Source organism: Ningiella algicola (assembly GCF_028401415.2).
Lineage (GTDB): Bacteria > Pseudomonadota > Gammaproteobacteria > Enterobacterales > Alteromonadaceae > Glaciecola.
Map to the genome: position 1 here is coordinate 2,421,918 of NZ_CP171821.2, position 461,373 is coordinate 2,883,290.

391 protein-coding genes, 2 tRNA genes and 1 pseudogene (2 of these 394 running past the window's edge) are annotated in these 461,373 nt (G+C 44.4%); 195 read left to right on the forward strand and 199 right to left on the reverse strand.

What is annotated here, in order from left to right; all coding sequences use genetic code 11:
• The 8 genes from hflK to PN836_RS10580 all read right to left on the reverse strand — a co-directional run.
• A protein-coding gene (hflK, locus tag PN836_RS10545) for an FtsH protease activity modulator HflK (protein ID WP_395338117.1) crosses the window boundary here: on the reverse strand, positions 1-547 show its 5' portion. It extends 623 nt beyond the left edge of the window; the window shows 547 of its 1,170 coding nt (coding positions 1-547); it begins with the start codon at positions 545-547; its stop codon lies off the left edge, out of view.
• 107 nt (positions 548-654) lie between these two features.
• Positions 655-1,956, reverse strand: a complete 1,302-nt coding sequence (hflX, locus tag PN836_RS10550) for a ribosome rescue GTPase HflX (RefSeq protein ID WP_395338119.1) — start codon at positions 1,954-1,956, stop codon at positions 655-657.
• 14 nt (positions 1,957-1,970) lie between these two features.
• Positions 1,971-2,213 (reverse strand): RNA chaperone Hfq, encoded by a 243-nt coding sequence (gene hfq / locus PN836_RS10555; protein ID WP_395338121.1) that lies wholly within the window; start codon positions 2,211-2,213, stop codon positions 1,971-1,973.
• Positions 2,214-2,275: 62 nt separating this feature from the next.
• The gene (gene miaA / locus PN836_RS10560) at positions 2,276-3,178 is read right to left on the reverse strand and encodes a tRNA (adenosine(37)-N6)-dimethylallyltransferase MiaA (protein WP_395338123.1); all 903 of its coding nucleotides are present in this window, start codon (positions 3,176-3,178) and stop codon (positions 2,276-2,278) included.
• Positions 3,179-3,204: 26 nt separating this feature from the next.
• Positions 3,205-5,202: a DNA mismatch repair endonuclease MutL gene (gene mutL, locus PN836_RS10565; RefSeq protein WP_395338124.1), complete on the reverse strand. Its 1,998-nt coding sequence runs from the start codon at positions 5,200-5,202 to the stop codon at positions 3,205-3,207.
• Between the two features lie 13 nt (positions 5,203-5,215).
• The gene (locus PN836_RS10570; RefSeq protein ID WP_395338126.1) at positions 5,216-6,553 is read right to left on the reverse strand and encodes an N-acetylmuramoyl-L-alanine amidase; all 1,338 of its coding nucleotides are present in this window, start codon (positions 6,551-6,553) and stop codon (positions 5,216-5,218) included.
• 136 nt (positions 6,554-6,689) lie between these two features.
• Positions 6,690-7,226, reverse strand: coding sequence for a tRNA (adenosine(37)-N6)-threonylcarbamoyltransferase complex ATPase subunit type 1 TsaE (tsaE, locus tag PN836_RS10575; RefSeq protein ID WP_395338128.1), 537 nt, complete (start codon positions 7,224-7,226; stop codon positions 6,690-6,692).
• Between the two features lie 19 nt (positions 7,227-7,245).
• Entirely contained in the window at positions 7,246-8,745 is a 1,500-nt protein-coding gene (locus tag PN836_RS10580; RefSeq protein ID WP_395338130.1) for an NAD(P)H-hydrate dehydratase, read from the reverse strand.
• Positions 8,746-8,760: 15 nt separating this feature from the next.
• On the opposite strand from PN836_RS10580, the gene queG reads away from it, so the two are divergent.
• Complete coding sequence (queG, locus tag PN836_RS10585; RefSeq protein ID WP_395338132.1) at positions 8,761-10,014, forward strand: tRNA epoxyqueuosine(34) reductase QueG; 1,254 nt, start codon at positions 8,761-8,763, stop codon at positions 10,012-10,014.
• 24 nt (positions 10,015-10,038) lie between these two features.
• Here the strand turns inward: queG and hemE are convergent, their stop codons facing one another.
• Positions 10,039-11,106, reverse strand: coding sequence for a uroporphyrinogen decarboxylase (hemE, locus tag PN836_RS10590; RefSeq protein ID WP_395338134.1), 1,068 nt, complete (start codon positions 11,104-11,106; stop codon positions 10,039-10,041).
• Positions 11,107-11,242: 136 nt separating this feature from the next.
• The gene (nudC, locus tag PN836_RS10595) at positions 11,243-12,043 is read right to left on the reverse strand and encodes an NAD(+) diphosphatase (protein ID WP_395338136.1); all 801 of its coding nucleotides are present in this window, start codon (positions 12,041-12,043) and stop codon (positions 11,243-11,245) included.
• 260 nt (positions 12,044-12,303) lie between these two features.
• Here nudC and PN836_RS10600 point away from each other — a divergent pair, with 260 nt between their 5' ends.
• Together PN836_RS10600 and PN836_RS10605 are read left to right on the forward strand one after the other, a co-directional pair.
• Positions 12,304-12,756 carry a transcriptional repressor gene (locus PN836_RS10600; protein WP_395338138.1) on the forward strand — a complete coding sequence of 151 codons (453 nt, stop codon included), beginning with the start codon at positions 12,304-12,306 and terminating at the stop codon, positions 12,754-12,756.
• Positions 12,757-12,971: 215 nt separating this feature from the next.
• Positions 12,972-14,165 carry an OmpA family protein gene (locus tag PN836_RS10605; protein ID WP_395338139.1) on the forward strand — a complete coding sequence of 398 codons (1,194 nt, stop codon included), beginning with the start codon at positions 12,972-12,974 and terminating at the stop codon, positions 14,163-14,165.
• Between the two features lie 110 nt (positions 14,166-14,275).
• Here the strand turns inward: PN836_RS10605 and PN836_RS10610 are convergent, their stop codons facing one another.
• On the reverse strand, positions 14,276-15,292 hold the full coding sequence (locus PN836_RS10610; protein WP_395338140.1) for an SMP-30/gluconolactonase/LRE family protein: 1,017 nt from the start codon (positions 15,290-15,292) through the stop codon (positions 14,276-14,278).
• A gap of 110 nt (positions 15,293-15,402) precedes the next feature.
• Positions 15,403-18,207 carry a replicative DNA helicase gene (gene dnaB / locus PN836_RS10615; protein WP_415926403.1) on the reverse strand — a complete coding sequence of 935 codons (2,805 nt, stop codon included), beginning with the start codon at positions 18,205-18,207 and terminating at the stop codon, positions 15,403-15,405.
• 801 nt (positions 18,208-19,008) lie between these two features.
• Here dnaB and PN836_RS10620 point away from each other — a divergent pair.
• From PN836_RS10620 to PN836_RS10630, 3 genes and pseudogenes are all read left to right on the forward strand, one after another.
• On the forward strand, positions 19,009-19,605 hold the full coding sequence (locus PN836_RS10620) for a short chain dehydrogenase (protein ID WP_395338144.1): 597 nt from the start codon (positions 19,009-19,011) through the stop codon (positions 19,603-19,605).
• A gap of 358 nt (positions 19,606-19,963) precedes the next feature.
• Positions 19,964-20,071 (forward strand): annotated as a pseudogene (locus PN836_RS10625) (transposase); the annotation flags it as partial.
• A gap of 412 nt (positions 20,072-20,483) precedes the next feature.
• Positions 20,484-20,642: a hypothetical protein gene (locus tag PN836_RS10630; RefSeq protein WP_395338145.1), complete on the forward strand. Its 159-nt coding sequence runs from the start codon at positions 20,484-20,486 to the stop codon at positions 20,640-20,642.
• 85 nt (positions 20,643-20,727) lie between these two features.
• Here PN836_RS10630 and PN836_RS10635 read toward each other — a convergent pair whose 3' ends face one another.
• Genes PN836_RS10635 through PN836_RS10645 form a run of 3 tightly spaced genes read right to left on the reverse strand, consistent with a single transcriptional unit; the run spans position 20,728 to position 22,864 of the window.
• On the reverse strand, positions 20,728-21,723 hold the full coding sequence (locus tag PN836_RS10635; RefSeq protein ID WP_395338147.1) for a DUF4097 family beta strand repeat-containing protein: 996 nt from the start codon (positions 21,721-21,723) through the stop codon (positions 20,728-20,730).
• Between the two features lie 9 nt (positions 21,724-21,732).
• Positions 21,733-22,296: a hypothetical protein gene (locus PN836_RS10640; protein ID WP_395338149.1), complete on the reverse strand. Its 564-nt coding sequence runs from the start codon at positions 22,294-22,296 to the stop codon at positions 21,733-21,735.
• Positions 22,289-22,864: an RNA polymerase sigma factor gene (locus PN836_RS10645; RefSeq protein WP_395338151.1), complete on the reverse strand. Its 576-nt coding sequence runs from the start codon at positions 22,862-22,864 to the stop codon at positions 22,289-22,291. The genes PN836_RS10640 and PN836_RS10645 overlap by 8 nt, the downstream gene beginning before the upstream one ends.
• A 176-nt stretch (positions 22,865-23,040) precedes the next feature.
• Here PN836_RS10645 and PN836_RS10650 point away from each other — a divergent pair, with 176 nt between their 5' ends.
• Positions 23,041-23,682 (forward strand): MOSC domain-containing protein, encoded by a 642-nt coding sequence (locus PN836_RS10650; RefSeq protein ID WP_395338152.1) that lies wholly within the window; start codon positions 23,041-23,043, stop codon positions 23,680-23,682.
• 8 nt (positions 23,683-23,690) lie between these two features.
• Here the strand turns inward: PN836_RS10650 and PN836_RS10655 are convergent, their stop codons facing one another.
• From PN836_RS10655 to PN836_RS10680, 6 genes are all read right to left on the reverse strand, one after another.
• Positions 23,691-24,275 (reverse strand): acyl-CoA thioesterase, encoded by a 585-nt coding sequence (locus PN836_RS10655; RefSeq protein ID WP_395338154.1) that lies wholly within the window; start codon positions 24,273-24,275, stop codon positions 23,691-23,693.
• A gap of 5 nt (positions 24,276-24,280) precedes the next feature.
• Positions 24,281-24,703 carry a nuclear transport factor 2 family protein gene (locus tag PN836_RS10660; protein WP_395338156.1) on the reverse strand — a complete coding sequence of 141 codons (423 nt, stop codon included), beginning with the start codon at positions 24,701-24,703 and terminating at the stop codon, positions 24,281-24,283.
• 10 nt (positions 24,704-24,713) lie between these two features.
• Positions 24,714-25,418 carry a 3-keto-disaccharide hydrolase gene (locus PN836_RS10665; RefSeq protein ID WP_395338158.1) on the reverse strand — a complete coding sequence of 235 codons (705 nt, stop codon included), beginning with the start codon at positions 25,416-25,418 and terminating at the stop codon, positions 24,714-24,716.
• 19 nt (positions 25,419-25,437) lie between these two features.
• Positions 25,438-27,156 carry an EAL domain-containing protein gene (locus PN836_RS10670; RefSeq protein ID WP_395338160.1) on the reverse strand — a complete coding sequence of 573 codons (1,719 nt, stop codon included), beginning with the start codon at positions 27,154-27,156 and terminating at the stop codon, positions 25,438-25,440.
• Positions 27,157-27,225: 69 nt separating this feature from the next.
• A complete protein-coding gene (locus tag PN836_RS10675; RefSeq protein ID WP_395338162.1) occupies positions 27,226-28,374 on the reverse strand; it encodes a sensor histidine kinase in 1,149 nt (382 codons plus the stop codon).
• Positions 28,375-28,583: 209 nt separating this feature from the next.
• A complete protein-coding gene (locus PN836_RS10680; RefSeq protein WP_395338165.1) occupies positions 28,584-29,768 on the reverse strand; it encodes an acetyl-CoA C-acyltransferase in 1,185 nt (394 codons plus the stop codon).
• Between the two features lie 304 nt (positions 29,769-30,072).
• On the opposite strand from PN836_RS10680, the gene PN836_RS10685 reads away from it, so the two are divergent.
• The 3 genes from PN836_RS10685 to PN836_RS10695 are packed head-to-tail and all read left to right on the forward strand — an operon-like array spanning position 30,073 to position 33,808.
• The gene (locus PN836_RS10685; protein WP_395338171.1) at positions 30,073-31,611 is read left to right on the forward strand and encodes a sensor histidine kinase; all 1,539 of its coding nucleotides are present in this window, start codon (positions 30,073-30,075) and stop codon (positions 31,609-31,611) included.
• A 32-nt stretch (positions 31,612-31,643) separates the two neighbouring features.
• Positions 31,644-32,063, forward strand: a complete 420-nt coding sequence (locus PN836_RS10690) for a response regulator (protein WP_395338173.1) — start codon at positions 31,644-31,646, stop codon at positions 32,061-32,063.
• Positions 32,064-32,113: 50 nt separating this feature from the next.
• Positions 32,114-33,808 carry a putative bifunctional diguanylate cyclase/phosphodiesterase gene (locus tag PN836_RS10695; RefSeq protein ID WP_395338175.1) on the forward strand — a complete coding sequence of 565 codons (1,695 nt, stop codon included), beginning with the start codon at positions 32,114-32,116 and terminating at the stop codon, positions 33,806-33,808.
• Positions 33,809-33,917: 109 nt separating this feature from the next.
• Here the strand turns inward: PN836_RS10695 and rplI are convergent, their stop codons facing one another.
• The 5 genes from rplI to PN836_RS10720 all read right to left on the reverse strand — a co-directional run bounded on the left by rplI (position 33,918) and on the right by PN836_RS10720 (position 36,574).
• Positions 33,918-34,370, reverse strand: coding sequence for a 50S ribosomal protein L9 (gene rplI, locus PN836_RS10700; protein ID WP_395338177.1), 453 nt, complete (start codon positions 34,368-34,370; stop codon positions 33,918-33,920).
• 18 nt (positions 34,371-34,388) lie between these two features.
• Complete coding sequence (rpsR, locus tag PN836_RS10705) at positions 34,389-34,616, reverse strand: 30S ribosomal protein S18 (RefSeq protein WP_395338178.1); 228 nt, start codon at positions 34,614-34,616, stop codon at positions 34,389-34,391.
• A complete protein-coding gene (gene rpsF, locus PN836_RS10710) occupies positions 34,616-35,029 on the reverse strand; it encodes a 30S ribosomal protein S6 (RefSeq protein ID WP_395338179.1) in 414 nt (137 codons plus the stop codon). Before rpsF ends, rpsR begins: the two co-directional genes overlap by 1 nt.
• A gap of 119 nt (positions 35,030-35,148) precedes the next feature.
• Positions 35,149-35,616 (reverse strand): NfeD family protein, encoded by a 468-nt coding sequence (locus PN836_RS10715; RefSeq protein WP_395338181.1) that lies wholly within the window; start codon positions 35,614-35,616, stop codon positions 35,149-35,151.
• 13 nt (positions 35,617-35,629) lie between these two features.
• A complete protein-coding gene (locus PN836_RS10720; RefSeq protein WP_395338183.1) occupies positions 35,630-36,574 on the reverse strand; it encodes an SPFH domain-containing protein in 945 nt (314 codons plus the stop codon).
• Positions 36,575-36,722: 148 nt separating this feature from the next.
• On the opposite strand from PN836_RS10720, the gene PN836_RS10725 reads away from it, so the two are divergent.
• Positions 36,723-37,229, forward strand: coding sequence for a cupin domain-containing protein (locus PN836_RS10725; RefSeq protein WP_395338185.1), 507 nt, complete (start codon positions 36,723-36,725; stop codon positions 37,227-37,229).
• Positions 37,230-37,243: 14 nt separating this feature from the next.
• Here PN836_RS10725 and PN836_RS10730 read toward each other — a convergent pair whose 3' ends face one another.
• Positions 37,244-39,586, reverse strand: a complete 2,343-nt coding sequence (locus tag PN836_RS10730; protein ID WP_395338187.1) for a carbohydrate binding family 9 domain-containing protein — start codon at positions 39,584-39,586, stop codon at positions 37,244-37,246.
• Between the two features lie 276 nt (positions 39,587-39,862).
• Here PN836_RS10730 and PN836_RS10735 point away from each other — a divergent pair, with 276 nt between their 5' ends.
• Positions 39,863-40,216, forward strand: a complete 354-nt coding sequence (locus PN836_RS10735) for a DUF4870 family protein (protein ID WP_395338189.1) — start codon at positions 39,863-39,865, stop codon at positions 40,214-40,216.
• A gap of 74 nt (positions 40,217-40,290) precedes the next feature.
• On the opposite strand, the gene PN836_RS10740 is transcribed toward PN836_RS10735, so the two are convergent.
• Together PN836_RS10740 and PN836_RS10745 are read right to left on the reverse strand one after the other, a co-directional pair.
• Positions 40,291-41,439, reverse strand: a complete 1,149-nt coding sequence (locus tag PN836_RS10740) for a methyl-accepting chemotaxis protein (RefSeq protein WP_395338191.1) — start codon at positions 41,437-41,439, stop codon at positions 40,291-40,293.
• A gap of 522 nt (positions 41,440-41,961) precedes the next feature.
• Positions 41,962-42,612, reverse strand: a complete 651-nt coding sequence (locus tag PN836_RS10745; RefSeq protein ID WP_395338192.1) for a CIA30 family protein — start codon at positions 42,610-42,612, stop codon at positions 41,962-41,964.
• Positions 42,613-43,108: 496 nt separating this feature from the next.
• On the opposite strand from PN836_RS10745, the gene PN836_RS10750 reads away from it, so the two are divergent.
• Positions 43,109-44,617 carry a sulfatase gene (locus tag PN836_RS10750; protein ID WP_395338195.1) on the forward strand — a complete coding sequence of 503 codons (1,509 nt, stop codon included), beginning with the start codon at positions 43,109-43,111 and terminating at the stop codon, positions 44,615-44,617.
• Positions 44,618-44,749: 132 nt separating this feature from the next.
• Here PN836_RS10750 and PN836_RS10755 read toward each other — a convergent pair whose 3' ends face one another.
• The 6 genes from PN836_RS10755 to PN836_RS10780 all read right to left on the reverse strand — a co-directional run bounded on the left by PN836_RS10755 (position 44,750) and on the right by PN836_RS10780 (position 52,140).
• Positions 44,750-46,093 carry a sensor histidine kinase gene (locus tag PN836_RS10755; RefSeq protein ID WP_395338197.1) on the reverse strand — a complete coding sequence of 448 codons (1,344 nt, stop codon included), beginning with the start codon at positions 46,091-46,093 and terminating at the stop codon, positions 44,750-44,752.
• A complete protein-coding gene (locus tag PN836_RS10760; RefSeq protein WP_395338199.1) occupies positions 46,077-47,429 on the reverse strand; it encodes a sigma-54-dependent transcriptional regulator in 1,353 nt (450 codons plus the stop codon). The genes PN836_RS10755 and PN836_RS10760 overlap by 17 nt, the downstream gene beginning before the upstream one ends.
• A gap of 43 nt (positions 47,430-47,472) precedes the next feature.
• A complete protein-coding gene (locus tag PN836_RS10765; RefSeq protein ID WP_395338201.1) occupies positions 47,473-48,684 on the reverse strand; it encodes an ABC transporter permease in 1,212 nt (403 codons plus the stop codon).
• A gap of 10 nt (positions 48,685-48,694) precedes the next feature.
• Complete coding sequence (locus tag PN836_RS10770) at positions 48,695-50,017, reverse strand: ABC transporter permease (RefSeq protein ID WP_395338203.1); 1,323 nt, start codon at positions 50,015-50,017, stop codon at positions 48,695-48,697.
• A gap of 1 nt (position 50,018) precedes the next feature.
• The gene (locus tag PN836_RS10775; RefSeq protein ID WP_395338205.1) at positions 50,019-50,774 is read right to left on the reverse strand and encodes an ABC transporter ATP-binding protein; all 756 of its coding nucleotides are present in this window, start codon (positions 50,772-50,774) and stop codon (positions 50,019-50,021) included.
• Between the two features lie 97 nt (positions 50,775-50,871).
• On the reverse strand, positions 50,872-52,140 hold the full coding sequence (locus PN836_RS10780) for an efflux RND transporter periplasmic adaptor subunit (RefSeq protein WP_395338207.1): 1,269 nt from the start codon (positions 52,138-52,140) through the stop codon (positions 50,872-50,874).
• Positions 52,141-52,551: 411 nt separating this feature from the next.
• Between PN836_RS10780 and PN836_RS10785 the strand changes: the two genes are divergently transcribed.
• Positions 52,552-53,208: a hypothetical protein gene (locus PN836_RS10785; protein WP_395338209.1), complete on the forward strand. Its 657-nt coding sequence runs from the start codon at positions 52,552-52,554 to the stop codon at positions 53,206-53,208.
• A 54-nt stretch (positions 53,209-53,262) separates the two neighbouring features.
• On the opposite strand, the gene PN836_RS10790 is transcribed toward PN836_RS10785, so the two are convergent.
• The 24 genes from PN836_RS10790 to mutY form a co-directional block, all read right to left on the reverse strand.
• A complete protein-coding gene (locus tag PN836_RS10790) occupies positions 53,263-53,961 on the reverse strand; it encodes a 4'-phosphopantetheinyl transferase family protein (RefSeq protein ID WP_395338211.1) in 699 nt (232 codons plus the stop codon).
• A gap of 286 nt (positions 53,962-54,247) precedes the next feature.
• Positions 54,248-54,850: a hypothetical protein gene (locus PN836_RS10795; protein ID WP_395338213.1), complete on the reverse strand. Its 603-nt coding sequence runs from the start codon at positions 54,848-54,850 to the stop codon at positions 54,248-54,250.
• Between the two features lie 10 nt (positions 54,851-54,860).
• The gene (locus PN836_RS10800; protein WP_395338215.1) at positions 54,861-55,010 is read right to left on the reverse strand and encodes a hypothetical protein; all 150 of its coding nucleotides are present in this window, start codon (positions 55,008-55,010) and stop codon (positions 54,861-54,863) included.
• A gap of 57 nt (positions 55,011-55,067) precedes the next feature.
• Positions 55,068-55,733, reverse strand: coding sequence for a helix-turn-helix transcriptional regulator (locus PN836_RS10805; protein WP_395338217.1), 666 nt, complete (start codon positions 55,731-55,733; stop codon positions 55,068-55,070).
• 11 nt (positions 55,734-55,744) lie between these two features.
• On the reverse strand, positions 55,745-55,996 hold the full coding sequence (locus PN836_RS10810; protein ID WP_395338218.1) for a hypothetical protein: 252 nt from the start codon (positions 55,994-55,996) through the stop codon (positions 55,745-55,747).
• Positions 55,997-56,567: 571 nt separating this feature from the next.
• Positions 56,568-58,709: a winged helix-turn-helix domain-containing protein gene (locus PN836_RS10815; RefSeq protein ID WP_395338219.1), complete on the reverse strand. Its 2,142-nt coding sequence runs from the start codon at positions 58,707-58,709 to the stop codon at positions 56,568-56,570.
• A 325-nt stretch (positions 58,710-59,034) separates the two neighbouring features.
• Positions 59,035-59,814, reverse strand: coding sequence for a thioesterase II family protein (locus tag PN836_RS10820; RefSeq protein WP_395338221.1), 780 nt, complete (start codon positions 59,812-59,814; stop codon positions 59,035-59,037).
• Positions 59,807-61,045: an ABC transporter permease gene (locus PN836_RS10825; RefSeq protein ID WP_395338223.1), complete on the reverse strand. Its 1,239-nt coding sequence runs from the start codon at positions 61,043-61,045 to the stop codon at positions 59,807-59,809. The genes PN836_RS10820 and PN836_RS10825 overlap by 8 nt, the downstream gene beginning before the upstream one ends.
• A complete protein-coding gene (locus PN836_RS10830) occupies positions 61,038-61,763 on the reverse strand; it encodes an ABC transporter ATP-binding protein (RefSeq protein ID WP_395338225.1) in 726 nt (241 codons plus the stop codon). Before PN836_RS10830 ends, PN836_RS10825 begins: the two co-directional genes overlap by 8 nt.
• A gap of 5 nt (positions 61,764-61,768) precedes the next feature.
• On the reverse strand, positions 61,769-62,932 hold the full coding sequence (locus PN836_RS10835) for an efflux RND transporter periplasmic adaptor subunit (RefSeq protein WP_395338227.1): 1,164 nt from the start codon (positions 62,930-62,932) through the stop codon (positions 61,769-61,771).
• 2 nt (positions 62,933-62,934) lie between these two features.
• The gene (locus PN836_RS10840) at positions 62,935-63,621 is read right to left on the reverse strand and encodes a Yip1 family protein (protein ID WP_395338229.1); all 687 of its coding nucleotides are present in this window, start codon (positions 63,619-63,621) and stop codon (positions 62,935-62,937) included.
• 23 nt (positions 63,622-63,644) lie between these two features.
• Positions 63,645-63,926: a superinfection immunity protein gene (locus PN836_RS10845; protein ID WP_395338231.1), complete on the reverse strand. Its 282-nt coding sequence runs from the start codon at positions 63,924-63,926 to the stop codon at positions 63,645-63,647.
• A complete protein-coding gene (locus PN836_RS10850) occupies positions 63,926-68,758 on the reverse strand; it encodes an FkbM family methyltransferase (protein WP_395338232.1) in 4,833 nt (1,610 codons plus the stop codon). Before PN836_RS10850 ends, PN836_RS10845 begins: the two co-directional genes overlap by 1 nt.
• Before the next feature lie 16 nt (positions 68,759-68,774).
• Positions 68,775-69,548, reverse strand: a complete 774-nt coding sequence (locus PN836_RS10855) for an ABC transporter permease (RefSeq protein ID WP_395338234.1) — start codon at positions 69,546-69,548, stop codon at positions 68,775-68,777.
• Entirely contained in the window at positions 69,542-70,441 is a 900-nt protein-coding gene (locus PN836_RS10860; protein ID WP_395338236.1) for an ABC transporter ATP-binding protein, read from the reverse strand. The genes PN836_RS10855 and PN836_RS10860 overlap by 7 nt, the downstream gene beginning before the upstream one ends.
• A gap of 18 nt (positions 70,442-70,459) precedes the next feature.
• On the reverse strand, positions 70,460-72,055 hold the full coding sequence (locus PN836_RS10865; RefSeq protein ID WP_395338238.1) for an MBL fold metallo-hydrolase: 1,596 nt from the start codon (positions 72,053-72,055) through the stop codon (positions 70,460-70,462).
• Complete coding sequence (locus PN836_RS10870) at positions 72,048-79,358, reverse strand: amino acid adenylation domain-containing protein (protein ID WP_395338239.1); 7,311 nt, start codon at positions 79,356-79,358, stop codon at positions 72,048-72,050. Before PN836_RS10870 ends, PN836_RS10865 begins: the two co-directional genes overlap by 8 nt.
• Positions 79,352-85,921: an amino acid adenylation domain-containing protein gene (locus tag PN836_RS10875; RefSeq protein WP_395338240.1), complete on the reverse strand. Its 6,570-nt coding sequence runs from the start codon at positions 85,919-85,921 to the stop codon at positions 79,352-79,354. The genes PN836_RS10870 and PN836_RS10875 overlap by 7 nt, the downstream gene beginning before the upstream one ends.
• Positions 85,918-95,406, reverse strand: coding sequence for a non-ribosomal peptide synthetase (locus tag PN836_RS10880; RefSeq protein WP_395338241.1), 9,489 nt, complete (start codon positions 95,404-95,406; stop codon positions 85,918-85,920). Before PN836_RS10880 ends, PN836_RS10875 begins: the two co-directional genes overlap by 4 nt.
• 245 nt (positions 95,407-95,651) lie before the next feature.
• Positions 95,652-110,372, reverse strand: a complete 14,721-nt coding sequence (locus PN836_RS10885) for a non-ribosomal peptide synthetase (protein WP_395338243.1) — start codon at positions 110,370-110,372, stop codon at positions 95,652-95,654.
• A gap of 101 nt (positions 110,373-110,473) precedes the next feature.
• A complete protein-coding gene (locus PN836_RS10890) occupies positions 110,474-110,680 on the reverse strand; it encodes an MbtH family protein (protein ID WP_395338244.1) in 207 nt (68 codons plus the stop codon).
• A 528-nt stretch (positions 110,681-111,208) separates the two neighbouring features.
• Positions 111,209-111,284, reverse strand: a tRNA-Phe gene (locus tag PN836_RS10895).
• A gap of 109 nt (positions 111,285-111,393) precedes the next feature.
• The gene (locus tag PN836_RS10900) at positions 111,394-111,666 is read right to left on the reverse strand and encodes an oxidative damage protection protein (RefSeq protein WP_395338245.1); all 273 of its coding nucleotides are present in this window, start codon (positions 111,664-111,666) and stop codon (positions 111,394-111,396) included.
• A 15-nt stretch (positions 111,667-111,681) separates the two neighbouring features.
• Positions 111,682-112,830 carry an A/G-specific adenine glycosylase gene (gene mutY / locus PN836_RS10905; protein ID WP_395345603.1) on the reverse strand — a complete coding sequence of 383 codons (1,149 nt, stop codon included), beginning with the start codon at positions 112,828-112,830 and terminating at the stop codon, positions 111,682-111,684.
• Positions 112,831-113,012: 182 nt separating this feature from the next.
• Between mutY and trmB the strand changes: the two genes are divergently transcribed.
• The 4 genes from trmB (at position 113,013) to arcA (ending at position 117,117) form a co-directional block, all read left to right on the forward strand.
• Positions 113,013-113,732, forward strand: coding sequence for a tRNA (guanosine(46)-N7)-methyltransferase TrmB (trmB, locus tag PN836_RS10910; protein ID WP_395338246.1), 720 nt, complete (start codon positions 113,013-113,015; stop codon positions 113,730-113,732).
• Positions 113,732-114,775, forward strand: coding sequence for a methyltransferase (locus PN836_RS10915; RefSeq protein ID WP_395338248.1), 1,044 nt, complete (start codon positions 113,732-113,734; stop codon positions 114,773-114,775). The genes trmB and PN836_RS10915 overlap by 1 nt, the downstream gene beginning before the upstream one ends.
• A 5-nt stretch (positions 114,776-114,780) precedes the next feature.
• Positions 114,781-116,211, forward strand: a complete 1,431-nt coding sequence (locus PN836_RS10920) for a glycogen synthase (RefSeq protein WP_395338250.1) — start codon at positions 114,781-114,783, stop codon at positions 116,209-116,211.
• Positions 116,212-116,412: 201 nt separating this feature from the next.
• Positions 116,413-117,117 (forward strand): two-component system response regulator ArcA, encoded by a 705-nt coding sequence (gene arcA / locus PN836_RS10925; protein WP_395338252.1) that lies wholly within the window; start codon positions 116,413-116,415, stop codon positions 117,115-117,117.
• A 90-nt stretch (positions 117,118-117,207) separates the two neighbouring features.
• Here the strand turns inward: arcA and PN836_RS10930 are convergent, their stop codons facing one another.
• Entirely contained in the window at positions 117,208-117,459 is a 252-nt protein-coding gene (locus tag PN836_RS10930) for a YdcH family protein (protein WP_395338254.1), read from the reverse strand.
• Positions 117,460-117,656: 197 nt separating this feature from the next.
• On the opposite strand from PN836_RS10930, the gene PN836_RS10935 reads away from it, so the two are divergent.
• Positions 117,657-118,046, forward strand: a complete 390-nt coding sequence (locus PN836_RS10935) for a hypothetical protein (RefSeq protein WP_395338256.1) — start codon at positions 117,657-117,659, stop codon at positions 118,044-118,046.
• Positions 118,047-118,067: 21 nt separating this feature from the next.
• Here the strand turns inward: PN836_RS10935 and pmbA are convergent, their stop codons facing one another.
• Positions 118,068-119,399 (reverse strand): metalloprotease PmbA, encoded by a 1,332-nt coding sequence (pmbA, locus tag PN836_RS10940; protein WP_395338258.1) that lies wholly within the window; start codon positions 119,397-119,399, stop codon positions 118,068-118,070.
• Between the two features lie 202 nt (positions 119,400-119,601).
• On the opposite strand from pmbA, the gene yjgA reads away from it, so the two are divergent.
• Positions 119,602-120,132: a ribosome biogenesis factor YjgA gene (gene yjgA, locus PN836_RS10945; protein WP_395338260.1), complete on the forward strand. Its 531-nt coding sequence runs from the start codon at positions 119,602-119,604 to the stop codon at positions 120,130-120,132.
• A gap of 227 nt (positions 120,133-120,359) precedes the next feature.
• Positions 120,360-120,878, forward strand: a complete 519-nt coding sequence (locus tag PN836_RS10950; RefSeq protein WP_395338262.1) for an outer membrane beta-barrel protein — start codon at positions 120,360-120,362, stop codon at positions 120,876-120,878.
• 74 nt (positions 120,879-120,952) lie between these two features.
• Here PN836_RS10950 and PN836_RS10955 read toward each other — a convergent pair whose 3' ends face one another.
• Positions 120,953-121,951 (reverse strand): Gfo/Idh/MocA family protein, encoded by a 999-nt coding sequence (locus PN836_RS10955; RefSeq protein WP_395338263.1) that lies wholly within the window; start codon positions 121,949-121,951, stop codon positions 120,953-120,955.
• A 6-nt stretch (positions 121,952-121,957) separates the two neighbouring features.
• Complete coding sequence (locus tag PN836_RS10960) at positions 121,958-123,925, reverse strand: alpha/beta hydrolase family protein (RefSeq protein ID WP_395338265.1); 1,968 nt, start codon at positions 123,923-123,925, stop codon at positions 121,958-121,960.
• A 156-nt stretch (positions 123,926-124,081) separates the two neighbouring features.
• Between PN836_RS10960 and PN836_RS10965 the strand changes: the two genes are divergently transcribed.
• Positions 124,082-124,945: an SDR family NAD(P)-dependent oxidoreductase gene (locus PN836_RS10965; RefSeq protein WP_395338266.1), complete on the forward strand. Its 864-nt coding sequence runs from the start codon at positions 124,082-124,084 to the stop codon at positions 124,943-124,945.
• A gap of 6 nt (positions 124,946-124,951) precedes the next feature.
• Here the strand turns inward: PN836_RS10965 and PN836_RS10970 are convergent, their stop codons facing one another.
• Both PN836_RS10970 and PN836_RS10975 read right to left on the reverse strand, forming a co-directional pair.
• Positions 124,952-125,410 carry a MarR family winged helix-turn-helix transcriptional regulator gene (locus PN836_RS10970; protein ID WP_395338268.1) on the reverse strand — a complete coding sequence of 153 codons (459 nt, stop codon included), beginning with the start codon at positions 125,408-125,410 and terminating at the stop codon, positions 124,952-124,954.
• A gap of 41 nt (positions 125,411-125,451) precedes the next feature.
• Positions 125,452-126,480: a GlxA family transcriptional regulator gene (locus PN836_RS10975; RefSeq protein WP_395338269.1), complete on the reverse strand. Its 1,029-nt coding sequence runs from the start codon at positions 126,478-126,480 to the stop codon at positions 125,452-125,454.
• A gap of 139 nt (positions 126,481-126,619) precedes the next feature.
• On the opposite strand from PN836_RS10975, the gene PN836_RS10980 reads away from it, so the two are divergent.
• Positions 126,620-127,306: a DJ-1/PfpI family protein gene (locus PN836_RS10980; protein ID WP_395338270.1), complete on the forward strand. Its 687-nt coding sequence runs from the start codon at positions 126,620-126,622 to the stop codon at positions 127,304-127,306.
• A gap of 329 nt (positions 127,307-127,635) precedes the next feature.
• Entirely contained in the window at positions 127,636-127,785 is a 150-nt protein-coding gene (locus PN836_RS10985; protein WP_395338271.1) for a hypothetical protein, read from the forward strand.
• Between the two features lie 382 nt (positions 127,786-128,167).
• On the opposite strand, the gene ppk2 is transcribed toward PN836_RS10985, so the two are convergent.
• The gene (gene ppk2, locus PN836_RS10990) at positions 128,168-129,127 is read right to left on the reverse strand and encodes a polyphosphate kinase 2 (protein WP_395338273.1); all 960 of its coding nucleotides are present in this window, start codon (positions 129,125-129,127) and stop codon (positions 128,168-128,170) included.
• Positions 129,128-129,379: 252 nt separating this feature from the next.
• Here ppk2 and hppD point away from each other — a divergent pair, with 252 nt between their 5' ends.
• The 8 genes from hppD to PN836_RS11030 all read left to right on the forward strand — a co-directional run bounded on the left by hppD (position 129,380) and on the right by PN836_RS11030 (position 136,758).
• Complete coding sequence (gene hppD / locus PN836_RS10995) at positions 129,380-130,531, forward strand: 4-hydroxyphenylpyruvate dioxygenase (RefSeq protein ID WP_395338275.1); 1,152 nt, start codon at positions 129,380-129,382, stop codon at positions 130,529-130,531.
• Complete coding sequence (locus PN836_RS11000; RefSeq protein ID WP_395338277.1) at positions 130,531-131,079, forward strand: VOC family protein; 549 nt, start codon at positions 130,531-130,533, stop codon at positions 131,077-131,079. The genes hppD and PN836_RS11000 overlap by 1 nt, the downstream gene beginning before the upstream one ends.
• A gap of 26 nt (positions 131,080-131,105) precedes the next feature.
• On the forward strand, positions 131,106-132,113 hold the full coding sequence (locus PN836_RS11005; RefSeq protein ID WP_395338279.1) for a fumarylacetoacetate hydrolase family protein: 1,008 nt from the start codon (positions 131,106-131,108) through the stop codon (positions 132,111-132,113).
• A 33-nt stretch (positions 132,114-132,146) separates the two neighbouring features.
• Complete coding sequence (locus tag PN836_RS11010; protein ID WP_395338281.1) at positions 132,147-133,268, forward strand: DUF2855 family protein; 1,122 nt, start codon at positions 132,147-132,149, stop codon at positions 133,266-133,268.
• Positions 133,269-133,490: 222 nt separating this feature from the next.
• Positions 133,491-133,658 carry a hypothetical protein gene (locus PN836_RS11015; RefSeq protein ID WP_395345606.1) on the forward strand — a complete coding sequence of 56 codons (168 nt, stop codon included), beginning with the start codon at positions 133,491-133,493 and terminating at the stop codon, positions 133,656-133,658.
• Complete coding sequence (locus PN836_RS11020) at positions 133,655-134,884, forward strand: sensor histidine kinase (protein ID WP_395338283.1); 1,230 nt, start codon at positions 133,655-133,657, stop codon at positions 134,882-134,884. The genes PN836_RS11015 and PN836_RS11020 overlap by 4 nt, the downstream gene beginning before the upstream one ends.
• Positions 134,885-134,903: 19 nt before the next feature.
• Complete coding sequence (locus PN836_RS11025) at positions 134,904-135,530, forward strand: response regulator transcription factor (RefSeq protein ID WP_395338285.1); 627 nt, start codon at positions 134,904-134,906, stop codon at positions 135,528-135,530.
• Positions 135,531-135,570: 40 nt separating this feature from the next.
• A complete protein-coding gene (locus PN836_RS11030) occupies positions 135,571-136,758 on the forward strand; it encodes a tetratricopeptide repeat protein (RefSeq protein WP_395338287.1) in 1,188 nt (395 codons plus the stop codon).
• 15 nt (positions 136,759-136,773) lie between these two features.
• Here the strand turns inward: PN836_RS11030 and PN836_RS11035 are convergent, their stop codons facing one another.
• Together PN836_RS11035 and PN836_RS11040 are read right to left on the reverse strand one after the other, a co-directional pair.
• Positions 136,774-137,259 (reverse strand): RES family NAD+ phosphorylase, encoded by a 486-nt coding sequence (locus tag PN836_RS11035; protein WP_395338289.1) that lies wholly within the window; start codon positions 137,257-137,259, stop codon positions 136,774-136,776.
• A gap of 7 nt (positions 137,260-137,266) precedes the next feature.
• Positions 137,267-137,704, reverse strand: coding sequence for an antitoxin Xre/MbcA/ParS toxin-binding domain-containing protein (locus tag PN836_RS11040; RefSeq protein ID WP_395338290.1), 438 nt, complete (start codon positions 137,702-137,704; stop codon positions 137,267-137,269).
• A 651-nt stretch (positions 137,705-138,355) separates the two neighbouring features.
• Here PN836_RS11040 and PN836_RS11045 point away from each other — a divergent pair.
• Both PN836_RS11045 and PN836_RS11050 read left to right on the forward strand, forming a co-directional pair.
• The gene (locus PN836_RS11045; RefSeq protein WP_395338292.1) at positions 138,356-138,655 is read left to right on the forward strand and encodes a hypothetical protein; all 300 of its coding nucleotides are present in this window, start codon (positions 138,356-138,358) and stop codon (positions 138,653-138,655) included.
• A 421-nt stretch (positions 138,656-139,076) separates the two neighbouring features.
• On the forward strand, positions 139,077-141,077 hold the full coding sequence (locus tag PN836_RS11050; protein WP_395338294.1) for an alpha/beta hydrolase family protein: 2,001 nt from the start codon (positions 139,077-139,079) through the stop codon (positions 141,075-141,077).
• An 85-nt stretch (positions 141,078-141,162) separates the two neighbouring features.
• Here the strand turns inward: PN836_RS11050 and PN836_RS11055 are convergent, their stop codons facing one another.
• A complete protein-coding gene (locus PN836_RS11055) occupies positions 141,163-143,904 on the reverse strand; it encodes a M16 family metallopeptidase (RefSeq protein WP_395338296.1) in 2,742 nt (913 codons plus the stop codon).
• Between the two features lie 321 nt (positions 143,905-144,225).
• Between PN836_RS11055 and PN836_RS11060 the strand changes: the two genes are divergently transcribed.
• The 3 genes from PN836_RS11060 (at position 144,226) to PN836_RS11070 (ending at position 146,686) form a co-directional block, all read left to right on the forward strand.
• A complete protein-coding gene (locus PN836_RS11060) occupies positions 144,226-144,975 on the forward strand; it encodes an FkbM family methyltransferase (RefSeq protein WP_395338298.1) in 750 nt (249 codons plus the stop codon).
• 11 nt (positions 144,976-144,986) lie between these two features.
• The gene (locus PN836_RS11065; protein ID WP_395338299.1) at positions 144,987-145,832 is read left to right on the forward strand and encodes a sulfotransferase; all 846 of its coding nucleotides are present in this window, start codon (positions 144,987-144,989) and stop codon (positions 145,830-145,832) included.
• Positions 145,833-145,969: 137 nt separating this feature from the next.
• The gene (locus tag PN836_RS11070) at positions 145,970-146,686 is read left to right on the forward strand and encodes a hypothetical protein (protein ID WP_395338301.1); all 717 of its coding nucleotides are present in this window, start codon (positions 145,970-145,972) and stop codon (positions 146,684-146,686) included.
• Here PN836_RS11070 and PN836_RS11075 read toward each other — a convergent pair.
• The gene (locus tag PN836_RS11075; RefSeq protein ID WP_395338303.1) at positions 146,618-147,490 is read right to left on the reverse strand and encodes a sugar phosphate isomerase/epimerase family protein; all 873 of its coding nucleotides are present in this window, start codon (positions 147,488-147,490) and stop codon (positions 146,618-146,620) included. The genes PN836_RS11070 and PN836_RS11075 overlap by 69 nt on opposite strands.
• A gap of 205 nt (positions 147,491-147,695) precedes the next feature.
• Between PN836_RS11075 and PN836_RS11080 the strand changes: the two genes are divergently transcribed.
• From PN836_RS11080 to PN836_RS11090, 3 genes are read left to right on the forward strand one after another with little or no spacing between them, the layout of a single operon-like run.
• Entirely contained in the window at positions 147,696-148,790 is a 1,095-nt protein-coding gene (locus PN836_RS11080; protein WP_395338305.1) for an efflux RND transporter periplasmic adaptor subunit, read from the forward strand.
• Positions 148,787-151,978 (forward strand): efflux RND transporter permease subunit, encoded by a 3,192-nt coding sequence (locus PN836_RS11085; RefSeq protein ID WP_395338307.1) that lies wholly within the window; start codon positions 148,787-148,789, stop codon positions 151,976-151,978. The genes PN836_RS11080 and PN836_RS11085 overlap by 4 nt, the downstream gene beginning before the upstream one ends.
• 19 nt (positions 151,979-151,997) lie before the next feature.
• Positions 151,998-152,309 carry a cupin domain-containing protein gene (locus PN836_RS11090; RefSeq protein WP_395338309.1) on the forward strand — a complete coding sequence of 104 codons (312 nt, stop codon included), beginning with the start codon at positions 151,998-152,000 and terminating at the stop codon, positions 152,307-152,309.
• Positions 152,310-152,371: 62 nt separating this feature from the next.
• Here the strand turns inward: PN836_RS11090 and PN836_RS11095 are convergent, their stop codons facing one another.
• On the reverse strand, positions 152,372-153,367 hold the full coding sequence (locus tag PN836_RS11095) for a S41 family peptidase (protein WP_395338310.1): 996 nt from the start codon (positions 153,365-153,367) through the stop codon (positions 152,372-152,374).
• Between the two features lie 405 nt (positions 153,368-153,772).
• Here PN836_RS11095 and ggt point away from each other — a divergent pair, with 405 nt between their 5' ends.
• Positions 153,773-155,350, forward strand: a complete 1,578-nt coding sequence (ggt, locus tag PN836_RS11100) for a gamma-glutamyltransferase (RefSeq protein ID WP_395345609.1) — start codon at positions 153,773-153,775, stop codon at positions 155,348-155,350.
• Here the strand turns inward: ggt and PN836_RS11105 are convergent.
• The 5 genes from PN836_RS11105 to PN836_RS11125 all read right to left on the reverse strand — a co-directional run bounded on the left by PN836_RS11105 (position 155,337) and on the right by PN836_RS11125 (position 159,695).
• A complete protein-coding gene (locus tag PN836_RS11105) occupies positions 155,337-156,038 on the reverse strand; it encodes a 2OG-Fe(II) oxygenase (protein WP_395338312.1) in 702 nt (233 codons plus the stop codon). The genes ggt and PN836_RS11105 overlap by 14 nt on opposite strands.
• Before the next feature lie 103 nt (positions 156,039-156,141).
• The gene (locus PN836_RS11110) at positions 156,142-157,488 is read right to left on the reverse strand and encodes a DUF2252 family protein (RefSeq protein ID WP_395338314.1); all 1,347 of its coding nucleotides are present in this window, start codon (positions 157,486-157,488) and stop codon (positions 156,142-156,144) included.
• Between the two features lie 16 nt (positions 157,489-157,504).
• The gene (locus PN836_RS11115; RefSeq protein WP_395338315.1) at positions 157,505-157,783 is read right to left on the reverse strand and encodes a hypothetical protein; all 279 of its coding nucleotides are present in this window, start codon (positions 157,781-157,783) and stop codon (positions 157,505-157,507) included.
• A 112-nt stretch (positions 157,784-157,895) separates the two neighbouring features.
• Entirely contained in the window at positions 157,896-159,023 is a 1,128-nt protein-coding gene (locus tag PN836_RS11120) for a DNA alkylation repair protein (protein WP_395338317.1), read from the reverse strand.
• A 57-nt stretch (positions 159,024-159,080) separates the two neighbouring features.
• Positions 159,081-159,695: a uracil-DNA glycosylase family protein gene (locus tag PN836_RS11125; protein ID WP_395338318.1), complete on the reverse strand. Its 615-nt coding sequence runs from the start codon at positions 159,693-159,695 to the stop codon at positions 159,081-159,083.
• 119 nt (positions 159,696-159,814) lie between these two features.
• Here PN836_RS11125 and PN836_RS11130 point away from each other — a divergent pair, with 119 nt between their 5' ends.
• The 10 genes from PN836_RS11130 (at position 159,815) to PN836_RS11175 (ending at position 174,166) form a co-directional block, all read left to right on the forward strand.
• Positions 159,815-160,729 carry a hypothetical protein gene (locus PN836_RS11130; RefSeq protein WP_395338320.1) on the forward strand — a complete coding sequence of 305 codons (915 nt, stop codon included), beginning with the start codon at positions 159,815-159,817 and terminating at the stop codon, positions 160,727-160,729.
• A gap of 520 nt (positions 160,730-161,249) precedes the next feature.
• Complete coding sequence (locus PN836_RS11135) at positions 161,250-162,710, forward strand: glutamate--cysteine ligase (RefSeq protein WP_395338322.1); 1,461 nt, start codon at positions 161,250-161,252, stop codon at positions 162,708-162,710.
• A gap of 10 nt (positions 162,711-162,720) precedes the next feature.
• Complete coding sequence (locus tag PN836_RS11140) at positions 162,721-163,731, forward strand: succinylglutamate desuccinylase/aspartoacylase domain-containing protein (RefSeq protein ID WP_395338324.1); 1,011 nt, start codon at positions 162,721-162,723, stop codon at positions 163,729-163,731.
• 253 nt (positions 163,732-163,984) lie between these two features.
• Positions 163,985-167,566, forward strand: a complete 3,582-nt coding sequence (locus PN836_RS11145; protein ID WP_395338326.1) for an ExeM/NucH family extracellular endonuclease — start codon at positions 163,985-163,987, stop codon at positions 167,564-167,566.
• Positions 167,567-167,594: 28 nt separating this feature from the next.
• Positions 167,595-168,200, forward strand: a complete 606-nt coding sequence (locus tag PN836_RS11150; RefSeq protein ID WP_395338328.1) for a hypothetical protein — start codon at positions 167,595-167,597, stop codon at positions 168,198-168,200.
• Between the two features lie 195 nt (positions 168,201-168,395).
• Positions 168,396-169,124: a DUF4019 domain-containing protein gene (locus PN836_RS11155; protein ID WP_395338329.1), complete on the forward strand. Its 729-nt coding sequence runs from the start codon at positions 168,396-168,398 to the stop codon at positions 169,122-169,124.
• Positions 169,125-169,269: 145 nt separating this feature from the next.
• On the forward strand, positions 169,270-170,280 hold the full coding sequence (locus PN836_RS11160) for a fatty acid desaturase (protein ID WP_395338331.1): 1,011 nt from the start codon (positions 169,270-169,272) through the stop codon (positions 170,278-170,280).
• 123 nt (positions 170,281-170,403) lie between these two features.
• Entirely contained in the window at positions 170,404-172,128 is a 1,725-nt protein-coding gene (locus tag PN836_RS11165) for a DUF1800 domain-containing protein (protein ID WP_395338333.1), read from the forward strand.
• Positions 172,129-172,139: 11 nt separating this feature from the next.
• Positions 172,140-173,498: a DUF1501 domain-containing protein gene (locus tag PN836_RS11170; RefSeq protein ID WP_395338335.1), complete on the forward strand. Its 1,359-nt coding sequence runs from the start codon at positions 172,140-172,142 to the stop codon at positions 173,496-173,498.
• Positions 173,499-173,572: 74 nt separating this feature from the next.
• Complete coding sequence (locus PN836_RS11175; protein WP_395338336.1) at positions 173,573-174,166, forward strand: paraquat-inducible protein A; 594 nt, start codon at positions 173,573-173,575, stop codon at positions 174,164-174,166.
• A gap of 50 nt (positions 174,167-174,216) precedes the next feature.
• Here PN836_RS11175 and PN836_RS11180 read toward each other — a convergent pair whose 3' ends face one another.
• The 7 genes from PN836_RS11180 to PN836_RS11210 all read right to left on the reverse strand — a co-directional run bounded on the left by PN836_RS11180 (position 174,217) and on the right by PN836_RS11210 (position 178,955).
• Positions 174,217-174,783: a PIN domain-containing protein gene (locus PN836_RS11180; RefSeq protein ID WP_395338338.1), complete on the reverse strand. Its 567-nt coding sequence runs from the start codon at positions 174,781-174,783 to the stop codon at positions 174,217-174,219.
• A gap of 2 nt (positions 174,784-174,785) precedes the next feature.
• Positions 174,786-175,259, reverse strand: a complete 474-nt coding sequence (locus tag PN836_RS11185) for an excisionase family DNA-binding protein (RefSeq protein WP_395338340.1) — start codon at positions 175,257-175,259, stop codon at positions 174,786-174,788.
• A 238-nt stretch (positions 175,260-175,497) separates the two neighbouring features.
• Positions 175,498-176,178 carry a hypothetical protein gene (locus tag PN836_RS11190; protein WP_395338342.1) on the reverse strand — a complete coding sequence of 227 codons (681 nt, stop codon included), beginning with the start codon at positions 176,176-176,178 and terminating at the stop codon, positions 175,498-175,500.
• Positions 176,179-176,246: 68 nt separating this feature from the next.
• A complete protein-coding gene (locus tag PN836_RS11195) occupies positions 176,247-176,981 on the reverse strand; it encodes a hypothetical protein (protein ID WP_395338344.1) in 735 nt (244 codons plus the stop codon).
• 163 nt (positions 176,982-177,144) lie between these two features.
• Entirely contained in the window at positions 177,145-178,236 is a 1,092-nt protein-coding gene (locus PN836_RS11200; RefSeq protein ID WP_395338346.1) for a hypothetical protein, read from the reverse strand.
• 244 nt (positions 178,237-178,480) lie between these two features.
• Positions 178,481-178,666 carry a hypothetical protein gene (locus PN836_RS11205; RefSeq protein WP_395338347.1) on the reverse strand — a complete coding sequence of 62 codons (186 nt, stop codon included), beginning with the start codon at positions 178,664-178,666 and terminating at the stop codon, positions 178,481-178,483.
• The gene (locus tag PN836_RS11210; RefSeq protein WP_395338349.1) at positions 178,647-178,955 is read right to left on the reverse strand and encodes a hypothetical protein; all 309 of its coding nucleotides are present in this window, start codon (positions 178,953-178,955) and stop codon (positions 178,647-178,649) included. Before PN836_RS11210 ends, PN836_RS11205 begins: the two co-directional genes overlap by 20 nt.
• 134 nt (positions 178,956-179,089) lie before the next feature.
• On the opposite strand from PN836_RS11210, the gene PN836_RS11215 reads away from it, so the two are divergent.
• From PN836_RS11215 to PN836_RS11230, 4 genes are all read left to right on the forward strand, one after another.
• On the forward strand, positions 179,090-181,087 hold the full coding sequence (locus PN836_RS11215) for a winged helix-turn-helix domain-containing protein (protein WP_395338351.1): 1,998 nt from the start codon (positions 179,090-179,092) through the stop codon (positions 181,085-181,087).
• A 529-nt stretch (positions 181,088-181,616) separates the two neighbouring features.
• Positions 181,617-182,051 (forward strand): hypothetical protein, encoded by a 435-nt coding sequence (locus PN836_RS11220; protein WP_395338352.1) that lies wholly within the window; start codon positions 181,617-181,619, stop codon positions 182,049-182,051.
• The gene (locus PN836_RS11225; protein WP_395338354.1) at positions 182,038-183,717 is read left to right on the forward strand and encodes a hypothetical protein; all 1,680 of its coding nucleotides are present in this window, start codon (positions 182,038-182,040) and stop codon (positions 183,715-183,717) included. The genes PN836_RS11220 and PN836_RS11225 overlap by 14 nt, the downstream gene beginning before the upstream one ends.
• Positions 183,718-184,019: 302 nt before the next feature.
• Positions 184,020-184,475 (forward strand): hypothetical protein, encoded by a 456-nt coding sequence (locus tag PN836_RS11230; protein ID WP_395338355.1) that lies wholly within the window; start codon positions 184,020-184,022, stop codon positions 184,473-184,475.
• A gap of 318 nt (positions 184,476-184,793) precedes the next feature.
• Here the strand turns inward: PN836_RS11230 and PN836_RS11235 are convergent, their stop codons facing one another.
• The 5 genes from PN836_RS11235 to PN836_RS11255 all read right to left on the reverse strand — a co-directional run bounded on the left by PN836_RS11235 (position 184,794) and on the right by PN836_RS11255 (position 197,943).
• Complete coding sequence (locus tag PN836_RS11235; RefSeq protein WP_395338357.1) at positions 184,794-186,455, reverse strand: sulfatase; 1,662 nt, start codon at positions 186,453-186,455, stop codon at positions 184,794-184,796.
• Between the two features lie 25 nt (positions 186,456-186,480).
• Positions 186,481-188,448 carry an exodeoxyribonuclease V subunit alpha gene (recD, locus tag PN836_RS11240; protein WP_395338359.1) on the reverse strand — a complete coding sequence of 656 codons (1,968 nt, stop codon included), beginning with the start codon at positions 188,446-188,448 and terminating at the stop codon, positions 186,481-186,483.
• A gap of 15 nt (positions 188,449-188,463) precedes the next feature.
• Positions 188,464-192,381 carry an exodeoxyribonuclease V subunit beta gene (gene recB, locus PN836_RS11245; RefSeq protein WP_395338361.1) on the reverse strand — a complete coding sequence of 1,306 codons (3,918 nt, stop codon included), beginning with the start codon at positions 192,379-192,381 and terminating at the stop codon, positions 188,464-188,466.
• Between the two features lies 1 nt (position 192,382).
• Positions 192,383-196,108 (reverse strand): exodeoxyribonuclease V subunit gamma, encoded by a 3,726-nt coding sequence (recC, locus tag PN836_RS11250; RefSeq protein WP_395338363.1) that lies wholly within the window; start codon positions 196,106-196,108, stop codon positions 192,383-192,385.
• A gap of 89 nt (positions 196,109-196,197) precedes the next feature.
• Entirely contained in the window at positions 196,198-197,943 is a 1,746-nt protein-coding gene (locus PN836_RS11255; protein WP_395338365.1) for a serine hydrolase domain-containing protein, read from the reverse strand.
• Positions 197,944-198,171: 228 nt separating this feature from the next.
• Here PN836_RS11255 and PN836_RS11260 point away from each other — a divergent pair, with 228 nt between their 5' ends.
• A complete protein-coding gene (locus PN836_RS11260; protein WP_395338367.1) occupies positions 198,172-199,707 on the forward strand; it encodes a LytTR family transcriptional regulator DNA-binding domain-containing protein in 1,536 nt (511 codons plus the stop codon).
• 58 nt (positions 199,708-199,765) lie between these two features.
• Here the strand turns inward: PN836_RS11260 and PN836_RS11265 are convergent, their stop codons facing one another.
• The 6 genes from PN836_RS11265 to PN836_RS11290 all read right to left on the reverse strand — a co-directional run bounded on the left by PN836_RS11265 (position 199,766) and on the right by PN836_RS11290 (position 205,360).
• A complete protein-coding gene (locus tag PN836_RS11265) occupies positions 199,766-199,933 on the reverse strand; it encodes a TIGR02450 family Trp-rich protein (protein ID WP_395338368.1) in 168 nt (55 codons plus the stop codon).
• A gap of 138 nt (positions 199,934-200,071) precedes the next feature.
• Positions 200,072-200,317, reverse strand: a complete 246-nt coding sequence (locus PN836_RS11270; RefSeq protein ID WP_395338370.1) for a MoaD/ThiS family protein — start codon at positions 200,315-200,317, stop codon at positions 200,072-200,074.
• Positions 200,314-200,829: a cyclic pyranopterin monophosphate synthase MoaC gene (moaC, locus tag PN836_RS11275; RefSeq protein WP_395338372.1), complete on the reverse strand. Its 516-nt coding sequence runs from the start codon at positions 200,827-200,829 to the stop codon at positions 200,314-200,316. Before moaC ends, PN836_RS11270 begins: the two co-directional genes overlap by 4 nt.
• A gap of 89 nt (positions 200,830-200,918) precedes the next feature.
• A complete protein-coding gene (locus tag PN836_RS11280; RefSeq protein ID WP_395338374.1) occupies positions 200,919-203,243 on the reverse strand; it encodes a fatty acid desaturase in 2,325 nt (774 codons plus the stop codon).
• A 12-nt stretch (positions 203,244-203,255) separates the two neighbouring features.
• The gene (locus PN836_RS11285) at positions 203,256-204,311 is read right to left on the reverse strand and encodes an alpha/beta hydrolase fold domain-containing protein (RefSeq protein ID WP_395338375.1); all 1,056 of its coding nucleotides are present in this window, start codon (positions 204,309-204,311) and stop codon (positions 203,256-203,258) included.
• Positions 204,312-204,355: 44 nt separating this feature from the next.
• On the reverse strand, positions 204,356-205,360 hold the full coding sequence (locus tag PN836_RS11290) for an aldo/keto reductase (protein WP_395338378.1): 1,005 nt from the start codon (positions 205,358-205,360) through the stop codon (positions 204,356-204,358).
• 234 nt (positions 205,361-205,594) lie between these two features.
• Between PN836_RS11290 and PN836_RS11295 the strand changes: the two genes are divergently transcribed.
• Both PN836_RS11295 and PN836_RS11300 read left to right on the forward strand, forming a co-directional pair.
• A complete protein-coding gene (locus PN836_RS11295) occupies positions 205,595-206,779 on the forward strand; it encodes an aldose 1-epimerase family protein (RefSeq protein WP_395338380.1) in 1,185 nt (394 codons plus the stop codon).
• Complete coding sequence (locus PN836_RS11300; RefSeq protein ID WP_395338381.1) at positions 206,772-207,800, forward strand: LacI family DNA-binding transcriptional regulator; 1,029 nt, start codon at positions 206,772-206,774, stop codon at positions 207,798-207,800. The genes PN836_RS11295 and PN836_RS11300 overlap by 8 nt, the downstream gene beginning before the upstream one ends.
• A gap of 21 nt (positions 207,801-207,821) precedes the next feature.
• Here PN836_RS11300 and PN836_RS11305 read toward each other — a convergent pair whose 3' ends face one another.
• A complete protein-coding gene (locus PN836_RS11305; protein WP_395338382.1) occupies positions 207,822-209,057 on the reverse strand; it encodes a nucleoside permease in 1,236 nt (411 codons plus the stop codon).
• A gap of 179 nt (positions 209,058-209,236) precedes the next feature.
• On the opposite strand from PN836_RS11305, the gene PN836_RS11310 reads away from it, so the two are divergent.
• Both PN836_RS11310 and PN836_RS11315 read left to right on the forward strand, forming a co-directional pair.
• On the forward strand, positions 209,237-210,355 hold the full coding sequence (locus tag PN836_RS11310) for a Gfo/Idh/MocA family protein (RefSeq protein WP_395338384.1): 1,119 nt from the start codon (positions 209,237-209,239) through the stop codon (positions 210,353-210,355).
• 42 nt (positions 210,356-210,397) lie between these two features.
• A complete protein-coding gene (locus PN836_RS11315; RefSeq protein WP_395338386.1) occupies positions 210,398-211,501 on the forward strand; it encodes a Gfo/Idh/MocA family protein in 1,104 nt (367 codons plus the stop codon).
• 22 nt (positions 211,502-211,523) lie between these two features.
• On the opposite strand, the gene PN836_RS11320 is transcribed toward PN836_RS11315, so the two are convergent.
• Complete coding sequence (locus PN836_RS11320; RefSeq protein WP_395338388.1) at positions 211,524-212,003, reverse strand: hypothetical protein; 480 nt, start codon at positions 212,001-212,003, stop codon at positions 211,524-211,526.
• Positions 212,004-212,019: 16 nt separating this feature from the next.
• Entirely contained in the window at positions 212,020-212,880 is an 861-nt protein-coding gene (locus tag PN836_RS11325) for a hypothetical protein (protein WP_395338390.1), read from the reverse strand.
• A 136-nt stretch (positions 212,881-213,016) separates the two neighbouring features.
• Here PN836_RS11325 and PN836_RS11330 point away from each other — a divergent pair, with 136 nt between their 5' ends.
• From PN836_RS11330 to PN836_RS11340, 3 genes are read left to right on the forward strand one after another with little or no spacing between them, the layout of a single operon-like run.
• Positions 213,017-213,919 (forward strand): DMT family transporter, encoded by a 903-nt coding sequence (locus PN836_RS11330; protein WP_395338392.1) that lies wholly within the window; start codon positions 213,017-213,019, stop codon positions 213,917-213,919.
• Between the two features lie 38 nt (positions 213,920-213,957).
• Entirely contained in the window at positions 213,958-214,812 is an 855-nt protein-coding gene (locus tag PN836_RS11335) for a phytanoyl-CoA dioxygenase family protein (protein ID WP_395338394.1), read from the forward strand.
• A 9-nt stretch (positions 214,813-214,821) separates the two neighbouring features.
• Positions 214,822-215,721, forward strand: coding sequence for a homocysteine S-methyltransferase family protein (locus PN836_RS11340; RefSeq protein WP_395338395.1), 900 nt, complete (start codon positions 214,822-214,824; stop codon positions 215,719-215,721).
• A gap of 35 nt (positions 215,722-215,756) precedes the next feature.
• Here PN836_RS11340 and PN836_RS11345 read toward each other — a convergent pair whose 3' ends face one another.
• The 6 genes from PN836_RS11345 to PN836_RS11370 form a co-directional block, all read right to left on the reverse strand.
• Positions 215,757-216,377 carry a hypothetical protein gene (locus PN836_RS11345; RefSeq protein ID WP_395338397.1) on the reverse strand — a complete coding sequence of 207 codons (621 nt, stop codon included), beginning with the start codon at positions 216,375-216,377 and terminating at the stop codon, positions 215,757-215,759.
• Between the two features lie 611 nt (positions 216,378-216,988).
• On the reverse strand, positions 216,989-217,396 hold the full coding sequence (gene vapC, locus PN836_RS11350; RefSeq protein WP_395338399.1) for a type II toxin-antitoxin system tRNA(fMet)-specific endonuclease VapC: 408 nt from the start codon (positions 217,394-217,396) through the stop codon (positions 216,989-216,991).
• Complete coding sequence (gene vapB, locus PN836_RS11355) at positions 217,396-217,626, reverse strand: type II toxin-antitoxin system VapB family antitoxin (protein WP_395338401.1); 231 nt, start codon at positions 217,624-217,626, stop codon at positions 217,396-217,398. Before vapB ends, vapC begins: the two co-directional genes overlap by 1 nt.
• Positions 217,627-217,764: 138 nt before the next feature.
• Entirely contained in the window at positions 217,765-219,471 is a 1,707-nt protein-coding gene (locus tag PN836_RS11360) for a Mur ligase family protein (protein WP_395338402.1), read from the reverse strand.
• 32 nt (positions 219,472-219,503) lie between these two features.
• Entirely contained in the window at positions 219,504-222,320 is a 2,817-nt protein-coding gene (cphA, locus tag PN836_RS11365; protein ID WP_395338404.1) for a cyanophycin synthetase, read from the reverse strand.
• Between the two features lie 372 nt (positions 222,321-222,692).
• Positions 222,693-223,544, reverse strand: a complete 852-nt coding sequence (locus PN836_RS11370) for an alpha/beta hydrolase (RefSeq protein ID WP_395338406.1) — start codon at positions 223,542-223,544, stop codon at positions 222,693-222,695.
• 493 nt (positions 223,545-224,037) lie between these two features.
• On the opposite strand from PN836_RS11370, the gene PN836_RS11375 reads away from it, so the two are divergent.
• A complete protein-coding gene (locus tag PN836_RS11375; protein WP_395338408.1) occupies positions 224,038-224,142 on the forward strand; it encodes a ribbon-helix-helix domain-containing protein in 105 nt (34 codons plus the stop codon).
• Here the strand turns inward: PN836_RS11375 and PN836_RS11380 are convergent.
• The 4 genes from PN836_RS11380 to tnpA are packed head-to-tail and all read right to left on the reverse strand — an operon-like array spanning position 224,134 to position 226,697.
• Positions 224,134-224,469: a hypothetical protein gene (locus PN836_RS11380; protein ID WP_395338410.1), complete on the reverse strand. Its 336-nt coding sequence runs from the start codon at positions 224,467-224,469 to the stop codon at positions 224,134-224,136. The genes PN836_RS11375 and PN836_RS11380 overlap by 9 nt on opposite strands.
• A 7-nt stretch (positions 224,470-224,476) precedes the next feature.
• Positions 224,477-226,066, reverse strand: a complete 1,590-nt coding sequence (tnpC, locus tag PN836_RS11385; RefSeq protein ID WP_395338412.1) for an IS66 family transposase — start codon at positions 226,064-226,066, stop codon at positions 224,477-224,479.
• Between the two features lie 23 nt (positions 226,067-226,089).
• Complete coding sequence (gene tnpB, locus PN836_RS11390; RefSeq protein WP_395338414.1) at positions 226,090-226,425, reverse strand: IS66 family insertion sequence element accessory protein TnpB; 336 nt, start codon at positions 226,423-226,425, stop codon at positions 226,090-226,092.
• Complete coding sequence (gene tnpA, locus PN836_RS11395; protein WP_395338416.1) at positions 226,425-226,697, reverse strand: IS66 family insertion sequence element accessory protein TnpA; 273 nt, start codon at positions 226,695-226,697, stop codon at positions 226,425-226,427. The genes tnpB and tnpA overlap by 1 nt, the downstream gene beginning before the upstream one ends.
• A 210-nt stretch (positions 226,698-226,907) precedes the next feature.
• Here tnpA and PN836_RS11400 point away from each other — a divergent pair, with 210 nt between their 5' ends.
• On the forward strand, positions 226,908-227,054 hold the full coding sequence (locus PN836_RS11400; RefSeq protein ID WP_395338418.1) for a type II toxin-antitoxin system RelE/ParE family toxin: 147 nt from the start codon (positions 226,908-226,910) through the stop codon (positions 227,052-227,054).
• A gap of 306 nt (positions 227,055-227,360) precedes the next feature.
• Here the strand turns inward: PN836_RS11400 and PN836_RS11405 are convergent, their stop codons facing one another.
• Complete coding sequence (locus PN836_RS11405) at positions 227,361-228,248, reverse strand: LysR family transcriptional regulator (protein ID WP_395338419.1); 888 nt, start codon at positions 228,246-228,248, stop codon at positions 227,361-227,363.
• 125 nt (positions 228,249-228,373) lie between these two features.
• Between PN836_RS11405 and PN836_RS11410 the strand changes: the two genes are divergently transcribed.
• The 3 genes from PN836_RS11410 (at position 228,374) to istB (PN836_RS11420) (ending at position 231,647) form a co-directional block, all read left to right on the forward strand.
• Positions 228,374-228,865: a VOC family protein gene (locus tag PN836_RS11410; protein WP_395338420.1), complete on the forward strand. Its 492-nt coding sequence runs from the start codon at positions 228,374-228,376 to the stop codon at positions 228,863-228,865.
• A 491-nt stretch (positions 228,866-229,356) separates the two neighbouring features.
• A complete protein-coding gene (istA, locus tag PN836_RS11415) occupies positions 229,357-230,892 on the forward strand; it encodes an IS21 family transposase (RefSeq protein WP_395338422.1) in 1,536 nt (511 codons plus the stop codon).
• An 8-nt stretch (positions 230,893-230,900) separates the two neighbouring features.
• Positions 230,901-231,647, forward strand: coding sequence for an IS21-like element helper ATPase IstB (gene istB, locus PN836_RS11420; RefSeq protein ID WP_395338423.1), 747 nt, complete (start codon positions 230,901-230,903; stop codon positions 231,645-231,647).
• On the opposite strand, the gene PN836_RS11425 is transcribed toward istB (PN836_RS11420), so the two are convergent.
• Both PN836_RS11425 and PN836_RS11430 read right to left on the reverse strand, forming a co-directional pair.
• Positions 231,635-231,877 carry a type II toxin-antitoxin system RelE/ParE family toxin gene (locus tag PN836_RS11425; RefSeq protein WP_395338425.1) on the reverse strand — a complete coding sequence of 81 codons (243 nt, stop codon included), beginning with the start codon at positions 231,875-231,877 and terminating at the stop codon, positions 231,635-231,637. The genes istB (PN836_RS11420) and PN836_RS11425 overlap by 13 nt on opposite strands.
• On the reverse strand, positions 231,877-232,122 hold the full coding sequence (locus tag PN836_RS11430) for a type II toxin-antitoxin system ParD family antitoxin (protein WP_395338427.1): 246 nt from the start codon (positions 232,120-232,122) through the stop codon (positions 231,877-231,879). Before PN836_RS11430 ends, PN836_RS11425 begins: the two co-directional genes overlap by 1 nt.
• 97 nt (positions 232,123-232,219) lie before the next feature.
• On the opposite strand from PN836_RS11430, the gene PN836_RS11435 reads away from it, so the two are divergent.
• Positions 232,220-232,843 (forward strand): tyrosine-type recombinase/integrase, encoded by a 624-nt coding sequence (locus PN836_RS11435; protein ID WP_395338429.1) that lies wholly within the window; start codon positions 232,220-232,222, stop codon positions 232,841-232,843.
• A 403-nt stretch (positions 232,844-233,246) separates the two neighbouring features.
• Here PN836_RS11435 and PN836_RS11440 read toward each other — a convergent pair whose 3' ends face one another.
• A complete protein-coding gene (locus PN836_RS11440; protein WP_382407693.1) occupies positions 233,247-234,218 on the reverse strand; it encodes a DUF4350 domain-containing protein in 972 nt (323 codons plus the stop codon).
• A gap of 612 nt (positions 234,219-234,830) precedes the next feature.
• Here PN836_RS11440 and PN836_RS11445 point away from each other — a divergent pair.
• The 5 genes from PN836_RS11445 (at position 234,831) to PN836_RS11465 (ending at position 236,526) form a co-directional block, all read left to right on the forward strand.
• Positions 234,831-235,049, forward strand: a complete 219-nt coding sequence (locus PN836_RS11445; protein ID WP_395338431.1) for an AbrB/MazE/SpoVT family DNA-binding domain-containing protein — start codon at positions 234,831-234,833, stop codon at positions 235,047-235,049.
• Entirely contained in the window at positions 235,046-235,483 is a 438-nt protein-coding gene (locus PN836_RS11450; RefSeq protein ID WP_395338433.1) for a PIN domain-containing protein, read from the forward strand. The genes PN836_RS11445 and PN836_RS11450 overlap by 4 nt, the downstream gene beginning before the upstream one ends.
• A 199-nt stretch (positions 235,484-235,682) precedes the next feature.
• Positions 235,683-235,913, forward strand: a complete 231-nt coding sequence (locus tag PN836_RS11455; protein ID WP_395338434.1) for a type II toxin-antitoxin system CcdA family antitoxin — start codon at positions 235,683-235,685, stop codon at positions 235,911-235,913.
• A complete protein-coding gene (locus PN836_RS11460; protein WP_395338435.1) occupies positions 235,906-236,202 on the forward strand; it encodes a CcdB family protein in 297 nt (98 codons plus the stop codon). The genes PN836_RS11455 and PN836_RS11460 overlap by 8 nt, the downstream gene beginning before the upstream one ends.
• Before the next feature lie 162 nt (positions 236,203-236,364).
• On the forward strand, positions 236,365-236,526 hold the full coding sequence (locus tag PN836_RS11465) for a hypothetical protein (RefSeq protein ID WP_395338437.1): 162 nt from the start codon (positions 236,365-236,367) through the stop codon (positions 236,524-236,526).
• Positions 236,527-236,659: 133 nt separating this feature from the next.
• Here PN836_RS11465 and PN836_RS11470 read toward each other — a convergent pair whose 3' ends face one another.
• From PN836_RS11470 to PN836_RS11480, 3 genes are all read right to left on the reverse strand, one after another.
• Positions 236,660-237,478, reverse strand: a complete 819-nt coding sequence (locus PN836_RS11470; RefSeq protein WP_395338439.1) for a cyanophycinase — start codon at positions 237,476-237,478, stop codon at positions 236,660-236,662.
• Between the two features lie 199 nt (positions 237,479-237,677).
• A complete protein-coding gene (locus tag PN836_RS11475; RefSeq protein ID WP_395338441.1) occupies positions 237,678-238,328 on the reverse strand; it encodes a redoxin domain-containing protein in 651 nt (216 codons plus the stop codon).
• Positions 238,303-240,525, reverse strand: a complete 2,223-nt coding sequence (locus tag PN836_RS11480; RefSeq protein ID WP_395338443.1) for a protein-disulfide reductase DsbD family protein — start codon at positions 240,523-240,525, stop codon at positions 238,303-238,305. The genes PN836_RS11475 and PN836_RS11480 overlap by 26 nt, the downstream gene beginning before the upstream one ends.
• Positions 240,526-240,608: 83 nt before the next feature.
• Between PN836_RS11480 and PN836_RS11485 the strand changes: the two genes are divergently transcribed.
• Entirely contained in the window at positions 240,609-241,079 is a 471-nt protein-coding gene (locus PN836_RS11485; protein ID WP_395338445.1) for a DUF4174 domain-containing protein, read from the forward strand.
• Between the two features lie 16 nt (positions 241,080-241,095).
• Here the strand turns inward: PN836_RS11485 and PN836_RS11490 are convergent, their stop codons facing one another.
• Complete coding sequence (locus PN836_RS11490; protein WP_395338447.1) at positions 241,096-242,115, reverse strand: hypothetical protein; 1,020 nt, start codon at positions 242,113-242,115, stop codon at positions 241,096-241,098.
• 393 nt (positions 242,116-242,508) lie between these two features.
• On the opposite strand from PN836_RS11490, the gene iadA reads away from it, so the two are divergent.
• Positions 242,509-243,612 (forward strand): beta-aspartyl-peptidase, encoded by a 1,104-nt coding sequence (gene iadA, locus PN836_RS11495; RefSeq protein WP_395345612.1) that lies wholly within the window; start codon positions 242,509-242,511, stop codon positions 243,610-243,612.
• Positions 243,613-243,919: 307 nt separating this feature from the next.
• Entirely contained in the window at positions 243,920-245,077 is a 1,158-nt protein-coding gene (locus tag PN836_RS11500) for a hypothetical protein (protein WP_395338449.1), read from the forward strand.
• Positions 245,078-245,096: 19 nt separating this feature from the next.
• Here the strand turns inward: PN836_RS11500 and PN836_RS11505 are convergent.
• Both PN836_RS11505 and PN836_RS11510 read right to left on the reverse strand, forming a co-directional pair.
• Positions 245,097-245,173 (reverse strand) — tRNA-Arg (locus PN836_RS11505).
• Positions 245,174-245,275: 102 nt separating this feature from the next.
• Positions 245,276-246,316, reverse strand: a complete 1,041-nt coding sequence (locus PN836_RS11510) for a helix-turn-helix domain-containing protein (protein ID WP_395338451.1) — start codon at positions 246,314-246,316, stop codon at positions 245,276-245,278.
• 264 nt (positions 246,317-246,580) lie between these two features.
• On the opposite strand from PN836_RS11510, the gene PN836_RS11515 reads away from it, so the two are divergent.
• A complete protein-coding gene (locus tag PN836_RS11515; protein ID WP_395338453.1) occupies positions 246,581-247,420 on the forward strand; it encodes a DUF2306 domain-containing protein in 840 nt (279 codons plus the stop codon).
• Positions 247,421-247,488: 68 nt separating this feature from the next.
• Here PN836_RS11515 and PN836_RS11520 read toward each other — a convergent pair whose 3' ends face one another.
• The gene (locus PN836_RS11520) at positions 247,489-247,794 is read right to left on the reverse strand and encodes a DUF1244 domain-containing protein (protein WP_395338455.1); all 306 of its coding nucleotides are present in this window, start codon (positions 247,792-247,794) and stop codon (positions 247,489-247,491) included.
• 55 nt (positions 247,795-247,849) lie between these two features.
• Positions 247,850-248,818: a GTP 3',8-cyclase MoaA gene (gene moaA, locus PN836_RS11525; RefSeq protein WP_395345614.1), complete on the reverse strand. Its 969-nt coding sequence runs from the start codon at positions 248,816-248,818 to the stop codon at positions 247,850-247,852.
• Positions 248,819-249,118: 300 nt separating this feature from the next.
• Here moaA and PN836_RS11530 point away from each other — a divergent pair, with 300 nt between their 5' ends.
• Positions 249,119-249,937, forward strand: coding sequence for an HAD family hydrolase (locus PN836_RS11530; protein ID WP_395338456.1), 819 nt, complete (start codon positions 249,119-249,121; stop codon positions 249,935-249,937).
• A 32-nt stretch (positions 249,938-249,969) separates the two neighbouring features.
• Entirely contained in the window at positions 249,970-250,614 is a 645-nt protein-coding gene (locus PN836_RS11535) for an SOUL family heme-binding protein (RefSeq protein ID WP_395338458.1), read from the forward strand.
• Positions 250,615-250,648: 34 nt separating this feature from the next.
• On the opposite strand, the gene cdd is transcribed toward PN836_RS11535, so the two are convergent.
• On the reverse strand, positions 250,649-251,047 hold the full coding sequence (gene cdd / locus PN836_RS11540) for a cytidine deaminase (protein WP_395338460.1): 399 nt from the start codon (positions 251,045-251,047) through the stop codon (positions 250,649-250,651).
• A gap of 18 nt (positions 251,048-251,065) precedes the next feature.
• Entirely contained in the window at positions 251,066-251,848 is a 783-nt protein-coding gene (locus PN836_RS11545; protein WP_395338462.1) for a hypothetical protein, read from the reverse strand.
• 204 nt (positions 251,849-252,052) lie between these two features.
• Between PN836_RS11545 and PN836_RS11550 the strand changes: the two genes are divergently transcribed.
• Both PN836_RS11550 and PN836_RS11555 read left to right on the forward strand, forming a co-directional pair.
• A complete protein-coding gene (locus tag PN836_RS11550; RefSeq protein ID WP_395338463.1) occupies positions 252,053-252,619 on the forward strand; it encodes a DUF1439 domain-containing protein in 567 nt (188 codons plus the stop codon).
• Positions 252,620-252,718: 99 nt separating this feature from the next.
• Positions 252,719-253,873, forward strand: coding sequence for an iron-containing alcohol dehydrogenase (locus PN836_RS11555; protein WP_395338464.1), 1,155 nt, complete (start codon positions 252,719-252,721; stop codon positions 253,871-253,873).
• A 10-nt stretch (positions 253,874-253,883) separates the two neighbouring features.
• Here PN836_RS11555 and PN836_RS11560 read toward each other — a convergent pair whose 3' ends face one another.
• From PN836_RS11560 to PN836_RS11580, 5 genes are all read right to left on the reverse strand, one after another.
• Positions 253,884-254,816: an ATP-grasp domain-containing protein gene (locus tag PN836_RS11560; RefSeq protein ID WP_395338465.1), complete on the reverse strand. Its 933-nt coding sequence runs from the start codon at positions 254,814-254,816 to the stop codon at positions 253,884-253,886.
• A 62-nt stretch (positions 254,817-254,878) separates the two neighbouring features.
• Positions 254,879-256,780: an alpha/beta hydrolase domain-containing protein gene (locus PN836_RS11565; protein ID WP_395338466.1), complete on the reverse strand. Its 1,902-nt coding sequence runs from the start codon at positions 256,778-256,780 to the stop codon at positions 254,879-254,881.
• Positions 256,781-256,966: 186 nt separating this feature from the next.
• Positions 256,967-258,034 (reverse strand): CobW family GTP-binding protein, encoded by a 1,068-nt coding sequence (locus tag PN836_RS11570; protein WP_395338467.1) that lies wholly within the window; start codon positions 258,032-258,034, stop codon positions 256,967-256,969.
• A gap of 107 nt (positions 258,035-258,141) precedes the next feature.
• The gene (locus PN836_RS11575; RefSeq protein ID WP_395338468.1) at positions 258,142-259,524 is read right to left on the reverse strand and encodes a 5-methyltetrahydrofolate--homocysteine methyltransferase; all 1,383 of its coding nucleotides are present in this window, start codon (positions 259,522-259,524) and stop codon (positions 258,142-258,144) included.
• Positions 259,525-259,573: 49 nt separating this feature from the next.
• A complete protein-coding gene (locus PN836_RS11580; protein WP_395338470.1) occupies positions 259,574-262,189 on the reverse strand; it encodes a TonB-dependent receptor in 2,616 nt (871 codons plus the stop codon).
• A 208-nt stretch (positions 262,190-262,397) separates the two neighbouring features.
• On the opposite strand from PN836_RS11580, the gene PN836_RS11585 reads away from it, so the two are divergent.
• The 4 genes from PN836_RS11585 (at position 262,398) to PN836_RS11600 (ending at position 265,892) form a co-directional block, all read left to right on the forward strand.
• A complete protein-coding gene (locus PN836_RS11585) occupies positions 262,398-262,919 on the forward strand; it encodes a Fur family transcriptional regulator (RefSeq protein WP_395338472.1) in 522 nt (173 codons plus the stop codon).
• A gap of 105 nt (positions 262,920-263,024) precedes the next feature.
• Positions 263,025-264,563 carry an IS21 family transposase gene (gene istA / locus PN836_RS11590; protein WP_395338473.1) on the forward strand — a complete coding sequence of 513 codons (1,539 nt, stop codon included), beginning with the start codon at positions 263,025-263,027 and terminating at the stop codon, positions 264,561-264,563.
• Positions 264,564-264,572: 9 nt separating this feature from the next.
• Positions 264,573-265,319, forward strand: coding sequence for an IS21-like element helper ATPase IstB (gene istB, locus PN836_RS11595; protein WP_395338475.1), 747 nt, complete (start codon positions 264,573-264,575; stop codon positions 265,317-265,319).
• Between the two features lie 171 nt (positions 265,320-265,490).
• Positions 265,491-265,892, forward strand: a complete 402-nt coding sequence (locus PN836_RS11600; protein WP_395345617.1) for a MerC domain-containing protein — start codon at positions 265,491-265,493, stop codon at positions 265,890-265,892.
• Between the two features lie 126 nt (positions 265,893-266,018).
• Here the strand turns inward: PN836_RS11600 and PN836_RS11605 are convergent, their stop codons facing one another.
• Positions 266,019-266,528 (reverse strand): phosphoribosyl-AMP cyclohydrolase, encoded by a 510-nt coding sequence (locus PN836_RS11605; protein WP_395338476.1) that lies wholly within the window; start codon positions 266,526-266,528, stop codon positions 266,019-266,021.
• A 257-nt stretch (positions 266,529-266,785) separates the two neighbouring features.
• Positions 266,786-268,519 carry an HAD family acid phosphatase gene (locus PN836_RS11610; RefSeq protein ID WP_395338478.1) on the reverse strand — a complete coding sequence of 578 codons (1,734 nt, stop codon included), beginning with the start codon at positions 268,517-268,519 and terminating at the stop codon, positions 266,786-266,788.
• A gap of 288 nt (positions 268,520-268,807) precedes the next feature.
• Here PN836_RS11610 and PN836_RS11615 point away from each other — a divergent pair, with 288 nt between their 5' ends.
• Together PN836_RS11615 and PN836_RS11620 are read left to right on the forward strand one after the other, a co-directional pair.
• The gene (locus PN836_RS11615; protein ID WP_395338479.1) at positions 268,808-269,416 is read left to right on the forward strand and encodes a ZrgA family zinc uptake protein; all 609 of its coding nucleotides are present in this window, start codon (positions 268,808-268,810) and stop codon (positions 269,414-269,416) included.
• Between the two features lie 57 nt (positions 269,417-269,473).
• A complete protein-coding gene (locus PN836_RS11620) occupies positions 269,474-269,887 on the forward strand; it encodes a MerC domain-containing protein (protein WP_395338481.1) in 414 nt (137 codons plus the stop codon).
• Between the two features lie 157 nt (positions 269,888-270,044).
• Here the strand turns inward: PN836_RS11620 and PN836_RS11625 are convergent, their stop codons facing one another.
• The 3 genes from PN836_RS11625 to PN836_RS11635 form a co-directional block, all read right to left on the reverse strand.
• Positions 270,045-270,713 carry a DUF3299 domain-containing protein gene (locus tag PN836_RS11625; RefSeq protein ID WP_395338483.1) on the reverse strand — a complete coding sequence of 223 codons (669 nt, stop codon included), beginning with the start codon at positions 270,711-270,713 and terminating at the stop codon, positions 270,045-270,047.
• A gap of 66 nt (positions 270,714-270,779) precedes the next feature.
• The gene (locus tag PN836_RS11630; protein WP_395338485.1) at positions 270,780-271,268 is read right to left on the reverse strand and encodes a hypothetical protein; all 489 of its coding nucleotides are present in this window, start codon (positions 271,266-271,268) and stop codon (positions 270,780-270,782) included.
• Positions 271,269-271,271: 3 nt separating this feature from the next.
• On the reverse strand, positions 271,272-271,916 hold the full coding sequence (locus PN836_RS11635; protein WP_395338487.1) for a DUF3299 domain-containing protein: 645 nt from the start codon (positions 271,914-271,916) through the stop codon (positions 271,272-271,274).
• A 132-nt stretch (positions 271,917-272,048) separates the two neighbouring features.
• Between PN836_RS11635 and PN836_RS11640 the strand changes: the two genes are divergently transcribed.
• Genes PN836_RS11640 through rlmF form a run of 3 tightly spaced genes read left to right on the forward strand, consistent with a single transcriptional unit; the run spans position 272,049 to position 274,900 of the window.
• On the forward strand, positions 272,049-272,756 hold the full coding sequence (locus tag PN836_RS11640) for an ABC transporter ATP-binding protein (protein WP_395338489.1): 708 nt from the start codon (positions 272,049-272,051) through the stop codon (positions 272,754-272,756).
• Positions 272,753-273,994, forward strand: coding sequence for an ABC transporter permease (locus PN836_RS11645; RefSeq protein WP_395338490.1), 1,242 nt, complete (start codon positions 272,753-272,755; stop codon positions 273,992-273,994). Before PN836_RS11640 ends, PN836_RS11645 begins: the two co-directional genes overlap by 4 nt.
• Positions 273,995-274,900: a 23S rRNA (adenine(1618)-N(6))-methyltransferase RlmF gene (rlmF, locus tag PN836_RS11650; RefSeq protein ID WP_395338492.1), complete on the forward strand. Its 906-nt coding sequence runs from the start codon at positions 273,995-273,997 to the stop codon at positions 274,898-274,900.
• A 41-nt stretch (positions 274,901-274,941) separates the two neighbouring features.
• On the opposite strand, the gene PN836_RS11655 is transcribed toward rlmF, so the two are convergent.
• Positions 274,942-275,466 carry a DUF6702 family protein gene (locus PN836_RS11655; RefSeq protein ID WP_395338494.1) on the reverse strand — a complete coding sequence of 175 codons (525 nt, stop codon included), beginning with the start codon at positions 275,464-275,466 and terminating at the stop codon, positions 274,942-274,944.
• Positions 275,459-277,936, reverse strand: coding sequence for a M1 family metallopeptidase (locus PN836_RS11660; protein ID WP_395338496.1), 2,478 nt, complete (start codon positions 277,934-277,936; stop codon positions 275,459-275,461). Before PN836_RS11660 ends, PN836_RS11655 begins: the two co-directional genes overlap by 8 nt.
• Before the next feature lie 269 nt (positions 277,937-278,205).
• Here PN836_RS11660 and PN836_RS11665 point away from each other — a divergent pair, with 269 nt between their 5' ends.
• The 3 genes from PN836_RS11665 (at position 278,206) to PN836_RS11675 (ending at position 281,436) form a co-directional block, all read left to right on the forward strand.
• The gene (locus PN836_RS11665; protein WP_395338498.1) at positions 278,206-279,324 is read left to right on the forward strand and encodes a zinc-binding dehydrogenase; all 1,119 of its coding nucleotides are present in this window, start codon (positions 278,206-278,208) and stop codon (positions 279,322-279,324) included.
• Between the two features lie 798 nt (positions 279,325-280,122).
• Positions 280,123-281,217: a Fic family protein gene (locus PN836_RS11670; protein ID WP_395338500.1), complete on the forward strand. Its 1,095-nt coding sequence runs from the start codon at positions 280,123-280,125 to the stop codon at positions 281,215-281,217.
• An 84-nt stretch (positions 281,218-281,301) separates the two neighbouring features.
• Entirely contained in the window at positions 281,302-281,436 is a 135-nt protein-coding gene (locus tag PN836_RS11675) for a hypothetical protein (RefSeq protein ID WP_395338502.1), read from the forward strand.
• Between the two features lie 82 nt (positions 281,437-281,518).
• Here the strand turns inward: PN836_RS11675 and PN836_RS11680 are convergent, their stop codons facing one another.
• On the reverse strand, positions 281,519-282,427 hold the full coding sequence (locus PN836_RS11680) for a Fic family protein (RefSeq protein WP_395338504.1): 909 nt from the start codon (positions 282,425-282,427) through the stop codon (positions 281,519-281,521).
• A 533-nt stretch (positions 282,428-282,960) separates the two neighbouring features.
• Here PN836_RS11680 and istA (PN836_RS11685) point away from each other — a divergent pair.
• From istA (PN836_RS11685) to PN836_RS11695, 3 genes are all read left to right on the forward strand, one after another.
• Positions 282,961-284,496: an IS21 family transposase gene (istA, locus tag PN836_RS11685; RefSeq protein WP_395338422.1), complete on the forward strand. Its 1,536-nt coding sequence runs from the start codon at positions 282,961-282,963 to the stop codon at positions 284,494-284,496.
• An 8-nt stretch (positions 284,497-284,504) separates the two neighbouring features.
• Positions 284,505-285,251 (forward strand): IS21-like element helper ATPase IstB, encoded by a 747-nt coding sequence (gene istB / locus PN836_RS11690; RefSeq protein WP_395338423.1) that lies wholly within the window; start codon positions 284,505-284,507, stop codon positions 285,249-285,251.
• 228 nt (positions 285,252-285,479) lie between these two features.
• Positions 285,480-285,713, forward strand: coding sequence for a pentapeptide repeat-containing protein (locus tag PN836_RS11695; RefSeq protein ID WP_395338506.1), 234 nt, complete (start codon positions 285,480-285,482; stop codon positions 285,711-285,713).
• Positions 285,714-285,924: 211 nt separating this feature from the next.
• Here the strand turns inward: PN836_RS11695 and PN836_RS11700 are convergent, their stop codons facing one another.
• The 6 genes from PN836_RS11700 to PN836_RS11725 are packed head-to-tail and all read right to left on the reverse strand — an operon-like array spanning position 285,925 to position 292,820.
• Positions 285,925-286,737: an HD domain-containing protein gene (locus PN836_RS11700; RefSeq protein WP_395338507.1), complete on the reverse strand. Its 813-nt coding sequence runs from the start codon at positions 286,735-286,737 to the stop codon at positions 285,925-285,927.
• On the reverse strand, positions 286,727-288,298 hold the full coding sequence (locus tag PN836_RS11705) for a TnsD family Tn7-like transposition protein (RefSeq protein WP_395338509.1): 1,572 nt from the start codon (positions 288,296-288,298) through the stop codon (positions 286,727-286,729). Before PN836_RS11705 ends, PN836_RS11700 begins: the two co-directional genes overlap by 11 nt.
• 9 nt (positions 288,299-288,307) lie before the next feature.
• The gene (locus tag PN836_RS11710; RefSeq protein WP_395338511.1) at positions 288,308-289,567 is read right to left on the reverse strand and encodes an ATP-binding protein; all 1,260 of its coding nucleotides are present in this window, start codon (positions 289,565-289,567) and stop codon (positions 288,308-288,310) included.
• A gap of 14 nt (positions 289,568-289,581) precedes the next feature.
• On the reverse strand, positions 289,582-289,893 hold the full coding sequence (locus PN836_RS11715; protein WP_395338513.1) for a hypothetical protein: 312 nt from the start codon (positions 289,891-289,893) through the stop codon (positions 289,582-289,584).
• A complete protein-coding gene (locus tag PN836_RS11720; RefSeq protein ID WP_395338515.1) occupies positions 289,871-292,003 on the reverse strand; it encodes a transposase in 2,133 nt (710 codons plus the stop codon). The genes PN836_RS11715 and PN836_RS11720 overlap by 23 nt, the downstream gene beginning before the upstream one ends.
• Complete coding sequence (locus PN836_RS11725) at positions 291,984-292,820, reverse strand: TnsA endonuclease N-terminal domain-containing protein (RefSeq protein ID WP_395338516.1); 837 nt, start codon at positions 292,818-292,820, stop codon at positions 291,984-291,986. The genes PN836_RS11720 and PN836_RS11725 overlap by 20 nt, the downstream gene beginning before the upstream one ends.
• A gap of 353 nt (positions 292,821-293,173) precedes the next feature.
• Here PN836_RS11725 and PN836_RS11730 point away from each other — a divergent pair, with 353 nt between their 5' ends.
• Genes PN836_RS11730 through PN836_RS11760 form a run of 7 tightly spaced genes read left to right on the forward strand, consistent with a single transcriptional unit; the run spans position 293,174 to position 303,529 of the window.
• Positions 293,174-294,043, forward strand: a complete 870-nt coding sequence (locus tag PN836_RS11730) for a WYL domain-containing protein (RefSeq protein ID WP_395338518.1) — start codon at positions 293,174-293,176, stop codon at positions 294,041-294,043.
• 14 nt (positions 294,044-294,057) lie between these two features.
• On the forward strand, positions 294,058-295,644 hold the full coding sequence (locus PN836_RS11735; protein ID WP_395338519.1) for a type I restriction-modification system subunit M: 1,587 nt from the start codon (positions 294,058-294,060) through the stop codon (positions 295,642-295,644).
• Positions 295,634-297,052 carry a restriction endonuclease subunit S gene (locus PN836_RS11740; protein ID WP_395338521.1) on the forward strand — a complete coding sequence of 473 codons (1,419 nt, stop codon included), beginning with the start codon at positions 295,634-295,636 and terminating at the stop codon, positions 297,050-297,052. Before PN836_RS11735 ends, PN836_RS11740 begins: the two co-directional genes overlap by 11 nt.
• A gap of 16 nt (positions 297,053-297,068) precedes the next feature.
• On the forward strand, positions 297,069-297,734 hold the full coding sequence (locus PN836_RS11745; RefSeq protein ID WP_395338522.1) for an abortive infection family protein: 666 nt from the start codon (positions 297,069-297,071) through the stop codon (positions 297,732-297,734).
• Positions 297,724-299,826 carry a hypothetical protein gene (locus PN836_RS11750; RefSeq protein ID WP_395338524.1) on the forward strand — a complete coding sequence of 701 codons (2,103 nt, stop codon included), beginning with the start codon at positions 297,724-297,726 and terminating at the stop codon, positions 299,824-299,826. Before PN836_RS11745 ends, PN836_RS11750 begins: the two co-directional genes overlap by 11 nt.
• A gap of 9 nt (positions 299,827-299,835) precedes the next feature.
• A complete protein-coding gene (locus tag PN836_RS11755) occupies positions 299,836-303,081 on the forward strand; it encodes a type I restriction endonuclease subunit R (protein WP_395338526.1) in 3,246 nt (1,081 codons plus the stop codon).
• 37 nt (positions 303,082-303,118) lie between these two features.
• A complete protein-coding gene (locus PN836_RS11760; RefSeq protein ID WP_395338527.1) occupies positions 303,119-303,529 on the forward strand; it encodes a hypothetical protein in 411 nt (136 codons plus the stop codon).
• Between the two features lie 335 nt (positions 303,530-303,864).
• On the opposite strand, the gene PN836_RS11765 is transcribed toward PN836_RS11760, so the two are convergent.
• The 6 genes from PN836_RS11765 to PN836_RS11790 all read right to left on the reverse strand — a co-directional run bounded on the left by PN836_RS11765 (position 303,865) and on the right by PN836_RS11790 (position 310,130).
• Positions 303,865-304,875 (reverse strand): hypothetical protein, encoded by a 1,011-nt coding sequence (locus PN836_RS11765; protein ID WP_395338529.1) that lies wholly within the window; start codon positions 304,873-304,875, stop codon positions 303,865-303,867.
• A gap of 42 nt (positions 304,876-304,917) precedes the next feature.
• Positions 304,918-305,046 (reverse strand): hypothetical protein, encoded by a 129-nt coding sequence (locus PN836_RS11770; protein WP_395338531.1) that lies wholly within the window; start codon positions 305,044-305,046, stop codon positions 304,918-304,920.
• Between the two features lie 308 nt (positions 305,047-305,354).
• Positions 305,355-306,071, reverse strand: coding sequence for a cyclodeaminase/cyclohydrolase family protein (locus PN836_RS11775; protein WP_395338532.1), 717 nt, complete (start codon positions 306,069-306,071; stop codon positions 305,355-305,357).
• Positions 306,072-306,202: 131 nt separating this feature from the next.
• Complete coding sequence (gene glmS, locus PN836_RS11780) at positions 306,203-308,032, reverse strand: glutamine--fructose-6-phosphate transaminase (isomerizing) (protein WP_395338534.1); 1,830 nt, start codon at positions 308,030-308,032, stop codon at positions 306,203-306,205.
• Between the two features lie 10 nt (positions 308,033-308,042).
• Positions 308,043-309,410, reverse strand: a complete 1,368-nt coding sequence (glmU, locus tag PN836_RS11785; protein ID WP_395338536.1) for a bifunctional UDP-N-acetylglucosamine diphosphorylase/glucosamine-1-phosphate N-acetyltransferase GlmU — start codon at positions 309,408-309,410, stop codon at positions 308,043-308,045.
• A 150-nt stretch (positions 309,411-309,560) separates the two neighbouring features.
• Positions 309,561-310,130, reverse strand: coding sequence for a gamma-glutamylcyclotransferase (locus PN836_RS11790; protein ID WP_395338538.1), 570 nt, complete (start codon positions 310,128-310,130; stop codon positions 309,561-309,563).
• A 95-nt stretch (positions 310,131-310,225) separates the two neighbouring features.
• Here PN836_RS11790 and PN836_RS11795 point away from each other — a divergent pair, with 95 nt between their 5' ends.
• The 3 genes from PN836_RS11795 (at position 310,226) to PN836_RS11805 (ending at position 313,478) form a co-directional block, all read left to right on the forward strand.
• Positions 310,226-311,032 (forward strand): alpha/beta hydrolase, encoded by an 807-nt coding sequence (locus PN836_RS11795; RefSeq protein WP_395338540.1) that lies wholly within the window; start codon positions 310,226-310,228, stop codon positions 311,030-311,032.
• A 142-nt stretch (positions 311,033-311,174) separates the two neighbouring features.
• Positions 311,175-312,656 carry an oligosaccharide flippase family protein gene (locus tag PN836_RS11800; RefSeq protein ID WP_395338542.1) on the forward strand — a complete coding sequence of 494 codons (1,482 nt, stop codon included), beginning with the start codon at positions 311,175-311,177 and terminating at the stop codon, positions 312,654-312,656.
• Positions 312,657-312,683: 27 nt separating this feature from the next.
• Positions 312,684-313,478 (forward strand): sulfotransferase domain-containing protein, encoded by a 795-nt coding sequence (locus PN836_RS11805; protein WP_395338544.1) that lies wholly within the window; start codon positions 312,684-312,686, stop codon positions 313,476-313,478.
• Between the two features lie 23 nt (positions 313,479-313,501).
• On the opposite strand, the gene PN836_RS11810 is transcribed toward PN836_RS11805, so the two are convergent.
• From PN836_RS11810 to PN836_RS11820, 3 genes are all read right to left on the reverse strand, one after another.
• The gene (locus tag PN836_RS11810; protein ID WP_395338545.1) at positions 313,502-314,404 is read right to left on the reverse strand and encodes a DMT family transporter; all 903 of its coding nucleotides are present in this window, start codon (positions 314,402-314,404) and stop codon (positions 313,502-313,504) included.
• Between the two features lie 22 nt (positions 314,405-314,426).
• The gene (locus PN836_RS11815) at positions 314,427-314,909 is read right to left on the reverse strand and encodes a methylated-DNA--[protein]-cysteine S-methyltransferase (RefSeq protein ID WP_395338546.1); all 483 of its coding nucleotides are present in this window, start codon (positions 314,907-314,909) and stop codon (positions 314,427-314,429) included.
• A 69-nt stretch (positions 314,910-314,978) separates the two neighbouring features.
• Positions 314,979-316,424 carry a DNA-3-methyladenine glycosylase 2 family protein gene (locus tag PN836_RS11820; RefSeq protein ID WP_395345620.1) on the reverse strand — a complete coding sequence of 482 codons (1,446 nt, stop codon included), beginning with the start codon at positions 316,422-316,424 and terminating at the stop codon, positions 314,979-314,981.
• A 224-nt stretch (positions 316,425-316,648) separates the two neighbouring features.
• Here PN836_RS11820 and PN836_RS11825 point away from each other — a divergent pair, with 224 nt between their 5' ends.
• The gene (locus tag PN836_RS11825) at positions 316,649-317,773 is read left to right on the forward strand and encodes a serine hydrolase domain-containing protein (protein WP_395338548.1); all 1,125 of its coding nucleotides are present in this window, start codon (positions 316,649-316,651) and stop codon (positions 317,771-317,773) included.
• Between the two features lie 57 nt (positions 317,774-317,830).
• The gene (locus PN836_RS11830; protein ID WP_395338549.1) at positions 317,831-319,051 is read left to right on the forward strand and encodes a GGDEF domain-containing protein; all 1,221 of its coding nucleotides are present in this window, start codon (positions 317,831-317,833) and stop codon (positions 319,049-319,051) included.
• Here the strand turns inward: PN836_RS11830 and speA are convergent.
• Entirely contained in the window at positions 319,048-321,015 is a 1,968-nt protein-coding gene (speA, locus tag PN836_RS11835; protein ID WP_395338550.1) for a biosynthetic arginine decarboxylase, read from the reverse strand. The genes PN836_RS11830 and speA overlap by 4 nt on opposite strands.
• A gap of 259 nt (positions 321,016-321,274) precedes the next feature.
• On the opposite strand from speA, the gene PN836_RS11840 reads away from it, so the two are divergent.
• Together PN836_RS11840 and PN836_RS11845 are read left to right on the forward strand one after the other, a co-directional pair.
• Positions 321,275-322,231 carry a diguanylate cyclase domain-containing protein gene (locus PN836_RS11840; protein WP_395338552.1) on the forward strand — a complete coding sequence of 319 codons (957 nt, stop codon included), beginning with the start codon at positions 321,275-321,277 and terminating at the stop codon, positions 322,229-322,231.
• A gap of 189 nt (positions 322,232-322,420) precedes the next feature.
• Positions 322,421-324,985, forward strand: coding sequence for a TonB-dependent receptor plug domain-containing protein (locus tag PN836_RS11845; protein ID WP_395338553.1), 2,565 nt, complete (start codon positions 322,421-322,423; stop codon positions 324,983-324,985).
• 66 nt (positions 324,986-325,051) lie between these two features.
• Here PN836_RS11845 and PN836_RS11850 read toward each other — a convergent pair whose 3' ends face one another.
• From PN836_RS11850 to PN836_RS11860, 3 genes are all read right to left on the reverse strand, one after another.
• A complete protein-coding gene (locus PN836_RS11850) occupies positions 325,052-325,930 on the reverse strand; it encodes a hypothetical protein (protein ID WP_395338555.1) in 879 nt (292 codons plus the stop codon).
• Positions 325,931-326,078: 148 nt separating this feature from the next.
• Positions 326,079-327,008: a MipA/OmpV family protein gene (locus PN836_RS11855; RefSeq protein WP_395338556.1), complete on the reverse strand. Its 930-nt coding sequence runs from the start codon at positions 327,006-327,008 to the stop codon at positions 326,079-326,081.
• Between the two features lie 150 nt (positions 327,009-327,158).
• Positions 327,159-327,602, reverse strand: a complete 444-nt coding sequence (locus PN836_RS11860) for a VOC family protein (RefSeq protein WP_395338558.1) — start codon at positions 327,600-327,602, stop codon at positions 327,159-327,161.
• Positions 327,603-327,815: 213 nt separating this feature from the next.
• Between PN836_RS11860 and PN836_RS11865 the strand changes: the two genes are divergently transcribed.
• A complete protein-coding gene (locus tag PN836_RS11865) occupies positions 327,816-328,658 on the forward strand; it encodes a polysaccharide lyase (RefSeq protein ID WP_395338560.1) in 843 nt (280 codons plus the stop codon).
• On the opposite strand, the gene PN836_RS11870 is transcribed toward PN836_RS11865, so the two are convergent.
• Entirely contained in the window at positions 328,655-329,152 is a 498-nt protein-coding gene (locus PN836_RS11870; protein WP_395338562.1) for a hypothetical protein, read from the reverse strand. The genes PN836_RS11865 and PN836_RS11870 overlap by 4 nt on opposite strands.
• Positions 329,153-329,253: 101 nt before the next feature.
• On the reverse strand, positions 329,254-329,835 hold the full coding sequence (locus PN836_RS11875; RefSeq protein ID WP_395338564.1) for a GspH/FimT family pseudopilin: 582 nt from the start codon (positions 329,833-329,835) through the stop codon (positions 329,254-329,256).
• A 302-nt stretch (positions 329,836-330,137) separates the two neighbouring features.
• On the opposite strand from PN836_RS11875, the gene PN836_RS11880 reads away from it, so the two are divergent.
• The 6 genes from PN836_RS11880 to PN836_RS11905 are packed head-to-tail and all read left to right on the forward strand — an operon-like array spanning position 330,138 to position 335,995.
• Positions 330,138-332,927, forward strand: a complete 2,790-nt coding sequence (locus PN836_RS11880; RefSeq protein WP_395338566.1) for a monovalent cation/H+ antiporter subunit A — start codon at positions 330,138-330,140, stop codon at positions 332,925-332,927.
• A gap of 10 nt (positions 332,928-332,937) precedes the next feature.
• Complete coding sequence (locus tag PN836_RS11885) at positions 332,938-333,306, forward strand: Na+/H+ antiporter subunit C (RefSeq protein ID WP_395338568.1); 369 nt, start codon at positions 332,938-332,940, stop codon at positions 333,304-333,306.
• The gene (locus PN836_RS11890; protein ID WP_395338570.1) at positions 333,303-334,826 is read left to right on the forward strand and encodes a monovalent cation/H+ antiporter subunit D; all 1,524 of its coding nucleotides are present in this window, start codon (positions 333,303-333,305) and stop codon (positions 334,824-334,826) included. Before PN836_RS11885 ends, PN836_RS11890 begins: the two co-directional genes overlap by 4 nt.
• Positions 334,823-335,323: a Na+/H+ antiporter subunit E gene (locus PN836_RS11895; protein WP_395338572.1), complete on the forward strand. Its 501-nt coding sequence runs from the start codon at positions 334,823-334,825 to the stop codon at positions 335,321-335,323. Before PN836_RS11890 ends, PN836_RS11895 begins: the two co-directional genes overlap by 4 nt.
• Entirely contained in the window at positions 335,317-335,586 is a 270-nt protein-coding gene (locus PN836_RS11900) for a K+/H+ antiporter subunit F (protein WP_395338574.1), read from the forward strand. Before PN836_RS11895 ends, PN836_RS11900 begins: the two co-directional genes overlap by 7 nt.
• Positions 335,587-335,617: 31 nt before the next feature.
• Positions 335,618-335,995, forward strand: coding sequence for a Na+/H+ antiporter subunit G (locus PN836_RS11905; RefSeq protein ID WP_395338576.1), 378 nt, complete (start codon positions 335,618-335,620; stop codon positions 335,993-335,995).
• Positions 335,996-336,042: 47 nt separating this feature from the next.
• Here PN836_RS11905 and PN836_RS11910 read toward each other — a convergent pair whose 3' ends face one another.
• Entirely contained in the window at positions 336,043-337,458 is a 1,416-nt protein-coding gene (locus tag PN836_RS11910; RefSeq protein ID WP_395338578.1) for a diguanylate cyclase, read from the reverse strand.
• Between the two features lie 148 nt (positions 337,459-337,606).
• Here PN836_RS11910 and PN836_RS11915 point away from each other — a divergent pair, with 148 nt between their 5' ends.
• Positions 337,607-337,957 carry a type II toxin-antitoxin system ParD family antitoxin gene (locus PN836_RS11915; RefSeq protein WP_395338580.1) on the forward strand — a complete coding sequence of 117 codons (351 nt, stop codon included), beginning with the start codon at positions 337,607-337,609 and terminating at the stop codon, positions 337,955-337,957.
• A 77-nt stretch (positions 337,958-338,034) separates the two neighbouring features.
• On the forward strand, positions 338,035-338,472 hold the full coding sequence (locus PN836_RS11920) for an alpha/beta fold hydrolase (protein ID WP_395338582.1): 438 nt from the start codon (positions 338,035-338,037) through the stop codon (positions 338,470-338,472).
• A gap of 50 nt (positions 338,473-338,522) precedes the next feature.
• On the opposite strand, the gene PN836_RS11925 is transcribed toward PN836_RS11920, so the two are convergent.
• A complete protein-coding gene (locus PN836_RS11925) occupies positions 338,523-339,866 on the reverse strand; it encodes a S8 family peptidase (protein WP_395338584.1) in 1,344 nt (447 codons plus the stop codon).
• A gap of 261 nt (positions 339,867-340,127) precedes the next feature.
• On the opposite strand from PN836_RS11925, the gene PN836_RS11930 reads away from it, so the two are divergent.
• The 3 genes from PN836_RS11930 to PN836_RS11940 all read left to right on the forward strand — a co-directional run bounded on the left by PN836_RS11930 (position 340,128) and on the right by PN836_RS11940 (position 344,406).
• Positions 340,128-341,879, forward strand: coding sequence for a TIR domain-containing protein (locus PN836_RS11930; RefSeq protein ID WP_395338586.1), 1,752 nt, complete (start codon positions 340,128-340,130; stop codon positions 341,877-341,879).
• Positions 341,880-341,955: 76 nt separating this feature from the next.
• Positions 341,956-342,249, forward strand: coding sequence for a hypothetical protein (locus tag PN836_RS11935; protein WP_395338588.1), 294 nt, complete (start codon positions 341,956-341,958; stop codon positions 342,247-342,249).
• A 312-nt stretch (positions 342,250-342,561) separates the two neighbouring features.
• Complete coding sequence (locus PN836_RS11940) at positions 342,562-344,406, forward strand: DUF885 domain-containing protein (protein WP_395338590.1); 1,845 nt, start codon at positions 342,562-342,564, stop codon at positions 344,404-344,406.
• A 59-nt stretch (positions 344,407-344,465) separates the two neighbouring features.
• On the opposite strand, the gene PN836_RS11945 is transcribed toward PN836_RS11940, so the two are convergent.
• Positions 344,466-345,338 carry an alpha/beta hydrolase family protein gene (locus PN836_RS11945; RefSeq protein WP_395338592.1) on the reverse strand — a complete coding sequence of 291 codons (873 nt, stop codon included), beginning with the start codon at positions 345,336-345,338 and terminating at the stop codon, positions 344,466-344,468.
• A gap of 302 nt (positions 345,339-345,640) precedes the next feature.
• Between PN836_RS11945 and PN836_RS11950 the strand changes: the two genes are divergently transcribed.
• The 4 genes from PN836_RS11950 (at position 345,641) to PN836_RS11965 (ending at position 348,163) form a co-directional block, all read left to right on the forward strand.
• Positions 345,641-346,168 carry a hypothetical protein gene (locus PN836_RS11950; RefSeq protein ID WP_395338594.1) on the forward strand — a complete coding sequence of 176 codons (528 nt, stop codon included), beginning with the start codon at positions 345,641-345,643 and terminating at the stop codon, positions 346,166-346,168.
• A gap of 41 nt (positions 346,169-346,209) precedes the next feature.
• Positions 346,210-346,386 (forward strand): hypothetical protein, encoded by a 177-nt coding sequence (locus PN836_RS11955; RefSeq protein ID WP_395338596.1) that lies wholly within the window; start codon positions 346,210-346,212, stop codon positions 346,384-346,386.
• 149 nt (positions 346,387-346,535) lie between these two features.
• The gene (locus tag PN836_RS11960) at positions 346,536-346,823 is read left to right on the forward strand and encodes a helix-turn-helix domain-containing protein (RefSeq protein WP_395338598.1); all 288 of its coding nucleotides are present in this window, start codon (positions 346,536-346,538) and stop codon (positions 346,821-346,823) included.
• A 5-nt stretch (positions 346,824-346,828) separates the two neighbouring features.
• Positions 346,829-348,163, forward strand: coding sequence for a HipA domain-containing protein (locus PN836_RS11965; RefSeq protein ID WP_395338600.1), 1,335 nt, complete (start codon positions 346,829-346,831; stop codon positions 348,161-348,163).
• A 116-nt stretch (positions 348,164-348,279) separates the two neighbouring features.
• Here the strand turns inward: PN836_RS11965 and groL are convergent, their stop codons facing one another.
• The 3 genes from groL to PN836_RS11980 form a co-directional block, all read right to left on the reverse strand.
• The gene (gene groL / locus PN836_RS11970) at positions 348,280-349,923 is read right to left on the reverse strand and encodes a chaperonin GroEL (protein WP_395338602.1); all 1,644 of its coding nucleotides are present in this window, start codon (positions 349,921-349,923) and stop codon (positions 348,280-348,282) included.
• Between the two features lie 63 nt (positions 349,924-349,986).
• Positions 349,987-350,277 carry a co-chaperone GroES gene (locus PN836_RS11975; protein WP_382405171.1) on the reverse strand — a complete coding sequence of 97 codons (291 nt, stop codon included), beginning with the start codon at positions 350,275-350,277 and terminating at the stop codon, positions 349,987-349,989.
• Positions 350,278-350,530: 253 nt separating this feature from the next.
• Positions 350,531-351,130 (reverse strand): FxsA family protein, encoded by a 600-nt coding sequence (locus tag PN836_RS11980; RefSeq protein ID WP_395338605.1) that lies wholly within the window; start codon positions 351,128-351,130, stop codon positions 350,531-350,533.
• A 396-nt stretch (positions 351,131-351,526) separates the two neighbouring features.
• Here PN836_RS11980 and PN836_RS11985 point away from each other — a divergent pair, with 396 nt between their 5' ends.
• The 11 genes from PN836_RS11985 to PN836_RS12035 all read left to right on the forward strand — a co-directional run bounded on the left by PN836_RS11985 (position 351,527) and on the right by PN836_RS12035 (position 365,481).
• Positions 351,527-353,440 carry a protein-disulfide reductase DsbD gene (locus tag PN836_RS11985; protein WP_395338607.1) on the forward strand — a complete coding sequence of 638 codons (1,914 nt, stop codon included), beginning with the start codon at positions 351,527-351,529 and terminating at the stop codon, positions 353,438-353,440.
• 251 nt (positions 353,441-353,691) lie between these two features.
• Positions 353,692-354,846, forward strand: coding sequence for a methyl-accepting chemotaxis protein (locus PN836_RS11990; protein WP_395338609.1), 1,155 nt, complete (start codon positions 353,692-353,694; stop codon positions 354,844-354,846).
• A 99-nt stretch (positions 354,847-354,945) separates the two neighbouring features.
• Positions 354,946-355,227: an STAS domain-containing protein gene (locus PN836_RS11995; protein WP_395338611.1), complete on the forward strand. Its 282-nt coding sequence runs from the start codon at positions 354,946-354,948 to the stop codon at positions 355,225-355,227.
• Positions 355,228-355,246: 19 nt separating this feature from the next.
• Positions 355,247-356,917, forward strand: a complete 1,671-nt coding sequence (locus PN836_RS12000; RefSeq protein WP_395338613.1) for an ATP-binding SpoIIE family protein phosphatase — start codon at positions 355,247-355,249, stop codon at positions 356,915-356,917.
• 3 nt (positions 356,918-356,920) lie between these two features.
• Positions 356,921-357,286: a response regulator gene (locus PN836_RS12005; RefSeq protein WP_395338615.1), complete on the forward strand. Its 366-nt coding sequence runs from the start codon at positions 356,921-356,923 to the stop codon at positions 357,284-357,286.
• Between the two features lie 12 nt (positions 357,287-357,298).
• Positions 357,299-359,302: a chemotaxis protein CheA gene (locus tag PN836_RS12010; RefSeq protein ID WP_395338617.1), complete on the forward strand. Its 2,004-nt coding sequence runs from the start codon at positions 357,299-357,301 to the stop codon at positions 359,300-359,302.
• The gene (locus PN836_RS12015; protein ID WP_395338619.1) at positions 359,292-359,798 is read left to right on the forward strand and encodes a chemotaxis protein CheW; all 507 of its coding nucleotides are present in this window, start codon (positions 359,292-359,294) and stop codon (positions 359,796-359,798) included. Before PN836_RS12010 ends, PN836_RS12015 begins: the two co-directional genes overlap by 11 nt.
• Before the next feature lie 1,120 nt (positions 359,799-360,918).
• Positions 360,919-362,931 carry a methyl-accepting chemotaxis protein gene (locus PN836_RS12020; protein WP_395345623.1) on the forward strand — a complete coding sequence of 671 codons (2,013 nt, stop codon included), beginning with the start codon at positions 360,919-360,921 and terminating at the stop codon, positions 362,929-362,931.
• A gap of 3 nt (positions 362,932-362,934) precedes the next feature.
• On the forward strand, positions 362,935-363,768 hold the full coding sequence (locus tag PN836_RS12025; protein WP_395338621.1) for a CheR family methyltransferase: 834 nt from the start codon (positions 362,935-362,937) through the stop codon (positions 363,766-363,768).
• On the forward strand, positions 363,765-364,370 hold the full coding sequence (gene cheD, locus PN836_RS12030) for a chemoreceptor glutamine deamidase CheD (protein WP_395338623.1): 606 nt from the start codon (positions 363,765-363,767) through the stop codon (positions 364,368-364,370). The genes PN836_RS12025 and cheD overlap by 4 nt, the downstream gene beginning before the upstream one ends.
• Positions 364,371-364,431: 61 nt before the next feature.
• Entirely contained in the window at positions 364,432-365,481 is a 1,050-nt protein-coding gene (locus PN836_RS12035) for a protein-glutamate methylesterase/protein-glutamine glutaminase (protein ID WP_395338625.1), read from the forward strand.
• A gap of 78 nt (positions 365,482-365,559) precedes the next feature.
• On the opposite strand, the gene PN836_RS12040 is transcribed toward PN836_RS12035, so the two are convergent.
• On the reverse strand, positions 365,560-367,173 hold the full coding sequence (locus PN836_RS12040) for a diguanylate cyclase (protein ID WP_395338627.1): 1,614 nt from the start codon (positions 367,171-367,173) through the stop codon (positions 365,560-365,562).
• A 313-nt stretch (positions 367,174-367,486) separates the two neighbouring features.
• On the opposite strand from PN836_RS12040, the gene aroQ reads away from it, so the two are divergent.
• The 17 genes from aroQ to envZ all read left to right on the forward strand — a co-directional run bounded on the left by aroQ (position 367,487) and on the right by envZ (position 383,093).
• Complete coding sequence (gene aroQ, locus PN836_RS12045) at positions 367,487-367,915, forward strand: type II 3-dehydroquinate dehydratase (protein WP_395338629.1); 429 nt, start codon at positions 367,487-367,489, stop codon at positions 367,913-367,915.
• Positions 367,916-367,997: 82 nt separating this feature from the next.
• A complete protein-coding gene (accB, locus tag PN836_RS12050) occupies positions 367,998-368,444 on the forward strand; it encodes an acetyl-CoA carboxylase biotin carboxyl carrier protein (RefSeq protein WP_395338631.1) in 447 nt (148 codons plus the stop codon).
• Positions 368,445-368,458: 14 nt separating this feature from the next.
• A complete protein-coding gene (gene accC / locus PN836_RS12055) occupies positions 368,459-369,805 on the forward strand; it encodes an acetyl-CoA carboxylase biotin carboxylase subunit (RefSeq protein WP_395338633.1) in 1,347 nt (448 codons plus the stop codon).
• A gap of 80 nt (positions 369,806-369,885) precedes the next feature.
• On the forward strand, positions 369,886-370,059 hold the full coding sequence (locus tag PN836_RS12060; protein ID WP_395338635.1) for a hypothetical protein: 174 nt from the start codon (positions 369,886-369,888) through the stop codon (positions 370,057-370,059).
• The gene (locus tag PN836_RS12065; protein WP_395338637.1) at positions 370,046-370,417 is read left to right on the forward strand and encodes a hypothetical protein; all 372 of its coding nucleotides are present in this window, start codon (positions 370,046-370,048) and stop codon (positions 370,415-370,417) included. Before PN836_RS12060 ends, PN836_RS12065 begins: the two co-directional genes overlap by 14 nt.
• Positions 370,418-370,446: 29 nt before the next feature.
• Positions 370,447-370,626: a DUF6435 family protein gene (locus PN836_RS12070; protein WP_395338639.1), complete on the forward strand. Its 180-nt coding sequence runs from the start codon at positions 370,447-370,449 to the stop codon at positions 370,624-370,626.
• An 8-nt stretch (positions 370,627-370,634) separates the two neighbouring features.
• Positions 370,635-372,179, forward strand: coding sequence for a S10 family peptidase (locus tag PN836_RS12075; protein ID WP_395338640.1), 1,545 nt, complete (start codon positions 370,635-370,637; stop codon positions 372,177-372,179).
• 33 nt (positions 372,180-372,212) lie between these two features.
• Positions 372,213-373,094, forward strand: a complete 882-nt coding sequence (gene prmA, locus PN836_RS12080; RefSeq protein WP_395338642.1) for a 50S ribosomal protein L11 methyltransferase — start codon at positions 372,213-372,215, stop codon at positions 373,092-373,094.
• A 230-nt stretch (positions 373,095-373,324) separates the two neighbouring features.
• On the forward strand, positions 373,325-373,723 hold the full coding sequence (locus PN836_RS12085; protein WP_395338644.1) for a hypothetical protein: 399 nt from the start codon (positions 373,325-373,327) through the stop codon (positions 373,721-373,723).
• The gene (locus PN836_RS12090) at positions 373,713-375,056 is read left to right on the forward strand and encodes a hypothetical protein (RefSeq protein ID WP_395338646.1); all 1,344 of its coding nucleotides are present in this window, start codon (positions 373,713-373,715) and stop codon (positions 375,054-375,056) included. The genes PN836_RS12085 and PN836_RS12090 overlap by 11 nt, the downstream gene beginning before the upstream one ends.
• Positions 375,057-375,359: 303 nt before the next feature.
• Complete coding sequence (gene dusB / locus PN836_RS12095) at positions 375,360-376,355, forward strand: tRNA dihydrouridine synthase DusB (RefSeq protein WP_395338648.1); 996 nt, start codon at positions 375,360-375,362, stop codon at positions 376,353-376,355.
• Between the two features lie 31 nt (positions 376,356-376,386).
• A complete protein-coding gene (gene fis, locus PN836_RS12100) occupies positions 376,387-376,680 on the forward strand; it encodes a DNA-binding transcriptional regulator Fis (protein WP_395338650.1) in 294 nt (97 codons plus the stop codon).
• Positions 376,681-376,875: 195 nt separating this feature from the next.
• Positions 376,876-378,498: a bifunctional phosphoribosylaminoimidazolecarboxamide formyltransferase/IMP cyclohydrolase gene (purH, locus tag PN836_RS12105; protein ID WP_395338652.1), complete on the forward strand. Its 1,623-nt coding sequence runs from the start codon at positions 376,876-376,878 to the stop codon at positions 378,496-378,498.
• A gap of 54 nt (positions 378,499-378,552) precedes the next feature.
• The gene (gene purD, locus PN836_RS12110) at positions 378,553-379,845 is read left to right on the forward strand and encodes a phosphoribosylamine--glycine ligase (RefSeq protein WP_395338654.1); all 1,293 of its coding nucleotides are present in this window, start codon (positions 378,553-378,555) and stop codon (positions 379,843-379,845) included.
• Positions 379,846-379,930: 85 nt separating this feature from the next.
• On the forward strand, positions 379,931-380,833 hold the full coding sequence (locus PN836_RS12115) for a phosphoribulokinase (protein ID WP_395338656.1): 903 nt from the start codon (positions 379,931-379,933) through the stop codon (positions 380,831-380,833).
• A gap of 117 nt (positions 380,834-380,950) precedes the next feature.
• Positions 380,951-381,721, forward strand: a complete 771-nt coding sequence (gene ompR, locus PN836_RS12120) for a two-component system response regulator OmpR (protein WP_395338658.1) — start codon at positions 380,951-380,953, stop codon at positions 381,719-381,721.
• 40 nt (positions 381,722-381,761) lie between these two features.
• Complete coding sequence (gene envZ, locus PN836_RS12125; RefSeq protein WP_395338660.1) at positions 381,762-383,093, forward strand: two-component system sensor histidine kinase EnvZ; 1,332 nt, start codon at positions 381,762-381,764, stop codon at positions 383,091-383,093.
• 24 nt (positions 383,094-383,117) lie between these two features.
• Here the strand turns inward: envZ and PN836_RS12130 are convergent, their stop codons facing one another.
• Complete coding sequence (locus PN836_RS12130; protein WP_395338661.1) at positions 383,118-385,034, reverse strand: alpha/beta hydrolase family protein; 1,917 nt, start codon at positions 385,032-385,034, stop codon at positions 383,118-383,120.
• A 249-nt stretch (positions 385,035-385,283) separates the two neighbouring features.
• Between PN836_RS12130 and PN836_RS12135 the strand changes: the two genes are divergently transcribed.
• Together PN836_RS12135 and PN836_RS12140 are read left to right on the forward strand one after the other, a co-directional pair.
• On the forward strand, positions 385,284-385,973 hold the full coding sequence (locus PN836_RS12135) for a sulfotransferase (protein WP_395338663.1): 690 nt from the start codon (positions 385,284-385,286) through the stop codon (positions 385,971-385,973).
• Positions 385,936-387,243 (forward strand): glycosyltransferase 61 family protein, encoded by a 1,308-nt coding sequence (locus PN836_RS12140; RefSeq protein WP_395338665.1) that lies wholly within the window; start codon positions 385,936-385,938, stop codon positions 387,241-387,243. The genes PN836_RS12135 and PN836_RS12140 overlap by 38 nt, the downstream gene beginning before the upstream one ends.
• A gap of 19 nt (positions 387,244-387,262) precedes the next feature.
• Here the strand turns inward: PN836_RS12140 and hslO are convergent, their stop codons facing one another.
• Together hslO and PN836_RS12150 are read right to left on the reverse strand one after the other, a co-directional pair.
• Positions 387,263-388,165: an Hsp33 family molecular chaperone HslO gene (gene hslO, locus PN836_RS12145; protein WP_395338667.1), complete on the reverse strand. Its 903-nt coding sequence runs from the start codon at positions 388,163-388,165 to the stop codon at positions 387,263-387,265.
• A gap of 10 nt (positions 388,166-388,175) precedes the next feature.
• Entirely contained in the window at positions 388,176-388,616 is a 441-nt protein-coding gene (locus PN836_RS12150) for an RNA-binding S4 domain-containing protein (protein ID WP_395338669.1), read from the reverse strand.
• A gap of 218 nt (positions 388,617-388,834) precedes the next feature.
• Here PN836_RS12150 and gspC point away from each other — a divergent pair, with 218 nt between their 5' ends.
• From gspC to PN836_RS12210, 12 genes are all read left to right on the forward strand, one after another.
• Positions 388,835-389,815 (forward strand): type II secretion system protein GspC, encoded by a 981-nt coding sequence (gene gspC / locus PN836_RS12155; RefSeq protein WP_395338670.1) that lies wholly within the window; start codon positions 388,835-388,837, stop codon positions 389,813-389,815.
• A gap of 133 nt (positions 389,816-389,948) precedes the next feature.
• The gene (gene gspD, locus PN836_RS12160; RefSeq protein WP_395345626.1) at positions 389,949-391,940 is read left to right on the forward strand and encodes a type II secretion system secretin GspD; all 1,992 of its coding nucleotides are present in this window, start codon (positions 389,949-389,951) and stop codon (positions 391,938-391,940) included.
• Positions 391,941-392,032: 92 nt separating this feature from the next.
• The gene (gspE, locus tag PN836_RS12165) at positions 392,033-393,622 is read left to right on the forward strand and encodes a type II secretion system ATPase GspE (RefSeq protein ID WP_395345628.1); all 1,590 of its coding nucleotides are present in this window, start codon (positions 392,033-392,035) and stop codon (positions 393,620-393,622) included.
• Positions 393,622-394,848: a type II secretion system inner membrane protein GspF gene (gene gspF / locus PN836_RS12170; RefSeq protein WP_395338671.1), complete on the forward strand. Its 1,227-nt coding sequence runs from the start codon at positions 393,622-393,624 to the stop codon at positions 394,846-394,848. The genes gspE and gspF overlap by 1 nt, the downstream gene beginning before the upstream one ends.
• A 15-nt stretch (positions 394,849-394,863) precedes the next feature.
• Positions 394,864-395,340 carry a type II secretion system major pseudopilin GspG gene (gene gspG / locus PN836_RS12175; RefSeq protein WP_395338672.1) on the forward strand — a complete coding sequence of 159 codons (477 nt, stop codon included), beginning with the start codon at positions 394,864-394,866 and terminating at the stop codon, positions 395,338-395,340.
• A gap of 49 nt (positions 395,341-395,389) precedes the next feature.
• The gene (gene gspH, locus PN836_RS12180) at positions 395,390-396,019 is read left to right on the forward strand and encodes a type II secretion system minor pseudopilin GspH (RefSeq protein ID WP_395338674.1); all 630 of its coding nucleotides are present in this window, start codon (positions 395,390-395,392) and stop codon (positions 396,017-396,019) included.
• Positions 396,016-396,402, forward strand: a complete 387-nt coding sequence (gene gspI, locus PN836_RS12185) for a type II secretion system minor pseudopilin GspI (protein WP_395338676.1) — start codon at positions 396,016-396,018, stop codon at positions 396,400-396,402. Before gspH ends, gspI begins: the two co-directional genes overlap by 4 nt.
• A complete protein-coding gene (gene gspJ, locus PN836_RS12190; RefSeq protein WP_395338678.1) occupies positions 396,399-397,010 on the forward strand; it encodes a type II secretion system minor pseudopilin GspJ in 612 nt (203 codons plus the stop codon). The genes gspI and gspJ overlap by 4 nt, the downstream gene beginning before the upstream one ends.
• On the forward strand, positions 397,007-398,107 hold the full coding sequence (gene gspK, locus PN836_RS12195) for a type II secretion system minor pseudopilin GspK (RefSeq protein WP_395338680.1): 1,101 nt from the start codon (positions 397,007-397,009) through the stop codon (positions 398,105-398,107). The genes gspJ and gspK overlap by 4 nt, the downstream gene beginning before the upstream one ends.
• Positions 398,108-398,171: 64 nt before the next feature.
• Positions 398,172-399,482 (forward strand): type II secretion system protein GspL, encoded by a 1,311-nt coding sequence (gene gspL, locus PN836_RS12200; protein WP_395338682.1) that lies wholly within the window; start codon positions 398,172-398,174, stop codon positions 399,480-399,482.
• 26 nt (positions 399,483-399,508) lie between these two features.
• On the forward strand, positions 399,509-399,985 hold the full coding sequence (gspM, locus tag PN836_RS12205; RefSeq protein WP_395338684.1) for a type II secretion system protein GspM: 477 nt from the start codon (positions 399,509-399,511) through the stop codon (positions 399,983-399,985).
• Positions 399,986-400,018: 33 nt separating this feature from the next.
• Complete coding sequence (locus PN836_RS12210; RefSeq protein WP_395338685.1) at positions 400,019-400,783, forward strand: type II secretion system protein N; 765 nt, start codon at positions 400,019-400,021, stop codon at positions 400,781-400,783.
• On the opposite strand, the gene yjjX is transcribed toward PN836_RS12210, so the two are convergent.
• Both yjjX and yrfG read right to left on the reverse strand, forming a co-directional pair.
• The gene (gene yjjX / locus PN836_RS12215) at positions 400,770-401,312 is read right to left on the reverse strand and encodes an inosine/xanthosine triphosphatase (protein ID WP_395338686.1); all 543 of its coding nucleotides are present in this window, start codon (positions 401,310-401,312) and stop codon (positions 400,770-400,772) included. The genes PN836_RS12210 and yjjX overlap by 14 nt on opposite strands.
• Positions 401,309-402,028, reverse strand: a complete 720-nt coding sequence (gene yrfG / locus PN836_RS12220) for a GMP/IMP nucleotidase (protein WP_395338688.1) — start codon at positions 402,026-402,028, stop codon at positions 401,309-401,311. The genes yjjX and yrfG overlap by 4 nt, the downstream gene beginning before the upstream one ends.
• 61 nt (positions 402,029-402,089) lie before the next feature.
• Between yrfG and nudE the strand changes: the two genes are divergently transcribed.
• From nudE to PN836_RS12235, 3 genes are all read left to right on the forward strand, one after another.
• A complete protein-coding gene (gene nudE / locus PN836_RS12225) occupies positions 402,090-402,659 on the forward strand; it encodes an ADP compounds hydrolase NudE (RefSeq protein ID WP_395338689.1) in 570 nt (189 codons plus the stop codon).
• Between the two features lie 3 nt (positions 402,660-402,662).
• A complete protein-coding gene (gene cysQ / locus PN836_RS12230; protein ID WP_395338690.1) occupies positions 402,663-403,484 on the forward strand; it encodes a 3'(2'),5'-bisphosphate nucleotidase CysQ in 822 nt (273 codons plus the stop codon).
• 122 nt (positions 403,485-403,606) lie between these two features.
• Complete coding sequence (locus tag PN836_RS12235; protein ID WP_395338692.1) at positions 403,607-404,203, forward strand: YceI family protein; 597 nt, start codon at positions 403,607-403,609, stop codon at positions 404,201-404,203.
• Between the two features lie 334 nt (positions 404,204-404,537).
• Here PN836_RS12235 and PN836_RS12240 read toward each other — a convergent pair whose 3' ends face one another.
• From PN836_RS12240 to PN836_RS12260, 5 genes are all read right to left on the reverse strand, one after another.
• Complete coding sequence (locus PN836_RS12240; protein ID WP_395338694.1) at positions 404,538-404,774, reverse strand: DUF1778 domain-containing protein; 237 nt, start codon at positions 404,772-404,774, stop codon at positions 404,538-404,540.
• Positions 404,775-405,126: 352 nt separating this feature from the next.
• The gene (locus tag PN836_RS12245) at positions 405,127-405,333 is read right to left on the reverse strand and encodes a YheU family protein (RefSeq protein ID WP_395338696.1); all 207 of its coding nucleotides are present in this window, start codon (positions 405,331-405,333) and stop codon (positions 405,127-405,129) included.
• Positions 405,330-406,388, reverse strand: coding sequence for a hydrolase (locus PN836_RS12250; RefSeq protein WP_395338698.1), 1,059 nt, complete (start codon positions 406,386-406,388; stop codon positions 405,330-405,332). The genes PN836_RS12245 and PN836_RS12250 overlap by 4 nt, the downstream gene beginning before the upstream one ends.
• A gap of 23 nt (positions 406,389-406,411) precedes the next feature.
• Positions 406,412-406,939 (reverse strand): TIGR02444 family protein, encoded by a 528-nt coding sequence (locus PN836_RS12255; RefSeq protein ID WP_395338700.1) that lies wholly within the window; start codon positions 406,937-406,939, stop codon positions 406,412-406,414.
• A gap of 2 nt (positions 406,940-406,941) precedes the next feature.
• On the reverse strand, positions 406,942-408,897 hold the full coding sequence (locus PN836_RS12260; RefSeq protein WP_395338702.1) for an ATP-binding cassette domain-containing protein: 1,956 nt from the start codon (positions 408,895-408,897) through the stop codon (positions 406,942-406,944).
• A 112-nt stretch (positions 408,898-409,009) separates the two neighbouring features.
• On the opposite strand from PN836_RS12260, the gene PN836_RS12265 reads away from it, so the two are divergent.
• From PN836_RS12265 to PN836_RS12275, 3 genes are all read left to right on the forward strand, one after another.
• On the forward strand, positions 409,010-409,216 hold the full coding sequence (locus PN836_RS12265; protein ID WP_395338704.1) for a YheV family putative zinc ribbon protein: 207 nt from the start codon (positions 409,010-409,012) through the stop codon (positions 409,214-409,216).
• A gap of 135 nt (positions 409,217-409,351) precedes the next feature.
• Entirely contained in the window at positions 409,352-409,642 is a 291-nt protein-coding gene (locus PN836_RS12270; RefSeq protein WP_395338706.1) for a FitA-like ribbon-helix-helix domain-containing protein, read from the forward strand.
• Between the two features lie 32 nt (positions 409,643-409,674).
• Positions 409,675-410,076: a type II toxin-antitoxin system VapC family toxin gene (locus tag PN836_RS12275; protein ID WP_395338708.1), complete on the forward strand. Its 402-nt coding sequence runs from the start codon at positions 409,675-409,677 to the stop codon at positions 410,074-410,076.
• A 57-nt stretch (positions 410,077-410,133) separates the two neighbouring features.
• On the opposite strand, the gene PN836_RS12280 is transcribed toward PN836_RS12275, so the two are convergent.
• Together PN836_RS12280 and PN836_RS12285 are read right to left on the reverse strand one after the other, a co-directional pair.
• A complete protein-coding gene (locus tag PN836_RS12280; RefSeq protein WP_395338710.1) occupies positions 410,134-410,355 on the reverse strand; it encodes a SlyX family protein in 222 nt (73 codons plus the stop codon).
• A gap of 12 nt (positions 410,356-410,367) precedes the next feature.
• Positions 410,368-411,312 carry a WD40 repeat domain-containing protein gene (locus PN836_RS12285; RefSeq protein ID WP_395345631.1) on the reverse strand — a complete coding sequence of 315 codons (945 nt, stop codon included), beginning with the start codon at positions 411,310-411,312 and terminating at the stop codon, positions 410,368-410,370.
• 165 nt (positions 411,313-411,477) lie between these two features.
• Between PN836_RS12285 and fkpA the strand changes: the two genes are divergently transcribed.
• Entirely contained in the window at positions 411,478-412,227 is a 750-nt protein-coding gene (fkpA, locus tag PN836_RS12290) for an FKBP-type peptidyl-prolyl cis-trans isomerase (RefSeq protein WP_395338712.1), read from the forward strand.
• Positions 412,228-412,296: 69 nt separating this feature from the next.
• Here the strand turns inward: fkpA and PN836_RS12295 are convergent, their stop codons facing one another.
• The gene (locus tag PN836_RS12295) at positions 412,297-412,572 is read right to left on the reverse strand and encodes a hypothetical protein (RefSeq protein WP_395338714.1); all 276 of its coding nucleotides are present in this window, start codon (positions 412,570-412,572) and stop codon (positions 412,297-412,299) included.
• A 57-nt stretch (positions 412,573-412,629) separates the two neighbouring features.
• Here PN836_RS12295 and greB point away from each other — a divergent pair, with 57 nt between their 5' ends.
• The gene (greB, locus tag PN836_RS12300) at positions 412,630-413,103 is read left to right on the forward strand and encodes a transcription elongation factor GreB (RefSeq protein WP_395338716.1); all 474 of its coding nucleotides are present in this window, start codon (positions 412,630-412,632) and stop codon (positions 413,101-413,103) included.
• Positions 413,104-413,206: 103 nt separating this feature from the next.
• The gene (locus tag PN836_RS12305) at positions 413,207-415,561 is read left to right on the forward strand and encodes a Tex family protein (RefSeq protein ID WP_395338718.1); all 2,355 of its coding nucleotides are present in this window, start codon (positions 413,207-413,209) and stop codon (positions 415,559-415,561) included.
• Positions 415,562-415,563: 2 nt separating this feature from the next.
• Here PN836_RS12305 and PN836_RS12310 read toward each other — a convergent pair whose 3' ends face one another.
• Positions 415,564-416,187 carry a putative metalloprotease CJM1_0395 family protein gene (locus tag PN836_RS12310; RefSeq protein WP_395338720.1) on the reverse strand — a complete coding sequence of 208 codons (624 nt, stop codon included), beginning with the start codon at positions 416,185-416,187 and terminating at the stop codon, positions 415,564-415,566.
• Between the two features lie 12 nt (positions 416,188-416,199).
• Positions 416,200-416,481 carry a hypothetical protein gene (locus PN836_RS12315; protein ID WP_395338722.1) on the reverse strand — a complete coding sequence of 94 codons (282 nt, stop codon included), beginning with the start codon at positions 416,479-416,481 and terminating at the stop codon, positions 416,200-416,202.
• A gap of 547 nt (positions 416,482-417,028) precedes the next feature.
• Between PN836_RS12315 and PN836_RS12320 the strand changes: the two genes are divergently transcribed.
• Positions 417,029-418,918: a PKD domain-containing protein gene (locus tag PN836_RS12320; RefSeq protein WP_395338723.1), complete on the forward strand. Its 1,890-nt coding sequence runs from the start codon at positions 417,029-417,031 to the stop codon at positions 418,916-418,918.
• A gap of 196 nt (positions 418,919-419,114) precedes the next feature.
• On the opposite strand, the gene PN836_RS12325 is transcribed toward PN836_RS12320, so the two are convergent.
• Complete coding sequence (locus PN836_RS12325; RefSeq protein WP_395338725.1) at positions 419,115-419,993, reverse strand: alpha/beta fold hydrolase; 879 nt, start codon at positions 419,991-419,993, stop codon at positions 419,115-419,117.
• Between the two features lie 186 nt (positions 419,994-420,179).
• On the opposite strand from PN836_RS12325, the gene PN836_RS12330 reads away from it, so the two are divergent.
• Positions 420,180-420,944, forward strand: coding sequence for a ComF family protein (locus PN836_RS12330; protein WP_395338726.1), 765 nt, complete (start codon positions 420,180-420,182; stop codon positions 420,942-420,944).
• Positions 420,945-420,953: 9 nt separating this feature from the next.
• Here PN836_RS12330 and PN836_RS12335 read toward each other — a convergent pair whose 3' ends face one another.
• The gene (locus tag PN836_RS12335; protein WP_395338727.1) at positions 420,954-423,569 is read right to left on the reverse strand and encodes a M14 family metallopeptidase; all 2,616 of its coding nucleotides are present in this window, start codon (positions 423,567-423,569) and stop codon (positions 420,954-420,956) included.
• 227 nt (positions 423,570-423,796) lie between these two features.
• On the opposite strand from PN836_RS12335, the gene nfuA reads away from it, so the two are divergent.
• Positions 423,797-424,375: a Fe-S biogenesis protein NfuA gene (gene nfuA, locus PN836_RS12340; RefSeq protein WP_395338729.1), complete on the forward strand. Its 579-nt coding sequence runs from the start codon at positions 423,797-423,799 to the stop codon at positions 424,373-424,375.
• Positions 424,376-424,426: 51 nt separating this feature from the next.
• On the opposite strand, the gene PN836_RS12345 is transcribed toward nfuA, so the two are convergent.
• Positions 424,427-425,773: an MATE family efflux transporter gene (locus PN836_RS12345; RefSeq protein WP_395338730.1), complete on the reverse strand. Its 1,347-nt coding sequence runs from the start codon at positions 425,771-425,773 to the stop codon at positions 424,427-424,429.
• Positions 425,774-425,975: 202 nt separating this feature from the next.
• Here PN836_RS12345 and PN836_RS12350 point away from each other — a divergent pair, with 202 nt between their 5' ends.
• On the forward strand, positions 425,976-427,046 hold the full coding sequence (locus tag PN836_RS12350) for a polysaccharide deacetylase family protein (protein ID WP_395338732.1): 1,071 nt from the start codon (positions 425,976-425,978) through the stop codon (positions 427,044-427,046).
• A gap of 23 nt (positions 427,047-427,069) precedes the next feature.
• Here the strand turns inward: PN836_RS12350 and PN836_RS12355 are convergent, their stop codons facing one another.
• The 6 genes from PN836_RS12355 to PN836_RS12380 form a co-directional block, all read right to left on the reverse strand.
• Positions 427,070-427,690, reverse strand: a complete 621-nt coding sequence (locus PN836_RS12355; protein ID WP_395338734.1) for a GNAT family N-acetyltransferase — start codon at positions 427,688-427,690, stop codon at positions 427,070-427,072.
• Between the two features lie 40 nt (positions 427,691-427,730).
• On the reverse strand, positions 427,731-428,411 hold the full coding sequence (locus tag PN836_RS12360) for an SCO family protein (RefSeq protein ID WP_395338736.1): 681 nt from the start codon (positions 428,409-428,411) through the stop codon (positions 427,731-427,733).
• Between the two features lie 37 nt (positions 428,412-428,448).
• On the reverse strand, positions 428,449-429,348 hold the full coding sequence (cyoE, locus tag PN836_RS12365) for a heme o synthase (RefSeq protein ID WP_395338739.1): 900 nt from the start codon (positions 429,346-429,348) through the stop codon (positions 428,449-428,451).
• A gap of 60 nt (positions 429,349-429,408) precedes the next feature.
• Positions 429,409-430,392: a COX15/CtaA family protein gene (locus PN836_RS12370; RefSeq protein WP_395338741.1), complete on the reverse strand. Its 984-nt coding sequence runs from the start codon at positions 430,390-430,392 to the stop codon at positions 429,409-429,411.
• A gap of 69 nt (positions 430,393-430,461) precedes the next feature.
• Complete coding sequence (locus PN836_RS12375) at positions 430,462-431,043, reverse strand: hypothetical protein (protein WP_395338742.1); 582 nt, start codon at positions 431,041-431,043, stop codon at positions 430,462-430,464.
• Between the two features lie 6 nt (positions 431,044-431,049).
• Positions 431,050-431,760: an SURF1 family protein gene (locus tag PN836_RS12380; RefSeq protein WP_395338744.1), complete on the reverse strand. Its 711-nt coding sequence runs from the start codon at positions 431,758-431,760 to the stop codon at positions 431,050-431,052.
• A gap of 30 nt (positions 431,761-431,790) precedes the next feature.
• Here PN836_RS12380 and PN836_RS12385 point away from each other — a divergent pair, with 30 nt between their 5' ends.
• Positions 431,791-432,000: a DUF2909 domain-containing protein gene (locus tag PN836_RS12385; RefSeq protein WP_395338746.1), complete on the forward strand. Its 210-nt coding sequence runs from the start codon at positions 431,791-431,793 to the stop codon at positions 431,998-432,000.
• Between the two features lie 90 nt (positions 432,001-432,090).
• On the opposite strand, the gene PN836_RS12390 is transcribed toward PN836_RS12385, so the two are convergent.
• The 5 genes from PN836_RS12390 to lexA form a co-directional block, all read right to left on the reverse strand.
• Entirely contained in the window at positions 432,091-432,981 is an 891-nt protein-coding gene (locus PN836_RS12390; RefSeq protein WP_395338748.1) for a cytochrome c oxidase subunit 3, read from the reverse strand.
• 15 nt (positions 432,982-432,996) lie between these two features.
• Positions 432,997-433,509 (reverse strand): cytochrome c oxidase assembly protein, encoded by a 513-nt coding sequence (locus PN836_RS12395; RefSeq protein ID WP_415926404.1) that lies wholly within the window; start codon positions 433,507-433,509, stop codon positions 432,997-432,999.
• A gap of 178 nt (positions 433,510-433,687) precedes the next feature.
• Positions 433,688-435,298 carry a cytochrome c oxidase subunit I gene (gene ctaD / locus PN836_RS12400; RefSeq protein ID WP_395338750.1) on the reverse strand — a complete coding sequence of 537 codons (1,611 nt, stop codon included), beginning with the start codon at positions 435,296-435,298 and terminating at the stop codon, positions 433,688-433,690.
• A gap of 12 nt (positions 435,299-435,310) precedes the next feature.
• Positions 435,311-436,420, reverse strand: a complete 1,110-nt coding sequence (gene coxB / locus PN836_RS12405) for a cytochrome c oxidase subunit II (RefSeq protein ID WP_395345633.1) — start codon at positions 436,418-436,420, stop codon at positions 435,311-435,313.
• Positions 436,421-436,912: 492 nt separating this feature from the next.
• Positions 436,913-437,539, reverse strand: coding sequence for a transcriptional repressor LexA (gene lexA / locus PN836_RS12410; protein ID WP_395338752.1), 627 nt, complete (start codon positions 437,537-437,539; stop codon positions 436,913-436,915).
• A 225-nt stretch (positions 437,540-437,764) separates the two neighbouring features.
• On the opposite strand from lexA, the gene plsB reads away from it, so the two are divergent.
• Positions 437,765-440,197, forward strand: coding sequence for a glycerol-3-phosphate 1-O-acyltransferase PlsB (gene plsB / locus PN836_RS12415; protein WP_395338754.1), 2,433 nt, complete (start codon positions 437,765-437,767; stop codon positions 440,195-440,197).
• Here plsB and ilvA read toward each other — a convergent pair.
• Entirely contained in the window at positions 440,194-441,810 is a 1,617-nt protein-coding gene (ilvA, locus tag PN836_RS12420) for a threonine ammonia-lyase, biosynthetic (RefSeq protein WP_395338756.1), read from the reverse strand. The two genes, plsB and ilvA, sit on opposite strands and share 4 nt — an antisense overlap.
• A 359-nt stretch (positions 441,811-442,169) precedes the next feature.
• Here ilvA and PN836_RS12425 point away from each other — a divergent pair, with 359 nt between their 5' ends.
• The 3 genes from PN836_RS12425 to PN836_RS12435 all read left to right on the forward strand — a co-directional run bounded on the left by PN836_RS12425 (position 442,170) and on the right by PN836_RS12435 (position 444,745).
• A complete protein-coding gene (locus tag PN836_RS12425) occupies positions 442,170-442,697 on the forward strand; it encodes a MerR family transcriptional regulator (protein ID WP_395338758.1) in 528 nt (175 codons plus the stop codon).
• A complete protein-coding gene (locus tag PN836_RS12430; RefSeq protein ID WP_395338759.1) occupies positions 442,673-442,972 on the forward strand; it encodes a hypothetical protein in 300 nt (99 codons plus the stop codon). The genes PN836_RS12425 and PN836_RS12430 overlap by 25 nt, the downstream gene beginning before the upstream one ends.
• A gap of 246 nt (positions 442,973-443,218) precedes the next feature.
• Positions 443,219-444,745, forward strand: coding sequence for a YifB family Mg chelatase-like AAA ATPase (locus PN836_RS12435; protein WP_395338761.1), 1,527 nt, complete (start codon positions 443,219-443,221; stop codon positions 444,743-444,745).
• Here the strand turns inward: PN836_RS12435 and ilvY are convergent.
• Positions 444,727-445,590, reverse strand: coding sequence for an HTH-type transcriptional activator IlvY (ilvY, locus tag PN836_RS12440; protein WP_395345636.1), 864 nt, complete (start codon positions 445,588-445,590; stop codon positions 444,727-444,729). The genes PN836_RS12435 and ilvY overlap by 19 nt on opposite strands.
• Positions 445,591-445,794: 204 nt before the next feature.
• Here ilvY and ilvC point away from each other — a divergent pair, with 204 nt between their 5' ends.
• Complete coding sequence (ilvC, locus tag PN836_RS12445; RefSeq protein ID WP_395338763.1) at positions 445,795-447,270, forward strand: ketol-acid reductoisomerase; 1,476 nt, start codon at positions 445,795-445,797, stop codon at positions 447,268-447,270.
• A gap of 415 nt (positions 447,271-447,685) precedes the next feature.
• On the opposite strand, the gene PN836_RS12450 is transcribed toward ilvC, so the two are convergent.
• The 5 genes from PN836_RS12450 to proB form a co-directional block, all read right to left on the reverse strand.
• Positions 447,686-448,918 (reverse strand): multidrug effflux MFS transporter, encoded by a 1,233-nt coding sequence (locus PN836_RS12450; protein ID WP_395338765.1) that lies wholly within the window; start codon positions 448,916-448,918, stop codon positions 447,686-447,688.
• Positions 448,911-449,498 (reverse strand): carbonate dehydratase, encoded by a 588-nt coding sequence (can, locus tag PN836_RS12455; RefSeq protein ID WP_395338767.1) that lies wholly within the window; start codon positions 449,496-449,498, stop codon positions 448,911-448,913. Before can ends, PN836_RS12450 begins: the two co-directional genes overlap by 8 nt.
• 136 nt (positions 449,499-449,634) lie before the next feature.
• On the reverse strand, positions 449,635-452,193 hold the full coding sequence (locus tag PN836_RS12460; protein ID WP_395338768.1) for a putative bifunctional diguanylate cyclase/phosphodiesterase: 2,559 nt from the start codon (positions 452,191-452,193) through the stop codon (positions 449,635-449,637).
• Positions 452,194-452,313: 120 nt separating this feature from the next.
• On the reverse strand, positions 452,314-453,570 hold the full coding sequence (locus PN836_RS12465) for a glutamate-5-semialdehyde dehydrogenase (RefSeq protein WP_395338770.1): 1,257 nt from the start codon (positions 453,568-453,570) through the stop codon (positions 452,314-452,316).
• 37 nt (positions 453,571-453,607) lie between these two features.
• Complete coding sequence (proB, locus tag PN836_RS12470; RefSeq protein ID WP_395338772.1) at positions 453,608-454,729, reverse strand: glutamate 5-kinase; 1,122 nt, start codon at positions 454,727-454,729, stop codon at positions 453,608-453,610.
• A gap of 162 nt (positions 454,730-454,891) precedes the next feature.
• On the opposite strand from proB, the gene PN836_RS12475 reads away from it, so the two are divergent.
• The 6 genes from PN836_RS12475 (at position 454,892) to PN836_RS12500 (ending at position 458,887) form a co-directional block, all read left to right on the forward strand.
• On the forward strand, positions 454,892-455,263 hold the full coding sequence (locus PN836_RS12475) for a hypothetical protein (protein ID WP_395338774.1): 372 nt from the start codon (positions 454,892-454,894) through the stop codon (positions 455,261-455,263).
• Between the two features lie 149 nt (positions 455,264-455,412).
• On the forward strand, positions 455,413-457,050 hold the full coding sequence (locus PN836_RS12480) for a S41 family peptidase (protein WP_395338775.1): 1,638 nt from the start codon (positions 455,413-455,415) through the stop codon (positions 457,048-457,050).
• Positions 457,047-457,487, forward strand: coding sequence for a hypothetical protein (locus PN836_RS12485; protein ID WP_395338777.1), 441 nt, complete (start codon positions 457,047-457,049; stop codon positions 457,485-457,487). The genes PN836_RS12480 and PN836_RS12485 overlap by 4 nt, the downstream gene beginning before the upstream one ends.
• 6 nt (positions 457,488-457,493) lie before the next feature.
• Positions 457,494-458,015: a retropepsin-like aspartic protease family protein gene (locus PN836_RS12490; protein ID WP_395338779.1), complete on the forward strand. Its 522-nt coding sequence runs from the start codon at positions 457,494-457,496 to the stop codon at positions 458,013-458,015.
• Between the two features lie 41 nt (positions 458,016-458,056).
• On the forward strand, positions 458,057-458,320 hold the full coding sequence (locus PN836_RS12495; RefSeq protein WP_395338780.1) for a hypothetical protein: 264 nt from the start codon (positions 458,057-458,059) through the stop codon (positions 458,318-458,320).
• 123 nt (positions 458,321-458,443) lie between these two features.
• Positions 458,444-458,887 (forward strand): hypothetical protein, encoded by a 444-nt coding sequence (locus tag PN836_RS12500; protein ID WP_395338781.1) that lies wholly within the window; start codon positions 458,444-458,446, stop codon positions 458,885-458,887.
• Between the two features lie 35 nt (positions 458,888-458,922).
• Here PN836_RS12500 and PN836_RS12505 read toward each other — a convergent pair whose 3' ends face one another.
• Positions 458,923-460,140 (reverse strand): saccharopine dehydrogenase family protein, encoded by a 1,218-nt coding sequence (locus PN836_RS12505; RefSeq protein ID WP_395338783.1) that lies wholly within the window; start codon positions 460,138-460,140, stop codon positions 458,923-458,925.
• A gap of 260 nt (positions 460,141-460,400) precedes the next feature.
• Between PN836_RS12505 and PN836_RS12510 the strand changes: the two genes are divergently transcribed.
• Positions 460,401-461,373, forward strand: the 5' portion of a protein-coding gene (locus PN836_RS12510; RefSeq protein ID WP_395338785.1) for an ABC1 kinase family protein. It continues 431 nt past the right edge of the window; the window shows 973 of its 1,404 coding nt (coding positions 1-973); the start codon lies at positions 460,401-460,403; the stop codon falls past the right edge of the window.

A 461,373-nucleotide genomic window follows, 5' to 3' on the forward strand; every position in this document is an offset into this window, starting at 1 on the left:
CGTCCATTTCTGAATGACCGACAACATAACGAATAGCACTATCAAAAGCTTGACTCAGGCTTTGCTCTGGGTCTACGACAGCAAATACCCACTGCTGGGGGTCAAACACGCGATACTGAACTTCCATCTCGACGCTGACCATATTTTCATCTTCGGTAAGCATGGAGCCAGAAGATGCCTGATTTCTTATTGACTGAACATTTACAGGAATAACGTTATCAACAAAGGTGAGCTTCCACTGCAGACCCGGTTGTGCCAAAGAATGAAACTCACCAAAGCGAAGAATGACACCGCGTTCAGCTTCTTTAATCGTGTAAAAACCGCTTAGCACGTAAATAACAATTGCAAGCACTAAAGCAATCGTGATGCCTTTTTTCGACAAGATAGGACCAGAGCCGCCACCACCACCGCCTCCACTTTTTCCGCCGAACTTACCAAAGAGGTTTTTCAATACATCATCTAAATCGGGTGGCCCTTGATCTTTGCCGCCACGATTCTTCCAAGGGTCGTTTTTATTGTCGTTACCACCCGGCTCATTCCAAGCCATACTATTACTCCGCTATTACAGATTCATATTAATATACTAGTTCAAACTACGAATAGATTTACCCTAGTGCAAATTAAAGTGTTACATGGTGTATTTGACGTACGCTTTTAGTCACAGTTCACGTTATTCACTAGAAAGCTAGATAATCGATATTCCAGTTTTTTGTCAATTCGATTCCAGTCGGCGCTCAGCATGTTAATCGTCACAATCCAGCTGCCGCTTCCGTCATATCGCTCTTCAACAATGCAGTCTAAGTCATACAGTATACCACGTAGCTTGCCCTCTTCTGGCGGTATGCTTAGGGTATGATTCACCATCGACTTTCTTAAACACTCAGTGAGGGCTTTTTTTAATAAATCAATGCCTTCACCTTTTTGCGCTGATACCCATACGCGTGATGGCCGTCCTTCTTGATCGCGGTCGATGCGTGGCTCAATATCTTCTAGTCTGTCGATTTTGTTGCAAACAATAAGCTGAGGAACCTCATCGGCGCCAATCTCATTTAGGACTTCGTTCACTTGATCGATGTTTTCAAGGTACTGAGCATCTGAATAATCAACAACGTGAAGCAACAAATTCGCTTCCTGAGTCTCTTGAAGCGTTGCTTTGAAGGCTGCTACCAAATCATGAGGGAGATGTCTAATAAAGCCGACGGTGTCCGCCAATATTGCAGCCCCAACTTCAGCAAGTTCTACCTTACGAAGCGTTGGATCAAGTGTTGCAAACAGTTGGTCTGCCGCATAAACGCCTGCGTCTGTAACGGTGTTAAACAGAGTTGACTTGCCTGCGTTGGTATAGCCTACAAGAGAGACAGTAGGAATTTCAGCGCGTTTTCGCGACCTTCTGCCTTGCTCACGCTGTTTTTGCACCTTTTCTAAGCGTTTAAGAATGGCTTTGATTCGGCCACGCAACAGACGACGATCGGTTTCTAGCTGGGTTTCACCCGGACCGCGTAAGCCGATTCCACCTTTTTGACGTTCTAAGTGTGTCCACCCCCTAATGAGGCGGGTCGAGATATGGCGAAGCTGAGCTAATTCAACTTGCAGCTTACCCTCATGAGTTCTGGCACGCTGAGCAAAGATGTCTAAAATTAAACTGGTCCTATCCAATACGCGACACTTCACAAGTGCCTCTAAGTTGCGTTCTTGGGAAGGGGAAAGACCATGGTTAAAAATGACGACGTCGGCAGATAAAGATTTTACGGTCTGAGCAATTTCTTCCGCTTTGCCAGACCCAACAAAATACTTTGCTTGAGGACTATTGCGGGAGGCTGTGACAACTGCACATTGATTTACGCCAGCCGAAGAAACCAACAGTTGCAGCTCTTGCAGGTCTTCTTTGTTTTGCTCGTCAGAAAAATCTACGTGGACTAAAACCGCATTTTCGCCAGCGTCGAAGCGATCAAACAAATATTAACTCCAAATTAGTCCTGAGAGTCGTCGCTGTGGTTGGTCGGCATTGTAAACGCACGAGACGGTACGACAGTAGAGATAGCATGCTTATACACCATTTGGCTTACCGTATTCTTTAATAACACAACGAACTGATCAAAGGACTCAACCTGGCCTTGAAGTTTGATGCCGTTTACTAAATAAATGGATACTGGGATTCGCTCTTTTCTTAGCGCATTTAAGAATGGGTCTTGTAGAGACTGACCTTTAGCCATTAGACGTCCTTATTATTATTGAAATTGTATAGCCTATGCCTGGTCAATCAGTGTACAACATATTAAGGTGTAGATACACATACTTTTTGTAAGATCTCTTCTAAGTTAGAAGGATTATTCATATACAAAACATGCGCATCTGACCAAGCGTTCAACCATGTTAACTGCCGTTTTGCGAGTTGCCGAGTTGCAATTACTGAGCGCTCTTTCATCTGCTCAAAACTCAATTCGTCGTTGAAATACTGCAAGACCTGCCTATACCCCACACTTCTCATTGATGGCGTATCTGCGTCCAAACAGTATTTGTTGAGTAGATGTTTTACCTCGGCTAATAGGCCCTGTTCTAACATTTGTTCAAATCGCTTTTCTATACGTAAGTGAAGCTCACTTCGGTTCTGTGGAACAATTGAAAAGTTTACGAAATCAAAGGGAAGTGCATCTGTTTTTTGTGCCTGCCAGTAAGACAAAGGCTTCGCAGTGCTCTCAAACACTTCCAGCGCCCGGGTGATCCGCTGCGGGTCATTCGGATGAATTTTTGCCGCACTTTGCGGATCAACCGCTTGCAATCGCTCATGCATTTTACTTAAGCCAAGGTGCTCAATCTGTATTTGAATTTTTTGACGCACTGATTTGTCTGCTTCGGGTATATTTGAAATACCATGATGCAATGCATTGAAGTACATCATAGTGCCACCTGTTAAAATCGGCACTCGCTTGCGGCCGAGTATATCGGTGATGCACTGATTTGTATCATGTACAAAATCAGCCACAGAGTACTGCTCTTGTGGACTAATAATATCGATAAGGTAATGCGGTATGCCTTGCTTTTCTTCTTCGCTAGGCTTTGCGGTACCGATGTTCATATCTTGATAGATAAGCGCCGAATCCACACTGATAACTTCACCATTAATGGCTTTCGCCGTTTCAACCGCAAGGGCAGTTTTCCCGGTTGCTGTGGGGCCCATGATACAGATTACTTGGGGAAATGCCGTCATGATAATGCTAGCGCGTCTAGCCATGTCTCGAAGGCTGATGAAGGAATATTTATGACCTGCTGCTGCAAAAGGTCACCTAAGATTGAAGCATCATGGAGTTTTTCCCTCCCGAGTGTCTCGTTCAGTATACTACTTTCGGCCATTTTGACTAAGCGCTGAGTTTGCGCACCTGTAAGAGGCGCTACTAACATTGTTGCTTTGGCAAGCTCAACAAGAAACATAAACAGCCTGTCATTGCCGACTGGTTTTTCGTCGCCGCTGCAATGCTTAGCGGGCATTGTTTTATCGCTGTGCGCTAATTTATCGCTGTGCACTAATTTATCGCTGTGCACTATGGCTGCAAATACGTGACTCCATGGCAACTCGCGAAGGACACTTGGCACTTGCTTGAGAATAATTTTGCTATTTTGATTTGAAACAACGCAGCCCAGTTGCTCCAGCGTATCCAGCACCTCATGATTGAGTGCGTGTTGAGAACGAATGGAGACGGGCATCAAAAGCGGCTGTATAACCGAGCATTTTGACAAGTTTTGCTGATATTCAAAGGCCAATAACTTCTCTAGGGCAATCGCTCTTAGATCGCCGTCTTGGTGTAAAACGAGGTATTTTCCTAACACAAAATGCTGTGGATTAGCTGCACTGGCTACTGAATTATGCTCTCGCTCGGACGCCGACATAAGGTTTTGGTAGTTTTGCCCGGCAATGCTTGGGTTAATATCGTTATTACGCTTATGCCCACAAGCCTTTCCAGACAATGGTTTCGAGCTGACTGACTGCGCTCTCACCGCGCTGCTCAATGGACGAATGTAATCGTGACGCTCTCGCGTTTCCCTCATTTTTGATGAGGGCTCGTTTATGTGATTAGCAGTATCTTGCCCTTGGCTAAAGGTATTAGAACGCATATCTAAACTAAGTCGAGGTTCTGATGCGCCAACGTTGTCGGTGTTATTACCACACTCAAGCGTAGACTCCTGTGCTGTCTGAGTGTCCACTAAAGCTTTGCTAATTGCTTGAAAAACAAGGTCATGCACTTGCCTTGCATGATGAAAGCGAACCTCGTGTTTCGCTGGATGCACATTAATATCCATATCCTGACTCGGTACAGTAAGAAAAAGCGCATACGCTGGAGAAAGATTGTCAGGCAACATACCCTCATAGGCTTGGCGCACGGCATGTAACAAGAGCTTATCTTTAATCATTCTCTGGTTCACAAATAAGTATTGATGCTCGGTAGTTTGCCAGCCTTCGCCTATTTTTGAGCACCAACCGGTCAGGCTAATTTCGCTGAAACGGTAATTAATAGGGGTGCACAAATCCGTGACTTTTCGCCCACAAACCTGCGCAAACCTGCTGTGTTGACTGTCGTTTGAATACTTCAATAGCGTTTTAGCATTATGTTTTAAACTAAAGCTTATATGTGGATGTGATAGGGCGATGCGCTTAATCATCTGTTCAATATGCTGTAATTCTGTTTTCGGCGTGCGCAAGAATTTTCGCCGTGCGGGCGTATTAAAGAACAAATCCAATACTTCAATGGAGGTGCCTTTTGGGTGAGCAGCAGGTTTTAAACTGACCTCCATGTTCATTCCTTCAGCATGCGCTTGCCACGCCGTATCTTGCCCTTCAGGCTTAGAGCTTAAGGTCAGCCGACTTACCGAACTCACACTTGCAAGCGCCTCACCCCTAAAGCCCATGCTAGCAATCGTATCTAAGTCCTCTAGCTCCTTTAACTTACTGGTAGCGTGGCGACTGAGTGCAAGCGCTAATTGCGACTTTTCAATCCCGCTGCCGTTGTCACGCACTAAAATACGTTTATGTCCACCTTTATCGATTTCTATAAGGATGTTGTCTGCACCTGCGTCAATGCTGTTCTCAACCAGCTCCTTTACCACCGATGCCGGTCTTTCAACGACTTCACCCGCAGCAATCTGATTCGCTACCTGCAAAGGTAATACTTCAATATTGGAAGATGGGCGGGTAAGCAGGTCTGACATAGCGGCTATTTATTTAGGAGCTAGGAATGGTTAGCACTTGTCCGATGCGCACCATATCTGACGATAAATTATTCTCGCTTTTCAGTTTAACCACACTTGTACCATAACGCTGCGCCAACAGAGACAAAGACTCACCGCTTGCAACCTTATGCTGCTGAGGTTCATTTTGTTTCCATTGCGCCCATAGGGTGCCATCTGGTGGTGTCTTTTTAAAGAAAGCTTTTATTGAAGTAAACATCGCATCAGCGAGACGTTCTCGGTGTTTCCGCCAGTTTAAATTCTTCTCTTCTTGCGGGTTAGAGATAAATCCTACTTCAACCAATATGGAAGGCGTTTCAGGCGCGGTTAACACGGCGAGACTGGCGCTTTGAGGCACTTTTTTGTGCATTTTGGTCACGCCTTTCATTTCGTCAATCATGACATTAGATATTTCGTAGCTACTGGCACGGGATAAATCCATGGACATATTAAATATGGTTTCGGCGAAGTATCGCTCGGTATCTCTATCTTCTATAACCTCGGCTGCCGCGCCTAAGAGCTCTGAACTTCGCTCTGTTTGCTCAAGCAAACGTCCGAGTTCACTGTCAGCTCTGCCTTTCGATAAAACCCAAACCGAACCTCCTCGTGGCTGCGGCGTGGTAAAGGCATCGGCGTGTATCGATACCAGCAAATCTGCCTGCGCTTTTGCTGCAATCTTTGGTCTGTCATTTGGAGAAATGTAATAGTCACCTGTTCTTGTCATTACGGCTTTCATGCCAGGCTCTTTGTTGATGCTTGATTCCAGCATTTTCGCAATACTCAGGGTAATGCGCTTCTCGTAGGTGCCCGCAGGGCCAACCGAACCTGGATCAACGCCACCGTGTCCAGCATCAATCACCACAATAATGTCTTTGTCACGATTAGGTGCAGCAGAATTGACGATTTGTCCTTGGCCAACAAAACCTGGATCGACTAACTCAATAACAAGTCTGTCGTCATAACCATTAGATGCGTCGAGCGAAAACAAGTTGGGGCTTAGCTTTTTGGTCGTTTCAATGACAATACGCGTGTCATTTTGTGTTTTAGGCGTGGATTGACGAATACGCCTGATAACACTTGAATCGATATCCAATGTAGAAAATGAATAATTGTTGTCAACACCCTGCAAATCAATGACAACCCGATCTGGATTTTTTAGCGTAAAATAGGTAAACGGTGGAAGGCTAGAGAACTCGAAAACTAATCGGCTTGTTTCCTCATCTTGTGCAAATCGTGCCGCCTTAATTGCAGCTTCTGAGGTGTTCGCATGCGAAGCGCTAAACAAAGCAAACAATGCGATTATCGTTAAAAGCGCAGTCAGACGTCCAGTCAATGACCTTCTAACACTCAGATCCCCTAGCGCTTGCATTTGCTCTGTCTCATCAACTGTGTTTCTAACAAATACTCAAATGAAATCATCTGCGAGTAACTCACTTTTTATTATTAGTATTGTAGACCATTATCAAGCGCTAGCGTTCATCTGCTCCAGCGATAATGCGAACTTCACTTTGCTTTTGCATTAAAGCCCTAAGCGTTTCAACGAGTTTTTGCCCGCGTGCAGAACAACCATTAAGGGAAAACTCTCTAGCGTCACTGTTTAACGCTATAGTAATTTCAAGGTCAGCTAAAGGCAATAAACCTACGCCTTTTTCTGGCCACTCGACTAAACATAGGGTCTCATCGTTGAAGTAGTCTCGTATGCCCATAAATTCTAGCTCTTCGGGATGACTCAAGCGATACAGATCAAAATGGTATACAGGAGTAGAGTGAATATCGTAAGGCTCAACGAGTGTGTAGGTAGGACTTTTCACACTGCCAGAATGCCCTAAGCTGTGCAGCAGGCCTCGGCTGAAGGTTGTTTTGCCAGCTCCTAGCTCGCCTTCTAAATACACAACCCAATTCGCTATCCCACTGTTCTGTAAGGCTTGAGACACAGATGATGCTAAATTCAGGGTGTCAGACTCCTGTATACAAACGACTGTTAGCGCTAATTGCTTAGGTTTCATGTTTATAGCCTTGCCCTCGTTACTCATTCACTATTGAGCGAATGGTATCAAACAAATCACTTGCGAGCAGGCCGCGCTGTCCAAATTCATCGGCCACGATGTCGCCCGCTTTAGCATGTAAAGACACACCAAACTGACAAGCCATATCCGTTTTAAGACCTTGTGCGACTAAGGCACCCAAAATACCTGTTAGGACATCCCCCATACCGGCAGTAGCCATACCAGGATTGCCGTGGCGACACACCCAAGAGTGCTGTTGATTGTCAACAATGCTGCCGGCGCCTTTCAATACACAGGTTGCATCGTATCTTTGCGCACACTGGCGAGCGTAGTTAAATCGATTTGATTCAATATCTTCAATTGACACGTTTAACAAGCGAGAGGCCTCGCCTGAGTGAGGGGTGATAATACAGTCTGGCAATGCCACAAAAGAAGTATTCACCGCTTTAAGGTTGAGCGCATCAGCATCGATAACCACGGGTTTAGGATGATGCTGGCAATAATCCATCGTTGTATCAAAGACTGATTTTGCCCAGTCATCTCGACCTAAACCTGGGCCGATAACAATACTGGTAGCCCAATCTAACGCTTCTTCTAATCCGCCGCTGATTACCATCAATTCGGGGCGGCCTGCACATATCTGAACAATAGACTGCTGGTGTGCAAACACCTTCACCATGCCAACGCCTGTGCGAAGCGCTGCTTCAGAGGTCATTCTTATCGCGCCTGACATACCCGCATTACCGCCTATGCAAAGCAGACGCCCATGATTGCCTTTATGGCTATTGATTGGCCGTGGTGCTAGACCTTTAAAATGCTTGATATCCATGGCGGTAGCGTCACTACGGGCAAGCTCTGAAAAGGCTTTGCCTATGCCTAAGTCAGCGAATACCAATTTTCCGCAATGTTGTTTACCTGCGCCAGTCGTGAGCCCTAACTTTATACCCACAAACGTCACTGTTACATCTGCTTGGATACAGTGACCTAAGGTTTCACCCGTATCGCCACACAGTCCGCTTGGCACATCAATACTCACGACAGGCAGAATTGATGCATTAATCGCCTCAATTACATCTGCAAACTCATTTCGTACCAAGCCATTGATACCCGTACCAAGCAAGGCATCAATGACTACTTCTGCTTTATTCAGCATAGAGACGTCAAAAGTCTGCACTGCAGAGCCTGTTGCAAGCCACTGAGCCTTTGCTTTAGCAACATCTCCATGCACTTCTCTGTCGGGTTCAATGGCGCATAAAGTGACATTTTTTCCGGCTTTAACGGCATTTACCGCCGCGATATAGCCGTCTCCCGCATTGTTTCCTATTCCTACAAGCACCAAATAGTTGTCAATATTGGGAAATTGCAGTGCGGCTTGGTCAAATACGGCGCGCCCGGCCTTTTTCATCAAATCGTACATCTCTATTGAAAGGCTTTCTGCGGCCGCTCTTTCGTACTGCCTTACCTGATCTGCTCGGTAAAGTTTCTGTGTTAAACTTAGGCTATTATCTTTTTCGAGCATGAAACGCGTCCTAAAGTGCAATCCATAAATTTCAAGGTATTAGCAGACAATATCAAGGCTTGGGGGAAATCGCTAGGTTTTCAACAGGTCGGAATTGCAGATATTGATTTATCGCAACACCAAGCTGCACTGCACAGCTGGGTGGAGAAAGGCTATCACGGTAGCATGAGCTTTTTTGAACGCAATTCACACAAACGCCTCCAACCAGAGCAGCTTGTGCCAGGCACGCTCAGAATCATTAGCGTGCGAATGAACTATTTGCCGCGGGAGGCTAAGTTCGCTCGCACCCTCAGTCAACCGCATACTGCTTTTGTTAGCCGCTATGCGCTGGGTAAAGACTATCACAAACTCATGCGCAAGCGCCTAAAACAACTCGCGCAGAAAATTGAGCGCTATTGCGAACTGGAATTTAGCTTTCATCCCGAAAGTGATGCACAGGGGAGCGCATTGTCTTATCGCCCATTTGTAGACTCTGCTCCAGTCCTTGAACATGCAATTGCAGAAAAAGCAGGTCTTGGATGGACTGGTAAGCACTCACTTACTATTAATAAAGACGCGGGCTCTTGGTTCTTTCTAGGCGAGCTGTTTATTAATTTACCGCTTCCCATCGACCAGCCCGTAGAGGAAGGTTGCGGCACTTGCAACGCATGCATGTCAATCTGCCCTACGCAAGCCATTGTTGCGCCTTACACCGTTGATGCTCGTAAGTGTATTTCTTATCTCACAATTGAGCATGAAGGTGCGATTCCCGAGGAGTTTCGTTCAGCCATGGGTAATCGCATTTATGGCTGCGACGATTGCCAACTGGTATGTCCGTACAACAAAGATTCACATCAAAGTGAGGAAAGTGCATTCCAAGCGAGAGAAGAATTGGACAAAAGCTCATTGTTGAGCCTGTTTAACTGGTCACAAGACACTTTTTTGTCGCGCTTAGAAGGCTCACCAATTAGGCGCATCGGGATTAAGAAATTCAAACGCAATGTCAGTGTTGCCATAGGAAACGCGCCCTTTTGTGCGACCTATACCGAGGCGCTGGAATCCGCACTTAAACACGAAAAGGACGATGTGCTTATTGAGCACTACCGCTGGGCTTTGGCGTCGCAATATGCAAAAAAAGGCGCTATCGATGTTAGCCAAGGTAAGGCTCAGGAGCGAGAAACGGAGGAATTATGCACTCTGACAAAAAACGTGAGCACGACTGAAGATATTTCAAGACAGCAGGCTCGCTTAGTTCGGATTATTGAAAAAGGCCTGCCGCGTGACGCTTAGCAGGCTGGAACGATTCATCTGCAATTATGCTTGGTGATAAGGTTTGGATAGTCGATGAACAGCATCAACAAAATGCCCTGCATTTTCGGGCGGCACATCTAAATGGATTCCATGTCCTAAGTTGAACACGTGCCCCTCACCTTTGCCGAAGCCGGCGAGGATATCTGAGACTTCTTGTTCAATCCTGGCCTTCGGCGCATATAAAATCGACGGGTCCATATTGCCTTGAAGCGCGACTTTATCACCTACACGCGCCTTTGCATCAGCAATATCGATAGTCCAATCCAGTCCAACTGCGTCACAGCCAGTCGCTGCGATGGACTCAAGCCACATTCCGCCATTTTTGGTAAACAGAGTCACAGGGACTTTTTGCCCCTCATATTCGCGTGTTAAACCATCTACGATTTTTTGCATATACTGCAGGGAAAACAGCTTGTAATCACGCGGGCACAGCACTCCCCCCCAAGTATCAAAAATCATTACCGACTGAGCGCCAGCAGCAATCTGTGCGTTCAAATAGATAATAACAGAGTCTGCTAATTTATCTAAAAGCGCATGTAAGGCTGAAGGGTCGGCAAAGGCCATTTTTTTAATTTTGGTAAAGGCCTTACTCGAACCGCCCTCAATCATATAAGTAGCAAGCGTCCACGGGCTGCCTGAAAAACCAATTAAGGGGACTTCACCTTTAAGGTTCTTGCGTATTGTTCGCACTGCATCCATAACGTAGCCAAGCTCTAGCTCTGGGTCCGGCACGGGTAATTTATTGACGTCTGCTTGACAACTTATGGTGTGTTTGAATTTTGGACCTTCACCCGTTTCAAAGTATAGTCCAAGACCCATAGCATCCGGTATGGTAAGAATGTCAGAAAACAAGATGGCAGCGTCTAGTTTGAATCTGCGAAGTGGCTGTAGTGTGACTTCACATGCGAGTTCAGGATTTGTGCAAAGGGCCATAAAATCGCCAGCTTCTGCGCGCGTCGCTTTGTACTCTGGTAAGTAGCGACCGGCTTGTCGCATCATCCAAACGGGCGTCATATCCACACTTTGCTTTAATAGCGCGCGAAGATATCGGTCATTTTTTAAGGTTGTCATTACTAGTTATCTATCCTTCACCGCGAGCGGTCATGTTCATGCCTTTACATTTGTGGACTATCGCAGCACGCCACGAATTTGTCTAAATGCAGTGTAAATTGAGCGTTTACTCAGGGCGCGAAATATTACGCTAAATTTACTCTAACTGCTGTATTCTTTTTAAGGTTTCTTCTATTAACAAGCCAGCAATACTAAGTTTAGGGGGGATTTTAGGTAGAGCATCAATATCAAACCAATCGGCACTAAGAATTTCTTTTTTATCTAATACTAAATCACCACCAGCATAGTCCGCTAGATACCCGACCATAATTGAATGTGGAAACGGCCACGCTTGACTACCAAAGTACTCAATGTTTTTAACCTCAATACCGACCTCTTCTTTTACTTCTCGGTGCACCGCTTGCTCGAGAGACTCTCCACTTTCAACAAAGCCTGCAAGTGTCGAAAAAAATCCAGCCCTTTGATGACGCACGCCTTGAGCAAGTAAAATTTTGTCGTCTTTTCGAATCGAAACAATTATGCACGGAGATACCCTTGGGTAAGAGCGATGACCACATGTATAGCAATGCATCGCCATTTCCCACTGCACTTTTTGCATAGCGTCGCCGCACTGTCCGCAATATCGGTGGGTTCGCAGAAATATTGCATACTGCCATGCTTTCGCCAGATGTTGAAATTCTTCAAATGAAAGCACGGCCAGCGCCTCACGCATCGACAATAACTGATAGTCTTCTTGCTCAAGCACTTCTTTTTGCATATCTAACAAGATATGCGCTCCGTAGGCGCTTTGGTCAATGACTTGGTCGTGTTCGTAACTCGAGAAATCATCAAGTGAGATATCAAATAGACTCGTTAAACGAATGCCTTCAAGTTCCCTATTGGGCACTACCCAACGATTGTCTGAAAATATAAACGGTATTTTTTTCAATGGCGACACGTTGGACGGCTTGTTGACACTATGTGACTGGCTTTCATATTGTGGGCGCGCTCCTTATTTAAGCCTATATCGAGTTGATGCTGTTGTTATCATAATAATTCACTGAACACGTGGCAACCCAGCATAGGTTTACAGCAAGCGGTCACGGTGAGAGTCAAAACCGCGTTTATGCCTGTCAAAAGTGCTTGTTGTTTCATTCATGTGCAAAGCAGTGATACAATCATCGCTAAGTGTTCATCAACACATTCGGAGCATATCACTTGTCGGTCGCCCTAACTAAGCATCAACAATCTATTTTCAAAAAAGCCCAAGATTTCTGCGACAAACGCGGGGTGCGCTTTACACCGCTGCGTGCTCGAGTATATGAAATCTTATTGCAGGAAGAGTCATCCATTGGTGCTTATGATCTACTCGACAAGCTTCGTAATGTCGAAGACAACGCTAAGCCACCTACTGTTTATCGGGCTTTGGACTTCTTTTTAGACCTTGGATTAGTGCACAAAGTTGAATCGAACAATACCTTCAAGGCTTGTCATCACTTTGGTTGTGCGCATCCTGTACAGTTCTTGATATGCGACTGTTGTGGTGACGTGCAAGAAATACAATCACAGGGGGTGAAAGAAACCCTTGAGGCTCAGGCACGTGAAAATGCCTTTGAAATTCAATCGCAAACCATTGAGGCTCACGGCCTTTGTAAGCAATGTCGCGCGTAATCGAAATCAAGATAAAAAAAGTGATTACTGCGTTTAGGCGTAAATAAAGCTATACTTAACAAGGTTTTGATAAAAATTGAAAGGCGAAGGCCACACTAACTGTTTCCAACTCGCATAGGAATGTGCACGTTGACGTGTCAATGAGTCTTCTTGTGTGCGTTAAATATGATTAAAATACATAATAATAATTGAAGCTTAATAAGGACATAAATACCATGAAAAAATTAACGTTAGCTATTGCGTTTGCCCTTGCGGGTAGCGCTACCTCAGCAATTGCTCAAGATGCGCCCCCATACGAAAACTGGGTGGGTGGTTTCGCCCAGTATTATAATGCAGACTCTGAAAAGCCAGAGCCCGTTGGCGGTCTTGAAGACGGAAAAGGCTTTGGTGCAGAAATGGGCTTTCGCTTCGACCCCTCTTGGGCGCTTCGTTTTGAATTAGGTCGCGTATTGATTGATAACGACGACAACAATCGCTCTTCTTTGGCCGATGATGGCACAATGCTTGGCGCTGATCTTATGTATTTCCTTGAAGATGATGCGGCTTATGTATTCAGTGGATTGCGTCAGCAGTCATTAACTGACAGCTATCGTATGGCAAGTCTCGGTGTAGGTAAACATTGGAAAACAGCTGAAAACTGGCGTGTTATTACCGAAGCCGCAACTTATTACGATTTCGGTCAAGGTTATAACGAGTTTAGTTTGAAGCTAGGTCTAGCCTACGTTTTTGGACTGAACACTGGGCCTAAAGCGCAACCTGATTCTGATGGTGACGGCGTATTTGATGCAATGGACCGATGCCCTAACACACCTGCAGGCACCGAAGTAGATGCAACTGGCTGTAATATCGACTCTGACGGCGACGGCGTGCGCAACAGTGTTGACCAATGTCCGAATACACCAGCAGGCACTGAAGTGAATGCGCAAGGTTGTGCAATCAAAGATTCTGACGGCGACGGCGTTGTAGACGCACTTGACGAATGTGCAAATACCCCAAGCACCGACCGTGTTGACGCCAAAGGCTGCAGCATGTTTGAAGAAACGGAAGTATTTGTAGAGCTTGATATTTTGTTCGATAACAACAGCAGTGTGGTAAACAATCCAGATTCAGAAATGATCGTTGAATTTGTTGAGTTTATGCGCACTTATCCAAATACCCGCGTAAGAATCGAAGGTCACACATCATCAGTGGGTACCGAAGAGTACAACATGGCGCTGTCTGAAAGACGTGCAGAAGCTGTGAAGCAGGTACTTATTGATCAATATGGCATTGCAGCAAGCCGCTTAAGTACGATTGGATACGGTGAAACACGTCTTAAGTTTACTGAAAATACACAAGAAGCACATCGCTTGAATCGTCGTATTGAAGGTAAAATTACAGCCACTGTAGAAGAAAAGCTTACTCGTTAAGCACTAGCAAAGTAAATTGAAATGCGCTGTCATCTATTGATGACAGCGCTTTTTCTATCCTGATTATACGCTGCTTTAATCCCCCACCTGCTCCGCGCTTTTTAACGGCCTCAACGCAAAGGTATTGACATCAATTGGTCGTGAGCAGTCATATATAACGTTTTTTCATCACCCGATAGCGTTGCGTTAGCGGTTGCCTTACCGGTTCTTATTTTGGCTAAGAGGTCACCTTGTTCAGTAAATACAAAAACGCCGCCTGGCCCGGTTGCAAAAATATAACCTTCACTGTGCACGACCATGCCATCCGGAAGCCCGCGCTCCCCCTCTTTGCCGACAAGCCCTGAAGCATCATAAAACACACGCTTGTTTTCAAGGGATCCGTTTTCGGCTACATCGTACTGATGCCACATAGCTGCATCTCTATCGGATGCGGCCACGATGACTCGCGATTCATCTGTGGTTAATACAATACCGTTAGGATACTTTACCGAGTCATCCTCAAGAATAAGCTCGTTTGATGAGGTCAACCTAAAGATGCCGTCAAAGTCTAACTGCCTGTCTCGCTCGCGGTCGCTTAAGCCATAAGGCGGGTCGGTAAAATAAAGATCACCATTGCTGTGGAAAATAGCGTCATTGGGACTGTTGAAACGTTTGCCCTTAAAGTTATCGGCTAACACAGTGAAGCTAGGAGCGGGTTCATCAAGCGCTGCGTCCATTGTAACCACTCGTCTGTCGCCGTGCTGCATAATAAGTAGTTTGCCGTCTTTTGTTAACAGCAAACCATTTCCGCCCTCTTTAGAATCGTTTTCGCTAAGGCCTGTTGCACCAGAGGGCGTCAGATAGACCTCAACTTCATGACCGGGCTTGTATTGATACAAAGTGTTTTGAGGTACATCAGAAAACACAAGATACCCGCCGTCTTCTATCCACACAGGGCCTTCAGACCATGAATAGCCCTGACCTAATACCGAGAAGCTAGCGCTCGGGTCAACAATTTCCAGCGCAAGGGAATTGTAAATTTCTACATACGGCGTATCACTTGCTTTCACATGAGTACTTAACAAGAGTGCAAAGGTGAATGCACCACTTAAGCACGGTTTAATAAAGGTTTGAAGAAGCTTAGTCATAGATAGTCCTCTACTTAAATCATAGATTATTTAAACGAGTCAGAGTGCAATTGTAGACCAGTTATTTATGGGGCGTATTGATCATTTTGTACTGCAAATATCATTACGTCTTAGTAATTATCTGAAAACTCAGGCCCTGCATAGTTATCAAAACGAGAGAACTGACCTTGAAAGGTCAGGCGGCTTGTGCCAATGGGGCCGTTTCGCTGTTTACCGATAATAATCTCAGCAATGCCTTTGTATTCACTGTTTTCATTGTAGACTTCATCGCGATAAATAAACATTATCAAGTCGGCATCTTGCTCAATTGAGCCAGATTCACGAAGGTCAGAATTGATTGGGCGCTTATCGGAGCGCTGCTCTAGACCACGATTGAGTTGCGACAAGGCAACTACAGGAACCTCCAGCTCTTTTGCCAAGGCTTTAAGCGATCGGGAGATTTCGGCAATTTCCAATGTTCGGTTGTCACTTAAGCTCGGGACTCTCATAAGCTGCAAGTAATCGACCATAATCATTGATAAACCGCCTTTCTCACGCGCCAATTTTCTGGCCCTTGTTCGCAAGTCCATGGGCGTTAAGCCCGAACTGTCATCAATATATAAACAGTCCCTCTTGTGAAGGCTCTGCATGGTTTGCTGGAGTTTCACCCAATCCGTATCGTCCAATTTGGCCGTTCTGATTTTGGTCTGATCCACGCGGCTCAGCGAGGCGAGCATTCTCATCATAAGCTGCTCTGCAGGCATCTCCAGGCTAAACACAAGCACCGGCTTTTCCTGAATCATCATGGCGTTTTCGCATAAATTCATAGCGAAGGTCGTGTTATGCACACAAATATCTTGAGCAATGAAGTTGTGTTCATTCGGTACCGTCAGGTCGTATACTTGTTCGTATCCCTGATAATCGATACTTACGATTGCATCCCAGTAAATATCTGAGCTTGCAATATTTGTTAGATAGTCATCATTAAATAGCTGTGCAAAGTGTTCGACGCGACTTCTGCTTAAACTTCGTTTGCTAGCGCCTTTCAAATGTGGGTTGTACCCTTCAGGGAGAGGCAAGTTCGCCCTCTGATAAATACTACGCCAAGACTGATTGCCCTTGAGAGCAAGAATATAGTCGCATACTGAATCCGGCACGCTATCGACATTGGAGTGATGTCGTTTTTGGCAAAGCCAATCCTGCGCCCGTTTGACCCTATCTTGCTTGCCTATCATCCCTATTTCATTGAGGAGAATGTCGAGGCTGTCTCGATGCAGGACCTCGACTTCGTATTGCGGATTATCGAAACCATTTTTGCGTCTAAGTTTGCTCAGCACACCAAATCGCAGCAACAAGTGCTGTACTTGCTCGGCAAGCTTGATGGACGCTGTTGCGTAACTCGCTCGCACCTGACCGTTTGAACAAAAGTAAACACCGCCATCACACGCAAACATGCGATTCAAGCAAAGTGCGATTAAGTCTTTATCAAGGCAGAATATTTCTTGCGGGAGTGTTTTCTCTAGCGCCGATTTTCCCCACAGGCCAAAACGCCTAAGCGTATCGGTTACTGGATTAAAACGCTGAACACTTTGCCAAAACGTTTCACTGGTTTGTTCCCGAAAACCATCCCCTAAGACACGAGTGAGACTGTCGTAACTATCAGGTAAAGGCAGGGCAACCTGATTACGCCATTGACTCACCGTTGAAGCTTGCACACCCAAACGTTGTGAGATTTGCTTTGAAGTTAACCCAAGCTCTTTTATCGCCGTGTTTACCGCAGCAGAAAACATCGCCTTCGCTAGGCTTATATCACCAGTCTTGGCAGAGACGCGGCAGCTGGGCGCTCTTTTATGGGAATTTTGTTCGTTTCTTCCAGCGGACTCTACGCAATTGACTTTTACGCCACGATAAGCCGACATTGCCTTAATAAAATCGCTGACAATCTCTGAATTGGTATTGGTAAATAAAGGACTACTTTGGGTTGTGCCGCCATCGGACACAAAATAAGCAATGGTTTTGACGATATGCGAGGCCATTTTTTTGCATCCGAATATCGGAAGGTGACGAGGCAATGCGATTTTTTCACCCACTTTCAAATTTTCAAGCGCTTGCCAACCGCCTCCCGTTAAAAATGGATGTGTAAGCGTTGTCTTTACGCTACGCCCGAGGGCAGTCGTTACTTTAAATACTGGTTTTTTACCGTCATCTACGAACTCGCTGGCTTTGCTCGGTTTGAGACGGAAATCAGACCTTAGCGAAGTAACATTCGCCTGTTTTTTCACGACCATATCTTCAATGGTTTGCAATTCACCTGTTTGCGGATTAACCAACATAGAATCAGCAGCAAGGCATTTCCCCATCGACGGCCGGGCAGCAACAATAATGAGATCTGAAGGCTGCAAACCACTGGTTTTCTTGTCTAGGTCGTCAAAGCCAGTAGAAACGCCAGTGACTTCCGCGTCTTGTTTAACAAGCTCGTCGAGTCGGTCAACCGTTTTCTTTAATACGCTTTTGACATCCACTGGTCCTTCGCCAGCGGCGGTGCGCTTTTCAGCAATTTCGAATACGCGGGTTTCGGCTAAGTCTAAGACCTCTTTACTGTCTCTTCCCTCAGGGTTGTAACCCACCTCAGCAATATCATGGGCAACACCAATGAGCTCTCTTACTACCGCTTTTTCACGAATGCTGTGTGCGTAAGCGGCAATGTTGGCAGCACTTGGCGTATTTTTTGAGAGTTCAATGAGGTATGGGAAACCACCGGCGTCTTCAAGCTGGTTGTGCAGGCTTAATTCGTCTTTAACAGTCACTGCATCAACAGATTGAGTAGCATTAATAAGACGAATAATCGCAGCATAAATAATGCGATGAGAGCGATTGTAAAAATCATTTTCCATGATCACATCGGCAACTTTATCCCACGAATCTGGCGATATCATCAAAGCGCCAAGAACAGACTGTTCCGCCTCAATGCTATGAGGCGGAATGTTGAGTTTTTCTATATTGTTGGTCGAGTTTTGTGCCACGTAACGCCAATGCCTTTTAAAATCGGACAGTTATTATGGAGTAAATCTCACGATTTGTCCTACCCAATCTCCATCGTATTGGTACTTTTTAAGCACATTGTTTTACAAGGACACAAGTTGCGAAGGCTTTACATAAAGGATGCAGTTAAAGCAGCTTTGGCATATGAGTAAGGAGGTGTGTTAGCTATAAGCTTGTTTGGCCTGCTCTCTACACCCATCTTACTGTGCGTTGTATCGCGGCCTACTAGTCGTGAAAAGCCTTAGCTAGTGAGCTGAAATCAGGTCCAACTTCTTTCAAATCCCGGAATTTTATTATTAAGAAATAACTAAACTGTCGATTTGGGTGCTTGACATGCCACAAAATCCTATTGGATGACATCATTCAAGTATGGAAGGCGCAACAACTGATCTACGCAATAATCTGAAAGTACACCAGCCTTAAAACTCTTAAACTCTGAGTCAAGGTTTAGGAAGTCAAAAAGTGACTAATCTAATCTTAGCACCCTTGTAAGCACCTGTTTTGATGTAATTAGTCGGGCACTTTCGCAAGGAATAAACTTCTTTAAGTGAACAACACTTAACGACAATAAGAAGGCTATCCTGATGCATCAAAGAGCCGCCAGGCGCTTAGTCTCCAATCTGTTTTTCGCTCTAAGTTTTAGCGGTATTAGCAATTGTCAAATGTAAAGGTTCAACGGAATTAGGAATAACTTAATGAAAACAATTTTAGTGATAGGTGCGTCGGGCTTACTCGGAGGAGAAGTGGTCAAGCTATTGTCGCACAACCACCATGTGATCAAATCCTCATATAATGATAACGCTTATCCTGTTGACATTACCGATATCAACTCAATTAATACGCTTTTACTTAAAACCGGCAAAGTTGACGGCATTATATGCACAGCGGGTATGGTTCGATTTGTTGAGTGGTCTAAGGCCTCGGATGATGACTGGGCTCACGGGCTTAAAAACAAACTGATGGGACAGATCAACCTCCTTCGATACGGTGCAAGATATCTAAATGACGGTGGGTGCATGGTATTGACCACTGGCGCTTTAGCCCAACACCCCATTGCTGGCAGTGCCATTGTTTCAACAGTGAACGCTGGTGTGGAAGCAGCTGTCAAAAGCGCAGCTTTAGAATTGAATGACACAAATATCCGTATTACGGCTGTGTCACCGGGCTGGGTCAAAGAGACAATGCAGTCAATGGGTTTAGATTCTACCTCTGGGACTGCTGCTAAAGATATTGCAATAAAATATGCGCAACAAATCGAAACCGGCGAAAATGGTAGTATTATTGTTTTGTAATATCTAAATCCATGAGGACTCATACGGCCAACATGGTTGTTAGTGGGTAAGTACATAAAAAGGAACATTTGAAGGCCAATAAGAGCCCGTGAGCCAGCCCTCAAAAAGGAGTCATCTCAAAACTACTATGCAAAAAAACAACACGATGTATCTGCGCAGAATGGTCATCGTAGTGCAGACCACGATCTCCTTGAAACTCACTAATGATTAACTGCCAAATCAATTATGACTCAAAACAAGTAAGAGAAGATAAATTGTGCTAACGCACACAAAATCTGTTGAATTAATAATCGAATCCCTGCAAGAAACAATTACTCTTCTTCAACCTGCTGAAGTTCGCATACTTTTTGCGGCAAGAGCTGGCGCATTGAACAATGCCGATGAGCCTGAACAACTAGAACGCTTGTGTCGTTACATCAGTCGCCCAGCTATCACTGAGCAGCGCCTAAGCATGACGCAACATGGACAAAGAGCCGCCTTTTGGCGCTTGTTGTTCGGTCATAAAACTAGCAAAGCCGTCACACTGGAAGCACCGCAAATCAGTCTGATTGAAAGCAGTATACTCAAAAAGACAAACGCGTTACTGGCTAATGGTGGATACACCTGTCAGGTATGTCAGTTATGTGCTTGGAAAAATTGTAGTTAACTTTTCTATGTCCTTTAAGTCTTAGCGAAAGGTAGCTTCAATATGCCTTGAAGTCGAGTAAAAACCCCAGCGTAATGTCGTTTTATATACAAAATCAGCATCTTAATGGTGTTTTTTAAGGAATTACGGAGCAAACCTGAGAAGTTCATGAAGGTTTCAAGGGCAATAAATATCACCCGAGTTAAACTCGCTGACGTGAGTCAGCTTTTACTAAACTTCTAAGGAATTAGATATGCAGAAAATTAAAAAATACGCGATTGTAGGAGTACTTGCATTGACAGCAAGTCTTTTCTCTGTGTCTGCCAGCGCTTGGCCAATTATTGGACCAATTATAATTTGTGATGGTGAAGACAATTGCAGGGTCATATTCTTAGAGAGCGAAGAAGAATAGTAGTATTTCGTTCGGTCATTATTATTGATTAGTGACCGAACTTTTGTTTACTAACACCGCTTCACGGCTTATTTGTCGCAGCTAATTATTGCTCGCTCAAAGTTATCCTGCCGTTAACCGTGGTGATATCGACTCTTGCATCGGGATTGCCCGCTGAAAAGCGAAGCCATCTGCGTGGACCATATTCTGCTTTTTGCGGCTCATCATCGCTTAAACGATTGCGAATACTGCCACCGGCGTGTGCCTCAATATCAAATTGCGCTTGAACGTCGCTGGGGAGCTCAAGTTCAATACTGCCGCCAACAGAGCTTAAATTAACTACCGCAGATGGTAGCAATGACATAGAAAGCTCCAAACTGCCGTTTACTGTATTTGCTTCAACGGTTGACACACCTTGCAGGTTGAAATCCATATCTCCGTTAACCGTTTCGGCAGTAATCTCTGTCGCATTGCTGTCGATATTCAAATTGCCGTTCACCGCACCTACTTTAATTCCCTGCTCACCCACGTGTCCAATCTTCACATCACCATTAATGGTTTCTACGTCAAGACTACCTTGCATGGATTGCGCGTCAATATCGCCATTGACTGTTTGTAAACTGATACTGTTGTTTAAGTTTTTGGCGCTAATGTCACCATTCACTAACTCCAGTGAACTGCCTCCCTGTACGCCGTCAATGTTCACGTTTGCATTTACCGCATCATAATTCACTCGAGCGTTGGTAGGCACGTAAATGAGAATGTCGTCACCGTCTATCGAACCTGCATTCCAATTACCCCAGCTGCGGTTTTCCTCAACTTTGATAATGATTTCAACGGTTTTACCGTTCCGTTCAAAGATAAACTCTTCGGTATCATCTCCCAGCTCGCCACTTATGCTCACTTGAGATTTATCCCAAACTCGAATTTCTGCCGTTCCACTGGTGTGCTCAATTTGCACAATACCATTGGGATCTGCATCCATCACTTCATCTACTTTTTCACCGGCGTAAGCCAGCGATATCGAGCCGATTGAAACTACAAGGGCCAATACGCTTGCGCCAACTACGCGCTTAATACTATGTGTATTGTGTTCATTCATTGCATACTCCTAAATATGTTGCCAAGACGGCACATGCGCCTTTTCAATAAGGGCAAGTTGCTGCTGATATACTTGTTTTAACATGCGCAATAAAGCGGGATTGTTTGGCGATGTCTCAAGCGCTTTTTTTATGGCGTCTTCGGCTTCATCAAGCTCTTGCATTTGTTTTTGCCAATCGTTAGATGCTGGACTCATGTTTTCAAAGCTTGCCAGTAGTGCCTGCTTTTGCTGCTGATGATTCTCACTCATGCTTTTGACTAACAACTCACTTTGAGACTGATGCCCTGCGTAAAAGCTCAAGCCCGCCACAAGCATCACGGCAAATACCGATGCAAATACCGCAGTACGCTGAAAACCAAATCCCCATCCACGATGGACACTCTTCTCCTGATAGACTTCGTGTTTATCAAAACCTTGGATCCCGTATTCAATTCCTTGCCAAAGATCTCTACTTGGCAATTTCTCAGAGTTGATGCGCATTTGAGTGATAGATTCGTCTAGCAAATTTTGCGAGCTAAGGCTTTTATCGCTTGAGTTATCCACCGCCTCTTTATTCAATCCACCCTTATTCATTTATTGCTGCCTCTAACAAATTCTTCGCTTTATGATATTGAACTTTGCTGGTACTCACTGAAATACCTAAGTTTTCTGCAATCTGTTCGTGTCGATAGCCCTCAACAGCATACAATATAAAAACGTGGCGCATACGCTGGGGCAGTTGCAGTACAAGTTTTTCAAATTCATCTTCACAATAATCCCCCCAGCCAGCGCATTCTTGTTGCGTTGAATCATCTATCGAAAACATCTTTTGCCACCATGAGCGCTGCTTTCGAATGTATGAGATGCACACATTACTTGCAACTGCATGCAGATAAGTCGAGAACTTGCTCTCTCCCTTAAAGTTCTGCATCTTTTGCCATAGCTGAATGAAGACTTCTTGTGCGGCATCTTCCGCCTGCGACTTGTCGGCGCATAACCGAAAACAAAGTCCATACACTCTTGCTACATGTAAATCATAAAGTTTTCGATACGCAATCGTGTCGCCCTGCTGGGCTAGGCGAACTAACCCAAGCTCCTCATCTTTACTAGCTTGATAAGCGGAATTCTCGTGAACACTTTCACTGTCTTGCACTAATTGCATATGCGACGTTAGTTCCTTGGTAACAGCTTTTTTTCGGTATATATTTGTCATTACTGTTTAATATGTCGGTGCTTAAACTCAAAAGGTTTATTCAGAGTATCTTATGTTTGCGGCAAAAGGGACTTCCATCTAAGATTAGGTCAAGTTTTTCATTTTCAAAACTCAGTGGAATCAATATGCGAATAACAGGCCTTTTTGCAGGCAAGCCTCAGCCATTTGGTCCGCGCAAGGCCCCCAGTAGCATAATCAAAGAGTTGCACGAATCACTTCGCATAAACGAAGATGGCGCACAAGAGGATGAGCAAGGAAATAAAAAGCTACATGGTGGACCGCAAATGGCCCTTCATCAGTACGCGCAAAAAAGTTACATTGCTTTACAAAACGCCTTCCCAAAAACCGCTTATTTGATGTCAATCGGCAGCATTGGCGAAAATATTTCTGCGCCTGATATGGATGAAAGCAATGTCTATATTGGTGATGTATATAAAATGGGCGAGGTTGAGCTTCAAGTCAGCTCCCCGCGAGCGCCGTGCTCGAAAATAAACCATCGCTATGGCCAGAAAAAAATCGATACTTTCGTGCTCGAACAGGGAATATGCGGATGGTATTTTCGTGTGCTTAAAAATGGTGTCCTTCATCATGATGATGAAATTAGCTTACTCGCGCGCAACGCTAATCCAGTGAGTGTTAGAACGCTTATGTTTATGACAAAACCACCGGCTGGAAGGCACTTTACTGACGAAGAATTAGCGCATGCAGCTATAACGCCTGGACTTGCCCCAGAATGGCAACAAAAACTGCAAAGGCTATTGCGTTAAGAATAAGCCTATTGCATTTTAACCATACAGTTTTCTTTCGCTAGCTTTTCTCGTTCGCTTTGGATATCCAAAGAGTTTTTTGAATTATGGAATAGCGTGCGATAGTCACTCTTGTGCTGTTTACGTAACTTCCCCCAAATAAAACGCTCAATTTCCTTCTCACTTTCTAAAATTAAGCCTGGGACTGGAACGGGTTTTCGGCTTTGCTCATCAATGGCTACCATGGTGAAATAGGAGGTATTGGTGTGCTTATCGACGCCGCGTTTAAAATCCTCAGAGATTACTTTGATGCCAACCTCCATTGACGAGCGTCCCACATAATTAACCGAAGCCATGAGCGTCACCAGCTCACCCACATCTACAGGATTGACGAAGTTCACCCCGTCTACGGATGCTGTTACACAGTACTGTTTGCTAAAGGCCGCTGCTGCGGTGTACGCGATTTTATCCATCAAAGAAAGGATAATTCCGCCATGCACCTTCCCTCCAAAATTCTCATAACTTGGGATCATTAGCTCTTTAAGCACAACTTGTGACGACTTTACTGTTCGGTATTCAAGGGCACTTTGTTTGGTTTCTATGAAACTTGGCATCTACTTTAGCGCTCAATGTACTGAGCAACTTTATTGGTTATATGCCAATTCTCGCCGTCATATAAAAGGTTAAGATAGTCGACATAGCCATGCTCGCTTTTCTCGCCCCAGGTAAAGTTGACGGTTGCGTTGGCGGCATTTCCCGTAATCAGCATGTTGGTAATCTCAATTTTGGCATCCCAGTTTTGTCCGTTGTCGACTACTTTTGCAAATTCATCGCGTGAAAAATGTTGGTATTGCGCGTCTTGATTATAATATTGAATAAACGCAGTATCGCTAAAGGCCTGCATAACATGCTTCCCAGAACCTGTGCTTACGCCTTTGATGTAGGCATTTACCGCATCTTCGGGTTTAGTGGAATCTCCAGCCTGAACGGAAGCGCTCAAAACAATTAATAAAGTAAAAACTAGCTTAATGTTTGTTTGCATAATTGCTCTCCTAAAGCTCTTTAACTTCAATGTTTCTAAACACAATTGGGGCTCCCGCGTGCTTGCCTTGAAAGCCAATTTTACCTACGGTGGGCAGCTGCGCTTTTGGCACGCTTAACCACTCTGGAATTTGTGAGCCGTCAGGATTAGTTTGCGCCGACGTCCACTGACTTAAATCGATTTGGTTAATCGCTTCGCCGTTCATTGTTACGTCAATGATTTGATCTTTGGCAATCACGCGCATTGTATTCCATTCGCCTGGCTTGTTAATAACGCTTTTACTGGCCGCTTTGTGCCCAAAAATAGCACCCGCTTGCCATGTCTTACCCATGTTTTGCCATTTTTCTGAGTGATCATCGGCAATCTGCACTTCTACGGAGTACTGGACCCAACTATTTACATCACTCACGTATACGATCACGCCGCTGTTGGTCTCGGGGCCAGTTTTAAATTCGAGCTTTAACTCAAAGTTATCATAGTCTTGTTGCGTCCAAAGCATTTCGTCTTTGTCGGCAATAAGCTCGTCACCTTCGTAGCGCCAAGCTTCATTTGTAACGATGGCGTTAGATAAGTCTTTCTCAAATACTGCAACAAACCCTGCTTCATTGTTTTGAACGACTTGGGTGGCTTCTTGCTCTGACGAGTCCTGACAGGCCCACAAAACCAATAACATAGTCATCAGTACTAAGGTTTTTAAACGTGTAGCTTTCATCATGTGCTTCCCTTCTCAAATTTTAGAAAATAACTGTATGCTGGCTTTCTATGTCCTCTGCGGAAGCCGGCTTTGCAAAAAAGTATCCTTGTCCATGGTCAATATTTAAGGCTTGGCAAAGTTTAAAATGCTCTTCTGTCTCAATCCCTTCGGCAACAACGGTCATGTTCAAGCGTTTGAGCATGTTGGCTAAAGCTTCAAATACAGCGAGTCGTTTTTCTTCACTCTCATCCATTTTAAACAAAGATTTATCTAACTTTACAATATCAATCGGGTAATTAATTAGGTGCGATATGGAGGAGTAGCCCACGCCAAAATCATCTAAAGAGATAGAAAACCCATAATCCGCCAGCACTTGTATGGATTGTTTGATCATTTGCTGCTGCTCAAACAAGGCAGTTTCTGTAATTTCAAGTACGATGCTTTCGGGTTTAACTTGGTAGTATTCAGCGCGCTGAATAATATACTGAGTGACTTTGTCATTTTGAAGCTGAATGGGGGAAATATTAATGGCTATGAACTTCTCGCTTTTGGTGTGCTTTTGCCAAAGCGCAATTTGACGAATGGCATTGTCAATTACCCATTCCCCAATAGCATGAATATCATTATTTTTTTCCGCGATTGGAATAAATTCGTCAGGCACAAATGAGGACGTCATATCTGGCCATCGAATTAATGCTTCATATCCAATTTGCTTGCCGGTTGATAACTCAATGACTGGCTGAAAATGCATATTGAAAGAGGCCTCTTCCAAATGCTTTTTCAAGCCGACTTGAATGTCGTATTGACGGCTAAAGTTTTTATGCATACCTTCATCATACACTCTCACGAGTCCTTTACCTGCTCGCTTTGCAGCATACATGGCCACGTCTGCAAACTTAACCAGCTGCTGCTTATTTTGCGCATGTAGAGGATATAGCGCAGCACCCACACTTGCATTGCAAGAAAGCTGATTGTCGCCAATCATAATGGGCTGGTGCAGGGCGTGAATAATTCGCAAGGCGACTTGCTCGACTTGTTCAGGCGTTTTTATTCCCGTGAGGATAATGGCAAATTCATCTCCGCCAAGCCTGGCAAAGCCTTCGTGGCGACGCAGTAAGCTTTTTACCCGTGTAGAAAACTCAATTAGCAACCTGTCCCCGGCATCGTGCCCGAGGGAATCATTAATGAATTTGAAGTTATCCAAATCAAGTAAAATTAAGGCTACGTCTACTCGCGCATCTGCCCCTTCTTGAATCAAAAGTGACATCAACTGATTAAAATGATGACGATTAGATAAGCCTGTTAATGGGTCTTTTTCTGCAATGTGTTTCACATCTAGATAGTTTTGATGAAGCTTGTGTTCAAGTTCAAAGCGTTTTTGCGCATGCACAATGGCTCTTTGTAAATTCAGCTTTTGCAGATCAGATTTTAAAATAAAGTCCTGAGCACCCGCCTCTAAGCAAGCAACCGCTAATTGGTCACTATCAGATGAACTCATCATCACTATCGCTACACTGCCTAAATCTGCGCGAGAGCGAAGGTTTTCAACCATCTGCAAGCCATTACTGTTGGGCATTTTATAATCGAGCAAAATAACATCAAAGCTTTGCTCTTTAAGTTTAGCCAAGCCCTCGTCAACTGAGCTGGCGTCTACTACATTCACATCATAGTCATTCTCGGCAATGGTTCTACGTATAATTTTCCTATCCGCAAAATCATCGTCGACTACCAACACATCTAAACGTCTTCTCATTTCCATGTTCGGTACTCTTAATGCATTCATGCTACTACTCAACGCTACTGCTAATGATTATCTAACTATTTGTACTCAACACGAGAGCTGCGCTACGGCCTGTCGAGTCAAGTTGTTAAGCGGCCAATTGATAACAAATTTTGCGCCTCTTGGTGTGTTATCTTGTATGGTAATCGAACCGCCATAATGCTCTACCAAACGTTTGACAATGCTTAAGCCCATGCCCGAGCCCTCTACTTCATCACGAGGTTTTAGGGTCTCAAATAAATCAAAAATTCGGGCGCGATCACCCTCAGATATGCCGGGGCCATTATCCATCACGGTAATCATGTTAGACGTTTGCTTTCGTTTAACTTTTATTTGAATTTTGGCATTGCCAGAATCGTTATGCTTGATGGCATTGCTGATTAAGTTGAGTAATACCACCGAAAAAGGCACATCTGGCACTAATACTGATACGTCGTCACATCTCAGCGAAAAACCCATAGGCAGGTCAATCAATGACAACAACTCTACAACCTTATCGTTTACGTTGACTTCGCTTGGATGCTGATACTCGCGCCCAATTTTTGAGTAGGAAAGCAAGTCTTGAAGCAGCTGCTCCATACGATGTACCCTGCTCATGACAATTTCAAGGTTTTCCATGCTGTCGCGTGGCAATACAGTTTCACAGTCCTCCATTACCCAGGAGACCATGCGTTTAATCACATTTAATGGCGCTTTTAAATCATGACTTGCTACATAGGCAAAGCTGTCCAAGTCTTTGTTTGAGCGTTTTAAGTCTTGCACAATCAGCTCTTGCTCGGTGATATCTTTGGCCACAATGAGCAAATGCGCATCATCGCGATACGCGCCAAAACGTTTTACGTTAATCTGGAATACCCTATCGCTGTGCTCACCCAATTGAAATGATTCAACTCGGCTATGCTCGCCTTTGGTCAGCGCATGGCGCTGCGCTTCAACAACAATTTGTTGTTTATGAGGGCTAGAGGACTTATGTTCAAAAAAAGCACAAATGCGATCAGATAAAGATGCGACTTGCTCAGAACGCTCAAATATTGAGCTTTGAAGAAGGGTACGTGTCGCTTGGTTGGCAAAGACAACTTCGCCACGACTGTTTTTTATGTAAATATAGTCGTTGCTGAGATCTGTAATTTCCTTAAATATCTCATCATCAATATCGCCATCCATAGCGCAGGCTTGATCGCTTGCTAGGCTTTGCATCGGTTAGCTGTCTCGTGTGTTTAGAGAGTCTTATTATCGTTATATCAGCGTGTATGAAATGCTGTATCGAGTGCCTAAAACCTAATATGCGAGTTTGGCTTGCAGGCACCTAATAGTAGGTTAAATGCTCACTTTGCTCAAGTGATGATTTATGAGAATTTTATGACGAGGCAGACAAGGCCTGCCTCGGTGTATAAGTTAATTAAATGTTAAGCTATCTCGAACAAACCAGCGGCGCCCATTCCCCCTCCAACGCACATAGTTACCACGACATATTTGACGCCACGTCGCTTACCTTCTATTAGGGCATGGCCAGTTGTTCTTGCGCCAGTCATGCCGTAGGGGTGTCCAATACTAATAGCGCCCCCGTTAACATTATAAATTTCTGGGTCGATCCCTAGTTTATCGCGACAATAAAGCGCTTGGCATGCAAAGGCTTCATTGAGCTCCCAAAGACCAATATCGCTGATGCTTAAACCATGTGTTTTTAGCAGTTTAGGGATTGCATAAATTGGTCCAATTCCCATTTCTTCTGGTGCATTACCTGCCACCGCCATGCCGCGGTAGATGCCTAAAGGCGATAAACCGCGCTGCTCGGCGAGTTTCGATTCCATCACCACGCAAGCTGATGCGCCATCTGATAGTTGAGAGGCATTACCCGCAGTAATCACACCATTGTCCAGCACAGGCTTCAAGTTTTGTAAATCCGCTAAGGCGGTAGAAGGTCTGTTGCCCTCGTCTTTTTCGAGCGTCACTTGTTCAAAAGACACTTCCTTAGTTTCTTTATTCATCACGCCTTTGGTAGTAGAGAATGGCACAATCTCGTCGTCGAATTTACCCTCAGCCTGGGCTTTCGCTGTGCGCTGTTGAGACGATAAGGCATATTCATCTTGTGCGTCACGACTAATATTATATGTTTTAGCAACATGTTCTGCGGTAAACAGCATGGGCATATAGGCATGCTTTTCATGAGCGGTGACATTTTCATCCATGCTAGTGCTTGCCCACTCAAAATACTTTTGCTGCACTTCGCTGATATTGTCTTGACCACCGGCAACTACCACATTCATTCCATCTACCATCACCTGCTTCGCGGCAGTCGCAATTGCCATAAGGCCCGAGGAGCACTGACGGTCAATAGTTTGTCCAGATACCGTATTTGGCAGACCTGCTGCAAGTGTTGCAAGACGCGCAATATTGCCACCCGCACTGCCAGCGTTTAACACCGACCCAATGATGACATCATCGATTTCAGCGCCATCGACGCCACTTCGATCAACTGCATGCTTTATCGCATGGGCGGTGAGAGTGGGAGATTTCGTATTATTAAAGGCACCTTTGTAGGCGCGTCCGATGGGGGTACGCGCGGTGGATACGATAACAGCTTCTTTCATGATGTCTCCTAAATGTTATTCGCAAAAGCAATTCTGCAGTGTCCTAATCATAGTGAAAAGAGGGCATAAAGCGCATTTATAATTTTTATCGAAAGGCATGGACTTGATGAATAGCTGCAGCATATTTACGGTGAGTGTGCATTCTCTTTGACTTGCAGATAAACCTAGCGTCTATGACCAAGTCTGAATTGATTGAGATTCAAATAAACGTTAGTCTGGTCGGTATGTTTATTGCTTTTGCCGTAACATCGATTGTATGAAGCGGCAACAGTCATCATCATATACTAAAGGATAAGCGATATTCATGCCCATTTTTGAAAGAGAATCCTATTTAGGCAAACCGACTGAACAAGACGAGCGCCTAGTTTTCCCCTTATCCACCCACTTGCAAGAGAATCTGCAAGACATTTGCGAGTTAGTTATTGAAGTTTTCGAGGCAAAAAGCTGCGGCATTGCGGTTGAATATGACCGAAAAGTCGCGCTGATACATGGCAGTTTTGAAAGTCAGTCGAAAATGCAATCAGAAAACTCTCAGTTTATATATGAGAATGGCATTAAGAAACTCCACGACAGCGACTTTGCAACCATCGAAAGCTTTGAGGCTGCTCAAGAGCAGGTTGTGTGTGTACCGATTAAGGTTCTCAGTAATCTAAAGTTGGGTGCACTTATATTTACGCGGGATGCCGGTAAAGCTCAAACTCAGGAGCTCTCGCGCAAAGATAAGCGTATTCTTCGCCTGATTGGCAGAGATATTGAAAACTTCTTTATTCAGCGACGCGAAAGCTTTGAAATCGAACAGTCTAGCGAGCTACAAATTCTGATATCTCAGCTCAATCACGATTGGATATTTGTCAAAGATAAAGACTTTAAAATTGTTTATGCGAACGAGGCTTTTTTGCAAGTCTATCCAGAAGATATGCGCGATAGCGTGATTGGCTATACCACAATTGAGGAATACGACGAACAAGAGGCAGAAAAGTTTCTCAAATACGACAAAATTGCATTTAACGAAGGCATAAGCGAAACCATAGAGGATTTACATATGCCCGATGGCTCTCATATGATTGTAGCGACGACCAAGCAACGCTTTGAAGACAAAAGCGGATCCGCCTACATTTTATGTGTGTGCAGAGACATTACTAAGCAAGAAGAATTAATTCGCAAATTACAAAAAGCCAATCAAGAACTCGATGATTTTGCCAGCATCGCTTCTCATGATTTAAAAGCGCCATTAAATGCCATTCGCCGTCTTTTAGCATGGATACACGAAGAGAGCGCAGAGGTAATATCGGACAACGCAAAAGAAAACTTGGATTTTGTCGTCAGCCGAGCCGAACGCATGCATTCCTTGTTAAACGACTTGCTGAGCTTTGCCAAAATTGGGCGCGACCAACAAAAGTATGAACAGTTATCTTTGAAAAAATCAGTGGACGAAATGAAGCTGCTAATTGATGTACCAGGAGACTTTGAAATTACCTGTGATGATGTAATCATTCACGTGCCAACCGTCCCTTTTAACACCGTGATGCTCAACCTAATTTCAAATGCCTTTAAACACAATGATAAAGCCCGCCCTACAATTGATGTGAGTGCTTCGGTCACAAAGCATTATTACATCATTAAGGTGAAGGATAACGGGCCGGGCATTCCAAAACAGTATCAAGACAGGGTGTTTAAATTGTTTCAAACTTTGCGTCCTCGAGATGAAGTTGAGGGCAGCGGCATGGGGCTATCGGTGGTGAAGAAATATGTTGAATCATATCAGGGGCAACTTAAGTTAAGCTCGGACGGTGAATCAGGATGTGAGTTTACCATTTGGTGGCCTGTTACCCATTCAAGCTAATCCTCGTAATAACAGAAGTAGAAGGAAAACACATGACCCCAATTGGTCCGACATTACTTGTAGTTGACGATGACGACGTCGATTTTAAATTGCTACAGCATGAATTTAAAAAACGAAAGATCATAAATACCATTGTGCGAGCGAAAGATGGCATTGATGCATTAGAAAAAATTGAAAGCGGCGTTATTGAAAAGCCCTTTATTGTCTTGCTCGATTTAAATATGCCGCGCATGAACGGATTGGAATTTTTATCTGAACTGCGTTCGCGAGAGGAGTATAAATCCACCGTCGTATTTATCTTATCCACATCGTCAGATGTAAATGATATAAGAGGAAGTTATGAAAAACACGCGGCGGGGTACTTTTTAAAAGATGACGCTAATGAGAGTATTGAGCGCTTAGTGGACGTTCTAGGCGGTTATTTTCAGATCGTCACATTACCGGAAGAATAAGCCATAAAAAGGGCAACACACCATAACGTATAAGCAGGTAAACTTTTAACATGAAAATCCTTATTGTCGACGACGACCTAGTTGACCGCAAAATTATTATCAATGCGCTGGGCGGCACCAAAGAGGCCCGTGATATCACCCAAACCAGCTCGGTAAAAGAAGGGCTTGCGCAACTAGAACACACACATTTTGATATCATTCTGCTCGATTACAAAATGCCCAAAGCCGACGGCATTGAAATGCTATATGAGCTGCGCGCCAGAAATGACCTGGGCAATACAGCGGTTGTCATGGTAAGTGCATCGGAAGAGACAGAGCTTGCCCTTGCTTGTATCGAAGCTGGCGCGCAAGACTTTATCGTCAAAGGCGAAATAAGCCAGGGAAAACTGCAAAAAGCCATGGTGCATGCTCAAAAGCGCTTTGAAATTGAGCAAAAAATGCATCAAAGTTACATTGCCGTTAAGCAAATGGCTGAGCGTGACCCACTCACCGGTTTGTCCAATCGCTATCATTTTGAAGAAACGCTTAAGGTGATGATTGCAAATAACAAGCGAACCAAACACAGCATTGCATTGCTTGCCCTGGATTTAGATAACTTCAAATATGTGAATGACACCTTTGGCCACGATGCCGGCGACACACTCTTAGTGATGATGGTCGGGAGAATTAACGGTTGCCTGCGTCAAAATGAGGGCTTTGCCCGCTTAGGTGGCGATGAGTTTGCTATTATTTTAGGCGGCATTGCTCAGATAAACGACGTTAGCGTAATCGCCGACCGAATTTTAGAAACGGTAGCTGAACCCTTTGTTTTAGACGATAAAGAAGTATATTGCGGCATGAGTATTGGCGTTGCCATCTTCCCCGCGGATGCAACGAAGGCCGAAGATTTAGTGAAATCGGCTGACATTGCAATGTATCGAGCCAAACAAAGCGGTAAGAATCGGGTTTGTTATTATGAATCGCAATTTCAAGCTGAATTTAATCATCGCTATGCCATCCAAACTGACATCCACGAGTGCTTAAAAAACGAACGTTTTACTCTTCATTATCAACCTATATTTGAGCTTAATTCGTCAAATATTGTCGGTTTCGAAGCACTCATTCGCTGGCCCAGCGATGCATCTAAGCACTATACACCCGACAAATTCATTCCAATCGCCGAAGATACCCGTCAAATTATCGAGCTGGGACGCTGGGTGTTTGAACAAGCAGTGGCTCAACTCAAGCAATGGCGAAGCAATAGCACAATCGCTACAAATCTTAGTATGTCAATCAACGTATCTCCGGTTCAATTGCGCGATGAGGAATTTGTTTCTTTAGCGCAACAAATAGTGAATGACTATGGTTTACCCGCTAGCAGCATTACACTAGAAATTACTGAAACGGCATTTTTTGAAGATCAGTCAAAAATTCAACAGAGTTTAACGGACCTGTCAACGCTCGGATTTAAAATTGCGCTGGATGACTTTGGGATGGGCTATTCTTCTATTTCACATCTGATGAATTACCCCATCGACATTGTCAAAATAGACAAGAGCTTACAGGCAAATCAGAGCAATAAGAGCAAGGCTGAAATGTTTGAAGCCTTAGTGTTGATGCTTTCAAAGCTGTCGTTTGAAATAGTTGCTGAAGGTGTAGAGCAAAACGAGCAACTTTCACTGTGTCAAAAATTAGAAGTTCAGAAAGGACAAGGGTATTTGTTAGGTAGGCCTATGCCAAAAACCGATGCTGGCAAGCTGCTATAAACCTACGTTCACAACTTAGCTTAATAAAATGTGGTCTGTAGAAAAGAAAAAAGCCGCTCAAATTCACTAGAATCGAGCGGCTTTTGATTATTGCGTCAGGTCGTGAGGCTTAAGCCTCTGCAATCACCTGCAATTTAATCGCAGCCATGACTTCAGCATGAACTTGTACGTCAATGTCGTACTCGCCCACTTCGCGAAGCGTACCAGTCGGTAATTTCACTTCGGCTTTAGTCACTTCAACACCGGCGTTGGTAATTGCATCTGCAATATCACGGGTGCCGATTGAACCAAATAGCTTTCCTTCATCGCCCGCAGGCGCTGCAATAACTACTGGCTCGAGCGCGTTGATTTTCTCTGCTCTTGCTTCTGCTGTTGCTAACTCTTCAGCAATTTTCGCTTCAAGTTCAGCGCGGCGTGCTTCAAACTTTTCAACGTTAGCTTTGGTTGCAGGTACTGCTTTTCCTTGAGGGAATAAGAAGTTACGAGCGTAACCGGATTTAACGTTCACTGTGTCGCCAAGGCCGCCAAGGTTTGCGATTTTATCTAATAATATGATATCCATCTTTGCTACCCCTTCAGCTTACTTGTGAGAGTCAGTGTAAGGTAACAAGGCTAGAAAGCGCGCGCGCTTAATGGCCGTTGATAGCTGACGCTGATACTTAGCACTGGTGCCGGTAATACGGCTAGGGACAATTTTGCCACTCTCAGTGATGTAGTTTTTTAACAAAGCGATATCTTTATAATCAATTTGCGTTACGCCTTCTGCAGAAAAACGGCAGAATTTACGACGTCTGAAAAAACGAGCCATTATGCTTCTCCCTCTTCTGATTTAGCTTCCTCAGCAGGCGCTTCGGCAGCCGGAGCTGGCGCAGGTGCTGGACGCTCTTTACGCTCTTCTCTGCGTTCTTCTTTAGCCATAGGCGACTGTTCAGTCACTGCAGCCTTAGTGCGCATAACAAGGTTACGTAGAATAATATCGTTAAAGCGAAAAGCCGTTTCTAGTTCCTCAACAGCTTCTGCAGTTGCTTCAGCATTGATAAGAACGTAGTGTGCTTTGTGGAGTTTTTCGATTGGGTAAGCCAATTGACGACGGCCCCAGTCTTCTAAACGGTGGATAGTTCCGCCGTCTGTTTCTAGAATACCTTTGTACTTTTCAATCATACCAGGTACTTGTTCACTCTGATCAGGGTGAACCATAAATACGATTTCGTAATGACGCATTACTGCTCCCTACGGTTATAGTCTCGGGTAGTGCAGTCGTCTACATGGAGACAAGGAACTGATGGTGTTGACTGCAAGGGCGCGCATATTACAGACAAACGCCCTGCAGAGCAAGCAAATTATGCGATTTTGGTGATATGCAATACACCTACATCGGTTTGCGTAATAGCCACTTTATCACCAGCCTGAATGGGTGAGTCGGCAGTTAAGCGCCAAGATATGCCTGAGTACTCATATGTTGGCTGCTGATCAATGGGTAGAAGGGGGTCAATATCTTGTGGACAAACAAAACTGTGGCCCACAATATCATTGTCGGCGCGCTTGGTATCGACATTGGCCTGCAAGGCTTTAAAGCGTTTCCACAACAATACTGCAAAGAGCGCTGTAAAAACCACAATACTCATCAACGATGCCAGCCAGGTTTCAGGGACGATACCCAAATACATCAAACCCGCAGTGACAATGGTGGCTAAGCCAATAAAAAATACAAAAAACGTACTAAAACCCAGAACAAGTACTTCAATGGCTAGAAGGATTATTCCAATAACCAAGAGCGTTTCGGCATAGTGTTCAGAAAACCACTGCATCAGCGCACCTCCTTTAAGCTTTTTTGCCTGCCTGCAAGGCTTGAATTATCGTTGTTGCTTGCGCAACGACCGAGCCAGCTTCAGTGCTTGAATCGGGCAGGAGCACCACTGATGACTCTTTAGCAATGGCTTGTTTCGCTTCAATCGCTTTTGTTGCGAGGTCAAGTTCGATGGCTTTTTGTCCCTCATCGGTATTGGCCGCTTCCCCAACCTTATGCAAGGCTTCTGCTTGGGCTTCGGCCACAGCAACAATTGCAGAAGCTTCACCTTGCGCACGCAGTATTTGCTCTTCTTTATCCGCTTGAGCTGCAAGCACAACCGACGCCTTTTCACCTTCCGCACGGTTGATTGCCGCCTGTCGATCGCCTTCTGACTCTAAGATTTGCGCACGCTTCACGCGCTCCGCCTTCATTTGCGCTTCCATCGCTTCCATGACTGAACTTGGCGGAATAATGTCTTTAATTTCATAGCGCATTACCTGGATACCCCATGGACCTGCGGCGATATTAATTGCGCTTACAATATTAGTATTAAGGATATCTCGCTCTTCAAAGGTCTTATCAAGCTCCATTTTCCCAAGCTCAGAGCGCATAGTGGTTTGCGCAAGTTGGGTAACGGCAAATACATAGTCTTCAACGCCATAAGTGGCTTTGTATGGGTCGAGCACCCTAAAATAAAGTACACCATCCACTGACAGTGAAATATTGTCTTTAGTAATCGCGCTTTGCTCTGGCACATCCACCGCTTGTTCTTTCAAGGAGCGATTAGCAGAAACTTTATCCACAAAAGGAAGGATGAAATTTAGTCCGGCTTCTTTGGTTGATTGGTATTTTCCAAAGCGTTCTATAATGTACGCTCGGTTTTGAGGTACAAATTTAATCGAGGTTTTAAGCAGAATGACCACTAAGATGATCAGGGCAACTTCTACTCTAAATAAAATATCTAATATTGCTTCCATGTATTTTCCTATTTATCAGCTATGGCGCACTGCGGTCAAGTCAATCGCCTTTGGACAAGCACCTACATGTGCTCTACCCTCTGATATTACTTTGCTCGCCCTATTTGCGCCAGTGCTTTGTTAATCAAGTTAAGAGGAACCATTACCCATGAACGACGACATGCATCCTCGCATTCAAGCCCTTATTGGTTTATTTAATTTGCAGCCTCACCCAGAGGGCGGCTATTACTCAGAAGAATATCGAAGCGAAGAGCAGGTAGCCTCATATGTAGATAGCGAGAAACGCGCCAGCGTTAGTCACATATACTTTTTGCTTGCGCGCGGACAAGTAAGCCGTTGGCACAAAGTGCTGCACGATGAGATATGGAACGTCTATGAAGGCGATCCTTTGCGGATATTGACCTTAAGCACCAAAGACAATAGCAATAGGCTGGCGGACGACATTATTGGTAAACAAAATACTCAAGGGCGCGAAGACTATTTCAAAGTGATTACTGGCGGCGACTATCAAGCAGCTGAATCAACAGGCGCCTATACCTTCGTAGGATGCAGTGTAGCGCCGGGCTTTGAATTTCGAGACTTTTCTTACATCGAAGATGAAGCAACACGCGCGATTGTAAAGGACTATAAGAAAGACTATCAAAAATTTTTGTAATCACTCATGGTACGTTACGGCAGCCACGCGTAGCTAAACTTCATAAACAAAGACTGATTGTCATTTACGAGCTCGGTTAAATCATCATCGTCGAACGCCGACTGGGAATAACCGACAAAAAATCGAGTGAACGGGTTGAGTGTATAGGAGTAAAGTAGCTGGAAGCCCAGATTTTTGCTTTTTTCATCCACCTCGACCGAATAATTATCTTGATTGCGATCTATATCTGAAAAGTTAACGATTAAGCGTAAAGACTGCAAAGGGTCAAACTGATACGTAAAACGGGTGTCAAACAAGTTGGCCACGAACAAACTTTGATCATCGGCATCAAGCTCGCTGTAAGTATGATCAAAGCTAACGCTGAAATGTTTGCCTAGATTCAAATCAAAACCATTTTCAGCGAACACTCTGTCTCCCAAGCGATTATTCACTAAATCTACCCTATCGCCCACGCTCCAGAAAGTGTAGAACTCAATGAGAGCATTAGGCTGCATTTCAAAAAAAACGTTCGTTTGCGTTTCTTCGAATAAGGTTGTATTGCCATCAATATCTAAGATAGAGCTGTCGTGTCGCAAGCCCGTTCGGTCGCGATTGACTACTCGAATCTCAAAATAGCTTTGCAAATCAGCGCGAATCCCAATTTGCGCCTCTAGTTCTCTTTCAAGCAATTCATCATTATCGTTATGTGTAATATCCCAGTCACCGCTTAGTTGAATGCGATTCCACCAGCTGTCTTCATTCCACCACCGATACCCACCGCCGAGCACGTAACGCTGGCGATCTGAGGTATTGCTAAAGCCTAAGTCTGTTCGTGTATCTGCGTCATCCACAATGCGACGTGCACGCAGAAAGTAGTCTTCATTGTCACGCTCATAAAAAATGCGATACGAAATGCCCGATAGAGTATCATCGCTTTGTACACGCAATGCAGACTCTGAAAGGTCATCTGGCGATTGACAATCATCGTCACAAAAATCACGGAATAGATCTTGTGGATAGTCGGTAAGTGAATGCACAAGCTGAACGCGAAGCGTATCTTGCTCGCTTAAAAGGTATCTTGCATCTAGCGCATTGACAATATTTTGATAATTGTCAGAGTTTCTTATGGTGCTGACCACTCCCATCGACAGTGCGTTGGAGTAATCGTAGCGATAGCGCCCCGCAAAGTTGACGGAGTCCTCTTCAAGCGTAGCCACAGATGATCCTAAATTACCCGGTACCAAGAAGCTTGTGGAGCTATCATTGGCGACAAATACGCCCACACTGTGTTCTTGCATTCGCCCTGTAAGCTTTGCTCCATAGTCAGGGGCATTAATGTTCCGCGTGTATACTAAATTTTGTATCGAGGTGAAGTAATCCGCATTTTCCACAAAAAATGGGCGTTGCTCAGGAAAGAACAGCGCGAAGTTATTATTGATATTTAGCTGCGCCTGATCGGCTTCAACTTGCGAAAAATCGGGGTTGAGCGTACCTGAAAAAGTAAGCTCAGGGCTAATGCCCCAATTTACATCAACGCCAAATTCCTGATTGTTTTCCTTGTCCCACTCCATGCTTTCTATTGGGTCGCGTGTTCTAGAAACACCAGCCACAAAAGTAGGGACAATTGCGAGATTTTGACCTTGCTTAGCACTGGCAAAGCCGGTTAAATCTCCCATCTGACAAAGGTTACATGCATTGTCTCGGTCAAAAGGCACATGCGAAATGCGATAACTATCGGCACGTGGATAAAAGCGAACAAACTCAATGCCCCAGGTTTTGTTATTGCTCGATTCTTCGAAATTCATAAGGCGTAAGGGAATACGCATTTCAACTACAAAGCCATAATCGGTAAGTTGTCCGGCTGACTCCCATATGCCATTCCAACTGGTACTTTCGTTGCGGGTCATCTCATTTTCAACCGAATCTGTTTGCACACCCAGCGGATTGACAAAGTACTGGTAAGCCAAACGTCCATCGTTAAAAGTATCTATCTTTATGCCGACGAGGTCCTCTGAGAAGCTGCGATCTCTATCCCGTAAAAAAGCTCTTATCTTTTCAGGTTCAGGATCGTGCGCAACAAACAAGATCAAAAGCTCAGTACCGTTTTCAAAATACTTTACCTGAGTACTCACCGGTGGAAGTGCGTTTTCAAATGGTCGCGTGACGTAGTTTAACGACACACTGGCTGCCCCTTCCCACTCTTGCTCGCTGTACTCGCCGTCGATGCTAATCATATTTTGGCGATTCGGAATATCAAAAACAAAATCTGCAAGATTTAAGCTGCGATCATGTCTAGCTTGAACAGATACTGATTGCCCAGAGATAGAATTGTCTGATCTTGCCTGTTGTTTTCCGCCGGTGCTTGTCACTGCAGACACGATCTCAACATTCAGCAAAAAAACACAGAAAAAAATTGTGAAGCGATGAAGTTTCATTCAGGTAGTATCTTTTATTGCGCGAGTTAGAAGTGTGCCAAGGTCATACCATGGCTATCGTTAATACGTTTATCGGCCACAATAATATCTTTATAAGCTGTTCAGCGCTATAAAATGACGCGTACAAAGTCATCTTACCAGCACGCATTCGTTGTCTTTGTGCTTGCATCCCTTTCCAAATTTCATATTCTAACTCATCCATCCCAAAAAGGACTTTTTATGACTGACCCAGTAATCCAGCAAGACGGCGACACTTCGAACATGGCGAAATTGGTATATATCCTCTATCTCGCCAGCATTGTAGTGGGCATAACAGGCCTCATCGGTGTAATTATCGCTTACATACATAAAAGCCAAAGCGCTTTATGGTTGCAATCTCATTATCAATTTATAATACGCACATTTTGGATTGGATTACTGTTCAGTATTGTCGGTGCACTGCTCACAGTTGTCCTAATTGGCTTTTTAGTGTTGCTGTTTTTAGTGGTGTGGCTGATTATCCGATGCGTGAAAGGTTTTCAGTATCTGGAGAAAAGAGAGCCGCATCCCGATCCAACAACGTGGCTGTTTTAATCTAAGCACATTACACAAAAGGGTAGCTTGAAAAAGCTACCCTTTTGATTTTTGAAAAATGTAGAACGTGACACTTACTGCTTTGCCAACTCATCTAAGGCATGCATGAGTTGCTCACTCGCATTTTCCATTTCTTGTAACTTACTTAAAGCAAGCTGCATATCATCTTTCATAATTGCTTCAAGCGCAGTCGAACCGCACTGATGAACTTTCTGATGCGGACGCTCTATCGCTTTAAATGCGGCCGATTTTGCAATCTCATTTTGGCTTTGAGAAGCGTACCATTTACCTAATCGACAGCTGTGATGATCAGATAAATCCTCCGCCCTCTTGTTACCAATACCACTTGCAATTGCATATACATCTGATTTCCACACAATGTGGTCTAACTTTACCGTCTGAACGAAGGTTTCGTGAGAAGATACAGAGATGGTTGAAGTAATCGAGTCGCACTTGCTAACAATCGCTTGATAGTGGCTATTTAGCTGGTTAACACCCTCTGATAAGCTTGCATTGTTGCCACTTATTTCATCCACCGAGCCTACTGCAGACTTTGTCGAGGTTAGAATACTTGAAACCAGTTCTGCAACTTCACTAGCCGACTTATTAGTTTCAGTGGCTAGCGTGCGCACTTCATCAGCCACTACGCTGAATCCGCGGCCTGCATCTCCTGCTCTTGCGGCTTCAATTGCCGCGTTTAGCGCGAGCAAGTTAGTTTGATCAGATATGTTCGTAATCGTCGAGACAAAAGTATTAATGCTGTCGGCAGTATCAGAAAGGCCGGTGATACTGCTTGCCATACCGCCCATTTTAAGCCCCATCTGGTCCATCGAACTCAGGATTTCTTGCAAAGCAGTGGTTGACGTTGCAAATAACTCATTCACCTGTTCAACTGACTGGGTTTCTTTATCAATGCGCTCAAAAGACTGCAAAACCGTTTGCCTCACACTATCTACTTGCTGCATAGAGTTGATCACGCACTGCAAAAGCTGATTTTGATGTTCGCTGCTCTTTAAGCTCGATGTATCGTTAAGCTGTGAATTAAGCAGGGCACTTTCTTGCTGCAGAACGGTATTTTCTTGCTGAAGTGCATCAAGCTGTTCTTTCAGTTGCTTGTTATGTTCAACAACTTCACGATGCTGACTGGCTAAAACAATCATTAATTCTTCTTCCTCATCTTTGGTGTGCGTCTTATGCCGTTTCTTGGGCGTGATGCTGGGCATCTGTATAGAGTCTGCTTAAAGCACGTTCAATGCCAAATTGATCATATGTTTAGGATTTATTTTGACGCCATGTAGAATGCGCCCTTGAATCGATACTAGGGTGTACTAGACGGGGGTTTTAAAACGGAAAGATATGACCGGTGATCGTTTACCGATGTCGAAAACCTGCCCCCAGTAATATCGATATATCAACCTTTGTCATGAATTTGACGCGTGGTGTTTTGACGCATAGAACATTGGAGCGTGTCGCATTAATACTGTCTGACCCGTATCAAAAGCAATAGAACATGAGTAAGGATAATTCACCCGAACTCTGGATAATTAACCTCAACTCGGGATAAGCGATAGTGCAAATGTTTGTTTTAACGATGTATTTAATAAATTGTCACCAAGTAGTGATAAAAACGTGACGTGCAAGGCGCAAAAGAGACGTAATAGTTATTCTATTGCTCGCTTTTGCAACGCAGTAATTCGCGTTTTTATCGCTGCTTGGCGCTGTCGCTTATCCCGAGTTGAGGTTAATTAAAGCGTCGTTGCATTTTGCTCTATACGTTTTAATTTAAGCGCAAAGGCGCCCGTTTTTTTATCCGCCAGCATAAAGCCAAGTTGCGCTATATCGTCGAACTGCAAAGGTGGAGCATCGCTCACTAAACGACCGCGAAAACGAGGCACAAAATCTGATTCAGTAAAACGAATAATACTCGTTTCACCTTTTTGAGTGCTGAAGCTGGCCACATATGCTACACCGTCTACAAAACGATTGGTGCGCAGCCTAAATTGATAGTCTCGGCCATCGCCTTGTACTTCAATGGACATGCGTGTGCCACTTTGCCAATCGGGGTTATTGTACACTCGACGTATGGATGCAAACCCGCCATTGTTTTCTAATGAAAGCATGCCATCAAAGACTAAGTATTCGCCATCGCCCGCAATTCGCGCGCGCGAACGCCCGCCCATTACCGTATCGTTCACAATGACCCAATTATTCAACTCTGCATCACTTGTAAAGTCGATAGAAACATTTGCATTTGTACTGCTAGTGTTATTCTTAGCTTGCATAAAGGTTGAATAGTCTGAGACCCAAGTGTTTGTTGTGAGTAAATTGGCATAACGCTCATTTGGCGCAATCAATAAGATTAGGCTTAAAACAGATATGACAATTGTTAGATACATTCTGCAGTCCAGACAAGTTAACTTAATACCGATTAGGGCATGTTGATCTTTGCTGTATGAATTTTGTGCGCTCTGTGTGTTCATCGATCGCGGCACATGCTCGCAGGTGCAGTGTATCTGCATCAAGAGCATGTAACAAAGAGCGGTGGACACACAGAGCGTACCCTACGGGCAGCGCTTGTGCACCATTTATACTGCATCATCGCAATTTTATGTAGATGACTACACTTCAATCGCGCTTCTTTGTCTAAATAGCGCACAAACTGCTGCAAAATCATACAGAAAAGATCAACACGCCCTAATAAGAGCAAAGTGAAAGAATCGTTCACTACTGGGTGTTTATCCTTCACTAAGCTCTTAATATACAGGCGTGCTTCAGCGTATCGTCAAAACTAGGGCTCATCACATTTTATAAACTGAAATTGTGTTTACTCAATTTACTTTATTGTTAAGCGCGCACAGACTAAAGGTCAATAATCATTAAAGGTTATCGTTTATGCATTCAGTGCGTCAGTTATTTATGTTTAGAATATTCACATTAAGCTCGATACTTGTGATGGCGGCATGTTCACCCTTAAAACAGAGTGAACAGCTTGAAGAGGCGTCAGTGGCGTCAGCCATATCTGAACAGGTCAATGACAAGAGCGACACTGCACCTGCGAACATCGTATTAATCTTAACTGATGATCAAGGGTATGCTGATACATCTTTATTTGGACAGGACGCATACGCCACTCCCAATATAGACAGTATTGCCGAACAAGGCGCGATGCTCACTCAATTTTACGTTGCGCAGCCGGTATGCAGCACCTCGCGCGCAGCGTTGCTAACGGGCAGCTATCCAAATCGCATTGGCCTTGCTGGCGCGTTGTTCCCTACACCACTCACTGACGGACCTGCTATTGGACTTAATCCTGATGAAGAAACGCTAGCGGAACTCTTGCAAGAACAAGGATATGCAACTGCCCTTTTTGGTAAGTGGCATCTGGGCGATGTTGAAGAGTTCTTGCCAAATAATCATGGCTTTGACGAATATTATGGCATCCCATATTCAAACGACATGTGGAGTGCTAACGCTAACCCTAGCTATCCCTTTGATGCACTACCTGTCATCAGCCAAAATAAGGTGGTTAAAACCTTAACAGATGACCAGTCAAACTTAACGGTAGAACTCACTGAAAAAAGCGTCGAATTTATCGAGAAAAATGCCGAGCAACCCTTCTTCATGATGCTTGCACATCCACAGCCTCATGTTCCTTTGTTTGTTTCTGAGCGCTTTAGAGGCAAATCGGGTGCGGGGCTTTATGGTGATGTCATCATGGAAATTGACTGGTCTACAGGCGAAATACTGAACGCACTTGAAGCTCAAGGACTTAACGACAATACCATTGTGATCTTTTTGGCAGACAATGGCCCATGGCTAACTTATAGCAACCATGCAGGATCCGCTGGCGATTTGCGCGACGGTAAATTCAGTGTTTACGAAGGCGGTGTGCGCACGCCAATGCATATTAAATGGCCTGCTCGCCTGGCGGCAAATACGAAAATAGATGTTCCTATGATGAGCATCGATTTGCTGCCTACTTTGACTAAACTTGCCGGCGCGCGATTGCCTAAAAAAGAAATAGATGGAAAGGATATCTGGCCTATTATCAGCGCCGTGCAGTCAACACCTGCACATGAAGCGTATTATTTTTATACACGCGAAAATGACTTGAGCGCGGTGCGCTATGGCGATTGGAAGCTGGTGTATCCACACGTACGCAATGTAGTGCTGGAGGCAGGCAGTGACGGCAATAGGGGAAAAGATGAATTCCCAATGTTTGACGAAATGCAGCTGTTTAACATAGCAAAGGACCCTGGTGAAACCAACAATGTGATAGATAAACATCCCGACATTGTCATCACCATTGAAGCGCTAGCGGACAAAATGAGAGCCGAATTGGGAGATAACCTTCGAGATGTAAAGGGAAGTGAAAACCGCCCGATTGGACGTTTGGAATAGCGAAACACGCTGAGGTGAATAGCATCTTATTGGCACCTTCTATCGGATGCTATATAGCAAACTGCTAGCATGATTTTAATCCTTGGTTTCCATTTATAGTTCACTGTCAACAAATTGGAGAAAAGGTTTGAGTCAAAGCATAGGCAAGGCCACTTTCACCTCAAGACCACCTCCCCCACGGTTGTTCAGCGCAATCTGACCATGATGCGCCTCAACAATTTCCCGGCATAAAGCCAAACCTAATCCAGTGCCCGAGCTTTTGGTTGAATAAAATGGAATAAGCACAGAGCTTAGCTGCTCGCTAGGGATGCCATGGCCTGCGTCTTTAACGGTAATGACAAGCTGCCTGAGAATTGGCTCAGGCTTGATTGTTACCGCTATGCCAGAAACATCGGAGCCAGATTCATGTGCATTTTTGAGTAGATTGATTAGCAATTGTTCTAGCTGCGGTCCATCCCCATGCATAATCACATCTTGATTAACATCATAGTCAAACTGCCACTGCACGCGAAGTTTTGCTAAGAGCGATTTGCTGCTCAGTGCTTCAATTTTAGGCTCTGGAATTTTGGCGAATTTACCATAGCCTTGTACAAACTGATTCAAGTGTGCGATACGATCGTCAATGGTATAAAAAACGCGTTTTAGCTTATCAGAAACGGCTTTTCCAGAAACACTCTCATCCTCTTTTTGAAGTTGTTCACTGAGTAATCTACCGCTATGAAGCATGGAGGAAATAGGACCCAAACTGTTATTTAACTCATGGCTGATGACACGTATTACTTTTTTCCATACCGCCACTTCCTGACGGCTAATTTCACGGCTCATGTGTTTCAAAATGAATAATCGATGGGACTGATTGTTCAGTAAAAAATGGCCAATCGTCATGTGCCAAGTTTGTGCCGCTTCGTTTTCAGATTCACGAGAATCTAAGGTGAATAAACCCTCTCTGGCACTTTTTATAACGTTTTGTGCGCTTGGAGAAATCGTATCGAGCAAGTCTTCAAGAGACTTACCTTCAATTGCATGTTTTGCATGAAAAAACCGTCGAGCCGCTATGTTGCTGAAGACTACCAGCCCTTCATCGTTTACCAAAAACAACGTTTGTGGAGAGCTTTGAGTAATTTTATCGAGCAATAGCTCGCGTTGATACAGCCAATGTTTTTCTGTTCGAAGGTGGGTCACGGTCTCGTTGTAAAGCTCGCACAAATGTCCAATTTCATCATCAGACTTTCTGGCAAGTGTGGTTGAGAACTCCCTGTCTTTTAGGTTAAGTAAGCCAATCTCAAGGGCATCTAAGCCTTCTTTTACATCTTTGAAAAAGAATTTAGCGATTGCCAATGCAACAACCAGCATCCCGGTGGAGCCTGCTATCATGAGGGATACATCCAATTCTGCGAATAAGAACATCGGCACACAGGCTAAGAGACTTACCAAGGAACAAATACAATACAAGCGAGTACTAATATTCAATTTCATATTTCGCTAAACGTCGATAAAGAGCCTGACGACTCATCCCAAACTGCCGAGCAACTCTTGCAATTACGCCCTCGTGCATGCGCATAGCTTGTTCAAGCGCTTCTTTATCTGGTTCATTTACCTGCCTTCTACCAGCGTCTTCGTGTACGTTGTGCCTGTTTGCTGCACTGGCCAAGTCTAAAAAGTCTTCGGCATCAATTACGCCCTCAGGCTTGAGCACAGCAACACGTTTGCAGGCATTTTCAAGCTCTCTCACATTACCGGGCCAAGCGTGAGCAAGTAAAATATTCTCGGCTGAATGGCTAATAACACGATCAGGTAAAAAGTGTGACACAAGGGGCATAATGTCGTCCACTCTCTCACTGAGGGCAGGTAGATTTAGCTCAATCACGTTTAAGCGATAATACAAATCTTCGCGGAATTCGCCGTTTGCAATTTGATCTAGCAAGTTTGCATTGGTAGCCGAAATGACTCTCACATTCACACTTTGAGTTTTCACCGAACCTAAACGCTCAAATTGCCCTGTTTGTAATACTCGCAATAGCTTGGTTTGCCCTGCATGATTCAAATTGCCAATTTCGTCTAAAAACAAGGTGCCACCGTCTGCCGCCTCAAATCGTCCAATTCTCGCTTTACTGATCCCAGTGTATGCGCCTGCCTCTGCACCAAAAAGCTCAGCTTCCATTAAGTCACTGGGAAGTGCGCCGCAGTTTACTTTTACAAATGGCATATTCTTAATCGCTGAATGAGCTTGCACTAGCTCGGCGATTTTCTCTTTACCTGAACCATTTGCCCCCGTAATCAGCACGGATATATCAGATGGAGCCACTTGAATTGCCATATCTACAACCCGCTGCATCGCCGCACTTGCATACACAAGACCGATGCCTTTGGCTGCACTTTTAGTATCATCAAAGGTCTGCTGAGTACGCTTTAACTGCTGACTTTGCTTTTTGCTGCTGCCAAGCTCAATCAAATTGTTAATAGTGGTAATGAGTTTGGCGTCATCCCAAGGCTTGGCAATATAGTCTGCCGCCCCCGACTTAACCAACTCTACCGCCTGCTCCAAGTCTGTCCATGCAGTTATTAAAATAATAGGCAGGTCGGGTACGAGCTCTCTGAGAGCGTTAAACAGACTCTTTCCTTCTTCACCGGAAGTAGTGTCTCTGGTGAAGTTCATATCTTGAATTACAAGCGAGACGCGTACCTGATTCACAAGAGAAAGGGCTTCTTGTGGCGTCGTTGTGGTGATCACTTCAAATCCATGAATTTCAAGTAAAAGCGACATCGCCTCAAGCACCGCGCGTGTGTCATCTACGACTAATATTTTACTCATCTATTTTCTCATTTTTTATTCGTTCTAAGTAATATTGAGAAAGCTAAACACTGCGAGTAGCCACGCTTGGCGATATGCTCGCTGCCTTGGTAGCAGGGAAAAATACCGACGTTAAGCTAACAACCAAAACAAATATAGCAGTAGCAAAGACATAGGTGTTATCAAGCGCAGGTAGCGAATAAAGCTGCAGCAAGAATTGCCCGAGGTAAATCGCACCAATTGCCCCCAAAATCAGCCCCATAGTGCAAATCAGAACATTTTCGATGACAAAGTAACGCACAATGTCGCGCTTTTTAGCGCCAAGAGCGCGCCTTGTGCCAATTTGCTTGGTGCGTTTATTAATATTAAATACGGTTAGTCCGAATATGCCAAGTGCTGTAACCAATACCAGAATGATGACCAATACAACAAGCATGCGCATCATCAGTGTATCTGAAGCGTTGTACTCTTGCTTGGCGACATCGAAACCACGCAGGTTTGTCACCACTCGTTCGTTGTAATTGTTAAGAATAAGCTCTTCAACTTGCCCCATTATTGCTTCGCGCTGTCCAGGTTCTGTACGCACAACCATTTTCTGAAAATTTAGCTCAGAGTTCATTGGCATGATGATATATTGATCAGACGCACTATCGCGTAACCACGGCCCTTTCATCTTTTCAACAATACCGATTATTTCCAAAGGAAAGGGGCCAAAGTATATGGTCTTGCCAAGCGCAGGCTCATCCTCAAACATTTTCTGAGCAAAGGTACGCGACACAATGCCCACCGTAGGCACGCCATCCTCAATTTGGTCATACTGGATCACAACATCCTCTTGCGTAAAATTGCGACCTTCTGAAACATTCAGCCCTAAACTTTCAAGCGCGTTTTCGTCTCCAAAGGTGTAAGAGGCCCTTACCGACTTGTGGTCATCTTCACTTGGACCATCCATAAAATTACCTCCCGATCCGCTTCCCGATAAAGGCACTTCACTCATATGCGCCGCATTTATTACGCCTGGAAGCTCACGCAGACTTTGCTCATCGTTTTGAATCTGCTGCAGCTTATCAATGTCGCTTCCGTAAGTCATGATGGTGAAACTAAAGAGGTCTTGCTCGGGATAGCCTGTTTCTTGATTAAGATATTCCAAGCGATCTGTGATGATAAACGCCGCATTACTGACGATCGCCAGAGTAATAGCAATTTGTACCAATAACATCAGTGCGCCTGCTTTGGAGCGACAAAGCGCATTAAAAATAGGTTTAATTTCTAACATGGTATCACTCCTATTGCGTTTTTAAGTAGATGGCAGGCGCAGTTTTACACACCAAATAGGCTGGATATAATCCCGCCAAAATGCACGCCAGCACTGAAATAACGGGCGCGGCGAGAAGCATTGATATATCCATGGTAGCTAGCGCGCTGTAGTATTCATAGGTTTGGCGCACTCCCCAAAGACCAAGCTGCGCAATGCCAATACCAACAAGGCCACCGAAGATACCCAGCATGCCTACTTCAACTAGATGCTGTGCGAATATTTGTCTTTTGCTGGCGCCAAGAGCACGCCTTACACCGCTTTCTGGTGCTCGTTTAAGAAACTTGCCAAGTAACAGACCTAAAATATTGGCCAAACAAACAATCAAAAACATAAAACTCAGGCCGACTAAAATTCGATTATCTTCATCGACGACTTCGTTGTATTCAAGCCACTGGCTAACATCCCGAATAGCGTAGCGAACACTTTCACTCTCGAATCTGCCGAGCTTTTCCTGCTCAATCATATAGGCGTTTATATATTCAAAGTATTGCGCTAACTCCTGCTCGTTTGGTATTTCTGCCCAAAACTGTATCCACCATAACTCCGAGTTAAGTCTGTCTTGATAAGTCAGTATTTCCTCGTATTTCCAGCCGTTGGTATTTCCCCATGTGGGCAGCTCCAAAGCAGGTAAAAGGCTAAACGGAATAAATACATTCTCGGTATCATTGAACGCACCGTTGGTCAGGTCGTAGTACTTAATGTGGATATCCCAGTGTGCAATTACACCGACAATTTCAAAACTGGTCTCATCCAAATAGATAGATTGACCCACCGAGTTCTCGCCACCAAAGAGTGTTTCGTTTAGCTCCTGACTGATAACAACCACGGGCGCAGCGCCTTCTTCTTGGAGCGCGCTCCACGCGCCTCCATATAGAAACTTGATTTCAAACATCTCAAAAAAATCATATCCAGTGGCGCGTGCCGATTCGAGCATCGGTTTTAGGCCTTTTGAATCTGCGTCATCACCCAGGTGCAAGGTAAAGCCCGTTCGCATAGACGGTACCTTTCGTTCTGGAATATCGGCTTGATACAATGCCATCGCATCTTTATAAGTAATATTCCGATTCCAGTTATTTTCATTTGAAAACTCGTCATCGTCAGCCGTGGCTAATTGCACGGCAAATAACTGTTCACTTTTGTTTGGGATAGGATTAGAAGCCATCATGTGATAAACCGACAAACTGGTCATGGTAATACCAATGCCTAGCGCAATTGCCATCACCATCAGCAGTGAAGTAGATGGCGTGCTTTTAAAGCTTCTCCACGCCATATCAATATAATATGCAAACATATTAAGCCCCTTGGTGTGAGGTAGATGCGCCGGCAATGGCCGCCGTTGAACTTGAGCGCAGTTCGCTTGCGCCTGCTTGCGGCTGATAAAGTGTAAAGTCAGCCAACTGACCATCCACTACTTGTATGTTTCGTGGTGCGCGCCGGGCAAGTTCAGGGTCGTGAGTTACCATGATAATGGTCGCACCCTCTTGATTAATCTGCTCTAAAAGCTCCATTACTTGACGTGCCATAAGACTGTCTAAGTTTCCCGTTGGCTCATCCGCTAACAAGAACCTCGGCTGCCCTGCTAATGCACGCGCAATAGCAACACGCTGCTGCTGACCGCCAGAAAGCTGCTGAGGCAAATGCTTAGCTCGGCTGCCAAGGCCAACTTTTTCCAAGCACTCTTGGATGCGGCGCTTGCGCTCACTCGATTTAATACCACGATATCTAAGCGGCACTTCAATATTTTCGTAGAGATTTAAATCAGAAATAAGGTTAAATCCCTGAAAGATAAATCCAATTTTTTGATTACGTAAGTCGGCTCGCTGATTGTCATTAAGCTCCCCAACATTCACGCCATCCAATGAGTACTGACCGCCACTGAAGCTCTCCAGCATGCCTGCAATATTCAAAAAGGTGGTTTTGCCTGAGCCAGAGGGGCCGGTCACAGCGATAAACTCACCTTCTTCCACCTCTAGATTAAAGTCGCGCAAGGCATGAGTTTGCACTTTTTCGGTTTGGTATACTTTGCTGACATTCTTCATTGATAACATGTGCATTTCCTTGTTCGTTATATGTTTGGTGTTAGTTGCTTCGCTTCACATATGTCGCAATACAGCTCTTTTGTCGCGAGAAGCAGCGAATAATTTATTAGTTTAAAAGCAAGCTTTCTGAATCTATGAACGCTTCGTAGTTTGAGATGATGATTTGGTCATTTGGATTTAGGCCAGCGAGTATCTCAACTTCTCTCACGCTCACGGCGCCAATTTGAATATCGATTTTAGTGGCGATATCACCTTCAACTCTGTATGCCACAAAACCACCTGACTGCACGAAGCTACCGCGGCGCACTTTCAGCACGTCCTCTTTATTCTCTAAAAGGATACGGCCTGATACCTGTTGGTTTTGACGAATCCCGCTCACCTGCTCTGAATCAAAGCGAACGCGGGTAATAACCTCTCGATTGCTAACTTCAGGTGATATGCCCGACAACACTCCCTCAATCACGCGACCTTGTGCAGTAATTTGCACTGGCATGCCTAAAGCAAGTTCATTTGCATAGCTTTCTGATACATTTAACTGCGCTTCGTAGGCCGAGAGGTCAACCAAGGTCATTAGGGCCTGATTTTTATTCACTAAGGCTTGATTGGTGGTCAATAAATTACCGACGACACCTGTAACGCTTGCGGTAATGTTCAGATCGTTGATTTGGCGCTGGAGGTCTTGCACAACCAAGTCTTGACGTTCAACTTTTTGCTTGGCATTTTCTAATTCAAATTGCAGAGTATCTTTAGTCAGGTCAACCTCTTGCTGTGCATGCTTATAGGTAAGCTTGGCGCGCGCTAAATCATCAATTGCTTTTTCTAAATCAATTTGGCTAATGAGGTTGTTGACAATAGACGCTTGGGCACGGCGCTCCTCTCGATCAGCGGCTTCCAAATCCACTTTTGCTAAGTCCAAAGATTTGGTTAGCTCTAGTGCCTGTTTGCGAGATGCAAGTTCCTGACGAGATAATTCTCCTTGTAAACGAACAAGCTCAGACTGGTGCTGCTTTAACTGATTGTCAAGCTCGGGAGAATCAACGCTGGCAACCAATTGCCCTGCGTCAACCTTATCACCGGCTTTCACCATTAGGGTCACAAACCCTTGCTCAGGGCTGTATAGCTGAGGAGCATTTGCCGCGACAATGCGACCGCTGGCAAGCACATCTCTGACGATATCGCCTCTTTCAACGGTTGCCAATTGAAGTAATTCTCTGTCGATGGAACGAGCAGCAGTGCCGGAAAAAGAAAGCGCATTCACACTTAGAATGCCAACAAAGGCAATTAGGGCAATCACCGCGACAATGTTGATGTAATTCTTTTTGGATAGTTTAGTAGATGAAATATGTTCATCTGTCGCGCTGGTGTCTTTTATCATAATGAGCTTCCTTTTGCACAGTGCATGTTTGTCGCTAGCAAGGTGAATTGCTTGAATAAGCGCTACTTGAGAGCTGCATGGCTGCGCTAAAAATCAAGCCGAAAACGATGACAGAAATAGGTGGTATAAAAAAATAGAGAATTAGCATTTGGGCATCCTTTGACTAGCCTCGGTTTGCAAGGTGTACAATAGACTTTGCGATTAACATGCCAAGGTATAAATTATTGTTTTAAATGGACTTTTTATTATATCTGTTCGTAAATTGTGTCCGCGGACACAAAAAAAGTGTCCGCATCGGACACTTTTTGATGACTCCATGCATAGGCATTTGAGCCCGCAAAATAGTTTTGTAAATGCCCCTGAAGTATGACAAATTGAATGTATTGAAGGCTGTGCCTAGTTAAGCATGATATGAGCGACTACAAAAAAGAAAGTCAGTTTTTACTCTTACTCGATTATTTAAAGAGCAATCCCGGCATCGCGCTTTCTCTTTCTTATGCGCTTATCACCATGTGTGGCATGTTTTTCAGTGTTGGGTTTTATAGTCAGTTTGATATCAATATTCTGCAGTTTGCGAATTTTTCAGACTTGATGATTATTGGAATAGCCGACCCAACCGCCATTTTAACCTTTTTGGGCGGCGTGGTAATTGCGTACGCAACAGACCGCATTATGCAAGTCACCTACGATTCACAGCAAAAGTGGCGAGATAGACCAAAGGGCTTTAAGCGCTCTGTGATGCTGTTTCTAATTTATACGCCCAAAAAAGCCGCTACTGTGATGATGTTCTTAATTGCAATGTTTTTGATCTATGCATTTTTATTCGTATCCTGGTATGCCGAATGGAAAGGAAAACGCATCAAAACAATCGACAGCGGTCAGGTGCTCATTGTTACCGAAGATGCAAGCACATCAAAAGTAAGAACCTTGTTAGGTACCACTGCCAATTTCGTGTTCACCTACAATAAAGAGGAAGACGTGGCCGAAATTTATCCGGTCGAGAAGGTGATTTCGCTCAAGCCAAACCCTAATATCGATGATGAAAAACAAGCAGCTTCTGTGAAGTAAGGCGTACTGTAGCGAGAGCTTACTTACCCCACCAATTGACATAATATGACACTGTCAATTGTCATTTCGCATTTCAACTTCGCATGCAACCCTCACGAACTTTGAGCCAACCCAATAATCTACGAGTATAGTATCACCAGAACGCCATTTCTGAGACCAGTCTGTTGTAAGCTGCAACACTAATTGATTTTCGCTAATGTCGACAACACAAACATCTTTAAAATCCATAATTTTTTGACAATCGCGAAAGAGAGCCTTATAGAGCGCTTCTTTGCTGGCGAATGCAATTGTATAGTTGAGTTGTATCTTGGAAGGTTCTATTGACAGAAAGTTTCGTTCAGAGTGAGTCAAACATTGAGATGCAATGGTATCGACTAAACTATCATCAATCACTCTCTCAACATCTAGGCCAAGACTTCTTTTGACTTGAGCAGAATATCCACACCAAACGTGCCCACTACTATGGGAAATTGAACCTTGAAAACCCGAAGGCCAAATAGGGCTTCTGCCTTTGGAAACCTTAATCGGCAATTGCTCTACCATGAGTATTTTTTGCAATTGCTGGATAAGAAGTCTTCCTGCCAAAAACTCTGCTTGTCTTTTGACAACGGCGTTTTTGACTTCAAACGGTACATCAATGTTTGCGCTGTACCATAGTGTCGGAGAAAATTCCTCACGAGAATATTGAGCCGTTGCAAGCAGCCAGCCATGCCATTCGAAGACCCTTATGTTTTTTAACAGTGAAGATTGCAAGGTTGCCTCATATCAGCTAGTTGGGATCATTTTTTTAAAAGGAGTCTTCTTTTCGGTGTTTTGTTAGCTATTTTTCTCTTACTAATTAACCTCAACTCGGGATAAGCGATAGTGCAAGTGCATGTTTTAAATATGTATTTATTAAATTATCACCAAGTAGTGATAAAAACGTGAAGTGCAAGGCGCAAAAGTGATGTAATAGTCATTCTATTGCTCGCTTTTGCAACGCAGTAATTCGCGTTTTTAGCGCTACTTGGCGCTGTCGCTTATCCCGAGTTGAGGTTAATTAGTTCATCACGCTAACGGTAAACTCCATTCCTGGCTGAAGTTTCGCATTTGTTATGTCGTTGTTGTATATAATTCCAATTTTCTGTTCACAACACTCCGTTGTTCCCCTCAGGATTGTTGTGACCTTTCCGAGCAATACGTTTTCGCCATCTGATAATACGACAATATCGCTGATATCCAATTGGCGAGATAAGCGATTGTTTGCCTCAAAGTACAATTTGCTTTCAAAATGAGGGTTTTTAGCATATCCAACGCTATCGGTGCTGAAGCTTAACTCAGACAGTTGACCTGTCTCAAACAACGATACTTCCCTGTACGCGGCATCAGAATCAACATCCTGTTGGGCGTCAAAGTCAATTGTCATCTCAGTTGCGCTTGTAGACTTACCCAGAATCTTGTCAGACTGCGCTACAGTGCGAATGACCTTCTTTGTCTTATTAGGCTTGAAACCCTCAGTGCTGATACGAACGGTAGCGCTTCGTTTATCAAGCCATTTATTACCCACCAAACCGCCAAAATACGAAATCAATGCAATTATAAAACCTAAACTAACTATAGGATATGCAATTAGCGAGTGGGCATTTTTGTGCAGTTTCATCATTGTTTAACTTCTAGTTATCTGAGTTAAGGTCAATTGAATTGATAAATTCACCTACACTATCATTGTCAAATGTAAAATCTGACAACGCCTCTAAGCAGTAGTACTCTAGCTCGTTTAACTCATTTTGTTCATTAACCATAAAATCGTCTTGAATGTTCATGTCACTATATCCTCTGGTTACCATCGTTATCGTCTAAATCTGATGCGCAAACCACTCTTAAAAGTATCCCTGGAGCAGACACTTTGCGATAGCCTGTTGGCGATTAACGCTATCTGTTTTGTGTATACAATTATTTAAATGAAAATTAACAGTACGCTCAGTTATGTCCAAAATCCTCCCGATCTCCCAAGACGTCTTCCCTTCTGATGCCCAACTAATACATTCCATCTCTCGCTTGGTGATATGCGGTTTTTCGCATTTAAAGACACGGCAGTACGCATCGTAAATGTAGGGAAGCACAATCGACCAATACCATCCTACCTGTTCAAGCTTTGGTAAAATTTGTTGGTAAGCCTCACCCTTCAGACCAAAAATCACAAAGCCGCGCTCACTACCAAGACCTATAAACGGAAGAAGCAGAACACCCCCTAATTCGGTCCCCACCGAAAGCGTCTCGATTTCAGACGCAGTTGCGGTTTTCGGGAAAAAATCTGCTCCCTCTTGAGCATCAAATACTGGGTCTAGAACTAACCAGTCTTTTACCTGTGATGGAATTGCGCCGTACATGTCCGTTTTCTTTATCAAAGATGCAGCATGGCTATTTACAACAAGTCCTGACCAAAGGTAAGAATTTCGCTCGGACACCATGGTTAAAAAAGCATCCAAGCCTTGTTGTGATTCGACTTTTTTAAGTGCAGCAACATACCGTTGTATATGTTTCATATCCAACTCCTTTAGTGACAGAGTTGAGGTAAGAGTCTGCAGACAGAACGAAGCGTTTCCCTATTGTCGTCTTTATCTTCGTCATCGTCTTTAAACTCTATCCAAGTTTGTGAGACGGTCTCATTTATGTCCGCGCTCCCATGAGCATAAGTGGTCATAAATGAAGCAAAGACAAAGCATCCAATGAGTAGTGGCTTTACGAATGAATGCTTTACTGTTTCAACTTTAAGTGCTGTCTTCGTGTTCACATTTGTATTTTTCATAATTGCCTCCGGTTGATGTGGTAGCAAAAGTAATAAATTCACTTGTGAACTAAAAGAACTAAGGGAGGACTTTTTTGTGATATTTTCTCGAGGTTAAAAAATAAGCCTTGGTTTTATTTGGTTTCATATTGGTCACAAACATTACCATTACTTTTCAATTACTTAAAGAGATTATACGTACAATCGAGTTGAAGTTTGAAGGCGTAAAAACTTGGACCAACGATTTTTTTCAAACAAAAAACGCTTGCACAAGAGGATATTCTTAAGCAAATAGATACTGTTTTTGGTGGAAAGTAACGCGTTCCAAAGCGTATTTTGTGCTGTCTTTCTCAACACTTCAATCGGCGCACTTAGTAAGCTAAGTGACTTTTGTACATTCCGACCTATCGAATGGCTCCTTATTACGGCAAGTTAAGCAACAGTTTCAATTTCGCTATTCAACCACCTACCGATGATAGGCTTTCTATTGTTATAAAGGCGCGTTCTGCACAAGCGACGAACATTAGCGCATGGATAAAGGTCAGCTTATGACTAAAGCGTGTTGATCTTTGATGTATGAATTTTTTGCGCCCTATTGAATAGAAGCGTTTATAGATCGGGAAATTCGAAACTGTGACACTTTGGTTGTAGGATATTTTTTTCGATTGAGCAGCACCTTTTGACCCAGATAGTCCACATCAAAATTCAAATTAAAGTGGGTGCCATCAAGTTGGTTAATCTGCTTTTTGTTTGAAGACAAGTCAATACTCGTAAACGATACGGTATTTCCATTGAACTCACTCCAAAACAGACTATCATTTCGAGTTATCCACGCAGAATCGAAATCTTCGACGGCCGCATTTTCAATTTGCTCTATTACATTGAATTCAAAATCGCTTAAGAAAAACTCACCGGCTTCGTTTTGAAGAACATAACCGCTGGAATACTCCTGTGCAGACTTGAAACCGTCAATAAGAAAATCACTTCTACCACTAGAAATATCATACTTGTGAATATTCCACTGCTGTTTTTCTTTTAAACCATAAAGAACAAAATTAGAGTCAAGCGTAAATTTAATATTGTTTAGTGAAGCAAATTTATTGACGTCGAGATAGTTCAATGTATTAGAATCCACATCGAAAATGACTTTTCGCTCATCCATATTGAGCAGTATTTTTTTGTTAACATGAGCGACATCTAATACATCCAGACTGCTGGCGACTTTTAGTATCTCTTCTTCCTCTGATGCGCCTTCTTTCTTAAGCGTCAATCGCGAAATTCCGTCCATATGGCGCACATATAGTTTTGTGTTTTGGCGGTCATAGAAAAATACGCGTTGCAAGGTTTCATCACTCGGTTCCATCACCTTGTTATTTGTCAAATCAAACGGATTGTTTTGTAGCTCAAGAAAGTATGACCCTTCGTCCATATCTCTAAGCGCGATAATTTGATCCGTGTTGCCTGTGATATAAAACGACCTCATTTGTTTGCGCGGATTGGTTTTAAGCACTTCTTTTGCAGCAGTGTTGGTGTCGATAACACTAAAATTGTCTTGGTCCAGAATAAGTATCGCGTCATCATGAAGCCAACCGATGTCGAATAGAAATTTGTCATGATAAAAACGGTTGACTACTTTTTTAGTTGACGTGTCATAAACAGTGATCAGCTGCTCTTCTGAGTTATTCAATGATGTAGTGACGGCTAAGTAATCACCCTGCTTTGATAATGCGACCTTGTAATCGTAGTTTTCACCCTCAATAGCTGATAAAAAATAAGTGATTTCTTTAGTAACGGCGTCAAAAAAGAAGGTATCACTCGTATCTGTTCTTTCCTTCATTCCATTAAAAACGATGCCCGTTCCCTTTGGCATGACGACAAAGTCTGAGATGATGTAGAAGTCGTCTACTAAGGTTTCTGGAATATGACTTGCACTTCTCATGTTCAGTGGTACTTTCTTAAGCTTAGATTGTCCAGGTGTCATATCGATATACAGCAGATGCTGTTGGTCATGCGCAAAATCAACTTTAACAATGTTTTTTTCGTTAAATGTTAGTTGCTTAATGTTGCTCGTTTGCATGTCTTTTACAAACAATTGGTGCCCCAAATAACTAAAGGCTTTACCTGCAAACGCGAGATATCTCTCATCGGTGCTTAATACGACATCCGATTTTTCGCCTGGATAATTAATGATAGAAGTATCACTTGAAACAATCTCGGTTACAGGACGTTCATATATCCAAAATGCCGCGGCTACAGAAATTACGAAAAGAAAAGCAACTACAAATACTGGCGAAGTAAGTACTTTGTTTTTAATTTCGCTGAACATTCCCCCACCTGAATTCCTTAATTCATTTCTCCGGCGTGGGCTTTTAATATCTGAAACTATCCTTACCTCTTCATCTAAAATGTATCCGCGCTTGTGGATAGACTTTATAAAATGGCGTCCATTTGCATTTTTAGAAAGAATGTTTCTTAGTTTTGTTAAAGAGCGCCGCACCGCAGCGTCGGTAACAACTCTGTTTTGCCAAACATTCTCATGTAATTCTTGAATAGAGGTGTAGTGGTCGTTGTTTTCACAAAGATACTTCAAGACTGCAAACACTTGAGGCTCAAGCCGAATTTCTTCTTCTTTGTAAAACAGTGTTTCAGTGCTCAAAGACAAACAAAAGTCTCCAAAACGGTATCCCTTTTGGAGATTCGTATTTTTTACTGCGTCCTCTTTAGCACCATTCATCTTCAGCTTCCAGAATAAATATTTCTGAAAGAAGCGTTAATTGCGTTGGAGTAAAGGAACACAGGTTTCAGCGTTTTCAATAACATACAGAACCTTGTCTTTGTGAGTAGACTGAATAATAAACCACAAAAAGCGTAATATGTATACAAAAGGAGTATACAAAAAGCTCAAACTTTTTATTGGATAGGGCAAGGCAATATCAATGGCTCAATGAGAACAGCCATTGACGTGTAGGCGGTGTTAAAGCTGGTTTCGAGAAAAATTTAGCGCTAGTAGCGTTGTTGACATTAGGCAATCAACGCAAACATTTAAGATAGTTATAGCTTCAGGCGCATAAATAATTTTGGCTTCGTTGTGAAAGGTTAGCGTTTACGATATCGCAAAGTTGCTTTCCTTCATCTAGCACAAATAAATGTTCTCCGCGTACAACACTGGCATGAAAAGCTAAAGAGGTCTTAGTTCCCCATTTTTTCACTGAAGCAGGGCTCACGCTATCGTCACAATCACCATAAATCGCGGTAATTGGAACAGGAAGCTTGTCTATGGGTTCTAATTCCCAGTTTGCGCAAAGTTTTACATCAGCTCTAAAGATAGGCAAAAAAATCGACCTTAGCTCTTTATTTTTAAGCACCGAATCAGTCATGGTACTCAAACTGAGAATGCTATCCAAATATGCTTCAAAGCCGGCAGATTCAACGCGCTCTCGCATTTCCCTCGGATGTATATAACCTCTTCCTGATACAAATAGATGTGTCGGCGCCTGCATTCCGCGTTTTATTAATGCGCAAGACAATAAATGACCAATGAGCGCACCCATACTATGCCCAAATATAGCGTAACGGTGATGAGTGAAGGGACCAATCACAGTCACTAATTTTTCAATCAGCACAGACATATCGTCTATTAGCAAATCTCGTATTCGACGCTCTCTTCCGGGAAGGAAAACCGGACAAACCTGAATACTAGAGTCAAGATATTCTTGCCATTTGGCGTAAAACTGAACGCCTCCGCCTGCGAATGGAAAGCAAAACAGTAGGGTTTTAGAAGGGTTAGGAGAAAAATCTGGAACCAACCATTGGTCGTGCTTTTTATTCATTTTACTCATACCTCAATGCTTGAATTGGATCTAAACGAGACGCCTTTACCGCTGGAGCTAAGCCAAAAAAGATGCCAATTGACGATGTGAATATAAAAGATAACCATATTGCCCAAACTGGAATCAGTTGCTCTAGTGCAATCGGTAAAAGGGCAGAAAAAAGTTCGGCAAACATTGCCCCAAGAAGAAGCCCCAGTAAGCCTCCGATTAAAGATAAAAGTATTGATTCAAACAAAAATTGCATCATGATGCATCTAGGCGTTGCACCCAAAGATTTCAGAACTCCTATTTCCTTTGTGCGTTCAGTGACCGATACGAGCATTATATTCATGACGCCTATCCCGCCTACGACAAGACTAACTCCAACCAGGCCCCCTGTGACCGCAAGGACAACAGACAAAATGCTGTCAAACTGTGATTTCAACTTTTCGGCAGTGACAAATTCAAATGTATTAGCTTCATTTGCTTCAAGATTTAATCGGTTTCTCAACAAGGTAGTCAATTCTTGTGTAACCGCGTCTATATGAATATTGGGATTTGGGCGAAAAAGAATCGACACATTATCAGTGATCTGCGTCCCAAACATCGAACGCATGGTGCTAATAGGCATCAAAATGTAGTTATCTTGATCAATACCAAAAATCGACCCTCTCGTTTCTCCTACACCGATAACGAGAAACCAATCATTATCGATTTGGATATACTCGCCTACTGGGTTCGCTTTCATGCTGAGGTTTTTTGCTACCGTTGCACCAATAAAAACCACGCGGCGTCTTTGATTATCATCGCTGCGGTTGATAAAACGACCGTATTCAGGGTAAATATTGACAACACTTTTGTATAAGCTAGTTGCACCTATAAGGCTTGCAGTAGTTGAACTTCGTTTATAGGCCAGCGTTGGAACAGAGTTCATTAACATCGCCGAAGGAGACATGTCTTGGACCAATTGACTTCGATTGTCCAAGTACAAATAATCTTCGTACGATAATTGGCTTTCAATGCCTAGTTGCTTTTTTTCTTCTGGAGTTTTTGCTTGCAAAGTGACCATATCACTGGCGAAGTCTTTTAGTTGAGCACTGATCACCTCTCCCAACGCAGACGTTACAGAAATAACAATTATGACAGATGCAATCCCAATGACTATGCCCAGCACAGTCAAAAGACTTCTTAATTTATGACAGATTATGGATTTCACTGCCGCTTTGCTGGTTTGCAACACTTCTTCGACGATTTCAAGCATGGCACCCGACTCCACGAGCTAGTTCTTGAGAAGGAAACGTCAGGTCAGAATCAATTTCGCCGTCAACAATTCGAATACGCCTCTCGCAGTGCTCTGCAATATCTGTTTCATGTGTCACCAGCACTATTGTATTTCCTTCTTGATGCAAAGCGTCAAATAGGGCCATGATTTCCCAGGTAGTCTCAGAATCGAGATTACCCGTTGGCTCATCTCCGAGAAGGATTGCAGGATCACTTACTAACGCCCGAGCTACGGCAACTCGTTGGCGCTGTCCGCCGGATAACTGATTAGGAACAGACTTGGCCTTATGTGCTAGTCCGACTCGTTCCAATTGAAACATTGCACGCTCAATTCTTTCCTTTTGTTTCATAACGCGGTATGTCAGTGGCTGAATTACGTTGTCAAGCACGCTTGCGCGCGGCAATAAGTTGTAGTTTTGAAACACGAAGCCTATTTCTCGATTTCGAACCATCGATAATTGTGCTTCAGACATTTCTGTCACAAGATTACCGTTAAGACGATAGCTCCCTGCACTCGGTCTATCGAGGCACCCTAACAAATTCATTAAGGTTGATTTGCCAGAACCAGAAGGCCCAGTTATAGCGTTATAGCTATTTTCATATATTTCCAAATCTACATTGTTCAAAGCGATATGCTCTCCATCCTCAAATTTGTAGATTTTTTTAACGCCTCTAAGTTCTAAGACCGCATTTTTCATGACAGTTAACCCTGACTTTCCACTTGCATTGCTTGTACAGCCATACCTTCTTTGAGCAATGCAGTAGTTCTGCTAGGCCCAATGATGACCTCTTGTCCGGTTTCTAAGCCAGCAAGGATCTGTTGTTCAGTATCCGTCGCTAGGCCTAGCTCGACCTCCTGACGAGAGGCTTTTCCTTCCTCAATTACCCATATGTAAGGTACATCGTTGCTAGCTAAATTTAATGCCGAGATGGGCACAACCTTTGCTGTACCTATCTGTTGCTTGACGATTTCCGCTCTGCAGCTCATTCCAGAGCGCAGATGACTTGTATCCCCCTCTAAATCTACTTTGATCATTACCACTAAACCCGAATTTGCATTCGCATTGGCTGACGATGCTCTAACACCGAGTTTCGATACGGTGCCTAATATCTTTTTATCCTGATCAGCCGCTGCATAAACATTCACTCTTTGTCCAAGCCGCACATTTGCAATATCAGCTTCGTCGACGCGCAGATTAACTTTCATTGAAGAAGGATCAGACACAAGCATCAGCTCCGAGCCGATAATGTTCGTCGTGCCAGCCACTACAGTTTCACCGACCTTGACGCCCACATCGACAACCAAACCGTCAATGGGTGAAGTGAAAACTGTTTTAGCAAGTTCTTGACGGGCCTCATCTAATAGCGCTTGTTTTCCAACAATAGAAGCTTGAGTAGATTCAATTTCTAATTTTGCGATCGTTAATGAAGTCTCTAATTCATCAATTGCGTCTACCGAAGAAAGACCTTTGCTTTGAAGCTTTTTTTGCCGCTCTAGTTGTTGCTTTGCTCGTTCAAATTCCTCTTCTCTTTTTCGCAATTCGATGTTTTGCAAATTGATATCTGAGACCATTCTTTCAACTCTCGCTTTGAAAGAGGTATCGTCTAACTTTGCCAGAATGTCACCTTTTTTTACTTCGTCACCTTCCTCCACGAATACATCAAGTACTCTTCCGGTAACCTCAGAGCGAATACTGACCTCTTTGTAGTAGATTACGTTGCCGGAAGCCAATATTGAGCTTTCAATCTCTTGCACAGAGACTTCTGCAGCGTTTACCTCAAGAGCAGATGCTGAGTTAGATTTCTTAATGCCAATAAGAATTCCAACACCAACGACAACGCATAAAAAAACGAATAACTTTTTCATGATCAAACCATTATAATTTGAGAAACGACATACACTATGTAAGGCGTTACTGCGATTAAGAGTGATTTTAGCCAGGTCGCGTTGGCCCATATTCTTATGCCAATTGTGGCCAACACGATGCTCCATATATAGAACACGCTAAAACTATTTCCGATTAGGTATAAATAACCACTTTCCTCCTGAATACCCAAGAGCTGGCTGACTGATGCATAATTAATCAGCTCTGGTCGAAAATCCTGTTCTGGAATTGTAAAAAGAATAATCATAAATATGAGCGTTGAAATAATCGTGGGCGCCTGAGTCCACAATGTGAAACTAAACCATTGTTCATAGCTTTTTCGCTCGTCTGATGAATCCATATACATATAAAAAAGACTCAGCAAAGCAACGGCAACCAGCATCGCTGTCGAAGATAGAAATGTCCCTAACCATCCCGCATACTCAGCGAGATTGCGGAATATTCTCGCTAGCTCCTCTTGCTGAGAAGCCGGCAAATCTTGAATTTCCGCAAGCTGTTTTTGCACCAACCATTCACTATCAATGACACTGTAAAAACTGTAATAAAGTGCAAAAATAGACAGCGTTAGCAGAAGGAAGATCCATCTGCCTTTGTGGTCACCATATTTTATTCGGTGAAAAAAGCTCGATGGTGACGTAAACACGTCAAAAAATGAGTAAACGAGCGTCATAACGAATCTCCTGTACTAGATAACTAACTTGTTTCTGTATCTTGTATCTTGATTTTTGAAGCTGCCTTTTTAGTTAGCTTTCCCGTCGCTGCCCAAGCCAAAAGACCAAACCAAGCTATCCAAGATATAATCGCTGGCACATTCGCTGCAAAAATGAGCTTTGCATTACGCCGGTTAAAAAATAGGGCGACGATGGTGGGTAAAAACCACACCACTAAAAAAAACGCGATAAAGCTTGTCGCCTGAAAAGCGTTCAAACTCCCCAATTGGGTCAAGAAAAAATCAAACTGTTGTGAAATATCCATTAGTGTTCTCCTATGGGATGATTGGACATAAAATTGATGAAATTAATAAGAAATTTGCGAGCGTAATTACTGCACAGTAGATTTGTGTCGTATTTAACGTTAAGAGCGTATCTTCCATTCACCCTAAACATCTCGACAGCAATGTCGGTTTGCCCCATCTGTTGGATATGCCCGTATAGTTTTACGTGCTTGCCGTCAATTTCTGTGCTTGCACTGCAACCATCTCCAAACCATGCGCCTATTTCGGGAACAATCGCAGGGTCGTGAAACGCAAATGTGGTCTGCGCTAGCGGAGCTCTTCCGGTATCTGTCTTTACTCCGCTATCCCTGATAATGCGTCCAAAGGGATATGATTTGTGCTCAAGAGCTTGAAGTATTTGATTTTCAACAATTTTAGGCCAAGATGCCTTCGCAAAATCAGGGCTTACCCTAATCGGCAACAAATTGACAAAATTTCCGATTTGCTGAGTTTGATGCGTTTCACGCAAACAAACGGGCGTAGCAACCAGAAAATCACTGGTAGCAGTCAAATCCTGAAGAAAACGACAGTACAAACCAAAAAGGTACACAAAACGGCTTACGCCCGATTCGCCAATTTGCGACTCAATAAACTGGCTTTGTTCGTTCGTTAGGATTTGCGTGAACCCATCGCCGCTCAAAAGCTGATGAGAACTACGAACGCTTACCGGTAAGTCCAATACAGCGAAATCTTGTATTGCTTTTTTCCAAAAGGCCGCTGATGAATCATCTGTTTCCTGAATGATAGAAGGATATTCTTTAAGCGTAGTCTGAGAAGATTTGCCCGACAGTTCTGCTATAAAATCTGTTAAGAATATCTCCATGCTTGCAAGGTCACAGGCAAGGTGATGAAGAACAAAAACTACGATATAAGCGTCTTCTTTTTCCAGCACATGGCACTTCAGCAAGGGGCCGGACAATCTGATTGCTTTGCTTGCAAGCAGTTGAATGCGTTTGTGAATATCATCAGCAGAACCTTGACTGACATCCTCTACCGAAAATTCAAACCAATCTTTAAGCTGAGAAATTTCAGTATTTCGCCCAACTTGTTTATACGCCAGCTTAAGGATGGGATGTTTATCTCCCAGATTTACCAAGGCTCGCTTTATTAGTTGAGGATTACTCGATTTGTCAATCTCAAGGGTCATTGGGACGTTGTATGCACTAGAGGAAGAGTTAAGGAGTTGAGAGAAATATATTCCCAACTGATTTTCAGTTAATTCTTTTGCAGAATTTACTCGTCTAGTGGGTTCTTTTTTATCGATAGTGTTTTGAATTGCCTGTTTGGCACGAATAAAGGCCGCTTGCTGGGCAATCGTTCTTTTGTGTTCAAATGCTTCAAATAGACTTAACTTCACTAAGAACGCTTGATGTATTAACGAAAGGACTCTAATTAGGCGTAATGAACTTCCTCCAATTTCGAAAAAGTCAGCGTTTTTGTCGACAATGTCCTTTCCAAGCACTTTGTACCAAATTCGCGCGACTTTAATCTCTAGTGCATCTGCTTTGTTCAAATGCACACCATCGGAATTGTGTTCCGGCCATACTTGAGAGACCAAGGCATCGTCATCTTCAATGGAACAATAGCATTGGTCGATAAACTTCAAGCTTAAGCCAGCGCTCTTAGAAGTACTCGCTGCACTTTTGGGAGCTTTCTCCCTCGTTAGATGTTTAAGATTCGCTACGGTATCGACACTTAAGGCGCTGTAATATGTGTCATCAACGCAAGTTATCTCTTTAGCTAAGGCAGTGTAAAAATCCTGTAGAGGCTGGTTTCTTTCTAGTTCTTTCCATTTTAAAGTAAGCTTTTGAACAGATAAATTCTTAAGAAACGTACCGATTTTTGAAAGAAATCGTTCCTCAATTCCTCTACCCAAAGCCCTGCAACTTAATACAATATTTTCTAATGTTGCATTGTCGCTAGCCACGCTGATGAAAGCAGCACCAACGAGTCCATAATCACCAAATTTGTCTCGCGCAGTTATTGTAATACACTTTACCGTATTGCTCAGAAGTAGCTTATGCAAACTGCTAGGATCATAAGTGTGCTTGGTAGCATTAAACTGATTAGTTCTTTGCGTTAACTGTGCAACGCGAGTGATGTTTTCAGCATTTAGTGGTGCCACGTTGATTTCAAGTCCAAGACTTGACAGAAAGTCATCAAACGACTGGCTTTTAGCCAGTTGTGCCTCTCGTCGCTGATTCTCCAAGTAACGTGTTGAACGCTGCTTGTCATCTTCAGTTATGTGGCTGGTAGTAAACGCCCAATGATTCATCATCTTGGCCAAATGGTTTTTCTCGTGTTTAAATTGAAGCACAAGCACCTGAGGAAATGTACCTGTTACTTCTGCCAGTTCAGCTTGGTTATCATCGACAAAAACAACCGAATCAAGTGAAATAGACAGCGATTCTGCTATACGATGAATATTGATAGATTTTTTCTGCCAGTTGGCCTTCATATCAATAAAATGGTGGGGCTTGAGCAACATTTCTTCGCGTTCGTCGAACACTTGGGCAATATCACTTTCTACATTCTTACTGCATAAAGCCAACATTACGCCATTACTATGCTGTTCGATAAGGAAGGCTTGAAATGCCAGATGCAGCTTTGTAATTTCTATACCTTTGACGCCATTTTCTCCGACAACACCTTTCCAAAGTGTGTTGTCAGCATCTACCACAATTAGCTTATGAGGGGTTTTGTCTTTACAAATTAGTGCGCGATATACCTCTTTACTCAAAAAACCATACCATTTGCTACTAAAGGGTACGTCTATGTCATCCGCTAAATTCGAATTAAACAATTCTTGTTTATCTATACCCCACTCATCGCACCATGTGATTTGTGTGTTCGGGATTTTATCCAGACAAGGTAATAATTCGTTTTTTACATCTTGAATAATAACCTGTTCGCTTGGTTCGTTTGATGAAGTGAACATTAGGTAAAGAGGCTGCGACTGATGCGCCGTATGATTTAAAAGCGCTTTTTTAAGTTCATCAGTTGCCAAGCGCATTCCATAGTTTCGACTGGCTATTGTGCTTGCCTTTATGTTTTTCTTGCGAGTAGCAGTAACGGTATAAAGCCCCGTATTGCTCAAATCAACTTCTTCCTCGACATGCACATGAAATCCGTGCTGCTTAAGTATACTTAGCGACTCTTCAAGCTTATCTCCTATTGCATCATGTACTTCGAGACAAATTTGCCGAATGATTGAGAAGTCTTCTTTAGAAAGGCTACGCAATATTCCTAATTCTGCTTTTTCTGCGTCAATTTTGAGCAAGCCAATGCGTTGAATGTCTTTTTCACGAATAAACTGAGAAAGATTTATCAGCGGGCAAGTAATATTTTTTGCTTCTAAGCGATCTTTGAGCATAGCTTCGGTTAATTCGTGTATCAGTTCAGAATCATTTGAAGTAACCATTTTCCTTACTTGATTTGAGATAACCTCTCGCAGAATTTTTTGATCATCCTCTGCTGCGCTAAAAAAGCTCGAGAAGACGGACGTTTTTGGATAAAACGAAAACTCTGCCTCTCCGCTTTTTTCGGCTACACCCGAATTTACAACCGTAACATCACCTCGGTTTCTGAGGTTGGCGCGTAAGCAGTCTGCGACTTTCGGGGAAGGCTCAAAAGCATAAATTTTTACATTTTCTGCTTGATTCAAAGCGTAAAGAGAGAACATGCCAATATTGGCACCGATATCTAGGACAGTGTCTCCGTTTTCAATTGCTATTCCATGACGCCCATAGCAACGATCAACAAAAATTTCTCGATAGAGATAGTCAGTTTCGTATTCATTAATTTGTGCAAGCTGTATTCCGTTTGGAAGGAACTTAGTGTCAAATGCTTGTTCGCTCGTGCTTGCAAGTGGTTGTGGTTCAAGCATATCTTTTGGGCGTATAATAATAAACCTGTGATCGTAAGCCTGTTGATTATTTTCAAAATTCCCTAAGGCGTATCGCCAGTCTATGTAACCTTCCGTCTTTATCTCATAAGGAAGATTAAAATTTGCGCTTAAGAATGATGATACTTCTTCCACTTGCGCGAGCGTAAAGTTTCCTTGAACCAGCGCTGTTCTCTCGGCATTCTGTGTTAAAGCACAAAACCGTATTCCTTTCGCCCAAAAAACAGTCTTGCCATCTTGACTGGCAACCGTAAGGTCTGCCAGCAGAGTATTGATAGAATGCTGTTTACATTCCACTTGCACAGTCAAGTCATTATCAAGGTTCCCAATGAGCTGACATTCTTCGATATTTAATAAAACAAAGGGACTCGTTTTATCACTGCAATTTGCTACGAGAACACTGTGAAAGCAGGCGTCAAGAACATGAAGAAACTGGGAATTTTTAGCATTAATTGAGAATTGAGATATATTCTCCAGTTTACGCATGTTTTCCAATTTCCTATATGCATCCGAAAACTGATTGCCCGTCTCATGCAGGCGCTGATACTCCTTCGAACAAGATTTACTGATTAAAGGCAAGTCAGTACGCATCGGCATGTTATGAAGCTTTGCATGTTCGTCTGAGCTTAATTTCTTTTGTTTTATCGTAGCCACAGATTGACCTTTATAGACTACAGTAGTCTGACTACACTCTTGATTTACCAACGTTGAAAAACCGTGGGCTTCATCTAAATTTGTTTCGAACACGGGTAAATGGCAATCCAAGCGATATATTGCACTAGCGTCACTTTGTTGAGCGGATAATGCCACTTGCAGATAGTAGGCACCTGGCACAACAACTTCATCGTTAATGGCGTGGCCGGTAAAGAGTGAAGAATTTGGTTTTTTCTCGTCTATTTGCGTCATCATTGTAATACTCTCCAATTTAGTACTGCGATAGATTGCCAAGACGTTTGGCGCGATTTACCGAACATCTGAATATCAGATATCCAGCCACCAAATATGACAGGCCGCTCAATAGTGAATATAAATGGGGTAGTCCGAGCGTAGCGTCCGAGCCAGCCATTATCGATTTGAGTTGTGATGTAGCAGAAGTAATTGGTAAGAGATATCCAAATGCTTGTCCTGTTGACGACCAACTCTCAAATGGAAGCACCATCACTACAATGAGGAGAAGTTGAAGCATGGCAATGAAACCCATTGCTTTTTTCGCCAGCAAAGTGATGGATGCCGTCATCATGCCAAGCCCGATGCCTGCGAACACAGAAGCAATCACAGGCACAATGGCAATCGCTGCGTAGTTAAGCTCTACTCCAGACACCCAAATTACTATCTGTAATGTCAAGATAGTGATAAGAAAATTCACGCCCAAATTTGCAAAGGCTCTTACCAGAATCAGATTAGGCATTGATAGGCGCGCCATAAACAGTTGTTCAAGCGTTCCGGTATCAGCCTCGCGCTGTATCTCTCCACTCAGTCCAGAAAATACGCCAATTACCAATATCCAGTTGATATACATGACGACCATAGTTTCGAGTCTTTCTCCAAAATGGCTTGTACCGTTGGTCAGGTATTCGGCACCATAAAAAAGTCCACAAAACAAAAACAACAGCATAAATATGGCCGCCAAGGCGTCCATGGGATACCGCTTAAATAACACCCATGAGCGACTAAACTCTATCCAGTAAAGACTTAACATGATGTGCTCCTCGCATGTTTGATGAAAATCTGCTCAAAAGAGGGTTGTTTTTTGGTAAGGCTTACAATATTGATTGGGTTAATTGCCGATAAGACTTTAGGTAGCAATGACTGATTGATCGAAGGTACGCAATTGTCTTCAACATCAAGGCTATAAAGACTCGCCAATTCTTGAATGGACTTTTTTTCACTCCGTTCGACGACGAGCTTGTATTCGTATGAAGCTTCTGATTGAAGTGACTTCGGTTGAATCTTGTCAGTGACTAGCTTGCCCTCACGAATGATGGCGACTCTATCAGCTAGCCTTTCCGCAATTGCCAGCTCGTGTGTGGTAAATAGAATTGCGACTCCTTCCGCTTTTAGCTTTTGCAATGATTCCACCAACAACTGCGTATTGTCATAATCGACACCTAAAGTAGGCTCATCTAAAAGAAGTAACTTAGGCTTTTGCATCATTGCAACAGAAACAGCTAGGCGTTGTTGCATACCTCGGGAAAGCTTCTGCGCAAATTCATTGGCTTTGTCATCCAAGCCAAAGAAGGTCAGTAATTCTTCAGCTCGCTGTTTTGAAGCTTTTAAACCCAGCCCACGGAGTACACCAAAATAAACCAGATTTTCCTTAGCAGTCATTCTGGAATACAAATTTCGATGCCCCTCCAACAGCGCACTGATGCTGTTTCTATCCACTTTTTCGTCTTCTGACGTTAACAGGCCTCCAGAATCAGCCTTAATTAAACCAGCAATGATTTTAATTGCTGTCGTCTTTCCTGCGCCATTTAGACCCAGGAAAGCTAAAATCTCGCCAGCGTGAACATTAAAACTGATGTCATCAACCGCTTTGACATTCTTACCAGTCCGATTGTAATGTTTAACAATGTTTTTAATTTGAAACACGATGATATCCTCCCCACCTCAACAGACTACGAATTCTCTTTGCCCGTTGAGGCGCTCTGCTCCTATGTCACGTGAAGCACAAAAATCAATAAACTGGTTAGATTCGACAATGGGACCTGAAGTCTCATCATAAGAAATACTTGAAATGTAAGTTAGCCAAGGCTCCATCCCCATCGCATAAACAAAGACTTGTTTAGGAGAAAATTGCTCGACTATCCCTTGAGCTCTATTGTTATCAGAGCCATTTAAGCGTCGAGATTGGTCCATTTTGCGATCAAGGGGTTTAGGATAAAGAGGGCCGTAGAGCCACGACATGGGAGCGCCAGAAGACTCCATGCCAATAAATATGTAGTCAATATCTCCCACGATACGATGGAGGTGTTCATACATTCTTGGCTCGATATTATTAGAGTCGGCTGCACACAATACTTTTGTGCCGAAAAACTCGAAGAAAAATGCAAGTTTTGAACGGATGTGCAGATCGCCATGCTCACCAAAGAATGGCAGTCCCATGATTTTTCCGTCAGGAAGACTTAATTCATCCATTTCATCCATCTCAATTACATTTTTAAAACCAGCGGCTTTTAACACAAAGCGAAGGGATGGATCTTGCAATGTACCTCCATTATTTTTCGGAACAATAATGGTGCCAATCTTGTGCCGAATCTGTAGTAAGGTTTCGAACATTACATGGTCTTGATGGCTATGCGTTAATACCACATAATCGATTTTTTCTGGCAAATCCATGTAATCATAACGAGCAGTAGCATTGTCGAATTTATAGCTGATTACTGGATCAGTCATGATCGTAACTTCAGGCGTCTCCAATAGCACGGTAGCGTGCCCAAAGTATCTGATTCTTAACCCTTTTTCCGGTAATTTTGCGGGTTCTGGTGGTGCCTCACTGGTAAAAAATGAACGCAAATATTCTGTCTGTTTTTCATCCAGTGAGAATCGTGCTTTGATCTCGTCACAAATATCTATACTGCCGGCTTCGTATTTCATTCGAAACAAACGGTCGACTAGAGGATCGTCGAAGGGCATGGGCAAATTCAACTCAGCATCATCAGGAAATCTTGGTGTACTAAGGACAAACGAACGGTCATCACCTTCGATGAACGATAGCTGAATTGATTGCATTTCCGGCTTATAGTACGGACTATCGTAGAGCAGAGGCTCTATAAGGCGAAATGATGGGTTATTGTTTAAATCATAACCTAACTCAACATAGCCTTTAAGTATGTCCGGTATCTTTTCATATAATTCTGCGAGTGAAAAACCCTGAGCCTCTTCGGTCAAAAGCGTATTAAGTTCGGTTAATGCCTCTGATATTTTTATCAGGTCAGCTGCCTCGCTTCGGGTATGGTTAACCAGTTTAGTAACCTTTTCAATGCCGCCAGAATAGTCCATAAATGGACCGCCGCGCATGGCAGGATTTTTCGATGCCGCCTTGTGAATATGAGGTGCCTGTAGATACGAATCTAAGATCCGCAGATGCAGTTTTGCTGTTATGCATCCAGCAGTTGCCGGTTGCAACAATAACGGCCATGCGTACCAATTGTTCCAAAGAGGTTCTACTTTTACATTTGTTTTTAAGTAAACAGATTCAGTCATTTTTTTGCTCCTTTAAAAGGCTATTTTCGTGAATTGCATTCTCGTATTTGCGAGATAATTGAGGATTGCTTGTATGAATAGCTTTGATCATTTTGTCAGTTATTAATGATGCGAAAGGGGCTTCAACAATGCCGTAATGCGTAGAGTGAAGTTTTACAATTTCGCGCTGATTCGTGATTAACTGCAGCTGTTTCAAACAAGGTGTTTTTGTCTCTTGAATCTCAATGGGTTCAACAGCAGAGAAGTATTGAATGTGGTTTATGTAAAAATCTGTAGTGAGGGAATACTGTTCAAGGCAGCGGATACCAGACCAAACGATCGCCCGCTGTTGCTCTGTGCTCAAACCAGTCGCCAGACAAAGCGATTCAATCTGATGTTCTTGATCAAATCGCTGCCAGTCTTCTTTTGAGAAAACACTTGAGCAGAAATTGGGAATTTCAATTGCCGCGTCGAAAGATTGATTCGTTCTCACATGCCAATGGCTATCCATGAGACCGAGATAGTCTACCTTTGCTCCGCGGATGTATAAGCGACGTGCTATCTCAAGGCACAATACACCACCTAAAGACCATCCCATCAAATAATATGGCCCTTTACTCTGTATCTTGAGTATTTCATCCACGTAGTAATTAGCTAATTGTGATAAATCCATATTCTCATAGTCGACAGCACGTTCGACCAATCCTGGATGACAAACTCCGTACAAGTTTATTTCACTTGTCCAGTTCGAGACGAATCTGTGATAGCAAAGAGTGTCGCCGCCAATGGGATGTATAATGAACGCTTTTCGACTCGATTTACCTGATTTTAATAAGTGACAGACCGTGAGATCTTGTGATTTCTGCGAAGCAATCAATTCTGCCTGTGAACGCAATGCAGGCTTGCTTAACAGCTGCTGGGCAGAAACAGTGCAGTACCATTTATTTTCTATTTCTGCGCGCAAGCGAATCATCAAAAGCGAATGCCCACCGAGCGTAAAGAAGTTGTCATGCCGACTAACTCGCTCAATCCCCAACAGCTCTTTCCAGATGTCAGCCAACGCTTGTTCTGTCTGTCCCTGCGGTGCTTCATAAGCCTGTATCTCTTGAAGTTGAGGCGCAGGCAATGCGCTACGGTCTATCTTACCGTTGGCAGTTAAGGGGAACTGCGCGACATTGACCAAATACTGCGGCAGCATGTAATCAGGAAGTTGCTGGCTCAAGCGCTGGCGAAGCACATCACTGTTAAGCCTTTCTTTTGCCCGATAATAAGCCACTAAATGCTTACCCGCAGGACTCTCTTGCGCTAGCACCAGTGCTTCTTTGACCCCCTCTTGCTTGAGCAATGCATTTTCTATATCGCCTAACTCGATCCTAAAGCCGCGCAGTTTGACTTGAAAATCATTGCGCCCCAGATAATAGAGCTGACCGTCCGCTTGCCAGCGCACTAAATCGCCTGTGCGGTATAGTTTGCGGCTGCTGCCCGTTTGCGCTGGGTCGTAAAATGGATTGTCGATAAAGCGCTGCTCGGTCAAGTCTTCTCGGTTGAGATAGGCGCGAGCCACTCCGGCGCCACCAACATATAGCTCGCCTGTGACGCCAATCGGTGCAAGATGCATATGTTCATCCAACACATATACAGAGTTGTTTGCAATTGGCAACCCGATTGGCATTGCATTGCCTACATTCTCATTAACCCTAAACATGGTTGCACTAATGGTGGTTTCAGATGGCCCGTACGCGTTTATCAGGTTTACATTTGGACACTGATCACAAAAATCCTTTCCTTGATGGAAGTTAAGGGCTTCTCCGCCTACTATCACAACGCGCAGTTGCGGCCACACCCACTTATTGCCTTGACTTTGCAGCTCATGGAAAAACGCTGTTGGTAAGCTGACCATCGTGAGCTTGTGCTTAGCGCCAAAAGCTCGAAAATCGAAACTGCCTTGTGCACACGTTGTATCGCGCAGCACAAGGGACGCGCCATTGCAAAGAGCAGAGGTGTACTCTTCAACAAATACATCAAAATTAGGGGTGGTAAACTGCAAAATGCGGTCGTCTTTACTCAGTTGACAATAGTCCGCCATGTGTTGTGTGTAGTTGACGACATTGCCATGTTCCACCATAACGCCTTTTGGCTTTCCGGTTGAGCCGGAGGTGTAAATCACATAAGCCAATTGTTCTTGGTTACATGGCCTTGCTAGATTGTCGATGGGTAAGTCACAGATACCGATTTGTATTGAAGGCTCATCTATCGCCAAGCGCTGATGCCGGGCTAGCCAACCGTCTGTTGCTATTGATTCTGAGGTGATTACCGTGGCAAGTTGTGCATCCTCTTGGATCTGCTTTAAGCGCTCTTGTGGGTATGTAGGGTCAAGCGGGACATAGGCACCGCCGGCTTTCAATACCGCTAGTATCGCCACCAGCAGCTGTGGGGAGCGAGGTAGACAAATACCCACCAGTGTTTCTGTGCTTACTTGACGCTGCGCCTGTAAATAACGCGCCAACTGATTAGCTTGTGCATTTAAGTCACAATAGCTTAGTTGAAAATGCTCACAGGTAACGGCAATTGCAGTGGGGTGCGCTAGCGCTTGACTTTCAAATTGTTCATGTAGACAAAGACTGGGCACAGGCGATTGTGTTGCATTCCAGCGCTCAAACTGAGCCTGCTCATCTTTACTCAACATCGGCGCACGTCCCACCGATAGCTCAGAGTGATGGATAAGTGCACTTGCAAATTGATTAAAGTGCGTAGCCATACGGGCAATAGTCTCGCCGTTAAATACATCGCTATTGTATTCCCAGGCCAACACCAAGCCTTCTTCTGATTCCCCAGCGGTCAACGACAATTCATATTTAGCAGAACTCGTCTGACTGCCTATCGGCTCAACACTCAAACCATCCAAATCTAAAGCAGCATCTTCACCATGATGACTCCAAGACAGCATGATTTGGAATAAAGGACTATGTTGCGTCGTGCGCTCCGGTTGTAAGGCTTCAACCACTTTTTCAAACGGTACCTGCTGGTGCGCATAAGCGTCTAGCAGCATTTGACGGCTGGCACTAATGATATCGCTCAATTGCTGCTCAGCATCAATCTGATTTCGCAACACCAAGGTGTTGACAAAAAACCCTATCAATCCAGCGATTTCACTTTGCTCTCGATTCGCCGTGGGTGTGCCCATGACAATGTCGCTTTCACCACTATAACGAGATAAAAAGGCTGCAAATAACGCTTGTACGCCCATAAATAAGCTTGCATTTTGAGCCTGACACAAGGTGCGCAATTTCTCTTGCGTGTTGTATGGAAGAGATTGCACATGTTGACCGCCATTAAAACTGGCTTGCGTCGTGCGAGGCTTGTCCAAAGGTAAATTGTGTACAACTGGCAGGTCTGCCAAATGCTCTGTCCAATAGGACAATTGCTGCTCTAATACCTCACCTTGTAGCCATGTCCTTTGCCATCGAGCATAGTCAGCATATTGCACAGGCAATTCTGGCAAGCTTGCTCTTTGATTGACCAGCATTGCATTGTAAGACGCGCTTAGCTCCTGTAAGAATATCCCCATGGACCAGCCATCTGATGCGATGTGGTGCATTGTCAATAACAGGACATACTCATCAGGCGCTGTGCATAACACTTTTGCTCGAAGCATCAGATCGTGACCTAAATCAAACGGTCGTTGCGCCTCGTCTTCGATCGCTTTGGACAGCGACTGCGGATTGCAGTCATGCCATTGCAGCTCTACGTCACAAACATCCCTTAGCTGTTGATATGCTTCACCGTTTTTATCAATGCGATAACAGGTGCGTAATATGGCATGTCTACTCACGATAGTGTTCAGGGCGCACTGAAGTGCTTGTGCGTTTAGCTGTCCAGACAGGCGAAGCGCAAATGGCATGTTGTATTGACTGCCGCTCTCCATTTGATCCAATATCCATAAGCGCTGTTGGGCATAAGATAATGGCGCTTTCACTAAATCCTTTGATGGTGTAATTGCTGGGTAGCTGGTCTGTTGCGTTGACGTATCAATATGTCGAGCCAGCTCACAAAGTTTTGGGCGTTCAAATATACTTTTTGCGTTTAAATTGACATTTAAATGCTTTTGCAAGTGAACAGTCAGTCTAGTAACCAAAAGCGAATGCCCACCGAGCATAAAGAAGTTGTCATGCCGACTAACTCGCTCAATCCCCAACAGCTCTTTCCAGATGTCAGCCAACGCTTGTTCTGTCTGTCCCTGCGGTGCTTCATAAGCCTGTGTCTCTTGAAGTTGAGGCGCAGGCAATGCGCTACGGTCTATCTTACCGTTGGCAGTTAAGGGGAACTGCGCGACATTGACCAAGTACTGCGGCAGCATGTAATCAGGAAGTTGCTGGCTCAAGCGCTGGCGAAGTACATCACTGTTAAGCCTTTCTTTTGCCCGATAATAGGCCACTAAATGCTTACCCGCAGGACTCTCTTGCGCTAGCACCAGTGCTTCTTTGACCCCCTCTTGCTTGAGCAATGCATTTTCTATATCGCCTAACTCGATCCTAAAGCCGCGCAGTTTGACTTGAAAATCATTGCGCCCCAGATAATAGAGCTGACCGTCCGCTTGCCAGCGCACTAAATCACCTGTGCGGTATAGTTTGCGGCTGCTGCCCGTTTGCGCTGGGTCGTAAAATGGATTGTCGATAAAGCGCTGTTCGGTCAAGTCTTCTCGGTTGAGATAGGCGCGAGCCACTCCGGCGCCACCAACATATAGCTCGCCTGTGACGCCAATCGGTGCTAGCTGCATCTGTTGATCAAGAACATAGACGCTTGTATTGCGTATCGGTCTTCCGATACTTACATTGTCGGTGACAGAAACCACCTTTGTCGAGGTAGCCACGACAGTGCATTCCGTGGGCCCGTAATTATTGACAAGAGTGAAGGGTAATTGCGGGATATCTTTTGCTGAAAGTGCATCACCGCCAACTAGTAAATATTGTAGTGTACTTTCGGCCAGCTCTTCGCTTTGCATGAATTGAACAGCAATTGGCGTGACTAAAAAGCAGTGCGTAACCGAATGGCTATTTAGGAATCTAGGCAACGAATCAATATTAAATAATCGCTCGTCTGATATTTGCACCAAACTCCCGCCGCTTAGAAGGTAAGGCCAAATCTCCCAAACTGATGCATCAAATGCTGTGTTCGCAGTTTGGGTGCCCACAGATAATGCAGATAAATTGAATTCATTAATGTGCCAGTCGCACAAGGCCATTACATTGCCATGTTCCACCATAACGCCTTTTGGCTTTCCGGTTGAGCCGGAGGTGTAAATCACATAAGCCAATTGTTCTTGGTTACATGGCCTTGCTAGATTGTCGATGGGTAAGTCACAGATACCGATTTGTATTGAAGGCTCATCTATCGCCAAGCGCTGATGCCGGGCTAGCCAACCGTCTGTTGCTATTGATTCTGAGGTGATTACCGTGGCAAGTTGTGCATCCTCTTGGATCTGCTTTAAGCGCTCTTGTGGGTATGTAGGGTCAAGCGGGACATAGGCACCGCCGGCTTTCAATACCGCTAGTATCGCCACCAGCAGCTGTGGGGAGCGAGGTAGACAAATACCCACCAGTGTTTCTGTGCTTACTTGACGCTGCGCCTGTAAATAACGCGCCAACTGATTAGCTTGTGCATTTAAGTCACAATAGCTTAGTTGAAAATGCTCACAGGTAACGGCAATTGCAGTGGGGTGCGCTAGCGCTTGACTTTCAAATTGTTCATGTAGACAAAGACTGGGCACAGGCGATTGTGTTGCATTCCAGCGCTCAAACTGAGCCTGCTCATCTTTACTCAACATCGGCGCACGTCCCACCGATAGCTCAGAGTGATGGATAAGTGCACTTGCAAATTGATTAAAGTGCGTAGCCATACGGGCAATAGTCTCGCCGTTAAATACATCGCTATTGTATTCCCAGGCCAACACCAAGCCTTCTTCTGATTCCCCAGCGGTCAACGACAATTCATATTTAGCAGAACTCGTCTGACTGCCTATCGGCTCAACACTCAAACCATCCAAATCTAAAGCAGCATCTTCACCATGATGACTCCAAGACAGCATGATTTGGAATAAAGGACTATGTTGCGTCGTGCGCTCCGGTTGTAAGGCTTCAACCACTTTTTCAAACGGTACCTGCTGGTGCGCATAAGCGTCTAGCAGCATTTGACGGCTGGCACTAATGATATCGCTCAATTGCTGCTCAGCATCAATCTGATTTCGCAACACCAAGGTGTTGACAAAAAACCCTATCAATCCAGCGATTTCACTTTGCTCTCGATTCGCCGTGGGTGTGCCCATGACAATGTCGCTTTCACCACTATAACGAGATAAAAAGGCTGCAAATAACGCTTGTACGCCCATAAATAAGCTTGCATTTTGAGCCTGACACAAGGTGCGCAATTTCTCTTGCGTGTTGTATGGAAGAGATTGCACATGTTGACCGCCATTAAAACTGGCTTGCGTCGTGCGAGGCTTGTCCAAAGGTAAATTGTGTACAACTGGCAGGTCTGCCAAATGCTCTGTCCAATAGGACAATTGCTGCTCTAATACCTCACCTTGTAGCCATGTCCTTTGCCATCGAGCATAGTCAGCATATTGCACAGGCAATTCTGGCAAGCTTGCTCTTTGATTGACCAGCATTGCATTGTAAGACGCGCTTAGCTCCTGTAAGAATATCCCCATGGACCAGCCATCTGATGCGATGTGGTGCATTGTCAATAACAGGACATACTCATCAGGCGCTGTGCATAACACTTTTGCTCGAAGCATCAGATCGTGACCTAAATCAAACGGTCGTTGCGCCTCGTCTTCGATCGCTTTGGACAGCGACTGCGGATTGCAGTCATGCCATTGCAGCTCTACGTCACAAACATCCCTTAGCTGTTGATATGCTTCACCGTTTTTATCAATGCGATAACAGGTGCGTAATATGGCATGTCTACTCACGATAGTGTTCAGGGCGCACTGAAGTGCTTGTGCGTTTAGCTGTCCAGACAGGCGAAGCGCAAATGGCATGTTGTATTGACTGCCGCTCTCCATTTGATCCAATATCCATAAGCGCTGTTGGGCATAAGATAATGGCGCCTCGTTCGAAGCGATATGAACTAGTTGATGAGCCGTTTTTTCGCCAGATGATGCACTTAAAAAGTCGAGTAACTCATCCTTGTTTTGACGAATCAACTGAGCTAGTTCTTTTGTAACGCAGTCTTTTCCAGCGCGTGTTTTTAGCTTTCCATCTTCTGCAAAGATGCTTATACCATTGCTGTTAAGTGTGGTAATTACCTGGCATATGTTTACCATGACAATTCCTCCACCTTATCTGCATCTGATATCAAACTCTGATTATTTGCCAAGATAGAATAGTGCTCTACCAGTGTGCTCTGTGCTTTAAGGTCGCTCGCTGCAATTAAGGTAGAAAGTGGTATTTCAATATCGAATGCTGAGCGAAATTTGTGATTTAAGCGAGTGACCAAAAGCGAATGCCCACCGAGCATAAAGAAGTTGTCATGCCGACTAACTCGCTCAATCCCCAACAGCTCTTTCCAGATGTCAGCCAACGCTTGTTCTGTCTGTCCCTGCGGTGCTTCATAAGCCTGTGTCTCTTGAAGTTGAGGCGCAGGCAATGCGCTACGGTCTATCTTACCGTTGGCAGTTAAGGGGAACTGCGCGACATTGATCAAATACTGCGGCAGCATGTAATCAGGAAGTTGCTGGCTTAAGCGCTGGCGAAGCACATCACTGTTAAACCTTTCTTTTGCCCGATAATAGGCCACTAAATGCTTACCCGCAGGACTCTCTTGCGCTAGCACCAGTGCTTCTTTGACCCCCTCTTGCTTGAGCAATGCATTTTCTATATCGCCTAACTCGATCCTAAAGCCGCGCAGTTTGACTTGAAAATCATTGCGCCCCAGATAATAGAGCTGACCGTCCGCTTGCCAGCGCACTAAATCGCCTGTGCGGTATAGTTTGCGGCTGCTGCCCGTTTGCGCTGGGTCGTAAAATGGATTGTCGATAAAGCGCTGCTCGGTCAAGTCTTCTCGGTTGAGATAGGCGCGAGCCACTCCGGCGCCACCAACATATAGCTCGCCTGTGACGCCAATCGGTAGCGCTTGAAGATGGGTGTTGAGCACATAGCACTGTCGATTGTCCAAAGGCTGTCCAATGGGGAGTGCTGTGGTATCACTTATCTCATCAGGGATACGATATAAGGTACTGAAGGTCGTGTTCTCAGTGGGCCCATATCCATTAAAACACTGCAGCTGTGGGTTGCGTTTTTGTACCGCTCGCACTGCCTGTGGATTGACAACATCCCCTCCTACCAAAAGTTGCTGGAGTGCGGGTAGAGGGTATTGCACAAGCTCGCTGAATACATCAAATAGGCCTGATGTCATCCAAAGTGTGCTAACACCAAAACACTTGATGCTACTGGCTAACGCCTCTACATCTGCTGAATTGCCTTGATGCACGGCAATACATCCGCCATTTAACCATGCCGCCCAAATTTCAAAGGTGGCTGCATCAAAACAGATGGGGGAATGCAGCAACGTCTTTGTCTGTGTGGTTAAATCAATGTGATGGACATCACATACCAAAGACGCAACATTGCGATGCTCTACCATGACCCCTTTAGGCATGCCAGTAGAGCCTGACGTGTACATTACGTATGCCAGTTGCTCGGGTTTGCAAGGCAATCGTAAATCGTCCATGCTTTGTTCAGCCAGTGCAGATTGCACCTGCTCACTGTCGATGACCACTTGTTCCGCACTGCTTAACCAGCTTTGACTATCCAACTCATGGCTGGTCACAATCGTATGTAAGTCCGCGTCCTTTTGCATCATGCTCAAACGCTCTGTGGGGTAGGTGGGATCCAGCGGCACATAGGCGCCGCCAGCTTTCAACACAGCCAGTATTGCCACGAGCAGTTGAAAAGAACGAGGGAGGCAAACACCCACCAATGTCTCAGCGCTTACTTGACGCTGCGCTTGTAAATAGCGAGCCAGCTGATTAGCTTGAGCATTCACCTGAGCATACGTGAGCGACGTTTGTCCATAAGTGACAGCAATGGCCTGTGGACGCGCACGCACTTGCCCTTCAAATAACTCATGCAAACACCACTGCACAAGCGGAGCACCCGTGTCATTCCATTGCCTCAAGGACGCTAAATCAGACTCCGATACCACATTATCGTGAGCGCTTTGGGTATGCTGAAGCATTTGGCTAAGCACTTGACGATACAGCCGGCTATAACTTAGTCCTACCCCTGCTGGGTAATGCTCCTTAAGGGTTGTAACCGAGAAATAAATATCATCGCGGTCGGGATACGATTGCACGTTGACGCTAAAGGGAAGGCTATTTTCAGCGATGCCCCCACGTTGATTATTCAGTTGTGTCCCAGCTTCACTGTCATCCTGCCACAGCACATTAAACTGCGTATAGTTAAATGACACATCAAACAAGGCGTGGCCATCCAAATCTCGCTTTATCTGAGCTAAGGGATAAAAGCGACGTTGCATTATTTCCTTATATGCAAGTTCAACAGCACACACTAATGACTTCCAGGACCCTTGTTCGGTATTAACAGCCAAGGGCAATATATTCACAAATAGGCCAAGAACTTTTTCGCTATCCAACAATTCAGGACGCCCGTGAAATGAAACACCGGAAACAACGTTTGTTTGGTTACTTGCCAACGCCAATGTTTTAAGGTGAATGCTCAGCATTATTGTTTTGAGACTACATCCAAATTCTTTTGCCAAATCGCGCAGTGCTTTTGATTCGTCACCGCTAATAGCACTGGACACAGCTAAAGAAGATTGAGATTCGCTTACTGCTTCGTTTTCTCTCTCAGGACCGGCATCTGGCAATTTGACTCGCGACAACTCAATGTCTCTAAGTGCAGTCCACGCGTCTGCTTGCGATTTATCATTAATCGCTTCTAATTCATGTTTTATAAAGTCGCGATATGTTAGGTTTAATTCAGTTTGAGCCTGCCATTCCTTCTTCAATATTTTTTCGTACGTAGTTAAAAATTCGGCGGTAAGACTGGCCTCACTCCACCCATCCAATATGGCATGGTGAAAACTCAATCCGAAGTAGAATTCGTCTTCACTCGATGTAAATGCTGCGAATCTAATTAACGACTTCGAATTTTTTTCAAAGCTTAGCGCTAACTCTTTTTCCTGCCATCTATCTAATGTATTTTTGAGATCGTCTTCGTTTTCATATATTTCAATCGTAGGGGAGAGCGCTTTATGCACGAGTTGCAATGGACATGCATAGGACTCAAGATCAATACCTGTTCTAAGCACGGCATGACGTTCTGTTAAAATATTAATGGTTTGAAAAAAAGCATCCCGAGCAAACGGCAATCCTATACGATAGTGAATAATATCGTGATAAATGCCTTTACCTTCTCCTAGGAAACTGTGGTAGAGCATACCCTGCTGTAGTTGACTGACGGGATAAGCATCTTCAATCTCATTAGGTAGCTGAGCGGCCAGCTCCTTATCAATCAGCTCGAAGGCTTGCGTTTGCTGATGATGAGTATCTGTGGTCTGCTCTTGACCAATAGCCTTTGCCAAGGCGGCAACCGTGTCGTGCTCAAACAAGTCTTCCAACGAGAAATGGATATCGTCTGCGGCGGCTCGTGCGGCCAGTTGAATACTCAAGATAGAGTCGCCACCCAATTCAAAGAAGCTGTCGTGACGTGACACGCTGTCCACTTGCAAGACATCTTCCCAGATAGCAATCAGTCTCGCTTCCAGCTCAGACGCGGGCTGCGCTGCCGACTCGCCTTGGCTCTCTTTGTCCTGCGCAGCCAGCATACGCATCACCTGCGCTTTATCGATTTTACCGTTGATAGTCAGCGGCATCTGCGATAACACGTGCACACGATGTGGCTGCATGTAGTCAGGCAGGCTATCGCGTAAATACCCTTGCACCTCAACAGCATCAACCTCACCACTGACCGCAGCCATCAAACGCTTATGACCGCCCTCTTCGTCCACCCACACCAATGCGTGCACAAGCCCTTCATAGCTATCCAACGCATGGCTGATTTCGCCAAGCTCAATCCGATAACCGCGAATTTTTACCTGTGCATCCTGACGCCCTAAAAACTCCAGCGCTCCTGCCGCGTTGTACCTGACTCTATCCCCCGTTCGATACATCCGTGAACCAGCCGGTCCATAAGGGTTGGGCACAAAGGCCAAAGCCGTTTTTACACTCTCACCCAGATAGCCATCCGCCAGACCTGCGCCCCCCACATACAACTCGCCCGGTACGCCCAAAGGCACGCGTTGAGCCGCGTCATTCAATACATAACAGCTGCTTTGGGCAAGCGGATACCCGATGGGAACATCCTGATGTGCATCATGTGTATTCATTGCATATAAACAGCTAAACGTGGTCGCTTCTGTGGGGCCATAGCCATTGACCAACTTCCTTGACGCATCCGCGCCAAGATATTCACTGACATGACGACCTGATAGCGTATCTCCTCCGGCAATTAAGCAGCGTAGACCGGATAAGGCGTCTGGCTGTTCGTCCATGACCACATGAAACAGCGAGGCGGTCAACCACAATACGCTCACACCATACTGCTCGATATCTTGTGCTAGCCGAGGCACACTCATGGCCCCGCCTTGTCCTATCGCCACCGTGGCACCGTTGAGCAATGCGCCCCATAACTCCAACGTCGACGCATCAAACACCAGCGGAGCCTGCAATAAAAGCGTGTCTTGTGCACTGAGCGATAAGGTCGGCTGACGACACAGACGCAGTACCGCACCATCGGGCACTTGCACCCCTTTGGGCGTGCCGGTAGAGCCTGACGTATACATCACGTATAAGCCACTGACCCCGCTACGCGAAACTGCTTCACACGGGGCACAGCGGCGCTTGTCAATATCCTGAAGCGCCAAGCTGCGCGCGCCTTTCATCCCTTCATGCTCACTTCCGTCTGTGAGCACTACACTCACTCCCGCAGTCGATAACATCGATGCAATCCGGGTGTCCGGGTAGCCTTTATCCAAGGGCACATAACGCGCTCCGCAGCGCACAATGGCCAAGATAGCCGTAATGGCATCCACCCCACGCTCTAGCAACACGCCAACCGCTTCGCCGCTGCTCACTCCTTCTGCTTGCAGCACACTGCTCCACTGTGCAACACGCTCTGCCAGAGCTTGGTAGCTCACTTGCCGCTCGCCTTCGCGCACCGCTATCCCATCGGGTTGCGACTTCACCACCGCCTCAAACGCTTGCCACACATCACCGCTTTCGTGCGAGGCCTCTCCTTGCCAATGCTTCAATTGCTCAATATTTGTTTTATCGACACAATTAATTTCAGATATTGGTGAGTCAGGCTTGAGCATGAACGATTCAACAAGGTGCATTGTGTACTCAGCCATCTTCTGAATCGACGATTCAGCAAACAAGTCATTGTTGTATTCCCAGTTAAGCACCAATCCATCGTCGGTATCCAACATTCCAAGTGTTAAATCGTATTTTGAACCCTCTTGATCGGGTGACATGGCCTCAACTTCGAGATCGGTAAAATTCACCTCACTTTGATCATTGTTTTGCAATACCATCACAATTTGAAAGAGTGGGTTATGACTTAAACTTCTTACCGGTTTGAGTGTTTCTAAAAGTTTTGCAATGGGAACTTGTTGATGGGTATATGCCTCGTTGAGGACCTCTTTGCTTTGGTGTAAGAATTGTCTAAAGGTCTGACCTTCATCAATTGAGCTTCTAAGCACCAACATATTTACAAAAAAACCAATCAGGCCAGCGAGCTCAGGCTGATTGCGATTTGCTACCGAGGCTCCAACCACGATATCGTTTTCGCCACTGAATCTGGCTAGCATAATACTTATTATTGCATGCAAGCCCATAAACAGCGTCACCCCTTCCTGCTGGCATAATTGCTTAAGCGCACGCATTTCTGTATTTTTTATAATAGACTTGTAAGTCAATCCATTGAATGTTTGTGTTTCTGGACGTTGATAATCTAGCGTTAAGCCGTGAATTGTTGGCAAATTATCTAATTGTGATTTCCAATACTCTATTGAACGAGTTCCTTCCTCACTATTGAACCAATTTTTCTGCCATATTGCATAGTCAGAGTATTGCAACGACAGTTCAGGAAGCACTTGCGGATTGCCTTCCACAATTCCATTGTAAATCTGCGTTAGCTCCTGAAGCAGAATGCCCATTGACCAACCGTCAGATGCAATATGGTGAAGCGTGATGAGAAATACGTATTCCTTGTCACCAAGTGCAAAAAGCGTGGCTCTTATAATCGAGTCTTTTGATAAATCAAAGGGTGTCTGAATGTCAGCTTTGAGTAAGTCAATAAGCGTTTTTTCTTTGTCTTGATGATTAGTTAAGTCGATGTCGTTTAATGTGATCTTACTCTGAGCTTTAATATATTGCTGTGCGACACCATTTTCATTTGCTCGATACACGGTTCTCAAAATTTCATGACGCTGTATCAGTTGGTTTAACGCTTCCTGAAGTGCATTTTTACTAAGGCTACCCTTTAGTTTGAACGCAAACGGCATATGAAAGGCATTTCTGGTTCCATGAACCTGTTGATCCGTCCAAAGTATCTGTTGATTAAATGACAAAGGAACACCACTATTCTCATCAATTGAGCTCCGATTTGATTTCACTACCTGTGATAACAATCCGGTATTGTTTTGCTGTAAGTAGGCTTTGATCTCTTCTTTGCGAGAGATAAGCGAATCTTTAAGATCATCATCTATCCCATTTTCTGGTAGTTGGCATACCAAGTTCTGCTCTGAAAGCTTTATTTTTACGCCACTATTTCTCAGTGTCTTTAATAACTGTTGGATGCTCATAGTTTAAGAACCTCTCCGTGATCAGACGTTGTTTTTGCCGAATCAGCTAACCAAAGATGTGTATCAATCGAGTCTGCTTGACTCACTAAAGTAGGAAGTGCCAAAAGGTCATTGAGAGACAATTTAGCCTTGAATTTCTCGTTTATTTTTTTCAATAGTCGAGTGACCAAAAGCGAATGCCCACCGAGCATAAAGAAGTTGTCATGCCGACTAACTCGCTCAATCCCCAACAGCTCTTTCCAGATGTCAGCCAACGCTTGTTCTGTCTGTCCCTGCGGTGCTTCATAAGCCTGTGTCTCTTGAAGTTGAGGCGCAGGCAATGCGCTACGGTCTATCTTACCGTTGGCAGTTAAGGGGAACTGCGCGACATTGATCAAATACTGCGGCAGCATGTAATCAGGAAGTTGCTGGCTTAAGCGCTGGCGAAGCACATCACTGTTAAACCTTTCTTTTGCCCGATAATAGGCCACTAAATGCTTACCCGCAGGACTCTCTTGCGCTAGCACCAGTGCTTCTTTGACCCCCTCTTGCTTGAGCAATGCATTTTCTATATCGCCTAACTCGATCCTAAAGCCGCGCAGTTTGACTTGAAAATCATTGCGCCCCAGATAATAGAGCTGACCGTCCGCTTGCCAGCGCACTAAATCGCCTGTGCGGTATAGTTTGCGGCTGCTGCCCGTTTGCGCTGGGTCGTAAAATGGATTGTCGATAAAGCGCTGCTCGGTCAAGTCTTCTCGGTTGAGATAGGCGCGAGCCACTCCGGCGCCACCAACATATAGCTCGCCTGTGACGCCAATCGGTAGCGCTTGAAGATGGGTGTTGAGCACATAGCACTGTCGATTGTCCAAAGGCTGTCCAATGGGGAGTGCTGTGGTATCACTTATCTCATCAGGGATACGATATAAGGTACTGAAGGTCGTGTTCTCAGTGGGCCCATATCCATTAAAACACTGCAGCTGTGGGTTGCGTTTTTGTACCGCTCGCACTGCCTGTGGATTGACAACATCCCCTCCTACCAAAAGTTGCTGGAGTGCGGGTAGAGGGTATTGCACAAGCTCGCTGAATACATCAAATAGGCCTGATGTCATCCAAAGTGTGCTAACACCAAAACACTTGATGCTACTGGCTAACGCCTCTACATCTGCTGAATTGCCTTGATGCACGGCAATACATCCGCCATTTAACCATGCCGCCCAAATTTCAAAGGTGGCTGCATCAAAACAGATGGGGGAATGCAGCAACGTCTTTGTCTGTGTGGTTAAATCAATGTGATGGACATCACATACCAAAGACGCAACATTGCGATGCTCTACCATGACCCCTTTAGGCATGCCAGTAGAGCCTGACGTGTACATTACGTATGCCAGTTGCTCGGGTTTGCAAGGCAATCGTAAATCGTCCATGCTTTGTTCAGCCAGTGCAGATTGCACCTGCTCACTGTCGATGACCACTTGTTCCGCACTGCTTAACCAGCTTTGACTATCCAACTCATGGCTGGTCACAATCGTATGTAAGTCCGCGTCCTTTTGCATCATGCTCAAACGCTCTGTGGGGTAGGTGGGATCCAGCGGCACATAGGCGCCGCCAGCTTTCAACACAGCCAGTATTGCCACGAGCAGTTGAAAAGAACGAGGGAGGCAAACACCCACCAATGTCTCAGCGCTTACTTGACGCTGCGCTTGTAAATAGCGAGCCAGCTGATTAGCTTGAGCATTCACCTGAGCATACGTGAGCGACGTTTGTCCATAAGTGACAGCAATGGCCTGTGGACGCGCACGCACTTGCCCTTCAAATAACTCATGCAAACACCACTGCACAAGCGGAGCACCCGTGTCATTCCATTGCCTCAAGGACGCTAAATCAGACTCCGATACCACATTATCGTGAGCGCTTTGGGTATGCTGAAGCATTTGGCTAAGCACTTGACGATACAGCCGGCTATAACTTAGTCCTACCCCTGCTGGGTAATGCTCCTTAAGGGTTGTAACCGAGAAATATATATCATCGCGGTCGGGATACGATTGTACGTTGACGCTAAAGGGAAGGCTATTTTCAGCGATGCCCCCACGTTGATTATTCAGTTGTGTCCCAGCTTCACTGTCATCCTGCCACAGCACATTAAACTGCGTATAGTTAAATGACACATCAAACAAGGCATGGCCATCCAGATCTCGCTTTATCTGAGCTAAGGGATAAAAGCGATGGCGCTCTATTTCTCGACAGTGTTTATCCACCGCTTCAATTAAGCTTAACCAGTTGCCCTTCGGCAACTCAACACACACCGGGAGTATGCTGACAAATAAACCAAGTACTTTTTCACTATCTATAACTTCTGGACGCCCGTGAAACGACCCCCCTGTTACCACACGCTCACTTGCGCAAGCTAAGGATAGAGCCTTTAGATGCGCACTAAGAAGCAGTGTTTTTAACGAGTAACCACTGCGTTGTCCAAGCGCTCGCAATGCGCTTGATAGCTCACTTCCCAAACTGCATGACACGGCATCTGAAAGCGATAACTCAAGTACATGCTCATCGGCCTGTGGCTCATCGGCGGCGACTAGCTGCACTTGACTGACCGTTACTCCGTCTAAGTGCGTCCAATATGCTTTGTGTGCTTTATCAGATAAGGCCTGTTGCTCCATCGCAATGAAAGAACGATAACTTGCTTGCAATGGCGCCGCCTCAACCCAGTCATTCGATAAACGACGGCGATATTCAGACAATAGCTCTGCAATTAAACTGGCTTCACTCAAACCATCAACAATCGCGTGATGGTTACTGAAACTGAGAATAAATTTGTCTTCAGACACTACATGAGCAGCCACCCGCAACAACGGATAATCCTCTGGCGCAAAGCCTCGCGCATGCTCTTTGGCTAACCATTGTGATAATGCAGATGTGTGTTCATTTTCAGCTATTTGATATATCTGAAGCTCAACCTCAGCTGTTTTATGCACAAGCAGCAGTGGTTGCTCATAAGTATCCAAAGCGATTTGTGTGCGCAGCATGTCATGACGCGATGTTAAGTTATCTAGCGTCGCTTTCAGGCAGGCAGCATCGAAGCTCAAGTCGACTGGATAATGCACTATGTCATGATAGACACCGTCTCCTGGTGAACGACGACTGTGATATAGCATTCCTTGCTGTAATTGACTGACAGGGTAGGCATCTTCGATGGTATCAGGAAGTTGTGCTCGCGATACTGGGTCAATTAAGTCAAACGCAGCATAGCGCTCGTCGGCATCATTTTGCACAACATGCAGTGCAACCGCTTCTATGGTTTGATATTGAAACAAATCCTGTAGCGATAGCTGATAACCTTGTTTACGCAGTTTGCCTACCACTTGCAAACTCGAAATCGAATCCCCTCCTAAGGCGCTAAAACCTAAATTAATGCCTATCTCTTTGAGGCCTAACACCTCTTGCCAAATCTGACATAATAAGCTTTCTATCGCTGAGCGTGGTGCTTGTAGCTCACCACTGCCTATTCGGTCCGATAACCCGGGCGCAGGGAGTGCTTTTTGATCCAGTTTGCCATTAATGGTTAAGGGCATTTCCTCAATATGTACATAGGCAACCGGCACCATATATTCGGGTAAGTAAGCGTGTAAATACGCGCTTAGTTCTGGGGATTCTATGGGAGTGCCAGTATAGTAGGCACTTAGCAAGGGCTCGTTCTGTGCCGTGTGATACATTATCACCACAGCATCATTGATGCCGTCCAGCTTCAATAGCTGACGACTAATATCACTCAACTCTACACGATGGCCGCGAATTTTTACTTGATGATCACATCGCCCCAAATATTCAATATCACCGTTATCCAGGCGACGGGCTATATCTCCTGAGCGATACCAGCAACACTCGCTATCTGGCAAATGTACAAAACGTTGCGATGTCAACTCTGGGCGGTTTAGATAACCCTCACTGACCCCTGCTCCTCGGATGTAAATCTCACCCGGGACACCCGTGGGGACCGGCTGTTGCCATTCATCCAACAACTGGATATCTAAATCTGGCAATGCTTGACCGATTAGGCTTCCTGCATCAGGACGAACACAATCGTCTCGTGTGACGGGCCGGTATGTTACGTGTACGGTGGTTTCAGTAATACCATACATATTCACCAAGCGTGTATTATCGCAAGCATTACCTGCGTCAAACCATGGCAATAACTTACATAACTCCAACGCTTCACCACCAAAGACAAGCTGACGTAATTGATGTTTATCTCGCTGCGCTATCAAATGCGGCATGACCGCATAAAAGGCCGTGGGCGTTTGATTGAGTACAGTCACGCCTTGCTCACAAACCAGTTGGGCAAAGCTTTGCGGATCACGCGTAATGTGACGCTCAGGGATAACTAAGCGGCCGCCGTGTAATAATGCTCCCCACATTTCCCATACAGAAAAGTCGAAGGCGTAGGAATGGAACAAAGTCCATACATCGGTGTGATCAAACTCAAACCACGTGTGGGTAGATTTAAACAGTCGGCTAACATTATTGTGGGTAACTTTCACCCCATTGGGACGCCCAGTAGAGCCGGAGGTGTATAGCACGTAGGCCAAGTCTTGTTCACTGACCTGAACATCCACTGATTGCTCGTTATCAACTGCGATTTCTCCGCTGGTGTATTGAGCAATGCCATCCCCCCAGGCTTCTAGCCGATCTTGCACGATAACCAAAGCTGGTTTAGCGTCTTCTAAAATATCGACTTGGCGCTCCAGCGCTTGTTTAGGGTCGATTGGAATATAAGCGGCGCCGGTTTTTAGTATCGCAAGTAAGGTGACTATGAGATCGTTGCTATGCTCACAACACACACCAACGAGTTTGCCTCGTTGCACGCCCTTGGCGATGAGGCCATGAGCGATGCGATTACTGGCCATATCCAGTTGTTGATAACTAAGGCTTTGCTGTTTGAAGCTAAGAGCAGTGTTAGTAGCAAAGCGCTGACACGCTTGTTCAAACAGCGATACGATGGAATCTGCTTGATATTCTGATAGCTCTTTTGTGGATAGTTCATTAGTAAAAATCTGTCTGTGAGACTGATCAGTATTGTTCGCCATGCGATCGAGCACTTGACGATACAACCGGCTATAACTTAGTCCTACCCCTACTGGGTAATGCTCCTTGAGAGTCTCTACAGAGAAATAAATATCATCGCGGTCGGGATACGATTGCACGTTGACGTTAAAGGGAAGGCTATTTTCAGCGATGCCCCCACGTTGATTATTCAGTTGTGTCCCAGCTTCACTGTCATCCTGCCACAGCACATTAAACTGCGTATAGTTAAATGACACATCAAACAAGGCGTGGCCATCCAGATCTCGTTTTATCTGAGCTAAGGGATAAAAGCGATGGCGCTCTATTTCTCGACAGTGTTTATCCACCGCTTCAATTAAGCTTAACCAGTTGCCCTTCGGCAACTCAACACACACCGGGAGTATGCTGACAAATAAACCAAGTACTTTTTCACTATCTATAACTTCTGGACGCCCGTGAAACGACCCCCCTGTTACCACACGCTCACTTGCGCAAGCTAAGGATAGAGCCTTTAGATGCGCACTAAGAAGCAGTGTTTTTAACGAGTAACCACTGCGTTGTCCAAGCGCTCGCAATGCGCTTGATAGCTCACTTCCCAAACTGCATGACACGGCATCTGAAAGCGATAACTCAAGTACATGCTCATCGGCCTGTGGCTCATCGGCGGCGGCTAGCTGCACTTGACTGACCGTTACTCCGTCTAAGTGCGTCCAATATGCTTTGTGTGCTTTATCAGATAAGGCCTGTTGCTCCATCGCAATGAAAGAACGATAACTTGCTTGCAATGGCGCCGCCTCAACCCAGTCATTCGATAAACGACGGCGATATTCAGACAATAGCTCTGCAATTAAACTGGCTTCACTCAAACCATCAACAATCGCGTGATGGTTACTGAAACTGAGAATAAATTTGTCTTCAGACACTACATGAGCAGCCACCCGCAACAACGGATAATCCTCTGGCGCAAAGCCTCGCGCATGCTCTTTGGCTAACCATTGTGATAATGCAGATGTGTGTTCATTTTCAGCTATTTGATATATCTGAAGCTCAACCTCAGCTGTTTTATGCACAAGCAGCAGTGGTTGCTCATAAGTATCCAAAGCGATTTGTGTGCGCAGCATGTCATGACGCGATGTTAAGTTATCTAGCGTCGCTTTCAGGCAGGCAGCATCGAAGCTCAAGTCGACTGGATAATGCACTATGTCATGATAGACACCGTCTCCTGGTGAACGACGACTGTGATATAGCATTCCTTGCTGTAATTGACTGACAGGGTAGGCATCTTCGATGGTATCAGGAAGTTGTGCTCGCGATACTGGGTCAATTAAGTCAAACGCAGCATAGCGCTCGTCGGCATCATTTTGCACAACATGCAGTGCAACCGCTTCTATGGTTTGATATTGAAACAAATCCTGTAGCGATAGCTGATAACCTTGTTTACGCAGTTTGCCTACCACTTGCAAACTCGAAATCGAATCCCCTCCTAAGGCGCTAAAACCTAAATTAATGCCTATCTCTTTGAGGCCTAACACCTCTTGCCAAATCTGACATAATAAGCTTTCTATCGCTGAGCGTGGTGCTTGTAGCTCACCACTGCCTATTCGGTCCGATAACCCGGGCGCAGGGAGTGCTTTTTGATCCAGTTTGCCATTAATGGTTAAGGGCATTTCCTCAATATGTACATAGGCAACCGGCACCATATATTCGGGTAAGTAAGCGTGTAAATACGCGCTTAGTTCTGGGGATTCTATGGGAGTGCCAGTATAGTAGGCACTTAGCAAGGGCTCGTTCTGTGCCGTGTGATACATTATCACCACAGCATCATTGATGCCGTCCAGCTTCAATAGCTGACGACTAATATCACTCAACTCTACACGATGGCCGCGAATTTTTACTTGATGATCACATCGCCCCAAATATTCAATATCACCGTTATCCAGGCGACGGGCTATATCTCCTGAGCGATACCAGCAACACTCGCTATCTGGCAAATGTACAAAACGTTGTGATGTCAACTCTGGGCGGTTTAGATAACCCTCACTGACCCCTGCTCCTCGGATGTAAATCTCACCCGGGACACCCGTGGGGACCGGCTGTTGCCATTCATCCAACAACTGGATATCTAAATCTGGCAATGCTTGACCGATTAGGCTTCCTGCATCAGGACGAACACAATCGTCTCGTGTGACGGGCCGGTATGTTACGTGTACGGTGGTTTCAGTAATACCATACATATTCACCAAGCGTGTATTATCGCAAGCATTACCTGCGTCAAACCATGGCAATAACTTACATAACTCCAACGCTTCACCACCAAAGACAAGCTGACGTAATTGATGTTTATCTCGCTGCGCTATCAAATGCGGCATGACCGCATAAAAGGCCGTGGGCGTTTGATTGAGTACAGTCACGCCTTGCTCACAAACCAGTTGGGCAAAGCTTTGCGGATCACGCGTAATGTGACGCTCAGGGATAACTAAGCGGCCGCCGTGTAATAATGCTCCCCACATTTCCCATACAGAAAAGTCGAAGGCGTAGGAATGGAACAAAGTCCATACATCGGTGTGATCAAACTCAAACCAAGTGTGGGTAGATTTAAACAGTCGGCTAACATTATTGTGGGTAACTTTCACCCCATTGGGACGCCCAGTAGAGCCGGAGGTGTATAGCACGTAGGCCAAGTCTTGTTCACTGACCTGAACATCCACTGATTGCTCGTTATCAACTGCGATTTCTCCGCTGGTGTATTGAGCAATGCCATCCCCCCAGGCTTCTAGCCGATCTTGCACGATAACCAAAGCTGGTTTAGCGTCTTCTAAAATATCGACTTGGCGCTCCAGCGCTTGTTTAGGGTCGATTGGAATATAAGCGGCGCCGGTTTTTAGTATCGCAAGTAAGGTGACTATGAGATCGTTGCTATGCTCACAACACACACCAACGAGTTTGCCTCGTTGCACGCCCTTGGCGATGAGGCCATGAGCGATGCGATTACTGGCCATATCCAGTTGTTGATAACTAAGGCTTTGCTGTTTGAAGCTAAGAGCAGTGTTAGTAGCAAAGCGCTGACACGCTTGTTCAAACAGCGATACGATGGAATCTATTTGAAAAATAACGGGTTGTTGTTGATTATCGTACTTCAGTTCCAGGTGGCAACAAGTCGATTCTGGTGCTTCTGCCATGCGATTTAAGATCGATTCATAAACACCGATGAAACGTTTGAGATCATTACTTGTGTACGATGATTTGTCCAACTCGATAAAAACTTCTGGACGCTTATCACTTTTATTATAGGTAGCTTGAACAGTGAATGCGTAGTTGGTTTTCTCAAAGCCTCTTACATCGTCTAGATCTTGTTTTTCTAAATGTGAAGACTCATCAAATGAAGTATAGTTAAAGATGTGATTGAAAAATTCCGCTCCATTGTGCTCCTTTTTGAGTAATCCAAGAGGATATCTTCGGTGAGGAAGCAGCTCAGTTTCAGACTCTGCAATATCTTTGATCAATTCTGACCACGATTGCTTTTCAATTTTTGTTCGAAACGGAACGGTATTTAAAAATAGACCGAGTACAGATTCAGCACCTAGTTTTTCTGGTCTGCCGTTAACAACCAAGCCACTTATGACATCTTTCTTTCCGCTCAAAGCGGAAATGGCGCGTTGATGTGCAGTTAGCAGTAGAGACTTATATGACACGCCCAGTGCTTGCCTGAGTAACTCCAGTTTATGAGCGGTCTTATCAGCAATTTTTATTTGAGCAGCATGTCGCTGTGAATCATCAAAATCGTCATGAACTGAAGCACTTTTTACTTCAGACAGGGTATGATTGGATAAAAGCTTATTCCAATATTCTTGAGTCGCTTTACTATTTATTGATTTTTTCTCTGCGGCTATAAAATCTCTGTATTTTGTAGCCGATTTTTTCACTTGATATTCTTTGTTTTCCAATGCCAACTGGTAGCATCGCAACAATTCAGTGGTAAGACTGCGAACGCTAAAACCATCCAAAATGGCGTGGTGAAAACTAAACACAATTTCAAAACTGTCTTGCACCTTTTGGAGTGCAAACACGCGAAAAAGTGGGGATGATTCAAGTTCAAAACCTCGTTCTTTTTCCGATGCAATCCAAGATAATTTGGCGTCTTTGTATTCGTCACCTTGTTTGTCTGTAAGATCTATAACTTCAACAGGAATGCTAAATAGACGGTGAACAAGCTGGAGTGACTGTTTAAATCGACCAAGTTCAAAAGTTGATCGCAAAATTTCGTTAGCATCAACAATTTCATCAATACAACTTTGCAAGCGTTCGATATCTAGCGGCAATGCAACTTTTTGTATAATGATGTCATGATAGACAGCATCTTGTTTGTTTAATTGTTGGTGATACAACATGCCCATTTGGGTGTAGCTTAGCGGATAGGCGTCTTGAATGTGTTTTTCAGTCATTGTCGAATTTCCATAGCCAAACAATTTATGGGCGACCAAATAATTATGGTCGTAGCCTGTTTGCGATGATGTAATTCAACTACAACTCAAATTTTTTCGTAACTGCTACAAAAGACAGGTGAAGCGCCTTTTATCTATTTCAATCAGGTGAAAAGTAAAAGAGCACAGTCAAGAATATTCCTGTGCTCTTTTAAAAATGAAATCTCAGATAAGGTTTAGATAGTCATATTTTTAAATTGTACCTCCTATGCATTTTCAAAAATTGCGAGACGATCCTCTTCGTCTAGCAAGTCAAAACTGTCAGTTTCCTGTTGATCAATTTTAGTAACTTCTCCTTCTTCCAAGGCCTTTGCCAAGGCGGCAACCGTGTCGTGCTCAAACAAGTCTTCCAACGAGAAATGGATATCGTCTGCGGCGGCTCGTGCGGCCAGTTGAATACTCAAGATAGAGTCGCCACCCAATTCAAAGAAGCTGTCGTGACGTGACACGCTGTCCACTTGCAAGACATCTTCCCAGATAGCAATCAGTCTCGCTTCCAGCTCAGACGCGGGCTGCGCTGCCGACTCGCCTTGACTCTCTTTGTCCTGCGCAGCCAGCATACGCATCACCTGCGCTTTATCGATTTTACCGTTGATAGTCAGCGGCATCTGCGATAACACGTGCACACGATGTGGCTGCATGTAGTCAGGCAGGCTATCGCGTAAATACCCTTGCACCTCAACAGCATCAACCTCACCACTGACCGCAGCCATCAAACGCTTATGACCGCCCTCTTCGTCCACCCACACCAATGCGTGCACAAGCCCTTCATAGCTATCCAACGCATGGCTGATTTCGCCAAGCTCAATCCGATAACCGCGAATTTTTACCTGTGCATCCTGACGCCCTAAAAACTCCAGCGCTCCTGCCGCGTTGTACCTGACTCTATCCCCCGTTCGATACATCCGTGAACCAGCCGGTCCATAAGGGTTGGGCACAAAGGCCAAAGCCGTTTTTACACTCTCACCCAGATAGCCATCCGCCAGACCTGCGCCCCCCACATACAACTCGCCCGGTACGCCCAAAGGCACGCGTTGAGCCGCGTCATTCAATACATAACAGCTGCTTTGGGCAAGCGGATACCCGATGGGAACATCCTGATGTGCATCATGTGTATTCATTGCATATAAACAGCTAAACGTGGTCGCTTCTGTGGGGCCATAGCCATTGACCAACTTCCTTGACGCATCCGCGCCAAGATATTCACTGACATGACGACCTGATAGCGTATCTCCTCCGGCAATTAAGCAGCGTAGACCGGATAAGGCGTCTGGCTGTTCGTCCATGACCACATGAAACAGCGAGGCGGTCAACCACAATACGCTCACACCATACTGCTCGATATCTTGTGCTAGCCGAGGCACACTCATGGCCCCGCCTTGTCCTATCGCCACCGTGGCACCGTTGAGCAATGCGCCCCATAACTCCAACGTCGACGCATCAAACACCAGCGGAGCCTGCAATAAAAGCGTGTCTTGTGCACTGAGCGATAAGGTCGGCTGACGACACAGACGCAGTACCGCACCATCGGGCACTTGCACCCCTTTGGGCGTGCCGGTAGAGCCTGACGTATACATCACGTATAAGCCACTGACCCCGCTACGCGAAACTGCTTCACACGGGGCACAGCGGCGCTTGTCAATATCCTGAAGCGCCAAGCTGCGCGCGCCTTTTATCCCTTCATGCTCACTCCCGTCTGTGAGCACTACACTCACTCCCGCAGTCGATAACATCGATGCAATCCGCGTGTCCGGGTAGCCTTTATCCAAGGGCACATAACGCGCTCCGCAGCGCACAATGGCCAAGATAGCCGTAATGGCATCCACCCCACGATCTAGCAACACGCCAACCGCTTCGCCGCTGCTCACCCCTTCTGCTTGCAGCACACTGCTCCACTGTGCAACACGCTCTGCCAGAGCTTGATAGCTCACTTGCCGCTCGCCTTCGCGCACCGCTATCCCATCGGGTTGCGACTTCACCACCGCCTCAAACGCTTGCCACACATCACCGCTTTCGTGCGAGGCCTCTCCTTGCCAATGCTTCAATTGCTCTTCTTCTTGCGATGTCAGCATCGCAAGATCACATTGTCCTTCTACATCATTAAGCAATTGCTCAAAGCATCGACCATAAGTCTCTACGGCTCGGTTTAAGTCATTTACGCTGTACTGAGCGTGATCTACTTCTAGCATCAAATAGATGTTTGACCCTTCTGGCGTTAATCCAGCCTGCAATATAAAGGCATAGTTGGAGTGCTCAAAACCGGCTTGCTCCAAGCCTTCAGCACCTCGTCCAAACAGTGGGTTTACACCATCTTCCGCTTGAGTTGCATAGGCTCGAAAATGCGTATAATTAAACAGTGTATGGAAGAGTTCACCGCCGTATTCACGCTTCAAGGTGGCCATTGGATAGCGTCGATGACGCCACAAGGTTTGCTCTTGACGAGTCAGCTCTTTTATCCATTGCGACCAACTGCACGATGGCATTTCATTGTTAAATGGCAAGCTGTTTAAAAACAGGCCCAGCACCGATTCTCCGCCCATTGCTTCAGGCCGACCATTTGTCACCATGCCTGTGGTGACACGCCGTTGACCACTGAGGCTGTGCAGTGCTTTTAAATGCACAGCTAGTAACACGTTTTTCAACGACACCCCTAATGAGACAGCCAAGGCTTTCGCTTGAGCCGTTTGTGCTTCACTGATAGGAACTATCGCACGCTCTACACCTTCGCCTCTCTCATTGTCCATCGACAAAATTTGAGTGGCTTGCTGTTGCGCCACCATATCTTGCCAATACGCCTGCGTTTGCTCGTCTGCCAACGCTTGTTGCTCTTGCGCAATGTAATCGCAATATCCTGCGTGCATCTCAGGTAACGAGGCATTATCGCCACTTAACAAGGCTTGATAGACATCGGTCAGATCACGCATGAGAATTGACGTACTCCAACCATCCATGATGGCATGATGGAAACTCAACCCTAATACAAAGGCATTGTCTTTATGCACAAAGACGTGACCGCGCAGCAGACCAGGCTGTTGCCAGTCAAACCCAAGGGCTTTTTCTTCAGCTATCCACTGCGCCAATCGTGCTTGTCGCTCAGCCGTAGACAGTGCTTGTTGCTCTTCTACCGTTAAGGGCAGCTCCGCATGTGAATACACCAATTGAAGGGCTTCATGGTAGCTGGCCATATCGAACGCCGTTCTTAAAATGGCATGCCTAGCAATAATGTGCTGCCAAGCCTGACGCCATGTCTGCTCAACAAAGGGCAGTTGTACGGTGTGAGTGAGTATATCGTGATAAGCAGAGTAGGCACGCCCGCGCTCACTATGATATAGCATCCCCAACTGGGTTTGAGACAAAGGATAAGCATCTTCAATCTCATTAGGTAGCTGAGCGGCCAGGTCCTTATCAATCAGTTCGAAGGCTTGCGTTTGCTGATGATGAGTATCTGTGGTCTGCTCTTGACCAATTGCCTTTGCCAAGGCGGCAACCGTGTCGTGCTCAAACAAGTCTTCCAACGAGAAATGGATATCGTCTGCGGCGGCTCGTGCGGCCAGTTGAATACTCAAGATAGAGTCGCCACCCAATTCAAAGAAGCTGTCGTGACGTGACACGCTGTCCACTTGCAAGACATCTTCCCAGATAGCAATCAGTCTCGCTTCCAGCTCAGACGCGGGCTGCGCTGCCGACTCGCCTTGGCTCTCTTTGTCCTGCGCAGCCAGCATACGCATCACCTGCGCTTTATCGATTTTACCGTTGATAGTCAGCGGCATCTGCGATAACACGTGCACACGATGTGGCTGCATGTAGTCAGGCAGGCTATCGCGTAAATACCCTTGCACCTCAACAGCATCAACCTCACCACTGACCGCAGCCATCAAACGCTTATGACCGCCCTCTTCGTCCACCCACACCAATGCGTGCACAAGCCCTTCATAGCTATCCAACGCATGGCTGATTTCGCCAAGCTCAATCCGATAACCGCGAATTTTTACCTGTGCATCCTGACGCCCTAAAAACTCCAGCGCTCCTGCCGCGTTGTACCTGACTCTATCCCCCGTTCGATACATCCGTGAACCAGCCGGTCCATAAGGGTTGGGCACAAAGGCCAAAGCCGTTTTTACACTCTCACCCAGATAGCCATCCGCCAGACCTGCGCCCCCCACATACAACTCGCCCGGTACGCCCAAAGGCACGCGTTGAGCCGCGTCATTCAATACATAGCAGCTGCTTTGGGCAAGCGGATACCCGATGGGAACATCCTGATGTGCATCATGTGTATTCATTGCATATAAACAGCTAAACGTGGTCGCTTCTGTGGGGCCATAGCCATTGACCAACTTCCTTGACGCATCCGCGCCAAGATATTCACTGACATGACGACCTGATAGCGTATCTCCTCCGGCAATTAAGCAGCGTAGACCGGATAAGGCGTCTGGCTGTTCGTCCATGACCACATGAAACAGCGAGGCGGTCAACCACAATACGCTCACACCATACTGCTCGATATCTTGTGCTAGCCGAGGCACACTCATGGCCCCGCCTTGTCCTATCGCCACCGTGGCACCGTTGAGCAATGCGCCCCATAACTCCAACGTCGACGCATCAAACACCAGCGGAGCCTGCAATAAAAGCGTGTCTTGTGCACTGAGCGATAAGGTCGGCTGACGACACAGACGCAGTACCGCACCATCGGGCACTTGCACCCCTTTGGGCGTGCCGGTAGAGCCTGACGTATACATCACGTATAAGCCACTGACCCCGCTACGCGAAACTGCTTCACACGGGGCACAGCGGCGCTTGTCAATATCCTGAAGCGCCAAGCTGCGCGCGCCTTTCATCCCTTCATGCTCACTCCCGTCTGTGAGCACTACACTCACTCCCGCAGTCGATAACATCGATGCAATCCGCGTGTCCGGGTAGCCTTTATCCAAGGGCACATAACGCGCCCCGCAGCGCACAATGGCCAAGATAGCCGTAATGGCATCCACCCCACGATCTAGCAACACGCCAACCGCTTCGCCGCTGCTCACCCCTTCTGCTTGCAGCACACTGCTCCACTGTGCAACACGCTCTGCCAGAGCTTGGTAGCTCACTTGCCGCTCGCCTTCGCGCACCGCTATCCCATCGGGTTGCGACTTCACCACCGCCTCAAACGCTTGCCACACATCACCGCTTTCGTGCGAGGCCTCTCCTTGCCAATGCTTCAATTGCTCTTCTTCTTGCGATGTCAGCATCGCAAGATCACATTGTCCTTCTACATCATTAAGCAATTGCTCAAAGCATCGACCATAAGTCTCTACGGCTCGGTTTAAGTCATTTACGCTGTACTGAGCGTGATCTACTTCTAGCATCAAATAGATGTTTGACCCTTCTGGCGTTAATCCAGCCTGCAATATAAAGGCATAGTTGGAGTGCTCAAAACCGGCTTGCTCCAAGCCTTCAGCACCTCGTCCAAACAGTGGGTTTACACCATCTTCCGCTTGAGTTGCATAGGCTCGAAAATGCGTATAATTAAACAGTGTATGGAAGAGTTCACCGCCGTATTCACGCTTCAAGGTGGCCATTGGATAGCGTCGATGACGCCACAAGGTTTGCTCTTGACGAGTCAGCTCTTTTATCCATTGCGACCAACTGCACGATGGCATTTCATTGTTAAATGGCAAGCTGTTTAAAAACAGGCCCAGCACCGATTCTCCGCCCATTGCTTCAGGCCGACCATTTGTCACCATGCCTGTGGTGACACGCCGTTGACCACTGAGGCTGTGCAGTGCTTTTAAATGCACAGCTAGTAACACGTTTTTCAACGACACCCCTAATGAGACAGCCAAGGCTTTCGCTTGAGCCGTTTGTGCTTCACTGATAGGAACCATCGCACGCTCTACACCTTCGCCTCTCTCATTGTCCATCGACAAAATTTGAGTGGCTTGCTGTTGCGCCACCATATCTTGCCAATACGCCTGCGTTTGCTCGTCTGCCAACGCTTGTTGCTCTTGCGCAATGTAATCGCAATATCCTGCGTGCATCTCAGGTAACGAGGCATTATCGCCACTTAACAAGGCTTGATAGACATCGGTCAGATCACGCATGAGGATTGACGTACTCCAACCATCCATGATGGCATGATGGAAACTCAACCCTAATACAAAGGCATTGTCTTTATGCACAAAGACGTGACCGCGCAGCAGACCAGGCTGTTGCCAGTCAAACCCAAGGGCTTTTTCTTCAGCTGTCCACTGCGCCAATCGTGCTTGTCGCTCAGCCGTAGACAGTGCTTGTTGCTCTTCTACCGTTAAGGGCAGCTCTGCATGTGAATACACCAATTGAAGGGCTTCATGGTAGCTGGCCATATCGAACGCCGTTCTTAAAATGGCATGCCTAGCAATAATGTGCTGCCAAGCCTGACGCCATGTCTGCTCAACAAAGGGCAGTTGTACGGTATGAGTGAGTATATCGTGATAAGCAGAGTAGGCACGCCCGCGCTCACTATGATATAGCATCCCCAACTGGGTTTGAGACAAAGGATAAGCATCTTCAATCTCATTAGGGAGCTGAGCGGCCAGGTCCTTATCAATCAGTTCGAAGGCTTGCGTTTGCTGATGATGAGTATCTGTGGTCTGCTCTTGACCAATAGCCTTTGCCAAGGCGGCAACCGTGTCGTGCTCAAACAAGTCTTCCAACGAGAAATGGATATCGTCTGCGGCGGCTCGTGCGGCCAGTTGAATACTCAAGATAGAGTCGCCACCCAATTCAAAGAAGCTGTCGTGACGTGACACGCTGTCCACTTGCAAGACATCTTCCCAGATAGCAATCAGTCTCGCTTCCAGCTCAGACGCGGGCTGCGCTGCCGACTCGCCTTGACTCTCTTTGTCCTGCGCAGCCAGCATACGCATCACCTGCGCTTTATCGATTTTACCGTTGATAGTCAGCGGCATCTGCGATAACACGTGCACACGATGTGGCTGCATGTAGTCAGGCAGGCTATCGCGTAAATACCCTTGCACCTCAACAGCATCAACCTCACCACTGACCGCAGCCATCAAACGCTTATGACCGCCCTCTTCGTCCACCCACACCAATGCGTGCACAAGCCCTTCATAGCTATCCAACGCATGGCTGATTTCGCCAAGCTCAATCCGATAACCGCGAATTTTTACCTGTGCATCCTGACGCCCTAAAAACTCCAGCGCTCCTGCCGCGTTGTACCTGACTCTATCCCCCGTTCGATACATCCGTGAACCAGCCGGTCCATAAGGGTTGGGCACAAAGGCCAAAGCCGTTTTTACACTCTCACCCAGATAGCCATCCGCCAGACCTGCGCCCCCCACATACAACTCGCCCGGTACGCCCAAAGGCACGCGTTGAGCCGCGTCATTCAATACATAACAGCTGCTTTGGGCAAGCGGATACCCGATGGGAACATCCTGATGTGCATCATGTGTATTCATTGCATATAAACAGCTAAACGTGGTCGCTTCTGTGGGGCCATAGCCATTGACCAACTTCCTTGACGCATCCGCGCCAAGATATTCACTGACATGACGACCTGATAGCGTATCTCCTCCGGCAATTAAGCAGCGTAGACCGGATAAGGCGTCTGGCTGTTCGTCCATGACCACATGAAACAGCGAGGCGGTCAACCACAATACGCTCACACCATACTGCTCGATATCTTGTGCTAGCCGAGGCACACTCATGGCCCCGCCTTGTCCTATCGCCACCGTGGCACCGTTGAGCAATGCGCCCCATAACTCCAACGTCGACGCATCAAACACCAGCGGAGCCTGCAATAAAAGCGTGTCTTGTGCACTGAGCGATAAGGTCGGCTGACGACACAGACGCAGTACCGCACCATCGGGCACTTGCACCCCTTTGGGCGTGCCGGTAGAGCCTGACGTATACATCACGTATAAGCCACTGACCCCGCTACGCGAAACTGCTTCACACGGGGCACAGCGGCGCTTGTCAATATCCTGAAGCGCCAAGCTGCGCGCGCCTTTCATCCCTTCATGCTCACTCCCGTCTGTGAGCACTACACTCACTCCCGCAGTCGATAACATCGATGCAATCCGCGTGTCCGGGTAGCCTTTATCCAAGGGCACATAACGCGCCCCGCAGCGCACAATGGCCAAGATAGCCGTAATGGCATCCACCCCACGCTCTAGCAACACGCCAACCGCTTCGCCGCTGCTCACCCCTTCTGCTTGCAGCACACTGCTCCACTGTGCAACACGCTCTGCCAGAGCTTGATAGCTCACTTGCCGCTCGCCTTCGCGCACCGCTATCCCATCGGGTTGCGACTTCACCACCGCCTCAAACGCTTGCCACACATCACCGCTTTCGTGCGAGGCCTCTCCTTGCCAATCTTCAAGTTTGAGAAGATGTGAATCTGGTAGCCCATGACAAACTAACTTATCGAAGCAATTATGGCTGAATTCATCTAGTACATGTTCATATACTTGACGGTAAATGTTTTCGTAAAAATCATCTACGCGCGAACAATCAACATCAAGAAACAAATAATACTCATTCGATACAGGACTTAGCCCAGCCTGTAAAACAAACAGATAGTTGGAATAATCATGCCCGCCACTATCTAACCAATCTTGTGACATTGACTCATATGGACGAAATGCCGTGTAGTTAAATGCCACTTCAAACAGAGATTGCCCATCAGCAAGCGCCTTAATCTCTGATAATGGAAAACGTCTATGAGCAGACTGACTTCTATTTAGCTGGTCTACGTCTTTAATAAATGATTCCCAACGGCTTTGATTCGATAAATCATATTTAAAGGGTAGGTTATTCAGAAATACCCCAAGGATTTTGTCACTTCCCTCGGCTTCAGGGCGACCATGCGTAATAAGACCTGTAGAAACTTTGCTTTGTCCGCTTAACAACGAAAGCGCTCTAAGATGAAGGCTTAAAAAGACGCTTTTGGTACTCACTTGCAATCGGTCAGACAAGGCATCAACTATTTCAGTCATTTTTGATGTGAGATTAAACGTCAGACGTTTTGTGGTTTCTCCTTCATTTACAATAGAAGAACACGGTATTGTGCAACTCTCAAAATCAGCAACATAGGACTCCCAAAAACTCTTTGCCTCATCGCTTTCGATTGCTTGCTGCTCTAACTTAACAAAGTCAGCAAAACGCAAAGGTAGTGATTCGCAATGTGGTATTTGACCAACCGCTATGTCTTTGTAATTGCTAAGTAAGGAAGAAATAAGTGTTGCTGCACTCCAGCCATCCAAAATTGCATGAGGACAACTCACCGTTAACCTGTACTGCTCTGGATTCAACTGATGGATAAACACTCTCAATAAGCCAGGTTTTTCGATATCAAAAGGATTGCTTAACTCTTCTTTTTCCCATGCCTTTAGGTGAGCTTCTTGTTCAGACTCTCCTAAGGCAGTTAAATCATAGAAAGCAAGATTGGCATCCGCTTGAGTGTAGACCAACTGAAGTGGTTGATCGTATTTTGACAACTCAAATGAGGTTCGCAATATTGGATGTTGCTCAATAGCCAGATCCATTGCCTTCCTGAACGCGCTCTCACAAATGTTTCCTTTCAATACATAATACATCACGTCGTGATATCGAACGCTGTCCGAATTGTAATGCATGTGAAAGAGCATTCCAGTTTGCATACGACTCAAAGGATAAGCATCTTCACAAGTTGACGGCAATTGAGAGCGTATTTCTTCACTAATCAGACTAAACGTGCTGATAGCTGCTTGGTCACTTGCTTTTTCGTTGGATACGTTAAACAGATTCGGAGCAAGTTGACGGATAGTCTGCAACTCAAACAAGTCCTCTAATTCAAAATCAAATCCTTGTTTCTGTAGCATTGCCCTTAACTGAATGCTCAATATCGAATCGCCGCCGAGACTATAAAAGGCATCATCAAGAGTTATCGACTCATTTCCAAAGACATCTTTCCAGACTGAGATCAACGCCTTTTCTTGCGGAGTCATTTCCTCAGATTCTTTTGGCGAAGTATCTTCTTTTTCTTCGTAATTGAGCAATGCTTCTCTATCAATTTTTCCATTTACGGTAAGTGGAAAACGCTCCAGTGTAATAAAATCGCCAGGAAGCATATGGGAGGGTAGCTGCGAGCTTGCTTCATTTCTTATGTCTTCGGCCGACACGTTCGAAGCCAACTGACAGAAGCACGCAAGCCATTGGCGTTTCGTACTCTCGTCTTTTTTCACGACAACGACCGCGTTTTGCACGCCTGATAAAGATTGAATGATGCTTTCTATTTCGCCCAGTTCAATACGGTACCCGCGAAGTTTTACCTGCCAGTCGATTCTTCCCAGAAATTCAATTTCGCCCTCGTGGTTCATACAGACCCTGTCGCCCGTTCGATAGAGTCTGCTGCCTGGTGTCAATGAAAACGGATTCGGTACAAAACGTTCTGAAGTCATTCTGCTGTTGTGAATGTAACCCAGTGCAATCGCAGGTCCGCCCAAATATAACTCGCCACTCACGCCTTGCGGCACCATATTTCCAAAGTCATCTAAGACATATGCCTCAGTAGCATTGATTGGTTTACCTATTGGTACAGTTTTAGATTCTTCGCCATTACAAGCATGCACGGTTGACCAAATAGTTGCCTCTGTTGGGCCATAAGCATTAACGACTTTAGCCTTTTGCGACCAAATTTTTGCTAACTCAACTGGAAATGCTTCTCCAGCTATCACCATACGGCACTGCGAAGGCCATTCGAAATCACACAGAGTCTGTAGTACAGATGCCGGTAGCGTAGCCACTTCAATTTTATTGACGTTTGCGTAATGTGAAAGTGCCGCAGGATCTAGGCGTAATTGCTCGTCAATAAGATGCAAATTTCCACCATTAACGACACTCATAAGAATCTCAAATAGCGATGCATCAAAACTCAAAGAAGCGAACTGCATGCAATTCGTATTTTGCTGGACTTTAAAAGTAGATGCTTGTTCACTGACCAAATTTGCTATGCCGGAGTAAGATACACATACACCTTTGGGTCGGCCCGTCGAACCTGAAGTGTAAATTAGATAAGCAGGACTGTGTTTCTGTCTGAAAACGTCACAAGCAATATACTCTTTATCGCCTTGCTCTAGCGCGTATTGTATATTTAGGAGTGTATAGCTATCGAACATGTCCGATAACTCATTTTCACTGGTATCACAAATTACCAGCTGACAGGCAGAGTTTTCCAACATATACGACTTTCTCGACTCTGGATATGCGGGATCCACAGGCAAGTAACAAGCGCCTATTTTCCAAATACCCAACAGTGTGCAAATAGTATCGACACTTCGTTTTGCATGGACTGCGACCACATTACCCGCTTGAACATTTTGCTGTTTTAAACAACTGGCTATCGCATTAGAACGTTGGTCCAGTTCCTGATACGTGCACGTTTGGTCAAGATGGGTGACAGCTATGTTATTCGGTATTTCGTCTACAAATGTTGTGAAACGCTCCATAATATCGAAGAAAACAGGTGTAGCCGCTGCTTCGGTGCTTGGTTTGCTGGTCGAAATTTCGACCTGTATGTCAGATATTTTGTCATTTGGGTTATTGAGCATATGCTCTAAACAAACGGAGTATGCTTGTAACAATAACTCGACTAGATGCTCAGAATACTTTTTGCTGTCTGCGTCAAGCACAAGATAGGCTTGCTGACTATCGGCAGAGAGACCAGCCTGTACTGCTAGACCAAAGTTAGAATGCTCAAAATCCACAGCACCAAACACGGAACCAGAAGTAAAAGCACCGCGCTCGACAAGAGCGCCGTGCTCTGACTGTCTTTTATCATATTCTCTAAAATGGGTGAAGTTGAAGGCAAAATCGAATAATGAAACAAGTGCTGAATCTCTTAATATATTCGACAAAGGATATCGTCTATGAGCAAAGCCAGACATATCGTTATTAAACGTTTCTTCAATATAATCGTTCCAATTTTGGGAAGCGATTTTACTTCGAAACGGCAGCGTGTTGATGAAAAGACCTAAACTGCGCTCGGCGCCTTGCGTTTCTGGGCGTCCATGACTAACAAGACCACTAACGCAGTCAGTAACGCCTGAGACCAAAGCGATGGCTCGCATATGCACGGCAAGCAAGACGTGTTTAAGAGAAACATGCAGGTCTGAAGCTAGCGCTTTGAGCATTTCTGTTTGCTTGACCGAGATGTCAACTTCGCGCTGTATTCGCCTTGTTTCTTCAAAACCAATCTCTTGTGGTAAAAAAGAAGGTAATTTGGTTGTCGAACAACCGTCCAAATAACACTGCCAAAACTCACGTGTTGTTTGATTTTGGATTGTCGAGCGCTCCAGTTCTATAAAGCGTCGATAGGATGGAATAATGCGCCCAGAAAGTGCTTGTGAGCTAACATTTCCAGTATAAAGATCAACGAAATCCCCCATCAGTACCGTCGAACTCCATCCGTCTAAAATCGCATGATGAAAACTGAGCGTGAGGACAAAGTGGTCAGCTTGTAACAGCAAGACCTTTATGCGGAACAAACCAGGTTTACTCCAATCAAAACCTGATTCCTTTTCTTCTTGAATTACGCTGTTGAATCTATCTCGCTGTGCGCCCTCATCGAGATGCTGTAGGTCAACAATTTGGTAGTTGAGCTTCGAGTGAGAGTGCAACAATTGCGCTGGTTGGTCATATGCTTCCAGATCGAAAGCGGTTCGTAGTATCTCGTGTTTGTCGATAAGGGCCGAAAACGCGAGACAAAAGTGAGATTCGCTGAAAGGTAGTCTTACTTTATGGCTCAATATGTCATGATAGGATGAAGACTGACGATCCTTATCACTTTGAATTAACATACCAATTTGGTTTTGGCTCGCCTCATAAATTTCCTCTACCCCGTCGGGCAAATCATCTATGCAAACATCGTCTAATGGCGAGCTGACAATGGCATTTACCGCATGGGTCGATACCGATTTATTGTGGGAATTTACGATGCTTGATATATTTTTGTATTCGAAAATATCACTTACACTGCACGGCAAATTCTGCTGCTCTGCCATACCAGCAGCTTGGATCGCTGCGATAGAATCTCCGCCTACCTCAAAGAAATTAGAGTTTGCTGTGATCTTGTTGTTCTGTAGTACTTCTTTCCAAATTGAAACCAGTGTCTGCTCTGCAGTTGCATTATCCGGACTTACTTCTTTGCGATTTAGATTCTCTAGAAGAGATTCAATTGATTTATATTCAAAGAGATCTGAAACTGATATTGATATTCCGTTTTCTTGCGCTAGACCACACAACTGAATTGCACTTATCGAATCTCCCCCCATCTCAAAAAAGCTGGCTTGTGGATCGACAGTCTTTAATGAGAGCACGTCGCAAAACAATTCACTTAATATATTTTGCAGTGTATCGCCGGTGTTTACCTCAGGTGCCGCATCATTTCCCGATGCGATATCCAAGAGTTTTTCACGATTAATTTTGCCGTTACTTTTAAGTGGAAAGGCATCGATCGCAATAATCTGAGTCGGCAACATATAATTTGGAAGTTGCTCTGACAGCTTGTTTTTAACTTCCTGAATCTCAATGGATTCAGCTTTCACAACAAATGAAACAATATTTTTTGAGGCGTCTTGTCTTTCCACAACAATTGATGCACTTTGCTTGACTCGGTCAATAGAATTTAGAACTGAATCTATTTCGTCCAATTCAATTCTATGCCCTCTCACCTTAACTTGATGGTCTTTTCTACCCTTAAATACTAAGGCGCCATACGCATCTTTTTTAACTATATCGCCCGTTTTGTAGATTCGACCGCCATTTGTATTGAAAGGATTTGGAACAAAATTTAGAGCCGTTTTTCGTTTATCATTCAGATAACCGTGCCCGACACCGGTGCCACCGATATATAATTCGCCGAATTCATCATCACCGACTTCGACTAAATTTTCATCCAGTACATGACAATCAGTCTCATCAAGAGCAAAACCAATCGGCACGGAAGTAGCGGTAGACGTATTAACGTTATCAACCGTTAACGCAAAGAAACAACTAAAGGTTGTTGCTTCAGTAGGGCCATATCCGTTGACAATGGTGATTTCTGGGTTGTTTTGAATCAGTTGCCGTACCGCAATGGGCTGCAAGGCATCTCCGCCTGCTACAAGAAGGCGCAATGAAGCAACTAAGTTTATATCTTGCGCTACAATCAAAGGCAGTAGCGGCGCAGTTAACCACAAAACAGAAACGTCAAAGTCCGACACTTGCTGTGCAAAAAATGGAACGCTCACCTGCTCGTTTTTTGCAACAACCAATGTCGCGCCAGAAAGTAAGGTCCCCCAAAATTCATAGGTGCTTGCGTCAAACGAAATGCTAGAATGCAATAAGACCACGTCGGATTGCAGAATCTTAAGCGGATTATTCTGTTGGCATAAACGAATGATAGCCTCATCATGTATCTGGACAGCTTTTGGTATGCCAGTAGAACCAGATGTAAACATGATGTATGCGACACTTTGGGCATACCGAAGTACAGATGGCGAGGTCTTTGAATAATCGGCGCTCTTGAGTAAAAGCTCTTCGAGTGAAATACAATCTCCTTCGCGCTTGTTTAAGTTATGCGTCCCGATTAATAAAGAAGCTTTCGCTGCTAAGCACATATCCATTTTTCGTTCTTCTGGATAATCGGGATCGATTGGACAGTAAGCAGCCCCTGACTTAATAATACCGAGCATCAAACATAGCGCTTCAGCAGAGCGCTCCAATTCAAATGCAACGACCGAACCTTTGCTGACTCCTTGACGGCTCAGAAAATGTGCGATTTGATTCGCGCGATCATTTAAAATCTGATACGACCATTTTGAACAATCTGAAGCGTTCACAAACGCCGTTTTACTCGGATGAGATTCAGCAATGCTGCTGAAAACGCTGTTTAAATTTCTTGTCTCGGTATTTGTATTCATAGTTCGGACTTTTTAATGTATGGAACATGACCTAAAAAGTCAGGTTCAGGCTGTTATGATCGATACTGCTTACCCGTTAGTGCTAAGTCGCTGTAGCCGTCCTAATGCTTTGTGACGTTGCGAGCGCTCAGCGGCGTTATATCGGTCCAGTTTTCCTCGATATAATCCAAACAATCGTCTTTGCTTTGAGCATTACCGCGAGAATTCCAACCTGCAGGTATGTCCTTGTGTGCTGGCCAGATAGAGTGCTGCTCTTCATTGTTAACAACTACGTAGTAAAGAATTTCATGTTGATTTGCTTCATTCATAATGTTTTCCTCATATTGTTTAATCGGCCTGTCAAAAAACAACAATGCCGCTTTACTGTGTCGATTTTGAACACCCGTATTCAACTATGAAAAAGAACAAAACATAACTGTAAATTTTGACAAGGCGCGGGGAGGTAAGATTGGGGCTGGAAACAAAAGAACGCGCAATTGCTTGTAAGGCTTCTTAGAGTAATGGTGCTTTGACCCGGGGGCGAAGCAGGACACGCGCGTTTTCAATCCTGTGCTTGAAACTGCTACAAAATCAATTCCATCCTTACTTTATTATTGGGCACATCAGCGCGCACACTGCAATCGCGTACTATGAAATGAAGGAGCTTGACGTTAAGAATTTGAGTAGCGGCTTTAAATAAATTAATCAATACTTATCTTCAGGAGAACATTAGATAAGAGATTTACAGTCTTGCCTCTAGAGCGCTTTATTCTGAAAGGTAGTGCATATTCTGAAAAAAGAAGTGGCTTTGAAAACAGAAAAAGCCAGCAAACGCTTGCTGGCTTTTTCTCGAATAATGGTGCCTCGACCCGGGATCGAACCAGGGACACGCGGATTTTCAATCCGCTGCTCTACCAACTGAGCTATCGAGGCGTCACCTTGCGAATCACTTATTCGCTGTGGACGCGTATTAAACGGATTTACGCATCCTAAGTCAATAGCTTTTTGCGAAAACATTATGATTTTTTTACCTTCGCGTGCGCTACTTTTCAGGCGGGACATATCCCTCAATGTTTGGCTCTTTGCCTTCAAACAAAAAACCCACCATTTGCTCTTCTAAAAATTTGCGATCGCTTTCGTTCATCATATTGAGTTTGTTTTCATTAATTAGCATGGTTTGTTTTTTCTGCCAGTTTGCAAAAGCTTCTTTGGAAATGGAATCAAAAATACGCTTACCTAGCTCACCCGGATATAGCTGAAAGTCTAGGCCTTCGGCTTCTTTTTTCAAGTTTTCACAATAAATGGTTCTTGCCATTGGCTATTTATCCTTTTAAATTTTTGCACCTGCAACATTAAGATTTTCTCGCAATATCTTGAGTATTTTCACTGTGGGTGCAGCAAGCCCAACTTTAGAATCATAAGGGGCAATAAATGAATACCACATTTTCGTATCTTCGCTTACTTTAAGTGCTGGCGCTTTGCTTAAGTGTAGCAGTAGTGGTGTAATCTCTAAATGGAAATGGCTAAAGGTATGCCTAAAACCATCAAGAGGCTCACGCTTGAGATCTTGCTCTCCCACATCTTGCTCAAGGCTGTGTACTGCAAAAGTCAATTTGCTGTCGTCAAGATCACATTCAGCAAAGCCCCACAATCCTCCCCAAATACCGCTTGGTTCTCGTTTATTCAAAAGTACACTGCCCTGATAGATGGGAATGAGCATGTAAGTGTGTTTGGTGGGTATCGTCTTTTTTGGTTTTTTATGAGGTAACTCGTTTTGCCGCCCTTGAGCGTAAGCCATACAATGACTTATCACCGGACACGCTTCACATTTAGGCTTTGAGCGAGTACAAAGCGTCGCCCCCAAATCCATCATGGCTTGCGTATAGTTTGAATGCTCCAGATAGTTTACCTTGACGCTCGATTTGTCATCTTCGCGCTGCGACAAAGGCGCCAGTGCATTAGCAAGCTCCCACATTTGGTCTTCTGTTTTTTTATTTCCTGGCCATCCTTCAACCGCGCAATATCGGGCAAGCACACGCTTTACGTTGCCATCCAAAATCGCGTAAGGCTGATTGTCGGCCAACGACAATATTGCAGCAGCGGTTGAGCGCCCTATTCCAGGTAATGCAAGCACTTGATCGAAGTCGCTCGGGAAATGCCCCTTGTGATCTTGCGCTATTACCTGTGCCGCTTTATGCAGGTTGCGAGCACGGGCGTAATATCCAAGCCCTGTCCATAAATGCAATACTTCATCTACCGGCGCATTGGCTAAATCGACCACGGTTTTAAAGCGGCCCATAAAGCGCTCAAAATAGGGAATAACAGTTTTAACTTGGGTTTGTTGCAGCATGATCTCCGATATCCAAACAGAATATCGCGTTTTGTTTTTCTGCCACGGAAGGTCCTTACGCCCATATTCTTCAAACCAGTCAAGCACCGCTTTGGAGAATACAAATGTTGTGTCATTACTGTTAAACAAAAGCTCAGAATTTTTTGATTCAGAGCTATTTGACTCTAGCGTATTCAAGGGTTTCTTACTCACCTAAGTCACTATGTGCTGGATGCACTTAATTGTGCGTGGCATCATATACGACAATTTGCATCAAGACGATTAGCTTTTGCTTCTCGTTTGCTCACCCCTTGCCGAGACAACAACTATTCATGAGCCGTTTTAAATCAGAAGAAGAAGCCCGCGCTGCTGGCGTATACATATCCAAGGTCAAAAGCTTTGTAAAACGAGAGGGGCGGCTAACAAAGGCCCAAGGCGCTGCTTTAGAAAAATACTGGCCAACAATGGGCTTAAACCTCGAAAAGGGCTTGCTCGATTTTGACGAAGTATTCGCAAGAAGTGCCAAGCGAGTGCTGGAGATTGGTTTTGGAATGGGTAAATCTTTGGTAGAAATGGCAGCCAAAGCACCCGACACTGACTTTATAGGTATTGAAGTACATCGCCCTGGTGTGGGTGCGTGTTTGGCAGACGCGGGCGAAGCGGGTTTAAGTAATTTAAAGGTATTTGAGCATGACGCGGTAGAAGTGCTCGACAAGTGCATTGAAGATGAATCGTTACATCGCTTACAGCTGTTTTTCCCTGACCCTTGGCATAAAAAGCGTCATCATAAACGCCGCATTGTGCAAAGCGATTTCGTTCAGAAAATCCGCAGCAAACTTGAAATTGGTGGACACTTTCATATGGCAACTGACTGGGAGCCTTACGCGCAGCATATGATTGAAGTGATGAACAGTGCTCAAGGCTATGCCAACATCGCTCAAAGCGGTGACTATATTGAGCGCCCCGACTACCGACCTATCACAAAGTTTGAAGTGCGTGGGCAAAAGTTAGGGCACGGCGTTTGGGATATCATTTTTGAGCGAGTAAGCTAATGCTATCACCTCCTAGTCAACTCTTGTTACGCAACGAAGCGCTATTTGCAACAGGCAAATGGGCAATTGTAAATCCCAGTGACACCGCTATTTTCGATGCACTCAGCGATGCTGATGTTTGCGGATTGCATCAACAATGCGATAGCTATAATCGCGCAAAATCAAACTCATACGGTCATGAACATATGTTTGCGGCAGCTTTCAGTAAAAGTGACTTTGATGCTGTGTTCGACGGCGTTGTAGTGTATTTACCCAAGGCAAAACAGCATCTTGATATGTTACTTGCCAATATGGCGCATCTCATTAAGGCAGACGGCTTATTGTTGGTTGTAGGTGAAAACAAAGGTGGCATTAAAAGCGTGCCCAAACAGTTAGAAAAAGTCGGTATAAACGTTAACAAAATAGATAGCGCCAAACATTGCGGCTTAATTGCCTGCACTGTGAGTGAGCCTGCAGAAGGCTTCGATATTAATCAATACGGTGTTGTGCGCAACTATCATGTGAATGCACAACACATGCGCGTTTTCTCATTACCGGGCGTATTCGGACACAAGCAGTTTGATCAAGGCACTCAGCTTTTATTGGCACAATTTAGTGATGAACGTGAGCTAAGGCAAATGCGAGGGAAACTATACGATTTTGCCTGCGGAACGGGCATCATTGGGGCATATTTCAAACTAACTAACCCAAAGCTTAACGTTACCATGAGTGATATTTCTGCCCTTGCTGTGTACTGCGCTGAGCAAACGCTGAAATTAAATGAGCTAGAAGCAAAGGTTATCGCAAGCGATGGCATGCAAGACATTCATCAGCACTTTGATCATATTGTGAGCAATCCTCCTTTTCATCAGGGCTTAAAAAATGAGTATGGCATTACGCAAAACTTCATCAAAAACGCACACGCAAAATCAAATAAAGGAAGTCGATTGACTATGGTAGCTAATCGTTTTTTACCTTATCCTGAACATATTCAGAGCACGTATCATAAATACAGCACGCTAATAAAAACGAATAAGTTTTGCGTGTATGAAGGAATAAAATAAAGCCCATGAACATCCTCTTTCTGATATCAGAAGTTGAAGACATCATTAAAACGGGTGGGCTTGCTGATGTAGGCAAGGCACTGCCAATAGCGCTTCAGGAACGCGGTCATAAAGTCATTATTGTACTGCCGCTTTATAAGGCGCTTAGCGATGGTGTAGGTATGGCAACTGCTATGCCAGAACAAGTCCTGCATGTACACAATCAAGCTTATCATTTTGGCGTAAAGCAGCTCGACTTACACGGTCTCGATGTTTATTTCGTTGACCATCCGTATTTTAGCCACAATGCATCACCCTACTCTGAAGAGGGTAGCAGTAATGCTCAGCGTTTTGCCATGTTTTCACTGGCGGCGCTCAAAATTGCTCGCGAGCTCAATTTTAAACCCGATATTGTGCACACGCATGATTGGCATACTTCGATTGCAAATTACTTTATTAAGAGTAACTATTTACAACGGCATACGCTCATAGACGATGCAGCATTTTTTGCCAGTACAAAAACCGTTTTAACCATCCATAATGCAGCTTTTCAAGGCGTGTGTGCACTTTCCCAAGTCCCTATTTTAGATGCTTATGCACATACACAAGTGAACACCGACAACGGTTATTTAAATCTATTAAAAACCGGGATTGTCTATGCAGACAGGATTTGTCCGGTTAGTCCTTCTTACGCAAAGGAAATTCAGGATCATATCGGCAGCCACGGAATTGCAGATGTTATTCATCAAGCACCGCACAAAGTATTTGGTATTCTAAATGGATGTGATTACAGCCAGTGGGATCCAAGCACTGACACACTCATACCGCATAATTACAGCGCTGATAATCTTGAGGGTAAAGCTAAGTGCAAGAGCGCTTTACAAAAACAAGCTAAGTTAAAAGCACAAAAATCGATACCTCTTTTTGGTATGGTTTGCCGAGCCACCCAACAGAAAGGTTTTGGCTACTTAATGCCAATCCTCAGCGACTTTTTACAACATCGCGTGCAATTAGTCATTATGGGAACGGGCGACCCGGTGATCACCCAAGAGCTACACCAAATTGCTGAGAAGCACGCTGACCGATTTACTTTCATAGAAGCATTCTCGCCCGAATTTGCACACTTAATTGAAGCGGGTAGCGATTTCTTTTTAATGCCTTCGGAGTTTGAACCTTGCGGTTTGAATCAAATGTATAGCTTAGCTTATGGCACCATACCTATTGTGAGAGAAGTCGGTGGTTTGGCAGATACGGTAATTGATGCTCAATACGAGAATGCGACAGGTTTTGTTTTTAAAGATCCTACTCCATTAGCTTTGTTAAATTGCTTACGAAAAATTGTGCTTATTTCACAAGAACAGCCTCAAGTAATTGCCAAGATGCAGGAACGTGGCATGGCGACTCGCTTTACCTGGGAGCGAGCGGCCCAGCAGTACGAAATGGTGTACGAAGATTAAGCCTTACTTGCATCGATGAGATAGTGAATTTATGGTGCGGTAGTGCTCACTTTTGTCCTTGTTTTTACATGTTTTTTTTACGCTAGCACGAAAGTTACTTTTAAAGTTCGCAATTTTTTGAAATACTGTTGATGGGCTATCCATATATAAAGACGTTGACAGCTCCACACCCAACTTGACTAACTTACATAGTGTAGACACATGCAAACGCCAAACATACTAATAGTAGAAGACGAAGTTGTTACTCGTACAACCTTAAAAAGCTTGTTTGAGGCTGAGGGTTATAATGTATTCGAAGCCGAGAACGGTGAAGAAATGCATGACTTTTTCGAAAACAACGCGATTAACTTAGTCATTATGGACATCAACCTACCCGGTAAGAATGGTTTGATTCTGGCGCGTGAAGTCAGAGATAGAAAAAATGTCGGTTTGATATTCTTAACCGGTCGCGACAATGATGTTGATCGCATCCTTGGATTAGAAATAGGCGCTGACGATTACCTTACCAAGCCCTTTAATCCTCGTGAGCTGACCATCAGAGCGCGCAATTTATTATCTCGTACAAGCAACACGGCTGAAGACGATGATTTGCCCAGCAAAGTAAAATTCAATGGATGGACACTAGATGGCGACAGCCGCAGTCTTATCTCTCATAATGGAAAAGAATTTAGACTACCGCGCAGTGAATTTAGAGCCTTGCATTTGTTTTTAAGCAATCCTGGCAAAATTCTCACGCGTGAGCAATTAATTATGGAAATGACCGGCAGAGAGCTTCGCCCCAATGACCGAACGGTTGACGTAACAATAAGACGCATTCGTAAACACTTTGAGTCTGAGCCAAATGATGAAGAGCTAATTGTCACCATTCATGGTGAAGGTTATCGCTTCTGTGGCGAGGTCGACTAAAAAGTCCGTCACTCAGATATACCAAAGGCGCAAATTAAAATGCGCCTTTTTTGCATGTTTCAAACTGTTTTTTGCTGCTGCAAAGCGTCTTTACTGCGAAGATTCTTCTCTTTGCACTTGGCTGAACAAAGCGTCTTTAAGCTCTACACGCTTAAACTTTAGCTGATCTAGATAATCATCATCTGTCGCTTTTTCTCCTTTCTCAATCTGATAAACCTCGTGGTCAATGTCATGATATTCATCAAACATTTTTGCAAAATGCCGGTCGTGCATTTTTAAATGGCGAATCGTGTGATGATGATCGGGGAATTCTTTCAACAAACTGTGTTTTTCTAATGACATATTGTGCACCTCAATGGTTGTCGATTTTCGTGTTGATAAGGCGCAAGCACTTATCAAGTTCTCAGCTCTATACTGCCAATAATACTGCTGTAAATAATTGATCTGTGTCAGCTCTATTTAATAATCTGATAAAAATTTTGAACGATTGTTGAGCATTTTCAGGTCTTGTATAAGAAGACAAAAAATCGCGAGCAAATATGAACATGTATAAAATGGTTGAAAGCAATCCGTGCACTCGACGCTGTTCAGGCACAATTTCGTCATTCATGGGAAAAAGCAGTCTGCTTACGATTATTATGCTGCTAGGCGCTTGTAGCTCGGCTATAGATAGGCACGAGCAAGCGAATCTGGTTCTCAATCAAAATGTGGACTGCTCAATGGCAGAATCTCACATTGAGATGCTTAAAAAGGAAAGGACAAGCACGTCTGAAAAGATTGCTAACAATGTGGCGACAATTTTGCCAACAACAGCGATATTGAATTTGCTTTCAGGCGAATATGGAAGCCGGCGAGCAATTGCGTCTGGCGACTTTGATCAAATGCTCTATATGAAAATAGACAGCATCAATAAAGAATGTATGAGCTAGTCTTGAGCGTTATTACTAGACTCACATACCGGCTACCTGCATCTCACTAATTAAGACTGACCCGGTTTGAAGAGCGCCTCTCACTTCACGCTCTTCACCAATGGCAACAATGTTCATTAACATATCTTTTAGATTGCCAGCGATAGTAATTTCGTGCACTGGATATTGGATTACGCCATTTTCCACCCAAAAACCAGCGGCACCCCGGCTATAGTCGCCATTAACAATGTTGACCCCTTGCCCCATAAGCTCAGTCACAATTAGTCCGCTGCCCATTTCGCGCAGCAATTCCTCATCAGAATGGCCAGTGTCGCTCACAACACAATTGTGGATACCACCCGCATGACCATTGGTTTTAAGACCTAGCTTGCGAGCCGAATAACTGGTGAGTAGATAGTGCTCTAGCATGCCATTTTTGACAATGTCCATATCAACCGTACGCACCCCTTCGTTGTCAAAAACGCTACTCGCCAAACCGCGCTTTACATGCGGTCTTTCTTCTATGCTTAGCCATTGCGGGAACACTTGAGTATTGATTGAATCAAGTAAAAACGAAGACTTGCGATATAAACTACCGCCACTCACAGCGCTAACGAAATGACCGAATAAACCAGAGGCGATATCGCGATGGAAAAGTACGGGCACTTTGGCGGTAGAAATTTTACGTGCGCCTAAGCGCGACACAGTTTGCTTCCCTGCAGATTCTCCGACGCTTTGTGCACTATCGAGCTTATTTGGCTCGCGAGAAATGGTGTACGCATAGTCGCGCTGCATGTCGTCGCCCTCTTGGGCAATAAGTACACAGCTTAAACTGTAGCGACTGCTAGGATAGCCTGCATTGATTCCGTGAGTATTCCCGTAAACGCGAACGCCGAGGTTAGCGTTATAGCTTGCGCCATCTGAGTTTTGAATACGTGCGTCACTATCAAGGCCCGCTTTTTCCGCACTGAGCGCTTGTTCAAGCGCAAATTCAGCGTCCAATTCTTGCGGGTGATACAAATCTAGATCCGGAAATTCAGTTGCGATTACGTCCGGTTCGGCTAAGCCCGCGCAATCGTCCTCACTGGTGTACTTAGCAATCTCAATTGCTTTCTCAACCGTCAGTTTTAGCGCTTTCGGACTTAAGTCAGCGCTTGAAGCACTTCCTTTTTTGTTACCGACAAACACACAAACGCCAAGGCCACCGTCATTCGTAAATTCAACGGTTTCAATTTCTTGCATGCGCGCACCAACAGAAATACCTTGCACCTTTGACATACTGGCCTCGCATCCTGTCGCGCCGAGTTTTTTTGCCAGAGAAAGTGTGTCTTCTACTATATTTTGAATTTCGCTTAACTGCTGGTCTACTTGCATATATGTCTACTTACTAATTGTTAGAGTGATATAAGATGTGTGCTCAGATTCAACTATTGATAAGGTGACAGCATGTGGGTTTTACGCACAAGCCCTGATACAATGCGCACAGTCTAGCATTATAACCAACAAAATTTACTAGCAAAAGTAAGCTACTGGCAGAAATATGACCTCTTCTTCTTCAAACAAATCAGCAAATAACATGACAAACAGTGACTTATTTGCAAGCCCTGAAAGCTCGGAATACGAAGCTACTGACTTTTCAAGCAAAACTGAGCTGAAGCAGGCTTCTGAGCTTCTAAAGAAACTTGGCCTTGAACTGATTAATTTAACCAAAGGCGAGCGACAAAAGCTGGCATTAGATGAGGAGCTTGAGGATGCGCTTGAATTAGCCTCAAAAATAAATCGTAAAAAGGAAGGGTTTAGACGCCAAGTCCAGCTCATCGGTAAACTGTTAAGAAAACGCGATGTCGCCCCCATCACTTTAGCTTTAGATAAACTAAAGAATGCCCATACTCACGATGTTCAGAAGTTTCACCAGCTAGAAATGTTGCGCGATGAATTAATTGCCCAACAGGACGATGGCATTCAGTCGCTTCTAGAAAAACATCCTCAGCTAGACAGACAAAAACTAAGACAATTGCTTCGTAAAGCAAACAAAGAGCAAAAAGAGAACAAGCCTCCTGCCGCATCTCGCGAAATTTTTAAGTATTTAAGACAAGAGATTGATTAAAATACACGCAGAAGTCTAAGTGTGCTAGTCTCCCTATCCCTCTGATAAGTATCAACATTATTTTTAATTTCCGTATAAGATTGACATCCAGTGGCTCAATCATTACCTTGGCGACGCTAACGGATTAGCGCTCACTACATTTCAAATTTGACCTTCTGTGCAATGTATTTGCTCTCCTAAACATCCGTTAGATCATTAATTTTTGATTTTATAAAAGGACCTTATCAATGCAGTTAATTAAAAAATCTTTCGTTTGCTCTTTATTACTCGCGGGCTTAAGCGTAAATACCGCAATGGCGCAATGGACTGTTGCTGGTGGATACACCAATATATCTGAAGACGAAACCGGTCTTGATTTATCTCTCTCAATGGCAAGCGTGGGTGTCGGCTATACTTTCGAAACAGAAAGTGGCAGCTGGAGCTTTATGCCTGAGCTTCGCGCTGGTGTCGGAATTGGTGATGATACCGTTAGGGACGTCTCTGTTGAAGTGAACCGTTTTTTAGCTGTGTCGCTACGTGCAAACGCTCACTTAAGTGACACCATCACCCTATTTGCTCAGCCTTCGTATGCTAACCTTGATTTAGAGGCCTCAGCATTTCGACAATCGTTTAGCGAGAGCGATACATCATTTGGTATTGGTGCAGGTATTAATGCACAAGTCAGTGAAACGCTATCAATAGAAGCGATGTATGAAAACTTTGACGACACAGACTTTATTGGCGCAAGTATTCGCGTGACTTACTAAGCCATAAATTCAAATAGTTAGGCGCTGTTAGTTTGCGCAGCGCCTTTATCAAGTGAAATTGATGTTAACACGACTCATTTACTGTCTTCTGTATACTTCAAATTGAACTGCGAACGCAGATTATCCATCAATTCAACGATTTCAACTGATTTACTTAATGGAAGAATCTCACTGTTGTAGCGACTTTGCCGTAAACAGGTGTTGAGGTGTTCTATTTCAAAGCTAAACTTATCGTCATGATTATAATCGTATTTATGAATAGAGGGTTCTTGCCCGTCTCGATACACTTGAAATTCTCTAGCACCTAAAAAATGAGGTACACGAATATGCCCCTTGTCTCCGTAAATCAACGCCTCTACGGGCGCGCTTTGTCTGAATCCTGCGCTGAGTAATGCGGTTTTTCCGCCTTCAAATTCCAAGAGATAATTTGACACTTGATCAATACCGGTATGGCTCATTATTGCAGAGGCCGTTGCTTTAACGGGCTTTGCGTTAAATACAATATCGGCAAAAGTGATAGGGTAAATGCCCAAATCCAGCAATGCTCCGCCAGCAAGCTTAAGATTCATCAAGCGATGTTCATCAGGCAACACCCTGTTAAGGCAGAAATTGGCATACACGGTCTTGATCGTGCCAATAACTTCTTCTTTTAGGCTTGTTTGCAAGGCAGTTATAGCCGGTAAAAAACGTGTCCAAACGGCTTCCACAACCAGTAAATTACGTTTATTTGCTTCTACCTGAACTAGCTTGGCTTGCATTGCATTCACGGTGAGTGGCTTTTCACATAAGACGTGTTTGTTGTGCGCCAAACAAAGCATGATGTGTTCAAAATGAAAGTTGTGGGTCGTCGCTATGTACACTACATCAATGCTTTCATCATCAACGAGAGCGCTGTAACTTTGATGGACATGTTCAATATTGTATTCAGTAGCGAAAGCCTTGGCCCTCTCAACATCAGATGCCGCACAGGCGCAAAGCTCCGCGTTACTCACTGCTCTAAAAGACTTAACAAAGGTTTCGGCTATATGCCCACACCCAATCATGCCCCATCGAATGGGTCTGTTCTTATGCATCCTTGATTATTCCTGTGATAAATTGGCCTTTAGGAAACGCTCTACCGCATCATAAACTGTTTCGATGTCTTCGCGATACCGAAAAGGGTTATGAAAGGAGTCTTCAAGCGTGATCATCTCCACTTGTTTTTCATGATTCTGCAGGGCCTCATACATCATCTCTCCCTGATCATAAGGCACAATATTGTCTTTTTCGCTATGTATAAGTAACAAGGGTTGCTGAACCTTGTCGGCGTTGAGCGCTGGTGAGCGGGCTTGTAGCATTTTCATATCTGTGGCGGGGTCGCCAATAGATTCCTTTATGTAGGTATGGAGGCGATCACTTTCAAATTTATTTAAATCGAATTCGATTTGCTCAGGCAAATGCGATACACCATTAATGCTCACCCCACACTGATACATATCAGGCGTTTTAACCAAGCCTTGCAAGGCTGCATAGCCACCATATGAGATCCCCACAATGCATACTTGATTTGGCTCTACTAGCTTCTCTGAAATCAGAAAATTTACCGCGTCTTCAAGGTCTTCTTGCATTAAGCCGCCCCACTCCTTATATCCGGCTTTCTCGAAATCCTTTCCATAACCTGTTGAACCTCGAAAATTAGGCTGAATAACAAGATAACCCCGTGTGGACACAAATTGTGCAAAGTGGTCATAATTCATGGTATCGCGTGCTTGAGGTCCACCATGGGGCATTACAACTAATGGCATAGGTTTGTCACCTGTGAAGCTGGGTGGCAACAAAATATAAGCATCAATTAATTGTTTATCGCGCGTCGGATACTGAATTTTAAGGCCTTCAGCCAGCTTATCGTACGTTAGTGCTTGATAGGGATAATTTAGGACTGACAGTTGATTTTTATTTTCTGAAAACCGGTGATAGGTCACAGGGTTTGAAATGCCCCAAGACTTCAAAATAAGCTCTGTAGAGTCGTTTGAACGACTGAAAACGCTAAAGTTCTCGTCTTTAAAATTATGCGCTAGCTGATCATATCGTGCTTGGCGCTTTTCATCGAAATAATGCGTTCGATATACATCGCTCAGCGTCGTATAACCTGCAATATCTCGACCGAACCCGTCTGAAACAACCCCTACAATGTCTGTATTTTCTAAGCTAACGAGGACTTCTCTTTCACCATTTTTTACCGCTATAAGCTCATGATAACCCGTATCTTCATTTAGCTTTCTGTAGACAAATCGTCCATCTTTCATACCCGCTAGATCATTTATATCGATTTTATTCTTAGTCTGATCTTCATCGTCAAAATAGATGGTGTCGATATCGTTCCAACTTTCATTCTCGTATTGTTTGACTTCGACAACTTTCGCGATTCGAAGATAATCATAGCGATAAAGCTGTTCTCGGTCGTCATCGAATAAAAACATACGAGTATGCCTGCCGCCAGTGACTAGCTTCTCTGTTTCGCCGTTATTAATATTAACTTTAAACAAGGTGAGTCGGCCGCGTCTCATTGATGTCATTAGCACGTGTTCTTTATCGTCGGGCAGGTAATGCGTGATGTTTGCTAAATTCACATTCCTTCTCATGGAACGTTCTTCATTCATAAGCTGTACCGTATTTTTGCTATAAATATCGATAGAGATAACGCGACCAAACATAAAATAATCGTCAATATCAAAATCGTCTTCTGTTTTAGCAAGACGACGCACTTTATTGGTGTCATATGGCACTAGGAGCTTTACCAAAATACGCTCATCATTCGCCCAACTTACATCGTATGGTCGAATGATACTGTCGCCGAATTTCGTAATGATTTTTGATGCGACTAAATCTTGAATAACAACTGTGCGTTCTCCACCGATATTCCAAATCGACGCAAGATACTTTCCGTTGTCAGAAAGCTTGGCGGTTATCATTTGAGGTTTAGCGAGAAAGTCTTCTACGCTGAGTTTGCCGAAGGCAACAGAGCAAATTGAAAGTAGTAAAATGGGCAGCGCGAAACGCAACATCATTATATATCCCTATATTTTCGTTTCCTGATTGATAAATGTAACACTTTCTCTATGGAAGATTAATGACTTTTAGCTTGCACCAATCATTATAGGCATAGAGAATTGAACTACATCAAATACAATACGACTTGTTCTGTTGTTTTATGGAATTAGTAGATGCGGACATTCGAAAACAAAGTCTTTGTAGTGACTGGAGCAGGCTCTGGTATTGGTCGTGCACTTGCGCTTGAGCTACACAAGCGAGGCGCGCGTCTAGCGCTCAATGACGTAAGTGAGGAGGCGCTTAAACAGACCGCAAAGCAACTTAACGCGTCTTGCATAACAGGAGCATTTTCCGTCTCTGACAGAGCATCATGGTCAGGCTTTCGAGAACAAGTTATAAACGCATATGACCATGTTGATGGCGCTATCAACAACGCCGGCATTGCTCACGAAGCCGTTGCTGTAGAGCATCTTAATGTGGATGATTTACACAAAGTAATGGACGTTAACTTTTACGGCGTGGTGCATGGCACACAAACGTTTTTACCTGACCTAATTACTCGAGACGATGCTGCGATCGTTAACATTTCATCCATTTTCGGCGTCACGGCAGTCGGATTACAGAGCGCCTATTGCGCCTCTAAATTCGCAGTGAAAGGTTTCACTGAAAGCCTGCGTGCTGAAGCACAATTGTATTACCCGAACCTTTTGGTAACAGTAGTGCATCCAGGGGGTATCCAAACCGATATTGCGGATAACGCTATTTCAGCAGGGAGCCGCACTGATGCGGAACGTAAAAAGGATATGGATGCGTTCAAACGAAACTTTATCAACACGCCCGAGTTTGCTGCGCAGACTATTGTAGAGGGCATTCAGAAAAATAGGACACGCATTCTCATTGGCGGGGATGCGAGAATACTAGATCTTACAGCGCGGATTATGCCAAGCAATTACACTAAACTAATCATTAAGCGCATGCGCAAAGAGAATTTAGTAGATGAAACGCTACTTGCACCAATTGACAAGCGTTTAGATTAACCAAATTTAGAACTCTAGCTGTTGAGCATGCTTATCAAGCCTGAGGATAATTTCGTCTAGTGCTAGTTGCTCTTTATGATTTAAACAGGACAAAAACTGGCGCTCATATTCAATCGACAAAGGCACAATTTCTGAATATACATCGTAACCGGTACCAGAAAGTGCAAGCTCGGACCTTCGCTTGTCTTCTTTCGCAATGCTACGCATTATTAGCTTACGCTTAAGTAAATTACTGATAGCGCGGCTAATAAGCGATTTTTCAATTTGGGTTTTGGTGGAGACTTCATCTGCTGAAACACCCGGATATTCTCCTAGCACTGCCATTATTCGCCATTCTGTAATCGAAAGGGCGAATTTATCTTTATAAGCCTGAGCAACTAAAGAGCTGACCTTATTTGACAGTACTGACAGCCTGTAAGGCATGTATCGCTCTAGGGTTAACAAAGTTTCCTGTTGTTTTGACAAAATCTAGCTCCCTTCGCCGGGTTGATGGGATTTGACACCCATCATGAGGCACTTGCTTGCATATTAGGCAGTGTTTTGCGTGATTTGGCCTGCATCGCTTTGTGATATTGAAATACTGTCATGCCTTCGAATACTTTGAACAGTTTATTCAATCCGTGACTAGATTCGTAACCCGTAGCTTCGCAGACCTGATTCAGACGATAACCACGGGCAAGCATCATTTTCGCATGCTCGACCTTGAGCATGGAAAAGTACTTATGCGGTGACAAACCATGGTGATGATTAAACTTTCTCGAGAAACTGCGAGGGCTCATATTGACATAGTCCGCCATCTCATCGACGCAAATTTGTTTGTGGATACTTTGCATTAGCCAAGCATGCAAATCAATGAATGCGCCTGATGTATCCCTTTGCTGCAACAAAGTGTGCGCAGTCTGTCGAGCACTGCTTGGGCGGTGCATATTCACAACCAAACGCTTAGCCGTTTGATTAGATACTGCTATACCGTTATCGATACTAACAAGCTCTAGCGCAAGGTCTATGCCTGTAGATACGCCAGCAGAAGTAAATACTCCCTTGTCTTCGGTAAATAATACGTCTTCACGCACCTTAACTTTCGGATAGCGATTGATAAGCTGCTCAATACCATCGAAGTGAGTTGTCGCTGATTTATGGTTCAACAGGCCTGCTTCAGCGAGTAAAAAAGCGCCTGTACAGACAGAGCAAACGCGGACACTTGAGGCAGCAAACATACGAACATGCTCTAACGTTTTTGGATGGGATAATGCTCCCGTGATCGCACTTTGCTGTCCGCCGACCACAATAAAGGTACTGACAGGCTCTATCATGTTTTTTGGAGGGCTCTGCGCATATATCTGCGTCGAGCTTGAAGAGCTTACTAAACCCTCATTCTGTGAATAAATGCTAATGTTATAAAGTGATGTTGCTGCGCATCGGTTTGCAGCGTCAAACACTGCACTCACGCCAGCAAGATCCAAGAGCTCAAAATCATCAAAGATATAGAACACAATGTCTTTTTGCGGCGGACTCGACATATCTTTTTGTGCCATTTAGTGTCCAAAGCCTCAATTATTTTGTTTGTTATACAAGCATATTCCACATGGCGCAAGTGGTAACTATATTGTCATTTACGCCACCATTAAATAGCATTAGGCTGGCGTGTAATTCTTCATAGATGGATTGATCAATATGTCAAAAAGTAAAGCAAACGATGCCCTTAATATTGGATTCTTAGTCTTTCCAGGGATCACGATTTTGGACGCCATTGGGCCTGCAGAGGTGCTTGCAAACGTGCCAGGAGCAAAGGTTCACACAATTTGGAAAACCCGCGAAAGTGTCAACACAAAAACCGGCTTTGAGTTTACACCCTCTACAAGCATGGATGATGCACCTTTGCTTGATGTACTTTGCATACCTGGCGGATACGGTATCAATGCCTTACTCAATGATGAGAAATGTATCGACTTTGTGCAACAACAAGCCAAGCAAGCGAAATATGTGACGTCGGTTTGTACAGGCGCTTTGCTGCTTGGTGCAGCCGGTCTCCTAAAAGGGAGAAAAGCCGCAACGCATTGGGCATGGCTTGAGAAACTTTCTTATTTTGGCGCAATTCCTACCGCCGAAAGAGTGGTCAGCGATGGCAATATTATAACGGGCGGCGGTGTTACCGCTGGCATTGACTTTGCGCTCACATTGGTCACCAAACTATGCGATGAAAACGTCGCAAAACTAATTCAGCTTTCGCTGGAATATGACCCAAAACCGCCATTTGATAGTGGTTCACCAAAATCCGCAGCGCCTGAATTAGTGAAGATTGCAAGAGACAGACTCGCCCAACGAGAGGCGCATTTCGACGATTCCTTCAACACCCAATAGGACGGCGTACTTTATTGTTAAGACATTACTCAAAAGAAATTCCAAACCTTGGAACAGTCATCAAACTACTACAGATCCGATATTATGTTAACAAATCAGTGAAATACTGGTTTGGTCATGGATAAGGACGCACTTACCCAACAAAGAAGTACAATCAAATTTATAAATCTAATGTAAAAAGGAATTCACTTATGCAAGAGTTAAACAATAATCAAGTACAATGCGTTAGCGGTGGTGTGTAGGCAAATCTCGCCGGCGGAGTCGCAGGCGCTGTAGGCGGATTTTATGGTGCTATAATTGGAAATACGGGTGCGACTGGCCTTGATATCTTGAAAGGCACCGCAGTTGGCGCAATTACTGGAACAATTAGTCCTGTAAGAGGCTTCTCTACCTTGGTAAAAACTGTGGGGGCAGGTGTGGTAGCTGGCGCGGCCGTCAATTTAATTGACGATACCATTGAATTCATTGAGGCCAACTAGGCTTATTGAGAAATCTTGAACCTTAAATTTAGGTTCTTTTCATGAATAGAGATGAGATATACGTAATGCTACAAATCCTATGTTTTGTCATTGTTTACATGTTAGTAATGTATGTAGTTAAACGCCGTTTAGGTGTTAAATTATTCGATGATTGGCCTGAAATTGAGGGAACAAAAGGTTCGTTTAGATATTATCTTTATCAGGTCTTCGCTTGTCTGATGGCTGGCATTGTGACAATCGCTCTTGTTATTTTTATTAAGTAGCTTAGGCAAATATCATTGCAACAAATGAATGCAAGGGCAAAGTGCTTCGTATAAATCTGACTCGCCGAACCAAGAACGCAATTCGGCGAGTCCTCTAAAGCCTTTCTAAGCGCTCTTTGCTATTTCTTTTTTGCGTCGTACTGTGGATGAAGCGATTTACCTAGAATATGCTCGTCTTCTACAATTACGTTTGATGCATTGCCAACGATTAAGGGGTCTGCGCCTCTTATCAGACGCGTATTTTTGTTTGGATAGGGCAAGCTCGCTAAAAAGTGATGCATGCAGTTGAGGCGAGCACGCTTTTTATCATCAGACTTTACCACCATCCAAGGTGCGTCGGCAGTGTCAGTGTAAAAGAACATGGCTTCTTTTGCTTCGGTGTAGTCATCCCACTTTTGCATGGCTTCTTTATCAATCGGACTGAGTTTCCATTGCTTCAAAGGATCGGTTTCGCGTTTTGCAAAGCGTGCTTCTTGCTCAGTTGGCGTGACTGAGAACCAATATTTGTAAAGACGAATGCCGCTTCTCGTCAGCATGCGTTCTAAGTCGGGAGTTTGGCGCATAAACTCCAGGTACTCGTTGGGTTTACAAAAGTCCATGACACGCTCGACGCCAGCTCGGTTGTACCATGAACGGTCAAAAAGGACAATTTCCCCCTCTGTCGGTAAATGTTTAATGTAACGCTGATAGTACCACTGGCCCTTTTCTGTGCCGGTGGGCTTTTCTAGCGCAACTACCCGGGCACCACGCGGATTCATATGTTCCATAAAGCGTTTAATTGTTCCGCCTTTACCGGCTGCATCCCGGCCTTCAAATAAAATCACGATTTTTTGGCCCGTGTCTTTGACCCACTTTTGCACTTTAAGTAATTCAACTTGTAGCTCTTTTTTACGAAGCTCATACGTCTTTTTGGAAATTTTTGTTTTATAGGGGTATTCGCCCGAGCGGAAAGAACGAGCAATATATTCGGGGTCGTTTCGGTGCTCTAAACCGTGATCTGCTAATTTATGCAAATTTGCGTTTTCGTTAGTTAGAGTGTTTTTGTCGTTCGCTGATGCAGTTGCAATTGGGTCAGTCATGATACCCGCTGTTTGTCGATCAATTTATATTCACAGACTATCAAATTAATCTTCGAGAGACTCCGTTTGAAGGCGCTATGTTGATTTAGATCAGAAAAATAGTCTGAAAAGTCCAAGTGGCCCTTCAAAGCGTAAAGAAACAATACATCTTCAGATGAAGCATTGACTTTAGTTGCAATTACAACTAAATTAGTTGTAATTGCAACCAATGTTCACCAATAGATGTGTTTACACACTAGTGAGGATTCACCTATGTCTGATTTATTCGAAAACCCGATGGGCCTTGATGGCTTTGAATTTGTTGAATTTACTGCGCCTGAAAAAGGTATTTTAGAGCCTGTTTTTACCATGATGGGCTTTACCCATGTAGCCAATCATAAATCAAAAGATGTAGCGCTGTGGCGTCAGGGTGATATTAATTTCATTACCAATTATTCTAAAAACAGTCCTGCATTTTATTATGCACAAGAGCATGGCCCTTCCGCTTGTGGCATGGCGTTTAGAGTGAAAAACTCGCAGCAAGCTTACCAAATGGCGATTGATAAGGGTGCTCAGCCAATTGAGATGCCGACTGGGGCGATGGAACTCAAACTTCCTGCAATCAAAGGTATTGGCGGAGCAGCACTTTATTTAATTGATCGATATCAGGGTGAAAACACCATTTACGATATCGACTTTGAGTGGATTGACGGCGTTGACCGACGCCCTGAAGGCTGCGGATTCCATACGCTTGATCACCTGACCCACAATGTGTATCGCGGACGTATGGCACACTGGGCAAAATTCTACGAAGATTTGTTTAACTTTAGAGAGATTCGCTACTTCGATATTAAAGGCGAATACACCGGCTTATTATCAAAAGCAATGACCGCTCCTGACGGTAAAATTCGTATTCCGCTTAATGAGGAAGCGGGCGGCACGGGCGGCCAAATTGAAGAGTTTTTGATGGCATATAACGGTGAAGGTATTCAACACATCGCGTTTGCTTGTGATGACCTCCCTGCATGCTGGGATAGACTCAAAAAGCAAGGCATGAAGTTTATGACTGCGCCGCCTGAGACCTATTACAAAATGCTAGAAGAGAGGCTGCCCGGCCACGGCGAGCCTGTTGACGAATTGCAAGCGCGCGGCATTTTATTAGACGGCACCACCGCGGATGGCACGCCACGTTTATTACTTCAAATATTCTCTGCCACTTTACTTGGGCCAGTATTCTTTGAGTTTATCCAACGCAAAGAAGACCAAGGCTTTGGCGAAGGTAACTTTAAAGCTTTATTCGAATCGATTGAACGTGATCAAGTGGAACGCGGAGTCATTGCAGGCGATAGTTCAGGAGATAGTTCAGGAGATAGTGCATTAGAGAACGATTCACCAGAGGGCAATGCTTCAAAGGAAAGTGCATAATGAAACTGTCACGCATTCATCATGTGGCATATCGCTGTAACGATGCCAAAGAAACCGTCGAGTTTTATCAGGACATGTTGGATATGGACTTTCAACTAGCCATTGCTGAGGATGAAGTACCTTCAACTAAGGCGCCCGACCCATATATGCATGTTTTTTTGGATGCGGGCAATGGTAATGTACTGGCCTTTTTTGAGCTACCCAACTCACCGCGCATGGGACGTGACAACAATACACCCGAGTGGGTGCAGCACATTGCGTTTGAGGTGGCGAGTATGGATGATTTGCTTGGCGCAAAGGAAAAGCTCCAAAGCAATGGTATTGAAGTGCTTGGTCCAACCGACCACGGTATTTTCAAATCTATCTACTTTTTTGACCCCAATGGACATCGTATAGAACTAGCAGCGAATATAGGCACACCTGAAATGATGGCAGAGCTTAAACGCGTTGCTCCAGCAATGCTCGAAGAATGGTCACAGACCAAAAAAGCGCCTCAACATGCAGCCTGGCTGCACGATGGAAAAGGTTTTCCACCGAGCTCGAACTAAGGCATTTATACAGGAAAATATACAAGATGAAACTAGCTAGCCTCAAACACGGCCGAGACGGTCAACTTGTGATCGTAAACAACACGTTAACGCAAATGGTCTCTGCCGAAGATGTCGCCCCGACTTTACAATACGCCTTGGATAATTGGGATAGCGTTTCAAGCGCGCTATGTGAACGGTATCAGCAATTAGAAAGTGGCAACATTGAATCAAAAGCCTTTGATCAAAGTAAATGTGCATCACCACTACCTCGTGCCTTTCAATGGGCCGACGGCAGCGCTTACGTCAATCACGTTGAACTGGTTCGTAAAGCGCGAGGCGCCGAAATGCCAGACACATTCTGGACAGATCCACTGATGTATCAAGGCGGCTCCGACAGTTTCCTCGGACCACGCGAAAATATCATTATGCCGCAAGATGAAGGCTTCGGTGTGGACTTTGAAGCTGAGGTGGCTGTGATTACGGGTGATGTTCCTATGGGGGTTAGCGCAGATGAAGCCCTTAAGCATGTTCGCTTGGTTATGATCATGAACGACGTTTCCTTGCGCGGACTCATCCCCGGTGAACTAGCAAAAGGATTCGGGTTCTTTCAGTCTAAGCCGTCCAGCGCATTTAGCCCTGTAGCTGTGAGCCCAGACCTTTTAGGGGATAAATGGCAAAATGGAAAGCTTCATTTGCCTCTGGTATCTCATCTTAATGGTGAAAAATTCGGTGAGCCGCATGCGGGCATTGATATGACATTTAATTTTGGTCAGCTGATTGCGCATGCGGCTCGCACACGCCCGCTGTCGGCCGGCAGCATCATCGGCTCAGGTACAGTATCAAACAAGCTTAACGATGGTCCTGGCAAACCAGTAGCACAAGGCGGTGTTGGCTACAGCTGCATTGCTGAAATTCGGATGATTGAAACCATCCAAAATGGAAAACCTAGTACGCCTTTTATGAAGTTTGGTGATAAGGTGAACATTGAAATGTTTGACGATAAAGGCCTGTCGATTTTCGGTCAGATTGCACAAACCCTAGAACAGCAGTAATTTCACCTTAAACATGTAAGCAAAGGATAGATAATGCAGATTACTCAAATTCAGGTTAGAAAGAACAATTTAGACGATGTAGAAACTACAACGCTTGAGTTTGAGCCAAACGATTTGTCGGACGGTGAAATTGTTTTAGCCACCCAAAGCTTTGGATTTTCCGCTAATAACATCACTTACGCTGCATTGGGAGAAGGCATGGGCTATTGGGGCTTTTTCCCTGCTAGCAAAGACCCAAGCGCTTGGGGCGTTGTTCCCGTGTGGGGTTTTGCACAAGTAACACATTCAAATCACGATCAAATTGCAGTGGGAGAGAAGGTATTTGGATATTTGCCGATGGCAAGCCACTTGATTGTGCGCCCAGGTAAAATAGGTGAATACGGATTTTCAGACACCCATCCACAGCGAAAAAGCATCAGCCCTGTATACGACAGCTATCTGTATTGCAAAAAAGATCCCGGGTATAACGCTCAAAGAGAGTCATGGCAATTAAACTTTCGCCCTTTGTTCATGACCTCCTTCGTTTTAGATGAATTTGTTGCACAATACCTTTCACAAAACGGCCAGCAAGATATAGAACGTGATAGCAAAGCCATTCTACTTAGTAGCGCCTCTAGCAAAACGGCACTGGGCACTGCCTTCCTCTTGCAAGCTAACCGTCAAGAGCGACCAGTGCAATATCAAATTATTGGGCTTACGTCTCCAAATAATGTTGAGTTTACAAAAGGCCTTGGCTGCTATGATCTTGTGTATAGCTATGATCAATTAACATCTCTGCCAAATGCCAAGTCTTGGCTATTGGATTTTGCCGCAAATGGAAGCTTGATTGCGGGTTTGCAATCCAAACTCGGCGAAAATTTGGAAAAAGTCACACTCATTGGCGCGACGGATTGGAAAGCCCAAGTTAAACCAAACAAAAAAGCGCTAGATGCTGAAATTTTCTTTGCCCCCCATTGGGTAAAAGAACTAAATCAAAGCTGGGGACAAGCCACTTTCTTACAAAAATACGCGGCTGCTTGGGCAAATGTTGCCGGCAAGCTCGAAGACCAAATGCATGAAACGCAAATAAATGGTGTTGATAGTATTATCTCCCTTTACAAAGAGACGCTAGAAGGAAGGGCTGATACTAAAGCGCTAAACGTGGTGTCTTTTTAATGTTATCCATCCAACCGTTGTAGCCAACACCAAAGAAGAAATAGCTTGGGGAGCTGCCTTAGCGCCCTAACTGCAAGTAAAGCAAGCGCTTTCATGACAATTGTCATGCAAAACTAGTGACACTTGTGCATTATTTTTTGAGTGAAGCCTCGCCACTATAACACTTCAAATGACCCACAATTTGAAATAGGCGTTGGCTTTGTTTATGCCACTTGGTCGGCTATGGGGATTGCGCTAGTAAGCGCTTCATCAGTTATATTTTTCAAACAAAGCTATGATTTTTATGCGGTTACGGGCATATTATTGATTGTGAGCGGCACCTTAGTTATCTCGTTCAAATCAAGCGCAGTCTTACAGTGTTATGGCAATATGAACAGGGGTCTTCAGTGATAAAGTCCATATTAAGCCAGTTAAATCATAGTCAGCAGGCTATGCCTAGGCTAGGTGATGGGGAGCGAAGAAAATGGTCCTACACGCCGTTGCTGTTCACCATTTTTTACTTTGCTCCTGTATTCTTCGCGCCCTCTTATGATTTGACAGCGGTCGCGGTGATATCTGCGCTGTATGTGCTGTTTCTGTGCCTGTATCTATGGACGCTTAGCGCCAAAAATCCCATTTTGGGGCTGGTACTGCTGTTTGGCGTGATCAGTGCAAGCATCGTGCTCAATCCAGGCGGCTTTACCCTCTATGGTTATTGTGTATTTGTGATGGCTTTTTATTTCGAAAGACGTCAGGCGTTTATGGGCGTTTTAGTATTACTGGCGGTTGCGATTGTTTTGCAATTTATGTATTGGCAAGGAGCATGGATTTTGTTTGCTCAATGCTTGTTAGTATCTGCAGGTTTATTCGGATTTGGCATGATGGAGCGCAAAGAAACCTTGCATCGCGCCGCGCAGCTTCAGTCAAAAGAAGAAATCCAACAGCTAAGTAAAATAGCGGAGCGCGAGCGAATTGGTCGTGACCTGCATGATGTAGCAGGTCATGCACTCTCAACTATTTCAGTAAAAGCCCAGCTAGCGGCAAAGTTGCTAGATGCCAAACAGCTCGACAAAGCACAAAAAGAAGTGCGCGAACTCGCAGAAATCTCAAAAGACTTATTGTCTGAAATACGACAAACCGTCAGCGGTATTAAACAGCTAACGTTTAGCGAAGAGCTGGAAAAAATCATCCAAGTTGCAAGAGAGCGCAACATTGAGGTGATAAGAAATTTTGCGCCCGATGTCATGCAGCAAATTAGAGGCTTATCTGCTTTTGTGCAAAACCAACTTTCATTGGTATGTATGGAGGCAATGACAAACGTTTCACGTCACAGTAATGCTAGTCGTGTTCAAATATCGCTGCGTGTCTTGCCGGCGCCTGAGCCTTCATCATCCACAACACAATTTTTAATGATGTCGATTGCAGATAATGGCCTTGCGCATAATGCTTCATATCGCGCAGAGTCGAGCGCTGATAACAATGCACCGTGTTCGTCGGGAAATGGCTTGAAAGGAATAAGGGAACGAGTCAAATCAATGCAGGGTGAGGTTGACTTTGTGTCAGAGCAAGGCTTTACCGTAAAAGTGCGAATTCCAATTGAATACAGTCGGGAACAAGTCCCAGTGTCAACGAAATGAGCAGAGGTAAACAGCTACTATGATCACTATTATGTTAGTCGAAGACCAAGCACTTTTGCGCGATGCCATGAATACCTTGCTAGGTCTTGAAACTGACTTAGAAGTTGTTTTTAAGTGCGAGGACGGTGACCAAGCGAAACAGTTTATTGAGAATGAGTGTCTCACCGAACAATCCGTGCCGCTTCCAGACATCATTTTAAGTGACATTGAAATGCCCAATTTAAGTGGCCTGGGTTTAGCACAATGGGTGAGTGAGCGCGGTATAGCTAGCAAATTTGTCATTATGACCACGTTTGCGAAACCGGGTTACGTTCAGCGAGCATTGTCTTATGGTGCCCAAGGATTTATTTTAAAAGAAGCGAGTAGCGACTATTTAGTCAATAGCATTCGCCAAATTGCCAGCGGAAAACGGATTATCGATCCAGAGCTTGCACTAATGGCCCTTGGAGAGACAGACCCACTTAGTGAAAAAGAGCGGAAGGCGCTTGCATTAGTCAGTGAAGGCATGAAAACTCAAGATATAGCCGACAAGTTGTTTTTATCTACCGGTACCGTGCGGAACTATTTGTCTGAAGCTATCTCAAAATTACAGGCAAGTAACCGTATTGATGCTGCCCGAATCGCGAAGCAAAAAGGCTGGTTGTAGCAATAATCACGGACATTATGAGGTAGACCTGGGCATAATAATGGCAAATGTATTAAGACTCAATGAGACAATCAAGGGCCTTGTGCTTATCGTTTCTTGTGTTCTGCTATTTGCATGCGCTCACACAAAACAGCCTGCAGTCACAGATCCTTCTGTCGTGTTTGATGACTCTGTATTTCCTAACGCTTCTGACATTGATGTTGAAAGCTACAACGAAATCTTTTTCTTGCATGATGAAGCAAAAGCCTTTGTTGATGATGCAATCAATGGCTTGGAAGATGATGAAGCGCAAGTTTATGCCTTGGTAACAGGCATATTCGACCATGCTAATTTTTCACTTTTATATGATGCGAGCGCGAATACCACCGCATCTCAAACCTTTGACAATAAAACCGCAAATTGTCTTTCTTTAACCATAATGGCCTACTCCATGAGCCAACACGCAAAATTACGTGCCGTGTTTCAAGATGTTGTGATTCCCGAGTTTTGGACGCGCGAACAAGGTATAAAGGTGCTAAATGGACACGTCAATTTATTGGTGAGACCGGCGAAAGGTCCAGATGAAATCGCTTGGAATGAACCCAACCTAACCGTCGATTTTGACCCACACCAAAACTTAGATATGTTTAGAAAAATTGAGCTGTCGAAAGCGCAGGTGGTCGCGATGTTTTACAGCAATGTTGCCGCAAACCATATTGTCAACAAACGCTACGACCATGCATATGCTTATCTCAAACAAGCGCTATTAGAAGACCCTAACTACACTGGTGCATACGTGAATTTAGGCTTTATTTATAAACGAATGCACAGACTTGATCTGGCTGAAAAGGCATATTTGGCCGCGGTGAACCTGAATGAAAGCTATTTGACCGGATGGGACAATCTGATTGCGCTTTATCGGGAAACTGACAGAGATATACAAGCCGATGAACTTAAATCAAAGTTAATCAAGCAACGTTTGAGCAATCCCTACTATCACATCATGCTAGCGGAAGCAGCACTTGAAAAAGATGAGCTGCAAAAGAGCATTCAGCACTATCAAGACGCAATTAAACTCGACGACTCTCGTCATCACTTTTATTTTGGCATTGCCAAGGTCTATCAGCAACTGGGCAATATAAAGATGGCAAAGCGCAATTTGATTTTGGCAAAGCGAAATACAGATAGTAAGCGCTTGCTAACTGAATACTCGTCAATGCTTGATAGACTTAGCGATACCTACGATTAATTGGGTATGATTTTTTTAGACTCGGCTATTTGATATATCCGACTTAATAAATCGCTGATATCGGCTGTCATAACGATAAGGGTGTTTTTCGATGAGGCTAATTCGCATTGCCGAGTGATGCAGTGGATTAATAATGTAATTGTATTCGTGAGGGATTATCGCGGAGGGGACGCGCATATATCCATAGTGACCTTTTTGCAAAAACGCGGTTCCAATGTCTTGGGTGTCGGTTTGATTTCCCGCATTGGTTGTATCCCAATTTAGGGGCAATTCTGCCGAAGTATATTGGTCAAATGGCAGGTCATCTGGAATATGTACCGTTACCATCATCAAATCTGGAAGATCAATGGATTCTTCGTGCACAAAGCGTTCTAACACCGCAAGAGAGCGAGAACTTGCCGTATACAATACCGGTTGCCCTTCAGTATGCCAGCGTCCATCACCATAAAGCCCACCTAAACCCTCCAAACCGCAGTATTTTTTTACTGCGAGTCTAAACACTTCCACCTTATGCAGTCATGCCGTGTTGAAGTTTAATAATAGTATGCTTCACTAATTCCATGCCAGTGAAGGTTGAGCACATCTCAAGCGGCGTTTTGTCACCCAACGATATGTTAGGCCGTGAGAACCAAATCTGAGCCTTTTCTTGACTCCCAAAATAGGCAATGGCGTCTTCAAATACTTTAATAACCCTCAACGCTCGCTCGGATGCGTCTTTATTAAGACGCTGCACTTCACTGCCATCTTTTTTAACGACTCTAAGCTGAGCAATTCTGCGGGTGCTTAAATTTAAAAGCTGGGCAAGTTCTTCTCGATCTATTTTGAGCAATGACAAAATGTTGTCTACAGAGTCTGCCGGAAGACCAGAATTAATCAAATCCTCAAATGAGGCCACCTTAGGCGGGGCTTGATTGGTTAGCAGTGAGTACTCTTTTGCCAGTAACATGGACACCTCTATTCGTTGTATAACGATTGTAGTATAGAGCACTATCGCGAAAATGGAAATATTGCTTTATTATTTAAGCAAAATTTCAGTTGAGAATCGTTTCAAAAAATCGCTAGCAATCTTGGCATTGTCGGCTCTTTCTTGTTTCCATGCTTTTTCTAGCGCTTGCTTTGATAAGTTTTATGCCTTCTTTCCTCTAAAACAAATTGACTTTCCGTAGAGTCGAGATAGATGTGAAGTCCCTCGTTAATGCTATATGAAGGACAAGGTAAATACTTTTTAATTAGATAAACCGCCCCTTACAAAAATACACTGTTACTGTAAATAGTAGGTGAGAGTAACTTTTCAGCGTCATAATCACTACTCTAGTTATCTAATATTAAGGCGCTCAAGTTGGCTTCAGTTTTCCAGATGCACGCTGTTCAAGTGCTATTATCAGCACGAGTAAGCGGTCCATAATATCTTGTTTAAAACCTTATTTGTCTTAGGATAGGCGCTTTATAGGCATCTTTTACACCTGCCAAATTTGATATTTATAGATTGTTCAAAAGCACAATGGAATTGTTGTTTGGTCGCTCTTATTGACTCTTGTTGCTGAGTAAAATGTTTAGTTAGCCCTATACCATTGCACAGCTGACAAGGAATTGACTTATGAATATTATTGCCTCGTTGCAATTGTGCAGCGATAAAAAGGAATTTAAAATGAAATATTCAAACATTGAAATATTGGATAACGAAGCAATATCAGCCGTATGTGGTGGAAGCCGCTTGAGAACAAATCGACAGATGGCTTCGCTTTCAAACGATCAATACTATGGCAGTGCGCTCGCAGGAGCAGCTTTTTTTGCTGGAGTGCTTTTAGTGCCCGGTATAGGGACGGTAGTTGCCCTTACAGCTTTTAGTGCGTCTCTCATATCAAGTGGAATCGCGATCAACGCTGGTACAAATTAATTATGCAAGTTCGAACAGACAAAAACGCAATAAGACCTTTAGTAAAATCATTCGCTTACAATCTACTAGTAGCGGTGATTGTTTCGGTCACATTATTTATAATTGGAATCTTAGAAAAAAGTGACCTGCTAGTTTCGACGGTTACTATATACGCAGTCTTATTGGTAAGTTCTTTGCTACAAAGAAAGCTAGACGAATAGCCCGCCGCTTTGCGCGGGCAAACCTTCTTAAAGCGCGTGAATGTTATCCAGAAATAATTAATTGTAGATGTAATTTGTGGCGGCAGAATCATTTTTCGCGTCATGTTTTTGCTTGCTCGTTGATTATGGTATTTGGTATCATTCAGACGCTAGCACGGAGCTGGCAAGTCTATCCAAGCGATAGATTCAGTTTTAGATATAGATCACATGGAAGGCGTAGTATGAGATCAATTCCAACAACCTATCTTTTTTTAGTGCTGGCTGCACTTATTCTCCCAAATACCCAAAGCTTGGCATCAAAACCCACACCGGCAGATTTTGCCGCGGCAAATCAATATTTAGATGTCCAAATTTCACCTGATGCTAAAAAGCTGAGTTTTCGCATGCAAGTAAACGAGCGATGGCGATTAGCGGTACTTGACTTGGAAACGTTTAAAACAGTTGGCGGTGCCAATTTAGGTGGTCAGCTTTCGGTCGGTAACTACTATTGGGCTAGCGATGAACGCATTGTGATTGAAATTGTAAATCATGAGCCATGGCTAGATGAGCCAGCTTTTTACGGCGAGTTATTCGCTGTCAATTATGACGGTAGTAACCGTGAACTTATTTTTGGCTTTCGTGCGGGTGAACAGCAAACCGGCTCTCGAATGCGCAAAAAAGAAGCGGTGAGAGCGTGGGCAGAAGTGTTGCACACGCTACCTGACGACGAAGATCATATACTGATCTCGTCTAAACCTTGGAGCAGCAGCCGCGGTGCCCTTGCAAACGTTCACAAACTAAATATTCATACCGGCATGCTTCAAAAACGAGAGCTTCGCTCGCCAATTCCTTACGAAAGCTTTGTCACCTCTTCAAGCGGGGAAATACTGTTTGTATCTGGAAAAGACGAAGAGGATAATTCTCGCATTTTCTCCTTCAAAGATGATGAATGGATTGAGCTCACAGAGAATGTAGGCGCTAGTTTTAGACCCCTTGTGACCAATGACGACGATACAAAACTGTATTTTATCGATCGCAATAACAGCGATAAAAGGGGGTTATTTTCCCTATCACTCGACACTAAGGAAAACAGTGACGACGCGGCTTCTACCGACTTAGATACTAGCTCCATCAGAGAAATATATACCGATGATGTAGTGGATATTACAGACATCACTTTAAGCAGCGACGGATCGTCAGCATATGCCATTCGAGTTGATAATGGCTATCCTGCATACATGATGTTTAATGCAAAAAGCGAAGAAGCGCAGATTTACAAGAGTATGCTGGCAACTTTTCCTGGCTCTAAAGTAACCATTACAAGTCGTTCTCGCGACGGGAATCTAATGGTGGTATATGTTAGCAGCGATATCACTCCCGGATCGTATTATTTATATGATCGTAAAAACAACAAGCTTGAAATGCTGTTTGGCAATATGTCGCATATACAACAAGCTCATCTGTCTGAATCTCGCCCTTTTACATTTGACGCCTCTGACGGTATGGAAATTCATGGTTACATTACTTATCCCGTAAGTATGAAAGAAGGTGACAAGGTTCCTCTCGTCACATTGGTGCATGGTGGTCCGCATGGCCCCAGAGATTGGTGGCGATTTGATCGACAAGTTCAAATGCTAGCGAATGAAGGCTATGCCGTTGTCCAAGTCAACTTTAGAGGTTCCGGCGGATACGGCCTCAATTACATGCAGGCTGGTTACGGCGAATGGGGCAGGCGGATTCAACAAGATATCATTGAGGGAACCGAATTCGTAATATCTCAAGGACAAATTGACACTGAACGCATGTGTATCATGGGAGGCAGTTTTGGAGGTTATTCTGCGGTGATGTCTGCAACCCTTGAGCCTGATATGTTTAAATGTGTTGTTGCCAACGCCGGCGTGTATGACCTGGAGCTGATGTATTCGGATGGTGATATCAAAGACTTGTTATACGGTAAGAATTACTTAAAACGAGCTATTGGTAACGATGAGTCCCTGTTAAAAACGTTTTCTCCCGTTAATCACGTTCAGAAATTGAAAGCTCCCGTATTAATTGCGCATGGCGCGAAGGACAGACGCGTGCCCGTTGAACACGCAGAAGCGTTGAGGGATGCGCTTGATACACATAACAAACCCTATCAATGGTTTGTGAAGCCAGCCGAAACACATGGATTTTATGATGTCGGTAATCGCACCGAGTACTACAACGAAGTGGCAAGCTTTTTAGGAAAGCACTTAAACTAAGTCTTTTATTAAGGCTATGGTAATAAAAAAAGGTGGAATAATACTATCCCACCTTTTTACTATTCACTATTGCGTTTGAACGCACTTACAAGTCTTGCATACTCCTAACGGAAACCGGACCTACACCAGCATCCTCAACTTGCTCTTTGATAACGCTCGCATCGCCAATAATCATCCAAGTGAGTTTTTCGGGGTGAACTACCTGCTCGGCGGCTTGTTCCAAGTCAGTAGTAGACAAGCCACGATATTTTTCAGGCAAGCTTTCCGGATAGTTAAGCGGGCGCTCAAAGCGATTGCTTGATAGCAAACTAGACAACACAGCAGATGAGGTTTCAAATTGCCCAGGCAAGGAGCGCACTCTATCGAGCACAACACGATTAAGCTCTTCAGCACTTGGCGGTACGTCTCCTTTGTATGCATTTAATTCTTTTACTAGCTCTTTGAGAGAATCACCGGTTTTATCCGTTTGCACCGGCGCATACACCATGAATGGACGTTGACCCTTAGCCTCTTGTAAGAAAGTGTAGGCACCGTATGCCCAACCCTTATCTTCACGCAGATTCATATTTACTCGGGCAGTAAATGCGCCGCCAAGTGTTTCATTCATTGCATCAATCGCAATATTGTTGTTTACCCCGGTGGGTGGCGCAACATGCGCTGCTAGTATAAGCGACTGAGACGAGCCTGGGCGGTCAATAATGATGGTTTGTCCTTGCTCAGGCAAAGCCACCTCTGCAATGACTTTATTTTGCTTTTCGCCTGAGGCCTTCCACTTTCCAAATTCAGCCTCTAGCAGTGGTTTGATTTCTGACATTGAGGTATCACCCACCACAAAAATAGTACCGTTGTCAGGACGCATCCATTGCTGTTTAAAAGCGAGCATATCTTCACGCGTGATTTGTGCAACTGACTCAGCGCTCCCTGTTCCCGTAAACGGAATACCGTAGGCGTGGTCTTCTCCGTAAATAATTGGCGGCAATGCGGTGAGCGCTATCGCGACCGGCTGAGCTTGCTGCTGAGCGATATTGGTTAATATCAGTTTGCGCTGGCGCTCTATTTCTTCGCTATCGAAAGTAGGTTTAAGTAAAACGTCACCCATCAATTCTAGCGAGTCTTGCATATTCTCTTTAAGCATTGACATACGAACTGTAGTGGTGTCTAAGTTGCTGCCCGCTGACAAATCTGCTCCTAAGCGTTCAAGCTCGCCAGCAAGCTCAAGTGCATCGTATTTGCCAGCACCCTCATCAAGCATTGCAGCAGTGAAATTTGCTGTACCTAGTTTGTTCCCTTTATCTGCCGCGTAACCAGCATCAAACTGTATCGCCACGTTAACCACGGGAATGGTGGAGCGTTTAGCTAAATTAACGGTCATGCCATTAGATAATTTCGATTGCTCAATTTCTGGAAACACCAATTGAGTTTCACCGGCAACATCGGGTAAACCAGTTGTCCGGTCAACGCCTTCATCTGCTTGTGTGTATTCAGGGAATGGTTCTACCGTGATTTGATGCCAGCCATCGCTAAGCCATTGGCGAGAGGCATTTAGCACATCCTTGCTTTTTACGTTTTCGAGGCGATTGAGCTCTGTCTTGAAGAATCCAGGATTGCCAGCAAGAAGTTCTCCTTGAGCAAGAGTTTGTGCTTTACCGCCAAAACCGCCTACTTCTTCAAGTTGACGAATGATGCTAGCTTTTGTTTTAGTGGATACTAGCTCTACCTCACTTTTTGTCGGGCCTCGTTTTAAAAACTCAGCCATTACTTTGTCGAGCTCTTGCTCAACAGTCGCAACATCCACGCCATCGGCAACGTCAACTACCAGACCAAAAATAGAGGCCATTTGAAGCTCTAAATTAAACACCGATGCACTCGTCGCAATTTGTTGCTCGTATACAAGCTCTTTGTATAAACGAGAGTTTTTACCATCGCCTAATACACTGGCCGCAACTAATAAATCGGTAGAGACTTTACTGGTATCTTCAGGTGCCACCCAAACGCGATAAATGCGCGTATTTGGCACTTTGTCCTGCATCAATTCGCGCGTATTCACCTCTCGTTTTGGCACCCAAGCTTCCCATTTTGTTAAGGCTGGGCCTGATGCAATATCGCCAAAATATTTTTCAACCAAAGGCCGAGCTTCTTGTGCGTTCACATCGCCGCTTAATACTAAAATTGCATTTGCCGCGCCGTAGTATTGCTTAAACCAAGCTTCTACATCTTCTAATGAAGCAGCATTCAAATCATCCATTGAACCAATGGTTGTGTGAGAGTATGGATGGCTCGGTGGGAATATAGCAGGGATGATATGCTCAAATACCTTACCGTAAGGTTGGTCTTCGCCCTGACGCTTTTCGTTTTGTACCACTCCTCGCTGTTCATCCAACTTCTCTTGAGTGATTGCACCAACAAAGTGCCCCATTCGATCTGACTCCATCCACAGTATTCTGTCCAGCGCTGGTGTTGGAACAGTTTGGAAGTAATTGGTACGGTCAAAAAAAGTCGTGCCGTTTAAGCCCGTTGCACCTACTTCTTGCAAAGGTTTGAACCACTCATCATCATAGTTTTCACTGCCGTTAAACATCAAGTGTTCGAACAAATGGGCAAAGCCAGTTTTGCCTTTAGGTTCATCTTTTGAGCCGACTTTGTACCAAACGGCAACGGCAACCACGGGGGCTTTTCTGTCTTCATGCACAACAACTGTTAAGCCATTATCAAGTGTGAATTTTTCAAACGGAATATCTATTTCTTGGGCATGCAGGCTTAGTACACTAGATAAACCTAGCAGAAGTGCGAGGGATATATCTCGCTTAAAACGGCTTAAGTATTTCATTATTTCCTCATATCGTGACGTCGGTATTGCCGCTATCGCGCACTGAACTCAAACACTGCAAGCAAGCGCAAAATGTTGAGCTATTTAGGCAACAGGCAAGGCTTCGATGAATAGTTTATCTGCAATACAGACTAGTGCGCATTATTTTGTAAAAAATTTCTGTAAAGAAATGTTTCATGTTCCTCGTTATGTCGCTTTTATTCGTGTTTGAGCAACTTTCTATGCATAGAAGCAGTAGAGTACATGTAGTACGCTTGAATTTTCATCATGCGCAGCTGCTTGTTAAGCGTTTGAGTGAGTCTGTCACATGGGTTTTAGTAAATGAGTTTAAAAACAAAAATTGGTTGGATAATTTCAAAGTCGCTGTATGAATGGAATCCGATAAAAACCAAGCGAAAGTTGAAGTTTTATTCTCAATTCATAGGCAAAAACGACTTGTGCTTCGATGTTGGCGCGCATCTGGGCGACCGTTCAAAAACCTGGTTAACACTTGGCGCAAAAGTCGTTGCAGTGGAACCCCAACCAGCCTTCGTTAAATACCTAACGAACACCTTTGGAAGCACTGGAGAATTTTCACTTGAAACCTGTGCATTAGGGCAGCATGAAGGCAGCGCAGAGCTGGCAATCAGTCATTTGTTCCCCACACTATCAACGCTTGCAGGTGTAGAATGGGAGGCTGAGTTGAAACGCGCTTCTAGCCTGCCTATTTCCTTTGATGAAAACATTGAAGTGAGGGTATCAACGCTCGACAGACTGATTGCAAAGCATGGCATGCCCAAATTTTGCAAAATTGATGTGGAAGGCTTTGAATATGATGTTCTGTTGGGGTTGACTAGCCCTATTCCCTATGTATCTTTTGAAGTATTAAGCTGCAGTTTAAGCAGAGCCCAACAGTGTCTTGATAGGTTAAGTGCACTTGGCTACAAGGAATTTAATTGGTCGTACAAAGAAAACTTTACCCTGCAAGATTCAAGGTGGCGCTCGGCTCAACAAGTGCTGGAAGATATCCGTCAATATCCCGAAAAGCTATTTTCGGGTGATATCTACTGCTACTGCAACAAAGCCGAGTAAGGGCTAGTTGAATGTTTGAAAACACCGACAATCGCCTACTGCCTGCTTTTCTCATTATCGGGGGGATAAAATGTTCGAGCTCTTCATTTTATCGATACATCTGTGAACATCCTAAGGTGCTTCCTTGTCGAGAAAAAGAACCCGGTTTTTTTTCGTTTCACACATTGCCGCGCCTTCAAGCAGGATTCGAGGATTACTGCAAACTGTTCCCAAAACAAGATGAAGTTGGCGAGTTACAGTTCAATTGGGCAGACTTAGATGCGAAAGACGTGGTTAGCCAAGAGATATTTGCGAAAAATAAACAAAACGGTATAGATTACATAAGCTGCGAAGCGACAGCGAGTACTTACTTTAAGGCTAGACCTGGCGCCGTCAAGACCGTGTTACCCGATGCCAAATTGATTATGTTAGTTCGAAACCCAAGCGCTCGTTTCATATCTCACTACCGAATGTTGCAGCGATTTTGCCAAGAAGGTCGCAATATTGCCCCCGTGCCTGAACTAAGCGTTTTTGTAGACGATGAAATAAGGCGCTTTCGCAAGCAAGAAAACACACGCATCCTCCATCAAGGTTTATATGTAAGTTTTTTACGAAAGTGGAAGGCGGTATTTGGCAAAGAGCGATTGTTGGTTCTCAGGTCGGAATTATTCAATAAACCCGACTCAGCGCAACAGCAAATGTCGCAAGTCACCCATTTTTTGAATATTGCCGAACACGACTTTAAAGACGTTCTTAAACAAAAGTTTAACCAGGCAAAACCCTATTCACCCGAGCAAGCTGTTGTTGAAAAACTTGATGAATTTTACGCGAGGGCCAATGCGCAACTTAAGCAGGAGTTTGATGTTGCACTCGCATGAAATTACCTACTTCGCTTATCGTTTTACGAATCTCATGCATCATCCTATGGCCGTGCGGAATAATGCTTGAATTTGGCATTTAGGTGGTTGATATTGACCGCATCAATCAGGTTTACTTTTGCACGCCGTTACTTTTCATGAAAATTCGCAATACACCTCGTTTTTGGACACTTCTTCATAAGTGGATAGGCATCGTTATCGGTATTCAACTTCTATTGTGGATTGCTGGTGGTTTATATATGAGTGCAGTGCCACTCAATTGGGTGCACGGAACGCCGCTGTTGAATAATACTACGCTAAATCAGGTAAGACCTCCTAGCGGATATCCTATCAGTATCAATGTCTCTGACTATCAGTCTATTGAATGGGTGAGTCGTTTAGGCAAGCCGGTACTAAAGACCACTGACTCATTTGGCGTCGATGCTTTTTTTGAACCGCAGCAAAGCGCACGATCATTTGCTTTGGTACCACTTCCACTTGTCAGCGAGCGAGAAATAAGAGCACAATCTATACAACGCTATGCAGGATCCGGAAGTCTCGTCAGCGTATCTTTATTAGATTCACCACCTCCTGAAGCTTCGGGTATTACTGAACCTGTCTATCGTGTCAATTTTGATGATTGGATAAACACCTCTTTTTACATGCACCGCTATACGGGAGAAGTGTTAAAAGTACGAAGCGACCTATGGCGCTTATTCGACATCTTTTGGATGCTTCACATCATGGATTATGAAAGCCGCGAAGACTTCAACAACCCCTTGCTCATTTTAAGCGCGGTTATAGCACTATTTTTTACCGTAACCGGAATGATGCTGGTCTTTTTTTGGCTTAAGCGAGGCAGGCAAAGCCATTAGTATGCGTTCGCGCATATACAGGTTTGTATCCCACTGAGAAACAACAGGGGCGTTAGTAAACGGTAATGACGGCATATAAGGCACCGGCCCAAACTCAGGTGTAATGGTAAAGTACTCATCACCTCTTGCGTGTGCCATCTCTAGAATCCTTAGCCACCACTTAATATGTGCCTCTAGAGCCTGAACATGTTCTGGGGCGTGAGGATGGCTTACCTGAGGTGATTGAGCAAATCCTACTCTCGCGTGAATATGATGGATGCTAGGAATAATAGTAGCTATGTTGTGTGCTTGATCCTCCAACAGCGTCTCGGCAACACAGCAAAAATGACTAAAATCAGCGGTTTGCTTAATATTAGGGCGGGCTTTCACAAAGTTTGCGGTAAGGTGCGCTGCAAAATTAAATCGGCTGCGATGAGTTTCATGGTAAATCGGCAGCGCATGTTCTACTGAAAGCGCCTCGAGTTTATCGATGATCGCTAGATTTTCTGCCTCACTAAAAAAATCCCGCCCAGTGTGGCTATTAATAAATCGCGGCCTAACTGGTACAAAGTCTTCGATTCTTTGTGAGAGCGCGTCGATATGTGCAGAAAATTCAGCCTCGTTGGTCTCACAATGCTGAAGAATAATGTCAAGTCCATAGTCCCTTGCAATCTTGGCATACTCGGCTCGCTGACTACGGGTAAAGTCTGAAGTTGGTAGATGCATCTCTATGCCGTCAAAGCCCGCCCGCTTTGTATTATTAGCAAATGAAGCAAAGGGAACTTCCTCGTGCCCCCAAAGAGGCATAAAAAATAAAATTTGCATTCAGAAACCTAGTTCCTAAGAAAAAATGGATATCACGCCGCCATATCATTAAATGATATCGTAATGACTTGTGCTATTTCACTGCTAAAATAAAGAAACACTACGTGAAGTGTAAATAACGCAAAAACCATATAGCGCTTGCATTGGTAATAATGTTTCATGCACTAGATTATTACCCTATTAGGGAAACTTCGGCGGATATCTGATGAAACAGGCTTTTTTTAACTATCGCATTGTCACCTTTTGCTTATTGTGGTGCTGCGCAATTCTCTGTGGCCGTGCGCTCGCGCAAAACGCGCCAGTGCAAGTCGATGTTATATATCCGGAACAACAAACTCACTTTCGAGCTATCAATCTCACAGGCTCAGTGGAAGCAAAACAGCATGCTCAATTGTCAACACTGGAGGCAGGGCTTGTATCAAGTTTGGTAGTTGAAGTGGGTGATAGAGTAGAACGCGGACAAACACTGCTTACACTTGATAGCGAGCTTGCCGACCTAGCGCTTGATGCTGCTCAGGCCAGCCTTGAAGCCGCAAAAGTGAATCTTGCCGAAGCCCAGCGTTTGTATAATGAGGTGCTAGCTCTATCAGAACAGCAAGTGGTCGCTCAAACCTTGATTGCCGAGCGAGCAGCATTTCTTGCCAGCGCACAAGCGTCCCTGGCGCAGGAACAAGCGAATTTTAAATTGCAACAAGCCTTAGTTGACAGACACACTCTCACTGCCCCTTTTGCTGGCGTAATTGCTATGCGCAATGTGGATATGGGTGAATGGGTGACGCAGCAAACGCAAGTGTTTGAACTGGTGAACACCAGCGACTTACGACTAAGTATATCTGTGCCTCAAGAGTACTATGGATACTTAAGTCGAGCCGAAAATCTAGAGGTAGCAGTAAGGCCCGATGCAACTGGGCAGAGCATAAATGCTAAGGTAGATCGTATCGTTCCGGTCACTAGTGCAAACAGCCGTGCCTTTATTGCACAAGTAGATTTGCCAAGCGATAAGGGGCTGATTGCGGGGATGTCATCACGCGCTAGCATCAATATTCCAAATTCACAGAGTAGCTCGGTTTTATTGCCTCGCTCTGCTGTAAAGCAACATCCTGATGGCGGTAGTAGTGTATTCATTGCCGAAAACGGAAAAGCGGTGCGCATTGTTACGCCATATCAAAATATGCCAAACGGCATGATCTCTATTGCGAATCAGGACACCGGGAAAGCATATATTGTGTCTGGCGTAGAACTCTTGAAAGACGGTGATGCGGTAATGCCTAACGAAGTCCAAATAGGTCTTAACTTATGATTGAGTCAACCGTTAAACGCGGTATTTTAGTTACCGTTGTGGTCCTTATACTCAGTATTTTAGGGGTCGTATCCGCCCTCAACATTCCGGTACAGATGATCCCTGATTTGGAAGTGCGGACCATTACCGTGCAAACAGGCTGGCCAGGTGCAACCCCGCAAGATATTGAAAAAGAGATACTGATTGAACAAGAGCGTTATTTAAGAAGCCTACCTAACCTAAAGCGCATGATTTCGTCAGCAGAAATGAGTTCTGCGCGTATTGAACTTGAATTTCCATTTGGGGTGGACGTGAACGAAGCACTTATTCGGGTAAGTAATGCCTTGAGCCAAGTGCCTGCATATCCTGAAAATGTTGACCAACCGCGGCTCTTTTCAAGCTCCTTCTCATCCAACGCTTTTATGTTCTTTGGACTGTCTCCTCTGCCGGGTAATCCAATGAATCTTGACGTGGACATGCTGCGGGATTTTGCAGACGACTTTATTCGTCCGCGCATGGAAAGTGTTGAAGGAATATCTCAAGTTGACGTGCGTGGCGGCTCGCCTCGTCAAATTCAGATAAAGGTGGACGCAGCAAAACTGGCCCAGCGCGGGATAAGCTTATTACAGGTAAGAGACGCTATTCGCTCGCGCAATCGAGACGCGTCTGCGGGCGATTTAGAAAGTGGTGAAAGTCGTTATTTACTTAGAGTAGTGGGGCGATTTTCTCAACTCGAAGGGCTAAAAAATCTTATTGTTGAGCAAAACGGTAATGCTGTAACCTATTTAAAAGATATTGCTGAGATAGGGCTTGACCACTTTGAGACTCGCGGTATAGCGTTTTCAGATGGGCAGCGCAATTTGACGATGTCGGTAAGGCGCGAAAGCGGTTCAAACGTCATTGCAATAAAAGAGCAATTATTGCCAGTGGTAGCAGAACTGAACCAAAACCTGCTGCAGCAAAACGGCCTAAATTTGCGCCTGTTTAGTGACGACGTCCAGTATGTGCAAAGTTCTCTTAAAAATGTATGGGTAAATTTGGGGCTAGGCGCGACGCTAGCTACCCTTGTCATGTTCTACTTTTTGCGCTCAGGGCGTTCTACATTAATTGGAGTTATGGGCATCCCCATTTGCACGATTGCCGCATTTTTAGCACTTATCGCCTTTGGACGCACGATTAATGTGATATCTCTGGCAGGCGTTGCCTTTGCCATCGGGATGACGGTAGATAACACCATAGTGGTGCTCGAATCAATTCTTTCGTCACGTAAAAATGGCCGCAACAAAATTGACGCCGCGGTGGAGGGTGTGAAAGAAGTCTGGCCGGCGGTGCTTGCTTCTACGGCAACCACGGTGCTGGTGTTTGCGCCCATTTTGTTTATTGAGCAAGAGGCAGGACAACTTTATTCGGATATCGCTATTGCCATTTCGGGGGCGATCATCGCCTCTATGTTGGTGGCGATATTTGTAGTGCCTGTTGCAATGGCAAACTTAAGCACATCTCAAAGTGGCAATAAATCTATCACGCTATCTACGCGCTGGCTCAAAGTAGTTGAAGTATTTTGTGCCAGTAAAAGCAAAGCCCGAGTATACGCCGCAACCTTTGTTGTATTGATTTTAGGCGGCGCGTACTTGCTGATGCCCGCTGCAGAATACTTACCTGAGGGTGAAGAACCCAAAGCCTTTTCCATTATGATTGCCCCCCCAAACTACAATTTATCTGAAATGGAAAAAGTCGGCAGCGATTTGCGTGAGTATTTTAACGACTATGTGCGCAGCGACTCAGAGGCCTTTGAGCGCGGTGAAACCAATATGCCACCCCTTGCCTATTACAACATGTCCATCTCCGTGGGGCGTATTTGGTTTTTAAGTGCGCCTGTTGAACCTAAATATATTGGCGAGATGATGGAAGCCATTACTGAAAAATTCAGAAGCTTTGAAGGGATGCGGGCATTCTCTGCTAGAGGTTCGATAATCTCTAGCAATGATGGCGGGACTCGTGCTGTTGCGGTTGATATCGCCGGCGCAAACATCAGTGATTTGTATGGCGCTGCTGAAGCAATTTATGAGGCAGCAGAAAGCACATTCGACAATCCTCAGATCAACTCAGACCCCGGCTCGTTAGTGCTTGAACAGCCCTTAATAGAAATTCGTCCCCGCTGGGAGCGATTAGCCGAGCTTGGCATCAACAATCGCGATTTTGGTTATGCCGTTGCGGCGGTTAGCGACGGAGCATTCGTAGATGAATTTATTTTAAACGACGACAAAGTCGACATCTTTTTATTCAGTGGCGCGGGCAATCAGCAAAATATTCAAGACTTAGCCTCAACCCCCATTGTCACACCGCAAGGAAACGTGCTTCCGCTAAATGCTTTAGCGGATTTAGTTGAAAGTAAAAACAGCAATACTGTGAGGCGTGTGGATGGCAACCGCACTGTAACGGTTTATATCATTCCTCCGCGCGACGTCGCGCTTGAGACAGCAGAGGCGATGGTAAGAAATGAAATGCTGCCCTCCCTTTGGCAAAGCGGAAAAATTGCTCAGGGTATAAATATTAGCATCAGCGGCGCGGCCGATCAGCTTGAGGCCACAAAAGAATCTCTTTCAAGTAACTTCGTTATTGCCATCGCGCTTTGCTATTTGCTGCTAGTGGCCATTTTTACACACTGGCGCTATCCATTGTTTATTTTAGCCACCGTGCCTTTAGGTATGGCGGGTGGCTTATTAGGCTTGATAGCAATTAATGGGCTCAACGCAGCACTCACTGCCGTCGGTTTAGGAGGGGCTCACCAGCCTTTTGATATGATTACCATGCTTGGTTTTTTGATTTTGCTAGGCACTGTAGTGAACAATCCGATTCTAATTGTGGATCAAACCAGACGGTTTGTTGAACAGGGCAAAAACGTGAAAGACGCCATTTACGACGCGGTGCAGAAACGTTTAAAACCCATTCTGATGTCCACCGCAACCACAATATTTGGCTTGGCGCCTTTGGTGTTGGTGCCTGGTGAAGGAACTGAGCTATATCGTGGCGTGGGGGTTATTGTATTGTGCGGCATATTCGTATCGACCTTTTTAAGTTTGACCTTTTTGCCGGCGCTGTTAATGGCCTTACTCAATGACAAGCAGTCCGTGCAATCCGCACGTGCCAGCGATGTTCAAGAAACTGTGAGCACCTCAAAAAGCGCAGAACAATACATAGCAAAATAGAATACAACGAGTCATTAGCATGCCTGGAAAATACCCGAAGCGAATAAAACAGTTAGAAATATTTGATGGACGCTTTGATGCTTATAAACTCAAAGCGCAAGGTGCTGATGTGCTGTTCGCTTCTTACCCTGCTGGTACATCAATAGAAGCTCACACACACGACACCGATAACTATGGCGTTCTAACCAGAGGTAAATTGCTACTAACAATGGAAGGAAAAACCTCAACATTCACTGCTGGTCAGTGGTACGCAGTGCCAGCTCACGCCGTGCACAGTGCAGAGTTTCCTGAAGAAACAGATGAGATTGAATTTTGGTTTAAGCCAGAATAGAACGTCCTTTACTCAAATTCTGGATAAAAGAGCGTGCATTAATTATTCAGACTTCGGGTTCTTCAGTCTATTCCTTGCGCGGTCAACCACTGTAATGCATCGCTTACTGTTTCTTCTGGCACGGATGCTTGATCAACCGCGACAGCTTGTCCATATCGTTGTTGCTCTCTATCAGCCATTACCGAAACGGTTAAAAACAACTGGCTCCCGTCACTTAGGGTGAATACTTGATTAGCAGTAGATAGGCCGCATGAATCACTTCCAAAAATTCTCACATTGACCTGTTTTTTAAACGATATGAGGGTTGCCTCGCCAGAGCTTGCAATTGTTTCGCTGCTTAACACGGCTATTTTGGGTAATGGATTAATTAATGTATATGGCGCACTGACCGTCACCACATCGCTTCGCCCTGAATCACTGCTCAAAAATGCAGAGCCACTGTCGTAACCCCAGAGGGTAATGACCTCATCTGGATCAATAAAGTGCCCCAAGGTATTTGTGGCACCTTCGAAAAGCGGACCGAGGCCTGCGACCATAGGCCACATATTACCACCGGCATTGTTACGTAAATCGACGATCCAGCCGGTAATATCTTGATTATCCTCACTCGCAATTCGATTTTGAATGGCGGTGGCTTCAGCGCGCGCTTCACTATTGTCTCGAGTACTAATTGCGTCAACTCTGATATAAGCGATACCAAGCGGTAGTTCAGGGCGTTCTAAAGGCTGTGGCGGTGGACAAAAAATGTCTGAGGGATAGGTGATCAAAGTGCCATCGGGACCATTTAAAAAAGAATGATTTGTGCCAATAAGTTCAAGCGCACGCGTAATCGCAGGATAGGTCTGACTAATAGATTCGGCACCATCTGCAAGCGCAAGCACTTCGGATCGAATACCGTCCCAATTAAGCTCTTTACGCGTAAGTGCATTGTTCTGCATGATTGAAAGGATTTCGGCCACATAAGCTTGCGCTTCGACTTCACCCGGATTTGGCGCTTGTGGAGGCTCAGGTTGAGGATTATTATCGCTTCCTCCCCCGCCGCACGACGTTATAGACATCGCCACTGTTAGGCATAAAAACAAAGCGCTTAGCTGCTTCAAGATTTTTGTCATCATTTGCTTATAATTGAGTCTGTTTCAGTAAGCATTATAACGAGCCGACACAAAAATACACCTTAGAGCAAAAATGACGATGTGCATTGCACTTGAAGACTTGCTCTGGTATCTGAAACTAGTTTATAGCACACTAAGTTATACGCGCTCACGCTAACTCGTCAAACATCGAAACTATCGCGAGTTATACTGGAAAGGATTGATATAGTGGCAAGTACCCTACGTACAGCTGTGATAAGCATTTTTACCGCATTTTTTGTTCTTAGTGCATGTTCTCACTTAGCCCATAACGCAGATTCAGATGCATCAGCCATAAAAGCAGATGCAGCGCTTTCTCAACAAGCCGTAGCGATGCCCGACACCTTTGCCGCAGCGGTTGCAATGGATATTTTGAATCAGGGCGGAAACGCCATTGATGCGGCAATTGCAGCGCAGTTTTCGCTTGCAGTCACTTTACCAGAAGCTGGCAATATCGGTGGCGGTGGCTTTATGCTGATTCATTATGGGAATGACAACAGCTTCGTCGACTACCGCGAGACGGCACCTATGCTCGCGCATCGCGATATGTATTTGGATGAAAATGGCAACGTTAAGCGCATGGAGTCGCTGTTTGGCATTTTAGCATCCGGCGTGCCCGGAAGTGTGTCGGGCATGTGGGAAGCGCATAAAAAATATGGCTCATTGCCATGGGAAACGCTAGTCGCGCCTTCCGTTAAACTTGCTCGTGAGGGCTTCATCGTCCCTGACAAGCTGGCACGAAATGTTAAACGATACTTAAATCGTATTGAACAGCGCAATCTTGACGTGAATTTTGCTGATTACTTTGCTTCAATTGAAGCCGGTGAACGCTTTGTTCAAGTAGAGCTGGCAGACACGCTTGAGCGCATTCAAACCCAAGGTTTAGCTGGTTTTTATGAGGGCGAAACGGCCGAGCTAATTCAACGCTTTATGCAGAAGCACGGCGGCTTAATTAGTAAAACAGACTTAGCCAATTATGAAGCGAAATGGCGAGAGCCCATCATTTCAAACTGGCGAGAATATCAGTTGGTTAGCGCTGCGCCGCCAAGCTCAGGCGGCATTGCCGTGTCTCAATGGCTGCGCATGTACGATATTGTAAAAGCGCGAGAAAACGCCGATTTTGCACACAACAGTGCACAGTATGTTCATGTGTTAGCAGAAATTGGTAAGCGAGTATTTGCTGACAGGGCGGAGTACTTAGGGGACCCAGACTTTTTTGAAGTGCCTAAAGCACCACTGCTTGATCACAACTATTTAGTATCGCGCACCGAAAACATCCAACTTGACAGTATTTCTAACACCGATTCTATAAAGCCCGGGTTAGGTGAAAGTGAACAAACCACGCACTTTTCCATTGTTGATAAATTCGGTAATGCCGTATCTAACACCACTACGATCAATCTGGGTTTTGGAAGCGGCATGGTAGTGGAGGGCGCGGGTTTTCTGCTTAACGATGAAATGGATGACTTTAGCGCAAAAGCCGGGGTCCCTAATTATTTCGGCGCCATTGGCGGTGTTGCAAATGAAATTCAGCCAAACAAGCGTATGCTCAGTTCCATGACACCGACGATATTGCTAAAAGATAACGTGCTGAAGATGGTTACCGGCTCACCCGGGGGAACCACTATTCTATCTTCAGTATACCTGAGCGTGCTTAATGCGATTGAATTTGATTTACCGATTCAACAAGTGGTTGATGCTCCGCGCTTTCACCATCAATTGCTGCCAGAGAATGAAATTCGCTATCACGAAGGGCTTGATAGCGATGTAGTAAATACGCTTGAAAGTATGGGCTATAGCACACGCACAAGTCGATTCGGGGATTTACATGTAATTGTAAAACGTAATGGCAAGCTAGAAGCCGCATCAGAAACGAACGGACGCGGCCAAGCTATCGTTAGCTCGCAGTAAACCAACCTGTTATCGCAAGTCTTGGGTTTTTGGCAAATGGTGCAACATAACTCACCGCGTGAGGATGGGTGACATCAAATAGCGCGATGGAATTAAATATGGGCACCCATGTATCTTTTGGATTGCCATCGTCGTGGTAAAACTGTAGCAGGCCGCCCCAATCTGGATGCCACTTAGGAGTAAAATTTAGCACGTAGGCTACCCGTCTGTTTTCATGCTCATTGACATCGTTGTGGCGGGTTAAAAAATGCCCCGGATAGTAGCGCGTAGCTTGCGCATTCGCGCCAGTAATATCCTCATGTCCGGTCATGGCTTTGATACCATTTAAAAGCTCAGCGGAATTTAGCCAAGTGAGCACTTGTTGCGATAAAGATAGGTCGCTTGGATTTTGATGCAGTTGACACTTTGCATACAAGAATCCAACTCCGTCTGACGCTTGCTTATAGATTGCTTTAGTGAGCGCCTGCTGTTTTTCTGAACCTAAAGCTTCCAACTCTTTAGTCGACATGGCCTTAAAGTTTCCATCCTCAACGAAGGCATTTTTATACGATAAGTCTTGGTGGATATGTTGGGCTATATCGCCCGCAGTTTTTGGCATAAACACGTCAAATAAGCGAAGACGTTTGTCTTGACCATATTGTTCTGAATAGTCTGCGAAATTATGTAGGGGGTTAAGCTCTAGGTTCATTGGAGTTATGGATTCTCATATAAGACCTTTTGCGCGTGTTCTCGACAAAAGACATCATTGGTTCAGTTAAGTGAGTGCACATTAGCGCAACATGGCTTAAAGCTCAAACATGCTCTTGACGACAAAGCCACATCCAGTCATTCATGACCTGCTGCGCATAGGAGCTTGCAAGACTGATGAGTTGGCTTCGCCCTTCTTGCGAAGCGGGCATCATGGCTTGCTCATAATCCATTGAACGTCTGTCACCTCTGCAGTGCGCTCTGGCAAGCTCCTGCCCACACGCGGCTGCATAAACACCGAAACCGCCTTGCTTCACATTTATGTCACCTATGCCTATGTGCTCAGGGTCAATACCGACCTTGGCATGATGCCGTGAACGCACCAGCCAATGTTGTTTCTGATAATAAGCCTCATCTAACACGTAGTCTTGTTTTCGTTGCATGCGTCTTTGACATTTGATGGTCAGATGAGCGGGATTAAGTTGGTTTTGATGGTGTAGGTTTTTAAAGTAGTGAATAGGTGCCGCCTCTCGTTGCTGCTTAATTTCTACAACATGACAAAGGCTTAAATCAGCTTCACATGTGGCCTTTTCTGGCCCAATAAGCACATAATACCTATCCATATTTATTGAACCTGTGCCCGATTGTTTTCGCATCACCACATCCAGAATATGGTCGAAAAAGTACGGGCTAAATGCGTTTTTTATCTCATCAGCATCGAATCCAGTGCGACAGTACTTGTCGACCCCTTGCTTAAACCGAAGTGGAAACGCATATACATCCACAGCTTTTGCAAGAGAACTTTTGCTTAGAAAATGCTCTCCTCCAATATGAATTTTCTTTGCCTTTTTATATCGTTTTTGTAAGGCAGAGGGCAGCGCAAAGCTATCAAAACATTGATCTAAAAAATGCGCCTTATTAGATTTTCTATTAAGGCCTTGTTCCAGCACCTCAGTATACGCATCTAGAAATGCGTTCATCGCATTTTTTACTTGTTCATTTGTGATAAGCGCCTTTCCTTCATATTTGCAAGGCTCTGAATTTTCCGGCTTTGATTTGGACCTGCTACATACAAGGGGCTCGCAGTGTGATTTCACAAGACACAAACTGCTCAAAAAACGCAGTAAATCCCACTGCGCCATACCAATGCAAGCATCATCAAAATCATTTAGCGAAAATACTAATTGTTCACCGAAGGACCCTTCTTCACTGAAAAAGCCAAAGTTACTGGTGTGGCAATCTCCCATAATGGTGGTAAGTGGCACCTTATCAAAGGCATTACTACTGGGCAGAAATCCACTTGCAAGATCAGCATAAAAAATTTGGGCGCTGCCTCTGAAAAAGACAAAGGGACTAGAGCACATCTTCAAATGCTTAGGATTGCCTTTGCCCGCCTCACACCCGTCGACGCGTTTAAGCGCTGTATTGATAAAATCGGCTCTTTTGTTCATCCGCTTCTCTTGCTCTCTAGGCGACTCTTACTCTAATGACTTTCATCACTTCAAACGCCAAGCCTGCAACTTCTTCGGTAACCGGGTAGTAGGTCAGGTTGACTCTCGCACCTTTGAGGTTTCGGTACACTTTTTTTCGCTTGTATTTGAAGGGCACATCGTAGCCTTCAATTGTTAGTGTATTTATATGCCACTCATCTTCTTCACGCTGCACATGGCTCATTACTTTTAAGTTCTCTGAATGAATAAGCGCTGGGTGTTTCGACAACAGTTTGTCGACTTCTGACTTTGCCATTGATGCTCAACCTTGCTTAAAATGCTGCGACTCATCATAGGCCTTGCTTAGGATAAGGAAAAGTACAAGTGGATGCCCATAACGCATTGTGTGCCTCTTGAATCGACTTTACTTATACTAAAGAAAACGAGTGCGCGGGAGTTTCTTGTCCATTGACCAGTAGCGCAAGCTTGTGCTCTCCACAATAGTATTTGCGTGTTGTAACGGCTTTGAAGCTGTGGGTTTTACTTAATTCTAAAGTTTCATTTGCTTTAAGGTCTACCACCTTCCATTTGAACACTTTAGGACTGAGTTGGCCGTTAGATTTCTGATGGTATACCACGTAATCCAGCATAATTTTTTGAGGCTCGCTATTCATGCTTTCCGACCTTATTTGCACACTAAAATATAACTCTCCACCAAAGGAAACGTGTGTTTTAGGTAGGCGCAAATGCACATCCCCTAGTTTTGGTGGGTGGAACCCAAATAACGCTAGCGCCTCTGGCTCGCCTTTTTTAAACAGAGTACGAAGGGCATGCCTAACCAATCGAGTGCGATTTTCGTTCGCATCTTGGAGCCATTTTTCCCCGATTTGAACGACTAATTCAGGATGATCTTTTGCAATATCGTTTAAGTTATTAGCAACTGAGCGACGCACATACTCTGACGAATCATCTTTCAATGCTTCAAGAAGCGGTAACAGCGGCGATGGATTTTTAACAAAAGCCCTTAGCTGCATGCCCCAAGGGAGTCGAGGGCGTGTGCCCTCTGATATAAGCCTTCTCACGTGCTCTGACTCATCATTCAATCTCAATGCAAGCGCTTTTAACGTTCTTTCCTGCTGCTGAACCAAAAAATGGCGAATGGCGAATTCAGATGAAAATCGCTTCGTCATTTCAAACAACACGTCAATAGCAAGATCAAAGTGTGCTTGGCCGTATATGCCAACGTAGTCTGCCATTGGCATGATGCTCCAATCAGCAAGCATGGTTGTATGAGCGTCGTCCTTACTAACGGTATCGGGCGCTTTCATCGGTCGTAGTGACGCGAGTAAGACTTCACTAGCGAGACTAAAATCATCTGGTAAATATTCATGCATGGCGAGAACGATATGTTCGCTGCGCGCTTTTAACTCTAATTCGTCCAAGTCGCTGCACGCACGTTCGATGAAACCTTGTTTATCAAAACCTGGATGCTCAAAACAATCCGCCATATTCCTTACCAAATCTTGCGATAATTTATGTTTAAAGGGTTCTGGCATAGTCATCCTTTTGAGTTGCTAATAAGACTTTGAATACCTTCACGTTCGGCTCTTTCACTACGCTCTATTTAAAATTGAGGCCACCTGCTTCTGTAGAGCCGGTACCAAGCGACTTTCAAACCATGGATGTTTACTGAACCATCGATTGTTTCGTCCAGAAGGATGAGGTAAGGCTACATGATCAGGCATAAGCTTAGCAAAGTCCTCAATCGCATCAGTTAAACGTTTATAGTCGGACAAATAATGCTTTTGTGCATACTGCCCAATAATAATCAAAAACGGCGTCGATGAGCGACTTTGTGAATTTAAGGTATTAAGAAACCTTGGATGCCACATTGGGGCACAAGGTTTTAAAGGGGGTGCGTCTGCACCGTTTTTATAACCGGGGAAGCAAAAGCTCATGGGCAATACAGCGAATTTACCAGATTGATAAAAGCTTGTACGATCTACTCCCAACCACTTTCGTAATCGTTCACCAGAGGCGTCATTCCACGCAAGACCTGAATCATGTGCAAGACGCCCTGGCGCTTGGCTAATCAAAATGATGGAGGGTTTATAAGGCCAGATAAAAATCGGCTTGGCCGAATGAGGCAATAGCTTTTGACAATGCCTGCAGTCCATCGCTTCCTTTCGCAATTGCGCTAACTTTTGTACATCTAACGATACTGTCATGGCTTTAATCAGTGATTGCTTAAGTTTGTGCTTGTTGCTTACTTGAGTATATTCTAGTCTATATGATTCAATCAGTCGTAGATATTAACGAAAGCCGCAAGGTATCAAGGAAAAGAGTTGTGCGCGTGATTCGCTTAATAGTATTGGGAATATTTGCTGTCGTCAGCTGCTTTTTGCAAGCTCAGACGAAGGTCAAAAATAGCGGAAACGCCGAAACCGCAAAAGCAGCTCACAACGATGTACAAGAGATTGTGCTATGGAATCGCAATTACGATCAGGCGTATATGTACGCCGCTATTTCCAACATCTTAAAACTTTCTGAAGACAAATATGGCCCTGTTAAGTTAGTGTCTTCGCAGCCACTTGAACAAGGCAGAGCTTTCGCGAATGTTGCCAATTATTCTGGACTGGATATTTTTGTAGGTGGTATAAACCGTCAACGTGAAGCAGATGCGCAAGCCATATACATACCCATTGATAGGGGATTGTTAGGGTTTAGACTATGCTTGATACACGAAACTGATCAAAACCTCACCGACATAGACAGCGTTGAAGACTTAGTGAATCAAGGCGTGTCAATTGGTTTAGGCTCCCACTGGCCAGACAAAGAAATTTTTGAAAACAGTGGCTTTCAGACAGTGCCCAGCCCGGTATATTCCAGTCTATTCGAAATGTTAGCCAATGAACGCTTCGACTGCTTCACGCGCAGTCTCTCCGAAATAGGTTTTGAGCTTGACCAAAAAGCTGAATTACCAATCAAAGTTGAATCTGAAATTGTATTTATTTACCCCGCTGCTGAATTTGCCTTCGTCAATCGTGACAACACACTCTTACAAGAACGTTTGCGTTATGGATTTGAGAAAGCCATTGAAGACGGCAGTTATTTTTCGCTTTTTGAAGAGCATCATCAAGATACGATGATGCGTCATAGTGTATATGAACGAAAATTGCTTATCCTCCAAAACACCGACTTATCTACACAAGCTGTAAGCAGTATTAATCAATATGGCTTAGCTAGCTTTATTATCAATTAGTGCTGTGCGCTTCAGTCCTTGTTTGCCCTCACTAAAAGTGACTTGCAAGCGATAGTTTAAAAAGGGATTGTCATTGCTCTTCTCAGTAAAAGAACCGTGCTCAAAATCCAGCGTCCGCGGCTTATGTTGAATATACTGCGACTGTGAAGATATTGCGTTTGCCGAGTTGAATAACAAAATAAGCGTTATTAACAAAACAATCGGCGCTCTCAACAAATTCTGAGCACAAGGAAATAGATGTGTTTGGGAATAAGGTTTATCTATATGCATAAATAGTCACTGTTTGCGCTTTGGGAATCATCCACAAAAATTATCTACTGAAAGTGAAGAGGTACAACAGTACAGAATTTCGTATCTTGGTGGTTTTTATTAACAGCAATCACTTTCAATGTCTTAATCATTTTGTCGACTCAAAATCTCTGTGAAAGGTTTTGCACAAATTGCTGATAGACCATAGTATAGAAATATTATGGTTGGATAGGCTGCCAAAAAAAGCACCCACAAAAAGGAAAGCAATAATATGGGACAAGCATTTGATAAAGACAGCTTTACCCCAGACGATCACATTGACTTTCGCAAGCGCCTGCAAACACAGTTAAGCGAACTAAAACCGCTTCTCAACACGCCAGAATTCTCAGACGACTCCGTTTCTTTAGGGGCAGAATTAGAACTTTATATTTTAGATAGTCATGGTTTGCCTGCGCCTAAGAACATGCAGTTACTCGATATCATGTCTCATCCTTTGCTCAACGAAGAGCTCAATAAATTCAATTTAGAGTTCAATTTATCGCCTGTTGGAGCTAAAGGCGTACCGTTCAGCGCAATGACCAATGAAATATCACCCTTTCTGCGCGACTTAAAAAAACAAGCTCAGGAACTAGATTCCAGCATCGCGTCCATTGGCATTTTACCCACATTGAAAGCGGAGCATTTGCAGCGTCAGTTCATGACAGATTTACCTCGCTATAGAGCCTTAACGAATGAATTAAGCGCATTAAAAGGCGAGCCGTTTCTTGTTGACATTAACGGTATCGATTCACTGAATATGCATTGCGATGAAGTCACGTTAGAAGGCGCTAATACCTCGTTCCAAGTGCATTTGAAGGTGCCAGCAAATAACTTCGCGAACCTGTACAACGCCACTCAATTAACTACACCTCTGGTGCTTGCCCTTGCCGGAAACTCACCTACGTTTTTAGGCAACAAACTATGGCATGAAACGCGTATTGCGCTGTTTAAGCAGTCTATTGATAACCGCATACATGATTTAACGCAGTGGCGGCAGCCCGCGCGGGTGAGCTTTGGGCATGGCTGGGTGCGAGAGGGCGCGTGGGAGCTGTTTGCACAAAATGTCGCCTTGTATTGCCCCATTCTTCCCTTTGTATCGCCCGAAGATAAACCCTTTGCAGAACTGAATTTACATCACGGCACGGTTTGGTCATGGAATCGCGCAGTTTTGGAGCCACCCAAACCATCGCGTTCAGGGCATTTGCGCATTGAATATCGCACGCTGCCTGCTGGGCCCACCATAATAGACATGATGGCAAATGCGGCATTTGCAGTAGGCCTGACACAAGCTCTCGCGGATAAAATGGATGAAATGCTGCCCAAAATTACCTTTTCTCATGCCGAATATAATTTTTATCGTGCCGCTCAAAGTGGCTTAGATGCTAATATTCTCTGGCCGCTTGCCAATCAGCACACGCTAAAAGAACAAAGTATTTGCGAGGTTATCACTCAACTATTACCAAGCGCCGCAGATGGCCTTGCACAAGTTGGTGTAGACAGCAGTGAAATAAATACACTGATGAACGTCATTGAAAATCGTTTGGCAAATAAACAGACTGGGGCGGCGTGGCAACTCGCATGTTTTGACAAACACCTTAGAAAAAGCAGCAAAGACGAAGCCTTAGCTAAAATGCTACAGGACTACATGCATCTTTCAGACGCTGAGCAAGCTGTTTCGACTTGGGTGATATGATAAAGCGCAGATGACAAATATTCACTTACGGCGTTGGACCAATCCACAACCTGACGACATCGCTGAGACTGTTTTTCAATTTCTCAGTCAATTAGGTGGGCCATCATTAATTGAGCTAAGCGGCAAAGATCCCTCGCGATGCAGAGTTATCACAACACTATTGCATGGTAATGAGCCCTCGGGTCTTTATGCGCTTCATCGGCTCTTAAAGGAGGCATTCATACCGCAAACCACAACCGTTTTTATTGTGGCTTCAGTGGTGGCTGCCAGCACCGAGCCAACTTTCAGCCATCGCATGCTGGAGGGGCAAAAGGATCTTAACCGATGTTTTGGAATCAGTGATGTTGGAGCCGAACACACGCATCTTCAGCATGCGTTAGCCCAAGCGATCACGCGCAGCATTTCGTCATTGCAGGCAGAGGCGATAATAGATATTCACAATACATCTGGCAGCGGGCCCGCGTTTGCCGTTGCGACGAACAAATCAGACGCTAATTTAGCATTGGCGTCACACTTTACCCACCGCATGATTTACACCGACATTCGATTAGGCGCGATTATGGAGCAAGATTTTGCTTGCCCTATCATCACTATCGAAGCGGGTGGGGCCCAAGATGACGAAGCCAATACCACCGCTTACAATGGTCTGCGCTCGTTTCTATCCGCCGACGATGCATTTGAAAAACGTCAAAGCATAGAAGAGTTTGAACAACCGCAACGTTTAGAGCTGTGTAAAAACGCAGAAATTTGTTACCAGAGTGCGAACAACCCGAAGGTGGATGTCACAATGCGCGCTGACATTGAACGTTTAAATTTTGGCAAAACTGAGGCTGGACAGCATCTGGGGTGGGCAAGATCCTTGTCGAATCTGTGCCTGGATAATACAAACAATCATGTAGGAGAGTATTTTTATACTGAGCAAGGTTTGCTTAAAACCAAAGTTGCGCTTACCCTTTTCATGGTAACCACCCGCGCCGATATTGCCAGCTCTGATTGCCTGTTTTATTTTGTACCAGCTTAGCAGCCTTTGCTTGCACTAGGTGTCAAACAATGTATTGATTGTGACAACAAGTATTGTCACATGTTTGTAGTAAATTTCTTTTATCATTCTGCACCGTTGATTATTTTGTAATATTGCAGAACAATAGAGACAGAAATTGAAACAATATTGATGCATGACAAACCTACCTCATTGCCATTGCTCAATGCACTCGCGCCGAAAGGTAAACAAACAAAAAGTAAAAAAATACAATAAAAAGCCAAGGACAGAAGCCATGAAATTGAAGACCCTCTCAGTCTTAGTAGCAGGGTGCTTTGCCACTGCCGCTAATGCAGACGTGTATATCTCTGAGTACATAGAAGGCTCAAGCAACAACAAAGCCATAGAAATATACAATGAAGGCAGCTCGCCAGTAGATTTATCAACTTACACTCTTAACTTTTACTTCAATGGTAATACTACCGCCAGCAGTACCATTACCCTGTCGGGTACCTTAGATGCGAACTCGGTATATGTGGTTTCTGATAACGATGCCAATACTGATATTCTCGCAAAAACAGACTTAAGCACCGCATCTAGCTTTTTTAACGGTGACGACGCCATAGAGCTCAAAAATGGCGATACCGTGGTAGACTCCATTGGTCAGGTGGGTGTTGACCCAGGCTCGCGCTGGAGCTCAGGCGACGTCTCAACGCAAAATGCCACGCTTATTCGACAAGACGTGATTTCAATGGGCGACCCAGACTCAAGCAATGAATTTGATGTTGCAGCTGAGTGGTTTGCGCTTCCCCAAGACGATATCTCCAACTTGGGCACACACAAAGGCTGCTGTGATGATGGAGGCGATGATGGTGGTGATGACGGTGGCGATGGCGGCGGTGGCACAACTACGCCTGCCGTACCAATGCTACTGAGCGCAATATTCGACGGCCCATTAAGCGGCGGCGTACCAAAAGGCGTCGAAATTTATGTGACTGACGACATTGCAGACCTGTCGATGTGTGGTCTTGGCAGCGCCAATAATGGCGGCGGCACTGACGGACAAGAATTTACCTTCCCAAGCGATAGCGCAAGCGCAGGCGACTTTATTTATGTTTCTTCCGAATCTGAAGGCTTTACCAACTTCTTTGGATTTGCGCCTAACTATGTTGGTGGTTCATCGATGGGCATTAACGGCGATGATGCGGTTGAGCTGTTCTGTAACGGCGAAGTGATTGACGTTTATGGTGTGCCAGATGCAGACGGTACCGGTGAGATTTGGGAATACCGCGACAGTTTTGCTTATCGCGTATCTCTTACAAGTGCATCTAATCCGTTTGTGCCGGAAGACTGGACCTTTAATGCACCAGATACCCTTGACGGCAGCACAGAAAACGGTGACCAGATCCCTGTCGGTAGCTTCGAATTTGAGCCCGGTAGCGTATTTTTCTCTGAATACATTGAAGGTAGCAGTAACAACAAAGCATTAGAAATTGTTAATTTAACCGGCAGCGAAATTACCCTAGACGGCAACTACAGCGTTGAAATCTACTTCAATGGCAACACCTCTATTGGCAATAACATTGGTTTAAACGGCAATTTAGCCAATCAAGCGGTCTTTGTGGTTGCAAACTCAAGCTCTGACCCAGCAATACTGGAGCAAGCAGATCAAACCACCGGTTCAATTAACTTTAACGGCGACGATGCGATCATACTGCGCGGCCCTGATGGCGTGATTTTAGACGTGATTGGCCAAGTGGGCACCGACCCAGGCAGTCAGTGGGGTACGGGTGATGCAAGTACGCAAAATAACACGCTTTTGCGTGACACAAGTACTCGTCAAGGTGACACCAATCCCGACGACGTCTTTGAGCCTAGCGAACAATGGAGCGGATTACCGAACAACTCATTTGATGATTTAGGCAAATTTGGCGACTCTAGCGGTGACGGCGGCGGCCCTATTATTGATATTGGCGCATGCGGCGACGAAGCCGCGCTTATCAGTGCCATCCAAGGCAATGGCGATGCATCAATGATGGCGGGAATGGACGTGGTCGTTGAAGCAAGCGTGACGCTTGTTGCACCGGGTCTAGAGGGCTTCTTTTTGCAAGAAGAAACTGCACAGTTCGACACTGATCCAATGACATCTGAAGGCATATTCGTGTTTACCGGCTCTGAACCCATCACAGTGAGCGAAGGGCAAACCGTACGGGTAGCAGGAACGGTATCTGAGTTTTTTGATAAAACCCAAATTACACCTAGCGAGATATCTGCAAGCTGTGGCATGGGAGATTATGCTGCCGTGGAATTAAATCTGCCGCTTGCAGAAGGCGATAGTTTTGAAGCGTACGAAGGCATGCTTATCAGCAATGCTCAAACGCTGACTATCGTAAACACATTTAACTACGCAAGATTTGGTGAAGTAGAAGTGGCCAATGGGCGCACCTTTAACCCAACTCATTTGTTTACACCTGGCTCAGATGAAGCAATTGAACTGGCTGCAACAAACGCCCGCAATCGCATTATTTTTGATGATGCACAAAACGGTACGCCAGATACGCTCGACCTAAATGGAGAGCTTTCAGCAGACAATACGCTGCGCACCGGTAGCACAATTACAGGCGTCAATGGCGTCCTTGATTTCAGCTTCAGAGCTTATCGGATTCAGCCAAATGCTGCACCGGTAGTAAACTCGGCAGAGCGTCCACTCTCACCAGAAGTAGAAGGTGATGTCACTATCGCAAGCTTCAATGTGCTGAATTTATTCAACGGTGACGGCATGGGTGGCGGCTTCCCTACATCTCGCGGCGCAGATGATGTAGCGGAATACGAACTGCAACTGGCTAAAATTGCCAATGCAATCGTTGCGCTAAACGCTGGCGTAACTGGCTTAATGGAACTTGAAAATGATGGATTCGGTCCTGACAGCGCTATTGCACAGCTAGTTGCGGCGCTTAACGAACGCGCAGGTGAAGGAGTTTATGACTTCATTCGCGCAGACGGTCCAGTTGGCACTGACCAAATCGTAGTGGGTTTGGTATATCAACCGGCAAAAGTGTCACCCGCTGGCGCATTAGAGATTCTAAACGAAAGTAATTCTATTGCTGATGAAGATGGCCCCTTATTCGACACGAGCCGCAACCGTCCAGCAATGGCACAATCTTTCATAGATAATGATTCTGGGGAGTCCTTTGTAGTCAGTGTAAATCATCTTAAGTCTAAAGGTGGGAGCTGTGGAGCCGGTGACGATAGTCCAGACCAAGGTGCTTGCAACGGCACTCGAACGCGCGCTGCTCAAGCACTTCATGTATGGCTGGCATCCACGTTTGAAAATCAACCCGTCTTTATTGTGGGTGACTTAAACAGCTATGCAAAAGAAGATCCTATTGCTGAGCTAGCCGGTGCAGGTTATGTTGATTTAGCTCGTGAGTTTGATGGTCCAATGGCCTATAGCTACACCTTCAGAGGTGAGTTTGGCTCCCTTGATTATGCATTGGCTAACGAATTAGCAAGCCCACTTGTAAAAGATGTTCTTGAATGGCACATAAACGCAGACGAGCCTGCGGTGCTAGACTACAACGACAGCATCAGCAGTACTATCGATAAACCCGATAGCTTCCGCGACGACTCGGTATTCCGTTCATCGGATCACGACCCAGTACTCGTTGGCTTTAGCTTTACAAGCGACGCTTTACCGGGTGATGTGAACGGTGATGGAAGCTTAACCTTCGACGATTACTTCCTAATCTACGGATTATTGGGTGTGACTTCGGATATGGATGGCTTTAACACAGCGGCTGATATTGATGCAGACGGCGTGATAAGCTTTAACGACTTGATGGCCTGGTATGCATTATTTACCGCACCATCAGCTTAAAATAATAAATAAAATGGAATTAACAATTATGTCTACTTTTAAAAAACTACTCGCAGGCGCGGCTATTTGCTTAGCCGCCAGCACAAGTGCAAGTGCTTCGGTAATTTTGTCGCTAAGCGCACAAAATGACACACTTAATGTGGGTGAGGATCTTGTATTGGATATCACCGCGTCAACCACAGCTGGAAGCGCCTTCACGTCCTTTGGTTTGGATTTATTGCTCGATGGTACGCAGCTTTTTGCCCCTGACTTTGCCCTCACGCTAGGAGGCGATTTTACGCCATCAGGCCCTGGACTAGATGGCGATGGCTTAGCAGGTAACGTAGCTGTGCCATTTCCGCCGTTGCCAGTGCCTTTTGCGCTAAGCGGCATTGATATACTTCTTGCCAGTATTACTATTTCTGATTTGGGTCTAGGTGATTTTACGCTATCTCTAGCGTCAACCATGACCGACCCCACAGAGGGAATATTTAACGCTGATATATTCAGCGGCCCTCCTGGGTTTGTCGAGATGGATTTAAGCAACGCAAGCGTAATTGTTTCAGTGAGTGAAGTCAGTGCTCCTGCGAGCATCGGTATATTATCGTCGATGATTGCTGGACTTCTGCTGCTACGTAGAAGATTTGGCCATTAGAGAGCTGTCAATTTTGTAGCATGAGCAATATAAACGCCAGCAACTATCGCTGGCGTTTTTTTCGCTAGAATAAAATACTGCATGCAATGTCTGCCGGAATCTATGTGTGTCGTATATTGTCGTAATACTGTCGTAGACAACTTTCGTGGAGTCATTAACACTTATCACACTATTTACTATGATGAGTATTAATTTATGGATATGAAAGTAAGCGCATCATCAATTATTGAAAAACGAAAAGAAAAGGCGTGGAGCCAACAACACCTCGCTGATGTATCAGGCTTGAGCTTAAGAACTATTCAACGGATTGAAAACACCGGCGCATCGTCGCCCGATTCTATCAAAGCGATAGCAATGGCATTTAACCTATTGCCCGCAGATCTGATGGAATCGAAAGCAATTGTACAAACGACGTCAAAAACGGATAAGGGACGAATGAGCAAGCTCCGCAAATCAGTATTTGCATCGCTGGCGATAGGGTTAGCCCTTACTGTGGGAGCTTCTGCATGGTTTACTGCCGTTTCTAGCCAGCCAGCCAGTCAGCCCGCCAGTACTGGACAACTATCCACCGAAAATAATCCTCAGCTAGAGACTGCCAAACGCATGGCACTGGCGTGGCTTGCAATTACGGACAGTGGCAATTATGAGCAGAGTTGGCAACAAAGTGATGACTTGTTCAAATCCCAGGTTAGTGAGGCACAGTGGAGGCAGGCGCTTGATGGCGTGCGCGCACCACTTGGACAAGTAAACGAGCGACAGCACCAGACTGCGAAATATACGAAAACAATGCCCGGCTTGCCGGATGGAGAACACACCATCTTGACATTTTCAACGCAGTTTGAAAACAAAGCTCACAGTGTAGAAACCGTGACACTGAGAAAATCGAATGAAACATGGCAGGTCATTGGTTACTTTATTCGATAGCCTGTGTGGCGAGGCATTTACAAGGGCTGAATATCTTGCGGGTCCCAAAAGTTGAGAAATTGACCTAATTTCTGATATAACGCATATAATGATGTGTGATCAATTTTTAATCGACTTTTTCAAATCTGCCAATATCTAGAGACTTATGACAACCTCAATTAATAAACGCGAAACTTCATCGAGAGATAGCATTCGGGCCATTGTACGGGCCATCAAGGAAGAGGAGGCTACGTTGCGGCAACGATACGGCTTTCTTGTGCATCAAAACGCCCTGGGCATGATTATTATGCTGCTAGCATTAAGCGGAATGATTACCACGGCCGCCTTATATTATTACGAGATGATTCCGGCGTGGGTTTGTATCTTGGTAGCTGCTTTCTTCGCCTCTATTTCTCATGAGCTGGAGCACGACCTGATCCATAAGCAATATTTTAGTAAAAAGCCTATGATCCACAACGCCATGATGCTTATCGTTTGGTTGATGCGCCCCAATACCATTAATCCATGGTATAGACGCAAAATTCATCTTCATCACCATGCGGTCTCTGGTACTGAACAAGATTTGGAAGAGCGACTGGTCGGCAACGGCATTAAAAATCCTTTTAAACGCTTACTTGTCATCATGGATGGCCTACTTGGCCTCATTGTTTTTAGAAACATTTACAACAAAGAAATTAAAGACTTTAGTTTTGCACGCGTATTCCACGCAGCCTTTCCTGTTTCAACCGCTTATTTTGTCGTGTTGTATAGCGTCATTGCTTACTACATTGCGGCATTGTTTTTCCCTGTCGCAAGCTACATGCCTGCGTGGGCACTGTCAGTCATGTCGGTATTTGAGTTTTTGATGGTAGTGTTAATTGTGCCAAATATCGTCCGCTCAACCTCGTTAAACTTAATTACATCATCAATGCATTATTATGGCGGCGTTAATAACGTCATTCAGCAAACCCATGTACTCACAAGCCGTTGGTTTTTGCCCTTTCAACTTTTTTGCTTTAACTTTGGAAAAACGCACTCCATTCATCACTTCGTGCCTAATCAACCCTTTTACATTCGTCAGCTTATTAGCGATAAAGTGAACGAGGTATTGCGTTTACACGGGGTACGATTCAATGATTTGCAGAGTATTAAAAGGGCTAATTTATACACCGCCTGAATAGCGCAATCTGCCGTATTATTGCCGCGTTCTGGTGAAAATGTATTGGTGAATTATTGTACAATCCTGTAGTCTTACAGTAGTAATAATTGCAGCACAGAAATTGTACACAGGATTTTCATCATGTTAAGGACGCTAGTTCTCATAGCGCTGGCAATACTATTTAGCGCATGTGGTGGCGCAGGTGGCGACTCCTCAACCGCGCCAAGCAGTCCACCTACAGGCGGGCAGAATCCGCCTCCTGCGACACCTCCAAGCGATGCCATTCCGTCTCGCTCAGTCCAAGATATTGAGGACGCCGCTAGATTTCTCGTGCAGGCAAGCTTTGGTCCAACCCTCGAGGAAATTGAATGGCTCAATAGCAATGGATTTGATGCTTGGTTTGAGCAACAAAAGAATGCGCGCATCAGCTCTCACCGTGCAAAAACCTTAGCTATCTTCAATGCAGACGATGACGCACGCCAACAGGGCGCAGAATTTCCATGGAATGGGCATAGGCACGGCGCATGGATAGACATTGCGCTGAACGGCGAAGATCAGCTGCGCCAGCGCGTAGCCTTTGCCTTGAGTCAGCTTTTTGTGGTTTCTGAAAAAAGCCAGCTAGAGGGCGAGCACCCGGCGCTTGCGAAATACTATGATGATTTAGCAGCTCACGCCTTTGGGAACTACCGAGAGTTACTGGAATACGTTACCTTATCCCCAGTCATGGGAGCATACCTGAATATGTTAGGTAACGAGAAGCCCGACGCACAGAACAATATCCGCCCCGATGAAAACTACGCCCGTGAAGTGATGCAGCTTTTTTCAATAGGTTTGCAAGCGCTAAACCTAGACGGCTCACTCAAATTGCAAGACGGCGAGCCCATTCCTACCTATGATTTAGACGATGTGAAAGCCTATGCTCATGTATTCACCGGCTGGCATTTTGATGGCACTATAGCCGACACTTGGGACCAGTGGTGGGTGAATCGTAACTTCAACAGTCAAATGCGTCTGGTACCCGAATATCATGCAATTGATGAGCGTAAAGTCTTGCTGGGTGGTGTAACGGTAGAGCCCGGCACCGACGGCGAAGAAGCGATGAGACTTGCGCTTGATAGCCTATTTAATCATGACAACGTTGCGCCTTTTGTTGCAAAGCACCTCATCCAGCGCTTGGTAACATCTAATCCATCACCCGCATACATCGAACGCGTCGCTGCCTATTTCAACGATAATGGCTTAGGAGAGAGAGGCGATTTAGGCGCGGTGGTAAAAGCCATATTGCTCGATGATGAGGCCAGACAGCCCATTGATACTCAAGACCAGTATTTTGGTAAAGTCAAAGAGCCACTCGTCCGCGGTATGCAGATGATGAGAGCCTTTGGTTTGTATCAGCCAGCACAAGCCAAAGCCCAATGGCCAGAGTATTCATTTAACCAAGCGCCGCTTGCATCCCCTTCCGTATTTAATTTCTTCTCCCCGGACTTTTCTCCAGTAGGAGAGTTAAGTGAAGCAGCGATAGTGTCACCTGAAATGGAAATTATTGATGACACCTTTGTGGTACGTTTATCTAACCACGCCGCATGGATGTCACTGTGGGTGCCCACACCGGATGAAATCGATGACGGTCATCATCGCGATTTCACCATCGATTACACGCGTTTTGAAAGCATGTTGAGCAATGATGTGAATAACTATATCGACTTCATGGATTTAGTCTTACTCAGTGGAAGCATGTCTGATGAGATGCGAGGTATTTTGCTTGAGTACAGCGAGCAAGCCCCTGATTGGGTCAGTGATTATGAAAAGGTCAAAGAGCTGACTTTTTTGGTGACAAGCTCCCCCCAGTTTGCGATTCAGCGCTAAGAGGTATGCATATGAAAAGACGTCACTTTCTCAAAGCCAGTCTCGCCTCATTGGGCGCTATCGCTAGCTCTCATAGTCTCGCAGCCCAGCTTCAGCTTGCCAATGCGCTTAGTGCTAATCGCTTCAGCGACTACAAAGCCATTGTGTGTATCTTTTTATATGGCGGGCACGACAGTTTCAATTTATTCGTGCCCACCGACGACAGACAATACGCTGACTACGCGCGCACCCGCCAGTTACTTAGTTACGCACAACATGACTTAGTTAGCTTGAATCAAGAGGATGCATATCCAATTGGCGTGAATAGCCGAGCGAGTGCATTTGCAGATTTATTTAACCAAGGACGCGCATCAATTGTGAGTAACATGGGCCCAATGCGCGAGCCAGCTACTCGGCAAATGCTCATCAATAATGAGAATCTAGCCCCGCCACAACTGTTTTCGCACAATGATCAGCAATCCCTTTGGCAAAATGCACTGATGGACACCAAAGCCCCGTCTGGTTGGGGCGGCCGCATGGCTGATTTGTTAATGGACGCAGGTTCGTCTGGTTCAGCCGCAGTATTACCCATGAGTTTTAGCCTTGGCGGAACCAACTTGTTTCAAAGTGGTGTTCAGGCAAAACACTATGTAATGAACTCTGATGGCGTGGAAGCCTTTGGTGCGCTCGACCCTCGATATGATTATAACGATACACGCATTCAATATCATCTGCGCTTGCTTGAAGCCGCACAACATAGCTTTGCAAAAAATTATTCACAAAAAGTGCTGTCTGCACGGAACAGCAATGCGATTTTAAGTGATGCCTTAAGTGCACAAGCGCATACTACCGTCGATTATGGTATTGAGGCGCAGCTGGCAGAACAATTAAAAATGATTGCACGTTTAATAAGCGCACAGTCAATGCTTGGGCAAAGTCGACAAATCTTCTTTGCATCTTTAGGTGGATTTGATACTCACGACAATCAAGCGGTTTTGCTACCGCAGCTTCAAGAGGTGCTTACACGCTCAATGGCAGGTTTTGACGCTGATTTACGTGCGCGTGGTATCGACGATAACGTTGTCACATTCACACAATCTGAATTTGGGCGCACACTCACCTCCAATGGCGATGGAACGGATCATGGCTGGGCTGGTCATCAACTGATTTTGGGTACGCCAATTGCCGGAGCGCGCGTGTTTGGTCATATGCCCGAGCAAACAATTGGCACTGAAGATGACTTATTTGACGGGCGCATAATACCCACCACGTCTATCGAACAATTTGGCTCGCAGATTGCTCAATGGTACGGCCTAGAGGCGTCAGAAATTAACGAGGTATTCCCTAATCTTTCACGTTTTGACACAAGTGCTTTCAATCTTTTTAGCTAATGCCGGTTTTATATCAGCAGCATTCGTTTTACGATGTTCGCCATACCTAGTTAAATTGAATGTAGGAGTGGCTGTTGTTAAACAAACACCTAGGATTTGGCCTAAGCCTTGTAGCTATCGCTTTGTTTTTCCCAGGCATTATTATGCCAATGTTCAATCTTCAAATGGACATGGCTGTAGCCATCTCAGGTGCAAGTATTGAGTCACAGCTTGTGAATAAAGAACTGTCGATTCTCACTACCGTTCAAGAGCTTTGGCAAGACGAGCGTATGTTGGTTGCTGCGTTAATATTCCTATTTTCGGTTGTGATACCGCTGTCGAAGTTTTCGATTTTAGTCGTCGTCTATTTTTCAAAAAACCCAAGCTTACAGCGCACATTGAGTAATTTGGTTGCGACTGTTGGGAAATGGTCCATGGCGGATGTATTCGTAGTGGCGGTTTTTCTCGCGGTGCTGTCAACTGACCATACGCAAAATGCACAGCAGCATAACTTATCATTTTTAGGAATGCGCATTGGGTTTGAGATAAGTACACAGACCATGTCGAATGTGGGGCTAGGGTTCTATTATTTTGTGTCCTATTGTGTGTTGTCACTGCTTGGGTCACAGCTTATGTTAGGGGCAACCGAGAGAGCCTTACCAAAAACAGGGATTACAAGTGCAAGCTGAGCATTCTAGCTACAGAAACTTCAATCAAGTTATGGAAACATTACATGCAGTCACAAATTCTCCGCATAACCACGAAGATGATCAGCAGAAACCACCAAACCTTGGCTCTCCAATGTAGATAAATAGTCACCAATACTTTTAGGTGGTTTCTTGAGTGAAAGCCGGTGTGTTTTTACAACGTGGCAAACCAATCCAGAATGCAAGTCCAGTTGGTTTTGAACAAATGTGTCTGGGTGAATGGCCTCTATACCATACTTATCCAGCTCATCTGATGGGAAATCTCTTAAGTTGAATGTAACGATTGCCTGAGCGCCGCACTGAATGGCTGCCGCCAACACGTGCCTGTCGTCTGTATCGGGCAGTGACAGACTCGATTCAAGCTCTTCATAGTCGAAGACCAAGCAATCCCGTACATTAGCATTCATTAACGTCCGCGTTCTTTCAAGCTGCTCTGGCAGAATATCATTTCGATTTTTCAGTACATTCCTTATCCATTCATTGTGAATCCGCTCTGTCCAGCGCGCCGCAAAAACGTCAGCAACAGCTAAGCGAAGCAGTAAGTCTCGAAGCGGCGCAGGATAAAGAACATTTGCGTCCAGTAACGCAATAAACCTCAAGACTAATATCCCATATCCAATTCTTGCGCTTGCTCAGCGAGCTCATCGAGGACTTTCATACGCTCTTGATCAATCTTAGCTTTGTAAGCCTGGACATCTCTGAAAAGCACACGACGATGTGAGCCCTTACGATTGAAAGGGATTTGTTTTTCTTCCAATAGTTTGACGAAAAATGGGCGAGACACATTAAGCATTTCAGCCGCTTGTTGTGTTGTTAGCTCTGCATGAATAGGTACCAGTGTCACAGCGTTACCCTGCGCCATTTGCACCAAGATGTTCTTCAGCAATTCAATTGCGCTGGCCGGTAACACAACGCGCTCACCGTTCTCGTTGAGAAACTCAACAGTTTCATCAAACGCAGGCTCATCGCGATGACGACCTAAAATCTGCGATAAAACAGGCGCGCTTGCTCGAGCCAAATCTATATCGTGCTCAGTTGGACTAACGATATTGTCAATTCGGGTTGATGCAACCATGGTTGGTCTCCTAAGTGGTTGAACAAACAAAAAATGTCACATTACGTGAAATATGACAACAATATAAACGAAAAATTCGAAACAAACAAAATAAACGAAACGAAAGGTGAAGTGTAGTATTGAAAGGCACAGTACTTAAGTTCCCCTTATTCTTTCGAAAGTCAAATAAAGAGAGCCGCATTGTTTGACGTTACAGCCAAGGAATCGCACTAAAATGAGTTTTTGTAGAAAAGCGGTGTCAGAACCTGATATAACTTGCAATATGCCTAGCCGCCGCTTCTAAATGCTTTGGAAAGTTTTTGGGGTTGAAAAACATTTGATTATTTGTATCTTCATTCTTCAGCTCTAATATTTCAACAATGCGATATGCATCGTCATGTAACGAGAAATCACTAATTGTGTCCAACTGTTTCTTAGCCTGAACTATAAAATCCTCCACATTCTCTATAATTAATGCTCTATCTTCTTTACAAAATTTCTGTTTGGCAAAATCTAAATCGTGAAAACTGACATCTCCAAACCTTAGCTGTGTAAAATCGTTGTCATCAGCTCTTATTGAATCTTCACGTAAATTAGCTAGCTCTCCGACAATATTTCCTTTTTGAAAATCGCCACTGAAAAAACACTTTTTAAAAATAATTTCAGTGCAGAAAAGTCTTACAAATTTAACGTTATTAAATTTACAACCAATAAAAGTTGCACGACCAGGAGCATGTGAGGAAAGCGTTGCATCGCCAAATAAGCAATTTTTATACAATGTCGGAATTACTCCAGATCCAAAACAGACTTCCTTTATCTTCAGTTTCTGAAACGTACAGTCACTAAATTGACAGCTGGTGGCATCAAACTTATCTATATTCAAGTCGCCGAATGTCTTTGATCTAACTATTTCATTATTAAAAATAAGTTCTTTCATCATTGAATTGCTTATTGCTCTTCATCAATTTTAAACGCAAATGTATCAGCCACGGAAAAGTAGCTTTACGGTTAGCTTTGATTTGAAGAAAACGCTTTTTTTAGTAGGTCTTCTCCCATAGATTCTAAAAACTTATTTTCAACCACTTTCCCATTGAAAATATAAGCCATATCAAGATGAATTTGTGGTCTCACTGCTCTTCTTTGCACTTTTAAAACTTGTCTATCAAACTCAGCTGCAAGAGCAGGGTTTTCAAACCCCTCAAGACTCATTAATTGTTCAGAAAACTGTCCATTGTGGGACGAGCGGTAATACACAGAAATAGAAAATTTATTAGCGTTTTCACTTACAGCAGGCTTCACCGCAAACTCTTTCGTTAAACGATTTAAAAATACGCGCGTAAACGCTGCTTGATTTTCGATTGTCGAATATGTGGAGAATTTCTCCCGATATCTTTCAAGCACATCGAAAAACTCTGTACTGGTTTTTCTGAAGTGTATAGCGTAATTCGGGTTAGACGTGTAGGTCTCAAGTGAGCTTGGGTAAGTATCTACCTGATACATACAGAAACGGTCGTCAAAGAAGGCCTCGGGAATATCGCTAGCCTTGTACTCAGCGCTATCTAAAAAAGTCACTTCACTGGAGGTATCAACACGAGACAGATTCCACTGACAATTGTCTAACTTTTTTACCGAAATACTTTTAGCAACATCATCGTCTGACTGTATTTTCAACTTCGATGTATCGTCCGCGTGGGCGACGCCAGCCGCCAATGCTACTAGAATACAATATGCTAATTGTTTCATATCATGATCCTTGTTGATTATCTTGCGCAGATGAATAAGCTTCAATATCAAGAATACGCCTATGTGATGAATTGTCTATACTTTAAGCCTTAAATTTTTGCAAAGCATAATAATCACGTGAATTGATATCGTCTCACGCGTGAGACCTTATTCGTCATTTAAACTATTGCGTTTTGTTGAGGGAAGCTACGAGCGCGTCCACAGCTTTATCTACAGCCGCTTTTTCCTCCCAGTCTAATCTTTTCCAGTCAATGCCCACGTCAAGTGCCGTCATGTCTTCAGTGAGCAGCATTTTCAACGCTTGTGCACCAACAACTGGACCAATATTGTAGGAAGTTACTCTCCCCTTCTCTTTTTCTTTGTTTGACTGGCGCTTTTCAAAGCTCTGTTTATCAGTCAGCAATGTTTCAAGTTGTTTATTGATTTCATTTTTAATTAATATGCCGAAGGTCTTCCTCTCTCCAGCGATGTCTTTTTCTAGCGAAAGCACATGTTTTTTCATTTTGACAAAGGAAATGGAAGCACCGTTTTCATATGCCTCAATGACGGCCGGATATCGACACAGCACATTATAATTGTCAAATGCTCCCATAGATATACCTAAGGTATGCGCGGTTTCCTTGACCGTCAGCGGCTTCTGGCCGAGCTTCCTTTTTGTGTCATTGAGTATATTGATCTCCATCATTGCATCCTCAAATGCACGCAGCTTTCCGTACTGTGGTAAGTCTTCTCTGCTAGCATTTTCTTGAAACTGTTTGGTCTTCTCGAGGACGGGTTTTGAGCGATACACCTTAAAATGCGATGCGGTATTAACGCCGTTCGCGTAGATCATCGCAAAGAAGCGCCGGTGACCCGTTAATATTTTGTAATTGCCGTCTTGTAAAGGATAAATCGTTGGTGCTTGTATTATTTCTGATACGGCAATGTTTTCCCCTAGCTCAATAATGGATGCTATGGATTTATTCGCTTTCCGCCATTCTACTGAATCGTATTTGCAACAATTTATGATGCACGATTTGCCAATCATCACCTTGTTCTCGGCATCATAAATGCGCGACAACTGCTTTTTTGTAATCCTTCTTGATATGAGATCCTTAGAATCGTCGTCGCTGATGATTACAGCAGGGAAAAACCTCGGGTTAGTTTGGTCAGGGAACACTTTCGCTAGAAATATCGATTGATAATCGTAAGTCTGTTCTTTCATGAATGAATCTGGCTTCTTGCCATTTAAAGCCGCGACTAACTCTTGTTCCAAGGACAACTGAATCATGCAGTATTTCCTTAATTGTTATTTTTAAATTGACGTGTATACATGCATCTGACTGACAGTTACGGTTTAAGTATAGCGCAGAAACGATTATCAAATAAATTGTTTAATGAACTTGAAGAGTATTGCTTGTTAAAACTTTTACTTACAAGGGCAGGACAAAATGATTTAGTGATTGTGTTACACCAATCGATGAGACATTTCTGCTTCACCGATTAGTGCATTTTTTCCACTAGTGTTTAACTAATCTAGAATATTCAGCGGATTCTGGCATCACAATCCAACTTTCATTATTCTGAAGATATGAGAGGATTTCATCTGGGTCTATAAAAATGCCGTCTTGGGCGTCGCTTCGACCAAGTCGGTAAGCTTCAATTACCAGATCTCTAATTTTCTGCTCAAATTTTGATGGTTTCATGCGCTGCATCCACTCTTTTAGAACTTACTGCATTTTTCTTCTTTTTATCTTCACTGTTACCGCCCAGGTTATAGTCCTGACAAAAAGGAAAGTCTTTGCAAATTACAAGGCTTGCCTCCATTGAATGCTTTTGAATATCAAACAGCAGTTGCGTCTTTAAAAGTGTATTTTCATGCTGATTGAGCACAGCGCTATTTCCAGATTCTTCAGCATTAGATGCTGACATTGACGCTATTGATAAACTAATTGCTATGGCACAAGTACTGATAACTTTTGTTGTGGTTTTCATCGCTATTTACCTTTTTGGGTTTGTGTAACATTCCCCTCTAGTTTTAGCGCGTAGAGCCTGTTGAAGTATTTATAAAATCTTTATAAACTTCTTATAAATTATTGATAAATGATGTAATCATGAGAATCTCGTAAATGGAAGAAGTCATTATCAATGATTGTGTGCGATATTGTTTAAAAACTGGGCAGCTAAGTCGCTTAGACTCAGTCGAACAGTACATAAATCTTGATAACCTTGAAACTGCTGTCCTATCGTATTTTATCGAAAGAGATAATACGCTTATTACATATGATAATTTGCTTTCAATCTGGTCTAGCCCAGTTGCAACAGAAAACTCCCTCAATCGAGTCATTTCCTCTTTGCGCAAAAAATTCAAGCAAGTGGGGATTGCCGAAAATCTGTTTATCAATACCAGTAAAAAGGGATATACATTTGTCGGAAAGCTAGGCACTGACGACAAGGCAGTGCCTGTCCCTTGGAAGAAATGGATACTTAGTTTTAGCATCGTAAGCCTGTTGGTGATTGCTTTTAACATCACTATCGATTGGCAGGATAAAGTCCAGCAAGTTCCAGCTATCGACATGGGCGAAGTTAGAACATCTAAGCTGTTGGAAGACGCCGACTTCAAATTAGATTTAGCATACAATCTTGCAAATGACCGCGTTGCGTATTCAAAAAAAAATATCAAAGACAAATATTGGTATTCAGAAATTCTGGATCGCTACAGAGGAGATAGACTGCGAATTAGTCTCCCAAACAAGAACGTGCGCAAGAACGTATGGTTAACAGATAACGAACTCGTTGTTCGTGTGTATACCGAAGAATCCTGCTCCATCGAAAAAGTCACGATAGACGAATCCTACGAGACGTTTACATTTAAAACGCTCTTCCCTTGCAACCCTAATTCTTATGCTTCTTCGTTAGCTAAACTGGATGAAACAAGGCTCCTCATTACCGATGCGAAGTTTAACGATACAGCATCAGATTTATACCTCGGCGATACCACCACAGGCGAAGTCACGCGGATTGCCATTAACAATGACGGAGGTGCGGGTTTTTACAAGGTAATTACGCATGCAAACTCTGACCTAGTTGCACTACTTTCCAGTTCAGATGGCGTGACGTTTAGGATAGATTTAGTCGACTCAGCTGATAATTGGAAGCGTATTTGGACTGAATATACAAAATCTAACAACTACTCGGTTGCCTGGGACGGTGCAAGGCTAGCCTTTAGAAACAATAAAAACGGGATCACCATTGTCACATTTAACGGCACCTTGGAAGCTCAGCGTATCAACCTTCCCATGCTAACGCCCATTCACAATATTTCGAACGCGTCTGAAAACAGTATACTGTTGACCAGTGGACAATTTGCGGCACAAAAGCTTACCTACAACGACGCTGTTGATTCTCATCTGATATCTAACAAAGCCAATATTCACGCAAGTGTTGCAGTATTTCTGACAGATAACGATGTTCTTTATGTCTCAACGGAAACAGGAATAAATCAAATTTGGTTGTACGACCATAAGGCGAGAAAAAATCGTCAAGTCAGTAATTTCATCGAAGAGCAACGTATATTTAATATCAGCGTTGATGAGAAGAATGAATTTCTCGCCATTGAAGATAATGACGGCATCACACTATATCGGCTCAACGTCTATTATTCAGAGTTGGAAGTTTTGCATACTATCAAAGGCCGAAATCCATTTTTCTATCAGCAAACTTTGGGGTACGCAGATTATTCTGGACAAAACTCGGTGATACGAGCTTACGATTTGGCGTCTGGAGCAGATGCAGAGCTTAATATTCAAGGTGGACTCGTTGGCAGAACACTTGACAATAAACTGTATTACTCTAAAAGATTTCAACCTGGGATATGGCAGTACTTTCATGACAACGAAGATCGATTGGTACTGGAATTGCCATCAAGCTCTTACCGATGGCTCCTTAATGATAAGCACATTGTCTATCAAAACGATATTGGTGAGTACTTTGAATACAATCTTGAGGCAGGAACGGTTGATTCGTTTCAATCCGAAACATGCGTAAGGCCACTCACTTTTAAAGGGAAACTGTGCATTTCCGGCGAACCTACAGAGTCTGAGACTAGCATAATCGTGCTAGAATGATGCATTGTCATCATCAATTTTGATTGCGTTTTGCTTACGCAATTAACCCGCTTTTCTTTCTTGCTGATTGGGTGTATTCTCTTTATGGCTTTGTTTCATGAGTGTCGAAACAAACTGAAAAAGCACTGCAGTAACAACTATCAGCTTTAAAAGGCTAAATCGTTTATTTAATTGCAAAATTAACGTTTTGCGATATTGCTAATGTGTATAGTTAGTTGCCATCTGAACAAACTATTAAGAAAGAGTCTCGCAAGTTGCTCGGTTCGGTATCGAGCGCTGATTTAGTGATGACTCACGATAAGGTTCAATGAGGGCCTAGCGGATTTTATAGAGTTAATGTTCGTTTGTTTAGACATCTGCAAGCAGAGCATATTAATTGAAACGCTAAGCCGCGACAGATGTACCTTGACCAATAGATGACAATTTACTCAGCCTAAAGGTTGACGGTTTCTGCTCAGCTCCACAGAAATGCGTAAATTGTACAAACAATAGCTTTGGTCATCCGCCCAGAGTGCGAAGAGAAGTAACCATGGATAAACCAGCATTAGAAATCCTTAATTTAAAGGTCAAAAAAGATAGAAATATTTCACCCCTTTATCTTGAACAACTCGAGTATTCACTCAATGCTGGTAAATATCGAATTTATAAGGATGTTTACAATCAAGTAAGAGCTTGCGTGTTGTGGGCTGACGTAAATCGAGAAACTCTTATTGGAATTTTAAAGTATCGCAGGTTCCCATCAAAGTTTTACGAGTGGGACGAAGGTAAATACTCCTACATATTGGATTATTTGACAGTTGAGGAAAATGATCGCTTTGTTCCAAAGTACTTAGTTAAAGAGCTTAGAAAATGGCCGTCAATTGTATATATACGAAAAAATAAAGTTCATTTTTACCAGCAGGGGAAAGGAAAATTAATCAAGAATATCAATTGGTTAGGCGAAGAAGATTTTGAGTATTTATGACCCATTAAAGGGTAAACTTACATTTAAACCGTGGTGTATTGATGTAGAGGGTCAGCGCGTCCTAGATGCCAAAACGGTATGGTTCGAATCTGATATCGATATTGAAAATATTAAACGTCACCTGGCTGTTATTTTGCCTAACGATTTTTTGAACAATGTCGCAACCGACAATAGTCAAGTCGTTAGCTTCCAAGCTGAGATGTATGGAGGATTTGGGATAGGCGAGAATTGTGGTGGCTCGCGTACTGGCAACCATTCAAATTTGCAATATAAAGGGATAGGCGTCACCCCAGTCAAAGGCGATCATGACAGTATTTATCGCGGCAATGGTGTTTATCCTCTTCACGAAGCCATTGTTGAATGCATCAACCACAACCTCGCTGAGGCGATTCTGCCACAAGGCTCCGTGAAGGTGCATGGGCTTTTTTATATAGGTAACTCCAAATTCTATTCCAGTCCTGATGAAGATACTAAAATCTTAAACGGCAGTACAAAACTCGCTATATTAGTGCGCGATAAAGTGATGCGTGTCGGGCATTTTTTACGTGCAGGCTCATACAAATCAAATAAAGAATTTCAACATCTATTGCCGACGGATATTCAGCGCGTCCGAAGTAACAACCAGTTATTCAAAGCCACCCTATCAACCTCAGAAAACTTTATCGATTTCGTATTGGAATTTCTCTCCAAGAATGCCTGTCAGTTTGCCAGTGCTTATATAAACCGCTTCTCGCATGGAGCACTAACGCCTTCCAACCTAAGCATGGATGGCAAATGGCTGGACTTAACGCATTTCTCGTCCGTCCCAAGTGGTTACAACTACAAATCCTGCCTGACCGCGCCGTCATTTCTGGATGAAGCGCAGCAGGTGATGCAAATCACGAAAGAATGGTTAGACACTTACAGTAAATACAATCTTCTGGATTTAAAAGATGTGCCTTTCGAAAAATACTACTTCGAGCAATATAACGCATACAGAAACCACTTCGCCAGCGTGCTATTAGGGATCCATCCGGATGAGATCCCTAAAGAGTGCGAAGTCTACTTATCATCTATTGTTATCTCATACATACAAGCTGCAGAAAAACACGTGGTTCCTTTCATTGGAGAGCCGCAAAGTGAGCAAGCTGAAGGTTCAGTGGTTGAATTTGTCGAAATGTTGCATGGTCAACGTGAAGGTATGCTCAATAAGAGTAATGACGTGCTTCGTAAAGGTGTTTCTATGATTCTGAAATATCACTACAGTGTAGTACGACAATACTATTTGAATTTTGAGGACTATCGAAGTGCGATTCGTGTTAGAGCCTTAAAGCGAATTTATTATGCGCCATTTTTCTGTGGCGGGAGCATATTTGCTCGTTCTCGCACTATGGCAGAAGCCCCAATACCGGATATTGACGAATTTATACGGAATTATTCGAATGTTGCACATTGGACCTATTGCGAACTGTCGAATCATGGCTCTCCAATCACTCTGTTTGAGACCGACATGACCTCTCTTACCTTGCATAAAGGGATTTATGAGCTCTCATCGCAAAAACTTAAGTTTCGTAATCACAATGTACATGCTGTTATTGACATGATTGAAAGTTGCGAGCCCAAGCTATTTACCATAAATAATTTTGATTTTACGCGCCATGCTGTCAGGCTAATAATCGCAAGGTGAAGAAAAAGTAAATGCTTGCCTGGGTATGGCGATTTTTCGATTTTTCAGCGTCAAGCATCCTTGAAATAAACTCAGAATGATACGATCCAAGTGGACGCTTTTCGTTTTGCGAACGAATACCGCGCCCACTGAATCTCCTTACTTTAAAAATAATTAATAGCTATCCGCAAGATCTCAGTGTTTAATAATAACCAAGTTTGTAAAAGACCTATCGGTCGACATGAGTGCACTCGTATTGCAAGGTGAGAGCGCTAGGCAACGTCAAATCGTATACGGCAGATAAGGCAAGTAATGAGCGTGCTATGAAAAGGTTATTCGGTGTTCCATTTAGAGATTTACCCGCGAGCAGCATTCCGCTGTTTATTGGAGGTTTATTACTCACTTTGCTTTGCCACAATCAATTTGTGGCGTTGATTGACGGCGATAATGCTGCATTTTTAATTATATTAATGGTGTTTGGACCAGGCTGCTTATTTGTGGTCTCGTTTATCACCACCTTTTTCCCATCTTTGTGTCGAAGTCATTTAATTGCTTACGTTGCTTTGATAAGCGGTGTGGAAATTGGCATTGCTGCGTACCTAGGGTATTCAGCAACGCAGTGGTATATGTACCCAGATCTGCCGCGTATTGAACCGACTGTTGTTAGTCTTACGCTGGTTATTGGTTGTTTGCAATGGTCTAAACGAAAGTGGCAATTGCGCGTAAAAGCACTATTGGAGCAAAAAGCACTCGCAGAACAAAAGGCAAATGAGATATAAATAGGCAATATTCTTCTCGAACTCTATGTTAGCTAGCAATCGATGCAACATTGGATGCTGAGTCGTTTCACAAGGTAGTGTAACAGCTTATGTAAAGGTACATTAGTGCATGGCAAACGGAAATTAAGTCTGGTAGAAAATGCGTGATTACTTACGTCATTTATTAAACCCTCAACTCAAAAAAGATGTAACACCCGTCGCTATATCAAAGCAAAAATAAACGATGTAGCTGGTCGATTCAACAAATGCAGACAATGTTCGATTTAGAGCGAACAGACTCCTTTGATTTACAGTCCGTCAGCAAGTTTTCCTCACACCTTAGTCGTTATTGTCGCTTTCTCTGCGCTCCAGAATCTTTCTGTCTGGTGTAAAATATTGTGTTCTGTCGGGTGCCATATCTCCCCGTAGCCATTTTTGAGGAAACTCGGCTGCTTTTGATCCATCTTTATTTCGTAGTACTGCTCCGCTGTTGAATTTTTCGGTATAGGGCACGGTATGCTCACCATCGCTATCCGCTAACAGTTCAAATAGTTTTTCGCGCATTTCTACTTTGGTGCGTAAAAGTGCAGGCTCCTCTATTAAGTTGTTCATTTCTTGCGGGTCGTTTTGAATATCGTAAAGCTCTTCGGTATCCCATACACCATGATACTGAATAAGTTTGTATTGATCAGTTCTCAAAGCAAACGTGGTTGGCGTATGCGGATAGTTAAACTCCCAATAATACTCGTACAAAAACGAATCGCGCCAGTCTGACGCGGTTTTGCCACTGATGCTTTCTAAGCCTGTATCAATTAAAGGCAATAAACTATCGCCTTCGAATTGTTCTGGTGATTGCGCCCCAGCAATATCCAAAATAGTGGGCCCTATATCAATACCCAAAGCCATTTTCTCAACGGTTTGAGAGGCCTCTACCATAGACGGTGACCACAACAGTAGAGGCACTCGAATAGACTCTTCATATGCATTTCGTTTATCAATTAAACCGTGCTCGCCAAATAGAAAGCCGTTGTCTCCCATCAAAAATACAGAAGTATTGTGTGTTAAATCGTGCGCTTCTAGATACGCCATAATACGGCCAATACTGTCATCGACCGCTGCAATTGCGCGATAGTACTGACGCTTATATTCCGCCACATTTAAGGTGCTGTGGTAGGGAAAATCAACACCGTGCCAGCTGTTACGTTGATTTTTCACCCACATGGGTTTACCTGCGTAGTTTTCCTCTGTATCTGCCATGGACGCTGGCAGCGCTATGGTTACATCTGAATAGATGCTTTCATGGCGAGGTGCTGGAGCAAAATTAGCATGTACCGCTTTGTGCGAAAGATAAAGAAAGAATGGCTTGTCTGATGACTTTCGCGAATCGAGCCAATCAAGCGAATAATCTGTGAGCTCATCGGTAATGTATCCTTTTTGCTCGACTCGCTCGCCATTAATATTAAAGGTATTGGTCTTACCATTTGCATCTTTTACGGGAAAGTAATTGCCTTGCCCGGGAAAGCTTAGCCAATAATCAAATCCAGGCTGAGGATTGTCTGTATAGCTATCATCTCCTCCGGTTCCTCCCATATGCCACTTGCCGACAAATGCAGTATGGTATCCGGCGTCTTGAAGATATTCTGGAAAGAATCTTGATGACTCATCGGCAGAAGAATTGTTATCCACTACACCATGGTTGTGCATATACTGACTGGTTAAGATTGACGCTCGACTGGGAGAACATAGTGAAGTGGTGACAAAGGCGTTTTTAAAATGCACACCTTCGCTTGCTAATTTGTCGATATTCGGCGTCTGAATTTCTGGATTCATAAACCCTAGTTGATCGTAGCGCTGATCGTCTGTCAAAATAAAAATAACATTTTGACCGTTTTGATTTGCTTGTGCCAAGCCAGTGAAAATAAAATGTGATGTGATCACTAATAGACTAATCAGATGCAAAAAACAGGCATTAAGAAGCGGTGTTAGTATTAGTTGTTGCATGTTTGCTCCTTAGAGCGCTTTTCAGTTAGTTTTCTTGATTAAGAATACGCGAACATAAATGTGAATCTCGATGCAGTCGCTGCTTAAGCGTAGCTTTAAGCACCTCCTTCCCAGAGAGTACAGCAATCGAGGATTTTGCGCGAGTCACGCCAGTGAACAGCAGTTCTCGTTGACACAAAGGTGATGGCTTATCTGGCAGTATTACTATCACCTGCTCAAACTCACTGCCTTGGGATTTGTGAATAGTCATCGCATAAGCAAGCTCATATTGAGGCAAACGATAGCGGGAAATAGCTTTGAGCTCATCAGTTTGTGTGCCTTGTGCGCCCAGAAAGAAAGCAAGTAGTTCACCTTGGGCATTTGGCCAAACCATACCAATGTCGCCATTGTTAAGTCCGTTTGCTCTGTCATTTTGCGTAACCATTATGGGCAAGCCTTTGTGCCACACTTGATGTGCGCCATCGCCACTGGAATAAGCGGCGTTAAGGCTAGGTATATGTCGTTTATTGTCATAGCCTAGTGATTGAACAACATGCTTGTTTAATCCCTCTACACCAAACCGTCCCTTTCGCAGCGGACTAAGCAAGCGAAGCCGCTGGAACTGCAAAAGGGCCTCACCCACGTTAGGCGCGTGTTCCAGAGCAGAAAAATGATGTTTGCTAAGAAAGTTGAGCACTGAAGTCAATCGAGCCTGACTATTTTCGGCTTCACTTTTTGTTTCAAGTGCCGGATCACTGGGCTTTTCCCACATACTGTTCAATGGAGCGGGCCAGGTGGATAAGCACGAATTTAACTCGCTTATCACTTTATTGAAATCACCCTCTTGTATTGAAGTCGCTAAAGCATTAATTCTTTGACTGGAGCGGTAATTATTTTTCAAAGTCAGCATGAAAGGTGTTTGATGTTGAGCTGACAATGCCGACGACAGCGCTACCAATTCGCCTAAAAGATTGCCTGCCTCAACGGCCGGCAGCTGCGCGTCGTCGCCCAAAAACACAATACGAGTTTGCTTATCGCACGCTTTGAGCAACTGAAGCGCAAGGTGCGCATCAAGCATCGAAACTTCATCTACAATTAATAAGTCACACTCTAGCGTTCTACCTTCATGATACTTAGCGGAGTCTCGATAAGCGCGAGAAGGATTAATGCCTAATAATCGATGTACAGTCTGCACGCTTAAAAATCTTGTGCTGTTATTCAAATCTTGATGGCTAATTTCAGATGTTGCAAAAACTTCGTCCAGCGCTCGCACAATAGAATCACCTAATTTTTGAGCGGCTTTCCCCGTTGGCGCAGTAAGCATAATGCGAAAATTCGGCTTATGCATCCTGACAAGCGCGAGTAAACGCGCGGCAGTATAGGTTTTTCCTGTACCAGGACCGCCATTGATGATACTGAATTGCCAGTTCAGGCAGTTGGCTACGGCTTGCGCTTGCCAGTCAACTTCATTGGGATTTTGTGATGATTTAGCTTTAGGAAATAGGGCCTTTAAGTAAGGGGCCACTGTCTCTCTTGGCGCAAACTCCCATTGCTTAAGTTTGCTGCGGATTTGATGCGCAAGCTGAGCTTCCAATTCGTCATAGTGAGCAAAATACAGTGCCTCATAACGCTTCACCAGACGATAAGGCCGCGAATTTGCGCTATTTAAACTGAGTAGTATGTTGAGCGCTTCTTCAAATTGGGGCAGTTTTGCGATAAAAATGCCCGAAGCAGCTTGGGTGTTTGCAATGTCATAGAGCGCGCTTTCTGAAGTAGAGTTTGTCTCGTCATCAACAAACCATTTTCTATTGCAAAGCACGGCCAAGGGTAAGCAAGTGTTTCCAGCTGTAAGATGTTCGAACATGGCAGCACAAATGAGTGATGCGCATTCGAAATGCGGATTGCTAACGCTGCTGCGTTTAAAAAACAGCCTGGCCAGCGACAGTGCATTTGCTTTAACATCTAAGCTAAGCTTGCAATCGTCAAACACGGATAACTCGGTATGATTATGCATTGACCACGGCCTTCATTACTCCGTATCCATCACATGTTGGTCTTCATGCGGCGCTTTTGTCTCAAATATCATCGACAGGCGATTCAAATCACTCTGGCTAATGGCTTGATAAAACACGCCACTTCCTTTAGGTCCTTGTGAAGACATTCCGCGCAGATAAAAGTAATACACCCCGCCAAAATGCTGGGAGAAATTATAGTCAGCTAAGCGAGACAGAAGAAACTTGTGTAAGGCCCAGCTGTAAATTAAGTACTGAAGATCGTAATTGTGCTCCATAATGGACTGATGAAGCGCCTCATAGTGATAGTCTGCAAAATCATCACCTAAATAGTTTGATTTGTAGTCGGCCACGTAATACTTGCCTTCGTGTTCAAACAAAAGATCAATAAATCCGTGCATCATTCCGTTTATCGTTTCCTTGTTTAGCATAAGTTCATCCGCGCTTAAGCCTCGGTGCTTGGCAAGCATATGCATAAGCGTCGCCATGCTCACTTCTTCAATTGGAAAGTAAAACTCGGGTTCTTTCAGTGTGTACTTAAGGTCATTCAAGTGGAAAGTAGCGCTGCTTTGCTCGCCCTGAATGTATATTGGACACGCTAAAACATCTTCAATCCACTGACTTAGTTCCTCTTCATCGATGCCAAATGAATCATTCTGATTCGATGCTTGAGCAGGTGCATACGCGACTAAATGCGCGTGATGCTCGCTGATGTTAAAGGGTTGACTAAAGTCATGGTCCTCTAGAATATTGTGCAATAAATTCCCGGTATCCGCGTTTCGAGGCGCTCGAAAGCGTAAAGCGAGTTCATCCGTATTGCCCTCTGGGGAGCTTATTGAGCGCAAATATTGGTCTCGGTCCTTGTTACGTAAATCGACATGCGGCGCATATTTAGCAATACGAGAAAATGAGTGCAGTTGCCAAACTGACGCGGTATTGCCTGTAAACATCTGTGCAGCAAAGCTTTGCTTGTCTATTTTGGCGTTTTCATATGGCTCAATAGGAATATTGCTATAGGTATGCAAGGTATACAAATCAGGATGGGTTTTGCAGATCTCGGTGAGGCGCGCAAGCACATCCTCAGGATTACTTGAGCCATTTGGATTATGTGAGACGCCAAGCAATTGCCCAACTGGACTTGCCTGCAGGTCTTTAGGCTTACCCAAACCCAAATAACATCGATTGGCTGCACGCGTTATACCTACGTACAACAAGCGCATATCTTCAGCAAACTCTTGCTGCTCACGTGCCCGTATAAGCTCGGACGTGGCTCCAATATATATCTGTTGACGTTTTGCGTCTTGACTATAAATTTTATTGACCAGCTGAGTTCTAGGTTTTGACGCAAACCCAGCAAAGGGAATGAACACAACGGGATACTCTAAGCCTTTTGAACCATGCAAAGTCACTATTTTTATTAGCGCTTCGTCTGACTCTAAACGCTGAGTGTAGGTATCGTCTTCTTCCGTCTGCTCTTCGCGGTTGTGTTGAGCTGCAATCTGTTTTTCAAACCAAGCAATCAGCGAAATGCTTTGAGCTTGACGCTTACTCTGCTGTTGGAGAATATCGGCCAAATGCAAATAGTTGGTGATGGCGCGCTCATAATCTTGTGCGTCAACTCTCGCCTTGAAATACCTTTTAAGTAGCACGTTAACCAAATAATAGATGCCATGCCTGGTCCAGATATTCGCGAGCGACACCAGCAAATCAATGTTCCTCTCAAAGACTTGATCATCGCCATTTTGGATAGCTGCCAGCTCTTGGAAGTCAAGACCTAAAAGCTCACTGGCAAGCGCTTGAAAAACGCTTTTTTTATTACGGTAGTGCAAAACGCCCTGCATCAGATTGTAGAGTGAGACAGCTTCAGGTGTTGTGAATATATTTTGTTTGTTGCTTAAGTACACCGATTTAATATTCACTTGTTGCAAAGCTTTTCTAATAGCTTGAGCTTCGCTGCCCGTTCTCACTAAAACGGCAATATCCTTGGCCTCCAATTCACGACTCTGCGTTGGTTCTGATACTCCATTTTCACACAAGAATTGCGTTGTATTAAGCAGTCGGCAGATTTCTTTCGCCGTATATTGCGCGCTCTCTTGTTTAAAAGCCGCTCTCGCATTGACCTTACTGTCTGAATCATAGAGGGGTTCATTTACATACAAATGCAGTGCTGCGTAACTTTCATTTTGTTCGATAAGCTGTTCTATTTGGTGAGCTTGCTTACCCGGATAAATCCATGAATATCGAATGTCATTTCCAAAGGCGTTTTGCAATAAAGGGGGTTCAAGCGCGCTTTGCTCAGTATCATTATGATAGGCACTGACAATCTCACCTGAATTTAGGTCTCGTTCCCAGTCATCACTTGGCAGCATTGCTTTCATCTTTGAAAGTGTGTTTGAGGCTAAGTCAAAACCATAAAAAAGCGCATTATAGCTATCAATCATTGCTTGGCTGGAGCGAAAATTATGCTGCATGCTCCAATGATGATTCACGTTTTTCGCCGCTTGCAGGTAAGTGAAAATATCACCGCCCCTAAAGCCGTATATCGCTTGCTTAGGATCGCCTATCATTAGCAGCATGTTTTCAGAGCCTTTCGGATAGAGTGTGGAAAACACTTGATATTGATAAGGGTCAGTGTCTTGAAACTCATCAATTAAGGCGACTGGGTATAGGCACCGAAGGTAATTACGTAACTCAGTCCCTTGGTTTTGAGAAGCAGATTCTGCGTCAATACCCTCTTGATTGAGCAACTGCGCCAATTTCATTACGGTGTCGTTATGATCCATCACACTTTGCTCACGCTTTTTAAGGGTGACTTCATCTTTTAGAGCTAAAATATCGCGGCATAAGCGCTCCAAAAAAGGGGCTTTTTCAAGCAAAGTAATCGTTGCTGTAATGGACTTTTTAGCGTCATCAATATGTGTTTTCAACGCCGTAGCCGCTGTTTCGTAGCGAGCTAAATCAAGGTTAATCATCCCTTTCTCAGCTAACTTAACGATGGCTTTGAGCTTTTGTTTACCCAATATATTACCGACGCTTGGGGCGATGAGCGCAGGAAGCGCAGCAAAACCTTCAGATGCTAAATCGTCATAGCTTAACTGTATTTCCAACCACTTAAGTAGGCTTGTGTATTGCGACGCGCCTGCATCGGTGCGCAACATCTCAGCTTCGAGCACGTTTTTATGTTCTGAAAAGATCGCAAAATACTCATCTACGACGGGCGCTGTCTTCAAGACACTTAATTCATCCAACAAGCGTGTCTTGGATTCTTCTTCACTCATTGCTATAAGGGCGGCGCTGTCCAGTAAAGCTGCTCGAGTCTGATCAAAAAACTGAGATGGCGTTGCCATGTTTTCCTTGTGCAAAAAGCTGAGCCATTTCTCATCCGACGCGAGGCGTCTAAAATAGTCTTGAACAGCTTCCATAAACAGCGATTGAGGAGAGTTTACAATCTTAGTATTGAAATCGAGTCGGTTTTGAAAATTCGCTTTAGCCAACATTTTCTGACAGAAAGCGTTTATCGTATAAATAGGCGCCTCGTCTAACATCAGCGCTGCCGTTTTCAGTTTCTTAATACCCAGGGCAATTGCGTCATCATGCGCAATAGGCAAGGTTTCTAGACACACTTTTAAAAAGTGTGAAATTACGGGGTTTTTGGTATCTGATTCTGAGCCATCACTTGCGTCTAATGATGCTTCCAATCCATGAAAATCTGCCAGAAACTCAGTAATTGTCTTCGCAATTCTTTCTCTTAATTCTTCAGTAGCGGCCTTAGTGAAGGTCACAACAAGTATTTGCTCAATGCTAAGTTCGGTTTCAAGCAATATACGCATCACAATGCGGGTAATGTTAAAGGTTTTTCCCGTACCGGCGCTCGCTTCAATAAGGTGAACCCCTTCGAGCGACATATTGATGACATTAAGCGGCTTCACTTGCATCTTAGTAAGGTGCCTCCGCTTTGTTTTGATTCAACATGACCGCGTTCAAAGCCTCACAATGGATAAGCTTCTCTAGTAAGTCATAGGGTTGATTGGCGGGCAAGTCTGAATCAGCATCGAGAATATTCGCACCGAGCAAAAAAGACTTTGCTTGCTCGTTAATCGACACAAAGTTTGTATTTGGCTTATCTTCCATCGCTTTTTGCATGTTTGTGCGCATCACTTCTAGGCTTTCACATGCAAGCTCTAGCTGTCCACCTGCCGACGTTATAGCAATCATATGTGATGCTTCAAAAAAACATGGCGTATGTAAAGCAATAAAATCCAACGCAAAAACCAGCGCGACAAATTCTTGCGCAGCATTAATGCTGATACTTCCTTCAGCAATCGTAAATACATCGCAGCATAGAGGTAAATGGTCACTTTTGTCTTTGACATCCAGGTAATAAAAATACGCCCTTGTTGAGGATAAGCTCAGATTTTCGGCCGCTAGCGCGCCAATACAATGCCCAAAGAGCACGCCCATGATAGTATGCTCAGCAGGAGGATGATTGAATTGAACGACCGCATTGTTCGCGTCATCAAGTGTGACGCCAAGTTCGATGCCGGGTGCAGCATTTGCACTTTTTGCCTGCTGGCAAAGCTCACGCCACGCCGACGAAACCATACTTTCTGAAAAAGGTAAGACCAATTTAATGATATCGTCCAGTGATGGCTGATGCGATACGCGATGGTAATGTAAGCCATTGATGTCAACCGACGGCACATCAAGCGACACCGGTTTTTGGTATGCAGCTAATGTGTCACCTTGCAAAGCCTGCTGTGGAAAATCGCCCGACGCGACAAAAGCATCAAAGGTATCACTTAACGAAAATGTGTTTAGGTCTGAATGTTCGTCGATTGAATCCTGCAGATGCACAGATTTTAGCGCCTGCTCAATGCAAGCCTGCTCAAATTTATATTCAACCAGTTTTGACAGGCGAAAGGGTTCGTTACTTTGCTTTGAATCGAAGTACTGGCGAATATCAATGCCAAATCGGGTTTTAATCAAATAATTAAGCGGCGATTTAAAAAGCGCGCTTATGTCTTTATCACTGTAAGTTGACGGATACGCTACACTCGTGCTTATGGTAACCCCACCATAAGCGTTAGATAGCGACAACGGCCATGCATGGCTCAGTTCAGCTTTTTCTATGTTGCTTAGCGCAATGCGGGTTTGCATATTTAACCAATCGGCGTCAAAAGACTGCGGCTTGTTTTCATCAAACACATGCAAATTGAAGGCTTGAAGGCTATGTTTTCTTTCAATCTTTTTATCGAAACGCTGAGCAATAAAGTCTCGTAACTCTGACAGCACTAGACTCGGCGAGCGGACCTTATTGTTGTACTGATCTTGCCCTTGATAACTTAAATACAGATGTTCACGCGCCGACATAATAGCTTCTAAAAACAAGTAGCGGTCTTCGTTCTTACGTGAGCGGTCACCTCGTTGCGGCGTATCAAAACCCATTATATTGACGCTTGCAAATTCAGTGCTTCGCGGAAAAATGCCGTCATTCAATCCAAGCATACAAACCACTTTGAATGGCACAGAGCGCATCGGTACCATTGAGCTAAACGTCACTTGTCCTGTATTGTAGCGATTAAGCGCATCGGGCGTTGAAAAATAAGTACTCAACTCTTGCTGCATGACCAGTAAAGACAGCTTTTCGTTGAGTTGCGCTCTATCAACATTCGTTAACATCGTATCAATGCCGCGTTTGATTGCCACATAAGCACCGTCCTTGCGTTCGCTTTCATCAAACAATTGATCAAGCACCTGCTGAATCAGGTATTGGTGCCACTGTTGCATGCTTCTGTCGCTACCTAGCTCAACGCGGATTCGGTCTAATTGAGAAATAAAGGCTTGCATTTTGCCGAAAGCCTGCCACTGCAGCCCTTTCACGATTGGCAGATAGTTACTGTTCACTGGCGTTTCGATGCTATAAGACAAACTGCCTTTAATGATCCGTTCTATGCCCCAAAGCCAGGTGTAAAGAGGATTATCATCCATATTGCACGCTAGAATCGCTTGCTTATGATCAGCGTCAATCGCCCAGTAAATATTCGCTTGCTCCACCCAGTTTTCCATTTGCTCAAGCTCATCTTGCGTAATCGAAAATGTGCGTCGAATACTGGGTAAGGATAAATAATCCAACACCTGTGGAGCGCTAAACCGGCTATCTGGCAGCTTTAGCATATCCATGAATAACGCGACCATCGGGTCCGCATCCAAGGGTGAGCGATCTGCTACTGAGCATACTAAGCGCGGCGTCTCGTGCAATGAACCATGCGATAAATCATGCGAAGATCTATTTATATTCCCAGCGCTTGCAAACACGCTTGAAACATAGGGCGCGTAGTCTTCTACTGATGGGCAAAGCACAATTACATCGTGCGGTTTAATATTTGGGTTTTGCTGCATAATAAAGAGCAGTTCGTCGTGCAGCACCTGAATCTCTCGCACCGTTGAATGACAACTGTGAATGCTTACGCTGTTGTCGTTCTCAAACAACTGCTTTTGCTTGTCTGAGCTAAGGATGTCGAGCTTGAGCAAGCTCGATTGAATGTTTGCTAACAAGCTTGTTGCGCCATCTTCTATGGGCGCCTGAAAAGATGATGACGATACTTGATTCAAATTAAGGGCATCAGAATAAAGCGCTGATTGCGTAATATCTGCAAAATCGTATTGCTGAAACTGATTAAACAGCGCCCTGCCTTGTTGACCTAAATTAGCCAATAAGGGATTCGGCGAATCTTCATCTAAAAGCTGGCTTTGAGACTTTACGATAGCCGCGCGAGCTCGCGCTTTATCCGAGAGTAAATCTCCCCAATACTCCATACATGGGTTCAAATAGAAAAAATAGACGTCGATGTGCTCAGATAATGCATCAAAAAATGCCAAGTGCTGCTCTGAAATCGCATTGACCGCGAATATGTGAATCGCCTTTGGCAATTTGTTACGAATATCTTCAGAAAGTGCTAGTGTCGGTCCACTATCGCGCTTACGAAGCGCTGCCAATGCATCTTCGATTATCGCCACAGGGTGCGCCGCACTTTGCTGATGAGTAAGTCGCTCATCACCTACTAGCATTTGCCACAAAATGCGCTGCCACTGAATTAGGTGCTTAGCTTGCGCGAGCGATTCATCTTCCTCATCGAGCGCTTTAGCATTTTGCCACGCCTTTATCCATTTTGGCCGAAACTGCATGTATTGCTCAAATACATCAGCGGTTTCTTTCGCGAGTGCATATCGGCGTTGTTGTGAAAATGCCGAAGTATTAGCGTCACTTGATTTTCTCGCTGGGAGCTGAGGATCTTGCCAGTATCGATGCGCTTGGGCACAGTCTTCTCGTGATAAGAAATCATCGCGACCTAAAATCTCGTAAATGCGCCATAATAAAATTTCCCGTTTGTACAACGACTCTTTGGGCACCGCATCATCCCCGAGTATTGCGCGACAAAGTTGATAAACACTGCGCACTAAAAGCGGAAACTCTAGGTTGATGGTAATGCCGGTTGAACGGGCAAGCTCCATGCTTAAATAGTGCTTCATGCCCATACTTTCGACCACAATTGTATCAGGCTCAAAGGGATGCGCAGCGCTGAGTTCGCGCTGTGATGTAAGCAGCGCGTGAAGCATTGCTACAAGATTTTCTTGTCTATTGGAGGGGATCAAATGAAACATACTTCACCAATGTTAGCGGTGAATACTTCACAATGCACCCTAATTTGTGCGTGATTTTCTCACTTATCTTGCCCCGGGTATCTCCCGCGCTATTTCACCATCCGCGCCAATACCCAATTGGGGAACCAGTCTTCTCTTGCGATTCTCGACCCTTGCGTGTTGAAGGCTGAATTTAAAAATGCAACCGTAAGGCCAAGTTCAGGCACAATGAATACCTGTTGACCGCCGTTACCGCTTGCATAATATGCGGTATATGATTTATCCCCTACTGGGTATTCTCGAATCCACCAACCTAGGCCGTAGCCTTGTCCAAACATTTCTCCATGCACAGAAAGCACAGCTTCAACATAGTCTTCAGACAGCAAGCGCTGATTATTCCAGATTCCGCCATCTAGCATCAATTGGCCTAATTTTAGAAAATCGCGGCCACGTAAATATAAGCCTCCACCACTGTACGCTTGGTCTCCATTTGGTTGTAAATTAGCGTGATACAAATCAATATTTAAGGGGCGGGCGAATAGGTCATCGATTATTCGCGGTATCCAATGTCCAGCCTTTGCACTAGCTATAGCGCCTGCCAGATTAATACCTGCTGAACAGTACAGATTAACTTCTCCTGGTGTATGTAACAAGTGCTGGTCAAGAATATAGGTATACCAGTCTGGCTGGGCAATTTGATTTTGCAGGTTTTCCTCATTACCTGGCGATTCATAGTTGTTATCATCACAATCCAAGCCTGTGCTCATACTCAAAGCATGTTTCAGCAAAATACCGTTCTTACTATCTACATCAGTTGGGTAGCCAAGCGTTTGATATATGGGAGTTTCTAATATGCTGCTTTGAAAGGAGCTGGTTTTGCCATCACGACCTTCGTTACGCGCGTATTCAACTAGCCCGGGCAGAATTCCCGTCAGGCTTTTTGATGCAGAGCGTAAATCATGCGCTTCATCTCGCTTAAAACCTCTAAAGTATTGTTCAAAAATCAGCTTGCCGTGTTGCGCAATAAGCAGAGCTTGTAGCTGCGCTTCATGTGGCGTTTGAGGGGGGCTTTGCTGCCTCTCTTTGACAAATGCAATCACTTCACTTAGCACAATGCCCGACTGGGCAATGTCACCGGTTGTCCACCCATCGTTTAGTGTTTCAGGTTGAACATACTGAGGCGCCTCATCAAACGCCAACATTTCATGCGAATCATTAGATATCTTTTTGAAATTGTATTTCCCTCCCCAATACGGAAAGTTGAAACTAAATGTGTTCTTTTCAACATCATGTGAACCATATGCAAGCACTTGCTCACCATTTTCGCTTTGTTGAACGATGCGCGCTTGATTACCGTCAAAAACAAGCTCTGTATTTCGGTAGTATCGACCGCCATTGTTTTCGGGTGTAAATACGCTCAAACGATATCGGTTGCTTTGAGCCTCAGTCGCTTTAAAAAATACGCTTATCCCGTCGTTTAGCGGCGTCACAGTTCCCACATATCGCGCGCCATTTTGTTGCAGCCTAACCGGCGTCGCAAATTGCGCATTGGTTCGCCGAACAAGCTTTGGCTGAACCCAATGCCCATGAATATCGCCCTGTGATGTCACGTAAGCCCTAAATTCCCCGAGCACGCGCAAGGCGTTTTCAGGGTCTTTAAACACCAAATTGAATTCACCGTTTGTTACACTTGATTTTGCTTGAAGGCTACTAATTTTCCCAGTAACGGTGTTATTTTGCATCTCAACCACTAATTCACCTGACACTGCCTCAGTGGGTTGATGCTCAGGAACACCTTGCCAGATAACACTACTTGCACGGATGGGTAAGCTGATTAGACAGAGCACAGTAAACATTAAATGGATTAGGCTTGCTTTTAAAACAGGTCTTGATTCAATTGAGAACATTTTATGACACATAGAGATGGATATCGCATTGGCTTGAGATTAGCCACCACATTACAAATACAGCGGAAGAACGCTAGGTTTTTTCTGTCACTGGTTGCTTTTTTTCGGTGATCGGCAGGCATTATTCTGCTGACTTATGATAGAACTATTGCTGAATATCAAAAAGGGTTTCTCAACTTGTCTGGACGCTTAGAGGTAGTTGCAAGGATCATCGTATTCTTTGGATTTGCAGGCTGTGCATTTGCGCCATCGGCTTTTGCAAATGATATTGTTGAATGTCCGGCGACAGAAACAAAGCTTTCGCTAGTGGAGTTCGATGCCCCGCAGTGCAAACACTTTTCAATGCACGGCTATTACATGTCTCAAGGTGCGGTTTGGGTTGAATTTACACTTGAAATACCTCAACGAGTGTTAGATTCGAATCTGCCACTCGGTTTTTTTCTTTCAGGTAGAAATAGCGCAAGGGTCTTTGTTAACTCAATTGAAATAGGGACAAAAGGACTGCCTGGATTAGATGCTCAATCAGAAGTTACGGGACCTTACGATTGGGTGGCGTATTTGCCCCGCGAACTTGTTTCGAGTAACACGCTACTAGTTCAAATTCAATTGTCAGCATTTCGCAATTTACGTCCTTCTTTTAGTCCATTCAACACATTGAAGGTGGACGAATATGATTCTCCAACTCGGGTGTATTACTATCATTATTCACCAATTTTAGTGCCTTTAGGCATCATCCTCGTTGCCATTGTGTATCTGATAACGACGCTTTTTTTAAAAGGAAGAGAAAACGCTGCCAGCGATAGATCGAGCCTTTATTTTCTTCTATTTATGACCGTCGTTGGGCTTCTCCAGCTTGTGACTGAGATGTATCGAGGGCTAGTGGTTTATGACTATTATGTGCACGATATTCGCTTAGCCATTATCACATTTTTTGCCGTGTTATTTGGCCAAGCATTGCTCATTCAATCTATTCGTCGTCTGGAGCACGTCAAGCTGCTTGTGATAGTCCCTATCGCTTTTGCGTTGGTGCTTGCTTCTCAATTTTCGTATTTGGACCCTGATTTGGACGCAGCAGCGAGTATAAAAATTCCGGCGGTATTGGCCGGTTGCATTCTTGCTTACTCCGCAATTAAACACAGGCTGAAAACCCTCGTTCCAGCGTTCACATTGATTGCCTTTGCCGCAATAATAGAGATATTCCCCGAGGACTTTTTAGATATTTACCTCTATTACTGTATTGCTGGCTTGCTATTATTAATGTTGATGTTTGAGGCATACAAACATAATCGTCAACTTCTGATTGTCGCGCAAGAGCGAGAGCGCGCAGACAAACTGCAGTTAGCGCTTGATCTACAAGCAACTGACGCAGTCACCCAAACGCTTGCAATCAAACAAGCTGGTGAAGTCCTCAAATGTCCAGTCGAAGATATTCTGTATTGCAAAGGCGCAGGCGACTACGCCGAAATACGTGTAAACGAAAAAACGATTTTATACTCAGGTAGCTTGAAAAACTTGATTGCGAAGTTGCCTAGCAGCTTTATCAAGGTGCATCGTTCATACTTAGTGAACGCGAGGCATATTAGAAGCTTAAAACGGTTAAACACCGGCACGGGTGAAATCAAGCTAAGCAATAACGAAAATATCCCTGTCAGTCGACGTGTTTTACCTAAGCTTAAGTCTTCGTTTCAAGAGATAGATGGTGTTTCCAAATAAATCTCTTACACATCAACACGGAAGAGTTGATAGTGGACAAACAAAGGTATTAACACAGTTACACCCAACCCTGAACCCATTGCGACGAGTTTTTTAGATCGCGCCAATTGATTGCAAAATGACGCCTTGATAACAATGCCTCAAGCAAACACTCTACGACTTTTCCATCGTCATCAAATTCTACTTTAACGATGATAAAGTGCTTTTCTTTTTTGCGTAATTCCATCACCTCCTTCGAAGCCGACTTGACCGTCCACTTGCTTCGAAGCAACTTTTTGGGATGAATTGGATTCATGGATAGTTTATCTAATCAGTGTTGTTCAAGGTTTATTGATGAATAGCAAATTAAGGTGTAAGTTGTCGGTCACCCGCCAGTGACGGGTGGGAAAAACGCGATTTCATCGCCATCGTTTATTTTACGATCTCTCGCTGAAAGCTCATGGTTTACTGCCAGCAAAACATTTTGCTCGTTAAGAAGTGACCACTTACGATCGCCTTCTATCAAGATTTTGATTACATCCGAAACGTTCTTCACGTGTGAAGCATCCACGCTGATTGCAGCGCTTCCCACGGCTTCTCTTAAACTTGCAAAGAGCTTTACTTCAATCATGCTTCGTTCACCCAATGCCCGGTTTTTCCACCCTGCTTTTCTAAGACCTTAATCCCGTGAATGGTCATGGATGGGTCGACGGCTTTGCACATGTCGAACAGGGTAAGGGCGGCAACGCTTACTCCCGTTAATGCTTCCATTTCAACACCGGTTTGACCTGTCAATTTACACATGCATACTATGCGCACCTGCATGGCTTGCTGCTGTAGTTCAAAGTCTATTTGCACTTTGCTAAGCATTAAGGGGTGGCAAAGCGGGATGAGGTTTGAACACTGTTTCGCCCCTTGAATACCCGCGACTCTTGCCACGCTCAACACATCACCTTTAGCCAGTGAGTTGTCAACAAGCTGTTGCATTAGGGCAGGGCTAACAGACACAAAACCTTGCGCGATAGCTTGGCGTTTCGACTGCGATTTATCGCCAACATCCACCATATTGGCTTTGCCTGTTGTATCTACGTGCGTGAACTTGGCTTGTGGTGCTGTGCTATCGAGATTGGGATCTTTGTTCATTAAATTATCTGCGCTAATTTTTGTCTGCGTGTTACTTGTATTACGCGAAAGATATCATGAAGTCGATGCTCAGTCGTGAACTTTAGGGTTTAACCAAAATCATCAAAACTAATATGGCTTTTGCTGACGTTTAAGTCCTCAAGCACTTTTAAACACGCCTTTAGCATGGGCGGCGGACCGCAAATATAAAACTCAATATTCTGAATGTTTTTGTGCTCAGCTAAATAGCTATCTAACAAGTAGCTGTGGATAAATCCTGTTGCATAAGCTTTATCACTACTTGTGCTTTGCTCAGATAGCGCAATATGAAAGTCAAAATTATCGTGTTTTTGCTCAAGTTCAGCGAAATAGTCTTGATACATCAAGTCTTGCTCACTTCGCGCACCATACCAAAAACTGACTCTTCTTTGTGTGGCCAGCTGCTTCTTGTTTGCACCAAACAAATGAGAAATATGCGCACGCATCGGCGCCATACCGGCTCCACCACCAATATAAATCATCTCTTTGTTGGAATCTTTAATGTAGAACTGACCTGCAGGAGCACTTGCAGTGACTTTATCTCCAGGCTTAAGGTTAAAGACATAAGCAGAACCCACACCCGGCAAAAAATTGGAGTTAGCGGGCGGGGGGGCGAGTCGAATGGTAAATGAAGGCTGCTCGCCTGCATCGGGATTTGACGCGAGTGAATAGTTTCGCTTTGTCGCTACAGTGTTGCTTGCTACAAGCTCACTCAAGGCCATGTCATTCCAAACTCGTTGATATTCCTCATCTATCTCAAGGTCGCTAAAATGAATTGCATCATAAGCGGGAATATTAAGCTGGATATAATCGCCGGGTCGGTACGAAAATTCAGGGCTTACGCTAAGCGGTCTCAATACTAATTCTTTTATGAGGGGCGTAAGGTTGCGATTACTGATGACTTCAAATTGCAGGGCATTTAAAGCATGATTTTTTGCAGCATCTTTTAAATTAATATAAATCGTATCGGCTTCGAGCTTGACCGGATAAGTTTTCAATGCCTGACAGGCCGGCAAACGGGTGGCTTCACCTGTTACAATGTTAAATCGCCCATTATGCTTCGGGCACTCAATTAGTTCACCTTTCACCATGCCGTTAGCTAGGTGAGTGTTGCCGTGGGTACAAATACCATCAGTAGCATAAAGCTCCCCATTTTTGCTTCGGTATATAGCGTATGTAGCATGGTCATATTCTAGGCCAATCACATGTTCTGGCTCCAACAAATCACGTGCCCCAAGCGCTAGCCATCCATGCTTATCTAAGGCATTAGATGACTGGATGATTTTGGCGTTACCACGCCCAAGGTTGGCATTTGCAGAAGGGTCATGCGATTGTGCCGAAGCAGGTAACTCTCGCGTGACAAAATAATCGGGGTCATCTGATTGCTTAATCACTGCAGGGATGATTTCTTTCCAAGCATCCCACAATCCCTCATATGGTTTGGGACAATCCTCTTTCATATACTCATGTAAACGCGGAAGCGCATGATAAGGTACTAACGGGAACATGTGATGCTCTACGTGATAGTTCATATTCCAGTACAGATAGCGGTTTAAAGCATTCATATACACCGTGCGACTATTCAAACGATGATCGGTCACATTCTCCGCCAGGCCAGTATGCTGCGTTAATCCGTACACCACCATAAGCCAACTACCATAAATACTCGGTAAGCCGACATACATCAGCGGTAGCCAGCTTGCACTGTAAGCTGCGTAAAAAATAACGCTTGCGTAGATACATAGATAAATTCGTGCTTTTAAAAATACCTTAGGCCACTCTTGCTCAGGCACAAAGGTCGCTGCTTGTTCTGACTTTTTACCCTGCGCATGAATAAGCATGCGCTTAAGCTCTGCCCAAGCTGCCTCAAACTTAAAAAACGCGAGCACGACGCTTCGAATATTGGCAGGACGTGGCACAGCAATTTCAGGGTCGCGCCCCACAATAATGGTGTCGGTATGATGTCGCGTATGACTCCAGCGCCACACAGTGGACTCTCGAAAGACCATGAACGATGCAATTTCATACAGAGCGTCATTTAACCAATCGGTTTTAAAGGCCGTACCGTGGCTGGATTCATGCCAACGTGAATCAGACACGGACGCATACAGCACGCCGTAAATTGCAAAAGGGATAATTGCAAAAATCGTCCCCCAAAGCAGATAGCCTAGATAGCCTGACAGGCCCAAAGCGCCAAACCAGATAGCAGTATCGCGAATGGCTGGCGCGTCTTTTCTAACGAGGAGTTCGCGCATAACATTTGGTGCAATTTTGCTGGTGTACCAATGTGCATCAGCAAGCCCGCTCTCTATTGCCTGTCGGGAATTCTCACCTGTGAGACTATAGTCCTGTGCTTGAACATATCGTGCATTTTGACTATCACTTTGATCTGCCATTACTTTTCCCTCTTAAATGGCGCCTTCACTGGGCAAGGCCCGCGATGCTTGGGATTGCAGTTTGATAAACTGTGCAGCATCATCCAGCGCTTTTTGTCCTTGCTCCACCACCTTTGCCATCGCTGCAAAGGCATGAACCGTGCCTGCATATCGCTTGCAAAGTACATCTGCACCAGCCTCAAAGAGCCTTGCTGCGTATTCTTCTGCCTCATCTCGTAAGACATCAAACTCTGCTGTTTGCACAAGAGTAGCGGGAAGGGCGTTAAAGGTATCTAACAGCAAGGGGGACATATTTGCGTTGAATCTATCGTTTTCATTGCGCGCATATTGTTCACAGGCCCAATGCATCATCTTCGCTTCAAAAAAGAAGTTTTCTGCATACTGTTCATATGAGGGACGATCTAATCGGCTGACATCGGTGATTGGGTACAAAAGCACTTGGCTACAAATGCGTGCACGGGTATCTGGATGCTGACTCACCACTGCGGCTAAATTCCCGCCCGCACTATCTCCCATTAACGAGATATTGTCGCTATCGAGATCTAAAGCTTTAGCGTGACCATACAAATAATTGCACGCATCTATACAATCCTGATAAGCGGCTGGAAACTTTGCCTCTGGCGCGAGCCGGTAATCAATAGAAGCTACCGCCACGTTGGCCTTGTTGCAAAGTTGCGTGCAAATGCCGTCATGCGTGTCGAGACTGCAAAAGACCCAACATCCCCCGTGAAAATACACTACCAGTGCATGAGGGCCTTCGCTCTTGGGTATATACAGTCGAATCGCGATATTATTTGAGTGTCGATTGCTAAAGGTGAAATCTGAAATCGAGTGTACGTCTAAGGCATCAGGAAAAAATGGCGTTAGCGGGTCTTCGTTTTCTCTCAGCGCTTTTATAAATGCTTGATTATTGACTTTTTGTTTCCCGCTTTCACTGTTATTCGATTGTGTCTTTTCCTGCTCAGCCTTGGCAATAGCGTTGATAATTGCTTGCGTTTGCTCATCAGGATTACCGGTGGAGTGCCCAATAATTTGTGTAGTATTGGTATGCCAAGAACTGCTTTTCATTGTTTTGTTAACCTAGTTTCTTCAAGCTATTCACTTCACCTTAATCAAGCAGACTTACGGTGAATTTCTGGGAAATATTTGTGCTGATATAAGTTGTGTAACCAGCGATCGTAGCGGCGAATCTCTTCGAACACGTCACTCGGTAAGGAACCTTTTTGCGCAGCCGCAATATTGCTGTTTGCATGCGCAAGGACATGCATACTCACTGTTGCAGTTGTGATACCCGGATGGGAAATAGCAAAGCGAAGAGCAAGTTCTGCCAAGTTGCTAGCATATTCGGGAATAAAACGTTTCAAGGCTTCTACGCGTTTCAAATATTCTTCTAAGACATCTGCGCTAAAGTAATCCGCTCTAAAATCATTTGCATCGAATCGAGCAGATGCGTTCAAGGTGCCGCTTAATCCTCCCTCATCCAACACGCATCGGGCGATAAATGCGACATCATTTTCTTGGCAAATAGGCACTAGTGAATCAAGCGCCAAGGGGTCGAAGATGTTGACGATACTTTGTACGCTATCGATAAGCCCGCTCTTTACAATGGAAATAGCTTGGTCGTGGCGGTGATCGGGAATCGAAATACCGATATGTTTAATTTTCCCATGACGTTTGAGCGCATCGAGTTCTTCGTACCAATCACCGTCTTCATATTGCGCCCAATATTGGTGAAGTTGCACGAGATCAATCCGTTCGACATTTAAAGCCTGAAGCGATGCCTCAACACTCTTTATCGTGGCACCTTTTGGATAGGCTAGCTTTTGTGGGTTGGGAATACCCCACCCAGTATTCAGTTCATCCCCTCCTGGGCTGACTTTGGTCGCGACAAATATTTTATTGGCCGGAACCTGTTTTAAAAACTCGCCCAGGATGCTCTCCGAATCCCCGTAAATACGCGCGGTATCAAACATATTGACACCTTGCTCGACGCAAGCATGCATCGCTTTAAATAAATCCGCCTTTTCATAGTTTCCAAAGGCAAAATTTAAACCCATGGCACCAAAACACAGTGTAGAGACTTTTGTTGATGTAGCTGCAAATGCTTGGTAATTCAATGGAGACACACTATAAAATCTAATTTAGAGTAAGGCACTATAAAACACAGTGAGGCAAAATGCATCATTTTGCCTCATTTATACCTTTCCACCTTAGCCATATCGATGAAAACTAGGCTACAATGCGCCAAAGGCAATTATCATTACGGCCTTGAATCGCTAGCGCCTATTTTTTAAATCCCATGATTTTTAAAATACGCCGCACAGACTAAGCAAGACCCTGAAGGATCGTTAATGGCCCAGTTATTCGGTAAAAACATAGATGCTAAAGCGCTTGCGCAACGTGCGGGCTCGCTTGACCAATTTGCCAGCGTTAAGTTATGCACCTTTGAAAATGGCTGGGAACGGGGAATGCGATACCTAGCCTTTAGAAACGCAGGGGGCCTAAGTTTTAATGTACTTGTAGATAGAGCAATGGATTTAGGGGAAGCATACTTTAACGACGCGCCCATAGGCTGGCATTCTCCCACCGGTACCAAGCACCCGATGTATCATGAGCATGAAGCTGAAAATGGACTCGGCTGGCTGCGATCCTTCAGCGGTTTGATGATGACCTGCGGTCTTGATCATATCTTGGGCCCTGAAACCGAAAACACCGAGTATTACAACTACCCGCATCAAAGCAGTAGACAGTCGCCAGTGCATGGTCGACTGGCCTTTTCTCCGTCAAACCTAAGCGGCTATGGCGCAAAGTGGGAGGGCGAAGATTATATTCTGTGGTGTGAAGGAAGCGTGCAACAAACTAGCGTGTTTGGTGAAAATCTAATGCTTACTCGGCGCATTGAATGCAAAATGGGTAGCAATCAAATCAGTATTTCTGACACCGTTATAAATTTAGGCTTTATTGCAACACCGCATATGCTGATGTACCACATTAACTTGGGATATCCGGTGCTTGATGAAGGTAGCCAGTACCTTGCGCCAATCAAAGAATGTCTGTGGATGGGGCATGAGGCAAAAGCACAAAATCTTGGCTATCGCACGCAACGTGAACCGCTTGCTTTGGCTCAGGAGCAGGTGTATGAACATCGAGTGATGGCAGACAAGAACGGCAAAGTGCCTGTTGCTTTGGTGAATCCAACGTTCAATCAGAAGCAAGGTTTAGGCGTGTTAGTGGAATACGAGCAAAGCAATTTGCCTTGTTTATTCCAGTGGCAGTGCTTACAAGAGGGTCTCTACGCGTTCGGCATTGAACCCAGTACGAATCACGTGTTAGGTAAGCATTTTGCAAAAACGTCTGGGGCGCTTACCTATTTGCAACATCAACAAGAGCAGCATTATTGTGTGAAGATTGAAGTGCTTGCTAATCAGCAGGAAATCGAAGAATGTAGAAAGCGCATTAATGCGATTTACACCGCGCCATGTGAAGAATTTTTACACGCCAGCGAAAACTGGTTCTTAGGGAAATCATATGAATAAAGTGACATTAGCTGACGTTGCTAAGCACTCAGGCCTAAGCAGAGCTACCATTGATCGCGTGGTGAACAAACGTGGAAAAGTGAAAAGCGCCACCGTGGAAATGGTACATCAGGCCATGTATGACTGTGGCTATTTGCTTAAACCCGGCAGGTCTGCAGACAAGCATAAGGCCCAGTTTCAGTTTGATTTCATATTCCCTAAAACACGCACTCGTTATTTTGAATATTTTGACGCGGAGCTCATCAAGTTGGAAGGCGTGCTTTCTCGTTTTAAAGTTAATGCACGCACTCACATAATCGACGGTCTCAACCCAAGTCTTCTGGCTGAAACGCTTAAGCGAGTTGGTCAACAAACCGACGGTATTGCTTTTGTCGCGCTCGACCACCCCAAAGTCCGTCTTGCAGTTGATGCTTTGTATCATAAAGGCGTTGCGACAGTGAGTTTGGTGTCAGACATTACCGGCTCCAAACGTCTTGCTTATGTGGGCATTGACAATCGAGCCGCCGGACGCACGGCAGGCTTATTAATGGGGCAGTATCTCGCTCACCGTAAACATGGCAAAATTGCAGTGTTTACCGGCAGCCATAGCTATCGCGGACACGAAGAGCGTGAAGCAGGATTTAAAAGCATGATGCGAGAAAAATTCAGCCAGTATGACGTCATCGTTCAACCTGAGGCACACGACGATGACGATGAGTCATATAATATCGCGCTAAATGCGCTCAGTGAGCAAGATGACTTAGTGGGTATTTACAATGTTGGCGGCGGCACGCCCGGCATTATTAAACGCTTAAAAGAGGTCAGGGAAAAAGATGACCTTGTTATGATAGCGCATGAGCTTAATGAGCAAACTAAAGCTTTCTTAGTCGATGGGGTCGTCGACATCATCCTCAATCAGAACATTCGTCAGGAGCTTTTTAACGCGGTTGAAATATTGCTGAATTATCAAGCAGGCGATTATCAATCAACGCAAGTACGTCAGCCGGCTGTGGAAGTTTTTCTGCCTGAGAACCTTTATTGATCAGAATTATGTCAACCGCGTTTACGCGCTATCGGCCTTTGCGCGCTCAGTGACTAAGTCTTGTTCAGCTTTCGGCTCTTTAAACAACGCGGCCAGCAATACAAATACACCAATTGCCATAGCGGCAGGCACTAACCATACTTGAGTCCACAGAATGCCAGACGCTTCGGTGTAATGCTCAACCACATAACCTGAGACATGAGAGCCGATAAACATACCAACGCCGTAGGTACAAAAGGTCATTAAAGACTGCGCACCATCCTTCAAATGATGCGGCGCTTTTTTATCGGCAAATACCTGACCGGTAACAAAAAAGAAGTCGTAGCAAATGCCATGAAGCGCGATTCCAATATAAATTGGCCATAGATTAAGCTCGCTATTGTAAGCAAACAAGCCGTAGCGAATACTCCATGCCGCAACCCCTATCAAGAGCATTTTTTTGTAACCCAAGCGCTTGAACATCAGAGGCATTAACAGCATAAACAGCACCTCTGACATCTGCCCAATGGTCATCTTTCCAGCGGCATTTTCTACATTTAAGTCGTTTAAAAATAAATTGGTGAAGTTGTAGTAAAACGCCAGGGGAATGCACACTAACATTGAACCAATAAACAGCACCAAGAACTCACGGTTTTTAAGTAAGCTAAGCGCATCGAAACCAAAGGCTGATTTGAGACCGGCCTGACTTGCGGGCAATGTAGCTTGCTCTTTCGCTTTCGGCTGTGGCAGTGAAAAGCAGTATGCACCCAGCACCAGCGAGGCAACGGCTGAAAGCTGCAGGGGCAAATTCGTTTCTTCCACATCCCAAAACCCTACTGATAAGCCCGCCGCAATCCATCCCAAAGTGCCAAATACCCGGATATACGGGAAATGCTGAGACGGATGTTCAATGCTTTGAAAGCAAAGAGAGGCAGAAAGCGCTAGAGTAGGCATATAGCAAAGCGAATAACCCAGTAATAACGCATATACATGGCTAAATTCGGTGGCTTGACTGGCAAAGTAAAGCAGCACTGCGCCACCCAGGTGCAAGCTGGCGAGCATGTTACGGGTCGAAAGGAGTTTACCTGCCATAAAACCCACAATTAAAGGCGATATCATTGCAGCAAGTGGGTTTGCGCTGTACGCAGAGCCAATTTGTGTCCCATCAAAATTTAACGAATACGATAAGTATGTACCTAAGGTCACAAACCATGCGCCCCAAATGAAAAACTGAAGAAACATCATGACGGAAAGTCGAATATGGAGGCTATTTAGCATGACTAGGTCTTTGTAAGCGAAATATGTTTTTGATACTAATGGGCATCAACCGGATAAGTCAATTAAATGATGCATTTTGCATCATTTTGATGCTTTAATTTTGAAGGCATTATGCTAGTGTTAATGCTTCATTGATTGCATTTGCAATATTAATTGAGGATAAATAAGGACTCGCGCTTATGTCTGAAAATCAGCCCGATCACGTTAATCGTTCAAACCCGAAACTGAAAGTCGTCGGCATTGGTTTTGATCATATGCATATTGGCGACCAGCTAGCCGCAGCTCAAGCATCACCAGACTTTGATGTGGTCGCCGTGTATGACACTCAGTCTGAGCGCATGGCACAAGTCTGTGCCGATTTAGGTATAGCCGCTTCCATGCAGTATAGCGACTGGGAAAAGATGTTAGATGAGCATCAAGCTGACCTAGCCATCGTCTGCTCAACCACGGCTGAACATCTTCTGTGGGTAGAAAGGCTTGCTGCTCGACGTGTGCATGTGGTGCTTGAAAAGCCCTTTGCAGTGTCAGCTGAAGAAGCAGAAAAAGCGATAAGCTTGGCGAGGCAAGCAAATATTCGTTTAGCGATCAATTGGCCGCTAGCATGGTATGACTCCCACCGCACTGCTTATCGCATGATCAACGAAGGAATCATTGGCAAGGTCATAGAAGTGCATTATTACGATGGCAATCGTGGCCCGCAGTACCATCTTCATGCAAAAAAAGAAGTCAGTGAGCCAGTTGATATTCAAAGCACTTGGTGGTTTAAAAAAGAGACCGGCGGCGGCGCAATGCGAGACTATTTGGGCTATGGCAGCACGCTGGCAACCTGGTTCAGAGACGGCGAGTTACCCAGCAGAATATCGGCGAACTCATATATACCTCAAGGCTTTGAAGTAGACGTGCAGAGTGTTGTTGTAGCGCACTACGACAGCGGACTATCAAGTTTTCAAACCCGCTGGGGCACATTTACAGACCCATGGGTGACACAACCTCAACCATTTTGTGGCTTTGTTGTAGTGGGTGATAAAGGCACTATTTGCAGTCGTGACTATGCCGATGTTGTGGGTGTGCAAACGCGAGAACATCCGGAAGCAAAATCAATCCCTGTCGATGATTTTAGCGATACACCCAACGTGTTTTCATTACTCTACAAAGCCATAATCAATGAACATGATTTGGGTGGCCCATGCGGCGCGAAGATTTCTTTAGGTGGTCAATACATCGTCGATTGCGCTGTAGAAAGTAGCGAAACTGAGCGGCCAGTGGATATGCCCGTCAGATCTCTTGATAAGCCCTAGAATGAAGCGTTAAAGCGAAAAAATAAACTAAGAGGTTGAACAGTGTCGAACCCTTACGACGATAACACCAGTGTTGCTGGAAATGAATCCCTTAATATAGTTGTCCCAAAGCCGCGCATGCCCAAGAAACTTAGCGCGGGTATTGCAATAGTAGGCTGTGGCGCAATTGGAAAAATGCAGCTGAAAGCATACAAAGAGGCTGGATGGGAAATAGTAATGATCTGTGACAACACACTCGAAAATGCGCAGAAAACTCGGGATGAATATTTTCCAAGCGCGCTTGCAAGTGACAGCTTTGATGATGTGCTGGTGAGTGAGCAAGTTATCGTAGTTGATTTAGCGATTCACGTGATCAATCGGCCTGAATATGTGGAGCGTGCAATAAAGGCTGGAAAGCACGTGCTTAGCCAAAAACCTTTCGTCGAATACTTAGCACAGGGACGCGCACTTAGTGAGCTGGCAGTGAAGCATCATGTCAAGCTGGCAGTAAATCATAACGGCCGCTGGGCAGCACATTTTAGAGCGCTGAAACTACTCGTAGATCGTGGCTACATTGGAGAAGTATTTGCCTTAGACTTTGCATGCTACTGGGGGCACGATCAACTGTTAGAAAACCATGTCTTAGGTAAGGATCCTAATCTTGTTCTTTATGATTTTTCTATTCATTGGTTTGACATCGTCGCTTGGATGTTTGCCGCTAAGCGCCCTAAAAGCGTTTATGCGACAGTAAAAACGCGGGAGGGCCAAGTCATTAGCGCACCCTCACTTGCATCAGTTATTATCGAGTATGAAGATGTCATGATCAATATTGCCATGCGCGCAAGCGCACGGTTTGAAGATTGCGGAAGCTTTCACGCTAGCGGAACACAGGGAAACATTCACTATTTGGGCGCTTCTCTTGGCGGGAAAACGTTGCATCTGCAGAATCATCAAGGAAGCGGAGAAGTCAATATTGCACAGGACTGGTTTCCAAATGCACTTAGGCACAGCATGGGCGACTTGCTGTATAGCATTGAAAATGACGCTGAACCCATTGCGACCGCTAGCTCTAGCTTAAACGGCTTGCAACTATGTTTTGCAGCAATTGAATCTGCGCGCACAGGAAAGAAGGTCGCACCGCATACAATAGACGCTCTGCCAAAGTAGCATTGCTGACGCGATACATGTCTCAAATTTCTAAGCTTTGTAGAATAGCCCTTACTTTGCTGCCATTAGGCTTTGACAAACCAATAATGATACTCGGCTTTTGGCCTCTCGTTTCTATTTCAACCTTGTCCCAGAATATGCCGGAACGATAGCTAAATCCAGCCACCTTATTCCAGGGAATTTCGTGGCTATCCGTCCATAGGTAAAACAAGCCAGGTGCTTTAAATGTGAGCTTCTCAGCATCGGTAGTGACTTCATGGGGAATGAGTCGGAAACGAAACAAAAATGAAGGGAACAGTTCCGCTTTCACTTCAAGCTGCGGGATTTTCTCTTTTGCACCGGCCATGCGCGGCATACTTGCTTGACAGTATCTACAGCTAAGTGCGCCTTTGGGCACTGTTGCGAAACAATTAGCGCATTGGTCGCCATCAGGGTATTCTTGGCAGTGTCCGCACTTAATGGTGGTATCAGCAATCTCGTTTTGACAATAGCGGCATTTCATTGTGTTCTCTTTTTTGTTACTTGCCCTGCACGACGCGCTCAAGCTGTTGCTTCAGCGAGTCATGATACGGCTGAGGCCAATGCTCTGCATGAAAATCGAACCATAGCTCAGTCTGATAAAAGTCTGCAAGCGCGCGATTGAATTCACTCATAAATTGATAGCTTAAAGGGTGTTTATTGCAATTTATTGAAGAGAAGCGTGCTTCGCTAAGCCCTTCAATTTCAAATGAGTGCAGCATCGCGAAATCTTCTTTGCTGCTATTGTGAAAGGCTTCAGAAGGCAACATAATTGCAAAATCCGCTCTGTCGCGAAGCAAGAGTTTCATCTTTACTTGGTGCATGTCTTTGGCATTTAGTCTTAAGACTTGCTGCTCTGATAAACCTGCAATCTGTTCGTTCAGCAGCTCCCCATACGAGGCATGATCCAGCACAATCATTTTTTTGTTCGGGAAGGCCAACATTAGCGCAGATAACGACTTAAGCTCACCAAGCTCGTTAAAAATATGATCGGGATATTCGCCAGGTAATATTTTTGAATACACCCTTAGACTAACACCAACGCTTATAGGGGTAGACATTAAGTACGTCTCTTTACGTTGGGGGGTAATTAGCCTAAACAATGCGCAGGATGGACGTGTTGCATCATCTAACAAACGGTTTAGTCGAGAATTGACGACATAGTTAATGCGATAGGGCACCTGCACTTTTTCAAGCACATACAGCGCCACTTTAGCGCTGACCCCTTCTAGCTCTCCGGTGTTGACCATCTCGGCAAAAGCGGGGGATGAGTGATACAGCGTTACATTTGCAGAGTACGCGGCCCTGATGCACAAGACTAGTAAAGAGCTACACACGCAAAGTACAACAATATGTCGCATGGTTACCTTCACCTTTGAACCCCAGCCGGTTCATTTAAGTCTATACCAACAAATAATTGGTTCTGAGTTTGCAGAATATCACTATATTTTGTAGGGTCAATGGGACACAAAGCAATTAGGACTGATATTCACCGCTTTGACAATTAATCTTGCGCTTATTACAAAAACCTCTCTTGCATTACTCGCTTTTGCAAGTAATTCAATATTATGCAGGCTGGCGCTGGAAAGCGGCGAAATAGATCCAGCAAGTTTCACGCTCATTCGCATCGCAAGTGGCGCTATCGCGCTGACCATCATTTTGCTTTTGAGCAAGCAAGTAAGCGGCAGCTCTTCGCACGCGAAGAATCCTACCACGCCACTTTTGCGCTTCAATTATAGCGACTGGCTCAGCGGCCTTTCACTATTTATCTACGCAGCGGGATTCTCTTTTGCATATGTAAGTTTACCTGCTGGCACAGGTGCCCTGATACTCTTCGCTAGCGTACAATTGACAATGCTCGGTGCAGGTATCATGCGGGGCATGCGCCTGTTGCGCTTGCAGTGGATAGGCTTTGCATTTGCCATATTCGGCTTAGTTTACTTACTTTCTCCGGGATTAACGGCACCGCCACTACTTGGCACCACGCTTATGATATTAGCCGGTGTTGCATGGGGCATTTATTCTTTAAAAGGCGCTAAATCGAGTCAAGCCATTCGCGCAAGCACCGAAAATTTTATTCGCGCGGTGCCCTATTGCATTGGCCTTTCGATAGTGTTGTTGCCTCAAATTGAGGCGTCAATTCAAGGCGTATTGCTTGCAATCGTGTCAGGCGCAGTTACTTCGGGGCTGGGATATGTTATTTGGTATAGTGCTTTACCTGAGCTGAAAACGGCATCGGCGGCCAGTTTGCAACTAACAGTGCCTGTGATTGCGATTATTGGCGGTGCAATTTGGCTACAAGAACTTATTGGTTTACGCTTAGTGTTAGCTTCAATATGCATTCTAGGGGGAGTGGCATTAGTAGTATTGATGTCTAAAGATCCCGTGAGCGAAAACTAACTGTCCACTACAACAACTGACGACGAGTCTAAAGCAACATGCAGGTAACACATTCCAAACACATCCATACCCGACAGGGCGACACTTACTTGATATCTGAAGACGATATCAGACAATTTGATCAACAGGGCTACATTGTACTTCGCAATGTGCTCAGCGAAAAAGAGCTTTGCTTTATCGACACTTGGTTTGAGCACTTTATCAGCGGTAAAGAACGCAGCAAAATGGCGCGCGATTTTTGCGATATGTCTCAACCTTATGGCACCGCGCTTGAGGATTTTCAGCTTATCAACGCCATGTTGCCCAGCACCTATCGACCTGAGCTTTCCAATAATGTGTTCTATAAAGTTGCACAAAATATTGCCAATCAGCTCTACCGCCAAAAAACGGCAGCGCTAGATTATGAACAGTTTTTAGCGAAAAAACCGAATAAACACGGTGCTCAGTTTTCTATGCATCAAGACTTAGGTTATTGGCCAAAAACCAGCAATACATGGACGGCGACATTTTCGTTAGCGCTCTCGCCATCCGACCTTACAAATGGGTGCTTGCAAGTTGTTCCCGGCTCAAATAAAGAAAAAACGCTTCGCCGCCACCTGCCTAAAATACACGAAGACAGCGACGATAACGCTACAAGAGATAACTCGCATGCATTGGTCATTGAAGATAGTGAACATGATCACGTGGAGCATCTTATCGTCAATCGTGGTGATGTTACTGTTCATGATGAGCGAATTGTTCATGGCTCTGGTGGCAACCGCAGCGATAAATGGCGCAAAACCTACGTTATGGCATTTCGAGACGAACAAACCATCGCAGAAGAACGTGCAATGGGATTTACACATTCACATAACGACAAATTGGATTGGAATGCGATTATTAAGAACAAGTAGTCGCATTGTATGAGCAAAGTCACCTTATTAGATGGCGGCATGGGCCAAGAATTATTGAGCCGAAGTTCGCGCGAAGTGACACCTATGTGGTCAGCCGACGTGATGTTAAATGAGCCAGACTTAGTGCGTGATTTACACCGTGATTTTATTCTAGCTGGCGCGCGCGTGATTACTCTTAATACATACACCGCAACAGTCTCAAGGTTGACGCGTGAAGGTTACATTGACCAGCTCGAAAACTTACATAACAGTGCTATGCAGGCTGCACAAGACGCGATCAATATGGCCGAAATAGATCACGTTAAGATTGCAGCATGCTTACCGCCTTTGGTGGCAAGCTACAGACCTGAAGTATCCCTAACCTTTTCAGAATCGTTGCGCGAATATCGCAAGTTAATGGATTTACAATCTGCTGCAAGCGATATTGTGATTTGCGAAACCATGTCATCCATTACCGAAGCGCTCGCTGCCTGCACTGCGGCTAAAGAGAGTGACAAGTTGGTGTGGGTGGCATTGTCGGTTCAAGATACATCGAGTATCACATCAGATAGCAGACGTCTTAGAAGTGGCGAACTCCTCAGCGATGCGCTAGATGCCATTAAGCAACTACAGCCAGACGCTGTGCTTCTCAACTGCAGTAAACCTGAAGCTATCGATGCTTGCTGGCCACTAATGCAAATCTCTGGTCTGCAAGTGGGCGCCTATGCAAATGGATTTACCTGTGTTGAAACACTCTACCCTGGTGATACGGTTGAGCATCTACGCTCCAGAAAAGACCTCAGTCCTCAAAAGTATGCGGAGCATGCAATAAATTGGGTAAACAGAGGTGCAAGCATTGTTGGTGGATGCTGTGAGATTGGTCCACAGCATATTCGTAGAATCCATGAAGCGTTGTGTGATGAGCATTGAGTATTGTTAATTGTGTCCAGATCTATTAGACCAGATCAATCGCAAGCCGCTCGGAATGGCCAATCAGGTATAGCAGCAGCTAACAGCGGGCTTGAGGGTGAACCACAGCCATTTGGGTAAATATCGTACGAATAGCTAGAAGAAGTGAAACCCCTTACCTCATCGTATGGAGCCGGCATTGGTTCACTGAAGATTTTGTTTTCAGTAAAATCAGCTCCATTGCTTTTATAATAGCCAAGTGAAAGCTTGTCCTTCTCCACTTTTATTTCAAGTACCAATTGTTTCATGAAAATCGCTTCCGCGTCGTTCAATCCGAGTATATCCACAGCTTCGGATTTACCCTTATCAATTGAAAACTCATACTTTATTCGGTGAACGGAATAGTCGCTCAGAAAAATGACGTACTCGTTTGTTGTAGCCCTAGAGAGGCAACGCGTCAATTCGATTTTGTTTGTACACATCAAAAAGCTGTCAAAACTAAGCCGAGCATTGAGCTTCTCTATGGCTTCGTACTCGTTACTTTCACCAAATTCTTCTAGTAACTTTTTATCGCTAAAGACGGGGACGTGTTTCACCGCAACATTCTGCGAGGCATATACAGTTTTGGTAAACATAAAAAGAAACACGATTAGTACAACGAAAGTAATTGAATTCATAGTTATAACCTCTTGTTTTGTTAATACTAAATCAATCTGAAATAATTAATCGTCGAACTACAGAGAATGGAAATAAACAGTTAGGTTAAAATTTAACCAATTTCGGATATTACTATTGCCAACATTCTTGTCAAGATCGGATATTTTATGATGGCAGTATAAAAAGCGAACTATCTGTTCTTAGAAACTAACAACTGCAGTGTCGAAAATACTTAATAGCATTTCTATTTTTGCATCGCCCCGTTGACTGTATTGGCAAATTGGCTGCCTGATTCCTCCGCCTAGACTCAACCTCACGCGTTTTTTTGGAGTATTCGCGCCAAACAGTAATATAAGAGCTCAAGTCACCGCATCAAAGCGTGGAAAAATACACAAGGAGCGGGCAGGTGATAGCCCTGAACTGGCTAATAAAGAAAATAACCAGTCAGATAAACTTTACAATGCTATGGGGATGTCGTGGGCTCAACGCCCGATAACCGGCTAGTTAGAACGAGTTTTCAACATTAATATTATCGGGAGACTGACGCGCGAAGTGCGAGAAATGCCAAGGGCATAATGTGAGCATAATCGCCTGCATCACTGACGTTTTTGGATTATCACTTAACGATTCGCTACGCTTGCTCAACCCAGTTTTCTATGCGTAGACCTTCAACGCGCTTAAACTCACGGATATTGTTTGTTATTAGTATTAAGCCCTTACTTCGAGCATGACCGGCTATCATCATGTCATAGCCACCAATCTTGTTACCTTTCAACTCAAGCTCAGCTTTAAGTTGGCCAAAGTGGTTTGATGCCTGCTCGTCAAAAGGCAATATCTCAAGCCGAGCTGAAAACCCTTGCAAATCGGCTAAATTCCGCCCCACTTGTTGCGATTTTTCAGCGCCGCAGATCAACTCTCCCCAAGTAACCGCAGATATGCATAATTGACCAATGTGCGCATTAAAAAGGCGCCTGATATGAGTTGGCTTACGTTTAATGGTAAAAATAGCCATATCCGTATCCAGCATATATTTCAGCATTAAAAGGACTCTCTCTCTTGCGGGGCAGGCTGTAGACGTGACTCCATAAAATCAGTTGAAACACCTTCACCCTCAAACCATTCGTCCCAAGCTGTGCCAGCTGGCGATATGATACGGGTATTGCCTACAGCGACCACATCAACATCTTTGATGTTTTCAGGCATTTCAACGGCCTTAGGAAGCCTTACCGCTTGAGATTTGTTACTTTTAAAAACTCGTGTTTGGACCATAATTAACAACCATATACAAATTGTATATTCATTATAGTGAAAGTGATGGATATGTAAAGAGGATATACAATCTGCTGCAAGTAGGCGCCTATGCCAATGGATTGACTGGGCAAAATATAGTGTCCTAACAATGTGCGCTTAGATTTGGCTCATTAAATAATCATGCACTTGTTCACGATCTGACAACACAAAAAGCAGCAATAAATCATCCTCGCTTGCTTGCTCAATTAACAGTTTTGCCGCGTTTAGTGGCGTATCGGTCACTTTGATTTGTGCAGGAGACACGCCTTGTTCAAGCAAGCATGCTTGTGCGATAGCTGGAATATCGCCTAATTCGCGACCTCTCAAATATACCTCCAGTTCTGCAATCGCATACGCGTCTGCGTTGAAACCGGCTACGGCTAAGGTAAGATCCCGAATCTCTTTATCGCTTCTATCTCCGGCATGACTGAACATGGCAAATTTATGCTTATGCGGTAATAAGTTAGCGGTGTTTACAATAGCGCGCATACTGTGTTCATTGTGCGCAAAATCGACGATTACGGTTGCCCCTTTCACTTTGTAAATATTGCCTCGCCCCGGATTATCGGCGGGACTACTACCAAAACTCTTCAAGCCTTGTTTGATAGCCTGCAAAGGAAGCTTAAGCGCCATACATAAGCCCACTACGCCAAGCGCATTTTGTACATTGTGCGCGGCCTTCCCGTTCATTGTCATTGCAATATCGCTAAGGGGCAATACCTCAATGATGTTAGCCTCTTCACTGGAGTTGCCATTGCCAGCCATGTAAGTAATTGAATCGTTTCTAACAAACACTGCAGGCTTGTTCGCTTTTATGTGGTTTTGAATCAGTGGATTGTTTTCATCCATGCTATACCAGCACAAAGGCGCATGCATGACCTTAGCCTGCTCAACCACTAGCTTGTTATCCGCATTTACGACCAAACAACCAATGCCCTGCAAACCTTTTGCAACCACAAACTTGGTTTGAGCAAGCTCTTCCACCGTATTAATACCGTATTGGCCAAGATGGTCAGCGGCAACGTTGGTGATTAGCGCTGCATCAACGGATTCAACGGGAATACCGCGTCGCAGTATTCCACCGCGCGCCACTTCTAAGAATGCCATTTCGGTGCGCTTGTCTCTGAGTAGCATGCGCGCACCGCCCGGGCCTGAATAATCGCCAGTATCAATAATTTCATCGCCCACTTTTATAAAGTCAGTCGACGTAACGCCTGCATTAATACCTGCACATTTGGCGATTTGTGCAGCCAAGCGAACACTTGTGGATTTGCCGTTTGTTCCGGTAATAAAAGCACGCGGTATGTCACTATATTTTGCCCAGTCAATCGATTGGGGATCAGGTAAACTGCGGGCAGGCCAAACATCTACTGAAGCGCCCATGCCAAGACTCACTTCATCGTCATCGCTAATGCAAGTCACTTGATGCTTGTTTGCCGCATCCATTAGTACCAAAAGTGCGGCGTTTTTCTCTTCAGCTAACTCAGACTTAAGCTCATATAGGCGCCCTTGCCAATCAGGTAAAACCGAATGCTGTAACTCAGCCGCTGCGCAGTCCCATGCAAGTTCAGCTAGCTCGCATGCGGTATAAAGTTCATCCATATTTGCAGCCAGCACAAAACTGGCACCGCCTTCATAAAATCGATGTTGTACCTCTGGATTCCAGCCAAAGTCCTTTAGAAATCTCTGTGCCCAGCGCATCCAGCAAGAGAGCACTTTATTGGCATCGATATCCGAGAACAGCACATCAACGATTGCTCCGGGCTTATCCCAAATAAGATTTGGGCCAGTTAAGCGGCGAACCTCATCAAGCTCAAGCTGCATTTGTTTCTCCCTTGCCTTTTGCGTTGACAGGCCTAGTCTGAATCTTCATCGCGTTCGATTACCAAGCGCACGCCGCGATCGTCTTTCACGATAGACTCACCCGCACTTAGCTCAAACTTATGCTCTACCGGTTCGTAAAGTTTCTCAGGGAAGTCTTGAGAGGGCGTTTCGCCAACTGCTTCCGCTGTCTCACCGCTGTTAAAGTGAACAATTTGCTTCCAACAGCGCGTAATGTTGTCACCTAAAATAATCAGTAAGTCGCCTTTCTGACAGTCCTCAAGCGCTTTTTCAACTGCGTCACTTTCTGAGGGAATAATTTGCACCGCGTTCTCGCTTACGCCTTCTTTGACCAAGGTGTCTTTGAGAATGGTAGGCACTTCATCAAAACCTCTACCGCGTCTGTCATCATCCGCTTTACAAATATACTCATCAAAATGGTTTGCAATAATGCTAGCCGCTTCAACAAAGTCTTCGTTACGTCGGTCACCCGGCATGGCCATGACAATGCGGCGTTTGCCAACAACATCTAGACGCGTCGCTAAATCGGTAATCGTTTTAATTGCGGCAGGGTTATGCGCATAGTCTAAAATCACTTTAAACGGATGTTCATCGTAAATATTCAAACGTCCCGGCGCTTGATAGAAAGAGGTGTTGAAAATACGAAGCCCCTGCCTGATATCTTCCAAAGAAGTTTCAAAACTGTATGCCATAGCAGTAGCAAACATGGCGTTTTGCACGTTGTGAGTCGCTTTGCCTTCTATCGTGGCGGGAATAAGGTGAGTCCACAGCAAAGGAATGTGGGCGCCCTTGTCGTAAATCGTGATCATGTCACCGTTGATACCTTGCTCTAGCACTACCGCCATGCCGCCGCTTCTAATGTGTTCACGCACCAAGCCATGACCAGGATTTAAGGTGACATAACAAATACGATTCGCGCTACAGAAATCAGCCATGGCCAAGCAATGATGATCATCCGCATTAAGTACCACAACATCTTTGGCCACTTCAACCACCACGCGCTTGATTTGTGCCAGTTGCTCAAGGGTATCGATACCGCGTTGACCGAGGTGATCTGAGCTAATATTTAAACAGGCGCCTACATCACAGCTTTTGTAACCTAAGCCGCGCTTCAAAATGCCGCCACGTGCGGTTTCCATAATCGCAAAATCTACGTTGGGGTCACGCAAAACAATTTGCGCAGAGGTGGGGCCTGTCATGTCCCCCTTCACACTCAAATGCCCATCAATATAAACCCCGTCGGTAGATGTCATACCGGTAGTGTAGCCTGCTGATTTCATGATGCTGGCAAGCATGCGAGAGGTCGTGGTTTTACCGTTAGTGCCGGTGATGCCTGCAATTGGAATACTGGCTTTGCTACCGGTTGGGAAGAGCATATCGATGACTTTACCCGCTACATCGCGCGGCGTACCTTCACTGGGCGCAACGTGCATTCTAAAGCCGGGCGCTGCGTTACATTCACAAATACCGCCGCCAATTTCCTTAAATGACTTGCTGATATCGTCAGTCAAAAAGTCAACGCCACCGACATCTAAGCCAATAGCTTTGATAGCGCGAATGGCCATATCCCGATTGTCTGGATGCACAATATCGGTGACGTCAATGGCGGTGCCGCCGGTTGACAAATTAGCTGTCGAACGCAAATAAAATATTTGGTCTTTTTCTAATACGGTATCTTTATCATAACCTGCATCTGCCATTAGCCTTTCGGCCTGCGTGTCTAGTTCAAGGCGCGTGAGCACTTTTTCGTGACCAATACCGCGGCGTGGATCTTGGTTCACTATATCCACTAGTTGTTCAATCGTGTTCATGCCGTCCCCTACCACATGCCCTGGGACGCGTTTGGCGACTGCCACCAATTCGTTATTCACCACCAGCATTCGATGATCGAGACCTGTTAAGTAACTTTCAATGAGCACCGCCTTGCTCGTTCCGAACTTTTGCGCTTCGGCAAAACCCGCTTCAATTTCTTCGTCGCTGCTTAAATTAATGGAAACGCCACGACCGTGGTTCGCATTGAGCGGTTTGACGACAACAGGATATCCAATACGATTGGCTGCTCTGACAGCTTGGCGAGCTGAATAAACCATAAGCTGTTTGGGCACGGGCAGGCCTAAGTCGTTGAGTAAGTTATGGGTGTCTTCCTTATCGCATGAAATTTCAACCGCGATATGCTTGGTTTGGCTAGTGACGGTTGCCTGAATGCGCTGCTGATATTTACCGTGACCAAACTGCACTAATGAGTATTCGTTTAAACGTAGCCATGGAATACCGCGCTCTTCGGCTGCGGCGACCAAAGATCCTGTGCTCGGGCCAAATTCTTTGCGCTGAGCCATGCGCACAAAACTATTGAGCTCGTCAGCAAAATCAAAGTCTTCTTCAATGTTAGCGTCAATGGCTTTTTGGACATTTTCAGGCATTAAATGCGTGAGTAACTTCATACCAAGTGCACCCGCTTCTAAACCTACATCTCGCTGCTGATACTGATATACGACATTGTAGCAACCTACTTCACCCAAACTTCTGGTGCGACCAAAGCCAACATCTGAACCCGCTAAATTTTGTAGCTCCAGCGCGACATGTTCCCATATGTGACCAATCCATGTACCTTCGTCCTCGCGCAAGCGACGAATAAAGCCACCCGGCTCACCGTATGAACAACCATGCTGCTGAAGCGATGGAAGCGCGTCGACCAAACCACTAACAAACTCTTCTCCTAATTTCATAGAGGGCCAGTTTTCAAGCTCTCCTATATCTATTTGAAAGCGAATCACTGGGAAATTTGCGTAAATATTGGGACCGACATAGACATTTTTACTAAGAATTTTCATACGCATATTTTCCATTAGAGTGATTAGAACATCAGTTCTTCAATTATGTTATTCAGCTTTAATCTGGCGTTTAGTAAACAACGATATGTTGAAGAGATAAATAAAACTAAGCGAGACATCTACAATCTACTGAAAAACTGAACAGTTTAAAAGTCAAAGGAGATTATTGTTTTGATCAATGATGTGTTTAACTCTTGATCGTAATTATTCGAGCGCTCTTGATATTGCATACACAATATTCCATTTACAAAACGCTTACCGATGGTGCAGAGCGATTTGGCATCAACCTTAGTAACAGACTTGAGTGCGCACTAAAATCTAAATTGGCACAAAAATGAAAGCCAACTAGCACTTATTATGCACTAAGGTGTATCACTGAGCTTTCTTGTCCATAAAAGCTGCTATTTCTTTGCCGACGGGAGCCTTATGTTCGTATATCCAAGTGAGACTGGCAACCGTATCAGCATGGTCTAAATCGGGATAGAATATGGTTTCAAATACATTGCCTTCATCTTCCAAGGCCTTCGACAATTTCGTCAAATTGCTACGGCCTACAACATCGTCTTTTTCGCCGTAGACGAATAGCATCGGCGGTTCTTGACCATCTATAAATGTCGTAACCTGCATATTAGGATAGTTAGCAGGTGGGCCAAACATATCCACAAAGTCTTCCTCGGTTGGTACAAAATCATAAGGCCCTGATAAACCAATGAAAGACTTTATTTCTATCTTAGCGTGTAAGTACCTTTCATCTGTTGCAAGCAATGCACCAATAAGTGCGCCAGCAGAATGCCCCATAACATTAATTGCGCCTCTATTGCCACCATACTTTGCAATATTATTGTTGGTCCACTCCAGTGCTTCAGCACCATCTTCCATAAAATCTGAGAATTTAACTCGTGGATATTTCCTATAATCGGGTATAACCACAATGTAACCAAGCTCGGCAAAATAATTACCGACAAAGTGATAGTTTTCTTTGGCTCCTTCTTTCCAACTACCGCCATAAAAAAAGACGATCACCGGCGCATTCATCGGATTACTGGGAGAGATTATGTCAAGGCCTATATCTTTGGACTTGTCGGTAAAGACTATGTTTTTTATTAGCTCTGTGTCTGAAAACGATAGTGGCGCGTTTACAATAGCGAACTGCAACTGAGAGCAAGCTGTGAAAAATAGCGAAGCAAATAACAAAACGAAGAATCGAAGATACTTTTTTCTCATGCTCATATTTCCTAATGTAAACAGCATTGCGCCACCAAAAAAGAAACTTAAGGTAATAAACAGTACGCCTTTGAATGCATTTCGTTGCTGATAGGGTTAAATATTTTGGCTATTTGCATTCTAGAGTTGGAAATTTCAATTGCTTGGTATTTGGCTGAAAGTAGTAATTCGTTGGAATTAGTGAAGCCATCTTCTTTAGAATGCTGCAAATAGATACTCTCTATCCGACTCAAGTTGACAAATTAATGCTGTTGACTCCGCGTTAGGGATGAGCGCAAAGCCCTCGATAGGGGACATACTGGATTTCTATGGTCATATACTATTTGAGCAGTCATTCAGCTATATGATCAATGTATTTACCCGCAGATATTCAACTTTCACTTAAAAAGTAATTTGCTGAAATCCATTTTTCAAAGCATGTTTTTTGTAAGAATTTTACTTACATGGATATTACCAAATGCCACGAACAATTACTTTTTAACCTAGCCCCAAAATGGATGAGTTTATCAATACTCTGGTTAGTGCCGGTGATTATTGTAGTCAGAGCGAAGTTATTCGAGAGGCCATTAGGCTATTACAAGGTAAGCGATCATTTTAGACCGTTCTTTACAACCGTTTGATTTAGGTCTAGTGGTGCAGCGCTAATATGCCTGACTATGCCTGCCGGTACTTTGTGATGTGTTTTTGCGTTGTCGTTGGCAATCAACACCGTTTTTCGGTTTTTCTTAAGTAACGTGCCGGTGACTGTCGTGCCGTCATGAGTAAATTGCACTTTCATACCAGGTCGTAAGATGGCAATCGCGGCTTCGTCTTGCTGCTTTTGCAGGGTATCTATGCGCTCACATACAAATTGATTGAGTATATATAGTTGGTCAATGGATAAATGGCTGATGTCTATCGTGGTTTTGATGTCTTTATTTGTCATGGTGTGCTTACTTTTCTATATCTGAGCGCAGGCGTTTGTCTGCGAACAGGACTTTCCAGCGCCGAGGGGTTAAATCGATAACGTCTTTTGCCGGATGTTGTGAGACGCGCTGCAGTACATCCACCAAGTAGTGATACGGATTGATGTTGTGTAATTTGCACGTCACGGTGAGTGTATGCAAGACGCCAAGCTGTTTTGCGCCTAGTTCACTCCAACAGAACAAGTGATTCTTTCTTCCCATAGGGATAACGCGCAGGGCTCTCTCCAAGTGGTTCGTATCGATGCTGACTTGCGCATGAGTGAGGTAAGTTTTTAACTCATGATGGCGCTCATAGGCATAAGCAAGTGCTTTGGTTAACGGGTCTTTAGGCAGTAATTCAGGTCTCTGGCGCTGCTCGTATATCCATTTGAATAATGCAGTAATGATAGGCTCACTGTGTTTAAGGCGATATTGCACGGTATCCTCGGCATTAAGTGCCTGTTTTCGTATGTGCGCTTCAATCTTGTATAGCTTTTGTATTTCAGCCAAGGCGTATTGCGCCTCTTTAGGGTGATAATCCAATGCTTTTTCGAAGTAGCGGCGCGTGTGCGCCCAGCACGCTGCATGGGTAATTGTTTGACCTTGATGATTAAGCGTATCAATGACTTGGCTATATACCGCATAACCATCGCTTAACAAGGTGCCGTTAAAGCCTGCTAGTTGCTCCATTGCATGTTGTTTACCGCGAGAAGACGACCAGGTAAAGGCCACTTCATCTTGCTCACCATACATCGGCCAGAAGTAGGTTTGCTTCATTGTTTTTGATGGTTGGCTTGATGTGCGGCTGCGGCTGCGGCGAGTCGAGGATTGTCGACCCGCCTTCATCGGCGTTTCATCCATACTGATGTTCCCCCCGGTGAGGATATTACTCAGCACGGCGGTGGCAATGGGGGTCAGTAAATCAATCCCTTGGCTAACATAATTAATTAGGGTAGCGCGTGATAGCGTGACCCCCGATTGCAACATCCGCAGATGCTGGCGATGAAGGGGTAAATGATAAACCGCTTTATCTACCATGAGCCCTGCTAATAAGGACACATCGGCATAGGTGCCTTCTAGTACGTTAAGTGGTGTTTTAGGCGATTGGATATCCCCACTGTCTTTGTGCTTGAGTACATTTTTGCGGTAAATGAGAATTTGATAGCTGCCTGGCAATTGTGCCAAGCGATGGCTTTCTTTTACGCCAATGACCTCATAGTTATCTGCATCTTCACCTTCAAGCTCCGGACATGGGACATCAATCACTTTTGTCGGTACATCATCAGTAAAGCGAAGACCAGTGTCATTGACGTTATTTTCATCTTTTTGCTTGACTGAACGCGCATAGCCTTTGACGGCTTTTTTAGGCGCAGACGGTAAACCTTCATCCTGAGCTTGACCAAACAAGTTGGCTTGGTCAGGATTATCGATGATGTGTTTTTCTGATTTGCGCCCAAACAATTGGCGTTTAAACCAGTCAACTTGTTGCTGTAATGCTGCCATTTGCGCACGCACTTTTTCATATTCTTCGATAGGAATATGCGTGCTGTTTTGTATACTGGTTGAGGCGCTTTTCATGCCGCGAAGTATAGCGAATTCAGCTACTTAAGTCGCTTGTTTTGTTTGCCTTTTTGCCAATAAATACCATCTATTAAACACTGCAGTTGCGCGGCATTGAGCGATAGTTTGCCATCGTTACCCGCCACCTTGGCAAAGGTGCCGCGCTCCAGTCGTTTTGACCACAAACAGTACCCACCTTGATGATAATACAGCACCTTCATCATCGTGCGTTTACGATTCACAAACACAAACCAATCGCCTGCATGCGCAGGCAGTTGCATCTGGTGTTTCACCAAGGCCGCCAAGCCGTCAAACTGTTTGCGCATATCGGCAATGCCCAAATACAACCAAATGCGTGCATTGGTAGAGGACAACATCAGCCATCAGTACTCATATTCAGCACGACACCGTTTGGTAGCGTTAGCTCAATTTGCCATTGGCGCGTGTCTGGCAAGGCCATTGACTTCGTATCAATCGGCAACCACTGAGATGGCGCTTGCGCTAAGTGACTGTCACTGCGCTTTTTGCGTTGCAGGTAAAACGTAGATTGATTGATGTTGCGCGACTGACAAAACTGCTGGATTGTCATCTCGCTAACGGCTTGCTCGTCGATGAGGCGTTGCCATTCTTCACTTGTTCGTCTGGTCATTGATAGGTCTCCTGTATTTATCAATGACGCGATCTTAAATTATGCTTACGAGTGGGTGAAGAACGGTCTATTTTGATCGCTTACATTACAAGAAAAGCAGGCAAAGTCAAAACTTACACAACGTCGCAAGCTTATTGACGATGAGGATCAGAGTCCTGATGTTGCCAACTTCTCTATGACATCAGTAAAGCGCGAACTGGATGCTCGATAGTGACAGCTTATAAGGTCTCAGAACAAGCGTTTGATGACCTACTAAATATTGGATCTTACACAGAGACTGAGTGGGGTGTTAATCAGAGAGATATCTATTTGGATGACATTGAAAGTCAATTTGAGCGATTGGCGAAAAACCATTAAACGCATTAGTTAAAAAGGCTATTTGCATTCTAGGGTTGGAAATCTATAAAACTTGCAGTGATCTCAAAAACATCTATTGGTTGGAATTTAACTTATAAATGGCAGTTACTCGTGCAAAGCGGTCGCTCACGACTATAGACTAATTCTGAAATTATGATTTATATGAAATGGTGCTCGTGAGACAAACCGGTAACTCGGGATATTATTATTTGGAATAAATATTTCATAATTTGTAGCTCTGGTTTGTACGTTTTGCGGGCGGACGGTTTACATAATTTCTAAGGCTGCATTGAGCGAAAGGCGAACTTACGACCAAGCTTTCTGAATTATTGAGTTAAAACTAGCATAACGAGCCGGTAGCACCTTGTTTTTTTTGCGAACCAAATACAAAGTTTCCACGACTGGTTGTTGTGGCTTCAATACTTTTAATCGTTCGAGACTATGAAAGCAGTCTACGGCACTTTTGGGTAATATTGTGAAACCTATACCGTGAGCTAATGGCTCCAAGATTTGATTGATTTGGTTAATAAAACCAATGACACGGATGCTGGTAACATCCAGTTGAGTTAAATCTTCTTTTTTTGATTGCCTAAAATACATCGACAAATAATGCTCGGCATCCGGATGGTCAATTAGACCCAAATCTAAAAGTAATTGACCCCAGCTATTATTAACATTTACTTCTTGTGGGACAATCAAACACAGTTCTTCTTTTCCAAGCTCTTCAAAATCAAAGAAACTTTCATTCGGTATGTCGGTGACAATTCCTTGGTCAATTATACCATTTTTTATGTCAGTTAAAATTTCATGATTTGGCGCTGCCTTCATATTAATGTGAATATTGGAGTGTTGATTCTGAAGTTTTAATAGCTTTGGATAGAGAAACAATGCCACTGAACCAGAGCATGCCAAGCTGCATTTTCCTGAAAAAGGGTCGTCATAGCTGAGCTGCTCAAAGAGAGAGTTTTCGACTCTGATTAATGTTTTTGCATGGTTGTACACTAATCGACCTTGCTCAGTAATTGAAAATGACTTTTTTTCTCTCTTAATTAAATTGTACCCGCATGCTTCTTCTAGTTTGTTGACGTGCTGACTAACTCCCGGTTGAGTCATATTAAGCTTTTCAGCAGTTTGTGTGAAATGTCCTATGTCGACAAGCGTAATAAATGTTTTTAACCAGACTGGATTCAGCATAATCACTCTTTAATAATTTATTCTTATCACTTTAATAATAATAGATAATTTTAACTAATCAAAAAGCAGCTGTATAGTTTGCTCATCAAGTCGAGTTAGCATTAAGCAACAACCGGAGGTAAATTATGAAGATGAATCATGTTGGTATTATGGTTGGAGATATGGACAAAGCGGTTGAGTTTTATACGAAAGCGTTGGGTCTGCGGGTTGTAATGAATAACACAAAGGTTATAGAAGAGCGAGAATCAGCTATCGGACGCATGTGTACTGCGGTATTTGGTGAAGGGTTCAAGGGTTTTAATATTGCTCACTTAGTGACAACTGATGGTATCGGTGTTGAAATGTTTGAGATGGTTGAGCGCGAAGAACGTCACAAAGTTGATTTTTCGCGCCTTGGCATCTTTCATTTCTGTTTGCAGTTACCAAAGGAGCAGTTTGATACAGCAATTAAGCGTGTAGAAGAGTACGGTGGCAAAGTCCGGATGGATATCCACCGTTACCATCCGGAAGACGAACTAAAGCAAGCACAAATGGTTTATTTAGAAGACCCATTTGGCAACCTATTTGAGTTTTACTCTCATTCATATGAAGACACTTACGCTACAGACTACGAATAAGGTAAAGGGGGGGGTATGTCTCTCCCTTGTCTAAATCTGACCAATATTGTAGCGATACATTTTTAAATTAATAAAGTGTCTGAGAGTCTGCTATGCGAACAAACCGATTAAATACTGTATATAGACAAATAGCCGATTAATAATCAATCAATTGACTGAAGTTTTCTTTACGGAGCACCCTTGTAATTTCTATGTATTCAGGCTTTTGTACAAAAAAAACTGCATATGATTCGTAGACTGCTTTTTGAAACTTTTCGTGTGCAGTAAACGCAAAAGGGTATTGGTTGCATGTTTCGGTCGAAATCGATCCATCATTTCGTTTCAATCCGATCATTGATTTCGATTTGAAACGATCACCGATTTCGGTGTTATTCGATCAAATTGAGCACTTTTCCGAAATCAGTGATCGGAATGCCGAAACAACCTTCTTTTTCTAGTTAAATCAATTGGTAAGCTATGCCTTAACGTCAGTGTTAAGGAAATACGCAGCCATGCCTAGAAAGAGAACTGAAATGAGAAAAGTAAAAGACGTCCTGCGCTTGAAGTTTGAGGTAGGATTGAGCAATCGCGATATTGGCAAATGCCTGAGCCTTGGCCCCGCTACCGTGAGTGAAGTCCTCACGCGATTTAAATCGAGTGATTTAACATGGCCACTACCAGAGGGCCTAAGCGATCAGCAACTTGAAGGCAATCTCTATACTGCTGCGACGGCTAAACGCAAGAAACGCCTACCTGACTTCCTGAAAATGAAAATTGAGCTAAAGCATCGGCATATGACCAAGCTGCTGCTATGGCAAGAATATTGTAAAGAAGATAGCGCCACCGCTTACGGATACACTCAATTCTGCGAGCACTATCAGTCGTGGCTTAAAAAGCAAAAACGCAGCATGCGCCAGCATCATATTGCCGGCGATAAGTTATTTATTGACTACTGCGGCCCAACAGTTCCCATTGTTAGCCCTGATACGGGGGAAATCAGATATCACGCGCAGATATTCGTTGCGACGCTAGGTGCGACCAATTACACCTATGTCGAAGCGGGCCGCTCACAAAAGCAAGAAGATTGGATAATGGCGCACGTGCGTGCGTTCAATTATATGGGCGGCGTGCCGCGCCTGTTGGTGCCAGACAACCTCAAGTCAGCGGTGATTAAAGCTCATCCTTACGCGCCTACGCTGAATGAAAATTACGCTAAAATGGCAAGGCATTATGGCACGGCCATCATGCCCGCTAGACCTTATAAACCCAAAGATAAAGCCAAAGCTGAAAATGCCGTGCTGATTGTTGAGCGTTGGGTATTAATGCGCTTGCGTCATTATGTGTTTTACACCTTGTCAGACTTGAACGTTAAAATCAAAACCCTAATGGAGGACTTAAATAACCGTCAACAACGCATGTATCCTGGCTCACGCAAACAGCAGTTCGAGTTGCTAGATAAGCCCGCGCTGGGCAGTTTACCCGCATGCCCTTATGAATACATCGACAGTAAACGCGCCAAGGTCGGCCCTGACTACCATGTGCTGTATGAAAAGCATGCGTACTCTGTACCTAATGGTTTAGTCGGCGACACTGTCACGCTAGAAGTCAGTGCCAATATCGTGTGTATTTATCATCACAACCAGCTCGTCGCGCAACATGCTCGCACGTTTAAAGACGGCGGATTTACGACCATTAAAGAGCATATGCCACATAGCCATGTGAAGCAGCGCTTCGGTCCAGAGCGCCTATTAAGTTGGGCTGAAAATATTGGCGCGGGTGCTCGTGGCGTGGTTGAGTGGCATATCCAAAGCCGTAAACACCCTGAGCAAGCGATTAAAAGCTGTTTAGCCATACTGCATCTCACTAAGCAATACGGCAATGCCCGCGTAGAGGCCGCCTGCCAAAAAGCCTTACTGCTTGAGCGGCCACATCGCACGGTGGTGGTAAATCTACTCAATCATCGCAAAGAAGCGGCACATCAAGCACCCGAGCAAGATGACACACCTGTCACACACCACAATATCCGTGGACAACATTACTATCAATAGGAAACATCATGAACCAACAAGCACTGCAAGAGCAACTGCGCTCACTGCGACTTGGGCACTTTAGCCAAGCGCTTGAGCTGCAACAATCACAAGTGGCGACATATGAGGATATGAGCTTCGAAGAGCGCCTTGGCTTACTGGCACAGCACGAAATACTCTGCCGTCAAAATACTAAAATCAAACGCTTAATACGTCAGGCAAAAATGCGCTTAGATGCGCACGCCAGTCATCTAGACTACCGAGCAGCACGAGGACTGCGCAAGGAAAAAATAGCGACCTTACTCAGCGGGCAATACCTGCATTACTCGCACAACGTCATTATCACAGGGGCAACCGGTTGCGGTAAAACCTATTTAGTCTGTGCGCTTGGACAACAAGCATGCGAGCAGCATCACAGCGTTAAATATTACCGACTAGGTCAGTTACTCGATGAGCTTAACATCGGCCATGCCGATGGTAGTTACCGTCAACAACTGGCGCAACTTGCCAAGAAAAAGCTGCTAATACTCGATGACTGGGGCATGGAAAAGCTAAATGCTCGACAAGCCAACGACTTGCTTGATGTCATGGAGGACCGTTATCAAAACGCCAGCACTATTATTGCTAGCCAAATACCGGCGACAGACTGGTATAAGCTCATAGCAAACCCGACCGTTGCTGACGCACTACTTGACCGATTACTGCATAACAGTCATCGCATCGAACTCGCTGGGGAGTCAATGAGAAAACTAGACCAATCCGATCACTTAGGGTAAAAAGAAGGCTGGGAGAAAAGAAGGTTATGAAGCGATCGGATAGAACCGAAATGACTGACTGTTTTTACCGAAATACGCAATTGGTCAGGCGAGTTTGTAATGGCGTTGAGGACAGACAGTAATCCTTCATAAAATTGAATTGCAGAGCTTTCACCAAAATGCCTAATGCCATATCTAATGATTTTTTCTAAATCCTCATCGGCTGCATTAGTAAGTCTATATTCTGGCATTAATCAGCCTTAGCATTTAATACATCTTTTAGAATATCTTCTGCGCTTCTACTTGATAAACCACTTCGCTCTCCAACCAGTAAAGCCAGCCTTAGAGAGTCAATCTGGTTCGACTTTTCTTGTTCTTTGCGTATCAAATCTCTCAACAACTCACTATCACTGGCATATCGACCCTGTGAAAGTTGTGACTGAATCCACTCGTTCTGCTGTGATGTGAGTGTAATACTCTTTTTTACCATGCCCATTGATGCTGTCTCTTTTTACTCGGTGCGATAAAATACTACCACTGGTGGAACAACTATTGCAAAGAAATTACTCACACGCAATTACATGGAAATGACTATGTATGAGTTAGCTATTTATCGCAAAAAAGAACCGTGGAATAAGAATAAGCTTGTCGGTCAAAAAGCTCCTTTCAGGCTTCAGCAAATATTTGCAATCCGAGCAAGGCTTGAAATGAACAAAGAGGTGAGAAACCTAGCCCTCTTCAACTTGGCTATTGATAGTAAATCAAGAGGTTGTGACTTATTGTCACTTAAAGTACGTGATGTTGCGCACGGGTCGTCAATTCAATCACGAACCATGATTGTTCAAAAGAAAACACAGCAACCCGTTCAATTTGAAATCACAAAAGATACGAGAGCTTGCCTAAAAGCACTTATTGATAAGTTCGACTTGCACTCATACGACTTCCTTTTTCTATCGCGAAATCGTAATTCCGAGCATTTGACGACAAGAGCATATGCAAGAATTGTCAAGCAGTGGGTCGTGTCAATCGGATTAGATCCTGCTAACTACGGAACGCATTCATTAAGACGGACAAAACCATCACTGATTTACAAACAGACAAAGAATTTGAGAGCATGTCAATTACTGCTTGGTCATTCAAAACTTGAAAGTACGGTGAGATATTTGGGAATTGAAGTCGACGATGCGCTGGAAATTTCAGAATCAATTGATTGTTGATGAGTATTCGTTCTTTCTCTTTCAAATTGAGACACTACAAATCCTTAAAACTAAGCATGTGAGACAAAGCGGAAGTTGACTCCTTTTTTATTCAATAGCGCTTGAGATGTTCAGTTAACCTCACCCGAAAAAAGCACCCTTTGGTTAAACGTTTTACAGGAAAAGCACTATGGGTATTTTATTCGAATTAGTAAATGGCATGCTTTTGGCAGTCGCTTTTGAATTTTTGATGTACGTAACAGGCGCTTCAATCCTACGAGTCTTGTCGTTCGGTAGAATCGCGTTCCCTTTTTATGGTTACAGTAAATTTAAAGCCATAAAAGAAGAGTCTACAAAAGGGTATACAGCCCCTAGTATTGTTGGCATCGTGTTCTACATTTTGTTGATAGCTCTAATCGCCATTTTAAATTAATCCACTTAACCAATGCATGACGTTTATTACAAATTGTTCATTGTCTTCCGCCCCCTTCGATGTCAGACCCATTTTCTCGCCTGTAGGAACGTATAATTGAGAAGTGAACATCATTGCTTCAGAAAAGACCGCGACGCGACCATTACCAAACTCTAAAATAGCGCCTTGAGACCAACCATCCATAGATATCTTTGGGGTTTCTGCCTTTATTTGAAAAGGTATTTCCGGTGTTCTTGAAAAAGCCCAACTACCTAATGTCAAAATAGACTTCGCATTTTTAGGTGGAGTAAAAGCGGAGCCTCCAAAGGTTTTTACTTGCTTGAGAAAGCCAAACTCAGAAGGATTCGGCTCACTAATATCATTGAACGCATTCAACTGAATATTATTGGTTAAGTCGATTGATGACTTCGTAACTGCATGCTTCGCGAGACTACCGTCTTTAATTCGAAACAGTGCTTTATCGACATGACCATTGCTAAATTCAAAACCGAATGCGCTAGTTAATGATTCAGCAGCTTTTGGAAATGGAATATGGTCGGCTATTAGCAGCAAAGAACCGCCATCAGAGACCCATTGCTTAATCGCCTGAACTTCTGCTTTCTGAAAAGCATCTTCAAATGGCGGCATCCAATCATGTCTGTTTGTGTCGAGTGCATTAGCAATAACTAAGATATCAGTGTTTTTTAAAACATCTAAAGTGAAAACTTTCCTATTAGGTTTGACAGTATAGCCATCGCTAACTAGTACCTGTTGAAAGGCTTTGTAACGCCCACTAGCAGTATGAAAATTGTTATGTGCTTCATCGATTAATACTCTTGGGTTATCGACGTTGGAAAAAGTCTGCTTAAGATTTTTGGGGATAAAATCAGGGTCAGCCTGCTGAGGTGAACCATCAATATCAGAGCATGAAAATAAGAACAGGACTGTAACAAACAAAACTATTTTTTTTGACATTAATGCCATTTTTAGCCAACACTTGAAAAATATAACCCGAAGACTAGCAACCACTCTTACTTTTAGCAACACTATGTCGGCTTATCGAGGGTATTGCAGTCATAAACCATTAATACCTTTCATACTACTGTGCTCAACTTAGCAGACAAAAATCGCTGGTTTTTGACCCAAGGTGATTGAGCCTTCAGCTTCCGCAATGCGAACAAACCAGCACTTTAACTTAGCTTAGTTTTTCAACAATCCAACCCACTTTTGCACAAAACAGACACATTGCCACGGTGCAAGAAATAGCTGTTTCCAACCTTAGAATGCAAATAGCCTTTAAAAATAGAGTCGACCTTCGTAAAGGATGTTTTTCATTAAGTGTCAATGAACACATCATCATCTTTCGAAAAGCAAGCTACGGTGTGAGAATAGTGAGAGTTTTGCATAAGGCTATGAATCTTGGGAAGCATGCATAACGACCGCAGGGCCATCGATATGCGGTCATATTGGAATTTTGAGCTGGCGTGCCCTATAGCTAACATTCGCAAAGAAACCTCTGAATCAATTACTTTACTATTCAGTTAAAAGTAAAGCCATGCTATTCTTTACTTACACAGAAAAAGTAAAGGTAAAATAATGAAAGTGAGTACCAAAAGACAAATAACACTTCCAGTTGAAGTTTGCTCTGTTGCCAAAATTGATAAAGGCGATGAAGTAGACACCTTCGTAGATAGACATGGCGTTATCTCCATTGTCAAAAAATCAGTTGGAGCAGCAAACGGTGTGTTAAGAGGCCTTGAGGCGGACCTATCAGTTAGTGAATCTCAATCACTTCAAAGCACAATTAATCAATGATTGCGATTGATACAAATATATTGCTCCGATACCTGTTAGATGACGATGAACAACAAAGCCCAAAAGCGAGACAATTAATTACTGGGGATATTAAAGTATTAGTTACTGATGTCGTTTTATCCGAGACTATCTGGGTACTTACCGGTAAGCGCTATAACTTAACGCGAAAACGCGTGATTGATGTCATCCATGCCTTGTTTGCAGAACGCAACATAACGTTCGAAGATTCTCAAGCAGTTTGGCGCGCATTAAAAGATTTTACTAACGCAACACCCATAAAAATTAAAGGAAAAAGGAAACAAGCGGACTTCTCTGACGCTCTTATTCTTAATAAGGCTATTCGATACGGCGAACTGAATAATATCAAGCTCTCCCAACTTTTTATTTTTGACAGAGCAGCACAAGAAATCGACGGCATTATTGAACCTCAATAGCGCATTCATACACATGAAAACTATTTTGACTGTATGTCGGCATAGCCTTCGATTAGCGGTCATTTCATTAATCCGCTTTTTGGAAACTGAAACCAACCATTTAGTCGATAAATTCAGATTAGCGAGCTGAAAACAGGTCACTTGAAATGCGCATGATTTAGGCGCACAATTAATGCACTTATTTTGTAAGGTGAATGCAATGCGTCAAAAAGTATCCTGTAATACAACTGTTAGCCGTAACTTATTAAACGAAGCTAAATTATTAAATATAAGACTGTCAGAGGTATTCGAAGAGGCCCTTTGCAAAGCTGTGGCTTTGAAACAAAAAGAGCGGTGGTTAGAGCAAAATTCAGATGCTATTAGCAAGCATAACGAATCAATAAACAAACATGGGACCTTTTCAGAAATGATCGGGCAATTGGATGGTTGAACAGTTTTCGGTTTGTGATTATTCATCGTCCCTCGTTGTCATACTAACGAACACAGTATTTAATGATGTTGAAAGTATTTTGGTTGCACCCATAAAGCCACGGCATGACGGTAAACTAATAAAAAATCTTCAGATTCCCTGCGACATTGATGATAAGCATTTTTACCTTGACTTACTGGATATTGCGACCGTATCTAAGCGAAAATTAAAACCTATATCTGACAATGACCTCTCTTGTCATCGAGATGAGATAAAAGCAGGGATCGATTTTCTTATTGACGGTTTTTAAAATAAGGGGAGGGTATTCAATGGCTGGTATGCCCTCGATTGGACTAAACCGCTCCGCGGTAGCTGCGCCGCTTTTAACACCGACTAAATTTTAACCACCTGCGAACCGCAACTAAGCTGAGTAAAGGGCGCTTTTGCCCTGACCTTACTTAGGAGTCAGATCATGACTAATACCACTCAACCCGTTATTCCCCTTCGTCAGCGTATGATTGAAGATATTAAGATGCACAAGCTCAGTTATAAAACACAGACGACTTATATTCGAGCAGTAACGAGGCTGGCAGACCACCCTGGTCAAGCACAAGGCTCACTTCATCAAGCTTGAGTTCTTTGGTATACCGTTGTCTATCGGTCATTTCTTTCTCCAGCTAAGGTTACATTATATCCTTAACTTAACTGGACTGGTCAATTCAATTAGACCACTTCAACAATGCTTAGCGAGGGCCGAGACCCTCAGTTTATTTCGTAAATCCTTGTCGATCACTTATATTGTAGCGAGAGCCCGCCGCTAAAATATGCACTTTAAGATTAAGTAAGGTAAGTGCATCACCCGTTCTAGCCTCCGCCATTGACGAGTACTCAATATCGGATGGATCAATGATAGTTATTGCGCCACTTCCGACCACTGTAAATTCATTGTTTTCATCAATAAAGGCAGCGGTGTCTTCATCTAAGCCAATTCCAATCAAAAACGGATTATAAGACACTGCGCTTAACAAGCGCGAAAGACGATTTCGCTCGTTAAAATGTTGGTCGACCACAATCGTATTAATCAATCCCATACCCGGAGCCAAGCTTACTCCATCTTCGGTGGGCACAATACCAGTGTTACCGCCTGTGATCATATGTTGGGACACAATCGCGGCCCCTGCAGAAGTGCCAGCAATATGCACACCTTTAGCGTTTAGCCGACGAATTGCCGTCGCAATAGGTGTACCGCCGAGAATTGTCGAGAGCCTGAGCTGGTTTCCACCGGTGATAAATACACCAGTGCAGGTTTCAAGCTGTGCTAAATAGTCTTCATTTTGCGCATCACTGCGCTCAGAAATGGGCAAAAAGTGCGTTTTACCTGCACCAAGCTCGGTAAATAGTTTTTGGTAGCGCTCGCCAGTATCCTCTAATTGAGATGCGGTGGGAACGATGCATATATCTGCATCTGCTGAGCCACAAAGCGCAACAAAACGGCTTAAAATTTCAGGGTTATTTACTTTTTCTTCAGCGCCGCCAATAGGTATCACGTACCCGCGTTGCTGACCATCGACATCTGGGGATGGCATGTTTTTTCCTCACAATACACGTAACGGGTGGATCGTAGTCGACTCTTAGACGGGACGCAAAGGCTTTGTGAATATTTCTGCCTTGTGACTTTGTTTAAGCTCAATAAACAAAACGCACACTTTATCCGATAAAGTGTGCGCCTTTAATTCATTGTTAATATCAAAAGATTGGCAGCTAAAAGGTCTTAATTTGACCGTTTTAGCTTTTGTATTTAATTGAACATCCATAAGGAACGGTCATTGCATCCTCAGGAGAGTTGCCCGACTCCAGTGAAGTCATCCCTGCTACAACGTAGTTAATGGATTTGGGAATATCTGCAGGGTTAGTTGATTTAATACTGTCAATTGCACCTGCATAGCGCAAATCCCCGGCAGGATCGATAATGTACATGTGTGGTGTTGTTTTGGCCGCATACGCTTTACCCACAGTGCCCTCAGGGTCAAACAATACGTGACTGGGAGACGCGTTTCTCGAGTCAGTTAAAGCATTCGCTTCTTCTGCCGAAACATAACCTTGCTTGCCCGGTGCAGAGGAGATAATCGATAACCACACCACATCTTGTTCTTGATAATCTTTCTGCAAAGTTTGCATGTTGCCACTACCATAGTGTTTAACCACATATGGGCACTGATGATTAGTCCACTCCAGCACGACGTACTTACCGGCAAAATCTGAAAGTGACACCGTCTCGCCCATACTATTGACTAGGCTAAAATCAGGTGCTGCTTGCTCCACTTTAGCAGCAAACACGTTTACACTGAGCACAATCGCGCACGCCGCGCCCAGACACTTCGCGAAAAAATGGCGTTTGTTTGTTAACTGCTTACTTTGAGACATCGATAGAAACATAGGATAACTCCTGTTTTGCTTGGTTAAGGGCGTCTACTACAAGCCCCGGGGTTAATATTTGAGGTAATACATTCGCCGGTTTTGTACCGGCATAGACTACATACAGCGGCACACCTGCGCGCTGGTATTGCTTTAAGTACTTGAGAATTTCGTCGTTTTTATTTGTCCAATCGCCTACCATATACGTGATCAAAGGGTCTTCGAGCGCAATCTTAACCGCATCTGTGTTCAAAGCGACGTGCTCATTGACTTTACACGTAATACACCAGTCTGCTGTCATATTGACAAGGACAACTTGGCCTTGTTCCCGCTTCGCAGCTAATTCACTGTCCTCAAAAGCAAGCGCACTGTCTATTGCACTGTTGTTTGTGAGCGATGATTCGGATTTTAAAGCGGTATTTGTTGTGGCTGTGGATGAGCCCAATAAGGGGCTGGTAAACGGGAGCGCCAAACTTGCCAGCATCGCAACGCCTAATGCCCAGCTTACTTTTGCTGATACCTTTGCCATCGCCCATGCAAAAAAACTAAACGCAATTAATGCCACCAGTAAGACAAATTGTGCAATCGCTCCTTGCTGACCGGCGTACACCCAACACAGCCAGGCAACTGTGGCAAACATGGGGAAGGCCAAAAAGTGCTTAAAGGTCACCATCCAGTTCCCTGGCTTTGGTAAGAACTTGCGAAGATTGTTTGAAACAAAAAGCAGCGTAAGAGGCAGGGCAAAACCGATAGCGAGCGCGTTAAAAATCAGTAGCGTAGTCGTTGGCTCACTTACTAAAGCAACCCCCAAGGCAGCAGCCATAAAAGGTGCGGTACATGGCGATGCAACAATGACCGCTAACAAACCCGTAAAAAAGTGGCTTTTGGGGTCATCGCCAGACACTAAGCCATTCCCCAGCCCCGCCATTTTACTCCCAAAAGTAAATACATCGAGCAGAACCAGCGCAATAAAGGTAAATAGGAATGCAAGCAGCCAAATCACGATTGGGGACTGCATATGAAAGCCCCACCCCAACTCCTGACCGCCCTGCTGCAGAGCAACAATAGTTAACGCAAAAGCATTAAAACACACTATAACACCGAGCAAATACGCATTCTTATGCCAAAACCCAGTATGTGTCTGATTAAGTGCTAAGGCCTTTATGGACAAAATGGGGAGCACGCATGGCATGACGTTTAGTATTAAGCCACCCAAAAATGCGAATAATAATATGGTGAGTAGGGGCATAGATTCAGCATCTGAACTGAGTTCGTTATCACTTGATGCAAAACCGCTGGCTGATGCGATATCAAGGGATGAGGCATTGGCGCTTAAATAAAAAGCCTTTCCACCTGAGTCCGCATTGGATTTAATCAAAAACTCAAGTGGCTCATTTGTGGCTAAAAAACGTTTTGCGTTGAAATAAGCAGAACGCTCTAGCAGCACACTCACTTTGCCGTCGTTGTTTACCTGTGGCTGCGCTCCTGCGTGGTTAATCAAATCATTGCGAAAAGGGAAGACTTCCCACTGACTTGAGTTGCCTGAAGTGTTTAAGGAGTCGAATTCAATGGCAATGCTTTGTTCGTTTATTTCAAAACTGCCTTGGCTGAAATCTTCCTTGGGAAGCTGTTTTCTTGCCTGAGTGAATTCATCGCCGAATTCGCTTTTTGCAGCGCTTTCTCTTATAGGAAGTGTCAGTGTTAGCGAGGCATCACCAGGAATACAGTCTTCTTTGCACACTAGCCATGTGAGGTCGGCTTGAATGGTGATTGCGGCTTCTCTAGACGCCTCGGAGATTAAGCCCTTATCCACAAACACAGGTACCATCAACAAGTGCGTATCGCTATAACCATAATTGAGCAAATGAGCAACGGGAATCGATTCAGGAGTTGGCCATAAAATGTCGCCAAAACGGAGCCCTGCTGATTCAGCCCACTGGATTTGTGGTGCCTCACCGCTGTCGCCCGGGTTTCGCCAGTAGGTATGCCATTGCTCATCCGGCTGCATCCTAATTGCAAGCATATGCGCTTGCCCGGGCACCAGCGCGTCTACTTCGCTGAGCAAAGCCACTTTTATATGCGGGCCCTCACCCTGCCACTGACGTGTACTTTCAATGGCAACTGCATGCGACTGAAATAGGCATGTGAATAAGCTTATCGCCACCAAGCGCCATAAATGCCCTAGCCGTTTTGAAACAAGCCATTTAAGAATATGCATTAAACTTAAAAGCACCTTTGAATCTAATTTAAGACTCTTACGTAAAATATATCAAAGTGTATTGGTTTTAATGGACGATGTTTATGCTATTTTTTCGAGACTTTGGATTGTGTTTTTCGATGACTGCCTGTCTTGTTATATTTTCTCTTGGTATATCTACGGTGGCTAGCGCAAGCACTAATGATGATGCCAACACACAAAGCCTCGCCGACATGCGATATGAATATCGTGTACTTATCATCAGTCATGAGCCGCACGAGAACATAAAACTTGCCGAGATGCTTGAACGCGACGAGGATGAGCTTGTGGCAAGAAAACTTCGAGTATTTTTGTTCAACCCTCAAGCAGAACAAGCACAAATTTCCGAATGGAACGGGCAAGCAATGGGCACCACCCTGAAGTCTGAAATTCAGCAATCAAGTGAAGCAGGTAAAAGTGTATTGATCGGATTAGACGGCTTCAAGAAAGGCACATTTACTAACGAACAGTTAAACGATGTTTTCGCTGCAATTGACCGCATGCCAATGCGAAGAGCCGAAATGAACAGAAATTGAGCGCAACGTCACTTCCTTAAATATCCAAATCGGCACGGTCCAAATGAATATCAATATTTGCCGCCCGCGCAATTCTGTGGCAGTCATTCCAGAAACCCATATAGTCGGAGCGTTTTGTAGGGTCGTCTCTAAGCGGCCTATAGTTGTCATTCATGGCAAGATAAATAATTGCTGAGCGCGACATCCCAAAACTCATGCCTTGGGTTTCGTTTTTTCCGGCATATCCCATAATGCGACTATCTGGAGTGGGCTGGGGTGTTATCGCCACCCCTCTTAGTCCTTCCACGGGTTTAGTTGAGCGCGGGCTAATATCCTCAAATATCCCCGCAGAGCGACGTTGATATTGCCTTAAATAATCGACCCCGCCTTTCATTTCTGCTCTTGTTTGACAGTACATTACAACTTTGTCTGCACGCTTAAGAGATTGCAGGCCTGGTACCATCAATTTCACAGAGCTGGGAAAGTCAAAGCCTGGGGGTTTAGGCAGACTCATATAGTATGCCAAATCGGTAAATACTTTCGGGCAATGAATAACTTGAGGGGTCACATAGATTCGATATTTTGCCATCCCATCTCGCTTGGGACCGATGTACCAAAGAAACTTATCTAGAATAAATGACGGGTCGCTCTCGAAAAGCTCTAATTCAGTTCTTGCCGCCCTAAACGTATGGGTTTTTGGGTCGAGTATGCTAAAAGCTTGATGCGTTCTGGTAAATTCTTTAAACGAAGCCAACAAAGCAGAGTCATTGTTTAGAATTTCATTTAGTGATGCCGCCTTATCGGCCAAAGTTGTCGCCCTTATTCTCCCTAATTCACTGCCCTGAAAGTGAAATCTCGCAGCCCCGCATGCTCTAAACTCGTTTTCGAAGTTGGTTAAAAATACGCACCAGTCAGGCCTTGCGATGGACTCATGATAAAAATAATATCGATAAATTCGAGAGACTCTTTCTTCGGCATTTCTACCTGCCATAATATGTACTCGATTGTTCCAAGCCATTTGGGCAAATTCGAGAAATTTAACGCTTGCGCTAGCCATGCATACTCCTGAGAAAAAGCGAAAGGGCCTAAGGGCCTATTCAAGCGATTACGATCTCAAACTCTCAAAAGTTGCATGGCCGTTGTTTAGATAATTCCTGAAGGGCGACTGTTAATCGAAGTTATTTACGCGGTATTGTCACATTTACGTTTTTACGCTCATGTTAGGGCATTCAAACAACGAAAGCAGACACGTACAGCAAGCTTGTCTATAATGCTGAGAGAATTAGGAATGTGTCATTCAGGTAAGCTAGGCATTTAGCTTCCATGGTGTTGGCATAAACATAAGAAGAAGACATACTTGAATACCTCTGAGCAAGCACAAAACCCACAAATAAATAGCTCTGTCACTATTATTCTCAATGCAGATGTTTACGCACCGCAGTCACTTGGCATGAATCACCTGCTAATTGCGGGCGGAAAGATTATATATGTAGGTCCTGACAAGCCCAAGGTAAACGATGCCATAGCCGCCGATGTGATTGACTTAGAGGGAGGAGCCGTCATCCCAGGCTTTATCGACTCTCATACTCATATGACAGGTGGTGGCGGTGAAGCAGGATTTTCTACACGCGTACCGCCTGTGCCGCTTAGTAAGTTTACCCGCGCTGGGGTGACAACCGCCGTTGGCCTTTTGGGCACAGACGATGTAACGCGCAACACCGAGTCTATGATTGCGCAAGTGTATGCCCTCAGAGAAGAAGGCTTTTCGGCCTATTGCTATACGGGTGGTTATCATTTACCCCCTACAACGCTTACCGGCTCGGTTAAATCTGACATCGTGTTTATTGAGCCCATCATTGCAGTGGGCGAGCTTGCCATTAGTGACCATCGCTCTAGTCAACCCACCTTAAACGAGCTATTAAAGGTTGCTTCTGAAGCACACGTGGCTCGACTCATGACCGGCAAAGCGGGCATCCTGCATTTGCATTTAGGTGACGGGGAACGAGGATTAGGACTGGTGAGGGTAGCACTCAGTGAATCAGAAATTCCTGCGCGCACGTACAACCCAACGCATGTGAATAGACGCAGGGAACTATTTCATGAAGCATGCGAGCTGACCAAACAAGGCTGCTGGATAGATGTAACCGCCTTTGAAACTGGCGATGTTGGCTATGAGCCAGCAGATGCAGTAATGCGCTACATGCATTCTGAGTTTGCACAAGATAAGCTCACCGTAAGCTCAGACGGCGGTGGGTGTTTACCCACTTTCGACGGCTGCGGACACTTAACGCATATGGACTTCGCAGATTCACAAGCCATGACAGATGTGTTTTATCAAGTGCTTGATGAAGGCCATGGTTTAGATAAAGTATTGCCGTTTTTTACCAGCAATGTAGCTGAAATTATGAAGTTTGAGCATAAAGGCCGCATTGCTCAAAACCTAGACGCTGATCTAATTGTGCTGGATGACAACAAGCGTATTAGAAGCGTTATGCTGCAAGGGCGTTGGCATGTGTTTGACGGTGAGCAGAAAATTAAAGGGACGTTTGAGTAATAAAAGATAAGACGACTTCAACTCGACTTTCCTTGCCCTAGAAAGCTCGACTTCTATGCTGGATGAAATGACGTGTTTAGCATGTAAGTTGAGCTTAAAATTAGTCCTTAACAATTAAACAGTATCCAAACGGTCATTAATCTAAACCGTCAAAAACTATCCACGCTTCCAATCAGCCAAGACAATGTAGCTTGAATAAGTCTTAACTCATCACGATTAAACTCCTTCGCAACTGTTCATCAAACCTCGTCGTAAATCATAAAAAATGGTGCACAACTGCTATGCGATATTGGTTAACAGGAGAATAATGATGACAATTGTTCGTTTTGGTAAATTTACGGCTGGTGACGTTTTTCCAACTGAGGCGGAGTTTAGAAAGAAGATAGGCCGCAGCGGATTCTATAAAACCTTTTCATCGTCGAACAAATACCTAGATGAAATTTATACTTGTCTAAACCGAGCGAAATTTATGCCTAATGACATGGGGGCGATGCGACGACTCAGAAAAGCGTGTGCACGTTGGGTGAACAAGAAAGGTCAAAAGTCTTCCAATACGTCAAACCGAGAAAAGCAAATTGTCGAACTGGGTTTAAAAGCCAGTGATCACTACTACATGCTAGTGAATCGAATGTACCTTGATAAAGGTAGGCAAGCTCGCTTAGAAGAACGCGCTGAAAGAGGAAAAATAAGCGATACAATTAAGATGAATATGGCTGGGCTACCAGCAGGAAGAAGCTTAGGCAGCAATTATAAGATGGAACGATTTACTACAAACCATATTAGTCATCATGTGCTAACAGAAAGAGATTGGAATACCTATGTTACAACGCACAAGTCACGACTAGGGTTTGAAGATTGGGCTGAGATGATCGCCTTACCTGACAGGGAAGATGATGTCGCGACGTTGCACTATACATACTCAAACGGCACAGCCGAACAGATAAGGGGCTCTGGCGTTGAATATTTAAATGACGAACAAAGAGAAGATTATCGTATTGTTTCACAAGGGGGCAGACTCTTTTACGCCGTTAATCGCATTGACTCAGACTTCCCTACACCTGTAAACACATCAGGAATGAGAGGTACAACTGGGACAGATTTTGGCATTTACGTCATTGATTTACAGATGAATATTTACATCAATAAACCACAGTCATCACAGTTTCATCATAGTTCGTTTTTGGGCGGAGCGCCTGTATTCGCCGCAGGGGAGATGGCAATTCATAACGGCCTGCTCAGAGGTATCAACAACAAAACGGGGCACTATGAGGCAAGTCGCAATGAACTACACGAAACTCTGAAACTGTTAAAGCGGATGCATGTGAACTTTCATAATGCAGTCACTCAAGACCGCTCTATGGTGCGCACAAAGTGGTTTAAAGTAAATGATGTTTTAAGGGCCGACTGTAATTTTGAAGCGGACATCTTGGCGAGTAAACCAGACAATGGCGTGCCGCAGTTTTAGATATACACCCTTTTTAGAGTGGCGCACCCGGAGAGATTCGAACTCCCGACCCATTGGTTCGAAGCCAATTGCTCTATCCAGCTGAGCTACGGGTGCGTGTTTTGTATGAGATGCTTTATGAAAAGCAAACGTAACATAATCGGACTGAGGCGCTACGTCAAGCAATCTGAGACTAGCTGAGCGTTTTTAAATCAATTACTACTGAGATACACAATTATTCACGAGAAGTGCGCGCTGTTTAAACTCACTTGGCATGCAGTCTTCCATACTTTTAAATGCGCGATTGAAGGTGCCTACCGATGCAAAGCCACTTTCTAGCGCAATGACCAATAGCGTCCATTTGGCTGAATCAGGGCTTTGCATAAGGTCTTTTGCGTGCTCAATGCGCCTTTGGTTTATAAAAAAGTTGAAATTAGGCGCATTAAAATGATGGCGTATGATTCGGCTCACTTTGTATTCAGGCACACCAAGTGCATTTGAAAAGTCGAGCATTTTCAAGTCCGCTTTAAGGTATATCCGCTCTACCTGCATTAAACGCTCAATCTCATTTATTAACTTTGGCTCAGCACACCTTTCTGCTCGCTGTTCTTTTTTAAGGAATACGGCGATATTAGTTTCGATAGTCTTGCCACGCTGATACAAAATCCATTGCACAACCAACATAATGCTGATTGCAGATGCACTCATGATCCACGGAAATACTGCAGTAAAGCTTTCGCTTGGCAATAGCCCTCGAGCAATCACCGAGCATGCAACAACGGCAAGGGCAAAAGTGGAGGCAAAAACTATGCGGTACAGCTTTTCTCGTGAAGACTGAGAATGAAAACCGCGTATAGCCTCCCAAAAGGACAGCAATAGAATGGTGGAAGACAAAAGATTGGTAATTTCCCCAAGTGAATTGTCGACTCGTAAAAATGTAGCGCTTGGTGAGTCGCTGATTTCATTCAAAAATAATAAACTTTGGTTTGCCATTACCAGTAGCGCAATTGCAATCGCAAGAATGATGTGGCGCGCAGCAATGGGTGGCTTTCCATGCTCATCAACATCACGAAACAAGGCTCTTGAAATTAGCCACATCACATTACACGTGCCACAGGTCAATAAACCCAAAACGTAGCGATATGCGCCTAAAGAATCGGCGCTAAAATACTTTAGACTTACCATCGCAATGGAGCCGCAAAACATCGCGAATAAAATATGTTCAGCCTTTTTATTAGGAACAAGTATCTGCAATAACATGCCACTCAAGCTAATCATCAATAACAGAAAATAGGGGAAATCGGCGGACATAAGCATGCTTAAAATAAGGTTGAGATGTTAAGAATAATAAGACACAGCTGACAAGGCAATGTTATTGGGTGGGGGTTTTGTTAGCAAGTGTTTCTGCTGTTATCTGATTTAATAAAAACCGTAGTTCAAATTCCGAATTTGGAGAGATTTAGCCTCCGATCACCGTCATATTCATCGTCACATTGTTACGCCATGAATGAGAGAAACAAGACGATGCAGCAATATACACACACAGACCCGAATCTTCCCGGCAAACCCCTTACCCTTCGCTTTTTGAACAACAGTATAAAGATGTGGGTGCTGATTGCTCTTATCGGTCAATGGTTTTTCACGCTTTATATTTTACTTGGTTTTGCCTATCCACTTGCACTTGGCGGGCCTCAAAATATCGACTATTCGCACATGATTGAAGGCTACGTGGCAGGCGACACCAGCGGTAACTTTATTTTGCTTATGCATATCATTCCGGCTTCACTCTTGAGTTTAAGCGGTATATTTCAATTGGTCCCTTTTATTCGCAAAACCTATCCGCGCTTCCATCGCTACAATGGCAGAGTATTTTTGAGCATCGGGTTACTTGGCGCCCTTAGCGGTTTATATCTAACGTGGATAAAAGGCACGCGCTTATCTGACTTTGGCGCTTTGGGGATAACCCTTAATGGATTGTTAATCCCAATCGCCGTTTATTTTGCCTGGAAGTTTGCGCGCCAAAAACAGTTTGAAAACCATATGATGTGGGCAGTTCATGCGTTTATTCTCATCAACGGTGTATGGACATTCAGACTATATTTGATGTCTTGGTTTGTCATTGGTAACGCAGCATTTGGTGCATCGCCCAGTCTTGAAGGGCCGTCGGGCATCTTCTTATCTTACGCGTGCTATCTGGTGCCGATGTGTATTGCACAAATCTATTTTTGGGGGCGAAAACAAAGCCAGCGCTACAAAGTAAACATTAGCATTGGCTTTGTCTTATTCGGCGTAGTCACTACCGCACTGGGTGTTGGTTCCGCATCGCTGTTTATGTGGTGGCCGAGAATAGCGGGTGCGTTGTAAGAATCCTTGAAAGCTCTGGATTAATGTCACAGGCGTGGTATCTAAACTAAACCAATTCACCTCGATGCTTAGTCTTTTTTCTTGGCGGCCTGCTTTGCTTCAAACGCAGCTTGTTGTTCTGGGGTCGCTGGGGCTTGATGATTCTCCTTCCACTGAGAATATGGCATACCATATATGGCTTCTCGAGCAGCATCGTAATCAATATCAAGGCCTCTTGCCTGAGCTTCGGCTGCGTACCATTTTGAAAGGCAATTGCGGCAGAAATCTCCAACGAGCATGAGGTCGATATTTTGCACATCTTTGTTGTTGTCTAGATGAGAAAGCAAACGACGAAAGGCCGCAGCTTCAATTTCGATTCTTTGTTGTTCGGTCATATTTTCGCTTAATTTATAGTTTGTAAGTAATCACTTATATTTACAGGAATTGAGACTAACCACCTAGCATAGCCAAATGCGAGGTAGCGCCGGTATATCCTTCTTTGAGGTAATGTGTAGCCTCTTTGTCAGATAAAAGTTCAACCAAAGCTTGTTGGAGTGCAGCGGGATCCGCTTGTTGCATGTATGGGCGAAGATCTATACCCATTTCGGCAAATAAGCAGAGGTGCAACTTACCTACAGAGGAAATTCTTAAGCGGTTGCACGATGCACAGAAGTCTTTGCTGTAAGGCATGATTAGGCCAATTCTGCCTTCGTACTCAGGATGATTAAATTCTTCAGCGGGCCCAGCAGCCTTGTCTCTAATTACTTGTCCCCAGCCTTGCTCTAACAAGTCTCGCTTGATGGGCTCACCGGAAATATGATTTTGTTTGAAGAATTTAAGATTATCCCCAGTTTGCATCAGTTCGATAAATCGCAAAGTAAGCGGTTTATCCTTTATCCATTTCAAAAATCTCGACATTTCATTGCCGTTGTACTGTCGTAACAGCACGGCATTTATTTTCACTTTAAGGCCTAAACTAAGCGCTTTATCTATGCCCCGTAAAATACTCCCCAGCTTGTCATGACCGGTTATGCTCATAAACATGTGCGGGTCGAAGCTATCAATGCTGATGTTAAGCGAGTTTAGACCTGCATCGAACCAGCGCTGAACATCTTTCTCCAAGCGATAAGCGTTAGTGGTCATAGCAACGTGTTTTATGCCATCAGTGCTTGCGCAAAGTGCGATGATCTCTGTTAAGTCTTTGCGAAGAGAAGGCTCGCCGCCGGTGATGCGAATTTTTGAAGTGCCAAGACCTGCGAAAGCCTTAGCAAGCGTATTCAGTTCTGGTACAGTCAAAAAAGACTTTTTAGTATCCCTTTGATAGCCATTTGGCAAACAGTAATCACAGCTGAAATTGCACACGTCGGTAATCGACATGCGCAAATAGTGAAATTGTCGTCCAAATTTATCTTCTAACACTTGCTCTCTCATGATTATGGTTTGTTACTAGCTAGCTTGCGCTTTACCTAAACATACAATACAACAATTCCATTGGCGCAGCTAAGATAATCAGTTAATTTATCCAAGTCTCAAGCCTTTAATCTTGGCTTGAGCCCATTGCTCGCAAAACGGTGTTATTTTTTTGAGACTAAACTTAATGGACTAAGGTTTCGTAATTCACCTAATTGCGCACTAATTCTCGCTGGCAAAGTTGTTCGCGTATCTCTTTGCCTTGGCGTAATGTCATCTAAAAAGTCACTACTAAGACAGGCACCAGCAATGGATTTGATATTTTTCGACTTAGACGGCACCTTGCTAAATGCTGAATCAAAGATAAGTCAGTTTACGCAAGAGACTCTGTCTTTGTTAAATAAAAATAATATCGCATTTAGCGTTGCGACCGGTCGGACAATGCTTTCAGCGCAGAGCATTATCGCTCAGCACGCATTTGAATTGCCTCAAGTATTTAATAACGGCGTCACCGTTTGGGACCCTCGTCAGGAGCAGTTATCGCTTCACAATGTATTGAGCAACGACGAAATTCTTATTGTATTGGATTCTGCCGTTACCCATCACATCACGCCTTTTGTCAACGCCATGAAGGGTCGCGAACACTACATTTTCCATAGCAACACCCTGCATGAAGTTGAGTGCAAATTAGTGTCGGAGTTTTTCTCGCGCACTGACGCAAAGTTAATGCCGCTTGAAGCATTAAGTGGTGAATTTGAAGTAACAAATATCAGTATGATTGGTTTAGCAGCTCCGATAAAAAGCATTTGGCAGCAACTAAACAAACATGAAGGTCTTATTGCCTATTCAGGCGCAGCGCACGAGGGCAAAGACTATCGATGGATTGATGTTCATCATCGCTTCGCCAACAAAGGCTCAGCAGTCGAGCAAATCAAGGCACAATTGGATGCCAAAAACGTGATCGTTTTTGGCGATGGAGACAACGACTTAAGTATGTTTGAAATTGCAGATGAACGTTACGCTCCTCAGAATGCCATCGAGGAAGTTAAAGCTCAGGCAAACGATGTAATTGGACACCATCATGAGGACGGTGTTGCCCATTTTTTGCGGCAGCGGTTTTCGCTTTAAGTCTCTGCTTTTTTGAAATCAAAGGTGAGTATATGAACATCGTAAAAGTCTTATCTATCAGTTCAGGCGTGTTACTACTGAGTGCCTGCTCAGTCTTTGGTGACAGTGGCGTAGAGTCTGCTCCCTATACCTTATTAGTTGAAGATAAGGCAGCGCAAATAGAAGTAAGAAACTATGAGTCTATGGTTTTGGTATCAGCAAACATGCAGGGCGACGGTCGCAATAGCGCGTTTAGAAAGCTCTTCAAATACATTACAGGTGCCAACGAGGGTGAGAGAGAAATCGCCATGACTGCTCCTGTTTTCATAGACCAAGATAACGCTGCTCAAAATTCAGAGGGCGCTGAAATTGCGATGACCGCTCCGGTTTTCATGAATGAAAATACGAATGAACCCTCAATGTCTTTTGTTATGCCAGCGAGCTTTACCATCGACACTACCCCGATTCCTACTGACCCAGAAATTACCGTATCAGAAATTACGGATTATAAAGTAGTTGCGATAAAATTTAGCGGCACGCTGGGGGACGCTAACGTAGATGAGCATACACGCTTGTTGGTAAATTGGGCAAAAGACAAGGGCTACAACCTTAAGTCTGAACCTGTCTTGGCGGGATATAATGGCCCGTTAACACTTCCGATGTATCGGCGCAATGAAGTGTTGATTGAAATCCAGTAACATGCAAAACACCGCAAGCTTGATTTACAACAAGCTATAAATCAAAACGATTAGGCAGCAGCTCACCCAAGGTTGACTGCCATGTCTTGCTTTGTGAGACATTGCTTGAAAAGACTGGCGCATCTGCATCGTGCATAAACTCAGTGACTACCTGACGACATGCACCACAGGGTAACACCGGATCGCTTTGATTGGACATCAAATAGACAGCCTTTATGGATTTCATACCGTTGACAACGGCATCACCAACCGCATTACGTTCGGCACATAAGGTTAAGCCATATGAAACATTTTCAACATTCACGCCATAGGATATTTTTTCTTCCCCGCCATCTTCATATACCACTGCTGCGGCTACCTTGACAGTCGAATATGGACTATAAGCTCGAGAGAGGTTTTCCTCGAGCCTAGTGAGAATCTCTGTATGCTTCATTGACTACTGCTTATTACATTATTTATTCAATAAGCCTTTTAATTTATCACTCGCTTTGTCGAGCAACTCATCTTTTTTCTTATCGACTTCTTCTTTAATGCGTTTTTTCGCTTCTTCTTCAAGCTTGTTTTTCGCTTCCTCCTTGGCTTGTTTAATCACATTATCGAGCATAGCGTCAGCGATAGCCGCACCGACTTGATCAGCGGGTATACCGTTTGGTTTGCCAATTGAGCCTGCGCTAAATGATGGCAATGTCACTTCATACGCTTTTTGCTCAAGCTCAATATCGCCGGTGGGAAGGTTTTCAAAATTCAGCATCAATCGAGCGGCATTTATCGTAACATTTTCAACAATCACCAAAGGGTTAGCGCCAGGTTCTGAAGCAGGGGCTGGCTCACTGGACTGAGGTAAGGCACTTTGCAAATTGTCTTTTAACACAATTAAGTTGCCTTGACCGCTAGCATCCAGCTCATACAATATTTCAGGAGCGTCCAAAGAAACCTCTTGTACCACATATGGTTCGCTTGCAGAACCGCCTAAGTCTAAGGTAATTGCGCCTAAACTAAACGCATCTGCGTCACTAAAGCCTTGTGGATTTTCGACGTCAATATCGCTGATGGTCATTCGCCCCTCTGCAAAGGCTAAGTCGACATTAAATACCGTCACCTGAGTACCAAGAAACTTACTCCCTTGCTCTTCAATTTGTGCTTTGATAATGTTGCCAGCCTCACCGGACAGATACCATAGGCCACCTGCGACCAATGCTAATATTACAATGATTACAATCAGTACTTTTTTCATGTCTCTTCCTTAATATAAAAAGGCCTGTTGATGTTTGAACGAACTTACTCGTGCAAAGTTCAACAACAACTGGAGTGGCGAGTATGCGTCTGCGAAATTAGTTGCGAAGAAGTCAGTATAGAACAATGCGCGTCAAGATTTTAGCGATTATTGAAGTGCTAAGCTAACTTGTTTAGTCACACTATTGGGTTTATTCTGGGCGCTATGAAAATTTATCAAACTTTATCTATACTACTTATTTGCTGCCTTCTGGCTGCCTGTAATGCGACACAGGGTCTATCTGTATTTTCATTCACAGATGCGCAGTTAGAGTCTGCACTTCGCAAACAGCTTCCAAAACTTAGCGATGATCTGCGATTACTTGGTGTGCCAGTTGAGTTTAATGTGAATGACATCAATGCGCAAATTGGCCCAGATGGGCGGGATGTCATTCAACTGAGTTTAGATTCAGGGGCGCAAATTAATGCCCTTATGCTGAAATATTCTGTGGGTTTGATGCTCGAAGTTGAAGGTAGCCCAGAATACAATAGTCAGGAAAAAGCCATTTATTTACGAAATGTGCGCCTACTCGATTCACGCATTAGTGCCGGTAGCTATAAGGGCAATCTCAATCTATTAGACAAACAAGCAATGAATGTCGTAAATGCGTTTTTGGATAATAACCCGGTATATAAATTGGATATGAGCGACCCTAAAGTGGCGATGATTGCCAAGCTGCCGCTGGATATGAAAGTATCGCAAGGTGCTATCACAGTCGTCCCTAGCCTATAACTAACGTTCAATTAGCTTCTTGTTTTTTGGTTTCTTAAACTGTTCGACTACAAGTTCTCGGCTCGTGAATAATATATATTAAGTGAAGGAAAGTTCGATATGAACAACTTTGAATTTAAAAACCAGACTGAAATCTTGTTCGGCAAAGGGCAAGCATCTAAAATCTCAGAACGCATCCCAACTGATGCCAATGTGTTATTCCTCTACGGCGGTGGTTCAATTAAGAAAAACGGCGTGTTTGATGATGTCACTAAAGCCTTGAAAGGGTTTTCTTACGTCGAGTTCTCAGGGGTTGAACCCAACCCAACGTTCGAAACGCTTTTAAAAGCCTTAGCTGTTATTGAAGAGCAAAATATCGATTTTATTCTTGCCGTGGGTGGCGGCAGTGTGATTGATGGAGCTAAATTCCTCGCCGCCGCTGCCAATTTTGATGGTGAGCCTTGGGATATTCTCGAAAAAGGTGCTCAGTTTTCAAATCCATTACCAATTGGCGCAGTATTAACGCTTCCAGCAACAGGCTCTGAAAGCAACGGCAATTCTGTTGTGACTAAAAAAGCCACGCAACAAAAACTCGCCTTTGGTCACCCAAGTGTACAACCTGTGTTTGCGATACTTGATCCAGTCTATACCTTTACCTTACCCTCCAAGCAAATCAGCAATGGTACCGTTGATGCTTTTGTGCACGTGATAGAACAGTATTTAACCTACCCCGTTAACTCACCTATCCAAGACGGATTTGCCGAAACCATTCTTAGAACCTTAATTCAGGAAGGGCCTAAAGCCTTACAAAATCCGAAGGATTACGATACAAGAGCTAATGTCATGTGGGCAGCCACGATGGCACTTAACGGGTTGATTGGACAAGGCGTTCCACAAGACTGGGCAACCCATATGATCGGTCACGAATTTACCGCGTTGTACGGCCTTGACCATGCTCAAACACTCGCCATTGTTTTACCCGCTTTAATGCGCAGACAAAAGCAGCAAAAGCGTGCAAAAATCATTCAGCTTGGCACCGAAGTCTTTAAACTGGAAGCTAATTCAGAGGATGCCCTAGTAGAAGCCACCATCGACGCCACACAAGCGTTCTTTGAACAAATGCAGGTCAAAACCCATATTTCAGATTATGGGCTTGAAAAATCTGCAGTCGATGAGGTACTTGCAAAGCTTAAGGAAAACGCCAGATTCAAACTTGGCGAACACCAAGACATCACTTTGGATGTTTCAAAAGAAATACTAGAAATGGCCTATTGATTAACTCTGTTTAATCCAAGAAGGTACTTAAATATTTTGCCAGCTCAAGCATGGCAAACTGTCCTGAAATGCGCTCAGCGTCCGAATTGTAATTAGTATTGGTATTCACATCATAGGCAAAACTGTTGCCATTTTTGTCCTGGATTGCCTCAATACCCGCTACTTGCACATTGTTCGCTGCTAAAAATGCCTCATATTTATCGATGAATGGCGGACGGTAATCGTTGAGAATTTCAAATTTAGCTTTAGCTGCTGATGATACGCTGTCGGTGGGGCAGAATAAGTCGTCGATGGCACATGCGTCTGCGGGGCACAGCTCAAAACCTTCGGAGGTATCAACTTGTACCGCATATAAGAACTTTCCGCCGATAAATTCATGACGAATAATGTAGGGGGCTGGCGCCTCAATATATTGCTGCACTAAGGTGATACCGTCTACTGGTTCGTCAAAATCTGGCCCTTCGACATAACGTTCTAAAGCCTCAATGGAATGGAAGAGCTGCACGCCCTGGCCTTTTCCTGCCCGGTTGTGCTTAGTAATAAAGGATGACTTATCGAGTGTCTTTGCTGCTTGTATAATTTGTGCTTTACCAACTGCCACAATGGTTTTAGGCGTTGCAATACCGGCATGATTTAAAGCCATATACTGGTTTACTTTACTGACTTCCAGACGAAGCGCTCGGTTACCGTTAATCACTTTACAATCATGCCGCTCAAGCCAGGCTAAGACAGATTCTGCATACTCGGGCGCATATCGATGGTTTCGGGTATGCGAAGATGCGCTGATGCGGTTGTAAAATACCCCTGCTGGGGGGCTGGACGATAAATCAAGCGTCCCCTCATCTAAATGCCACATTTCGTAAGGGAGCTTTAGCTCATCAAGCCTATTTTGCAGATGAACCGTCCATTCATTATTTTCATGTAAAACATGTATTTTTGACATTGTCCTGTCTCTTTATTCTGCCATTTTGCCACTAGTTACGACAAAAAATTGAAAGTTAATACTTATTCGCTCACACCCAAATCCCAAAGCCACGCCGCTTGCTCAAGCACTAATTCACGATCTTCTTCGAGCAAAAACTTCGCATTGACTGCATCGCTGATTGCGCGATTTAAAGCATTGCGGTAGCCGTCCCAATCTCGATAACGCTTGATGATGCTTTCTTTGGGCAAGAGCTTAATCGATCCTCTAAAATCCATCATTTCGTCATGCGCAAATTCTGCTTTGTGGCGCAAAACATACGGTAAAAAGCTGGCTAATGGCTCAACTAATAATGGATGCTGAACACCGCCTAACTCATTCCCGTACTCGTTGATAGCCGGTACCGGTGGAACCACAGTGGCCAAGATACGAGGCGGATTTAAAGCAATGATTCCTTGTTTCCACTGGTCTCCATAATCGTAAATGTATGCGGTGTGTGGGCTTTTGGGTTTGGCCAAAGCACTCAGTACGTTGGGAAGCCTATATTCATCAAAGGGCACTAAGGTATTGTCTGCAAACCTTGGGAATTGCGAATCAGGTGGTGTTTTGTTGAGCGCGACCCAATCTGTCAAATTGCTCAATAGGGCCCGCAGATTAAGCAACAAATTGAGAGGATTACCCTGAAAATAGCCCTCAACACCTTCAATTCTCTTCACGTTACGTTGCTGCTCAACAAAATGTTGAGCAGAAGCAAGGTGATAAATTCTTTCACTCGCTAATGGTTCCACATCTTTGTTGTTGTGAGTATGGATAAGCGCCGAAGCACGGCCCCAGTATTCATAGCCCGTATTGGTAAAAAACACCTTAGGATGATGCTCTGTTGGTAAATGTGACATTAAGCCATCGCTTTTGCCAGTCAAAGGATGAGGCAATTCAGTGCTCGCAAATGGAAAGACGTCGGTCGGATAAAAGAAGGCTGACATCCTATGCGCATCTCTTGAGGGTTGCCCAAAACGATGATTAAAACTCCCACGACCAGCGCCAGCAGTGTGAATAAGCATCCCATCAAAAGCCGAAGTACCTGATTCGGTTTGATTAAAACCTTGATATAAAAAGTGCCGTAGCCACCTACCGGTTTGCGATACCCCAAATGCAATGGTTTTGGGGCTTGCGAAAAGCGAGTCTTGTTGCTTGATATACTCGGCAGTGTCTCGAATGAGCGCTAAACCTAAACCAAGTACGATAGAATGTTGTGAAGGATAGACGAGCTCATAAATCCCCGGAGAAAATTCGCCGATAATGGCATCACCTTCTTCAGAAAAGGACCAATTTGAAGCAGATACGACTTTTTTAATCTCGTTAGGACCCGTTCGATAGGTAAGATAGGCTTCTTTTTCTCGTGAGCGATCAATCAAATAAAGCACATCGATATTATCTCTATGTGCTACTCGTAGGGTCTCGCTTTTGCTTTCTAGGGTCCAATCACTGCGCACTAGACCGCTTGTGCCAGAGGTACGTGGCAGCTCAACCGACATGTTCTTTCCATCGGCAAATACATCGGCCTGCCAACCCACCCACAGAACGGATAATCCCAGACGCTGAATCAAGCCATCGCCCAAGCTTGCTGCAGAATCAGGCACTGGATTGGAGGGCGCGTTGTTAAAGTAGCGCAGCGATGCTTTCGAGCCACGATTGCTGATTTCAAAAAGCGTGGCTTTGCGTGCCTTAGGATCCACAGGCTGAATAATAAAGAACGTGGATTTTGCCCTTACTTTTCCATCGCTTTGAGCGGCTAATTCAATGTCGACTATGTTTTGGTTTTGCTCAAGCATTGGGGCAAATTCGAAGTGCAAATAGCCTTGCATACTTTGCAATTTAATACCGAAAGCTTCAAATTCGCGTTGTTCATTTACTTCAACATCTACAAGCTTGGCAGAAGTGATATGGGCGCTAAATAAAAGCGCTATCAGTAGTATTAAGCGCATAGGACTGGTTCTCACTCTTACCGACAGTGGATGGAGTATTATGTTGCCTGAATCGCATCACAATGTCGTTAAACTTCTGATTTATCCTCTGGATTGCGAATTGCTGAGGCGATGGACACCCATCAAAAGTCTAAGCCATAAACATTAAGGCGTGACGGGTGCCTGAGAGATACTCGTTACCAGACTCTACACTGATAGACTGTTTTCAATAAGCGTGATGGCATCATTTAAGGCTTTCTGGGAATCAGCAATTATCTCTAGTCGAGAGTCAGGGGCTTCATCGTATTCACTGATGCTAAGCTCATCCCCGTTCGCATTAAAGGCAAAAATTCCTTGGGATGTAATCATCACTCCCTTCATTCGAGTGAGATTGAGGCTGTTAAAAACATCATTGATCGTTTCGAAATCGAACCAGTGCTGAGCAGGCCACACCCAGCCACATGAGAAAAACCCCTCACCCTCACTTTGTTTTTTGACAGTTGAGCTTGGGTTTTGAATCACCGCTCTTGCAAGTTGAGCTGAGGTGCTTGTGGCTTGTGATATTGACGATTCGGCGCGCCCTGTGATTATGGGTTTCGCTTTGTTGCGATGAGCGAATTTACTTGAGCGTTTAAGTAAGGCCAGATCAATGCTTCCTAGATCTGCAGTCACTACGGGTGTTTTTTCACAGCCTATTTCGTTCAAGTATTGGTGTAATTGTGAAATTTCATCACCTTGATACAAATCAGATTTGGTGATCACTATGTTGTCTGCAACATCAAACTGCTGCTTAAACGTTTGATGCTCCCGCCAGCGCGGATTGCTCAATCTGCGCGCATCGACCACACACAGTGTACTTTGCAGTTGAATGACGTCTTGGTAATGTTCAGCACCTAAGGTTTCAATTACTTCTTTGGGATGGCCCAAGCCCGTAGGTTCAATAAGCAGACGATGGGGTCGAGCAGCTGCGAGTAGCTGATTTAAAGCGATATGCATCGGTAAGCTTGAGGCGCAACACATGCAGCCTCCAGGCACTTCGCGAATAAATAGGCTCTGTATTTGTGAGCTATCATCTTGCGAAGCGGTTTTAGGCGAACTTTGCGTGCGAGTATTAAGTAAAGCCGCATCTATGCCTATCTCGCCAAATTCATTTACTAGTACTGCCCATCTTTCATCAGCAGGCTTCGCTTCCAACAGTTTTTGAATAAGGGTGGTTTTTCCGGCACCTAAAGCACCGGTAATGATATTAGTAGGAACAGACGTTATTATTTTCATTTAAGTTTGATTCATCAAAGTGCCCACAAAAGGGCACGCTTGCTCTCTCGTTTTTTATTATCCTAGATTGGAAACATAAAAAGCCTGAGAGCAAGGTGTCGCTATCATCAGTCCTCGTGCTCGGCAATGCCCAACCACGTTAAACTCGCCGGAACAAAGTCTAACTCAAAATCGCCTTCAATTTCTCTATCTTCAATGTGCACCATCACAACATGTTGAGCAATTGGATCTGACACGAAAGCATAGCCACCGTTTTGTGACACAGTCATGCTAAAATTCTGCCCTTCAGGCATGAGGCTTAAGTCTTGCTCGCTAATGTCGATACGCCCTTCAAATTCAAACTCATTTACACCCGCATGCACGTGACCTGACAATACGGTTAAAAATCCTAAGCTGTCTAGAATTAAGGCATGCTCACCATCATAGGTAAATGAATATGCAATAGGACGAGCGCCATCTTCTGGCTGCCAATCAATCATTTCCATGCTGTTCGCTTCAGCGTCAAGGCTTAGCACAAAGACTTCACCTGTGGCGCGATTACTTGCGACTCCAATAAACGCTTCTGCATCGTGATGACCATAAATTGAGCCAACACGAGCAGAGCCAATTGCATCAATGTTTTCGATTTTACTCGCTTCAAATGCATTATCGTGTTCATGAGCAACCAGCACGCCATCTCCACAGCCAAAGAGCACTGCGTCGTGATTTTGCGCTGCGCCATGTAAGTCTGGGCAATTTACGTCAAGGGTTTGCTCTAATTCAAACTCGCCGTCATGCAAATGAAATACACCCACTTGGTCTGGCAAAATGGTGTTGCCAGAGGTACTTTCAACGTCGTCTCGACGAATAGTCGAGAGTAAGAACTCTCCGCGAGGCTCGGCTACGCCATGCATATTGACGGTATACATTAGGCTGGCGGGATTGCTATTTTCATTGGTAATGTCAGTATCAGTGATCACCTGCACAGAAGCTGGTACTCCTGCCTCAGCGTCACCATCATAGAATATTGCCGATTGACCCAGCTCGTTTACAAAGTGAGTGGGGCGAGAGCCAGTGAGCACATAGTCGGTCATTTGAGGCATTTGCTCATAATCATGAAGGTGATCTACATGGTCTTCTCGCCATAAGCCACCATCGATAAATTCAACCATGTCGTTGCTTCGAGCCGTGATCACTGCATATCGATGCGAGCCTGATGCATATAAGCGAGAGCCTTCATGGCTTAAGGTAAAACTATCGAGCACGGCACCATCGTCCAAGTCTATTAACGATATAGAATTACTTTGTGCTGAGGTGACGGCCAAGCGTCCCATGCTTTCAATTAAAAAGTCGCCACCCGGTGGATTGCCACTGCCGCTACCGCCATCGCTTGGGGGCTCTTCAACAATCGGGTCACGTTCTATTATGGTCGTTTCTGCATCGCCACAGCCAGTCAAAAACGCAGCACTTACGGCAATTGTAAGGATGCCTAGTGAATTCAGATGTTTCATTAATATATTCCTTTCTTTAAATTTGAGTCTGCTAAAAAGCTGCTTGCGATTAAAAATTTCCACGAAGGCCGATGCTAAAGTTTCGGCCTGGTCGTGGCGCAATGTTTTTCAGAAATGAGCTGTGTACTCTTGCTTCAGTATCGGTGAGGTTTTCACCGCGCACATAAAGTGCAATGTTGTCGTTCAGCACAGGTAAATCGTAGGAGATGCTGGCATCAATTAGCGTGTAACCGTTGGTTTGAGTCTCAAACTCTGCAATCCTGTCTTGATCTTCATAGCGGGTGATATCTACATGAGCGTTGATGCGCTCAGTTTGGTAGGTCCACTGTGTACCAAAGCGCAGGGGCGGTGTTCTTGGTAAATCACCGCCATCTTTCAGCCGTGCTCTTACAAAATCCGAAAACACGGTAGCTTTGAATTCGCTGCTGACTTGCCATGCAACTTGGGCTTCAAAACCGTGCAAGATCACATCATCAGTTTTGAACAAGAATACCGGTAGTTCGCCGGAGTGATCGTGTTCATCGCTACCGTGATCGTGGTCATCGTGAGAGCCATGATCGTCATGTCCGTGATCATCATGACCTTCATCACCATGGTTGTGCCCGTCATCTGCAAATAAACCGGTATTTACTTGATAATAGTAATTGTCAATGTCGTTATAAAATGCATTGAAAATGAAGGCGACATACCCTTGGGTTTTCCTGAAGGTCAAGTCGATGTTGTTAGATGTTTCAAGGTCAATAACTTCGCTAGTAAGGCCAATTGCGGGCTCTTCACCATGATTATGACCGTCTTGTGAATGTCCATCTTCGTGTTCATTAAGGGCAAACAAGGCACCAATTTCGAAAGTCCTCGTACCAATATGCGGACCAAAAGACAGAAGCTCAGAAGCCGATGGTGCGCGCTCAGAACGAGAAACCGAGATACCAAGGTTGTATCCTGGCGTAAAATCCCACACCGCGCCTGCGGATAAAGTTACCGGCGTAAACTCATGATCCGCGGTAAATACGCGGGTTATCTCGAGCTCACTTCCATGGTCATGATCGTGATCGTGATCGTGATCGTGATCGTCATCACTATGCTCATCATGACGGTGCGCTTCAATAGTAGGCAAGCGCAAAGTATCCGCTTGCAAGGTAACACGCTCAATACGCGCGCCCAATTGCACCAGTACATCTCCAAAATGGCGCTCTTCCATGAGCGCAAGGGCAAACATTTCCATAGTGGAGGGTGGGGTAAAGGCTTCACTGCCTTGCGCCTCAATATCGGTGTGTTTATAATGAAGCGACAAGCCGCCGCGCCAATCAGCAATTGGGCGATGAAGTGCATCAAAACGCAGCTCATAAGTCTCATTGGCAAATACAGTTCCGACTGAACCATGTTCAATCTCGGCGTGTTCATAATCGGTGTATCCTGCGCGCAAGTTGACTTCGCTGATAAACGCATTTTCAAACTCTAGCTCGCTGATCAGCTGCATACGACTTTGCGTTAAGTCGGCAAAGACATCGTCCGAATGCATCTCACTATCGTGTTCATCGCCTCCGTGCTCGTCATCGTGATCATGGTCGTGCCCAGCATGTCCCTCATCGCCGTGCGAATGACCGGGAATACCATATTCACGATTAAACCGTTCGAACGACATACCCACAAAACCATTGTCCAATAAGTAGCTACCACCAAAGGTAAAACCATAGGACTCTTCCGCGCTGTTGCCTACGGTGAATTCATTCGAATGTTGGTGTTTAGAGTCGTGATCATGATCGTGATCATCTTCAGAATCATGATCACCATGCATTAGCTCATCTTCGATATCCGCTATTACAGGAACATCATAATCGTTAGAATCGCGATAGAATCCGTCAGCATAGAACGCAAAGTTGTTAATGCCAGTGGTGACATTAAATGATGCGAGTTTTTGGTCGTCCACCGTGCTCGTTTCAAGCAAGAACTCACCGCTTGTTTCGTTGGTGGTTGGCACACGGTTATCCACGACATTAACCACACCACCAATCGCACCACTGCCGTAAAAAAGCGTCGCCGGTCCGCGTAGTACCTCAATCTGCTCTGCCGTTGCGGCTTCTGTTGCTACCGCATGATCTGGACCAACCCTTGACACATCGCTTACATCCAATCCGTTTTGTGCAATCAAAACGCGAGGACCGCTTAAGCCTCTAATAATTGGCGTGCTCGCCACTTTTGCGTGAAAGTTAGTGTGCACACCTGCCAGTCTTTCAAGGGTATCGCCAAGGGTAGCGCGCTGCTCACGGCGCAATCGCTCACCGGACAACACACTAATGGGTATGGAAGATTCCATTGCCGACATATGCAAAGGCGTTGAAACGATGTCGATTACTTCAATGGGAGATCGTGCAAGCACTAAATTCAGATTATTCAATCCACTAGCAGGAACAGAAAAATCTTCGTGCAAATGCGCAAAACCTTTGGCACTGACGTGAATTTCAGCAGTGTCAACATTCACATCTTCAAACGCAAAACGCCCATTATTATCGGTACGCACATTCAGCGCTAAGCCATGAATCTCGACGTGAGCGTTGGCAATTGGCATTCCATCCGCGCCTGACACGAGACCTTCTACAGTTTGCGCCAGTACACTGCCTGACAAGCTGGCGCAAATCAGGAGCGCTAACTTCGAACGTTTCTTCATTGATTTTTCCTTAAAATGACATGCAAGCGTGATTGCAGCAAATGATTTACTTTTTCATGTTATGTTATACTATAACTAAAAATCAATAGGTAATTGTGTCATTTTTATTGGAAGGGACATGGGAGAATTAATTTGCAGTTGCCAAAGAGCAAATTCTAAAGCGGTCTAAAATATCCCTCGAATGAAAGATCCGGGGCTTGGAAATTTGATGAAGACAAACATGGACAGCGCACTCGAACAGTTACAAAGTCTTTGCGCGCGAAACAATATACGATTAACCATTCAGCGAAAACAAGTCTTAGATTTGTTGATAAATGCTAAACAACCATTGTCAGCTTATGAGCTTACTCGCTTGTATAACAAACGCTTTGATAAACGAATAATAGCAACGTCGGTCTATCGAATCCTGGAGTTCTTCATTGAGTTGCGTATGGCTTACCGACTTGACACTGTTAACAAATTTATTGTTCGCCGACGTCAGAGCGGACTAACACCAAACACCCAAGACGAAGAAAATGTTCCAGTATTCGCGGTGTGTATTCATTGCAACAATGTGCATGAAATCCCACTCTCAAATGCACTCACTCAAAACATGCAGCAAATAGCAGACAAATCAAGCTTTAGAGTGGTGCATGTTTCGGTCGAAATCGATCGACCATTTCGGTTCAATCCGCTCACTGATTTCGGTTTAAAGCGATCGCCTATTTCGGTTTTATCCGATCGATATTGACCATTTTCCGAAACGAGTGATCGGAATACCGAAAAAACCTTCTTTTTCTAGTTAAATCAATTGGTAAGCTAAGCCCTAACGTCATTGTTAAGGAAATGCGCCGCCATGCCTAGAAAGAGAACGGAAATGAGAAAAGTAAAAGACGTCCTGCGCCTCAAATTCGAGGTAGGATTAAGCAATCGAGATATTGGTAAGTGCCTGAGCTTAGGCCCTGCTACCGTCAGTGAAGTGCTGACTCGATTTAAATCGAGCGAGCTAACGTGGCCTTTGCCTGAAGGCTTTAACGATACAGCACTTGAAGGTAAACTCTATGTTGGTAAGGCTTCGTCCAAACGCAATAAACGTCTGCCCGATTTCATAAAAATGAAGGCAGAGCTTGCTCGCAAAGGTATGACTAAGCTATTGCTGTGGCAAGAATATTGCGAAGAAGACGCCGCTACTGCCTACGGCTACACGCAATACTGCGAACACTACCAACTGTGGTTGAAAAAGCAAAAGCGCAGCATGCGCCAGCATCATATTGCAGGCGATAAGCTCTTTATTGACTACTGCGGGCCAACGGTACCTATCATCAGCCCAGATACCGGCGAGATTAGGTACCACGCCCAGATATTTGTTGCCACGCTAGGGGCATCGAATTACACCTATGTCGAAGCTGGTCGTTCACAAAAGCAAGAAGACTGGATAATGGCGCACGTACGTGCGTTTAATTACATCGGCGGCGTGCCACGCTTGTTGGTGCCTGACAATCTTAAATCAGCAGTAACCAAAACCCATCCTTATGCGCCCACGCTTAATGAGAATTATGCCAAGATGGCCAGACATTATGGCACAGCCATCATGCCCGCGAGGCCCTACAAGCCTAAAGATAAATCCAAAGCGGAGAATGCAGTGCTCATAGTAGAGCGCTGGATATTAATGCGCTTGCGCCATTATATGTTTTATACGCTGTCGGACTTAAATGCCAAAATCAAAGTGTTGATGGAGGATTTAAATCATCGACAGCAGCGCATGTATCCAGGCTCTCGCAAACAGCAGTTTGACCTACTAGATAAACCGGCTCTTGGTAGCTTACCCACTTATGCCTATGAGTACATCGATAGCAAACGAGCCAAGGTTGGCCCTGATTATCACATACTATATGAAAAGCATGCTTACTCTGTGCCTAATGCCCTAGTCGGCGATACCGTCACCCTCGAAGCCAGTGCTAACACCGTATGTATTTACCATCACAATCAATTAGTCGCTCAGCATACCCGCACGCACAAAGATGGCGGCTTCACCACGCTCAAAGAGCATATGCCGCATAGCCATGTGAAACAGCGCTTCGGCCCAGAGCGCTTATTAAGCTGGGCTGAAAACATAGGCGTGGGTGCACGTGAGGTAGTTCAGTGGCATATCCAAAGTCGCAAGCATCCTGAGCAATCGATTAAAAGTTGCTTAGCCATCCTGCATTTATCTAAACAATATGGCAGTGCTAGATTGGAAGCAGCTTGTCAAAAAGCGCTGCTACTTGAACGGCCACATCGCACCGTGGTGGTGAACTTACTGAATAACCATAAAGAGACTGCCAATCCACTTACCGAGCAAGACGACACTCCCGTCACGCACCACAATATCCGTGGACAACATTACTACCAATAAGGAAAACCCATGAACTCACAAGCATTGCAAGAGCAGTTGCGCTCACTGCGCCTTGGCCACTTCGGTCAAGCGCTGGAGCAGCAGCAAGCGCAGGCCAACACGTATGAAGACATGAGCTTCGAAGCCCGATTAGGCTTATTAGCTCAGCATGAAATACTGTGTCGGCAAAATACCAAAATAAAACGGTTAACTCGCCAAGCGCAGATGCGCTTAGATGCGCATGCCAGTCATATTGATTACCGCGCGGCCCGCGGTATCCGCAAAGACAAAATGGCGACCTTACTGAGCGGGCAATACCTACACTACGCCCATAATATTATCATTACCGGCGCAACCGGCTGCGGCAAGACTTACCTTAGCTGTGCTCTCGGACAGCAGGCCTGTGAGCAACATCACACGGTGAAATACTACCGATTAGGACAGTTACTCGACGAGCTAAATATCGGTCATGCCGATGGCAGCTATCGTCAACAACTGGCGCAAATTGCAAAGAAAAAGCTCTTAATCTTAGACGACTGGGGCATGGAAAAACTTAACGCTAGGCAAGCTAACGACTTACTAGATGTCATGGAAGACCGATACCAAAATGCCAGCACTATTATCGCTAGTCAAATACCGGTAACCGAGTGGTACAAGCTCATCACAAACCCAACGGTAGCCGACGCTCTGCTAGACCGATTATTACACAATAGTCACCGCATAGAATTAGCGGGTGAGTCAATGAGAAAACTAGACCAATCCGATCAGTTAGCGTAAAAAGAGAGTTGAGAGAAAAGAAGGTTATGAAGCGATCGGATAAAACCGAAATGACTGACTGTTTTTACCGGAATACGCAAGTGGTAGACTCAAAAATTGAATTGAGAGCAATATGCCAGTCTTGTGAGTGCGCATCTCGCGCTTTAGGAAAGGAAAACAACTTTGAAGAACATGATTGATATTGGCGATAAAACCGCCATTGTCTTATCCTTCTTATGTGCTTTGCACTGCATCGCCACACCTTTATTATTGCTTGCGATCCCTGCGATTGCAGCAAGCATTACATTCGATTTAGAAATAATTCATCTTATTTTATTGTTTTTTGTTATTCCCATTAGTGCTGTTACCATCATTTCAGGCTATCGCAGGCACGAGAAAGTCAAGGCCTTAATCATCAGTTTCACAGGGGTTCTTACCCTTATTGCTGCTTTGATATTTGGGCATGATCTATTTGCAGGGACCGGAGAAACAATACTCACGTTAATCGGATCGGGGTTAGTTGCCTTTGGGCATGTACTAAACCTTAAGCTGCGCATACATAATGACCGTGGCATATCCCCCCAGCAAAGTTAATTTTACTTTATAAATTAAAAAAGGCCCCAAAAAAATTAGGGCCTTCGTCACCTCTCGTAAGGAATGTCACACGTTACATTTCACGAGCAGAGCATCGACTGCATCAATGCTCCATAGGTCAGGTTATTACTCCGGATTGAAAGGTAGCGAAGAGTGGTGAAGATTGATTTTTACATTGCCTTCGTCATCCTTTACATAGCCAAAGCTGTACTCAACTTTTACGACGTCGCCGTCGGTTTTGGTAAAGTAATAGTTACCCATAGACATAGCTGAGTCACCGTCAGTAATGATGCCTTCGTTTTCCCAGCGGACATTAGTGTATGGTGCTAGTGCAAAACCACCATCTTCTTCCATGTCTTGTCCAATGAAGTATGAAAGCGCTTCTTTGTGCGTACCACGGAATTGGTCCACAGACGCTAGGGTCGGCTTGAATAAAACCGTACCTTCGCCAAAGTTATAGAACTTGTCGATATGAGCAATCGCCGCTGCACGCGGGTCTTCAGCTGCGCCAATAGTAACGATGCCATTACCCCATGCCTGTTGAGCCGCTTCAACTTCCTTCGTAGTGATAGCTGCTGCGCTTACAGTTGCAGAAAATAACGATAACCCAATTGCTGTAGCAAGTACTTTTTTCATTTTTAGACCTCTGTTGTTGTAATGATATACTATTACAAATATTTTCAACATATGGATTACAAGAATTGAAAGAAAGAACCGAGCATTTGGTCATGAATTTTTCTGAGGATGTGGTATTCAGCGCATCATGAAGCGTCGAAACCTCCAAAATCACTTTTAACTGGCATTGACGCATCTAATATGCGTTTTGCTCAATCTGTGCTTCTCCCCGCCGCGGTGTAGCGCATTAGGTAGGGTTTACGCCTTGAGGGCGTTTGCTACCAAGAGCCATACATAGGATTGGGTAGCAAAATAAATCTCGACGGCCATTGTTGTACAAGCTCATCTGGGTCAGCATCTTCTTGCGTGATACCGCTGAAGTCCTCAATATTATCGCCTACTTCCATAATAATCTGCTGATTTATGCGCCAAGCAGCTGATATTGGATTGCCATCTTCTCTATAGCAATCGGCCCTACCCGCTTGGACTTGTTGCCGTCGTAAATCCTTGTCGTTGATAATCTTGTCTTGATAAATTGATAAGCCATCCATTGCGCTCTTGTCTGCTTGCGAGCGGCCAAGTAAGCATGTGTTTTCGGCGTTGATGGGCAAGCCGAGCGCGGTTAAATTGGCCCAAGTATGGGCGTCCAGACTTTTATCGCGGTTGGTAATTAGCGCAAGTTTACCGCCATTATCTAGCACCGATTGCATGAAGCTTTGTGCACCAGGAACGAGTTCTGCCGATTCGTCCTTCACCCACTGTGCCCATGTGTCTGGCGAATAGCTCAGCCCATTTTCATCCAGAATGACCTGATATGGACTATTATCGAGGATGGTTTCATCAACATCCATCACGACCACCCAATTATCCGCAGGCGTGGAACCTTGCTCAATCATCATTTGCGCTTGTTGATACACTGCGCGAGTTAAAAAGCGATATTCTTTGCTTGATGTTTGCCATTTTACGGCATTACTTAATGGCTTGATTGATGACGAAATGTCTAAGGATACTGCACAGTGATCGCTAAGCATCTCGTCCACTTCCATATTGTCAAAATCATGCGCTTGGCTCTTAAATGTCAAAGCACTGACTGGCATTTCTCCTACAAAGACCAAATCAATTGGCGCAGGATAGTATGGGTGGCAACCGATTAAATCAGCCGTGGTATTAACCAAGCTAGATGCTGAACCGTCAGTATTCGTAAACAGCTGTTGAGTTAAGTGGTTGTAGGGTGCGCTTAAACGATGATTAAAATCGCCCAATAATAAATACGGAGAATTTTCACGCTCTTTGCCCTCAATCCATCCATCTAAAACGGGTGTTTGCTTAGCAAATACTGCACAGTCTTCTCGGTCAGAACGACTGTAATTGTCAACAAAGCATCCACTTTTCATATGCACATTCAAAATAGAGATGTCACCGAAAGCCGTGGAAACGTTCATTTCCAGGCCATAACGCAAACCCGGCATGTCTAGACCGAAAGCATCAATGCCTTGAATGCTATTCACGCCTAGCTCATTGCGCACGGCATAGGCTAATTTTTGCTGAGTGGATGTTCTGCCTGAGCGTCGGCAGGTGTAGGGCTCGCTGTCTTGGCGGGGCGACATAAAGACTTGCCATTGGTCTTGCGGAAACAACATTCGCACAGCGCGTTCAGAACCCACCTCTTGAAGGGCATAAATATCCGCATCGACTCGCTCAATGTAAGCACGCATAGCGTCAATTTCATCTTTAGTCCGAGGTTTGCAACCGGTGTCTATAGGATAGGCTAGATGCTCTACGTTCCATGTCGCTACGCGCAGTGCTGAAGCTTTTGTAATAGATAGTACGTTGACTGGCTGAAGTTGTGCATCATGCGCGGTCGCATCGAGGTCGTGGTTAGTTGCACAGGCCATCAAAGAGAATGCCGCCATGCCTACCAACGCTACTTGTGAAGTGCGTATTAACGCTTTTTTGACTGTGTTAGGTCGTTTGGAAGTGTTACTTATTATTGCATTTGAACTTGCACTCATTTAACTCACGCCTTTTTGAATATTATTGATCTATTGTGACCCTTTATTATTTATACATTGTGACACTAATGAAAGATGGCGCTAGCGGAAAAATTAACGCTCATCATCACAATAATTGATTAGTAAAAGCTAAAACGCATATCGTACATGTTAACAAACGCATTATTTTTAATTTTCATTCTGTTTAAACTTAATGCTATGTTATATTGTATCGAAAGTGCACATGTAGTGTTTTAAGCTTTTATACAAAACAATACTATGGTCGTCAGACTCAGTTAAGAGGAAACAATGTCTAAATCGATTTCTCATATTGCTTCGTTATCTGCACTAAGTTTACTGGTTTGCCACAGTGCAAGTGCACAAAAGCACGTGCATGGCGAAGGTCAATTGCTTATTGCACAGCAACAACAAGACTGGCAGTTCGAATTTGTATTACCAGCAGCCGACATGCTTGGATTTGAGCATGCGCCAGAAACAGAGCAGCAAAAAGAAACACTCAATCTAGTCGTTGAAAAAGTGGAAGGCGTGCGCGACATTATTCAGCTTCCTGAATCTTGCCAATTGACATCAATGTCCCACTCTCTTGACGATTTCAAACCCGGTGAACAAATAAGTACCAGCAATCACAGTCACTCAAAAGAGCATGAACACGCTCATGATGATGAGCATAAACACGGTGACTCTCATGACCATGACCACAATCATGGTGAGCATGCTCATATGGATATTATCATTACCTATCAATTTAGCTGCGAGGTGTCTCCCGAGCAAATGGAAGTGACACTGTTAAGTTGGGCGGACACCCTAAGCAAGCTCAACACGCAGTGGATAATCAATGATGGACAAGGTGCAAGTGTATTACAGCCTTCATCTAATCTCGTTAATTTTAACCAATAACGCTGTATACATCAGGCAATCGCTTTAAATTTGACATAAAAACTGGAGAAAGAGTTAGTGAATAAACTCATCGATGCGGGTGATAAAACGGCAATAGCACTGTCGTTTGTATGCGTGTTGCACTGCATTGCTTTACCCTTAATTTTAATTATATTGCCGTCGGTATCGGGCTTCCTCGCCTTTGATGATGAGAGTTTTCATATATGGGTTGCGTTTGCTGTTATCCCTATTAGTTTGTTTGCCATACTCTCAGGTTACCTTCATCACCGACGCACTAGTGTGTTTTTGGTAAGTGCTATTGGCATGCTGATATTAATTGGAACCGCCATATTTGGACATTACATATTTGGGGAAAAAGGCGAAGTAATCGCCACCTTATTTGGTTCAGCCCTGATCGCTTTTGGACATCTTCGCAATTTCAGATTAAGACAAACCAAGCCCTGTCCAGCGGGCGCTGAGCATAGTAAATAAATAGACTTAAGTAATGGTCAAGCCCATTGGAGGCCTTCTAAAGATGCGTTTCTCATATGGGAGTAATAAGCTAAAACGCAAGCACGGTAATGATAATATGAGCGCAAGCCCTCAATTAGAAAGCATAGACATTGAAGCACTCACGCATAGATACGCGTCAATGCTGACGAAAGTCGTCAGGATCCTCATAATACGGTTCAATAGATACTACGTCTAAGATATAGGCTGAAGTGCCTAACGGATCTTCAAATAAACCTCTGCGCAGCACTCCATTTAATCGATATGCTTGAGTGATTTCAAAATCGCTAAAGCCTTGGCCCAGTTGTGAAAAAATAATCTGATTGGGCGGAGGCGGCGGGAAATGCAGGCACGCGCCAAAGTACGGCACAATAAAAATGTTACTAAGACTTTTGTCTTTATTGTAATCTATTGGCACAATAAACCCTGCAATCGAAACGCTCTGATTGTCGAAGGTATCCACGCTATTGGTTGAAACCATCGCTGCGCTGTAATCATCATCCGATGTCGCTTCTAATGAGAGTAAGATATTGTCTGCAAATTCGGTGGGAGTGCTGGCTTGTTTTTGTTGGTACTTTTCTAACACAGACTTTTCGTTAGCGGGAAGTAGTTGTGACCACTGTACGTCGACTGGCCTGTTTGTTTCAAGACGACTGGCTAGAGCACTATCGCTCGTTTCATAAACATGTGGCTTAGGTAAAAACCATTGTGCTAAGGTATTTTGATATTTGACGTAAATGAGTCCAATGCCCACTCCCAGAAGTATGCATGCAACAAACGCGGCGAGGAGCTTATGAGTATCTTTCATCAATTACGTCACTTTGTCGCGATACTTTACCTTGCGGTTTCTATGATATCTGAACCAACAAAGACCCTAATCCACCGTTACGCTAATGCGCTGTACTTTGGAATAAGGTAATGACTCTTTCATTGCATCAACCCACACTAAGATATGGTTTGTTCCGGGCTTTTTCGCTACAAAATCAAGCGTGTACTTACCATTGAGTTTATCAATTGACACTTCTTCATCGGTGCTTAGCGCAAGACCGTCGCTATTCGTAAAACGCAAGGACGCGTTTTTGTATTGCGTGGGTAAATGGTAATTAATATCGATACTTTGGTTTGTATCGACTTTCGCAACCACCGTACGTGGGTGCTCAAGTTTAAGCTGTTTTGGGCTAGAAGCTTGAATATGACGTTGCATTAAAGGGTGCGCTTGACCAAATCCGCCCATGCCGCCAAATGCACCAAACCCGCCCATATCCCCGTGATAGTCGCAAGCGGTGCTTGAAAACGAGAGACTCGACATGGCTGTTATCGCAAGAACACTCGCGCATATGGTTGTCGTATTTGATGATTTCATAGTTTAACCCTCATAGGGATATGATTTGTCTAAACGTAAGGTGTATGCCGAGCTTCCAAGAGCATTGTCGGTACTATCAATGATAAGAGTCCCTTCAAACCAAAAAGGTTCTTGCAAACTTTCTAACACAATACCGTCTTTATTCTCGCTGTATATAATTTGATTCGGCGGTGGCGGCGGCAAATGCAAGCAAGCGCCGAAGTACGGCACAATAAAAAACTCCGTCACGCGCTGCTGTTCATCAGACTCCAAAGGCACGATAAAACCCGGAAGTCGTATTCGGGCTTGGTCGAAGGCTTCAATCACCCTAGACGAATTTAGAGCTTGTTCGAAACGCTTGGCAGTTTCGTCGGTTTCGCTCAGGGCGCTCAAGGTATCCAAATTATCATTGCTGGCGCCGTCTTCAATGTCGGCTAAAAAGTCGGGAGGGTTGAGTAAAGCTTCGAGATCGTCAGCTGGCATAAGCTGCGTCCACTCTATTTCGGTGTAGGCACTTTCGGCGTGGGCGATTTTACCAAGCCAGAGCGCGCACATAAGGAGCATAAAACATGCGAAGAGCGTAATTGATTGTTTTGTCGTTTGTTGCGTTTTCACTTTGCCTACACCCAAATCCCATTGGCTATTGTTAATGCGTTCTGCGACCGTCATCTTGTTGTGTCAGTCACTGGTCAATGATATAACATCGCGTCTTGAAAGAATAGATAAGCTCAAGGCTAAATAAGAGATCACGAAAACCGTCTTTTGAGTAATAAACTACAGGCTACAAATGGAGTACATTGAATGTCTGAACCTGCTTTAAGCATAGAGGATGTAAACTTCGCTTATTCAAAAAACGGCGATAGCGTGTTGTCTGTTAAATCATGGCAGCTTCTACCCGCAGAGCGCGTGTTTTTGTATGGCGACTCAGGCTCGGGTAAAACAACACTTCTTAATCTTTTATGCGGCATCATGGTGCCATCTCAGGGGCGTATTAAGCTGTTTGGGGAGGCAATAAACGAATTGTCTAACCGAAAACGAGATGCCTTTCGAGCAAAAAATATCGGCGTTGTATTTCAACGATTTAATCTCATTCCCTATTTAAGTGTTGCGAAAAATATCGAATTGGCCGCCTTTTTTGCGAAAGCCGCCACCGGCAATAAAGACGTGACAGCTCGCGCTAAAGAGCTGATCAAACACTTAAAACTCCCCACCGAGGTATTAAATAAACAAGTGACTCAGTTGAGCACTGGGCAGCAGCAGCGCGTTGCCATTGCGCGAGCGTTGATTAACGAACCCAAAATGTTATTAGTTGACGAGCCCACGTCTGCCCTCGACGCCTCAGCCCGCGACGCCTTCATGAAAATACTCATGGAAATATGCGACGAAGCAAACACAACGCTTATTTTTGTCAGCCACGATATTGCGCTTGGTGATTATTTTGAACGCAAAGTAGATCTGGCGAACCTAAACGCTGCCAAACATCCAACAAATGGCATGGAGACAGCATGAAAACGCTACTATCTGTTGCTTTCAATAGCTTACTAAGCCGCAAAAAAACCGTCGTTCTAACATTTTTGTCGCTGTGTATCAGTATCATTGTACTCCTTAGCGTAGAGCATATTCGCCTGCAGGCCAAAGAGAGCTTCAATCGAACTATATCCAGTGTCGATTTAATCGTAGGCGCGCCAAGCGGTCAGCTTAATCTCTTGCTGTATTCAGTATTTAGAATGGGTAGCCCAACTAACAATATTCAATATGAGAGTTTTAAAATGCTCGAAGAACACGAGCTAGTTGAATGGGCGATACCCATTTCTTTAGGTGATTCGCATCGTGGCTTTCGGGTAATGGGCACAAATGACGCTTACTTTGCGCATTACAAATATGGAAACAAACAAAACCTAGCATTTACTGATGGCAAGGCATTTAACGGTATGTTTGAGGCAGTGTTAGGTGCAGATGTTGCAAAACAGCTCGGTTATAAACTTGGCGATGAGATAGTGATAGCTCACGGTATTGGCAGCACAAGCTTTACCAACCACGACCAAGCCCCATTTACCATTAGTGGGATACTGGCTGCAACCGGCACACCTGTTGATAAAACCGTACACGTCAGCCTAGAGGCGATAGAAGCCATTCACCTCGCGCCTTCTGCCTTACAGGCTGTTTTAAATGATCCAGAAAGTGCTTCTTTGCAACCCGCAAATATCACTTCCGTTATGCTAGGACTGACGAGTAAATTCGCCACTTTCACCCTACAACGTGACCTTAATAACTATCCCGACGACCGGTTAATGGCGGTATTACCCGGCGTCGCAATGGCTGAGCTGTGGACATTAATGTCGACCGTCGAGAATTTGTTAAGAGCCATCGCTGCCTTGGTGCTAATTTCGTCCCTGTTCGGGCTCGCGACCATGTTATTAGCGTCAATGAATGAGAGACAAGGAGAGATTGCCGTTTTACGAGTGTTAGGCGCTGGCCCGTTAACCATCTTAATGCTTATATTGGCAGAAGCGCTTATACTGGTTTGCTTCTCACTTGCCGTCGCGTTAGGTGGGTTGAAACTTGCCTTAATGAGTTTGGAAGGCTGGTTGGCCTCAGAATATGGGCTGTTTTTAAGCCATCAAATACTGTCGGTAGAAATTATGAGTCTTAGTGGATTAGTCATCATCGCGACGCTTATTGTGTCTCTGTTTCCGGGGTTTGAAGCCTATAAAAATGCGCTACACGTGCAATTATCAGGTAAATAAGTGCATCTGCGGAACATTCACAAACAGGGTTACGATTTCTCTGCCTTATGTCAGACATTCCCTAGCTTAGCGTCATTTTTGCGCCCTAGCACAAAAGGCAAGATCAGCATCGATTTTGCCGATCCTAAAGCGGTGAAATACTTAAACGCTGCATTGCTTAAACACCACTATGCGGTGGACTTTTGGGACATACCCGAAGCCTACTTGTGTCCAGCCGTGCCGGGCCGAGCAGATTATATTCATCATATTGCAGATTTACTGGATTGCAGTATCAATCGCACTAAAGACAAGACAAACATAACAGGATTAGATATTGGCACCGGCGCCAACCTTATCTATCCGATTATTGGCGCGCAGGTTTACGGATGGAAGTTTATTGCCAGCGACATCGAACAAGGCGCATTTAAATCGGCAAAGGCCATCGTTAAAGCTAATTCTGCTTTGAATAAGCGAATTCGCGTAAAGCTACAAAATGATAAGTCGAAGGTTTTTGAAGGCATTGTTGGTGATACATATTTCGACTTTAGCATGTGCAACCCACCTTTTCATTCCTGTGAACAAGAAGCGATTGCTGGAAATATCAGAAAACTAAAAGGTCTTAAACATAATCAAAATAAGCGCAAGGACACAAAAAACCGCTCGCTCGACAAAGCTCCGGCGCTCAATTTTGGCGGTCAAAGCAATGAACTGTGGTGCAAAGGCGGCGAGCTAGGATTTGTTTCTAATATGATTAGAGAAAGCGCTTCTTTTGCAAAGCAAGTTGGTTGGTTTACTTGCTTAATTTCTAAGCGAGCAAACCTTGACCCTTTAACAAAACTAATTGATATCCAGCAAGCGAAGGAACACAAAACGGTCACCATGCAACAGGGCAATAAAACTAGCCGTTTTATTGCATGGCGTTACTAAGGCCTCTAAAAAGACTCGCGCTTAAAGTTTTAAACATGCATTTAATCAAACACCACCGTTTGCGCATTGTCATTGGCCGAGAAACTCAAGGTTTGTATTTCGCCTTTTCCTTCAATGTTTACAGTATTGGTTTGCTTGGGCCAGATCTCGCGCAAAGCATTATGCTCTACTCGCAATCCGTCGAGCGTTTCAGGCTGGGGTGCCTCTTGGTATACCCACATATGCTTGCCATCCACTTCAAAGCCCACTGCTTCAAGGGCGATGTCGTTTCCTGCACTGTCGGTCAGCGAAAAGCGCTCAATTACATAGTCCATAAACTGTTGCTGGGTAGCAATTGAGCGATAAATATCAGCATGTGCGCTAAACAAACGCTTAACCGCATGTTCAGCATCATGCAGGATAAAGCGATGCATGACTTCAATGTTGCTGGTGCGCTCGTTAAACAAAATAGTAGTAATGGCTGCTTTTTGCTGATGGGCATGGCCTATGGTTGACAGCAGCAAGCATTGGGTCAGCGCTAGTGCGAATGTCATCGCAACAGCGCGGATGACATTTTTTCTAATCATCGTCTTTTGTTTCATCTTCTGTTTTTAATTCAGTTTTAATGTCTTGCATAATGTCTCGATTTACCTTGCCCGGACGTGGTTTACGCTTGTAGGCTTCAATTCTAGAGGGGATTATGCGCCGTGGATAATGGTTATTTTCAATATCTACATCTGCGGTTTCCCATCGCGGGTCAAGCACTACCGACACCAGCTCTTTGTCTTTATCCGTCACAATTAGCTTGCTTACCGCTTTTGGAGAGCGGCGCCAAATTTCGGCAGGGATGCGCAGCATTTCAGTACTGTCATCCGCGTAAGTTAATTCCAAAATAATGGGCATAACCAAGCCACCTATGTTAGAGAAGTCCATGACGTAATAGTTCTTATCTTCTTCCACTGCGCGTTCAAACGCTTTGCGCTCCCAAGGCTCCATACTGCTTAAAAACGATTGATAGTCATTGCGCTCTTTGTTGGTGACGGTAAAGCGGTCGTTTTCATCATAGAAATCGGTGATATCTTCAAAGCGCTCTACCCATAGCTGCTTGCCTTCTTCACGATTTCGCTCAACGGTGAGTGACAAGGGCTTGTCGGCCTCAATCTGGCGATCTCGTTCAAAATCAATATCTGGGTTTTCTGTATCAAGACGGAGCTTGTATACCCTGTCTAATGAAATATCGACATGATCGGTCGAATAAAACCAACCGCGCCAAAACCAGTCTAAATCCACGCCACTTGCCTCTTCCATGGTGCGGAAAAAATCTGCTGGTGTTGGGCGTTTGTACTTCCAGCGCTGAGCGTATTCTCTAAATGCAAAATCAAAGAGTTCACGCCCCATGATTGTTTCGCGCAAAATATTCAATGCCGCAGCTGGCTTAGTGTAGGCATTTGGGCCTAAACGCAAGACTGAATCCGATTGCGTCATAATCGGCACCTGAGTGGCCGACTTCATATAATAGGTAATGTCGCTTGGCTCAACGCCCCAAGGAATAGAAGGATCCCACTCGCGCCCGGCTACGCCATCTAAAAAGCTGTTTAAACCTTCGTCCATCCATGTCCATTGACGCTCATCAGAATTCACGATCATGGGGAAATAGATGTGACCAATTTCATGAATAACCACGCCGATTAAAAAGCGCTTTTCAGCTTGAGAGTAGGTGCGTGAGCCATCATCTTGTAAAGTGGTTCGCGGCCCATTGAAGGTGATCATAGGGTATTCCATGCCGCCTACTGGCCCATTGACCGATTGGGCTGTAGGGTAGGGGTAATCAAAAGAAAAACGCGAATAGACTTCCATGGTGTGAATAATGGATTCGGTGGAATACTTCTTCCATAAATCGCCACCTTCTTTGGGGTAAAAACTCATGGCCATCACGAGCGCTTGAACATCCCCCCCTTGCTGATAGCCACGCGCATCCCACATAAATTTACGTGACGATGCCCATGCAAAATCGCGCACATTATCCGCTTTAAAACGCCATGTTTTTTGCTCGCTGGTGCCTTCCTTTTCGTTCTCTAAGGCTTCTTCTTCCGTTACGATAAAAACAATGCGTTCAGCGTCTTTGGCTTTGTCCAAGCGATTGCGCTGTTCGCGTGATAATACGTCTCGTGGATTTTGCAACTCGCCGGTAGACGATACAATGTGGTCAGCAGGCACGGTGATGCTTACATCGTAGTTGCCAAACTCTAAGGTAAACTCGCCGCGACCAATAAATTCTTTGTTTGTCCATGCTTCATAATCTGTATAAGCAGCCAGACGCGGGAACCATTGGGCCAGCAAAAAAATATCATTGCCGCCTTCACGTTCATCTTCCGGAAAGTGCTCGTAGCCTGCTCGCGCAGAGACGGCATCCTCTTCAACAATGTTAAAGCCAAAGTCAATGCTAAAATCGATTGATTCGCTTGGCTTTAGATGGGTAGGTAAATCCACGCGCAGTAGCGTGCCGACAATTACGTAACTAAGCGGGTTATTTTGAGAGTCTGCTACTTTTTTGATTTCGTAACCAAGTTCATTATCTTCAACAAACTGCGCTCGGCGCAAGGCTGCAATGCTCATTTGCGCAGGCGAATCGCCGCTTGCACCTTGCGTTGCAGGACCACGATTGCCGATGCCACCAAAGGTGGTAGTGAGCGCTGACATGGAATCTTCGCGAAATTTGTTTTGGTCAAGCTGCACCCACAAATACTTTAAGGTGTCGGGAGAATTGTTTGTATAGGTAATTTCTTGGCTTGCATCCAATCGGCGTTTTTCTTCATCTAAAGTAACGTCGATGACATAATCCACCTGCTGTTGCCAATACTGATGCCCTGGCTCACCTGCCGCATTTCGGTAGACATTTGGCGTTGGTAGCACTTCGTCTAACTGACGAAATTTGTCTTCATAATCGCCTTTTGTCTGTTTAATAGCAGCCTTAGTGGAAGGTAAAAACGCGAGCGACAAAAAAACGGTGCTTAATACGATGAGTGACACCGATATTTTTTGAAATGGGAATTGCATATAGAGCCTTGTAAAGGTTGGTGTGTGAAATAAGGTCAACGCGATAATGCGGAAGCGAGATTATGACACGCATCGTCAAAAAATCGATAAAAATACTGTAAAACGAAAGCGATTGAGTAACAAGCAAATAGTGTTATAACGTATCATTTTGTTGAATATGAGTTTTTCAATAGGCATCGTTTAGCGCGGTATATCAATATGAAATATTCGTATGCTTGCTCACACCGTGTTAATTTTTGCGAAATAAAACTCATAACAGGCCCAGCGCGATGACACATTCTAAACAATTATTCACCAAAATAAGCTCTCAAGGTATGTTAGAAATAAGCATTAAATCGGCAGAGCTACCGCAGCCAAAAGCACACGAAGTCATTGTGAAAATTGAGGCCTCCCCTATCAACCCGTCTGACATGTATCCTATGTTTGGCCCTGCAAATCTGAACGAAGCATCTTACAATAAAGAGACGATGACGCTTAGCGCGCCTGTGCACAAAGGGCTGTTGCCACGCATTAAATCTCGCTTAGATATGAGCCTGCCAATAGGTAACGAAGGCGCCGGTACTGTAATTGCGGCGGGCGAGAGTGACGCCGCTCAGGCCTTAGTAGGCAAGACCGTTGCAGTGTTATCAGGCGCATGTTACGCCGAATATGTTTGTGTACCCATTCAAGCTTGCCTGCTGCACAATGAAGGCACTAGTGCAAAAGCAGCCGCTTCTTCTTTTGTGAATCCACTCACTGCCCTAGGCATGGTTGCAACGATGCGCATGGAAGGTCACAGTGCACTCGTTCACACGGCGGCTGCATCTAATCTGGGCATTATGCTCAATAAAATATGTATTGCAGAGGGCGTGTCGCTAGTGAATATTGTTCGCAAGCAAGAGCAAGCCGATATGCTTGCCGCTTTAGGTGCAAAGCATATTTGCAACTCTTCCAGCGACACCTTCAAGAAAGACTTGTATCACGCCATTGAAGAGACGGGCGCAACACTTGCGTTTGACGCTATCGGTGGCGGAGAGCTGGTGAGCGACATATTAACGGCAATGGAAATGGTTGGCAGCAAAGATACCAAAGGCTTTAATACCTATGGCTCCGAAGCAAACAAACAGGCATACATTTATGGTGGTTTAGATTTTAGTCCGACTATTTTAAACCGCGCTTACGGCATGACGTGGGGCATTGGGGGTTGGTTGCTCATGCGCTTTCTTGCAAAATTATCAACACAAGAGGTGTTAGCGCTGCATAAGCGAGTAGCAGATGAAATCGACACCACCTTTAAAAGCGATTTCACTGAAGTACTAAGCTTAGAGGAAGTGCTCTCACCCGACAAAATTGCTCAATACAACGCTAAAAAGACGGGTGAGAAATTTTTAGTTGATCCTCACAAGTAATAGGATTATCTGAGAAGTGTTTAACTAGATCTTTGTGGCGGCTCAGCCTATCTAATTAGCGTGATGTTTTCTGTGTTTGCCTTCGGTAACTTTCTTAGTTTTTACACACTGTGTTTTTACACGATCTCTATGCGCTTACAAGAGTCATTGGGCACAGTGGAAGAACTACCGCAGAAAAATAACTCTGTGGCACTGTAAGTAACTTACAAAAAGTTTAAAAAGAACCCTTTTAACTTTCAATCTTCTGTTGGCAACAAGACCCTTGTCTTTTTTTCTACACCGTCAAAGTATCAGAATTATATGCGGCATTTGCAACGACTAATTATATACATCAAGATCTTCGAGTCCGCCTTTATAATGTGACAGAAGTGACGATTGAGCTTCGTCGATAAACCGCAGGTGTACTTCAAAATTATCTTGCAGAGACATCGTTGATGTCTTCTGCGTATTTCAAGCGGTATCGCTGGAGTATCCATTTCGCCCATTCGCTTTAGCGATGTACAACTGTCTATCAGCCCGTTCCAACCCAGTTTGGAAAGGCTCTTTTACGTTTAAAACCGTTAAACCAATAGATATTGTGACTTGATATTGCTGATGTGTAGTTCCCGCACAGAACCAGTTGCCGCAAACTACTAGAGTGCTCCAGTGCGTCCAAGCACATAATCCAACTAGCATGGATGCGTTTGCCATCGTCAGCAAAAAAGCATTTTTTATACATGATAAGCAATATATGTATAGATTTTTAGATTTATTATACATATTGTATGATTCATATATAGAAACTAGCAAAAAGCCTAAATGATAAAACATAGTTATCCTCTTTCTCTGCCATTGCTACCACTAGAGAATATCGAAAGATATGAGACGCGTAAGGTCCTAAAAAAAGCTAGCGAGGCACATCGCTACCTGGCTGAGCTTAAAGGAGTATCTGCCACCATACCAAATGAAGCCATTCTCATTAATATGCTAACCCTACAAGAAGCAAAAGATTCATCGGCAGTAGAAAACATAATTACGACTCATGATGAACTCTACAAAGCCGGAATACTTGCAGAGTCGAGCATTAGTCACGCAGCAAAAGAAGTGCAAGATTATTCAACTGCTTTAAAACACGGATTTGCAAAAGTAAGGGTCAGCAAAATCATCCGTTTAGCTGACATATTAGCTGTGCAAGAAAAACTCGAGAAAAACAATGCTGGATTGCGCCGCCTACCTGGAACGGGTTTGAAAAATGTGAAAACCGGTGAAGTGGTTTATATACCACCACAAAATGCCAAAGATGCAGAGCAACTCATGGCAAACCTAGTTGAATATATTAATAACAGCGAAATGTGTGATGCAGATCCGCTTGTAAAAATGGCAATAATCCACCATCAGTTTGAGAGTATTCACCCTTTCTACGACGGAAATGGTCGTACAGGAAGAATTATCAACGTTCTTTATTTGGTGGCACAGGATTTACTCGATCTCCCAATACTTTACCTTAGTCGCTACATCATTCAGAACAAAGCAGAATATTATCGACAGCTTCAAAATGTAAGAGAAACGAATGACTGGGAGTCATGGCTGTTATACATGCTGGAAGGAGTAGTAGAGACAGCCCAAAAAACAATAAGGCTGATAAAACAAATTAAAGTGATGATGCAAGACTACAAACATCGTGTTCGAAAAGAGTTGCCCAAAATCTATCGCCAAGAACTCATAAATAACATGTTCAATCATCCGTACACAAAAATTGAATTTGTAATGCAAGATCTCAACGTATCGCGAATCACCGCCACCAAATATCTCGAAATGCTGGTGGAGAAAGGTTTTTTATACAAGGCTAAATTCGGTAAGCATAACTTTTATATTAACCAACCCCTGTTTGACTTGTTTATATATCCGCCCTAGTTAACCTGAGCTGCGTATAAGAAAAGTGAGCTTCCATCTACATTCTTAAAAGTACATCGTTCATTCGTTGTTAATTTGGCTCACTTGATAAGTTTAAACACCAATGCCGCATCAAATGCAGAGACTGCGCCTGGAGGCGGGTTTCTCACTTTAAGTAATAATGAGCAAATTCCGGTGAGTCGGCGGTTTTTGCCTATGGTGAGAGGAGCTGTTTCTTGATGACGGCTCGTCCAGTCGAATTAGCGTAACGTTTTCTGTGATTGTCTTGGCTAACTTTTTTAGTCTTTTAACACACCTTTGCCTATACATTTCGAACTACCCAGTAGCCTGATTTGGTAGATCCAACACGTTGCAATTTACCTTCATTTTGTAACTTGGCAATCGCACGCCCTATTGTGCGAAGATCTTTTCCAATTCTATCGGCAAGTACTTGGCGAGTCATTTCAGGTTTAGACGTCAGCAACACCAAAATAGCTTCTGGTGTTTTCAAGTTTTCAACATTTACAAGGGCGTTTTCAGGGGCGTTTTCAGGGGCGTTTAGAGGGACGTTTTGCGCCAAAGTCTGCGCGATAACAGATAGCATAAAGTGAATGAATGGAGTACTGCCGGCACGCTGATCAGCATCTTCAAGCACCTGATAATATTGCTTTTGATTGTCCTTGATAATGCTTTCTAAAGGCAATGACAAAAATAAGGGATGCCACTTAGACAAAATTAAGGTTTGCCACAATCGCCCCATTCGACCATTGCCATCACTGAATGGATGAATGAATTCAAACTCATAATGAAACACACTGCTGGTGATTAGGGGGTGATCTTTTGCTTGCGCTAGCCAACTTGTTAATTCAGCCATCAACCCTGACACCTGAAGCGCTGGCGGAGCGACATGATGCACTATTTTACCTTTTTGAATTCCTACTGCCTTGCTACGAAAAACTCCTGGGTTTGTTAAAATATCGCGCATCATTAAGCTATGTGCATTGAGTAAATGGCTTATTTTGTCAGGTGCAAAATCCGTAAGGGAATCATAAGCCGCAATTGCGCCTTGAACTTCATTCAACTCGCGCACACTCCCCAGCACACGGTGCCCGTCAACAATTGCTGTAATTTGATCCTCGCTTAAGGTATTTCCTTCAATTGCCAAAGTGCCTTTAATGGTTTTGATTCTGTTTTGCTTGCGCAATTTTGGTGAGCTATTTAACGCACTCACATCCAATCTGCCCACCTGCTCACTGATTTCAGCGACTAAGTTTAATATGTCAGGCGTGATCGTAAATGGGGGTTGATGTAATTGCGCAATATAGTTCGAAATGAAATTACTTTCAGCCTAGCAACAATCGACGATCGAGCATCTAGGCCTTAGGAAAAGTCCGAAGCAATTTGATTGCGTGCGGCTAACTTTTCAAATCTTCATAAATTAAAGATCGAAATAATATTCAAACTTGAATATTGTTGAAGGAGCAGGCTTTCGTGGTTCAACATATGAAACTAAAGATCTTGACAAAAAATACACTTCTATCGTTAACGCGCCAGTTAATGCATGTTTCGGTCGAAATCGATCCATCATTTCGTTTCAATCCGATCATTGATTTCGATTTGAAACGATCACCGATTTCGGTGTTATTCGATCAAATTGAGCACTTTTCCGAAATCAGTGATCGGAATGCCGAAACAACCTTCTTTTTCTAGTTAAATCAATTGGTAAGCTATGCCTTAACGTCAGTGTTAAGGAAATACGCAGCCATGCCTAGAAAGAGAACTGAAATGAGAAAAGTAAAAGACGTCCTGCGCTTGAAGTTTGAGGTAGGATTGAGCAATCGCGATATTGGCAAATGCCTGAGCCTTGGCCCCGCTACCGTGAGTGAAGTCCTCACGCGATTTAAATCGAGTGATTTAACATGGCCACTACCAGAGGGCCTAAGCGATCAGCAACTTGAAGGCAATCTCTATACTGCTGCGACGGCTAAACGCAAGAAACGCCTACCTGACTTCCTGAAAATGAAAATTGAGCTAAAGCATCGGCATATGACCAAGCTGCTGCTATGGCAAGAATATTGTAAAGAAGATAGCGCCACCGCTTACGGATACACTCAATTCTGCGAGCACTATCAGTCGTGGCTTAAAAAGCAAAAACGCAGCATGCGCCAGCATCATATTGCCGGCGATAAGTTATTTATTGACTACTGCGGCCCAACAGTTCCCATTGTTAGCCCTGATACGGGGGAAATCAGATATCACGCGCAGATATTCGTTGCGACGCTAGGTGCGACCAATTACACCTATGTCGAAGCGGGCCGCTCACAAAAGCAAGAAGATTGGATAATGGCGCACGTGCGTGCGTTCAATTATATGGGCGGCGTGCCGCGCCTGTTGGTGCCAGACAACCTCAAGTCAGCGGTGATTAAAGCTCATCCTTACGCGCCTACGCTGAATGAAAATTACGCTAAAATGGCAAGGCATTATGGCACGGCCATCATGCCCGCTAGACCTTATAAACCCAAAGATAAAGCCAAAGCTGAAAATGCCGTGCTGATTGTTGAGCGTTGGGTATTAATGCGCTTGCGTCATTATGTGTTTTACACCTTGTCAGACTTGAACGTTAAAATCAAAACCCTAATGGAGGACTTAAATAACCGTCAACAACGCATGTATCCTGGCTCACGCAAACAGCAGTTCGAGTTGCTAGATAAGCCCGCGCTGGGCAGTTTACCCGCATGCCCTTATGAATACATCGACAGTAAACGCGCCAAGGTCGGCCCTGACTACCATGTGCTGTATGAAAAGCATGCGTACTCTGTACCTAATGGTTTAGTCGGCGACACTGTCACGCTAGAAGTCAGTGCCAATATCGTGTGTATTTATCATCACAACCAGCTCGTCGCGCAACATGCTCGCACGTTTAAAGACGGCGGATTTACGACCATTAAAGAGCATATGCCACATAGCCATGTGAAGCAGCGCTTCGGTCCAGAGCGCCTATTAAGTTGGGCTGAAAATATTGGCGCGGGTGCTCGTGGCGTGGTTGAGTGGCATATCCAAAGCCGTAAACACCCTGAGCAAGCGATTAAAAGCTGTTTAGCCATACTGCATCTCACTAAGCAATACGGCAATGCCCGCGTAGAGGCCGCCTGCCAAAAAGCCTTACTGCTTGAGCGGCCACATCGCACGGTGGTGGTAAATCTACTCAATCATCGCAAAGAAGCGGCACATCAAGCACCCGAGCAAGATGACACACCTGTCACACACCACAATATCCGTGGACAACATTACTATCAATAGGAAACATCATGAACCAACAAGCACTGCAAGAGCAACTGCGCTCACTGCGACTTGGGCACTTTAGCCAAGCGCTTGAGCTGCAACAATCACAAGTGGCGACATATGAGGATATGAGCTTCGAAGAGCGCCTTGGCTTACTGGCACAGCACGAAATACTCTGCCGTCAAAATACTAAAATCAAACGCTTAATACGTCAGGCAAAAATGCGCTTAGATGCGCACGCCAGTCATCTAGACTACCGAGCAGCACGAGGACTGCGCAAGGAAAAAATAGCGACCTTACTCAGCGGGCAATACCTGCATTACTCGCACAACGTCATTATCACAGGGGCAACCGGTTGCGGTAAAACCTATTTAGTCTGTGCGCTTGGACAACAAGCATGCGAGCAGCATCACAGCGTTAAATATTACCGACTAGGTCAGTTACTCGATGAGCTTAACATCGGCCATGCCGATGGTAGTTACCGTCAACAACTGGCGCAACTTGCCAAGAAAAAGCTGCTAATACTCGATGACTGGGGCATGGAAAAGCTAAATGCTCGACAAGCCAACGACTTGCTTGATGTCATGGAGGACCGTTATCAAAACGCCAGCACTATTATTGCTAGCCAAATACCGGCGACAGACTGGTATAAGCTCATAGCAAACCCGACCGTTGCTGACGCACTACTTGACCGATTACTGCATAACAGTCATCGCATCGAACTCGCTGGGGAGTCAATGAGAAAACTAGACCAATCCGATCACTTAGGGTAAAAAGAAGGCTGGGAGAAAAGAAGGTTATGAAGCGATCGGATAGAACCGAAATGACTGACTGTTTTTACCGAAATACGCAAGTTAAAGCATACTTTCAAAACATCTCGCTAGTTTAAAGCATACTTTCAAAACATTTCGCTGGTTGAAGTATACTTTCAGGACATCTCGACGGTTAAAGCATACTTTCAAGACATCTCGTTGGTTAAAGCATACTTTCGGGACATCTCGATGATTAAAGCATACTTTCAAGACATCTCGTTGGCTAAAGCATACTTTCGGGACATCTCGTTGGTTAAAGCATACTTTCGGGACATCTCGATGGTTAAAGCATACTTTCAAGACACCTCGTTGGCTAAAGCATACTTTCAAGACATCTTGTTGGTTAAAGCATACTTTCGGGACATCTCGATGGTTAAAGCATACTTTCAAGACACCTTGTCTGGTCTAATAGCTACAAGATAGTCGACCCCATTTTTTGTAATTATTGTCTTTTCCAGCTCGCCATTGTTAAAGTTGCGAACGATACTATTTAGCTCTCTTTTGAAACGACTAACCGGTATTTTAGCATTGCTAACATGCCCTAATTGAATGGAATTTGCCAACTATCTAACCCCTCAAATTAAGCATAAGTAATGTTGACCAGTTTTGGTAAACCATAGGCAACGTGCGACCTTTAAGATCGTATAGCTTTGTAATGTTGATACAAGCTTTCGCTGGCTTCTCGACAAATATATGCGATCGCGTCAAGCCAAATAAAATAGTCCTCAACCCGTCTTCGTGACCAACCTTTCGGTATAGCGGCAGCGTTTGACGAAATATCTGCCAATTTAATTAGCTTTACTGAACGTGGTGCAGATTGTAGTTTTACAATTGTATAACGCCGTCTTTCTTCGAGAGTTTTTGTCTTATCATCAGTCAAGCCAGTGACTAAGTTTGTAACCCGATTACCAAAACGTGATAATAAGTCGGACTTCGAAATGTTTGTGTCCTCGACGACATCATGAAGAATTCCAGCAACAATCACGTCCTCATCGTTCAGGGTTGCCACATTTTCCAGCAATCCTTTTACTTCCTCAAGATGCACTATATACGCCGAGCCGTCGCTTTTTCTCTTTTGTCGAGCATGTGCTTTTTCAGCGAGCGCCAAGGCTGATTCAATCCTTTTAGAGCACGTCATTTGAGTGTCACGTAGCCGTTCGAGGTCGATGCTCACGGGATTTAATTCAACAGAATAAGCCGTGAAATCATATTGTTTTTCATCATTTTCTTTCTCATCGAAATATCGACCAATACAGAAGTTATCAAATGCTTTGTCTTGATCTAGTTGGTCTATCTCTACGATTTGCATGAGATGAGAATTGATGGCAGTAGGTAGCTCTCTAATTTCAGTGTTGCCAAGCCCCATATATCCCGCTTTGTAAAAATGTAAAGTATTGCGAGAGTAGTACAAGTCCGAACTTAAAAAGACTTTTAGGTCATTGTTCATATGAGTTCCGTTGAGTATTAGTGAGTTCTAGGGTAAAGAATTCACTTGGTAGGATTTTATCGATGAAAATGCGTACTTCTTTTGTTAGACGTTGCTCTGACAGTCCCGAGTTTCGGAGCAACCACCATCGTTTATATCGAGAATGATGATCGCTAGTTAATATCGTATTCGTAATTCGTCGAATCTGAAATTCGAATATCGATTCACTGTATTTCTCGAGCAGAGCGTGTGTGAGAACATATTTTGTTGGCTTTTTTTCAATTGAAGCTGAGCGAGGTAGGCGATAAATCAGAAAGCGCTTTGTCAGACGCCGAAATGACAAATGGGCATCGAAGTCGTCAATTATTTTCAATAGCGATTTGGCCGCTTTTTTGTCTCTCTGCTTCCAATTAATACGACTTGAGTTATGAGTACGGGCGACTTTAAACTGATTATTAGCATCTAATAGCCTTGACCTGTCCTCACGGTATAGTCGCGCATATAAATTCGGTCTTAATTTTCGTGCTGATTTTGGTCCATTCAATGCCAAAAGATTTTGCCATTCAGCCATGTCATGAGTGCTTCTAGCTGAAGTCTTCCGGGTACCTTCACAGTATATAGTTTCCGTCTCTTTCGCCATATTTGATGCCTGTTTTACGCACTCAACAATTGAAAAATCTGGACCTTTTATTGCCCCGTTTACAACAATATGCTCTAAGTAGCTAAAGCTCTTTCTGTGTTTTCTGAAAATCGAATGTAACCAGCTACTGGACGATTTGGTGTTTACCAAGCCGTTTTTACTTAGAAATGCTTCTGGCCAACGTTGCTTAACCAACTCCTCGATAGGCTCAAATTTGATATATTTTCCTTTTCTGCACTCAGCTGTCTGCGCCAGCTCAAGATAGTAATTTGTCCATTGGTGAAAGGTTGGGGTTATCGGCTCCCCTTGATTGAGCAATTCTCTGCATTTTGCCTCAACAATTGCCTCGTGCTCACCAATTTCATAGTGCGGCACTTGGTCACAAGACTTAATTCGCAAAGGATGAAATGTATGTCTCTCATATCCAAGCTGCTCACCCTTCAAACCCAACAACTTGCATCTGTGAATCGCGCAATGCTGAACGGCAACGATTTGATGAATTCTCTGCCAGTGTCCTATGCCAAACTTATTCTTCTGGTCTAACAGGCACAATGGACAATATCTCAAAAACGTTAGTTTGGGTAAACGATTGGCAGCTAGTCCACTTCTTACAAATAGTCGACTTGCATTACCATTCCTCATATTACTAAGAAGCTCCACTCTCAATTCTGGTCTGATGAAAGAGGAAACCAATGGGAAGAGTGTATGTTGATGAATAATTTGATCAATGGTGTACCTGGGTGGTAGGCAACCACTACTATAAAGTTTCTGTAAGTGTCCCGGAATAGCAATTGTCGCCGCTGTTGAACGGCTGTCAAAGACAGCCTCAATTAAAGCTTTAGGACTTTCCAAACTTAAGTGAACTGCCAATCTCGCTAAGAAGCTATAGAGCAGCTCATCTTTAAAGAAGTTCAACGAGTTTAGGTGCAAAGAATATCTCAAAGAAAGTCCTTATCGCTGCAATTGTTGGAAAGGATCATTCTCTGTCTGACTTAAAAACTGTTCTTCATTAATCTGAATTCGTGGCCGTTTCTCTTTCACATTTGTTTTTTGATTGCACTTTCGTTCTTCAATTAATTGTGTGAGGAAGGGAAAGGCTTCAATCGCACTCATTTTCGGATTGTTGCTACAAAAGTCATTTATTAGAGGAAGACAAAACTCTTTATTAATTCCGAGGTGAATGCATATCTCAAGCAGTTCTCTATTTAGCCCTGGCAAAGTTAATGTCGTGCTCGCTTTGTCATTATTTGATTTAATTATGCTGCTTTGTAGCTCGGTCATTCTTGACTTTAACTTAGCCTGAGGTAAGTCTTCGAAGTCAGCAATTCTGGCGGGATCGTTTGAGCGAAGTGCAGCTAAAGCATTGTGCACTGGTTTTAGATCCTCTTTGTATACCTGTCTCATCAGCTCAAGCGTTATAACTTCTGTTTTACTGCGAATTGCACGAAGTTGGCTGTAGATAAATAACTTGATCGCAATATCAAGAACCCCTTGCGAAAGATCGAACCATGTGTTCCGAATTTCATCAGTCAAAGTTGCTTTGGGCTTATCGAGATACTGATAATGCCAAAGTGTATTCGTGAAATGTTCCCATAGTTTTTTGCAGTTGTTTTTCTCACCGTTACGTTTTTTCTGAGAATCTAATGGATCCCAAAAGTCAAAACCAACAACCCTCCTGGCCATAGCTAAATTCTCTTCCAATTTACCTATACCAGCGGGTGTACCAGCAAAAATAACTGGCAAACGAATCGTGTTAATTAGGTTTACTAAAAAACCTAATACGGCCTCACCACCTCGCTTCGCTTTGCGCCATGACTGGAATTCATCAATTACTAGCAAGCCAATGTGAAAACGAGACGCTGCTCGCTGCATTTTGCGTAGTAAAGACTTTTCATTTTCTCGTCTTTCAAACCACTGCGTATCACGTTCACCGGTGGCCTTGTTTAAAGACTCAAAGAAGTTATGACAAAGCGTTACAAGGCTGCCATCGTGCGGAAATTCAATTACGAGATAAGTAATTTGTAAAAAATTGTATTTTTCATGATAAATGGCTTGAGGTTGCAGAGCCAAAATCCTCTCGAAAGAAGTCGACTTTCCATCACCGGGTATTCCATAGAAGCTGCAACTATTAATGTTGGCGGTTGGATGATTGAGTAATCTAGCCTTGCCCTTACCCTTTTGAGAATTTTGATACGCAATTTGTAAATCCAAATCTTGCTGATGCTTTATTGGATTGGATTTCTGCTGGCGTAGCCAACTCTAAGCTTTTGATGCACCATCCGAAGTAAATCAATATGCTGAGGCAGTGGGACGAAACTGCTGCTTAACGAATGAATCAGCTCTTGAGAGCGTTCACTTGGACTACCTGTGCGATTTACAGATTCAGGAAGATTTTGCAAAGCCTTAATGATTTCTTTTGGCTCATCAATCCAAGCCAATGAAGTGATTAGGGGGTTATCATCAAAATAGTCAATTCCCGTAGGCCTATACTCAGCTTTAAAGTAGCTATCTCGTTCAATCAAAAGTGTCATTTCCATTTGTATCATTTTGCTCGACTTCCGTGTCATTTAAGTTGAATAGGTCGTCGATATCAGGGTCTGAAAAATCATCCAATTGATCTTTAATTTCGATATCGACGGGTGAAAATTTATTAATTAGTTCTCGTCGTTCAATTTCCTTTTCTAGAGCACGATTCTCCGGAATTGCTTTTATTCGCCCAGCGTGAGAGCATTTTTTGAGAGCATTCAATTCTTTTTGAGCTTTACGCTGAATGTTAAGAACATATTCTTCTTGCAGCCGCTTTGCTTCCTGTGATTCAGCGTGTTGAATTGCTGAGGTTTTCTTTTTGACATCCATCCTCTTTTTAGCTTCGAGAAAACTATAGTTAATGTATTCACGAGAACTTTGCTTAAGGGCGCAAGAAAAAACTTTGTGAGGCTGGAGTTCGTCGATTGCGAAGACGTTGTTTACAATCATTGGGTCAAAGTGAACAACTAGGCGACTAGGGCGCTTTGTACCTTTTGTGCGCTCGAACCAACCACTCTCTCTAAGTTCAGGACTGTCATAATAGAGTCCATTGAATTTAATGCCTTTTGCCGAAACCGTTGCAAAGCCCTTTGGCAAAATAGCTGTTTTCATCTGTTGCATGTCGACAGGCGGTAGCCTTCCCGACCGGTTTTTTAACGCCCAGTCCCAGATATTCTGAGGTGTCAATGGAAGGTCATCAGGAAAATCTGGATCACAGTCATAATTGTCCAGTACAGCATATTTGTTCCACGCCAATATTTGAGAAACTACAATTGCCTCGATTTCGTCTCGACTCAGAAAAGCTGTAAGCCTTCCGTCGATTGCACCTGCCTTTTTTAGTGTTTCTTTATTGGACTTTCCTTGAAGGTTTCCTGAATAAGCCATTTGTATTAAATCTAAAAGCTTCTCAATGCAGCCTTTCGCTTCACTTCTGCCGCTAGCCGTGTTCTCAATTCTTATACCTGTTGTATTAGCAAGGTGAGTACTTTGATCGCCGAACAGCTCTGCTTTATCAGCCAGAATAGCCTGAGGCCTTCCGGTTGAACCCCATTGATTTGTGAGCTTTGGACTTATTCCATGTTTTTTTAGCAAATACGTTTTATCGCTAAAAGTATTCAATAGTGCTAGCGAAGCACTTCGATAATGAGATTCTTGAAAACCAACGTAAAATCCAACAACTAGCCTAGAATAAACATCACAGACTAAGTAAATTGTGAGCCTACCCACAATTTCTGTTCTGTTATCTTTTCTTACTGCAACCATATCTCCCTTTGTACTGTCAATTTCGAATCGAGCACCAGGTCCATACACTGAACCCGCAGCTGTTCCATGCAAGGGGCGATGATTCTTATCGTATTCTTTTTGACTGAGTTTCGAACGTACAACTCTGTGCTTTGATAATTCTGTTCTAAAGAAAAACTTTAAACTGTGGATCGAGGGAATTTCTTGTGTTGTGAGCGCTGGATTTAAACTTTTGCAAAGTGAGACAAAACGATTGTGCGTGTATGTAAGACTTTTGTCCAAAGCAATATGAAATTGCATTATTACAACGAGCATCGCCTCTCGAAACTCAGAATCCAAGATCGCGCTATTGCTTAAACTATATCTATTGCGTGCGCCTGGCTTCTTCTTAAAAACTCTTCGTTTTCCACTACCACCTGACTTATGATAACGATCAGCAAGGGCATACATTGTCTGACCAAAAGTCCAATAATCTCGAAGTGCTCGATAAATAGACGCACTACTAGTGCCATGAAGCGTTGCAGCATCGCTTACAAGCTTTCCACGAATTCCTGAGTATAGATATTCTGGATGCTCAACGATTCCCTTAATCGTATTGAACCTTTCCTCAATCTTGCTTAGAAATTTCTCTGATTTAACCAAAGGAAGCACTGGTTGATATCGATGGTTGTCAACCATACTGATCTCTTGGTTTTTGAAATGAAGTGATAATTCGTTAGCTTTGAACTGCGTTGGAATGCCTGAATTTTTATCAAGCTCAAACAAAAAGAAAGTATCGTCTACAATCTCAATGACACGAAAATGTGTTTCATCCCACAACAACACATCATTGCGAAACAGTGGGCAAGCTTTGAAACGCTCAATTGCTAATGAAGCCACTGCAATCAACCTTATGATTTGATATATCTACGCTTTGTACAAAAGAAATTTCACCTGCAACCAATTTAAAAAATGGGATGGTTAAATCGAAGATGGCTATTCTTTTGGAAAACAATAGCCTTAATTGAGACAATGAGGTGCCATCATCTAAACCCAACGTTTCATCAATACAGCTTACAATCGATAGGAGCCTTTCTTGTTGTCGTTCATATAGCTCGTCTTCCCAAAATTGTGCGGTAGCGATAAGTGAATCTATTGATATATGCAAGCTATCTAATGAGTGAAGCCATTTAAGGTTTTCGCATCGAACTGGATTGATATCCTTCTCAGTAACGACCTGATAATACACACCTAGCTCGTTCCAATAGGACTTCTCAATAAGTAGCTTTTCTTTTGTTCTTGGCTTGCGAACGTCGTCAGAATACTTAGCTTGAATAACGAAGTTTGGGATACTTTGATTTGTTTGAGTGACAAAAAAGTCGCTCGTCATTACGATGTTTTCGCCACGAACGGCAGGGTGTTTCAGCCCTTTTTCAGTTGCTATTTGTATTGTTTTTTCAAGCGATAATGGGAACTGTTCCCTTATGTCGACAACTTCGGTCGCCCAATCCAGTTCTAAAAAGACATGAAACTCAAGATCACTGACCAAGTGGACAACTCTATTGGTTGTTGATGAACGCGCACGATGTGACCTGCCCCGAGAAGGTACATTGTATACTTTTAGCCATGGCAGATAATTTTTACCTGTACCTTGGCCTCTTCCTTGTTTTTGCCAGCGCTTAAAAATAGCTTCATTTTGATCGTATCTGCTCATCATAAACCTCCTTGGTCCTTTTTACAGACTAAGTATTTCTCTTACTGAGTCAAGCACAAATTTAGTCGTAAACTATTGATTTAAAATAAAAGATTGAGAAAGTTGATCAGTGTGATAAGACTCATAATATGACAAATGTAATAAGTTTTTGTTTTGTAATATTTTCGCGTTTCACTGGCGGAAACATAAAAATGACGTTCGCTAGATAAAAAACTTTTTCTCGAAAACTGCTTTTTCTTTTCCGAGAGCACTGACTGTATAAAAATCAATCAAAATCATGTTTAACATATGATTACTTTACAACCGTATCAAAATAAACCATATTATGTATTTATCATTATACTCACTCTGTAAGCATGCTTGATTCAATTAGTTTTTCTCAAAAACAACGATTAGCTTATATAGATTTTTGTCTATTCTTTGTTGGATCAATTTATCGACAAGACTTAACTAACCGATTCGAAGTTGGCTTATCTGCTGGTTCTCGCGATTTTGGTTTATACAAAGAGTTGGCACCAGAGAATTTAAGATATGATGCTAGAGAAAAGCGATATTTTCAGACCCCTGAGTTTAGTCCCGTTTTTGAGTATGACCCTCTGAGGACGCTGACAAAACTAGCTAATGATATTTCCGACGGATTCGATGCAATTGGAGATAAACACTTTCCGGTGGAAGCCCCCTCTAGTCTGAACGTTCCTGATATATTCGTTTTAGCTAGGCTAGTGCAAGCGATTTTAAATCATAAGGCAGTTAGTGTTATCTACACATCACTATCGAGTGGCTCGAATACTCGGGAACTTGTGCCTCACTCTATCGTTGATAATGGTCTACGTTGGCACGTACGCGCTTATGACCGAAAAAGTCAAAGTTTCAGGGACTTTGTATTGACAAGGATTAGTAAAGTAACTTTGAAGAAATCAGCTGCTGATAGTGAGCTAGCTTCGTTTGATAATCAATGGCAAAAAAAAGTTGCGTTGCGACTTATCCCTCATCCCAAGAACATCAACTTTCCAACAGCAATCGAAATGGACTATGGAATGGACAACGGACAACTTCTTATTGAGGTGAGAGCTGCGTTAGCTGGATATTTGTTACGGCGTTGGAATGTTGATTGTAGTGAACGTGGAACGCTTGTAGGCCGAGAATATCATCTATGGTTACAAAACCGATTTACACTAGATACCGTCGAAAACCTTACCATTGCGCCAGGGTACGACCAAAACTAAAGGAATATTGATATATGTCGCAAGTAAAAATAAAAACTGGGAAGAAAGTCGATAAACAAGAAAAAGGTTTCGAGGAATCACTTTGGGACACAGCAAACAAGCTTCGTGGCAGTGTTGAATCATCAGAATACAAGCATATCGTATTGAGCCTCATCTTCTTAAAGTTCATTAGCGATAAATTTGAAAAGCAGCGTAAAAAGCTTGTTGCTGATGGCATGGGCGATTATGTAGACATGGTTGAATTTTATGCGAAAGACAACGTGTTTTACTTGCCGGAAGAGGCGCGTTGGTCGTTCATACAAAAACAAGCCAAGCAAGACGATATTGCTGTCAAGATTGATACTGCATTGCATACTGTTGAGAAAAACAATGTATCGTTGAAAGGCGCATTGCCAGATAACTACTTTTCTCGTTTAGGGCTAGATGCAAGCAAGCTGGCGGCACTTATAGATACCATTAATAACATCAACACCGTTGCCAACGAATGTCACATGACAGAGGAAGATTTGGTAGGTCGTGTTTACGAATACTTTCTTGGTAAGTTTGCGGCAAACGAAGGAAAAGGCGGTGGCGAGTTCTACACTCCAAAATCTGTGGTTTCACTTATCGCCGAAATGATTGAGCCATATAAAGGTAAAATCTACGACCCTTGCTGTGGCTCAGGCGGTATGTTTGTGCAGTCATTAAAATTTATTGATAGTCACAACGGCAGTAAAAAAGACATTTCGATATATGGACAGGAGTACACCAGCACTACCCATAAACTAGCCAAAATGAACCTTGCGGTACGAGGTATCAACGGCAATTTAGGTGATGTAGCAGGCGATAGCTTCTTTAAAGATCAGCACCCTGATTTAAAAGCAGATTTCATTATGGCGAACCCGCCATTTAACCAGAAGCAATGGCGTGCAGATAATGAGTTGGTTGATGATCCTCGTTGGTCAGGCTTTGAAGTTCCACCCACAGGAAATGCTAACTATGCTTGGATCATGCACATGATCTCGAAGCTTAGTGAGAACGGTACAGCAGGTTTTGTGCTTGCAAATGGCTCAATGAGTTCAAACACAGGCGGTGAAGGCACAATTCGACAGAAAATTATCGAAAATGATTTGGTAGATTGCATGATTGCATTACCGGGGCAGCTTTTCTACACCACGCAAATCCCAGTCTGCTTATGGTTTATCACCAAAAACAAAAACGAAAATACCGAACTTGGTTATCGTGATCGCCAAGGTGAAACTCTATTTATCGATGCTCGTGAAATGGGCACTATGGTCAGCCGTGTTCATAAAGAATTAACCACGGACGATATCGCTGAAATTGCCAAAACTTATCATGCATGGCGTGGCGAGAAGAAAGACGGTAACTATGAAGATAAAGCAGGTTACTCAAAGTCAGCAACGTTGGAAGAAATTAAAGCTAATGACTTTGTATTAACTCCGGGCCGCTATGTTGGAGCTGCAAAATTAGAAGATGATGGCATCCTATTTGAAGTCAAAATGAAAGAGCTAAGCCAAACCCTTTATAGTCAAATGGAACAAGCAGAAGGGTTAGACAAAGCTATTTGTCAAAACCTAGAGGGGCTAGGTTATGGAAAATGATTGGGACGAATTCGTACTTGGTGAAGTTACATCACTTCGCAATGGTGCAGGCATAAAACAAGAATATTTTAGCGAGGCAGAAGATGCAGTGCCGCTGGTTAAAGTCTCAAATTTTACTCTAGACTCTGTTGATATATCTGAATTTACAAAAGTTGATGCTGATCACGCAGTAAAGTGGACATCTCATTTGCTGAAAAAGAAAGATACATTGATTGCAACTGTTGGATCATGGCCTCCTAATTGGTCTTCAGTTGTAGGGAAAGTAATAAGAGTGCCTGCCGAAGCCGAAGGTTCCATTCAGAATCAAAACACTTGTTGTATATTATCTACGGAAGCAATAGATGAGGACTTTTTATACTACGTTTTGAGAGATAAAAATTTCTCAAATTATATCGTAAACGTTGCTCAAGGGAGTGCGAATCAAGCGCGAGTACCAGTAAAAAAGATAGGCGAGTACAGATTCAGAGGTCCCAAAAGCAAGTTAGCACAAGCTAAAATTGGCAAAACGCTCCGTATATTGGATGAAAAGCTAGCCAATAGTGGCAGAGTTAGCAAAACCTTAGAACAAATGGTGCAGGCATTATTCAAAAGTTGGTTTGTTGATTTTGATCCTGTTATCGATAACGTCCTTGCCGCTGGCAACGATATTCCTGATGCCCTTATAAAAAAAGCTGAGCTACGTAAACAAGCCCTACAGCTACCAGACTTTAAACCACTGCCAGATAGCATTCGAACATTATTCCCAAGCGAGTTTGAACAAACTGATGAACCAACTATTGGTATTGTTGGCTGGATACCTAAAGGCTGGAGAGTTTCTAACACTGATGCTGAGCTAGCTATCAAAGGTGGTTCAACACCGAGTACAAAAAATCCTGATTATTGGGAGGGTGGTGATATTCACTGGACATCACCAAAAGATTTATCTGGTAATGATTCTAAAATTTTGCTGAATACTAGCCGAAAGATAACTGAGGCAGGATTAGCCAAAATAACTTCTGGCTTATTACCAGTTGATACTGTCTTAATGTCATCAAGAGCACCTGTGGGCTACTTAGCATTGGCAAAAGTGCCTTTGGCAATAAATCAAGGCTATATAGCGTTACAGTGTGAAAAGGACCTAACGCCTGAATATACAATGCTGTTTCTAGATTCAATTATGGATGAAATCAAAGGTATTTCTGGCGGAACAACTTTTGCGGAAATCAGTAAAAAGACGTTCAGAAGCATCAAGCTAGTTGTTCCAGCTAAGCCTGCAATTGATGCTTTTACATCAATTGCAAAAACAAACTATGACAAGATTACTGAGAACATCAAGCATACTAATTCTTTGACTGAAACTAGAGATTACTTGTTGCCAAATATTGTTTCAGGTGAAATATCACTTGCTGAGGTAAATTATGGAAGATAACGCAGTACCTCTTCGGTTGAGTTCACGAGCACTAAGTGCTGACCCTAGTGCTGTCCACTTAGTCGAACACAAAGAGAGGCTAGAAGCGGCAGTATTAAGACAAGACGTTCCTCTTTGTTTGGACGTCTCTAAAGCTTTTCTGGAATCAATATTTAAAACCATCTTGAATGATCGGGTAGGAGATGAGGATTTTCCTACTGAATTTTATCCGCTATTTAGAAGAGTTAAAGATGAGGTGCCTTTTAATCACAACGACACTGCAAACAACCTAATAGGTAGGCTTGCAGGTTCATTGGTTAATGTAGTGGCTGAATTAAGGAATAACTTTGGCGCAGCCTCGCATGGTGATGACGGTTATCACGAAAATCCAATAGATGCATCGAGTGCCGATTTCGTGATGTCTTCCGTTGACGGGTTAGCGGCTTTGGTATATTCGAAGCATAAAAACACCATTGTTCCTGAAAGAGCTACAAGAATTAACTACCAAGATTTTTCTGAGTTTAATGACTGGTTAGATGAACAAGGTGAAGACTATGAAATAGTCGTAGGCGAAGATACTGTTTTCAGATATACAGCTAGTCAGGTGCTCTATGAGCAAGATATATCAGCCTACCAAGAAATGCTAATTCAATACATGGCTAACGAAGAAGGTGAAGTAGAGGGAGAACAAGATGACTCTTGATATTCGTGGCAGTAAGAAAACGACTAGAATCAGTGATAATCGCTTTGTTGTATTTGAAGAGCTTATTTCGAATGCAATAGATTCATATTTAATTAGAAAGGATGCCAGTGCAAATATTCCCGCTTTATCCATTCGCTTCGATATAGAATTATACGCTGCTGATCTCGTATCGGTTGATGAAATTGGGTTAAAAATTAGTTGTGAAGACAACGGTGCTGGACTCGGCGAAAATCAAGTTAAGGCTTTTGTAACGAAGGATTCGACATTCAAAGATGATCTTAAAATTAAAGGTATTGGCAAATGTTTTGGTTCTGGTCGTGTTCAATATTTCCATTTTTTTGACAATTTAAGAATTGACAGTGTTTTTGATGATGGTGGCAGTTATAAGCTTAGGATTCTTGATGTAGCAAGCAACACAAAGGAAATATCGGAGGCATCATTCAAGCTAGAAGACGCAACAAATAGAGAGGTTAAAACATTAGTCTCTTTAACGGGGCTGTCTGAACAAGCGATGAAAAAGCATTTCGAGTCTAAAAGTCTACCTAATGAGTTTTCTGCTGCAAATATTAAGCATCATGTGTTTATAACATTTCTTCAGAGACTAATAGCGCTCAAAGACGTCATTGGCGATTTCAGCATAGAGTTGTGTGCTACTTTATTTGGGGAGCAACAGCCAGTTGAACAAATTACTGCTCAGGATTTACCGCAAAAATTACCTGTACCTGATATCCCGATTTTATGTACGCATGGGAGCAATGAACACAACGGTGAATACAAGCTCACTATAAGCACATATGAATTTTCGGAAGATGAATTTGGCGGATTTGAGCATGATGTTGCTCTGTGTGCTAATTCGTCAATTGTAAAGTCACTAACTAAAACGTTTTTAAAGGTACATAAGGATCGAAAGCATTCAATTAATGGAAAGTTCTACTTAGTGCTTATCGAAAGTGATTATTTAGAACGAAATGTCAATGTTAGGCGAGATAACTTTGACATTCCATTTTCGAATCATGGCAACGCCGATTTAATGTCATCAGGTCCTTTTATGCAAGATATTATCGACTCTATTGAGGATTACGTATTAGGTTTATTGGCTCCCACGGATTTTGATAGAGATGCTTTGATCAAAGAGACAGGAACGAAGTTTGGTATTTCAGCCAAGATGCTGGTAGATACGAGGGTAAAAGTTAAATACGGTGATTCTGCCAATGACATTGCTAAACGAGTATTGAAAAAGTATCAAGAAGAAATAGTCGATGACACCTCCGCACTTTTTGATTTAAAAGAGGGGTTATTGAACTTAGATCCTAGAAAAGACAATTTTAGAGACAAAGTTAACGAAATGTCTTGGAAATATACTTCCACCATTCAAAAGATGGATATGGCGAACCTTTCGCAACTTGTTGTTAGACGTTCTTCGATGATTGAAATATTAGGTTGTGCAGTCAACAAGTTACTTACTGTTCAGTCAGATGAAGGAAGAAAAGAAAATGAAAAAATAATTCACAATATATTTTTTCCAACAGGCAAAGATAGCAATGACAAGATAGATCACGATATCTGGATACTCAATGAGGAGTACCACTACTTTGAGCATATTGCTTCTGACAAGCGTCTTTCTTCAATCCCTTGGGGTGACAACGATAATTTATTTGAGCCTGATATTGACTCAGTACTTGCTGAAGTATTTCAAAAAAATGAGAGTGAGAATCAGTTAAAAAGACCTGATATAGCGATTTTTAACGAAGAAGGTGCTGCGATTATTATTGAGTTTAAAGCACCCGGAGTATCAATGGATAACTACATGGGTGACTTGATGGAATATGCTCACCTGCTGGCAGCGAAATCAAAAGGTAGAATTAAAAAGTTTTACGGTTACCTTATTGGAGATACGGTTAAACCATTGCGACTTAAAGGATATAAGAAGTTTCCAAGTGACAAAGGTTGGTTTAGTACAGATTCGCTAGAAGATCCTGTGACTGGTAAGTCATATGGGGAGCTATATTCAGAAATTTTGTATTATCAAGATTTTGTAGATAGGGCAGAACAACGGCTTAAAATTTATAAAGAGAAGCTTGGTATTGAATAAGGATTTTTCATGAAATTTACGGAAGCACAACTAGAGGAGGCAATTATTGAATTATTGGGCGAACAAGGTTTTCCTTATGCACCCGGTAATGAGCTTACTCGTAGCAATACTGAAGTTTTGATTAAGGATGACATACGTCAGTTCTTATCTGATAAGTATCAAGCAGACAATATTACTGCTGGTGAAATCGATTCAATCATAAAGCAAATAGAATCATTGCCTGCCAGTGATTTGTACGATAGCAATAAGACCTTCTGTAAATGGTTGAGTGATGGTTTTTTGTTAAAACGTGAAGACCACACGCAAAAAGATCTCTATATCCAATTAGTCGATTACACCAACGTTGTTCAAAGCCTGTTGCCTGATTTAGTGAAGGAAAGTACACCTGAGTTACTTAAAGTAGCTGAGAAACCGACAAGCTATAATGACTCGAATATCTACAAAATTGTTAACCAGTTAGAAATTGAGGGGGATGATGGCGAGAAGCGCATCCCCGATGGTATCTTATATATCAACGGTTTACCGTTGGTGGTGTTCGAGTTTAAGAGTGCTATTCGCGAAGAAGAAGCTTCAATACATGATGCGTACGTCCAGTTAAATACTCGTTACCGCAGGGACATTCCCGCTCTATTCGTTTACAACGCTTTTTGTGTAATCAGTGATGGTGTTAACAACAAAATGGGAGGCTTATATGCGCCTTATGAATTCTTCTACGCTTGGCGCAAAATAACTGGCAATGAGTCGATAGAAAAAGATGGTATTAGCTCACTGCACACCATGGTTCAAGGCTTATTTAATAAAGCTCGTCTGCGTGATGTTATTCGTAACTTCATTTATTTTCCTGACTCAACAAAGGCTGAAGTAAAAATTGTCTGCCGCTACCCACAGTACTATGCGGCTAGAAAGCTTCACCACAATATAAAGCATGCTCGCAAGCCTGATGGTGATGGTAAAGGTGGCACATACTTTGGCGCAACGGGCTGCGGTAAGAGTTTTACCATGCAGTTTTTATCACGACTGTTAATGAAAAGCGTTGAGTTTGAAAGTCCTACTATTGTGTTAATAACTGACCGAACTGACTTGGATGATCAGCTATCTCAGCAATTCTCTAATGCAAAAGCGTATATTGGTGATCAAACAGTTGTTGCCGTTGAGAACCGCGATCATTTACGTGAAATGCTACAAGGCCGCAACAGCGGTGGTGTGTTCTTAACGACTATCCATAAATTCACTGAAGATACAAAGCTGCTAACGGATAGAAGCAATGTTATTTGTATCTCTGATGAGGCGCATCGCAGCCAAACTAATCTAGATCAGAAAGTCCGTGTTATAGAAAAAGGGCCAAATAAAGGTGTCAGGAAAACTTATGGTTTTGCGAAATACCTTCATGAGTCATTACCCAATGCTACGTTTGTTGGTTTCACAGGTACGCCTGTTGATGCCACTCTTGATGTGTTTGGTCAGGTTGTTGATGCCTATACCATGACTGAATCTGTTAAAGATGAGATCACTGTGCGTATTGTTTATGAAGGTCGAGCGGCGAAAGTCATTTTAGATAATGCAAAATTGGAAGAAATTGAAGCTTATTATCAGCAATGCGCCGATGAAGGCAGTAATGAGCATCAGATTGAAGAAAGTAAAAAAGCTTCTGCAAACATGACTTCAATTCTTGGCGACCCAGATCGTATCAGAGCATTAGCCAAGGACTTTGTTGCACATTATGAATCACGGGTTATAGAAGGCTCTACCTTAAAAGGTAAAGCAATGTTTGTAAGTTCTGCGCGTGAAGTAGCCTATTTGTTTTATCAAGAATTAAAAGGCCTTCGCCCAGCTTGGTTTGAAGTACGTGAATGCGAAGAAGGTGTTGAACTAACCGAGCAAGAGCGTAAAAAAATAAAACCAGTGGAACGAGTCAAAATGGTAATGACTCGTGGTAAAGACGATCCTAAGGAACTATGGGATTTGCTGGGTTCTAAAGAGTATCGTAAAGAATTAGACCGCCAATTTAAAAACGAAAAATCCAACTTTAAAGTCGCTATTGTGGTTGATATGTGGCTAACAGGCTTTGATGTACCATTCCTTGATACCATCTATATTGATAAGCCAATACAACGCCATAATCTGATTCAGACCATATCGCGTGTTAACCGTAAGTTTGAAGGTAAAGATAAAGGTCTAGTTGTTGACTACATTGGTATCAAAACACAGATGAATAAAGCGTTAGCCATGTATTCAAAAACAGATGAAACCAACTTTGAGGATATTGCTCAGTCCATCATTGTTGTAAAAGATCATCTGGATTTATTGGGCAAACTCATGCATCAATTTGATGAATCGCCGTACTTTACTGGGCAACCAATTGCTCAACTCAATTGCTTGAATAATGCCGCTGAATTTGTATTGCAAACGCAAAAACTTGAAAATCGTTTTATGGCATTGGTAAAACGCTTAAAAACGGCTTACGACGTTTGCTGTGGTAGTGAAAAGCTATCGCGAAAAGAGCGTGATTACATTCACTTCTACTTAGCTGTTCGTTCTATTGTCTATAAACTCACAAAAGGTAATGCGCCTGATACTGCACAAATGAATGCCAAAGTTCGTGAGATGATTTCTGATGCGCTTAAAAGTGACGGTGTAGAAGAGATCTTTAAGCTAGGCCAAGGCGAAGATGGTGTTGATATCTTCGATGATGATTACTTAGCAAAAATCGAAAAAATCAAACTGCCAAATACAAAAATAAAATTGCTCCAGCAGATGCTGGCAAAGGCTATTGGTGAGTTTAAACAAGTTAACAAGCTTAAGGCTGTTGATTTCTCTGAGCGCTTTAAATCGTTAGTTGATAAATATAATGAGCGCAAAGAAGAGGACGTATTAGTCAGTGAAGTTCTAGAGGACTTCTCAGATGAAATCATCAACATGTACCAAGACCTCAAATCGGAAATGGGTTCGTTTGAGGACATGGGTATTAACCTAGAAGAGAAAGCGTTTTACGACATTTTGATGGCATTAGCGGTCAAATATGATTTTCAGTACCCAGAAGACAAGTTACTTGAACTAGCAAAAGCAGTAAAAGACGTTGTTGATGATAAAGCTAAATACACTGATTGGAGCCAACGTGATGATATCAAGGCTGAGCTAAAAGTTGATCTTATTATGTTGCTGGCCAAGTATGGCTACCCTCCTGTTGACCGTGATGAGGTGTATAAAGAAATCTTCGAGCAAGCAGAGTCGTTTAAACGAAACAGGAAAGATTAAACAAAACAGCCAGAGATGCTGGTTTTAAGGTAAAAAAATGGCGCAATTTTATAAATTATTAGCTGCATCTATTTGGTCAACTCTTATTTTTGGACTTGCTTTTATTTTTCACAGACTGTTTGAAAAAGAGGGCACGTTTGCACTTTTTATTGTTGCAGGTATTTGTGTAAGTATCGCTTATGACGGATTAAAAACGATATTTAAATTCAACCCTAGTGATAAAAACGAGACTAAAGAAATGTTTTGGGGAGCGTTTGCATCAGTTGGATATTTGGCTCTGTCATTAACCAGCTTAGGTTCAGGAGCGGTTTTGGCAGTTTACTTCGAACTTCCCGAAATCGTCGGGCAAGTTGTTTCGTTCGGCGGTTTTATCGGCTTTTATGTGTTGGCAATTATGGTCGCAACCGGAACCGAAAAGCGAATGAAACGTGCAAAAAAGGATAATTGAGATCTAATGATGTAAAAAATGCATTTAGGCGGATAGGTGTGTAGCAACGCCACTGGCTCCAATAGCCCAAATTGTTTCTAAAAATGAACTGTATTGAAAACGAGCTTTATCAGTGAGTCTTTTTACCATAGGCACCTCCTTAATGTTGTTATGACCCGAAGGAATCAATCTAATACTTTCGTAACGCAACAAAACTAACAGTAGGACCATGAAGCCGACGAACGTTCCGAGATAAATTCCCGCACCTATTACCCCTATCGGCCTAAATACATTTTTATCTTTTTATCATTCTCGTAAAAGGGCGCTATACGCCCTTAATTCGAAAACTCAAACACTCACCAATTGATAAAATCCAAGGTCGGCGAGTAGATGATCCTAAGCGATGATGTGAAACCATCAACATCTATTTGACTGCCATCGCTGGTGCGATTGTTGTGCCACTTAACATCCACGGTCATGTAAAGCTCATCAACAAACTCAAACTCATAGTAAGCACCAATGTATAATGTTTGAAAACTGACATCTCGAGAAGTCACCAAGGTTTTACCAGCGGGTAAATCTGCAAACGGAGTCATATCAGTGCGAAAACGCACATCAGTTGTCACAGTATCGGTAATGTTAAAACCGGTTAGTCCCGCCAATATGCCATAGTCCATCTGTGAGTTATTCGCCCGCACATACTTCCAGCGCTTATAATTACCCAACAGCGGGAATCTGATGGAAAAATCGTACTCAACATCCAACTCAGACTCGATAGTTGACTGAAATAGAGCTGACCTAGTAACAGAGCCATTTAAAAGTTCACTGCCCACCGGCGAAACAATCGTTGAGGTCTCAGAATAAGTAGGAATACTTAAGCCCAACTCAATCCATGGTAGTTTCGCTGCAATCTCAAAGTTTAGGTAGCTTTTATTAGCAAATTCCTGATCAAAGTTGACCAAGGTGCTACCACCTCCTGTCATTGGCGCAAACTGGCTTAGATCGAGACGACTACTGCTTGCGTATTCGATGATAGGGGTATAGGTATACGACACTCCCAGCCCCGCCTGAAATCGACTGGTCTTCAAATACTTATCTGCAAACAAGTTTAGTTCATCGGCAAAATCTTCTTTCAAAAATTTCACTTGCGACGATGTCAACGAATTGTCGCTTAACCTAGCACTTGCAGCAACAATAATCGGCATGCGCGTACGCAGCTGGTTACTTAAATTCGTGTTATAGTGAATTTTGTCAGTGTAGCTACTATCTCTTAACTTATCGGTAATCACGCGCATATCTCGCACAAACGTCGTATCCCCTAGCGCTCCGAGATTGGCATTCAGAGTTTGTACATAGGTATAAAGCAAATCAGTATCTATTTTGCGTTTGCTGAGTAAGTGCTTGATGAATTAGGCTGTGCGATTGGCGACTTCAGTAGGGATATTCGTGTTATTAGCAATAGTCTCAAATAAGCTAGTGGCACTATTATCTGATTGCTCTGTTTCTTCTCCTCTGTCGGGGTCGTTCACTTCAATCACCGTGCGACCATCGTCAGTCTGTTTTACCTATGCGCGTGTTGCATCTTGAGCGTAGCCGGTAGACAAAAAAAGTAAAAGTAGTACGAGTGTGGTGGACTTATATTTCATATTTGAATTCCCTTTCCGTTTTTTGATTAAAAAATAAGCTATTAACTAAGAAAAAACAACCACAAATTTTTATAACAAAGGCTTACCAACGCAAACCACTTACTTCTGCACCTCATACCTTTATATCAAATATATAAATAACCTTAGTTGACAAGCCCACTAATAAAATCATCTTTTATTAAGTTAAAGCCAAACTCTAGCTAATCGGTAGGACTTATCATATCAAGTTGAATAGACTTAACGGATTCTGAACTAATCGATGTAACGCACGAAAACGCCTTTGTTTGCAAGATTTCCAGTTGACTTTGAATTTTTTGACATCGCTTTAAATTGTCTTTCGCGTATTTTCTTCGTTTTAACGTTTTAAGGTTCAAATTTATAATAAATATCGAAGACATAACGCTGGACATTGCACCACTTATTGCCACTCCAGAGTCACCTCGAACGGCATGCCATCCATTATCGAAAATTGAAACACCGAATTCCATAAGTTTGAGTGATATTTCCGCTATTTCAAACGTATAGTCAGTAGCCGTTTGAAGTAAGTCGAGAGAATCGCGAGAGAACTTTGCTTTTTCGTTCGTATCTGTTGCGCTGTCTCGGTTTACTCGAAGTGCAACTACCTGATCAAAATCCCGAGCATCTTTTTCGAATAGCTCACGCAATCTAATTTCATAATTACCTCTTACCTGCTCAGAGATATACGCAAAGTCTTTCCGAAAACTTAAACATTCATCCTTTCCAGAGCTAATATCACATACCGTGCAAAGCATCTTTGCAGACAATATACCGAGTAAGGCTGCTGCACTTCCTGAGCCAGGTGACGCTCTGCCTGCACCAAAATCATTTAAAAGCTCCGTAGCGGGCTTATTAAGTAAAACTTCAACACCAACCTCTGTTAGTTCCTGCTGCTTCATTTTTCTTCCCTAAAATTTTTTCAGAAAACATAAAATGGTTTTATTTCGATTTTTAATACTCAGTTCGATCTTTAATGCATAGTTCGATCTTTAATACGCGACCACAGTTGATAGCGCATACTCTCTTTAGCTCACTCCACCGTCACACTCTTCGCCAAATTCCTAGGCTGATCAACATCCGTCCCTTTAATCAGCGCTACGTAATACGAAAGCAACTGTAGAGGAATAGTATAAACAATCGGTGCAATCGCCTCGCTGCAGTGCGGCACATCTAATACCCGCATTGTCTCATCCGACTTAAAGTGCGCATCTTTATCAGCAAATACATACATAATGCCGCCGCGAGCCCGCACCTCTTCTACATTGGATTTGAGTTTTTCTAAAAGCTCATTGTTAGGCGCAACCACAATTACGGGCATTTCAGCATCAATCAGAGCAAGCGGGCCGTGCTTTAGTTCGCCTGAGGCATAGGCTTCTGCGTGAATGTAGGAAATTTCTTTTAGCTTAAGCGCGCCTTCCATCGCGATAGGGTATTGGTCGCCTCGGCCTAAAAACAGGCTATGGTGTTTATCTGAAAACTCTTCTGCTAGGTCATCAATGTCGTCGGCAAGCGTGAGCGTTTCTTCTAGCTTACTAGGTAGTTCGGCAAGGGACTGTAGAATGGAAGATTTGAGCGTATCGCTCATGCCTTTGTGTTTACCAATGGCGAGTACTAGCATCAAAAATCCAGCAAGCTGTGTCGTAAATGCTTTGGTAGATGCCACACCAATCTCTGCGCCTGCTCTGGTCATAAACGAGAGTGATGACTCACGAACTAAAGAAGAACCATCTACGTTACAGATGGCGAGGCTTGACATGTAACCGCTTTCTTTTGCCAGTTTTAGGGCGGCAAGTGTGTCGGCAGTCTCACCTGATTGGGAAATCGTCACAATCAAACTATTGGGTTTTACGACAGATTTGCGGTATCTGAACTCAGATGCAATTTCGACATCACAGCAAACACCTGCATAAGCTTCTAGCCAGTACTTGGCTGTCATGCCTGCATGATAGCTGGTGCCGCACGCGATGATTTTGATATTTTCGACTTTTGCGAACACTTCATCTGAACCTTCACCAAATACATCATCGCTTATTCCATCAGGTGTAACGCGACCTTGAAGGGTATTGCGGATAACAGCGGGTTGCTCATATATCTCTTTAAGCATGTAATGGCGATAGCCGGCTTTGTCACCAGCATCGTGCTCAACGCTCGATTCAACAACTTCTCGTTCAACTTTCTCGCCGCTGGCATCAATAATTTTCACAGTAGTGCGGGTAATTTCAGCCACATCCCCTTCTTCTAAGAAGATAAAGCGGCGCGTAACCGGAAGTAAGGCCATCTGGTCAGAAGCGATGAAGTTCTCTCCAATGCCTAAACCAATCACCAGCGGCGAGCCAGAGCGCGCGACAACCATCGTGTTTGGGTCTTCTTTATCAATAATGACAGTGCCGTATGCACCATGGAATGATTTTACTGACTGTAAGACAGATTCGAGCAATGTATCGCAGTGCTTGCGGGCTTCTGCGATGGTATGAGCAATGGTTTCTGTGTCGGTGTCGGATACGAAAGCATAATCTTTATCGCTTAATGCATCTCTTAATGCTTTGTGGTTTTCAATAATGCCGTTGTGCACTAGAGCGAAACGTTCAGAACTTGTGTGGGGGTGCGCATTGACTTCAGTCACGCCGCCGTGAGTGGCCCAGCGAGTATGAGCGATGCCTGTGGTACCAAGGCTGCTTTCATCATCAAGTGCGTCGCTCAAAGCTTTTACTTTGCCCACGCGGCGCGTAATTGAAAGCTCGCCATTGTTTAACAGCGCGACGCCTGCGGAATCGTAGCCACGATATTCTAGGCGGCGTAAACCTTCTAATAGTATTTGAACCACATTACGTTCGGCAACCGCGCCGACTATTCCGCACATATTCTTATTCCTACTTTTTTTTGACCGGCTTTTGCCAGCTTGAAATATTACGCTGCTTACCGCGAGCAATAGCTAAATTGTCAGCTTCCACACTTTTGGTGATAGTACTGCCTGCGCCAACGGTTGCGCCTTTTTGAATGGTCACTGGTGCAACTAACGCAGAATTTGAACCAATGAAGACATCGTCGCCAATGTCCGTTTTGAATTTGTTTACACCATCGTAGTTACACGTGATGGTGCCAGCGCCAATGTTAACACCCTCGCCAAGCTCTGCATCGCCAATATAGCTCAAATGGTTTACTTTAGAGCCCTTACCTACTTTGGCTTTTTTAATCTCAACAAAGTTACCTACTTTCGCACCTTCCCCCAAATCAGCGCCCGGACGCAGTCTTGCGTATGGGCCAATAGTGCAGTTGCTTTGAACCTTAGCATCTTGAATGTGGGAAAAGGCTTCAATCACTGTGTCGCTGCCAATTTCGCAATTCTTTAACACACAATTAGGGCCTATTTTAACGCGATCACCAAGCACCACATTGCCTTCAAACACCGCATTTACATCAATACTCACATCTTTGCCACAGCTTAGCTCGCCGCGCACGTCTATGCGATATGGGTCAAAAATATGGACGCCGTCTTCCATCAGTTTATCTGCTAAGCGATGTTGGTAGGCGCACTCTAATGCGGCTAATTGCTTGCGATTGTTAATCCCTTCCACTTCCTGCTGCCATTGTGGTTGAGCAGACTGTATTCGCTTGCCTTCGCTTGCCGCCATGGCAATGACGTCTGTTAAATAATATTCGTTTTGGGCATTATCATTTGAAAGCGCAGACAGCCAGCGTTTGAGGTTTGCTCCTGACATAATCATCATGCCGGTATTAATTTCACTGATTTGAAGCTGCTCAGGGCTTGCGTCTTTGTGCTCTACAATGGCGCTAATGTTATCGCTTTGAGGATCACGCACAATGCGGCCCATGCCCGTTGGGTCATCAAGATTGACCGTAAGCAAGGCTAGATCGCAACTTTGCTTTGCGTGGATAAGTGACTCGAGTGTCTCTTTAGATATAAGCGGTGCGTCACCTACCAATATCATCACATCGTCACTATCACTAATATGAGTTTGTGCCTGCATAACCGCGTGGCCTGTGCCTAACTGCTCTTCTTGCAAACACCAATTTAGCGAATAATCGCGTAGCGCTTCTTTAAGCATGTCACCACCATGACCATAGACCAAATTAATCGTATCGCTGTCGATACTTTGCACCGTATTGATGATGTGCTCAACAATGGGCTTATTGGCAATTGGGTGTAGCACTTTAGGAAGGTCAGACTTCATTCGCGTGCCTTTACCAGCAGCTAGAATGATCACAGATAGCGCCATCTTGTATCCTTGAGACAAGTTGTCATTTGCTTAAATAAAGTGGCAGAAGTTTAGCTAAGCGGGCTCACTTTGTCAGTATGTTTATTGATACCGATTGTCTCTCCTTGGATGCTCGCATTTAGAATGCCAATGCTGGGCAGTCCATTACAATTAACGTGACTCAATTTTGAGCAGTGCCTGTTCAAGCGCCAATACATGTTCGTCAACCACCCCGCGCGCCCTCAGTGCCTTTGCTAACTCGTATACGTAATCTTTATTGTCGCCGCTTGGACCACTACTATTGAATATATGCTGAGCCAATTCCTCAATAGTTGCGCCGCCCAGAAACGCTTCGTTGTCGGGCGTAGCCATATATACTAAACCGCGCACCTTACGACCATTTTGAAAGAAAATATCGATTTCTTCTCGCAAGTAGCCGTTTTTCTCGCGGTGATCTAAATGTTCAAACTCTTCTTGCGTAACGTGATATGCGATGCCATAGCATACTGCTCCATTTACTGGCGTGAGCGTGGCAACTCGACCGGGACTATCTGGCGTGCCCCTATGATCGCTACTTCCCTGCCATAAGCGGCGCTGGTAGCCATGAATATGCGCCGGCTCTTTACTTAGATATGGGAAATCGACTTTATAAATCAGTGAACCGTAACCGAAAAGCCAAAGCTCGTCGTAGTTGTCTAAGCTGTGCCGTCCTCTGTTTAAAGCTTGTGTGTCTATAGGCATTGAAAACCCTTTTTAACTATCTACACTAGCGTAGTGGGAACATAAGTGCTAATTGATATCGACTTGAACCTAAACGATACAAGAAAGGAACGCTCGTGATCAAAGCTTTGATTTCATTGTCAATATTGCTAATAACACTACTGCTTTTGCTAGTCGCGATATTGTACATATTTCAACAAAAGTTGCTGTATCCTGCGCCAGCCTTTCCAGTCACAAAGGCACTCCCACCAAATACGAGCAAAATAGACCTTAAACTTAGCTATGCTTATTTGCTGCGCCCCTCTGGTGCACTCGCTCATGAAAAGGATGTTGCCCACCCTCTCATTATTTTTACCCATGGCAACGGGGAACTTGCCGACTTTTGGTTGAATCAATTTGACTTAGTGCTTGCCAGCGGTATTGCGGTGCTATTGGTAGAATACACGTGTTATGGTGACGCAAAAGGCAGTCCCAACATTAAAAGCATCACCGATACCGTAGTCGAAGCCTACGATAAGGTAGTTGAGCTACCCTTCATTGATGAAAGCTTTATTATCCCCTATGGCCGCTCGATTGGCGGTGGCGCAGCGGCCATTTTAGCGTTTAATCGCCCTGTCGCGGCGCTTGGTTTGGAATCAACTTTCTCATCATTACCGAAGCTTGTATCAGAAAAGTCCATCCCGAGCATTTTGCTTAAAGACCGTTACAACAATGAAGCAATAGTGCAATCGCTTGATATCCCTATTTTTATCTACCACGGCACCAAAGATACACTTATTCCCTTTTCTCATGCACAAACCCTAAATGCTGCAAGCAAGCATGCTACCTTTATCAGTGAGCGATGCGGACATAACGATTGCCCTGCAAAATGGCGAGAGTTGATTGAGTTTTTGCGCCAAATTGAGAAACCGGACATTGAATGAGCAAGCTGAAGGTGCAAGTCACAATTAAGGTGTGACAAATAACATGGGGGTCTGTGCGCTGGAACTTGGTGCAAATTCGCTTAAGTGATACTCTGCCCACCGCGAAGCAGAGAAATCAATTTGGATTCAGTTTGGATAGTACGTGTCGTTAACTCATAAAACCCTAGCAAGCTCGTTTATCGTCTTAGCCACTAAGTTTATACAACGTGGTTTAGGCTTGGTGAGCATGCTTATTTTGGCGCGCATTCTTACTCCTGAAGACTTTGGCATTGTATCCATCTCTACAATGGCGGTGTTTTTGTTTATCACCTTCACTGATTTAGGCGCTAAGCAGTATATTTCCAAAATAAAAGAGGCAAGTACCGAGGCGATCAACAGCGCTTGGAGTCTCAATATTTTAATCAAGTTTAGCATCTGGGGCCTTTTTCTACTGGGCGTTGACGCAATTGTACTGTTTCTTGAAAAGCCCGAAGTGCGAGACCCACTATATGTGCTGAGTATTATTCTGCCCTTATCTTGTACCGGCAACCCCGGGGTATGGCTATTTAGCCGCAACCTAAATTATAAACCTCTCTTTAAAATTGAAATCGCAAGCAAGCTAATCGCTTTCGCTTTTGTGCTAATTCACGTTTGGATATATGAAAGCTATTGGGCCATGATCTACGGGACTATTTTGACGTATGCCTTGCCCATGCTGCTCTCATACACCATTACCGATCATAAACCTCGCTTTACCTTGAGTAATGTCAAAGATCAGTTCACCTTCTCTCAATGGATTATCTTAAAAGGCTTTTTGGGCTACGCTAAATCGCAAGCCGACGCAATATTGGTCTCAAAGTACTTCGCACTTGATTTAGTGGGTGTATACGGCATGTTTAAAAACCTCTCAGCCATGCCAAACAACCAGTTGGTACAGCCGCTTACTGAACCCCTGCTCGCCACTTTTTCAATCTCCATTCGAGAAGACAGGCTTTCCTCTTATCAAGTTAACTTAGCGGTGTTTGCTTCGATGCTGTTCATCGCGCCAATGACGGCTTTAATGCTCTTTTATCATTACGAAATTGTGTACTTATTCTTGGGTGCAAAGTGGACCGAGTATTCCATTGTATTTGCAAACTTATCGCTCATGCTCATTCCCTTGGTGCTAAGTCGTAACTTGTCGCAGTTACTGATTGCGATGGATCACATCAATAAGCTCTTTTATTACGATCTGGTCTCATCAATTTGCGTCATTGTTGCCACCGTGATTGGCATTCAGTATTTTACCGATTTAGCGTCGTTTTCCTTGTATGTTGCTGGTCTTAAATTCATCAATGTGTTTATTTTCGTTGTTTTTGTGTCTGTTTTCTTGTTTAGAATAAAGCTCATAGATTTGGTCTTTTACATCAGCCCGATTGTGTTTACACTGCCGCCGATGTTTATTTTGATGCAGATTAATATGGTATCTTTGGGCTCAATTGTGGAGTTGTTCGCTGGCAGTGCATTATTCTGCGCTTTGTACGCATTACAGTATATTGCATTTAGTCGCCTAATGAGCGGGCATGAGGAAATTCAAGCCTTAAACAGGCTTTTTAGCTCAACATTTAAAACCATCAAATTCAAAATAGTAAGCATAAAGTCATAAGGTCATTAATGCTCTGCAAAGGATAATATGGAAAGTATAAGCGACAGAATTCGTTGGAAAGTAAAAACCTATTTACCGTTCAATAGAAAGGTCAATTTTATTATTGCCGGGACGCAAAAAGGCGGCACAACTGCGCTAGATGAATATTGCAGAGAGCATCCTGAGCTTTGTATGGCAAACAAAAAGGAAGTGCATTATTTTGACCATGAGAAAAATTTTTCACAACGCTCTCAAAAATACAATCACTACCATGCTTATTTCAGCCCCAGAAAAAGACATAAATTACTTGGGGAAGCAACGCCTATCTACATGTATTGGAAAACGTCACCAAAGCGCATGTTTGAGTACAACCCTGAACTTAAGGTTATACTGATTTTAAGAAATCCAATTGAACGGGCATACTCTCATTGGAATATGGAACGAGCAGAAAAAGCGGATAACCTTAGTTTTATAGAAGCATTAAAGACAGAAAAAGAAAGGTGTGCAAGCGCATTACCGGAACAACATAGAGTGTTTTCATATACCGACAGGGGGCATTACGTGCGCCAAATTGAGCGTTTGTGGTCGTATTTCCCTAAAGAGCAGACCTTAATACTGAAAAGCGAAGCGCTGAAACAAGACCCAAATGGCACTTTGAGCACGCTTGCACAGTTTTTAGGCGTGTCCGAATTTTCAAATGTACAGATGAAAGATGTTCACTCTCGTCCATACGATTCCGATATGAGCGAGGAAGCAAAAAACTATCTCATTGATCTATTTTCACCAGAGGTACAAAAGCTTGAGAAATTACTAGGCTGGGATTGTAAGGACTGGCTGAGGTAAAAGAACGGGATTAGCTGGCTTACTTATGCGTCCCTTTGCCTGATCACACGTTTCAATACCGCAAAAGAATTCGTCGCGAGCATAACCCCCACGATAATGAATGCGCCACCCATGACAGCCGCCAAGGACAAAATCTCATCTAAAATCACAAAGCCCCAGAATATACCGAACAAAGGTACTAAGTAGCCAACGGTGATGGCTCGAGAAGCTCCAATTTTTGCGATTAAATCGAAATACATCACGTAGGCTAAACCCGTGCATAAAAACGCCAAAATTAGTGCGCTTAACCATGCATTTGCGCTTGGAGGTGCTACAGGCAAATGATACAAAGCAATAGGTGCAAGCACGATAGCCGTGAAAATTTGACTACCGGCAGCAACCGCGAAGGGCTTTGCGCCAGACAAATACTTTTTTAAGTAGCTTGCAGATATGCCGTAACATAGCGTTGCAGCAAGGGCAGCAAGTACTGGCAGAACCGCCTGTAAAAAGCTTACTGAGCCGGCACTGACTTGCTCTAGAGAAATCAACACAACGCCAGCAAAACCCATCGCAATGCCCAAAATACCTAGCCAAGTAATCGATTCCTTTAAATACAGGTAGGCAATCAGCACACCGAACATAGGCGCAGTTGCGTTTAGAATCGCCGCAAGCCCTGCATCCAAGTGAAGTAGCGCATAATTGAATAAGCAAAACGGCACAGCAGTATTGACGACCCCAACGAACAACAGCTGCGGCCAGTATTTGATGAGATCTGCACCTTGACGCTTAAGGAATACCAGTGGCAACAAGCACAAGGTCGCACCCAAAGCGCGTAACTCAACCAATGCAAAGACGCCAAAGGCCGGTACCGCTTCTTTCATCAACATAAAAGATGCACCCCAAATTGCGCCTAATAGCAACAACTCGGCAAATTCAGATGCTTTCAAGCACGCTCCTCAAGGTTAATTTTCAAGCTCGCGATTCTAAATCAAGCAGAAACGCTTTGCGCGACATTCCGCCTGCATATCCGGTGAGTTTCCCGTTGGTGCCGATAATTCTATGGCATGGCACCACAATAGCAATAGGGTTTTTACCATTCGCAGCGCCCACAGCCCTGCAGGCTTTTGGCTTACCGATGGCTGTCGCGATATCGAGATAGCTGGCTGTGTGACCAAAGGGTACGTCCATCAAGGCAGCCCATACTTGCTTTTGAAAGGCAGTACCGCTTGCATCCAATGGAAAATCGAAGTGTTGACGCTTGCCAGCAAAGTACTCCTGCAATTGTTGCTTTGCACAAGATGATATTTCATTCTCTTTTCGTTTTTGTTGAATGCGCTCAATAGTAATCGACTCATCCGCAAATGCGATTTCCACCACTGCCGTGTTATGGGCAAAAATTTGCACGTAACCTTGTTGCGTTTCTAATTCACTGATGTACAGACTTTCCCTCATATTTCAATACTCGTTGTTCTATGCTTCTGCATATTTAAATTAGCCTGAACCTTTGATAAGTAAGCGAACTTAATTGAAGTTAAGATGCCAAAGCCCCAGCGTTAAATAGCTTCGCCACGGTGCGGCATTATCTGGGCTGAACTTAAGGCCTCGTTTTTCGATTTCTGACGCTTTTTGTCTAATGATTAAGTCCGTCTCAAGCCACATGTCGGTATGACGAGACGCGCGCATTTTGATGTAATTAACTGTCCATGGCCCTATACCTTTTATTGAGAGACAAGCAGATACATCATGTTCGATTGAATCAGTTTGCGTACACATATACTCACTGAAAGCTTTTAGCGCGTTTTTTCTTGCTTGCGGTAATTTGATAAATGCCAAATCCGAGTTAACGACTTGCTGCGGTTTAATAAAGCTTTCATTGTTTTCGTTAAGACCCTTTACAAGCCGATTAAGCTGAGTGATTGCTGCACTTACCGACACTTGCTGCCCTAATATTGCACGAACCCCAGCTTCGAATTGACTACAAATACCTGGGATACGCATACCCGCGTCGATAAACTTAGTTGGCAGGCCGCTACTTTTTAAGGCATCAACAATAACGTAAGGATTGGCATGTAAATCTAGCACATGCTGGACGCGTTCGATGATTAAATGCGTATAGCTCAGGTAGCTTTGATTAAAACTGACTTCAAACCCAGACGATGCTTGGACATGCTGCATTCTTACTTTGACGGCGTGATCATGTATATTGAAGGTTTTGGTAAAGCTATCATTGTCTATCGCTTCGTTGTTTTGGATAAGGCGTCTAGAGAAAAAGTCACGTATTGCTTGCCAGTTATAGGCGCCTTGATAAGGTAAAAAGATATTTGTCATTTCGAGTTTATCATCTCTTAATTTATCGTGGTGCTGTGCGCCAGCATTATTGCTCAAAGCGGTTTTTTCAGTCCCCGTCTGACTGCTCTTTGATGCACTTCTGACTTGGGACGGCGTTAGTTGCATAAGCGCTTTCATATGATATTGGAGCTGTCTTGCACTTGAAAAACCAGCACTTGTTGCCACCTGTTCTATGCTCATATTAGAGTGATGCAGCAAGCGTTTTGCGAGCATAATTTGGTTGCATACGCGGAACTGCTTGGGTGACACATACCAATGTTCGAGCATTAGCTTATGCAAATACCGAGACGAAATACCTAAGCGCTCAGCGATTACACCTACACTGCTAGAAAAATCCTCGGTCAACAACTTCGCTGCGCGCTTTGCAGTGGTTTGCACACCCTGCCATGGAGGTGAATATGGCTGAGAATCTGGTCGACACCGAAGGCATGGACGAAAGCCTTGTCGCATAGCATCAATAGCAGAAAACGCATACTCAACATTTTTTTCAAGTGGCGCTCTTACTTTGCAAACCGGTCTGCAAAAAATCCCCGTGGATTTGACTAAAATAAAAAACTTACCGTCAAACCTCGGATCGCGGGCCATCCGAGCTTTTTGGCACTGCTGAGTCGTTAACATCGCTGGCAATTTAATGTTATCCTAAAAACTTGAATAGCAGTGTACGTCATGGGCAAGTAAAAACACGTTAATTTCGGAACTGATTATTTAAATAACAATGAATAACAACACTTGCGGTTTGTCGTGCTACTCGAAGCCGCTTAGTAAATCGACTGCACATGAGATGGTCAGGATCTATAGTATTGTTTGAGTTTATGAATCGCTTTTTATCACGGTGTTCGCAGTTGCTTCAACGTCTTACACTCGTCGTCTTATCTTTATCAGTGTTTGCGCTCAATAGTGCGCTTGCAAGCACCGACTGGACACATGATTTTGCTAATGAAGTAAGAAAAGAAGCCACAAAACGCAATATTCCAGGATTTGTGTTTGTTGTCGTAGAAAAAGGACAGCCCACAAAAATCTACACCCATGGGAAGACTGAACGCAATGGCGAGGCGATCACTGCTGACACTGTCTTTCGACTTGCTTCTGTTTCTAAGACGTTTACGGCAACGCTTGTCGCGGCTGAAAATCCTCTTGCAACCACGGTGAGCTGGCAAACACCACTTTCTGAGCTCACTCCGGAGTATTCCTTCGACAAATATTCTGAAAAGCCGGTCTTACTCCGCCACGTCATCGGTCAATCCACCGGCTACATGCGCAACGCTTACGACAACCTAATTGAAGCCAACTACGACCGCAAGCGCGTATTGAATATGCTGCAAGAGCTTGATCCATTATGCGAGCCAGGATACTGCTACACCTATCAAAATGCGATGTTCGGCGTGATTGAAGAGCACTATGCAAAGCGTAATTCGAGTTTTAGCGAGAAGATGCAAAACCAATTGTTTTCGCCCTTAAATATGAATGCCAGTATCGGAAAAAAAGCCTTGGAAGACTCGCCTAGCTGGGCAAAACCCCACGCAGCCATAGCCCGAAACAAATGGGCAAAGGTGCGCGTCAAAGATGATTATTATCGCTTTGCCCCAGCCGCAGGTATTAATGCCAGCGCCAAAGATATGGAAATTTGGATTAAGGCCATGTTGCTGGAGTACCCAGATATTGTTACCCAAGAAATGGTCACGGAAATGACGCTGCCGCGCGTGCAAACCAGAGGGGAAGTGCGCAAACGTCATTGGCGTCAACATCTTAACAGCGCTCACTACGGTTTAGGATGGCGCGTGTATGACTTCAAAGGGGTGCGATTAAACTATCACGGTGGCTGGGTGCAAGGTTATCGAGCAGATGTATCATTTGCACCTGAACTGGGCATGGGCTTTGCATTCTTAATGAACGCTGAAAGCAATTTAATTAACGAGGTGAGCGCAGACTTTTGGCACAAGGCAATAAATGCCAAAAAGTCTCAATAAACGCTAAGCCATGCCGATAAAAGTAACACGAGAAAAGCTGTGAAAAAGAGTGAACATTTGAGCGAATACACAAGCGAAAAAAGCGCTGACCTAAACAGCGTGACCAGACGCACTCGCGATACGATTGTCGATTCCCTATTTTCTCAGTCTTTGGGTGTGTTGTTTGCGCACATTCTCGCGATTGTTGTTTACAGCGCTTGGTTGCTCGAAATCACTGAAACATCGTCACTACTTGGGTGGTTTTGCGTGTCTCTAGTACTTTGCGTGATGCGATTCGGGCTCAGCGTGTTTTATCATCAATATCACCAAACCCACTTTACGCAGAGAACCTGGGTGAGCTTGTGGGCGTGCATTACCCTTAGCCTGTCATTTGCTTATGCCTACGGTGCGCTTGTTATTACACCTTTGGATAATCCGCAGTACATCACGATTGCATCTATTTTGGTGCTAAGTGTTTGCGCCATTTCTATGATTGCTCATAGCGCCAGTCTCTACGCCATGTTTTGCATGGCTGTTCCCTTAAGCGTCGTCACCTCTGGCGTATTTTTGTTACAAAGCACTCAAGTTGATTCGGCGCACACAGCATTAATGGCGAGCATATCTATCGCGGTCTTTGTTGGCTTTATGTTTGGTTTTATTCGCAAAGTGAACAAAGCGCAGTTAAGCGCAATTGAGCTTGGTTTTCAAAATGAACACGAGCGCGAAAAACGCAAGATGCTCGAACAGCAGCTTTATGAGATATCAAGACGCGACAGCTTAACTGGCCTATTTAATCGACGTTATTTTAATGAAATGCTAGAAGTTGAACTAGGGCGGGCGTACAGAAGCCATTCATCCTTGTCTCTAGTACTCTTAGATGTAGATTACTTCACGCAATACAATGAGCACTACGGACATGTTGCCGGAGATGATTGCTTAAGCAATATTGCGAGTTTAATTGAGCAACAAACTAACCGAAAGGGCGATTTAGTGGCCAGATATGGCGGCGAAGAGTTTGCTATCATACTGCCGGGCATAGATGCAAAAGGCGCTCGTGCATACGCTTCCCGTCTTCGAGAGGCGGTTGAAGACCAACGTTTTGAACACAGAGCGACAAAGCTCACAACACTTAACAGCATCACCATTAGTTTAGGGGTCACCAGCATAGTGCCACTGATGAAAATTAAACCCAATCAGCTCATTCAACAAGCTGACAAGGCTTTAGTAGACGCTAAGCGAGATGGTCGCAATCGCGTCAAAACCTTTGCTCCCTTTGGTATCGATCAGGGAATGATTTAATCAGTATTTAAATAGGTGTAGGCAGACAAACTGTTTTCATAAAAGTCTGTCCACTTTACGCCTTCTCTGGGCTTAATGTTTCCTTTTGAAACTTCCTTATCTATCAGCTTTTTCACGTCTATTGCCATTGCGCTAGGATGATATTGCATCACCGAAAGCACATGATCGATATTTGAGCCGCGTACAAACTCTTCAATATAAAAATCTTGTGGGTCGTCATCGTAGCTAAAAATATGCACTTCGTTTAAGCGGCCAAACAAGTTGTGCATATCGCCCATTACATCTTGATACGCGCCGGTTAAAAACAATCCCAAGTAAAAGGGCTCATCTCTTGAATATGCTGGCATGGGCAGTACCGAATCAATCGCATGTTCAATTACAAACCTATCGATTTTTCCGTCGCTGTCGCAGGTAATATCCACCAATGAGCCATTATTCACGGGTTGAGTATGTAGGCCGGTAATGGGCACAACTGGCAAAATTTGGTCAATCGCCCAGCTGTCAACCGCTGACTGAAAAATAGAGAAATTGCATAAATATTGCGACGACAATGAAAAATCTAATGACTGTACTTCCTCCGGCACAAACTCAGCATGACGATAAAAATGCTGCACCTGGCGCATGATTTGCCAATACAAGGTTTCTATTTTGCCCAGCTCTTCCAGACCAATCACTCGAAGCCCAAAGGCATCGGAAGCTTGCTCCTTGTATTGCGTGGCATCATTGTAGATCTCTTGATAATTGCGCAGACTGCTTTTCTCATCAGCGCCAGCGCTTTGCTCTTGTAAACTTAGCGACAGCTCTCGCATGTTTTTCAGCAACACATGCTCGTTTTCACCTGTGGCTAAATCGACGGACGCGCCATCTGGCTTTATTTCTCCCACCACTTCGGTGATTACGCAGCTGTGATGCGCGGTGATTGCGCGACCACTTTCGGTCACAATGTGAGGATGCGGGACACCCTCTAAGTCGCAGACTTCTCGCATACCGTAAATAACATCGGCTACGTATTCTTGTAAGCTGTAATTCCTTGATGAGTCGGCCGTTGATTTGCTGCCATCGTAATCAATCCCGAGACCGCCCCCTACATCGACATACTCGAGCCTAAAGCCCATTTTTACCAATTCAGCATAAATACGCGCGCTTTCATTCACCGCGTCTTTAATTGCGCGGATCTCAGGTAATTGAGAACCAATATGAAAATGCAAAAGTTTTAAAGTATCCGCCATACCATGCGTTTGAAGTAAACGCGCGGCGTTAATAATTTCGGATATGCTTAATCCGAACTTGGCACGCTCACCACTTGAGCCTTGCCATCTTCCTTGTCCTTTTGACTGCATTTTAGCGCGCAGACCAACGATAGGTTCGATATTCAACTCTTTCGCCACTTTAATGAGCAGTTGCAGTTCGCTAAATTTTTCAATCACCACTACCACTTTACGACCGAGCTTCCTGCCTAGCAAAGCTAGTTTAATGAACTCTTCGTCTTTGTATCCGTTGAGGATGGTGAGCGCTTCTGTATTGGTATTATAAGCCAACACGGCAAGTAACTCTGGCTTTGAGCCCGCCTCAAGGCCATATGCATAGGGGTTGCCGGCATCAACAATTTCCTCCACCACCTCGCGCATTTGATTGACTTTAATCGGATATACACCCCGATAGTGCCCCTCATACTTGGCTTCTTTGATGGTTTCGATAAAGGTTTCGTTTAAATTAATAACTTGCGAGCGCAGAACGTCATGGAAGCGAATAACCACTGGAAACTGAATGTTTTCACTGCGAATTTCGTCAATCACCGCCTTCATGTCAATTTGAACGTCATTATTATTAGGGGTTGGCACAACATGAACATTGCCGTTATCACCAATTTGAAAATAACCACCGCCCCAACTTGATACTCCGTAAACGCGCTCGGCATCTTGAATTGTCCAACTTGAGTCCGCGCTTATATTGCCATCTGCCATCGTTTTACCTAAATCCGCCTGCCGTTATCGCCGTTAATGCTCAGCAGCATAGAGCTAACCACACATTTATAGAGAGAAAGTATAAACGCTCACAAGAGAAATTGTAATCAATCCAGCTTTTGCTACACTTTGTGATAACTATGTAAACTTATCGTTATAATTTTGTGTATTATCTTAGTAAGAACGCTCGCACTGCTTCAGTCTTTTATGCGCTATGACTAAACACGGAGTGTATTGAAAAAATTTTTTTGAGGACATCATGGAACACCTTGCCAAGGCCGTCCAAGCCGCATTTAAAATTATGCTTGTAGAGGAGAGCGATCTAGAGCGTAAATTATATTCAAGCGAACTCTCTCCCTACTTCTCGCTCAATTTTGTGCAATCTAATGAAAAAGCATGGGAGGTGCTCAACCGCTCACCGCTTCCAGATGCCATCATATTAAATATGCAAGAAGATAACTCCGATAGCGTAGATCTTTGTCATAGACTCAAAGAACAAACTTATTTTAAAGATATACCTGTGATTTTCCTGAGCAATCAATCAGATACTCAGAATAAGTATGCCGCTTTTGATTCGGGCGGTGCAGATTACTTGCAAAAGCCAGTGCAGATGAACGAGCTGCGAATGCGTTTAACCCGACACATTGAGCTTTATCACAAAACTAAAAGGCTAGAGTCGCTGATTTACATTGACCCATTAACGCATTTACCAAACGCGGCAAAATTCAATGAAATTCTTGAGCAGGAATGGGCTCGTTGCGCACGGTATTGGCATCATCTAGCGCTTATCATGGTTCGTATTGATAATTTTCAGTCCCTAAAGCGCAACTTCGGTGCAGATGAATACTATGCCGTAACAGCGAGCATTGCTGATGATTTGTGCAGTGTGGGGGCTCGCCCAGGGGATTTATTCGCATCCTACGCGCAGGATACTTTTGTTTTGCTTTTGTCAGACTGCAGCTCAGAGGGTGCTAAACAAAAAGCGCGTCAAATTCGCAATAAATTCGATAATCCTCACTTTATGGCCAAACATCAAGCTTCCGCTAAAGATATTGGTTGTACGATTGCCGTTACAATAGCGGCCCCGGCCGGCGGATCATCGACTAAAGAACTCATCGATACAGCAGAAGAAGTACTGGCAAATTGCGATGATGATCACGCATTGAAAATTTGCTGTGCTGATAAGCTACTCGGCCTTGACGAACCAACGCACTAGAACGCTTAAGATATAACAAACAAGCCTGAGCTTAAGACGGTTCCGCCTCTTGTATTCCAATTTTTATTTACTAACATTCGTTATACTGGATATTTACTACTAAAATCAAATTAGTAGCACAAAACAGACACGCAAATTAAAGCCGTTTTGCACACACAAAAATAAGCAGCGTGAAAGGAAAACACTGTAATGAAAAGCACTAAAATATCAAATCGAATGAAAGGTCTAGGGTGTCTATTAGCAAGTAGTACATTGCTATTGTCGGCAAATCCAAGTTTTGCACAAACCAATACCGAAGATAGCGCAGACGAAGCCGTTGAGAAAATTAGCGTCATAGGCTCCAGACGCGCCGGACGCACAGTTAACGACAGCGCAGTACCCATCGATATTATTGACGCGGATGCAATCAGTGCAACAGGTTTGACAGAAACCAACATGATCTTAAACACCTTGTTGCCAAGCTTTAACTTCCCGCAGCCGTCAATCACTGATGGCACGGACCACGTCAGGCCAGCTCAGCTTAGGGGCTTAGCACCTGATCATACTTTGGTTCTGGTAAACGGGAAGCGCCGCCATACCAGCGCATTATTAAACCTAAACGGTTCGGCAGGGCGTGGTTCATCAGCGGTAGACTTAAACTCCATTCCGGCTAACGCCATTTCACGTATTGAGGTATTGCGCGACGGCGCGGCTGCTCAATATGGTTCAGACGCTATCGCCGGTGTTATCAATATTGTGCTCAAAGATGCCAGCGAAGGCGGCGAATTCTCTGCCACATATGGCGCTAACATGACCACTATGGATGGTGTACCGCAGCTACTTAGAGTGCGCGAAGGAGCCGACGGTAACCTAGCGTTTGAAGAAGGCGGTGATCGCGAGCTCACCGACGGCCAAACGGCTACAATACGCGGCAACATGGGATTTGAATGGGGCGATGATGGCTACGTGCACGTTGCCGCTGAGTTTAGAGATAGGTCAAATGCCAATCGCTCGGACTACGACCAGCGCGAAAACTTTAGTCGCCTTGCAGATGGCAGCATTGATGACCGAGAGCTATTTGTAAACCGCTATAACCACAATTTTGGTAATGGCGAGGTTGAAGACTATGCACTGTTTGTGAATTCATCAAAAGGACTCACAAATGACATGGAGTTTTATGCATTTGGCTCCATGGGTAAACGAAATTCAAAGGGTTCAGGATTTTACCGGCGCGCACAGGATAGCAGAAACGTTACCCAGATTTATCCAAATGGTTTTTTGCCGACGATAAAAACGGATATTGATGACTTATCATTGGTCTTAGGGGTGAAAGGCGAAGGTGAAGTCTGGCGCTATGATGTCTCAATCAATCATGGTCGCAATGAACTAGACTACAGCGTTATCAATTCACTCAATACTTCGTTTGGTCCAAATAGCCCCACTGACTTTGACGCAGGCGGACTGACGTATGAGCAAACGCTATTTAATGTAGACGCGTCTCGATTGGTTGACGTCGCCTTTTTCGATAGCGAGATGAACTTAGCCCTTGGTTTCGAATATCGAAATGAAGGCTACGATATTCGTGCAGGTGAGCCTGCGTCATATGAACGAGGTACCTTTGGCCCAGGTGGCGCGGTCACCGACCCCATAGCCGGTCCATTTGGCGCGAGCGGCTCACAAGTTTTCCCAGGCTTTACGCCTGCCTCCGCAAGTACCAACAGCAGAAGCAACATGAGTTTTTATATTGACTTGGAAGCTGACGTACTTGAAAACTGGAATGTAGCCGTAGCAGCGCGCTATGAAGAGTATTCAGATTTTGGCAACACCTTCAATTGGAAAATGTCGCATCGTGTAGAGTTAAGCGATACCTTTGCCTTGCGCGGATCTATTTCAACTGGCTTTAGAGCACCGTCGTTACAGCAACAGTTTTTCACCTCTGTTGCGACGGTATTTGTTGAAGCCGTGCCCACTGAAACAGGCACCTTTGCACCGTCTAGTGATGTAGCGCTAGCCCTTGGAAGTCCTGGCTTAGATGCAGAAGAATCAACCAACTACAGCGTAGGATTTACCTACACACCCACCGCTGACTTAAACTTTACGGTGGATTTCTACCAAATTGAAATTGATGACCGTATCGTCTTATCTAATAACTTATCGGGTCCTGAAATCGAAGCCTTATTAGCTGACACCGGTGCAAATAGAGCGCGTTTCTTCCTCAATGCAATTAATACCGAAACCAAAGGGGTCGACATTGTTGGTAGCTATACCTTAAATACTGACGATTGGGGTAGCGTACTATTTAATGCCGGTATTAATATCAACGACAATGAAGTGACCGACATTCTGCCGCCGCCAGCTGTGTTGCAGGGTGCAGGGTTTGACCAGGACAACTTATTTTCTGGCGTAGAGCTGCGCCGATTTGAAGTCGGCTCTCCCGCTGACAAAGTGAATCTAAGTGCGGCTTGGAGCTACGATGCAGCCACGTTAGTGCTTCGCACAACACGCTATGGTGAAACAGAAGATGTGTCATCAAATCCATTGCGAAATGAAGTGCTGGAAGAAAAGTGGGTAACCGATATAGATGCGACTTATGAGCTAAATGAGAGTCTTGCACTGACCATTGGCGCAAACAACGTGTTTGATGTTTATCCTGACCCAACGCGCGAAAACGTAGAAGACGTGACCACCTTCTCACGCTTATTTGCCTATAGTGGCTTCTCGCCCTTTGGTTTTACCGGTCGATTTGTGTACGGAAGGCTAACATATCGCTTTTAAATCTAGTTGGAGCGAAAAGGGGCGAGTGTTCAATCACTCGCCCCTTTTTTATTGCTTGCCACTCTACTATCCTTGCGACGTACTTTGGCGCAAGGTAGAGGCGGCCACTAAATCGACCTGTGCAATAAACAGCGGTGTTTGCTGGCTCACATAGCCAAAGCATAAATAGCGCTGTATTCCGTTACCAATATCTTCTGGCTCTTTAATCAATATTTGCAAAGCATCGTTACTGCGAAGGATTTTGAGCTGCTCTTTGTCTACGCTTAAATGGTGGGAAGTATATATTAAGGGATTTTGAACAAGATCATAACGTGCTGCCTGCGCACGCTCTAACATTGCAGATGACAGCAACGCCAAAGGATAAGTTTGTGGAAACGTCACTTTATTCGCAAACTCGTCAATAAAGATGGTCTGGTCGGCAAAGGCACTTAATAAAAAGTTTTTCGCATTCCCGACAATCATCCATTTTCGTTTCAAAAAATACTGGTTGTTTGATATAAAGCTTCTGTCTTGGCCTTGTTTCAGCTCATCGAGTAATACTTCAGGTAAATCGACATTTAAGGTAGGAAACTCCCCATCTCGCTTAAAGCCAATAATGGCAGGTTTTCCATTCGCTTTTAATACTACCCGTGATGAATACTGTTTACCTTGATCGCTTTTGCTCAATCGACCTTTTTTAATATCAACATCAATACTGTCGCCCACTTTAACGCAGTTCGCAAAATTCAGCTCAAAGCTACTAAAACGAAGCATATCAACGGTAATATGCGGACTGGTTTTTGGGATATGAGTTTCAATGAAACAGCCTAACTGAAAGCCAAGTGCAATTGGGCCTTTAAACGGATTTTGTTTCACCCAGCTCCAACGAAATTGGTCGTGAAACAGATTAAAATCGTCCGTTGAATTGCGCGCCATATCAATGTGCACTTGCGACAAGGTATACATCTGGCCTCCAGATAAATAAAAACAATTAAACTCGGTTCAGGCGCAAAACACTGCGTGTTTGCAAGCAATGCATTTTGCCCTACTTAGTTTATCGTTCAAAAGTCCTGATTGCTTTAGCATTCATGTGCGTTATCTAAGATGGTCTGATTTACCAGTTGGCTTTTGCGTCGCTTTGGTACAATCGCCATACAAAGCCTAAACCAATGCTGTAAGTGAGGTCATCTTCAAACAAAGGGCTGTCTTCATTTGCAGCGCCTTGGTGAAAGCGCAATGATCCACCGGCAAAACCTCGCATGTTTTTCATGATAGGAAAGGATATTCCCACGTTGAGCTCTGCGCCCAAATATCCGCCCGATGCATCAAAGGCCTCTCGATCTGAGGTGACGAATTGCTCGTCTACTTGATAAAAATAATCATGGAGGTCTTCGCTGGCAAACACAAACGACAATGAAGCGTTAAACGCGGTGTCGGCAAATAAAACACCGCGCTGCTGATAAGACAATTGTGGTTCAAATACATACCCTCGATCGTCTATGCGCTCAAAATCCGTAGAGAATACAGCGCGCGCTTGCATTCTAAGATTCAATCGAGCGTTCCCTCCGCCGTCAAACTCATAATCTCTCACTCGATAAATTAGCTGCGGACCAATTTCGAATAAAAAGTCGAGTTCAGGCATTCCCTCGCGCACCGTGTTGTCGTCGCTATCGGCTGAGAATGCGCCGCCCAAAGATAAGTCAACTTCGAAATCTCGTTCTTCCACCACTACAGCGCGCACACCACCGCCGCCGCCAAGACGAAATACGTCGCCTCGGTAAATTACATAAGGCGCAGCTAGTGCAACAAAATTCCGTTCGCTGGAAGCGGGGTAATTCGGCACCTCAACAAAGCCTCCCCCGGCTCCAAATTCCCAAAGCGGCTGTGCTTCATCAATTGCTTCAAAGCCAGTTAAACTTCTATCGGGCGATTCTATTTCATACGCATCTTGTGACTTTCTGCCTTCCTCTTGAGTAGAGGCGTTTTGAGCAAATACAGGCAGAGCAATACCTGCCAGCAAAACTAATAGTGTTGCCGCACTCATTGTCAACGGACGCTTGAAAGGTGCTAGGCAGCAAAGGGACGTCATATCAGAACTCACAGAAGATTCAAAAAAATGTATAACTTTTACTTTGCTTTTCCTGTAAAAGCGCAAAAGCACTAAAATTATACAAAAACGATTAGCTTTACTGGCTTACCAACTGCCCGTGTTTTCCATTGACGCCCAAGGCTCTTGGGTAGGAAGGGAGTCACCTGTTTGCAGTATTTCAATGGAAATCCCATCAGGCGATTTTACAAATGCCATGTGCCCATCCCGCGGTGGGCGCAAAATAGTCACGCCGTTGTCTTGTAGCTTTTGACAAGTCTCGTAGATATTCTCAACCCTATAGGCTAAGTGCCCAAATGCACGACCGTTGCCATAGTCTTCTTTATTATCCCAGTTGTATGTCAATTCAATCAGCGGTGCTTTCCGCTTTTGCGCAAGCTCTATATCCTCTGGTGCACATAAAAAGACGAGGGTAAATCTGCCCTTATCGTTTTCATAGCGGTTGAACTCTTGTAAACCCAATAAGTCGCAAAAAAAGTGCAGCGTTTTATCCAGGTCGTTGATGCGCAGCATTGTATGTAGGTATTGCATAAGTGTCCTTGGCATAAATCAATAAGGTCTATATGCTGTGTGGCCGCAGGAAGTTCATCTTTTAGCAAGACAAAAATATAATTATTGCTTATAGCTAAAGCATGAATAATCGGAAATCTCTTTTTGCATAACGTAATGGCCTAATTGCAAGCTTTAGTGTTCCAATCAATAGCTATGGAACACCACTATCAACTTTCATTAAGGAATTAGACAATGAACGCGTCCTTTCGATTTTCGCTCATCTCCCTTGCATGTGTAATTTTCGCTGTGGCCTGCACTAACCAAACTTCGCAGACTGCAACGACTGAGAGCAAATCAGCTTCTTCATCTGCACAAAGTCGCTCAACCTCACTTGTTTATGAGCAGAATTTTGAACAAGCATCGCTGGGCCTATTCAAAGACGCGCAAGCCAGAGCGCTCATCCCGAACCTAAAGTGGACACAGTTTTATGAGCGTTTTTCCATTGTTGATGACCCACAGCAAGGTCAAGTGCTTCAAACGGTTTATCCTGCAAAAGGTGTTGGTCCTAGTCAGTCCGGAGGACAATTTAATTTACCCATTGCGCCTGCACAAGAATACACGCTCTCATACAAAGTGTTTTTTGAAGAGGGTTTTGAATGGGTACTAGGGGGCAAGTTACCAGGTCTAACAAGCGGTGGCGAGACTTACACGGGTGGAGTGCACCCTACAGAAGGACAAGGCTGGAGCGCACGATACATGTGGCGCGCTGACGGCGATGCCGTAATATATTTATACTCAGTAGACAATAAAAAACCCTGGGGAGAAGACATCGCTTTAAATGTGCGCTTTGAAGCAGGGAAATGGTATGAGCTTACTCAACGAATTGTGCTAAATGACCCGTATGACAACAATGCTATACTGCAGGTGTGGGTAAACGGCGAACAAGTCCTTGATAAACGAGATTTTCGACTTCGCATAGGCGACCAGGGTTATATTGATACACTATATTTTTCGACCTTCCATGGTGGAAATAAGCCTAACTGGGCGCCAACTGAAGATGTTTATGCTCGTTTTGATGATTTTCGCGTGTTTTAACGTATAGAAGCGATAACTGTAGGCTGCTCAAGTCTTTTTATATTCCTAAAGTCAAAACTGTTTGCGTTCACATGGTCCAATGCATTGATGTCGGCGCGTATTCCAAAATCGTCTGCGCTTCGCTCTGACGCTTTGGAAATCCGAGAAAGTACATTTTGATGAATGCTCGATAAGCTTGGAGCGCTATCAACGAGAGTACGAACTGACGTCGGGTCAGAAGAAAAAAACGTTTTATAATCAAGCGCCAGGTTTTGTGAGTAAGCTTGCTTTAAACCATCAAAATATTGAGGGCTTGTATTTGCGTTCGTACCAAAACCCACCGAAACCACTTCGTAGATTCTCGGTGCGTTTCGCGTCCCCTCTAAGGACTGCGTGGTCGGAAAATACATACTATCATAGGGTGATATTTGCGCATGGGTAAGGCTTGATACGCTAATTGCAACAACGAGCACTGCTAATGAAAAATAACGCGATGGTTTAAATATAGTTTGCATGTGTTGCCTGCCATTTTGTGTTTAGCTTGCGTAGGGTAGTAAATAAGACAGGGGCAATATCAAATAACTTTCAATTTAATTTTGCTCGACTCATGCTGTTGCTAGCTACAGGTCAGTGGGGTGCCACTGCCGCGCTCGTGAATGCCGTCTGAATTGGTATCATCACTGAGTCTTACTCTGCCTTGTAAACTGACAAACAAGGCTCGATTCAAACTTTGATATGCAGCATTTTCTAATGATTGCGCTGGGCAAATAATCACACTTGCTGTGCTACCCATTGCCCCATCTTCAAAAAAGCGAATGGTTTTTTTAGGTCCTAACATAATAAGCCCTGTTTGTATTGGCTCAGAGGCATGCATCAAAGGCTCGTTTTCGTCGCGAAATTGATTGCCATTGATATCTGCGAACATGATTTTGGGTAATTGCCAATTCGTCACATCGCAGGTTTTAAAATCATGAGAGGGACATAAGAGTGTTGGCAAATGCTTATCAATCGCTTGAAAGCGTGTGTATTGAATGATGCTGCTCATCAAGTTGACCTCGGCTGTCACTTTTGACTTAGCAATAATCATCGAAACATTAGGCACTATCGCCCCCAAAAGTATGGCGGCGATAGCGACCGCTATTAGCAACTCTAACAGCGTCACCCCTCGGTGATGAGCGAATCCTTGCTCGTAGTTCATCCTTGTACCTCAACATCAACGTTAGCTTGCGAAGCCAAGTATCGCGTCACTGACCTCGATGCCTGATCAATGTTACTCAGAAGCTGTTAAGATAAATACTGTACAATAGCTTGGTAGAAGGACAGGTTTTAACAAATGAAAGTAGAGCGTGTTTATCTTTGTTCATTAATTATACTGTAGATCCCCAAACTTAAAAAAACCGTAACAATTATTGGATCTTACGCAGCCATTCGCACTAAGCTATACTCAACTAAAAAGTGCTAGATAAGTTACAATAAGTAGAAACGGAGCACAGTCGAATCATGAGCTTATTCGCGATTACAGCTATTATGTTGCTTGGTGTGCTATTGCCCATCGTCACTGAACGATTTGGACGCACAACAAACACCATTTTCACCATGCTCGCCCCAGCCATCGCGCTTACCTATATTGCTACGCTAATCCCCGAGGTTTTGGCCGGCAATGTTGTTACCGAACATCTTGAGTGGATCCCTGCCGTTGGCCTGACGCTTTCCATGCGTTTAGACGGTCTTGCACTCATGTTTGCATTATTAATACTGGGTATTGGTTTACTGATTATTCTCTACGCTCGTTATTATTTATCAGACAAAGAAGCCGCTGGTCGATTCTTCTCATATCTGCTGCTATTTATGACTGCCATGCTGTCTATTGTGCTCTCCAATAACATTTTACAAATGTGGATGGCATGGGAAGTCACCAGTATTAGCTCGTTTTTGCTCATCAGCTTTTGGGCTAGCAAATCTGAATCACGCAAGGGCGCAAGAATGGCGCTCACGGTGACCGGTGCAGGTGGATTAGCCTTGCTTGCGGGGCTATTAATGATTGGAGACATCGTCGGTTCATATGAATTAGGTGTTATATTAGCTAGCGGCGATTTGCTTAGAGAGCACGCGCTCTATCCTGTGATTTTGACCCTCGTTTTGCTTGGCGCATTCACAAAATCAGCTCAGTTCCCCTTCCATTTTTGGTTGCCTCACGCCATGGCTGCACCAACTCCAGTAAGCGCTTACTTACACTCAGCCACAATGGTAAAGGCCGGCATTTTCTTGCTCGCGCGATTCTTCCCTGTGCTTTCAGGCACCGAAATGTGGTTCTTAACCGTGTCGATAGCAGGCGTCATTACCTTAGTGTTAGGTGCCTACGTCGCGTTGTTCAAGCACGATCTTAAAGGCTTATTGGCTTACTCAACTGTCAGTCACCTTGGCTTAATTGTATTGTTATTGGGTATGGATACCAAGCTTGCAACGGTTGCGGCGCTTTTTCACATTATGAATCACGCTGTATTTAAGGCCTCGCTGTTCATGGCCGCTGGCATTATTGACCATGAGTCTGGCACTCGGGATATGCGCAAACTCAATGGTTTATGGCGCTTTATGCCCTACACCGCAACGCTCGCGATGGTCGCCGCTGCATCCATGGCAGGCGTGCCGCTGTTTAATGGCTTTTTATCCAAAGAAATGTTTTTTGCGGAATCTTTGCACCAAGAGGCTTTAGGTTTCCTGTCGTGGATGATACCCGTACTTGCCACCCTTGCGGGCATATTTGCAGTGGCGTACTCCATGCGTTTTGTGCACGACGTGTTCTTTAACGGTGATCCTGTGGATTTACCCAAAACGCCACACGAGCCACCGCGGTACATGAAAATTCCTGTGGAGATATTGGTCGCCTTGTGTTTGTTGGTGGGTATCTTTCCAGCGGTGATGGTAGGCAGTTTACTCGAAGCCGCAGCAAGTTCTGTGCTTATGAGCGAATTACCTTACTACAGTCTATCGATTTGGCATGGATTTAACTTGCCTTTGCTAATGAGCGTGATTGCGATTGTTGGTGGCCTGGTCGTCTATGGATATCGCGGTCAATTGTATCGGTTCCAATCCCAATTTAGGGAAAACGATGCGAAAATGGTGTTCGAAGGTGTGGTACAAAATATCGTTTCATTCGCAAGCCGCACTCACGAATTTTTAAGTAATGGCTCGCTCCAGCGCTACGTTGCCTTTTTGCTAATTTTTATGATTGTGCTTACTGCGGTTCCGCTAATTAACCTAGATGTAGCCTCAACGCATCTTCCAAACCAAGCGGTTACAGGCGTAGAAATAACCGCTGGCATTATTTTGTGCTTAAGCGCCATTGCCACCATGATCTATCATCGCAAACGTATGGTGGCCCTTATCACGCTTTCTGTGGTTGGTTTGATTGTCTCTATCGCCTTCGCTCGATTCTCTGCCCCCGACTTAGCCTTAACCCAACTGGCGGTAGAAGTAGTCACTGTAATTTTGCTGATGCTGGCGCTTTTCTTTTTACCCCAAAAAACGCCTGCCGAGTCATCGCCCTCGCGCGTGGTGCGAGATCTAGGGATTGCCGCTGCGGTTGGGGGATTGGTGGCAACGGTTAACTACGCATTTATCACCCAGCCGCTTGATAGCATTTCCGACTTTTTCCTCGCCAATAGTAAAACCGGCGGGGGTGGGACAAATGCGGTCAACGTTATTCTGGTAGACTTTAGAGGACTAGACACCTTAGGCGAAATTTTAGTACTGGGTATTGCTGCCTTTGGCATATTCAAGCTGCTTGCTGGCGTGCGTTTGGCTATGCCAACAGCTAACGAAAATGGCTTACCATTTTCAAAAGATACACACCCGCCTATTCTCACAATGATTTCTCAAAGCTTATTACCGCTAGCTTTGCTGGTTTCCTTTTATATATTTTTGCGTGGTCACAACATGCCAGGAGGCGGATTTATTGCAGGGCTTGTCACCTCTGTGGCCTTAATTCAGCAATACATTGCGCATGGGGTAGATTGGATTAAGCCTCGTATAAAACTAGATTATCAATCACTTATTGCCTGGGGCGTGCTGATTGCCACATTTACAGGTGTTGGCTCATGGTTCTTTGGCAGACCCTTTATGACCACGTGGTTTGATTATTTTGATATTCCGCTAATTGGTGAAATTGAGCTGGCAAGCGCATTAATTTTTGACCTTGGCGTATACCTTACGGTGGTAGGTGCCACCCTATTGATTTTAGCGAACTTAGGCAAGCTGACCTCAGTTCATCGTCCGACGATGGAGGAGTAATTTTAAAATTATGGAAACTTTGTACGTAATTTGTGTGGGTGTAATTACTTTTTGTGGCGTGTTCCTATGCTTACGAGGACGAACTTTTTCAGTCGTTGTTGGCCTTACCATGCTCTCGTATGCAGTCAACCTGTTTTTATTTTCCAGCGGTCGCCTTAATTTAGAAGGCGCGGCTATTTTAGGCATGGCAGAGAACTACGCGGACCCTCTCCCCCAAGCCTTGGTGCTAACCGCCATTGTCATTGGTTTTGCAATGATTGCCTTTGTCGTAATTTTATCCATTCGGGCGCGCGCCGATTTAGGAAACGACTTAGTAGACGGGCGAGACGCGCCTGCAGATACCGATAAACTCGTTCGACCTAGTAGGGGCAAACTATGACGGCGCATTTGCCTATTTTGCCCATTTTGATCCCCATGCTAGGGGGCTTGTTGATGCTTATCCCGCCATTTACCGGGCCTGAGCGCTTCCAAGCAAGACGGGCTGCCACATTAGTACTTACCTTAATGCAAATCGCCTGCGCCATATGGTTAATGATAAGCGTGACGCAAAACGGCGCTATGATGTATGCCGTTGGTGATTGGCAAGCCCCATTTGGCATCATTTTATACGCGGATCAACTGTCCGCTATGCTCATTGCGCTTACTGCATTTTTGGGATTAGGGGCAACGCTTTATTCATTTGCCGGCACCGACAGAGGTGGTAAGTACTTTCACCCACTTATTCAGTTTCAATTACTTGGTATCAGCGGCGCCTTTCTTACAAACGATTTATTTAACCTATTTGTTTTCTTTGAAGTGTTGCTCATTGCATCATACACCCTATTAATTCACGGTGGCGGTAAACAAAAAACGGCTGCAAACGTCCACTACGTTATCTTAAACCTAATCGGCTCTAGTCTATTCCTTATTGCCTTAGGTACGCTATATGGCACCACCGGCACTCTGAACATAGCCGACATGGCTCGCAAAATACCTGAGTTGTCTGAAAGCGAGGCGATCATAGCTCAAGTGGGTGGATCACTGCTGTTAGTGGTGTTTGGATTAAAAGCAGCAATGTTGCCGCTGCATTTTTGGTTACCGCGAACCTACGAGGCCGCGAGTGCACCCGTTGCTGCGCTTTTTGCGATCATGACAAAGGTCGGCGTGTACTGTATTTTCAGAGTCTATACCGTCATTTTTGGTGAACAAGCGGGTTATCTGGCGAATATGATTGATGCCTGGATTTGGCCCTTGGCAGTACTCTCAATTGCGGTAGGTACAATTGGTGCGCTTGCAAGCCCGAATATGCGCACCCTTATTGGCAATTTAGTGATTGTTTCGGTGGGTACCCTATTAATTGCATTTGCTCTGAGAACGCCTGAGGCCACTGCAGCAGCCTTCTTATATCTCATACATAGTACCTTAGTCACTGGCGCATTATTTTTAATCGCCGACATGCTTGGACAACAACGCGGCAAAGCCTTCGACCGCTTTGTTATTGCTCGTAAGATCCAATCGCAAACAAAGCTCGGAATACTCTTTTTCGTTGCCGCGTTAGCAGTTGCTGGCTTACCGCCGTTTTCGGGCTTTTTGGGCAAACTCGTTATTTTGCAAGCAGCAACAGAAAATGCGGATAGAGTTTGGGTATGGTCTGCCATTCTTATTTCAAGCCTTGCTACGATTGTCGCACTCTCACGGGCAGGCACTACATTGTTTTGGCGCTACGGCTCAAGTAATGACAATGAAGACTCCAGTCTCTCCAGGTGGCAATTAAGTGGCGCAATATTATTGCTCGCAGCCTCGCCCATCATGGTTATTTTTGGCGCTGGCGTAATTGACTATACAAATGAAGCTGCCGCACAGTTACACGACATACCCTATTTACTGGACGTGATGCAATTAGAGGGGGCAAAACCATGAGCGTACTGTCTAAAATTGTGCCCATGCCCCTGCACAGCTTTATATTGCTGCTCGTATGGTTGATGCTTAATAACACCTATAGTTTAGGACATATTTTACTCGGCGCCGTTCTGGGCATAGTCATTCCTTTGCTTTGCGCACCACTGAGAATGCCTCAAACTTCAATAAAAAAACCCCTGAAGCTGATTGTCTATGTATTAATTGTGCTTAAAGATATTATTACCGCTAATATCGAAGTCGCGTTTTTGGTGATGGGACCGATGCAGCGCATAAAGCCAGGTTTTATTGCCGTGCCGCTGGATTTGTGTGATACCTTACCCACCACCGTGTTGGCAAGCACTGTTACGATGACGCCCGGAACCGTGAGCGGTGAAGTATCCTCAGACAATAAATGGCTTTACGTGCATGTATTAAACATGCCCGAAAATGAGCAAGAAGTGATTGATTTGATCAAACAGCGCTACGAGTCACGCATTAAGGAGATTTTCGGATGTTAGAGACCACCGTAATTATTGTGTCATGCATGTTATGCGTTGCCCTTTTCCTTAATTTATGGCGCTTGGTCATTGGCCCCCACAAAGTGGATAGAATACTGGCGCTTGATACGATGTATATCAACAGTATTGCGCTTATTTTGATTTACGGTATTTATAATAAAACGCCTTTATATTTTGAAGCGGCGCTACTTATTGCCATGCTTGGATTCGTCAGCAGTGTAGCCTTTGGCAAATACTTACTGCGCGGCGATATCATTGAGTAAAACAAGCAACTAACGAAGAATAGGACAACATATGAGCTTTACAGTTGAACTCATTATCTCAGCATTTTTACTCATCGGTGGCTTATTCGTTCTGGTAGGTTCAATTGGTTTATTGCGTCTTCAAGACTTGTACGTGCGCTTACATGCCCCAACAAAAGCAACCACGCTGGGCTTGGGCGGTGTGCTTATCGGTTCGCTTTTATACTCTTATTTTTTAAGCGGCAACTTGAGTCTGAACAACTTATTAATTACTTTATTTTTGGTGATCACTGCACCCGTTACAGCGCACATTCTTGCCAAAGTCGCCATGCACCACCGCGTACACATGATGGAACGCACGCGCAATCAACATCATATCGAGCAAGCGCGCGAGCAGTTGCCGCCTGAAGACATCAAACAAGAAAGCTAAAATATCGATTTCATCCTTGTAAGTGTGCGTCCCGCTACGGCTTAAGTTTATTGAGCAAGGCTAAGGTTGTTTCTTCCTGTAGACTTAACCCTATACAAGGCTTTGTCGGCTCGCTCAATCCACGATTCACAGCTTTCGTTATTTTGATAAAGCGCAATACCGATGCTCAAGGTCAGCTGAACATTTAATTCAAAAGTATGTTTTGCCACCGCTTCAAGAAGACGTGTTGCGATAGCCTCGGCTTGCTCTGCACCTGCTTCGGGGAGCAAAATGATAAATTCTTCCCCTCCCCAACGGGAGGCAACATCACCGGCTCGAATAGAGTGAGAGATAATGACAGAAAACTGCTGAAGTATTTTGTCACCCACATTATGTCCATATTCATCGTTTATTTTTTTAAAGAAATCCAGGTCAATCATCAGGATAGAAGAACTCAGGTTTTGTCGCTTTATATGTTGTACGTGATCGCTAAGTGCCTGTGAAAAATAATGACGATTGTAGATTTGTGTCAAACTATCGTGAAAGGATAGGTACTCTAGCTCTGTATTTTTCTCTTGCAGCTCTTTGCGAATTAACTCTAGCTCCTGATTTTTATCGCTTAAGACACTGAGTACTCTGGCCGAAATTGCGTGGCGCCATAATAACGCGATAAAAATTGCGCTCACCGCAGCCAAAACGTAATATAACACCGTGTAATCCGTATCTTTAATATAATGCACGTTACTCCATTCATAGAGTATTTCATTGTGTTGGCGAGTGGATATATTATCGATCGCTGAATTAAATTCAGGTATTAAGTCAGCTTTGTGTTTGGCAAAGCCAATACGCAGCTTATCTTGTATTGAAATCCAACCGTTTATGCGCAGGGAATCTATTTGATGCTGTTTAAGCTTTGCCTTTATTGAGTAAAGCGAGCCAACATAAACATCAATATCTCCGTTTTCTACGGCCATCAATCCTTGCTCTTCTGATGCTACCTCAATTACCCTAATATCAGGATAGTACAATCGTATTTCATCAAGCAGTCTGTAGCCTGAGACTACCCCTAAGCTCAAATCGCCAACCGAAACCAGATCTTGCATGAATGGGAGATTGTCTTTACTGACCAATACATTTGGACCAAAAAAATAGGGACTGGTAAAAGACAGGTATTCTTCCCGTGCTGCGGAACTGTTAAGCATTAACGTGAGATCACATTTTCCTGCTTTTAGAAACTCGGTCGTTTCTTTCCAAGAATTTGTGGGGACAAGCGTAAATGTGTGTGGAGTCAGTTCTTTAAACAGCTCCAAATATTCACTTGCAATCCCGGTGTGGCGGTCACCTATTAAACCTTCAAACGGCATCCAATCAGGGTCGACGCAATATGTGAGATTACTACTTCGGGCATGTGAGCTCACCGTAAACCCAGCGAGCATGAAAGCCAATACCAACAGCCAAGCGCAACAGCATAAGGGAGATTTCATACGCTCATGCTTTTTGGGCTTTAGCCAGATATTGATGTCAACATACCGCAAACGATAGTCCTTAAGGTGTAACTTAATTGCGTAACAATCAATAGATTGTCAATTTGTCTGATCTGTTATCGGTGAATTCTTAAAAGAGTTTACACCGATGACAAGTTATAGTGCACATAAAATATCGTGCAGCATTATGCTGGCAAAAAGCATTGCACTGACAATCATTGTCAATATTTGCCATCATAGTGAAGATGTAATAATCGAGGATTTGACAATGACATCACTGAATGTATCGCTACCCGATGAGACGAGAGCGTGGATTGATGAGCAAGTTAAGTCTGGCAAGTTTGCCAATGCCAGTGATTACATTCGTGATTTAGTGCGTCGCAATCAGAGTGAACGCGAAGCGATAAACCTAGCTTTAATTGAGGGTGAACTCAGCGGGAAAAGTTCGAACAATGTTTTAGATATTCTTGAACGTAAGAGAACACAAGCTAAGGCATGAATAAATAACCTGAATCCTGTTTAAGAAACGGCGCTCAGTATAAAGAAGGTCTTATTAAAAGTGGCTAGGGGCCGGTGATGGATTATTGGGAAGGCAAAACAAAATCCCTGGAAAATAAGATTATCAGAAACGCCTTTTCTAAAGGCGCGCTAAAGTGGGGCTTTACCCATGGCGTAAGAAATAAGCGCGCGATTGACTCTGCAAATTGGGAACAGGCATACCAAAGTATCGACCGTGAAGGACAAAACGAAGTCCAGTTAGCTTTATTTTATGATTACAAAACTAACGTCGAATTTTATCCGGTATGGCAAGCACACTTGCGTAACAACCAAGTACCTATGCTGGTAACGTGGGGCGAGCACGACCCTTACTTTTCAGTAAAAGGGGCCAACTTGCTTAAAAATGATGTTCAAGATATCGATATCCATGTTTTAGACACCGGTCACTTTCCTTTAGAGGAAGAGTCGGACTTTATTATCGATAAAACTCGCGTGCTCATGTCCAAAGTCAACTAAACAATTAGCACCACATATTTCGACAGCCAAGGATGGCTTTGCCACAATATCTAAAACATTTCCTTTAGCTTCTCCAGGGCTTTTAAACCATCGGGAATACCTGCCCCGATTTTATCCGGATTAACATTGGCGGGGTTTGTACACGACGCCACAATCGCCTGCTGAATCTGATCACTCGTCGCATATGGATTGGACTCAAGCAGAAGTGCCGCCAATCCGGCAACATGAGGCGCGGCCATAGAGCTACCATTTTGGGCTTTATAGCCCCCACCTGCAGCAGCGCTCAATATTTTTGAGCCTGGTGCACACAAAGTTGGGCCTACGCCATATCCACTCCTTTTTGCGCTTCCTGAAAATGGCGCCACTCGGTTGTGTGAATCTGTCGCGCCTACCGAGAGCACGTTGCTGTAATTGCCTGGCGATGCGCTCGATAACGGATCGTTGCCAATGGCCACAACTGGCAGCAATTGCTGAGTTCTAAGGGTGTTCATAATACCCATAAGTGAATCATCGAAAGGACTGATGCCTAACGAGATACTGATGATGCGAGCATTAGCTTCCAATGCAAATTCAAGACCGGCAAGCAAGCGCGCAAAGGTATCACCTCCGTTAATCACAGTCGCACTAGCAAGCTTTGCCCCCGGCGCCATGCCAACAAGGGGTTCTCCTGCAACATCCTGACCCGCAATAATGCCCGCCGTGTGAGTACCGTGGGCAGAAGAATCAACGTATTGCTCTAGTTCGCTTGCCTCTTGTCCGTCTTTGCTAATCATTCGGTGATGACTTACTACCTTAGCCAAAGCAGGATGGGTGGTATCTACTCCTGTATCCATATGGGCAACGAGAATGTCTTTACCGGTTAGGCCTTGCTTCCACAGTTTAGGCGCGCCCATGCGCTCAACGCCCCACGCAATCTCTTTATCTTCCTGATGGTCATCTGTGCGCTCGTCTAAATCTTCGTCATCCACCGGCTCAATCAAGCCTAAGCTGTCAGATACCGATTGGATATCATCCACCGCGCGATTTGACTCCAGCTTATTCAAAGCCGTTTCGTTGACTGCACCATAGGCAATCCCAAGCAGCGGGAAGTAAACCATGTTCGGACTTTGCACTGTTTGATCAGCGCTAAGAAGGCGCTGTAAAACCGGCGTATACGAGCCAAGCTGTTTAGCATCAACCTTCCCAGACGCCCTAAGTTCATCCCAACCGAGCTGAAAAAGCCCCGATAACTCAGACAACAAAAACTGATCCACCATCGGCGGGACTCGCGACACCTTGCCCACAAGTGCTGACGCGCTGGTGTCGTAAGGCATCATTGTGACAGGGTTAATGCACACAATCGCGTTAGCGGCGCCTTTGTCTTTAATTTGGTCTTTAAGCTTTTCAATCGACATTAAGATTCATTCCGTAGTGCGAGTACAAGGACTGAGATGAGGCAGTAGCAGAATAATAGACGTAAATGATTTGCGCCCCAACTAATAATTAATCACTAAGTGCATTGATGCTAGCGTGTGTTTATACTTTCACTACGTGCAATCGTCCTATATAGTGGTTAAAAAATAACAAGTTAAAATAATAATACATGCATAAGCCAGCGCGATTATCCAGACCTTGCGCGCTCGACTAATGCTTTCTAACTCCGCATAAGGTTTTTGATGAGTGCAGGCTTGATTAAACCATTCCCAGCATACAAAGAGAGCGATTCCTTCGTATTTGTATGCTACGCGCATACCGATGCTGACAGCGTCTACCAAGACCTAAAGTTGCTATACGATGCCGGCATCAACATCTGGTACGACGAAGGCATTGAAGCGGGAAAGTCGTGGCGCGCTGAAATTGCGACTGCCATACAGGCAGCGAATAAACTCATTTTCTTTATTTCCAAAACCTCTTTGGTGTCTAAGCATTGCCTTAGAGAAGTAGATTACGCCCTTAACCACGATATTGAAATTATCCCCGTTTATCTTGATGACTCTGCGCTACCAGAGGAATTAGCCCTAGTGTTTAACCGTGTGCAGGCGCTGTTTAAAGCCTCGGACGCAATGTACAGTGAACATCTTATTCAAGCACTCAAATCAAACAAAGTGTTTGGGGCGAAAGCACCCATCAAAGCAAAAAGTCGATTGTTCATGCCATTAATGGCGCTTGGATTCGTTTTACTGACTCTACTTGCATGGAATCAATGGGATATATTGACTAACTCCCAGAACACTTCTCAGGGAACACCTATCACCGCCAACGCATACGATGACTATTTAGAGGGCCTGGCGTTGATGGAGCGTTGGGATAAAGAGGATAATTTAGACCGCGCGATTGATTTGTTTCAAGAGGCTTATACGGCAGATTCAAGCTTTGCCTTAGCTTACGCTCGTTCAGCAGAGGCGCTAAGGATTCGTCATATTTTGTCGGGGGATGAGTCTGCACTAGAGCAGGCGAGTGATGCAGCTAATCAGGCTGCTGCGTTAAATCCCAATCTTGCAGCGGTGCAAGCTTCGCTGGCTTTGATACATACCACGAAAGGTAATATAGATTTGGCGACTGCGGCTGTGGAGCGCGCGCTTGCTATTGACTCAAATGATGCGATGGCTAATAAAGCAGCAGCAAATGTATTTGCCAAGCTTGGTCGAGCCGAGGACGCGGAGGCCTCTTTTCAAAAAGCAATTGCTTTGGATTCTGAAAATCCGACGGTACTAAACAGTTATGCAAATTTTCTCTTAGACCAAGGTCGAGTTGATGACGCCATGACGCAGTGGCAAGCGTTGCTTAGACTTGCCCCTGATCACTATGCCGCGCTCTTGAACCTAGGCATTCTTTTCGAGGAAGCATTGCGCATCTCAGAAGCGATATCGATGTATAAAAAAGCTATCGATATCCGTCCTAGTTATCTCGCATACGTAAATTTGGGCACTGCCTATTCTAAAGAGGCTCGCTTCGAAGACGCTGCAAGCGCATACTTACAAGCACTCGAAATCGATACTACCGACTCCTTGGTCTGGGGAAATCTAGCATTTCTCTACTCTTGGATGGAAAATATGGAGGAAAAATCTAAGGATACCTTCCAATATGCAATTGAATTGGCGGAAGCTATGAGACAGCAGCATCCGAGGGACGCTTTCATCTACAGTGACCTAGCGCTTTATTACGCAAAGACAAATCAGCCAACACTGGCGCAACAGCGGCTCAACACGGCGGTCACATTAGCACCAAATTCAGCGGAAATTCTTTCAGCTGCAGCAGAGGCTTCTGAAATTTTGGGTCAGCGAGAGAAAGCCGTAGAATTCATATTACTGGCGCAAAAGCAAGGCTATCCGACAGATAGTTTGAAGACGAGCCCTGAACTTTCTAATCTCGCTAGAGACCCTCGTTTGAAGGGTAATGCGAAAAACGTTCACAAACAGGCGCAATAGTAACTACCTGACAAGCTAGCTGAAAACTAGCAATAGATTTAACTTACATTTAATTACTTTAAAGTGGAGCACATCAATGATAGTAAACGCTGACATAATTTTAGTTTCAGGAGAGGATCCTGCAGAATTTTCACTTGCCAAACGAACTTCGGTAACGATTCATAATGCCTGTAAAGACGTTGACGGTAATCCAGTTGCAACAACACTAAGTTGCGAACCAGGTCTATTTGCGCCGCCAGACAATTTTCCAATGTTAATTGATGCTGACGAGACTATTACTGTGCAAGTTCTAGATGGCGATAAGGATTACTATTATACTGACACGTCAGTTGCTGAATTAGGTACGCGCGGAGGTAGAATTAGGGTTTAGAGGTTTAGTGCCTCTGCTAAAGCAATACCACCGTAGCAAAAATAGTAATAATACTGTTGCGGTAGTGTGCTGCGCATAAGCAAGTAGACTCGTTATATCAACTTTCATCTTGTAGGAAGCACAAGATACAAAGCGGTGCTTTTATTTTGTATTGGGCAAATACAGAAATTGTTAGCTAACTGCAAAATGAAAGGGCTGCCACCGTATATAACATTCAATTAAACGCCAGGAAAAACTGCACCATAATTTTTACAATGTTAAACTACTAGCACTATAGAATGTCAAAGACGCCAACCTTTACCGAGTAAAACTATGCATAAAAAGCACACTGCTATTGCCATCGCCCTATCACTGGCACTAAGCGCCTGTTCAAACGAACAAGCCACCAATCCATCAAGTACCGCACAACCTGCAACACAACAAAGCACCGAAACCGCCCAAACAGAATCCGAAAAAGCCAACGCTCTCTACCAAGAGCTATTCATGGAAGGCGTAATGCGTTCGCCTATTCGTCAAACCTATATGGCAATCAAGGATGACTACGACAAGTGGGATGATATTTCAGATGCTAGAGCGGAAGAAAACTTAGCGCTTACCAAAACTAATCTTGAAAAAGTGAAGCAAATAGATGCTAGTAAGCTTGATGCGCAAACAGCATTGAGCCAAAAACTGATGGTGCAGCAGCTTGAAGACGAAATAGCGAACCACCAGTGGCGCTATCATAACTATCCGGTGAACCAGATGTTTGGTTTGCATTCTATGGTGCCCTCGTTACTGATTAATCAACATCAAATCACAGATGTGTCGGATGCAAAGGCCTATATTAGTCGTGTAAATGGGGTTAAGGAGCTTTTTGCAGAGTTAGAAAAAGGCCTTGATAAGCGCGCTGAAATGGGCATTTTAGCGCCAAAATTCGTCTATCCGTATGCGATTTCAGATAGCAGAAATTTACTTTCGGGCGCGCCTTTTGATGGTGAAGGTGATAGTGCCTTACTCGCTGACTTTTCTAAGAAAGTCGACGCGCTGAACATCGAAGACTCTGAAAAGCTTTCGCTAAGCATGGAACTACAAACGGCCTTAACCACCAATTTTAAAGACGCGTACGAAAGCTTGATTGCTAAACTTGAAGCCCTTGAAGCCAAAGCAGATACACGCGACGGCGCTTGGAAATTCCCGCAGGGCGAAGCCTTTTTCAATAACGCCTTGGAACGGACGACCACTACGGCACTCACAGCGGATGAAATTCATGAAATCGGCTTAAGTGAAGTGGCCCGCATACACGAAGAAATGCGCGCCATTATGCAGCAAGTAAATTACGAAGGTAGCCTGCAAGAGTTTTTTGAGTTTATGCGTGTTGATCCACAGTTCTATTATCCTGAAACTGAAGAGGGAAGGCAGCAGTATTTAGATGAAGCGGTTGCGCTTATCGAGAATATGAAAACTCGCACGGACGAACTGTTTTTAGTAAAACCTAAAGCAGATTTAATCGTTAAACGTGTAGAAGCGTTTCGTGAAAAGTCAGCCGGCAAAGCCTTTTATCAACGTCCTGCACCCGATGGCTCTCGCCCCGGCACGTATTACGCCAATTTATATCGAATGAGCGATATGCCCATTTATCAAATGGAAGCCTTGGCTTACCACGAGGGCGTGCCTGGACACCATATGCAGCTTGCCATTGCCCAAGAGCTTGAAGGCATTCCAATGTTTAGAAAGTTTGGTGGGTATACCGCGTATATTGAAGGTTGGGGTCTATACACTGAGTTTTTGCCTAAAGAAATTGGCCTATATGAAGACCCGTATTCCGATTTTGGTCGCCTCGCAATGGAGTTATGGAGAGCATGCCGTTTAGTAGTCGACACAGGCATTCATGCTAAACAATGGACGCGAGAAGAGGGCATTGAGTATTATGTCGCCAACACGCCTAATCCTCGACCAGATGCGGTAAAAATGGTTGAACGCCATATTGTAATGCCGTCTCAAGCAACGGCTTACAAAATTGGTATGATTAAAATTCTCGAATTACGCGAGCAGGCCAAAACCGAGCTTGGCGATAAGTTCGACATTCGTGAGTTTCATGATGTCGTTTTGAAAAACGGCGCGGTACCTTTGAATGTGCTGGAAGACTTAGTAGACCAATGGGTAGTAAGTAAGGCCTAAAGCTCGCTATCTGAAAGGAGCGTTGCTGCGCTCCTTTCTTCTAGCTTCCTGTCCACTCTTTAAATATTCCACTCTAAATTCCGAATCCAATCCGTCACCATTGAAAAACTAACTTTCATGTTATTGTGACCTGCATCAGAAAACAGCACATATTCATAAGGCAATCCGCTTTGCTTTAGCGCGTTTAGCCGCTCTATTGATAAATCAACCGGTACACTGCCATCTTTTGCTCCGAACACCCATAGGCCAGGTATGTTTAATTTCTTAAGGCTATCGTTTGGATTGGTGTCCTCGCCTAAAAAGCTTGGCCATACATAAGGAAGTAATCTGGCGTCTAGCGCTTCTTTGTATGACGGTACAATGCCGCTGTCTAGGTCTTTGGTATATTTGCTGAAAATGTCTTCTTCACTCACTTTGCAAACAGGCCCGCTCCACAGGACCATAAAATCCACGTTTGCACTATCGCTCGATAATGCCTTTTCAGCTGCAATAGGCGCAATCCAACCTGCCTGACTGATGCCGGTTAAACCTAGCGGAAGATTTTTAAGCTTGGGATGCTTTGCAAGCACCTTAAATGCTGCCAAAGCATCATCGGCTAGCAGCTTTAAGTTCTTTTCGCTGACCGGATTTTTACCTTCAAACTCGCCGCCCGACTCGCCGACACCTCGTTTGTCATAAACTAAGGCAGCAATGCCGTCTTGGGCAAAGCGTTCAGCGCCTTGAAGAAAGCGAGTTTGTTTACCCGAGCCATGAATAAATACAACGGCTGCGACGGCTTGTTTGTTTATAGGAAGTACTAGTGTTCCAGATAGTTGTGCTGAATGGCTACTGAATACGACTTCTTTAGTTTGATATACGCTTGTACGCTGATCTGTACCGTAGCTCAGGGTTGTTACAAAAACCAGTGTTATGAACAAGCCTATTTTGGCCATTAAATCATCCTTAAATCAAAAAGCGAAAGCATTAAGCGGGCATAAGCGCATCTTATTCAACGTCAGTCGCAGGCAAAGTCTCGATGGTTTACACGCAAGCCCGATTTTAATGTGCTTATTCAGCGCCACAAAGTTGAAAGCTTCTTGTCAACACATCCGCATCTGGAATGAACAAAGGTCAGCGCACGTGGAAAGACGTAAACTATCCAAAACATTAGTAGTACCCACGGCTGCATTATCTTGCAATAATCGTTTAGAGAAACACCGATATCGTTACGCTACAGCCATAGGAGCTTGAAATTATGCTGATCAAGACCACGGTCAAAGCCGCCAAAGTCCAATCAAACAAGATATCAGCAGTAGAAGATTTGGTAAGCCATCGTCACCATATCGCATGGGATGCTTCCATTGACGATAGAGTAAAACTGCAAGGAAATAAACGCCATTTTGCAGAGACCGGACTCCGTGCATTTTACACTTACTCAATAAAGAGCAATGCGAAAACAAAAACCTTGCATGACTACCTCTTGTTAGGTCAACAAGGTTTACAATATGCCGGAACAATATTTCCCGAAGCGATGGATAAGCCTATTGATGCAATGAGTCTATTGGTGGATTCATCAGAGGCCTTTCAAAAGTGGACAGAACCATCGAGCACCAAAGTTGAAAGTACATTAGCAACGGGCAAAGCTGCTCTTAGCGCATTTGATGTGTTTGAACCCTACTTCCCAGTGCTTCAGCAGTACCACTCTCATGTTAAAATTGCAGGCTTGCTGCTTAAAGTCGCAAACGAAATTTATGTTGTACAAAAAGAGTATGAGTATCAATAAAAAAAGCCCGCAATCTATGCATGCTAGGACTTTATTGATAATTGCTTGAAGCTCATTGCAAAGCCTCGCCCTCCTCAAAACACCGTGGCACTGCCGCTTTTTCTGAGATGTTCTTTCGATTTGCTAGTGCAATTGCAAATCTATCTAAACACGTATTTGCTAATGAACATTTGATAAGTGAATGGATGGTCAGCAAAGCCAAAGAAGCTGAAGATTAACATTTAATATCCACTGTTATCGGTGAATAATTGTATTTGTTTTTTATTTAATGCTTATATTCACCAATACTAATGAATATACTTGAAAGTGGCTTTTATCACTATATAATCACCAATCTTGGTGATTATATAGTGAAGGCAAATAAATCATGGCAAAAAAAGTCATCGTTTCTGACATGCCTAGCGGTGTTGATATGGATAGCGCTAAAGTATTAGGTCAAATAATTAAGGCCAAGCGGACGCATTTAGGCTTAAAATTAGTGGACTGTGCCGCGCTATGCGGAATCGGTATAAATACTTTGTCGCGCATTGAGAATGGTAATGCGAACTGTACCTTAGCCGCGACTTTTGCGGTACTCAATGGCCTAGGATTAAAGCTTACAATACCTGAGCTGAACGAATCTGCAACAGGTGTTGAGTCGGATGATTGGGTTTAGTGACCATGACGATTCCATCCGAATACATTCTTCATGCATATTACGGCGACAAATCCATAGGCACTCTTGCACTAGATCGCTCCACTAACTTGTTAATGCTCAAGTATAGTCGCACTTGGCAACAAATTGGCTTTGCGATTTCACCTGCCCTAGGACTTCAAAATCAACACTCGCCTGAAGCGATGTACAACTACCTTGATAATGCCTTACCAGAGGGTTATGCGCGAATGACACTCGCTCAAAACCTTGGCATATCTGAGAGAAATGTTTACTCGCAAGTCAGAGAATTGGGCACTGATTTAGCAGGTGCTATCATATTTACGCATAGCATCGCATTGAACAGCCAAGAGCAAAAACCTAATTTTAGGTCACTCGAAAATGATGAATTCCAAGAGCGCTTAGACCATAAAGAAGACCTAAGCCTCTTAATATGGGACGACAAACCGCGACTGAGTATTGCTGGCGTGCAAGACAAACTTAACGTTTTTATTAACGATCAGGGTCAGATAGGTTTTGGCGATGGTTCACTTTGCTCAACTCACATCCTTAAATTTGAGAAGAAGAACTGTCCCAACTTAGTCTTAAATGAATACTTCTGTATGAAGCTGTCGAGCGCAGTTGGCTTACCAACTGCAGAGGTGAAATTCAGGAGATTCGGCGAACATCCAGCGCTAGAAGTAAAACGTTTTGACCGCAAATATACCGCAGCGCAAAGCAAAGTAATGCGACGTCATGTCATTGATGGCTGCCAAGCATTAAACTTGCCGAGAGACAATAAATACGAAAGAAACCTTGGTGATGGCAGAGATGTACAACACATTCGCGATGGTGTGAGTTTACCCAAGCTATTTGAATTTTGCAGCAGGATGTCCTCCCCGATCCAAAGCACACAGTGGCTGATAAACTGGCAATTATTTAACCTGATGATCAGCAACTACGACAGCCACGGGAAAAACATATCGCTATACTTCGATAAAAACACGGCCGCATTCACACCAGCGTACGACCTAGTCAATATTGCGATGTTCCCACAGTTTAAACACACCTTGGCAATGGCAATGGGAGATGAATTTGCGCCAGATAACATTCATGCATATCAATTAGCTGACTTTGCGCAAACCTGCAGCGTTAACAAGCGCATACTCTCAAGTTTGTTGCTCAGCTTAGCCGATAGAGTTATTGAGCAACTTAGTAAAAATAATCTGATAACAACACTGCAAACAGAGTTCGATTTCGTGCCAGAAGATACACTTTACTTTGAACAATTGAGTACAAACATATTGGCAAAAACGAAATACCTGCGAAACCAAGTATCTCAGATTGCGACGATTAATGTTTAAATCTAGAAGCTAAAACGCATATGGGTACTCACTATTAAAAAAGCCCGCTGATTCTGCATCAGCGGGCTCTACGTTTTTTCTAGAAACGCGATTGGGCGCTATGTAGTCAAATTCGACTACATCATGCCACCCATACCACCCATGCCGCCCATATCAGGCATTGCAGGTGCAGCAGCTTCTTCTTTCGGAGCTTCTGCTACCATTGCTTCGGTTGTAATCATCAAGCTTGCGATTGATGCAGCAAACTGAAGCGCAGAGCGCGTGACTTTGGTTGGGTCCAAAATCCCCATTTCAATCATGTCGCCGTAGCTGTCGTTGCCTGCGTTGTAACCGTAGTTACCTTCGCCGCCTTTAACAGCGTTAGTTACAACAGAGGCTTCAGCGCCTGCGTTGCTTGCGATTTGACGAAGTGGTGCTTCCATGGCACGTAGCGCTAGCTTAATGCCAAGCGTCTGATCTTCGTTGTCACCGGTCATGCTCTCAAGCTTGGCCGCTGCGCGGACAAGTGCCACACCACCACCAGGGACTACACCTTCTTCTACTGCGGCGCGCGTTGCGTGAAGTGCATCTTCAACGCGCGCTTTTTTCTCTTTCATTTCAACTTCAGTTGCCGCACCTACTTTGATAACTGCAACACCGCCAGCTAACTTAGCCAAACGCTCTTGAAGCTTTTCTTTGTCGTAGTCAGAGCTTGACTCGTCAATTTGAGCACGGATTTGGTTACAACGACCTTCAATTGCTTCTTGCTCGCCCGCGCCATCAACAACGGTTGTGTTGTCTTTGCTGATCACAACGCGCTTGGCTGTACCTAAATCTTCTAGCTGAACTTTTTCAAGCTCTAGGCCGATTTCTTCAGAGATCACGGTGCCGCCCGTTAGCGTTGCAATGTCTTGAAGCATGGCTTTGCGACGGTCGCCAAAACCAGGCGCTTTAACCGCTGCAACTTTAACGATGCCTCGCATGTTGTTCACAACTAAAGTGGCTAAGGCTTCGCCTTCAACGTCTTCAGCAATAATCAAAAGAGGCTTAGATGATTTCGCTACTGCTTCTAAAGTTGGAAGCAATTCACGAATGTTTGATACTTTTTTATCTACAAGCAAGATGTATGGAGTTTCGAGTTCAACTGCACCGCTTTCTTGATTGTTGATAAAGTAAGGAGATAAGTAACCGCGGTCAAACTGCATACCTTCAACCACGTCTAGTTCGTTTTGAAGTGCTTGACCCTCTTCAACGGTAATAACGCCTTCTTTGCCTACTTTGTCCATTGCTTGAGCAATGATATCGCCCACGACTTCGTCAGAGTTTGCTGAGATAGTACCTACTTGTGCAATAGACTTGCTGTCTGCACAATCGGTAGAGAGTGACTTAAGCTCTTCAACTGCTGCAATAACCGCTTTGTCGATACCGCGCTTAAGATCCATTGGGTTCATACCTGCAGCAACTGATTTAAGGCCTTCAGTTACGATTGCTTGTGCAAGAACGGTTGCAGTCGTGGTGCCGTCACCCGCTTCGTCGTTTGCTTTAGACGCCACTTCTTTGACCATTTGTGCGCCCATGTTTTCAAACTTGTCTTCAAGCTCGATTTCTTTAGCTACTGATACACCGTCTTTAGTGATAGTAGGAGCGCCGAAAGATTTATCTAGTACAACGTTACGGCCTTTAGGACCAAGCGTAACTTTTACTGCGTTTGCAAGAACGTTAACGCCCTTGAGCATTTTTGTGCGAGCGTCGTCGCTAAAACGAACTTCTTTAGCTGCCATGTGTAATTTCCTCTAATTCTTTATATTTTCAAATTAATTGCGATGTGTCTGGGAGTAAGTGACTTACTCAACCACAGCCAAGATGTCGCTTTCACTAAGGATAAGGACTTCTTCACCGTCGAGCTTGTCGGTTTTCACGCCATAGCCATCGTTAAAAATCACAGAGTCGCCAACTTTAACGTCTAGCGCTTTTACATCACCGTTGTCGAGCACGCGACCGTTGCCTACAGCAATAACTTTACCGCGGGTTGACTTTTCTGCTGCTGAACCAGTTAGCACAATGCCGCCTGCTGACTTGCTTTCTACTTCTTCGCGCTTGATGATGACGCGGTCGTGTAATGGACGAATTGCCATTTTCAAATCTCCTGAAAATTCCAATATAAATTAGTGTTTTACTTTTGGTCGCTTGACCTTGAGTTAAGAACCACAAATGCCAGTGGCTCGTCACATCTTCAGTGATGTGAATTGACTGACTGGAAAGCTATTTGGGGTTGGTGAAATTAAACTCAAGGCTTTTTTAACAAAAAATAGTAAAAAACCCGAATTTTCGTCAATACAGGTACTTTTTGAGCATGCTAAATGCCTACTCGATGGATTTTACAGACGCTTATTCCTTCGCCTTTTTTGATGATGGGTCTGAAGCGTCATCTTCAGCTCTTGGCGCTTGAGTCACTATCACCTCAGGTAATGCGTCTTGCTCATCAGGAATATCGGTCTTATCACGATAGTCTCCATCAATCACTTCGCCTTTGCCTTTGCCTGATTCTTTAAATGGCGACTGAGAGTGTTGTTGATGCGATGTCTGACTATGCTGCTGGTAAAACGAAAAGTGTACATTTTGGCCTCGCGCTTGCCTTGCCATTACCTGCTTGACTAACGCGCTGGCGATGGGTGCGCGGGTAAAGGGCAAAGTAAACAGCAGTCCAACTATGTCGGTAATAAAACCCGGTGTTACCAAAAGCACACCAGCCACTAACAAAAGCAAGCCTTCGCTTATCTCTTTGCCCGGAAGCTCCCCTTTAGCCGATTTTTGCTGGACTTGAGCGAGCGTGTTTAGCCCTTCACGCTTGACAAAATACGCGCCAATAAATGCACTGAAAATTACAATGAAAAAGGTATTCCAACCACCGATGCTATCTGAGACATTAATCAGCAGCATAATTTCTGCAATGGGCAGAACGGCGAACAAAAGAAAGAGAATAAACAAATTAGTGCCTCAATTAATTGCTGTCTGATTACGATATTACTGCAAAACTGGCTACAAATAGTGAACCTTACATTAACAACGTGGGGTTGTTTGATGCAAATTAAACCTCCGTTTCTGCTCAGCGCCCCCTTAGAAGCGTGAATAAGACAAAGGACTTTTGAATTATTAGCTCAGCGTGCAGGCTCTTACTGAATTTGAAAGCCGCTGTGAACCCGTCCTTGGGCGCTCAGCGAAATCATCCCTGATTTCGATGCTTTCAAATTCAGTAAGAGCCTGCACGCTGAGCTAATAATTCAATCTCCCCTCAACTTTTCGCTTATAATGACGTTTAAATGAAACATTCCACCAACTTATCCGGTCTAGGTGGGCGGACTTAATTCTTTAGGATATGTGTGCATGTTGTATAGCAAGTCATTTGCTCAAGCTCTTTTTGAAAAATTTACGATTGCGAAACGGGTTCTTACTCAGTTTTCTATACTTGGAGCTTTCAGCGCCCTTTTGCTTAGTTTGACTAGCTTATCATTGCATGCTCAGCAAACGCCGGCTTCATTGTTTTCTGACTCCCCCAGTTTTTTAAAAGTAGATGAAGCTTTTGGTTTTGACTTTGAGCAGCGCGACGGTGAATTAATTATTAAATGGGATATTGCCGAGGGCTATTATTTATATAAGAAGCAATTTCAAGCAAATACTAAAAACGCTGTCCTTGGCGAAGCTGTTTACCCCGAGCACGAAACCATTGAAGATGAGTTTTTTGGCGTTTCAGATGTGTTCTTCAATGACATCGAAATTAGCTACCCGATTGTTCAAACGGCGCAAGACGGCCAAGTAAGACTGCGCTTTCAAGGCTGCGCAGAAGCAGGGTTATGTTATCCCCCTACAACAAAGGTCATCTATTTAGACGCTTACAATGCACAAGGCTCAGCTGACGTGTCGAGCACTGCCAATCAAAGCGGTGATACTAATGATGTCAGCAGCGGCGTTTCCCAACAGTTTACCTTGGCTGAAAGACTATTATCAGATGAAAGTCTCGCAGTCAGTCTTGGCATTTTGCTATTACTTGGCATTGGATTAGCCTTTACGCCATGTGTATACCCTATGTATCCCATTCTTTCGACTATCGTTATTGGCCGAAGTGGCAATAACGCCGGTGGTGAGGGTGCAAAGGCCATCAAGCTTTCTCATGCCTTTATATTGTCGTTTGTTTACGTGCAGGGTATGGCAATCACCTATTCACTGCTCGGCTTAATAGTTGCCTCTGCGGGCGTGCAGTTTCAAGCGGCGCTGCAAAACCCTATTCTATTAGGCATATTCATTATTCTCTTCATCGCTTTGGCATTCGCTATGTTTGGCGCGTATGAGATTCAACTACCCTCAAAATGGCAAGAAAAACTAAATAGCTTAAGCAACGAGCAAAAATCAGGGAATTTAATCGGCGTATTTGTAATGGGCGTCATTTCAGGCTTAGTCGCCTCGCCCTGCACCACCGCTCCGCTCACGGCTGTGCTACTTGTCGTTGCCCAAAGCGACTCCCTTTTATTTGGATTTTCTGCGCTTTATGCCCTCAGTTTAGGCATGGGTATTCCGTTGATATTATTCGGAATGACTGGCGGTAAGCTACTTCCCAAAGCCGGCAACTGGATGAACGTGATAAAAGTGACCTTTGGTTTTATGATGCTCACTGTTGCTATTTTATTCGTTGAACGAATTTTTGTTGCACCGTGGACTGAGTTTTTATGGGTCGTCTTAGGTTTAAGTTTGTTTGCTTACCTTATTACCGTCAATCAAGATACAAAAACGGGTTTTGGAAAAGGCCTACGCAATCTAGTTGTGATCACTGGCTTTATCGCTTCTGTGCTATATGGTGTGCATGCTCTACAGTTAAATGGCCTGCTTGGTAACAATACTTTGCTTGCCGGTACAAGCTCACAAAGCAAAGCAGCGCATCCGGAATTTATCATGGTCAGAGATTTAGACGACTTCGATATAAAACTCGCAGCAGCAAATGCTGAGGGTAAGAGCGTCATGGTCGATTTATATGCAGACTGGTGCGTAGCGTGTAAAGAGTTTGAAAAATACACATTCCCAGATCCTGCGGTTGTTGAAGCACTTAAAGATACTGTTTGGATGCAGATTGATTTGACCGTGAATACGCCTGCCAACCTTGCTTTTCAAGAGGAGTTTGGCGTGCTAGGTTTACCCACCATTTTATTTTTTGATGCCCAAGGCAATGAGCTATCTCAATCTAGAGTGACTGGCTTTATGAAAGCCGAAGCATTTGCTACGCATGTGAATAGCGCCTTGCAGAACTGAGGCATCGTCTAAACACCACCTTTTGCAGCCAATTACAAAAGCGCGCTTCTCAAGCGCGCTTTTTTGTTTCCTAAACTTTTCACAAAATCGAACGATAACATTGTATCGAATCCGGTTTTCTTTAAGCCAGTGTAAAGAGCATTTTGATACCTACAAGGGTGTCAAGAATTAGGCGCGCATGCGCCAAGTCTTTGTTGTTGCGGCCTGTAAAGTAAAAAGGTAATTTTCTCCACCCAATGAGTAGAGAGTATATGAGCGTTATAACACCAAAAGTCATTATTAGCACAGCATCGATAATTGTGATTTCAGCATTATGCCTAGTCTACAGCATGCCCCTGGTGTCTTTTTTGATACTAGCCTGTGGGCTTATCGCCTCCGTATTATGGGCTGGAAACGTCAACAAACAAGCCCCTGTAGAGGAACCACAAGCGGATACCTGCGTAGGATCTGCTGAGTTTTTTGGCGATTTTGAAGCGCTTCGAAACGAGTTTATTCCAACACTGAAAGAAAGTGAGTCGAATATTGCGGGGATTAAAAGCACACAAGACGATGCAGTTGTTACCTTAAGTGAGAGCTTTACCCGACTACAAGAACTCATAAACACCCAGTCGGATACCATTCAAACGCTTATGCGCGCCGACGCTTCTGGGGATATTTTGTATTCCGACAAAATGCGCAATTTTGCGGACAGTACTGCCGACACCCTCGATAAATTTATTACCTCTACTGTGGAAATGTCTGCGTCTTCAATGGCCTTGCTAGATCAGGTGACAGAAATATACGAGTCTGTTCCACAGGTGCTCAAAGCAGTAAAAGACATCGACAGTATCGCCGACCAAACTAACTTGTTAGCGCTCAATGCCGCGATTGAAGCTGCACGAGCGGGTGAGCACGGGCGCGGATTCGCCGTTGTTGCTGATGAAGTGCGCTCGCTATCAAATCGCTCTTCTCAATTTAGTGATGCAATTCAGGCCCAGCTCAAGTCTATGTCGGAACAAATTGAAGGTCTAACCGGCGAAGTTGGCAGGCTCGCAAGCTATGACGTGAGTTACGTTATTGATGCGAAAAAGGACATCAACGAAGCACTCGTTAGCATTATCGAGAAGGCAGAATCAGATTCATTAGTCACTCAGGGACTTGAGACGGTTGCTCACAATTTAGACGAGGCATTGTCGCAAGCAATCCGAGCGCTTCAGTTTGGCGATATCAATGGTCAAAATCTTGCTTTTACGCTCGACACGATTTCTTTTGTTCGCCAACAAATAGAGCATCTAACACCAGAAAATGTGACAGATATCAGCGCGCAAATTAATGATTACTTGGAGCAATTACATAGTCGCAAGCGCAATGCCCACAATCCCGTCTCCGCTACAAGTATGGAAGCGGGCGATATCGACCTTTTCTAGCGAATACATATATGGTAAATGCACTTTATCAAGAAGCGCATTATGAACGACAAAAAAGCGCTTTGCGCAACATTATTTAAGTAATAGGAAAGATGAGAAATGAGTGAAAAGTCATTGCAAGTACCAGAACGATTCGACTTTAGTTACCACAAAGAATTTACAGAGCAGTACCAGAGTATTATTAACACCGACAGTGTGACTAACATTGCGCTGGACTTCAGCCGCGTAAGCTATTTAGACAGTTCCGCTTTGGGCATGATGGTTTTATTTCAGAAAAAAGCGAAAAGTAAAAACATCAAAGTGCGAATTCGAGGCGCAAAAGAGAGCGCAAAAGAAATATTGACTATTGCTAATTTCGACCGCTTGTTCGAAATATCATAGCGAGCGGTAAGGTGAAGCCATGCGCGTACTAGTAGTAGAAGACGACAGTTTATTTGCAGAAATTTTGCAAACATTTTTGGAAGATAATGGCTGTGTCACCATCGCAGCCGAAACATTGTCCGACGCAAAACTTCTGGTGCTAAGCTCAACCTTCGACTTTATCTTGCTCGATAATCATTTACCTGATGGTGATGGGCTGAACTTTCTTTCCACCATTAAGGACACCTCTGTTCAAGGTAAATCGAGCCCGGTAATGATGATTACCGCAGATGACAATCAAAACACCATTCTTGAGGCCTTTGAAAACGGTGCCGACGACTTTCTTGCAAAACCCCTGTCGCTGGATTTGCTGTGGCAAAAAATGCAGCGCGTAAGACGCCTTTACGACAAAGAGTCTCAGTTAGAGGAGCAAGCAAAGCATTTAAGTAACCTGCTTAATAAACAAGAACAAGAAGAACAGTTGGCGCGCTACGTTTATGAACACGTTGCGGCAAATTTTCAAACCGAAACAGAGTGTGTTGATACCTACATACAATCGTCAAGCGCTTTCAACGGCGATGTGTTTATATGCGACACCGCGCCAAACGGCAATCGTTTTGTCATCTTGGCGGATGCAACAGGGCATGGTTTGTCCGCTGCCATCAGCATTTTGCCGCTGGTTACTACCATAAAAGCGATGATACGCAAGGGCTTAGCGCTGGCCCACATTATCCATGAGGCAAACAAGAAACTGTGCAAAGAGCTTCCCGATGACAAATTTGTGACGCTCATTGGCGTAGAAATCAACTTCCATAAGCAAAACTTTTCCTTATTCAATGGCGGTATGCCAGACCTCATTGCACTTCGCCACGACTTAAAAGTAGAGCGCTACCCCTCTACCAGCATGGCCTTAGGCATTTTAGAGCCAGATGATTTTGACCCGGGCATTGTGAGTATAGAGGCTCACCCCTATCGCAACCTATTTTTCTTTAGTGATGGCTTAATTGAACAACAAAACCCGTCCAAACAAGAGTTTGGCATGCAGCGCGTGATTGAGCTTATTGAAAACAACAACAGCAAAGAGCCATTGGTTAGTCGAGTGGTAAACCACTTTACCATTTTTAATGAAATGGAAGAATTGCAAGACGACCTTTCGGTGTGCGACTTACAGCTCTCAGACCTGATCGATGCCCACCTATACGACAACAAAAGCTCAGACGATGAACAGACTGGCAAGGTTCATGCATATTTGCGACTGTCGGGTGGAATAATTGGCACTTGCGACATTGTAGGCTGTTTCGACAGTTTGATGCGCGGTATCGATGTGATAGGCGATGCACGTCAAAAGGCGTTCACAGTTTTTGCTGAGCTTATCAGCAATGCGCTCGACCACGGAATTTTAGATTTGGATTCCCAGCTTAAAAATGATGTCGCTGGATTTGCTGAATACATAGAGCTGAAAGAAGATAGGCTCAGCAATATTAGTGATGAATCAGCATTAGAAATGACATTTAGCTTTGAACCAGGTGTCGGCGAAATAGAATTTTCAATCAAAGACACAGGGAGTGGATATCAGCTTAAGTCTGATAGTTCAATGATCAATGAGGGACTATCAGGGCGCGGTTTACCTTTGATAGAAAAGTTATGCAAGTCTGTTGAGGTGACCCCTCCAGGCAATCAAACGTCAGTTGTATTAAAAAGAGAGTTTTAGGCAATGAGCAAACACATATTAGCTGTAGACGATTCTCCTTCGATTCGTCAGATGGTTCAGGTCACGCTGAAATCCGCTAGTTATCAAGTTACGACCGCTGAAGACGGTCAAGCTGCTTTGGATTTATGTAAGCGCATGCAATACGACTTCGTCATTACCGACCAAAACATGCCGCGCATGGACGGCCTTACCCTAATCAAGTCTTTACGCAGCCTAAGCTCTTATCGCACCACGCCAATTGTTGTGCTTACAACCGAAGCGAGCGACAGCATGAAGGCGCAAGGCAGAGCGGCAGGCGCAACCGGCTGGATGGTGAAACCGTTTGATCCGCAAAAATTACTTGCGGTCGCTGCCAAAGTCTTGCCATAAGGACGTTTCGCTATGTCAGTAGACATGAGTCAATTCTTCGGCGTGTTCTTCGAAGAAAGCCAAGAGCACCTAGAAGACATGGAACATCTATTGATGGAGCTGTCTTTAGACGCGCCAGACATAGAAGATCTTAACAGCATATTCAGAGCGGCACACTCCATCAAAGGTGGTAGCGGTGTATTCGGTTTCGATGCGCTTACCGGCTTAACTCATGTCATGGAAAACATTCTTGACCTTGCGCGCAAAGAAGAGCTGGTTATCACCAAAGCTATCGTTGACCAACTGCTGGTCACGGTCGACACCCTCAAAAGCATTCTTGAATGCTACCAAAACGAAGATGATATTGACTGGGATCGGATTGAACGCGGTACCGTTGCCCTAGAGCAATTACTTGGACCATCAGAGTCAAATAGTGAAGAAGTTGATTCTGTACAAGACGAGCCAATTGAAGGCTTTGGCCTTTACGACAACCCAGTAACGCAAGACGATGACGACGCGTTCGGCTTTTTTGAACCGTTAGAGCAAACTCAAGAAGAAAAGGCCTTCGGGTTTTACGAAGACGAAAATGACCAAGGTGAGGGCAATGCACATGAAAGCTCAGATCAAAGCGCCAAAGCTGCCGAAGACTCAGCTACAAGCAAGGACTCACAAAAAGCTAAAACGCAAACAACGCCAGTGCAAAACGATAATGATGGCTTTGGCTTCTTTGATGACGAACCAAGTAGCAGTCAAGTAAAGGAAGCAAAAACGAGCAGCACCAGCACCAGTGAAAAACCAAGTAAAGCCAAAAAGCCCGCAGCACGCAAAGCAAAATCAGAAGCTAAAGAATCAAGTTCAATTCGCGTAGATACCATGAAAATCGATTCGCTGGTGAACTTAGTCGGCGAGCTTGTGATCACCCAATCGATGATCAAAATTGTGGGTAAAGAAGTGCATGGCGAAACCGAAGAAAAGCTCGATGGTGCCATTGGCGAGCTCTCGCGCAATATTCGTGAAATTCAAGAGGCAGTAATGTCGATGCGCATGCTCCCTATGTCCTTTGCGTTCAATCGCTTCCCAAGAGTGGTGAGAGATCTTGCCGATAAGCTCGGTAAAGACGTAAACCTTGTCATTGAGGGCGGCGCGACCGAAATTGATAAAGGCATGATTGAAAAGCTCGTTGACCCACTTACCCACCTTATTCGAAACAGCGTCGACCACGGCATAGAAATGCCTGATGCGCGCGAGGCAGCTGGAAAAACCCCGAGCGGCACTGTGATATTAAACGCAGAACAGCGCGGCGGCAGCATTTTGATTAGTATCACAGATGATGGCGCAGGCCTAAATCGTGAAAAAATTCTCGAAAAAGCCGTTAAAAATGGCCTGGACGTCCCCGACGATATTACTGATAGCGATGTATGGAGCCTGATTTTTGAGCCCGGCTTCTCGACCGCCGAAGCCGTTACCGATGTTTCGGGCCGCGGCGTGGGCATGGATGTTGTGCGACGAAACATTGAATCGGTTGGTGGCTCGGTAGAAATAGAGAGTCATCAAGGTGTAGGTTCGGAATTTAAAATTCGTCTTCCGCTGACCTTAGCGATTGTCGATGGTATGTGTGTGTCGGTAGGTAAACAGACCTATGTAGTTCCGCTCACTAACATTATTGAATCAATGCAGCCTTCTCAAGAGCAACTTAAAACACTGGCCAATGATCAGGTACTTTGGGTGCGTGGAGAGTATTGGCCGCTCGTGCAATTGCACAAAATGATGGGCATAGAAGGCGCAAAAACCCAACTTACCGATGCCATTGTTGTGCTCGTTGAAACCAGTCGAAAACGCTTTGGCATATTGGTAGACAACCTCGACGGCCAACAGCAAGTCGTGATTAAAAGTTTAGAACAACATTACAGGCGCGTTCCCGGTGTGGCCGGTGCAACCATTATGGGGGATGGCAGTGTAGCCATGATCCTCGATATCGAATCAATCGCCGCAGAAGTAAAAACCCTTAGCAAACAGGAGGTGTCTAGTGTCAGCTAGTCCACAATTGGCAGAAGAAATCACCAACGAAGAACATCAAGAGTTTTTGACCTTTGTATTGGGTGATGAGAATTACGCGCTTGATATTATGACGGTGAAAGAAATTCGCGGTTACGAAAACGTCACTAAAATTGCCAACGCGCCAGATTACATCAAAGGCGTCCTTAATCTACGTGGTGATATTGTGCCAATTATTGACCTGCGCTTAAAGTTTGAGGTAGGCGAGGCAACCTACGATGAATTTACCATTGTGATCATGCTCATGATTGGTGAACGCATTGTTGGCATTGTGGTAGATGAGGTATCGGACGTCATAAAAGTTGAGGATAGCGAGATTAAACCGCCACCTGAATTTGGCGTTGCCTTTGACAGCGCGTATCTGCATGGACTCACCACCATCAACGAACAGATGATCATTTTGGTCAATATTCAAAAACTAATTTCAAGCGATGAATTGGGCCTGTTTGACCCCAGCACTAAAGCGGAGCAAGAATAAAATGAAAATTTTCAATTGGTTTGACAACATCAAACTGCCTGTAAAAATGGGCATTATCGCAGTGCTTGCCATTGCTGGCTTGGCATTGCCTACCTACTATTACACCCAGCTTTCGCAAGATACGCAGTCCTCTTCGCAAATTGAGCTACAGGGTATTGAGCCAGCAACCGCTGTGGTTAAACTCAAAAAGGTAATGGCTGAACATCGTGGTCTTTCCGCTAAGTTATTTAATGGTGACGCTAGTTCTGCCGGTGCCGTTAGCGCTAAGACTACCGAGGTTGATACGCAATTTAGAAAAGTGAAGGATGTCATCAGTCAAGCTACCGATGATTCATCACTCATATCAAGCTTTAACGCACTTGAGCAAACCTGGGCCGGTATTAAATCTCGAGTATCGTCACGCAACTTTTCGCCAAGTGAATCATTTTCGTCTCATTCAAACATGATTGCTAATGCTGATATGCTCATTTCAGAGATATCAAAGCACTTTTTGCTAAGCTACGACCCAGCGGCGGCCAGTTATCATGTGATCATTGCAAACCTGCAAAACATGCCACGTTTGGCAGACAATTTAGGCAAAATCAGAGGCGCAGGAGCCGGCGCACTCTCAGGCAGCGCAATTAGCGGCGCAAAAAAGAGCAGCATCGGCGCATTTTTAAATAACATTCAGTCGCCCTTAGCAGATTTTGAATACAACATGCAATCTGCTGCCGACGCAGACGCTAGATTCTCTGGCGCATACCAAAAAGCATCAGCATTGCGTGCGCAAGTAGATACCCTAGCAAGATTAACACAAACTGAAATACTTAATCGCGATGTGCCAAGCTACAGTGCCAACGCATATTTTACTGAATACTCAAATGTCATTAATGAGCTTTACAGCCTTCATGATCAGAACATAATAGCGCTGACTGAAGTCATTCAAGAAAGAGTCGACAGCGTAGCAAGTGAAAGAACCGCGACACTGACAATCATTCTTAGTTTGTTTGCCGTGAGCTTATTTACGGGTGGCATTATCGTTCGCTCGGTCATGGCATCTGCCAATGCGCTAATCAAGGCCTTTAAGCAAATAGCGGTTAACGAATTCGACGTCAAACTAAACGCTCAGCGCAAAGATGAGATGGGCGTTTTGGAGAGCGAGTTAACGGCGCTTTCGGGTCAACTCAAAGAAGCTGCAGCCACTGCCATTGAAGCGAGTAAGGTGAAACAGGCCTTAGATAGCAGCTCAATGTCATTTATGATGTCTGACGCAGACCGCACTATCGTATACATGAATGAGGCCGCGCGTAAATTATTGAAAGAATGCGAGCCAGAAATTCGCAAAGACCTTCCTCAATTTAACGCTGATAAGCTCATTGGCACTCGCATCGACAGTTTCCATAGCAATCCTGCTCATCAGCATGCCGTGTTAGACCAGTTGAAAACCGTTCACGAAGCAAAGCTTAATCTTGGTAAATACTCATTCCGCTTAATGATTAACCCTATCCGCGATGAACAAGGTAAGGACTTAGGAAACAGTGTTGAATGGCACGACATGACTGCAATTTATGAAGAAGAGCGCAGAGTCGCGCGTATTCTGGAGTCGCTTGATTGCACTAGCACCAATGTAATGATTGCCGATGCTGACAGAAACATCATTTACATGAATCGCTCTGTGATGACCATGCTTAAAGAAGCAGAGGCTGACCTGCGTAAAGTCATGCCACACTTCTCGGCAGATGACATTATTGGCAAAAGCATGGACAGATTCCACAAAAATGCGAATCATCAAAAAGGTATCTTGGAAACCTTACAAGAGAAACACGCATCTGACATTAAAGTTGGCCGCCGAAACTTCCGTCTAACAGCAAGTCCAATCATGGGCAAAAATGGTGAGCGCATCGGTACAGTTGTTGAATGGCTTGACCGAACTAAAGAAATCGAAGCTGAGCGTGAAGTGGCCGATATCGTAGAAGCTAGCCTCAAGGGTGACTTTACCAGACGCATCAATGAAGAAGGTAAAGAAGGCTTTATGCTAGCGCTCACGCAAGGCTTGAATCAGCTGGTGAAAACCACAGAATCCGGTCTAAACGAAGTCAGCAATGTGTTGCTTGCCATTTCTGAGGGTGACCTGACCAAGCGTGTAGAAAGCGACTATCAAGGCACATTTAACGATCTTAAAAACTACTGTAATACCACAACCACAAATTTGGTAAACGTAATTAGCCAAATACGCAGCGCAAGTGACACCATTAACAATGCGTCATCAGAAATTGCCCAAGGTAATGCAGATTTGTCTACCCGCACCGAGCAACAAGCTTCAAGCTTGGAAGAAACGGCCTCGAGTATGGAAGAGTTGACCAGTACCGTGCGTCTGAACTCGGAGAATGCGAATCAAGCTAACGGTTTAGCGTCACAAGCCTCTGAAGTAGCTGGCAACGGCGGTGAGCTGATACAGCAAGTCGTCACCACCATGGGCTCAATTAACGAGTCGGCGCAGAAAATAGCCGACATCATCGGTGTAATTGACGGTATTGCCTTCCAAACCAATATTCTTGCGCTTAATGCCGCAGTTGAAGCAGCAAGAGCCGGTGAACAAGGCCGCGGCTTTGCAGTAGTTGCTTCGGAAGTTCGCACACTGGCGCAGCGAAGCGCCAACGCAGCAAAAGATATTAAGGATCTGATTTCAGATTCGGTCGCTAAAGTAGAGAGCGGCAACGAACTGGTAAGTCGGTCGGGCGACACCATGCAAGAGATTGTCGTGTCAATTCAGCGCGTGAACGACATCATGTCAGAGATTGCTGCTGCATCAGCTGAGCAAGCATCGGGAATTGATGAAGTGAGCAAAGCAGTCACGCAAATGGATGAAATGACTCAACAGAACGCCGCGCTTGTAGAAGAAGCCGCAGCAGCGGCAGAAAGCATGCGTTCTCAGGCATCAGACCTAAACCATCGTGTGGGTACGTTTAAACTGAGCGATTCTGATGTAAGTACTGCTGTAAACAAAACATCACCCGCAAAAGAAGGAGACTTGCTGTCGCAGCAATTTGACGAACTGCCTTCAGTGCGCACTTCTAAAAGCACTAGAGTCGATACTTCATCAACAAAAGCAATCCCTGCCATTGCCGATGAAGACGAATGGGAAAGCTTCTAGACAATGGCGGCAGCGGCAACAGAGAAAACCGAATTTGGCTATAAGCGCGCAGACTTTGAAGTTGTCTGCGCCAAGCTTAAAAAGCTTGCGGGGATCAATCTTGCAGATAGCAAAGATTCGATGGTCTACAGCCGCTTGTCTCGTCGCATTCGAGCGCTGAAACTAAAAACATTTAGTGAATATTTGCACTACTTGGACAGACACGAAGAAGAAAAAGAAGAGTTTATCAATGCGCTAACAACCAACCTGACTTCTTTTTTTCGTGAGAAACATCATTTTGACCATTTAAAGCAGCATATCGCGTCAAACAAGCGAGCGCTTAAAATTTGGTGCGCAGCAGCATCTACAGGTGAAGAGCCCTATTCAATTGCGATGACGGCCGTTGAGGCCTTCGGTAGCTTTGATTTGCCGGTAGAGATTATAGCATCCGATATTGATAGCAAAGTGCTAGCAACCGCCAGCCAGGGCGTTTACAAAATAGAGCAGCTAGAGGGCTTGCCGCAAAGTATGAAAAAACGCTTTTTCCTGCGCGGTAAGGGCAGTAATTCTGGTCTCGTGCGTGTAGTGCCTGAACTTCGTAAACTGCTGAGTTTTCAAAAACTTAATTTAATGGATGACAGCTGGCAGCTAGCAAAAGACTTCGATATTGTATTTTGCAGAAATGTGATGATCTATTTTGATAAACCCACTCAACTCAACATATTGAGCAAAATTATCAAGCATATGCGTCCACAGGGATTATATTATGCCGGCCATTCAGAAAACTTTTCACATGTGAGCAGCATACTCACACCACTTGGTAAGACCGTTTATCGGCCAAAGGCTGGTACCCTGTGAGTGCGCACTTTTCGGAGCATTTAGCACCCAATCGGTATTTTGATAAGAACTTCAATACTAATGCGGTTAAGATTTTGCCCGGAGAGTACTTTGCCACACGCGACGAAACCATGATTGTTACCGTGCTTGGCTCTTGCGTATCGGTATGCCTGCGAGACCCCATTACGCGTGCTGCCGGCATGAATCACTTTTTATTGCCGGCCAATAAAGATGAAGTTAATTTCAACTCCGATTCTGCACGCTATGGAATATATGCAATGGAGATTTTGGTTAATCACCTGATTAAGCTTGGCGCTTCGAAATCGCGCCTTGAAGCCAAAGTATTCGGTGGTGGAAATGTAATGAAGCAACTGAGAAGCAATACCGTTGGTCAGCAGAACGCTGCATTTGTTGAAGACTATTTAGACACCGAAAGCATCCGCGTGGTTGCTAAAGACTTATTAGGCGACTATCCGCGAAAGGTGTACTTTTTTCCTTTAACCGGCGAGGTAAAAGTGAGAAAGCTCAAATCGCTTCACAATAAAACTATTATCGAGCGAGAAAGTGAATACAGAGTCAAGGTTAATCAAACCCCCGCATCTGGCGATATTGATTTTTTCTGACGGCTGTTTGATATTTCGTTTGTTTACTTGAATTAGAAAAATATAGATTTGGAGAGTATGATTGTCCATTCGCGTTTTAGTCGTTGATGACTCCGCCCTTATTCGCAGTTTACTCAGCGAAATTATTCGTCAAGATCCTGACCTAGAACTTGTTGGTGCCGCTCCTGATGCATTTGTAGCAAAAGACATGGTGACGCAGCTCAAGCCTGACGTGATCACCCTTGATATTGAAATGCCAAAAGTAGATGGGCTTACCTTCCTAGACCGCCTGATGAAAGCGCGACCTACTCCCGTTTTAATGATATCCACCCTTACTGAAAAGGGTGCCGATGCCACCATTCGATCACTTGAATTGGGCGCCATTGATTTTATTGCCAAGCCTAAAATTGATGTCTCCAAGGGTATGAGTGCTTACGAACAAGAGATTGTTCAAAAAATAAAAATTGCAGCCGCGTCAAAACCCAAACCGCGTGTAACTACCAATACTGCGACTCAGGCAATACCCATTGCTTACCAGGGCACTGAAACCCTTGTTGGTATTGGTGCATCAACTGGCGGTACCGAAGCAATCAAACAAGTTTTAATTAACCTGTCTCCTGCCTTTCCCGCAACGGTGATAACACAACATATGCCAGTGAGCTTCACGCGCTCGTTTGCGCAAAGACTTGACTCCTTATGCAAAATTAAGGTTCACGAAGCCAAAGACGGTGAGCGATTATTACCTGGCAATGCTTACATCGCACCTGGCGATAAGCACATGGAAATTACTCGTCATGGCGCAGACTATCGGATTCGCCTGAACGATGGCCCCTTGGTGAGCGGCCATAAACCGGCGGTCGATGTGATGTTTGAATCCTTAGCAAAAGTCGCTGGCAACAATACCGTAGCGACGCTATTGACCGGTATGGGAAAAGACGGAGCCAAGGGCTTATTGACGCTTAAAAAAGCGGGTGCATTAACCATGGCGCAGGACGAAGAAAGCTGTGTGGTCTACGGTATGCCGCGAGCGGCAGTAGAGCTTGGTGCTACGAGTAATGTCTTCCCACTTGAAAAGATGAGTATGGCGCTAACTAAAGCGGTTGAGAAGAAGGGCAACGGGACACGCTTGTAGACGCGCTGGTTTTTTTTGCGCTGAGCATGACGCAGGCACTGCAAAGTGTATTACGCTATGGTGCGATAAATGTGTTCATTAAATCTTAATCTGATTGCGACCACTTTCTTTTGCTAGGTAAAGCAAGCGATCTGCTTCGCTAATAGCAGGCGGTAGCTCTTTATGTTCGCTCAAATCGACCAAGCCGCCGCTAAAACTAATCGCGATTGATGGCTTGTGTTGTACGAAATGCATCTTAGTGCACCTTTCGCGTATAGCGTCGAGTTTCTTGTGCGCCTGAGCAAGCTCACAATCGACAAATAAAATCACAAACTCTTCGCCTCCATATCTACCCACCAGATCGGTCTCACGAACAGAGGATTGCAATAGCTGCCCTAAACCATTTAGCACTAAGTCGCCTGCTGAGTGACCATGTGAATCATTGACATCTTTAAAATGGTCAACGTCTATCAGTGCGAGTACGCAAGGGGTAGGATGACGTTTGTGCAGGCGTAACTGATGATTTGCTGCCTCCACAATTTGTCCATGATTGAGCACGCCAGTAAGCGGGTCTTTTGACACAAATGATTTAATAAATGCTGAGCGTTCAAGCCTTGCCATAACCTGTTTTAGCACCAGTGGCGTTGGCGTGTTTTTCGCAATCAAATCATCTGCACCGTGCGCAAGAATATTTAGCTTTGTATCTAACTGCTCGTCGGCGGTCAAAAACACAATGGGTGAAAAGTCAAATTTTGGATCCTGTCGAATCATCGACGCGACCTCTAGACCATTCACACTTGGCATAATGCGATCAAGCAAAAATAAATCTGGCTGCAAATGCTCTATTGCGTCAAGCAATTCTTCTGCTTGTTGAAAAAAGTGAAAGTCCACATTCACATGAGAAAACACTGCTTGGTAGAACTCCCCCATCGATACTTGATCATCAAGCATCACAATCTGATAGTTCTGATTAACTTGTCGTTTTAGTGAACGCGTGATTTTTTCAACTAAAGAGTACACATTTACAGGCTTAACTGCATAATCAGATACACCGGCTCTTACAGCATGTAAGCGGGTCTCAAAATTAAAAAGACTGCTGCAGGTAATCACCTTGATGTTGCGCTGAACTAACTGTTGCGCAAAGTCGAAGACCTGCTCTGTGCTTATAGCCGGCATCGTAATATCGAGCAGCACTAGGTCTGGCTGTGTTTGTTGTAGGCTAATTTCAAAGTCAGCAGTTGATTCAAAGTACGAAACATCAAAACTAAACTGCTCGAGCATCGCCTTAAGCAAACCGCCAACGGACTTTTCATCATCGATGATTGCCACTTTAACAATGCTCTGCGGGCCATAGGCAGGTTGCGTTTTTCTATCTAAAAGCAATTCTTCATTCTCGTCCGACTCGCTTAATATTGGGTCAGGCGTGAGCTTGTTGGAACGAATAAGCTGATTCATCAACCAGTCTATGTCAGCCTTTGTGCGCACACTTGAATATTGCCCGGACATACCGCGTTCGCAGGTGGACTGCATACTTTGAAGCATTTCATGTAACGTGAATAATGGAAAGCTTGCATATGATTGTGCGACCTCGCTCACGGTGTTTCTGAACGATGTCAGGTCTTTGCTTTTCTTGCTCACACGCGCCACCGACCATGACTGAACCAAGCGCTTTAAATCTTGTTTATATTGTTCGCAGGTATCGTTTGATAACAAGACGAGTTCCTATTTTTGAGGACACACAAATGTGTTTGATACAAAAACATCGGCTGATATACAAATAAGTTTAGCGCAGCTTTATTTGATATTGCACTTGTGATGTTGCACTTTTATCCATGCATCATTCTCCTAAACTTCGCTGATAAGACCAGTAATTTGCTGATAACTTGCCACTATTTATGCTATTTTCGAGAAATATTTAGAAAAGTTGTTATGATTTAGTAAAAAATGCTTTGGATAAGTCTAAGAAAAGCATTTTGAAACGTTAAGCGCACAATATGCTCATAATCAAAACAAATAAGCGCATTTTATGAAATTACTACTACTAAACGGTCCAAACTTAAACCTGTTAGGCACTCGCGAACCCGAAGTATATGGGTCTCAAACACTCGACGATGTTCAAGATGTTTTGGTCAATTATGCAAAGAGCAAAGGCGTCGAATTGAGTTGCTTTCAATCTAATGCTGAACATGAACTACTGAATATCATTCATGCGCATATGGGGAAAATTGACGGGATTGTCATTAACCCAGGTGCCTTTACCCACACCAGTATTGCTTTAAGAGATGCCTTCCTTGGCACGCAAATTCCCTTTGTAGAAGTGCACCTATCAAATGTATACCAGCGAGAGAGCTTTCGACACAGCTCCTTTTTGTCTGATATTGCAAAAGGCCTGATCGTAGGTTTAGGCGTGCGCGGTTATGAACTGGCCATAGACGCGTTCATCACAACTGAATAATAAATTGACTATCTAATACACAACAATAAGTAAAATTTCACACAACAAGTTTTTACTAACAAATTTAGAAAAAGGCGGCATCATGGACATAAGAAAGATTAAAAAACTCATTGAGCTGGTAGAAGAATCTGGCATTGCTGAACTTGAAATTACAGAAGGCGAGGAGTCAGTTCGTATCCATCGAGGAGGGAGTGCTCAGCCAGTACAATACATGGCGCAACCTACGCCGGTCGCCCCAGCGCCCGCTGCACCAGCACCGGCGGCGCCCGCAGAAGCTGAGCCTGCTCAAGTCAGTGGGCATGTTGTTCGCTCGCCAATGGTCGGAACCTTCTATCGCTCTTCATCGCCTGAATCCAAACCTTTTGTTGAAGTAGGTCAAAGCGTCAAGAAGGGCGATACACTTTGCATCGTTGAAGCAATGAAGATGATGAATCAGATTGAATCTGATGTTGAAGGCGTGGTTAAAGAGATCCTGGTGACTAATCAAGATCCCGTTGAGTTTGACCAACCTATTTTTGTGATTGAATAAATAAGGGCGTTCTAATGTTAGATAAAGTGCTTATTGCCAATCGCGGCGAGATTGCATTGAGAATCATGCGCGCATGCAAAGAGCTTGGTATCAAAACCGTTGCCGCGCACTCAACTGCCGATAGAAACCTTAAACATGTACTGCTTGCTGACGAGTCCATTTGCATTGGCAAGGCACCAGCGCAAGAGAGTTATTTGAATATTCCGCGTATTATTGCCGCGGCAGAGGTTACCAATGCCATTGCCATTCATCCAGGCTATGGGTTTTTGTCGGAAAATGCTGACTTTGCTGAAGCTGTTGAAAAAAGCGGCTTTGTATTTATAGGGCCGAAGGCCGAAACCATTAATTTAATGGGCGATAAAGTCTCTGCTATAGCAGCCATGCGTAAAGCGGGCGTTCCTTGCGTACCCGGCTCTGACGGTCCATTAGGCAGCGACATGGAGAAAAACCGTGCCATAGCAAAACGAATTGGCTATCCGATGATTGTAAAAGCCGCAGGTGGCGGGGGCGGCCGCGGTATGCGTGTGGTGCGCAGCGAGTCAGAGCTTGAAAATGCGATCAGCGCAACCAAGCAAGAAGCTGGAGCCGCATTTAATAACGATATCGTATACATGGAAAAGTATTTGGAAAACCCTCGACATGTGGAAATTCAAGTACTCGCCGATGGCCAAGGTAGCGCGATTCATTTAGGTGAACGTGATTGCTCTATGCAGCGTCGCCATCAAAAAGTGGTAGAAGAAGCACCTGCACCGGGTATCTCGCAACAAATGCGCGACAAAATTGGCGAGCGCTGCCGCCGGGCGTGTATCGAAATCAACTATCGCGGTGCGGGAACCTTTGAGTTTTTATACGAAAATGGCGAGTTTTACTTCATCGAAATGAATACGCGGATTCAGGTTGAGCATCCAGTCACAGAAATGGTGACCGGTGTGGATTTAATTAAAGAGCAACTGCGCATTGCTGCCGGCCAACCGCTGTCAATCGAACAGTCGCAGGTGCGTGTACACGGTCATGCTATTGAATGTCGCATAAATGCAGAAGATCCGAACACCTTTATCCCAAGCCCGGGGAAAATTGACATGTTTCACTCCCCCGGTGGGCTAGGAGTCAGATGGGAGTCGCATATTTATTCTGGATACACGGTTCCACCGTACTATGACTCAATGATTGGTAAGTTAATCACCTTTGGTGAGAGCCGCGAGGAGGCGATTGTGCGTATGCGACACGCCCTTGACGAGCTAGTAGTAGACGGTATTAAAACCAATGTCCCCCTACAAAAACGCATCCTGGCTGATGAAAACTTCTTTAATGGTGGTACCAACATCCACTACTTAGAGAAAAAACTAGAAAGCGAAGGCTAAGCAATTTATAGACTTTGCTGCGTCCCAACGTAGCTTGAACAGCGAGCGGATTTGCTAGGAGGATGGAGAGGGTATTCAATTTGAAAGCATCGAAATCATGGATGATTTCGCTGAGCGCCCATGGACGGGTTCACAGCGGCTTTCAAATTGAATACCCTCTCCATCCTCCTAGCAAATCCGTGTTAGCGCCCTCAGATGCATTTGGACGCGTCAAAGTCTTGCTTAACAAAGAGAGCGAGCATGCAAGAGATTGACACTTGTGGCATCACCGACCTATTTACACTTCGATACGCCATGGACAAAAAAAATGACATCGTTAACCTAAGAGAGGATGTGCTCGACTTGCAGAGCTTTCCTGAACGTCTTTATGCAAGTTATCAGGCAGAATGGCGCAAGTACGTTAAACGTGCGCTACATCAGCTTCAAGCGCATGATGACGAACAAAAGCGAGCCTTTCAAAATAAGGTTAGTGAGCTTCAATCCGGACAATCTGGAGAGTTTAATGAACTATTGGCCGTGGTAAATACGGCGATTGTGGTGAACGATTCTCAGCAAGTCAGTGTATTGACTACACCACTTAAGCGCTACGTTGAGGACTTGCTCAAGCTTTAAGTGACCTAAACTGACTAAAAGGAACGCTTATGTTTGGCCTATTTAAATCCAACCCAACCAAAAAACTTCGCAAAAACTACGATATGAAGCTAGAGCAAGCCATGCATGCGCAGCGCAAGGGCGATATTAAAACGTATTCAATGCTGACTGCCGAAGCCGAGGCTATTTGGGCTGAAATAGAAACGCTTGAGAAAGAAAAGAAGGACTAGTTAGATTTATGAAAGTAAGATTGCCTGTTATATTGCTTGTAAGCTTGGTCGCCCTCTTGGGCGCTAGTACTGTCTCCTCTATCCAAAACGCTTATGCAAATGCGCCAAATGATGAAGCCCTCGCGTCGGCAAAAGTTGAAAGCCCGCAAATCAGCACGACAGAGCATAGTGGGCGATTCAATGACACAAAAGTAGAATACGAAGTGATTGCCGGTGACACGCACTTTATGGATGAAGAGGGTAAAGCCAAAGCCTCTATCTTTAGCACCGCTTACTTTCGAACTAATGTGAAAGACAGCGCTACTCGACCTTTACTGTTTGTGTTCAACGGCGGTCCTGGCTCCTCGAGCGTCTGGTTACATTTGGGCGTGTTTGGACCAAAAATTGTCCAAATCCCGAGCGATGCCGACCCTGTTCCTGCTGCGCCTTACAACTTAAATGATAATCCTTTTAGCTTATTGGACATTGCCGATATGGTTTTCATTGACCCAATCGGTACCGGCTATTCCAAAGCCCTTGGCGAATATGAAGGCAAGGATTTTTGGGGCGTGAAAGAAGACGCCGAACTAATGAGTGAGTTTGTCCGTCGATTTATTACCGAGCACCAACGCTGGAATTCACCTAAGTATCTAGCGGGTGAAAGCTATGGCACCACCCGCGCGGCTCTTATGGTTAAAGAGCTTCAAGAAGGTTGGGGCACTATCGACTTAAACGGTGTGTTCTTAATATCCAGTATCGTCGATTTCCAAACAGGCGATTTTCACCCCGGCAATGATTTACCCTACATCACATTTTTACCTACCTATGCGGCTACTGCTTGGTATCACGATGCATTACCAAACAAAAATGAATGGGATTCACTAGAGAGCTTTTTGGATGAAGTCCGAAATTTTGCGCTAAGAGAATACGCAAGCACCCTAGTACTTGGCGATTTAGCCACACAAGCTCAACTCGACGGTATTCGAGATACACTCAGCCGCTACACGGGCTTATCAAGTACTTATATAGAGCAAAGCAAATATCGCATCAATGAGTTCTTTTTCATGAAAGAATTACTGCGCGATAGAGGGCTAAGCGTAGGTCGTTTAGACAGCCGTTACTTAGGTGAAGACGCCAGCAATGTGGAAGCCCGCTTTGAGGCAGACCCATCTGGATATGCAATTGATGGCGCATACACAGCCGCTATACACAGCTATTTGGCAAGTGATTTAGGTGTATTGCGACATACGCCTTATCACATTTTATCTGGTGAAGTATTTTCAAATTGGAACTGGCTATATGGGAGCTCTGCTCGCTCTCAAGGGTTTTTAAATACCTCTCAGTTTTTGGCTAAAGCCCAGCGGCAGAATCCTTCATTTAGAATTTTTGTCGCAAACGGATATTATGATTTGGCCACGCCATTTTTTGCCACAGAGTATTCAATGAATCATGCGGGCATCGACAAGTCACGCCTTGAAATGCATTATTATCCCGCAGGGCACATGATGTACATCCATCACCCTTCACTGGAAAACCTCGCCAATGACATGCGTGCGTTTTTGAGTCAGTATTAGGATATAACCAGTCATCAAAGAAGTAGAGACCTTATGCCTTGGCAGCAACTCAAGATAAATGTAAAAGCAAAGGATGCAGAAACACTGTCTGAGTTGTTGGAAGGTACTGGCGCTCAAGCTGTTACCTTTGTTGACGCAAAAGATACTCCCGTGTACGAACCTAAACCCGGTGAAGTACTTTTATGGCCAGACACTCAGGTGATTGGTTTATACGAGGCGGACGTTGACCTCACTCCAATTGTGACTGGTTTAAAAAGCCATGATTTATTTATCGATGGTATGTTTTATAAGCAAGATCAGCTTGAAGACAGAGAGTGGGAAAGAGAATGGATGGATAACTTTCATCCCATGCGCTTTGGCAAGCGGCTATGGATATGCCCAAGCTGGCGCGAAGCTCCTGAGCCAGATGCGGTTAATATAAAACTCGACCCTGGACTGGCCTTTGGCACCGGAACGCACCCAACCACTCGCCTTTGCTTAGAATGGCTTGACGCACAAGAACTTCACACAAAGAGCCTTGTGGATTTTGGCTGCGGCAGCGGAATATTGGCAGTTGCAGCGCTTAAACTTGGGGCTAAATCAGTCTGTGGCATCGACATTGACCCACAGGCGCTTTTAGCCAGTGAACAGAATGCACGCAATAATAACGTAGCAAACGCCCTGTCGTTGTACTTACCTGACAATCAACCCTCACTACAAGTCGATATCGTCTTAGCAAACATTTTAGCCGGACCATTAAAACAGTTAAGCCACGTGATCACGGATTATTGCAAGGTAGGAGGCACCCTCGTAATGTCTGGCATTTTGCGTGAACAAGCTGACGAAGTAATGCATGTTTATCAACAAGACTTTCGCTTTGACGCTGTGGCGAATGCTGATGACTGGGTTCGACTGGTCGGACACCGATTCAAATAACGTAAAATATAGCGCCAGAAACACGTAGGAATGTATTACGTACTAATTTTAAGCATATTTCGACATACAAAAAATATGGTGTTTAATTAGTCCTTTGAAAGCCATATACTTTTTTTTACAACTGATATTCTTGTTTTTAAGTCTAAAAGTTTGAATATTCGAGGATACATCATCAACCCTCAGGTTTGATATTTATAACAAAGTAGTTGCAATGTTAATATGGAAAAAGAGTGGGAATTGACTTAGTACCGGCCACACTTATGAATCTCGCGCCTAAACATATCAAAATCGTTATTCTCAACGGAGATGTGATTGGTCCACCAAGCGTTAGCGATATCTCACTGCTTCCTGCTGGAGCTAATTCTAAAACGTGTTACAGGAGCATCGATGCATTTGGAGCTTATAACCAGATTAGTGGGCACCGAATCTACTTTGGAGATTCAGTTTCCGCTTGGTGGCGAATATGCGATAACACGCACGGTAAGATCTGTATGTCGAATGACCTCTTAAGGCTAGAGTTACACGACCCTCTCCCTTGGGTTTCTCCCGAGCCTACAAAACCTGAACTTTGGAATATTCCTGCATCTTGGATACTGCAACTATTAAATGGAAAAGCTAATGAAAAATGAATACCGATATTGGCCTATCCCAAGAAACATTATTCGGGATAGAAGCTTAAACAGCGAAGAAATTTCAAAATTCAGGGCGCTTGTCACATATCAAATGCTTTTCGGTGGGAAAATAGTCATTTCTGACTCCAACTATCTGAATTGCCTTGCTCTGAGAGTCTCAGTCAATTCAGTATTGAGCCAGACAGAAAACGAGAATTACAAATTCTTTCACGATTTAATTGAACACCAATTTGTATCAATTGCTAAAAGAAAAGAATCGTCCTTTACAAACATCGCTGAGAGCTTACTGTTACAAGGAGGAAATACAGAGTTAATTAAAAAGGATTGGTTCACAGATTCGGCTCCAGATTTATTATATTTAGACGCTAAAGAAGCTACTAACTGGAACGAGTTTACGCTTAAAAATGCTGAAGACTTCTACCAGCGGGAGATTCAGCGTATCCTTTCCCGTCCGTTAGGTCGCTCGCTTCCAGATGATTTAAGGACGCAACTTGTAAAAAATATACATGAGCACATTTCGCTAGGAAAAAAAATTAACTGGCATTTCTGTAGCTTTAGTGGCGATATATGGAAAGGCGTAGATCAAAAACTAAAAGAAAGATACCAGAGTTTTTTATATTACGATGTTGGCCAAGCTCCGCACGCGGGCTTTTTGCCAAATGAGTTGGATATTTGTCCGGTGTATAACAGCGATACAGCTGCAGCAATCGAGTTATGGAGAGGGAAGTTCAATTTAAATGAAACAATAATTGAAAAACGAGAAATGAATCTTTTCAGCGGCTTTTCGCTCTCCGATACAATGGAGGCCTTATCTAAAATAACACTATCTGATATTGAGATGGCTATGAACAGTGATGAAAATAAAAACCTGAAGAAGCTCACTAAACAATATTCACTTAGCAACAAATCTTCAGATTTCACCGATATGGAAGACGCATTTAGAGACTACAAATACTTTATTGACTCAGTTATAAGCAAGCGCTTGAATGCTAAGCCTAAAAAGAAGTCTTTCAAAGCTTCATGCGAAGCTTTGTATTCCGAAGGGAGCTCTGACGTTTGCGAAAGCGTGGCTATAAACGTGCTAGGAGGCTTGTCAGAAGCGGTCGTTCCGCATGTAGGAAAAGTTTATTCGCTAGTCTATTACTCAAAAAATAATGAAACACCGAACCAAAGAAAGATGCGTCAAGCAAAAATAGATGCCTCAATCAGCGAGAAAGATATATTAAGAAACGCTTCAAAAAATAAAACCTTTATTTCTGGATCTATTCCTTTCAATAATGATGGCACTGCAGATTTAAAAGTTATGAACCAAGGGGACGTAAGGTTTTAGTTAGTCCAATCTTATGGTGTACAGACAAGTGGTCTGAAAAATGCGCCGTATTCCTGTAGTTATCTTGAAGATCAACTGACGAAATTGCGCAAAGTAAACAGCGTGCTCAAACTGGTCAGATGTCTAAAATTAAAAAGCGCTCAATAGTCAAGCAATTTTTCTTTATTTTGTTCAAAAAATAGCCTTTTCAAACTCCATAAAAACACGTAGTATACGCCGCCAATTGCGAATTTCGCCAAATGTGGCGCAAATTCGAGACAGTTTGTTAGAAACTTTTCACTAACGAAAGCGCGGAAGCATCATTTGCAGATAGGTCAATATACATTATCGAACAATTTGATACTTGCCCCCATGGCCGGCGTTACCGACCGCCCATTTCGTGAATTATGTCGAAAAATGGGCGCTGGGTTGGCGGTTTCTGAGATGCTCTCTAGCAATCCGAGGGTTTGGCAAACTGAAAAGTCGATGAATCGGATGAATCACGAAGGTGAGTTAGGCATTCGTTCGGTGCAAATTGCAGGAAGCGAACCAAAACTGATGGCACAAGCTGCCAGGTTAAATGTTGATAGCGGTGCGCAGATCATTGATATCAACATGGGTTGCCCGGCTAAAAAAGTAAACAAGAAATTGGCGGGTTCAGCGCTTTTACAAGACCCAAAGTTAGTCGAGCAAATACTCAGCGCAGTGGTAGATGCGGTCGATGTACCTGTTACCTTAAAAATTCGCACGGGTTGGAGCCCTGATAATAGAAACGGGGTGGAAATTGCTCAAATCGCCCAAGCATGCGGTATCCAATCGCTTGCCGTACACGGTAGAACGCGTAGCTGCATGTTTAAGGGTGAAGCGGAATACGAAACGATTAGAGCAATTAAACAAGCAGTTGATATCCCGATTGTTGCAAATGGGGATGTGACCAACGAACAAGAGGCTAAAAAAGTCTTAGCGTTTACCGGGGCAGACGGGCTCATGATTGGCAGAGCTGCACAGGGAAACCCGTGGATTTTTAAACAAATCCAACATTTTTTACAAACCGGCGACACCCTTGCAAAACCGAGTGTCACCGAACAAAGCGAAGTGCTAATTGGGCATGTGGAAGGACTTTACTCCCTGTATGGTGATTTTTCAGGTTTGAGGATTGCTCGTAAGCACGTTGGCTGGTATGTCACTTCGCATGACGAAACAAGGGAGTTTCGTCGGGTATTTAACGCATTAGAAAGTACCCACGCGCAAATTGCTGCGCTAAAGGATTATTTTTCATCGCTGTCGCGACAATCCAAAGAGATTGAAAGCGTAGCCTAGCATCAAATTTCAATAAAGAGAGCAGTACTATATGTTTGATCAAAATTTAACCTCGCCATTCACTACGACAGTGACAACACCTACGCACACTCAAGCTCAAAAACCTTTGCGCAGTTCAGTAAAGCAAGCGGTTAACAAATATCTTAAAGAGTTAAACAATCAAGATATTGATAATCTATATGAGCTGGTTTTGGCTGAAATTGAAGCGCCATTACTTGAAGAAGTGATGACTTACACTCGTGGAAATCAGACTCGTGCAGCGAACTTGATGGGAATTAACCGCGGTACCTTGCGCAAAAAACTGAAGCAGTATGGTTTAGGCTAAGCACTTGTACGCATTGAAGCATTGAAGCATTGATGATGTTTTTCTTAAAAACGTAGCGATTTATAAGATTCATTAAATGCCTATGCTAAAAAAGAGCGCAATTACGCGCTCTTTTTTGTTATTATCTTTTGCCCCTAAAGCACCCTAAAAAGCGCGATCCGTTTCGCACATAGCAACACTTCAACTGAGAATTCCATGCAACAACGAACCACTATCGAGCGCGCCCTTCTGAGCGTTTCTGACAAAACCGGCATTGTAGAATTTGCACAAAAACTTGCCCACATGAACGTAGAGATCCTATCCACCGGCGGCACAGCTAGCTTGCTTCGCCAAGCAGACATTGCGGTAAAAGATGTAAGTGAACACACCGGTCATCCTGAAATTATGGATGGCCGCGTGAAAACCTTACATCCAAAAGTTCACGGCGGCATATTGGGTCGACGCGATATAGACCAGCGCGTGATGGAAAAGCACGAGATCGCGCCGATTGATTTAGTGGTTGTAAATCTCTATCCCTTTGCAAAAACCGTAGCTAAAGATGATTGTAGCCTGGAAGATGCAGTAGAAAATATCGACATCGGTGGTCCCACTATGGTGAGGGCCGCCGCAAAAAATCATAAAGATGTGCTGATTGCTGTTGACCCTAAAGACTACGACAGCATTGTTGAAGAGCTCGCGCAAAACAACAAGAGTATCGCCTTTGCAACTCGCTTTGACCTAGCCCTTAAAGCCTTTGAACATACAGCGCAGTATGACGGCATGATTGCAGACTACTTGGGCAAGCAATTGAACAAAATGCAGCATGAAGCTGATAGTGCATCAACGAATGAAGATGACAGTGAACAAGACTACAGCGCATTCCCCCGAACCATTAACGTACAGATGCAAAAAAAGCAAGACTTACGCTACGGGGAAAATAGCCATCAAGATGCGGCCTTCTATGTTGAACATGAAGTTCAGGAAGCCTCTGTTGCCAGCGCAAAGCAGCTTCAAGGCAAAGCGCTATCATTTAATAACATTGCCGACACAGATGCAGCACTGGAGTGTGTAAAAGAATTTGACCAACCGGCATGCGTGATTGTGAAACACGCGAATCCTTGCGGTGTGGCAATTGCCGATACCATCAGCGAGGCTTATGAACGAGCCTATCAAACTGACCCGACTTCTGCCTTTGGCGGCATTATTGCGTTTAATCGGGAATTGGACGCGAAAACCGCTGAGAGCATCATTTCACGCCAATTTGTTGAAGTGATCATCGCGCCTACCGTGGCTGAAGATGCTAAGCAAGTGCTTGCTGCGAAGCAAAATGTTCGCTTGCTGGAATGCGGTGACTGGCGTGGACAGCTAACCGAAGGTTATGATTTTAAGCGTGTGAATGGCGGCCTGCTAGTGCAAGAGCGTGACTTTGGTATGGTGGAGCTTGATGATTTAAAAGTGGTCAGCAAACGCGCCCCTACACAAGCGCAACTCGATGATTTACTGTTTACTTGGAAAGTCGCGAAGTATGTAAAATCAAACGCTATCGTGTATAGCAAAGGCGGCCAAACCATTGGCGTTGGCGCGGGCCAAATGAGCCGCGTTTATTCGGCGAAAATCGCGGGCATCAAGGCAGCAGATGAGAACTTAAGGATTGAAGGCTGCGTAATGGCATCTGATGCTTTCTTCCCCTTTAGAGACGGCATTGATGCGGCAGCTAAAGCCGGTATCAAGGCAGTGATCCAGCCTGGTGGTTCAATGCGTGATAATGAAGTTATCGCAGCCGCTGACGAACATGATATTGCGATGGTCTTTACTGGCATGCGTCACTTTAAACATTAATTGTCTATGGGCCTTGTTGAAAATACCCATTAAAAACATAAAAAGGAAACTGACATGAAGGTTTTAGTGATTGGTAGCGGCGGTAGAGAGCATGCCCTTGCATATACCGCAGCGAAGTCTGACTTAGTCACTCAGGTATTTGTCGCGCCCGGGAATGCCGGTACTGAACTTGAAAGCACGCTAACAAATATCAGTATTTCGAGCGACGATAATGACGCATTACTGAATTTTGCTAAACAAGAAAACATCGACTTAACCATCGTTGGACCGGAAGCGCCTCTGGTTTCGGGTATTGTTGATTTATTTGAAGCCAATGGCTTGATGGCCTTTGGTCCATCGAAGCAAGCCGCACAGTTAGAAGGCTCAAAAGCATTTACCAAAGACTTCCTGCAAAAATACGCCATTCCCACTGGGGATTATCAAACCTTTGAACAGATTGACAAGGCTGTGGCCTATGTCAAAGAAAAAGGGGCTCCCATTGTAATAAAAGCGGATGGACTGGCGGCAGGCAAAGGCGTTATCGTTGCAATGGATGAAGAGACTGCCATCGACGCCATTAAAGATATGCTGGCAGACAATAAATTCGGCGATGCTGGCAGCAGAGTCGTGATTGAAGAGTTTTTAGATGGCGAAGAAGCCAGCTTCATAGTGATGGTAGACGGTAAGAATATTTTACCCTTTGCCACTAGCCAGGATCATAAGCGCGCCTTTGATGGCGATAATGGCCCCAATACCGGCGGCATGGGAGCCTATTCACCGGCGCCCGTGGTAAGCCCTGAGATTCATGCATCGATTATGGACACCATTATTAAGCCAACCGTTGAAGGCATGGCGAAAGATGGTGCGCCTTACAAAGGATTTCTATATGCCGGGCTCATGATTGATAAACAAGGTGTTGCCAAAGTCATTGAATACAACTGCAGATTTGGTGATCCGGAAACCCAACCCATCATGATGCGTCTGCAATCTGATTTAGTTGACCTGTGTATTAAAGCCTGTAAAGGCAAACTAGACCAAGCCACCATTGCGTTTGATTCACGACCTGCGGTTGGTGTGGTGCTTGCCTCTGGCGGCTATCCTGAGTCATATGAAAAAGGAAAGGTCATAAGCGGACTGGATAATGTGCCTGCAAGTCTTGGCAAGGTTTTTCATGCTGGAACTAGTTTCAAGGCACCCGACGATCAATCTGCCATCGTCAATACCGGCGGACGTGTGTTATGCGCTACAGCTATGGGCAATAATATTGAAGAAGCTCAAAAAAATGCCTATAAAATTGTCGATCTGATCAGCTGGGACGATATGTTTTATCGCACAGATATCGCATATAGAGCAATTGGGCGCGGATAGTCTGCGCCCAATATCTAATTAAAAAACCTTGACCCTCATTGCGCACTTGCTTATAACTGGTAGACGACTCGTAACAAGATGACCTATGTCTGTTAAACACCCCATTATTGCAATCACTGGTAGTTCTGGTGCAGGAACGACCACTACCACAAATGCCATTCGCCATATTTTTCGCAATCTAGAGATTAATGCTGCGACGGTCGGTGGCGATAGTTTTCACCGCTTCACACGACCTGAGATGGAAGTGGAGATTCGCCGTGCGCAAGAGCAAGGCAAGCACATCAGCTATTTTGGCCCAAAAGCGAACGACTTCGAGCTTTTGGAAGGGCTGTTTAAACAATACGGCGAGTCAGGCATTGGGCAGTTTCGCCAATATCTGCATACCTTCGACGAAGCCGTGCCCTTTAATCAAATGCCCGGCACCTTTACGCCATGGCAAGACTTACCCGAAAATACTGACTTACTCTTTTATGAGGGACTGCATGGCGGCGTGAGAACCGAAGACACAGATGTTGCTTCATTTGTTGACTTGCTCGTGGGCATGGTACCCATCGTCAATCTTGAGTGGATACAAAAAATTGTGCGCGACACCACTGACAGAGGCCACTCACGTGAAGCGGTAATGAGCAGCATTGTTCGAAGCTTGGACGATTATTTCCATTACATCACCCCGCAATTCTCGCGCACGCACATTAACTTTCAACGCGTGCCCACTGTGGATACCTCCAACCCCTTTAGCGCCAGGGAAATTCCCTCCCAAGATGAGAGTTTTGTCGTTGTGCGCTTTAGACGTGAAATGAAAAACGTTAACTTTACGTATTTGCTGCAAATGATTGATGGGGCATTTATGTCTCGCGTGAATACCTTGGTGGTTCCGGGTGGTAAAATCAGCCTTGCAATGGAGCTTATTCTTACACCCTTGATTGAAGAGTTGATGGACAAGCGCCGCAGAGCTGGCTTTCAAATGGATTGGGTGGCGGACCAATAGCTCCTTGTCTAGGTGAGCCAATACGCCTGAGTCGTTACAAGTTGTAACACATTGACATCCTCTGGCACTTAACTAAATCGATTCCCCTGAGTTATATTTAAATGTGTAAGCATATTTATGCTGACATTTAGTGATCTGCAAACGGGCATACAAGAGAGCATCATGGGACAAGAAACCACAAAAATTATTGTTGTAGACGACGATATGCGCTTAAGAGCGTTGCTTGAGCGCTACTTAGTGGAACAAGGTTATCAAGTGCGAAGCGCCGCCAATGGTGAACAAATGGACAGGCTCCTAGAGCGCGAAAACTTTCATCTTATGGTGTTAGATCTAATGCTGCCCGATGAAGACGGTCTATCAATATGCAGACGCTTGCGCCAGCAAAAAAACGAAATACCCATTATTATGCTGACGGCTAAAGGCGACGAAGTCGACCGGATAATCGGACTTGAAATGGGTGCCGATGATTACTTGCCTAAGCCCTTTAACCCAAGAGAGTTGCTTGCTCGCGCCAAAGCCGTACTTCGACGCAAAACCAATGAAGCGCCGGGTGCTCCCTCACTGGCTCAGCAGTTAGTGAGTTTTGGCTCCTACACGCTTAACTTAGCGACAAGAGAAATGACCGACGGTGGTAAGCCACTTTCCTTAACCAGCGGCGAGTTTGCGGTTTTAAAATCACTTGTGTCGCACCCGAGAGAGCCGCTTTCCCGTGACAAATTAATGAATTTAGCCAGAGGGCGTGACTACAGTGCGCTAGAACGCAGTATCGATGTTCAGGTGTCGAGGTTACGGCGCATGCTTGAAGAAGACCCAGCTAATCCACGCTATATTCAAACCGTTTGGGGACTTGGCTACGTGTTTGTGCCAGATGGAGAAAGCAGTGCATAAACCCCTTAGCTTGACTATGCGTTTGTGACTGTTTAACGAAATGCGCCTGATCCCAGAAAGCACCTTCTCGCAAACGGTTGTGCTCATCGGCTTGCTGTTATTAGTAAACCAAGTTGTTTCATACCTATCGATTACGCACTATTTTATTGGCCCCAGTTATCAACAAATTAATACCTTAATCGGCAATCAAGTATCCACTCTACTCCTGCGCGATCTAAACAGCCTCAGCGACGCAGACAAATCTGCTCTTAGGCGTAAAACAGGTATCGTGTTTCATGATGATTTGAGCGCGATGCACGCTGGTTTGAGCAACGCAACGTATTATGATTTTATGGCGTCAAGCGTATCCGAGAAATTGGGTGAGACCACGGATGTACGGGTAAAAACTGGAAAAGACTACATTGTTTGGGTACGTCCCAGTGCTTCTAAATACTGGATATCGATTCCTCTTGAGGGCATCGGTGAAAATGAACTCTCGCCGCTGACCATGTATTTTATTCTTATTGGTGGCTTGAGCGTGCTTGGCGGATGGTTATTTGTTCGCCGATTGAACACTCCGCTACAAGCGCTGCAACGAGCTGCCCGTAAAGTGGGGCGAGGCCAATTCCCAGAACCGCTGCCCTTATCGGGCAGCTCTGAGATTATATCGGTGACCGAAGCGTTTAATAGCATGTCGCAAAATATCAAGGCGCTTGAAAGTGACCGCATGCTTATGACCGCGGGCATTTCTCATGATCTAAGAACCCCATTGACGCGAATTCGTCTTGCCAGCGAAATGCTGCCTGATACAGAAGACTGGATAAAAGAAGGGATTGAGCATGATATCGACGATATGAACGCCATCATCGACCAATTCATTGACTATGCTCGCCAAGACCAGCAAGAAAATGCTGAAATACACAACATCAACGACCTGATCGAAGACTTAGTGAGGGCTCGCAAAATAGACGAAAGCCATCAGATTGCGCTGGAACTAAGTCAACTGCCGCCCATAATGCTGCGCGTAGTCGGGATAAAACGGGTGATAGAAAACCTGATTGATAACGCCTTCAAATATGCCAGCGCAAACATCGTGATTCAAACGCGCTTTAATCACAAGAGTCAGCGCGTATTTTGCGGTGTCAAAGACTTTGGTAAAGGGATTGCTGAAGAGGATATTGCTGAGCTGTTCAACCCATTTGCGCAAGGAGACAAAGCTCGCGCAACTAAAGGCTCAGGATTAGGACTTGCCATTGCTAGGCGGATCATTGAAAGTCATGGCGGCGAGATGGATTTTTACAACCACGAGAAAGGCGGATTAGTGGCAGGCTTTCACTTGCCACTGCACTATGTGTCCACCAAACCCGCTATTGTGGGTATGCATAAGGCCTGAAAACTTTCATGCGAAGATCACGACTCAAAGGTGCTGCTTTATGAAGCTATCAATTGCTTTTAATGCTTGCATTCGATTTTCAGCACCACTCAAATAGTGGTCACCCTTTTTCAGGCGAACAAAGGTCACGTCTTTATCGGCATCCTCAAGTGCATCCTCCATTCTTGTTGATTGGCGTACTTTAACAACACTATCTCTTTCACCATGAATCAACAATATCGGTATCTTGACGCGATCGGCAAAGTTGACTGGAGAGATCTTCTCTAAAAAGTCTTCTGAGACTGTACCCGCATTGATAACTCGCTCCCAGTAAGAAACCACCCAATGGTCACTTCCGTGGTCCATGCGTTCAGTTTTCATCATTCTCTCAAGATCTGACACGCCGTTTATGGATACCGCACATTGGTATACATCTGGCGTAAAAGTCGCGCCCGCTAGCGCCGCATATCCACCATAGCTTCCGCCAACAATGCAAACCTTTTGAGAATCGATGATCCCCCTCTTAGCAAGATCGTTGACCGCGTCGGTTAAGTCATCTTGCATTTCTTGACCCCATTTACCTCTACCTTTCAGCAGATGCGATAAGCCAAAACCCTTTGAGCCTCTGAATTGAGGTTGAATGACCGCATAACCCTGACTTGCGAAATACTGTGCAAAATAGTCAAAGCCCAGGGTGTCGTAACTTTCAGGACCGCCGTGAGGTAACATAATTGCGGGCAAATTTGCTGGCTCAACACCGCTGGGCAATGTGAGTAGTGATGGAATGTTTAAACCGTCACGCGCTTCATATTCATATATACTTACATTATGTACTTGCCCACCCAGAATATCTTTGCGTGCAGAAGCAACCATATCAAGAGCGCCCTTATTGTAGATAACATAGTCACCAGAGCTTAATTCACCCTCCATGTAAAATAGAATCTGTTCAAATCCTTGGGTATGGTCGCGAAGGGTGAAGGTATTATTAGGCATGGCCTTGGCTATACCGTTTAAGCGGGCGTTCAGACGCTTATCAAAAAATTCATAACTTGCTTTAAATCCAGAATAACGAACCCCATGAACCACTCTATCAAGCCCGGATATTAAAGACTCAACGTCTTTATCGGCATGACTAAATAGCGGCCCTTCGATACTTCCGTCAGCGAGCGCAATTGTATAGTAAGCCCAACGTCCATTTTCATTTTGTGAGCGAAAGACTAAGTGCTTGTAGTCGGGGGTAAAACCATCAAAACCTTTCGTTCTAAGCTCCGTTTCTTCTCTAAATATCTCTTTCCACTTACCATTTAAGCGCGCTTCAATTCTGTGCAGATTCGATTCATTGTCGTATCGCTCCCGAGCCAAGACCTCCCCATCATAGCCAACGAAGAAATCAATCGTATCGGAGGTACCACGCTGGTGAATTCTCGGCTCGCGACTACGGGTCAATTGCACTCGATATAAATTGTATGCACCTGGGCTCTTATAAGCAGGCATATAAGCGTATTTTTTATCTGCTGATATTCCAAGCACACGGCCAAGCGCGCTTTGCCCTTTATATATTCCTTTGCCTGGCTCAAGCAACTTAGTAAGCTTTTTCGTTTGCAAATCATAAACAACTGCAAAGCTCACATCATGGCGACCTCGAAAACCGCCAAGACGAGTATTGAATTCTGATGTCAGAATGATTTTGTCCTCGTCTACAAAGTAAATATTTCTAGGATTAACTGCCGAGATATCGACCAGACCAACCCGTGCCTGTTGCTTAAGGTCAACTGCGATTAGATAACTCTTATCACCTTCAGTTTGTCGATACGCAAAACGGTCAGCGCTCGGCGAAACCGCCATTAAGCTAATTCTCGGAAGCTTTGCATAGCTCTCGACAGAAATAAGCTCTTGCGCTTGCAAGTGATTATGAAACAAAAACGAAAATAAAATGGAGAGAAGTACGAGTGGTTTAAGCATGATTGTCCTTAATTACAAAGTATCGCTTCCTTTTTAGGATACCGAGTGAAAGTATCATTTAGAGCAGCAAAAGTCTCTACTAAATTGCTTAGAAAGTAAAAATTTTACATCTGTAAACTCATTGAGCATCTTCATTGGAGCCTTGGCGTCAATTATAACTTTTATAGACTTTTCTATCCCCATGAATGTAGTACACTCTGTGTCGACTCAATATTGCACGGTTTTAATCGTTAGAAAGGAATAAGCAAGATGCAGGTTTTATTTATTTTAGGAATGCATAGGAGCGGTACTTCTGCGCTTGCAAGATGTTTGCGAGAGATGGGTGTATCATTCAGCTTACCTTCTATTGAAGATGGATTCTGGGAAAAGCACATTGAGTATTACGGTGTGAATCAGCTAAATGAGAAAATTATGGGTTCGTGGAAAGACCCTGTAATGCCGAGTAATTTTTTCAAAAAACACTTGATGCACTTCAAAGCGCGACGATTTATTAATAATACGGTGCCTCGCGATAAGTTAGTTGGCATAAAAGATCCGCGGATGCTGCTTACAATCGATTATTGGACGCCTTACGTAGACAACTTTAACATTATTGGTATTTTCAGGCGTCCTGAAGAAATTGCCTCTAGCTTGTCAATTCGAGACGAGTATGGAAAAGCGAGTTTTGAGCAAGGGCTAAACTTATGGAAGGAATACAACGAAGGCTTACTTGCTATTCACGAACAACATGGCTTTCCCATCCTTGACTACAACCAAGCCAAAGCAGAATTTGGGCAAAACCTTGGCAAAGTATGTGAACAACTGGATTTACCTTTTGATGCCGCAGTGTTTGATGAGGTATTTACTGAAAAACAGCGGCATCATCATTCTGAAAACATCCCTGACGAGCACTTAGAGGTTTATGAAAAACTTATGGCAATTAGTCAGCAAATTAACTGAGCCAGTTACTCGCCATATTCGAGCGCGTACCTCAACTAATTCGCCTCAAAAGCCAGCGAAGACTCGACACATAGAAAACGCTACTGCCTTTTCCAAGGTCAAGCTCATGCCCTATGCCCAAGGCTCAAGCCCTAACAGGCTTATAGGTGGTTTAATCTTGGATAATAAACCCGATTACTTTGACCATTGGAGCTACAACCCGGTCGCAAGTCGCGTTCATAAGTTGGTAAACGTAAGTGAGCTAAAACCGGTAGATGCGGAAACTTCATTCAAATCTCAGCGCGGTCACTATTTTTACGGTGGACCTGCTTTTTTTAATTACGGTCATTTTTTGGCTGAAAGCATTCATCGTTTGCGCCCCTTACTGTCTATTTGTGAAACACAAAAAATTAAGGGGGTTGTCTTCCAGCCTCAAGTGGTTCGAAATCAAGGTGGAAGGTTAGCGGAGCAATTGCCACCGCATTTTTACGACGCGCTTGCATATCTTGGTATTCCCAAAAAAAAGGTCGTTATTCAGAAAACGCCCTGCGAATTTGAGACCCTTTGGGTATCCCCCCAAGAAAGCCATTTTAGAAGCCAAAAGCCCATCTCGGAGGAATATCGACGCTTTCTTTGCGGGCGAGAAAAAGCAGTAGGATTAGATACCAGCCATCATTTACCAAACAAGCTGTATGTTTCTCGAAAGAACTACCTGACTTCGGGCACCTACGCTGGCGAGGCATACGTGGAATCTGTGCTGAAAGAAAACGGGTTTTTCATATTCTATCCTGAAAACCACGACCTCATGACTCAGCTAAGTCACTACAAAAGCGCAAGAAAAATCATTATTTCTGAGGGTTCTGCAATTCACACCATGGAGTTGCTTGGCAGCATAAAAGCTGAAATTTTAGTTATCCAGAGACGACTGCAAACCTTTAAGTTTTTTGCGCCACTTTTAGAAGCCCGAGCTGAGAAGGTGCAGTTTTTTGCCGATGTTGAAGTTTTGCCATCACTTCGCACCACAAAACTTTCTCCTGCACCATTGCCGTGCTCTGCCTTAGCAGTTGTAAATATTGACGCACTAGCGCAAATACTACGCAATATGTTTGATATTGTTGGGCTTGACAGAGAAGAAATGCAGGCACAGATCAATAAAGATATTCAGTGCTACTTTGACCAATATGCGCCAACGCTTCGAGACACTCAAGCACAAAGCACATACATTAATTCATTCATTACACGCTGCGAAGCGCTGGGCCTTCCATTGCCTAAGAGCACTTCACTCACTTAGACCAAATTGCCTGGTAAGCTCAGTGTTTGACTTTGCCCACCGTGTCTTCAAATACTTTAAAGTTGTCCGCATGTATATTCTCAACATCCACTTGGTCAAAGCGATATTCTGAATGACAGAACTGACAGTTCATTTTTATACTGCCATCTTCATTGATGATTTGTAATAGCTCACTTTTTGAAATGTTTCGAAGCGCATTGGCACTGCGCGCTTTCGAACAGTCACATTCAAAGGTCACCGTTTGAGCCTCAAACAATCGAATATCCTCTTCATGGAAAAGTCGATGAATTAGCGTCTGGGGCGCAAGTTTTAACAGCTCATCTTCTTTCACTGTGTCGGCAAGCACCGATAAATGCTCAAAATCTGGGTTATCGCTACTTTGCACGGTTTCGCTGGTTTGAGGCACAATTTGTAACAACAAACCTGCAGCGCGAGCATCCTTTTGCAAATCGGTCGCCAAATAAACCTTGGTAAGCAACTGCTCTGATTGTAAAAAATAATCTTCTAAACATGCCGCTAAATTGTCTTTATCAAGCGCGACGATGCCTTGATAACGCTCGCCGTCAGCAGGTGCCAGCGTGATTGCCAGTGCGCCTTTTTGAAAAAGCTTTGAAAACTCGGTGGGAATGTCTTTAACGGATTCATCCCATCGCGCAACGCCACGCAGTTTTTGTTCATGCGTCCCATTAATCACTGCATACTTCAATATGCCCTCGCTTTGCACTTGAAGTGCCAGCTCTCCCTTAAATTTTAGCGTTGCGGTGAGCAAACTCGCCGCTGCCATTAGCTCCCCTAGCAATGATGCAATAGCCGGTGGGTAATGATAAGAGTCTAAGACCGCTTGAAAGCTCTCTTGCAGCTGAACGATTTCGCCACGAATTGACCTGTTATCAAACAGAAAACGGGTAAGAGTGTTGGCCATGAATTAACCTTTATTGATTTTTAAATTTAATAATTTGTCGACGCTGTTTTTTATCCGGCCGGCTGTCAGGGCGTGGACTATGAAAAGCACTGAGCTTTCTTGCCTCGGCATTCCGCTCCCTTAAAGCCATACTCTCTGGAGTTTCGGTGTACATTTTTTGGGCTAAGGGTGCTGATTGTCGCTTGTCCTTTATTTGCTCAATCACCACTGTTTTCAAGTCAAAGCCCGCAGGAATTTTTACCTTTGCACCAAGCTCTACCGTTCTGGACGGTTTTGCGCGCTGGTCATTATAAGTAATTTTACCGGATTGAATAAGCTCTCGAGCGATAGCGCGAGTTTTACAAAAGCGCGCGGCCCAAACCCACTTGTCCAAACGCACAGCTACACCATTATCTGCAAGCGCCTGTGCACCCTTACTAACTTTTTTATTCTGTTGTTTTGCACTTTTCATGAACACTTAGGTCTATTTCTTACTATCAGTATTTGTTAATTTTTTATCACAAGGCACGCTAGCTGTTGTTCATGTCTGCCACAGTAGTTATTATTACGCTTTGGATAGGTAATAGTTTTTAGGCATGTTAAATATATCTATTCACTATGCTTTACTGAGCTTATGAAGGATAATGACATATGGTGTGTTATCTAGTAGTTTTGTTCAATTAGGACACAATGGCAATCGAAAAAGTAAATTTGGCGCCCGCACTGCGGTTTTACCAACAAAATGATAAGTATCTTATCTTGCTGGTAGTCATTCTGCTCGCCTTGTATTTGATTGCCTTTGCGGCAAAACTTACATGGCAACTCATTCCAGAACCGCAAGTCCAGCAGAGTTCAGGCATCAACAGTACATCGCTAGCATCGACAAATAATAGCAACAGTAATCGCACCAGTCTTGACCGTCTTTTGGCACTGAACTTATTTGGTGATGCCAGCGCTCAGCCTGTCGTTGAACAAGCGCAAGATATAACTGAAGCGCCAGAGACGCAGTTGAATTTAGTATTGTCTGGTGTGGCGGCAAGCTCTGACCCAAGTGACGGCGCGGCCGTAATTGAATATCAAAATAATCAAAGCACCTATGGTATCGGCGATAAAATTGACGGCACGCAAGTCACTCTTGACGAAATATATGCTGACCGAGTTATTATCAAAAACCGCGCTACCCGTGAGACCTTAATGCTCGAAGGCATCGATTTCGATGAAGCGAATCGCGACCGTGAACAAAATACAGACTCAAACCAAACAATAAGCACCGACAGGCGCTTTAGTGCGCCACCAGCGCTGGAAAGTGAAGACCTTCGGCAAGTCCCCAGAGCGGATGCACAAACACTTCGAGCGGCGCAACAACGATTACAAGAGGATCCCGCAAGCTTTGCAGATTATGTCAGGCTAAGCCCAGTGCTAGAAAACGGCGGATTTGTCGGATATCGCATTGCGCCGGGTAAAGAGCCCTCTTTGTTTGAACAAGTGGGTCTTAAAAATGGCGACGTAGTTATCGAACTCAACGGTTATGATTTGACCGATGTCGCTCAAGCAAAAGAAGCAATAACCCTATTAAACGACGCAGAAAGTTTAGATTTTGAGATTTTGCGCGACGAAAATGTTATTTCAATAAGTGTCGAAATGCCGAGATTTCCGGACGACTCGATATGATTAAGGTTGTATATATATGTTAGCTAAGCATGGCAAAGCTTCCAATGGACGGAAACAAACGATGAATTTACGAAGTGTGGCCTTGGTTGTCACCATGTCACTTGGCATGGCGCTATTTTCGCTTAAAACCGACATGGCACAGGCTCAGGCGAATAACCAAACCGGTGAGCCGAAGGTTTATCAACCTAATTTTAAAAATACTGAAATCACAGAGTTTATCAATACAGTCGGTAAAAACCTGCGACGAACCATCATTGTTGACCCTAATGTTCGTGGCAAAATCACCATTCGAAGCTACGACCCGCTTAATGAACAGCAATACTACCAATTTTTCCTAAACGTGCTGCAAGTTTATGATTTTGCAGTCGTTGAAATGCCCAATGGCATTTTAAAAGTCGTGCGCTCAAAAGACGCAAAAGCGTCGAATATTCCCGTGGTCGAGGGCACAAAGTTCAATGGGGATGAAATGATTACGCGCGTTATGCCGGTATACAACGTTCCGGTGCGAGAGTTAGCGCCCATCCTTCGCCAATTAAACGATCAACAAGGCGGCGGCAACGTAGTCAGTCACGACCCATCAAACGTCATGATGCTTACAGGTCGCGCTGCGGTGGTTAATCGCTTAGTTGAAATTATTGAACGGGTAGATAGAGCCGGCGATGAAGAAGTAGAAGTGGTGAAACTTAAATATGCATCCGCTTCGGAAATGGTGCGCATTATTGAAAGCATTAGTAATTCTGCTGGCAATCAGGCCGCGGGCGGCAAATCCACACCACGCGTGGTTGCTGATGATAGAACTAACAGCGTTATTGTGAGCGGTGACGTAAAAGCGCGTCAGCGTTTAATTAATCTTATTGAACGCATGGACCAAGAGCTTGAAACAAGCGGAAACACCCGCGTTATATTCTTAAACTATGCCAAAGCAGAAGACTTAGTCAAAGTGCTGCAAGGCGTCAGTGCATCGATTCAAGCCGAGACACAGCAAGGCGGTGGACAGCAAACGCGTCGCTCAGGCGGCAGTAACCGTGATGTGAGTATTGATGCGCACGAAGACAGTAATTCTTTGGTGATCACAGCCGAGCCCGACATGATGCGCTCATTGGAAGAGGTAATTCGCCAACTTGACGTGCGCCGAGCTCAGGTGCAGGTGGAAGCAATTATCGTCGAGGTGTCTGAAGGCGATGGCGTTACGCTTGGTGTGCAATGGGTGTCTGAAGAAGGCGGTGGTACGCAGTTTAATAACGGTGTTATCCCAGTAGGTGGTCTTGGGGTTGCGCTAAGAGAGGCAGAAGATAGAACAGTTCAGCGGTCCACCGTGACGGCTAACGGAGAGGTTGTACAGTCAGAAGAAACCATTGAAGGTAACTTAACACCCCTGGCTCAGCTTCTTGGAGGCGCCAACGGGATGATTGCTGGTATCATTGAAAACGGATGGGGCGCAGTAGTGCAAGCGGTCAGCAACGATACCAATTCGAATATTTTGGCCACACCTCATTTAACCACTATGGATAACGAAGAAGCCTTCTTCATCGTGGGCCAAGAAGTCCCTATTATCACTGGAACAAGTACAGGTGATAACAACTCTAACCCCTTCCAAACTGTCGATCGTCAAGAGGTGGGTATTAAGCTCAAAGTCACGCCTCAAATAAATGAAGGCGATGCGGTGCAAATGACCATTGAACAAGAAGTGTCTAGCGTCAGCGGCGCTACAGCCGTCGATATCTCAATCAATAAACGTGAAATTAAAACGACCGTGATTGTGGATGATGGCGGCACGATTGTGCTGGGCGGTTTAATTGATGATGATGTGCAAGAGAGTGTGTCAAAGGTTCCTTTGCTGGGCGATATTCCCATACTCGGCCATTTGTTTAAGTCCACCTCGACGACAAAACGCAAGCGTAACTTAATGGTGTTTTTACGCCCCACCATCGTACGAGATGGCGTAACGATGAATAAGATAAGCCACAAAAAATACAACTTTATGCGAGCGCAACAACTCATGCGCCAAGCGCAAGGCGTTCCTTTGATGCCAAACACCACCGGTCCGGGCTTACCTGCTTGGGATGATGCGCTCACGCTGCCGCCGTCGTTTGACGACTATATTAAAGAACAAGAAGAGCAGTAAGGGTCGACATGGCGGAAAAACACGAGTCAACAAAGCGCGACGAGCACCTACCAATCATAACTCAAGCCGAACAATCGGTGGAACTTGAGCAAATGCAAGGCGAGGCCTCCTTTGATGAAGACATACTCGATGGAGCGGTTGGCGATGCAGCACTTGATGCTAACTTAGATACCGCAGAAGAAGAATCGCCAATTGACGAAGATACGGTAGTATCGCGTCAAGTGCCCTTTGGTTTTGCTAAACGCCATCATGTACTCCTGGATTTAGAACACGACCCAATTATTTTGTACCACACCCAAGACACGCAATTGAAAACCATCGCTGAAATGCGACGTTTTGTGGGTGAAGGCTTCACTTTGTCTCGCCTAGATCACGATAATTTTGAGCGAATGCTCACCGACTCCTTTCAGCGAAACTCGTCAGAAGCTAAGCAGCTGATGGAAGACTTAGGCAATGAAAGTGACTTATTCTCCCTTGCTGAAGATTTACCCGACACTGAAGATTTGCTCGATAACGAAGATGACGCGCCCATTATCAAACTTATCAACGCCATGCTTGGCGAAGCGATAAAAGAAGGCGCCTCTGATATCCATATTGAAACCTTCGAAAATCAACTGATCGTGCGTTTTCGCGTTGACGGCGTCTTACGTGAAATCCTGCGACCGAATCGTAAGATGTCATCCATGCTGGTATCGCGCATTAAGGTGATGTCAAAAATGGACATTGCCGAAAAACGCGTGCCTCAAGACGGTCGTATTAGCCTTCGCATTGGCGGCAGAGCGGTTGACGTGCGCGTATCGACCATGCCCTCAAGCCATGGCGAGCGAGTCGTATTACGTTTGCTGGATAAAAACAATGCGCGCTTAAATCTTGAAGATTTAGGCATGACTTTACACAATCGTGAGCACTTTTCATCGCTCATCCGCAAACCTCACGGCATTATGCTAGTAACCGGCCCCACCGGCTCGGGTAAAAGTACCACCTTGTATGCGGGTTTAAGTGAAATTAACTCAAAAGACCGCAACATACTTACCGTTGAAGACCCGATTGAATTTGATCTAGAGGGCATTGGCCAAACTCAAGTCAATCCAAAAGTCGACATGACCTTTGCCAGGGGCTTACGTGCAATACTGCGTCAAGACCCTGATGTGGTCATGGTCGGTGAAATTCGTGATATTGAAACCGCACAAATTGCCGTGCAGGCCAGTTTAACCGGTCACTTGGTGCTATCGACCTTGCATACCAATACGGCTGCCGGTGCGATAACGCGTTTAGAAGACATGGGCATTGAACCGTTCTTACTCTCGTCAAGTTTGCTGTCAGTACTTTCTCAGCGATTGGTAAGAACCCTATGTAACGACTGTAAAGTTGCCCATGAGCCGAGTGAAAAAGAAGGCGAAGTACTTGGCATCACCGCAAGTGACGCCCAAAAGCATGTTATCTACAACCCTAAAGGTTGCACCGCTTGCAATTATACGGGATATCGCGGACGAACAGGCATACATGAACAATTGATTGTTGATGAGACCATACGCGAAATGATGCACGAAGGCCGCGGCGAACAGGCTATAGAAAAATACATCAGAAAAAACACACCCTCTATTCGTCAAGACGGCTGCGATAAGGTGCTTGCGGGTATTACTTCCCTAGAAGAAGTGCTTAGAGTCACACGAGAAGAATAATGCCAGCGTTTGCCTACAAAGCGCTCGATTCGCGCGGAAAAAATAAAAATGGCGTACTGGAGGGCGATACCCCTCGCCAAATCCGCCAGCAGCTTCGCGAAAAGTCACTGATACCGGTCGAGGTGAATCAAGTTGCTCAGGAGAAAACACAAAGCGCTAAACCGAAATTGTTTTCGTCTCGCTCAACGAAAATTTCTGTTGCCGATTTGTCGCTGCTAACCAGGCAACTCGCCACCCTAATAGAGTCTGCACTTCCTATTGAAGAAGCACTTCTAGCAGTTGCGGAGCAATGCGAAAAACCCAAGCATAAGAATATGATGATGGCCGTGCGCAGCAGAGTCGTTGAAGGTCATCCCCTTGCTAAAGCGATGTCTGACTTTCCACGCGTGTTTGACACCTTGTATCGTGCAATGGTATCTGCTGGCGAGCGTTCAGGTCATTTAGACACAGTGCTTAGTCGCCTTGCTGACTACACGGAAAAGCGCCATCGCACGTCAGGACAGATATCCCAAGCTTTGATTTACCCCATCGTGATGTTGCTTGTAGCGGTATCGGTTGTCATTTTGTTATTGACCGCGGTTGTGCCAAAAATCGTCGGTCAATTCGATACTATGGGGCAGGAGCTGCCTTTAGCAACACGTATTTTAATTGGCATTAGCGATTTTTTGCAGAATTATGGAATCATCGCTGGGATTCTAATCGCTATTTTGATTTTGTTGACCAATCGCGTTCTTCAAATCCCCCGGATTGAGTTGGCGTGGCACAAACGACTCTTATTTTTACCGGTTATTGGCAAACTTGCTCGCGGAACTAACACTGCGCGTTTTGCTCAAACATTAAGTATATTGTCGGCAAGTGCAGTACCATTGCTTGAGTCTATGCGGATTGCAGGTAATGTACTAGAAAACAAGCATTTACAAAACTTGGTCGCCGAAGCAGCAATTAAAGTCAAAGAAGGCAGTAGTTTTCGCGCAGCGCTTGAAAACACCAAGGTGTTCCCGCCAATGATGATGCACATGATTGCGTCTGGCGAGCGCTCCGGAGAACTACAGCAAATGCTGGCACGCGCAGCTGACAATCAAGAACGCGAGCTTGAATCAACCATAAGCATTGCATTAAAGATATTTGAACCGATGTTAATAGTAACAATGGCAGCAATTGTTCTGTTTATTGTGATGGCTATACTGATGCCAATATTGGCATTAAATAATTCAGTCGGTCTGTGATAAAGGAAATTTCAAATGAATACTAAAACGCTCCCTTTAAAAAGCAAAAGCAAATCACTAAGAGGCAGGGCCTCAAGTCGAGGATTTTCACTTATCGAAGTGATGATCGTTATTTTTATTATCGGGATGATCGCGGCGCTTGTTGTGCCAAACGTGATTGGTAACCAACAAACGGCAGAACTCAAAAAGGCAGTAATCGATATTCAAAGCTTGGAAAACGCATTAAAAATGTATCGGTTAAACGCTAGCCGATATCCGACTAGCGAGCAAGGTTTAGACGCGCTTGTCTTTTCACCTACCATAGAGCCCATCCCGCGGAATTATCCTGAAGGTGGATTTATTGATCGCTTACCCACTGACCCCTGGGGCGGTGAATACATTTTATTAAGTCCCGGCGAAGTAAAACCAATCGAGGTCTATTCAATGGGTCCTGATGGCATTGATGGCACTGAGGATGATATTGGTAGCTGGAACTTAAACGACTATTTATAGCCCAATTGTAACTAGCGCATACCTTCTAAAGCAGATTGTTTGAAACCTGATGAAGCAACATAAATGGCAAGCGGATCATAATGCTCAACACGGTTTTACCTTGCTTGAGATTATACTTGTACTTGCCATTATTGGATTGGTTGTTTCAACGGTAAGCTACAATATCATTGGCACTGATCCTCGAGATGAGGTCGAGCAAGAAACGCGTAAATTGCAAGTATTGGTAGATATGGCAAGCGACTACGCGGTGCTTAACCAAATGCAGCTTGGCCTTCGACTCGATGACGAAAAGGTAAGTTATGAATTTGTGCATCTAGATGAGAACCAGCGCTGGCAGCCAATCCAAAACCAAGAGATTTTTACTCTCAGAGAGCTTCCCGAATACTATAGCTTTGAGCTGTTTTTAGAAGACCTACCTTGGCAAGAAGACGAAAGTTTATTCGACAGTACAATTTTTGACGAAGGCTTGAGCGTAAGTGAAGATAGCGTGGAGATAGGTAACGAAGAAGACATCGAACCCCCTCCCCCACAAATTCTAATTTTATCCAGCGGCGAAATTACGCCCTTTGAGCTACAGCTGATTTTTGAAGATCCCTTTAGTGACGACTCACCTTTTTTCTTCAGTCTACAAGGACAAGAAGTCCCCCCCCTCGTGCGAGAAGGTCCTACAGACTTATGACTTCTCGAAAGCAAAAAAATATGGGCTTTACGCTGCTAGAAGTGCTCGTGGCAGTCGCGATATTTGCGCTTGCCGGTGCAGCCATCGTAAAAAGCGCAGCCGAACACTTAAATGCTGTGAGCATGCTTAAGAATATGACTTTTGCGACCTATGTTGCCAATAATCAACTTAGTGAGGCAGCCCTTCGTGCGAGAGTGACTTGGCCGCCAAAAAACAATCTGGTAGGCGACGCCTTAATGGCGGACCGGGAATGGTACTGGGAGCAGACGACCCTGAAAACCACTGACGATGATTTGCTACAAGTTAGTGTAACAGTATATGAGAATGAAGATTTGAGCGGCGCTATCACCACCGTTTCAACCTATATGGCGAAGAAACAATGAAACGCTTGGCATCCGGTTTCACGCTCATTGAGCTAATTGTTGCCATTGCCATTTTTGCGCTTGTTGCCATGGCTGCCAATCAGGTTTTGCAAAACGTCACCACAAGTGCAGAACTCTCAGACACTGAACTTAGCAATTTACAAGATTTACAGCGCGCCATGCTGGTGATGGAACGTGATTTTCAGCAAATAGCGGATCGTATCCCTCGCGTTCAAGGCGAAGAAAACCAGTTGATAATCAATGGTGGCGAATATGAATTTGAAAGCGATGCAGACGGTATAGGCATTGTACGAAGCGGGTGGCATAACCCACAACTTATGCTGCCTCGAAGCTCTCTGCAAAACGTGGTGTATCGCGTGCAAGAAAATCAGCTACAGCGACTGCATACCAATTATGTGGATGCCGTAATTGGCACCGAGCCAAGGGTGCGTGTGCTGTTACAGAACATTGAAGATTTACAGATTGACGTACTTAACAGCCTTGGCACAGATGACGATTTTGAATGGTCTGAAAATATTGAGAATACGCAGCTACCAGCCGCTATCCGCATCACCGTAATTTCCAGCGATTTTGGTGAAATTACGCGCGTTTTTCAGGTGTCGCTATGAGTCTGTTGCGCACCAATAAATCGTCTTTTCGACAAAATCAGAAAGGTGTCGCCCTCGTAGTCGTGCTCTTGATTGTCGCGCTGGTAAGCATACTGGCTACGCAAATGGTCAGTCGCCTTCAGCTTAATGTGGTGCGTGCACAAAATATCAAAGATAACAATCAAGCTTACTGGTATGCATTGGGTGCAGAAGAGTTTGCGCGAAAATCGTTAAGCGCCATAGAAGCATTGAGCCCAGACAATATTAATTTGAGCCAGCCTTGGGCACAGCGTTTTGAGTATCCTATTGATGGGGGCAGTATCACCGCCGAGCTGAGTGATATGCAGGCTTGTTTTAATTTGAATGCGGTGAACTCAAAAAAAACTGAACCTAATCCATCTGGAGGTGGAGGAGGTGAAGAAGGCGGAGAAAGTGGGAGTGGGGGAGAGCTTGACCAACCAGAACCCGACCCTAGGTCCAGACGTGGAGGAGACAATGGCCGCACACCCAGCCAACAAGCCTTCCATAACTTATTAGATTTCGTCATTGAAGACTCATATACCGTCGATGTTGTTACCGACTCCATGATTGACTGGCTAGATGAAGATGACAATCCATCCAACTACGGCGCAGAAGACGTCGACTATGAGTCTCTTGCAAACCCGTATCTTGCCGCTAATAGCGCTATGTCTAGCAAAAGCGAACTTCGCTTAATAAATGGCGTGTCTGAAGGCATTCGCAATCAGTGGCTGCAGAATCTTTTGCCACTGGTATGCGTCATCCCAGAAGAAAACCTAGCGCTTAATGTCAATACCGTGACCGAAGACACCGCTCATGTATTAGCGGCACTGCTGGGAGATGATGTGTCTACTGCTCAAACCATTATCAGCAATCGTCCGCCTGAAGGCTTTGCTAATATTGAAGATTTTAAGAACTTACCAGCCGTAACAGCCCTTGATTTACAAGCAGAGCAACTAGGATGGTTTTCTCTTGATACAAAGTACTTTAAGCTTCGCACCACCGCAAAGTATAATGAAGCGCAATTTAGCTTAAGCACCCTATTTAGTGTAGACGGTGATAGTGTTACGGTAGTACGGCGTGAGTTCGGTATATTTTAATTTGAAGTAGTACCTGATGAGCTTTAGAAAAGTTGCCCCATCGGCCTCGGAGACATAAAAACGCGTGCAGCAATTAATATTTAGATTTCCCAGTGATTCGCAATCCTCTTTGCATTGGCTTGTATACAGTGAGTCTGCACAGGAAATTATTGCGTCTGGGGAGCTGGTAAATCTGTCTGAGCTTGCGTCGTTAAAAGAGCATGCAAACAGCGCTGAAGTCATTGCGCTTGCGCCCTGTACCGATGTTTTAATTGCCAGCGTTACCTTACCTGCAAATGCAAATCGCAAGGTCTTAGGCGCTATTCCATTTATGCTAGAGGAAGAAGTATGCGGCGATATAAGCGAGCAGTTTGTCGCCTTAGGACAGCGTACAGGCAGTAAAGACGGTGACATACAGCAAGTTGCGGTGATTGAGAAAGCTAAGCTCAATCTGTATCAGCAAGCTATAAAAGACGCCGGTATTTTCTGCCAACAGATTATTCCTGATGTGCTCGCACTGCCGCTAAGTGAACCATCAAGCGATAGTGATGATGAGAGTAAATCTGACAGCATTGGTCAAAACGCCGTATCCGCATTGCAAATTGGCGAAGATATCGTCGCTCGTATTGGCCTAAATGAAGGATTATGTGGTGAAGCAAAATGGCTAAGCCCTCTGTTGTTAGCCACGATTAAGGAAAATAAGCAAAGCCTGCGCTGCTTCAGCGAAATAGACGGTATTGATGCTGATGCATTGCGCTCAAATGACGCATCGATAGCAAGTGAGTCGGCAGATGAGATTGAAAATGAATCCGCGCCGAACTATGACTTTGTTTTCGATGACTTGCCGCTGCTGCTAATGCTTAAGCAAATCAAAGCGAACACGCTCAATCTCTGCCAAGGTGAGTTTTCAGTTAAGCGCGCAGGTAATCCGCATTGGGAAAAATGGAAGTTAGCGGCAATCCTTGCGGGCGTCGCGCTTACCTTGAACTTAGTGACCAAAAGTATTGAATTAAATGAGCTGAAAACTCAGCGCGCTCAAGTGAATGAGCAAATCAGAGCCAGTGTTTCGCAAAGCTTCCCCGACATTAGACGCTTTAATCGCGTAAGGCAGGAAATTGAGCGAAGAATGGCAGATTTAGAACGCTCTGGCGGTAATGTGGGCATGCTGGCGATACTATCTCAGTTAACTAACGCCTTTGCTAATTCAGGGGTTACCCCGCAAACCTTGCGATTTGACGCGACTCGCACTGAGCTGAGAATGCAGTCGGTTGCGGATAACTTTGAAGCACTTGAACGTTTTAGACGTGACGTACAGACCTTAGGATTTGAGGTAGACCAAGGCGCTATTAACAACCAGGGTGACAAGGTGGTTGGCGTCATTGTAGTGAAAGGTTAGGACTGAAGGTTGAGGATGATATAAGTATGCAAGCACTTAAACAGTGGTTTTCTCAGTTAACCGATCGCGAGCGCATTCTGGTGCTTGCAGCTGGCGGTGTGAGCGCGGTCGTGATCTTCTATTTTGCTATTTGGTCACCACTAAATACTGGCATAGAGAAGCAGCGCGCTGCGCTGAAAAACGAACAACAGTTGCTTACTTGGGTTAACGAACAATCTGCTCGTGTGCAGTTACTCAAGGGCAGCGCGCAAAACAATCGTTTCAATGGCTCACTCACACAATTGGTCAACCAAACCACTCGCGCTGCGAATATTTCAGTTTCACGCTTGCAACCTCAAGACGAAGAACTCAACGTCTGGATAGACTCCGTCTCATTTAACGCATTAATGTCATGGTTGGAAGATTTAGAAAAACGCGGTGTAAGCATTGTTCAATCTGACTTTAGCGAAACCGATGAAGACGGTCTGGTGCAGGTGCGACGCTTGCGCCTAGCTAAGCAGTAAATCAGCAAATATCAAAAAAGGGTAAAAACACACATGAAGCTGCCTACTTGGCTTTGGATCATATTGGCGCTAATCGCTTACGCACTATTTGTGTTTGCAAATACGCCAGCGGTTTATGTTAGCAATTTCGTTAATACCAAAAGCCAAGGCGAAGTCAGCATTTTGGGGGCATCTGGTACTCTGTTCAATGGCAATGCGATGGCCATTGAGGCATCTGGTTTTCGGGTTAATAACGTAGAATGGTCTCTTAGCCCCCTGGCTTTACTGATTGCGCGAGCGGATATTGAACTCACCGGCGGCGCGATAAGAAACGCAGAGCAAATATATGTGAATGCCGATGCTCGTTTAAGCTTGTTCTCACCTGAAAACTTTTCACTTCAAAATACGCAAATTCTTGTCCCTGCGAAGACCGTCTTATCCCAAGTCCCGCTGCCTGTTGCAGTCACAGCAAATGGACGATTTAGGGTGGATATCGAAACCCTAAGTATGGAGCCTGGCTGCACAGAGCTTAGCGGAGAAGGCGCATGGCTTAATGCAGTGGTGGATACCCCAGCTGAGCCGGTAAACTTAGGTAGCTTCGAGGCCAATTTGGCCTGTAGAGAAGGGAGCTTGATTGTAGATGTTGCGCCCGGCAATCGACTTAATTTAAGTGCGAGTATTCTTATCGACCCACAAGGGCGATATGAAGCCTCAGGACAGTTTAAGCCAGACGCGAATCTGCCTGAGGTAATTCAGCAAGCCGTGCAGTTTTTCCCTTTCGAGCAAAACGAACAAGGGTTTTATCTTATCGACTTATAAAAAGCGCTGGTTTTGCAAATACGCTCAACGCGAGAATTGTCGCGCTTTTGTAAATACTCATTCTTGTTTCAAGCCCAGACGTCAACTGTCCAATTGCACCGCCTTTTTGTTTAATATTGTGCGTATTAAATAAGGCATCCATGGCATCCCCGAGCTCTTGCCCCTCTAACAGAGCTTGATATATCTGCAGCGGTAAAGACAAAGTGGCAGTTTGCCCATATATACATTGTTCACCGTCGCTAATGCATACAATGGCAAAGGTTTTAGGGCCATCTTCAAATACCTCAACACCACCCTCATAGGCGATATAATAGTCTCCTTCAAATTGTGAGCCATACAGTTCAATAGCATTTTGTACACGGTTAAACGCACCCTCCCTTGTTTCATCATAGGTCATTGGCTGGTCTGGCACATTTGAAGCGACGCTAATTGGAATAATATCTGTCTCGTTTTGCGCGAATACTTCTGAAAAAGCCGACTGCGCTGCATTTATTTTCACGGGGTTTTTGGATGCGACGACTATTTTCATGCTTTACCTTCATTTGGTGATGATGTTTTCTCGTGCCCCATAAAATTATCCTCAATGATCGAGCAGATGATATCGTGATAATTATTTGTGCTTGGGTGACCGGTAATCACATTTTCAGGCTCTTTGCTGTCTGGATTCGTAATGCCAAGCGTATAGGCAATGCCAAACGCTTTTGCGGCGTCTAAAATACGCTGACTGTCGTCCACAAACAATGTATGCGCCGGGTCAAAATCAAGGTGCGCATGTAACTGTTGCCACAAAGACTGCGATTCTTTTGTGACACCGAATTGATGAGTGGAAATTAAGGTATCGATATGCGCATCCAGCTGCGTTTTTTCGAGTTTCAGCGAGAGGCTGTCGGGGTGTGCGTTAGTCACTAATACCACTTCTCTCTGGCTTTGCTTTAAAGCATCTAAGAAAGGCATACAGTCTTCTCTGATTTGAATCAAATGAGTAAGCTCTCGTTTGGCCGACATAATATCTAAATCGAGACGCTGAGCCCAATAATCCAAACAGTACCACTGAATCTGGCCATACACCTCTTCGTAAGCACTTTTCATGTCTTGGCGACACGCTTCGAGGGACTTTCCGCTTTTCTCAGACAATTTGCGCGGAATATGCTCGCGCCAAAATTGAGTATCAAAATGCAGGTCAAGCAAGGTGCCGTCCATATCCAATAAAACGGTTTGAATCTTATGCCAGGGCAAGAGTGTCAATCGAGCTTCCTTATGCTAATGTTAAGGCTGATTTTCACTTAGTGTATCTTGTGTTGCTTGAATGAGTAAAATTAATCCTGACAAAGTCTTGCCGACCATCCACAAAACTCAAACCGTTGCCAAAAGTCGTTTCTTCAAAGTAGAACAAGTAGACTTGGAATTTAGCAATGGCGCGACGCGCGAATTTGAAAGAATGGGCGGTACCGGTCGGGGGGCAGTTATGATTGTGCCTTTAATTGATGATAAAACCATGCTTTTAATTCGAGAATATGCGGCCGGAACGCATTCTTACCAGCTTGGATTTCCCAAAGGATTAATTGACCCGGGCGAAACGCCTGAACAAGCAGCTAATCGCGAGCTTCAAGAAGAGGTGGGGTATATCGCTCAAAACATTGAGCCGCTCCAAAGCGTGATGATGGCACCCACCTTTTTTAATGCGAGTATGGATATACTGGTAGCATGCGGTTTAAGCCCCAGCACACTTGAAGGTGACGAGCCTGAGCCCCTTGAAGTGGTGCCTTGGCCCATCTCGCATGTTGATGAACTGCTCGCAAGAGAGGATTTCGCTGAGGCCAGAAGCGTCGCGGCACTGTTATTGTTACAACGTTGGATAGCTGCAAAGGAGAGCTAGCATATGATGTCTAAATCCGTAGAAGAGTTGCTTGAAATCGCAAAGGATGTAGCGGTAAAGGCCGGTGTCGAAGTACTCGATATTTATGATAAAGGTGACTTTGAAACCTACGAAAAGGAAGATGAGTCGCCGGTTACCAGCGCAGACTATCGCGCTAATGAAATTATCACCGAAGCACTGTCACGCTTAACCCCCAACATTCCCATCATGTCGGAAGAGACCGAAATTCCAGACTTAGATCAGCGTCAATCGTGGACGCGTTATTGGTTAATCGATCCTATTGATGGCACTCAAGAGTTTGTTGCTCGAAGCGGTGATTTTACAATTAACATTGCCTTGATTGAAAATCACAAACCCGTCATTGGCGTGATTTATTGGCCCTGCGGCGAGTCGCTTTATTTTGCCAGCCAAGGTCATGGCGCCTACAAACGCTGTGAAGTAGAAACCAAACCCATTAGCGTGCGAGCGTTTTCTGTGCCAAGTGAAGACGTGGTCATGATTGCAATTTCGCGACGACAGTCTCGGGAACGCGTGCTGGAGCGTTTGAGCGACAAGCGCAAATACCAAACCCTACCCACCGGCAGTTGCTCACTTAAGGCCTGCTTTATTGCCGAAGGCAAAGCCGATGTCTTTATGCGCCTTGGCGTAACGGGTGAATGGGATACGGGGGCTTCCCAATGCATCATTAATGAAGCTGGCGGTCAGATAAAAGCCGCGACGTTTGATGAACTTAGCTACAACAAGCGTAAAGAAGTGACCAATCCTGATTTCGTTGTCTTAGGTGACCAACGAGTGGATTGGCGCAGCGTGATTCAATATAAATGATGCGAACGCTAGATAAGTAGAATCCAATACAAACAGAATTTAGTATAAAAACCCATCCTGTTTAGATATTAGTCATATGAATAAAGGCCGTTTCAACGGGCCTTTCCGTTTGGAGTTTAATAATGAAAATACCATTTCGAATTATGCAGTTAGTAAAGAGTGCGCTACTGACTGGCGTGCTGCTCTCATCCTCTGCTTTTGCAGATCATGTATTAAACCAAGAAATGAGTTCAGTTAACTTTTTATCCACCAAAAATGTCAATGTGACCGAAAGCCACACTTTTGATACTTTTGTAGGCGCGATTGACGATTCTGGCAAGCTAACTCTCGATGTTGACCTCACATCAGTCAACACCTTGATACCCATTAGAAATGAACGCATGCAAAACATGCTGTTTAATGTGACTGACTACACAAAAGCAAGCTTCAGCGCACAGCTTGATGATAGTCTGTTAGCGCTTACAGATGGCAAAAGCCGAGCTGCAACTGTAACCGGCGATTTAACTATCAGTGGCGTAAGCAAGCCCATTACCTTCGATATTGTGGTGACAGCATTGGCAGATGGCAAACTCTCAGCCGTCACCACCAAACCCACATTAATTAACGCATCCGACTACAATCTTGATGCGGGTATCGAAATGCTTCGTGAAGTGGCGATGCTGGAAAACATCTCGAAAAGTGTGCCCTTTTCGTTTTATGTAGTGTTCGATAACACTTAACATTTCAACACTCTTTTGGCGCTTATTGATGATAGGCTGATTGAATGAATGGCTATTTGCATTCTAGAGTTGGAACAAGTTGTTTCGAGTATCGTTGAAACATCCGCCTTTTGTGCAAAAAGTAGGTTGGATTGGGTAAAAAAACAGCACAAGTTAAATTACGCGAAAAAAGTTTATCTTGTAAATCTTTGTTTGCAATAGAAGCAAGAGTTGAATTTATTAGCTTTCGATACTTTACGACTTGACGTTCACCCCATGCCTTTTTAGTAAAGCGAATAATGTTGCGTAAGTCAGATTCAGCTCCTTTTGAAAGTGCGATTTCCGTCATTCGCGTTTATAAGCCCAACTCTTCATCAAATATCTCATCAACTGATTTCGAGGATAGCTCTCCAGTCAATGCTTTATTTTTTCTTTCCAGTAATAAGCTCTCCAGTTGTTTAAAAGCCTTTTGCTCTTGCTCAGTAGGGAGCGCACTATCTAAAACGTAATCTTTAATAGTCTTGCCGTGGATTGCGGCTGCAGCCTTTAAAAACTGGTGTTGTTCGGGCGAAATATCTATCGAAAGTCTCATAACTTACCCTAATAGCCATTTTTGGCGCAGTATACGTCAGAAACAACAAACCATACAAATGTTGTCTTATGTTGATGCGAGTGTTAATCGTGCATTGCCTCCACTCAGCATCTGGCATTATCGGCCAGCAAAAAACAAGGAACAGACATTCGGAAACGATAAACTAAGCTACTGATTTGTCTCAAAAGCACTATTTGATTTATCACTACGAATGCATTCCAACCAACTAATGATTCTGACAATTCACTGATGTTTATCAATTTCCAACCCTAGAATGCAAATAGCCGAATAAATAACATAGCGAGCGATACGACGCTCGCTATATCACCTCGCATTCAACGTAGACTCGTAATTAACTCTTAGAAATAATGTTCACGGTCTCATGCTCTTCCGAAAATTCAATCACCGCGCTACCTTCCTCTAGCTGATGTTTTACCTGAGCAACCTTTTCTTCCAACGAGTAATCCTGCTCACCATATTCAGTACCCTCTCGTAACACAAAAGCTTCAATGAGATTTATGAGGGTGTCTGGGGCGAGTTCTTTATGATCAATAATCACGCTTTGTCCTTGAATAACTGCGTTTGGAAAAATGAATGTATTCGCGCGGGCAAATATAGAGAGGGTAAAAACGGGCTTTGATAGTGTGCATCTTTTTTTGATTGCATAAACCCAACATGGCCGCCTGTTTCGCTAAGCTCATAGGCAATTTGGGGCGATAAATCATTCTCTTTGGGAATGACGCGCCTGTCCATGAAGGGATCGTCTGCCGCGTGTATCATTAGGGTAGGAGTTTGAATATTCCGAAGTAAAGGTAATGCAGAGCATTTAGCATAGTAATCATCGGCATCTTTAAAACCATGCAAGGGCGCAGTCACATGCTCATCGAAATCATAAAAGCTATCCAGCGCGGTAATCTGTTGTGCGTTAAGATTGACGTGTTCACGCATGTCCATCATGTGCATTTTTTGCAATAAATTTGCCTTCATACTTTTTAGTAAGTGCGCCTGATAGCGTTTTGCAAAGCCTCGATTAATTGCTTGAGATGAAGCGGCAAGCTGGATTGGCGCGCATACACTTACCGCAGCATGTATATCCGCTTCAGGATTATCGGCTAATAATTTAAGCAACATATTGCCACCAAGAGAGAAGCCTGCACACACCACCGTAGATTGGGGGTATATGCGTTTTATCCATTTAAGCGTCAGTAAGGCATCACCTGTTTCGCCTGAGTGATACGCTCTTGGCCTACGATTAACCTGCCCACTGCAACCGCGAAAATGCATCACAATACAGGATATTTTATTCGCGGCTAACTCATACATAAGATGCTGAATATAGTGGCTGTCTTTAGACCCTTCCAAACCGTGAAATAACAACGCAATGGGCTTTAGTGCGCGGCTTTCGTCAGCGTGCTGGATTTGTGCATCATCGATAATGTGCATGGCTAGGTCTAAAAAGTCCCCATCATCAGTGTTAATTCGTTCATAGCGCATCACGATTTTAGGCGCATTGAGTACAAATTTTGGATACAAGGTTTGCAAATGAGCATTGCTTGCCCAAACGGGTGGGCGAAAGCCTGCTTCACTTATTGAACCAAAGCGCGTTTCATCCATGATATTTTCCAAGCTCCCCTTGTTCAAAATGCACTTTCCAAAAATGCACCGATGGTGGTGCAAGCCATCAAGCTCGCTTCAGGTATTTGTTTCAAAGCAAGCCTTTTCTGCCGCGTTCGATTAAGCGCATTAATGCGCATCAAACATAAGCCGCTTAACTGATCGCTTAATTGACTGTTATGGGTCATGTGCCTAAAAAAAAGTGCGTTGGCAGCGTTCACAATTTCTTGATGCTGAGACTTTTCTAGGATGAGTTCGTCTTTTAAGGCTTCTTCATACAAGGCTTTGTCCATCAACTTTAGACCGCGTCGCTTCGCTCGATGGCGAATTAATGCTTTGTCCGATTCCGCAATGGCCAGCTCTATTTTTTCAAGATCATCAAAATCGAACATGTAGCGATGACTGCATACATACATCATGCACAACACAAGGTTGACATTGATCATCATGCTATCTTGAAGTTCTAAGCACGCCTCTTTTATTGCCTGATTTGAGTATGCGTCTAGAGAGTACTCCCATAGCGCTTCTTTCTGAATGAGAAAACGCGACATAACTAGGGCCTACTCTCGTGCACTTGTTCTAAAGCGACTTTATCTAATTGTGCCTTCTCAAGCATTTCGTGAGCTTCCAGCCAAATCATTTCCGCTTCCTCAAGCTCAGAGACAATTTCAGCCTGCTCTGCAAGCAACTGTGTTAACTTCGCCTTATTTTTTGCCTCATACAGACTGGTGTCACTCATTTCACTCTCAATGATGGCTTTTTTTTGATGTAGCTGCTCCATCCGCTTTTCTTGCTTTGCAACGCTATCTCTTAAAGGTTTTGTTTCTTGTCTAAACTGTGCCTCTAATCGCTTTCGCTCTTTTCTATCAGGCGGCTTTTGAGCATTCGATTCCCTAGATAAACTTGATTCAGCGTCACCTTCACGTTTAAGTTCGCCTCTAGTGGCGTTCAGCATCCAGTTTCTGTAATCATCCAAGTCGCCAGCAAATGCGCTCACCTGACCTGCGTCCACCAAATAAAAATCATCGCAAACCGACGCTAATAGATAGCGGTCGTGCGACACCAGTACTATTGCCCCTTCAAAACTTTGCAGGGCAAAATTTAGCGCTTGGCGCATCTCTATATCTAAATGGTTGGTCGGTTCATCCAATAATAACAAGTTTGGTTTTTGCATCACCAACATGGCCAGCACCAGACGTGCCTTTTCACCTCCTGACATGGGCGCAACTTGTGCTAAGGCATCGTCACCGTGAAAGCCAAAGCCGCCAAGGTAGTCGCGCACCTCTTGCTCGGTCATTTTTGTGTCCAAACGCTGAATATGCGCAAAGCAACTAGATTGCATATCGAGCGCATCGACTTGATGTTGTGCAAAATATCCAAGGTGCAAGCCTGCAGAGCTAAGATACTCGCCGGACATAGGCGCAAGCTCACTGCTCAAGAGTTTAATCAAGGTCGACTTACCTGCGCCGTTTTTGCCCAGTAAACCAATGCGGCTGCCAGGCACAAGATTTAAGTGGACTTTCTTCAAGATGGGCGTTTGTGAATATCCGACCTGCACGTCTTCCATCTTTATAAGGGGATTGGGTAGTTTGGCGGGCGGTTCAAAAGAAAAAGAGAAACCGCTGGATTGAAACACAGGAAGCACTTCTTGCATTTTTTCCAGTTGTTTAACGCGACTTTGTGCTTGTTTTGCTTTACTGGCTTTCGCTTTGAAACGCGTAATAAATGACATTAAGTGCTCGCGCTTCTTTTGCTGCTTCTCAAACTCGCTAGCGGCGAGTTTTATTCTCAGCGCTTTTTGTTTTTCGTACGCAGAGTAGCCACCGGTGTAAGGGACTAGCGTCTGATTTTCAAAACTCACAATATGATTAGCGCAATTATCAATAAAGACTTTGTCGTGAGAAATCAGCAGCAATGTGCCTTTATAAGTGGCTAACCAAGACTCAAGCCATAGCACCGCGTCCAAATCAAGGTGGTTTGTGGGCTCATCTAGCAACAGCATATCGGAAGGACATAACAGTGCTCTAGCTAAATTTAAACGCATTTGCCAGCCGCCTGAAAACTCACTTAATGCGTTACTCAGTTGCGCTTTTGTAAAACCTAAGCCAGATAGTATGATGGCCGCACGCGCCTCAATATCGTAAGCACCCGCTTGAGCGAGCTTTTCGTGTATTAGGCCAATTTTATTGCCATCGCCCCCCGCCTCTATCGCTTGTTGCTCTGCTCTAAGTGCTACGAGTTTCGTATCGCCTGCAATGACGTATTCAAGCGCGCTTTCTCCCTTATCCACTACGCTTTGAGCAACAGCAATCACTTGCCAGTCTTTTGGATAGAAGAACGTGCCCTCATCAGGCGACAGCTCCCCCAAGAGCATCGAGAACAAACTGGACTTTCCGCAACCATTGCGCCCGATAATAGCGACTTTATGACCGGGGAAAATGTCCAAATCCACTTGTTTTATCAGTGGCTTGATACCTCTATACAAAGAGAGTCCTTGAAGCTTTAGCATGGGATACTAACCATTTGTTTTCAGCGATTTTCGAGCAGTAGATTGTGTGCGCGCAAGCATAGCAAATTCATCAGCCTTGATCATTAAGTGCGCAATCGCGGTATAAGCACACATGAAAGATAAAAAAGTTAAAAAACGCTTCATTGCTGGAGCGACCTGTCCAAGCTGCAAAGCCCTTGACACACTGATGCTCTACTTTGAAAACAATGTCGAGAAGATTGCGTGTGTCAAATGTGACTACGCTGAGAGTCAAGCGAATACTGAAGTGGCGCAAGCGAGCAAAAACGATGCGGGTGTGATTGGGGTGTTTAAACCCTAATTGACCTCATCCATGGTCTTGCGAACTGCCGCCTTCCAAGCTTCCCCGACAGATTTGGAAACACTAAACCGTCAACGTAGGGCGACCTTCCTAAGCTGTTAACTCTAAGACGCATCATTGACTGCATTGCTATCGATGACTACAATCTTAGCAAGTATTAAAGCTTGGGGGAAATCAATGGCGGTGGTGACAATTAGAAATCTTCCAGACGAGACCAAAGAAGCGCTGCGGATTCAGGCGGCATATGCTGGCGTTTCTCTCGAACAATATCTTCGCAACATATTAAATAAAGTCTCGCAACAAGGTGCTAAGCAAGAAATGCAGATCACCGAAATTGCAGCAGAATATTTTAGCAATGCCCAGGTTGAAAACTTGGATTTACCACCTCGCGGCTCAAGGCGAGAAGTGCCCAATTTTGATAAATGATTGTATTAGACACTAACATCATCTGAGAGCTAATGCGCCCCTTCCCCGATGCCACGGTCTCGCGTTGGCTAAAAAAACAAAGCATTCAACACTTGTATACAACGTGGATAAATATTGCAGAAATACAGCGTGGATTGGATCGTTTACCAAACGGAAAACGAAAAGAAGCATTGAAGCTTAGTTTTATCGGGTTTGTTACGCATGCATTTTCATCAAGAGTGCTATCGTTCGACCAACAAAGCGCAAGGAATTATGCCGCCCTATCGACTAAGCGTGAACAGGCTGGATATCATGTCGACCCTGTAGACATGATGATAGCGGCAACGGCGCAAAGTCGCTCATTCGCTGTTGCCACGAGAAATACTGCAGATTTTACTTGTTGCGGGATAGAGCTTATCAACCCTTGGGATTTAGAGATAATCAGGAAACCGTAGCGCGCTAAAATGAAGCAATATCAGCTTCAGTGGATTAACCATCCGAGTGAGAGATGGTCAATAGTGCGGTGGCAATTCAATCCCATCGTTTACTTGCTCATCTTCTGTGGGCATGCTCTTTAGCTTTTCAACCATACGTTCACATAGCTTTTCTAACCTTTGGATTTGGCTTTGTTGCTGGGTAACAATCTCATTGAGCTGCTCTATTGTGTCTTCCTGATAAGCCACTTTGACTTGAAGCCCTTCAATTTCACTTTGCAAGTGTGCAATGTCTGACATGTATGGTGTCCGTTATTGTTTTAAATTCCAACGCGCGAAATTACCGCTACTGGCAATGGAAGCGGGAAATAGCTTATCGCCTCTTTGATCAAACCCCACTGCGTACACGACTGCAGATTGTGGCGCAGGGCCCTCACTTGACGCTACCCGCCATTGCTGAAGCTCCTCTCCGTCTGCTACATTCCAAAGCATCAACCTTTTTGCTGGCGAGCCTGTTAGCAAGTACTTACCATCTTGAGAAAAGTCTGCGGCGGTAAATATAATTTGACGTTCTATAAAATCGAGTTGACTGATTGCCTGCCCACTCTGCACATCCCAAATTTGGGCATCGTTTTGGCCATCAGCGGTAAATGCGTATCTGGCCTGTTGATCGAGTTTGACTTGCGTCACTCGGTTAGGATGCTGAAACACATGAATGACCTGACCGGTGTCAGTACTCCATAAGTAAGCACGGTAATCATTACCACCGCTTAACGCGTATTTTCCGTTAGCGGATAAATCGACAGAATTCACCTTGTTTTCGCCGTGCCCTAAAAACTCGATTCTTCGCTCTGTCCCAGGTTCAAAGAACATCACCATGCCACTTGCTCTTGCCACTAAAACACCTTTAGCACGGTTGCTTATCGCAACATCTTGTATAGTCGACTGATCAATGCGCCAAAAGCCTAACGGGTCTCCAGTTTCCATACTCCACAAAGCGAAAGCTTCGCTATCAGAAGACACTACAAATGCATCGTCTGGTGAAAAACGGACATTATCTACCAGATTCATGCCGTCGCCTTGATGTTGCCAGCGATAAAGCTCTCTATTTTCACCATGTGAATATACGCTTATCGCACCACTCACCTGAGATACCACCGAAAACTGACCGTTCGCACTTATGTCAGCTGCATATACGCCAGATTCGGATAAGTTTATTCGGCTTGCGGGGCTTGAGTCTGGTACACTGCACCCCACTAAGATAAGCGATATACCAACGAATGCACCCGCTAGAGTAAATTTGTATTTGACTGGATGATGCATATTGCAGATAAGCATCTTACTCTCGATTGAAGTGAACTTTTAATGCTTGAGTATATCCTATCGAAGCGATGACAATCCAACCTTCAACTGGAGATAACTATGAAAAAGGCTTACATAGCCGCGGCAATAGCCACCACTTTTTTTATCAGTGCCTGTGAAACTGGGAAGAATGAGGAACAAGCCGATGTTGTAATGGCACTCGAAACAGACACACAAAAGCAATCATATGCGCTTGGCGCAAACATGGGCCGATTTTCTGCAGACACCTTTGAAAAACAAGAAAGTCTGGGGATGGAGGTCGATAGAGCAGCACTTGTAGCTGGATTTGAAGCAGCATTGAACGGTAATTCGCAGCTAAGCGACGAAGAGATCCAAACACTCAATACTGCGGCTGAAGCTGCTTTTAGAGAAGCGCTTCAGGCAGAAGCGGAGCAAACCGCTGCTGCCAACATTGAAGCCGGCAAAGCTTATCTTGCAGAAAACGCTCAACGCGAGGAAGTTACGGTAACTGAATCTGGTTTACAGTATGAAGTGCTTAGCGCAGGTGAAGGTGCAAGCCCGGTCGCAAGCGATACTGTAACCGTGCATTATCAAGGTACTTTGATTGATGGTACCGAATTTGATTCGTCATACGGTCGCGGTGAACCTGCCTCTTTCCCATTGAATCGTGTGATTTCCGGTTGGACTGAGGGTTTGCAGTTAATGCAAGAGGGCGCAAAATATCGCTTCCACATCCCATCAGATTTAGCTTATGGTGCACGAGCAACGGGCAGCATTCCTGCAAACTCAACGTTGATATTTGATGTAGAATTGCTTTCAGTGCAAACACCAGAAGCGCCTGAAGAATAAAACGCAAGCTTGCAAAAACAAGAAAGCGGCCTAATTAAGCCGCTTTTTTTGAATACTGTTAAGACACTATTATTGAGCTCGTGTACTGGGCGTCTTCAGAAGCCAACGCCCGATGAAGAAAAACACAACGCTGATAACTATCGCGAGCGGGAACCATTTATCGTAATTATTGGTAATTACGGCGATACCTGTGAGAGCAAAAGTTAATACGCTTACAATGATTAAATTAATGGCAATAAACTTGATAGACATGCCATACAAAGAAGGCCTGTTATTATTGGAGTCGTTATTGGTCATATTCATGGTATACCCCCACTCACTCCATGATACTATATATGCATCCATCGTCTACCTCTAAATAGACATTTATTCTTAAATATTGTTCATTTTTTAAACAAAAATATGCGTACACCCCTAATTACTCCAATTGGATATGCGAAACTGAAACAAGAGCTTGATTTTTTGTGGCGGGAAGAGCGGCCAGAAATCACCAAAAAAGTGACTTGGGCGGCCAGTTTAGGCGACCGCAGCGAAAATGCGGATTATCAATACAACAAAAAACGTTTGCGTGAAATTGACCGGCGCGTGCGATACCTTAATAAGACTCTTGAGCGCTTAAAGGTTGTGCACTACCACAAAGACCAAGAGGGCAGAGTCTTTTTTGGTGCGCACGTGAAAATTGAAAATGACGACGGCGACATCAAGCAATTTCAAATTGTGGGCTATGATGAAATTTTTGGCAGAAAAGATGCCATATCCATTGATTCACCCATGGCGCGCGCACTGGTAAAAAAAGAAGTGGGCGATGAAATTGAAGTGCGCACCGAGTCTGGAAAATTCTATTGGACCATTGAATCGATTCACTACGATAAGTAAGTCGTTTTTATAAGCCGAGACGGTTATAATCCTCATCAAGGCTTACCTTCATTATTGCGGCATATTGCGCGCACAACATAACTAGTAGAGAACTCACCGAACAATGATAAACCAACTCATTGCCAAGGAAATTGGCGCTAACGTTTCACAAATTGATGCTGCCGTTTCCATGCTGGATGAAGGCGCGACCGTTCCCTTCATTGCCCGCTATCGAAAGGAGGCAACGGGTGGCCTTGATGACGCTCAATTGCGAAACCTAGAGCAGCGTTTGGGATATTTGCGTGAGTTGGAAGAGCGCCGCAATGTCATTCTTAAGTCCATTAGCGAGCAAGGAAAGCTAGACGCTGCACTGCGAACTAAAATCGAACAAGCGAGTAGCAAAACGATTTTAGAAGATTTGTATTTGCCATATAAACCAAAGCGCAGAACCAAAGGACAAATTGCTATCGAGGCAGGTTTAGAAGCTCTCGCTGAGCATCTGCTAGAGACCCCAAATACTGACGCCGAATCCCTCGCAGAAACATACATTAACCAAGAGGCGGGGATTGAAGACAGTAAAGCCGCACTGGATGGCGCCAAATTTATTTTAATGGAGCGCTTTGCCGAAAACGCCGATGTTCTGGGCGCTTTACGTAACCGATTGACGAAGCATGCGCATCTCACCAGTGCGTTAATCGACGGTATGAAAGAGAAAGGCGAGAAGTTTTCTGATTATTTTTCCTATAGCGAGAAATATCTGTCCATTCCTTCACATCGCGCGCTCGCCGTATTTAGAGGAAGAAATGAAGGTGTTCTTTCAGTCAATATTGACGGAGAGCCTGAAAAAGAAGGCCTGCAAAAGACGCAAGCTTACGAAGATATCATCATCAAAACGCTCAGCTTAGATATGGGGCATGACAGCACATCAACTCGAAACAAATGGTTAAGCACCGTCGTGCAATGGACATGGAAAATTAAACTGAGTCTTCACCTGGAAACAGAACTGTTCAGTGCGCTACGAGAAAAAGCAGAAAAAGAAGCCATTCACGTTTTTGCAAATAACTTAAAAGACTTACTCATGGCGGCGCCTGCGGGCCCTAAAGTCACCATGGGATTGGATCCAGGCATACGTACAGGCGTAAAAGTTGCGATCGTAGATGCTACCGGCAAAGTAATTGCCACCACGACTATTTTCCCCCACGCCCCGCAAAATCAGTGGGACAAATCCCAGCGCACCCTCGCGATGCTGTGCAAGCAGCATAAAGTAGATTTGATCAGCATAGGCAATGGCACCGGCTCGCGTGAAACCGACAAGCTGGTTGCACAAATGATGAAGGCAGAGCCTGATTTAGGACTTCAAAAAATCATGATCAGCGAAGCAGGCGCATCTGTGTATTCCGCCTCAGAGCTAGCCTCATCGGAATTGCCTGATTTAGATGTGTCTTTGCGTGGAGCGGTATCTATTGCAAGGCGTTTGCAAGACCCTTTGGCAGAACTGGTAAAAATTGAACCAAAAGCAATTGGTGTAGGGCAGTATCAACATGATGTGAATCAGAGCCATCTTGCGCAATCGCTGGATAACGTGATCAAAGACTGTGTAAATGCGGTGGGGGTTGACCTAAACACCGCCTCGCCCGCGCTATTGGCGAATGTGTCAGGATTAAATAAAACGCTGGCAAGCAATATTGTGCTGTTTCGTGATAAACACGGGCGTTTTAACAGTCGCAAAAACTTATTAGACGTTGAACGCTTAGGGCCAAAAGCATACGAGCAAGCCGCTGGTTTTTTACGCGTGATGAATGGCGATAACCCACTTGACGCCAGTGCTGTTCACCCTGAAGCCTACAAAGTGGTCGAAACCATTGTGCAAAAGTCTGGCATTGCAGTAAATGACATGATTGGCAAACAAGACGTGCTAAGAACGCTCAAGCCACAAGAATTTGTTACCCCAGAATTTGGTTTACCTACCATCAGCGACATTGTCAGGGAGCTAGAGAAACCCGGACGAGACCCGCGCCCTGAGTTTAAAACCGCCAGCTTTAAAGAAGGCGTTTCTGAAATCACCGACTTGGAACCGGGCATGATTTTGGAAGGTGTAGTAAGCAACGTTGCCAATTTCGGCGCATTCGTGGATATTGGCGTACACCAAGATGGCTTGGTGCATATTTCTGCCATTACGAACAAGTTCATCAAAGACCCCCGCGACGCAGTTAAAACCGGTGAAGTGGTCAAAGTTAAAGTAATGGAAGTGGATGCCAAGCGCAAGCGTATTAGCTTGAGTATGCGTTTGGATGACGAGATCGCGATTCAGTCATCAGGCGCAAATAAGGGCAGTGAAAATAGAAAGCCTCATTCCAAACGCAGTGACAAGTCGCCCCAAGGACATAAGCGTGATTTAAGAAGCAAAGCCAATGCTGGCAGCGCTAATGCAGCCATGGGAAATGCTTTTGCAGAGGCGTTTGCGAAAGCGAAAAAGTAGCATCACGCGAAAGCATTGTAATTGCTTCCTGAAGCCTCCGATGGATTGAATTCAGTATGCGAGTTGTATGCGTTTATAGCTCTTGAATTCGCGGTGGACGTTGCTTGCGAAGAAGATGTACCAGGGTCGTTTGTGTCTTTTTCAACCGCTTGCTTCGCCACTTCCGCTCTTGCAGCTTGTTCTTTTTGTTGGGCTTCTGCTGCCACTTTAAAGTCTTGAGGTGACGGCTCGGCAGGGGCTAAAGCCGCGGCTCTCACCACTTGCATCTTATCAATGGTATCTTCGGGCTTATTGGCTTCGCTGACATCAATGGATACTTCGCCGCCTACGGCATATTGTTTACCGTCTGGTCCAGTTTCAAAGTCATAACTTGGCGCGCCTGCATATTGCCCGCCTACTGCAGCATGCGCTTGTTCATGCAGGCGTACTTCACGATCGCGATCTTTAAGCTCCTGAATCTTTTTGTCATCACTTTCTTGCTGTTCTTTATCTTGCTTAAGCTCAAGTGCCTTGCTTTGTTCGGTATCTTGGCCTGTCGATACTTGAGCAGATAAGGTCGATTGCGCGGGTGAACCTTGACTTAGGTTTAGATAATTGAAGTTGCTTGATGCCGTACCGATATTCATACAAAGCGCACCTTATGCAAATACATCAATGATGCTGCCGAGCATTTCATCACTGCGCCGTATTACTTCAGCGGAGGCTTGTGCTTGCAGAGATGCGCTTTTCATATCTATGGCTGATTGAGTGAAATTTACATCTCGCGCTGAGCCATGGGCAAAGGATGACGCCGCGTCTGACATTTGCGATGAGGCACGCTCAAAGCCTGCGATACCGTTTTCCAGGGCAGAAGATCGCGATCCGTTAACGATTGTTGGCAGCGTATTAATGGCTAAAGCCTCTGGCGAAATACTGTTCATTTATGTCAGACTAAAAACGTTTCTATACGGTCAATATCGGCGGGCTTTTCTATATCTTTAGGATTTTTATCGCTTTAATTAGCAACGGACATCGTCTGTAGTGCTAAAGTATGCCAAAGTCGCTTGGTGTTAACACAGATATGGTTTTTAGTTTTGAACAAATCTGACGGTCGCATATGTCTCTTGAGTTTAATTGATGAATGCAAAACTACCCTTATTGCGAGAGGACAGTGCCATGAAACAAAGAAAAAGGCTCGATTTATAACGTAGACCTTCAAAACAACAGTTTTGCACCACGCCTTAACCAAGATTTTCGCGACAATTGAGCAAATCTGTAACACATTCCCTGTAGCTCAGGACTCGTAATAAAGATACCCTGACCTTCGTCAGAGTGACGTATCGTCGGTCGGGGCAAGGCATTTTCCTGTCGTCATGGCGAAAGCCTAGATCTTCCCATGGATGATGAGCCCTAAAAACTAGCAAGGCTCAGTCAAAAACTGTAATATCGCATATCCGACGCTACACCATCATTTTAAAAGGAATTTAGATGAGAAACATTTTCATATTCGTTTGTTTAATCACGCTCTTAAATACGACCCACGCCGCCACCTCCATTTCGCTCGAAAGCGATCCCGGTGATTGGATTGGAGGTGGTACACCCCATTTCTTGGAGGGCGATTTCACGGTATCACTTAGCGATAGTGTTATAAGTATACAGCATGATAGTGGCTTTGATTTTCTATTTGTCCCACCCAACAATAGGATCCTTGAACCTAATGTCTTCTTGGATGCGGAAAGAGCACCATTTAGAGGGCCACTGAATCCCGGGATGGATGTCGGTTCTTCAGGTCGTGGATGTAACACAATTGCGGGTGAGTTTTACATTTATGAATTAGATTTTGAAGGTAACAATCAAAAACTGGCAATGGACTTTGTTCAATATTGTGATTCTAATACGTCGAAATTGACCGGAAGCATTAGGATTGACTCAGATGTTGAAGTCCCTTATACCCAACCTATCGCTGTTATTCGAGTCGGCTCACAGTCAATCGTAGAGGGGCAAACCGTCGAGCTTAACGCTAGCAGCTCGTTTTCTTCAGTGAGCGATATTACAAATTATCAATGGGAAAAATTAGTAGGTCCAGAATTTATATTCGACGCCACTGATACCGAAACTGTTAACGCAAGCATATCGGATGACATCGCTTTAGGTGGAGAAGTAATTGTTGTCAGTTTGACTGTGACCGACGCTACGGGAGCACAGAGTACTAGCGATATGACTCTAGACGTAAAAAGCAAAAGCGATCCAATGACTTTCTTCACAATGAGTAGTGAATCAGGCGACTATATTGGTGCAGGTATGAATTGGTTTTATAACGAAAACAATAGCACCATCTCCGCATCACGTAATTACGATAACGGCGTTTCTTTATCAATAAATGGAAGCGAATTTTGGTCAGCTGATTTTGCTGCTCCTGATGACGCCGAGCTAGAGAATGGCGTGTATGAAAACGCTACCCGCTTTCCTTTCCAAGCACCAGACGTTCCTGGTTTAACGATTTCTGGAAATGGTCGAGGTTGTAACAAAAACTACGGCGCATTCGATGTACTTGATATTGTTCAGCAAGAAAATACCGTGACATCTTTTAGAGCTACCTTTGAACAGCATTGTGAATCTTTGTCTGCGCCTTTACTGACAGGCGAAATAGCATTTAACTCTTTAGATTCGAATGTTCCAAAAGCAAATGCGGGTGAAGATATTGAAGTTCTAGAAGGTGATGTGGTCAATCTAAATGGCTCAGATTCATTTGATGACACCGGCTCGATAGTTAGTTACCAATGGCTTACTGAGCGCGATGATGTAGCATTCCAAGGTGGAAATACTTCTCGCGCTAATTTCACCGCGCCTGAGTTAGGCGACAGAGTCAAGAGTGACAGTTTAGAATTAACTATCTTGGTAAAAGACGATGAGGGTTATAAAGCACAAGACAGCGTTACGGTGACAGTTTTACAAAACAATCAAGCGCCAGTCACTTCGGATGACAGTATTCGTGTTGATATCAAAGGTACTGTGGATATCTCACCCTTGTCGAATGATAGCGACGAAGATGGAAGCTTATTGTTGGATTCGATTGAGATTGTCAGTCAACCCGCTGCTGGAAGCCTAGTTATTAGTTCGCAAGGCGTGGTGACGTATACACATACGGGTGACGTTAGCATAGATGATACCTTCACATATACCGTTAAAGACAATGATGGTGCAACATCGAATGTTGCGACGGTAACCGTTAACGCAGCAGAGAGTGCTCCAGCTCCAGTGACACCACCGCCACCACCTGCGGAGAGTTCTTCTGGAGGTGGAGCGCTTCAGCCTCTTGTCTCGATAGGACTACTTGCTCTAGTATTGATTAGACGACGTCGACTTTATAAAAGGTAAACAATGAAGTGCAGTGTCTTAATGCCGATTGCTACTAAGACACTCACTTTTACTTGAGTCTCTTAGTGAAATGACAAAAACTCGGTTGAGCAATCATTGACCTTCCCGCAACTTCGGCTTCGAAGGCCGACATAATCCCTTGGTAATCACATTACTACACTTAAGTTCATTCATATAATCACTTGTATCAGCTAGTTTAAACATCCAGTGTGTTTATAAAGTTAAAAATATCATCTAGCACCGCTTGAGGATGACTCACAAAGGGTGCATGAGAGGCTTTCGGGTAAGTGATAGAATTCGAATGCTTACTGCATTCGTCAATGAGTGGAATAGCTTGATGTGGCACAAGGGAGTCCAAGCGTCCGTATAGATGCAATAAGGGGCAAGTGACTTGCCACAGCTCAGCTCGTAAATCAGACTTTTTAAGCAACTGAAGCCCAAAGGCCAAGGTATCGCTATTGGCAATTGGCCTATCTTTGATGGCCTGAAGCATCTGCTGAATATGCACCTTTGCATTGCTTTGCCCCATGCTTTGTAAGGCAATAAAGCGTTTTAGTAGCTTTTCGTGATCTTGCGTAAGCTGCTGATTAAATGCCTCAAGCACGTCTGGCTTAATCCCCGGCCATAGTGTATCTGAGCCGCTGCTAGTTTCTTGTAAGAATTTAGGAGAACTGCACATGGTAACAACCCCTAACAAATCTGAGTCACATGCTTTTTTATGTGCGGGTGTGTTTGACCCGTGAATGGCAATTTGTTGCGCCACAAGCCCGCCGAGAGACCAACCGATGAGTAGACATCGCTTTGGCAAGCGCTGCGCCGTGTCGACAGCTATTTGGGACAAACTCGAGCAGGCAGACGAGCTATTGAAAGCATCGCCATAACCGGGTAAATCAATCGCTTGAACACTAAAAGAAAGCGTATCTCTACTCGAAAAACCTCGCGCTAGCATAGTGTTCAGCTGCATAAGAAAGTCTTTAAAAATGCCGCTATTTGTCCCCCATCCATGAAGAAGAACGATGTTGAGCGCAGAGTCTTTGGGGGATTGTTTAGGTGTATCAAGCTGTGATCGGTACATAAATCGTGAATACTCTTTTTGTTAGATTACTTATTGGCTTGTGAATCATGCCCCGCGTATTCTTTTCCGGCGTTTGGGCAAACTAATACTTTCCAACTAAAAGTACAGGAGATTAGTAACGCACTAAGCAATATAATCTTGTTAGTAAAACAGAGTCATGAAATGTAAAAGGCTGAGTATCTCGTCATGGATATCGCGAGGCAAGCGAAAGTTGCGGCGCTACAAACCCTACAAGTTTGCAAGAGCTACTTTGGCTTGTTGTCACCAGATGCTTTCAGGTTTCATAAGCATTGTTATATTTGTCGGCAGTCTAGTGCCGCCATTGTATGCGAATACTGTAATAAAGATATCGCGCTACCGCATTTTACGACATTGGGCACTGACTTGCTTAACACACCCACTATTCGTAAACATTTGGTATTGCCTTATTATCATGAGCTGCACGCAATCGGAGAATATAAGGGCGTGTTAAAACAACTTATTAATAAGCTTAAATTTTCCAATCAAATGCTGGCTTGCCAGGTGCTCCATCATTTTTTTGAAATCTACGTGCTCCAGCGGCTGCGTCAAGTAAGCGAACTGCCCGATGCACTTGTACCCATCCCCCTTTCTAAATGGCGCTATGCAAAACGCGGCTATAATCAAGCTCGCGAGCTTGCAAAAGCAATTTCATCAGAGACCGACATTCCCATACTCGATGCACTGGTTAAACATACTCACACACGTGCGCAAAGTGAACTCTCTCGTGAGCAGCGGCTGCAAAATGTTGAAGGGGTGTTCAGCTTGGCGCAAGTCATTAACTGCTCGCATATTGCCTTAGTGGACGATGTGATGACAACCGGCGCAACGATTAACAGTGCCTGCGAAACTATTGTGAAACAGTATCCTGAGATGAAAATTTCGGTCTGGGTGATGGCGCTTACACCATCACCCCAATCAAAAAAGCCTTAAAGCGTGATTTTACAGCAATGGCGACATGTAAATCGCATTAGACATAAGCTTATTGGTACCGTCCCAATAACCTCTAAAATGCACGTTATCTACAAAGGCAATCACGACACCTTGACCAACAGGATTGGCCACAACAGCTGCAGTATTGGCCACCAGCTCTGCCATTTCAGGCGAGCTATATCCGGCGGCGAGTGGTTTCTCAACGTAGTTTGCCACTTGCGTGAAAGGGTCATCGCTGCTTTTAAGCACAAAGTTGTTGGTTTTAAATAGCGGTAATTGCTCACGCTGATAGCCAAAGAAAAGCGGATGAGTCAAATCGATATCAGCCATGAACACCGCACCCGCAATGCGCTTTTTGGATGCCAGCGCCTGTTTATCAGCAAATTGCAAATCGTCAAGCGGGAAGCTGCTATCTACCGTTTCATCTGACAATAGCTGATTTTCAATCCAGCCTTGTTTCGCAAACCATTCAACCGCAGTTCTTTGACCTACTAAGGTTCCCCCCGATTTGACCCAATCCTCAATTTTTGAAGCCGTCTTTTTGTCTACCGAACGATATTGACCGGAAGCAAACACAACATGCGAATAGCGAGATAAATCAACACTGTCTAAATCGCTTAAATCTATCAGACTCGCAGGAATACCCACTCGGGTATCTAAGTAGTGCCATATTTCACCCACTTCATATTGGGATGTGCCTTTACCGCCAACCATGAGGACGTTCGGTTCATAAACTGGTACGAAACTGCGGCTACCAAAATCAATGCCTGAAGAAGTCAATCCGGTATTAATACTGTGTATTTTGATGTCAAATTCGCTTTGCGCTTTTGTCAATATGTTGAATAGGTCGTCGGGCTGCTTTAAGGCAGTAGCAATCATCACGCTACCCGGTGCAAAGCTCATCGCATCTTGCGTATCGGTGCGACTGGTAAACGCTTTGCCCGCTATTCGCGCCTGCACACCTTGCTCTAAAAGCGATTGCAACATAGCGGGCGCGTTTGACGAATGCCATTCAAACACATAGGCGTAGGCGTTGTTTTCCAATCGACCTTGCGCGCTCTGACTTGAGCGCCAGGTTTGTTGTACCGTATCTAGCTTTCGCCTTTGAGATTGTTCAACCGCGTCATATTGCAAATTAAACGCCATCGCAATATTCCAGTTCGATACATCGTAGAAGGTATTATCAACAAAGCTTGTGCGCTCGCTAAATAAAGAGCGGATTAATCGGTACTGAGCCTGATCCAGCGGGATGTAAATGCTTTGTCCCGCTTCATAGTTTACATCGTCAATGTCAAAATCCTTTTCAAGCACTTCGTAATTGATTTGATGCGCACTCAAAATACTCAGCATACGGCTGAAACGCTGGGTATCCTTACTCGCGCTGACAACAAAACCATGCAAATCATCGTCATCAATGAGCTTCTGGGTATCGTTGAAAAACTGACGCTGGTAATTAGCAATAGCGGATTTTGTGGCCATCGCGCCTTCAAAGGTCGACAGTGAAGTCGTAAATTGATTTTGAATAGTACGCCCAAACTCGACCAAACCATTGATGGACTCTTGCGCGTGACCGCGACTACTGGCTTGCTCAAACAAAATACCAATGCTGCCGTGAGCATCTGGATAGGTTGAGCCTTTACCATAGTAAAAATCGTCAAAAGATTCTTCGGTAAAATATAGCTCGTTATTATTGTCTAGCGCAGCGGCATGGAACTTCGCTAACGCATTGGTTAAAGTGACGTTTTTATCTGGAGTCCATGGGTTTTTGCGTGAAGGCACACCAGGTTGAAAAAAGAAGGTGCTATTAGTGCCCATTTCATGAAAGTCAGTCAAGATGTGCGGGCGCCATTGATGAAACTGCTTTATACGCGCCTTTGACTCAGGATGAGTTAGCAGTAACCAGTCACGATTCAAATCAAACCAGTAGTGATTGGTTCTGCCAGACGGCCAATGCTCTTTATGCTCTCGGTGCATGGGGTCTGACACCAAATTGTAGCCTTTGTGCATATTTGCCCATTGTGCAAAGCGCGATAGGCCATCCGGATTGAGAGATGGGTCAAGTAAGACCACATTTTCAGATAAAAGCTTGGTCACTTCTTCGCTTTGAGAGGCGGCTAAATGATAAGCCACCAAAAGCGATGCATTACTGCCAGAAGGCTCGTTACCATGTACACTGTAGCCCATGTAGATAAACAATGGGTCGTCTGCAGATGCAGCCTCGCCGGAACGAAGACGCTCCAAATGAGCTTGCCGCATTTGCTCTACATTGCTTTGATTCTCTGGCGCAGTGATCGTTAACAAAACAAGCGGTCTTTGCTCGTGAGTGTATCCGGTAACTTGAAGGCTAATACGATCTGACGCTTCATCAAGCGCGCGCATGTAAGCCACAAGCTGATCGTGACGAACGTGCCATGTCCCTACCGGATAGCCTAAGACTGATTCAGGCGTAGGAATGCTGCTGTCATAGTTTTGATCACTTGGAAGATAGTCAAGATCACTGTCTACTGCAAAACTCTTAAAAGAAGCAGAGAGCGTGGCGAGAAGCGCTGTGAATAAGAATGCGGAAGTGGCGCAAGCCATAAAACGCGTAAACTTGCTTACGTTGGTGCTAATAGTTGTGTGCATACTTCACTCTTGTTTTGGCACATGAGCCTTTGATTTTGAGAAAGCTCAGTCAATTAATAAGAAGGATGGAAGTATAATTCTACACCTTTTTGCATGATTTAGATGAAAAATGCTTAATACTTGAGTGTTTTACTCAAGTAATTTTTGCTATTATCATTCCCATTCTAACGATATCACCATGATAGCTGTTCCATCAGGGCGCTATACATCTAAACTATGAGGTTGACATGATAAGCATTTCTGAGCCGGCCCAAGAACATTTTGGCAAATTACTCTCACAACAGGGTGAGGGAACGAATATTCGTGTATTCGTAGTAAATCCCGGCACATCAAAAGCAGAGTGCGGCGTTTCGTATTGCCCACCCGAAGCGGTTGAAGACACCGATTTGCGGTTTAACTTCAATGGCTTCGATGCGGTAGTCGACGCTGAAAGCGCACCGTATCTTGAAGAGGCAGAAATTGATTTTGTTACCGACCAAATGGGATCGCAACTGACGCTTAAAGCACCTAACGCTAAAGCGAAAAAAATTGACGATGACGCGCCACTTATCGACAGAATTAATTACTTAATTGAAAGCGAAATTAATCCCCAGCTTGCTAGTCATGGCGGCAATGTAATGCTGGTTGAAGTGACCGAAGATAAAAACGCAATTTTACAATTTGGTGGCGGCTGCAACGGTTGCTCAATGGTAGATGTTACCTTAAAAGACGGCATCGAAAAACAATTGCTTGAGCAGTTCGCGGGCGAAATTGTCGGCGTAAAAGATGCGACTGAACATGAGGCCGGTGAACACTCCTACTACTAAACTCTGACTCTTCATAAGAAACAGCGCTCAGCTTACAAAGCCTTAGCAACTTTAGCGCTGATAGGGTTGCGCGCCAGGCTCGCGCGCAACGACTAATGCGTAGTGCAAACCTAAACCTAAGCCTCGCCCGATTAGAAACGCAAACATCGCTACCCACAAACTCTGATTGCCAAAGCCTTGGAAAATAAATACGCAAGGCAAAAATCCGAGCAAAGTGCTAAGTATCATATTGTTACGCATGGTTTTGCCTTTTGTTAAGCCTACATATACGCCGTCAAACAGAAAACACCAGTGTGCTATTGCAGGCAATAAAATGATGACCCACAAATAAGCCTGCACACTTTCAATGAGTTTACTTTGGTTGCTTAAGAGCTGGATAATCTCCAATCCAAATATCCAGAATATCAAAGTGTATAGAAGCGCTGCAGCACTGGACCAAAACAAGCCAAGCATAACTTGCATATTGATAGCACTTTGCTTATTTACTGCTTCTGCCTTGTCAGATGAACCGCTGCGCTCACCGACTAATGCTTCTACAGCGTTTGCAATGCCGTCTAAACCCAGCGCGATTAAGGCGAAAAATTGCATCAAAATCGCGTTAATGGCAGCGGCCTCTGTGCCGTACTGAACGCCTCTTAAGGTAATAAATGCCAGGGTAAACTGCAGGAACAGATTACGAATGAGCATGTCCCAATTCAGCGATAGCAGAGGCTGCAGCTGAGAAAGTGCAAACCACGCTCTTTTTATATACACATTAGTGTGGCGTTGATGGATATAGGCAAATGACAATATACACAAACTGTATTCAGCAATAACGGTACCGGCAGCAACACCTTCTACGCCCATATTAAAGCCATACACCAAGCTTAAGCTCGCTATAATATTGATAACATTGACCAGCACTTGTAGAACCAAGATCACGCGACTTTTCTGCTGTCCGACCAACCAACCAATTATTGCCAAATTAACCAAAGCGGCAGGCGCACCCCATACGCGAACGTAATAATAGTCTTGAGTTGTCTGAGCCAGTTCTGGCGAGGCTTGCGCAAACCACAAACCTGCGTGCACAATGGCATATTGGAATACTAGAATAAGTATGGCCATACAAAGTGCAAAAACAGCCCCTTGCATGAGGGTTTTAATTTGGGTGTCGGCGTTTTTGCGTTTACTCTGAGCGCTTAAACCCGTGATCGACATTTTAATAAAGCCGCAAATCCAATAAAGTTGCGTCAAAATGAGACTGGCAATTGCCGCACCCGCTAAAAAATGCAGACCGTCCATTCGGCCCAAAATGGCAGTATCAACTAAGCCTAGTAGCGGTGTGGTAACATTGGCAAGAATGAGCGGAATGGCAATGCGCAAGAGCTTTGAATGTGCGTTTGCGTCGGTAAGTTTCATCTGTGCTTATCCACTGCCGAGAAGTTGCGCACAATAAGAGTAAAGGACCTACTTAACAAAACTCGATTATCCTGTGTTGACGCTGCGCAGATGGTGAATATCTAGAGGCATTATGAGAACACCCTTACCAATATCAAACAAGTGTTTAAAGACAATTTACATGCGCATTTGGCGGCTTATTACTGTCAGATGGCTTTTGATAATGTTGCCAGCGATTGCCGCGATCACCGTGCCTTACGCATACTCACAGCAAACCCTGTCAAAGTTCTTACCAACTCAAGTGGTTATTTTACAATACCATCATGTGGATAATGAAACCCCGCCGATTACTTCCATCAAGCCAGACGTGTTTTTAGCGCATATGGAGTATCTAAAGGAGAACCATAATGTGGTTCGCTTGCGAGACGCCATTGAGGCTATCAAGCAAAATCTACCACTGCCAGATAACGCTGTTGCCATCACCTTTGACGATGGTTATGAAAGCATTTTCAAACATGCGCATCCTATTCTAAGCGATTTTGAATTCCCCTATACCGTATTTGTGAACCCGGACAGCATCGAGCGCTTAAGCAATCAGCTAACATGGGATGAAGTGAATCAAATGAGCAAACTTGCAGATTTTGCGAATCATACACTGCGCCATATCCATTTACTAAACAAAGCACCCGGTGAAAGCAAAGCGCAGTGGTTAAATCGTATTATGGAGAATATCGCCCAAGCTGAAGCGGCTTTAGAGGAGAAAGTTGGCTATAGCTTAAAATGGTTAGCATATCCTTTTGGCGAGTACAATGGCGCAGTGAAAGAGCTGCTGAAGGAAGCGCAATACATTGCTTTTGCTCAGCACTCGGGGGCAGTTTCCTCCCATAGCGACTTTCTCGCCTTACCTCGCTTTCCTGCCGCCGGAATCTATGCAAATTTAGATACCCTGAAGGTCAAATTGAAATCCATAGCGATGCCGGTAAAACACCGCGAGCAAGCTGACAAAATCCGCGAACTAGACAGCGAACTCGACTCATTCAGTTTTTCATTAGACGATAGCTACCCTGCGATCATCGACGATATTAATGTGTCGCAATTTGCTTGCTACTTTAAAGGCGAACGCATTATTCCGTCACTACAGGGAATGAGCGTGAATATCCCCCTAAAACATCGTTTTGACACGGGACGAGTTCGCGTCAACTGTACTGCGCCAAGCAAGGCGCACAATGGCAGATTTTACTGGCACTCAGTCGCCTTTTTTACGCCAAACGAAGAGGGATTATTTGAGGACTAAAGCATTTAGGGCAAACAATAATGCTAAGGGTTACCGACACCCCTTTCCATTCGGATAAAAGACTGTTGAGTGGGCGCAAAATGTCGGGTATCTAAAGCGCTAAACCCATGTTTTTCATAAAAACCGACCGCCTGATGATTTTGTACATCAACGTCAAGTACCAATACTGATTTGCTCATATTTTTTGCGCATTCGACCGCATGAGCTATCAGTTGGCCACCTATTCCTTCCCCTTGACATTCATTGGCTACAGCAAGGTGACCAATGCAAAGCTGCGTGTCGCTTGGCGGTAAAAAAAGGCGCGCTAGCGCGTCATTAATGCTGATGATATGTTTTAGCTGCTGTGCACATAAGTGATTAGAAAGACTCGTTACAGTGGCTTGATGAAAGCTAGATGGCATTTCGTGATGCCAAAGGCTCATACAGCCTTTTACCTCTTGGTTTGAAGGTAACGTTCGCGTTTCTGCAACATAATGACGAGCACTACTATATTGCCCATCCACTTCTTTGCCCGCTAAACACAAATATTCATACGCCGCCTGACGTGAGCCAAATATATACGGGAGCAGGGGCTCTGCGGAGCTGAGTATAAGACTAGCCAGTACTTTGCTGTCACTCGCTTGGCCTTTGCGAATTGTCGTCATGTTGAATCACTTAACCACGCATCTGAGTGAACGCCAATGTTCAGCTTATATCGGCGCTCAATAAAATAGGCATGTCGGCTAAAATTTGCTCAACATCACTAATAGCAAGTTCGCCCGGGCTATGCTTGGGCTTAAAGCGACCGACGATATGTCCGTTTGGATTAATCACTACAATAGATGCGCTGTGATCCACTAGATAGTTCGGGTTGTCTGTGCTTTCAGAAATGGCATACATCATACCCATGCTGCGTACAAGGGGATACAGCACTTTGTGCTCGCCTGTCGCAGCTACGAAGTTATCATTGAAGTAATTCACATATTCGTTTAGCCGCTCTACGGTATCGCGATTCGGATCTACGGATAAAAACCATACTTGCAGAGGCGTTTGCTCAACGCTTTGTTGAAGCTGAGGATATACCTTATTTAACTCGGCCAAGGTAACAGGGCAGATATCAGGACAAAATGTGTAGCCTACGAATCCGAGCGTCCATTTACCCTGCAAATCAGCATTGGTCATACTGGTGCCGTCATGTTTAGACAATTCAAAATCGATTAACGCCCGTGGCTGTGGATACCAGTTCAGGTGCTCGGTTTTCTCCGACAGGGCTGAGGTGTGATCTTCGTCAGCATCATTAAATCCGGGGGGTGCGATAACAAGCGCAAGGTATAACCCTAACACCAACGACAGCGCCGCGATAAGGCCTATCCACTTGTTCTGCATAACACTTCTCCAAGCCGTCGATGATTACCTGACAGCATTAAACCAAATAATGATCTACTAGCAATATTACAAAAAGCAGCATCAGGTGCAAAATCGAAAATTTGAAGGTATCCATTGCGGTGTTTTCTGTTGGTTTGAATTTTAACTTTAAAGCCATGTACATAAAGTACGCGTTGAGCAAACTGGAACCGAGCAAATAAAACCCGCCACTCATGCCTGTGAGAAACGGTAGCAAACACACCGCACATAGCAGCAAAGTATACAAAACCACGCAGGTTTTGGTGAACTCAACGCCGTGAGTATTCGGTAACATTGGAATTTGTGCTTTTGCGTAGTCTTTTTCTCTGTGAATGGCCAAGGCCCAGAAATGCGGTGGCGTCCATGTAAAAACGATAAGCACAAGCAGTAGGCCATAAGCATGAATGTCACCGGTTACCGCAGTCCAGCCCAGTAAGGGAGGTGCAGCACCCGCTAAACCGCCAATGACGATATTTTGTGGTGTCGCGCGTTTTAAGTACATTGTATATATAACCGCATAGCCAACAAGGCTTGCCAGCGTGAGCCAAGCAGTCAGCATATTGACAAATACAGCCAGCAGAATAAAACCAACAACGCCCAAGGTGGCTGCAAAAAATAACGCTCTCGGCACACTTACTTTGCCGCGTGCAACAGGCCGGTTGAAGGTTCTGGCCATGATGCTGTCGATTCTATGATCAACCACATGATTAATTACCGCGGCCGCAGACGAAAGTAAACCTATGCCAAGCATGCCCGCGCTTAATATTACTGGGTCAACCCAAGTCGGCGTTGCCAGACACATACCCACCAAGGCGGTTAGCAACAGCAGCATAACCACTCTGGGCTTCGTTAATTCATAGTAATCACGCCATGTTGCGCCGCTACTAACTTTTGCTGTTACAATTGCCGGGTTTTTCATTGGGTAGTCCCTACCTTAAATTTTTTCACTGCTTTTTTCGATCTTTAGAATTTTCTACGGTCAGTATTTACGATACATAGTGTAAGTCATGAGTATCATGACCAACAGTAAACACGCAGCCACTGCATTATGCATGGTTGCCACCGTCAACGGTAAAGTATAGACCACATTACTGATGCCTAAACCTACTTGTACCGCTAATACAACCAACATTACGCCGGTCAAACGCTTCATTAAACTTGATGTCGCACGTTTGAAGATCATGAATGCAAGCCATGCTAAATATGCGACAGTGATAATTGCACCAAAGCGATGAAGCACATGCATGGTCACGCGCTCTTCGTAAGAATGAACGCCAAATTCGTAGTTCTCGGCAGCCGGGACGGAGAATGCGCCAGCAAAATCCAGTCTAGCCACCCAATCTCCCTCACAAATGGGAAGTTGCGTGCAAGCCAACGACGCATAGTTTGCCGATGTCCATCCACCAAGCGCGATTTGCCATACCAAAATCGCGATCCCGATTGCGCCAAATTTCGCAATCTTTCTAATGTGTGGATCGCCACCGGGTATTCGGTAGGGTGTCATCCGCAAATACAATATGAACAGACATGAGAGCACACTGAAGCCTCCCAACAAATGCGCCATGACCACGACTGGCAATAAATTCAAGGTAACGGTCCACATCCCCAACATACCTTGAAACGAGACAAGCACCAGCAGCAAAATTGGCAATTTAAAAGGCGCCACTTTACCTTTTGAGCGATTCATAATTGCCGCAACTGCTGTGAGTAGAATAATGAAACCAAGAGCAGCCGCAAAATAGCGGTGGATCATTTCATTCCACGCTTTTTCTGCCTCCACAGGACGCTCAGGAAAAGCCGCATTTGCAGCTTCAATATGATGCTCTTGCTGAGGCACGAGAACATGTCCGTAACAACCCGGCCAGTCTGGACAGCCAAGTCCAGCATCCGTTAAACGGGTGTAAGCGCCAAGCACAATGACGAATAAAGCCAAAAATATGCTTATTAACACCATTTTCTTCATGTTCGTTGTCTTTCCTTGAATTAAGCTTGCTAGCGCTAAGCTCTTACTTTCATTCTATCAAATACATACTTAACCAATTCGCGAGAGCTTCAATAGCTTTTTCATATCCAGGAGCATATCGCGACTGTCTAAAATGGCTTTTTCTCTGTTTTCGGTGAGCGGATACTTCAGAACAATGTTGTTAAGCGTATCGGCGATAAAAATAGCATCTAGCGGCACATCTTTAAACACTTTATTTACATTTTCCGAAGGTTTTTGTAACACTTCCGTTGCACTCATCTCAACGTTGGGGGAAGCGCCTAACTCAGCGATTTTCGCAAGCGCTTTTGCATCACTTTTTTCAGTCGAGATGAACAGCGTATTCACGCGGTCTGACTCTCTTCCTATAGCCGTTCGCACTTGGCTAACGCTGTATATCGCATTTTCACATGCACTGTCGCACTGCTCAGGAACGATATAAATGAAATGCCATTTTTTCTCTGCTTCCGCAAGTATGCTTTGAGCCTCAATGATTGGTTCTAAAAGCTCACCCTGATTGGTAGACGCCTTGTTAAACCAATCGTATTCAAGTGCAAACTTCGCAAGTATCACCGGAACGACGAAAACGATGATAAGTGCGATAAATGCAATTTTATTCTTGCTGTTTGCCATGACCTGTCATGCCCTTTTTTTGTTGTTGATAATGGTAAGAAGAAATACGGTTAAGCCCGCGATACCCAGGCCAAACCACTGAACTGCATAGCCTAAATGACGTTCAGGTGGCAGTACAACCACTTGCCAATCTCTGACAAAGTGTCCGCTTTTGTCTGGCTGTAAGCGAAGCGTAAACGGCAGAACATCTTTCCCTAAATGCTTTTCCATTTCAGCGAAATCAATTTGCTGCATTCGCACAGGAAACCGGCCGTAGTTAAAATTGGTTTCTTTAATGAGCATATTATCAGACGGAATGTACACATTGCCTATATGCTGATTTGCCGTTGGGATAATAACTTTCGGCAGTTGACGGCGCTCTGGAGTGCCGGGCACCCATCCAAGATTGACTAATAAGACGCCGTAGTTAGTTTGCACCGGAACGAGCACTTCATATCCAGCAACGGCATTGTTTAACTTGTTGTCAATGAAAAAAGTCTGATTGCCTAGTTCTGCCGTAAGCATCAATGGAAAGTCCACATAATCCTCAGGGGAATCGATAATCTCATCAATTGATAATGCAGACGCATCTTGACGAGATTCAATCTGTGCTAATCGGGCTTCTTTTTGCGCTTTACGATCTAATTGCCAAAAGCCTAAAAGAAACATAATGACAATGCAGATGATTGCCACTAAGGTAAAAAACAGTCTTAGCTTGTTTGTACTGCGCAACAACATGCTGGCCATTCACCTTAAGGAGTTTATTCTATGTTAGCAGTCAAAATCATCATCGGTGGCTTGCTGCTGTTCATGATTGTTAATTTGTTTTTTGCTATGAAAGTGATGTTAAAAAATGATCAAAGTGTACCTATGAGTCGCTTCATTGGCAGACGCGTACTCGCATCAGCAGTCATCGTCATTTTAATGTTGCTAGCGATAGCAACGGGGCTTATTACTCCGAATCCTCGACCGTACTAAACAAGCGCAAGATAAGGCTTGCATTACACATGCAAACCTATCGAAGTGTCACTATTACCATTTATTTACCGCTGATGTTACTTGCTTGTCTTAAAGTATATAAACAAAGAAGAACAACATTACCCAAACTACATCAACAAAATGCCAGTACCAAGCGCCCGCTTGGAAAGCAAAATGCTCTTTGGGTGTAAAATGACCTTTGACCACCCTAAAAAATAATACGATGAGAATAATCGTGCCTAAGGTTACATGAAGCCCATGAAAGCCAGTGAGTAAGAAAAAGGTATTGCCATACACACCCGATTGCAGCGTTAGACCTAAATCTCGGTAAGCGTGAACGTACTCGTATCCTTGCAAGCCTAAGAATATACAACCCAACAATATTGTTAGCCCAAGCATTAGGGTAAGCTGTTTACGCTTATCGTCTTCAAGACCCGTGTGGGCAAAATGTAGCGTAACGGAAGACACCAATAAAATAACGGTGTTAATCAGCGGCAGACCGTACCAACCCATAGGCGTGGTGGTAGTGCCATCGGGTGTTTGAACAAGCGGCCACATGGCCTCGAAGGTCGGCCACAATACTTCATTCGTCATCGCATTGTTGGATGCGCCACCTAACCACGGCACAGCAATGGTTCTTGCGTAAAAAAGCGCACCAAAGAAAGCAGCAAAGAACATCACCTCAGAAAATATGAACCAGAGCATGCCTTGGCGGTACGAACGGCCAAGCTGAGCACTATATAAACCGCTCATGGACTCATCAATTTGATTTTTAAACCAGCCCACAATCATCACGATTAAGGTAATCAAGCCAGCAAGCAGTACATAACCGCCAATGCCTGACTTATCTTTTGTCATCTCAACGGTTAAGTTAGCCGCGCCAACCGCGATTAAAAATAGGGCGACAGCGCCTACGATGGGCCAAACACTTTGCTCAGGTACGTAGTACTTTTGATATTCTTCTTGAGCTTCTTGAGCCATGTATATCTTCCTTATCTAAATGCTTGTGTCACTTGCCATAGCGACTATTTCTGACTCATCAGCCGAGGCAGTGATATCGTAAAGCGTGTATTGCAGGGTAAAAAATGTGATGTCCTCTGGGAGTTGAGGATCAATATAAAAAGTCATTGGCATCAATGCTTCATCGCCTGCTTTAAGCGGTTGATGCTTAAAGCAAAAGCATTCTGTCTTATTGACGTAAAGCGCAGCCGTGCCCGGAGAAATAGATGGAATGGCTTGCGCAATAATATCTTTTTTAACTGGGTTTCTGACATAAAATACAACTTTAGCCATTTCCCCCGGATTGACTTCAACGCGCTGTGTTTGCGCTTTAAACTCCCAGGGCATACCGCTGTTGGTTCGTGTAATAAAGTCCACAGTAATGGTGCGAGTGGTATCAATTTCCACAGCCTCATAAACCGCTGCTTCATTGCTGGGTTTACCATTAATACCAAGGGCATCGCATAACACATCGTAAAGTGGCACTAAGGCAAAGCCGAACCCAAACATCCCCACAACAACTAACAGCAATGTTGCCACGGTGCGCCCGTGTTTTTGCGCGGGCGCAGCAATATCTTGACTGTTATTTGATGACGGTTGTTTGATATTAAGTTCACTCATATAAGCATTATCACTTTTTATCTTTGTTTAGCACTTCTTCCATCTCGTTCGTGCTATTTAGCTGGTGTTATTTCACTACCGGCGGCGTATCAAAGGTGTGATAAGGCGCGGGTGATGGGATTTCCCACTCCAAACCTTCTGCACCATCCCAAACTTGAGATGACACTTTTTCACCTTGTTTGCGACAGGCTTTTATGATCAACGCTAAGAAAATCAACTGCGATAGACCAAAGGCAAACCCACCGATACTGATCCATTTGTTAAAGTCAGCAAACTGCAGCGCATAGTCGGGAATACGGCGCGGCATACCGGCTAAACCTACAAAGTGCATAGGGAAGAACAACACATTTACCGATACCAACGAACACCAGAAGTGCCATTTAGCAAGCGTAATGTCGAACATGCGCCCCGTCCATTTTGGTAGCCAGTAGTATACCGCGGCCATTATCGAGAATATGGCACCGGTGACCAGTACATAGTGGAAATGCGCAACAACGAAATAAGTATCATGGTATTGGAAGTCCACAGGAACAATTGCAAGCATTAAGCCCGACAAACCACCTATTGTGAATAAGATGATAAAGGCGATAGCAAATAACATCGGCACCTCAAAGGTCAAACTGCCGCGCCACATTGTCGCCACCCAGTTAAATACTTTAACGCCTGTGGGAACCGCAATAACCATTGTGGCGAACATAAAGAACATCTCAGCAAACACGGGCATACCTGTCGTGAACATATGGTGCGCCCATACAATAAACGATAAAAAGGCAATTGAAGCAGTGGCATATACCATTGATGCATAGCCAAAGAGTTTTTTGCGTGAAAACGTTGGCACGATTTGAGAGATAATGCCAAAGGCCGGCAATATCATGATGTAGACCTCTGGGTGACCAAAGAACCAGAAGATATGCTGGAACAAGACTGGGTCACCACCACCGGCTGCATCAAAGAAGCTTGTGCCAAAGTATTTGTCGGTTAATACCATGGTTACAACGCCAGCCAAAACCGGCATTACAGCGATTAATAAAAACGCGGTAATTAACCATGTCCAGACAAACAAGGGCATCTTCATGTAGGTCATGCCTGGTGCACGCATATTAAATATCGTCACAATAACGTTAATCGCACCCATAATGGAGCTAATACCCATGATGTGCACCGAAAATACAAACAGGGCAGTACTGTCACCGCTGTATGTGGTCGACAAAGGTGCATAGAAGGTCCAACCAAATGCCGGTCCGCCACCTTCAACGAAAAGCGACGACAAAAGAATAAGGAAGGCAAAAGGAAGGATCCAAAAGCTCCAGTTGTTCATTCTTGGCAGGGCCATATCAGGCGCACCAATCATCATGGGGACCAACCAGTTTGCCAATCCGGTAAATGCTGGCATTACCGCCCCAAAGACCATAATCAGACCATGAACGGTTGTCATTTGATTAAAGAAATTCGGCTCAACTATTTGTAGGCCTGGCTGAAACAGCTCAGCACGAATGACCATTGCCATTGCGCCGCCCACTAAAAACATAATGAAAGCAAACCATAAATAAAGTGTGCCAATATCTTTATGGTTAGTCGTTAATACCCAGCGCATTAAGCCTTTTGGAATGTGATGATGATGATCATCGTGGTCGCCATGAGCGTCTGGAGCATTTGCGATATCTGTTGCACTTGACATGTAAATTTTCTCCTACTGGCCATTCATGATGGCATTAACATCTTTTGCTTGAACCATTTCACCGGTGTCATTTCCCCATGCATTACGCTGGAAAGTAACCACCGCAGCGATTTCTGACATAGTAAGCTGTCTCGAAAATGACTGCATTGCAGTGCCGGATTGTCCGTACACGATAATGCCAATATGATCTTCTTGGGGACCCAGCGCTACGGGTGACCCCTTAATTGCTGGGAATACACCAGCAAGGCCTTCACCATTTGGCATATGGCATGAAGCACAAACCGCGTCATACACGCGTTTGCCGTCCGCCATTAATTCTTCCATCGACATATTCATCGCTAACAAACGTTGCTCTTCTTCTTTTGCTCTTAGCGCAATCGCTTCTTGTTCATCAATCCAAGCATCGTACTCAGCAGGGTCTTTTGCAATGACCACAATCGGCATAAAGCCATGGTCTTTTCCGCAAAGCTCGGCGCACTGTCCACGATACACGCCCGGCTCATTCACATTTGTCCAGGCCTCGTTTATAAAACCGGGGTTTGCATCTTTTTTAACTGCAAAATCGGGCACCCACCACGAATGAATCACATCGTCTGAGGTAATTAAAAATCTGACTTTTTTGCCTGTGGGGATCACCAGCGGACGGTCAACTTCAAGCAGGTAGTTCTCGCCTTTGGTAAATTTGTTTTGGATCTGTTCGCGCTGAGTCGCAAGCGTTGAGAAAAACTCAACGTCATTATCCATGTATTTATAATGCCACTTCCATTGTGAGCCGGTGACTAACACAGTAATATCTGCCTTCGACGCATCTTCCATTTCAATTAGCGTGCTCGCAGCCGGCACCGCCATCGCTATCAAAATCATGAAAGGGACCACAGTCCAAGCAATTTCTACTTTTACGTTGTCGTGGAAATTGGCGGGTTTAGCGCCTTTGGACTTTCGATGCTTGATCATAGAATAGAACATGACACCAAACACCAGCACAGCGATAACCACGCAAATGTAAAACATCATCATATGTAGACCATATACATCTTGGCTGATGTCAGTAACACCCGGTCGAAGATTAAGATCAGAACGTTCACTTGCCGCTGTAGCAAGCGCTAACATGGGTGAACTCATTAATATGGCAGTAAAAGCTAATTGCAGCGACTTCACACTGGACTCCCGAAGTTGTGTTTAGCGAGTCAGCTCTCTTAGGTTCAGTTTACAGTACGACCGAAATTATGTGGCTGACTTTTCGTCATGTTATTGATATGTGAATAACTGTGTAATGATTAATCAAACAATAGCTTAGGTAAAGCACTTTTTGTAGGAAAACCTTCGTATCACATCGTTAAACCCATATTTTTGCTGAATAATTAAACAAACTGAAGTTTTTGACTTAAAATCTTTGTATTTAATGTGAATATTTTGTGACAGGAGGGTTAACTAAAAGAATCATTGAATATCCGAAAAGAAGGGATGATGTTGATTGTAATCGCATCAATCGACGAAACACGCCGTTGCGGTCACAAACAGCCTATGCGATTCTCAAGGCACTACTTGACTATGCTTCGCGCGAGCGTATGGAAAGGAAAAGGCCGCTCAATACGACCTTAAAAATCTGGCAGCCTAACTGAAATTCACATTATCGCGAATGACGCCAACGGCTAAACCCTCAATCTCAAAATGTTGAGAGCGTAAATCGACCTCGATAGGGGAGAACTCCTCGTTTTCTGCAATCAAGAAAACCGTAGGGCCTCTCTTTTCAAAGCGTTTAACCGTGACATCCTCGTCAATACGCGCAACAACGATCTGACCGTTTCGGGCATTGTTGGTCTTGTGCACGGCAAGTAAGTCACCGTCCATGATGCCAATGTCTTTCATACTCATACCGTCAACTCGCAGTAAAAAGTCTGCGCCGGGGTGAAACATGGCAGGGTCTACTTTATAGTGTGAATCGACATGCTCTTGCGCCAAAATAGGTTGCCCGGCCGCTACTTTACCGATTAAAGGAATGCCGTCTTCTTCAATCTCGTCCTCTAGTGGGCAATTTAGGCGAATGCCACGAGATGTTCCGGGGAGAATTTCTATCACGTTCTTTTTAGCGAGAGCCTTAAGGTGCTCTTCAGCAGCGTTAGCTGATTTAAACCCTAACTCGCGAGCGATTTCAGCGCGCGTTGGGGGCATGCCTGTGTCTATCATCGTAGATTTTATGAGCTTAAGAACTTCTTCTTGCCTGGGAGTTAGTGGACGCATAACCAGCCTGTTTTTCTATACAGTTATTTGCAGTATATCGCGATTTGTATAAATGACAACTGCTTTGAGCAAATCTTAAGCGACTTCAATGGCGCGCTGTCATGCGCTTGAGCTACCGTGATTGCACTGTGAAACAACAACGGCGCATTTTTTATCCAGACTATTTTAAGTATAAGCGAGCAAAAGCGTGCTAATATTTGCGTCTTGATTCGCTTAGGAGCCATTATGCAAGCGCTTGGCAACGCTCTTCGTTTTCTTATTTCAAAGGCTATCGGGTGGCTGATATCTGTTAAAAGTGTACCGGCCGATATTGAGAAAGAGTTAGGTATCGATAAAAACCGACCTATTTTATATCTATTGCCGACAGAATCATTTGCCGACCAACTTGCGCTTCACAAATCCACCCAGGCGCTTGGCTTGCCGAGCCCCTATGATGGCATCGAGATTGAAGGCAAGGAGCGAAAGCGTCGTTACTTTTTAACTCGTCCGCAAAGTCTATTTACGCGTCGAATTGCAAAGACATCAATAGAAGATGTGTTTACTGAATACTTCCATATTCACCGTGAGCATCCTGAATTAGATTTACAAATCCTGCCTGTCTTTATTTCTTGGGGACGCTCCGCTGGCAAGGAAAAAAGTGGTTTTGCTCAACTTTTAGCCAGCAAAGCTTCACCTAACTGGCTACGCAAGTTAATGATCGTCTTGTTTTTTGGGCGTGACAATTTTGTGTCATATTCGCCAGCAGTGTCCACCAAACAAATGGCCGAGCTGCACGGCAGCGATAAGCAAATTGCGCAGAAGCTGGTGCGTGTGGCGCGAACCCATTTTCAGCGTAAACGACAGACTCTAAGTGGCCCCACCCTATTAGAACGCAGTACGCTTTATAACAGCATATTGGGCGCGGATTCGGTTAAACAGACTATCTCTGATGAAGTTAAACAAAAAGGCAGCAGTTACGAGGCTGGGCGAAGTAAAGCGGTCAAGTACATAGATGAAATTGCCGCAGATTATCGTGAAGGTTTGATTCGTACTGGCGATCGCGTACTCACTCGTATCTGGAACAAAATATATGACGGCATTGATGTAGGTCATGCTGAACGAGTGAGAGAACTTGCACAAAATGGCCATGAAATCATATATGTACCTTGCCACCGCAGTCATATGGATTATTTGCTGCTCACCTATGTCATTTATCATGAAGGCTTGGTGACGCCGCATATTGCTGCCGGAATTAATCTTAATTTCTGGCCTGCGGGTGGCATTTTCAGGCGTTGTGGCGCGTTCTTTTTGAGGCGTAGTTTTGCCGGAAACAAGCTCTACACAGCGGTGTTTCGCGAATATCTGGAATTACTATTTAATAAAGGTTACTCAGTTAAGTATTTTCCTGAAGGCGGACGAAGCAGAACCGGGCGTTTACTGCCACCTAAGACCGGCATGCTAGCAATGACGCTGCAAGCGATGACCAAAGGCATAAACAGACCCGTATCGATAGTACCGGTATATATTGGTTACGAGCACGTTATGGAAGTGAAAAGCTACATGAAAGAGCTCAAAGGAAAGACAAAAAAGAAAGAGTCCCCTACACAGGTATTTTCTGCTATTCGCAAACTCAAAAACTACGGCCACGGCTTTGTTAACTTTGGAGAACCTATTCAGCTAAACCAGTTTCTGGATGAAAGTGTGCAAGACTGGCGTAAAGATAAGATGGAAGACGACAAAAAACCAAAATGGCTCACGCCTGCGGTTAATCAACTAGCTGACACCATTATGACGCGCATTAATCGAGCTGCTGCCATTAATGGCACGGCGCTTTTGGCTACCTGCTTACTCTCGTCTAAAACCCAAATTATGAGTAGAAAAGAGCTGGTTAAAAGTGTTAAGGACTACCTTAATATGTTTCAGCACGTCACTTATAGTGAAGACTGCACCTTGCCAGACGAGACTGCCGTTAATTTAGTTGACCGTACCCTTGCCCTTAACCGCTTTGAACAAAGCGAAGATAGCTTCGGTCAGATGGTCTCTCCAAAAGACGACAGTGCGGTGTTGCTGACATTTTATCGAAACAACGTGATGCATATGTTCGCCATCCCTTCTCTGATCATGGGGGCGGTGTTCGCCAACCTCAAAATGCAAAAAGCAGATATCCTTCGCCTTGTTGAGACTATCTTTCCGCTGCTCAAACGCGAGTACTTTATGCACCAAAGTACTGATGAAGCAAAGCAATATGCTGAAAAGCTTATCGATTACATGAAATCGGTGGGTATGTTGCAGCAGCAAGGCAAGTTCATTTGCCCACCGGCCGCCACTGACGAACGCTTTCACTCTTCGTGGTTATTAGGCCGTGCGATGCAAGAAACGTGGCAGCGTCATGCCATTGTACTGCATGTTTTAGAGACTGAGAAAGTCATTGGCCGCGCACAGCTTGAGCGACAGAGTCAAACGCTTGCTGAGCGCATGTCAGCCTTGTTTGGAATGAGCTCACCGGAATTCTACGACAAAAATGTACTTAGTGCGTTTGTGAATGCCCTGCGGGACAACCAGCATTTGCATCATCAAGATGATGGTAATTTGGCTTTCTCTGAGAGCAGCTTAGCACTCAAACACGCAATAACGCCCTTGGTGTGGCCAGAAATTATGCAGCATCTTGAGCAAATTTAAGCTGGCTTAACATCTGAGGCCAGAAAAAATTGATACGCCGGGTCTTGCGTATGTTCTTGCGCTGAATATGACCCGTGTTTTGCCTCAGTTAAGCTCTTTAAATGACTGTCGAATATCGCCCGTTCGCCGGTTTTAATGTCAAAACCGACCAAGACTAAACCTTGCGCTGCGCCGTGATTGCGATAATGAAATAAGGTAATGTTCCACTGCTCACCAAGAGTATCTAAAAAGTGCATTAATGCCCCAGGGTACTCAGGGAAGGCAAACGAAAACAAGGTTTCATTCAGTGCTACTTGTGGTTTACCGCCGACCATATGGCGAAGATGCAGTTTAGCCAGCTCATTGTCAGATAAATCAAAACACTGATATTCGTTATCGCGCAGTCGTTTTAACAGCGCCTCATACTCGCGCTTACCGCGTCTGAGCTTCACCCCTACATAAATGTGAGCTTCATGCTCATTGGCAAATCGATAATTAAACTCTGAAATATTTAACCCGCCAAGCGTTGCGCAAAATGCTCTAAAAGCGCCTTTTTCTTCCTTGAGTTTAACCGCAAACACCGCCTCTTTTTGCTCACCTAATTCACAACGTTCAGATACGTAACGTAAAGTGTGAAAATTAATATTCGCGCCACACAAAATGCCTGCGATATTTGCGCCTTCAATACCATGTTGTTTGCAGTATTTTCGCATCGCGGCAATCGACAGTGCGCCCGCAGGCTCGGCTATGACGCGTGTATCGTCAAAAATATCCTTAATAGCCGTGCAGATTTCATCATTGCTGACACTCAAGACTTCGTCCACATATTGCTGACATAGTCGAAAGGGTTCTTCACCAATTGTTTTTACAGCGACGCCATCTGCAAAAATACCCACGCTAGGCAGCGTTACCGGTTTGCCTGCTTCAAGCGCAGCTTGCAAACACGCTGATTCCTCCGATTCCACAGCAATAATGCGAATATTCGGATTAATTTGCTTAACATAAACGGAGATCCCAGCGGCCAAACCACCCCCGCCCACTGCTACAAATAAATAATCAAGATGCTGAATATGTTCCAAAATTTCCTTGCCAATCGTCCCTTGACCTGCAATCACATCAGGATGGTCGAATGGCGGGATCATCGTCATGCCGGAAGCTTCGCAGAGACTTTTAGCATGCTCGCTGGCTTGGTCAAAACTGGTCCCGTGCTGCACCACGGTGACGTATTCCTGCCCGAAATGTTTTACTGCATCCACTTTAATTTCTGGGGTGGTTTCAGGCATTACAATGACGGCGGCAATTTTTAGTCTATTAGCCGCATAAGCTACGCCTTGCGCATGGTTACCCGCCGAAGCCGTCACTACACCAGCCTGCTGCTGCGCGTCGGAAAGCTGAGCGATGCAGTTATATGCACCTCTGAGTTTAAACGACTTTACGGGCTGTTGGTCTTCTCGCTTTAAGAAAACGTGATTCTTGATTTGCTTAGATAAACTTGGCATTTTGACCAAATCGGTCGAAATGGCAGCATCGTAAATAGGCGCCTGTAGAATTTTGACTAAATAGTCTTGTTTGCTTAGGGGCTTTGTTTGCTTGGATACTGGGCTTTTGAGGCTTACGCCTGATTCTGTGCTCATCTTGCCTGTCTAATTCTAGCGAATAATAAAGTCTTGGTTGGCAGAATCATCGCAAACAATCACAAATAGGTCGAGCTTTTCATAACAATGTCGCGCTTTACATTACAAGCGCAGACCTCACGATACAGGCCTCTATAAACTGGAAAAAACTGATCGTGCGTTTGATATATCCTGTTAAGGCTAGGGTAACTTGGCGAATTGACAACATACATACTTTTGCAAACATCAAAATAACTTAGCAAGTATGGTAATTAAGCGATTAAATACTAGTAAAATATTTATTCAGATAGCTTGACCCTCACCTAAGGTAATACTCCAGGATAATCATGTTAGTCAATAACAAGCATGGGTAATCAATTGTGAAAATAACAGAGAAAAACAAATTCAGCGTCGGACAGCTAAGTAAATTAAGTGGCGTCAGCGTGCGTACTTTGCACTTCTACGACGAGAAAGATTTACTGACAGCTAAAAGGGACAGTAATGGCTACCGTTTTTACTCTAACTACGATGCTGCATTGTTACAGCAAATCATTATCTATCGACAAATGGATATGCGTTTGGAAGATATTGCGACCATCATTCACGCTGACAACTTTGACTTGTTAAGTGCTCTGCAAAAACAGCACGAGCTGCTAATACGACGTCGTGAAAGCACCGACGATATGATTAAACGAATCGAGGTATCAATCAAAATGACACAAGGTGAAGAAAATTTGGATGCAATCCTTAAAGGGTTACCGGAAGCGAAAATTGAAGAGTGGAAGTCTGAAATCAAACAGGATGAACACGGCGATGATGTGTTGGAAGCTTATGGCAAAATACCAAATGATGAAGTCCAAGATATCAAAGAAGGAGCTGATGTTTGGACAAACATTATATGGAAGTAACCCATCTACCTGCAAGCGATGAAAAAGTGCAAACGATGATGAAAGAGGCCTACGTAATTATGAATGGTATGTATTATAAAACCATGGATGATTTTAAGGGTGCAAACTACGAGTTTGTAAAGGCAATATGCAATGAGGGAAGAAAAGACAAAGTAGTCGTCGATATCTATGAAACTTATCAAAAAGGCATGGCAAAACACTATTTTGATGCGATGGAATATTTTGCTGAAAACTCGCTTAAGGATAACGAAGAGATGTATCTTCACCTAAGATAGAGAAATGTACAAAGTGAGATAGCGAGTGACTGCGTAACTTCCCTCAAGTGGCACTACTACCTATGTCATTCCAGCCTGCACAGAAATGACTTCGATGAATTGAAGCTATGAGTGGGTACTATAATTTAGAAATCGTGTGCTCGCATCACTCGTTTGTGCGAAAAAACCATACCAAAGCCCCGTACCAATGCGTATGCCTATGCGAGATACTATCCACGTTGATTAAACAAGGATAAAAAGACAAGGATGTCACTTTCAGTTGTATACACTCGCGCAAATATCGGTATAGATGCACCGCTGGTCACTATCGAAGTGCATTTATCCAACGGATTGCCGTGCTTTCAATTAGTAGGGTTGCCCGAAACTACAGTGAAAGAAAGCCGCGACCGAGTGCGCAGCGCAATGATAAATGCGGGATTCGAATTCCCCAGCAAACGCATTACGGTGAATATGGCTCCTGCTGATTTGCCAAAAGGTGGCGGGCGTTTTGACCTAGCTATCGCAATTGGCATCATTGCCGCCAGTGAAGAAATACCCGCCACTCAACTAGAAGCCTTCGAATTTGTAGGCGAGCTGGCGCTTTCTGGTCAGCTTCGCGCGATTGATGGCGCACTGCCAATGGCCTTTGCCACGCAAAAGAGTAATCGGCAGTTAGTCTTACCTCAAACTAACGCCAGTGAAGCGGCGCTTGTTACCCAAGCGTCAGTGCTTAGCGCGGATGATTTGTTTGACGTGTATTTGCACTTAATCGGCAAAAAAGAGCTGCCAATAGCCCAATCCGACGATGGCGAATGCCAACAGCAAGACTACGGGGATCTCAATGAAATTATTGACCAACAGCATGCAAAACGAGCATTAGAAATATGCGCCACCGGCGGCCATAACCTGCTATTTTTTGGGCCTGCGGGAACCGGCAAAAGCATGCTGGCAAGTCGTTTACTGTCGATTATGCCTGATTTAAGCGAAGAGGATGCTTTGACGGTAGCAAGCATCCGTTCAATTAGCGGTGAAGCTATACGCCCAAACAATTGGCGCAAAAGGCCCTTTAGGCAACCGCATCACTCAAGTTCGGCCGCGGCTATTGTAGGTGGCGGAAGCTATCCGCGCCCAGGGGAAATTACGCTGGCTCACAAAGGCGTGCTATTTTTAGATGAGCTGCCTGAGTTTGGCAGGCATGTATTAGATGTAATGCGTGAGCCGCTTGAGACAGGTGAAATAAATTTGTCCAGAGCCGCACAAAAAATTACCTACCCCGCTGATTTTCAGCTCATCGCGGCTATGAACCCGAGTCCAACTGGAGATGTTGATGACAAACGCTCCAATGCAGATCAAATTTTGCGATATCTTAGCCGCATTTCTGGCCCACTGCTTGACCGCATCGACCTTCAGGTCAACGTGCCTCGCATCCCATTAGAGGATGCCATACGCAAATCATCAGCTGCTCGTGGTAAAAATATCGAAAGCAGCAGCATTGTGAAACAACGCGTAGAGCGCGCTCAACACATACAGCTCAAGCGTCAAAATATGCTCAACAGCGCCCTGAACAATAAAAGCGTAGAGCAATTTTGCTTATTAAATCAGGAGAATCAGCGCTTTGTGACTCAAGCGATGGATGCTTTAGGACTTTCGATGCGCGCCTATCATCGTACTTTAAAAGTGGCTCGCAGTATTGCTGATTTGGCAGGGAGCGAGACGATTGAGCAGGCTCATCTCGCTGAGGCGCTTAGTTTTAGAAGCTTCGACAGATTGCTGTATCAACTGAGCAACAATTGAGTGAGATTCTTTAGCAAGGGCTCTTGCGCTCGCTCTTTCAAATAGCACAAACCCAAGTGATATGCCTCAATATTGGTGACTTTAAGTGCGCGCACTTTATTCTTAACAACCGAATTCTCAAGCACAATTTTGGGCACAAAGCCAACGCCAAGACCCAATGACACCATGCTCACGATGGCCTCGTTTCCAGACACTTGCGCATACACTTTTGGGCGAATATTTTGCTCTGCAAACCAATGATGAACGATTCTTTTTGATGGTCCTCGCGCGGGCAGAATCGCGTCGACCTTTTGCCAGTTCATGTCTTGCCAACGGTCAACTTCCATATTCTTAGGGACAATTAATACGAGCGGCACCGTATCAATAGCGGCAAAGCTTACGTGCTGCGGAAAATCGGGCGTATAAATCGCGAGGGCTAAATCTGCTTGACGCGCACTTACCTTATCTAGTGCGAGGGCATGATCGCCTGTGTCGAGCTTAATTTCTACCAGCGGGAAATGCTGATGTAAGGTGTCGAGCATCGTCGGCAGGTAGCTTTGACTCGCCGTCACCGAACAGTAAAATGACAGCTCTCCGGATAAGGCTTGTTCATGACTGCGCATGCTTTGCTTCATTAATGCGTATTGTGTCAGCGTCTGATTGGCAAACTCTAGCAAAGCCTTGCCAGAGGCAGTAATGGAAACACGCCTATTATTGCGTATAAACAAAGCACTGCCGCATTCATCTTCAAGTCGATTAATTATTCTCGAAAGTGTGGGAGGAGACACAAACATGGCCTCTGCCGTTTTTGAGAAATTCAGTGAGCTTGCCAAGTGTTGAAAGAGTTTCAGGCTCTTTATGTCCATGATGTATTTCCATTGTTTTGCAAATGACTCCACGAGTTTGAGCATTGGCTTGCGTTGCGAACTCATTGCATTGTTTGTTTTACCCTATACTTTCATATAATGAAATACTTTCTTTTAAATAATTCAATTTAATTAATCACACAATTTTTGTACAGTAATCGCATCGTCGCGGTAAGCGACCACAAAATTTTGGAATTAATATACATGTCAAATTATTTTAATAGCCTCCCGTTTAGAAAGCAGCTCGACCAATTGGGTCAATGCCGCTTTATGAAACGTGAGGAGTTTGCCAGCGGCTGTGAAGCGCTAAAGGGCAAGTCTGTTGTTATCGTGGGCTGTGGCGCACAAGGCCTAAATCAAGGCTTAAACATGCGCGATTCAGGTTTGGATATCGCCTACGCGCTCAGACAAAGCGCCATTGATGAAAAACGTGATTCTTTTAAGCGCGCCAGTGAAAACGGCTTTACGGTGGGCACTTACGAGCAGCTTATTCCAACAGCAGATTTGGTGTACAACCTTACACCCGATAAGCAACACGCAAACGTGGTTGAAGCTGTTATGCCGCTAATGAAACAAGGGGCAGTGCTTAGCTACTCTCACGGTTTTAATATCGTAGAAGAAGGCCAGCAAATACGCAGTGACATTACTGTGGTCATGTGTGCGCCAAAATGCCCCGGTACTGAAGTACGTGAAGAATACAAACGCGGGTTTGGTGTACCAACATTGATTGCTGTACATCCTGAAAACGATCCCCAACAAATTGGATTAGAGGTCGCCAAGGCCCTAGCTAGCGCTACCGGAGGTGATAGAGCAGGCGTATTGGAAAGCTCTTTTGTTGCAGAAGTGAAATCAGACCTGATGGGCGAACAAACGATATTGTGTGGTATGCAGCAGGCCGCAGCCATTCTTGGCTATGACAAAATGGTCGCTGACGGCATCGATCCAGCCTACGCTGCTGCCCTGATTCAATATGGCCTGGAGGCAATTACCGAGGCACTTAAGATTGGTGGCGTCACCAACATGATGGACCGCTTATCAAACCCTGCGAAAGTCGAAGCTTACGCGCTTTCAGAGCAACTAAAAACACTTTTGAGACCGCTTTTTGAAAAACATCAAGACGATATCTTAAGCGGCGAATTCTCGCGCACCATGATGGAAGATTGGTCAAACGGCGATGCTAACTTACTAAAATGGCGAGAAGAAACCGGTCAAAGTGGGTTTGAGCAAGCGCCTGTATACAATGGAAAAATTGACGACCAAGTGTTCTTTGATAAAGGCATTTTGATTGTTGCCATGATTAAAGCAGGTGTTGAGTTAGCCTTTGACGTAATGGTAGAAGCCGGTATTTTACCTGAATCAGCGTATTATGAGTCGCTTCACGAAACACCACTTATTTCCAATACCATTGCAAGAAAGCGCTTGTACGAAATGAACGTAGTGATTTCAGACACCGCTGAATATGGCAATTACTTGTTCGCCAATGCTGCCATCCCGCTATTGCAGGAGCACATCATGCCAGCGCTCAAACCTGAACAACTCGGAAAAGGCTTTGACTCCGCTTCCAACGCGGTGGACAACAAGCAGCTAGTTGAGATAAACAAAGCCATTCGAAGTCACGGAGTTGAAAGTATTGGCCAGGTATTACGAGGATATATGACTGACATGAAGGCAATCGTTTAGCCTCTTAAATACGCTCAATTGCGCTGAAATATACCAGCGCGTAAACAGTTCTGTCGTTAGGTGCTTTAACTAAGCTCCTTTTGCCCGGTCAATTTGGCCGGGCTTTTTTGTGGCTAGCCTTTGGTGAGTTTTAGTGGGCCATGGCCTAAGCTAATCAAAATCCAATATGTCGGAAATTGCTTTAGCGTTTTGAACGCTGGAAATAAAAGTTCTCAAGCAACAAAAAACAAAGCACTGTAAGTCCTGGGAGAATCATAACACCCAGAAAAATGTAGTTGGGATAGACGTGATTTAAAGCGATCAAGGGTAAAACGCTCAAAACGACAAACATCAATAGAAAGCGATAAAACAATTTGCGACTAAGTTTAATACTCATTTGGATAATCAATCCTCCATTTAATTGCCTCAGTTTCGTTTAAAGCTTACTCAGTGCGAAGCGCACCGAAAGATAGGTCAGCAAACCAAAACTTAAAAACCCATAGGCAATTGGCGTAATGCTGGCATCTAAAAACATGTTGATGAATACTGCAATAGGCACTGAAAGTAGGCTAGTAAATGAACCGATAAAGGCGGCGCCAACACCTGCTATATGACCAACGGGCTGCATGGCGAGTGAATTGAGATTGCCAAATAATATACCAATGAAGAAAAACCCGACGAACATGGTGGATACGAATAACCAAAGCGGCGGTATACCCGAGAAGAAAAGACTTTGAACAAGCAAGGCAGTAGCAAATAAGAGCGTTAATACCAAAGCCCAAGAAATGAGCTTCACCATTCCTAAACGTACCACCATCATGCCATTAAAAAGTGAGGCCGCGCCAATCGAAAATGCTAGGGTTGCAAATAGTAAGGGGAAATACTCTCCCGTATCATAAATGCTTTGAAAGATTGTCTGCGAGCCGCTGAGATAGGCTAAAAAAGCGCCAAAAATGCATCCCATGCCAATGGATGCGCCCATAACAACTGGATGCGTAATTAAAAATGCGATAGAGCGCATAAATTGGTGCCAATTAAATTTTGCGCGAGCGTGTCGGGGAAGCGTCTCCCCTTGGCGAGCGAAAAACCATAGCCCCGAGATGAGTGTAACAAGCGCAAATACAGTGAAAATATGCCGCCAACCTGCGCTTTGCATTACAACTTGACCAATGAGTGGCGCTATCATGGGTACCAAAATGAATATTACGGTGATAAAGCTCATCACCCGTGCCATTTTATCGCCAACATATAAATCTCGAATGAGCGCCATTGATGCAACCCGAGGCCCTGATACCCCTATAGCCTGAATAAAGCGTCCTATAAGCATGCTCTCCATGCTTTGTGACAAATAGCACAGCAAAGTACCCATCAGAAAAATGATCAAGCCAACAAGTATGGTGAGTCGCCTGCCTCTGGCATCTGCAAAAGGACCAAAAAATAATTGACCAAGTGCCATACCGGCAAAAAATAAGGAAATAATGAGATAAGTTTGTTGATTACTTGTGCTCGCTAACTCAGCACCAATTACATCAAGAGCCGGCAACATCGCATCAATGCTTAGCGCAACCAATGAGGTAAGTAAGGCCATTAATATGATGAACTCACCGAGAGAAAGAGCTTTTCGAGTACCGTGCATTATCACGGCCGTTTCACCTTTAGTATCATTCATCGCGTTGCAAAGACGTTATTTTGCCATTAGTTAATGAGTATATCCAACTATGCAGCTTTACGATTTGCCCGCGCGCGATGGCGTCTTGAAAGACACTGGTGCGCCTGACATTTTCTGCCTGCTGTAACACATTTAATTCGCACAAGCGCGCAAGGCGTTCATGCTGGCTTAGTCCATTCAGCTCGCTTTCATGTTCTGCAGCGATATCTCGTATATGTAACAACCAATTATCAATCAAACCCATCTTATCGGATTTTAAAGCCGCCTCAACACCACCACAGCCATAGTGCCCGCATACAATCACATGCTTTACTTTCAGCACGTCAATCGCATATTGCAAGACAGACAAACAGTTAAAATCGGTGTGAATAACCATGTTCGCCACATTTCTATGTACGAAGATATCGCCCGGCATCAAATCAACAATCTGATTGGCGGGAACACGCGAATCAGAACAGCCGATCCATAGATAAACCGGAGATTGCTGAGTGGATAGCTTTTCAAAAAACGCCGGATCTTTAGCGTGGGTCGCCTCCGCCCAGCGGATGTTATTATCGAGTAATTTCTTTATTTCAGGCATGTGTTAGAACAATAGCTTAGGAAAATCTGTGACAAATCGCTTGTGTCACTTTTACGTAAAATACAAAAATGAAAGCGTTAGTCCATTAACATATGGTAAGCAGTGTAACACAGGCTCAAAGCTGTGCGAGGACAGATTAAACGCTTTTTGTATTGCGGGTGGCCTTGATGCTCAGACGCTTGTTATTGTGCCATTGTACAAAGTCTTTTGCTTGCATGGGCTTGCCAAAGTAATACCCCTGAAAAACGTCACAGCCCATTTCATGCAAAATGTCGATTTGTAAGGCCTGCTCAACGCCTTCAGCGACAATTGACATCGACATATGATGACCAATAGTAACAATCGCGCTGGCGAGCTTTCTGGCAGTGCGCTTATCGAGCGAACTCACAAAGGCCCGATCAATTTTAAGCACGTCCAAAGGTAAGTCTTTCAGATGGGAAAGCGAGGAATAGCCGGTACCAAAATCATCTAGCGCGATCGTAAAGCCGAGATAGCGCAGCTCACTTAAGCGCTCAATGCCCTCGTCTAAATTTTTCAGTAAGCCCGACTCTGTCAGCTCAAATTCTATTTGACTTGGTATCACGCCGTATTCATTTAGAATGAACATTGTTTTGTGGACAAAGTCCGGCTTGGCAAGTTGCAATGCACTGACGTTAATTGCCACACGCCCGTTAAAATCAAAACCCTCTTGTTGCCATGCCTGCAGCTGCTGACATACTTGACGAATAATAAGTAGTCCAAGCTTGTCGATATGACCGTTTTGTTCCGCCAATTCAATGAACTCTACCGGCGATACAAAACCAAGCTCTTGGTTAACCCAGCGGGCAAGTGCCTCAGCGCCTTTCAGCTCTCCTTCTTTTGACACCTTGGGTTGATACATTACAAAAAGCTCGTTCTCATTGATAAGTGCTTGTTCAAGTAATATATCAATACGGCTTTCTCTATCGGCTTTTTCTAAAGTGCTTTTATCAAAGGCGTTGTAAGCAAGCTTCTCCTGTTTTGCTTGCCTAAGCGCGAGACTCGCGCATCGAATGACGTCACTTTTACGCGGCGTTTGCCCCGGAAAAATCACTCCGCCAGCGCAGCTGTAGAGTTTAATTTCTCGACCTGAATGCTTGATTGGCGCCTGAATGAGTTGACTGCAAATGCTGTAGTGTTGCTCAACAAGGTGTTTAGGATCACCTTTCACATTCTCGATAACGATGGCAAACTCATCTCTTGAGAAACGCGCTATTTTCATATTTTCATCGACACAATCACGCAAGCGCTCACCTAGGACCTTAATCGCTGAATCAACAAATTCAAATCCAAACTGACGGTTGAGCTCAGACATTTTCGTTAATTCAAGCACCATCAATAAGGATTGAGATTGCGCGGCCAAATTACGTTCAAACTGCTCTTCGATAATTTTGTGTAACTGCGTGATGTTCGGTAGCTGCGTTTGATAATCGAAGTACGCCATTTGGCGAAGCTCTGATTCAAGTCTGTTTCTGCGCATTTCAGCACCCGCTCTTGAGGTCAGTACACGCATGATTTGCTCTTGAGTCGATGTATGCTCAAACGGGTGATCGTAGAGCGAAATAATGCTTCCTTCGATGCCACCCACCTCATTGATAATCGGATAATTGATATAACCTGTCGCTCTTACTTTCTGAAACAAGGGAACGTCTGGGAAATCTCTATATAAGCCGTCCTTGATGATAGTTGGATGGTCTTTTTCAAATAATCGATTGTCAATGGTATCGAGAGGATATGAAAAGTTGGGAATGAGTTTATGCTGATGAAAAGCCGCCTTTGTGCGGATCCAAGGTTTTCCATCTTCTACCGAATATAAGGCTAAGTACGTAAAACTGGCGCCGCTGACTTTATCAAGTTGTTCCATCATCTCAACATAAAATCGATCGCTGTCTACCGATGACGTTCCCTCTGCCAAGTTTGCCAACATCTCCTCCAACTGTTGCCGAAGGGCTATCTGCTTGTTCAAACTGGCCGTTTTTGCGGCTAATGAAATGGAGATACTCAAACATGCTGCTACGTTTAAGATAGTTGAGGGCAAGCCACCAAAATATATTAGGTCAAATTTACCACTATCTACCATTGCGTTTACAACAGAAATACCAACTATCAAGGTGAGGGTGCTGCATAAAATACCGAAAACCACATATTCTTCGCGTTTATGTAGACGCACAGCAACGCCAATCAACACACAAACAACAAACGCAGACACGGAGTAACGGGCAAGTTCAAATGCACTTTGTGAGCCTGCTAAACGATATACCTGTTCATTGCCAAATACTGTGTAGCTAACCAGCTCAACATCTCCTGAAAAGCTAAGTGTGTATGGCATAACGATATTGGCAATTAAGCAAAAAATACAAATGCTCAACACGGGATAAAGGATACGTCTTTGAGGCCTCTCTCCGCTCCATTGTATAAAGAGCACATACAAAAGCGGTGTAGTTATCAAAATAATCGCAATTTGCATGCGTAACCAAGTAAGTGCGGTTTCTAAATTAGAGGCTTCGTGATAGCTCCAAGTGGCAAATTGAAAAATGGTCATCAATACGCAACCAAGCATGATGGTATTGAGATAGGGTTGTTTTTGGTTCAGTTTTGAGGCGAAAACCAGCACAAAGCACAGCAAATTGATTGCTATGCTTGCAGAGTAGTAAAAAGAGACTAACTCAGTTCCCATCTAGCGTAGATAACCTTGTTGAAGTGTTGAAAACCTTGTGCAGGTTTTTATCTATAACAACTTTATCTACTGAATCAGGAAATTCTTGACCTTTGTTTGCAGCTTATTCAAACAAAACGCTTATGCGCGTATTTCACCGTCTCCATAGACGAGAAATTTTTCAGTGGTAAGCTGTTCAGCTCCCATTGGTCCGTAGGCATGAAGCTTACTCGTTGATATGCCAATCTCAGCCCCTAAACCCAGCTGTCCACCATCTGAAAAGCGAGATGAGGCATTGAGCATAATCACCGAAGAATTCACCTCACGCATGAAACGCTGAGCGTTTTGCAAATGCTCAGTCACAATAACCTCTGTGTGCCCACTGCCATAGGTCTGAATATGAGATACCGCATCGTCAAAGTCGTCAACCACTTTTACAGCAATTTCAAGCGCTAAGTATTCAGCATCCCAATCTTGCTCAGTTGCTGCTACTGCGTCACTTTTTGTAAGCAGTGGTAGAGACTTGTCGCAAGCATGAACACGGACAGACTTATCGGCGAAAAGCTGGTCAATTAACGGAAGCGATTGCTGCGCAATATCGCTGTGAATAAGCAGCGTCTCCAAGGCATTGCATACGCCCGTTCGCTGAGTTTTTCCGTTCTCTAAAATCGGAAGTGCTTTTACAAGGTCGGCATCGGCATCAATGTACATGTGACACACGCCCTTAAAATGCTGAATAACGGGGATTTTACTGTTTTGCGATACGTATTGTATTAGCCCCTCGCCACCACGAGGGATCACCAAATCGATGCTGTCGCTCAATTCCAGCATTTGCGCCATCACCTCTCTGTCGGGCACGGGTATAACGGTTGCCACACCAACTGGAAGTTGCGCCGCTTCAAGCGCGCTGTGTAACACTTTTGCAAGCGCTTTATTGGAATGCTGCGCTTCTTTTCCACCTCGAAGGATGACTGCATTACCGGCTTTCAAACACAGGGCAGCCGCATCAATCGTCACGTTAGGCCGAGATTCGTAAATCATTGCCACTACACCAAGCGGAATTCGCATTTTTCCGACCTGAATGCCGCTGGGGAGGGGTTTAATATTGGATATACTCCCCAGAACTTCGTCTTGATTGGCGATTTCAATCACCGCATCTGATATTGAATTCACAGCCGCAGTGTCTAGCGCAAGCCTGTCTATCATCGCATCACTTAACCCGCTCTTTTTGGCTTCAGCAAGGTCTTTTGCATTAGCCGCTAGAATGTCTGACGTGCTATCGCGTAAACCTTGAGCAATGCTGACTAACAATGCCTTTCGTTTGCCCTGTGATAAATTAGCTATAGCTGTTGTAGCGGCTTTTGCGTCAGCTGCCGCTTGCTTGATATCAAATGTCATAACGGTGATATTTTAGCTCCTAATGAGTGGATGAAAGTTATTGTTCAACGTGCGTCTGTGGGCCCATCAGCACAAAGTTGTCGCGATGCAGTACTTCGGCGCTTTCGCTATACCCCAGAATGTACTGAATTTGGGCGCTTTTTGCGCCCTTTATCTGTTGTATTTCTGCTGAAGAATACGTCGCTAAGCCCTTTCCTATTAATTGACCATCGTGAGTCACCAACACTGCGTCGTCTTTTGAAAAACTGCCGATTACGTCGATGATACCAGCGGCAAGTAAAGAAGCCCCGCGTTCAGTAACAGCTAAATATGCGCCATGGTCGATGGCGATTTCGCCTTGAGGATGAGAAGTGTGGGTCAACCAATCTTGTCTAGCGGTAGTCTCATCATTCATTGGAACAAATAAAGTACCCGGACAATTACCCTCCGCCAACTCTTTAAATGTGTTCTCTTTTCGACCATTTACCAGCACCGTCTGAATACCCGACCCTGCACACTTTTTCGCCGCTTCAAGTTTCGTGATCATGCCCCCTGTACCTACCGATGAACCGGCTCCACCCGCAAGTCCCATTATTCTTTCATCGATATGAGTTACCGTCTCTAGTAATTTTGCTTCTGGGTCTTTTCTTGGATTACCGGTGTACAAGCCGTCAACATCCGTGCAAATGATCAAACAATCTGCCTGAATCGCAATGGCTGTGTGCGCCGCTAAATTATCGTTGTCGCCTACTTTTAATTCATCCAAGGCGACGGTGTCATTTTCATTGACGATGGGAAGAACATCGTGATCGAGAAGCTGTTGGATGGTATTTTGAATATTGACAAAGCGCTTGCGGTCGTTCAAGTCGTCGACAGTAAGCAGTAATTGAGCGCACGAGAAATCAAATAGATTTGCCCAAGTCGCCATCATCTTCGTTTGTCCAATTGCCGCCATCGCTGGCTTTTTTCCCAAACTAACTTGCTGGCCGGTTTTTATTTCTCCTCGTGCCGCCGCAACGCTGCCAGAAGACACTAAAATCACTTGCTTATTCTGCTCGCGACAGCGTTTGATGAACCATGCAACGTTAGTAAGAAACTTCTCACTGGTGCCAGTCCCATCTGGAGATACCAGTGCACTGCCGATTTTTACTACTGCTGTCTGCCAAGAAAAGGTGCTCATTGCTCACATAAAGTGTAGGGATTTGCGCACAGGATAAGGATTTGGTGCTGTTTCTCAAGCGAGAGTGACGGCTTTAGTGTTTAAAGCGATGTTTTTCTGGCTTTTTCGTGCAATTTTGCCAAAAATGCCCATAAAGTCACATTTTGTTAACAAGAGAACAGCATGTCTAAAGGAAAACGCATAAAAAAAGAGAAAGCTGAAAAAGCAAAGCTCGCAGAATTTGAGCAAAATAAACTCAGCGAAACACAGCAAGACCAAGCACCAAAGTACAATGCTTTTACCAATCCTAAAAATGTAAATTGGGTCATTTTATCTGGCGCGATGGCCACGCTGATAATCGTTCTTTTATTTGTACCTCAGCAATTAGGGGCAGGCATTACTTCCGTATACAGCGTTATGTTATGGACGGGCTTGTTCGGAGCAACGCTGTTCAGATATATCGGCAGAAGTGGGTGGTACGGTTTTTTTACTGGCAGCATTGTAGGTATGTTTTTACACATATTTGCGCCACTTTTACAGTCACTTTTCACCTAAATGAACCAATTTGGCGTAACAGGTTCAAAATAAGTCTGCGTTGACCGAGCTTTTAGTAGTTCGATGTATTGCTAAAGGGCGGGGCTACGCGTTAACGATATGCGTTTAGTTTAATAGCACCGATAAAAATAAAGAGTGAAAAGTTGTAAATGAATGGAAGAATAGCCTCTAAATCAACCATGCACGCAGTATTCATTGTGTTTGCGTGTTTCCTAATGGCCTGCGGTGGTGGGGGCTCAAACTCTTCGTCAGTTCCCGCAAGACCAAACCCAGCGCCGTCACCCAATCCTGTGCCGTCTCAACCTCAATGGACATTTGGTGTATACGAAAGTGCAAGCAATTTTGCTGCGCGCTGCGAAAGCCCACGCAGCGGCATCGACCCCATTAGCGGCAACGCGTATCCCGACACGGCAGGCTCTGCGCTAGAAGAAAAGCTTTGGATGCGTTCGTTTAGTAACGAGACTTACTTGTGGTTTGATGAGGTGCCTGACAACGACCCTAACGACTTCACCATCCCGGCCTACTTCGCTCAATTAAAAACAACAGAACTTACAGCCTCGGGCAAGCCTAAAGACAGTTTTCATTTTAGTGAAGATACTGCCTCATACAATGAACGCACACAGTCTGGCACTTCTTCGGGCTATGGCATCAGATGGGAGTTTGTCGCTAATCACGCGCCGCGCGAACTTATCGTACGATATACCGAACCTGGCTCGCCGGCTGAACAAGCCGGGATACCCAGAGGTGCCAGCGTTAAAGTAGTTGACGGTATCGACTTTGTTAATACAGAAGTTCAGGACGATGTTGATGCAATTAATGCTGCACTATTTCCTGAAGCAGATGGAAGCGAGCATACTTTTGAGTTTGAATTAATTGACGGCAGCCGCTTAACCGCAACCCTTTTGTCTGGCGTTATTTCTATCCAGAGCGTCCAAAATACCCGCATTCTCGATACCGAAGTTGGTCGTGTCGGTTATTTTCAATTCAATAGCTTTATTACGCCTTCGCAAAGCGACCTAATCGATGCTTTTCACTCTTTTGTGGATGAATCTGTCACGGAATTAGTGATTGACTTAAGATACAACGGTGGCGGCAGCTTAAATCTCGCAGCTCAAATTGCATACATGGTTGCAGGTCCCAATCAAACGCGAAATGCCGCTTTTAATCGCCTGCGTCTTAATGGTAAACGTGAGCAACCGGCGCCAATCCCATTTTGGGACTCAGAGATTGACTATGTAAGCGGCGTTTTGTTGCCTAATACGCTGCCCAGTCCTGAGTTGACAAGAGTCTTTGTGATCACAACCGAAAGCACCTGTTCAGCCAGTGAATCAGTCATTAACGGACTGCGTGGTATTGATGTTGAAGTGATTCAAATTGGCGAAACAACCTGCGGCAAACCCTTTGGTTTTGTGCCCGAAGATAATTGCGGCACAACTTACTTTACCATTCAGTCTCAAGGGGTAAACGACAAAGGATTCGGTGATTATATTGATGGGTTTGTGCCTGTCGCAAGTCCAGTATTTGATGATCAATTACCTGGTTGCGAAGTACGAGATGATTTCACGCAGCCTCTTGGCTCGCAAAGCGAGCAAATGCTCTCAACGGCCCTGTATTATGCAGCTAACGGCGAATGCCCAGCGATCAATGCAGTTCAAAACGCAGAAAGTCGCAACACCCGAGAAAACCAGGACGAAGGTGGTAGCGGCCCGGCAATTCGGACGCCTAATGTGTATCTTGATGCAATATTATCTGATCAGTATCAGCCCATTTCTAAAGGTGGCTCATGATTCTGCGCAAGAAGATGGTGATTTGTTGTTGTGCAATCAGCCTAGTTGCGGCTTGCTCACTCACCCAAAGTGAAGAAAGCGCTTACTTAGGAGATGGTACCCATATGAATAACGCGCGTTTGCTTGGCGCCTCTGAACAATCGATAAATGCAATTGAAGAGGCAATAGCGACCATGCTTAACACAGAAAAAGTCAATTTAAGCAAGGCCGTTTTCAGCGACAGCTCAGAACTCATTGTGGGCCCTAATACGGTAAGCGACACGCATGGCAATATCAGAAGCGGAAACGATACTAGTGGATTCGATTTAAGCACAGGCGAGTTAGTGGGCGTGGGAGACCGATTTTATCTAAAGCTTCACAAAGGTGCTTGTTACATATTACATGAACAGTCAGGCGCATTGATGAAGCTTGACGAACTTCAGTGCGAAGTCGAGTAACACGATATGAGTTCTGCACCACAACCCACCTCATCCCGGCTTGGCTTGTTTATGTTTGCCGCAGGTTTTATTGTTGTGTTTGGTCTATTGATTGCCTATTTTTCTGGCATGTTAGAAAAGCAGTACAATCCGAATCAGCAGCCTGTATCATTTGCAAACGCATCAGGGATTCAGGTGCAGCTGATGCAAAATAAGATGGGCCATTATGTCACTAATGGCGAGATTAACGGCCAGCAAGTGACTTTTTTACTGGATACTGGCGCAACCAGCGTAGCGCTGAATACTGAATTAGGGGAGCGACTTGGACTGATCCCCGGCAGACGCGGCTATGCTCAGACAGCAAACGGCACTGTCAGCGTGCGCCAAACCAACATTTCAGAATTGAAGATTGGCGATATTACACTCAATAATGTCGATGCTACCTTGATTTCAGGCATGGAATCAGATCAGATATTGTTGGGAATGAGTGCGCTCAAGCAGCTTGAGTGGACACAGCGCGGGGATATGCTTACCCTCAAAACGCTGTAGCCCTGGGCGAGATGTCAATGTGTAAAATGGTTTGAAAGTATATGGATAACACGATAACAGCGATTATCAACGACGATTTTCAACAGGCCCATCCCGCTCAATTTCAGGCGCTGCTTGACCACCTTGTGATGACAATGGGAGATGACAAGCAGATGATTGAAACCTGGCTAAAAACGCCTAAAAAGGAACTGGAAAACAAAGCCCCAATTGAATTTTTGCACGCAAGCGAGCATGCACATTTAGATGCACAACGCGTTATCAGCCTACTGCGTAAAATATTGGAACAAGACAGCCGTATTGGTTAACGCAAGAGATAACATTTTTATTTCATCTAGGGCTTAAGTATAAATTAAATAGGTCGATGCTATTATAAGGGGCAGACGGTTAGTTAAATCAAAGCCGCGTACACTTTAAAAAGAGCATCAATCATGAAACATACCTCGCATAACAAAAGCCGCAATGCGCGCAAATTTTCGCTAATCAGCTTTTTGCTGTCCTTTGGGATCAGCGTTAATGCATACAGCAAGATCCCCGAAGTTGAAAGAAGTCTATCCCTGGGTCTCACTGACTTAGTGTCTGAACTGAACAAACAAACTCCGATAAAAGTAGACGCCGATACGCGCTTAGATTCAGTGTCTACCTTTAATAAATTCATGATCTACAACAATACCTTGACCGACTTAGAAGCCGAACAAGTCAACCCTAGCTTGGTAGCGCAGCATTTTGAAGAAAACATGATCAGTCACTTATGCTCGATGGACACATTTAAGCCATTCATCGACTTGCAGCTGGTGATGGTATATCGGTATACAGACAAAAATGGCAAATTTATCACCGAACTGAGCAAAGACCTAAGCGCCTGCGACTCTTAAGTAACCGGAACACCGGACATGTGGCAAAGCTGGCCCTATGTGTTTGCACCGAGCACTTGAACCTCAACGCCCGCGTGCTCTCTCAAACGCACAATGAGAGGCTCTGCCATCGCGGCAGCAGGGGTGTAAAAACCACCGGGAAGTTCGGGCACGTCTTTTCCCAAACAAAGCGCAGCTTGCGCTAGCATTTTAGCGGTAGAGCCATAACCGGGGTCACGATCACCTTTGACCTGAACCACTTGTGTTTCTCCGTTGTTTAACATGGCATAAAAACGCATGTCGAACATCCCGCTTTGCTGCTGCTCAGGACTTGGTCCTTCACCCGGTTTAGGCAATACATATTGACTCAAAAGGCGCCTGATAGGTCCAATGCTGGCACCTGCAACAAACGCGCCTAAGCCTAAAGTCATCATCCACGCACTTCCTCCGTTTTTTGCAGACATGGCTTCATCATAGCGAAAGTGCTTGCCGTATTTGTTGCCTAACAAGGCGTTGGTGCGATGCACAATTCTTTCATTTATAGCCGCCATCACAAATGGCATCGTCCACATTTTCAGGTGCTTGTCGTATTCGGCGCTTTTATGATTAGTTTGACGAAGCGAAAAACTGTGGTCTGCTGGACAGAGCAAGTAGGGATTAACCAGCTGTTTTCTAAGTGTTTTGTCTTCACCCGCTTCTTTAAGCACATTGAGCAGGCTTGCCACGGTGCCGCCAGATGCAGTACCTTTCAGTCGACGAACGCGCATTTTGATTTGTTGAGCAGGTGCACCTGTCTTTTCAATTGCCAATGACTGTGAAAGATATACGCCTAAATCTGAAGGGATAGAGTCAAAACCCGCACAGTTAACCAAGCGAGCACCCGAAGCCTTCGCTTCCTCCTCGTATTTATCAAGCATGGCTTTTATCCATTGAGGCTCTCCTGTAAGGTCACAGTAGTCTGTCCCGCTTTTGGCGCAAACGCGTACCAAGGTTTCGCCATACAGGGCGTAAGGGCCCACAGTGCTGACCATGACTTTGGTTTTTTCACAGATTGTTGCTAACGCCTTTTCATCGTTAGCTTGAGACACGTAGTGCTCTATTTTGTCGAGCTTGAGCTCATCTTTTAAGGCCAAGAGTTTTGATTCGTCACGTGCTGCGACAGCCCAATTAAGGGTCCGCTGATCTAACGATGCCAAGTACGCCACCATTATTTTGCCCACAAACGAAGTTGCACCATACAAAATCAGATCGTATTGGGGTGATGTTGAGCTCATGAAAGCGTCCTTAATTTATTGATTTACTTATCTACGGTAAGCGTCTTGCCTGAAAAGAACAACAGGCTCTGCTTATCATAGTCGATACGAGGGAGCTTTGTATGTTGATCTGAATGTTATATTTTAACGGTATGCACAGCAAAGCTGTGCTTGATGACCTTTGTTCAAAGCTTACGTATGGACAACCCAATCTGGCAAATTTCCGTAATGATTTAGAACATCACGATATGAACACAAAAATGTAAGGTGCTGGGGAAGCAATGAGCAATAACAAACCATCGAGTAAAGTGCCCGCGTCACGACTATCGCGATTTGCAAAGCTCGGTGGACTTGCATCTGGCATTGCTGCAAGGGCTATTGCCAGCTCAGCGGGTGAACTCATGCAGGCACGACGCCCAAATGTAAAATCAACCTTGCTCAACTCCGCCAATGCAACTGCTATAAGCAAAAGCTTAAGTGAAATGCGCGGCGCAGCCATGAAGGTTGGCCAAATGCTGTCAATGGATGCAGGGGAGTTTTTACCCCAGCAGTGGGAACCCATATTAGCGGCATTGAGGCAAGGCGCAGACACCATGCCTAAAGCTCAACTTTTAGATACATTGAACGAACAATGGGGAAGTGACTGGTCAAAGCACTTTGAGTATTTTAGTTTTGACCCTATCGCCTCAGCTTCCATTGGACAGGTTCATCGCGCCAGACTCAAAAAACATATTGCTGACGATGCTGGCGACAAATTCACCCCAATAGACGCTCAACTGGCGATAAAAGTGCAATACCCAGGCGTTGCAAAAAGCATCGACAGCGACATTCGAAATGTAGGTCGGCTATTGCGATTAAGCGGCGTTGTACCGTCAAATTTTGACCTTGAAAGCTTGCTTTCGCAGGCCGCTGAGCAGCTTAAAAATGAGGCAGATTATGAAAGCGAGGCACGTTACATAGAATCTTATCGCAAGCTCATCGAAGTGCTTCAAACTGCTCAACATACATCAACGACACAATATGCAGACTTACCGAGGCTGCTTGCTCCAGATGTATATCGGCCTTTGTCTAGCGACAAAGTCTTGTGTATGAGTTTTGTTAAAGGTGAAACCATCGACACCCTAGTCAATTACGATATTGAAACTAAAAGCCGTGTCGTGACTCAGCTTTTTAGTCTTATGCTGGAGGAGTTGTTTCATAGTCAGCTCATCCAAAGTGACCCTAATTTTGCGAATTATCTTTATGATGCTGACT

Coding starts and splice junctions, on each gene's coding strand:
- hfq (WP_395338121.1), bottom strand. CDS start 2,213: ATGGCTAAAGGTCAGTCTCTACAAGACCCATTCTTAAATGCGCTAAGA.
- miaA (WP_395338123.1), bottom strand. CDS start 3,178: ATGGGCCCCACAGCAACCGGGAAAACTGCCCTTGCGGTTGAAACGGCG.
- mutL (WP_395338124.1), bottom strand. CDS start 5,202: ATGTCAGACCTGCTTACCCGCCCATCTTCCAATATTGAAGTATTACCT.
- tsaE (WP_395338128.1), bottom strand. CDS start 7,226: ATGAAACCTAAGCAATTAGCGCTAACAGTCGTTTGTATACAGGAGTCT.
- PN836_RS10580 (WP_395338130.1), bottom strand. CDS start 8,745: ATGCTCGAAAAAGATAATAGCCTAAGTTTAACACAGAAACTTTACCGA.
- hemE (WP_395338134.1), bottom strand. CDS start 11,106: ATGACAACCTTAAAAAATGACCGATATCTTCGCGCGCTATTAAAGCAA.
- PN836_RS10605 (WP_395338139.1), top strand. CDS start 12,972: ATGAAAAAATTAACGTTAGCTATTGCGTTTGCCCTTGCGGGTAGCGCT.
- PN836_RS10610 (WP_395338140.1), bottom strand. CDS start 15,292: ATGACTAAGCTTCTTCAAACCTTTATTAAACCGTGCTTAAGTGGTGCA.
- dnaB (WP_415926403.1), bottom strand. CDS start 18,207: ATGATATCGCCAGATTCGTGGGATAAAGTTGCCGATGTGATCATGGAA.
- PN836_RS10620 (WP_395338144.1), top strand. CDS start 19,009: ATGAAAACAATTTTAGTGATAGGTGCGTCGGGCTTACTCGGAGGAGAA.
- PN836_RS10630 (WP_395338145.1), top strand. CDS start 20,484: ATGCAGAAAATTAAAAAATACGCGATTGTAGGAGTACTTGCATTGACA.
- PN836_RS10635 (WP_395338147.1), bottom strand. CDS start 21,723: ATGAATGAACACAATACACATAGTATTAAGCGCGTAGTTGGCGCAAGC.
- PN836_RS10640 (WP_395338149.1), bottom strand. CDS start 22,296: ATGAATAAGGGTGGATTGAATAAAGAGGCGGTGGATAACTCAAGCGAT.
- PN836_RS10645 (WP_395338151.1), bottom strand. CDS start 22,864: ATGCAATTAGTGCAAGACAGTGAAAGTGTTCACGAGAATTCCGCTTAT.
- PN836_RS10650 (WP_395338152.1), top strand. CDS start 23,041: ATGCGAATAACAGGCCTTTTTGCAGGCAAGCCTCAGCCATTTGGTCCG.
- PN836_RS10655 (WP_395338154.1), bottom strand. CDS start 24,275: ATGCCAAGTTTCATAGAAACCAAACAAAGTGCCCTTGAATACCGAACA.
- PN836_RS10660 (WP_395338156.1), bottom strand. CDS start 24,703: ATGCAAACAAACATTAAGCTAGTTTTTACTTTATTAATTGTTTTGAGC.
- PN836_RS10665 (WP_395338158.1), bottom strand. CDS start 25,418: ATGATGAAAGCTACACGTTTAAAAACCTTAGTACTGATGACTATGTTA.
- PN836_RS10670 (WP_395338160.1), bottom strand. CDS start 27,156: ATGGAAATGAGAAGACGTTTAGATGTGTTGGTAGTCGACGATGATTTT.
- PN836_RS10675 (WP_395338162.1), bottom strand. CDS start 28,374: ATGCAAAGCCTAGCAAGCGATCAAGCCTGCGCTATGGATGGCGATATT.
- PN836_RS10680 (WP_395338165.1), bottom strand. CDS start 29,768: ATGAAAGAAGCTGTTATCGTATCCACCGCGCGTACCCCCATCGGACGC.
- PN836_RS10685 (WP_395338171.1), top strand. CDS start 30,073: ATGCCCATTTTTGAAAGAGAATCCTATTTAGGCAAACCGACTGAACAA.
- PN836_RS10690 (WP_395338173.1), top strand. CDS start 31,644: ATGACCCCAATTGGTCCGACATTACTTGTAGTTGACGATGACGACGTC.
- PN836_RS10695 (WP_395338175.1), top strand. CDS start 32,114: ATGAAAATCCTTATTGTCGACGACGACCTAGTTGACCGCAAAATTATT.
- rplI (WP_395338177.1), bottom strand. CDS start 34,370: ATGGATATCATATTATTAGATAAAATCGCAAACCTTGGCGGCCTTGGC.
- rpsR (WP_395338178.1), bottom strand. CDS start 34,616: ATGGCTCGTTTTTTCAGACGTCGTAAATTCTGCCGTTTTTCTGCAGAA.
- rpsF (WP_395338179.1), bottom strand. CDS start 35,029: ATGCGTCATTACGAAATCGTATTTATGGTTCACCCTGATCAGAGTGAA.
- PN836_RS10715 (WP_395338181.1), bottom strand. CDS start 35,616: ATGCAGTGGTTTTCTGAACACTATGCCGAAACGCTCTTGGTTATTGGA.
- PN836_RS10720 (WP_395338183.1), bottom strand. CDS start 36,574: ATGGAAGCAATATTAGATATTTTATTTAGAGTAGAAGTTGCCCTGATC.
- PN836_RS10725 (WP_395338185.1), top strand. CDS start 36,723: ATGAACGACGACATGCATCCTCGCATTCAAGCCCTTATTGGTTTATTT.
- PN836_RS10735 (WP_395338189.1), top strand. CDS start 39,863: ATGACTGACCCAGTAATCCAGCAAGACGGCGACACTTCGAACATGGCG.
- PN836_RS10740 (WP_395338191.1), bottom strand. CDS start 41,439: ATGCCCAGCATCACGCCCAAGAAACGGCATAAGACGCACACCAAAGAT.
- PN836_RS10745 (WP_395338192.1), bottom strand. CDS start 42,612: ATGTATCTAACAATTGTCATATCTGTTTTAAGCCTAATCTTATTGATT.
- PN836_RS10750 (WP_395338195.1), top strand. CDS start 43,109: ATGCATTCAGTGCGTCAGTTATTTATGTTTAGAATATTCACATTAAGC.
- PN836_RS10755 (WP_395338197.1), bottom strand. CDS start 46,093: ATGAAATTGAATATTAGTACTCGCTTGTATTGTATTTGTTCCTTGGTA.
- PN836_RS10760 (WP_395338199.1), bottom strand. CDS start 47,429: ATGAGTAAAATATTAGTCGTAGATGACACACGCGCGGTGCTTGAGGCG.
- PN836_RS10765 (WP_395338201.1), bottom strand. CDS start 48,684: ATGTTAGAAATTAAACCTATTTTTAATGCGCTTTGTCGCTCCAAAGCA.
- PN836_RS10770 (WP_395338203.1), bottom strand. CDS start 50,017: ATGTTTGCATATTATATTGATATGGCGTGGAGAAGCTTTAAAAGCACG.
- PN836_RS10775 (WP_395338205.1), bottom strand. CDS start 50,774: ATGTTATCAATGAAGAATGTCAGCAAAGTATACCAAACCGAAAAAGTG.
- PN836_RS10780 (WP_395338207.1), bottom strand. CDS start 52,140: ATGATAAAAGACACCAGCGCGACAGATGAACATATTTCATCTACTAAA.
- PN836_RS10785 (WP_395338209.1), top strand. CDS start 52,552: ATGAGCGACTACAAAAAAGAAAGTCAGTTTTTACTCTTACTCGATTAT.
- PN836_RS10795 (WP_395338213.1), bottom strand. CDS start 54,850: ATGATGAAACTGCACAAAAATGCCCACTCGCTAATTGCATATCCTATA.
- PN836_RS10800 (WP_395338215.1), bottom strand. CDS start 55,010: ATGAACATTCAAGACGATTTTATGGTTAATGAACAAAATGAGTTAAAC.
- PN836_RS10805 (WP_395338217.1), bottom strand. CDS start 55,733: ATGAAACATATACAACGGTATGTTGCTGCACTTAAAAAAGTCGAATCA.
- PN836_RS10810 (WP_395338218.1), bottom strand. CDS start 55,996: ATGAAAAATACAAATGTGAACACGAAGACAGCACTTAAAGTTGAAACA.
- PN836_RS10815 (WP_395338219.1), bottom strand. CDS start 58,709: ATGAATGGTGCTAAAGAGGACGCAGTAAAAAATACGAATCTCCAAAAG.
- PN836_RS10820 (WP_395338221.1), bottom strand. CDS start 59,814: ATGAGTAAAATGAATAAAAAGCACGACCAATGGTTGGTTCCAGATTTT.
- PN836_RS10825 (WP_395338223.1), bottom strand. CDS start 61,045: ATGCTTGAAATCGTCGAAGAAGTGTTGCAAACCAGCAAAGCGGCAGTG.
- PN836_RS10830 (WP_395338225.1), bottom strand. CDS start 61,763: ATGAAAAATGCGGTCTTAGAACTTAGAGGCGTTAAAAAAATCTACAAA.
- PN836_RS10835 (WP_395338227.1), bottom strand. CDS start 62,932: ATGAAAAAGTTATTCGTTTTTTTATGCGTTGTCGTTGGTGTTGGAATT.
- PN836_RS10840 (WP_395338229.1), bottom strand. CDS start 63,621: ATGACGCTCGTTTACTCATTTTTTGACGTGTTTACGTCACCATCGAGC.
- PN836_RS10845 (WP_395338231.1), bottom strand. CDS start 63,926: ATGGATATTTCACAACAGTTTGATTTTTTCTTGACCCAATTGGGGAGT.
- PN836_RS10850 (WP_395338232.1), bottom strand. CDS start 68,758: ATGATGACGCAAATAGACGAGAAAAAACCAAATTCTTCACTCTTTACC.
- PN836_RS10855 (WP_395338234.1), bottom strand. CDS start 69,548: ATGTTAAGTCTTTACTGGATAGAGTTTAGTCGCTCATGGGTGTTATTT.
- PN836_RS10865 (WP_395338238.1), bottom strand. CDS start 72,055: ATGACTGAATCTGTTTACTTAAAAACAAATGTAAAAGTAGAACCTCTT.
- PN836_RS10870 (WP_395338239.1), bottom strand. CDS start 79,358: ATGGTAAACATATGCCAGGTAATTACCACACTTAACAGCAATGGTATA.
- PN836_RS10875 (WP_395338240.1), bottom strand. CDS start 85,921: ATGAGCATCCAACAGTTATTAAAGACACTGAGAAATAGTGGCGTAAAA.
- PN836_RS10880 (WP_395338241.1), bottom strand. CDS start 95,406: ATGACTGAAAAACACATTCAAGACGCCTATCCGCTAAGCTACACCCAA.
- PN836_RS10885 (WP_395338243.1), bottom strand. CDS start 110,372: ATGAATACAAATACCGAGACAAGAAATTTAAACAGCGTTTTCAGCAGC.
- PN836_RS10890 (WP_395338244.1), bottom strand. CDS start 110,680: ATGAATGAAGCAAATCAACATGAAATTCTTTACTACGTAGTTGTTAAC.
- PN836_RS10900 (WP_395338245.1), bottom strand. CDS start 111,666: ATGGCAAGAACCATTTATTGTGAAAACTTGAAAAAAGAAGCCGAAGGC.
- trmB (WP_395338246.1), top strand. CDS start 113,013: ATGAGCCGTTTTAAATCAGAAGAAGAAGCCCGCGCTGCTGGCGTATAC.
- PN836_RS10915 (WP_395338248.1), top strand. CDS start 113,732: ATGCTATCACCTCCTAGTCAACTCTTGTTACGCAACGAAGCGCTATTT.
- PN836_RS10920 (WP_395338250.1), top strand. CDS start 114,781: ATGAACATCCTCTTTCTGATATCAGAAGTTGAAGACATCATTAAAACG.
- arcA (WP_395338252.1), top strand. CDS start 116,413: ATGCAAACGCCAAACATACTAATAGTAGAAGACGAAGTTGTTACTCGT.
- PN836_RS10930 (WP_395338254.1), bottom strand. CDS start 117,459: ATGTCATTAGAAAAACACAGTTTGTTGAAAGAATTCCCCGATCATCAT.
- PN836_RS10935 (WP_395338256.1), top strand. CDS start 117,657: ATGAACATGTATAAAATGGTTGAAAGCAATCCGTGCACTCGACGCTGT.
- pmbA (WP_395338258.1), bottom strand. CDS start 119,399: ATGCAAGTAGACCAGCAGTTAAGCGAAATTCAAAATATAGTAGAAGAC.
- yjgA (WP_395338260.1), top strand. CDS start 119,602: ATGACAAACAGTGACTTATTTGCAAGCCCTGAAAGCTCGGAATACGAA.
- PN836_RS10950 (WP_395338262.1), top strand. CDS start 120,360: ATGCAGTTAATTAAAAAATCTTTCGTTTGCTCTTTATTACTCGCGGGC.
- PN836_RS10955 (WP_395338263.1), bottom strand. CDS start 121,951: ATGCATAAGAACAGACCCATTCGATGGGGCATGATTGGGTGTGGGCAT.
- PN836_RS10960 (WP_395338265.1), bottom strand. CDS start 123,925: ATGATGTTGCGTTTCGCGCTGCCCATTTTACTACTTTCAATTTGCTCT.
- PN836_RS10965 (WP_395338266.1), top strand. CDS start 124,082: ATGCGGACATTCGAAAACAAAGTCTTTGTAGTGACTGGAGCAGGCTCT.
- PN836_RS10975 (WP_395338269.1), bottom strand. CDS start 126,480: ATGGCACAAAAAGATATGTCGAGTCCGCCGCAAAAAGACATTGTGTTC.
- PN836_RS10980 (WP_395338270.1), top strand. CDS start 126,620: ATGTCAAAAAGTAAAGCAAACGATGCCCTTAATATTGGATTCTTAGTC.
- ppk2 (WP_395338273.1), bottom strand. CDS start 129,127: ATGACTGACCCAATTGCAACTGCATCAGCGAACGACAAAAACACTCTA.
- hppD (WP_395338275.1), top strand. CDS start 129,380: ATGTCTGATTTATTCGAAAACCCGATGGGCCTTGATGGCTTTGAATTT.
- PN836_RS11000 (WP_395338277.1), top strand. CDS start 130,531: ATGAAACTGTCACGCATTCATCATGTGGCATATCGCTGTAACGATGCC.
- PN836_RS11005 (WP_395338279.1), top strand. CDS start 131,106: ATGAAACTAGCTAGCCTCAAACACGGCCGAGACGGTCAACTTGTGATC.
- PN836_RS11010 (WP_395338281.1), top strand. CDS start 132,147: ATGCAGATTACTCAAATTCAGGTTAGAAAGAACAATTTAGACGATGTA.
- PN836_RS11015 (WP_395345606.1), top strand. CDS start 133,491: ATGGGGATTGCGCTAGTAAGCGCTTCATCAGTTATATTTTTCAAACAA.
- PN836_RS11025 (WP_395338285.1), top strand. CDS start 134,904: ATGATCACTATTATGTTAGTCGAAGACCAAGCACTTTTGCGCGATGCC.
- PN836_RS11030 (WP_395338287.1), top strand. CDS start 135,571: ATGGCAAATGTATTAAGACTCAATGAGACAATCAAGGGCCTTGTGCTT.
- PN836_RS11040 (WP_395338290.1), bottom strand. CDS start 137,704: ATGTTACTGGCAAAAGAGTACTCACTGCTAACCAATCAAGCCCCGCCT.
- PN836_RS11045 (WP_395338292.1), top strand. CDS start 138,356: ATGAATATTATTGCCTCGTTGCAATTGTGCAGCGATAAAAAGGAATTT.
- PN836_RS11050 (WP_395338294.1), top strand. CDS start 139,077: ATGAGATCAATTCCAACAACCTATCTTTTTTTAGTGCTGGCTGCACTT.
- PN836_RS11055 (WP_395338296.1), bottom strand. CDS start 143,904: ATGAAATACTTAAGCCGTTTTAAGCGAGATATATCCCTCGCACTTCTG.
- PN836_RS11060 (WP_395338298.1), top strand. CDS start 144,226: ATGAGTTTAAAAACAAAAATTGGTTGGATAATTTCAAAGTCGCTGTAT.
- PN836_RS11065 (WP_395338299.1), top strand. CDS start 144,987: ATGTTTGAAAACACCGACAATCGCCTACTGCCTGCTTTTCTCATTATC.
- PN836_RS11070 (WP_395338301.1), top strand. CDS start 145,970: ATGAAAATTCGCAATACACCTCGTTTTTGGACACTTCTTCATAAGTGG.
- PN836_RS11075 (WP_395338303.1), bottom strand. CDS start 147,490: ATGCAAATTTTATTTTTTATGCCTCTTTGGGGGCACGAGGAAGTTCCC.
- PN836_RS11080 (WP_395338305.1), top strand. CDS start 147,696: ATGAAACAGGCTTTTTTTAACTATCGCATTGTCACCTTTTGCTTATTG.
- PN836_RS11085 (WP_395338307.1), top strand. CDS start 148,787: ATGATTGAGTCAACCGTTAAACGCGGTATTTTAGTTACCGTTGTGGTC.
- PN836_RS11090 (WP_395338309.1), top strand. CDS start 151,998: ATGCCTGGAAAATACCCGAAGCGAATAAAACAGTTAGAAATATTTGAT.
- PN836_RS11095 (WP_395338310.1), bottom strand. CDS start 153,367: ATGTCTATAACGTCGTGCGGCGGGGGAGGAAGCGATAATAATCCTCAA.
- ggt (WP_395345609.1), top strand. CDS start 153,773: ATGCCCGACACCTTTGCCGCAGCGGTTGCAATGGATATTTTGAATCAG.
- PN836_RS11105 (WP_395338312.1), bottom strand. CDS start 156,038: ATGAACCTAGAGCTTAACCCCCTACATAATTTCGCAGACTATTCAGAA.
- PN836_RS11110 (WP_395338314.1), bottom strand. CDS start 157,488: ATGAACAAAAGAGCCGATTTTATCAATACAGCGCTTAAACGCGTCGAC.
- PN836_RS11115 (WP_395338315.1), bottom strand. CDS start 157,783: ATGGCAAAGTCAGAAGTCGACAAACTGTTGTCGAAACACCCAGCGCTT.
- PN836_RS11120 (WP_395338317.1), bottom strand. CDS start 159,023: ATGCCAGAACCCTTTAAACATAAATTATCGCAAGATTTGGTAAGGAAT.
- PN836_RS11125 (WP_395338318.1), bottom strand. CDS start 159,695: ATGACAGTATCGTTAGATGTACAAAAGTTAGCGCAATTGCGAAAGGAA.
- PN836_RS11135 (WP_395338322.1), top strand. CDS start 161,250: ATGGGACAAGCATTTGATAAAGACAGCTTTACCCCAGACGATCACATT.
- PN836_RS11140 (WP_395338324.1), top strand. CDS start 162,721: ATGACAAATATTCACTTACGGCGTTGGACCAATCCACAACCTGACGAC.
- PN836_RS11145 (WP_395338326.1), top strand. CDS start 163,985: ATGAAATTGAAGACCCTCTCAGTCTTAGTAGCAGGGTGCTTTGCCACT.
- PN836_RS11150 (WP_395338328.1), top strand. CDS start 167,595: ATGTCTACTTTTAAAAAACTACTCGCAGGCGCGGCTATTTGCTTAGCC.
- PN836_RS11155 (WP_395338329.1), top strand. CDS start 168,396: ATGGATATGAAAGTAAGCGCATCATCAATTATTGAAAAACGAAAAGAA.
- PN836_RS11160 (WP_395338331.1), top strand. CDS start 169,270: ATGACAACCTCAATTAATAAACGCGAAACTTCATCGAGAGATAGCATT.
- PN836_RS11165 (WP_395338333.1), top strand. CDS start 170,404: ATGTTAAGGACGCTAGTTCTCATAGCGCTGGCAATACTATTTAGCGCA.
- PN836_RS11170 (WP_395338335.1), top strand. CDS start 172,140: ATGAAAAGACGTCACTTTCTCAAAGCCAGTCTCGCCTCATTGGGCGCT.
- PN836_RS11185 (WP_395338340.1), bottom strand. CDS start 175,259: ATGGTTGCATCAACCCGAATTGACAATATCGTTAGTCCAACTGAGCAC.
- PN836_RS11190 (WP_395338342.1), bottom strand. CDS start 176,178: ATGATGAAAGAACTTATTTTTAATAATGAAATAGTTAGATCAAAGACA.
- PN836_RS11195 (WP_395338344.1), bottom strand. CDS start 176,981: ATGAAACAATTAGCATATTGTATTCTAGTAGCATTGGCGGCTGGCGTC.
- PN836_RS11205 (WP_395338347.1), bottom strand. CDS start 178,666: ATGAAACCATCAAAATTTGAGCAGAAAATTAGAGATCTGGTAATTGAA.
- PN836_RS11210 (WP_395338349.1), bottom strand. CDS start 178,955: ATGAAAACCACAACAAAAGTTATCAGTACTTGTGCCATAGCAATTAGT.
- PN836_RS11215 (WP_395338351.1), top strand. CDS start 179,090: ATGGAAGAAGTCATTATCAATGATTGTGTGCGATATTGTTTAAAAACT.
- PN836_RS11220 (WP_395338352.1), top strand. CDS start 181,617: ATGGATAAACCAGCATTAGAAATCCTTAATTTAAAGGTCAAAAAAGAT.
- PN836_RS11230 (WP_395338355.1), top strand. CDS start 184,020: ATGAAAAGGTTATTCGGTGTTCCATTTAGAGATTTACCCGCGAGCAGC.
- PN836_RS11235 (WP_395338357.1), bottom strand. CDS start 186,455: ATGCAACAACTAATACTAACACCGCTTCTTAATGCCTGTTTTTTGCAT.
- recD (WP_395338359.1), bottom strand. CDS start 188,448: ATGCATAATCATACCGAGTTATCCGTGTTTGACGATTGCAAGCTTAGC.
- recB (WP_395338361.1), bottom strand. CDS start 192,381: ATGCAAGTGAAGCCGCTTAATGTCATCAATATGTCGCTCGAAGGGGTT.
- recC (WP_395338363.1), bottom strand. CDS start 196,108: ATGTTTCATTTGATCCCCTCCAATAGACAAGAAAATCTTGTAGCAATG.
- PN836_RS11255 (WP_395338365.1), bottom strand. CDS start 197,943: ATGTTTACTGTGCTCTGTCTAATCAGCTTACCCATCCGTGCAAGTAGT.
- PN836_RS11265 (WP_395338368.1), bottom strand. CDS start 199,933: ATGGAATTACGCAAAAAAGAAAAGCACTTTATCATCGTTAAAGTAGAA.
- PN836_RS11270 (WP_395338370.1), bottom strand. CDS start 200,317: ATGATTGAAGTAAAGCTCTTTGCAAGTTTAAGAGAAGCCGTGGGAAGC.
- moaC (WP_395338372.1), bottom strand. CDS start 200,829: ATGAACAAAGATCCCAATCTCGATAGCACAGCACCACAAGCCAAGTTC.
- PN836_RS11280 (WP_395338374.1), bottom strand. CDS start 203,243: ATGGCAGATCAAAGTGATAGTCAAAATGCACGATATGTTCAAGCACAG.
- PN836_RS11285 (WP_395338375.1), bottom strand. CDS start 204,311: ATGAAAAGCAGTTCTTGGCATACCAATACTACACAAATTATTGGGCAC.
- PN836_RS11295 (WP_395338380.1), top strand. CDS start 205,595: ATGGCCCAGTTATTCGGTAAAAACATAGATGCTAAAGCGCTTGCGCAA.
- PN836_RS11300 (WP_395338381.1), top strand. CDS start 206,772: ATGAATAAAGTGACATTAGCTGACGTTGCTAAGCACTCAGGCCTAAGC.
- PN836_RS11305 (WP_395338382.1), bottom strand. CDS start 209,057: ATGCTAAATAGCCTCCATATTCGACTTTCCGTCATGATGTTTCTTCAG.
- PN836_RS11310 (WP_395338384.1), top strand. CDS start 209,237: ATGTCTGAAAATCAGCCCGATCACGTTAATCGTTCAAACCCGAAACTG.
- PN836_RS11320 (WP_395338388.1), bottom strand. CDS start 212,003: ATGAAATGCCGCTATTGTCAAAACGAGATTGCTGATACCACCATTAAG.
- PN836_RS11325 (WP_395338390.1), bottom strand. CDS start 212,880: ATGCGACATATTGTTGTACTTTGCGTGTGTAGCTCTTTACTAGTCTTG.
- PN836_RS11335 (WP_395338394.1), top strand. CDS start 213,958: ATGCAGGTAACACATTCCAAACACATCCATACCCGACAGGGCGACACT.
- PN836_RS11340 (WP_395338395.1), top strand. CDS start 214,822: ATGAGCAAAGTCACCTTATTAGATGGCGGCATGGGCCAAGAATTATTG.
- PN836_RS11345 (WP_395338397.1), bottom strand. CDS start 216,377: ATGAATTCAATTACTTTCGTTGTACTAATCGTGTTTCTTTTTATGTTT.
- vapC (WP_395338399.1), bottom strand. CDS start 217,396: ATGCTGAAATATATGCTGGATACGGATATGGCTATTTTTACCATTAAA.
- vapB (WP_395338401.1), bottom strand. CDS start 217,626: ATGGTCCAAACACGAGTTTTTAAAAGTAACAAATCTCAAGCGGTAAGG.
- PN836_RS11360 (WP_395338402.1), bottom strand. CDS start 219,471: ATGCAGCTTGAGCTTGATGAGGTTCGCCGCTTAACTGGCCCAAATCTT.
- cphA (WP_395338404.1), bottom strand. CDS start 222,320: ATGAAAATTCTTAGTAAAAATGTCTATGTCGGTCCCAATATTTACGCA.
- PN836_RS11370 (WP_395338406.1), bottom strand. CDS start 223,544: ATGAGAAAAAAGTATCTTCGATTCTTCGTTTTGTTATTTGCTTCGCTA.
- PN836_RS11375 (WP_395338408.1), top strand. CDS start 224,038: ATGGATGAGTTTATCAATACTCTGGTTAGTGCCGGTGATTATTGTAGT.
- PN836_RS11380 (WP_395338410.1), bottom strand. CDS start 224,469: ATGACAAATAAAGACATCAAAACCACGATAGACATCAGCCATTTATCC.
- tnpC (WP_395338412.1), bottom strand. CDS start 226,066: ATGAAAAGCGCCTCAACCAGTATACAAAACAGCACGCATATTCCTATC.
- tnpB (WP_395338414.1), bottom strand. CDS start 226,425: ATGTTGTCCTCTACCAATGCACGCATTTGGTTGTATTTGGGCATTGCC.
- tnpA (WP_395338416.1), bottom strand. CDS start 226,697: ATGACCAGACGAACAAGTGAAGAATGGCAACGCCTCATCGACGAGCAA.
- PN836_RS11405 (WP_395338419.1), bottom strand. CDS start 228,248: ATGCTGAATCCAGTCTGGTTAAAAACATTTATTACGCTTGTCGACATA.
- PN836_RS11410 (WP_395338420.1), top strand. CDS start 228,374: ATGAAGATGAATCATGTTGGTATTATGGTTGGAGATATGGACAAAGCG.
- istA (WP_395338422.1), top strand. CDS start 229,357: ATGCCTAGAAAGAGAACTGAAATGAGAAAAGTAAAAGACGTCCTGCGC.
- istB (WP_395338423.1), top strand. CDS start 230,901: ATGAACCAACAAGCACTGCAAGAGCAACTGCGCTCACTGCGACTTGGG.
- PN836_RS11425 (WP_395338425.1), bottom strand. CDS start 231,877: ATGCCAGAATATAGACTTACTAATGCAGCCGATGAGGATTTAGAAAAA.
- PN836_RS11430 (WP_395338427.1), bottom strand. CDS start 232,122: ATGGGCATGGTAAAAAAGAGTATTACACTCACATCACAGCAGAACGAG.
- PN836_RS11435 (WP_395338429.1), top strand. CDS start 232,220: ATGTATGAGTTAGCTATTTATCGCAAAAAAGAACCGTGGAATAAGAAT.
- PN836_RS11440 (WP_382407693.1), bottom strand. CDS start 234,218: ATGGCATTAATGTCAAAAAAAATAGTTTTGTTTGTTACAGTCCTGTTC.
- PN836_RS11445 (WP_395338431.1), top strand. CDS start 234,831: ATGAAAGTGAGTACCAAAAGACAAATAACACTTCCAGTTGAAGTTTGC.
- PN836_RS11450 (WP_395338433.1), top strand. CDS start 235,046: ATGATTGCGATTGATACAAATATATTGCTCCGATACCTGTTAGATGAC.
- PN836_RS11455 (WP_395338434.1), top strand. CDS start 235,683: ATGCGTCAAAAAGTATCCTGTAATACAACTGTTAGCCGTAACTTATTA.
- PN836_RS11460 (WP_395338435.1), top strand. CDS start 235,906: ATGGTTGAACAGTTTTCGGTTTGTGATTATTCATCGTCCCTCGTTGTC.
- PN836_RS11465 (WP_395338437.1), top strand. CDS start 236,365: ATGACTAATACCACTCAACCCGTTATTCCCCTTCGTCAGCGTATGATT.
- PN836_RS11470 (WP_395338439.1), bottom strand. CDS start 237,478: ATGCCATCCCCAGATGTCGATGGTCAGCAACGCGGGTACGTGATACCT.
- PN836_RS11475 (WP_395338441.1), bottom strand. CDS start 238,328: ATGTTTCTATCGATGTCTCAAAGTAAGCAGTTAACAAACAAACGCCAT.
- PN836_RS11480 (WP_395338443.1), bottom strand. CDS start 240,525: ATGCATATTCTTAAATGGCTTGTTTCAAAACGGCTAGGGCATTTATGG.
- PN836_RS11485 (WP_395338445.1), top strand. CDS start 240,609: ATGCTATTTTTTCGAGACTTTGGATTGTGTTTTTCGATGACTGCCTGT.
- PN836_RS11490 (WP_395338447.1), bottom strand. CDS start 242,115: ATGGCTAGCGCAAGCGTTAAATTTCTCGAATTTGCCCAAATGGCTTGG.
- iadA (WP_395345612.1), top strand. CDS start 242,509: ATGAATCACCTGCTAATTGCGGGCGGAAAGATTATATATGTAGGTCCT.
- PN836_RS11500 (WP_395338449.1), top strand. CDS start 243,920: ATGATGACAATTGTTCGTTTTGGTAAATTTACGGCTGGTGACGTTTTT.
- PN836_RS11510 (WP_395338451.1), bottom strand. CDS start 246,316: ATGTTATTGCAGATACTTGTTCCTAATAAAAAGGCTGAACATATTTTA.
- PN836_RS11515 (WP_395338453.1), top strand. CDS start 246,581: ATGCAGCAATATACACACACAGACCCGAATCTTCCCGGCAAACCCCTT.
- PN836_RS11520 (WP_395338455.1), bottom strand. CDS start 247,794: ATGACCGAACAACAAAGAATCGAAATTGAAGCTGCGGCCTTTCGTCGT.
- PN836_RS11530 (WP_395338456.1), top strand. CDS start 249,119: ATGGATTTGATATTTTTCGACTTAGACGGCACCTTGCTAAATGCTGAA.
- PN836_RS11535 (WP_395338458.1), top strand. CDS start 249,970: ATGAACATCGTAAAAGTCTTATCTATCAGTTCAGGCGTGTTACTACTG.
- cdd (WP_395338460.1), bottom strand. CDS start 251,047: ATGAAGCATACAGAGATTCTCACTAGGCTCGAGGAAAACCTCTCTCGA.
- PN836_RS11545 (WP_395338462.1), bottom strand. CDS start 251,848: ATGAAAAAAGTACTGATTGTAATCATTGTAATATTAGCATTGGTCGCA.
- PN836_RS11550 (WP_395338463.1), top strand. CDS start 252,053: ATGAAAATTTATCAAACTTTATCTATACTACTTATTTGCTGCCTTCTG.
- PN836_RS11555 (WP_395338464.1), top strand. CDS start 252,719: ATGAACAACTTTGAATTTAAAAACCAGACTGAAATCTTGTTCGGCAAA.
- PN836_RS11560 (WP_395338465.1), bottom strand. CDS start 254,816: ATGTCAAAAATACATGTTTTACATGAAAATAATGAATGGACGGTTCAT.
- PN836_RS11565 (WP_395338466.1), bottom strand. CDS start 256,780: ATGCGCTTAATACTACTGATAGCGCTTTTATTTAGCGCCCATATCACT.
- PN836_RS11570 (WP_395338467.1), bottom strand. CDS start 258,034: ATGAAAATAATAACGTCTGTTCCTACTAATATCATTACCGGTGCTTTA.
- PN836_RS11575 (WP_395338468.1), bottom strand. CDS start 259,524: ATGAAACATCTGAATTCACTAGGCATCCTTACAATTGCCGTAAGTGCT.
- PN836_RS11580 (WP_395338470.1), bottom strand. CDS start 262,189: ATGAAGAAACGTTCGAAGTTAGCGCTCCTGATTTGCGCCAGCTTGTCA.
- PN836_RS11585 (WP_395338472.1), top strand. CDS start 262,398: ATGAAGACAAACATGGACAGCGCACTCGAACAGTTACAAAGTCTTTGC.
- istA (WP_395338473.1), top strand. CDS start 263,025: ATGCCTAGAAAGAGAACGGAAATGAGAAAAGTAAAAGACGTCCTGCGC.
- istB (WP_395338475.1), top strand. CDS start 264,573: ATGAACTCACAAGCATTGCAAGAGCAGTTGCGCTCACTGCGCCTTGGC.
- PN836_RS11600 (WP_395345617.1), top strand. CDS start 265,491: ATGATTGATATTGGCGATAAAACCGCCATTGTCTTATCCTTCTTATGT.
- PN836_RS11605 (WP_395338476.1), bottom strand. CDS start 266,528: ATGAAAAAAGTACTTGCTACAGCAATTGGGTTATCGTTATTTTCTGCA.
- PN836_RS11610 (WP_395338478.1), bottom strand. CDS start 268,519: ATGAGTGCAAGTTCAAATGCAATAATAAGTAACACTTCCAAACGACCT.
- PN836_RS11615 (WP_395338479.1), top strand. CDS start 268,808: ATGTCTAAATCGATTTCTCATATTGCTTCGTTATCTGCACTAAGTTTA.
- PN836_RS11625 (WP_395338483.1), bottom strand. CDS start 270,713: ATGAAAGATACTCATAAGCTCCTCGCCGCGTTTGTTGCATGCATACTT.
- PN836_RS11630 (WP_395338485.1), bottom strand. CDS start 271,268: ATGAAATCATCAAATACGACAACCATATGCGCGAGTGTTCTTGCGATA.
- PN836_RS11635 (WP_395338487.1), bottom strand. CDS start 271,916: ATGACGGTCGCAGAACGCATTAACAATAGCCAATGGGATTTGGGTGTA.
- PN836_RS11640 (WP_395338489.1), top strand. CDS start 272,049: ATGTCTGAACCTGCTTTAAGCATAGAGGATGTAAACTTCGCTTATTCA.
- PN836_RS11645 (WP_395338490.1), top strand. CDS start 272,753: ATGAAAACGCTACTATCTGTTGCTTTCAATAGCTTACTAAGCCGCAAA.
- PN836_RS11655 (WP_395338494.1), bottom strand. CDS start 275,466: ATGATTAGAAAAAATGTCATCCGCGCTGTTGCGATGACATTCGCACTA.
- PN836_RS11660 (WP_395338496.1), bottom strand. CDS start 277,936: ATGCAATTCCCATTTCAAAAAATATCGGTGTCACTCATCGTATTAAGC.
- PN836_RS11665 (WP_395338498.1), top strand. CDS start 278,206: ATGACACATTCTAAACAATTATTCACCAAAATAAGCTCTCAAGGTATG.
- PN836_RS11670 (WP_395338500.1), top strand. CDS start 280,123: ATGATAAAACATAGTTATCCTCTTTCTCTGCCATTGCTACCACTAGAG.
- istA (WP_395338422.1), top strand. CDS start 282,961: ATGCCTAGAAAGAGAACTGAAATGAGAAAAGTAAAAGACGTCCTGCGC.
- istB (WP_395338423.1), top strand. CDS start 284,505: ATGAACCAACAAGCACTGCAAGAGCAACTGCGCTCACTGCGACTTGGG.
- PN836_RS11695 (WP_395338506.1), top strand. CDS start 285,480: ATGATTAAAGCATACTTTCAAGACATCTCGTTGGCTAAAGCATACTTT.
- PN836_RS11700 (WP_395338507.1), bottom strand. CDS start 286,737: ATGAACAATGACCTAAAAGTCTTTTTAAGTTCGGACTTGTACTACTCT.
- PN836_RS11715 (WP_395338513.1), bottom strand. CDS start 289,893: ATGGAAATGACACTTTTGATTGAACGAGATAGCTACTTTAAAGCTGAG.
- PN836_RS11725 (WP_395338516.1), bottom strand. CDS start 292,820: ATGATGAGCAGATACGATCAAAATGAAGCTATTTTTAAGCGCTGGCAA.
- PN836_RS11730 (WP_395338518.1), top strand. CDS start 293,174: ATGCTTGATTCAATTAGTTTTTCTCAAAAACAACGATTAGCTTATATA.
- PN836_RS11735 (WP_395338519.1), top strand. CDS start 294,058: ATGTCGCAAGTAAAAATAAAAACTGGGAAGAAAGTCGATAAACAAGAA.
- PN836_RS11740 (WP_395338521.1), top strand. CDS start 295,634: ATGGAAAATGATTGGGACGAATTCGTACTTGGTGAAGTTACATCACTT.
- PN836_RS11750 (WP_395338524.1), top strand. CDS start 297,724: ATGACTCTTGATATTCGTGGCAGTAAGAAAACGACTAGAATCAGTGAT.
- PN836_RS11755 (WP_395338526.1), top strand. CDS start 299,836: ATGAAATTTACGGAAGCACAACTAGAGGAGGCAATTATTGAATTATTG.
- PN836_RS11760 (WP_395338527.1), top strand. CDS start 303,119: ATGGCGCAATTTTATAAATTATTAGCTGCATCTATTTGGTCAACTCTT.
- PN836_RS11775 (WP_395338532.1), bottom strand. CDS start 306,071: ATGAAGCAGCAGGAACTAACAGAGGTTGGTGTTGAAGTTTTACTTAAT.
- glmS (WP_395338534.1), bottom strand. CDS start 308,032: ATGTGCGGAATAGTCGGCGCGGTTGCCGAACGTAATGTGGTTCAAATA.
- glmU (WP_395338536.1), bottom strand. CDS start 309,410: ATGGCGCTATCTGTGATCATTCTAGCTGCTGGTAAAGGCACGCGAATG.
- PN836_RS11790 (WP_395338538.1), bottom strand. CDS start 310,130: ATGCCTATAGACACACAAGCTTTAAACAGAGGACGGCACAGCTTAGAC.
- PN836_RS11805 (WP_395338544.1), top strand. CDS start 312,684: ATGGAAAGTATAAGCGACAGAATTCGTTGGAAAGTAAAAACCTATTTA.
- PN836_RS11815 (WP_395338546.1), bottom strand. CDS start 314,909: ATGAGGGAAAGTCTGTACATCAGTGAATTAGAAACGCAACAAGGTTAC.
- PN836_RS11820 (WP_395345620.1), bottom strand. CDS start 316,424: ATGTTAACGACTCAGCAGTGCCAAAAAGCTCGGATGGCCCGCGATCCG.
- speA (WP_395338550.1), bottom strand. CDS start 321,015: ATGGCAGATGGCAATATAAGCGCGGACTCAAGTTGGACAATTCAAGAT.
- PN836_RS11840 (WP_395338552.1), top strand. CDS start 321,275: ATGGAACACCTTGCCAAGGCCGTCCAAGCCGCATTTAAAATTATGCTT.
- PN836_RS11845 (WP_395338553.1), top strand. CDS start 322,421: ATGAAAAGCACTAAAATATCAAATCGAATGAAAGGTCTAGGGTGTCTA.
- PN836_RS11850 (WP_395338555.1), bottom strand. CDS start 325,930: ATGTATACCTTGTCGCAAGTGCACATTGATATGGCGCGCAATTCAACG.
- PN836_RS11855 (WP_395338556.1), bottom strand. CDS start 327,008: ATGAGTGCGGCAACACTATTAGTTTTGCTGGCAGGTATTGCTCTGCCT.
- PN836_RS11860 (WP_395338558.1), bottom strand. CDS start 327,602: ATGCAATACCTACATACAATGCTGCGCATCAACGACCTGGATAAAACG.
- PN836_RS11865 (WP_395338560.1), top strand. CDS start 327,816: ATGAACGCGTCCTTTCGATTTTCGCTCATCTCCCTTGCATGTGTAATT.
- PN836_RS11870 (WP_395338562.1), bottom strand. CDS start 329,152: ATGCAAACTATATTTAAACCATCGCGTTATTTTTCATTAGCAGTGCTC.
- PN836_RS11875 (WP_395338564.1), bottom strand. CDS start 329,835: ATGAACTACGAGCAAGGATTCGCTCATCACCGAGGGGTGACGCTGTTA.
- PN836_RS11880 (WP_395338566.1), top strand. CDS start 330,138: ATGAGCTTATTCGCGATTACAGCTATTATGTTGCTTGGTGTGCTATTG.
- PN836_RS11885 (WP_395338568.1), top strand. CDS start 332,938: ATGGAAACTTTGTACGTAATTTGTGTGGGTGTAATTACTTTTTGTGGC.
- PN836_RS11890 (WP_395338570.1), top strand. CDS start 333,303: ATGACGGCGCATTTGCCTATTTTGCCCATTTTGATCCCCATGCTAGGG.
- PN836_RS11895 (WP_395338572.1), top strand. CDS start 334,823: ATGAGCGTACTGTCTAAAATTGTGCCCATGCCCCTGCACAGCTTTATA.
- PN836_RS11900 (WP_395338574.1), top strand. CDS start 335,317: ATGTTAGAGACCACCGTAATTATTGTGTCATGCATGTTATGCGTTGCC.
- PN836_RS11905 (WP_395338576.1), top strand. CDS start 335,618: ATGAGCTTTACAGTTGAACTCATTATCTCAGCATTTTTACTCATCGGT.
- PN836_RS11910 (WP_395338578.1), bottom strand. CDS start 337,458: ATGAAATCTCCCTTATGCTGTTGCGCTTGGCTGTTGGTATTGGCTTTC.
- PN836_RS11915 (WP_395338580.1), top strand. CDS start 337,607: ATGACAAGTTATAGTGCACATAAAATATCGTGCAGCATTATGCTGGCA.
- PN836_RS11920 (WP_395338582.1), top strand. CDS start 338,035: ATGGATTATTGGGAAGGCAAAACAAAATCCCTGGAAAATAAGATTATC.
- PN836_RS11925 (WP_395338584.1), bottom strand. CDS start 339,866: ATGTCGATTGAAAAGCTTAAAGACCAAATTAAAGACAAAGGCGCCGCT.
- PN836_RS11930 (WP_395338586.1), top strand. CDS start 340,128: ATGAGTGCAGGCTTGATTAAACCATTCCCAGCATACAAAGAGAGCGAT.
- PN836_RS11935 (WP_395338588.1), top strand. CDS start 341,956: ATGATAGTAAACGCTGACATAATTTTAGTTTCAGGAGAGGATCCTGCA.
- PN836_RS11940 (WP_395338590.1), top strand. CDS start 342,562: ATGCATAAAAAGCACACTGCTATTGCCATCGCCCTATCACTGGCACTA.
- PN836_RS11945 (WP_395338592.1), bottom strand. CDS start 345,338: ATGGCCAAAATAGGCTTGTTCATAACACTGGTTTTTGTAACAACCCTG.
- PN836_RS11950 (WP_395338594.1), top strand. CDS start 345,641: ATGCTGATCAAGACCACGGTCAAAGCCGCCAAAGTCCAATCAAACAAG.
- PN836_RS11960 (WP_395338598.1), top strand. CDS start 346,536: ATGGCAAAAAAAGTCATCGTTTCTGACATGCCTAGCGGTGTTGATATG.
- PN836_RS11965 (WP_395338600.1), top strand. CDS start 346,829: ATGACGATTCCATCCGAATACATTCTTCATGCATATTACGGCGACAAA.
- groL (WP_395338602.1), bottom strand. CDS start 349,923: ATGGCAGCTAAAGAAGTTCGTTTTAGCGACGACGCTCGCACAAAAATG.
- PN836_RS11975 (WP_382405171.1), bottom strand. CDS start 350,277: ATGGCAATTCGTCCATTACACGACCGCGTCATCATCAAGCGCGAAGAA.
- PN836_RS11985 (WP_395338607.1), top strand. CDS start 351,527: ATGTTGTATAGCAAGTCATTTGCTCAAGCTCTTTTTGAAAAATTTACG.
- PN836_RS11990 (WP_395338609.1), top strand. CDS start 353,692: ATGAGCGTTATAACACCAAAAGTCATTATTAGCACAGCATCGATAATT.
- PN836_RS11995 (WP_395338611.1), top strand. CDS start 354,946: ATGAGTGAAAAGTCATTGCAAGTACCAGAACGATTCGACTTTAGTTAC.
- PN836_RS12000 (WP_395338613.1), top strand. CDS start 355,247: ATGCGCGTACTAGTAGTAGAAGACGACAGTTTATTTGCAGAAATTTTG.
- PN836_RS12005 (WP_395338615.1), top strand. CDS start 356,921: ATGAGCAAACACATATTAGCTGTAGACGATTCTCCTTCGATTCGTCAG.
- PN836_RS12010 (WP_395338617.1), top strand. CDS start 357,299: ATGTCAGTAGACATGAGTCAATTCTTCGGCGTGTTCTTCGAAGAAAGC.
- PN836_RS12020 (WP_395345623.1), top strand. CDS start 360,919: ATGGGCGTTTTGGAGAGCGAGTTAACGGCGCTTTCGGGTCAACTCAAA.
- PN836_RS12025 (WP_395338621.1), top strand. CDS start 362,935: ATGGCGGCAGCGGCAACAGAGAAAACCGAATTTGGCTATAAGCGCGCA.
- aroQ (WP_395338629.1), top strand. CDS start 367,487: ATGAAATTACTACTACTAAACGGTCCAAACTTAAACCTGTTAGGCACT.
- accB (WP_395338631.1), top strand. CDS start 367,998: ATGGACATAAGAAAGATTAAAAAACTCATTGAGCTGGTAGAAGAATCT.
- accC (WP_395338633.1), top strand. CDS start 368,459: ATGTTAGATAAAGTGCTTATTGCCAATCGCGGCGAGATTGCATTGAGA.
- PN836_RS12065 (WP_395338637.1), top strand. CDS start 370,046: ATGCAAGAGATTGACACTTGTGGCATCACCGACCTATTTACACTTCGA.
- PN836_RS12070 (WP_395338639.1), top strand. CDS start 370,447: ATGTTTGGCCTATTTAAATCCAACCCAACCAAAAAACTTCGCAAAAAC.
- PN836_RS12075 (WP_395338640.1), top strand. CDS start 370,635: ATGAAAGTAAGATTGCCTGTTATATTGCTTGTAAGCTTGGTCGCCCTC.
- prmA (WP_395338642.1), top strand. CDS start 372,213: ATGCCTTGGCAGCAACTCAAGATAAATGTAAAAGCAAAGGATGCAGAA.
- PN836_RS12090 (WP_395338646.1), top strand. CDS start 373,713: ATGAAAAATGAATACCGATATTGGCCTATCCCAAGAAACATTATTCGG.
- fis (WP_395338650.1), top strand. CDS start 376,387: ATGTTTGATCAAAATTTAACCTCGCCATTCACTACGACAGTGACAACA.
- purH (WP_395338652.1), top strand. CDS start 376,876: ATGCAACAACGAACCACTATCGAGCGCGCCCTTCTGAGCGTTTCTGAC.
- purD (WP_395338654.1), top strand. CDS start 378,553: ATGAAGGTTTTAGTGATTGGTAGCGGCGGTAGAGAGCATGCCCTTGCA.
- PN836_RS12115 (WP_395338656.1), top strand. CDS start 379,931: ATGTCTGTTAAACACCCCATTATTGCAATCACTGGTAGTTCTGGTGCA.
- ompR (WP_395338658.1), top strand. CDS start 380,951: ATGCTGACATTTAGTGATCTGCAAACGGGCATACAAGAGAGCATCATG.
- envZ (WP_395338660.1), top strand. CDS start 381,762: ATGCGCCTGATCCCAGAAAGCACCTTCTCGCAAACGGTTGTGCTCATC.
- PN836_RS12130 (WP_395338661.1), bottom strand. CDS start 385,034: ATGCTTAAACCACTCGTACTTCTCTCCATTTTATTTTCGTTTTTGTTT.
- PN836_RS12135 (WP_395338663.1), top strand. CDS start 385,284: ATGCAGGTTTTATTTATTTTAGGAATGCATAGGAGCGGTACTTCTGCG.
- PN836_RS12140 (WP_395338665.1), top strand. CDS start 385,936: ATGAAAAACTTATGGCAATTAGTCAGCAAATTAACTGAGCCAGTTACT.
- hslO (WP_395338667.1), bottom strand. CDS start 388,165: ATGGCCAACACTCTTACCCGTTTTCTGTTTGATAACAGGTCAATTCGT.
- PN836_RS12150 (WP_395338669.1), bottom strand. CDS start 388,616: ATGAAAAGTGCAAAACAACAGAATAAAAAAGTTAGTAAGGGTGCACAG.
- gspC (WP_395338670.1), top strand. CDS start 388,835: ATGGCAATCGAAAAAGTAAATTTGGCGCCCGCACTGCGGTTTTACCAA.
- gspD (WP_395345626.1), top strand. CDS start 389,949: ATGGCACAGGCTCAGGCGAATAACCAAACCGGTGAGCCGAAGGTTTAT.
- gspE (WP_395345628.1), top strand. CDS start 392,033: ATGCAAGGCGAGGCCTCCTTTGATGAAGACATACTCGATGGAGCGGTT.
- gspF (WP_395338671.1), top strand. CDS start 393,622: ATGCCAGCGTTTGCCTACAAAGCGCTCGATTCGCGCGGAAAAAATAAA.
- gspG (WP_395338672.1), top strand. CDS start 394,864: ATGAATACTAAAACGCTCCCTTTAAAAAGCAAAAGCAAATCACTAAGA.
- gspH (WP_395338674.1), top strand. CDS start 395,390: ATGAAGCAACATAAATGGCAAGCGGATCATAATGCTCAACACGGTTTT.
- gspI (WP_395338676.1), top strand. CDS start 396,016: ATGACTTCTCGAAAGCAAAAAAATATGGGCTTTACGCTGCTAGAAGTG.
- gspJ (WP_395338678.1), top strand. CDS start 396,399: ATGAAACGCTTGGCATCCGGTTTCACGCTCATTGAGCTAATTGTTGCC.
- gspK (WP_395338680.1), top strand. CDS start 397,007: ATGAGTCTGTTGCGCACCAATAAATCGTCTTTTCGACAAAATCAGAAA.
- gspM (WP_395338684.1), top strand. CDS start 399,509: ATGCAAGCACTTAAACAGTGGTTTTCTCAGTTAACCGATCGCGAGCGC.
- PN836_RS12210 (WP_395338685.1), top strand. CDS start 400,019: ATGAAGCTGCCTACTTGGCTTTGGATCATATTGGCGCTAATCGCTTAC.
- yjjX (WP_395338686.1), bottom strand. CDS start 401,312: ATGAAAATAGTCGTCGCATCCAAAAACCCCGTGAAAATAAATGCAGCG.
- nudE (WP_395338689.1), top strand. CDS start 402,090: ATGAGTAAAATTAATCCTGACAAAGTCTTGCCGACCATCCACAAAACT.
- cysQ (WP_395338690.1), top strand. CDS start 402,663: ATGATGTCTAAATCCGTAGAAGAGTTGCTTGAAATCGCAAAGGATGTA.
- PN836_RS12235 (WP_395338692.1), top strand. CDS start 403,607: ATGAAAATACCATTTCGAATTATGCAGTTAGTAAAGAGTGCGCTACTG.
- PN836_RS12240 (WP_395338694.1), bottom strand. CDS start 404,774: ATGAGACTTTCGATAGATATTTCGCCCGAACAACACCAGTTTTTAAAG.
- PN836_RS12250 (WP_395338698.1), bottom strand. CDS start 406,388: ATGGATGAAACGCGCTTTGGTTCAATAAGTGAAGCAGGCTTTCGCCCA.
- PN836_RS12255 (WP_395338700.1), bottom strand. CDS start 406,939: ATGTCGCGTTTTCTCATTCAGAAAGAAGCGCTATGGGAGTACTCTCTA.
- PN836_RS12260 (WP_395338702.1), bottom strand. CDS start 408,897: ATGCTAAAGCTTCAAGGACTCTCTTTGTATAGAGGTATCAAGCCACTG.
- PN836_RS12265 (WP_395338704.1), top strand. CDS start 409,010: ATGAAAGATAAAAAAGTTAAAAAACGCTTCATTGCTGGAGCGACCTGT.
- PN836_RS12270 (WP_395338706.1), top strand. CDS start 409,352: ATGACTACAATCTTAGCAAGTATTAAAGCTTGGGGGAAATCAATGGCG.
- PN836_RS12275 (WP_395338708.1), top strand. CDS start 409,675: ATGCGCCCCTTCCCCGATGCCACGGTCTCGCGTTGGCTAAAAAAACAA.
- PN836_RS12280 (WP_395338710.1), bottom strand. CDS start 410,355: ATGTCAGACATTGCACACTTGCAAAGTGAAATTGAAGGGCTTCAAGTC.
- fkpA (WP_395338712.1), top strand. CDS start 411,478: ATGAAAAAGGCTTACATAGCCGCGGCAATAGCCACCACTTTTTTTATC.
- PN836_RS12295 (WP_395338714.1), bottom strand. CDS start 412,572: ATGGATGCATATATAGTATCATGGAGTGAGTGGGGGTATACCATGAAT.
- greB (WP_395338716.1), top strand. CDS start 412,630: ATGCGTACACCCCTAATTACTCCAATTGGATATGCGAAACTGAAACAA.
- PN836_RS12305 (WP_395338718.1), top strand. CDS start 413,207: ATGATAAACCAACTCATTGCCAAGGAAATTGGCGCTAACGTTTCACAA.
- PN836_RS12310 (WP_395338720.1), bottom strand. CDS start 416,187: ATGAATATCGGTACGGCATCAAGCAACTTCAATTATCTAAACCTAAGT.
- PN836_RS12315 (WP_395338722.1), bottom strand. CDS start 416,481: ATGAACAGTATTTCGCCAGAGGCTTTAGCCATTAATACGCTGCCAACA.
- PN836_RS12320 (WP_395338723.1), top strand. CDS start 417,029: ATGAGAAACATTTTCATATTCGTTTGTTTAATCACGCTCTTAAATACG.
- PN836_RS12325 (WP_395338725.1), bottom strand. CDS start 419,993: ATGTACCGATCACAGCTTGATACACCTAAACAATCCCCCAAAGACTCT.
- PN836_RS12330 (WP_395338726.1), top strand. CDS start 420,180: ATGGATATCGCGAGGCAAGCGAAAGTTGCGGCGCTACAAACCCTACAA.
- PN836_RS12335 (WP_395338727.1), bottom strand. CDS start 423,569: ATGCACACAACTATTAGCACCAACGTAAGCAAGTTTACGCGTTTTATG.
- nfuA (WP_395338729.1), top strand. CDS start 423,797: ATGATAAGCATTTCTGAGCCGGCCCAAGAACATTTTGGCAAATTACTC.
- PN836_RS12345 (WP_395338730.1), bottom strand. CDS start 425,773: ATGAAACTTACCGACGCAAACGCACATTCAAAGCTCTTGCGCATTGCC.
- PN836_RS12350 (WP_395338732.1), top strand. CDS start 425,976: ATGTTGCCAGCGATTGCCGCGATCACCGTGCCTTACGCATACTCACAG.
- PN836_RS12355 (WP_395338734.1), bottom strand. CDS start 427,690: ATGACGACAATTCGCAAAGGCCAAGCGAGTGACAGCAAAGTACTGGCT.
- PN836_RS12360 (WP_395338736.1), bottom strand. CDS start 428,411: ATGCAGAACAAGTGGATAGGCCTTATCGCGGCGCTGTCGTTGGTGTTA.
- cyoE (WP_395338739.1), bottom strand. CDS start 429,348: ATGAAAAACCCGGCAATTGTAACAGCAAAAGTTAGTAGCGGCGCAACA.
- PN836_RS12370 (WP_395338741.1), bottom strand. CDS start 430,392: ATGAAGAAAATGGTGTTAATAAGCATATTTTTGGCTTTATTCGTCATT.
- PN836_RS12375 (WP_395338742.1), bottom strand. CDS start 431,043: ATGGCAAACAGCAAGAATAAAATTGCATTTATCGCACTTATCATCGTT.
- PN836_RS12380 (WP_395338744.1), bottom strand. CDS start 431,760: ATGTTGTTGCGCAGTACAAACAAGCTAAGACTGTTTTTTACCTTAGTG.
- PN836_RS12385 (WP_395338746.1), top strand. CDS start 431,791: ATGTTAGCAGTCAAAATCATCATCGGTGGCTTGCTGCTGTTCATGATT.
- PN836_RS12390 (WP_395338748.1), bottom strand. CDS start 432,981: ATGGCTCAAGAAGCTCAAGAAGAATATCAAAAGTACTACGTACCTGAG.
- PN836_RS12395 (WP_415926404.1), bottom strand. CDS start 433,509: ATGTTTGGGTTCGGCTTTGCCTTAGTGCCACTTTACGATGTGTTATGC.
- ctaD (WP_395338750.1), bottom strand. CDS start 435,298: ATGTCAAGTGCAACAGATATCGCAAATGCTCCAGACGCTCATGGCGAC.
- coxB (WP_395345633.1), bottom strand. CDS start 436,420: ATGAGTTCACCCATGTTAGCGCTTGCTACAGCGGCAAGTGAACGTTCT.
- lexA (WP_395338752.1), bottom strand. CDS start 437,539: ATGCGTCCACTAACTCCCAGGCAAGAAGAAGTTCTTAAGCTCATAAAA.
- plsB (WP_395338754.1), top strand. CDS start 437,765: ATGCAAGCGCTTGGCAACGCTCTTCGTTTTCTTATTTCAAAGGCTATC.
- ilvA (WP_395338756.1), bottom strand. CDS start 441,810: ATGAGCACAGAATCAGGCGTAAGCCTCAAAAGCCCAGTATCCAAGCAA.
- PN836_RS12435 (WP_395338761.1), top strand. CDS start 443,219: ATGTCACTTTCAGTTGTATACACTCGCGCAAATATCGGTATAGATGCA.
- ilvY (WP_395345636.1), bottom strand. CDS start 445,590: ATGGACATAAAGAGCCTGAAACTCTTTCAACACTTGGCAAGCTCACTG.
- ilvC (WP_395338763.1), top strand. CDS start 445,795: ATGTCAAATTATTTTAATAGCCTCCCGTTTAGAAAGCAGCTCGACCAA.
- PN836_RS12450 (WP_395338765.1), bottom strand. CDS start 448,918: ATGAATGATACTAAAGGTGAAACGGCCGTGATAATGCACGGTACTCGA.
- can (WP_395338767.1), bottom strand. CDS start 449,498: ATGCCTGAAATAAAGAAATTACTCGATAATAACATCCGCTGGGCGGAG.
- PN836_RS12460 (WP_395338768.1), bottom strand. CDS start 452,193: ATGGGAACTGAGTTAGTCTCTTTTTACTACTCTGCAAGCATAGCAATC.
- PN836_RS12465 (WP_395338770.1), bottom strand. CDS start 453,570: ATGACATTTGATATCAAGCAAGCGGCAGCTGACGCAAAAGCCGCTACA.
- proB (WP_395338772.1), bottom strand. CDS start 454,729: ATGAGCACCTTTTCTTGGCAGACAGCAGTAGTAAAAATCGGCAGTGCA.
- PN836_RS12475 (WP_395338774.1), top strand. CDS start 454,892: ATGTCTAAAGGAAAACGCATAAAAAAAGAGAAAGCTGAAAAAGCAAAG.
- PN836_RS12480 (WP_395338775.1), top strand. CDS start 455,413: ATGAATGGAAGAATAGCCTCTAAATCAACCATGCACGCAGTATTCATT.
- PN836_RS12485 (WP_395338777.1), top strand. CDS start 457,047: ATGATTCTGCGCAAGAAGATGGTGATTTGTTGTTGTGCAATCAGCCTA.
- PN836_RS12490 (WP_395338779.1), top strand. CDS start 457,494: ATGAGTTCTGCACCACAACCCACCTCATCCCGGCTTGGCTTGTTTATG.
- PN836_RS12495 (WP_395338780.1), top strand. CDS start 458,057: ATGGATAACACGATAACAGCGATTATCAACGACGATTTTCAACAGGCC.
- PN836_RS12500 (WP_395338781.1), top strand. CDS start 458,444: ATGAAACATACCTCGCATAACAAAAGCCGCAATGCGCGCAAATTTTCG.
- PN836_RS12505 (WP_395338783.1), bottom strand. CDS start 460,140: ATGAGCTCAACATCACCCCAATACGATCTGATTTTGTATGGTGCAACT.